The organism is Bradyrhizobium huanghuaihaiense (assembly GCF_025200885.1).
In the GTDB taxonomy this organism is placed as follows: domain Bacteria; phylum Pseudomonadota; class Alphaproteobacteria; order Rhizobiales; family Xanthobacteraceae; genus Bradyrhizobium; species Bradyrhizobium huanghuaihaiense.
This window is the reverse complement of record NZ_CP104172.1, coordinates 904,513-1,357,484: the sequence shown is the minus strand read 5'-3', so window position 1 is coordinate 1,357,484 and position 452,972 is coordinate 904,513. Positions and strand designations below refer to the sequence as shown.

The window sequence follows — 452,972 nt, the reverse complement described above, 5'->3', positions numbered from 1 at the left end:
GTGCGCCTGAGGTCGAGCCGATAGCCGCGCCGGCGCGCGAGATCGCGCCGCGTCAGCCGCGTGCGCATCGCCCTGGCGAGCTGGGCGGCAGCGTCATGGGCCTGCGCAACCTGATCGGGATCGCTGAGTTTTCTGAAATCGACCTCCGCAAGATTGTCCGCGCGCGAAGCGCCTTCCATGCGGCCCTCGCCTGCGCGGCCTTCCGGCGCATCGTCGGCTGACGGAAGCTGGTCCGAGATCGATTGGTTGCCCCCCTGCTCGGCCAACTTGTCCTGCAGGCCCTTCAGCGACGGGTTGCCGGCGCCCGGGGCCGAGCCGATCGTGCGGGAGCGCGAGCGCACGCGCTTGCCCAGCCAGAACGCGTCGAACAGCCCGTCGAACTTGTCCCAGTCGGACTTGCGTGCCGAGAGCAGGTGCTTGAACGCTGCCCGAAGCAGGTTCGGTCGTGCCGCATAGCCGGATGACATCAGCGTCGCCGCATCCTGCCCCTCGGCGAGCCCGACGCGAAAGCCGGCATCGCGCAAGGTCCGCAGGAACGCCGCGAGCCTTGCGGATACGAGCCTGGAGACCTCATTGAGATCGTCGTATTCGGGACTGGAGCCGCAGCAGCTCATGCGACCTTCCCCAGCAGGCGCTGTGTCACCTCTGGCGTGACGCGGGCGCGATCCTCGTGGGTCTTCAACAGGCAGATCAGCGTGTCGTGCACCGTCTCCGGCGCATCATGGAGATCGCGGACGTCGAGGCCGACGAGCGCCGCTGCCCAGTCGAGCGTCTCCGCCACACCCGGGACTTTTCTCAGCTCCTCCTTGCGCACGCCCTCGACCATCCGCGCGATCTGGAGCGACAGTGATGGGCTGGCGCCGGCGACGCGCGCCAGGATGATGCGGGTCTCGCGGTCGACATCGGGATAGTCGACATAGTGATAGAGGCAGCGCCGGCGCAGCGCATCGGAAAGCTCGCGGGTGCCGTTCGAGGTCAAAACGACGTGCGGAATGGTGATCGCGGGGATGGTGCCGAGCTCGGGGATCGAGACCTGGAAGTCGGAGAGCAGCTCCAGCAGGAACGCCTCGAACTCGTCGTCGGCGCGGTCGATCTCGTCGATCAGCAGCACCGGCGCCTGCGGCCGGCGGATCGCGGCGAGCAGCGGGCGCTCGAGCAGGTACTTTTCCGAGAAGATCTGGTCCTCGATGCTCTCGGTGCCGCGATGCGCCTGGATCGCCAGCAACTGGCGCTGGTAGTTCCACTCGTAGAGCGCCGAGGACTGGTCGAGCCCCTCATAGCATTGCAGACGAATCAACTCGGTCGCGCGCACCTTCGCGAGCGCCTTCGCCACCTCGGTCTTGCCGACGCCCGCTTCGCCTTCCAGCAGCAGCGGACGCCGCAGCAATTGCATCAGCGAGATCGCAGTGGCGAGGTCCGCATCGGCAATGTAGCCGGATGCGGCCAGTGCTTGCGCGATCTCGTCTCGGCTTTTCATGCTCCTACTTCCCCCTCGTCATTGCGAGAAGCGAAGCGACGAAGCAATCCAGACTGTTTCCGCGGTGGGATACTGGATTGCTTCGCTTCGCTCGCAATGACGACAACACTACACCACCGCGCCCAGATCCTTCGCTGCCTTCCAGTTGCGCCAGAAATCGTGCGGCATCTGGATGTGCGTGGATCCTAAGAACGAGAACGCGTCGTTGACGGCATTGGAGAAGGCCGGCACACCGCCGACATTCGGGCTTTCGCCGACGCCCTTGGCGCCGATCGGGTGATGCGGCGACGGGGTGACGGTGAAGTCGGTCTCCCAATGCGGCGTCTCGACCGCGGTCGGCATGAAGAAGTCCATGAACGAGCCGGTGACGACGTTGCCGGTCTCGTCGTAGCGGATCTCCTGGCCCATCGCGATGGCGAAGGCCTCAGTGAGGCCGCCATGCACCTGGCCCTCGATGATCATCGGGTTGATGCGGGTGCCGCAGTCGTCCAGCGCATAGAAGCGCCGGACCTTGTACACCCCGGTGTCGACGTCGATGTCCATCACGCAGAGATAGGCGCCGAACGGATAGGTCATGTTGGGTGGATCGTAGTAGCTCACCGCCTCCAGTCCCGGCTCCATGCCCGGCGGCACGGAATTGTACGCCGCCCAGCAGATATCCTTCATCGACATGAATTTCTCCGGCAGGCCCTTCACCCGGAATCCGTCGATGTCGAATTCGAGATCGTCCTCGTGGACCTCGAGCTTGTAGGCAGCGATCATCTGCGCCTTGGCCTTGATCTTTCGCGCGGCCATCGCGATTGCGGCGCCCGCCACCGGTGTCGAGCGCGAACCATAGGTGCCGAGCCCGTAAGGCGCGGTATCGGTGTTGCCCTCTTCCACCATGATGTTGTCGGCGGGAATACCGATCTCGGTTGCGATGATCTGGGCCCAGGTGGTCTCGTGGCCCTGACCCTGGCTCTTGGTGCCCATCCGCGCGATACCCGCACCGGTCGGATGCATGCGAATCTCGCAGGAGTCGAACATCGCAATGCCGAGGATGTCGCAGTTCTTCGACGGCCCGGCGCCGACGATCTCGGTGAAGAAGGAGATGCCGAGCCCCATGATCTCGCGGGTCTCGCCGCGCTTGAAGGCTTCGCGCTTCTCGGCTTGCTCCTTCCGGAGCGCGGCGTAGCCGGTGGTCTCCATCATCTTGCGCATGGCGGTGTGGTAGTCGCCGGAATCGTATTCCCATCCCAGCGCCGAGTGATACGGGAACTGCTCCGGCTTGATGAAGTTCTTCAGCCGCAGCTCGGCCGGGTCCATGTTGAGCTTCTGCGCAAGGATATCCATGGCGCGCTCGATGCAATAGGCCGCCTCCGTGACGCGGAACGAGCAACGGTAGGCGACGCCGCCGGGCGCCTTGTTGGTATAGACGCCGTCCACCGCCAGATGCGCGGTCGGAAAGTCGTAGGAGCCGGTGACGATGTTGAAGAAGCCGGCCGGCCATTTCGACGGGTCGGCGCAGGCGTCGAACGCACCATGGTCGGCGAGCACATGGACGCGCAGGCCCGTGACCTTGCCGTCCTTCGTCGCGGCGATCTCGGTGGTCATGTGATAGTCGCGCGCGAACGACGTCGCGGTGAGGTTCTCGATGCGGTCCTCGACCCATTTCACCGGCTTACCGGTGACGATGGAGGCCACCGCCGCGCAGATGTAACCGGGATAGGCGCCGACCTTGTTACCGAAGCCGCCGCCGATGTCGGGAGCGATGACGTGGATCTTCTGCTCCGGCAGCTTTGCGATCAGCGCCACCACGGTGCGGATCACGTGCGGGGCCTGGAACGTGCCGTAGATCGTCAGCTCGCCCTTGATCTTGTCGAAGGAGCAGACGCACTGGCAAGTCTCCAGCGGCGACGGATGGGTACGGTGATAGGAGATCATCTCCTTGATCTTGACGTCGGCCTTGTTGAAGGCCGCGTCGGTCAGCTCCTTGTCGCCGACGGTCCATTCGAAGATGTGATTGTGGTGCTTGCGGGGACCGTGCGCGCCCGAGGTCTTGCCAGCGAGGTCCTCGCGCAGCACCGGCGCATCTCTGTCCATCGACTTGAAGGGATCGACCAGCGGCGGCAGCGGCTCGTATTCGACGATCACCTTGTTGATGCCGTCGTCGGCCGCATAGCGGTCGGTGGCGACGACGAACGCGACCTCCTGGTTCTGGAACAGCACCTTGCCGTCGGCCAGAACCATCTGCACGTCGCCGGCGAGCGTCGGCATCCAGGCGAGGTTGACTGTCTTCAGCGTCTCGGCGGTGATGACCGCGAGCACGCCCGGGACCTTCAGCGCCTCGCTGTCGTCGATGGACTTGACGCGCGCATGCGGATGCGGCGAGCGGACGAAGTCGCCATGCAGCATGCCGGGCAGCTTGACGTCGTCGACGTAATTGCCCTTGCCTTGCGTGAAGCGGATGTCCTCGACGCGCTTGCGCTTGCAGCCCATGCCTTCGAGTGCGGCTTCGCGTTGTTCCCGCGTGGGAGTCATGTCGTTCATTCTGCGGCCTCCCGAAATTCCACGCCGTTGATTTTTGCGGCGGCGTATTGAATGGCTTTGACGATGTTCTGGTAGCCGGTGCAGCGGCAGATGTTGCCGGAGATGCCCATCCGGATCTCCTGCTCGCTCGGCGCGGGATTCTCTTTCAAGAGCCGATGCGCGCGGACAATCATGCCGGGCGTGCAGAAGCCGCATTGCAGGCCGTGCATCATGCGGAAGCCTTCCTGCAGCGCGGACAGCGTGCCGTCGGCATTGGCCATGCCTTCGACGGTCGTGATGTCGCTGCCTTGCGCCTGCACCGCGAACATCGTGCAGGACTTCACCGACATGCCGTCGATATCGACGGTGCAGGCGCCGCAATGGGTGGTCTCGCAGCCGATATGGGTGCCGGTCATCCCCAGGTTCTCGCGGATGAAGTGCACCAGCAGCGTGCGCGGCTCGACGAGGCCTTCGACCTCGGCGCCGTTCACCTTCATGGTCACATGTGTTTTTGCCATCTATCCCCTCCCTTACTTCGCGACCGCCACGGCGCGCTGGAGCGCGCGCGCCACCATGATGCCGCCGACATGTTTTCGGTATTCGACCGGACCGCGCGCATCCGCGGCCGGCGCCATGATCGCTTCGGCCGCCGCAGCCGCTTTCTTCAGCGTGGCCGCATCGAGGCTGGTGCCGATCGCCGCCTTGGCCGCGTCAACGGCGAGCAGCGGCGTCTCGTGAACGTTGGTGAGCCCGATCGAGCAGGTCGCGACCTTGCCGCCGGACATGGTGAGGATGACGGCTGCCGCTGCCGTGGCGTAGTCGCCGACCTTGCGCTTGAGCTTTTCGTAGGCGTAGCCGTGGCCGGCCGCAGGCACCGGGACCGAGACGGAGGTCAGGATCTCGCCGGGCTCGAGCGCGGTGAAATAGGCGCCTTGATAGAAGTCGGCGGCCGCCACATCACGGGTGCCGCCGGGGCCTTCGAGGCGATAGGACGCACCCAGCGTCATCATCAGCGCCGGCATGTCGTTGCCGGGATCGCCATTGGCGACATTGCCGCCGATCGTGCCGCGGTAGCGCACCTGCGGGTCGGCGATCAGCAGGGCCGCCTCGTGCAGGATCGGCATGGTCGTTGCGACATCGCCAGAGGCCAGCAGCTCGTGCTGGGTGGTCATCGCGCCGATGACGAGATTGCTGCCGTCGCGGCGGATGCCCTTGAGGGCGGCGATGCCGTGCAAATCGACCAGATGGGCGGGGGTGGCGAGCCGCAGCTTCATCATGGGCAACAGGCTGTGCCCGCCGGCCAGTGGCCGCGCATCCTCGCCGAGGTCGGATAGAAGTTTGACGGCGTCGGCGACACTCGCCGGCCGGTGATAGCTGAATGAGCCCGGGATCATCATCTCCTCCCACAATCGTCCTTGGGCCGCTGACGGCGCGGACGTTGGGCGAACGGTCTCTCCGAGCAGGGCGGGCCGCAACACCAGCGGCACGGAACAGCGGATTTCGCACGAGTTGCGGCAGGGAACGCACGAATTGCGTCAGGGCCGAAGACCCTTCCCACCCTCTTGCGCCTTCACCTCTCCCCGCGGGGAGAGGTCGGATTGCATCGCAAGATGCAAGCCGGGTGAGGGGGTACAGGTCTATCGGGAGATCTCATCCGCGGAGAGAGGCCCCTCACCCCAACCCTCTCAGCGCGAGCGAAGCTCGTCGCGGCCCCGTTGAACGGGAGAGGGAGTGGAGGGAGCAAGCGGGAGAAGGGGCGCCCTTTCCAATTCGGCTAAGATCTTACGCGTGCCGCCGGTTCGCCAGTCCGAGCCGCGCCTTCACCTCGGCGATCTTGGCGCGGCTGACCGGCACCCGATGCGGCGACGGGCCATCGAGCTCGAGCACGGCGCCGTCGCCCTCCTTCCGGACCAGGGCGACATGGGGAATGGCGACGATGTGGCTGCGGTGCACGCGGAGGAACAGCGAGGGATCGAGCTGGGCTTCGGCTTCCGAGATCGACCAGGGACACATGCGCTCGCGCGTGCCGTCATGGACGCGGGTGTAATGGGCGTCGGCGCGGACGCTCCGCACATTGGCGGTGTCGATAAAGTGCGTGCCATCGGCCCCCTCGACCGGCAGCCGGGGCACGGGCGCACGCTGCGGCTGGCCCAGGCCGCCGAGCGGCGCGGGCGTCGGCCTCGGCGACAAGGTCGCCTGAGGGATCGGATCAGAAGAGACGGACGGAGCAACCGGATCGGCCGCCGCTTGCCGCCGGTCCGGCACCAGCGAGAGCAGGAAGCCGGCGGCAATCACGAAGCAGAGCACGGCAACCACGATGGACAGGACTTGCTGCGACGCGGCAAGACTGCCGCCGAGATGCTGATGCCCGCTCGCCGTCAGTGGCTCGAAATGCATCCCGAGCATGGCGGTGTAGTGCATGCCGGAGACCGCGACACCGAAGGCGATCGAGCTGACGATCAGGCGCACGCCGTCCTGCTGCGCCAGGAAGGCGCGCAAACCGCCATAAGCCGTGACAATCGCAACCAGCACCGACAGCAGCACCATCGTCCAGTCGTGCGCGATGCCGAACGGACCGGCGAGACCATGGATCCCGACATAGTGCATGCTGGCGATGCCGACGCCGAGCAAGACGGCGGACGACGCCAGCCGCTTCAGCGTGGGCTCGCCGATCGAGACGAAGAACAGGGAGATGCCGACCACCAGCGCGCAGATCAGGAACGAGATGATGGTGGGCAGAACCTGATAGACCGTGTCCCGCGGCAACGGCGCGGCCAGCATGCCGACGAAATGCATGGTCCAGATGCCGACGGCCAGAAACGCCGCCGCACCCGCGAGCATCACGCGGTTACTGACGCCGGGCGTGTTGCGGATGCGAGCCGCAAGCGCAAAGCCGGTATAGCCACCCAGGCTCGCGATCGCCACAGAGAGCGCGACGAGATAGGGATCGTGTCCTTCGAACATGATCTTGCCGGCCGCCCCGTCTCCACGGCACGGCCTCCTCCCGCCGCCGACTTTATAGGGACGGCGGCGGGATTGACAATCAGCGGCGTGTGAAGGGCGCGGCTACACGATCCCCGCCGCGACCTGGCCGCGCAGGCGCTCCAGGCCGTGCAACGTCTCGGCACAGGCTGCCGCGACCTCGACGCCCTTGATGGCGAAATGCCTGCGGAAGAAATCGTAATGCACCTCGGTCTCGTGGAATTGCTGCGGCGTCAGCACCGCCGAGAATACCGGCACCTCGGTGCGCAGCTGCACATCCATCAGCGCCTTGATCACGGTGTCGGCGACGAACTCGTGGCGATAGATGCCGCCGTCGACGACGAGGCCGGCGGCGACGATCGCGGTGTAGCGCCGCGTCTTGGCGAGCACCTGCGCGTGCAGCGGGATCTCGAACGAGCCCGGCACCTCGAACACGTCGACATGGGTGAGGTGGCGCGCCTCGGCCTCCTTCATGAAGGCGATGCGGGCTTCCTCGACCACGTCGCGGTGCCAGCAGGCCTGCACGAAGGCCACCCGCTGCGGTTTGGCGAAGCGCGGATGCGCGGGTGCCGGCTCTTGCGGAACCGGCGGCGGCGTTTGGGTGGGTTGGGACGTTTCGGTTTGGGGATCTTGCAACATCTGATTCATGGCTTTCCTCGGTTCAAGGACCAGAATCAGGGCACACGGAACGACAAACAGCCGCATCCTCACGATGCGTCTGCCACCGACCGTTCTCTTTCATCCGGACTTTAACCGTCGGCTTCGGAATTGCACCGAATCTGCTGACCCTTCCCTTCGGACAAGACCTTTTCAGGAAAGTCCTTGGGAGAAGGCGCTCGCGGGCTTGGGCCTTTCGGCCCTTACCGCCGGTGGGGACTTTCACCCCGCCCTGAGAACATCGGCCGTCCGGAATGAACGGCCTGCCCGGAAATATGACGCCGGCCGGCGGCGACAGCAAGCGCGTTCCCCATGGGGAAAGCGCATGGTCCCATGCCATCGTGGCGGGAGCGGCCTCGCGGGACGGAATTAACGATTGGCCGGCCCGCTCGAATCCGACTCCGGTTTGTTCTCGTCCGTCCGGATCGCGACTCCCACGTTAATAATTGTGGCGGAGATGAGCTGTGGACGACCGAGTCCTGGCTTGTGGACGGACTCGCGACCCCGTTGCGCAGATTCCGCAAATCACATCACTTGATCCGCGACAGGCCCGCGCTGATCCGAGGGGATCGCCGTAGCGTTTAGGGAGCGCGCGCCGGGCCCAACCGCGTGCGTATCAACGACAACAAGAAGGCAAGAGGTCGAGACGGCATGTCCCTGCTCGAAGGCAACATCGATTCCCGAAACCATCCGCTCGCGGTGGTCGAGGATATCGCTGCCAGCAACAACTGGCCGTTCGAACGCTCCGGCGAAGACGAACTCACGATTGTCTCGAAGGGACAATGGACCGACTACCAGATCTCCTTCACCTGGATGGGCGAGATCGAGGCGCTGCATCTGGCCTGCGCGTTCGACATGAAGATTCCGCCCGCGCGGCGGAGCGAAGTGCAGCGGCTCGTCGCCGCCGTCAACGAGCAATTGTGGGTCGGCCATTTCGATCTGTGGACCAACACCGGCATGGTCATGCACCGCCAGGCCCTGGTGCTGCCGGGCGGCCTCACCGCCTCACCCGCGCAATGCGAAGCCATGCTCGCCGGCGCGATCCACGCCTGCGAGCGCTACTTTCCGGCGTTCCAGTTCGTGGTGTGGGCTGGCAAGACCACGACCGAGGCGATGGACGCGGCGATGTTCGACACGGTGGGAGAGGCGTAAGGCCTCGCCCGGGATCGTGAGGGAGCCGCTACTCCCTCCCCACGTCGTCCCGGCGAACGCCGGGACCCATACCGCGTGATTTCCCTTGTGGCACGCGGCTTGTTGCCACCACCTCCATCCACTAGAACCACTCGTGGTTATGGGTCCCTGCGTTCGCAGGGACGACACCTCTTGCTTGGGTGACCTCAGTGGCAGACAACAGCACTCTCAAAAACATCACCGGCACCATCCTGCTCGCCGGCGCCGGCAAGATGGGCGGCGCGATGCTGACCGGATGGCTGGCGGGCGGGCTCGATCCGCGCCGCGTCGCGGTGATCGATCCGCATATCTCGCCGGAGATCACGGCACTTGCCGCCAGGGGCGTCGCGCTCAATCCCGACGTGAAGGCCGCGGGCACAGTCGAGACGCTGGTCGTCGCGGTGAAGCCGCAGATGTTCCGCGAGGCCGGCGCGAAGTTGAAATCGTTCGTCTCCGACAAGACCTCGGTGGTCTCGATCATGGCGGGAACCACGATCGCTTCGCTCGAGGAGGTCTGCGGCGGCGCCGTGGTGCGCGCGATGCCGAACACGCCGGCTGCGATCGGCCGTGGCATCACCGTCGCGGTCGCAGCACAGAACGTCAGCGCCGCGCAACGCGCGGTAGCCGATGCGCTGCTGCGTGCCACCGGCTCGGTCGAATGGGTCGAGGATGAAGGCCTGATGGACGCGGTGACCGCCGTCTCCGGCTCGGGCCCGGCCTATGTGTTCCTGCTCGCCGAGGAGCTGGCGCGGGCCGGCGTGGAGGCGGGGTTGCCCGAAGCGCTCGCGACCAAGCTCGCGCGCGAGACCGTCGCCGGCTCAGGCGAATTGCTGCACCAGTCGGAGCTCCCCTCCGCCACGCTGCGCCAGAACGTCACCTCGCCGGGCGGCACCACGGCCGCGGCCCTCGGCGTGCTGATGGGCGAGCCGGGATTGCGCGATCTGATGATCCGCGCGATCGCGGCGGCGACGAAGCGGTCGAAGGAGCTGGCGAAGTAAACAGGTGCCGTAGGGTGGGTTAGGCGAAGCCGTAACCCACCATGCATCAGCGATTGCGGATCGAAGTTGGTGGGTTACGCTAGCGGACCGCGCTTCGCGCGACCGCGAGCTAACCCACCCTACGGCATCGCGTCCGCGGCTACGCCCCCAGCCGCTTGTTGAACATCTCCACATTGACGAGCCCACGGGCGTGGCGGCCCTCGCCGAGCTTGCGCGCGCCCTCGAATGCCTCGACCTCGAAGCGGATGACGCGGCGCTCTACGGCAGTCACCTTCGCGGTGGTCCGCACCGTCGCGCCGACCAGCGCAGCTGCGAGATGGCGGATGTCGACCTCGGTGCCGACAGTGACCCAGCCCGGCTGAAGCGCAGCGCGGATCGCATCGCCCGCGGTCATCTCCATCTCGAGGATCATCATCGGCGTCGCAAACACAAAAGGCATGCCGGGCACGAAATGCCCGACGGTGCGCTCGGCCGGCACCACCAGGGTGCGCTCGGCGCTCATGCCGATTTTGATGAACTCGCGTGCGTCCATGGTGCTTGCTCGATATCGTCCCGGACAAGCGCGCCTTAAGCGCGCGCTGATCCGGGACCCATAACCACAGGGAGTAGTTTGGCGAAGACTCGGAGTTGCCAGCTGGCCAAATAACCACTCCCTGTGGCTATGGGTCCCGGCCTTCGCCGGGACGACAGTTGTGATTGCCGCGCCAGCAGCGCCTACTTCTTCGCAGCCGCCGCGCGCTCCACGAACGTCTTGCCGCCCTTCATCTTGTGGCGGAGCGGGGCTTCGTTGATCTGGATGACGACGGCATCGGCGTCGACGCCGAGGTTCTTCACCAGCGCCTGGGTGATGTCGCGCATCATGCCGGCCTTCTGCTCGTCGGTGCGGCCCTCGGCCATGCTGATGGTGATCTCAGGCATCGTTGTCTCCCTGCTGCTGGTCGTCATGGCCGGGCTTGTCCCGGCCATTCATCATTTGAAAGATGGATGCGCGGGTCAAGCCCGCGCATGACCAATGGAGCGAATGGCTAGCCCCAGCTCACGTCATGGCGCGCGAGGACTTCACGCACTTTTGCGACGAGATCGGCTTCGCTGCACGAGAACTGCGCCGGGCGGGTCTCGCGCCATTCCTGGTTGGAAGCGATCGCGGCGGCTGCTTTCGCGCCTTCGACCAGATCCTTGATCTGCACCTCGCCACGCGCCTTCTCGTCCGAGCCCTGGATGACGATGCAGGGTGAGTTGCGGCGATCGGCATATTTGAGCTGGTTGCCCATGTTCTTGGGATTGCCGAGATAGAGCTCGGCGCGGATGCCCGCGGTGCGCAAGCTTGCCACCATCTTCTGATAGTCGGCGACGCGGTCGCGATCGAACACGGTAACGACCACGGGCCCGAACTCGGGCCGCGTGTCGAGCTTGCCGAGCAGCGTCAGCGCGGCCTGCAGCCGCGAGACGCCGATCGAGAAACCGGTCGCCGGCACCGGCTCGCCGCGGAAGCGCGAGACGAGGCCGTCGTAACGCCCGCCGCCGCCGACCGAGCCGAAGCGCACCGGGCGGCCCTTCTCGTCCTTGGTGTCGAGCAGCAGTTCGACCTCGTAGACCGGGCCGGTGTAATATTCGAGACCGCGCACCACGGAGGGATCGATCTTGATGCGGTCCGCGCCGTAGCCCGACGCCGTGACCAATTTTGCAATTTCTTCCAGCTCGCTGACGCCGGCTTGACCAATCTCGCTCTTGGCGAGGTAGGTTTCCGCGGCGGCAATCGCCTCTTTCCAATCGTCGCGCGGCCTGGTGATGGCGAGAACAACGTCAGCTTCAGCTTCGCTCAAATTGGCGCCCTTGGTGAAGTCGCCCTTGCCTTCCTCGCCGCCATCCCATCGTCCGGGACCGAGCAATTTGCGCACTTCGTCGGCGGAGAACTTGTCGAGCTTGTCGATGGCGCGCAGCACGGTCAGCCTGCGGCCTGCGTTCTCGGCACCGGCAAGCCCGATGGCTTCCAGAACACCGTCGAGCACTTTTCGGTTGTTGACCTTCACGACATAGGAGCCGCGCGCGATGCCCAGCGCTTCCATCGTGTCGGCCGCCATCATGCAGATCTCGGCATCCGCCGCCGGCGTCGCCGAGCCGACCGTGTCGGCATCGAACTGCATGAACTGGCGGAAGCGGCCGGGGCCGGGCTTCTCGTTGCGGAACACGTAGCCGGCGCGATAGCTGCGGTAGGGCTTGGGCAGCGTGTCGAAATTCTCGGCGACGTAGCGGGCGAGCGGCGCGGTCAGATCGTAGCGCAGGCTGATCCACTGCTCGTCGTCGTCCTGGAACGAGAACACGCCCTCGTTCGGACGGTCCTGGTCGGGCAGGAATTTGCCGAGCGCGTCGGTGTATTCCATCGCCGGCGTTTCCACCGGCTCGAAACCGTAGAGCTCGTAGACGGCGCGGATCTTCTCGACCATCTCGCGCGTCGCCCGGATCGCTGAGGGGTCGCGATCCTCGAGCCCGCGCGGCAGGCGCGCCTTCAGTTTCTGGGGTTTTTTGGGTTTCTCGGCCATCCGCGGCGTTTACCAGCCGACGCCGGTGGCGGCAACCGGTGCTTAGGGGACGCCGTCATTCCGGGGCGATGCGCAAGCATCGAACCCGGAATCTCGAGATTCCCCGGTGCGCAATCGCGCACCTGAGGCCTGGTCCTTCGGACCATCCCGGAATGACGGCCAACCTTTACGGCTTCTCCATCCGGGCCCGGAGGGCATCCGCGTCCGCCTTCGGCAGCGACTTCAGAGTCGGCTTGATGGTCTCGCCGCCGACGATCTTTCCGTTGCGCATGAACATCCAGTCCGAGATGTCGGCTTCGCTGAACTTGACCTCGTCGCCGGCGTGCTTGCCCGGCAGATCGCGCGGCTCGTTGGCGAACAGACCGGAATAGCTGCCGTCGGGCTGCTTCTTCACCTCACCGATCCAGATGTGCTCGCCGCCCTTGCGGGTCGAGAAGCGGACTTTCAGGGCGTGGCCGGTCTCCGACGATTTTGGCGCGTCATAGGAGGCCCAGAAGGTCGGCAGCGAGCCGCGGGCGCGGGCAATCGCGGCATTCATCTCGGGGTCGGTGGTGCGCACGTCGACGATCGGCGAGCGGTCTTGTGCGACCACCTCGGGCGCAGGACCGATGGTCAGGATGCCGAAAACGGAGACGCCGGTGACGGCGGCGAGAACCACCCATTTCATGGGTTGGGAGAGTTTGGATGCCATGTTCGCGATGTCCAGGATGCTTGTTGTGTCCTGGCTTTGTCGCATGTCGGCAGCAGCACGTTCAGTGCGCGATAAGCCACAAGCGCTGCGCTTCTTACCCCTCCCCTGGAGGGGGAGGGTCGGCTCGCATCTGAGCGTAGCGAAGATGAGAGACGGGGTGGGGTGACGGTCTCTCCGCTGTGCGCACCGCCCGTGTGGAGAAATCACCCCACCCCGCTCGCGCTTCGCGCGATCGACCCTCCCCCTCCAGGGGAGGGTGAAGAGATCAAAACACCTTGCGGATCCAGTTGTGCGGATCGTTGGTACGGCCGTACTGGATGTCGACGAGCTGCTTGCGCAGGCCCATGGCGACGGGGCCGGCGGCACCGCCCGAGATCTCGAAATCGCCGCTCACCGAACGCACCTTGCCGATCGGCGAAATCACGGCGGCGGTGCCGCAGGCAAAGGCTTCCTTGAGCTTTCCGCTGGCCGCATCCTTGCGCCACTGGTCGAGCGAATACGGCTCTTCGCGCACGGTCTTACCTGCATCGCGGGCGAGCGCGATGATGGAGTCGCGGGTGATGCCGGGCAGGATCGTGCCGAGCGGCGGCGTCGAGAGCGAGCCGTCGTCGAACACGAAGAAGATGTTCATGCCGCCGAGCTCCTCGATATAGCGGCGCTCGACTGCGTCGAGGAAGACGACCTGATCGCAGCCGTGCTGGATCGCTTCGGCCTGGGCGCGCAGGCTCGCGGCATAGTTGCCGCCGCATTTGACGGCGCCGGTGCCGCCGATCGCGGCGCGCGTATAGTTCTCGGAAACCCAGATCGACACCGGCGCAGGCCCGCCCTTGAAGTAGGAGCCAACCGGCGAAGCGATCACCGCAAAGATGTATTCGGACGACGGCTTGACGCCGAGGAAGGTCTCGCTCGCGATCATGAAGGGGCGCAGGTAAAGGCTGCCCTCGCCGCCCGGCATCCAGGCGCGATCGATGCGCACGACCTGCTCGACCGCCTCGATGAAGACCTCCTCGGGCAATTGCGCCATCGCCATGCGCTCGGCGGAATCCCTGAAGCGGCGCGCATTGGCGTCGGGACGGAACAGGTTCACGCCGCCATCGTCGCGCTTGTAGGCCTTGAGGCCTTCGAAGATTTCCTGGGCGTAGTGCAGGACGGCGCCGGCCGGATCGAGCTGGAAATTGGCGCGCGCCTCGACGCGGGCCTCATACCAGCCGCCCTTAGCCTGGTTGTAGCGGACGACCGCCATGTGGTCGGTGAAGACCCGCCCGAAGCCGGGGTCCACCAGCTTGGCGACGCGGTCCTTTTCGGACGTCGGATTGGATGCGGGCTGGATGTCGAATTTCATGCTCATGTCCTTGCCTCCCGCTGCCCGGTGGCGGCGCTGTTTCTCGCGCCCGCCGGCCCGTTCCGGGGCCGGCTGGCTTGATTGGGTTTCTGGCCGGACCGCCGCCAGCCATGTTACGGCCGGTTTCCGTGGCCAGCATGTCGCCGAGGACATGCTTTTGCGGAAGGCGGAAGTCCAGTATGTTTTGCCGAAATGCCGCTCGACAATCGCACGGTAGATCTGCTTCGGCCGTCGCCGCCTGTCCGGCTCTCTTTGGCCGCCCTGCTACGATGCCACCCGATGCGAAACGATCTAAAATTTCGTGCGGGTCGATCCTTTTGTAACATTGAACCCAAGATACGTCAATATGCCTGACATAAATTTCGCGACTCCCCCTCAAGACGCTGCCGCGCACCGGCCGGCCGCAGGCGATGGAGGCAATTTGCGCTGGGATATCATCGAGCTGCTGTTCTTCGCCTATCGCGATTTCGTCGGTGATCCCGACCAGGAACTCGAGGCGTTCGGCTTCGGCCGGGCCCACCACCGCGTCATGCACTTCGTCTACCGCTATCCCGGGCTGAAGGTCGCCGACCTGCTCGACGTCCTGCGCATCACAAAACAGTCGCTCGGCCGGGTGCTCAAGCAGCTCCTGGACGAGGGCTATATCGTGCAGAAGACCGGCGACAATGACCGCCGCCAGCGCCTGCTCTACGCGACGCCGAAGGGCGAGGCGCTGGTCCAGAAGCTCGCCGGGCTCCAGACCACGCGGATCACCAAGGCACTTGCCGAGATGGGTCCGCAGGACGCCGAGACGGTCAAGCGCTTCCTGCGCGCGATGATCGACCGCGACGATCCGGACAAGGTGCTCGAGACGATCTTCGCCGCCGTCAATCAAGACTCGAAGGAGTGACCGTGCCGCTCGCAGCCACGCTCGCCCGTCCGCCGGTGCAACCGGCCGACGATGCCCCGCATTTGCTGCTGGTCGACGACGACCGCCGTATCCGCGACTTGCTCTCGCGTTTTCTCGCCAGCGAGGGCTACCGCGTCACCACCGCGGCAAGCGCGGGTGACGCGCGCTCGAAACTGCTGGGCCTGCATTTCGACCTCCTGATCCTCGACGTCATGATGCCCGGCGAGACCGGCTTCGATCTTGCCCGCTTCATCCGGACCTCCTCCTCGGTGCCGATCGTGATGCTGACGGCGCGTCACGAGGCCGAAGCCCGCATCGAGGGCCTGCAAATCGGCGCCGACGACTACGTCGCAAAGCCGTTCGAGCCGCGCGAGCTTGCGCTGCGCATCAACAACATCCTCAAGCGCGCCGCGCCGCCGCAGCAGGCCACGACGGTCGAGAAGATCGCGTTCGGTCCCTATGTCTACCATCTCGATCGCGGCGAGTTGCGCCAGGGCGAGGAGGTCATCCACCTCACCGACCGCGAGCGCGAGATGCTGCGCATTCTCTCGGAGACGCCGGGCGAGACCGTGCCGCGCAGTGCGCTGACCGGCAATGGCAGCGTCAACGAGCGCGCCGTGGACGTGCAGATCAACCGCCTCCGGCGCAAGATCGAGACCGACCCGGCCAATCCGCTGTTCCTGCAGGCGGTGCGCGGCATCGGCTACCGGCTGGTGGCCTCACCATAGATCAAGTGAAGCGCGCTAGATGAGCACGATCGATACCGGCCTGACGCTTCTAAAAAGCGCCGCCGGCCGCGTCTCCGCCGCCAATGGCTGGATGGGCAACGCGTTCAAGGGCTGGATGCCGACCGGCCTCTATGCCCGCGCGCTGCTCATCATGATCGTGCCGATGGTGATCCTGCAGACCGTGGTCGCCTTCGTGTTCATGGAACGGCACTGGAACACGGTGACACGACGGCTGTCGGCCGCGGTGGTGCAGGACATCGCCGCGCTGATCGACGTCTACAAAAGCTATCCGCAGGACAAGGACCGCGCGCAGCTCAAGAGCATTGGGCAGCGGTTGCAGTTGGTGGTCGATTTCCTGCCCGCCGGTGACATGCCGCCGCCGGGACCGAAGCCGTTCTTCTCGCTGCTCGACCAGACGCTGTCGGTGCAGCTCGGCCGCCAGATCGGCCGCTCGTTCTGGATCGACACGGTCGGCCGCTCCAACCTCGTCGAGATCCGCATCCAGCTAGACGATGCCGTGATGCGCGTGTTCGCGCAGCGCAGCGCCGCCTATGCCTCGAACTCGGAGATCTTCCTGTTCTGGATGGTCGGCACGTCCTCGATCCTGTTGATCGTCGCGGTGCTGTTCCTGCGCAACCAGATCAAGCCGATCCTGCGGCTTGCCGATGCCGCGGAGAGTTTCGGCAAGGGCCGCGAGGCGCCGAACTTCCGCCCGCGCGGCGCGCGCGAGGTACGGCGCGCGGCGGTGGCCTTCCTCGAGATGAAGTCGCGCATCGAGCGCACGATGGAGCAGCGCACCGCGATGCTCGCCGGCGTCAGCCACGATCTGCGCACCATCCTGACCCGCTTCAAGCTCGAGCTGGCGCTGATCGGCGACAGCCCCGAGCTCGAAGGCATGCGCAAGGACGTCGACGAGATGTCAATGATGCTGGAGGATTACCTCGCCTTTGCCCGCGGCGATTCCGGCGAGCAGTCGCAGCCGACCGACATGGCGCAGGCGCTCGAGGAGCTGCGCAGCGATGCCGAGCGCCACGGCCACACCGCGACCGTGGCGTTCAACGGCCTGCCCGTGGTGACGGTGAAGCCGGCCTCGTTCAAGCGCTGCCTCGCCAACCTCGTCACCAACGCGGCGCGCTACGGCAAGAGCATCGCCATCACCGGCCAGCGCGATCACCGTTATTTGACCGTGACAGTCGACGACGACGGCCCCGGCATTCCCGCCCATCTGCGCGAAGAAGTGTTCAAGCCGTTCCTGCGGCTGGACAATGCCCGCAACCAGGACGAAGGCGGCACCGGCCTTGGCCTTGCCATCGCCCGCGATATCGCCCGTTCCCATGGCGGCGACATCACACTGGGCGACAGCCCGATGGGCGGATTGAGGGCGAGCGTGCGGATTCCGGTGTAGGCGATGACGTAGCCCGGATGGAGCGTAGCGTAATCCGGGACCGGCTTCTCGTGTCGCGCGAACCCCGGATTTCGCTTCGCTGCATCCGGGCTACGGTCTCACGACCATCTCACCCTACTTCGGCAGCAGCGCCTTCAGCTTGTCCATGTCGCGCACATTCATCTTGAAGCCGCCGGGCATGACGATGTCGCCGGGCTTCTGGTCCGGCTTGCAGGCACCTAACCACTTCGCTTGCAGCGTCATGGTGGTATCGCGCCCCGCAGCGCCGGCGACGCCGCCTTGCGCATGCGAGGAAGACTTCACTGTGTAGGCCGAGTTGAAGTCGCCCGTGATCTCGGCATGCGAGGTCGTGCTGACGCCGGCGACGCTGCACTCGGAATCGCTGACATAGCCGCTCGCAGTCTTCTTGATCTCCTGCTTGGCGCAGACCTGCTTGGCCATCGGCGAGACGTTGTTGCTCATCTCCTTGTCGACGGTCTCGTCGGTGCAGTGCTGCATGGTCATCTCGGGCACGGGCGAGCCGCTCGTGACCAGCTTCATTTCCCAGAGGCCGGCCTTGCGCACGGGCAGATCGTCGGCAGATGCACTGCCTGCCGACACTACAACGCAAAGGGCCGAGCCGAGCAAAGCGAGTTTGCGCGTCATGTGGGAAGCTCCCGGCTAAGAGACTGCGACGTTACGACGACGCCTCAGTAGAGCGTGCGGATCGGCCGATCGGCGGCGCCATAGGGCACCCAGCGGCAGGAGAACGAGATGTATCCGCCCTCATAAGCCTGCACGCCGAGGAATTTGACGACCTTGCCGTAGCGCGCGCAATGATCGACCGCGACCTGCCGCGCATCGACCTGGTTTGCCATCGAAAAGGCGATGATGCCGCCGGTGTCGTTGCCCTTGAACGGAGGCACCGGAAGGATATCGGCGCGCGCCGACTGGCTCGCCATCATACCCAAGGCAAGAAGGCCCGCGGCCGCAATGATTCGCATTCCCGTCACTCCAATTGGTTGGCGCCAGTTTACGGTGCCGGGGCCAAAGTGAAAAGAACCGAGGCCGGCCGGCCGCAACGTTCTGGTCAACTCCTGGCGAAGTGTTGCCGCGCTGCACTTGACCTCTTCCGGCCTTCGCGGCACCGTCCGAGCTTCGAAGACCCAGCTGTCCGGATTACCCATGCGCGCCCCCTCCTTCAAATCGCTCCGCTTCGCCGCCGTGCTCGGCCTCATGTTCGGGGCGCTGTCGCTCAGCGAGGCCCGGGCCGCCAACCCGCTGGAGCTGAACTTCTGGCTGAGCGGGCCGCGCTATGACGGCGCCGTCACCGATTGCGACAAGGCGCTGCCGACGATCGCCACCCAGTTCTGGGAGAAGGAAAGCTCGTTCTGGAATTCCTCGTTGAAGATCACGGGCTTCTCGGCGGTTCGCGAGGTCGCGTTCTGGCCCTGGCAGTCCGACAACATCCCGCGCCGCTATTGCACCGGCGAGGCCATGCTCACCGACGGCAAGGTGCGCAAGGTGCATTTCTCGATCATCGAGGATGGCGGCTTTGCCGGCTACGGCAACGGCGTCGAATGGTGCGTGGTCGGGCTCGACCGCAACTGGGCCTACAACCCGGCCTGCCGCGCCGCCAGGCAGTAATTCGAAAGCTCTGATTCGGTCCGATCAAGCGGCCGAACCACCGGCGCTCGAAATTTGTTCTTGAAATGTTCTCATCGCCTGCTAGGCTCGATTGCACAGTCTAGTTGAGGGGCGTCGCCATGTTTCATTCCAGATTGCGTTCGTTCTCCCGTCTTGTGATCTCACTCGCCCTTGCCGCCGGGCTGGCGTCGTTCGCCGACGGCGCGAAAGCCCAGGACAAGCGGCAGAACGCGCCGGGCGAATTCGATTTCTATGTGCTGTCGCTGTCATGGTCGCCCTCGTTCTGCGAGGAAGCGGCCGAGCGTGGCGGCCGCTCCCAGATGCAGTGCAGCGGCCGGCCCTACGCCTTCGTGGTGCACGGGCTGTGGCCGCAATATGAGAACGGCTTTCCGGAATATTGCCAGCGGCCGGCGCCGAGGCTGAGCCGCAGCATCGTCTCCTCCATGCTCGACCTGATGCCGGCGCCGGGCCTGATCTTCAACGAGTGGGACAAGCACGGCACCTGCTCGGGTCTCGCCGACCGCAGCTATTTCGAGACGATCCGCAAGGCGCGCGCCGCGATCAAGATTCCGGCCGAGTATCTCGATTTGTCGCAGGCCAGGACCGTCGCGCCTGCCGACGTCGAGGAGGCCTTCATCAAGGCCAATCCGGGTCTCAGCAGCGCCGCCGTCTCGGTCACCTGCAACCGGACGCGATTGTCCGAGGTCCGCATCTGCCTCAGCAAGGATCTGCAATTCCGCGCCTGCGAGGAGATCGACCGCCGCGCCTGCCGCCGCGACCAGGTGACGATGCCGCCGATCAGGGGTGGGTAGCCACCGTCATTGCGAGGAGCCCTTGCGACGAAGCAATCCAGACTGCCTCCGCGGAAAGATTCTGGATTGCTTCGCTGCGCTCGCAATGACAAGGGGATGGGATCGCGCCAGACAACGTAGTCCTAGCTCATGAACTACCGCCACGCCTTCCACGCCGGCAACTTCGCCGATGTCATCAAGCACATCGTGCTTGCGCGCATCATCACCTATCTGCAGGAGAAGCCGGGGGCGTTCCGTGTCATCGACACCCACGCCGGTGCCGGCCTCTACGATCTCGAAAGCGACGAGGCGCGCCGCGGCGGCGAGTGGCTGACCGGCATCGCGCGGCTGATGCAGGCGCGCCTGTCGAACGAGACCATCGCACTGACAAAACCCTATCTCGACATCGTCCGCGCCTTCAATCCGAAGGGCGAGCTCAAGGCCTATCCTGGCTCGCCGCTGATCGCGCGCGGTCTGCTGCGGCCGCAGGACCGCCTCGTCGCCTGCGAGCTCGAGCCGAAGGCGCGCAAGGCGCTGATCGACGTGCTGCGCCGCGACGAGCAGGCTCGCGTGGTGGATCTCGACGGCTGGGTGGCGCTGCCGGCCTTCGTGCCGCCGAAAGAACGGCGCGGTCTCGTGCTGATCGATCCGCCGTTCGAGGCCAAGGACGAGTTCGAACGGCTGGGCGAAGCCTTCTCGGCAGCCTTCGCGAAATGGCCGACCGGTATCTATGTAATCTGGTATCCGGCCAAGAACCGCCGCGCCACCGACACGCTGGCGCAATCAGTGGCGCGGCTCGCAGCCGCAGCAAAACCACCGGGCAAATGCCTGCGTCTCGAATTCAGCGCCGCACCGCAAGCCGATGGCGGGCCCCTCACCTCCACCGGGCTTTTGATCGTCAATCCGCCCTACACGCTGCATGGCGAGCTCAAAACCATTCTGCCCGAGCTGGAGATGCCGCTCGGCCAGGGCGGCGCTGCCAGATTCCGATTAGAGATACCGAAGAGGTAACCCTCCGGCATTCTTGGGAAAAATATGCAGTAGCGGTAGTCAATCCGCAAAGAACCGTATTATGCTGTTTCCGTGACTGGCTTTACGTTCCGCTTCCGCGAATGGTTGCGGCGGAGTGAAGGCCTAAGAAAGATCCCGCCGGGCCGATGAGGTCCGACCAAGGATGGCCAGCTCTCCCGGGCTTCGTAAGGCCCGGTCATGTCGTGACGTGCGTCTGCGTCGCGACGGAGGAGCAATGAGGGGGAGTTTCCCGATGGCCATGACGGGAACAGTTAAGTTCTTCAACGGAGAGCGCGGCTACGGCTTCATCAAGCCTGATGACGGCGGTCGCGATGTCTTCGTACATATTACGGCTGTAGAGCGTGCGGGACTGAAAGACCTTGCCGAAGGACAGCGTATTACTTTCGAAGTCGAACCGGACAAGAAGGGGAAGGGACCCAAGGCCGTCAACCTGGTGATCCTGTCCTAGCGGGCCTGCCCGCGAAACGCCTGACGCGAAAGCACCGGACGCAAAAAAAATCCCGGCCGCGAACGGCCGGGAGGCTGTGGTCTGGTATCTTCTTCTTCAGCTATCAGAAGCGATAGTTCACGCCTGCGCGCACAACGCTGGCGCTGTAGCCGTTCGACACGCCGGTGATTGCGAACTGGCTCGTCGACAGATCGATGTAGAGATATTCGAGCTTGGCACTCCAGTTCGGCGCGAGGCCGACTTCCGCACCGGCACCGATGGTCCAGCCGGCGGTGGTGTGCGACTCCGTCCAGCCGAAGGTCTGCGCGCGCAGCTCGCCGAAGGCAAGGCCCGCGGTGCCGTAGAACAGCACGTTGCTGAAGGCATAGCCGGCGCGGCCGCGCAGCGTGCCGAACCACGGATTGGAGAACTTCCACGGCGCGAAGGTGTCGTCGGCGCCGGCCGCCTGGATGTCACCCTCGACGCCGAACACCCACGGGCCGTTCTGGAAATTGTAGCCGGCCTGGACGCCGCCGACGAAGCCGGACGGCTTTGCGGGGTTGTTGTCGACCGAGCCCCATTCGTAGCCGATGTTGCCGCCGAGATAGGGACCGGCCCAGCTATAGGCATTGAGCGGCTGGTTCACGGTATAGGGTGCGCGCCCTCCATAATTCATGTCGGCGGCGCCTGCCGAACCCGTCCAGCCGGCTGCAACCAACGCGGCTGCGCCCACAACGAGCCTCTTCATCACTTAACTCCAACGCAACTGCCGCAACCGGTGCGATGCCTGGCGCCGCGCGCGCGAGGCAAAACCCCATGGTTACGGAACCAAGACCCTTTCGCGTAAGATTTATCGAGAGTTTTAAGTTAAAGGGCTGTTAAGCCGGGTTACCGCGCTGTTAACAGGCTTAAGCAAGCGTTACCGGGAACTGCGCCGCCATCCTGTGTGTGCGGCATGGCCGGAACTTCAAATCGGCGCGCCCAGCGCCTAAATTCGCTTCATGGTTCACGATTCCACCGACAATCCGGACGACAGCGCGCGCAAATCGCGGCAACCCGCAGCGAACGACGCGCCGCCCGGGGGACCGGCGGCGCCGGACGTCGATCCCGCCACCACAGGCGGCGACGACGAGGACGATGCGCTGCTGCCCGATATCCTCGAAGAGAGCGGCGCGGTCGGCGAAGAGCCGCTGGCGACCGGCCACGAGGCGATCGAGCGCGCGGTCCGCCTCGCCCCGACCTCGCCCGGCGTCTACCGCATGCTCAATGCCAATGCCGACGTGCTCTATGTCGGCAAGGCCAAGAACGTCAAAAAGCGCCTGTCCAATTACGCGCGTCAGAGCGCGCCGCAGCCGGCGCGCATCCTGCGCATGATCGCAGCCACCGTGACGGTGGAGATCGTCTCGACCAACACCGAGACCGAAGCGCTGCTGCTGGAAGCCAATCTCATCAAACAGCTGCGGCCGCGCTTCAACGTGCAGCTGCGCGACGACAAGTCGTTTCCCTATATCCTGATCACCGGCGACCATTGGGCGCCGCAGATCCTGAAACATCGCGGCGCGCAGACGCGGCCCGGGCGCTATTTCGGCCCGTTCGCCTCCGCCGGCGCGGTCAACCGCACCATCACGGCGTTGCAGCGCGCGTTCCTGATCCGCTCCTGCACCGATTCCTTCTTCGAGAGCCGGACCCGGCCCTGCCTGCTCTACCAGATCCGCCGCTGCGCCGGTCCCTGCACCCGCGAGATCGATTTCGGCGGCTATTCAACGCTGGTGCGTGAGGCGAGCGACTTCCTCTCCGGCAAGAGCCACGCGGTGAAGCAGGAGCTCGCCGGCGAGATGGAGAAGGCCTCAGGCGAGCTCGAGTTCGAGCGCGCCGCGCTCTACCGCGACCGTCTCGCCGCGCTGTCGGCGATCCAGTCGCAGCAGGGCATCAATCCGCGCACGGTCGAGGAAGCCGACGTGTTCGCGGTCCACCAGGAAGGCGGTTTCTTCTGCGTCGAGGTGTTCTTCTTCCGCACCGGCCAGAACTGGGGCAATCGCGCCTATTTCCCGCGCGCGGAGAAGACTTTCACGCCGGAGGAAGTGCTCGGCTCGTTCCTCGCCCAGTTCTACGACGACAAGCCGCCGCCGAAGGTCATCCTGCTCTCACACGAGATCGAGGAGAGCGAGCTGCTCGCCAACGCGCTCGCGATCAAGGCCGGCCACAAGGTCGAGGTCACCGCGCCCAAGCGCGGCGAGAAGAAGGAGCTCGTCACCCACGCGCTGACCAATGCGCGCGAGGCGCTCGGCCGCAAGCTCGCGGACACCGCGACCCAGAGCCGCCTGCTCGACGCCATGGCCGCGACGCTCAGCCTGCCGCATGCGCCCAAGCGCATCGAGGTCTACGACAACAGCCACATCCAGGGCACCAATGCGGTCGGCGCCATGATCGTCGCCGGACCCGACGGCTTCGTGAAGAACCAGTACCGCAAGTTCAACATCAAGTCGGAAGGGATCACGCCGGGCGACGACTTCGCCATGATGCGCGAAGTGCTGGAGCGACGCTTCAAGCGCCTGATCAATCCGCCCGAGGAGGGTGCCAAGGTCAAGGACGACGACTTTCCGCAATGGCCCGACCTCGTGATCATCGACGGCGGCCGCGGCCAGCTCAACGCGGTGCGCGAGATCTTTGCCGCTCTCGGCCTGACCCAGGTGTCCCTAATGTCGGTCGCCAAGGGGCCGGACCGCGATGCCGGGCGCGAAACCCTGTTCATGCCGGAGCGCGAGGCGATCAAGCTGGAGCCGCGCGATCCCGTGCTCTATTTCATCCAGCGCCTGCGCGACGAGGCCCACCGCTTCGTCATCGGCTCGCACCGCAAGCTGCGCAAGAAGGACATCCGCGAGGCCGGTTTGCAGGAGATTCCGGGCATCGGCCCGTCACGCAAACGTGCCTTGCTGCACCATTTCGGAACCCTGAAGGAGATCGAACGGGCCTCGATCGCCGATCTCGGCAAGGTTCCGGGGGTGAGCGCCGAAAGCGCCCGCAGGATTTTCGAGTATTTCCATCCCCAGCCGGGGTGAACTAAAGGGGAGCCAAGGGGAGCCATGGTCATAAGGTCGTCGCATCCGGCGTCGCATTTGTGAGCGGGACGGTTGACCTTCAGCCTTGAGCGGTATTGGTAGGACGGATGAACATCGCCACGACACGAGGGACAACCAGCCGCGCGATGTCCCTCCCCAACATCCTGACCTATGGCCGGATCGCCGCGATCCCGGTCGTGGTCGGATGCATCTATGCGCAGTCGATTCTGGATCAGCCGCTGTGGCTGCGCTGGGTCGCGGTCGCCATCTTCATTGCGGCTGCGGTCACCGACTACCTCGACGGCTATTACGCGCGGATCTGGAATCAACAATCGGCATTCGGCCGGATGCTCGACCCGATCGCCGACAAGCTGCTGGTCGCGTCCTGCCTGCTGATGCTGGCCGCCGACGGCATCATCCATGGCTGGTCGCTATGGGCCGCCATCGTGATCCTGTGCCGCGAGATCCTGGTCTCGGGCCTGCGCGAATACCTCGCCGCGCTCCGCGTCAGCGTGCCCGTGACCAAGCTTGCGAAGTGGAAGACCACGGTCCAGCTGGTCGCGATCGGCTTCCTGCTCGCAGGTCCCGCCGGCGACGAAGTGGTGCCCGTCGTTACGATGATCGGCCTTGCGCTGCTGTGGGCCTCGGCGATCCTGACCATCTACACCGGCTACGACTATTTCCGCGCCGGCATCCATCACCTCATCAAGGAGGACGAGGGATGAAGGTGAAGTATTTCGCCTGGGTGCGCGAGCGCGTCGGCAAGGCCGAGGAGACCATCGAGCCGCCGGCGACCGTGCGCACCGTGGAGGAGCTGATCGCCTGGCTCTCCGGCCGGAGCGATGCTTATGCGTACGCGTTCGAGAAGCCGAAGGTGATCCGCGCCGCAATCGACCATGCCCACGTCAAGTCGGACGCCGCGATCGCGGGCGCACGCGAGATCGCGTTCTTCCCGCCGATGACCGGCGGCTAGGCTCATGAGCTGCCCCGTCACCATCCGCATCCAGGAAGACGATTTCGACATCGCCCGCGAGATCGCAGTCCTGACCAAGAGCCGCACAGACATCGGCGCGGTGGTGAGCTTCTCAGGCATCTGCCGCGCCGACGACGACAGCGCCCAGGTCGCCGCGCTCACACTCGAGCATTATCCGGGCATGGCCGAGGAGGAGATCAGGCGCCATGCCGACGAGGCCATCTCGCGCTGGCCGCTCAACGGCGTCACGGTGATCCACCGCGTCGGGCGATTCATGCCGGGCCAGAACATCGTCCTGGTGCTGACCGCCTCGCAGCATCGCCAGGCCGCATTCCAGGCGGCCGAGTTCCTGATGGATTACCTCAAGACCAGCGCCCCGTTCTGGAAGAAGGAAGAGAGCGCCACCGGCACCGGCTGGGTCGAGGCCCACGCCCGTGACGACGAGGCCGCCGCACGCTGGACCAAATCCTGATGGCAAAAATTGCGAAAAAGACCGCGCGCGGCCGCGCCGCGCCGAAGCTTGCGAAGGTGGGGCCCGGCGAGCTTCTCACGCTGCTCGACTATGTCCGCTACGCGGTGAGCCGCTTTGTCGAGGCGAAGCTCGCCTTTGCCCACGGCACGACCGACCCGGTCGCGGAAGCCGTGTTCCTGATCTCTGAGGCGCTGCATCTCACTCCCGACCAGTTCGAGGGCTTTGCCCACGTGCGTGTCACCGTCGCGGAAGGCAAGACCCTCCTCGATCTCATCCATCAGCGCGTCACGACGCGCAAACCGGCCGCCTATCTCGTCAACAAGATCTACATGCGCGGCCTGCCCTTCTATGTCGACGAGCGCGTCATCGTTCCACGCTCCTTCATCGGCGAGCTCCTGGATTCGCATTTCGGCGACGAGGGCGGACCCGGCGCGCTGATCGACGACCCCACCGCCGTCGAGCGCGTGCTCGATCTCTGCACGGGCTCGGGATGTCTTGCGATCCTCGCCGCGCATCACTTCCCGAACGCTGAGGTCGATGCCGTCGACATCTCCAAGGGCGCAATCGAGGTCGCCGCGCGCAATGTCGGGGACTACGGGCTCGAGGACCGGATCACGCTCTATCGCGGCGACCTGTTCGCCCCGCTCGGCGATGCACGATATGACCTGATCATTACCAACCCGCCTTACGTCGATGCCGAAGGCATGGCGGCATTGCCGCCGGAGTGCCGGGCCGAGCCAAAGCTCGCCTTCGACGGCGGTGCCGATGGTCTCGACGTGGTGCGGAAGATCCTGCGCGATGCGCCCGATCATCTGGCGCCCGGCGGCGGACTGATCTGCGAGATCGGCCGTGGCCGCGAGTTGGTCGACGAGGCCTTTCCGGAACTGCCGCTGCTGTGGCTGGACACCGAAGACTCCGAGGGCGAGGTGTTCTGGATTTCGGCCGCCGATCTCGGCTGATCCGTCGGGGGCCCCGGCTTCGACGGAACAAGTCAAATTCGGCCACGTTCATCCCCCGATGCATTGTCTCGCTCTCGGAGGATGTCCCCATGCTTGCGCCATCGGGCGAATTGCTGCGCGCCGGTGTGGCGCTCAAGCTCAACCACGTCAAACGCGCTGCTCAATCCTATCTGCGTGACCAGACCAGCCAAGCCACCGGCAAGGTGACGTCTTACGCGGTGGCCGGCGGGCTGTTCGCCGTTGCGGGCCTGTTCGTTGTCGCAGCCTTCTTTGTCGGGCTGATCGCCCTGTACCGCTGGATCGCCATCCACTACGGGCAATTCTGGGGCTTTGGCGCTGTCGGCGCAGTGCTGCTGGTGCTGGCTGCGGTCTGCGCCGGGGTGGCGATGGCGCAGATGAGGCGGAAGCCCAAGCCGATCGTGCCGCTTGCGAGCCGTCTGCGCGTGGCGGTCGCAACACCGCGGATCCCGCGCGGAACGGTCAAGCAGGCGGTGAAGGAGGTCGCCACGACGATTCCATTGGCGCCGCTCGCGCCGGGTGAACGCGGCCATGGCAACAAGAGCCGGCCAGTTCGCACCAACCGGCCCGTGCAGCTTGGCCTGATGCTCGCAGCGGTCGGGCTGCTCGGCGTCACGGCAGCGCGCCGGCGGCGCCACGGGCACCGGTTGGAGACCTGACATGTTGATGCGGCGCTCCGAGCCAATCGACAGCTGGCTGCTGGTTGCGGCCACGGCCGTCTTCGTGCTCACGGCGGAGCGCTACTTCCAGGATTCCGGCCTGGTCCGTCCGGGACCTCCGCCGGACCACCGCAACAGCGAGGCTAACTCACCAGAAACGAATCCGGCGGCCGCGGCCGCGCAACCCGGCCGCGGCCGGCGCTCGAAAAGTCCGTTCGCGATCCCCTGGGCCGGCTGGAAGGATATCTTCTGGCGCACCTATCAGCGCATCGATGATGATCGGCTGCTCGCGACCGCCGGCGGCGTCGTGTTCTTCGGACTGCTCGCGATCTTCCCCGCCGTCACCGCGCTGGTCTCCTCTTACGGTCTGTTCGCCGATCCCTCGACGATCAGCTCCAATCTGCAGACGCTAGCGACCATGCTGCCAGAGGGTTCCTTCCAGATCGTCGAGGACCAGGTCGCGCGCGTGGTGTCGCACGGCAATACCACGCTCGGGGTCACCTTCCTGGTGGGCCTCGTGCTTGCGATCTGGAGCGCCAACGCGGGGGTCAAGGCCATCATCGACGCCCTCAATGTCGCCTATGAGGAGCGCGAGAAGCGCAGCTTCCTCAAGCTCAACATGGTGTCGCTGGCCTTCACCGTCGGCGGCATCGTGGCGCTGCTGCTGATGGTGGGTGCCGTCGTCGCCTTCCCGCTTGCGCTCAACCATCTCGGCATGGCGCCGGAAAGCAAGCTGATCGTGGCGCTGGCACGGTGGCCGCTGCTGTTCGTCATCCTGCTCGCCGCGCTCGCCATCCTCTACCGCTTTGCGCCCAGCCGCGATGCGCCGCGCTGGCAGTGGCTGAGCGTCGGCGCGGTGACGGCCGCCATTCTCTGGATCGCCGGCTCGGCGCTGCTGTCCTGGTATCTCTCGGAATTCGCCAACTACAATGCGACCTACGGCTCGCTTGGAGCTGCGATCGGCCTGATGATGTGGATGTGGATGTCGGCCATCGTCATCATGTTCGGCGCCGAGCTGAACTCGGAGATCGAGCGGCAGACGCTGCGCGACACGACGACCGGTCGCCCCAAGCCGCTCGGCACCCGCGAAGCCGTCTCGGCCGACACGGTCGGCGCCGCCGCGCCATTTTGACCGGTGGCGGTCAGGCCGGCAGCCGGCCTGACCGCATCCCGAACGTATCAGCGCCGGGTGATCACGGCTTCCAGATATTCGCTGTGCACGACGATCGTACCGTCGTCGGCATGATTGAACTCTCCGAGCAGCGCCAGCAGATCGCGCTTCAGCGCCGCCTGACCGGTCTCGTCGAGCGCGGCAAACGCCTTCAGCGTGGGTCCGTAGAAGGTCTTGAAGATTTCGAGCCAGTGCTCAGGCGAGCGATAGCGGAACACGAACATGCGCGGCTCAGCGGCGATCTCCGAGGCCTGACTGCCAAACATCTCCTCAAGCCGCGCCTGTGTGCCCCACAGGGCCGGCGACTTCACGCCGGCCGGCGGCGGCAGATGCTTGCCGATGGTCTTGAACAGCTGGCCGATGAAACCCTGCGGCGTCCAGTTGGCGAGGCCGATCTTGCCGCCCGATTTGCAGACCCGCGCGAGCTCGGAGGCCGCCTTGTCCTGGTCCGGCGTGAACATCACGCCGAAGGTCGAGAGCACGACGTCGTAGCTGGCGTCGGCAAACGGCAGCGCTTCGGCATCGGCCTCGCGGAATTCGATCATGAGATGTTCGGCCGCCGCCCGCTCGCGCCCGCGCTTGAGCAGCGCCGGCACGTAATCGGTGGACGTGACGTCGCACCAGCGCCGCGCCGCGGCCAGCGTCGCATTGCCGTTGCCGGCGGCGACGTCCAGCACCTTGCTGCCGGCACGTATGTCGAGTGCCTCACAGAGCTGTTCGCCGACGATCTGCAAGGTGGTGCCGACGACGGCATAGTCGCCCGACGACCAGGCGCCGTGCTGGCGCTGCTTGACGGCGGCAAGATCGGGCTGGGCTGCGGCTGGCTTGAGCACGGCGGATGTCGACATGGCAATCTCCTGCGGTTGTAAACGCCGGGACGATAGGGCGCATGCGGTTCGCTGGCCTTGAGAGCGGCGTTATTTTACGCTGAGAGCGCCTTGATTTCCGAACGGGAGCCGAGGGGGAATTGTGACGTTTCAGTTCGAGGATTTCCTGCTCGACCCCGAGCGCCGCGAATTGCGGCACGCGGACACGCTCGTCGCGCTCGAACCGCAAGTGTTCGACCTCCTGACCTACCTCGTCCGCAACCGCGAACGCGTGGTGACGCGGGACAACCTGCTCGATGCGATCTGGAACGGCCGCGTCGTCTCGGAATCGACACTGACGAGCCGGATCAATGCAGCGCGCCGCGCGGTCGGCGACAATGGCGAGGAGCAGCGGCTGATCCGCACCGTCGCGCGCAAGGGCGTGCGGTTCGTCGGCGCGGTGACCGAGCTGGCCGGCGCCGCCAGACCAGCTGGGACAGACGAGCCGCCCGCACCGCCGACGGGTCTGCCGCTGCCCGATCGCCCCGCGATCGCGGTGCTGCCCTTCACCAACATGAGCGGCGAGGCCGGGCAGGACTATTTCTCCGACGGCATCAGCGAGGACATCATCACCGCGCTGTCGAAGCTACGCTGGTTCTTCGTCATCGCGCGCAACTCCTCCTTCATCTACAAGGGCCGCACGGTTCATTTGCGGCAGGTCGCCGAAGAGCTCGGCGTGCGCTACGTCGTCGAGGGCAGCGTCCGCAAGGATGGCGAGCGCGTCCGCATCACGGCGCAACTCAACGACGTCGCCACCGGCAGCCATCTCTGGGCCGAACGCTACGACCGCGAGCTCGCCGACGTCTTCGCCGTCCAGGACGAGATCACCGAGGCGATCGTCGCCGCGATCGAGCCGCAGCTCTATGCCGCGGAGAATTTTCGCGCCCAGCGCAAGCCGCCCGACAGCATGGATGCCTGGGACCTCGTCATGCGCGCGCTCTCGCACTACTGGCGGGTGACGCGGCAGGATCACGTGGTCGCCCAGGCCCTGCTCGAAAAGGCCATCGCACTCGACCCCACCTACGGCAAAGCGCTCGGCCTGCTCGGCACCAGCTACATGTTCACCGCGCATATGGGCTGGATGGACATGGCCGTCGCGCTACCCGCCGCCGAGCGCGCGGCGCGTGCCGCGATCCGCGCCGACGACGAGGACGCCTGGGCCCACAACGCGCTCGGCCACGTCCATCTGTTCGCGCGACGGTTCGAGGACTCGCTGGCCGAGTTCGAGACCGCGCTCCGGCTCAATCCGAACTTCGCGCTGGCGCAGGGCTATCATGGCCTGGCGCTCGGCTATTGCGGCCGCTGGCAGGAGGCGGACGAGGCGGCGCGCCGGGCGATCCGCCTCAGCCCGCGCGATCCCTATGCCCCGGTCTATTTCGGCATCGCCGCCTATGCGCGTTTCCTCGGCGGCGACGACGTGGAGGCCATCCGCCTGGCGCAGGAGGCCTTGCGCCAGCGCAGCGACTTCGTCGGCGCACACCGGGTCCTGACCGCGGCCGCCGGCATGGCCGGGCATCGCGAGGTCGCGGCGGCGGCCTTGAGGGAACTGCGCCGCGCCCAACCGAACGTCTCGCTCGCCTGGATCGCCGAGTTCATGCCGATCAAGCTCCCCCATGACCGCGAGCGCTACCTCGAAGGCTTTCGCCGGGCTGGCCTCACTTGAAGCCCGAACAGGCCGCTATCCCCTCGAATCAACAATGATGTTAAGCTCGTGCGGCTTGGGGGAGCATGAGGCGTGACGGGTTCGCAAACTGGCCCGTGTTTTCCCGGGTGAGGCTGTCAGCTCTTGAGGCGTAACGCGCGGCATGATTCGCATTTCGACGATCTTCATCGCCATCTGCATGGTTCTGGTCGCGGCTTCGCTCGGGCTGGTGCTCTACGCGGCCGTCGGCATCAGCGGAACCGAATCCGCGATCGTGGCGCTGACCGCGCTGACCTTCCTCATCCTCTACAACGCGGTGTCGATGCGGCTGCGCGACCGCAGCGACGTCGGCGGCCAGATCGCCGACCTCTCGCGCGGCACGGCCGACCTCGCCCGCCAAGTGGCGGAGTTCGGCCGCCGGCTGGCGGCGATGGAGGGGCGTATCGCCTCGTCCAACTCGACCAATTCCGACCGCATCCAGTCGGTGGTCGGCGAGATCAATGAGCTCGGCGGCCTGGTCAGGCAGCTCGCTTCCACCGTATCGGCGCATGAGGACCTGCTGGCCGGCGCCGCGCCTGGACCTGCGGCAGCGGCAGTGGCAGGACCGGAGCAGGAAGCGCCGATCGACCTGATCGCGCCGTTCGAGGAGCGACAGGCCGCCGCGCCGCCGCCTTTCCCCGCGCCTCCCGCGGTGCCGCCGCGGCCGGCAGCGGCGGTTCAGACCCACACCGCCAATGCCGTCCCGGCCGCCAACGGACGTAACCAGACCCAATTGCTGGCGACGCTGCGCAACGCGATCGACGAGAACCGCATCGACATCTTCCTCCAGCCGATGGTGACACTGCCACAGCGCAAGGTGCGGTTCTACGAGGCCGTGACGCGGGTGCGCGACGAGCGCGACCAGCTGATCGCCGCCGAGGACTTCATCAGCATCGCAGAGGCCTCGGGGCTGATCGGGCGCATCGACAACATGGTGATGCTGCGCTGTGTGCAGGTGCTGCGGCGCCTGATGGTGCGCAACAAGGATGTCGGCGTGTTCTGCAACGTCGCGGCCTCCACGCTCGGCAATTCCACCACCTTCGCGCAATGCCTCGACTTCCTCGAGGCCAACCGGGCGCTGGCACCGTCACTGGTGCTGGAGTTCAAGCAGTCGACCTTCCGCAATCTCGGTCCGGCCGAGACCGAGAACCTCGCCGCGCTCGCCCAGCGCGGTTTCCGCTTCTCGATCGACCATGTCACGGATCTCCGGATCGAGCCGCGCGAGCTCGCCGACCGCGGCGTGCGCTTCATCAAGGTGCCGGCCACGTTGCTGCTCGACCCCAGGCAGGCCTCGACCTCCGACATCCACCCGTCCGACCTCTCGGACCTGCTCGGCCGCTTCGGCATCGACCTGATCGCCGAGCGGATCGAGGGCGAGCGCGCCGTGGTCGATTTGCTCGATTATGACGTGCGGTTCGGCCAGGGGTTCCTGTTCGCGCCGCCCCGGCCATTGCGGCCGGAGGGGGCATCTGCTACCGGCGGGGCCTCGCCGAACCAGGCGCAGGACACTCAGGGACCCAATGGCTCCGGCACACAAAGCTCAGGCGCGACGTCTTCGGCGCCTCCGCCCCAGCGTATCACCGGCAACGCGGCGCTCGCGCGCCGCATCTGATCGGCCGCACGCATCATGACCACGCTGCATTTCGCCGAAAGCCTGCGCGAGCTCGTGGGCGGGGTCGATGTCGTGCTCAGCGACATCTGGGGGGTCGTGCACAACGGCCTCGAATCCTTCCCCGAGGCTTGCGAGGCGCTGCACACCTATCGCAGCCGCGGCGGTACGGTGATCCTGATCACCAACGCGCCGCGCCCCGCCGACTCCGTGCAGCGGCAATTGCGCAAGCTCGGTGTCGCCGACGAGACCTATGACGCGATCGTGTCGTCGGGCGACCTGACCCGGCTCTATGTCGCCGAGCATCCCGGCCGCAAGATGTTCTGGCTCGGCCCCGAGCGCGACAATTCGATCTATCGCGGCCTCGATGCGACGACCGCTCCGCTGGAAGAGGCCGACTACATCGTCTGCACCGGCCTCTATGACGACGAGACCGAGACCGCCGAAGACTATCGCGGCATGATGCTGAAGGCGCGCGAGCGCAAGCTGACGCTGGTCTGCGCCAACCCCGACATCGTGGTGGAGCGCGGCGACCGGCTGATCTATTGCGCCGGCGCGATCGCGGAGCTCTACCGCGAGCTCGGCGGCGAAGTGATCTTCTACGGCAAGCCGCACCGGCCGATCTACGAGCGCGCCATGCGGCTAGCCGGCGAGCGCCAGGGCCACATGATCGACCGCAAGAAGGTGCTGGCGATCGGCGATTCCGTCCGCACCGACTTAACTGGCGCGCGCGAATTCGGCATCGACTGCCTGTTCGTCACCCGCGGCATCCATGCCGAGGAGTTCGAAGGCCTCGACCAGCTCGACCCGGCCTCGGTGATGGAATTGTTCGGCCACCCGCCGAAGGCCTTGATGCGCGAATTGAAGTGGTGATCTTTTAGCACCGTCATTCCGGGGCAGTGCGCAGCACTGAACCCGGAATCTCGAGGTTCTCAGGTGCGCAATTGCGCACCATAGTTCGCCCTTCGGGCGCCCCGGAATGACACTCCCAACGCAGAAAGCCCGGGACGAGCGCCCGAGCTTTCCAAATTCAGCCGAAAACTCTGGCGCGCTTACGCGCTCGCCATGTCCGGGAAGACCGCCTCGATCTTGGTCTTCAGCGTCGCCGCGTTGAACGGCTTGACGATGTAATTGTTCACGCCGGCCTTCTTGGCCGCGATCACGTTCTCGGTCTTCGATTCCGCCGTGATCATGATGAAGGGCGTGGTGGCGAGGTTCGGATCCGCGCGCACTTCACGCAGCAGGTCGTAGCCCGTCATCGGCTCCATGTTCCAGTCGGAGATCACGAGCCCGTACTTCTTGCCGCGCATCTTGTTCAGCGCCGCCGAACCGTCGCTGGCATCATCGATATTCTCGAAGCCAAGCTGCTTCAGCAGATTCCTGATGATTCGGATCATGGTGCTGTAGTCATCAACCACCAGAACCGACATCGACAAATCAACCGCCATCTCGACTCCCCCAACGCATACCCAGGAATATTACGATCGGACCTGCCAGGCGGGAGGCCCGTCCAGTTCCACGTTCCAAGGACTAGCACCAAGGCGTTAAACAGCCCGTTAACTGGGGGCGCCCCCGAAGAATTGTAATCCTGCTCAACCGGGCCCTCCTCCCACGCTTGACTTCATCGGGCGGCTCGCGCCACGGTCCCGGCCGGTCCCGCCGGCTCGAGAATTCCCCTGATGGCCCCGCAATTTACCGTTATTCGCGACACCACGCCGGATTCCGCTATTCCCCGGGGCGCCGTGGTCGCCATGGGCAATTTCGACGGGGTTCATCTCGGCCACCGGGCCGTCATCGCGGCGGCCCTGGAAATGGGCCGGACGCATGGCCGCCCTGCGCTGGCATTGACCTTCGAGCCGCATCCACGGCGGTTTTTCAGCCCCAACACCCCGCAATTCCGCCTGACGGACGAGCGGGCCAAGCTGCGGCTTCTGGCCGGCACCGGGCTCGCCGGCGCCGTGGTCATGACCTTCGACAAGGCAAGGGCCGGCACCAGCGCGCAAGACTTCATTCACCATGACCTGATCCGGCGCCTTGGCGTCAGCGGCATCGCGGTCGGCTACGACTTCCATTTCGGCAAGGGACGGGTCGGCTCGCCGGGCCTGCTTGTGAACGAGGCACCCCGGCTCGGCATCGAGGTCGACGTGCAGCCGCATGTCGATATCGACGAACGGCCGGTCTCCTCCAGCGCCATCCGGATCGCGCTCGCCGAAGGCCAGCTCGACGAGGCCACCACCATGTTGGGCGCGCCCTGGTTCGTCACCGGCGAGGTGATCCATGGCGAGAAGCGCGGCCGCGACCTCGGTTACCCCACCGCCAACATCCGCCTGGACACCAATTGCGGTCTCAAGCACGGCATCTACGCGGTCCGGGTCGGCCGCGGGCCTGAGCGTCTCGACGGCGTGGCCAGCTTCGGCCGCCGCCCGACCTTTGATAATGGCGCGCCGCTGCTCGAAATCTTCCTGTTCGACTTCAAAGGCGACCTCTATGGGCAGACACTGGACTGCGCGTTCGTCGGCTTCATCCGCGAGGAGCTGAAATTCGACAGTCTGGCGGCCCTGATCCGGCAGATGGACGACGATTCCGCCCGCGCCCGCACTATCCTGGCCGCCGCCCCGGACGCGTTTCCGCGGCTCGGCGTCATCGACTGAGGCCGAAACGGGCCTGCCGGACCTTTGCGCTTCCTCCGCCCCCCTGCTATGGAGAGCCCATGTTTGCGCGGCGCATCATAGGGATTAGCGGCCCGGCTTCCGCCTGAGCTTTTGGCTCGGCGCAAGACCGGGATTTCGTCGTTTCACCCCCGCGATTCCATGTCGCCATCCGTTCCCGCGCCCTTCCGAGCCAGTCAGCCTCATGTCCGAAAAGCCGCAAAAGTCCCAAAAGACCGAAGCCAACGACTATTCCAAAACCCTGTTCCTGCCGCAGACCGAATTCCCGATGCGCGCCGGCCTGCCGCAGCGCGAGCCGGAGATCCTGAAATACTGGAACGACATCGGCCTCTACGACAAGCTGCGCAAGGAAGCCGAGGGCCGCGCCAAATTCGTGCTGCATGACGGGCCGCCCTACGCCAACGGCAACATCCATATCGGGCACGCGCTGAACAAGATCCTCAAGGACGTCGTGACCAAGAGCCAGCAGATGCTCGGCTTCGACTCCAACTACGTGCCGGGCTGGGACTGCCACGGCCTGCCGATCGAATGGAAGATCGAGGAGGAGAACTACCGCAAGAAGGGCAAGCAGAAGCCCGACTTCCGCGACTCCACCGCGATGGTGGCATTCCGGAAGGAATGCCGCGCGTATGCGACCCACTGGATCAACGTGCAGCGCGAGGAGTTCAAGCGGCTCGGCATCATCGGCGACTGGGATCATCCCTACCAGACGATGAGCTATCCCGCCGAGGCGCAGATCGCGCGCGAGCTGATGAAGTTCGCGGCCAACGGCACGCTCTATCGCGGCTCCAAGCCGGTGATGTGGAGCGTGGTCGAGAAGACTGCGCTTGCCGAGGCCGAGGTCGAGTACGAGGACTACACCTCCGACATGGTCTGGGTGAAATTCCCGGTGACCTCACCGGCCCATGGCGTGCTGGCCTCCGCGAGCGTCGTGATCTGGACCACCACGCCGTGGACGCTGCCGGGCAACCGCGCCATCTCGTTCTCGCCGAAGATCGCCTACGGCCTCTTCAAGGTGACGGATGCGCCCGCGGACAATTGGGCGAAGACGGGCGATCTCCTGATCCTGGCCGACGCGCTCGCGGCAGACGTGTTCAAGCAGGCGCGCGTGACGGCTTACGAGAAGGTGCGCGACATTCCCGGCGACACGCTGGATGCCGTCGAATGCGCCCATCCCCTGCGCGGGTTCGGCGGCGGCTACGAGTTCGTCGTGCCGCTGCTCGCCGGCGAGCATGTCACCGACGACACCGGTACCGGCTTCGTGCACACCGCGCCGAGCCACGGCCGCGAGGACTTCGACGTCTGGACGGCCAACACCCGCGAGCTCGACGCGCGCGGCATCCCGACCGCGATCCCCTACACCGTCGACGAGAACGGCGCCTACACCGCACAGGCCCCCGGCTTCACCGGCAAACGCGTGCTCAACGACAAGGGCGAGAAGGGCGATGCTAACGAGGCCGTGATCCAGGCGCTGATCGAGGGCGGCAAGCTGCTCGCGCGCGGCCGCCTCAAGCACCAATATCCGCATTCGTGGCGCTCGAAGAAGCCGGTGATCTTCCGCAACACGCCGCAATGGTTCATCGCGATGGACAAGGACATCAGCGAGGACGGCCACGCGAAGAAAGGCGACACGCTGCGCGCCCGCGCGCTGCATGCGATCTCGGTCACGCAATGGGTGCCGCCGTCCGGCGAGAATCGCATCAACGGCATGATCGCCAACCGTCCGGACTGGGTGATCTCGCGCCAGCGCGCCTGGGGCGTGCCGATCGCCGTGTTCGTGCGCGAGAAGGCGGACGGCTCGGCCGAGATCCTGCAGGACGAGATCGTCAACCAGCGCATCACCGAAGCCTTCATGGAGGAAGGCGCGGACGCCTGGTACATGGACGGAGCCCGCGAGCGCTTCCTGGGATCGCGCGCGAGCGAGGACTGGAAGAAGGTCGACGACATCTGCGACGTCTGGTTCGATTCCGGCTCGACGCACGCCTTCGTGCTCGAGGATCGCCAGAACTTCCCGCAGCTCGGCAACATCGTCCGCAAGGTCGACGGCGGCAACGACACCGTGATGTATCTCGAAGGCAGCGACCAGCATCGCGGCTGGTTTCACTCCTCGCTGCTGGAAAGCGCGGGCACGCGCGGCCGCGCGCCCTACGACATCGTGCTCACCCACGGCTTCACGCTCGACGAGAACGGCCGCAAGATGTCGAAGTCGATCGGCAACACCGTCGAGCCGCAGAAGGTGATCAAGGATTCGGGTGCGGACATCCTGCGCCTCTGGGTCTGCGCGACCGACTATGCCGACGACCAGCGCATCGGCCCGGAGATCCTGAAGAACACCATCGAGACCTATCGCAAGCTGCGCAACACGGTCCGCTGGATGCTCGGCACGCTGCATCACTTCAAGCCGAGCGAGAAGGTCGCTCATGCCGAGATGCCGGAGCTCGAGCGGCTGATGCTGCACGAGCTTGCCAAGCGGGCCGCCGTCATCCGCGCGGCTTACGCGGTGTTCGACTACAAGACCGTCGTCGCCACGCTCTCAGCTTTCCTGAACAGCGAGCTGTCGGCCTTCTACTTCGACATCCGCAAGGACACGCTGTATTGCGATCCGCCGTCCTCGCCGGCGCGCAGGGCGGCGCTGACGACGATCGACCTGTTGTGCGAGTCCGTTCTGAAGTGGCTCGCTCCGATTTTGAGCTTTACCGCCGAGGAGGCGTGGCGGATGTACAGGCCGAAGGCCGAACCATCGGTCCATCTCACGGTGTTCCCCGGTGCAATGGATGAATTCCTCGACGACAAGCTCGCCGCGAAATGGGAGATCATTCGCGACGTTCGCCGCGTCGTCACCGGCGCGCTCGAGCTCGAACGCGCCGCCAAGAACATCGGCTCCTCGCTAGAGGCCTCGCCGGTGATCTATGTCGCCGACCGGACCATGCTGATGACGCTGTTCGACACCGACCTCGCCGAAATCTGCATCACCTCGAACTACGAGGTGCGTGAGGGCGAGGCGCCGGCGAACGCGTTCCGTCTCGATGCCGTGCCCGGCGTTGCCGTCGTGGTCGAGAAGGCGGTCGGCACCAAATGCGCCCGCTCCTGGAAGATCTCGCCGACGGTCGGCGAAGACCCCGAATATCCCGACGTCACCCCGCGCGATGCGAAGGCGCTGCGCGAATGGAAGGCGCTGGGGGTTGGGGTTTAACTCACTGTCGTCCCGGCCTAGTGCGCAATTGCGCACGGGGCCGGGACCCATAACCACCGCAGCTGATTGTCGCGAAGGCTGATGACTCCGAGTCATTCCAACAACATCCGCCACGGAGTATCGCGACGAGCGCATAGCGCTCGCGCGGCGGTCCCGGCCTCCGCCGGGACGACGGCGGTGTTTGTGGCGGGCGTCCCGGCATGACCCCCCTCCGCGCCGGCATCCTCGCGGCCATCGCGACGGTCATCCTCGACCAGGCCTCAAAACTCTGGCTGCTGAACGAATTCGACCTCGCCCGTCGCGGCGTCGTAAAGGTGACGCCGTTCTTCGACCTCGTGCTGGCCTGGAACATCGGCATCAGCTTCGGCTGGCTCCAGAACGACGGCCAGGCGGCGCAGATCGCGCTGATGGCGGTCAAGGCCATCGCGGTGGTCGCGCTGGCGATCTGGATGGCCCGCTCCCACACCCTGCTCGCCACGATCGCGCTCGGCCTGATCATCGGGGGCGCGATCGGCAACGGCATCGACCGCCTGGCCTATGGCGCGGTGGTCGATTTCGCCCTGTTTCACATCGATATCGGCGGAAATACCTATAATTGGTACGTGTTTAACCTCGCGGACGTGGCCATCGTTGCTGGGGTGGCAGCGCTATTGTATGATTCCTTCCTGGGGGTACCCGCCGCAAAAGCGCCCTGATCCCGGCCGATACGACCGGCAGGTGGAACCTTGCTTTTGCGAGGGTTTAAGCCGCTTGCGAGCGGCAAACTGCCACAATTTGGAACAGGTACAGTGATGCGCAGCTCGAAGACCACCGGTTCGATGGTTCGAGATCCCCGGGCGGGGTTCTGGCAGGCATTGAAATTATCCGCCGTGGCGCTCGGCATCGGTCTCGTCATGTCGGCAGGCGCGGCCCGCGCCGGTGACGACGGCGACGATGAAGACGACATGACCTTCGAAGAGAAGCTCATCGACAATCTGATGTCCGGCATCGGCGCCAAGAGCATGGAGAAGAAGGGTATCGAGTACCGCGAGCGCTCCCCGCTGGTGGTGCCGCCCAAGCTCGACCTGCCGCCGCCCGCCGGAACCGAAGCCAAGAATGCACCGAACTGGCCCAAGGACCCTGACGAGAAGCGCCGCAAGGAAGCGATCGCCCAGCGGAAAAAGGCCGTCAAGGCAACGGAGAACTGGCAGGCCGCCCAGCCGCTGACGCCCGCCGAGATGAAGGCCGGCCAAGTCACCGCCCCGGAGCGCACGAGCAACGATCCGATCCAGCCGGGCACCAACGGCAACCCCTCGCTCAGCCCCGCGCAGCTCGGTTACTCCGGCGGTCTGTGGAATATGATGAAGGGCGTCGGCGGCACTCCCGAAGAGAAGAAATTCACCAGCGAGCCGCCGCGTCAGTCGCTGGTCGAGCCGCCGCCGGGCTACCAGACGCCGTCGCCGAACTACGCCTATGGTGCCGGCAAGGACAATACGAAGCGGACCTATTTCGACATCATGTCGGGCAAGGACAAGGAACAATAGCGTTCCTCGTCCGTCGCACCATCCGGGCAGACGCCAGACCGGCGCCGGCGGCTGCTGCCCGCCGGACGCGGTCTATAAATTGCTTATCAGTAACTTGCCTAAGCGTTGAGTTCTCTGCTTCGTGACGCGAAGCCTCAGCCGCACGGTATACCATGCCGTGCCTTCCGAGCCGGACATCCGGGCTCGGCCTGTCATAAGGATCATGATGTCCGCTAACCGATCGGCTGCCTGCCTCCTTGCCGCGCTGCTTTCGACCAGTGTCCTGTCGGCCGGCGCCGCCGTTGCCCAGACCACGGTGACATCGGCACCACCCGCCAGCTTCACGCTTCCCAACGGCCTGCAGGTCGTCGTGATCCCGGATCACCGCACGCCCGTGGTCACGGAGATGATCTGGTACAAGGTCGGCTCGGCCGACGAGACGCCGGGCAAATCCGGGCTCGCACATTTCCTCGAGCACCTGATGTTCAAGGGCACCTCGAAGCATCCGGTCGGCGAGTTCTCCCAGACCGTGCTCCGCGTCGGCGGCAACGAGAATGCCTCGACCTCGGTCGACTACACCAACTACTACCAGCGCGTGCCGAAAGAGCAGCTGCCGACCATGATGGAGTTCGAGGCCGATCGCATGACCGGCCTGATCCTCAAGGACGAGAACGTGCTGCCCGAGCGCGACGTGGTGCTCGAAGAGTACAACATGCGCGTCGCCAACAATCCCGAGGCGCGGCTCAACGAGCAGATCATGGCCGCGCTCTATCTCAACCATCCCTATGGCCGGCCGGTGATCGGCTGGCATCAGGAGATCGAGAAGCTCGATCGCGAGGACGCGCTGGCCTTCTACCGCCGCTTCTACGCGCCGAATAACGCGATCCTGGTGATCGCCGGCGACGTCGAGGCCGCCGACATCCGTCCGCTGGTCGAGCGCAATTTCGGCTCCATCCCGGCCCAGCCCGCGATCCCGGCGCGCCGCGTCCGCCCGCAGGAGCCGGAGCCGGCCGCCCCGCGCACCGTCACGCTGGCCGACCCGCGCGTCGAGCAGCCGAGCCTGCGCCGCTATTATCTGGCTCCTTCCGCAACCACGGCCGCGGCCGGCGAGAGCGCGGCGCTCGACGTGCTGGCGCAGCTGATGGGCAGCGGCAGCAACTCCTATCTCTACCGCGCGCTCGTCGTCGACAAGCCGCTCGCGGTCTCTGCCAGCGCCAGCTATTCGAGCATCTCGCTCGACCCGACCCAGTTCGCGATCTCGGCTGCGCCGAAACCCGGCGTCAGCTTCGCAGAGGTCGAGCAGGTGGTCGACGGCGTCATCGCCGACATCGCGCAAAACCCGATCCGCGCCGAGGATCTGGAGCGCGTGAAGACCCAGCTCATTGCCGAGGCGATCTACGCCCAGGACAACCAGGCCGTGCTGGCGCGCTGGTATGGCGGCGCGCTGACCACGGGCCTGTCGATCGAGGACATCAGGAGCTGGCCCGACCGCATTCGCGCGGTCACTGCCGAGCAGGTGCGCGCCGTTGCGCAGAAATGGCTCGAGAAGAAGCGCTCGGTGACGGGCTACCTGATCAAGGACACCGCAGCCGCCAAGCGCGAGGAGAAGCGTTCGTGACCTATCCCTTTCTTCGCGCACGACACTTCGCACTGTCCCTCGCCACCGGCGCTGCGCTCGCGCTCGCCACGGTCTCGCCGTCGCAGGCGGCGGCAAAGATCCAGCGCCTGGTCTCGCCCGGCGGCATCGAGGCCTGGTTCGTGCAGGACGCCACCGTGCCGCTGATCGCCATGGAATATTCCTTTGCCGGCGGCTCGGCCCAGGATCCCAAGGACAAGTCGGGCGTCGCCAATCTGGTCGGCGACCTGCTCGACGAAGGCTCCGGCGATCTCGACTCCAAGACCTTCCACGAGCGGCTCGACCGCCGCGCCATCGAGCTCTCCTTCAGCGCCAGCCGCGACAGCTTTCGCGGCAGCCTGCGCATGCTGCGCGACAACAAGGACGAGGCCTTCGACCTGCTCAGGATGGCTCTGACCTCGCCGCATTTCGACACCGCCGATGTCGAGCGCATCCGCTCGCAGGTTCTCTCCGGCCTGCGCCGCGAGACCACCAACCCGTCATCGCTGGCGAGCCGCAAGTTCCTGGAGGCCGCCTTCGGCGATCATCCGTACAGCCGGCAGAGCAACGGCACGCTGGAGAGCGTGCCGACCATCACGGTCGCCGACCTCAAGGACTATGTCGGCCGCGTGCTCGCCAAGGACGGGCTGAAAGTCGCTGTCGTCGGCGACGTCGATCCGGCGACCCTGGGCAAGCTGCTCGACCACACCTTCGGCAGCCTGCCCGCCAAGGCCAATCTCGTGCCGGTACCCGACGTCGACGCGGCCAAGCCGCCGCAGCGCGCCTTCGTGCCGCTGGACGTGCCGCAGACCGTGATCACCTTCGGTGGCCCCGGCGTGAAACGCAGCGACCCCAACTTCATGGCGGCCTACGTCGTCAACCACATCCTCGGCGGCGGCGGCTTGTCCTCGCGGCTCTATCGCGAGGTCCGCGAGAAGCGAGGCCTCGCCTATTCGGTGTTCGAATCCCTGCTCTGGATGGAACATTCGGCGGTCTTCATCGGCAATACCGGCACCCGCGCGGACCGCGCCGGCGACACCATCGACGCCATCGAGAAGGAGGTGCGCCGCATCGCCGAGGAGGGTCCGACGCAGAAGGAGCTCGACGAGGCCAAGTCCTACCTCAAGGGCTCGCAGATGCTGGCGCTCGACACCTCCTCCAAGCTGGCGCAGGCGCTGCTGCAGTACCAGCAGGACAAGCTGCCGATCGACTATATCGAAAGGCGCAATGCCATCGTCGATGCGGTGACGCTGGATGATGCCAAGGCGGCCGCCAAGCGGCTCTGGGGCCAGGGCCTGCTGACGGTCGTCGTCGGCCGCGCCCCACAGGCCGCCGCGCAGCCGGCGGCCACGGCGCCCAAGTCAAATTAGCAAGTCCAACTAGCAGTCGGACTGACCGCTTCTCCATACGCCTTCTGAAATGGCCGGGCTCGCCCCGGCCATTTGCGTTTTCCATGAGCGCCATTGCCGAACCTGGACGTCCGCGATATGTCCGGACATCACGAATGGTGCCATCATGCTGCGGATATCCCGCGATCTCGTCATCGACGAGGACGACATCGAGATCGGCTTCGTCCGCGCCTCCGGCCCGGGCGGGCAGAACGTCAACAAGGTCGCGACCTCGGCCCAGCTGCGCTTCGACACGCGCAAGCTGACCTTGCCCGAGGATGCAGCGATCCGGCTCGCCCGCATCGCCGGCCAGCGTATGACCAAGGACGGCGTCATCGTGATCCACGCCCAGCGCTTCCGGACCCAGGAGCGCAACCGCCAGGACGCCATCGACCGCCTCGTGGAAATCCTCAAGGAGGCCATGGTGCGGCCGACGCCGCGGCGCGCCACACGGCCGACCTACGCCTCCAAGCAGCGCCGGCTCGAAGGCAAGAAGCGCCGTAGCCACGTCAAGGCCGGGCGCGGCGGCCGCTTCGACGACTAGTTGGCACGGCAAAAAACTCCGGCCGCAAGGCGACCGGAGTTTTGCCGTTCCGTGACCCGGTGTCAGTAACGCTTGCCGGTAGCCGGGCTGCCCGTCGCGGCATCGTCGGCCGTTCCCTTGTGCGCAGCGCTGCCCGTGGTGCCGACCGCGCCCTTCGTTCCTTTGCTCGACTTCATGCCGGTCTTCTCGCCCGCTGCGCCCGGCTGAGCATCCATCTCCTCATCGCCGCTGCCCATCGTGCCGCCCTGCATGGGCTTGCTTTGCACGGTGCCGCCAGGCCTGGCGCCGGACGACGTCCCTTGCGCGAGAACGGGCGTCGCAATGAGGGCCGCGAGAGCGCATGCGATTGCAGAGGTCTTCACCAACTTCATCCATTATCTCCTGGATTTTTTGCGATGAACGGTTCGGCTGCCTTCTGCGCCGTTCGCCTGCACCGGACCGGTTCATCGCGTAGAGAGTTCGAACGGCGCGGTGCTGATGCAATCCGCGTCGTGTGGTGATCGTTTAGGGTTTTCGCGGCGCTTTCGCGGAATTGTGCTCCGCATATAAGGCGGCGCGGAACACCACACGCCACAAGCATCTCCGCGCGCAGCGAAACAGCCCGCTACTACCACCGCATGTTTGGCCGCGCCTAGTGTTTGCGCACGTTGATGTCGATGGCGGATTCTTGGCGATGCGCGTGGTCGTGTTGGGATTGTGCACCGCGATGGTGCTAGTGGCGCGGGTTGCCGATGCGCAGATGCCGTTGCCGGCCGCAAAGCCGCCGGATGGTGCCACATTATTCAAGCAGCAATGCGCGGTGTGTCACACCTTGAGCCTGTCGGAGCCGATGCGGCAAGGCCCGCCCCTGGTCAAGGTCGTAGGCCGGCCCGCCGGCAAGGCCGAAGGCTTCAAATACTCGGAGGCGATGTCGAAAGCGGACTTTGCCTGGGACGAGACCCGGCTCGATGCGTGGCTGGCCAATCCGCAAGCCGTCATTCCTGGCGTGATCATGGCCTACTGGCAAGCCAAGCCGGAGACGCGCGCCGCCATCATCGCCTTTCTGAGGGAGCAGAACTGAATGGCAAAGCCGGTCCATTCCATGATCCGCGTGTTCGACGAGGCGCGCTCGCTCGACTTCTACAGGCGCGCTTTCGGCCTGGAGGTCGCCGACCATCTGAAGTTTTCCGACTTTGCCTTGATCTATCTGCGTCACCCCTCCTCACCTTTCGAGGTCGAGCTGACGGTGAATTTCGATCGCAAGGAGCCGTATGCGCTCGGCGACGGTTACGGCCATCTCGCCGTGGTGGTCGAGGATCTCGATGCCGAACATGCCCGCTTCGAGCACGAGCAGCTCGCGCCGGGGCCGTTGCGCGATTTCAAGCATGACGGGCGAACGCTGGCGCGCTTCTTCTTCGTCAGCGATCCCGATGGCTACAAGATCGAGGTGATCCAGCGGGGCGGACGCTTCGGCTGATCACATCACAAGAACCAAATCACAAAAATTACGGAGGAATGCCATGAGAGAAGTCGATCGTCGAAGCAAACACAGCCGCCGCGTCTTTCTCAAGGGCGCGGCGACCGCCGTGCCGGTCGTAACAGTCGCGACCAGCGTCGCCGTCAGCATCGAAGGCGCCTGGGCCGATGATGCGAGCGCGCTGTCGCCCGCGACGATGAAGACGCTGCTGAAGGTCGCGCGCGACATCTATCCGCACGATGTCCTCGGCGACAGCTATTACATCACCGCGATCAAGCCGTGGGACGGCAAGGCGGCGAAGGATCCCGCCGTCAAAGCACTGATCAGCGACGGCATCAACCGGCTCGATCAGAACGCGCGCGATCGCCACAAGGTCGGTTATGCCGAGGTGCCCTGGGAAGCCGACCGCGTGGTGCTGCTGAAGGAGATCGAGGGAAGCGACTTCTTCCAGAAGGTGCGCGGCGACCTCATCGTGTCGCTCTACAACCAGAAAGAGGTCTGGCCGCGGTTCGGCTACGAGGGCTCCTCCGCCGAGCATGGCGGCTACATCAATCGCGGCTTCGCCGACATCGACTGGCTGCCGAAGGCTTAAGCTCACCCAACGGTTCAGGAGAACGCATATGGCAAAATTCGATCTGAACGACTCCAGCGTTGTGGTGATCGTCGGCTCCGGCGCTGGCGGCGGCACGCTGGGCAACGAGCTCGCGCAGAAGGGCGTCAAGGTGGTGATCCTCGAAGCAGGTCCGCGCATCGAGAACCAGGACTTCGTCAACGACGAGTGGGAGAGCTTTTCGCAGCTCGCCTGGACCGACGCGCGCACCACGTCGGGGACGTGGCGCGTCGCCAAGGATTTTTCGGGCCTGCCCGCCTGGATCGTCAAGGCGGTCGGCGGCTCCACGACGCATTGGGCCGGCGCCTCACTGCGCTTCGACGAGCACGAGTTCAGGGTCAAGAGCGCCTATGGCAACATTCCCGGCGCCAATCTCCTGGACTGGCCGGTGACGCTTGCGGAGATGGAGCCATGGTACGCCAAGGCCGAGAACAAGATGGGCGTGACCCGTACCAACGGCATTCCCGGACTTCCCGGAAACAACAACTTCAAGGTTCTGGAGGCCGGCGCAAAGAAGCTCGGCTACAAGACCGTGCACACCGGCAACATGGCGATCAACAGCCAGCCGCGCGACGGACGCGGCGCGTGCCAGCAGATCGGCTTCTGCTTCCAGGGCTGCAAGTCGGGCGCGAAATGGTCGACGCTCTATACCGAGATTCCCAAGGGCGAGGCGACCGGCAATCTCGAAGTGCGGCCGAGCAGCATGGCGGTCAAGATCGAGCATGATTCCAACGGCAAGGTGACCGGCATCGTCTACGCCGACGTAACAGGCGCGATGCAGCGCCAGAAGGCGCGCATCGTCGCTGTCGCAGGCAATTCGATCGAGAGCCCGCGGCTGCTGCTCAACAGCGCTTCGACCATGTTCCCCGACGGTCTCGCCAATTCATCGGGACAGGTCGGCCGCAACTACATGCGCCACATGACCGGCAGCGTTTACGCGGTATTCGAGAAGTCGGTGCATATGTATCGCGGCACCACCATGGCCGGCATCATCCGGGATGAAGCCGTCAACAATCCGAAGCGCGGCTTCGTCGGCGGCTACGAGATGGAGACGCTGTCGATCGGCCTGCCCTTCATGGCGGCGTTTCTCAATCCCGGTGCCTGGGGCCGTTCGTTCACGTCAGCGCTCGACGGTTATCCCAGGATGGCCGGCATGTGGCTGGTCGGCGAGGACATGCCGCAGGAGACCAACCGCATCACGCTCGACCCCGTCGTCAAGGACAAGTTCGGCCAGCCGGTCGCAAGCGTGCATTTCGACGATCATCCCAACGACGTCGCGATGCGCGCGCATGCCTACAAGCAGGGCGCCGCCGTCTACGACGCCGTCGGCGCCACCGTGACCTATCCGACGCCGCCCTATCCGAGCACCCACAATCTCGGCACCAACAGGATGAGCGAGAAGCCGCGCGACGGCGTGGTCAACAAGTTCGGACAGAGCCACGACGTCAAGAACCTGTTCGTCTCCGACGGCAGCCAGTTCACCAGCGGCGCGGCCTGCAATCCGACGCTGACCATCGTCGCGCTGGCGATCCGGCAGGCGGACTACATTGCCGGGGCGATGCAGAAGAAGGAGATCTAAAGCCCGATAGGCAGACCGCTCTCTCCTCCGTCATTGCGAGCGGAGCGACGCAATCCAGAATCTCTCCGCAGAGATAGTCTGGATTGCTTCGTCGCAAGCGCTCCTCGCAATGACGGCGGTTGGAGTCTCGTAGCCCGGATGGAGCGCAGCGTAATCCGGGACCGCCGCCGCTTGTGGCACAAATCCTCGGATTGCGCTGCGCTCCATCCGGGCTACGCACCTTTGTTGGGACAGCTACTCGGCCGCGTCGAGAATCGGCGTCACCGTGGCCTTGAACTCCTGCACCGGCACCATGCTCCGGGAGCGATAGATCAAACATGAGCAGCGCAGCAGCGAAGCGAAATTGTTGACCTCGCCGTGATGGTCGAGCACCTCGTTGTAGAGGGTGGTCAGGAACTTGCCGAGGCTCATGCTCTCCTTGGCCGCGATCTCCTCCAGCGTGTCCCAGAATGCCATCTCCAGCCGGATCGAGGTGCAATGCCCGCCGATCCGTAACGACCGGGTCTGGGATTCGTAGTCGCGTTGGGGCTGGTGCGCGAAGAGATGGCACATGGCGTCCTCCCGTCCTGTTGCCATTTTTTCACGATGCTACACGTCTGCCCGGCACCCCACAATCAGAACGGTTACCGGAAGCCGCGTCATACGGGTTGCGCGATTTTCTCGAACGGCCAATGTCTTCAATGTGATAGACACCGCTCCTCCCCAGCCCGCGACGTTCCTGTTGCCCAACACATGCTTTTGACGCAACACGGCCTAGAATAGCGCTGTCAGCGAATCCAGATTCGAGCCTCATGCCCGTCCGCCAGCTTCCAGAACAGGTCGTCAACCGCATCGCCGCCGGCGAGGTGGTCGAGCGGCCCGCGAGCGTGGTCAAGGAGCTGGTCGAGAACGCCATCGATGCCGGCGCGAGCCGGATCGACGTCTTCACCGATGGCGGCGGGCGGCGCCGGATCGGCATCACCGACGACGGCAGCGGCATGACCGCGAAGGACCTGTCGCTCGCGGTCGAGCGCCACGCCACCTCCAAGCTCGACGACGAGGATCTGCTCCAGATCCGCACCCTCGGGTTCCGCGGCGAGGCGCTGCCCTCGATCGGCTCGGTGGCACGGCTGTCGATCACCACGCGCCATGCCAGCGAACCGCATGCCTGGGCGCTCAGCGTCGAGGGCGGCGAGAAATCCGAGATCATGCCGGCCGCGCTCGCGCATGGCACCCGCGTCGAGGTCAACGACCTCTTCTACGCCACGCCGGCGCGGCTGAAATTCCTGAAGACCGACCGCACCGAGGCGGAAGCCATCCGCGAGGTGGTGCGGCGCCTCGCCATGGCGCGGCCCGACGTCGCCTTCACGCTGGCGGGCGAGGAACGCGCGCCGGTGACCTGGGCTGCCGCCCTGCCCGGCGCTGCCGGCCGCCTGACGCGGCTCGGCGATATCTTAGGGGCTGAATTCCGCAGCCACGCCATCGAGGTCCATGCCGAGCGCGAGGGCGTCGTCGTCGCCGGCTATGCCGCGGCTCCCGCGCTGACCAAGGCCAATGCGCTCGGGCAATATCTTTTCGTCAACGGCCGCCCGGTGCGCGACAAGCTGATCCTGGGGGCCGTGCGCGCGGCCTATTCCGACTATCTGCCGCGCGACCGCCATCCGGTGCTGGCGCTGTTCGTCACGCTCGATCCGCGCGAGGTCGACGCCAACGTGCATCCGGCCAAGACCGAAGTGCGCTTCCGCAACGCCGGCCTCGTCCGCGCGCTGATCGTGCACGGACTAAAGGAAGGTCTCGCACGCGAGGGCCGCCGCACCGCGGCCAACAGCGGCGAGAGCGCTCTGTCCTCGTTCCGCCCCGCTTTCACGCCGCCGCGTCCGGCGAGCTGGGACTGGCGCGCCTCACCATCCGCTCCCGTGGCGCCGATGCCGTCTTTCGAAGGCTCCGCCGCGCCGGCTTTCGCCGAGCGCGCGCAGGCCGCGTTCGACGTCGGCGCGCCGAGTGCTGACGTCAGGATCGAGACGCAACCCGTCGCCGACCTCGTCGACCGCCCGCTCGGCGCGGCGCGCACGCAGATCCACGAGACCTACATCGTGTCGCAGACGCGCGACGGCCTGATCATCGTCGACCAGCACGCCGCGCATGAGCGCATCGTATATGAGCGGCTGAAGGCTTCGCTCGCCGCAAACGGCGTGCAGCGGCAGATCCTTTTGATCCCCGAGATCGTCGAGATGGACGAAGCCACGGTGGAGCGCCTGCTGGAGCGCAGCGAAGAGCTTGCTTCATTTGGACTTGCCATCGAATCCTTCGGTCCCGGTGCGGTCGCGGTGCGCGAGACACCGTCGCTGCTCGGCAAGACCAATGCCGGCGGTTTGCTCCGCGATCTCTCCGAGCACATGGCCGAGTGGGACGAAGCTCTTCCTCTCGAACGCCGCCTGATGCACGTCGCCGCCACCATGGCCTGCCACGGCTCGGTGCGCGCCGGCCGCCGGCTGCGGCCGGAAGAGATGAACGCCCTGCTCCGCGCGATGGAGGACACCCCGAACTCCGGCCAGTGCAATCACGGCCGCCCGACCTATGTCGAGCTGAAGCTGAGCGATGTGGAGAAGCTGTTCGGGCGGAGGTGACGCGAGGGTTAGTAGTGCCGTAGGGTGGGCAAAGCGAAGCGTGCCCACCACCTATCGCAAGCATGGAAAGTTCGTGGGCACGACGCGTTGCGCCTTTGCCCACCCTACGGCAGCGCAGCTACGGCTTCCTCAAAAACACAAACTCCGTGTCGTCATAAGCCCGCCGCTCCAACTCCTCGAACCCTTCCGGCGTCACGAACTGCGCGGCCTTGGCTTCTTCGACCACCAGCAGCGCGCCCGGCGTCAGCCAGCCGCCATCGCGCAGGCTGGCGAGCGCCTTCTCCGCAAAGCCCTTGCCGTAGGGTGGATCGAGGAACACCAGCGAGAACGGCTCGACGGGATGCGCGGGGCCCAGATCGGTCGCATCGCGGCGATAGACTTTTGTCACGCCGCCGAGGCCGAGCGACTCGACGTTGTTGCGGAGCAGCGCCCGCGCTTCCGCGCCATTGTCGACGAACAGCGTGAACCTCGCGCCGCGTGACGAAGCTTCGATGCCGAGCGCGCCGGTGCCGGCGAAGAGATCGAGCACGCGCGCATCTTGAATCGGATCGTCATAGGCGTGCACGAGGATGTTGAACACGGACTCGCGCAACCGGTCCGCCGTGGGACGGATGTCGCGCGAGGACGGTGAGGCGAGATTGCGCCCCTTCAGCCTGCCGCCGACGACGCGCAAGCTACTCCTCCCGCGGCGTCAGGTCGCGCTTGCCGTGATAGCCACGCTTGGGACGGCGCGGCGGGCCGTAGCCGTTCGCCTCCATCTCGTTGCGCTCGCGCGCCTCCTCGCTGCCGGTGCGCTGCACCAGCACGCGGCGGCCCTTGCGGTCGTTGATGACGGCACGTTTCATCGGCGTCTTCGGCGCATCATCACCGCGCCCGGCGGACTTCGACGGCACGTCGAACTCGGCGCCCGATTTCTCGATCACCTTGTCGCCGAGCTGCTCGCGCAGCACGCGCGATTTGATCTCGTCGACCTGGCCTTCGGGAATCTCGCCGAGCTGGAACGGGCCGTAGGAGACGCGGATCAGCCGGTTCACCTCGAGCCCGAGATGGGCGCAGACGTTGCGCACCTCGCGGTTCTTGCCTTCGCGGATCGCGAACACCAGCCAGACATTGGCGCCCTGGTCGCGCTCGAGCGTCGCCTCGATCGGACCGTATTTGACGCCCTCGACCTCGATGCCGCTCTTGAGCTCGTCGAGCTGCGCCTGGGTGACGTCGCCATGGGCGCGGACGCGGTAGCGGCGCAGCCAGCCGGTGTCGGGGAGCTCGAGCGTGCGCGCGAGGCCGCCGTCATTGGTGAGCAGCAGCAGGCCCTCGGTGTTGAAGTCGAGCCGCCCGACGCTGATCAGGCGCGGCAGGCCTTCGGGCAGATTGTCGAACACGGTCGGACGCCCCTCGGGGTCGTCATGCGTCGTCATCAGCCCGCGCGGCTTGTGATAGAGGAACAGCCGCGTGCGCTCGCGCGGCGGCAACGGCTTGCCGTCGACCAGGACGACGTCGTTCGGCGTGATGTCGAGCGCCGGCGAGTTGATGACGCGGCCGTTGACGGTGACGCGGCCCTGCGTGACCATTTCCTCGGCGTCGCGGCGCGAGGCGAGCCCCGCACGCGCCAGCGCCTTGGCGATGCGCTCGCCGGCCTTCTTCGGCTTCGGCGCTTCGTCGCGGCGCGGACGGCCCTCGAAATCACGATCGCGCTCGCGATAGGCGCCGCGGCCGCCGAAGGCGGGGCGCTTCTCGAAGATCCTGCTGTCGTCCTCATTGTCGCGGCGCGGACGATCGCGAAAGCGGCCCTCGCTGCGTGGATGCTCCTGCCAGTCCATGCGCCCTTCCGGCCGCTGACGCGGACGATCGAATTTCGGACGGTCACCGCGTTCGCTGTCACGGTCACGCGGCCGATCGAATTTCGGCCGATCGCGGAACGGACGATCGCCGGATGCGCGATCGTCGCGCGAACGCGAGAAGCGCGGACGGTCCTCGCCGTGGCCGCCCTCGCGGCGATCGTCGCGCTGACGCCACGGCTTTTCATCGCCGCGATCGCGGCCGCCAAAGTCCTTGCGCGGCCCACGATCCGCTCCACCACGCGAAAACTTCCGGTCCTCGAATTTGCGTTCGGGACGCTCGCCGCGAGGCGCGCGATCACCGCGATCGAAATTCGGGCGGTCTCCACGCGGCTTGAAGCTGCGCTCGCCACGATCCTCGCGCGGCCCGCGATCCCGATCGCCGCCTCGCGAAAACTTCCGATCGCCGTCGAACTTACGCTCCGGCCGGTCGCCACGCGGCGCATAGGGCCGCTTGTCGCCGAACTTCTTGTCTCCGGTCCGGCCGGCGGGGCGGGAATCATCGCGATCCCTGCGCGGCGGACGGTCGTCGCGCCCATAGGACGGACGATCACCACGCGGCTTGAACGACCGCTTCTCGCCATCACGCGCGCCGCGATCGGAGAACGGACGATCTCCGCGCGGTTTGAAGCTGCGCTCGCCGCGCTCCTCGCCGTCGCGCTTGAAGCGCGGGCGGTCGGAAAAATCGCGGCGCGGGGCATCACCGTCCTCGCGGCGGCGGAAGGGGCGGCTGTCACGGTCGCCACGCGGCCGGCTGTCGCGATCCCCCTTGCCCTCGAAGCCGCGCTTGGCGAATTTCTTCTCGGGGCCACGCGGCTTGCCGCTACGGCCGCCCTTGGACGGGCCCTTGGGGGGGCCTCGCCGGCCGCGGGAATCGTTGTCTTTGTCGCTGTCGCGAGGCATGAATAATCTCACTCAGGGGTGGCGCGAGGGCATTATGCGCGCTCGTTCCGAGCCGCATGCTCAGGCAAAACCGGTATTCACTCTTGCTGAAGGCGGAGCTACTAGCAGGTTTCTGGCGATGATACGAGGCTTGAAAGCCCCCTCTTTCATGGATTTGGCGCTTCTGACGGCCGAAAATGCCGGAAAAGCGGGCGAAGTTCCGATCGGATGCGTGGTGGTCCGCAATTCCGAGGTCATCGCCACCGCGGCGAACCGGACGCTGACCGACCATGACCCCACCGCCCATGCCGAGATCGTGGCGCTGCGCGAGGCGGCGAAAAAGATCGGCAGCGAGCGCCTGGTCGACTGCGACCTCTACGTGACGCTGGAGCCCTGCACCATGTGTGCGGGCGCGATCTCTTTTGCAAGGGTCCGCCGGCTCTATTACGGCGCGGCCGACCCCAAGGGCGGCGCGGTCGAGTCAGGCGTGCGCTTCTTTGCCTCGCCGACCTGCCACCACGCGCCGGACGTCTATTCCGGCGTCGGCGAGAGCGAGGCGGCGCGGCTGCTCAAGGCGTTTTTTCGGGAGCGGCGGTAGGCCCCTGCACCCTCCCCGTCATTGCGAGCGTAGCGAAGCAATCCAGCGTCTTTCCGCGGAGACAGACTGGATTGCTTCGTCGCAAGGGGCTCCTCGCAATGACGGTGTGGCTCAAGCCAAGAAAAACTCCCGCAGCGCCTTCGCGGTCACATCGGGGTTCTCCTCCGTGAGGAAGTGGCCCGAATCCACCGGCATGCCGTCGACGTTCGTCGCCCATTGCTTCCACGTGTCGAGCGGGGTCGCTGCGGCCTGGGCCACGCCGGCATTGCCCCACAGCGCCAGCATCGGCACCGTGATCTTCTTGCCGGCCTCGAAATCGGCCTTGTCGAGGTCGTAGTCGAAATAGGCGCCGGCGCGGTAATCCTCGCACATCGCGTGCACGCGCGCGGGATCGCGGAACGGGGCGATGTAGTGCTCGAGCGCGCGCTTGTCGATCGCATCGAGCGTCTTCGATTTGGTCTGGCTCGCCATCTTGAAGCGCAGGAAGAACTCGCCATTGCCAGAGATCAACGTCTCCGGCAGCGGCGCGGGCTGGGCCAGGAAGGTCCAGTGATAGATCTTCAGCGCATAGGCGCGGTTCATCCGCTCCCAGTAATTATAGGTCGGCAGGATATCGAGCACGGCGAGCTTCGACAGCCGGCCGGGATGGTCGAGCGCGAGGCGATAGGAGACACGGCCGCCACGGTCGTGGCCGGCGAGCGCGAAATGCACGTGGCCGAGCTGCTCCATCGCCTCGATCATGGCCTTGGCCATCGCGCGCTTGCTGTAGGGCATGTGCAGCGCATCGCTCGCGGGCATGTCGGACCAGCCGTAGCCCGGCAGGTCGGCGATGATCAGCGTGAACTTGTCTGCCAATTGCGGCGCCACGCGGTGCCACATCACATGCGTCTCGGAGAAGCCGTGCAGCAGCAGCAGCGGCGGGCCCTCGCCGCCGACGCGGGCGAAGATACGGCCGAAGGAGGTGTTGATCCACTCGGAGGCGAAGCCGGGATAGAGGTCGGCGAGATCGGACATCTTTCTGCATCCTTGTCTGGTCGTTGCCGGGGCCCCCCGACAAAAAAATGTCGAAAACAACCCCATGCACAGTAGCACGGCGTCATCGGCCGGGATGGCTAACCCCAACAGCCGATTACGTATTTCTGGAATGTCGATGTGGCGGCGCGAAGGCGCCGAAACCCTCGAGATTCCGGATCGGCGCGTTGCGCGCGCCGTCCGGAATGACGAGCTAGTTGTTGTGACGAGTTAAGTTTTGGCCTTCTCCGCCTCCACCGCCTGCCAGCCGATGTCGCGGCGGCAGAAGCCTTCCGGCCAGTTGATGCGGTCGACGGCGTGGTAGGCGCGGCTCTGGGCCTCGGTCACGGTCTTGCCCAGCGCGCAGACATTGAGCACGCGGCCGCCGTTGGCGAGGATCGCGCCGTCCTTCTCGACCGTTCCAGCGTGGAAGATCTCGACGGTGTCGACCGTGGCGGCGTCATCGAGCCCCTCGATGCGCGTGCCCTTCTGGTAGTCGCCGGGATAGCCCTTGGCCGCCATCACCACTGTGAGCGCGGATTCCGGATGCCAGCGCAGATCGAAATGCTTCAACTCCCCGTCGCAGGCGGCGATGAACGCCGGCACGATGTCCGACATCATGCGCAGCATCAGCACCTGGCACTCGGGATCGCCGAAGCGGACGTTGAACTCGAACAGTTTTGGTCCCTGCGTGGTCAGCATGATGCCGGCGTAGAGGATGCCGCGGAACGGCGTGCCGCGCTGCTTCATGCCGGCAACCGTCGGCAGGATGATCTTCGCCATGATCGCGTCATGGATCGCCGGCGTCACCAGCGGGGTCGGCGAATAGGCGCCCATGCCGCCGGTGTTCGGGCCGACGTCGTGGTCGAACACGCGCTTGTGGTCCTGGGCGGAGGCCAGCGGGATCGCGGTCTCGCCGTCGCACAGCGCGAAGAAGCTGATCTCGCGACCCGGCAGAAACTCCTCGATCACGACTTCAGTGCCGGCCTCGCCAAAGGCGCCCTCGAACATCATGGCGATGGCGTCCTCCGCCTCGCGCACGGTCTTGGCGACGACGACGCCCTTGCCGGCGGCGAGGCCGTCGGCCTTCACCACGATCGGCGCGCCCTGGCTGCCCACGTAGTCGCGCGCATCCTTGGCGTTGGTGAAGCGCTTGTAGGCGCCCGTCGGAATGCCGAATTCGGTGCACAGCGCCTTGGTGAACCCCTTGGAGCTTTCCAGCTGGGCGGGGATCTTGCTCGGCCCGAACGCCTTGATGCCGCTAGCTATGAGATCATCGACGATGCCGGCCGCCAGCGGCGTCTCCGGGCCGACCACCACGAGCTCCACCGCGTTTTTCTTGCAGAAGTCGATCACGGCGGCATGGTCGGCGATGTCGAGCGCCACGCACTCCGCCTCGCGCGCGATGCCGGCATTGCCGGGCGCGCACCAGAATTTCGTGACCAGGGGGGAGGCCGCGATCTTCCATGCCAGAGCATGTTCGCGGCCGCCGGAACCGAGCAGGAGAATGTGCATCGAGGGCTCGAAATAAGGGGTTTTGCTGGGGCCGGAGGTCGCACGAATCGGGGTGGGGCTCAAGGGGGCGCCCATCCAATTCTCCGCCATTCCGGAGGCACGGCGTGCAGCCGATCTTACCCTCCCCTGGAGGGGGAGGGTCGCTACGCATGTAGCGAAGCGGAATGCGTCGCGGGGTGGGGTGACGCTCTCTCCGCGTTGGACGCTGCCCGTGGGGAGAGATCACCCCACCCCGCTCGCGCTGCGCGCGATCGACCTCCCCCTCCAGGGGAGGGTAAGTCAGACCTGTTTCCCCGCGATGATCTCCTGCAGCGTCGCGACGTGCCGCGCGAAGGCGCCGCGGCCGGCGGCGGTGGCGGTCACCGTGGTCTGCGGCTTCTTGCCGACGAAGGCCTTGTCCACCGAGACGTAGCCAGCTTTCGCCAGCGTCTCGATATGGGCGCCGAGATTCCCGTCAGTGGCGCCGGTGAGCTTCTTCAGGCGCGAGAACTCCAGACCGGCCGACACAGGCAGCGCGTTCAATGCGGCCATGATTTTCAGCCGCAGCGGCTGGTGGATGATGTCGTCGAGCTCGGCCATGCGCTAGATCCGCCGCATCCAGAGGCCGCCGAGGATCAGGCCGCCGCCGTTGACGAAGGCCATCCAGAGCGGGAACGCCTCGCCGATATAGAAGAAGCCGATCAGCGTCAGCGCGGAGATGCCGAGGCCGATCGCCACGAAGGCATAGCCGAACCACAGGCCCGCCAGCATATAGAACAGCATGAAATAGAGCGGCCAGAATGCGCCCAGCTGGCGCGGACCGAAATGGCCAATCACGCTGGTGCAGAGATAACCGAAGGCGAAGAACAGCACGAACACCAGGAGCAGCCTGATGCTGGCGGCGGCACCACCGGGATGATGCGGCGGATTCAGCACGCGGAGCCCAACCAGACCGACGACGCCCACAACGTCCGCGACAACCCAGGCGTAGACCGCATAGATCGGCCAGAGCCAGGTCACGAGGTTGGCTGCAAACACCAGCACGCCCCACCAGACCGCTGCGAGGCTCGCGAGCTCATACAGTTGCGATTGCTTCACGCGCTGGACGATGTCGTCGATATCGGCCAGCGCGGCGGATGCCTCCTTGCTGTCGATCATGACTGCCCGCCCCCGCGCGTGGCCACGTCGTCGGCGATCACCGAGATCGCCTTCGGCTGGGTGACGATGCCCATGTGGTTGATGCCGTCGATGATCTTGACGTCGACCGACGGCTTCACCGCCTGCACGGCTTCGGCATATTTGTCCGAGATCATCATCTCGTCCTCCGCACCACTGATGATCGTGACCGGACGCGTCGTTGCGGGAAGATCGAGGCGATAACCGCGCGTCGCGAAATTGCGCATCAGGCGATCGGAATAGGTGGAGACGAGGTATTTCGCCGAGGTCGGCGGCACCGCCAGCGCGAGCACCGGAAGCTGCGAGCAGCAATCGATGCCGAGCTTGCGCAGCGCCGTCAGGCCGAAGAAGCGCGGCACGTCGATGCTGGCCCAACCGCCGGCATTGGGCCGGTTGGTCGGCGCGTCATAGCCCAGATAGGGCGCGAGCAGCACGGTGCGCACGAACATGTCCTGCATGATCGGCGTCGCGGCGACGCGCAGCGAGAAGCCGGCGCCGGCGGAATGACCAATCAGGGTGAGCGGCAGGTCCGGCGCCGTCTTGCGCAGATGGGCGACGAAATCGACCAGGTCGTCCTCGAGCTGGCCGACATAACCGATGTCGCCGCGCGTGCCGGAGCCGCCGTGGCCGCGGATGTCGAGCGCCCAGGTCTCCACGCCGCGCGCGGCGATCGCATGGGTCAGCGCGTGGTTGACCGTGCCACTGGAGCCGGAGGAGCCGTGGATGAAGATCGCGCCGCCGCCCGTCGCCGGACCATTCGGCGCATAGTGGCGATAGCCGATCCAGGTACCGTCACGCGCCTGGAAGCGCTCCAGCTGCGGCATGGTCGAGAAGTCGACGAGCTTCACGGACTCCGAGACCGAACGCATCTCAGGCGGCCGTTGCAATGGTGTTGCGATCATCGCGGCCAAGATCAGCGCCACCGCGCCGACCGCACACAGGGCCCATTTCACTCCGTTCAAAACGCCACGCAGCAGGCGCGTCGCCATGGCTCGTCTCCCTCAAACTCATCAATCGATAGAGAACTCTATATAACAGAGTACTCTTCCGTTCAATCCCCGGATTGGCGCCGCGCGGCGAAAATCCTTAACGTCGGGTCTGACCCCAAAATGCCGAATCGCTTGCCGATGCCGCCTGCGGAACAACTGAACAACGCGTTCGAATTCACCGTCTCCGAGCTCTCGCAGTCCCTGAAGCGGACTGTGGAAGACACCTATGGCCATGTCCGGGTCCGCGGTGAGATCTCAGGCTTCCGTGGCGCCCATTCCTCCGGCCATTGCTATTTCGCGCTCAAGGACGAGAGCGCCAAGATCGAGGCGGTGATCTGGAAGGGCGTGCACGGCCGCATGCGCTTCAAGCCCCAGGAGGGGCTCGAGGTGATCGCCACCGGCAAGCTCACGACCTATCCGGGCTCCTCGAAGTACCAGATCGTGATCGAGGCGCTGGAGCCCGCCGGCATCGGCGCGCTGATGGCTCTGATGGAGGAGCGCAAGAAGAAGCTCGCCGCCGAAGGCCTGTTCGACGAGGCGCGCAAGCAGCTGCTGCCGTGGCTGCCGGAGGTGATCGGTGTCGTGACCTCGCCGACCGGCGCCGTCATCCGCGACATCCTGCACCGGCTCGAGGACCGCTTTCCCCGCCGCGTGCTGGTGTGGCCGGTCAAGGTGCAGGGCGAAGGCTCGGCCGAGCAGGTCGCGGCCGCGATCCGCGGCTTCAACGCGCTGCCCGAGGGCGGCAAGATTCCGCGCCCAGACGTGCTGATCGTTGCGCGCGGCGGCGGCTCGCTGGAGGATCTCTGGTCGTTCAACGAGGAGATCGTGGTGCGGGCAGCCGCCGAGAGCATGATCCCGCTGATCTCGGCGGTGGGGCACGAGACCGACATCACGCTGATCGATTTCGTCGCCGACAAGCGCGCGCCGACGCCGACGGCCGCCGCCGAGATGGCGGTGCCGGTGCGCAGCGAATTGTTCGTCGAGGTCGCCGATCTCGGACGCCGCACCCGCGCCTATTGGCAGCGCGCCCAGGAGAGCCGCCGCAGCGAGCTGCGCGCCGCCGCGCGCGCGCTGCCGGCGGCCGGCGATCTGCTCGCCATTCCCCGGCAGCGGCTGGATTCGGCGGGCGCGTCGCTGCCCCGCTGCCTCAAGGCCAACACGCATGCGCATTTCCGCAGGTTCACCGCCGCCAGCTCAAAGCTGACATTGCGCGTGCTGCACGGCCAGATCTCGCAGGCCGATCACCGCCTCACCGTGTGCGGCGAGCGGCTCGGCCTGTCCGCGCGATCGCTGCTGCGGCAGCGGCGCGACCGCTTTGCGGGCCTCGAGGTTCGGCTGCGCGCCTCAAAGCTTTCGAATGCGCAGGCGCAGCGCAACGCGATTGCCCGCCAGCGCGAGCGCACGCATCGCCTCGCCGAGCGCGCCGGCCGCGCACTCGTCACGCTGCTGCAGCGGCTCGATGCCCGCGTCGAGAACAGCGGCAAGCTGCTCTCCGCTCTGTCCTATCGCAGCGTGCTCGCGCGCGGCTTTGCCCTGGTGCGCGATGAAGCCGGCCACCCCGTCCATGCGGCGGACGCGATCGGCCCCGGCGCGCGTCTCGAGATCGAGTTCGCCGACGGCCGTGTCGGCGCGACCGCGGATGCGGATCGGCCGACGCCCGCGGCAAAGCGCGCGCCGGCGCAAGCGAAGCCGGCCACGCAGGAGACAAAGCCCGCGCCGAAGCGCGCGGCCAAGCCGGTAGATCAAGGCAGCTTGTTCTGAGTGCGCGAGGGCGGCGCTCTATCCCCGTCATTGCGAGGAGGCCTTGCGACGAAGCAATCCAGAATCCATCCGCGGAAAGATTCTGGATTGCTTCGCTGCGCTCGCAATGACGATGTGGAAGCAGCGCGTAACCCGCCGAGCTCCGTCATCCTGAGGTGCGAGGCTTGCGATGCAAGCGCATCGCAAGGTGAGCCTCGAAGGATGTACGGCCGGGATGCAGCCGGGCCGTCGCCCTTCGAGGCTCGCCGAAGAGGCGAGCACCTCAGGGTGACGGGACTAGCAGGGTAAGCTTCAGCGGCAGGACAATCCCGCGTCGATCGTGGTCCAGAAGCCGCAATGCTCCGGCGCCAGCATGGGTGCGCCGGCGTGGGCTTCGTACAGGAAGATCGCGACGGTGAAGACGATCAGGGCGGAGGCGAAGAGTGTGATGCGGTTGCGCATGTGAGATGCGTTTAATCGACATCGTGGTCGAATGATGGCGCGGCCACGTACTGAAACCGCGGCCATGCGCGATCCGTAGATTCACGGTCGGCCATTTTCCGTGCAGGGCGGTGGTCGATGCGGGGCTGTCCGCGTGATGTTGTTCCCCGGGCGGCCCCGCTTCCGCCTTCGCTCTATCGAGCTACGGCGGGACAAGTCCGCTTCGTCCGGGCTACCGCGCCAGCCATTGCGCGACTTCCTTCTGCGACTCCGCGCGCGCGTCGGCATCCGTGCCGAGGTGGCCATGCTCGGGCGCGGCGGCGTCGCTGCTGCCGCTGGCCGCGTGCAGCGGCGTGTTGGCGCGGTCGAAATCGTGATAGGCGCCGGGATAGACCACGATGCGCGCGAGCGCGCTGCGGCCATGCGCGCCGTCCACCATCTGGCGGCAGGCCGGCGGCGACGACACGTCGTCATTGCCGCCGATCAGCAGCAGCGTCGGCACCCGCGCGCTCCAGCCCAAACCCGCCGAGATCCGGCAATCCGGATAGAACGCGATCGCGGCTCGGAAATCCGGACCCTGATCGCGCGCCGTGCTCTGCGGGCGCACGGCCCAGAGCAGCGCGCTGGCGCCGTTGGCCCAGCCCATCAGGCTGATGCGGTCGCGCGCGACCCAGGCCTGCTTCATCAGCCAGGCGCGCGAGGCCGCGATGTCGGCGACACGCTCGCGCCGCGCCTTGACGTGACTCTCCTTGACGCGGCACTGCGGCCCGAGCTCGCGCGAGCCGTAGCTGTCCGGCAGCAGCACGGCATTACCGTCCCTGAGCAGGCGCTCGGCCCAGTCGCGATAGCGCGGCAGCACGGGATCGGAATGGCCGCCGAGGCCGCCGCAGCCATGCAGCGCGATCACGGTCGGAAACGGCCCGTCGCCCTCGGGCTTGTAGAGCTGCGCATGCAGGATTCCCGAGGCGAGCGGAATCTCGACCTGATGCGGCACGGGTGCCGGCGCCGCGTGTGCGGCCGGTACCAGGAGCATCAGGAACAGGGCGATCAGTCGAAGGCGCATCGGACTCTGCCGTATCAGGTGCCGGCCGCGAGCGGCCCTTTTTTTGAGCATGATCTTTTCGGGAAACCGCTCCGCACTTTTCCGGATCATGCTGCGATCCTTCGCCCGGAGCACTACCACGCGGAAACGGCGGCAAAACATCACAAACCGGTGGGTTTAACGGGCGGACAAGCCACCCTATCTATGCTACATCCCGTCCAACACATCGTGCCCTTACGGGCCTTCCACGGAGACTTTCGACCGTGCTGAACAAGTTCGGCTCTTCCGGCCATGGCGAAGCGCAGGTGCAATATCTCGACGGCGATTTCCGCGTGATCTCGCCGGGGACCTTCGTGCGCTGCGCCATCACCGACACGCGGATCCCGCTCGACGAATTGAAGTACTGGAGCGTCGATCTGCAGGAGGCCTACGCCACGCCCGCCGCGGTATTGCAGCGGCATTTTCCCGGCGCGCTGAAAGTGTGATCCCGTAGGGTGGGCAAAGGCGCGCAGCGCCGTGCCCACCGTCTCTCCAAGACCGCGACAACCAACGTGGGCACGCTTCGCTTTGCCCACCCTACGATACCGCGCTTGTGGCATCGTTCTGCTATTGCGGCTCTGGACCATCTCCGCCTACGCACGTCTTGATGAAACTCTTCCTGGGTTCACCGACGACCTTCTGATCGATCGCCTGCTTCAGGCAATCGACCCGCGCCTGCGCCATGCACAGCTGCATCTGGTCGCGCTTGTCCTGTCCCTTCAGGTTTTGCGTCGAAGCAAGACAGGTGACGCGCTTGGCCGCAGGAACCGGCACGGTGGTGGGAGCGGCGGACGGCGTCGTCGTCTGCGCAAACACAGGCGCAACAATCAGACACAAAAGGCTGGCGGCGACGGCGGCGGACGGCAGTTTCATCGAACTCTCCTGATCGTATGAGATCGATAGGGGTTTTGCGATGAATGCCGGCTGAATGGCGAACTGCCGTAGGGTGGGTTAGCTCGCGGCTGCGCGAAGCGCAGTCCGCTGGCGTAACCCACCATGCATCAGCGAATGCGGGACGAACCTGGTGGGTTACGCCTGGCAACCGCGCTTCGCGCGGTCGCAAGGCTAACCCACCCTACGGGACCTACCGACCTGCACACCGCGACATGATCCTCATCGTGGCGATCCGCGTTGCATCGAATCGTGCTTGCACTCCGAGGTAAGTCATTTCGCTTTGTGGTTGGATTTTTCGTCTCGGTCCGGCGTCCTTAAGTTGTTTGACGAAGTCTTGCTGAAACAGAAGGCTGCTAATCTCCGTGCTAGGTAATTAGCCCTGTACTTTTTATCGCACAGACAATCAGGTCAACCAAACGGCCGTCGAGCTTTGGAATTGGCGCAGTCTGTGAACGGGCTCATATCGAAGAGCCACCTGACGGGCTACGATCACCTCGCGGTGGAATATCTGTAAATTCAAAGTCAATCGATGGGGGTGATCATGCCCATCATACTGGACTTGCTCTATCGCGAATATTGCCGCGCCCGCCTCGCCGAAATGCGCAAGCAGCTTCTGATCGCAGCTGAACGCTTTGAAGCACTCGAAGCGGACTATCTTCTCTCGGATCAGAGTGACGACGAGAGGACGGCGGCACACCGCAAGACCGGCCGCAGCGCGCCGCATTGAAGCGGCCAAGACCGGCAATCTCTCCCGCGTGGCAGTGACCAAGCAATTGGCAACAGTTTTGCGAGGCCGCGATGAACACACCCGAATGCTATACCGTCATGGTGACCTGCGTCTCGTGCCTGACCATCGTCGGAATGATGCTCGTTGGGGCGTGGTGAGCATGGGACTGCGCTTCGCGTAGCCCGGGGCTAACCGACCCTACGGGTTCTGATGGTGGGCACGCTTGGCTTTTCCCACCCTACGAGATCAGCGTCTGGAGAACCTGCGCTCGCGCGCCTTGTAGAGGTGATCGCTGATCAACTGACGCAGCTTCCCTGGATCGTCGAATTCGAGCTGGACGGCGAACGGCACGATGCCGGCAGGCACGCCTTCGCTGCCATGCAGGCGCGCAAGATCCTTTTCCGTCGTCACCAGCGTCAACTGCTCGCGCTGTGCTTCCTCCGCGAGTGCGACGAGCTCCTCGCGCGAATACATATGATGATCGTCGAAGCGGCGCGCGCGCGCGACATCGATCCCACTTGCCCGCAATGTGCGAAAGAAGCGCGCGGGATCGCCGATACCGGCGAAGGCGAAAACGCGTTTGCCGAGGAGCTGCGCGAGCGAGGCCGCATCCGGCTTCAACCGCGCGCGCAGCTCGGGCTTGTTGCGCTTGGCGAGCTCGGCCGCGACATCGTTGGCGGCACGGCCATCCCCGATCAGCACCAGCGCGTCGGTGCGCGCGAGCTGCGCCTGCAGCGGCGCACGCAGGGGGCCGGCGGGAAACACCGCGCCGTTGCCGAGGCCGCGCTCGCTGTCGATCACGATGAGCGAAGCATCCTTCAAAAGGCTCGGGTTCTGGAAACCGTCGTCCATCAGGATCACGGTGGCGCCTCGCGACTTCGCCAGCGCCACACCATCGAGGCGGTCGCGCGCGACGGTGACGGGAACGTCGCGCGCCATCATCAAGGGCTCGTCGCCGACGTCAGTTGCGGTGTGGCGCTCGCGGTCGACCATGACAGGGCCCTTCAGGCGCCCGCCATAGCCGCGGCTCAGCACCACCGGGCTCTCGCCGAGCTCGCGCAAGAGCCTGGTCAGCGCCAGCACGGTCGGCGTCTTGCCGGCGCCGCCGACATGGTAATTGCCAACGCAGATCACGGGGATGCCGGCGTCGAAGCCCTCGCGCAGCATGCGCCGTTCGGTGATCGCGCCGTAGAGCGCACCGAGCGGCCAAAGCGCATGCGATTGAAGGGAACGTGGCCGGTACCAGAAGGCCGGCTCACGCATTGGCGGCCCCCATCTCGATCCGCAATTGCAGCAGATAGGGCTCGAGCGCGGTCATGGTGCGGTTGAGCGCGCCGCCGAGCTGCTCGACGACGCCGGCACCTGCCTGCTGCATCTTGTCGCGCAACGTCGGATCGGCCAGCAGCTGGCCGAGCTGCTTGACCAGCGCTTCCGGCGTATCGGCCTGGCGCGCGCCGCCGCTCGCATCGAGCGCCTCGTAGACGTCGGTGAAGTTGAAGACGTGCGGGCCGTGGACGATCGCCGCCCCTAACTTGATCGCCTCGATCGGGTTCTGGCCGCCGTGGCGGATCAGCGATCCGCCCATGAACACGATCGGCGAGAGGCGATAGAACAGGCCGAGCTCGCCCATGGTGTCGGCGACGTAGACGTCGGTCGCGGCCGTCGGCAGCTCCTCGCGCGAGTGCAAGGCGGGCTTGAGGCCGGACGCCGTGACGAGGCCTGCAATCGAGGAGCCGCGATCGGGATGCCGCGGCACGATCACGGTCAGAAGCTGCGGGAAGAAGCCGACCAGGCTGCGATGCGCCGCGATCAGCATCTCGTCCTCGCCCGGATGGGTCGAGGCGGCGACGATGATCGGCCGCCCGCGCGTCATCGCCATCAGCCGTTCGAGTTTTGCGTGATCGGCCGGCGGCGCCGGCACGTCGAGCTTGAGATTGCCCGTGGTGACGACGTCGCGGCCGCCGAGCGCGGAGAAGCGCTCCGCATCGGTCCTGGACTGCGCCAGGCAAATATCGAACCGCGACAGCAGCGCCGAGATGGTGCCGTGCATGCGGCGCCAGCGCGGGAAGGAGCGCGGCGACATCCGCCCGTTGATCAGCACCATCGGCACCCGCCGTGCGGCGCCCGCCAGGATCAAATTCGGCCACAGGTCGGATTCGATGAACAGCGCCAGCGACGGCTTCCAGTGGTCGAGGAAGCGCGCGACATAGCGCGGGGAATCATACGGCACGTATTGATGGATGACGTCGGGCGGAAAGCGCTTTGCGACGACCGCCGCCGAGGTGACCGTGCCCGAGGTGAGCAGGATGCGCAAATTGAGATCGCGCAGGCGCTCGATCAGGGCAGCCGCAGCCAGCACCTCGCCGACGCTGGCGCCGTGGATCCAGACCAAGGGGCCGTGCGGCCGGACGTCGCGGGACAGGCCGCGCCGCTCGCCGACCCGCGCGGGGTCCTCCTTGCCCTGCTTCAAGCGCCGCTTGATCAGTGCAGGCGCGAGCGGCACCAGGCCCGAGGCCAGGCGCCGATACATCCGCAGCGTGATGGGCAGCGCAATGGGCAGCGATTTAGGCATCTTCCGGTCCCGGGCGGCCGAGCTGCGCATAGGCGCGCCGGGTCGCCTCGTTCAGCGTCTCCTCCAACTCCAGCCGCAGCGCTTCCATCATCGCGGCGTCGGCATCTGCGGGAACGTGGATTTCCTTGATGCCGACCAATGCGCCCCGCCCGAATGGCAAATTGATGGTGGTGCGGTCCCAGTTCTTGAGCCGGATGAAGCGGCTGGTCGCCATCGCGAAAGGCATGATCGGCCGTCCCGATTCCCGTGCCAGCATGATGATGCCGAGCCCGGCCACGCGGGAGCGCTTGGGGACATCGGCGGTCAGCGCGACATTACAACCGTCCTGGAGCGTCCGCACCATTTCCTTGAAGGCGCCGACCCCGCCCTTGCGATGAAAGGCCCCGCCGTGATCCCCGGAACCACGGATGGTGCCGATACCGAGCCGCTCGGCGGCGATGGCATTGAATTCGCCGTCGCGATGCCGGGAGATCAGGACCCTGGCCTTGTACCAGTCCTTGTTCTTGATGAAGGGGGTGAGGAAGTGCTGGCCGTGCCAGAAGGCGAAGATCGCCGGGATCTGCGGCTCGACGATGTCATAGACATCGGGCGGATCGAACGTGAACTTGTTGGTCCGCCAGACAAAGCGCAGATATTCGGCCGCCAGGACCCCGACGGCACGCTGAACGAAGCTGCTTCGCAGCGTATTGCGAAGCAGTTTTTTCAACGCGCCGGTTCTTGATTCGGGTCGAGCAGGCGGTGGAGATGGACGATGAAATAGCGCATCTGCGCATTGTCGACCGTGCTCTGGGCCTTGGCCCGCCAGGCAGCGTGCGCCGTCGCGTAGTTCGGATAGAGGCCGACGATCTCGACGTCGTCCAGGTTCTTGAAGGTGTTGTGCTCGAGATCGACGAGCTCTCCGCCGATGACGAGGTGAAGCAGTTGTTGCGGGGCACTATCTGGCATGGGTTCTCTTTCTAACGGGCTGCCCGGCAAAGCAGTGGTCGACAGGCACGCGAAAGCGCTTCAGGGCAAGGGACGGTTTCGAAAATGCGCGACAATGCTCGCATGACGATCGCGTCCCGCTGCCACCAGCACCCCGTGCGCCACTTCCCGGCGGTTATAGAGGATGGGATCTCCGGAGAGGTCGCTCATCCTACCATCCGCTTCCTGCACGATCAAATCGGCCGCCGCAAGGTCCCAATCATGGCTGTTGCCGCCCGCAAAAGCCGCATCCAGCGCGCCATGGGCGACCCGGCAGAGCCGGAGCGCGAGCGAGCCGATTCGCGGGTGCAGCTTGATGTCACCGAGTGACGGCTTCAGGCGCTCGACCAGGGGTTTGGGCCCGGCGACGCGCGAGAAGTCGAGCTCGGATCCGGCAGTAGCCCGCACGGCGGTGCCGTTGAGCGTCGTGCCTTGCCCTCGGACCGCAAAGAAGAACTCGTCGCTGGCCGGTGCGAACACCGCGGCGAGAACGGGCGCGGTGTCCTCGACCAGCGCGACGCTGACGCACCATTCGTCATGGCCGTTGAGGTAGTTGCGCGTGCCGTCGATGGGATCGACCACCCATGTCAGCCGCCGCGACAGCCGCGTGGCATCGTCGGCGCCCTCCTCGGAGAGCCAGCCATAGTCCGGCGTGGCGGCGCGCAGCCGCGCCTCGAGCAAATCGTTGACGGCGATGTCGGCCTCTGAGACCGGCGAGGACGCGCCCTTGATCCACTTCTTCAGCTCGGTACGGAACATCGACTGCGCGAGCGCACCCGCCTCCCGCACCGTGTCTTTCAGCAGCGCCGCGTCGCGGGTCAGGATGGTTTCGTCGAGGGAGTTCGCGTCAGCGTCCGCCAAGCGTCAAACCCTCGATGCGCACCGTCGGCGCATTGATGCCGTAGCGGAATTCGAGATTGTTCGCCGGCTGCATCGACTTGAAGATCTCGAACAGATGGCCGGCGATCGTGACCTCGCTGACGGGATAGGTGATCTCGCCGTTCTCGATCCAGAAGCCGGAGGCGCCGCGGCTGTAATCGCCGGTGACGCCGTTGACGCCGGAGCCGATCAGGTCGGTGACGTAAAAGCCCTGCTTGATATCGGCGATCAATTCGGCCGGGCTCGGCGTGCCGGGTTCGAGGTGCAGATTGTACGGCCCCGGCGAGGGCGAGGACGAGACGCCGCGATGGGCGTGGCCGGTGGTGGCAAGGCCAAGCTCGCGCGCGGTGGCGCAATCGAGCAGCCAGGTCGTCAGCACGCCTTCGTCGACGAGGGCGGTCTTCTTCACCGCGACGCCTTCGGCATCGAAAGTCTGCGAGCGCAGGCCGCGCTTGCGCAGGGGATCATCGATGATGCGGATGTTCTTGGCGAACAGCTGCTGCCCGAGCTTGTCCTTGAGGAAGCTGGTCTTGCGCGCGATCGAGGCGCCGTTGATGGCACCGACGACGTGGCCGACCAGCGAGCCCGCGACGCGCGGGTCGAACACGACGGGCACCTTGCAGGTCTCGACCTTGCGCGGATTGTAGCGCGCCACGGTACGCTCGCCGGCGGAGCGGCCGACGGTTTCCGGCGACAGCAGATCGGCGCCGTGCGGCGCGGAGGTGAAATCGTAGTCGCGCTCCATGCCGGTGCCTTCGCCGGCAATCGCGGTGGCCGAGATGCCCTGGCTGGAGCGCAGATAGGAGCCGTGGAAGCCGGTCGAGGTGACGAGCACCATGCCGCCCATGCCGGCGGAGGCCGAGGCGCCGCCGGATTTTGTCACTCCCTTCACCGCGAGTGCGGCAGCTTCAGCGGCGAGCGCACGGCGCTCGAGCTCGCTGGTTGCGGGCACGTCGGGATCGAGCAGATCGAGATCGGGGAAGTCGCGCGCGAGCAGCGCGGGATCGGCGAGGCCGACATATTTGTCGTCGGGCGCAACCTTCGCCATCGCCACCGCGCGTTCGGCGAGCTTGGTCACGGCATCGCCGCTGACGTCGTTGGTCGAGACCACCGCCTGACGCTGGCCGACCAGCACGCGCAGGCCGACATCGTCGCCCTCGGACCGCTCGGATTCTTCGACGCGGCCGTCGCGCACCTCGACCCCTTGCGAGACGCCGCGCACCGCGACCGCATCGGCCGCATCGGCGCCTGCGCGTTTGGCCGCCTCCACCAGCCGCTGTGCGAGATCGGACAGCGCGGACTGATCGAACAGGTCGCGATTGGCCTTGGAAGAATCCTGGGGCGAAAGCGTCGAGCTTGGTGAAGGGTTCACAAACGAAATCCTGTTGGGGCGGGGTTCGGGCTCGGAACGACCGAACCCACCAGATGTGCCCAAATGGTGCGGACTTCAAGCATTTTCGCCCCCCAAAAAGCTCAGATTCGCTCTTCCGGCGCAACGTCTCGTCAATCATGCGCGCCAAGGTCTTGTCAATCATGAGCCGTAGTGACGCTGGGTTAACCAGCCTTTTTAAGCGGTTTCGGCAACGGCCGCGCTAAGGTCCTCGCATCGACCGGGAACATAATCCCGGCGGGGAGAACGAAAGCCGTGAGGCGTCAAACATCAACATGCGGGGTCGCTCCCGCCGGGTCGAGCCGCAGCTTGCGGCTCGACCCCCTTTCCCTTCCGGTCCGCTTCGACGCGCATGATCCGCGCGCCGACGGATACACGAGGCAAATCGAGCTTCATCGCGAGCGTGTCGTGCTGCGCCGTGCCGTCCGCGGCATGCAGATGGCGATCAACGTCCGCGTCAGCGATTTCACCGGCGTCGCGCTGCGCGGCAATGACGAGGCGCAGGCGCTCGTCCTCGTCCATCGCGATCCCTCGCTCTCCGTTCCGCTGCTGGTCGGCGCCGAAGCCAATGAGCTTACCGAGGCCTGGGCGATCTGGAGCGAGATCTTCGCGCTTCCGCAGCTCGACGAAGGCGCGCGCAAGCCCGCAGCCCGCCGCCGCCGCGCCAACGCAATCCGCACCCGCCGTCCGAAATTCCTGATGCGCCGGCGCACCGGCATCGCGCGCGAGCTGCCGGTTCATCAGGGCGAACGCGAGATCATCGCGCGGAATTGAAGGTGCCGTAGGGTGGGCAAAGCGAAAGCGTGCCCACCTCTTCCGTCGAAGTCTGAGAAAGATCGTGGGCACGGCGCAAAGCGCCTTTGCCCACCCTACGAGACCTACGCCGCCCGCATCACGGCGTCCGCGAGCAATCCCGCAAACAGCAGCAAGCCCGCGTGCTTGTTCGACTTGAACAGGCGCAGGCACAGCTCGGGATCCTCGATCCTCAAGCGCACGATCTGCGAGGCGAGATGCGCGGCAAAAGCCGCAAGGCCCAGCCAGGCGGGCCAGCGCACATCGCCTGAGGCCAGCGCGACGCCGATCAGCACCACCGCAAGCCCGTAGAACAGGATCAGCGCCTGATGCGTATGCGCGCCGAACAGACGCGCCGTGGACTTGACGCCGATCAGCGCGTCGTCCTCGGCGTCCTGATGCGCATAGATCGTGTCATAGCCGATCACCCAGGCGATCGACCCGGCATAGAGCACCAGCGCAGTGAGGTCGATGCGTCCGAGGGTGACGGCAAAGCCCATCAGCGCGCCCCAGGAGAAGGCAAGCCCGAGGAAGACCTGCGGCCACCAGGTGATGCGCTTCATGAAAGGATAGATGGCGACGACCGTGAGCGAGGCGATACCGGTCGCGACGGCAAAGCGGTTGAACTGGAGCAGCACGACGAGACCGATCACGCCCTGCGCGATCATGAAGGCCAGCGCCTGCTTCACGGTGATCTGCCCCGCGGGCAGCGGCCGCGAACGCGTGCGCTCGACCTTGGCATCGAGGTCACGGTCGGTGATGTCGTTCCAGGTGCAGCCCGCGCCACGCATCACGAAGGCGCCGATGAAGAACAGCACGATGGTGAGCGGCAGGCGGCTGATATCGTGTGCGATGCCGGCGGCGAGCGCCGCCGACCACCAGCATGGCATCAAGAGAAGCCAGGAGCCGATCGGACGATCGAAGCGGGACACGCGCAAGTAAGGCCGCGCCCAAGGCGGCGCGAGCGTATCGACCCAGTTGCCGGTGGAGTCGGCAACGCGGGCGGATGTGTCGCTCATCGGGTCAGGACGTTGCCGTTGAGCGTATCGAAGGTGCTGCCGCCCTTCTTGCCGGCATTGGCCTCGGGCGCCGAGCCCGAGCCCAGCACCTCGCTCAGCGACGGGCCGGCCGGACCGCGCGGCTGGTTCTGCATCTGCTGCGCGACGTTGCAGACCTTGGTCTGCATGGCCTCGGTGTTCTTGTGGCCGTCCTTCATCTGCGCGCCGACGTTCGGCGGGATTCCGCATTTGGCGGCGTTGGTCTCGATGTACTTGATCATCTTCATTTCAGCCTGGCTGAAATTGCGGATCAGCTTGCAGGCCTCGTCCGGCGGCGCATGACGGTCGCTCGCGGCCTTGATCGCCTTGCCACGCTTCTCCGCCTCCTCGCGCAGGGGAACGAAGGCCTTCATGCAGTCCTCACCCGGGGCTTGCGTCGGCGGGGCCGCACTGAAAGCACCAGCGCCGCCGACCGGCGCAGCGCCGTTCACCGGAAACGAGGATTGCGGCGCCGTGCCGACGGAGGCAGTCGGGGCCGAGCCGTTCACGGGCGGAAACGCCGAACTGCTCGCGGCCTGGTTCGGCAGCGACGCAGGGAAGGCGCTTTGCGCATAGGCGCCCGCGGCACCCACGGTGACCATGGCGGCAGTGATCGGAACCATCAGATGACGGATCATCAAGGCAGTCTCTCCGGCAGGAGCTTACGGGGTTCGGCGTCTTCCCAATTGAAGCGCAACCAGCGTGCTCGCGTTTTTACGATTCCCGCCGGCGCTTAACAACCCGTCGAATAGGGCAATAGCGCGGCGCGGGGACGCACCGATTCGGCGATATTTACCCCCAAAACTACTGGTTTCGGTTAAGAACGGCCCCAAATTGGACCTTTGAACGATGCCATCCCACGATTTTCGCGCTCCCCGCCTGTTCATCGACGCCCCCCTCGCCCAGGACGCCAGGGTCCCGCTCGACCGCGACCAGAGCAATTATCTCGGCAATGTGCTGCGGCTGGCGGCGGGGGCCGAGGTCCTGGCCTTCAACGGCCGCGACGGCGAGTGGCAGGCAGCGATCGAAGGCCGCAAGCGGCCGGACGGCCTCGTCATCCTCCAGCAGACGCGGCCCCAGGACGCCCTGGCCGACCTCACTTATGTCTTCGCCCCGCTCAAGCATGCCCGGCTCGACTATATGGTCCAGAAGGCCATCGAGATGGGTGCGGCCAGCCTGCAACCGGTCCTGACCCGATTCACCCAGGCCTCCCGGGTCAACACCGAGCGGATGCGCGCCAATGTGGTCGAGGCGGCGGAGCAATGCGGGATCCTCAGCATCGCGACCGTGAGCGAGCCGGTGCCGCTGGAGCGGTACCTCAGCCAGCGCCCTGCCGACCGGCTGCTGATCTTCTGCGATGAGGCGGCAGACATCCAAAACCCCATTCAGAGCCTGCAAGACGCGCGCGAGGCCGGACAGGGTATCGACGTGCTGATCGGCCCCGAAGGCGGTTTTGCCGAGGAAGAGCGGGCGCTGCTGCTGCGGCAGCCCAGCATCCTGCGGCTGGCGCTCGGCCCCCGCATCATGCGGGCCGACACGGCCGCCGTCGCCGCGCTGGCGCTGGTGCAGGCGGTGCTGGGCGACTGGGGCGGCAAGACCGCCTGATCCGAAGCCAACCGATCCGGCATTGCCCAGCCGTTAAGCGATTGATCCTTTGGAGGTCGAAACCGCTGCCGCGCCATGCTAAGGGCTGCGCCAATTCGCCTCCCCTGCTCTGCCCCGGTTCCACCGGGGACGATGGACCCCTGAGATGACCACGACTGCCACCTCAAATGCTGCCGGCTCCGCCGCCTGGGCGGATACGCTGCTCTTGTCGTTCGCGCAGGCCAGCTATGTCAGGGCCGAGCCCGCCATTCTGCAGCCGGCCGAACCGTTCCTGGACCTCTCCGGCGAGGACATCCGCAAGAGCCTGTACCTGACGAGCGACCTCTCCGGCGAGGAGCTCTGCCTGCGCCCGGACCTGACCATTCCGGTGGCGCGGGATTACCTCGCTTCTGGCCGAGCCGGCCAGCCGGCCGGGTTCAGCTATCTCGGACCGGTGTTCCGCTACCGCAGCGGCCAAGCCAGTGAATTCCTGCAGGCCGGCATCGAATCGTTCGGCCGCCAGGATCGCGCCGCAGCTGACGCCGAGATGCTGGCGCTGGCGCTGGAGGCGACGGCCGCCTTCGGCGTCCGCGACGTCGAGATCCGCACCGGCGACGTGGCGCTGTTCAACGCATTGCTCGACGCGCTCAACCTCTATCCGGTCTGGCGCCGCCGCCTGGTCAAGGATTTCAACCGCAAGATCAGCCTGGAGCAGGATCTGGAGCGGCTGGCGGCCGCGGCCACCGCGACACGCAGCGAATATGAGGGCGTGCTGGCGGCGCTTGCCGGCTCCGACCGCAAGGCGGCGCTCGCCTTCGTCACCGATCTGATGTCGATCGCCGGCACGACCAATGTCGGCGGCCGCACCACGGCCGAGATCGCCGACCGCTTCCTCGAGCAATCGACGCTGAAGGGCGGCGCACTGCCGCGCGAAGCCATCGCCGTGCTCAAGCGCTTCCTGTCGATCGCGGGCAATCCCGACGACGCCGTCGCCGCGCTGCGCGCGCTCACCACTGACGCGAAGCTCGATCTCAATGCTGCGATCGACCAGTTCGAGAGCCGGGTCGGCTTCATGGCCGCGCGCGGCATCGACGTGAAACAGACGCGCTTTTCGACCGCGTTCGGGCGCGGGCTCGACTATTACACAGGCTTTGAATTCGAGCTGCATCACAGCGGCAACGGCGCCGAGCCGCTGGTCGCCGGCGGCCGCTATGACGGGCTGATGACCCAGCTCGGATCTAGCGAGCCGATCCCCGCCGTCGGCTTCTCGGTCTGGGTGGACGCGCTGAACCGGATCGGCCGCAAGGTGGGAGCTTAAGTCATGAGCGCGCCATTCGTCCTGGCCGTTCCCTCCAAGGGCCGCCTGCAGGAAAACACTGAAGCCTTCTTCGCCCGCGCCGGCCTCAAGCTGTCGAAGGCCGGCGGCGCGCGCGACTATCGCGGCACCATCGCAGGGCTGGACAATGTCGAGGTCGCCTATCTCTCGGCGAGCGAGATCGCATCGCAGCTGTCGCGCGGCTTCGCCCATCTCGGCGTCACCGGCGAGGATCTGGTGCACGAGAACATCGCCGACGCCGACAACCGCGTCTCGCTGATCGAGGGGCTCGGCTTCGGCTATGCCGACGTCGTCGTCGCGGTGCCGCAGGCCTGGATCGACGTCCGCACCATGGCCGATCTCGACGACGTCACCACCGGCTTCCGCGAGCAGCATCACATGCGGATGCGGGTGGCGACCAAGTTCGTCAACCTCACCCGGGCGTTCTTCCAGAGCCACGGCATCACCGATTACCGCATCGTCGAGAGCGCGGGCGCGACCGAAGGCGCGCCCGCGGCCGGCAGCGCGGAGCTGATCGTCGACATCACGACCACGGGCGCGACGCTGGCCGCCAACGGCCTGCGGGTGCTCGACGACGGCGTGATCCTGCGCAGCCAGGCCAATCTGGTCGCCTCCAGGGAGGCCGACTGGTCGCCGCAGGCGCGCGAAACCGCGCGCGTTATCCTCGATCACATCGCAGCAAGGGCGCGCGCCAACAAGTACCGCGAGGTCCGCACCCGCTTCCGGCAGTGCGACGCCGCCCTGCTCGGCGAAGCCCACAGCCGGTTCGGCGTCGAGGCCCCGTTCGGCGGGCCGACCTCGTCGGGCATGCTGACGCTACACTGCCCTCCGGGGCAGCTCTATGCGCTGGCGAGCTTCCTGCGCGAGCATGGCGCCGAGACCGTCTCGGTGGTCTCGCTCGACTACGTGTTCGACCGGGAGAACCCGCTGTTCGCCAAGCTCGAGGCGTTCCTGCGGCGGTGAGCCCCAGGTCCGTTCAGCGTAGCGACAGCAAACGGCAGCTACCATATGCTGTTGAGATGACCTTGCAAGAAGACTTGAACGCCCTCTGGAACCTTGATCGATGACGCTGGGCTCTGACGTTTCCGCCCTGACGACCACCGCGGCCAACTCCGCCGCGAAGGGACTGTCGATTGTCGTCCCCGTCTACAACGAGGCGGCGGGCCTCGCTGCCCTGCACCAGCGCATCTGCGAGCTCGCAAGGACCTTGCGGGAGCGCTATCGCCTCGCTTGCGAGGTCGTCTATGTCGACGACGGCAGCGCGGACGCGACGCTGTCGATCGCCCGTTCGCTGCCGGCTGACGCGATCAGCGTCCAGGTGGTGTCGCTGTCGCGCAATTTCGGCAAGGAGGCGGCGCTGATGGCCGGCCTCGACCATGCCCGGCTCGGCGCCGTGATGTTCATGGACGGCGACGGCCAGCATCCGCCGGCCCTGGTCGAGCAGCTGGTGCGGCACTGGATCGATGACGGCTATGACGTCGTCTATACCGCCAAGGCGCATCGCGACAACGAGACCTTCCTGCGCCGCCTCGCCGTGCACGGCTTCTACGCGCTGATCAATTGGGGCGCGCGCCAGAAGATCCCCGAGGACGCCGGCGATTTCCGGCTGCTGTCGCCGCGCGCCGTCGCAGCGCTCAAGCAGTTGCCGGAGCGCAACCGCTTCTTCAAGGGCCTCGCCAGCTGGATCGGCTTCCGCCAGATTCGCGTCGACTACGAGCCGGCGCCGCGCGCCCATGGCGTCACCACCTTCAACGCCGCACGATTGCTCGGTCTGTCCATCGAAGGCCTGACCTCGTTCTCGGTGGCGCCGTTGCGTTTCGCCAGCCTGCTCGGCGTGGTGCTCGCGGGCGGCGCCTTCCTGTTCGGCCTGTCGATCCTCTGGGAGGTCTGGACCACCGGCAAGCAGGTGCCCGGCTATCCCTCGCTCGTGGTCGGCCTGATGACGATCGGCGGCGTGCAGCTCATCATGATCGGCATCGTCGGCGAATATATCGGCAAGATCCTCTCCGAGCTGAAGGCGCGCCCGATCTACTTCGTCGCCGAGCACAGCGAGAAGCATTTCGAGGCCGACAAGGCCCAGGACGCTTCAAGCCAGGAAGCTTCAAGTCAGGACGCCTCGAGCAGGACGGCGGCCGAATGAGCAGCGCCGCGAGCCCGCGGCGAATCTGGCTCTGCGCCGACGATTACGGCATCAGCCCAGGGGTCAACCGCGCCATCCGCGACCTGATCGAACGTGGTCGCCTCAACGCCACTTCGGTGATGATGGTCGGAGCTGCGATCGAACGCAGCGAGGCTGAGGCGCTGCAGGCTTCAGCAAAAACAAGCCCGCGCTGCGCGATCGGCTTGCATGTCACGCTGTCGGCGCCGTTCCGGCCGCTCACCATGCATTTCCGCCCGCTCGATGGCGACATGTTCATGCCGTTTCCAAAGCTGCTGCGCGCCGGCCTTGCGCGGCGGCTCGACCGCGAATTCTTTCGCAATGAGGTGAAGGCGCAGCTCGCGGCCTTCGTGGACGCCTTCGGCCGCACGCCTGATTTCGTCGACGGCCATCAGCACGTGCAGCTCTATCCGCAGGTGCGCGACGGCTTTGTCGATGCGGTCGCCGAGCTTGCGCCACAGGCCTGGGTGCGCCAGGGCGGCCGCAACCTGCCGCTGGCGCAGCGGCTGGCCTCGCCCAAAGCCATGGTGCTCGACATCCTCAGCGCGCAATTCCGCCGCCGCGCCGGCGGCGCCGGCCTCGGCTTCAATCCCGGCTTCGCCGGCGCCTACGACTTCACGCGCGCCGCCGATTTCGGCGCGCTGATGCGGCAGTTCCTGGAAGGCCTGCCGGACGGCGGCCTCGTGATGTGCCATCCCGGCTTCGTCGACGACGTCCTCACCAGCCTCGATCCGATGACCGACGTCCGCGAGCGCGAGCACGCCTATCTCAAGGGCGATGCCTTCGCCCGTCTGCTGGCGGACAGCAACGTCACACTGGCATGAAACCGGCGAAAAGCGGGCCAAAGGCAGCTAAGGGGCAGCTGAGAGGCAGCTTGTCGCATACCGAAATTTAATCCGGCCGGCACTGTTGGGGCCACATTGGAACCCTACATCTCCTGCGCGCTTGGTTTTGCGCGAAGGAGACAGATCATGACGCCGCAGGAACGCCAGCTCGTCGACGACCTTTTCGACCGGCTTTCAAAGCTGGAAAATGCACCGCGCGATCCCGACGCGACCGCCGCGATCTCCGACGGTCTGCGCAAGGCCCCCGGCGCGGTCTACGCCCTGGTGCAGACCACGTTGTTGCAGGACGAAGCGCTGAGGCGCGCCCATAACCGCATCCAGGAACTGGAAGCGGCCCAAGCGCCCGAGCAGCAGCAGTCCGGCGGATTCCTGGACACCATGCGCGACACGCTGTTTGGCGGTGGCCCGTCGCGCGGCTCGGTTCCGAACGTGCCGCCGCGTGAGCAGCGCCCGGTCTGGAACAGCGGCCAGGCGATGCAGCAGTCCCAGCCGGGGTATGGCGCGCCGCCTCCCTATGGACAGGCTTACGGCCAAGGCCCGGGTCAGGGCCAAGCTCCGGGCTATGGCGCCCCGCCGGTCGGCGGTGGCGGCGGCTCGTTCCTCGGCACGGCGGCGGCAGCCGCGGCCGGCGTCGTCGGCGGCTCGCTGCTGCTCTCGAGCATCCGCGGCATGATGGGCGGCTCGCACCAGCAGGCCTTCGGCGACAGCAACGCACTCGGCGACCGCAGCGCTGGTGGAAGCCCTTGGGGCGGCAGTGACCAGTCCGGCGGCTCGCTCGCGCGCGATGCTGGCCTCAACGACATCGGATCGAACCGCGACCGCGGCGACGCCTCCCGCCAGGGCTTCGCCGACCAAGCGTCGAACGACCGGGACAACAACGACCAGAACTACGACGACGATCACGACGACAACGTGGACATGGCCGACGACAGCGATTTCGGCGGCGACGACGACGGCGGCAGCGATTACGCGTAACTGCTCGATAGCGTGACAAACAAGAACGGCCGCCCGAAAGGCGGCCGTTTTCATTTTCCAACTCTTGCGCAGGCCTCTTCCCTTCTCCCGCAAGGGGAGAGGGTAAAGAGAGCATCACATCACCACGACCTTGGTGCCGACATTGACGCGGCCGTAGAGGTCGATGACGTCTTCGTTGCGCATGCGGATGCAGCCGGAGGAGACGTTGGTGCCGATGGTCCAGGGCTCGTTGGAGCCGTGGATGCGGTAGAGCGTGGAGCCGAGATACATCGCGCGGGCGCCGAGCGGATTTTCCGGGCCGCCTTCCATGTGCCGGGGCAGATCGGGCCGGCGCGCGATCATTTCCGCCGGCGGGGTCCAGTCCGGCCATTCGCGCTTGGCCGTGATCGACTTCACGCCGGACCAGGTGAAGCCGGGACGCCCGACGCCGATGCCGTAGCGCATCGCGCGGCCGTTGCCCTCGACGAGATAGAGGAACTTGTTTGGCGTATCGACCACGATCGTGCCGGCGCTTTCATTACCGCTATAGTCAACAAGCTGTTTCTCGAATTTCGGATCGAACGGGCGCTGCCGCGGGTCGATCGCCTCCTGCTGCAGAGACGCACCCTGCATCTGCGGCTCGCCCATCGGCGGCAGGCGGCGCTGGTCGTAATAGCCCGGCTGCTGCTGATACACCGGCCGCTCGGGCGCATAGGCCGGACCGCGGCCCGGACCGTCGCCGAACAGGAACTCGATGAAGCCGCCGCCCATGTTCGCATTGGAGGCGACGCGCACCGGCGCCGGCGGCACGCGCGGCTGATAGAGCACCGCGGGCGGATCGTTCGGCACCGTGTTGTCGAAGGCGCCGGCGCCGCTGGTGCCGGCAATGAAGGAGCAAGCGCTGCCGAGCAGCGCGACAGACATTTTCTTGAACATCGACGTACTCTGTACTGTTTCGTCTAGATCACATGCGTCGTGCAGGTCTGGTGGCTGATCCGCGCCCGCGACGTGGTCAATAAAAAGCAAAAGCCGTTTTGTTTGGTAAACGTATCAGCCGTTTCGATTCACCACGTCGCGAGCGGGCCTGCAATTTGGCGATCAGCGTTTATTTTCGATGAACGCCGCGCGAGCATGGTTAATCGCTTCTTTGCGCGCCGTCGCGCGCGGCCGCAACGACAGTTCCGGTTGTGAACTTCGTGTTAAATCGCTTCTGCCTACAAAGACGCGTGAGTGAGGTGGGGGGAGTGTCCTGATGGCTGTTCACCGCAAGCGTTTTCGTGTCGAGGATATCGCCGGTGGCGAGATGCCCATTCTAGATGTAACTGAAGAGGCAGGGCCGATGCACAGCGAGATCATGGCCGAGCTGCGCGCGATCCGCGCCCAGATGGCAAAGGGCATCACGGCTGCCCCGCTGACCGGCAGCGCCGCGATGGCGGCGATCGACGCGTCGACGGCGCATGAGCTGTCCGAAGCGCGCACCATGCTCGATACCTATCGGGCGCAGATCGAGCAGTGCGAGAAGCTGAAGGTCGAGCTCGACCTCATCCACGACGCCATCGACCGCACCAAGCGCGAGATCGCGACCCTGCATGGCAAGAGCTTCGACGGCGGCGAGATGGCCAAGGTCAATGGCGAGCTCGGCGCGGTGGTCGGCGGCACCGAGCAGGCGACCCAGCAGATCCTCGAAGCGGCCGAGTCGATCGACCAGGCCGCCAGCGCGATGTCCAAGGTGGACTCGGCCGATCAGCAGAAGCGGCTCGCCGACGACATCCAGGAACGCGTCATCTCGATTTTCGAAGCCTGCAACTTCCAGGACCTGACCGGCCAGCGCATCAGCAAGGTCATGACCACGATGAAGTTCATCGAGCAGCACATCAATGCGATGATGGAGATCTGGGGCGGCGTCGACGCGATCAAGGCCCATGTGCCGGCGCCGGTCGACCAGCGCAGCGAGGACGAGAAGCTCCTCAACGGCCCCAAGCTCGCCGGCGACGTCGGCCACGCCTCCCAGGACGACATCGACGCGCTGTTCGACTGAGCGGACGCGACATAGGGAAAAGCAAAACGCCGGCCCTGGGGCCGGCGTTTTTGTTTGCCGTCATTGCGAGCGAAGCGAAGCAATCCAGACCGTCACCCTGGAAAGACTCTGGATTGCTTCGCTACGCTCGCAATGACGAGTGGTTAGGCCGGAACCCCCATCACGCCCTTGGCGCGCAGCGGACGTAGACCATGTTGCCGTAGCGGGTGGCGGCGTCCTTGTCGATGAAGCGGGTGATCAGGACGCGGCCGTCGAAGGAGACGATCTCACGGTCCTGATCGCCGGGGGTGGGACCGGCCGGGCCGATATAGTTCTTGCCGCTGGGCGAGCCCTTCAGGCGCAGCTCCTGCGGCGTCGCCTGGTCCGCCAGATGCATGATCACGCCGCCGGAGGAGCCGGCGGTGATCACGTAAGGATTCTTGCACTGGGACCGAGCCGCGGCCTCGGTGCGGGCGCGGTCGGCCGGGTTCTGGAACGAGGCGAGGCCCCAGCGGCCGACGATCTCGTCGGCGCGGATGGTCGCCGGCATTTCCGGACCAGTGCCGGGCTCCGCCTCGGGCGGCGGCGACGACGAAGAGAACGACGGCAGGCTCATGCCGCCACCGCAGGCGCCGAGCAGCAGCGCCAGGCAAGAGGCAGCCGCCAGGTTGGCGACCGTGCGCGCGTGAGCTGAACTGATCATGGCATTCCCCCGAACAAGACCATGGCCGCACCCCTCCCGCAGCCAAGCGCAAAACCGCCGCCGGAGCAATGACGTCGTTTGACACGCCGGCGCTCCGAACAAATTTCCAATGCCACCATCCTATATCCGCCTCACCAATCGCTTAACCACCTTTGCTTGACAGGATCGCGGCCAAGCCATATTCCCGGGCGCACTATTAGCACTCGGAAAGCCCGATTGCTAAGCGCGCCGTTCGATCCTCGGGACGAGGGGGAACGGAAGCGCCGCCCCACCCACTTCCACTACTTCCGAAGCGAGCCTCCAAAGGGAAACGTCATGGCTAAATCCAAATTTCGTCCGCTGCATGACCGTGTCGTGGTCAAACGTATCGACGCCGAGGAAAAGTCCAAGGGCGGCATTATCATTCCGGACACCGCCAAGGAAAAGCCGTCCCAGGGCGAGGTTGTCGGCATCGGCCCCGGCGGCCGCGACGAGACCGGCAAGCTGATCCCGATCGACCTCAAGGTCGGCGACCGCGTGCTGTTCGGCAAGTGGTCGGGCACCGAGGTCAAGATCGACAACGAAGAGCTCCTGATCATGAAGGAGTCGGACATCATGGGCGTTCTGGCCTAAGGCCATCCGCCTGAACAGCCGCTGAATGCGCGACTGTTGTGCCCGGGCAAAAGCGCGAAGCGCGTCTTCGCGCTAGATGACCCGGGCATCCATCATTCCGCCGCACAGCACCAAACAAGACCCATCACGAAACACAAGGGATTGCAGACCATGGCTGCCAAAGACGTCAAGTTTTCCGGAGAGGCGCGCGACCGCATGCTGCGCGGCGTCGACATTCTCGCCAACGCCGTCAAGGTGACGCTCGGCCCGAAGGGCCGCAACGTCGTCATCGAGAAGAGCTTCGGCGCGCCCCGCATCACCAAGGACGGCGTCACCGTCGCCAAGGAGATCGAGCTCGAGGACAAGTTCGAGAACATGGGCGCCCAGATGGTGCGTGAGGTCGCCTCCAAGACCAACGACCTTGCCGGCGACGGCACCACCACCGCGACCGTGCTGGCCCAGGCCATCGTGCGCGAAGGCGCCAAGGCGGTTGCCGCCGGCATGAACCCGATGGACCTCAAGCGCGGCATCGACACCGCGGTGGCCGCGGTCATCAAGGACATCGAGAAGCGCGCCAAGCCCGTCGCCGCCTCCTCCGAGGTCGCCCAGGTCGGCACCATCTCGGCCAACGGCGATGCCGCCATCGGCAAGATGATCGCCCAGGCGATGCAGAAGGTCGGCAACGAGGGCGTCATCACCGTCGAGGAGAACAAGTCGCTCGACACCGAGGTCGACATCGTCGAGGGCATGAAGTTCGATCGCGGCTATCTCAGCCCCTACTTCGTCACCAACGCCGAGAAGATGACCGCCGAGCTCGAGGACGCCTACATCCTCCTGCACGAGAAGAAGCTGTCGGGCCTGCAGGCCATGCTGCCGGTGCTCGAAGCCGTGGTGCAGTCGGGCAAGCCGCTCGTCATCATCGCCGAGGACGTCGAGGGCGAGGCGCTGGCCACCCTGGTCGTCAACCGCCTGCGCGGCGGCCTCAAGGTTGCCGCCGTGAAGGCGCCGGGCTTCGGTGACCGCCGCAAGGCCATGCTCGAGGACATCGCGATCCTCACCGGCGGTCAGCTGATCTCCGAGGAGCTCGGCATCAAGCTCGAGAACGTCACGGTGAAGATGCTCGGCCGCGCCAAGAAGGTGGTGATCGACAAGGAGAACACCACGATCGTGAACGGCGCCGGCAAGAAGCCCGACATCGAGGCCCGCGTCGGCCAGATCAAGGCGCAGATCGAGGAGACCACCTCGGACTACGACCGCGAGAAGCTGCAGGAGCGCCTTGCCAAGCTCGCCGGCGGCGTCGCGGTGATCCGCGTCGGCGGCGCCACCGAGATCGAGGTCAAGGAGAAGAAGGACCGCGTCGAGGACGCGCTCAACGCCACCCGCGCCGCGGTGCAGGAAGGCATCGTCCCAGGCGGCGGCGTCGCGCTGCTGCGCGCCAAGAAGGCGGTGGGCCGTCTGTCCAACGCCAATGACGACGTCCAGGCCGGCATCAACATCGTGCTGAAGGCGCTGGAAGCTCCGATCCGCCAGATCTCCGAGAACGCCGGCGTGGAAGGCTCGATCGTGGTCGGCAAGATCCTGGAGAACAAGTCCGAGACCTTCGGCTTCGACGCCCAGAACGAGGACTATGTCGACATGGTCGAGAAGGGCATCATCGACCCCGCCAAGGTGGTGCGCACCGCGCTGCAGGACGCCTCCTCCGTGGCCGGCCTGCTGGTGACCACCGAAGCCATGGTCGCCGAGCTGCCGAAGAAGGAAGCTCCGCCCGCCATGCCCGCCGGCGGCGGCATGGGCGGCTTCTGAGCCCGTCCTCATCTTACAGCACCAACGAAGGCCGCCTCCGGGCGGCCTTCTTTTTTGCCGACCCTGCCCCGCCGCTTTCCGATTCAACCGGCGGCCAAAACCCACTACGGTGGCGCCGATTCTGATTGTTTGGGCATGATCCGCTCGGAAAACCGCGTCACACTTTTCCGGATCATGCCCGTTGCCCGAGGATTTCGTCGATGCGCGCGCTCTTGGTCTGTTCGACTGCCCTATTGGCGGCTCTGCTCGCCGTCTCGCCCGAAGTCGCCTCCGCCCAGATGAAATTGTCGCCCAAGGCCACCGCGCCGGGCGGAACCGAGACGCGCTATTTCACCTCGATCGACGGGCTGATGGACGGCAATGCCGACGTGATCCTGAAGGAGACGCGCCAGGGCAAGACGGTCACCGCAGCGGTGCTCGACGTCTGTTACCCGGTCGCGAAGAATTCCGAGCGCAAGGACCGCTTCGTCGTCAATCTCCAGGTCGCCGGCCAGAACCTGACCGGCACGACGCAGAGCATCAGTGAGAAGTCGCCCGTCAGCGTCAAGCTGCTGCGCAAGCAGAGCGGCGACACCTTCGAATTCCGCGGCCAGATCAGCATTGGCCAGGCCGTCACCGAGGTCACCTCGCCCGACAATTCCGATCTCAGCGAGAAGGAATTTCAGGACAACCAGACCTCCGATGACGGCATCACGTCGCAGCCGAAGGATTTCACCGACGTCTCGCCGGAGGCGATCGCGGTGAAGGTCAAGCTGGATGCGGCGACCGAGTTCCTGAAGAGCCTGAAGGGCCAGGCGGTCGAGGTGACGCTGGCGAGCCTCAATGTCGGCTGCGACGCGCTGCGCGCCGGCGAGCAGACCATCAACATGTCGGTCGACCCGGAGCGCGCAGCCGCGCTGCTGGCAAAATTCAAGGCGATGCCGGGCGTCACCGCGGCAGGCTGGACCGCGGGCATGACCGAGATGGACCGCACCATCCGTTTCCCCGCCGCCGACTGGCGCGACGGCGACAAGATCAACCGCGACAAGCTCGCAACCACAGTTGCAGGCGTGCTGGGCAGGACGCTTGCGGCAAAGCCGGTGTCGCAAAGCTTCAACCCGGCGACCGGCAAGCTCAAGCTGGTGTTCAAGCGGCCGAACCAGGATCACCCGGCGCTCGAGCTCACCGACACGATCGAAGTCGCAGGGCTCGTCTCGCCCGACAAGCCCGGCGCCACCGACAAGCTGATGCTCTGGATCGGCAGCCCCGCGACCACGACCAGCGACGAGAGCAGCGGCGCCAAGCTCAACCTCTCGGACGACGCCTCTGCCGACGAGGAAGGCGATCTGCCCGACGACAACGGCTCGGTCGAGGCGCTCGTCAAGGAGCTGAAGGGCCAGCGCTGGGACGCCGACAAGTCGGTGTGGAAGTAGGCTCTCGTGCCCCGGACGCAGCGCAGCACGTCAGTGATGCGCTGCTGAGCCGGGGCCCAGAGGCGGCAAGCGAAGTCACGGATAGAGTCTGGGTCCCGGCTCTGCGCAGCAGCGTTGCACGCTGCAGCGCGTCCGGGACACGAGAGACCTAATTCCCGTTCACGCGAAAGCGCAGCGGCCTGGGGCCGATCAGGGTCAGCACGTCGCCCTGGCGCTTCCAGGTCTCGACGCTGCCGAGCGCTGCGACCAGCTCATCGTCGGCCTGGGCCTTGGCCTGCGGGCAGGACCGGTCCTGGATCTGGCCGGGGACGAAGATCACGGTGTTGCCGGCGACCGAGAACTGGCCCTTGCCGCCCTTGCACCAGAGCTCGAGCACGACCTCGCCATTGTCGCCGATCTCGATGTTCGGAATCCGCTTCGAGCCGGCCTGCGGCAGCGCCTCCAGCGTCATCTCGGTGCCGAACGGAAAACCGTCCTCGGCACGCGCGAGCGTGGACATCGCCAGCATTGCAACCACAGCACACACCATCTGCTTCAGCGAAACCATGAAACCTCTCGACTGACCTGATTTGCGGCACCTTCTATAAGACGGCAGCGCCATTGAGAAGGTTCGCCCGCGCACGATGCAAAAATCCCCGCGAGAGCGAACCTCGCGGGGATTTGCGTCGAGGCGAGACGCCGACGGCTACTTAAGGACCATTGCCGTGAACGGCCAGACATAGGCCTGCAACGTCACGAGCACACCGACGAGACAGGCCAGCACGATCGAGTGCCAGAACACGAAGCGCAGGATGGTGCCCTCGTGGCCGTACCAGTTGGTGGCGGTCGAGGCGACCACGATCGACTGCGCATCGATCATCTTGCCCATCACGCCGCCGGAGGAGTTCGCCGCCGCCATCAGCACCGGCGACAGACCTAGCTGCTGGGACGTGATCTTCTGGAGGTTGCCGAACAGAATGTTCGACGACGTATCCGATCCGGTCAGCGCCACACCCAGCCAGCCGAGCAGCGTGCCGAAGAAGGGATAGAGCACGCCGGTTGCGGCGAAGGCGAGACCGAGCGTGGCGTCGACGCCGGACAGCCGCGTCAGCGTGCCGATCGCGAGCATCGCCGAGATCGTGATCAGCGAGATCGCGCACAGGCGGATGGTGCGGCCGTACTCGGTCAGCAGCCGTCCGGGACCGACGCCCATCAGGAAGCCCGAGATGATCGCCGCGATCAGCATGCCGGTGCCGGTGAACGACAGATAGGTGAAGCCGAACACCGCGGCTTCCTTGGTCGGCGCCGGCGCCACCGGCGGCATCTTGTTGATCATCTGGTGCAGCTCGGGCACCGGATAGTTCCAGACGAAGATCGAGTTCGCCCAGGCCTTGAAGGCACCGTTGCCCCAGATCAGCATCACGATGCAGACGATGATCCATGGCAGCAGCGCGCTCCACATCTCGCTCTGCGTCAGCGGCGTCTTGTCCAGCGGTTTTGCCGCCGCCATAGTCGCGGCCGATTCATCATTGCCGCGCAGCGCCGGCGACAGCCAGAGCTGCCTCGGCTGCCAGACCTTCAGGAACAGGATCAGCGCGCCCATCGAGATCAGCGACGCACCGATGTCGACGATCCACGGATTGATGAAGTTCGAGATCACGAATTGCGGGATCGCGAACGACACGCCGGTGACGAGGATCGCCGGCCAGACGTCCTTCATGCCCTTCCAGCCCGCGAACGCCCACACCACCCAGAACGGCACGATCAGAGAGAAGAACGGCAATTGCCGGCCGACCATCGCGCCGAGAATGTAGGGATCGAGCCCGGTGACCGAGGCGAGGCCCTGGATCGGCGTGCCCAGCGCGCCATAGGCGACCGGCGCGGTGTTGGCGATCAGGGACAGGCCGGACGCGGCGAGCGGCGAGAAGCCGAGGCCGATCAGCACGGCGCCGGTGATCGCGACCGGCGTGCCGAAGCCCGAGGCGCCCTCGAAGAACGCGCCGAACGAGAACGCGATCAGCAGCAGTTGCAGCCGCCGGTCCTCGGTGACGCCGCCGACCGCACGCTTGAGCAATTCGAAGCGCCCGGTCGAGACCGTCACCTGATAGAGGAAGATGACGTTGAGGACGATCCAGCCGATCGGGAAGAAGCCGGTCACGATGCCCAGCACCGAAGCGCGGATCGACATGTTCGCCGGCATGGTGAAGACGAAGATCGTGATCAGGTTGGTCACGATCACGGCGATGACGGCCGCGATATGCGCCTGGACGCGGCCGCTCGCGATCAGGACCAGCAGCGTGACGACGGGCACCGCCGCCGCAATCGTCGACAGCACCGGGCTGTTCAGCGGATCATAGATTTGATTCCACATGGTCTTCCTCCCCACGCATGTTTGCGGCAGACGGCCCGCGTGGAGAGCCGAGCCTGCCTTTTCGCTGGAAGCGATAACCCCCGAGCCGGACGCGAATTCCTCGCGGATGCGGCGGTTCCCCTCCGCTCACAAGCTCGCGAAATCCCAGAGCGCCCCGCCCCGCGCCGTCGGGCCCATGCTAGGGTTGCAGGCTGCGACAATCCAACGCAAATTGCAGATCTTGCGACTTTAGTCTAAGCGCGCCCGTTTTCGCCATTGCCTCAAGTCTTTGGCTCAGGGCATTTGTGCACATCCCCTCGAGGAGACAGAGCTCTGTGAACAACATCCGCGCCACGCTCGCGATCGTCTGGCGAATCGCCATGCCCTATTTCCGATCCGAGGACAAATGGGCCGGCCGCGGCCTGCTCGGCGCCGTCATTGCCATGGAGCTGGCGCTGGTGGCGATCGACGTGCTGGTGAACCAATGGCAGAACAGGTTCTACAGCGCTCTGCAGGCGAGCGACTGGGACGCCTTCGTCACGCAGATCTGGATCTTCGTCGCCCTCGCCTCCACCTATATCGCGCTTGCGGTCTACAAGCTGTACCTGAACCAGTGGCTGCAGATCCGCTGGCGGCAATGGCTGACCCGGCACTATCTCGGCGAATGGCTCGAGAACGCCACGCATTACCGTATGCAGCTCAAGGGCGATGCGGCCGATAACCCGGACCAGCGCATCACCGAGGACGTCAAGAACTTCGTCGAGCAGACCTTGACGATTGGGCTCGGCCTGCTCTCCTCGATCGTGACGCTGTTCTCCTTCGTGATCATCCTCTGGGGCCTCTCCAACGCCGCACCGCTGCACCTGTTCGGCACCGATCTCATGATCCCGGGCTATCTGTGCTGGGGCGCGCTGATCTACGCGATCTTCGGCACCGCGCTGACGCACTGGATCGGCAGCCCGCTGGTCAACCTCAATTTCGAGCAGCAGCGCTATGAGGCCGACTTCCGCTTCAACCTCGTCCGTGTCCGCGAGAACTCCGAGCAGATCGCGCTGCTGAGGGGCGAAGGCGCCGAACGCGGCCGGCTGCTGGATCGCTTCGGCTTCGTGATCGGCAACTGGTACGCCATCATGAGCCGGACCAAGCGGCTCACCGCATTCACGGCGAGCTATCAGCAGGCCGCCGTGCTCTTTCCCTATGTGCTGGTGGCACCCGCCTTCTTCGCCAAGAAGATCCAGCTCGGCGACATGATGCAGACCGCATCCGCCTTCTCCAGCGTACAAGGCGCGTTGTCGTTCTTCGTCACGGCTTACCGGTCGCTGGCGGAATGGCGCGCGATCGTCGCACGCCTCGACGGCTTCGAGATGTCGGTCGCCTCCTCCACAAACCTGCCGGCGCATGAGCCTGCGATCGCCCTCAAGGCCGCGGGCGGCCGCCGCATCATCGCCCTCGAGCAGCTGTGCGTGAACCTGCCCAACGGTACGCCGCTGGTTGCCGCCGATGCCTTTGCCATCCAGCCTTCGGAACGCGTGCTGGTGACCGGACCGTCCGGCTCCGGCAAGTCGACGCTGTTCCGAGCCATCGCGGGCATCTGGCCGTTCGGCACCGGTGCCATCCTCGTGCCCGAAAAGGCCAGGCTGATGATGCTGCCGCAGCGTCCCTATTTCCCCGTCGGCAAGCTGCGCGACGCCGTGGTCTATCCGGCAAAGCCTGACACGATCGAGCCCGCTCGTGTGAAGGACACGCTGATTGCGGTCGGGCTGCCCAACCTCGCCGGACGCCTCGACGAGGACGGCCACTGGAACCGGATGCTGTCGCTCGGCGAGCAGCAGCGCCTCGGGCTCGCCCGCGCGCTGCTGCATGCACCCGATTATCTCTTCCTGGACGAGGCCACGGCGTCGCTGGACGAGCCGTCCGAGGCGCGGCTGTACCGGTTGCTGGCGGAGAAGCTGCCGCAGGCCACCATCGTCTCGATCGGCCACCGTTCGACGCTCGATGTCTTCCACACCCGCAAGGTGGCGATGGTGCAGGACGGCGAGATCCACGTCCTCGGCAGCGCCGGCGCGCCGGCCGAGAAGGAGCCGACGGCGGCGCGCTGAGGCGACAGCGGCCGTTCGTCATTGCGAGCGCAGCGAAGCAATCCAGAATCCCTCCGCGGAGACAGCCTGGATTGCTTCGCTGCGCTCGCAATGACGGGATGTGAGGCGTCGGCGCTGCTCCAGCCGCTCGCAGTTCAGACCGCAGAAACGCCTTTGTAGTCTGGCTCTGCGTCTCGGCCTTGAGGCCGACCCGCCTCTCCCCCCAAAAGCAAAAGGGCGGCAGGTTGCCCTGCCGCCCTCGTGAGTAGTCCCGGGAAGAAACTTACTTCAGGTTGGTCATCGCCGTCAGGTCGAACGACAGCTTGGCGATGCCGGCCGCGCCGCACCAGTTGGAGCCGACGCCCGACGGATTGATCGGGGTCACGAAGGTACCGGTCGACGCCGTGATGTTGCCGCGTGCCGAGAAATCGCTGGTGAAGGCGTTACAATCGCCCTTCGACAGGTCGGTGTCGGAGTAGCGCAGATCCAGCGTCATGACCTTGTAGGTGAAGCCGATGCCGATGTTCCAGGTGTTGTAGTCGGCATATTTGATGCCGTTCGGGAAGGCCGGCACGCCGTAGAAGCTGTCGGAGGTGCCGAGCCACTGACGGCCGAACTCACCCGACACATACATGCCGACGCCGCTCGAGCCGAACACCGTGCTGGGCGCGATATACTTGCCGACGATCGAGGTGTAGTTGCCCCAGGCGCCCGAGTTCAGATAGCTCGGGGTGTAGTATTCGTTCACGCCGAACGACCAGTTGTCGTTCACGGTGTAGGTGAACTTGCCGTAGACTTCGAAGAAGCTCAGGTCCTTCTTGATCACGTTGGTGTTGAGCAAGGCCTTCTCGGCGCAGTCGGCGCCCTGGAAGACGCCGGCGTTGTCGATGCCGGTGCCGCCGAAGTAGCAGGTGCCGCCCGGATACAAATAGCCCCACACGCCGATGTCGAAGGCGAACGCACCGAAGGTCGGGCGGATACCGCCGTAGACGTCGATCTCGGCTGCAGCGCGGTTCGGGAAGGAAATGCTCTCACCGGCGACGCCGACATAGAGCTGGAGGTCCTTGGTGACGTTGTAGCGAGGCTCGAAATAGGCCGCGACCGACGGCTTGTGGTTCGATTGGGTGATGCCGCGGAAGATGTAGTCGCTCATGATCGCGCCGCCGAAGGCGATATCCCACGGATCGAAAGCCACCACCGGCGGGGCCTTCTTGGCCTTCACCGCCATGTCTGCCGCGAAAGCCGAACCCGTCGTCACCATTGCCAGCGCCGTTGCCAACAAAGCCACTTTTTTCATTTCGATCCCCATCTACCCGTTCTTAACTTCCCAGTCGGATCCCGGAAGCCCCCCGGGGTCGTGCGACCTGTCTGCAAAATTGCGTTACTGCGACAATCTGGAGCGAGGGATGCGAACGGTGAAGCAAAAAGCGCGGGCATCTGCCGACTTTTTAGGCGTTTTAACGTTTCCGCGAAAGGTTGTCGGCCTGTGTGGCTTCTCGACCACATCATTTGCACTCCAGAGTGCATAAGGGGTGCGTGCAAGTACGGATGCCTTCGGCTCCGTGGTGCCGACGCAACGAATCAACTCTTCCGAAAGAATCGACAGCATCCGCCTCTCATCCGGCGATGCAAAAAGGCCGCAGCGTCGCCGCTGCGGCCTTTCCGGTGTCGATCAGGGCCGGGGGATTGAACCCGGCTTTCGGCCTAGCCCTGTCCCTCGGCCGGCGTCGGTTCCGCAGAAGACGAAGGCATCGCCCAGCTCGTCTCGGCGACGGGCTCGGGCGCCGGAGCTGCCGCCGGCGCTGACGGCTTCGGCGCGGGAGCTGCCTTCGCCTTCTTCGGTGCCGCTTTCTTTGCAGTCTTCTTGGCGGCCTTCTTCGGTGCAGCCGTCTTGGCCGCCGCCTTCTTTGCTGTCTTCTTGGCAGCCTTCTTCGGGGCGGCCTTCTTGGCAGACTTCTTCGCGGACTTCTTGGCTGCCTTCTTCTTCGTCGCCTTCTTCGCGGACTTCTTCGCCGCTACAGCCTTCTTGGCCTTTTTGGCCTTCTTGCTTTTCTTCTTCTTCGCTTTCGCCATCGTGGTCCTCCTGTTGCCGCCGAACAATGGTCGATCGGGCGCCTTCAGTCGTCACCTCGGGAGGAAAGTTCAGGCTCTGAAAGCTCAAACTTGCGCGTTCAGTGCCGGCCGCGACCCGCCCGTAGCCCAATCGAGAAGCTCAATCGTGTGTACGACCGGAACTGACGTGCCACTGGCAATCTGCACCATGCAGCCGATATTGCCCGCGGCAATCATGTCCGGCTTGACGCTTGCGATGTTGGCGACCTTGCGATCGCGCAACCGACCCGCAAGCTCGGGCTGGAGAATGTTGTAGGTCCCCGCCGAGCCGCAACACAAATGGCTCTCGGGTACATCTTTCACCACGAATCCATTCTTGGAAAGCAATTCTTTCGGAAGCCCCGTGATTTTCTGTCCGTGCTGCAACGAACATGCGGAGTGATAGGCGACGACGATGTTGTCTTGCCGTGCAGTCGATTCCAATCCGAGGCCGGCGACGTATTCTGTGATGTCCTTGGCGAGAGCGGACACCTTCGCCGCATCGGCGGCAAGCGCAGCGTCCTCGCGCAGCAGATAGCCATAGTCCTTGATCACCGTGCCGCAGCCGGAGGTCGTCACCAGGATGGCATCGAGCCCCTCGCGGGCCGCCTCCGCGGTCCATGCCGCGACGTTGGCACGCGCCCGCGCCAATGCATCGTGGTCGTTGCCGAGGTGATGGGTCAGCGCGCCGCAGCACTGCTCGTCCCCGACCAGGACGACCTCGATGCCGTGGCGGGTGAGCAGGCTGATGGCGGCCTGGTTGATGCGCGGCGCCAGCACCTGCTGGGCGCAGCCCTGGAGCAGCGCGACCCGGCCGCGCTTCTTGCCGAGGGCTGCGAACACGCTGCCAGGGAGCGGCCCCGGTGACGGCAGCCGGTGTGGGGCCAGCGCCAGCATCGCCTTGATGCGCTGGATCAGGCCGGGCGTGGCCGACGGCCGCGGCGTCGGCAGGAACACGGCGAGCGGACGGGCCAGCCGCGCCAGCACCATGCTGAAGCGAAAACGCTGCGGGTCCGGCAGGACGAAGGCCAGCATTTGGCGCAGCAGCCGCTCGGCCAGCGGCCGCTGATAGCGCTGCTCGATCCTGACCCGGGCCTGGTCGACGAGGTGCATGTAGTTCACACCGGAGGGGCAGGTCGTCATGCAGGCCAGGCACGACAGGCAGCGGTCGACATGCTTGACCACCTCGGCCGTCGGGGTCTGGTCCTTCTCCAGCATCTCCTTGATCAGATAGATGCGGCCACGGGGGCTATCGAGCTCGTCGCCGAGCAGCACATAGGTCGGACAGGTTGCAGTGCAGAAGCCGCAATGGACGCAGGCGCGCAGGATCTTGTCGGCTTCCGCGATATCGGGGTCGGCAAGCTGAGCGAGTGAGAATTCGGTCTTCATGCCGCAGCGCCCCGGCTCAGGCGTCCCCGGTTGAGGATGGTCTTCGGATCGAAACTGGCGCGCACCCGCTCGCTCAGGGCGGCGATGCCGGGCGCCTGCGGATGGAACACGTCGACCTCGCGCCTGACAGCCTCGGCCGCCCGGATCAGCGTGGCGTGACCACCAGCCGCATTCGCGCACGCACGCACGACCGGAGCATGCGCGTCGCCCTTCGGCGGCAATGCGGCCCAGATCAAGCCGCCGCCCCAATCATAGATCACGTCGCCGCCGGTCTCGCGCGCCACTTGCGTCCCGAGCGCCGCACCCGATGCCGGCGGGCAGACGATGCGCCAGACCGGCCAGGCTCCCAGCGCGCCGCCGGCCGCAAACGGCAGTACGTCGCGCAGCGTGGCCCATAGCGCGGACGACGCCGCGTCCTCGATCAGGGTTGCGGTTCCGAAGGGCGCCAGCAGTTCACGCAGCGAGCCGGCGCGGTGGGCGGCGGAGGCGGTGATGCCCTCGAGCCGCAGTACGGTCAGCGCCTCGCCCTGGCCTGCAATGTCGCCAAGCCCGTCGGTCTTAGCCCGGAGCGCCGATTTCGGCAGGTGCGCGGCACCGGAGACGTCAAAGGGTGAGCCCAGCGCCGCGGTCATCGCCTTGTTGGCGACGGCATCATCGAGCCCGCGCAGCAGCAGCGTCCGCTCGGCCTCCGGCTTCGGCATCACCTTCAGCGTGACCTCGGTCATCACCGACAGCGTGCCCCAGGACCCCGCGAGCAGCTTGCAGAGGTCGTAGCCGGTGACGTTCTTCACCACCTTGCCGCCGGTCTTGAAGCTGTCGCCGAAACCGGAGACGGCATGGGCGCCGAGCAGGTGATCGCGCGCCCCGCCCGCCCGGATCCGCCGCGGCCCGGCGAGCCCGGCCGCGATCATGCCGCCGATGGTGCCCAGCGCCGGCGTGCCGAGCAGCGGTGCGGTGTTCATCGGCTCGAAGGCGAATTGCTGGTTCTTGGCATCGATCAGCGACAGCACGTCGGCAAGCGGCGCGCCGGCCTGGAGCGTCACGATCAGCTCGTTGGGCTCGTAGGAGGTGACGGCATTGAGTGCTGAGATGTCGAGCACGGCGTTGGTCGCCATGGCATGGCCGATGCTGCGCTTGGAGCCATGGCCGATGATCTCGAGCGGCTGCTGATTGGCAATCGCCGCGCGCACCACCTCTTCGACGTCTTTGGCGTCTCTGACCCTGAGCGTATCCACGGGAAAAGGCGGTAGCGAAATTCGCCGCCAAAATCAAATGCGGCGTGACGTCAGCGGCCCTCGCCGGCGCGATCGGGATCCTGCGCAATGCCAACGACGCTTCGATCATCATCGATACGTTCACGACATCGACACTTCGATCATCGGCGAACCAAAGCCGGCGGACCATCGCTACAAGTCTGCGCCGATCGCAGTCGCGCCCAACCGATGGAGGCACTCGTCATGAACCACTATGCCACGCAGAAATCTCTCAGCGACGCCGTCGACGGCGGCGGCCTGCTCGTCGTCGCGCAATGGGAGGCCAAGCCGGGCGAGGCCGACAAGGTCGCAGGGATCCTCGACCGCTTCCTGCCGGAGGCGCAACGCGAGGACGGCGTCAAGCTGTTCCTGATCTCGCGGGCTAAGGACAATCCGGCCCAGTTCCTGTTCTACGAGCTGTTCCGCGACGAAGCCGCTTTCAAGGCGCACCAGGAGAGCGCGCATTTCAAGACCTGGATCGCCGGCCAAGCACTGCCATTGCTGGCAAAGCGCGAGCGGGCGCAATACGGGCTGCTGTGAGGGCTCGCGTCTTTCTTCCTTCACCCCTTGCGGGAGAAGGTGGCATAGGCGGCCTTCGGCCGCCGTTCTTAAGAACGCCGAAGCGCAGCTTCGGCTCTGGCGCCGGATGAGGGGTCTCTCTCAGCGAATAAATTCTGCGAGTTTCATGTGCGGAGAGATACCCCTCACCCGTCTCGCCGCTTCGCGGCGAGCCACCCTCTCCCGCAAGCAAGGGGAGAGGGTGCACCGGCACCGTGGCCGTCAGAACCGCGGGATGTCCGGAAACGCCAACTTCCCCGCATGGACATGCATGCGGCCGAGCTCGGCGCAGCGGTGCAGGGTGGGAAACACTTTACCGGGATTGAGCAGGCCCTGCGCATCGAAGGCGCATTTCAGGCGCTGCTGCTGGTTGAGATCGATCTCGGTGAACATGTCGCCCATGAGATCGCGCTTCTCGATGCCGACGCCGTGCTCGCCGGTCAGCACGCCGCCGAACTCGACGCAGGCGCGCAGGATGTCGGCGCCGAAGGCTTCGGCGCGCTCGATCTCGCCGGGCTTGTTGGCATCGTACAGGATCAGCGGATGCAGATTGCCGTCGCCGGCGTGGAACACGTTGGCGCAGCCGAGCTGGTATTTTTCACCGAGCTCGCGGATGCGCGCCAGCGCCTTCGGCAGCGCGCCGCGCGGGATCGTGCCGTCCATGCAGAGATAGTCGGGCGAGATGCGGCCGACGGCCGGGAACGCTGCCTTCCGGCCGGCCCAGAACAGGTTGCGCTCGGCTTCCGAATTGGAGATCTGCAACGTCACCGAGCCGCAGCCTCTTGCGATGCTCTCGACCCGCGTGATCAGCTCGTCGACCTCGATCTTGGGCCCGTCGAGCTCGATGATCAGCAGCGCCTCGACATCGAGCGGATAGCCGGCATGAACGAAGGCTTCCGCGGCGTGGATTGCGGGCTTGTCCATCATCTCCATCCCGCCGGGAATGATGCCGGCGCCGATGATGCGCGCCACGCATTCGCCGGCCGCCTCGACCTGCGCGAATCCAACCATCAGCGCGCGCGCCGTCTCCGGCTTTTGCAGGATGCGCACCGTGATCTCGGTGATGACGCCGAGCAGTCCCTCCGAGCCGGTGATGACGCCCATCAGATCGTAGCCGGCGTTCTCGCACCCCTTGCCGCCGATGCGCAGGATCTCGCCGCTCATCAGGACAATCTCGCAACCGAGCACGTTGTTGGTGGTCATGCCGTATTTCAGGCAATGCACGCCGCCGGAATTCTCCGCGACATTGCCGCCGATCGAGCAGGCGATCTGCGAGGACGGATCGGGCGCGTAATAGAAGCCGGCATGCGCGACCGCCTGGCTGATCGCGAGGTTGGTGACGCCGGGCTCGGTGACGACGACGCGATTGTCGAAATCGATCTCGCGGATGCGCTTGAACTTGCCGAGCCCGAGCAGCACGCCGTCTTCCAGCGGCAGCGCGCCGCCCGACAGCGATGTGCCGGAGCCGCGCGGCACCACCTTGATACCCTGCGCGGCACAATATTTCAGGACGAGCGAGACCTGCTCGGTCGTGTCGGGCAGCACCACGACCATCGGCGGCTGCCGATAGGCAGTCAGCCCGTCGGATTCATAGGCCCGCATCTCGGCGGCGCTGTCGATCACGCCTTCGCCAGGCACGATCGCGCGCAAGGCGGCGACGATCTCGCTGCGACGCGCCAGCACTTTCTGGTCGCTCGCGGGCATCATGATGGCCATATTACGAAGCCTTCGTCCGACGGAGGAAATTGTCCCGGCAAATCAATCATGTCTTGCCGTCTTTGGGTAGGGTCCTCCGAAGGTCGCATTGCTTTGTTGCAGCGCAAGTTCTCTCTGGGGCAAGTCGGCTATCAGGAAACCTGTCAAAGTTTCGCGGCTTGTCCACCTGCATCGGACCTGCCAAAACCACGACCCTCCATCTGACCCGGGAAGAGACGAAGAGCACCCTTATGACAAAACTGACTTTCGGCGCGCTGGTTGCCCTCGCCATGACCGCCGCAGCGTCCACCGCCATATCGTCCAACGCGATGGCGCAGGACGCAGCCGCAGGCAAGACGTCGTTCAACAAGTGCCTGGCGTGCCACGCGATCGGCGAAGGCGCCAAGAACAAGGTCGGCCCCGAGCTGAACGGCCTCAACGGCCGCAAGTCGGGAACTGCGCCGGACTACAGCTATTCGGATGCGAACAAGAATTCCGGCATCACCTGGGACGAGGCGACCTTCAAGGAATACATCAAGGACCCCAAGGCCAAGATCCCCGGCACCAAGATGGCGTTCGCCGGCATCAAGAACGAGACCGAGATCAACAATCTCTGGACCTTCATCTCGCAGTACGACAAGGACGGGAAGATCAAGCAGTAAGCGCGCGAACGGCGGCCGCCGCTCGAAAACGCTTTAGTCGGCGGCCGCCTGCGCCGGGACGATGCTTCCGATCATCGTCTCGATCTCCGTCTTCACCAGATCCGGCACGGCGTTCTGCACCATGTGGCCGAGATCGGGCAGCACGATCAGCTTCGCATTCGGCACCAATGCTGCAAACGGCCGCGCGTGGATGCTGGTTTTCACCGTCTTGTCGGGCTCGCCCGCGATGATCGTGACCGGCGCCTTGATCTCGCCGTAGCGCGCGACCTGCGCGGTCACCGCCTCCTTCAGCGTCACCAGATCATAGGCATTGGCGATGAACTCGCGCGGGCGCAGCAACAGCGGCGTCGCGGAGTCCTGCACGAATCCATCCGGCATAACTTGCGGCAAGAACACGTTGCGAGCGCCGGACTCGGCGACGAAATAGCCGAGCGGCAGCGTGATGGTGTAGGCGAGCAGCGGGCCGACGACGGGCGTTGCGATGAGCTCGTTGTAGCGGCCGACGCCGCCGCGCCAGGGATGGGTGACGGGGGCCAGCATCACGAGGCCGGCGACGCGGGCCGGATGATCGAGCGCGATCCGCGCGCCGAGCGCGCCGCTCCAGGAATGCACGACGAAGATCGCGCGCTCGATCCCGAGCTTTTGAAGCGCCTCGTCGATCATCCGCGCCTGGACCTCCGGCGTCGAATCCTGCCGCCGCGCGCGCGTGCTCCAGCCGTGGCCGGGACGGTCGATCAGGATCACGCGATGGTTCTGGGCGAGGCGGTCACCGAGCGGACGCCGCATCGCTTCGAGGTTGGAGCTCGCGCCGTGCAGCATCACGATCGGCAAGGCAGCCTCGCGCGGGCCGATGTCGACGACGTGAAGCACGGCGCCATCGACCTCGATCATGCGGCCCTGCGGCGGAAAGGCGCGCTGCACGGCGAGGACACCCGCCTGCGTAACCAGCACCAGCAGAACCAGCGCCGTCACGACTGACATCACGATCATGGAGAGAATCCGGGCGATCCAGGGCACTTCACAATTACGAGCGTGGCACGTGGCAGTTTCGCCCCGGGCCCTTCGGCACTTCCACAGAAATTAAGGGGGCTGTGGATATGTCCACAATTGCCAAACAGAAAAAGCAAGTGGAATCAATGATGTTGCCCTGCGACACGCAAGCTTCGGACCAGCTTCATGCGACCGTCATCGCGGCTTCCATATAATCGCCACGGTCGGTTCCGCCATTTAGGCGCGGGTGGGCGCCGATCCTCCTTGCAGCCTTCAGGGATGCGGGAAAGGCCGGCAGGATTTGTCCTGGTTTGAACCGGAGGATTTTCGATGAGCTTCAGATCGAATGACACTGCGATCGACGAAATCGTCGCGAGCTGCAATGGCGACCTGCGCGGGGCCGTGCGGGCGCTGCTGCTGATCAACGAGCATCTCGAGGCGGAGCTTGCCAAGGCCTACGCCGCGGCCGCCGATCGCGGCCTCGCCGAGCGCGGCGGCAGCGTCCTGCATTAGTCCTGGTTGGTACTGTCCTCGGCCTTTTCGTCGTCGGCGGCGGGTGCGGGACAGGCGCGAATCGTAGAGCGGGCAAGCTTGGCATCGGCCCTGGACTTGTAGGGACCGTCGCCGAACCAGATATCGCCGATGATGACCGGATTGCTGGTCACGATGTCGCATCTGCCGGTGGCGCGGTTGCCGACCACCCAGAACAGTCCGTCGGCAAAACTCATCGTTCCCGACGCGAGCAGCAAGCTACCCGCAAAGATCAAACGCTTCATGGCTGTGCTCCTGCGCTGCAGGTAAGCCTGCGGCGGCGGCGGCAATAGCCCTCAAAACGCCGCGCTTGCGATCGTGGTTAATCGGCAGGCGCTGCATTCCCTCAAGAACTGATCGAGTTCGAGGCTAGATGTCGCGGCCTTCGACCTTCTCGGTCAGCGCCTTGACCTGGTCGGGGATCTTCTCGAGGTGCGGATTGACGGCGAGCGCCTTGCGATAGGCCTCGAGCGCACGCTTCTCGTCGCCGACCTCCTGCATGATCATCCCGAGGCCTGCGAGCGCGCCGAAATGGCGGGGCTCGCGGATCAGCACCTCGCGGATGTCGGCGAGCGAGCGGCCGTAATCGTTCTGCATGTAATAGAGCGTGGCGCGGCGGTTCCAGGCCTCGATGTAATCGGGCCTGAGCTTGATCACCGAATCCAGCAGCTTGATCGCGATTTCAATCTTCTGCGCGTCGACCGCGGTCTTGGCCCGGGACATCAGAAGCGCCGCGGTGTCGCTCGGGGTCTGGAGCCAGATCGCCCAGATCCGCGCCTCGACATGCTTGGCGCTGGCCTCATCGGGCGCCGCCTTCAGCGCGCCGAACAGGAAATCGAGGTTCTTGCTGCGATCGACCTTGGGCAGCTTGGGCGGCGCCTCCGGCAGCTTCTTCTGCTTGCCGGGCGGGCTCGGCGGCTCAATCTGCTGCGCCAGCGCCGGAGCAAGGCCAGTGGCGCCCAGAACGAGAGCCAGGCACAGCGTGCGCACGAAAGGGAATCTCACTGCCATGGTGAAAGTCTAAACGCGCAAAGCCGCCCTTGCAAAGCAAAGGCGGCGTCAAACTCGTGTGAGACCGTGGTCTTGCGGGGCGCGCGAAGGCGACCGCGAGGGCAATCAGCCGCTCAGCTCAGCCCTGGCGAGCCTTGAAGCGGCGCTGCACCTTGTTGATCACATAGACCCGGCCCTTGCGGCGGACCAGGCGGTTGGCGCGATGGCGACCGCGCAGCGATTTCAGCGAGTTACGGACCTTCATGGCAGAATCCTGAACGTTCGAAAGGCCGTGTTCGGCACTACCGTTTCGGCACGCGCGAATGTGGCAAAATGAGATCTTTCCCGCTGGCGGACCGACCGCCCGGGACGGGGCGGTTCTTAAGGCATGGCGGGAGGTCATGTCAATGTTAACTGCCCGGTTCCGAACCGGCAATTTCGCGAAAACAACCCCATGCACAGTAGAAGCGGCCGGATCGGCCCGATTTCCTCGTCAGAGGCCAAGCACAGCAACGACTTTTGCGGGCTGCGGTTTTGCTTCCAGCAACGCCTTGCCAAATTCGTTATATCATATAATCAATTTGGCAACCCGTCGGGAGGAAACCAATGCCGAAGCTGAAGCTGCCCAATATCGACGATGTCGTCGCCATCGATATCCACACCCATGCCGAGGAGCCCTGCGGCTGCCATCCCGATGACGGCTACGACGACTTCCAGGCGCAGATGGCGGAGTACTTCAAGTCGCCGAACAAGCATCCGCCGACGGTGCCGGAGACCGCGGCCTATTATCGCTCCAAGAACATCGCCGCGGTGATCTTCCCTGTTGATGCCGAGCGCGAGACCGGCTTCCGCCGCTACAACAATTACGAGATGATCGAGGCCGCCTCCGATCATCTCGACGTCCTCATCCCGTTCGTCTCGATCGATCCGCACAAGGGCAAGCTTGGCGCGCGCGAGGCGCGCAAGCTGATCGAGGAATACGGCGTGCGCGGCTTCAAATTCCATCCGACCATGCAGGGCTTCTACGCCAACGACCGCATGGCCTATCCGCTCTACGAAGAGATCAACAACGGCGGCGCGATCGCGCTGTTCCACACCGGCCAGACCGGCGTCGGCTCGGGCATGCCGGGCGGCATGGGCATGCGGCTGAAATATTCCAACCCGATGTACATGGACGACGTCGCGGCCGATTTTCCCGACCTCAAGATCATCCTCGCCCATCCCTCCTTCCCTTGGCAGGAAGAGGCGCTGTCGGTCGCGACCCACAAGCCGAACGTCTACATCGACCTCTCGGGCTGGTCGCCAAAGTACTTCCCGCCGATCCTGGTGCGCTACATCAACTCGATCCTGCAGGACAAGATGCTGTTCGGCTCGGACTGGCCGGTGATCACGCCGGACCGCTGGCTGTCGGACTTCGCCAAGATCGACATCCGCGACGAGATCCGGCCGAAAGTGCTGAAGGCCAACGCGCGCAAGCTGCTTGGGATCTAGCGCGTGGGCTCATTAGCGAGCTCCCGGCCATAGCCGGGTGAATGTAAGCTGGACAAAGGCAAGGTCGTTCGCAGCAAGCCCATCGCAGCGCGTTGCAATCCGACGACCTTGCTTGATGTGGCTGAAGCGCGCTCGCCCCGGTTGCGGGCGCGATAGAGATGAGGACTGAAGCCGATCGGATTGTTGCGACGTCGGCGACCCCCCGCCGTTCGGAGAGGTCGCTCTCCAATTCTTGTCAGAATCCCATCGATTTCATCGGCCTTCCAGCGTCGCTCGCGCGACTGAGCTCTTGCACTATCGCCGGGAGCCTCTGTTTGAAACTTTCGAAATTCTGGAAGATGTCCTCTTCAGACAAGAGATCCGGAACAATATGCAGAGCCTTGAGCTGGTCGATCTGATCTCGAGGAAGTCCGACGAGGAACACCTTCAGCCCGGCGGCTTCCAGGTCAACCAGCACATCCTGGAGCGCGTAGATTCCGGATTGATCCATATAGGTGACGCGCTCCATCCGCAGCACCAGCATCTTTCCGTCCGCCGCCCGCTCGGCAATTCGCCGAAACGCATAGACAAAACCAAAGAACAATGGTCCGTTGACGTGTTTGATCAGCAGCCCTTGCTTCAGCGCATCCGGAATCTCGAGTTCATCCTGCCACAGTTCGTCCTCGACCAGCGTCAGGGTCGTGCTCTGTTCCATCGTGCGCGCGATCTTGGTCATGAAGATCAGGGACGCAAGCACGGCGCCAGTGCCGACCGCCGTGATCAGATCTGTGAAGATCGTCAGCACAACCACGATCAGCATGGTCCATGTGTCGCCACGCGGCGCGCGGAACAAATGACCGAGGCTGCGATAGTCGATGATGCTCAACCCGGCGCTGACCAGAATTCCCGACAGGACGGCATGCGGAATGTACCGCACCACGCTCGACAGGCCGAGGAGAACGGCGAGCAGGAAAAGACCGTGGATCACGCCCGAGGAGCGATGCCGTCCGCCGGCGCGAACATTGATGGCGGTTCGCATGAAGGCGCCCGCGCCCGGAATGCCGCCGAACAGCGCCGCCCCGATGTTGCCAGCGCCCTGCCCGATGAGTTCTCGATTGCTGTCGTGATGCGTCCTCGTCATGTTGTCGGCGGCGAGCGACGTCGTCAAAGCATCGATCGCGCCCAGGAATGCTAGTTGAAACGCGGTGACAAAAACAAACCTGAGATCGGCGATCTTGAGCTGGGGCAGGACAAAATCCGGCAGCCCTTTGGGAATGTCTCCGATCGTCGGCGCCGAAAGACCCAAAGCCACGGCCAGGCCCGTCAGCAAAATCAGTGCGACAAGAGACGGTGGCACGGCCGAGAAAAACCTTGGGAGAAGAAATGATATCGCGACAGTCGCTGCCGCAAGCAGGACGGCATCGAGGCGCGCACCTTGCGTGAGAGCGCCCAAGGATTTCAGGATTTCGGCCGGACTGGACGACGGCGACTGCAGGCCCGCTATCGGGAAAATCTGCTGAATGATGATGATGATCCCGATGCCGGTCATCAGGCCTGAGATCGCCGGATATGGCAGGAAGCGAATGTAATTTCCGAGCCGTGCGACCCCGAAGGCGACTTGCAACGCACCTGCGAGACAGAAAATTCCGACGACCGGCGCAAGCTGCAGCGTCCCGTCGGATGACGTGTTCGCCGCGACAATGCTCGCCGCAATGAGCGTCATGGGTGCCGTCGGTCCGGATATCTGGACAGGTGTGCCTCCCACCACCGCGGCGACGATGCCCAGGATGATTCCGCCGTATAGTCCAGCGGCCGGCCCTAATCCCGAGGCAACCCCGAACGCAAGGCAAAGCGGCAAGGCGACGATGCCGGCTGTTATGCCGCCGAAAATATCACCACGCGTGACCGCGAACCCTGACAATACCCCCCCTTTCCACCCCCGGACAGAGCCGGCGAGTTCACTCTCGCGAGCGGTATGGAATCAATCAGGCATCCGGAATGTAAGGCAACGCAGATTTGTGGGCACAAAGCCGCAGTTTGCCGTCCTTGCAGAGGCGGAAGACGAATGTTTTGTCGACCATGATCTCATTCCCCTCATAGTCGACCGCATAGACGTTGCCCATCGTGATGGCGATCAATCCGTGAATCTGAATGCCATTTTCGGCGGCGTTGTTGTCATACCAGGCGCGCGCCCAAGGCTTTAAGGCAAAACCCTTGTCATTGGGAAAATCGGGATCGCCGCCGATGAAGTATGACAGCGCTCCCTTCGCTGTGCTGCGAAATGTGTGAGGGCCGTGAGCCAATGTTGGTTTGAAGAACACGACACCGTCCCGATAGTCGTACAGCTCACCGATCAAGGCTGTTGCCGTCGCCCGAACATCTCCTGATGTTCTGTAGACTTTTCCAATCTCGACCAGACCATCGCACCACGCCTGTTGAGCCGCATTCACTTGAGCTTCTGTAATGGCCATGGGTCTCTCCACTGAGGGCGGCACGGGAGAATAGCGCACCCTATGCTCTCGCTTTGGCCGGACTCATTCAAGAGAACAGTACGGGCTTGTGGCCCGCGGCAACGTATTGCGATGCAAACGGGCAGGACCAGTGCCGGAGCAGGTTGCCACAGCGGGCAGGCCCGTCGACGACGGAGCCAAGGTCGTTCGCTTAGGACGGTCGCCCTTGGCACGCGACATCCTTTGGGGAAGAATGCAACACGCGGAAGTCGCCTCACCAACTGCATCAGATGGAGCCGACCATGCATCGCCCACCTTTGCGACTTCTAATCTGCGCGGCCCTCGTGCTCGGCCTGCAAGGCTGCGGTGAGAAAGACCGAGGGGCCGCCGAGCGGCCCGTGCGGGGGCTTCGCGCCGTCAAGGTTTCCGCGACGGCCGAAAGCCGCGTTCGCCGTTTCCCCACCGTCCTGCAGCCGGCAGACGTGAGCAGCCTCTCGTTCGAGATTGCGGGCCAAGTGAAGGCCGTCACGCTCACCGTCGGCCAGAAAGTGCAGTTGGGCGAGGTGCTCGCAGAAATCGATCCGCGCTCGCTGCAGACGCAGGTCGAGCAGGCCAGCGCCGGCGTGCAGCAGGCCCAGGCGCTGGCCGACAATGCGGAAGCGGATTTCCAGCGCAAGGACGAACTGCTCAAGAAGGGCGTCACGACCCAGGCGATCTACGATCAATCCAGGGCCACTCTCTTGAGCTCCAGAGCCCAACTCGACCAGGCCAAACGCCAGCTCGAGCTTGCAGACCACAACCTCGACCGGAGCAAGCTTGTCGCGCCGTTCCCCGGCACGGTTGCGCGGGTCGACGTCAAATCCTTTGCACAAGTTACAGCCGGCCAACCGATCCTCACCTTGTACAGCGATGACCGCTTCGACATGTCGTTTCTGGCGCCGTCACCGACATTTCAAAGCCTGACGGTCGGCCAGCCGGTATCCGTCAAGATCGCCGACATGCCCGACCTTTCGCTCAAAGGCGAGATCAAGGAACTCGGCTCGAAAGCGGAGCAGGTCTCCGCATTCCCCGTTGTCGTACACCTCGATAACAACGTCGCCGGGTTGAACGCGGGCATGTCGGTCGAAGTCACGATCGAAGAGCCGGTGACCAGTGGATCAAGCGGCTTCCTGCTGCCGCTCAGCGTTCTTGCGCCCGAGGGCGGAAAGGAGCTGCAGGGCACTGCGACCATCTTCCTCTATGACGGCCAAAGCTCGATCGTCAAAAAGCACAACATCACCGTTGGCGGCGTTCGCGACAATCGCCTGATCGTCACCGGGGGTCTCGGCGCGGGCGACATCGTCGCATCCGCGGGCGTTTCCTATCTGGCCGACGGACAGAAAGTAAAGCTCCTCCCCGTGCAGGAGTAGGTACCGTGAATCTCCTCACGCTATTTGGCCTTGCGCGGTCGCGGTTCACCATCACCGTCATGATCTGCCTGCTGCTCGCCGGGATCGTTCTCTATCCGAATTTTCCAAAGCGCGAGGACCCGGTCATCGTCATCCGCACCGCGGTGGTGTCGGCGCTTTTCCCCGGCATGGCGCCGGAGCGCATGGAAAATCTGGTTGCCATCCCGATCGAGCGCAAAATCCGCGAGCTCGCCGACGTCAAGGACATCAGGACACTCGCCACCGAAGGGGCACTAACGATTTACGTGGACCTGAAGGACGAGGTCGGCAACGTCAACGCGGCCTGGCAGCGGCTTCGCGACAAGATGGGCGACGTCAAGGTCGAGCTGCCAGACGGCGTGATCGGTCCATTCGTCAACAGCGACTTTGGCGATGTCGCCATTGCGACGATCGCAATCACTGGCGAGGGCTTTTCCCCGCGCGAAATGAAGGATGTGGCGGAGGATTTTCGCAAGAAGCTCTATCAGCTCCCGGGAATCTCCAAGATCGATCTCTTGGGTGTCCAGGACGAGCGGGTCTGGCTGGAGCTGGACACGCGAAAGCTTGCCGCGGTCGGCGTTCAGGTGAACGCCCTGATCAAGGACCTCCAGGGTCAAAACGTCGTGTTACCATCCGGAGCCATCAATGCCGATGGCACGCGCCTGCTGCTCGAGACCTCGGGCGACTTTCCGAGCGTGCGGGCGATCGAGACGATGCTGACGAAGGTCGGCACAGGCGACAATTTGGTGCGGCTCGCCGACCTCGTGACCGTTCACCGCAGCTATGCCTCGCCCAAGATCAAGCCGGCCTACCTCAACGGACGGCCCGCGGTGGTGCTCAGCGTGGTCATGCAGCCCGATCAGGACGTCACGCAGCTCGGCCGCAGTTTGCGTGTAGCCGCGCGCGACTACGAGCGGCAGCTTCCGATAGGATATGCGATCGACTTTGCGACCTACCAGGCCGAGCAGGTCCGCGCGTCCGTCAACTCGGCGCTGTCGAACGTGGGACAGACCTTCATCGTCGTTGCAGCGCTGGTGGTCTTGTTTCTGGGCCTGCGCGCAGGGGTGATTGCGGCGATGATCGTCCCGTCCGCCGTGATGTTCGCGCTCATCGGCATGCGCGTGCTCGGGCTCGCGCTCGAGCAGGTCTCGATCGCCGCCATCATCATCGCGCTTGGTCTCCTGGTCGACAATGGCGTGGTCATGGTTGAGGACATCGTCAGCCGGATTGACCGCGGAATGCCGGCTCAGGCCGCGGGTCTTGCGGCGGGCGAGCAGTATGCCTTTCCACTGCTGATATCGTCGATCACGACGATTGCGGCCTTCTTGCCGCTATTCCTTCTCCCGGGATCATCCGGTGAATATGCGTTCTCGCTCGCGGCGGTCGTCGCCCTGACGCTGGCCGGCTCCTGGATTTCCGCACTCTACATCCTGCCGGCGCTTACGGTTTGGTTCATCGGCCGCGGGCGTTCTCCCGGCAACGAAGAGACCTCGCCGTCACGGCTGCAGCGTCTCTACGGCGCGATGTTGCAGTCGGCCCTCCGCTTCTCGCCCGTCGTGTTGGTCGGATGCATCGTCCTGGTCGTGTTGTCGCTGACCCAGTTCGGCCGGCTGCCGAAACAAATGTTTCCGCTGAGCGAGCGCAATCAGTTTCTCATCTATATGAACATGCCCGACGGAACGGACATCTCGCAGACCGAAGCGCGTGCGCTGGAAATTTCGAAATGGCTCGGAGCGAGGGCGCAAAATCCGGAGATCACGAGCAGCACTCTTTATGTCGGAGATGGCGGTCCCCGGTTCTATCTCACGCTGACACCCGTGGCGCCTGACCCGGCTTCAGCGTTCTTCCTGGTGAACACCAGTGACTATCGGAACGCGGTCAAAGCAGCAGACCGTGCCTGGAACTATCTCTATGCCAACCACCCGGAGGCCCGGTTCAAGATCAAACGGCTGGCGATGGGCTCGGTGGAATCGGGCATCGTCGAAGTGGAGATTTCGGGACCCGACGGTGACCGGCTGCTGGCGCTCAGCCAGAAGGTGAGATCGCTCTTTCAGGCCGCTCCCGGGATCCGCGACAATGAGGACGATTGGGGAAACAAGCTGATCAAAGTGGTGATCGATATCGACCAGCATCGCGCGCGCCAGCTCGGAATAACCTCGGAGGAAATCACCCAGCTCCTCAATACCTATTTCAGCGGAGCCGCGGTGTCGATCTATCGCGAAGGCGATAACCTCATTCCGATCGTGCTCCGGGCCACCGCCCATACCTCCGAGAGCCTGGAAGGCCTTACCAGCGCGACCTTTGCGAAAAATGGGATCCTCATTCCACTTGCGCAGATCGCGAGGCTGAAGCCCGGCTTCGATGTTGCGCGAATCCGCCGCAAGAATCAGGAACGGACCATTACGGTCACGGCGCGCAGCGCGTCATTGACGGCCGGGCCACTCCTTGATTCCATTCGCCCCGCCTTGCAGTCGCTCGACTTCAGCGGCGGATATCACATCGATATCGCCGGCGAGATCCAGAAGAGCGCGGAAACCAACCAGAAGCTCATCGCGGGATTTCCCGCAGCCCTCGGCGTGATGATCCTTGCGATCATCCTGCAATTCAACTCCTTCCGCCGCACGCTTCTGACGTTCATCACCATACCGCTGATCCTGATTGGCATTCCCTTCGGCCTGCTCGCGGCCGGACAACCGCTCTCGTTCTTCGGCACGCTCGGCATCATCAGCCTTTCCGGCATCATCATCAACAACGCGATCGTGCTCATCGATCAGATCGACATCGAGCGCGAGAAGCTGGATTTGCGCGGCGCAATTGTCGCGGCGTCGGAGAAGCGCTTGCGTCCGATCCTGTTGACGTCAGCGACCACGGTTCTGGGGTTGGCACCGATGGCGATTGCCGGTGGCGCGCTATGGCAGCCGATGGCGGTGCTGATGATGTCGGGACTCGCGATCGCTTCGCTGTTGACCTTGTTCTTCGTGCCGGCCGGATACTTCCTGCTGTTTCGGTTCGAGAAGAACGTCTGACGCAGGCCGCAAGATCAGCAGACATGCCCGAAATTCATGCGTACGCGCCCTAGTCGGATCGTCATTGCAGCTGCGCATTGAGGGCTTCGATCCGTTGACCGAAGCCCTCACGCTCACTCAGACTTGCGCCAGGCCGCCATCGACGAAGACCTCGCCGCCGGTCATGAAGCTGCTGTCCGAGGACGCCAGGAACGCGGCCACCGCCCCTGTCTCGGAGGGGTCGCCCACACGCCCGATGGGCGTGGCGCCTCCGAGCGCATTGAACGCTTCCTCGCCGACGACCTCCAGTGCCAGCTCCGTTTTGGTCGGCCCCGGAGACAGCACATTGACGCGGATGCCGGTGCCGCGCAGGTCCTGCGCCCAGCTGCGGGCCAGATTGCGAATCGCAGCCTTGGTTGCGCTGTAGATGCTGAACTGCGGCGTCCCCATCACCCCCGTGCTCGAGCCGGTGAGAATGATCGACGCCCCCTTCGTCATCAGCGGCAGGGCCTTCTGCACCGTGAACACCAGTCCCTTCACGTTGACGTCGAAGATCTGATCGTAGTGCTCGGGTGTGATCTCACCGAGCGGCGCAAACGATCCGGTCCCGGCGTTGGCAAAGAGAATATCGAGCCCGCCCCGCTCGGCTTTCACCGCCGCGTACAGCCTGTCAAGGTCGGACAGATCGGTCACCGAGCCCCTGACGGCGCGCGCCGAGGGCCCCAGTTGTGCAACGGCGGCATCGAGCGGCTCCTGCCGCCGCCCGAAGAGATAGACGAACGCGCCTTCGTCGACGAACCGCTTCGCCGCTCCAAGCCCGATGCCGGTTCCACCACCCGTCACCACCGCCGTCTTGCCTTGTAGTCTGCTCATGATGTGCTCCTTCATTGAGGTTGCACTGAGCTGGCGGCGTACCCACCTATCGACAAGTATGCACCTTTTGGTAAGTACCCAAAAAATGTCAAACCCGACCTCTCCTTCGGCGCCGCCTTCACCCGCTGCGCAGAACTGCACGCCGAATTTACCCGGCTTCACCTGCGGCTTAGATGCGACCTTGCGTGTCGTCGCCGGCAAGTGGAAGCCGCTGATCCTGTACTTCCTCGCGCAGGGCGGGCCGACCCGCTACGGCGAGCTCCGCCGATCCGTGCGCGATGTCAGCGACAAGGTGCTGATCCAGCAGCTTAGGGAGCTCGAGGCCGATGGTCTCGTGAAGCGGACCGACTACAAGGAGGTGCCGCCGCGGGTGGACTACAGCCTCACCACGCTGGGCCACAGCCTGGCCCAGGCGCTGGTGCCGCTCTGCGCGTGGGGCACCGAGCACATGGCGGAGGTCAGCCGGGTCTTCGCCGAGCGGGACACCGGGAATACGAAACACGGTAAGCCGACTGCGTCGGCATAGTCGTGCGCTTGCGACACAAGGGAGCGGATCAATGAGCATCAAAGCCGTCGTCTTCGACGCCTACGGAACGCTCTACGACATCCAGTCGGTCGCTGACGTCACCGAGGATGCGTTTCCGGGCTATGGCGAGATCATCACGCAGGTCTGGCGCATCAAGCAGCTCGAATACACCTGGCTGCGCTCGCTGATGCAGCGCTACCAGGATTTTGACGCGGTCACGCGCGAGGCGCTCGCCTATACGCTGCGCGTGCTCGGGCTCGCCTATGACAGCGAGGCATTCGAGCGCGTGATCGAGAAGTACCTGCACCTCGATCTTTATCCGGATGCAGCAAGCGCGCTTGCAGCCTTGAGGCCGCGAAAGCTCGCCATCCTCTCCAACGGTAGCCCGGACATGCTGAACGCGCTGGTGCGCAACTCCGGGCTCGACCGGCTGCTCGATGCCACCATCAGCGTCGATGCGAAGAAGATCTTCAAGCCGAGCCCGGCGGCCTATCAGCTGATCGGCGAGGTGCTTGGCGCCGCGCCGGACGAGGTGCTGTTCGTCTCCTCCAATCCCTGGGACGTCGCCGGCGCAAAATCCTTCGGCCTCAACGTCGCCTGGATCGAACGGGTGACGCCGGAAGCGATGGCGCTGGCTTGCGTCGAGAACGAACTCGTGGCACCGCTGACGATGTTCAGGGCGCTCCGGACCCAGATGGACGAACTCGGCTTTGCGCCGGATCATCGCGTCCGTTCGCTCTCGGAGCTGCCCACCATCGTCGCCCGCCCGTGAGAATCGAATGAGCCTTCAATCCGTTCGCGCCTTCTTCGCCGAGAATGCCCCCGACATCTCCGTCATCGAATCCCCGATCAGCTCCGCCACCGTGACGCTGGCGGCCGAAGCCTATGGCGTCGAGCCGGGACGGATCGCCAAGACGCTGTCCTTGCGGATCGGCGAGCGCGTGATCCTGATCGTCGCCGCGGGCACTTCGCGCATGGACAACAAGAAGGTGAAGGCGCAGTTCGGCGGCAAGCCGAAGATGCTGGGACTGGAGGAGGTCGCCGACATCACCGGCCACGAGGTCGGCGGCGTCTGTCCGTTCGGACTGAGGGCGCCGTTGCCGGTCTATTGCGACGTGTCGCTGAAGGCATTCGACGTGGTGGTGCCGGCCGCGGGCTCGACCCACAGCGCGGTGCGCATCACGCCCGAGCGGATGGCCGAGCTGACCGCTGCCGAATGGGTCGACGTCTGCGAGCACAGGCCGTAAGGCGGCTACGGCGCAGATCGAGCGCATTTGACGCCCGTATAGCCTCGACGGCCTGATGCATTTGCCGGTCAGGGAGGCTACCATAGGGGCCATGACCGACGACAAGGTGAAACGACGACTGACCACCGTCCTCTGCGCTGACGTGCACGGCTATTCTCGCCTCATGGAAGCAGACGAGGCGGGAACGCTGGAGACGCTCCGCCGCTACCGCACTGCCATTGCGGGATTGGTGGAACGTCATGACGGCCGCATCGTGAATACCTGGGGCGATGCCGTCATCGCCGAGTTCGCCAGCGTCGTCGAGGCCGTGCAATGTGCGGTCGAGATTCAGCAGGAAATTTCCAACCAGGATTCGGATCCACCTCACACACCCCCGATGCGGTTTCGCATCGGCATCAACCTCGGAGACGTGATGGTGGACGGTTCCGACATCTATGGCGACGGGGTCAATATCGCGTCACGACTGCAAGAACTCGCCGACCCCGGCGGCGTCGTGATCTCGAGCTCCGTCTACGATCAGGTGCACAACAAATTATCCGTTGGCTTCGACTGTCTCGGTCAGCGACCAATGAAGAACGTTGCGCCCATGACCAGCTATCGGGTGACCATGAGCGGCCGGACCGATCAGGGACGGAGCTTCGCGGTCGACGAAAGCCCCACTCGCCGCGAGGAAGCCGGTCACCTCCAGATTGGCGACAGGCACGAGCCATCCTCGTGGATGCATGTCGTCTCGGATGGGCTGGCAAGGCTGCCCCGCCCGGTTGCAGCGGCCCTCACAGTGTCGGCCTTTCTGATTCTGATCAATGTTTTCACCGGCATGCACAAGATCTGGTTCCATTGGCCAGTCGCAGCACTGCTCTTCGGAGTTGTCTTGCGGACAGCGCTCCGACATCGACCTCAGTCGGACAGCAAGGGGGAGCGCTGAACGAAGCGGTGCCCCTCGGTGTTATTTCACGGCGACGACGATCAATGCGAACCACGGGCCTCGCTCGCGAGGCCTGGCCTGTTCGCAACACTCGGAATCAACAGGATTGGTTTCAGGCCGCCGTTTCACTCGACCAACGGCGCCATCGCGGCGTCGTCAGAAGCACAGCCAACGTTGCACGATACCGTAACTTCGACACCGCTCAGGATGGCGCGCTAAAGCGCGATGAGATTGGGACGGATCATCATCGCGCTTTAGGTTGTTGTTTGAGCATGATCTTTCGGAAAACAGCTGCCACTTTGCGCTAACGCGGCCCTCCGGGTCCGGATCATGCGCTAGTCGTCATCGTCATAAGTCCGCGGGAATGTCGGCGCAGCGGCGGGCGGCGGCGGCGCAGAATTATAGCGCGGTGGCGGGACGGCGCGACCGCGCGGCAGCGGCTGCTGCGGCTGCGCCTGATTGTTGGACTGGAAAACCGCACGGCAGGCGCTCGACAACTGCGGTGTGTTCTGCTGCAAGCAAGCCACGATGCGGTTCCTGTCCGGAATCTGGTCGCTGCACAGGCGCCACACATCGGGCGTGCAGGCCATCTGCTGTTCCATGGTTCCGCGATATTCCTGGGCGAATGCTGCGCTCTGCGCGAAGATGCCGCCGATCGTGAGCGCCACACCCAGCGCAATCCGCTCTGCTCGCATGTCCAGATCCTTCTCGATTCCCTCCAATTCTCATCAATCAATGAGGCGGAGGCGGGTTCTGGGCCAACAACTAAACGTGAAAGCAGGAACTCGATCTTTCCGGTGATTTTGCGCCTGCGTCGAGGGCGACGGCGACGTCCCTTCGCTAACTGCGGCCGTCCGTTTCCATCTGCCGTACCTTCGCATCGGAAGGCGTCATGCCAAAGCGCCGGCGAAAGGCCCGGTGAAAATACGAGACGTCGTTGAAGCCGGAGAGATAGGCCAGGTCGCTGATCTTGGCCGCCCGGTGCATCGGATCGCGCAGCAGCCGTGCCGCCCGCAGCAGCCGCTGTTCCAGCATGAACTCCGAGAACGTGACGCCGCTGCGCTCGAACAGCAATTGAATGGTGCGAGGGCTGGCGCGATGGCGCAGCGCGAGGTCGGCGAGCGCGAGGCTGCCGTCGCCGAGCCGCGCCAGAATGTCGGCCTTGATGGCTTCCAGCCGAGCCGCGGGGAGGCCGCGCTCTTTCGCCAATTCGGTGGCGTCGCGCCTGCCCCCGAGCACCAGCACCATCAGATCCATCAGGTGTTGCGAAACGGTGTGCTGCGCCAGCGCATCGAGTCCCTCGGCGTGCTGAACCGCGAAGTCGTAATATCGATGCAGCAGCGCAGTGAGCGCCGGATTATGATCGAGCGGCCGCGCAACGCTGTCTTCGGCATCGGGGCAATAAGACAGCAGCGTCTTGCGGTCGAACAAAGCCGCCTTGTTGCCGCCCTCCTCGAGCTGCGAGACGAATGCGCCTTTGATGGAGGCGTCGATGAGACTGATGCCCAGCGGGGCAACTTCGAGCGCGCGACGGCCCATGACCGCGTGCAACGGCGAATCCGGCGCAATCAGCAACGCCAGATTATCGCTGGCGTTGAGCGTCATGAATCTGATCGGCGTGCCGTTGCAGAAGGATATGGTTGCCTGCGGCAACATCAATGCTTTGACGTCGCAGTGAAAAGAGCCCTCGGACAAGGGCGCAAGATCAGCTGCCATCACGCGACGGCAAAATTCCTCCCGCCACATCTCATAGGCCGGCCCACGCGGGTCGCCGGTATAGCCGAGGCGCGGCGGGCCGTGGATCGATTGGTCATCGGCCGCCATCGGCGCGCGTCTCCGGTCTGGTGTAGCGGAATACCAATATCGCCTTGGCCGATGCGCGCAACGCGCCTCAGACAAGGTTGCGCGGCAGGCCATCTCAATTTGCGCCTTTGTCCATTTGGTGCGTCAACGCGCAGCGCTGCCAGCCCAGCCGTGCGTGGCGTCGCCGCAACAGGCCGGCGCAAACCGGCGTCCTTGCGCCTTTAGCCATAATGCGTTTCGCACGGCTCCAAGAAACGGCGCGGCGTCCCCGCTAGCAGTTGAGAGACTGCCACGAGAGAATTGTTGTCGGTGCCGATTGGAATACAGACCCGCGCGCAAGACGTCGTGACGGCGACCGTCCTGCGCAACAGGCTGCTCGTCACGACGGCACTCGCGCCGATCATGCTCGGAGGTCTGCTCTCACTGGCACCCGCGCCCGCGCTCGCGGCCTGCAACGTGGCTGGCACCGGCGTCATTGGTGCGCTCAATTCGGGCGATGTGGCGACCTGCACCGGGCTCGGCAACACCGACCACATCAACGCCACCGGCGGCAGCAACATCACGGTCACTGTCGGCGACGGGACGTTGACATCGCTGGTGCCGGGCGCCGGCATACCCGCAATCGTTTTCGACGGCACCATCGCTTCGCATGTCACCATCAGCAATCAGGCGACGGCTTCGACCTACAGCGGAGCCGTTCTGCTTTCCAACGGATCGAAGCACAACAATGTGACGATCGCGGCCGGCGCGATCGCGGAGGGTACGGGCAACGCCGAAGCGGCCATCGTCATCGACAATTCCAACGACAATCTCATCAACATTCGCGGGACGGCGGTCGGCACCGGAGGAAACACGACCGGACTGCGAATCAGCGGGACGTCGAGCGGCAATACCGTCCTCGTCTATCAGGGCGGATCGATCGGCGGCGGCCATACCGGCGTGCAATTCATTGCCGGCGGCAACACCCTCATCAATGGCGGCACGATCTCCGGCGGCTTCTTCATCGCCATCCAGGGCTCCTCCGGCTCCGACACTGTCCTCAATGCCGGAACCATCTCGGGCGGCGGCAGTGGAGCGGTCGACCTGTACGGCGGCGATGACGTGCTCGGCCTCGCCCCCGGCTCGACGATCACCGGGAATGTTCGCGGCGGGACCGGCACCGACACGCTGAACCTTGGCAGCGCCGGCAGCGCCTCGTTCGACCTCGGAACGCTCGGAGCCGGTCTGCAATACGACGAATTCGAGCAACTGGCGAAAACCGGTACCTCCGTCTGGACGCTGACCGGCACCACCGCCTTCAACGGCGCGACGACTGTCGATGCCGGCGGCCTGATCGTGAACGGCACATTGCCGTCGGTGGTCACCGTCAATGGCGGCTATCTCGGCGGCACCGGCACGGTCGGGGGCATCGTCGTCAATAATGGCGGCATGGTCGCCCCCGGCAATTCGATCGGGACGCTCAACGTCAGCGGCAACGTCACCTTCAACGCCGGCTCGACCTTCCAGGTCGAGATCAACGCCGGCGGCCAGTCCGACAAGATCGCGGCAACGGGCACGGTCACGCTCAATGGCGGCACGGTGCAGATCGTGCCGCTCGGCGCGGGCTTCCTCGCCAACACCCAATATACGATCCTCACCGCGACCGGCGGCGTCAGCGGCACGTTCGCGACGCTCACGACCTCGGGCAGCCCGCTGGTCTCCGGACAGCTCAGCTACGACGCCAACAACGTCTATTTCATCCTGCAGCAGATCGGCGGCTTCGGCACGCTGTCGGGCCTGACGCCGAACCAGGCCGCAGTGGCCGGCGCGCTCGACCAGGCGCAGGCTGGCGGCGCATCGGGAGCGCTCGGCACAGCGATCAACACGCTCGCCGCGCTCAATACGCCGGGCATCAAGGCCGGCCTCGACGATCTCGCCGGGCAAATCCATGCCGACGGACGCCGCTTCACCGCCGATCAGGCCGACATGTTCCAAAACTTCATGTGGAACGCCGGCACGCAGTCGCGCGGCGAAGCCGTACGCATGTCGGCCTCGTCCTATGCGGAGGAGCCGGCGGACCCGATCGGGAAGGCGCTGAGCCGTCGTCGCGCGGCGCCGCTGCCGAGTGTCTGGTTCGGCGGTTACGGCAATTGGGACAAGGTGGCGGCGAGCAACATTGCGTTCGGGACGAGCACGGCCGTCGGCGGCGCGGCGCTCGGTGCCGATCTCTGGCACATGCCTGGCTTCACGGCGGGCGTGGCGGTGGGCGCATCGACCGGCCAGTTGCGCATAGCCGGCCGCGCCGACCGCATCGAGGCCAATGCCGGGCATGCCGGCGTCTACGCGCGCGGCGAAGCCGGCGGATTCAATGTCGCATCCGCCATAAGCTATTCCTTCGCGGCACTCGATTCCTCGCGCACGATCTCGTTCCTCGGCGAAACTGCGACCGCCTCCTCGCGAGCGAACACATTCGCCGTCTCGCTCGGCATCGCGCGTCCGTTCGCGGCCGGATGGGGCTTTACAGCCGAGCCGTTCGCCAAGGCCGACTGGTACGCGACCCGGCAGGGCAGCCTGTCGGAAACCGGTGCGCCCGGCGTCAATCAGCTGGTGCGGCCCGGCAGCTTCGACGTCGGCTATGGCACGCTGGGCCTGCGCGCCAATCAGCGCGTGACGATGCCGAACGGTCATGCCGCGCAGCTCGGCGCGACATTTGCCGTGCGCCATGAGTTCACCGGCAGCGCCGCGACCACGACGGCGGCCCTCGAAGGCGCCCCCGGCATTCCGTTCGCGATCACCGGCGTCGAGCGCGCGCGCACGGTGGCGCTCACCGGGGCCGAGCTCCGCTGGGACCTCAAGGCCGCGACGTCGTTGAAGGCGTCTTACGAAGGTGCGTTCGCATCGGGATACGACCGGCACACATTGCGGGGACTGGTCCGCACCGAATTTTAGAACGCGCCCTACTCCACCTTGCCGATCTTCTTCACCGCCGCGATCAGCCGGGCGCTGTCGGCCGCGACGAATTGCGAGAAGGCCGGCGCGTCCTGATAGGCGACGAGACTGCCTGATGTCTCGAAGGCCTTGAGCACGTCGGGGCTGGTCATCACCTGTGCCATCGCTTCGCGCAAGCGGCTGGCGATCGGCGCGGGAAGAGAGCTCTGCGCAAACAGCCCGGCCCAGATGTACATCTCGACGTCCTTGTAGCCGAGCTCCTGGAATGTCGGCACGTCAGGGAAGCTCGCGATGCGCTGCGCGCCGCAATTGCCGAGCACACGCAACTTGCCGTCGTCGACCTGCGGCTTCAGCGTCCCCGGTGCCGCCGCGATCGCCTGCACGGTGCCGCTGAGCAACGCAGTGAGCGCAGGACCCGCGCCGCGGAACGGCACGTGCATGAGCTTGATGCCGGCGCTGTTCGCAAACATTTCCATCGCCACATGCAGCGTGCCGTAGGGCCCCGACGAGCCGTAGGTGATCTGGCCGGGACGCTTCTTCGCATCCTCGACGAAGTCCTGCGCGGTCTTCCAGGGCGCCGACGCGGGCACTGCGAGCAGCGTGGGGTCGGCCAGCACGCGCGCGATCGGCATGAACTGCGAGACCTCGTAGGCAACGGCACGATCGAACAGCCGGTCGGCCTCGGGGAGCACCGCGAGCGAGGACAGCGTCATCAAAAGCGTGTAGCCGTCGGGCTCGGCGCGCGCCGCGGCGGCATTGCCGACCGATCCACCACCGCCGCCGGCGCGGTTGTCGACGATGACGGGCTTGCCGAGGATCCGCTCCAGCGCCATCGCCACCGGGCGCGCCGCGAGATCGGCCTGGCCGCCGGCCGGGAACGGCACGATCATGGTGATGTTGCGCGCCGGATAGGCTTGCGCGAAGGCCGGATCCGGCCAGGCAGCCCGCAGCAACGGCAATGCCGCAGCCGCGCGCAGGAGATCGCGTCGATCCATGGTGGTGCCTCCCCCAGATTTTCTTTGTTTCTCCGGCCAGCCTAGCGTGGCGGCCGGCAAGAACAAGCCGTTTACGAAGCGTTAACCATGTCCGGCCGGGTGCGGAACGCATCGGCGGACCTGCGGGTTGCCCTTCCCGGGAGGGAGTGATGCACAATCTTGGGACTATCGACGTCGCTCTGGACGAGATGCTGGTCAATCTCGCCGCGATCGTCTTGCGGCTTTCGGAGCCGGATGTGACGCGAACGCCGGAAGCGCGGCGGGCCCTGGCGAAATCCGTCCATCAATACGCGGTGTGCGCAGCCCACTCGACCGATCCTCGGGTTCACGAATTGAAGGCGCGATTGGAAGGGACGCTGAAGCCGAACCTGCGCATCGTTGCGATCAACGGCGAGAAGGTGTCGTAGTCACACTCCGTCATTGCGAGCGCAGCGAAGCAATTCGGAGTGTCTCCGCTGTGGGATTCTGGATTGCTTCGCTGCGCTCGCAATGACGAGATCGTCGGGAACGCTCGCGCTACGCTCCCTTCACCTTCCCGCGCGGCCGCCGCTTGCACGTGCCCGGAAGCTTCGCCGCGAGGAAATCGCCGAGGGCTTCGACGCGTGCGGGACGCGGGCCGCCGGGCGGGGTCACCAGATGCACGGCGCCTTCGGCCTGCTTCCAGTCCTTCAGGATGACTTCGACGGCGCCGGAGGAGATCGCTTCGCCGACGATGAATTCGGGCAACTCGGCGATGCCGAGGCCTGCGATCAATGACGGCATCACGGCTTCGCCGTTGTTGACGCGAAGCGGGCCGCCCGGACGTACGCTCGCCTGCTCGCCGGCCGAATTGGTGTAGTGCCAGATGTTGGGCGTCGACATGTAGGCGTAGCTGAAGCATCTGTGCTCGGCCAGATGCATCGGATGCGTCGGGCGGCCGTGACGCCTCAGATAGGACGGCGCGGCCACGGTGAAGCGCGGCATGGTGAAGAGCCGGCGCGCGATCAGCGAGGAGTCCGGCAGCCGCGCGATCCGCACCGCCATGTCAAAGCCCTCGCCGATCAAATCCACCGTCGCATCGCTTAAGTGAAGATCGACCGAGACTTCCGGATAGGCCTCGAAGAACTCCGGCAGCAGCGGCGCCACCGCCTTGATGCCGAACGTCATGGGCACCGCGAGCCGCACCAGGCCGCGCGGCGCCACCGATTGCGCCAGCGCCTCGTTCTCGGCCGCCTCGCCGTCGGCGAGCAGACGCGTCGCGCGGTCGGCGAGCTTATGGCCGGCATCGGTCAGCGCGAGCCGGCGCGAGGTGCGGTTGAACAGGCGGGCGCCGAGCCGCTCCTCCAGCCGGGTCACGGCCTTCGAGACCGTCGCCTTGGACATCGCGAGCTCGCTCGCGGCTCCCGCAAACGACCGTAATTCCACGACTTTTGCGAAAATCGCGAGCGCCTCGAAATCGGGGAGTTTTGCCATGGCCTCGGTCCAATCGGAGAATTTCAGGAAACAATGCGTTTCGACAGTTTCTATTTCTATACCACAGGCGGAGGCTTATCCAAGGGTCAATCGCAAACCCACGGAATGGAGAAATCCAATGACCAAGAAGCTCTCAGGCAAGGTTGCCCTCGTCACCGGCGGCTCGCGCGGCATCGGCGCGGCCTCCGCCCGCGCACTCGCCGATCAAGGCGCGGATGTCGCCATCAGCTATGTCGCCTCGCCCGACAAGGCGGAAGCCGTCGTCACTGAACTGAAGGCCAAGGGCGTCAGGGCGCGTGCCTTCAAGGCGGACCAGGCCTCGGCGAAGGACGTGACGCAGCTCGTCAACGACGTCGCCAAGGAATTCGGCCGTCTCGACATCCTCGTCAACAATGCCGGCGTCGCCGCCGGCGGCGCTGTCAACGATGCCAATGCAGATACGGACGCGCTGGCGCGCCAGGACCAGGTCAACGTGCATGGCGTGATCGCGGCGATCCGCGCCGCCTCGCAGCTGATGGGTGAAGGCGGCCGCATCGTCACCGTCGGCTCGATGCTCGCCGACCGCGCCTCGTTCCCGGGCCTTGCCGACTACGTCGCCACCAAGGCGGCCGTCGTCGGCTACACCAAGGGCGCGGCGCGCGACTTGGGTCCGCGCGGCATCACCGTCAACGTGGTGCAGCCCGGCTCGATCAACACCGACATGAATCCGGACGACGACCGCGACTTCGCGGAAGCCCAGCGCAAGCAGCACGCGCTGCAGCGCTTCGGCCGGCCCGAGGAAGTCGCCGCCGGCGTGGTCTTCCTCGCAAGCCCGGAAGCCTCCTTCGTCACCGGCACGGTGCTCAATGTCGACGGCGGGTTTGGCGCGTAACGCCAACCCCCACCCCTCCAATCAGGACCCACTTCCATGATCGAACTCAGACCTTTCGCAAAGCTCGGCGGCGCCGACCACGGCTGGCTCAAGGCCAAGCACCATTTCTCCTTCGCAAGCCATTATGACCCGAACAACATGGGTCACGGCGCCTTGCGGGTGTGGAACGACGACGAGATCGCGCCGAACACCGGCTTTCCCGCCCATCCCCACGCCAACATGGAAATCATCACCTATGTGCGCGAGGGCGCGATCACCCACCAGGACAGCCTCGGCAACGAGGGGCGCACCGAAGCGGGCGACGTGCAGGTGATGAGCGCCGGCAGCGGCATCCGTCACTCCGAATACAATCTCGAGCCGACCCAGACGCGGATCTTCCAGATCTGGATCGAGCCGACGCAACGCGGCGGACAGCCGACCTGGGGCTCAAAGCCTTTCCCCAAGGCGGATCGCTCCGGCAAGCTCGTCACCATCGCGAGCGGCTTCGAGAATGACACGGACGCGCTGCCGATCCGCGCCGATGCGCGGGTGCTCGCCACCACGCTGAAGGCGGGCGAGAGCGCGGAGTACGAGCCGCAGACGTCGCGGCATCTCTACCTCGTGCCTGCGGCGGGTGCCGTCGAGATCAACGGCGTTCGCGTCAACGCCCGCGACGGCGCCGCGATCCGCGACGAGGCCAGGCTGAAGATCACGGCGCTCGAAGACTCCGAGCTCGTGCTCGTCGACGCCGCCTAACGATCCAAACGACCAATCATCCCACCAATCCCAACGGAGACCACCGTGACCAAAGTTCTCGTCCTCTATTATTCCGCCTATGGCCACATCGAGGCGATGGCCAATGCCGTCGCCGAAGGCGCGCGCGAGGCCGGCGTCACCGTCGACATCAAGCGCGTGCCGGAGCTGGTGCCGGCCGAGGTCGCCAAAGCCTCGTATTACAAGCTCGACCAGGCAGCGCCGGTGGCCAAGATCGAGGATCTCGCCAACTACGATGCAATCATCGTCGGCACCGGCACCCGCTTCGGCCGGATGGCCTCGCAGATGGCGAACTTCTTGGACCAGGCCGGCGGGCTCTGGGCCAAGGGCGCGCTGCACGGCAAGGTCGGCGGCGCCTTCACCTCCAGCGCGACCCAGCATGGCGGCCAGGAGACGACGCTGTTCTCGATCATCACCAACCTGCTGCATTTCGGCATGGTCGTGGTCGGCATGAACTACGGCTTTGCCGGCCAGATGAAGCTCGACGAGGTCACGGGCGGTGCGCCCTACGGCGCCACCACGATCACCGGCGGCGACGGCAGCCGCCAGCCCAGCGCCAACGAGCTCGCCGGCGCGCGCTATCAGGGCCGGCAGATCGCGGAGACGGCCAAAAAGCTGCATGGCTGATGCGACATGGCTGATACGAATTGGGCGGCATTCTCCTTCGGGAATGCCGCCCCATATGCGTGAGCAGGATATTTCACCCAAAGCGAGACGAATGGCTTTCGAACTCTTGTTGATCGCGCAGATGATCCGCAAGCCAGCGCAGGCGCTGGCGCGGCGCTGGTACTGCCGCAGCCTGTTTCGCGCCTCGCGCGGCCGGTTTCACTGCGCCGGGTGCACGGGATCGTGAGGCGGCAATTCCGCTAGGCCTGCGTGATGTCGGCGTGAGGCTGAACTGACTCCACTGGCATGGGCGCCGGCGCCGTCGACAGCCACCAGCCCTCGCCGGCAAACCAGCATGTCTCGTCGGGAGCACCGTCTCTCCGCAGCGACTGCACACCCTCCCATCCTCTCGCAAACGCCTCGCGCAGTCGCCGGGCGGCATCCGCATCCTGCAATCCCGCGCAGCCGATGAACTGGGCGCGGCTGAGGAATTTCGCAGGCCAGATCGCGCCGTCATCCGGGCGGGTAATCATCAACATGCCGCCGAGCGTGCCTTCCGGCGCGAGCGGAAACACCAGCCGGCCGCCGGGCCGCAGCGCCTCGAGCCATTCCGCCGCCGGCTGCGCCGCGCCCGCGCAGACATAGATCACGTCCGCAGCCGGCAGATCGGAGGCGATGCCCGAACGGTCGCGCACGTCGACATGAGCGACATCCTTCAGATTGTCGCGCGCAAGTCCCGCCAGACGCTCGTCGATCTCATAGGCATGAACGCGGCCACGCGAACCCACGAGATGCGCGAGGATCGCGGTGTAATAGCCGCTGCCCGCGCCGATCTGGATCACAGTCTCGCCCTCCCTGACGGCGCAGCCGGTGAGCCAATAAGCGTGCGCACTGGGCATGCCTATATTGAGGCCGCGCGCCGGATCCAGCGCGAGCAGCGCGTTCTGGTACAGGAAGGCGGGATCATCGTCAGGCGTGACCACATAGGGATGACCGCCGAGACAGATCGACCACGGCCCGGGCCCGACGAAAGGCTCGCGCCTGACGGTCCGAAAGGCCTCCTCAAGTCGGGGATCCGCAGACTTCGCCGCGGAGCAGATCAACTGCGCATAGAATGCGCGATATTTTGCCGAACGATCTTCCATGTCGCCTCCGGAAAACGAGGGCGACGATAACACGACGGGTGCGACAACCGGAAGTTTCGAGGGCTTTGTGACGGCGCGGTGACGTGCCGATCACGCAAGCCGCGCCTCAACTGCGTTCGGTTTTCTTCCTGACGAGATCCTTGCCGATCGGCCGCGCGGGCTCGCTCCGCAGCACCAGCGAGGTCGTGACAGTGCCGAAGCCGGCAATGCGATCCACGATCGTCTCGAGGTCCTCCGGGGCAGGAACGAGCACCTTGAGCACGAAGCAGTCGTCGCCGGTCACGCGATGGACTTCGATGATGTGAGGAATCTCGCTGAACCGTTTGAGGCAGGTCTTGATGTGCTCGTGCGAGGTGCGCAGTCGCACCAGCGCCATCAGGCCGAGCCCGAGGGCGCGCGGGTTGATGCGGGCGCCGTAGCCTTCGATGATGCCGGCTTCCTCGAGCCGCTTGACGCGTTCGGAGATCGCCGGCTGAGACAATCCGACGGAGCGGCCCAGCTCGGACAGTGGCACGCGCGCATTGGTTTGCAGCGCCTCGAGGATCTTCAAATCCTTGGCGTCGATGCTTCCGAAGCGATCCAACAAAATTCTCCCTTCCGCCTTGAGATCATCGGCAGATGGTCGATTCCGCCGATGACTTGCCATGTGATGCAGGACCGCGGTCGGTCACACTGCGACGTCATCTCAGATATCACGGGACGTTCATGCACGACATCATCACATTGCCCGGCCTCGGCGGCTCCGGCGACACCCATTGGCAGACGCTGTGGGAGCGCACTGATGCGCGCTTCACGCGATTCCAGCCGGCGAGCTGGGATCGGCCGGACCTTGGCGACTGGGAGCAAGCCCTGGAGCGCGCGCTCGCACGCTGCGCCAAGCCGCCTGTCCTGGTCGCCCACAGCCTCGCCTGCCTGCTGGTGGCGCACTGGGCCGCGCGCTTCCCATCCGCGATTGCCGGCGCCTTTCTAGTCGCCGTGCCCGATCCGGATGGCGGAAATTTTCCCGCGGAGGCCATGGCGTTCAAGCCGGTGCCGGAACGCCCGCTGCGCTTTCCCGCACTGATCATCGCGAGCACGAATGATCCCTATGGAGCGATCGAGGTGACACGGCGGCGGGCGCAGGACTGGCAGTCCGGCCTGATCGTGCCGGGCGCACTCGGCCACATCAATGCCACGAGCGGGCTCGGCGACTGGCCGCAGGGACGCGCATTGCTCGACGCCTTTCGCGCAGGCCTTCCGAGATGACGGCGAAACAGAGGGCGCCCGTCAGCGCGCCACCTTGCCCATCGCCCGCGCAGCCAAGGCGGCGAGCCTGGGGTGACGGCGCAGGCCCTGCGCGGCGTGGTCGCGCCAGGCGAAAGGCGCACCGCGCCAGGACAGCGCGACGGTGGCATCTGTCAGCGGAACCTGCACGGCGCCCAGCCGGCGCTTGTAGTCCTGATTGCCGATGCTGAGATCGAAGCGGCGCACGCCTTGTGCATGCAGCGCCTCCATGGTGCGTTCGGTCGCGAGCAGTCCGGGAGAAAAGTTTGCCCAGGTTCTGCCGGTGTGACTGATGCGCAGCAGGAGGTAAGTCGCACCGTGGCGGACGCCGAACGTCGTCGCCGCGATGCCCTTGTCACAGACCAGAGCCGAGATGACGGCATAACCTTCAGCCACACCCTGGCGCGCCACCTCGCGATAGAATCGGGCGTGAACATCGTCGTTCAGGACGAAAGGCGAGCCAAGCTGTCTCATCCGCTCTTCCTGCTGCATGTCCATCACGTCGAGGAATTCACGCGCGCGCTCGGCATCCGTCGCGATCTCGAACCTTGCATTGCCAAGGCGGCTGAAGACGCGCCAGCACCGCGGCATCTGCATGCGCCTGATCGAGGCCTGATAAGCTTCATAATCGTCGCCGATCAGGACGAGGTTACCGTTGACCGAGCAGGATCCGGTACGGCCGAGCGACACCAGCGGGTTCGGCTTGCCGCCGACCTGGGCCGGCATCTTCTTCAGCCGCAGCAGGTCGAAGCGGTCGGGCAAAGCGCGCAACGCCTCGACCAGCGCCTTGCCGATCGCATCCACAGCCGCCGGGTCCCGCGCGGCATCGAGCGCCAGGATCGGGGCGTTGTTGTCGCAGACGCCGAGATCGGCGAATTCGACAATGCGGATGCCGCGCCTGACATGGCTGATCATCGGCACGAGCGCGATGTCCCTGCCGGTCGCGACATCGGAGATCACGGCGATCAGCGGCGCAGCGTCGCCAAACGCCTCGTACCAGGCGCCGAGCCAGTATCCATGCTGGAAAGCGGTGCGATGGCCGGCACTCAGGCGCGCGGCGGCCTGCCGCCAGTCACGCAGGAAATCGACCGCGATTCCCGGCGTGCTGGACACAAGACCATCTGGCTGCTCGACGCTGAGAAACGTCATCCCCGGGACATACGATTACTGAATGTTTCCAGATAGATTATGTTTTGTCGCAGACCACAAGCGACGTCGCGGCTTATCGTTAAGCCGGTGCAACCACGGCGCCACGAGTGCGACAAGCTGTCAGCGTTGGGGTTCCGTCTGGTCAACGCATTGGAACCTTGCGAGGAAGTGCAGGCCCGCCACCGCGAGGGCGAACATGAACCAGATCGGATTCTGCCGTTCGAGCAGGAAGGTCTCGGTGGCGCCGTAGTACAGGCCGAACAGCCAGACGGTCAGGAACAGCTTTGCCAGTGCGCTGCCTCGGTTGTGAGCCTGGGCGGACTGGAAATTACGGAGCGGCGCGAGCACGAAGACGAGGATCACCAGCAGCAAGCCCGGAAGGCCGATGGTGACCGCGAGATCGAGATAGGAGTTGTGGCTGTGCGCGGCTGACGTCGCCCATTCGGCGCCCTGGGCAGTCTGCCGCGCGGAGACGTCGTCCCAGAAAGCCGCATAGCCGTGACCGATGAGCGGCTTTTCGGCCACGGCCGCGAGCGCGAACTCCCAGATGGCGGAACGGCCGGTGAAGGTGGGATCGAGCGGAAGCAGCCGCGTCATCGCCCCGAGCGCCGGGCTCAGCACGCTGCCCACCGTCAGCAGGTTCATCGCGATCAGCGGCACGAAGCAGATGAGCCGCTTCAGCCACAGGCTGCGCGCGACATAGACAAGCGAGGCCAGCGCGTAGATCGCAAGGCACAGCACCGAGGAGGTCTTGCCGCCGGTGAAGATCAGGAAGATGCCGGCGAGCACGGCGATCGCCGGCCCCATCACGAACGATCCGACGGCGGACAGGTAAATGCCGACATAGACCAGCACGGTCATCACCGGCGAAGCCACGTTCTTGTGGCCGAAGCTGCCGCGCCAGTCGCCGGCGAGCTGCGGCTCGGTGACGTCGAGCGCGGTGTGGATCGAATATTGCGGGGCGAGGACAACGCCGAGATAGCACAGCGCGAGCAGCGCGAGTGCGGCGGCGCCGAGGCACAAATTGAAGCTGCGCTGCGTCGGCGGCAGGAGTGGCAGCAGAACGGCGAGCGAGGTCACGCTGGCCGCGAGCACGAAACGCTGGATCGAGACGCCGCGACTCTCGGAGAAGACGATGTTGATCAACAGCCAACCGACCAGACACACATGTAGCGGTGTCACCAGGCTCTTCAACGCGGGTGCATCCGTGACCGCGACGAGCAGTACCGCGACCGCAGCCAGAAGACCCCAGGCGACGTAGGTCAGCGCCATACGTCCGCCGACGACGGTGGCCGCGTCCTCGCTGCGCAGGTCGGGAAACGGATCGAGCGTCACCAGGATGAGAAGCAGGGCCGCAATCGCGACGAGACAGCGCGCCGCCCGCATGGCGTTCAGCCCGGCAAGGCCCTCGCGCAGGATGTGGCCGAGCGATGGGGCCTCGACGTCGGTGGTGTCAGCGGCGCTGCGATCCATGGCTCAAGGCAGGTGGTGAAGCCGGCGGAAGCCTCACGTCCTACCTCATCCCCGTTAACCGTCCGTCAACCAGTGCGGCCGAGCGGCGCTGGCGCACTCCTCCATATTTCCGCAAGCTCAATGCCGTCGACTTAACGTTACTTGACGAAACCGGCGACGCGCAGATCTCGCCCGCAATGATTTGCCGGCAATGCGAGTATCATCCGGCCCGAGTTTTTCGATCGCGGGTCCTGCCAGCGCGCAGACCGCCCCGGTTAACGGATCATTAAGAACGAGCCGCCGCTTGATCACCGCAGAAGACATTCTCGAACTGCCGGCCTCATCTCGCGTGGCGACGCCGGCGCGTCCGCCGCTGCAGGTCGGCTCGACCATTGCGGTGTCCGTCGTCATTCCCGCCAAGAACGTCGCCGCCTATATCGGCGAAACCCTCGCCAGCGCGCTGTCGCAGGGCGAGGTGGGCGAAGTGATCGTCGTCGACGACGGCTCGACCGACCAGACCGTCGCGATCGTTCGCGCCATCCGTGACCCGCGGCTGCACCTGATGAGCAACGACTCCGCCGGCGTGTCGGCAGCGCGCAATCTCGGCGCGCGGCATGCGGGCGGCGAGTGGCTGCTGTTCCTCGACGCCGACGACCGCCTGCGCCCCGGCGCGGTGGCGGCACTGCTCGCGACGGCGCGCGATGCTCCACGCGCGGTTCTCGTCTACGGCGACTACAACACCATTGACAGCGAAGGACGGCAGATCGGTCGGCGGGGCCTGTTGAAAGGGCGCCGCAAGCCCTCCGGCGACGTGCTGGCACGGCTCGCCAGCGGCAACTTCATCGTCAATGGCGGCATCGCGCTCGCACGCGCCGAGGCGTTCCGCGCCATCGGCGGCTTCGACACCTCGCTCAGATATTGCGAGGACTGGCATTGCTGGTGCCGCCTCGCCGCGATCGGCGAGTTCGAGTTCGCACCGAAGCTGCTGCTCGACTACCGCCTGCACACCGCCAACACCATGAACGCGGCGGTACGGACGCCGAAGGATTTCTTTCCCGCGATCGCGCGTGTCTTCGACGACGGCCTGATCCTGGCGAGACTGCCCGCGGGCGCGGCCGCCGGGCTGCGCCTCGCCGCGGAGATTCATCTCGTCACCTATTCGGCGATGCAAGCGGTCCGCTTCGGCAGATATCGCGACGCCCTTGGCTATCTCACGATGGTTGGCCGGCGCTCGCTCAAGGCGCTGCCGCGCGCCGCGGCCAGGACAGCTCTCGCCCGCTTCGGCATCTAACCCTTCTCTGCGGCGTCAGGATAGGATCTTCGAGGCTTCATAGGGCTTCGGCTCGATGCCGAATGCCGCCAGCATGGAGCCGAACGCGACCAGCGCGGGATGCATGGCGACGACCGTCTTCGAGGTCGCCAGCAGACGCGCCGTACGCAGCAGCGACAGCGGCAGGCGGCCGAGCATCTGCGCGAACACCCGCACTCGCGCCGCCACGCTCTGCGCGGCCTTGTACTGCACGCGATAATTGATGGCGCCGATGCGCAAGCCCCGCTTGGCGATCCAACCGAAGCTGGTGCGGCTCTGCGGCACGGTCTCTGTGATGACCGCCTCAGCCGTCCAATGAAACAGCATTCCGGCATCGCGGCACCGCACGAAGAAATCGCAGTCGCCGCCGCCGAGGAAATTGAAGCGCAGATCGAACGCGGGCTTGTCGAACCGCTCGAACGCGGCGCGGGTGATCAGGCAATTGCCGCAGCCATAGATCAGCGGCACCGCGCCGCTGTAATCATAGGCCGGGCAAAAGGCGGGATGACGCGCGAGCCACGGCTTGCTGTCGTCGTCGAAGACCGGCAGCACCGGGCCGCCGACGATTTCGGCGCCGGTCGCCTCCGCGGTGCGGACCATCAGCTCAAGCCAGTCGGGTGATGCGATCTCGTCGTCGTCGATCATCAGGAAGCGGGTCGCGGCGGGAAACAGCGCCTGCGCCGTCTCGAACGCGGCGTTGATCGCCTGGCAATTGCCCTGCCGCCGCTCGACGAGGCAGATGCCCTGGAGCCTGCCGTCGGCGAGATACTCCGCGGCGACCGGCGCGCTCTCGCGCTTTGCCGCGTCGTTCTCGACCATGACGACGGCAAAGGAACGCGGGGTGCGCTGGCTTGCGAGCGAGTCCAGCGTCAGCCGCAGATGCTGCGGCCGGCGGAAGCAGGGAATGCAGACGACGATGCCGACCGACAGGTCGATGACGCGGGAGCTCCCGACGATCTCCCGATTGGGATCGCGCACGGCATCCGATATCCGGCTGGCAGACAGGTCTGTCGGGATCAGTGTCATAGCGGTCTAGATGCCCGAGATATGTTGAAAAAGCCCTGCGCCGGTCGCATGCGCCAGGGCTGTCGTCCCGCGACGGTACAGCGTCGCGGGACAGTTGCGTCTCGAAGTGGACAGCCGGCGCGAGGCGCGAGATGGCATCACGCCGCGGATCGTCCGACAATGCAGACCCGACGCCATGAACTTAACCGTTTTCACCTGCTTCCCCGGCAAATCCATACGCACGTGGTACTGCAATTCGCAGTCCATCATGTGCCGGCGGCGCGATGCGGACAATACCGTAGTTAACGCCCATGCGCATTAACCCGTCCGTAAGCACCACGACCGGTGAGGCGGCGCGGCATCGGATTTGCTCTTCGGGCATGCGAGTTTTTTCCTGTAAATTTGAATAGAACAAGCGCGGTCAGAAAATATGAACAAGCCAGCCACGATCGATTTCGCGACAGCCACGGCGATCGACGCCTCCGTCACCACCTCGCACGTCCAGGCGCTGCATGATCTGGTCCCCGGCGAAGCCCGCGACAGCCTTCTTGCTGTTCATGATTTGCTACGCCGCGAGCTGCCACAGGGCCGTCTCGCCATCTATGAAGCCGGCGGCGGCTCGTGCAGCGTTCTGCCGCCGGAATTGCTGAGCCGCAGCAAGGTCACCGTCGTCGACATCGACGAGGACCAGGTCCGCAACAACACCTACGCGGACGAGGCCATCCTCGGCGACGTGCAGACCTACAGCTTCGGGAGCGAAACCTTCGACCTCGTGATCTGTTACAACGTGATCGAGCATCTGCCCCATGTCGACGCAGCACTGCTGAACTTCCGTGATGCGCTCAAGCGCGGCGGGATGATCCTGATCGGCGCGCCCAATCCGCGCTCGCTGTCCGGCGTCGTCACCAAATATTCGCCGCACTGGTTCCACGTCTGGTTCTACCGGCACATCCGCGGCATCAAGGATGCCGGCCTGCCCGGCGAGCCGCCGTTCCCGACCTTCTTCCATTCGCTGGTGACGCTGCCGCGGCTCGAAGCCTTCGCGGCCGCCAACGGCCTCGAGATGATCTATCGCCGCGAGGTCGAGAGCCCGCGCTATCCCGAGATGCGCCGGCGCAAGCCGCCGTTCGCGGCGCTCGTCGATGCCGGCGCCGCCGTGCTGAACGCCGTGCTCCCGCGCGGCACCGACGTCCGCCGCGGCGATTATCACGTCATCCTGCGGAAAAGCTGACCGATGCGCGCGCAGTGCATCGCAGGCAACGCGCAGTCTCGCGGCCTCGTTGCGCGCGGTAACGAACCGTTAATCTCTGAGGGACTTCGGCGTCGCAACGACGCGCCAAACGGCGGCATGCGCTTAAACGCTTTGTTTGCCATTTCGGTGAATAGTCCCTCAATGAGTATGGTTAATTTTCCCTGTTGCGTTGATTGGGCACCTATATCCCCGGTGCGTGGCGTAAAGCGAAGAGTAACCCCTCAGCCCGCGGCCGTTGGAATGAAAGCTGGGGACGATGCTGGACTATAACCAGCCGATAGATCGGGCGAGACCAGAGGCCCCGCAGCAGAGGCCTCAGGCCGGCTTCAGCGCGCTGGAGCTGGTCAACCTGCTTTGGCGGCGGAAGATCGCAATTGCGGCCGCCGCCCTGCTCGGCGCGACGCTCGCGGTCACGGTCGGCAAGAGCCTGACACCCCGCTACACCGCCACCGCCCAGCTCTATGTCGACCCGCGCGAACTCCAGCTCGTCGATCGCGAGCTCACGCCCCGCGCGCAGGACGTCTCCGGCATGTCCATGGTGGTGGAGAGCCAGGCGCGCCTGATCACCTCCAACAGCGTGCTGCTCCAGGTGATCCAGCAGGCGGGTCTCGACAAGGATCCCGAATTCGGCGGCGGCGACGGCAAGAGCCTGATGTCGTCGCTGCTCGGCCTGATCGGCCTGCAGCCCCGCGCGCCCTCCGCGGCGGAGACGAAGGAAGTGCAGCTCGCGGCGCTCGAGGCGCTGAACCGGCACATCACCATCCGCAAGACCGAGAAGAGCTTCATCGTCGACATCGAGGTCTGGTCGACCGATCCGGCGAAGGCGGCGATGCTCGCCAACACGCTGACCAACGCGTACCTCACGGAATCCCGCAACTCGCAGGCCTCGGCGGCACGCCGCGCCACCAGCGACCTCTCCAGCCGCCTGAAGGAGCTGCGCGAACGGCTGCGCAATGCCGAGACCGCGCTTGCGACCTACAAGGCGCAGAACAATTTCGTCGGCACCCAGGACGCATTGATCAGCGACCAGCAGCTCTCCGCCAGCAACCAGCGGCTTTCCGCCGCGCGCGCCGCGACGATGGATGCGCAGGCGCGGCTCGACCAGATCGAGGCGAGCCGGCGCACGGCGGCCGATGCCGGCGCAATTCCCGAAGCGCTGCAATCGCCGACCATCGCGAACCTGCGCGCGCAATATGCCGAGGCCCGCAAGAAATATGCGGAGCAAGCCGGCGAACTCGGCCCGCGCCATCCGGCGCTGCGCCAGACCGAGAAGCAGGTCGAGGATCTCAAGCGCACCATCAGCGAGGAGATCGATCGCTTCGCCCAGTCGGCCAAGAATGATCTGACGCGCGCCCGCGATTTTGAGGCGTCGCTGAACCGGGCGCTGGAAGCGCAGAAGCGGCAGAGCGTGCAGCTCAGCCAGGCCGCCGTGCGTTTGCGCGAGCTCGAGCGCGAGGCCGATGCCAGCCGCGACGTCTATCAATCCTTCCTCAAGCGCTCGCGCGAGACCGAGGAGCAGGAGAGCCTGAACACGTCGGCCGCCCGCGTCATCGGCGAGGCCACCGTGCCGCAGCGGCGTTCGTTCCCGCCGGCGATGAGCCTGTTCGCCATGATCGGCTTCATCTTCGGCGCCATCGCCGCATCGGGCTGGTTCGCCGCGGCCGAGCTGCTGTTCGCCGGCGCGCCAGCGCCTGCACCCGCTCGCCGTGAGCGCACACCGGCGCCGCAAGCTCCGCGCGCTGCGGAGCCGCCGCGGGCCAGCGAGATTGCGCAGCCGCAGGTTTCGCGAGCACCGGAGGTCGCGCAGGCTCCGCCGGACGTTGCTGCGCCACCGCTGCAACCTTCAATGGTCGAAAGACCTCTGATCGAAAAGCCGCTGATCGCGCGCCTCCAGGAGGCCGACGTCATCCACACGCTCGGCGCCATTCTCGCCACCGGCGGCGGCGTCGACCTGACGCGGCTGGGCTGGCCGACGCTGCGTCCCGGCTTCCCCCTGACGAGCCTGCTCAATGCCTGGCGCGACATGCGCGCGGCGGTGGCCCGGCGCGCGGGCGGCAAGGCGATGCCGGTCGTCGCATTGCTCGGTCCCGGCGAGACCACCGGACGCAGCGTGACCGCGCTGAATTTCGCGCTCGCAGCCGCGCGCGACGGCGCCCGCGTGCTGATGATCGATGCCGACCATCTGGCACATTCGCTCTCGAACAAGGTCAACCGTAACGGCAAGAGCGAGCCGAGCAGGCTCGGCTGGCTCTCGAACGGCAGCAAGGCCGCACGCGAGATCAAGACGGTCAACGGCATCTCGGTGCTGCCGGCCGCCGAAGGCGATGCCGGCAAGGCAGCTGAAGCCATCCGCAAGGCGATCGCACAGGCGCGCTCCGCCGGCGGCTACGACCTCGTGGTGATCGACGGTCCCGTGACGCCGCTCGGCGCCGGCAGCCGCAAGCTGCTCGACGAGGTCGATGCGCTGGTGGCGGTGTTGCCGACCAGCATGGACATCAACGACGGCCTGGAAGAGATCCTGAGCACGCTCGGCCGCGCCGAGCGCAAGCTCGTCGGCGTCGTGCTCGACGAGCTCACCCCCGCAACCCAAGCGCGCCAGCGAGGCAGACAATATGCTTGAGCGCCGCGTCAATCTGGACGGGCGGGCCGCAACCGCCGACGTGCCGAGGATCACCGTCGGCGGCCTCCGCATGGCTGCGCTCGACCTGGAAGCCACCGCCGATTTCATGATCGAGGCCACCGATCCGCAGCATCGCATCGGCCGTCCGCTGTACCTGACCTCGGCCAATGGCGAGGTGCTGGCGCGCTGCTCGACGGAGCCGCAAACGGAGCGCCTGTTCCGCGCGGCCGATTTGATCAATGCCGACGGTCAGCCGCTGGTGGCGGCCTCGAAGCTGCAATCCTGGTTTCCGCTGCCCGAGCGCGTCGCGACCACGGACCTGTTCCACGTCGTCGCGCGCAAGGCCGAAGCGGTCGGCCGCACCTTCTACATGTTCGGCGCCAGCGAGGCCGAGAACGCCGCGGCGGTCGCCAACGTCCGCAATCTGTATCCGAACCTGAAGATCGTCGGGCACAGCCACGGCTATCTGCGCGGCGAAGCCCTGCGCGCGAAAGTCGAGGAGATCAACGCGCTCGCGCCCGATTATCTCTGGGTCGCGTTCGGCGTGCCCAACGAGCAGGCATTCGTCGAGGAATTCACGCCGCTGCTCACCAATGTTGGCGTTATCAAGACCTCCGGCGGCTTATTCAACTTTTTGTCGGGCAGCCGGTCCCGCGCGCCGCAATGGATGCAGAGATTCGGACTCGAATGGGCCTGGCGCACATGGCTCGAGCCACGCCGCCTGTTCTGGCGCTATTTGACCACCAACCCCCGCGCGCTCTATCTTCTCTTCAGCCGCAAACGGCCCTTCAATCGCTGAGAGAAGAGTAGCATACGACATGACCGATCGACCGACTGTCCTCGTCACAGGAGGCGCAGGCTATATTGGCTCGCATGCCTGCCGCGCACTGACCGCCGCCGGCTATCAGCCCGTCGTTTATGACAATCTCTCGACAGGTCACCGCAGCTTCGTCGCCGGCCCCCTCGTGACCGGCGATCTGCTCGACGGCGCGGCGCTGGCGCGCGCTTTCGCCGAGCACAAGGTCACCGCCGTCATGCATTTCGCGGCCGCCAGTCTCGTCGGCGAATCCATGACCGATCCGCAGAAATATTACATCAACAACGTGCAGGGCACGTTGTCGCTGTTGCAGGCGATGCGCAACGCCGGTTGCCATCGCATCGTGTTCTCCTCGACCGGCGCCGTCTACGGCAATGCCGATTCCAAGGAGCTGCCGGAAGACTTCCCCTGCGCGCCGATCAACCCCTATGGCGCATCGAAATGGATGATCGAGCGCATGCTCGCCGATTATCGCGCAGCCTATGGCTTCGGTGCCTTCTGCCTGCGCTATTTCAATGCCAGCGGGGCCGATCCCGCCGGCGGCATCGGCGAGCTGCGCGACAACGAGACCCATCTCATTCCGCGGGCGATGATGGCACTGCAGGGCCATGTCGACTTCGCCGTGTTCGGCGACGATTACGACACGCCCGACGGCACCGCGATCCGCGACTACATCCATGTCACGGACCTCGCCGCCGCGCATGTCGCCGCGCTGAAGCTGCTGGAAACGGGACATGCCGGCGGCAGCTTCAACCTCGGCACCGGCGCGGGCTTCTCGGTGCGCCAGATCCTCGACGCCATCAGGCAGGAGACCGGGCGCGAGGTCCCGCACACGGTCAAGCCGCGCCGCGCCGGCGACCCCACTTACCTGGTCGCCGATCCCTCTGCCGCGCGAAAAGTCCTCAACTTCGTGCCGCGTCACTCCGACCTGCCGACGGTGATCCGCACCGCCTGGGCGTGGCACCAGAAGGCCCATCCGCTCAGGGCACGTTAAGCAACCGTAACATCCGCACCTTGCCTGCCGAGCCTCCAAACGGCTAAAATGGAGGCTCGCTGCCGCCGTTGGCGTATCGCCGACGGCCGCATTCTTGGGCATCACCGACGATGAGGTCGGGATGCATGGCTCCCGCCGGTTGCGCGAGCCGATTCTTCCTGGTGTCAGGACCACAATCGAATCTGCGTGACGGCCTGTCATCAGGCGCGGATTCGAAGGAGTATCGATCCAATGCATCAGGCTGCACGCCTGGAGTTCGAGCGCGTGATGGATGAGTTCGTCCGCTGGCATGTCGTGCCCGAGGACGAGCGCTCGCCCGCGCCTGCCTGGTGGTGGGGACCCGCCATGGCGGTGGTCGACGATCAGGAGCCGATGAGCAGCGCATGGTGCGCCGAGCTCGGCTTGCACGAGGGCACGAGCTTCGCCGACGGCGCGCGCACGATTCTGGCGTTGTTCGTCGAGCAGACCTCGCTGACAGGACCCCAGGATTTTCCGAGCATCGCCGAGGGCGCCGATCACGACGTCCGCGAGCTGCACCCGCAGCCGTCAGACGACAGCGCGTTTCAGCCGTAGCGCCGCAGCCGCGGTGGCAACCGGATCCGGTTCGGGCTGAAGCGGCGGTGCGACCGGCAGCACCATCGGCCGCAACAATTCGGCCATCTGTTTCGCCGGCAGCGGCTTCGCAATCAGGAAGCCCTGCATCTCGTCGCAGCCGTGGCTACGCAGAAACGCCTCCTGCTCGGCGTTCTCGACGCCTTCGGCGACGACCGTCATGCCGAGCGCCTTGCCCATGCTGATGATCGCCTGCGCGATCGCCTGATCCTCCGAATCCTGCGGCAGGTCGCGCACGAAGGAGCGGTCGATCTTGATGGTGTCGATCGGGAAGTGCTTCATCAGCGACATCGACGAATAGCCGGTGCCGAAATCGTCGATCGCAAGGCGGATGCCGCGGCTCTGGATGGCGTCGAGCACCTTGAGCGCACGTCCGACATTGCGCATCATCATGCTCTCGGTGACCTCGAGCTGGAGCAGCACCGGCGACATGCCGGAGGCCGCCAACGCCTCGTCGACGTCCTGCAACAGATGCTCGTCGGCGAACTGCCGCGGCGACAGGTTCACCGCCATCGACAGCGGCAGCAGGCCGCGGCGCTGCCAGGCCATCGCCTGCGCGCACGCCTCGTTCAGCACCCAGCGACCGATCGGCACGATCAGCCCGGTTTCCTCCGCGAGCGGAATGAACTGTGCGGGCGAGACGCTGCCGAGATCGGGATGGGTCCAGCGCAGCAGCGCCTCCACGCCGGTGATCTGGCCGGTCGCCATGTCCACCTTGGGCTGATAGTTCAGCGAGAACTGCTCGCGCTCCAGCGCGCGGCGCAGCGCGCTCTCCAGCGACAGCCGCTCGATGGACTGGGTCTTCACTTCCTTGGAGAAGAAGCGGTAGCCGTTCTTGCCGTCTTCCTTGGCGAGATACATCGCCATGTCGGCGTTCTTGGTCAGCGTCTGCGCGTCGGAGCCGTTGGCCGGGTACATCGCGATGCCGATCGAGGCCGTGGTGTGGCACTCGTGACCGGCGAGCTCCATCGGCTCGGAGAGCGCCGTGAGCAGCCCGGTCGCGATGCGCTGGACGTCGTCGATCTCGCCGCACTGGTCGAGGATGACCACGAACTCGTCGCCGCCGAGCCGCGCCACCACGTCGCTGGCCCGCAGCGCGCCGCGCAAGCGGTTCGCCACTTCGAGCAGCAGCAGGTCGCCCGCCTCGTGACCCAGCGAATCGTTGATGACCTTGAAGCGGTCGAGATCGATGAACAGCACCGCAAAACGGTGATCATGGCGCTGCGCGGTGTCGATCGCCGCGCGCAGCAGCCCGTTGAAGGTCTCGCGGTTTGGCAAGTCGGTCAGGCTGTCGTGCGAGGCGAGATACTCGATCCGCTCGTCCGCCTGGTTCTTCTCGTCGGCCCGGTCGAAATTCTCCATCGCGAAGGAGACGTTGTCGGCCAGGCGCTGCAGCAGCTCGACGAACTCTTCCGTGAAGGTATTCGGCTCGGTCGACATGTAGATCATGACGCCGACGGCACGGTCGTGCGCGATCAGCGGGAACGCCGCGCCCGACCGCGCGCCGTCGCCGCGCACGATGGCATGGAAGACACGGACGCGATCGTCGTTGAGGTAGTCGTTGCTGATGCAGGGCTGGCGCGTGCGGAACGCCGTGCCGCTCATGCCGCGCCCTTCGGGACGCTCGGGGTCGATGGAGAGGCGGATGTTGCGGGTGGTGTCCGCGGACGGTCCGGCGGCCGCCACGATCTCGAGCTGATCGCTGCCGTCCACCGCCAGCGCGATCGTCGTCGAGGTGAATTTCGCGCCGTTCGAGGCGGCGAGGCAGACGAGGTCGAACAGCTCGGCCCGCGACTTGGCCCGCATGATCGCCTCGTTGGTGGCGCTCAGCGCCGCGAACATGCGCCTCAGGCGTTCCTTCTGCGCCTCGGTGCGGGCCTTTTCCTCGGCCCGGTCGAAATTGTCGAGCGCGAACGAGACGTTCTCGGCAAGCCGCCCCAGCAGTTGAATGAGATCCTGCGTGAACGCGCCCTCATCGGGCGAGAGGAACAGCAACACGCCGACAGCCTCGCCGCCGTTGCTGAGCAACGGGAAGCAGGCGCCTGATTTCGTCCCTTGCATGCGCGCGATCTGGTGCCAGTGCGCGGTGCGGATGTCGGTGAGGATCTCATTGGCGATGCAAGGCGCGCGCGTACGGAAGGAGGTGCCGGTGAGCCCGCGACCCTCCGGGTCATCGGCCGAGGTCGAGAAGCGCCATTCCTTGATCAGGCCGCAGCTCTCACCCTTGGTCATGGCAATGTCGAGATAGTGCCCCGTCGCATCCACCATGGCGATGGTCGCGGAGGAGAAGGTGCCACCGAGCACCGCCGCCTCGCAGACCACCTCGAACAATTCGGCGCGGGTCTTCACCCGCATGATCGCCTCGTTGGTCGCGCTCAGCGCCTCAAGCATGCCCCTGAGACGATTGCGCTGCATCTCGGCCTTGGCCTTCGCCTCGGCACGGTCGAAATTCTCCAGCGCGAAAGAGACGTTGGCCTGGAGCCTGCGCAGCAGCTCGACGAGTTCGTGCGTGAAGGCGCCGCATTCCGGCGAGTTGAACAGGAAGACGCCCTCGACCCGGTCGCCGTTGAACAGCGGCAGCGCCGCGGAGGACGCGATGCCGTTGCGGCGGGCGCTGGCCTGCCAGGGCGCGATGCGGTCGTCGGCGAGCACGTCGTTGCTGACGGCAGGCTGGCGCGTGCGGAACGCGGTGCCGGTCAGCCCGCGTCCTTCCGCCACCTGCTCCGAGGTCGAGAACTTGAAGTTGCGAACCTGGTCGGCATTCGGTCCGTAGCTGGCGACCACGCGCAGCAGCTCGGCGCGCTGGTCGACCAGCGCGATGCTGGCGGAGGTGAACTTGGCGCCTTTGGCCGTCGCCTCGCAGACGAGGTCGAACAGCTCGGACCGTGACCGTGCGCGCAGGATCGCCTCGTTGGTGGCACTGAGCGCCGCATACATGCGCGCCAGGCGCTCTTCTTCGGCTGCGATCCTGGCCTTCTCGGCCTCGCGGCCGAAATTCTCGATCGCGAACGAGACGTTCTCCGCCATGCGCAGCAGCAGCGCGACGATCTCTTCGTCCTTGGCCCAGGAGCGGCTGATGAAGAACAGCAGCACGCCGACGCTTTCGCCACGCTTGATCAGCGGCGCGACCACGCAGGCGGCGACGCCGGTGTTGACGTTGGCCTGCTCCCACGGCGAGCCCTTGGTACGGCTGGCGAGATCGTCCTCGACGACGGCTTTCTGCGTCCGGAACACCTCGCCGGAGATGCCCTTGCCAAAGGGATTGTCCGGGTCGACCGAATAGCGCGACTGGGTGACGAGCTCGAGGTTCTGCCCGGTGGCCGCGACAGGCTTCATCCAATGCGAATCCGGCTCGCGGAGCAGCACGATGGTCGCCAGCGATTTGCCGCTGTGCACGGAGGCGTCACAGACGAGCTGGTACAGCTCCAGCTCGGTCTTGGCCCGCAGGATCGCTTCGTTGGTGGCGCTGATGGCACCGAACATGCGGTTGAGCCGCCGTGTCGCCCGTTCGCTGATCTGCTGCGCGGTCTCGCGCGCGAAATTGTCCAGCGCGTAGGAAATGTTCGCCGACATGCGCTCGAACAGCGACACCATCTGCTCGTTCAGCGAGTTGGCCTCGCGTCGCGTCACGTACAGCACGCCGACGCTTTTGCCGTTGCAGAGCAGCGGCAACGCCGCCGCCGCACCGATATGCGCCTTGGCGGCACCCTTACGCCACGCCAGCGAGCGCGGGTCGTTCAGATAGTCGTTGCTGATGCACAGCTTCTGATCGCGAAATGCCTCGCCGCCGACGCCCGATCCTTCCGGCGTGCCGGCGTCGGTCGTGATCACGAGCGAGCTCAGCCGCGGGATATCGTCGCCGCAGCCGGCCGCAAAGCGCAGCCGCCGGCCGTCGGGGCCCACCAGGAACACGGCCACGGCCAAAAAGTCCCCGCTCGAAAAGCCGGCGTCGCAGACCTTCTGGTACAGCTCGTCCGGCGATCTCGCATAGAGGATCGCTTCATTGATGGCGCTCAGCGCCGCAAAGGTGCGCGCGAGGGTCGTCGGCACGATCTCAGCTCCCGGGCATTTCTGCCTATTTCTCCCGGTGCCTTTATGAGCGGCGATCGCCTAAGTGGTCGTTATTCCGCCGCGCAAACCGTCGATCAAAGTGAACGAGCTGCGAACGAGCGACGCTAAACTCTCGAAAATACCGCCGTGCGGGGCAAATCTTCGACCAAAGGCGTGTTCCGTTTACGAATTTGCAGCCCTGTATTGGTTTACGGGAGATTGATATCGCTCTGGCGCTTTGAGACGATGGCCCCCAACAAGCAGCCCGATAAGGGCACCACGCCGGGGAAACGCCATGCCGCTCGTCAGGGCCGACCGCCTCACGCGCATCAGCGCCGCGCTGCTCCAGGCGGCCGGGGCTTCCGAGGAAGAGGCCGACGCCGTCGCGACCGGCTGCGTCAACGCCAACCTCGCCGGCCACGATTCCCACGGCGTGATCGCCGTTCCCACCTATATCGACCGCATCAAGGCAGGGCACATCGTTCCCGGCGCCAAGTGGACCATCGTCCAGGAATCGCCGACCACGACCGTGATCGACGGCCATTGGGGGTTTGGCTTTCACGTCAACGCCAAGGCGATGGCGCTGACCATCGAGAAGGCGAAGACGGCGAACGTCGCCGCCTGCACCGTGTTCCGGCAAAGCCATGTCGGCCGCCTCGCCGCTTATCCCTTGATGGCGATGCGCGAAGGCATGATCGGGATTGCGACGGCGGACTCCGGCCGCTCGCCGAAGCACGTGGCCCCGTTCGGCGGCAAGGAAGCGCGGCTCGGCACCAACCCGATCTCGATCGCGGTGCCGTCCGACCTCGAGGCGCCGTTCTATCTGGACATGGCGACCTCGGCGGTTGCTGCCGGCAAGATCCAGCTCGCTGTCGCGCGTGGCGAGGAAATTCCGACCGGATGGATCATCGATGCCGAGGGACGGCACACCGCCGACCCGACCCAATATCGCAAGGGCGGCGCGCTGCTGCCGCTCGGCGGCACCGAGGGCTACAAGGGTAGCGGCCTCGCCGCCATGGTCGAGGTGCTGTGCGGCCTGCTCACCGGTCTCGGCTTCGGCGTCGAGCCGACGGGGCGGCACAATGACGGCTGCTTCATGGCCGTGTTCAATGTCGCCGCCTTCCGGCCGCTGAAGGAATTCAAGCGCGAGGTCGCCGAGTTCGCGCAGTACCTGAAATCGACGCCGCCCTCCGAGGGCAGCAAGGGCGTCTACTATCCCGGCGAGATCGAGGGCCTGCGCGAGCAGCAGCGCCTGCGCGACGGCATCGAGGTCGAGGACGCGACCTGGGACAAGCTGCGCACGCTGGCGCGCGAGTACCGGCTCGACACGATCCTTGGCCTCGCCTGACGCAATTAGGAGAACAGCAGCATGAATCGGCAGATGGTACTGGTCGGCTTCCTCCAGGCGCAGAACTGCACGAACTTGCCGAGCTCGTGGCGGCATCCGGACTCGCGCTCGGACTCGATGTCGGCGGACTATTACCAGGAGATCGCAAAAATCCTCGAAGCCGGCAAATTCCACATGGCGTTCTTCGACGATCGCCTAGCGATGCCGGACCGCTACGGCAACGATCACGCCCACACCGTCGAATACGGCATCCGCTGCGTGAAGATGGACCCGCTGATCGTGCTGACCACGATGGGCATGGTCACCGAGAGGCTTGGCCTTGGCGCGACCTGCTCGACCACCTATTACGAGCCGTTCGACGTCGCCCGCCGCTTCGCGACGCTTGACCTGATGTCGGGCGGGCGCGCGGGCTGGAACGTCGTCACCTCGCTCAACGACGGCGAGGCACTCAACATGGGGCGCGACTCCCATCCCGAACATGATTCCCGCTACGACAAGGCCGACGAGTTCATGGAGGTGGTGCTCGGCCATTGGGATACGTGGGAGGACGGCGCGATCATCATGGACAAGACAAGCGGCCGCTTTGCCGATCCCAGCAAGGTGAAGCGGCTCGATCACAAGGGAGCGTCCTTCAAGTCCCGCGGGCCGTTCACCGTGCCGCGCTCGCAACAAGGCCACCCCGTGATCATCCAGGCCGGCGCCTCCGGCCGTGGCCAGCGCTTTGCCGGCCGCTGGGGTGAGGTGATCTTCACCGCCGCGCGCAACCTCGCCGCCGCCAAGGAAGGCTATGGGGCCGTACGCAACGAGGCCGCGAAGGCCGGCCGCGATCCCGACCAGATGTTTCTCTGCAATTTGACGACGCCGGTCTGCGCCGCGACCAAGGCCGAAGCCGAGGACAAGATGGCGCTGATCAACAAGCTGCCGCTTGAGATCGACGCACTGTCGCTGCTCGCCGAAGCCCTCAATTACGATTTTGCGTCGAAGGATCTCGACGAGCCGCTGACGACGGAAGAATTGAAGAGCATGCAGGGCATCCTGGGCATTCGCGACGGCGTCCTGAAGAATTCGGGCAAGAGCAATCCGAGCGCGCGCGACTTCGTCACCTTCTCCGGCCGTGGCCAGGTGCATGACGCCATGGTCGGCGGCCCCAAGGAGATCGCGGACAGACTGGAAGAGATGTTCGTCGAGCGCGGCTGTGACGGCTTTGTCATCGCCGCGACCTATGTGCCAGGCTCCTACGCCGATTTCGTACAGCATGTCGTGCCGGAGCTGCAGCGGCGCGGACTGTTCCAGAAGGACTATCGCGGCAAGACGCTGCGGGAAAATCTCGGGCTTAAGCGACCGGCCGCCGGCGCCTGGAAGGTGCAGCCGCGCGATGCCGCGGAATAACGGGAGGATCCAACATGCGCTGGCTGAAATTCACCGCCGCGGGCAAGACCTCCTGGGGGATCGTCGAGGGCGACAAGGTGGTCGCCGTTGACGGCGATCCATTCGGCGAATGGCAGCGCAGCTCGCGCACGCATCCGCTTGGCGAGGTCAAGATAGAGCTGCCGCTGATCCCGCGCACCTTCTATTGCGTCGGCCTGAATTACCTCAAACACCTGAAGGAAGCCGCCGACAAGCGCGGCGAGGTGCCGGCCGTGCCCGACCGTCCCGAGATCGGCTATCGCGCGCAGAACGCGCTGATCGCGCATGACGAGGAGGTCGTGATCCCGTCATTGGCGACGGACAAGATCCATTATGAAGGCGAGCTCGTCGTCGTCATCGGGAAGAAGGTGAAGCACCTCACCAAAGAGAACGCGATGGACTGCGTGTTCGGCTACACCATCGGCAACGACGTCAGCGAGCGCAGCTGGCAGAAGGCGGACCGCAGCCTGTGGCGCTCGAAGAACGCCGACACCTTCAAGCCGATGGGCCCGTGGATCGAGACCGAGGCCAATCTTGCGAAGATGCAGACGATCGTCCGAGTCAACGGCAAGGAGACCAACCGCTTCTACACCAACGACATGATCTTCGGCGTGGTGCCGTTCCTGGTCGAGCTGACCAAGTATTTCACGCTGTGGCCCGGCGACGTGATCTGGATGGGCACCGACGGTGCCTCGCCCGACATCACGCATGGCGATGTCGTGGAGATCGACATCACGGGCATCGGGACACTGCGCAACAGATTTGTGCGGGAGCAGCGGTGACAAAGGTGCCGTAGGGTGGGCAAAGCGGAAGCGTGCCCACCAACCTTCGCAAATCGAGCGAGATGGTGGGCACGGCGCAGGCGCGCCTTTGCCCACCCTACGGCACCTTCCTCAAAACGGCAGCGCCACACTGGTCTTGATCTCCTTCAGCACCACGTTGCTGCGGACGTAGCGGATGCCGGGAATGCGGAACATGAACTCGTCGAGAAAGCGGTTATAGGCCGCCATGTCCTGCACGACGACGCGCAAATGATAGTCGGCATCGCCCGTGGTCGCGAAACATTCCAGCACCTCGCGGCGCGTCGTCACCCTGGCCACGAACTCGTCCACGAATTTCGCATCGTGCCGCTCCAGCGAGACGTGGAGGATGGCGGACATCGCAAAGCCCGCCTGCTCGCGCGCGACCAGCGCCGCATAGCCCTGGATGACGCCGCTCTCCTCCAGCGCCCGCACCCGGCGCCAGCAGGCCGAGGTGGACATGCCGACCTCGTCGGCGAGCTGCTGGTTGGTGGCGCGCCCGTCCCTCTGCAGATGGGCGAGTATTCGTATGTCCTGTTCTTCGATCATGGCGACCTCTCAAGTCGGGAGCATCTACCAAATTTGATGACACCACGCAAAATTCTACCGAATTTGTGATCCATGCGGGATAAATAGGCAAGACCTACCAGCTGTCCAGGCATAACCTTCCATCATCAGGGGGTTGCCGCGAGGTCCGCCATGGACGCCATTCCGTCACTCGACAGTTACGATCTCTCCGACCGCTACGATCGCGAGGAGGGCCGCATCTTCCTCACGGGCACGCAGGCCATCGTCCGCATCGCGCTCGATCAGGCGAGGCGAGACCGGGCGAACGGCCTCAACACCGCGGGCTTCATCTCCGGCTATCGCGGCTCGCCGCTCGGCGGCGTCGATCTCGAACTGTGGCGCATCCAGGAATGGCTCAAGCGAGACCGCATCGAATTCCTCCCGGCCGTGAACGAGGATCTCGCGGCGACTGCCGTGCTCGGCTCGCAGCAGGTCGAAACGCAAGCAGACCGCGAGGTCGATGGCGTGTTCGGGCTCTGGTACGGCAAGGGGCCCGGCGTCGATCGCTCCGGCGACGCGCTCAAGCACGGCAACGCCTACGGCTCCTCGCCGCACGGCGGCGTGCTGGTGGTCGCCGGCGACGACCATGGCTGCGTGTCGTCGTCGATGCCGCACCAGTCCGATGTCGCCTTCATGAGCTGGTTCATGCCGACGCTGCACCCGGCCGATGTCGGCGAATATCTGGCGTTCGGCGAATATGGCTACGCGCTCAGCCGCTTCTCCGGCATGTGGGTCGGCTTCAAGGCGATCTCGGAGATCGTGGAATCCGGCGCATCCGTCGCGTTGCGCCCGCCGCGCCTCTTCCGCACGCCCGACTTCACGCCGCCGCCCGGCGGCCTGCACTATCGCTGGCCCGATTTGCCGGGCCCGCAGATCGAGGAGCGGCTGGAGGCGAAGAAGCACGCGGTCTATGCCTTTGCAAAAGCCAATCCGATCGATCGTCACATCTATGACATCCCTGGCGCCACCTACGGCATCGTCACGACAGGCAAGGCGCATCTCGACCTGATGGAAGCGCTGCGGCTGATGGGCCTCGATGAAGCCGCCTGCCGCAGCATCGGCATCGACGTCTACAAGGTCGGCATGGTCTGGCCGCTGGCGTTGCATGACGCCATGGATTTCGTGAAGGGCAAGCGCGAGATCCTCGTGGTCGAGGAAAAGCGCGGCATCATCGAGAGCCAGTTCAAGGAATATTTTTACGACTATCCCGGCAGCAAGCCCGAGCGCATGGTCGGCAAGCACGACGAAACCGGCGCAAGGCTGATCTCCTGGATCGGCGAATTGTCGCCGCGCGCGCTCGCGAGCGTGCTCGCGCGGCGGCTCGACCCGATGTTTCCGGGCCTCAATCTCGCCGCACGCGCAGCCGCCTTGATGCCGGAGGCCGCGCGCGCGATCAACGTCAGCGGCGCAACGCGCACGCCCTATTTCTGCTCGGGATGCCCGCACAACACGTCGACGAAGGTGCCCGAGGGATCGAAGGCGTTGGCTGGCATCGGCTGCCACTTCATGGCGAGCTGGATGGACCGCGAGACCTCGTCGCTGATCCAGATGGGCGGCGAGGGCGTGAACTGGGCGGCCTCGTCACGCTTCACCGGCCACAAGCACGTGTTCCAGAATCTCGGCGAAGGCACCTATTATCATTCGGGCTCGATGGCGATCCGGCAGGCGATCGCCGCCAAGGCCAACATCACCTACAAGATCCTGTTCAACGACGCGGTGGCGATGACCGGCGGCCAGCCGGTCGACGGTCCGGTCAGCGTGCATGCCATCGCGCACAGCGTCCGCGCCGAAGGCGTTGAGCGCATCGCGCTCGTGTCGGACGATCCCGGGCATTTCAACCCGGCGGACCTGCCCAGCGACGTGACCATTCACCCCCGCAAGGAGATGGACACCGTGCAGCGCGAGCTGCGTGACGTCTCCGGCGTATCCGTCCTGATCTATCAACAGACCTGCGCCACCGAAAAGCGGCGGCGGCGCAAACGCGGGCAGATGGCCGATCCAAAACGCTTCGCCTACATCAACGACCTCGTCTGCGAAGGCTGCGGCGACTGCTCGGTCGAATCCAACTGCCTCAGCGTCGAGCCGAAGGAGACGCCATTCGGCCGCAAGCGGCAGATCAACCTGTCGGCGTGCAACAAGGATTTTTCCTGCCTCAACGGTTTCTGCCCGAGTTTTGTGACCGTCGAAGGCGCGACGCGGCGGAAGAAGAGCGCGAGCCAGATCGACGCGGCCGGCCGCGCCGCCACGCTTGCTTTGCCCGCGCCCGCCACGCTTGACCGGCCCTACGACCTGCTGGTGACCGGCGTCGGCGGCACCGGCGTGATCACGGTCGGCGCGCTGATCGGCATGGCCGCGCATCTCCAACGCTTCGGCGTCTCGGTGCTGGACTTCACCGGCTTTGCGCAGAAGTTCGGCCCGGTGCTGAGCTATATCCGCCTCGCCGCCTCACCGGAAGCGCTGCATCAGGTCCGCATCGACCAGGGCGCGGCCGACGCGCTGATCGGCTGCGACCTCGTCGTCAGCTCCTCGCCAAAGGCATCCGGCACCTACCGCCGCGGCACGCGCGCCGCCGTCAACACCGCGGAGATGCCGACCGGCGACGTCGTCCGCTTCCGCGACGCCGATCTCGCCTCGCCTGCCCGCCTGCGCGCAATCCGGCAGGTCGTCGGCGACGGCAATCTCGACACGATCAACGCCAACGCTTTGGCCGAACGGCTGCTCGGCGATGCCGTCTACGCCAACATCATCATGCTGGGCTTTGCCTGGCAGCACGGCCTTATCCCCGTCTCGCTGCCGGCGCTGCTGCGCGCGATCGAGCTGAACGGCGTCGCGGTCGACCGCAACAAGCAGGCCTTTGCCTGGGGCCGGATCGCCGCGGCCGATCCGGCCTTTCTGCCGGAGGCGGGCGAAGCACCCAGAGCCGAGACACTCGACCAGCTCATTGCCCGGCGCGCCGAATTCCTCACGGCCTATCAGAACGAGGCCTATGCGGCGCGCTACCAAGCGATCGTCGCAAGAGTCCGCAATGCCGAAACCGGCCTGAACGGCGAGGCGCTGACCGAGGCGGTCGCACGCGCGCTGTTCAAGCTGATGGCCTACAAGGACGAGTACGAGGTGGCGCGGCTGCACATGCAAAGCGGCTTCCTCGACGAGCTGAAGCGCGAGTTCGAGGACGGTTTTAGCGTCCAGTACCATCTGGCCCCACCGTTCCTGTCCTCCCAACGCGACGCCCGCGGCCGCCCGCGCAAGCGTGCCTTCGGCCAGTGGATCCAGACGCCGCTCGCCGTGCTCTCGCGATTGAAGGGATTGCGTGGGACGCCGTTCGATCCGTTCGGCTACGCCGCGGAACGGCGCGCCGAGCGAGAGCTGATCGCCTGGTATGAAGGCCTGATCGAACGCATGCTCGGCAAGCTCGACGCGACGCATCTGTCCGATCTCGTCGCGATCGCCAAAGGCCCGACGAATATCCGCGGCTACGGACCGGTGAAGGACGCCGCGATCGTGAAGGTGAAGGCCGAGATCGAACGGCGGTTCGTTGAACTCGACACATCCTCGCCGGCGAGGAAGCACGCCACCGGTTGACGCGGCACCGGCGAGGCTTCAGCCTCTGAACCTGAGGGGCGCCCCGCTGGCCCCCTGCAATCGGGTGACGCATCATGGATTTCGACCAGTTGACACTGACCGGGGCCGCGGCCGCCCTCGGCGCCGGGACAATCACGAGCACCGCACTCACCCGGGAAGCCCTGGCTCGCGCCAAGGCCAACGCCGAGCTCAATGCCTTCGTCACGCTGGACGAAGCAGGTGCCTTGAAAGCCGCCGCGGCGTTCGACGCGACGGGTGATAAGGCAAAACCGCTCGGCGGCGTGCCCATCGTGATCAAGGACAATATCGAGGTGGCCGGGCTGCCCTGCAGTGCCGGCACTCCCGCGCTCATGAATTACATTCCGAAGGCTGATGCGCCTGTTGTGGCAAAGCTGCGCGCCGCGGGCGCGATCATCATCGGCAAGACCAGCATGCACGAGCTCGCCTTCGGCATCTCCGGCTACAACACCGCGTTCAAGACCGGCACCGAGTTCGGCGTGCGCAACGCCTATGATCGCGCCCTGATCGCCGGCGGCTCCTCGTCGGGTACGGGCGCGGCGATCGGCGCGCGGATCGTGGCGGGCGGGCTCGGCACCGACACCGGCGGATCGGTGCGGGTGCCCGCTGCCCTGAACGGATGTGCCTCGCTGCGCCCGACCGTCGGCCGTTATCCGCAGGCTGGCATCGCGCCGATCTCGCACACCCGCGATACCGCAGGCCCGATGGCCGCAACCATGGCCGACGTCGCGCTGCTCGATCGCGTCATCGCGGGCGGCGACGCGATTGCGCCGGCTGATCTGACGCAGGTCCGCATCGGCATCACCAAGGCGATGCTGGCCAATCTCGATGCCGACACCGACGCCGCCTTTCAGGCGGCCGTCGCGAAAGTGAAGGTGCAGGGCGTCACGGTCGTCGAGATCGAGATACCGAAACTGGCAGAGCTCAACGGACAGGTCAGCTTTCCCGTCGCGCTGTACGAGGCCTATGACGATCTGGTCGCCTATCTCGCACACACCGGCACCGGCCTCAGCATCGAGGCAGTGGCGGAGGCAATCGCCAGCGCCGACGTCAAGGGCACCTATGATGGCCTCGTGATCCCACGCAAACTGCCCGCTCCCGATGGCTCGCTGGTTGACGCCAGGCCGATCTACGACGCCGCGATCAAGACCGCACGGCCGGCGCTTCAGGCGCTGTACGGCAAGACTTTTGCCGACAACCGGCTCGACGCCATCGCCTTCCCGACCACGCCGCGCGTTGCGATTCCCTCCAATCCGGAGTCCAGCAGCCTCGAGAATTTCGGGCTGTTCATTGACAATACCGATCCCGGCAGCAACGCGGGGATTCCCGGCATCCAGATCCCGATCGCGCTCGGCGACAGCAGCAAATTGCCGATCGGACTTGAGCTCGACGGCCCGGCCGGAAGCGATCGCCGCCTGCTCGCGATCGGCATGGCGCTCGACGGCGTGTTCGGTCGGCTGCCGCCGCCGACCTCCTGAAGCATGGTCCGGAACCGTGAGGCGCGGGCTTTCGAACGCCTAGCCGGCGGGACAGGATGACGATCGCGGCCCCGATCCCGGTATTTCGATCGGCGTGGGCGCACCTTCCTTGTCGCCGTCGAACACGATCAGGACGCGCAGTCCGGTTGACGTCTTGTCCAGCGGCAGGAGCCCCTCAGGCTTTCGCTTCGGGTCAAACGGCAATTCCTTCAACAGCTCGACCGAGTCAGATGCGCCGTCCCACGCGAAAACGGCATAGGCCCCGGGCCCGTCCGCAACCGGACCTGTCAGGACGAGAATACGCTCGCCAAATGGCGCGAGATCGCGCACGCCACGCCCGTCGCCGAGCGAAAGCCGGTGCAGGCGATGGTCCGAACTTTTTCCGTTGCCAAACAGGGTAGCCACCTCGACCGACAGAACGAGGGCGCAGTTGCCGTTCAGCACGGGGCCCCGGAATCCCGCGAGCAGCGTCCGATCGTCCTTGATCGCCACGCCTTCGATCGTCAGGCCGTTGGTCTCCAGCCGCAGATCCATGAAGGGGAGAAGAGCAGGCTCGCTCGCAATGATGTCCCTCAGTCTCGGCGTAGGCTGAACGTCCGAGGCATTGCCGTCTTCGCCGGTCGTGCGGAACCGGACGATCTGGCTGCTTGCGGCGATCTTCGCCTGAATCTTGGCGGCATCTGTCGTGGGATTCAGCTTGTGATCCTTGTCCCGCGGATGCCCATGCGAGCCGATGACGTAATAGAAGCCGTTGGAGAAGGCCACGCCTTCCCCATCAAGCTCGAGCGCCTTGTCCTTGAATGTGTTCTTGATCAGATTGACCGAACTGCCGGCAATGAGCTTGCCGTCGGTCAGTTGGACGAATTGGGCATCCTGGATGTTGTCGTCGATGACCAGGCACGAACGGGGGAAGCCGTCCGGCTTGGTGCAGGCGATGCCACTGACATCCTCGGACTTGTCTCCGTCCTTGCCGAGCAGCTTGTTCTTGACCGGCCATGCGTCGTCGGCAGCGCCGCGGCCAGGCTCCGCGACGCCGGCCGCCACGAGGCCGAGGAGCAAAGCTGCAATCCACCCCGTTCTCGCGATGGTCATCGGCGCCTCCTTCGGATCAGCGGCGGTTGGTCGGATATCGTCAGGTCATCCAGCTTGCACCGCAATGGTCGCCGCCAATGCCTTGCGGAGCTCTGTGGCAATCGAGCGCTGCCGGCGCACCGTCTTTCGATGTGACTGGAAGCGGAAGGACCGGAAAGCGGGCTCGAATGAAACGTCGCGTCGAACAAACAGGATTCAGCCGCACCGCAGCGGCTTCAAATTTCTATATCTTAGGTTGTATTTTTCCAGATACCCCGGCGATGTCAACTCATAACTTTCCGGCGGCCGTACACCTGCGGCATAACGACTTCACGAATACGGGTTGATCAGCTTCTGCTGCTCGGCGCTGTGATGCACGAGCAGGTCGATGAAGGTTCTGACCTTCGCCGACAGATGGTGGCGGTGCGGATACACCGCGTTCATGGACAGCTCGACCGTCCGATATTCCGGCAACAGGCGCACGAGACGGCCGGCCTCGAGGTCGTCCTGAATGAGAAACCCCGCCATCAGGCAGACGGCAGCGCCCCCCAGCGCGACCTTCCGCAGCGCTTCTCCGCTGTTGGTGACGAAGCTGCCGGAGACGCGCACCGACGCCGGCGTACCCTTGCGATCGAGGAAACGCCATTCATCGCCAAACGGATAGTTCAGGTGACGACCGCAATTATGCGTGGCGAGCTCGTCGAGCTTCTGCACCCGGCCGTGCTTCTCGATGTAATCGTGGGAACAGCACAGCACGTGACGCCAGGTGGCGAGGCTCCGCACGATCAGGCTCGAATCCGGCGGCGGGGTCATGCGCAGGGCAACGTCATAGCCTTCCTCGATGAGATCGACATCGGCCTCGCCCATGCGCAGATCGATCTTGAGCTCCGGATAGGCCGGCAGGAGCTTTGCCACCACCGGCGTCACGAACGGCACCATATGGGTGGCGACGTGAATGCGCAGCGTGCCGCGAGGCACCGACTGCAATTCGCCCGCGATGTCGTCGGCCTGTTCGATGTCGGCGAGGATCTGGACGCAGCGGTCGTAATAGGCCTTGCCGATCTCGGTGAGGTTGACCTTGCGCGTGGTGCGGTGAAGCAGCCTCACCCCGAGCCGGTCTTCCAGGGCCTGGACGTGATTGCTCACCATGGTGGTCGACATGTTGAGCTTGCGGGCTGCTGCGGAGAAGCCGCCGGTCTCGACCACCCGGCTGAACACTTCGAGGCTGGTCAATCGATCCATGGCCGCGTGATTATCCGCTTCTGATCGACAATCGCGGGAAATTCGCCCCGGATCATCCGTTCGCACACATAGCTCGTCCCCCTGCAGCTTCGCCTGTAAGAGGACGCACGCATCAGCAGCAATCGCGCGACAGAGGCGGCAATCGCTCTGGGGCAGTCGCGGCCCTGGCCCGGTAGACATGCGAACCAAGGCGACGGCTCCGATTATCCACCTCTAATGGATAATCCTTCCAGAATTTACCTAATTATCAGCGGAGCCGGCAAGACCGATAGTCTCAGCGAGCCGACAGGAGATCGCAATGTCCGAGATGCCCCGCACCGAGACCTTCCAGCAAGCAACTGAAATCACTCGCGATTACGCCAAGGCGCCGCCGGCTGTCGCGGCCCGGAGCATGGTCCGGCGCGCGGCTCTGGTGCTCGCCCTCCTCGCAGGCACGGCAACCATGGTCTACTACGGACACGATTACTGGACCTACGGCCGCTATCTCGAGACCACGGACGATGCCTATGTGAAGGCGGACTCCACGATCATCGCGCCAAAGGTCTCCGGCTACATCGCCAAGGTGCTGGTCGGCGACAACGAGAAGGTCAAGGCGGGCCAGCTCCTCGCAAAGATCGACGACCGCGACTTCAAGGCGGCGCTCGACCAAGCCCGAGCCGACGTCGCCGCTGGCGAAGCCTCGGTGCGCAACATCGATGCTCAGCTCGAGCTGCAGCAGCCGGTCATCGAACAGAGCACCGCCGACGTCGCGGCTGCGGACGCCAATCTGAAATTCGCGCAAGAAGAGCGCGCCCGCTACGACGACCTCATGAAGTCGGGCTCCGGCACGATCCAGCGCGCACAGCAGACCGACGCGGCGCTACGCGCCAGCAACGCGCAATTGCAGCACGCAAAGTCCGGCCTCGTGGCCGCGCAGCGCAAGGTCGACGTGCTCACCACCCAGCGCGCCCAGGCTACCGCGCAGCTCGAACGCGCCCGCGCGGTCGCGCAGCAGGCGGCGTTGAACCTGTCCTATACCGAGATCACCGCGCCGGTGGACGGCACCGTCGGCGCCCGCAGCTTGCGCGTCGGCCAGTATGTGCAGGCCGGCACGCAATTGATGGCGGTGGTGCCGCTCGATGCGGTCTATGTCGTCGCGAACTTCAAGGAGACGCAGCTGACGCATGTGCGGCCAGGCCAGCCGGTCGAGCTGCACGTCGACAGTTTTCGTAATCGCACGCTGCACGGCCACGTCGACAGTCTTTCGCCGGCCAGCGGACTCGAATTCGCGCTGCTGCCCCCCGACAACGCCACCGGCAACTTCACCAAGATCGTGCAGCGCGTACCTGTAAAGATCGTGCTCGACGACCACAGCCTCACCGGCCTGCTGCGGCCCGGCATGTCGGCGGTACCGACCGTCGACACCAAGGCGACGGTGCTGGCCGAACGCGAGACGGCCAAGCGCCTCGCCGACAACGCGACGCGGCCGAACGGCAGCTGAAGGCAGGAAGGCGCCGGATTGTCAAATCCTGCCGGATGATCCTTCCAGAACTTCCTCGATTATCGAAACCACCCGTCTGACGCATCCTGTCTCCGTACCCGAGACGAGGCTTCCATGAGCACGCTCCAACCGACCGTCAACGCTGCGTCCGCCGCCACCATCTCCGCCCCTGTTGCGCCAACGACGTCGGCGGTTTCTGCAAAAACCTGGATCGCGGTGATCGGCGCCACGCTCGGCGCCTTCATGGCCGTGTTGAACATCCAGATCGTCAACGCCTCGCTCGCCGATATCCAGGGTGCGATCGGCGCCGGCATCGACGACGGCGGCTGGATCTCGACCTCCTATCTGATCGCCGAGATCGTGGTGATCCCGCTGTCGGGCTGGCTGGCGCAGGTGTTCTCGATCCGCACCTATCTGCTCACCAATGCGGTCCTGTTCCTGCTTCTGTCGGCCGCCTGCGCGCTGGCGCAGGACCTGCCGCAGATGATCGTGCTGCGCGCGGTGCAGGGATTTACCGGCGGCGTGCTGATCCCGATGGCCTTCACGCTGATCATCACGCTGCTGCCGCGCGGCAAGCAGCCGGTCGGTCTCGCACTGTTCGCGCTGTCGGCGACGTTCGCGCCCGCGATCGGCCCCACCATCGGCGGCTATCTCACCGAGAATTTCGGCTGGCAGTACATCTTCTACGTCAACCTCGTGCCCGGCGCGATCATGGTCGGCATGCTCTGGTACGCGCTCGAGGCAAAGCCCATGAAGCTCGCGCTGCTGCGCGAAGGCGACTGGGCCGGCATCATCACCATGGCGATCGGCCTCTCCGCGCTCCAGACCGTGCTGGAAGAAGGCAACAAGGACGACTGGTTCGGCTCGCCTTTCATCGTCAAGCTGTCGGTGATCGCAGCCGTGGCGCTGGCCGCCTTCCTGGTCATCGAGCTCACCGTGAAGAAGCCGCTGCTCAACCTGCGTCTGCTGGTGCGCCGCAATTTCGGCTTCGGCATGCTGGCAAACTTCCTGCTGGGCATCGCGCTGTACGGCTCGGTGTTCATCATGCCGCAATATCTGGCGCGGATTCAGGGCTACAATGCCGAGCAGATCGGCATGGTGCTGGCCTGGACCGGGCTGCCGCAGCTCCTGCTGATCCCGCTGGTGCCGCGCCTGATGCAGAAGTTCGACGCGCGGATCATCATCGGCATCGGCTTCGTGCTGTTCGCGGCCTCGAACTTCATGAACATCTATATGACCAACGACTACGCCGCCGACCAGCTGTTGTGGCCCAACGTCGTTCGCGCCATCGGCCAGGCGCTGGTGATGGCACCGTTGTCGGCCGTGGCAACCGCCGGCATCGAAGCCGAGAATGCAGGTTCCGCCTCCGGCCTGTTCAACATGATGCGCAATCTCGGCGGCGCCGTCGGCATCGCGCTGCTCCAGACCGTCTTGACCAAGCGCGAGCAATATCACTCCAACGTGCTGATGCAGTCGGTCTCGGTGTTCGAGCAGGCCACCCGCACGCGGCTGGAACAGCTGACGCAATATTTCGTCAATCATGGCGTTCTCGACCGTGCGGATGCCTCGCACCGCGCCTATGTTGCGATCGGCCATATCGTGCAGAAGCAGGCCTATATCTTCGCCTTCAGCGACACCTTCTATCTGCTCGGCATGGCGCTGATCGTCGCTCTGATCGCCGTATTCTTCCTGAAGAAGCCCGGCCAGACTTCAGCTGGCGGAGCCCATTGATCCCAACCGAAGAAGCAAGGAGAACGACCATGAAGCCCCGCATGAACTACTACCAGGCCGCGCCCGATACGATCAAAGCGCTGCTGGCGCTGGAAGAGCAAATCCAGTCGACGGGCCTGGAGAAATCGCTGATCGAGCTGGTCAAGATCCGGGCCTCGCAGATCAACGGCTGCGCCTTCTGCATCAACATGCACACCGAGGACGCCCGCAAGCGCGGCGAAACCGAGCAGCGCATCTACCTGCTCAACGCCTGGCGCGAGTCCCCGCTTTATTCCGACCGCGAGCGCGCCGCGCTGGCCTGGACCGAAGCCGTGACGCTGATCTCAGAGACGCACGCGCCTGATGACATCTACGAACAGGTTCGCGCGCAGTTCTCCGACGCGGACACGGTGAACCTGACCATGCTGATCGGGGCGATCAATGCCTGGAACAGGATCGCGATCGCGTTCCGCGCCGTGCATCCGGTGAAGGTGAAGGCGTCGGTGGCGTGAGCTAACCACAACGACGGTCTTGTAGGGTGGGCAAAGCGAAGCGTGCCCACCTCTTCTCTAATTCATGGAAAGATGGTGGGCACGGCGCAAGTGCGCCTTTGCCCACCCTACGGCAGCTGCGTACGCCGCTTAAACCGCCGTCGCCTTGGCGAACTCCACATAGATCTCACGCAGCCGCGTCGCCATCGGGCCGGGCTTGCCATCGCCAATCTTCTTGCCGTCGACTGCGATCACCGGCTGCACGAACGAGGACGCGCTGGTGATGAACGCTTCCTTGGCGGCGAGCGCCTCGGCGACGGTGAAGGAACGCTCCTCGACGCGGAGCTGGCGCTCCTCGGCAAGCGCAATCACGGCCTTGCGGGTGCAGCCCGGCAGGATGGCGTTGGAGTTCTGGCGGGTGACAATGACGTCGTCCTTGGTCAGGATGAACGCCGTGGACGAGCCGCCCTCGGTCACATAGCCGTCCTGCAGCATCCAGGCTTCGCCCGCGCCGGCTTCGGCCGCAGCCTGCTTCGCCAGCACCTGCGCCAGCAGCGCGACGCTCTTGATGTCGCGGCGCTCCCAGCGGATGTCGGGCACCGTGATCACGTTGATGCCGGTCTTTGCCACGGGCGCGTTGATGATGTCCTTCTCCGAGGTGAACATCACCAGGCTCGACTTGACGTCACCCTTCGGGAAGGGGAAGTCGCGGCCCTTGTCGGCGCCACGCGTGACCTGGAGGTAGACGAGGCCGTTCTCGACCTTGTTGCGCGCGATCAGCTCCTTCTGCAGCTCGGTGATGCGCTCGACCGTCTCCGGTAGTTTCAACTTGATCTCGCCGACCGACCGCTCCAGCCGCGCCAGATGCGAGGCATTGTCGACCAGCTTGCCGTCCAGCACGGCCGAGACCTCGTAGATGCCGTCGGCGAACAGGAAGCCGCGGTCGAGCACCGAGATCTTGGCTTCCGAGAGCGGGACGAATGAGCCGTTGACATAGGCGAGCGGGTCCAAGGCAGGTCTCCTGGGAGGGGAAGGGGGATCGGCGCGCTTATACGCCAGTTGGGGGCGTCGATCACCCCTCGTTTCGTCATTCCGGGGCATTCGCAAAGCGAATGAGCCCGGAATCCATAACCACCATCGGGAGTATGGATCCCGGGCTCGCGCTACGCGCGCCCCGGGATGACGACCGGTTAATGCGACAGAATCTTCGACAAGAACTTCTGCGCGCGGTCGCTGCGGGGCTTGCCGAAGAAATCATCCTTCGGGGCGTCCTCGACGATCTCGCCGCGGTCCATGAAGATCACGCGGTTGGCGACCTTGCGGGCGAAGCCCATCTCGTGGGTGACGACCATCATGGTCATGCCTTCGCGGGCGAGATCGACCATGACGTCCAGCACCTCGCTGACCATTTCAGGATCGAGCGCCGAGGTCGGCTCGTCGAACAGCATGACGATCGGATCCATCGCGAGCGCGCGTGCAATGGCGACGCGCTGCTGCTGGCCGCCCGAGAGCTGCGCGGGGAATTTCTGCGCCTGCTCCTTGAGGCCGACGCGCTCGAGCAGCTGCATGCCCTTGGTGACCGACTTGTCGTGGCCGCGGCCAAGCACCTTCTCCTGCGCGAGGCAGAGATTGTCGATGATCTTGAGGTGCGGGAACAGCTCGAAATGCTGGAACACCATGCCGACGCGCGAGCGCAGCTTCGGCAGATTGGTCTTGGGATCGTTGACCTTGGTGCCGTCGACCGAGATGTCGCCGCTCTGGAACGGCTCCAAGGCGTTGACGCACTTGATCAGCGTCGACTTGCCCGAGCCCGAGGGGCCGCAGACCACGACGACCTCGCCCTTGGTGACGCTGGTTGTACAGTCGGTCAGCACCTGGAAGGTCGGGCTGTACCATTTGTTGACGTGGCTGATTTCGATCATGACCGACACGCTCTAGCGAATGATGGCGATGCGCGACTGCAGGCGACGAACGCCGAACGACGCGATACAGGAAATGGTGAAGTAGACGACGGCGGCGAACAGATACATTTCAACGAGGCGCCCGTCGCGCTGCGCGACCTTGCTGGCTGCACCCAGGAAGTCCGGGATCGACAGCACGTAGACCAGCGAGGTGTCCTGGAACAGCACGATGGTCTGGGTCAGCAGCACGGGGAGCATGTTGCGGAACGCCTGCGGCAGCACGACGTAGCGCATGGTCTGGGCGTAGCTCAGGCCCAGCGCGCTCGCCGCGGCCGGCTGGCCGCGCGAGATCGACTGGATGCCGGCGCGCATGATCTCGGAGAAATACGCCGCCTCGAACATGATGAAGGTAATGAGCGAGGAGGCGAACGCGCCGACGCTGATCGGGCGCGAGGCGCCGGTCAGCCACTGCCCGATATAGGGCACCAGGAAGTAGAACCAGAAGATCACCAGCACCAGCGGCAGCGAGCGCATGAAGTCGACATAGAGGCCGGCGATGCGCCCGAGGGTCTTGTAGCCGGACAGCCGCATCAGGGCGATCGCCGTGCCGAAGATCAGGCCGCCGAGCGCGGCGAGCGCGGTCAGCGTCAGCGTGAAGGTCATGCCCTCGTAGAACAGGTAGGGCAGCGACCGGCGGATGACGTCGAAATCGAAACTCCCGAGCATGGCGCTATTTCCCCGTGATGTAGCCGGGGATCGCGACGTAGCGCTCGAGGAAGCGCATCGCGGTCACGACGACGGCGTTGACGAGGAGATAGAGGATGGTCGCGGCCGTGAAGGCCTCGAACACCTGGAACGAGAATTCCTGCATCGAGCGCGCCTGTCCGGTCAGCTCGATCAGGCCGATGGTGATGGCGACCGCCGTGTTCTTGATGGTGTTGAGGAACTCGGAGGTCAGCGGCGGCAGGATGATGCGGAACGCCATCGGCAGCAGCACGTAGCGGTAGCCCTGCACGGTGGTGAGCCCGAGCGCGGTCGCGGCCATCTTCTGCCCGCGCGGCAGCGAACCGATGCCCGCCTGCAACTGCACGGCAACGCGCGCCGACATGAAGAAGCCGACGCCGATCGCCGCCGTCCAGAACGGCGCGTTCGGCAATTGCTTCAGCCACAGGCCGGCAGCCCTCGGCAGCAATTCCGGCAGCACGAAGAACCACAGGAAGAGCTGCACCAGCAGCGGCATGTTGCGGAAGAATTCGACCCAGCAGAAGCCGAACCAGTAGGCGCCCCGCGACGGCAGCGTGCGCATGACGCCGACGATCGAGCCGAAGATCAGCGCGATGATCCAGGCGAGCAGCGCCGTCTTGATGGTCAGCACCAGCCCCGACAGCAGCATGTCGAGATAGGTGCCGGTCCCCATCGGGTTCGGCTCGAAGAAAATTCCCCAGTTCCAGTGGTAGTTCACGTGTCCCCCGCGCGAACGCGCCCATCATGGTTGTCCGGGCGCCTATGCAAATGTCCGGCCACCCCCTCCAGAGTGGCTGGAATTTCTTCCCTCTCCCCGCTTGCGGGGAGAGGGAAACAGCATCTTACTTGTAATCGTCCGGGTTCGGCGAGTCCGTCGGCTTGGCGAACTCATTCTTCAGTTCGGAAGAGATCGGCGTGTTCAGGTTCAGCCCCTTCGGCGGGATCTTGGTCGTGAACCACTTGGCGTAGATCTTCTCGCCCTCGCCGGAGGTATAGACCGCAGCGGTTGCCGCATCGACCACCTTCTTGAACGGCGCGTCGTCCTTGCGCAGCATGATGCCGTAGGGCTCGGGCTTGGAGAACGCGTCCTTGGAGATCGCATAGTCATCCGGCGACTTCGAACCGGCGACGAGGCTGGCGAGCAGGATGTCGTCCATGACGAAGGCGACCGCGCGGTCGGTCTCGACCATCAGGAAGGCTTCAGCGTGGTCCTTGGCCGGGATGATGTTGGCGCCGAGGCCCTTCGCGACGTTGGCTTCGGTGAGCTGCTTGATGTTGGTGGTGCCGGCGGTCGAGACCACCGTCTTGCCCTTGAGATCGTCGATCGACTTCAGGCCGCTCGACTTCTTGAAGACGTAGCGGCTGGCGGTCAGGAAGTGGGTGTTGGTGAAGGCGACCTGCTTCTGGCGCTCGGCATTGTTGGTGGTCGAGCCGCATTCGAGGTCGATGGTGCCGTTGGCCATCAGCGGGATACGCGTCGCGGACGTCACCGGGTTGAGCTTGACCTCGAGCTTGTCGAGCTTGAGCTCCTTCTTCACGGCGTCGACGATCTTGTAGCAGATGTCCATCGCGAACCCGACCGGCTTCTGGTTGTCGTCCAGATAGGAGAACGGGATCGAGGAGTCGCGGAAGCCCAGCGTGATGGCGCCGGTGTCCTTGATGTTCTTCAGCGTGCCGGTCAGCTCCTGGGCCCCGGCCTGGCTGACGGCGAAGGTCGCGGCGAGCACGAGCCCGATGTGACGGAAATGTTTCACTTTTTTCTTCCCCTTTCAGGATGATGCGGCCGGATGCAAGCACAAATCGGGCCGGATTAGAATGTGACTTTCGGCTGGAATGACGGCTCAGGTTAACGGCTCAGGCGAGTGGCTTCGGCAATTCCCCGAGATCCCAGAACAGCCCGGCCATCACCGTCAAGGCCTCTTCGGTCAATGGCAGCAGGATGTGCTCATTGGGCGCATGCTGGGAGCAGCCGGGATAGGAGTGCGGGACCCAGATCGTCGGCAGGCCCAGGATTTCGGAAAAGACGTCATTGGGCAGGGAGCCGCCGAAATTCGGCAGCACCGCCGGCGCCTTGCCGGTGGTCTCCTGCACCGAATTCGCCGCCCATTTGATCCAGGCGCTGTCAAAATCGGTGCGCGATGCAGCAAAGCTCTGCGCCGCCCGCACCTCGACCATCGGAAAGCCCTTTGCGACCAGATGCGCGCGGACGGCCTCGATCAGACCGTCGATCTTGGTGCCGACCACGAAACGCAGTTGCAGCACGGCATTGGCGTGGCCGGGAATGGCATTGGCCGGCTTCTCGATATTGCCCGAGGACATCGCCAGCACTTCCAGCGTGTTCCAGGCGTAGAGCCGCTCAGCCGCCGACAGGCCTTCCTCGCCCCAGTTCTCGGCCAGCGCCGGCTCGTCGGCGGTCGGCACCACCTCGACGTCCGCAAGATAACTGCGGATCTGGTTGGTGAGGCGCGGCGGCTTCAGGGCCTCGAGCTGGAGGCGGCCGTGGCCGTCGACCAGCGTCGAGATCGCGTTGACGAGGATGGTCGCGGGGTTGGCGAGCACGCCGCCCCAATTGCCGGAATGGTGGCCGCCATCGCGGAGGTTGACGTCGAGATGGATGCGGATGCCGCCGCGGCAGCCCAGGAACAGCGTCGGACGGTCGGCGGAGAGGCGCGGCCCGTCGGAGGCCATGAACAGATCGGCCTTGAGCGCGTCGCGATTGAGGTCGCAGACCTTGCCGAGATCGGGCGAGCCGATCTCCTCGCCCATCTCGACGATGAATTTGGCGTTGAAGCCGAGCCTGCCGCCACGGGCATCGCGCACCGCGCGCAGCGCCGCCATGTTGATGCTGTGCTGGCCCTTGTTGTCGGCGGTGCCGCGGCCATAGAGGCGCGTGCCCGAAACCGTCGTGCGCCAGGGATCGCGCCCCTCGCGCCACTCGCCTTCCATGCCGTCGACAACGTCGCCATGGCCATAGACCAGCACGGTCGGCAGCGAGGCGCTCTCGTGATGCTCGGCGAACAGGAACGGTGCCTTGCCGCTCGGGGATTCGACGATGCGGCTGGTGAAGTCGAGCGCGGCGAAAGCCGGCTGCATCTCCTGTTCCAGATAGGCGCGCAGCTCTGGGCCACGCGACGGATTCTGGCTCTCGGTCTTGTAAGCGACGCGGCGGTCGAGTTCAGCGAGGAACGCGCCGGATTTGAAATCGTCGCGGGCGCGGGCGATGGCGTCGGCTCTGGTCATTGCTTTCATTTTCAAGGTTTCGACGCGGGCGAACGTAGCGGGCTACACTGGCCGTCGAAAGTGGCGGGGGCTTGGACAGTTCTTGTAGTTCTCTTGCGATTTCGTTCTTGCTCTCTTGAGATTGGCTTGCCAAGGGCAGCAGCGCTGCTGATTTTGGCCTTGCCAAGCGCAAGTTATATGCAAGAACTTCGCCAAGTTGGGGCGCACATCTATCATTCGAAGAGCGCTCAGTACAGGGCGCCGAGGGACCAGCATGGCCAAAGAGATCAGGCTCAACGCTTTTGCGATGAATTGCGTCGCACACCAGTCACCGGGCCTGTGGACCCATCCGCGCGACCGCACCGCCGAATATAATCGCCTGCCCTATTGGATCGATCTGGCACGGACTCTGGAACGCGGCCGCTTCGACGGGCTGTTCCTGGCCGACGTGCTTGGCGTCTATGACGTCTATGGCAACAGCCCTGACGCAGCCTTGCGCAATGCAGCGCAGACGCCGTCGAACGAGCCGCTGCTGCTGCTGTCGGCGATGGCGGCCGTGACGAAGAATCTGGGCTTCGGCGTCACCAGCAATCTGTCGTTCGAGCCGCCCTACCCATTCGCTCGGCGGATGTCGACGCTGGATCACCTCACCGAGGGACGGATCGGCTGGAACGTCGTCACCGGCTATCTCGACAGCGCCGCGCGCGGCGCCGGCAAGGACAAGCAGACCGGACACGACGACCGCTACGACATCGCCGACGAATATATGGAAGTCGTGTACAAGCTCTGGGAGGGCAGCTGGGAAGACGATGCCGTGCTGCGCGACCGGGCGCGCGGCATCTTCACCGATCCCGCAAAAGTTCATCGCGTCAATCATGAGGGTGCGAACTACCGCATCAACAACACCATTCACCTCAGCGAGCCGTCGCCGCAGCGCACGCCGGTGCTGTACCAGGCCGGCACCTCGCCGCGCGGCCGGCAGTTCGCCGCGCGTCACGCCGAATGCGTGTTCATGTCGGGGCCGTCGGCCAAGGTGATCGCGCCGCGCGTCTCCGCGATCCGCCAGGAGGCCGCCGCGCTCGGCCGCAACCCGGCCGAAATCCTGATGTTCTCGATGATGACGATCATCCTCGGACGGACGGATGCCGAGGCGAAGGAGAAATACGCCGACTATCGTCGCCATATCAGCCCCGAGGGGGCGCTGGCGCTGATGTCGGGTTGGACCGGCGTCGATTTCTCCGGCTACGATCTCGACCAGCAGGTGCGCCACGTCCAGAACGATGCCGGCCGCAGCGCGATGGACAACGTCACCCGCGCCGACCCCGATCGGATCTGGACCGTGCGCGACGTCATCGAGCATGTCGGCATCGGCGGCGCCGGTCCGGTCGTGGTCGGCACGCCGGAGATGGTCGCGGACAAGATCGAGGACTGGTTCGAGAAGACCGACGTCGACGGCCTCAACGTCGCCTTCGCGATCTCGCCCGGCGATTTCGAGGACATCGCCGACATGCTGGTGCCGGAACTGACGCGGCGCGGGCGGTACAAGAGCGAGTACGCCAAGGGCACACTGCGGGAGAAGCTGTTCGGCGGCGGCCGTGCGAGGCTGGATGCGCCGCATCCGGCGGCGGGGTACCGGGTGGGGATGAAGGCAGGCTAACGCCCTACGCTGTAAGTTCCGTCATCCTGAGGTGCGCGCCCTTCGCGCGCCTCGAAGGATGAGCAGCCCCGATGCAGCCGGGCCGTCGCCCTTCGAGGCCTCCGCTTCGCTCCGGCACCTCAGGGTGACGGAGATGAGTGGGAGGACGCTGCCGCAACGTCATTGCGAGCGAAGCGAAGCAATCCAGAGTCCTTCCGCGGCGGCAGTCTGGATTGCTTCGCTGCGCTCGCAATGACGGCGGAGGCAGCCTGCCTACACCTTCCCGTCCACCATCACCTCGATCAGCTTCGTCCCCGGCCGGCTGAACGCCGACGCCAGCGTCGCCTTCAGCTCGCTGACATCGCTGACCTGATCGCCTCGCAGCCCAGCGCCTTGGCGAGGCCGGTGAAATCCACGGGCGGATTCACAAAATCCATGCCGACGTAATTGTCGTCGCCATGGAAGGCGAGCAGGCGCTGCTTGATGATGCGGTAGCCGCCATTGTTGGCGATGACGACGTTGAGCGGCAGCTTGTGATGTGCCGCCGTCCACAGCGACTGGATCGAATACATCGCGCTGCCGTCGCCGGAGAAGCACACGACGGGACGATCGGGATTGGCGATGCTGACGCCAACCGAGGCCGGCAGGCCCCAGCCGATGCCGCCGGAGGCGAGGCCATGATAGCCGTAGCGGTCGCGGTGCGGACGCAAATTCGTGATCTGGCGGCTGGAGGTGAGTCCTTCATCGACGAGGATCGCATGGTCGGGCATGGCTTCGACCATTTGCAGCACCAGGAAGTCGGGATCGATCGGGTTGCGGCCCGCACCCTTGGCGATCTGCTCGACCAGCCCGGCGTGCCGCGCGCTCCAGTTCTTCGGCGCAAGCTCGGCGAGGCGGTCTTTCGCGCGGCTCGCCAGTGTTGCACCGCCCATCGCCTTCAGCACCGGGATCAACGCGCGCAGCGTCTCCTTCAGATCCGCCTTCAGCGCGATCTCGGCGCCGTAGTTCTTGGCGATCTCCCAATCAGCGAGGCCGATCTGCACGATGCCGAGCCCATCAGGCAGCGCGTCGACCTCGCTATAGACCGACATCCGCAGGGGATCGCCGCCCAGCGCAATCAGGAGATCGTAAGGCGCGAGCGTATCGCGCGCCGCCTTCTGCACGCGCGCGAGCGTACCGACGAAGCTCGGGCTCTCCGAGAGGAAGTGCGCGCCATAGGGCGTCGAGGATTGATAGGCGGCAGCGCCGAGCAGCTCGGCCAGTTCAGCGGCCTCCTTGAGCGCATCGCTCTTGACCACCTCGTCCATGGTGACGATCACCGGACGCTCGGCCTTCAGCAGCCGTGCGGCGAAGGCCTTCAGCGCTTCATCCGACGGTCTTGTCCGTGCATCGATGCGGGTGGAGCGGCCGAGATCGATGCCGGCCTCGCTGTTGAGGATGTCGCCGGGCAGCGAGATGAACACCGGTCCGGTCGGCGGCGTCATCGCGACCTTGGCGGCGCGGCGCACGATGCGCGGCAGGTCCTCCAGCCGCGTCACCTCGACCGCCCATTTCACCAGCGGTTCGGCCATGCGCACCAGCGGACCATACAGCACCGGCTCCATCAGGCCGTGGCCCTGCTCCTGCTGCCCCGCGGTCAGGATCATCGGCGTGCCCGTGAACTGCGCGTTGTAGAGCGAGCCCATAGCGTTCCCGAGCCCGGGCGCGACATGGACGTTGCAGGCGACCAGCTTTCCCGAGGCGCGGCTGTAGCCGTCGGCGATCGCGACCACCAGGCTCTCCTGCATCGCCATCACATAGGTGAGATCGGGATGGTCCTTCAGCGCATGCATGATCGGCAGCTCGGTGGTGCCGGGATTGCCGAACAGGTGCGTGATGCCCTCGTCCTTGAGCAGCGCGAGAAAGGCGGAGCGGCCGGTGATCTTGTTCTTCATGTTTCCTCCAGGAGCGGACGTTGCCGCAAGGACGGAGGCATGATGGCCGAAATCGCGGGAGCCGCGCAAGAAAGCGCGGTCATGGCTGCGTTGCGCGGGAGCGGCAAACCGCGCTCTCGTGTCCCGGACGCGACGCAACGTGCAACGTTGCGGCGCAGAGCCGGGACCCAGATTCGCGCCGAGCTCGCTGACGCATGAGTCCCGGCTCTGCGCAGCAGTGTTTCACGCTGCAGCGCGTCCGGGACACGAGAGCGGAGCGAACAGCAAGGGCTACATCTCCTCACGCCCCAGTTCGAACGGGTCCTCACCGCCCGCGCGCTTCTTCTTTTTCGAGCGCTGCCAGACCACGCCGGGAAAACCCTTCAACGGCACCAGGGGCTCGCCGGTATAGGCCCATTCCTGCAGCTCCTCGATCGCGATGTGATAGAGCGGCTGGCGGCCGGTACGCTCCCTAAACAGGGCGCGGGGGATGTTGACCATGTGCGGCCCGCGCGGGCGCTCATAGGCGATCGGTGTGCCGCAATGCGAGCAGAAGCTGCGGGCGGTCTTGGTGGCCTTGTCCTCGTAACGGGTCAGCGCAGTCTTGCCCGAGGTGATGCGAAAGCGCTTCTTCCAGCTGCCGACATAGGTCGCGTAGGCCGCACCATGGGCACGGCGGCTACCGGCGGAGTGATCATGCCAGGCCCAGCGCGCGGGGACGTCGATCTCGAAGGCGACCTTGCCGCAGAGGCATTGGCCGGTGGCGGTTCCTGCGGCGGCTGCGGCTTTGGCCATGGTCGCTTTCTCCGTCGTCATTGCGAGCGCAGCGAAGCAATCCAGGCTGCCTCCGCGGAAAGATTCTGGATTGCTTCGCTGCGCTCGCAATGACGGAATTTGTGGTGGCGGTCGGAGCCTGAACGATAGTCCCGTAGCCCGGATGAGCGAAGCGACATCCGGGAAAAGTCTTGCTCAGGCGAAAGTCCCGGATATCGCTTCGCTCATCCGGGCTACGGCAGCGTCACGCCGGCGTCAGCTCGTCATACACCGGATAATCCGTATACCCCTTCTCCTCGCCGCCGTAGAACGTCGCGCGGTTGTATGGCGTGATCGGATAATTATGCTCCAGGCGCCGCGGCAGGTCCGGATTGGAGATGAAGATGCGGCCGAAGGCGATGATGTCGGCATGGCCGTCGGCGATCGCCGCGTTCGCGGTCTCACCGGTGAAGCCGCCGGCGGTCATCAGCACGCCGCTGTAGTGTGGGCGGAACAGCACCATGGCGGAGGGCACGTTCTCCCAGTGGACGTCGGCGCGGCCGGCGCCGCTGGAGCGCGGCTCGATGACGTGCAGATAGGCGAGACCCAGCTTGTCGAGCGCCTTCACCACGTGCGTGTAGAGCGGCATCGGGTCGGGCTCGCCGGAATCATTGGCGATGCCATGCGGAGACAGCCGCACGGCGACGCGGTTGGCGCCCCAGACATCGATCGCGGCCTGCGTGACCTCCAGCAGCAGCCGCGCGCGGTTCTCGATTCCGCCGCCATATTGATCGGTACGCTGGTTGCTGCGCGATTGCAGGAACTGCTCGAGCAGATAGCCATTGGCGCCGTGGATCTCGACGCCGTCGAAGCCGGCGGCCAGCGCATTCTTCGCGCCCTGCCTGAAAGCCTCGACGATGCCCTCGACCTCCTCCGTCTGCAGCGCGCGCGGCGTCTCGTAATCGGCGATCTTGCCGTCGGCCGTCATCGCCTTCATGCCCTCGGCCTTGATCGCAATCGCCGAGGCCGAGACCGGCAGCTCACCGCCATGAAAGGAGGAATGCGAGACGCGGCCGACATGCCAGAGCTGGAGGAAGATGATGCCGCCCTTGGCGTGCACGGCATCCGTCACCTTGCGCCAGCCGGCGATCTGCGCCTCCGTATAGATGCCCGGCGTCGCCGGGTTGCCGCGGCCGTGCGAGAGCACCGGCGAAGCTTCGGCGATCAGCAGGCCACCCTTCGTCGCGCGCTGGGCGTAATATTCGGCGTTGAGCGGCCGCGGCGAAAAGCTCTCGCGCTCGGCGCGCATGCGCGTCAACGGCGCCATCGCGACGCGATGCGCGAGCTTGTACGGACCGACCTGCAACGGTTTGAACAACGCCTCGAATTTCATGCTGACACCGACTTTCTATGGAAGGATGCGGATCATATAGCGAGGGGCGGCCCCGCGAAAAGGCGCCGCCCCTGCAAAAAATAGATATTCCCTCTCGCGGAACGCGGAAAGAAATGGATGTTACGCCGTCTTGATCCAGACGGCCTTCACGTTGAGATATTCCTCGACGTGCTGCTTGCCGGACTCGCGGCCATAGCCGCTCATCTTGTAGCCGCCGAACGGCACGGCTGGATCCATCGCCTGGTAGCAGTTCACCCACACCGAGCCGGCGCGCAGGCGCTTCGCGACCGCATGGGCCTTGGTGACGTCGCGCGTCCACAGGCCGGAACCGAGGCCGAAGGTGGTGTTGTTGGCGCGCTTGACCAGCTCGTCCATGTCCTTGAAGGCGATCGCGGAGATGACGGGGCCGAAGATCTCCTCCTGCGCGATGCGCATGTTGTCCTGGACGCCCGCAAACACGGTCGGCGAGACGAAGAAGCCCTTCGATAGCGCGCCTTCGGTGACGCGGCCGCCGCCGGCGAGCGCGCGTGCGCCTTCCTTCTGGCCGATGTCGAGATAGCCGGTGACGCGCTCGAGCTGCTGCTCGGAGACCAGCGGGCCGATCTGCACGTTGGGATCGAGGCCGTTGCCGACCTGCAGCTTCTTGCCGAACTCGGCAACGCGGCCGACGAATTCCTCGTAGATCGCCTGCTCGACGAACAGGCGCGTGCCGGCGCTGCAGATCTGGCCCGAATTGGCGAACACCGCCATCGCCGCGCCCGGCACGGCGGCGTCGAGATCGGCATCCGCGAACACGATGTCCGGCGACTTGCCGCCGAGCTCGAGCGAGACGCGCTTGAGGTTGCCGGCCGACGCGCGAATGATCGACTGGCCCGTGACATGCGAGCCGGTGAAGGCGACCTTGTCGACGTCGTGGTGTGAAGCAAGCGCGGCGCCCGCGGTCTCGCCATAGCCGGGCACGACGTTGACGACGCCGGGCGGAATGCCGGCCTCCATCGCAAGTTCGGCGATGCGCAGCGAGGTCAGCGGCGCTTCTTCGGCGGGCTTGAGCACCACGGTGCAGCCGGTCGCGATCGCAGGCCCAATCTTCCAGATCGTCGCGGAGAGCGGGCCGTTCCAGGGAATGATGGCGCCGACGACGCCAATCGGTTCCTTCAGCGTATAGGAGAAAATTTCGCCGGGCAGCGAGTTCTCGATGGTCTCGCCGTGGATCGCGGTGGTCTGACCGGCATAGTAGCGCAGCATGCCGATGGCGCGCAGACGATAGGCGCGGGTACGGCTGAGCGGCGCACCCATATCGAGCGTGTCGAGCTGCGACAATTCGTCGAAATTCTTCTCGACGAGGTCGGCGAGCCTGAGCAGCAGGTTCTGCCGCTCGAACGGTTTCACCTTGCTCCACGGGCCTTCGAAGGCGCGGCGGGCGGCGGCGACCGCGCGGTCGATGTCTTCCTTGTCGCCCTCGGCGACCGTTGCGAGCAGCTCGCCGGTTGCGGGATTGCGGGTCTCGAAGCGCTTGCCGGAGGCGGCGTCGACCCACTTTCCGTCGATCAGCATCTGCTTGTAGGACCCGTTGGCGAACGGGTGGCGCGTGATCGGAATAGCCTGCGACACAGCCATGGCTGCACTCCCTGTCAGGTCATTGATTGGTTCGATCTCGGTGGGACCGTTAGGTCGGGAAGAATACAGCGGTGCCGAATGGGCGTAAAGGCAGCGTGGAACGAAGAGCTCCCATGCCGACTTGTGCAGGCTCGTGCGAGCGCCATGTTATAGCTCGAGCGAGCCCCTTCCCGCGGAGACGAGCCATGCCACATCCCGCCATCATCAAGGACAATGTTGCCGTGATCACGGGCGGCGCATCCGGCATCGGATTTGCCGCCGCCATGGCTTTCGCGCGGGCCGGCATGAAGGTGTGCATCGCTGATGTCGACGAGGCGCGGCTGGCGGAGGCCGCAACAAAACTGTCATCCGTCACGTCTGCCACACATGTGATGATCTTCGCGGTCGATGTCAGCCGTGCCGAAAGCCTGATGGAACTGGAACGCGCCGTCGGCGCGCATTACGGCGGCACCGACGTCCTCATGAACAATGCCGGGATCCAGCCCGGCAGCACGCTGTTCGGCGAGCCGGACCATTGGCAGCGCATCATCGGCGTCAACATGTGGGGCATCATCAACGGCTCCCGCATCTTCGCACCCAACATGATCGCGCGCGGCAAAGCCGGCCTGATCATCAACACCGGCTCCAAGCAGGGCATCACGACCCCGCCGGGCGATCCCGCCTACAATGTGTCGAAGGCCGGCGTGAAGGCCTTCACGGAAGCGCTCCAGCACGAGTTGCGCAATACCAGCGATTGCCACATCACCGCGCATTTGCTGATTCCCGGCTTCGTCTTCACCGGCCTGACCGCGAAGGGCCGCACCGAAAAACCGGCCGGCGCCTGGACGCCGGAGCAGACCGTGGATTTCATGCTGGCACGGCTGGAGGCCGGCGACTTCTACATCTTGTGTCCCGATAATGACGTACCGCGCGCGCTGGACGAAAAGCGCATGCTCTGGGCCGCCGGCGACATCGTCGAGAACCGCCCGCCGCTGTCGCGCTGGCACCCGGACTATGCGGATGCGTTCGCGAGGTTTGTGAAGGGCGACTGACTATTTGACCCTCATGGTGAGGAGCGCGCCCTTGCGCGCGTCTCGAACCATGCAGGCCCGTCTCGGGCCTCGATCCTTCGGGACGCTCGCTTTCGGCGGGCTCCTCAGGATGAGGAGTTAGAGCGTCTCTTGCTTGTGCCCGCAATTCTTGCAGGCGAACTTGACGCGGGTCTGGCCTTTTTCCGCCTGCACCCGGTTCGGCGCGCCGCACTTGCCGCAGACCGCCTCGATGCGGGTCGAGCCCTGCTTGACGACGATGGTCTTCTTTTCCATCGATTCGCGGATCAGGCGCTCGGCCTCCTCACGCAGGGATTGTTTCGACAAAGCTCATCTCCGCCTCTGAAAGCGCGAGAGCCATATCGCACCTGCTTTGAAATCACAATGCGAGATCCGTCATTCCGGGATGGTCCGCAGGACCAGACCTCAGGTGCGCAATTGCGCACCGGGGAATCTCGAGATTCTCAGGTGCGCAACCGCGCACCATAGCTCGCGCTTCGCGCGCCCCGGAATGACGGGGGTGTGTCACACCTCGACAATCACGTAGCTGTCTTCGACATGCACCGGAAACGTCTCGGCAACATAGGGGCCCTTCTGCAATTCCTGGCCGCGCTCCACCGCGACCGGATATGACCGGATCTTGACGCGTTTCGGATCGAACCAGGACTGGCCGTTGCGCATGTCGAACTCCCAGCCGTGCCAGGGACAGCGCAGCATCTCGCCGACGCGTGATCGTTCATAGACCCCGGGCTCGGGCGAGGTCAGCCGCGCCACGCAGGCGGCCTTCTCCAGCGGCGCGCCCTCGTGCGGGCAGCGGTTCAGCAGCGCGAAGAACTCGCCATTGACGTGGAACACGACGATGTCGCGGCCGGCGATCTCGACGACCTTGTTGCCGCCGGGCGGGATCTCCGAGGTGGTGGCGACGATGTGACGGGTCATGCCGGTCTCAGAACTTGTAGACCGCGCGGGCATTGGTGCTGAAGATCTTCTTCCGCTCAACCTCGGTGAGCGGCGTCTTGAAGGCAAAGCGCGGATCATCGAAATCCCAGTGCGGATAGTCCGACGAGAACAGCAGGCGGTCGACGCCGACCCATTCGATCAGCGCACGCAGATGCCGCGCCTCGTCCGGCTCGTCGATCGGCTGGGTCGTGAACCAGAAGTTTTCACGCACATATTCCGATGGCTTGCGCTTCAAATGCGGCACTTCGCTGCGGAAGCGCTCGAAATGCTGGTCCATGCGCCACACCGCCGACGGAATCCAGCCGAAACCGCCCTCGATGAAAACGATCTTCAGATTTGGGAAACGTTCCGGCACACCCTCGATCACGAGGCTCGCCAGCTGCGCCGCGATGGTATGCGCGTTGGACTGATGCTCCTCGACATAATAGGACGGCCAGCCGCCGCCGGTCGGCGCATGTCCGCCATAGCCGCCGACATGGATGCCGAGCGGCAGGCCCAATTCCTGGGCGCGCTCGTAGATCGGCCAGTAACGTCGGCGGCCGAGCGGCTCGTTGGCGCGCGGCGAGACGTTGATCTGGATGTACTCGCCGATCCTGGCGCAGCGCTCGATCTCGGCAATCGCGAGATCCACCCCGTCCTGCCCGACCAGGATCGACGCCTTCAGGCGGGGATCGCGATGCGACCAGAACGCCAGTTGCCAGTCGTTGATGGCGCGCTGGATCGCGGCGCCGAATTCGAGGTTCTGCTGCGAGAAGATGAAGAGATCGAGCACCTGCAGGATGCCGAACTCGACGTCGAGCGGATCGAGATGCTGCTTCTGCATGAAGGCGAGATCGGAGCCGGGCGGCCCGCCGGTCGGCGGCCAGGCATCGCGCCGCGCGATCAGCGGCGAGGAACGCGGATAGGGCGTGGTGAAGAGATAGGGCGTGCGCAGATGGCTGCCATATTCCTTCAAATGCTGCTGCCAGCGTTTTGGCAGGAACTCGTTGAGGTCGTCGACCGAGTGCAGGCTCGGATGCACGTCGCAATCGACGATGCGCAGCTTTGATGCGGCAGGCTTCTCGTCGTCGCGCAGCGGACGGTCGATGACCTCACTCATGCGAAACCTCCGGAATTAGTTAGCGAGGGACAGCCGCGGAAACGTCTCCAGCGGATTGTCCACGCACATCTTCGCGATCAGGCTCTTCGGCAGGTTCGGCGGGATCGGATCGTCGCCGTCGAACTGCCAGTGCGGATAGTCGGACGCGAACAGGAACATTTTTTCCGAGCCGATCTGGTCGATAATCTCCTCGACGCTCCTGGCATTATCAGGCGCATCGAACGGCTGCATGGTGACGCGGAAATTGTCGCGAATGATCGATGCCGGCTCGCGCTCGACCCAGGGCACCTCGACGCGCACACCTCGCCAGGTCTTGTTGGCGCGCCACATGAAGGCCGGCAGCCAGCTCACGCCGGACTCCATCAACACGACCTTCAGATCGGGGAATTTGCCGAACACGCCCTCATAGATCAGGCTGAGGATCTGCGCCTGAAACGCCTGCGCCTCGACGAAGTAGTATTCGTAGCGGTGCGACGGCCAGCCGGCCGAGCTCGGCGCCTGCCGATATTGCGTGCCGGCATGGATCGCGAGCGGCAGCTTGTACTTCTCCGCGAGCCGGTAGACCGGCCAGAAATGCCGTCGTCCCAGCAGCGTCTCGCCCTGCGCCAGCACCAGGATGGAGACGAAGCGATTGTCGCCGGCGCGGCGCTCGATCTCGTCGATCGCGAGATCAGGCGCCTGCATCGGCACCACGATGGAGGCGCGCAGGCGAGGATCGCGCGACAGCCACTCGGCGGCGATCCAGTCGTTGATGGCCTTGCAGAAGTCGGCTGCCATATAGGCGTCGAATACGGCCTGCGCGCCATAGAGCACGTTGAGGATGGCGTGGCTCGCCCCCAGCTGGTCGAACGCGCCCTTCTGCACCATGGCGAGATCTGAGCCTGGCTTGGCGCCATTGGCCGGCCGCCAGTCGGCGCGGCCCGAAAGCGGCATGCTCGGCGGATAGGAGGTGAGATCGAGCCCGTCGATGGCGCGGCTCACCACCTGCTCTTTCCAATGGTCGCTGAGATAGGGAAGCAGCGTCGTGCGCGTGCCACCAACCGCCGGATGGATGTCGCAGTCGATCCGCGTCGCCGCCATATAGGTTTCCTCGGAGGTTTCCTCGCACAGTCTTTATTGGCGGCGTTCTTCGCGCCGCCCGGACAGAGTGCGTCGGCCGGCGCCGCTGCGCAAGGCCGCACGCCCGCGCGATCCGTCATGGCTCGGTTGAATTTCGCAGGCGCGATATGCGGATCAGGCACGCGGTGGATGCACCGGCACCCACCGCGTCAGACTGCAGGCCGCGGCGTGCTCTCGCCTCAAGCCGCCTTGGAAACCTCCATCAGCAGCCGCTCGGCCTTGGCATCCTCGATGCGATTCACCAGCCGGCTGCTCTCGTGATTGTCGCGGACGGTCTTGGTCAGCGTGATGCAGGTCTGGATCAGCATCACGATGCCCATGGTGAGATAGCCCTTCATCCAGAGGTCGATCGGCAGGAAGAAGACGCCGATGGCGACGAGGAAGGCGGAGGCTGCGAAGGACACGTAGGTGAAGGTGACCCAGGCGCTGCTATGGGGCTGGCCGTTCTGGTTCATGATGATCTCTATTGGTTTAAATGATGATGAAATCTGAGTTCAGGCCGTCTGTGTGCGCTTGGATTTCAGCCGCGCAAGCACGTCGTCCGCGGTCGTCTTGAGCCGAGGGCCAAAGCCCTGCTCGGCAAGTCGCTCGGCAGTAGCGAGGGGACCCGTGGCCGCATCGAGCTCGACCAACGCGTCGTCGGCAGCCTGGGCTTCCATCTGGCGCTCGCGCAGACGCCTCAAGGTGCTCTCGGCTTCCGGCAGCGTAGATTCGTAAGGACGCGCCGCCTCGATGCCGCTGCGGCGGAGCGAACGCACCGCTTCCGAGGCACGGGCGAGGCGTCGGCCGCGATCGAGCTCGGTGATGCGGGCTTGCGCGTTGGTCACGTGCCGCTTCAGCCTGATGATCTCGGTCGCGAACAGCGCGCGTGCTGTCATCGCCGCATCACGATCGGCTTCGAGGCCTGCGATGGCTTCGGCCGCTTCCTTGGCGAGATCCTCGCGGCCGCCATCGAGCGCGGCCACCGCGCGGGTCTCGAGATCGGCGATACGGGCGCAGGTCGCCTCGAGCTTGCGCCCCTCCTGCTGGTCCTGCGCAATCGCCAGCGCCAGCGTGCGCTTGCTGCGCTCGAGGGCGGCGGCCGCATCGCGCATCTGCTGGTCGAGGATCAGCAGGGCCGTACGGTCCTCCAGCTCCTCGCCCGCGGCGGCCACGCTGCCGCGGAAAAGTGTCACGACGGTCTTGAACATGGTCTGCTCCCTGTTTATGAGCGTTGCTCACAAATGCTTTGTAACAGGAAATCTGAACAACGTTCAATAAATATTTGAGCGGCGCTCAAGAATTTGGTTAAGAATGACTAAGGCCCTGGAACGTCGAGAGAAATTGCGGGTCGACCTGATCCGGGCGGCCGAGCAGATGATCGCTGAGCGGGGTTTGTCGGGCCTGAAAACCCGCGATCTGGCCCGCGAGATCGGCTGCGCCAATGGCGCGGTCTACAATCTCGTCACTGATGTGGACGAGCTGGTTCTACGCGTCGGCTCGCGCACGCTGCATCGCCTCGATGAGGCGCTCAGCGCGGCGGAAAGCACCGGTGATCCTTCGCCCCACGAGACCCTGGTCCGCATCGCCATTGCCTATTGCGATTTCGCCGCCGAAAACCTCGAGCTCTGGCGCGCATTGTTCGAGCACCGCATGGCGGCCGACAAGATCCTCCCCGACTGGTCCGTCAACGACCAGCTGCAGTTGTTCCGCCACATCTATCATCCGCTGGCGCTGCTGCTTCCCGAGCGCGGCCAGGAGGAGCTCGGCATCACCGCGCGCAGCCTGTTCTCGGCCGTGCACGGCATGGTGGCGCTGGGGCTGGAGCAGAGACTGGTCGCCGTTCCGCTGCCGGCGCTTCGCAAGGAGATCGCGGGCCTCGTCCGCGCAATGATCGACGGGCTGGTCGCGCGCGCAGAGTGAAAAGGGTTGGCGGCGGCTGACTAAAATTTCGCCTGTCGCATCGCCAGTAGCGCGCTTAGCTTCGGGCCGTCCCTCACCTCTCCCCGGAGTTCCTCATGCCCCTCCTCATCCGCGGCGGCACCGTCGTCAATCACGATCATTCGCGCCGCGCGGACGTGCTGATCGAGGGCGAGACCATCGTGGCGGTGGGCGCATCGGTCGAGGCACCTGCAGGTACCGAGATCGTCGATGCCGGCGGTGCCTACGTCATCCCCGGCGGCATCGATCCACACACCCATCTCGAAATGCCGTTCATGGGCACCGTCACCGCCGACGATTTCGAATCGGGAACCAAGGCGGCGCTGAGCGGCGGCACCACCATGGTGGTGGATTTCTGCCTGCCCGATCCGGGCCAGTCCATGCTCGCGGCCTATCAGGAGTGGCGGCACAAATCCGAGAAGGCGGCCAGCGACTACGGCTTCCACATGGCGGTGACGTCATGGTCGAAGCAGATCTATGACGAGATGGAGACCGTGGTCAAAACCTACGGCATCAACACCTTCAAGCATTTCATGGCCTACAAGGGCGCGTTGATGGTGAACGATGACGAGCTCTACAACTCGTTCGCGCGCTGCGCCCATCTCGGCGCGATGCCGGTGGTGCACGCGGAAAACGGCGACGTCGTCGCCCTGATGCAGGAGGCGCTGATCGCGCGCGGCGTCATGGGCCCGGAGGGCCACGCCTATTCACGGCCGCCGGAGGTCGAGGGCGAAGCCACCAACCGCGCCATCATGATCGCCGACATGACCGGCACGCCGGTCTATATCGTGCACACCAGCTGCCGCGAGGCGCATGAGGCGATCGCCCGCGCGCGGGCAGCGGGCAAGCGCGTCTATGGCGAGCCGCTGATCCAGCACCTGCTGCTGGATGAGAGTGAATACCAGAACAAGGACTGGGATCATTCCGCGCAGCGTGTGATGTCGCCGCCGTTCCGCGACAAGCAGCATCAGGACAGCCTCTGGGCCGGCCTGCAGGCCGGCTCGCTCCAGGTGGTCGCGACCGACCATTGTGCCTTCACCACCGAGCAGAAGCGGTTCGGGCTCGGCGATTTCAGAAAAATCCCGAACGGCACCGGCGGCCTCGAAGATCGTCTCGCGCTATTGTGGACCGCGGGCGTCGCCACCGGACGGCTGACCAAGGAAGAGTTCGTCGCGGTGACCTCGGCGAACATCGCCCGCATCCTCAACATCTATCCGCGCAAAGGCGCCGTCGCCGTCGGCTCGGATGCCGATCTCGTGGTGTGGGACCCCAAGGCGAGCAAGACCATCAGCGCCAAGCGACAGATGAGCAAGATCGATTACAATGTGTTCGAAGGCTTTTCCTGCACCGGCGGGCCGGCGGCGACGCTCTCGCGCGGCCGCGTCGTCTGGAAGGAAGGTGATCTGCGCGCCGAAGCCGGCGACGGCCGCTATATCGAACGCCCGGCCTTCTCGCCGGTGCATGTGGCGAATTCGACGTGGAAGGAGCTGACCGCCCCGCGCGCGGTCGCACGCGGCGCGGTGACGCCGTAGCGCGTTCGGGCGCAAGGCATGTGCCACCTTGAAGCGCGCCGATGGCACACGCCTTGCCTCTCGATGTCGGATCATTCTCTGACGGAGGCCACGATGAGCGATGCACCCCACCATATGACCCGGCGCGACGTGGTGCTTGGCGGCGTCGGCGCCGCCGGTATGGCAGCATTTGCTCCACGTCTCGCATGGGCGCAGGGCCGAGCCGAGACGTTGCTGGTGGTGCAGGAGCTCGGGCCGAACTCGCTGGACATGCAGGGCGTCGGCTCCAACCAGACCGTGAACGGCCTGTCCTGGAATTGCTACGACCGTCTGCTGACCTATGCCTCGAAGACGCTGCCCGATGGGACGACGTCGTACCACCGCGAGAAGCTCGCGCCTGAACTTGCCGAGAGCTGGGAGGTCGCGGCCGACGGCATGTCCTGCACCTTTAGGCTTCGCAAGGACGCCAAATTCCACGACGGCACGCCCGTTACCGCCAAAGACGTCAAATGGTCGTTCGACCGCGCCGTGAAGGTTGGCGGCTTCCCGACCTTCCAGATGTCGGCGGGGTCGCTGGAGAAGCCCGAGCAGTTCGTGATGGTCGACGACCACACCTTCCGCATCGACTATGTCCGCAAGGACAAGATGCTGCTGTTCAACGTCGCCGTGGTCGTGCCCTTCATCATCAATTCCGAGCTGGCGAAGAAGAACGCGACGGCAGAAGATCCATGGGCGTTGGCTTGGCTCAGGAACAACGAAGCCGGCGGTGGCGCCTACAAGATCGAGAGCTGGAAGCCCGGCAGCGAGACCGTGCTGACGCGCTTCGACGACTGGAAGAGCGGGCCGCTGCCGAAGGTCAAGCGCGTGATCGCGCGCGACGTTCCCTCCGCCGGCACCCGCCGCGCCATGCTGGAGCGGGGCGATGCTGACATCTCGAGCGGCTTTGCGCCGCGTGACTTCGAGCAAATCATCAAAGAGGGCAAGGTCAAGGTCTCGGGCGTGCCGATCCCGAACGCGCTCTGGTACGTCGCGCTCAACACGGCAAAGGCGCCGTTCGATAATGCCAAGCTGCGACAGGCCATCGCCTGGGCGATGCCGTATGAGCAGATCCAGAGCAGCGCGTTCTTCGGGCGCGCCGTTCCCATGTATGGCGGAGCGGCTGACGTCTCAAAGCCGGTCTGGCCGCAGCCGTTTCCCTATGTCACCGATCTCGACAAGGCCAAAGCGCTGATGAAGGAGGCAGGTTTCGAATCCGGCCTGGAGACGACGCTGTCGCTGGACACGGGCACGGCCACCGTCGGCGAGCCGACCGCGATCCTGATCCAGGAGAGCCTCGCCAAGATCGGCATCAAGGCGGGAATCGAAAAGATCCCCGGCGCGAACTGGCGCACGACGCTGAACAAGAAGGAGCTGCCGCTCGCGCTCAACCGCTTCAGCGGCTGGCTGGATTATCCCGAATATTACTTCTACTGGAATTTCCACGGCAACAACTCGATCTTCAACATCTCCTCCTACCAGAACAAGCAGATGGACGCGCTGATCGACAAGGCGCGCTTCACCACGGATGCCGCGGAATACGACAGATGCGTGAAGGATTTCATCGCGCTCTGCATGCGCGACGTTCCCGTCATTCCGCTCAACCAGCCGATCCACGACGTCGCCATGCAGAAAGCCATCAGCGGCTACGAATTCTGGTTTCACCGCGAGCCGGACTACCGCCAGTTCGCGAAGGGCTAGTTCCGGCGAGCGATGCTGATTGCGCCCGAAGAAGCCCGCGCCTGCGCGGTCGGAAAGCCACGCTCCAGCCGCGCTTCGCTCGCGCGCAGCATCGCCGCATCGAGCCTGCCCTGCCGCGATCCCTCCAGGGCGCAGGCAAAGACGCGGTAGAACTGCGCGCCGTCATAGGCGACCAGCAGCAGATCGACGCCGGCATTGATCGCTTCGACCACCGCCTTGCAGACGTCGTTCTGGTAGATCGCGCCCATCACGAGATCGTCGGTCATCACCATGCCCTGGTAGCCCCATTTGCCGCGGATGATCCCATCGACGACGCGCTTGGAATGCGAGGCGGCGCGATCGGGATCGACGGCCGTGAGCGTGACATGGCCTACCATCAGCGCGCTGCGCGAATGCGACAGCACTTCGCGGAACGGCTGCCAGTCGGTCGCCTCCAGCTCCTTCACCGGCGTGTTGAGACTGGCGCTGAAATGATGCGTGTCGGTGCGCACGCGGCCGATGCCGGGAAAATGCTTGAGCGTGGCGCCGACGCCTGACCCTTCCAGTCCGCGGACATAGGCGCTCGCGATCGTGCTGACGACGACGGGATCGGTCGCGATCGCGCGCTGGCCGATCAGGGTGTGGAAATCGAGACGGTTGCGCCGCTGCAGCGGCTTGAGGTCGAGCACCGGTGCAAGATTGAGGTTGACGCCGAGGCCCGCGAGCTCGCGGCCGTGGATGCGGCCGAACTCTTCGGCCTTGGCCTGCTGCTCGTCGGGAGCAAGCCCGGTGAGCGTCGCCAGCGCCGGCAGCTTTGTCAGCGGCGGCGCGAGATGTCCGACGATGCCGCCCTCCTGGTCTGCCGCCACGACCAGCGGCGGCAGGCCGGCCGCACGGCGCTTGTCCTGGAGCGCCGCGATCTCGACCCGTAGCGCCTCGATGGTCCGGCCGCGGATGTTGTGCCGGGTGACATAGACGCCGCCAATCAGACCTTGCTCGGCCAAACGCGCGACGTCGGGAAAGGAGGAATAGCCGACCATGAAGTGCGGCCCGAGCTGGCGCGCCTCGGCGGCGCTGACGGCAAGGACCTCGTGCTTGCGCAGCTCGAACTTCAGATGCGCGGCGGACATCAGCAGCGGCGGCAGGCACCAGAGTATGACGAGCAGCTTGCCCGCGATGCTGCGCCATCGCCCTCTGCGCAGCAGGACGATGACGATCATGATGCTTGCGGCGACAAGCGCGATGTTTCCGCCGCCACGCAGCGGGACCAGATAGGGATCGTTCTTGTTCGCGGCCGCGAATGCAACGACGGGCGCGGCGAGCCAGAGCAGGATGAGACCGATACGGCGAAGGAATTGCATGATGCACCACATGCGATGGTGATGAATGCTTCGCACCTATCAAGGCGATCTGCGCTGCGCGAGAGACAAAAGCGCACCTGCACGAAAACTGCAAAAGACTCCTGAAACCGTGCAGACGAAGGCCCCGGCTTCTGCGCAAGCGCCGTGCAGACTGCACGATATCGATATTCACGAAAGGTCATTTGCGCATGACGAGCCTGGCTACGACGCCGACGACGGACATCCAGCCGATCAGGCCTTCGACAATATCAGTCAAGCTCGCGATGGCGCTGGTACTCGCCGCGCTCGCCGACTGGCTGTTCTATGGCCAGCGGGCCGGGCTGTCGCTGGCGATCTTTGCAGTCGCGATCGTCTGCGCCTCGCTGCTCGCCAACCACGCATCCCTGGACATCCGCCGCGCGGCGATCGGCGCCGCCGTCATCGTCCTCGGTCTCGTGCCTGTTATCGAAGAGCTCAACGCGCTTTCGTTCCTGATCCTCGTTGCAGCGCTGGTCGTCGCCCTGCTGCTGGCAACCAATCCTGAAACGACCGGCCTTGCCGACCGCGCCCGCGCGCTGCGAAACTTCGTCCTGTTCGGCCCCTTCAGAGTCTTCCCCGACGCGCTCCAGGTCTTCAACATGTCGGCGTTCACCCGCGGCATCGCGCTGTGGCTGATGCCGGTGGTGCTGGGCACTGTCTTCGTCGCGCTGTTCGCTGCGGCCAATCCCGTGATCGAGCAATGGGTCTCGCTGCTCAATCCAAAGATCATCCTCGAATATGTCAGCGTCCCGCGCGTGCTGTTCTGGGTCCTGATGCTGGCGCTGGTCTGGCCGTTCATCCACGTACGCTGGCGGCGCAGGAAGATTGCCGCAGCCGCCCAAACCGATGTCACGGAGCCGGAGCCGCTTGCGCCCTTCATCTCGCCGGAGTTTCTGGGTCCCTCCTCCATCCTGCGCTCGCTGATCCTGTTCAACCTGCTGTTCGCAGCGCAGTCCGTGCTCGACGGCATCTATCTCTGGGGCCATGTGGCCCTGCCCGACAACATGACTTATGCGGCCTACGCCCACCGCGGCGCCTATCCGCTGATCGTGACTGCCCTGCTCGCCGCGGCCTTCGTGCTGGTCGCGATGAGCCCCGGTGGCCCGGCCGAGAAATCGAATGTGATCCGCCCGCTGGTCTATCTCTGGGTCGGGCAGAACGTGCTGCTGGTCGCCTCCGCCATCCTCCGGCTCGATCTCTATGTCGGCATTTACATGCTGACCTATTGGCGGATCGCGGCCTTCATCTGGATGGGACTGGTGGCGCTGGGACTGATCCTCATCGTCGCGCGCATCGCGCTCAACCACACCAACCGGTGGCTCGTCTGCGCCAATCTGATCGCGTTAACGATCGTGCTGTACAGTGTTTCGCTGCTGAACTTCGATGCGTTCATTGCCGACTACAATCTGAAGCACAGCAGCGAAACAGGGGGCAAGGGCGTGAAGATCGACGCCAACTATCTCCTCACATTGGGCCCGCAGGCGCTGCCTGCGATCGACAGGGTCATCGCGCTTCGCGGCGGCGATTACTGTCTTGCGGGACGTCGAGATCGGCTTGTAGAAAGTCAGCGGCAGGATCTGGCCTGGCGGGCCTGGGGTTTTCGCAGCTGGCGGCTGCAGCGTCGCCTCGATGCTCAGGCCAAAAGCCAGCCCGGCAGTCAGCCGGCAGGGTGAGCGGAGAGTTTCTTGGCGAATCGTATTCTCATCGTCGACGACGAGGGCCACATCCGCGAGGTCATCCGCGTCGCCCTGAAGAAGGCCGGCATGGACGTGATCGAGGCGCGCGACGGCAAGGAGGCGCTGAGCCGCTTTGCCGCCGACAGGCCCGATCTCATCGTGCTCGACATCGGGATGCCCGAGTTCGACGGCCTCGACGTCTGCCGCGAGATCCGCAAAGGCTCGGACGTGCCGATCCTGTTCCTGTCGGCGCGCGACGAGGAGATCGACCGCATCCTCGGCCTCGAGATCGGCGGCGACGATTACGTGACCAAGCCGTTCAGCCCGCGCGAGCTGGTGGCGCGGGTCAACGTCATCCTGCGTCGCCTCAGCCCGCGCAATGGCGAGGCCAAAACAAGTCCGGCTGCGCTGGTGCAAGGCGGCCTGCTGATCGATCCCGAGCAGCACGTGGCGACCTTCGCCGGCACGCCGCTGAAGCTCACCGCGATCGAGTTCGGCATCCTGCGCGCCTTCCTGACCCGGCCGACCTCGGTGTTCAACCGCGAGCAGCTGATGCGGGCGGCCTACCAGCTCAACATCCAGGTCTCCGACCGCACCATCGACAGCCACATCCGCAACATCCGCGCCAAGCTCGCGGCGCTCGCCTGCGACAACGTCATCGAGACCATCCACGGCGTCGGCTTCAAGCTCGGCCGCTGCGAGAAAGAGGCATGAGCGCGGCGCCTGACAAATGGCGCCCGTCGCTGGGGCTGGTGATCTTCGCGGTGCTGACGACCGTCGGCGTGCTGCCGCTGGTCGGCCTGTTCTTCTTCCGTCTCTACGACAACCAGCTGATCCGCCAGACCCAGGCCGAGCTGATTGCGCAGAGCCGCGTGCTGGCGACGATCTATGCACAGGAGGTCACGGCAAGGCTCGGCAGCGGCCTCGCACTCGGCCCCGAAGTGCCGCCGAACGTGCTGCCCGATCCCGGCGACCAGGTCACGCCGATCCGGCCCGCGCTCGACCTCACCGCCAACGACCTGCTGCGGCGGCGGCCCGATGCACTACCCGCGCCGCAGCCGGCGCAGCAGGCCTATGTCGAGATCGGCGCCAAGCTGACGCCGATCATTCGCGAGACCCAGAAGGTGACGCTGGCGGGCTTTCGCATCCTCGATCCGCAAGGCGTGGTGATCGCCGGGCGGCAGGAGGTCGGGCAGTCGCTTGCCCATATCGAGGAGGTCGCGGACGCACTGCACGGGCAGTACCGGGCCACCTTGCGCAACCGCGTGCCGGACAAGCCGCCGCCGCCGATCTATTCCTTCAGCCGCGGCCTCGGCGTGCACGTATTCTCGGCGATGCCCGTCATCGTCAACAACCGCGTCGCCGGCGTGATCTACACCACGCGGACGCCGAGCAACATTTTCGATCATCTCTACCAGGAGCGGGCTAAGTTCGTGCTGGCGGGGCTGGCCGTGATCCTCGGCACGATTCTGATTGGCCTCGTGTTCTCGCGCACCATCACGCTGCCGATGCGTGAGCTGATCGACCGCGCCGCGCGAATCGGCCGCGGCGACCGCGAGGCGTTCAGGCCGCTCCGGCACTACGGCACGCGTGAGTTCGCGCAGCTCTCGCACAGCTTCCTCGGCATGGCCGAACAGCTGGCACGGCGCTCCGACTATATCGCGACGTTCTCGGCCCACCTCACCCACGAGCTGAAATCGCCGCTGACCTCGATCAAGGGCGCAGCCGAGCTGTTGCAGGATTCGGTTCAGGGCAAGGCCGGCAGCCTGACACCGGCCGAGCAGACCACGTTCATCGCCAACATCCTGTCCGACACGCAGCGGCTGGAGGCGATGGCGCAGCGGTTGCGGGAGCTCGCCCGCGCCGAGAGCCTGCCGCAGAACGAGCGCACCGAGCTTGCGCCCGTGATCGCCGATCTCAAAAGCCGCTTTCCGGCAAGCGCGATCGAGGCCAGCGGCAGCCTCGACAGAACGATCGGCATGTCCTCGGAGAAGGCGCTGATCGTGCTGTCACACCTCGCTGACAACGCGGTGCGGCACAAGGCCGGGACAATCAGGCTGGAGGCGGTCGACGCGCGGACGACCCTGCTTGTGACGGTCAGCAATGACGGCGAGCCGATATCGGCGCCGAACCGCGACAGGATCTTCGATGCGTTCTTCACCACCCGGCGCGACCAGGGCGGGACCGGAATGGGGCTGGCGATCGCGCGTGCGGTGATGGCGAGCCATGGCGGCTCGATCAGGCTCAAGCCCACTGACGAGGGCGCGGCCTTCGAACTCCAGTTTCCGGTGGCCTAGATCGCGAACACCCAGGCGGCGACGATGGTACCGATGGTGACGAGACCTGCGATGGTCCAGCCGGCGGCGTATTCCAACTCAGGATGACCGGTGGCCCGCATGATCTCTGCCGGATCGGCGGTATGCTTCTCTGCCATGACAGCCTCGCACGTTTCTTCCCGCGTCATTAGATAAGTCGCACCAGCCGCCATTAGGTTCCATCACGGAAATGCGAGGCATGACGCAGCTAGGTTTGTTCGCCGACCCGCAGGCAGGCCCGACCGGCCTTCGCTATACGGACAATTTTATCGATGGCGCCATCGAGCAGGAGCTGATCGGCCGCATCGCAGCATTGCCGCTTCAACGCTTCCAGTTCGGCGCGTTCGAGGGCAATCGCCGCGTGGCCTCCTTCGGCTACCGCTATGACTACGCGCTGCAACGGCTCACCGAGGCCGATCCGATCCCCGCGTGGGTGCGGCCCGTTGCGCGCCAGGTCGAGGCATGGGCGGGGCTCACCGAGGAGAGCGTGCAGCAGGTGCTGTGCACCGAATACGAGGCCGGCGTCGGCATCGGCTGGCATCGCGACAAGCCGCATTTCGACAAGGTGCTCGGCTTGTCGCTAGGTTCGCCATGCAAATTCCGCTTCCGCCGCCGCAGCGGCGACAGATGGGAGCGCCACACGCTCGAGGCCCTGCCGCGCTCGCTTTATCTGATGGATGGCGAGGCGCGCTCGCAATGGAAGCACAGCATTCCGCCGGTCGAGGCACAGCGCTACTCCATCACCTTCCGGACGATGAAGCGGCGGTAAGCAGGCCGTCCAAAACAAAAACTGCGAAAACAACCCCATGCACAGTAGAAACCGCTTTCCCGCTTGAGGCGGGGTCGCGCAGCGCAACGGCTTGACTCATCGGTGCAAAACCGCCGCTCCGCGCAACCGGCGCGAGGCTCGCGTCTTGCCTTCCAAATCCGGTTGCATGCTAGACTGGATGCCATCCACGGCAGGAGGGAAGCATGGCCGACAACAAGGCAAAGCGGGGCGGCGCCGATCGCGCCCTGATCGCGCTCACCGAGAAATACGAAGTCGCCTACTGGTCGAAGAAGTTCAAGGTGACCCCGGCCAAGCTGAAATACGCCGTCAAGAAGGTCGGCCGCTCCGCCAAGAAGGTCGAGGACTACATCAAGCTCCAGAAGCACCGCGCGTCCGACAAGAGCCGGATCGCGCTCGGCGAGGCCTATGAGGTCCGCTACTGGTCGAAGAAATTCAAGATCACCCCGGCCAGGCTGAAGGCCGCCGTGGCCGCCGCCGGACATTCCTCCAAGAAGGTCGAGGCCTACCTTGCGGCCAAGAAGGCGGCGAAGAAGGGCAAGAAAGCCGTCAAGAAGACCGCAAAGAAGACCGTCAAGCGGAAGAAGGCCGCCTGAAGTTCCGGGAGAGAGGGATGAGATCCGGTCCAGCGATCCTCGCCTGCGCCCTCGTTGCCGGCGCATTCCCCCTTGCCGGCGCCGCCGCAGCCACGCCCGCAAAGGTCTCGGGCGCGACCGCGCTGGCGCTCGCGGGGGTGATCGCGCCGCTGTCCCCGGACCTGACCGGCGCCGAGAGGAAGGCGGTGGCGATGCTGTTCGCCGCCAATGCCGACATTCCCTACAAGAAGGCCATCGTGGTGACCGCGGACCGGATCGTCTGCCGCACCGGCAATGTCGACATCACCATTCGCAATTGCGAAGTGACCTTCGGCAAGAAGGTGAAGACCGTGAACGGCTCCACCGCCAACGAGATCTTCGCCACGGAAGCGCTGGCGGGCGTGCCGCCCGACGGCGCGGCGGGATCGAACTTCGAAAGCCTGTCCAAGTTGAGCTGCACGATCGATCCCAACGCGATCAGGCGCAAGGACGGCAGCGGCGCGGATTGCACCTTCCAGCCGGGGAATTGAGTGCGGCCGGGCGCACGAGCCGCAAGTGCCGTGAAATCGCCTCAACACCAGCCAACTAATAAGGCGAATTGAGAAGACAGGCCCAGGGAGCGAGCCAATAACAGGCGCGCAAGGCCGGCACCATGATGAAGAATTACCTCGCATTTTTGCTGCTTTTGACCGTGACTGCCGCCTCCGCGCATGGCCCGCTGCCGGCTCGGCTGACCGCGCCGTCAGATCTTGTCCCGGCGGGCCTCACCGATTCCGACACGACCGCCGGCGGCACCGCGCGGCTGTGCGAGCAGGTCACCTTCTCGCGCGGCCTGCGCTACGGCGAGAGCGAGGCCCAGGTGCTCGATGTCGCCGCCAGCGCGACCAAGGCGGATACGCCGCGGCCGGTGCTGCTGTTCGTGACCGGCGACAGCTTCACCGGCGACCGCGCCGCGCCGGACCTGGCCCGCGAAATCCAGGACCAGGCCATGTGCTTTGCCGCGCGCAACGACATGATCGGGGTCCGCGTCAACTATCGCCTGGCGCCGGCGGCGACCTGGCCGATGGGGGCGACCGACGTGGCAGCGGCGTTGTCCTGGATCCACGGCAATATCGACCTCTTCAACGGCGATGCCCGCGAGATCGTCGCGGTCGGCTATGGCGCCGGCGCCTTTCACGTCGCCACCCTGCTGGCGCATCCGGAGTTGCAGACCGACCGCGCCGACGTCGCCGGCGTCGTGCTGGTCTCGGGCATCTACCGCGTCGGCAAGGAGGCCAGCGACAGCGAGAAGGCCTATCTCGGCACGGACGCGACCCAATATGACAAGCGATCGGTCTTTCCCGGCATCCTCAATGTCGACGTCCCCATCGTGCTGGCCTGGGCCGCCGACGATTCCGCCGGCCTCGTGGCGCAGGGCGAGACGCTGAAGAAGACACTCTGCGGCGCCGGCCACTGCCCGCGCAGCGCACTGCTGCGCAACCGCGACGGCATCGCCGCCGCGTTCGGCCTCGACGGCTCCGGCGACAGCCTTGCGGAGCCGACACTGCTGCTGGTGCATCAGTTGGAGGCGCGGGGGCTGCCGTAGGCGGGCGAGGGCTACAAATCCCAAACGCGATACAGTCCATCACCGTCATCCTGAGGTGGCCGCTCCTTCAGCGGCCCTCGAAGGACGACGGCCCGGCTCCGTCCGCGCGGTTGCCGCGGTGGCCGTTCATCCTTCGAGGCTCCCGGCGCGATGCTTTGCATCGCGCCACTCGCACCTCAGGATGACGGGTTAGATACAGGCGGCCCGGTCAACATGCCTGCCGTTTCGTTCGCCCAACAGGCCACAGGAATGACAAACGCTTGACCTAGATCAAGCGGCCTTGGTGCGGAATGAGCCGACCTCGTTGGGGGCCAACGACAAGGTGTCGAACATGCGCGTCATCGGCAGGATGCTGTTCGTGTCCATGATTGCCATCGCGTCGCTCGGCGCGATGTCGCAGCAGCAGCAGCACTCGGAGCAACTGCCAAGCGACAAGGAAATCCGCATCGGCAATCTCATGCCGTATTCGGGACCTCTGTCGGAGTTCGGCGCGATCGGCCAGGCGGAAGCCGCCTATTTCGACATGATCAATGCGCGTGGCGGCATCAACGGCCGCAGGATCCGCTTCATCACGCGCGACGACAATTCCGATCCGGCAAGCGCGCTGGAGCTGACGCGCAATCTGGTCGAGAAGGACGACGTGCATGTGATGTTCGGCTCGTTCGGCACGCCCGGCAATCTCGCCACGCGCTGGTATCTGAACGAGAAGAAGATCCCGCAGCTGTTCGTCGCCTCAGGCGACGAGGAGCTGAGCCAGGCCAGGGCGTTTCCCTGGACCATGGGCTGGCAGCCGTCGTTCCGGTCGGAGGGGCGCATCTACGCCAACTACATCCAGGCCTATTATCCCAGGAAGAAGATCGTCGTGCTCTGGCAGAACGACCAGTTCGGGCGCCAGCTCTACAAGGGCATCCAGGAAGGCCTGGGTGACCTCAACCGCCACGTCCTCGTCGACATCGCCTTCGACATCAACGACGAGCATCTCGAAGGACACGTCTCGATCCTCAAGCGCGCCGGCGCCGATATCTTCGTCTTTCTCGGCGTGCCTTCGACCGCGTCCAAGGTGATCAAGCTGGCGGCGTCTCTCAAATGGCGCCCGGTCTTCATCGTGAACGATGCCTCGGCCACGATCGCCAATGCGATGGCGCCGGCGGGCCTGGAGAATTCGGCCGGCGTGATCTCGGCGGCGTTCCTGAAGGATCCGAGCGATCCCGCCTGGAAAGACGATCCCGCCATGAAGGAATGGTTCACGTTCATGGACAGGTACCATCAGGTCGAAAGCACCAACAGCAGCGCGGCGGTCTACGGCTACGCCGCGGCCGAGGCGCTGACGCAGGTGTTGAAGCAATGCGGCGACGACCTCTCGCGCGACAACATCATGCGCCAGGCGGCCTCGCTCAGGGACTATCAGCCTTCGGTCGCCTTGCCCAATATCAGGATGAACACCTCGCCGGAACGCTATCTGCCGATCAGGCAGATGCGGCTGGTGCAGTTCGACGGCCGTTCGTGGCAGCCTTTTGGCGAGGTGATCGAGACGGCGTTCACGGAGGGCGCGGCGCGGTGAGAGTTGGGCTCTTGCCCTCCCCTGGAGGGGAGGGTCGATCGCGCGCAGCGCGAGCGGGGTGGAGTGATCTCTCCCCACGGGCAGCATTCGATGCGGAGAGACCGTCACCCCACCCCGTCTCACATTGCGCTACGCTTCATGTGAGCCGACCCTCCCCCTCCAGGGGAGGGTAAGAAAGCACCCTCACGCCGGCTTGAGCGAGGCCAGCGCGTTCTCCAGCAGTGAGCGCACGCGGGCGGCGTCGCCTGATTTCACCATGGCCGGGTCGAGATAGAGCTCCAGCCCCGGTGCGCGCTCGGTGATGATGCCGCTTTTCTCCGCCGCGGCGTCGTTCAGTGCGTCGACCGAATAGGGAATCACCTCGCGGCTGATGCCCTTCATGGTGATCGCGGGCAGCGCGTGCGCGCGAACGATGTCGCTGACGAGGGCGAAGGTCTCGTAGCTCAGCACGATGCCGCCGGGCTCGGCGATCGATTGCAGGCGCGCGGCGAGGTTCGCTTCGGCACCAATGATGGTGTAGTCCATCCGGTCGGTGCTGCCGAAATTGCCGACATTGCAATAGCCGGAATTGATGCCCATGCGCGAGCGGAACGGCTGCTCGATGCCGGACGCCCGCCATTTCGCGTTGAGCTCGGCGAGGCGCTGCTGCATGCGCCAGGCCATCTGCAGGCAGGCCTGCGCATCGGCGCGGTCGCCCCTGGTCTCGGGGTCGCCGAAGAAGATCAGCATGGCATCGCCGATGAACTTGTCGATGGTGCCGCCATATTCGAGCGCGATCGCCGACATCTCGGTGAAATATTCATTGAGAAGCTGCGTCAATTGCTCCGGCTGGAGCCGCTCCGCGGTCGCCGTGAAATTCTGGATGTCGGAGAAGAAGATTGTGAGCTTCTTGCGCTCGGTGTGGATGGTGACGTCCTTCTGGCCCGAGAAGATGCTCTTGTAGACCTGCGGCGGGATGTAGCGCGAGATCTTCATCGACAGCGAGGCCAGGAAGTCGTTGGCGGATTCGAGCTCCTTGTTCATGGTCTTGATGCGGCGCGCCTGGCGGCGCTGCAGCGACAGGAACGACAGGCCGCTGCCGGCCGCGATCAGGAAATAGGCCAGCAGGAACTTGAACGAGAAGATGTTGGCGGCAATCGGCTGGGCGATGATCACCTCCTGGATGCCCCTGACGTCGCCGACCTTCCAGTCCTTCTTCGGGCTCTCGGGATGGCTGTTGTGGCAGCTGACGCAGGCCGGCCCCATGGTAACCGGCGCGATCAGGCGGACCTTGTCTGAGAACAGCGAGGTCTCGGTCTCCACGATCTTCTGCTCGGGATCCCTGCGCAGCGCATCGAGCGCATCCTTCTCGAACTTGTCGAGCTGGTGCGGGGCGCGGTTCTGGAACGGGAAGTCCGAGACGAAGCGGTAGGTGATGTTCTCCTGCTGCGCGCCGATCACCCGGCCGAGCTCGAGCGACAGCGTCGCCGGGATCGGGATCGCGCCGGGGACGGATTCGTAGTTGTGAACGACCCTTGTGGTGCCGTTGGGATTGGCGAGCACCCGCCCGACCACATTGGTCGCGTAATAGCTGCGCACGCTGGTGATCACCGAATTGAGATCGGCGGCCTGCCGGCGCAGCGCGGTCTTGGAGAGCTCAGTCAGGTCCAGCCATACCGCGAGCGGCAGGGCAAGCAGCAGGAAGGCGATCACGGCGCCGATGAGGATGCCGCTCTTGCGCTGTTCTTCGGAGATCTCTTGTTTCACTCTGTGGCTCCGTCGTGTGCGATTTTGTCGCAAAGTCGAGGGATTTGCGGCAAGGAATGCGGCGGCACAGAGCCAATAAAAGCAGGCCGGCGCAACCCCATTTCATGGTGGTCGCGGCAGGCGGCTGTTCGTTTCATCACAACCGTTTAAGATCGGCATGAACCTGCATTCACTCCGCCGGGAGATTCCATGACTGAGACCATCCGTATCAAGCGCTTTGTCGCGCGCCCCGTGATCGTGCCGATGAACCTGCCGCTCCAGACCTCGACCGGAGCCGTCGCAAAAGCACCGCTGGTGCTGATCGACTGCGAGACCGACCAGGGCGCGGTGGGGCACGCCTATCTGTTCTCGATCACGCCGTCGGCCTTGAAGCCGCTGACCGCGATGGTCGCGGAGATGTCGGAGCTCGTCGCCGGCGACGAGCTGCTGCCGTTCGAGATCGAGCGCAAGCTGACCCAGCGCTTCACTCTGCTGGGCCTCGCCGGCCTGCAGCGGCTGGCGCAATCCGGCATCGACATGGCGGCCTGGGATGCGCTGGCGCGCACACGCGGCCTGCCGCTGGCGCGCCTGCTCGGCGGCGCACCGAAGCCGGTCAAGGCCTACAATTCGAAGGGCCTCGGCATCATGCCGGCGGGCGCCGCGGTGGAGGAGGCGCACAAGCTGCTGGCCGATGGTTTTCACGCCGCAAAGATCCGTGTCGGACGGAGCGATGCGCGGGAGGACCTTGCCGTGGTGCGCGCGGTGCGCAAGGCCGTCGGCGAAGACGTCACGCTGATGTGCGACTACAACCAGGCGCTCACGGTCACCGAAGCGATCCGCCGCGGCGAGATGCTCGACGACGAGGGCCTCTGCTGGATCGAGGAGCCGGTCCGCCACGACGACTACGCCGGGAACGCCCGCATCGCGGATGCGCTGCGCACGCCGGTCCAGATCGGCGAGAACTTTGACAGCGCGTTTGCGATGCAGTCCGCGCTGTCGGCGGAGGCCTGCGACTACGTGATGCCCGACGTCCAGCGCATCGGCGGCGTCACCGGCTGGCTCCGTGCCGCAGCGCTGGCGCATGCCGCCGGCATCGAGATGTCGACGCACCTGTTCTCGGAAGTCAGCGCGCATCTGCTCTGCGTGACGCCGACCGCGCACTGGCTGGAATATGTCGACTGGGCCGATGCGGTGCTGGCGAGCCGGCTGACGATCAAGGACGGCTTTGCGCTGCCGAGCGAGGAGCCGGGTAACGGGATCGCGTGGGACGAGGCGGCGGTCGCCAGATATCTCGTGAAATAGGGCCGCTTCCTACGACCGAACGGCGGCGATCATGTTCAGCTCGACCGGCGCTCCCCGCGGCAACTCGGCGACGCCGACGGACGTACGCGTGTGACGGCCGCGATCGCCGAGGCGTTCGATCAGCCGGTCGGAGGCACCGTTCATGACCTGCGACTGCTGGGTAAATCCAGGCGCCGAAGCGACGTATCCCACGACCTGCAGGACCTGGACGATCCTGTCCTCGCCGCCCGTTGCGTGGTTAATGGCCGCAATACAGAGATCGGCGCAGAGTGCCGCCGCCTCCTGCGCGGCCGCGATGTCGACACCCGCGCCGACCTTGCCCGCATACAGCAGGTCTTCGCCGCGACGCGGCAGCTGACCGCTGACATACGCAATTCCACCGTGGATGATCACCGGCAGGTAGTTGCCGCCGGGCTTGTTCACACTGCTCATCTCGCCAACCTGTCTTCCTTTCACGTCCGGCAAAGCGACACATCGCGCCGAACGCCGCAACCTCGATCGCGCCGGGCGCATCGCCGAGGCGGATGAGCGGACAATGGCAGGCGGCGAGTCACGGATCAAGGCTGCGAGGCGTTTGCATGCCAAAGGCGGTGCCGATCCAGTCGCACAAGACCTCGCCCGCGCGCATTGCACAGCGGCGGCGCGCGCGATAACGATCCCCCATGACCACCTGGCGCCCTCATCCGCATATCCGCGTCGTCGCGATCGGCCTGCACTGGCGGAACGGACGGCTGCTGGCGGCCGAGGTTCGCGATGATGCGGGGCGGATCAAGGGCGTGCGTCCGCTCGGCGGCGCGATCGAGTTCGGCGAGAGCTGGCGGCGCGCTCTGGTGCGGGAATTCAACGAAGAGCTCGGCATCGACGTCATCATCACGGGCGAGCCCTTGATGCTGGAGAACATTTTTGTGCACGAGGGATCGACCGGGCACGAGGTGATGTTCATCGCCGAGGTCGCGTTTCCGGAGGGCACCTTCAACGGCCAGGACCGCATCGACTTCCGCGAGGATAACGGAGAAGAGATCGTCGCGCGCTGGTTCGATCTCTCCGATCTCGACGTGGATGGCGGGCCGAGCCTCTATCCGACCGGGTTGAAAGGCCTGCTGCTCGCGAGCAAACTCTCCACTCCGTCATCCTGAGGTGCGAGTGGCGCGATGCAAATGCATCGCGCCGGGAGCCTCGAAGGATGAACGGCCCGGATACAGCCGGGCCGTCGCCCTTCGAGGGCCGCTGAAGAAGCGGCCACCTCAGGGTGACGGTTATAGACTGGCGCGCGCTGCCTCCACGTCGTCATTGCGAGCGCAGCGAAGCAATCCAGACTTTGACCCGCGAAAAGATTCTGGATTGCTTCGCTGCGCTCGCAATGACGGGATGTGGGGCGACAGCATGGCCCGCAACACTACCACACCTCCGCGCCCGGGATCTTCTTCCGCACCGCCATGCGCTGGATCCAGATGCAGCGGCGGACGGATCTGTTGGAACGGCCGACGGCGGATATCCCCTCGCCGGCCTGCAGCAGCGGTGTCACGTTCTGGCGCAGCTCGCGGCAGCGCTGGAGCTCGGCCTGCCAGTCGATGATCGCGGCGTCGGCGCGTGACGCCATCAACGCCAGCGCCGCCACGGCAAGACAGCTGGTCCGCATCGTTCCCCTCACTGTGATCCACCTCCGTCGCGCCGATAACGGAAGTCGCAATAAGACGCGCCCTGCATGATGGTCTGCGTGCGCGTGAGCCTGACGTCGGGGCCGAACCCGTCCGCGGTCGCGGATGCACCAGACGATAACTCAACTTCGTGTTGCTGGCGAGAGCTCGCCTCGTGCGTGCCACGACATCCGAAAGGCTCGACTAACCCTTCCGTGATCTCGGGGCTACCGCCGATCGTGCAATCCTGAAAACGCGGGCGCCGCCATCAATGGTATGACGATCAGCATTCAAATGATGCCTGCAAGCGACCAGAGGTGAACATGACCCGGCCCGAAACGTCTCCAAGCACCATCAGGTCACCACGATTTTCACGACGCCGTCATGTTGCGGCGATGACCGCGGCGCTGCTTCTCGCCGCAACGTTCTGGTCGGCCGGAGGCGCGCGCGCTGCCGCAAATGACGCTGAGGCAGGAACCATCTTCGAAAGATTCATCGCGGCGCAGAATGCGCATGATGCGGACGCGGTGAAGGCCATGCTCCTGAATTCACCCGGCACGCTGCTGTTCGCCAGAGGCATCGAGACGCGCGGCCGCGATGACGTCGCCGCGCGCTTCAAGACCTATTACGAGGGCACCTGGCACCTCGAGCCCGACATATCGAAATTCCACGTCGCCGTGCTCTCCAACGAGGTCATGCAGATCCTCGTCCCCATCGTTTTCACGCGCGCGCCTGCGGGCAAGCCGCCGCAGCAGAATACGTTTCTGATCAGCCAGACCTATGTTCGGGACGCGACCGGCTGGCACGTCGCCTCGATCATGCCGGTCGCGAATACGGAACTGAAGTAGAGGGGATTGCTAGCCGTCTTGTAGCCCGGATGGAGCGCAGCGTAATCCGGGACAGTTTTCGAGGGGATAGACCCCGGATTGCGCTTCGCTCCATCCGGGCTACGCGCTGAAGTAGAGGGGATTGGGCTTGCCTAGCCGAAGCTCGCGGCTACAAGCCCGCCTGCGCCCTTTGGGCTTCGGCCTCCGGAGCACGACGCTCCAGTCCGTCTACGCTCTTCGAGCTTCGCCGGACACGCTTCGCCGCAATTTTCCAGGCTGTGCCACGCGAAGCCGAAGGCGAAGCGTGGTGGGCACGACAGGGATCGAACCTGTGACCCCTACCATGTCAAGGAAGGGCTCGCCGGCGTATCTCGTTGATTTGAAATCGTTTCCGTCCCGGCCTGTGCGGTCCCGTTCAGGGCTATTTTCCGGCGTTTTGGGCCCAACGTGGAAGGTTCGTGGAAAGCGTCCAAGGCCCTTGGAGGTGCTCGGATGAGCAAAGTGCCCTCCCGCCCGACCGGACGCCTGCTCGATCGCCTTCCTCCCGAACCTCGCCAGCACTTGCTGTTGATCGGCAGCGAGGGCCGCGGCGTGTTCGGGGCGGCCTGCTTCCAGAGCATTTTTGAGGCTCATATCAGCCTGTTCGAATACCTTGCCGCAGCAGGAGCGACCGCGGTGATGATCGGGCGGCTGTTGGCTGAGGTCGGCGTTACACGCAAGGACGGCACGCCACTGCCCCCAGGCACGGTGTCCAGCGCGCTCAGCCGAGCCCGCGAGCGCGCCGCCCGTGCGCCCGCCATGCGGCAATCCCCGACCGGGACCGGCACGGACATGCCGGTCGCTGCAGACCCCTGCAATGCCCTGCAGGCTAATGTAGCAGTTGGCAGAGCGACGATCCCGATGTCGCTCAACACCCTCCCAGTTCAGGACGCGCCTGTGTCTCCGCGCGCCACCAGCTCCCTTCGGCCGTCGCCGAACGGATCGCCGGCCGGTCTCGACCTGCCGGCGGACACCCGCCGCGCCGCGGCGCTTTTAGCACACCTCAGGAGTTTGAATGATGAAGACGCCTAAGACGCAAACGAAGGCCAATTTGGTCGACCTCATCGAGATCGGGTCCGATGGGACCGCGATCGGAAAGAGCACCTTGGCCAATCGGATCAGCCATCTGTACCGGGAGGTGGGCCGGCCAGTGACATGCGTGCGCATCGAGAGCACCCGCCGCCGCGGGCAGGACCCGGGCGCCGCCGATACCGACATCTTCATCCCGCTCGAGGAATTCACCACCGCGGCGACGCGTACCGGGGGCCTGGTCGGTGTGCTCTCGCCGCTGTACGAGGCGGTCATGCTGATCCCCCGAACCGGCGGCGCCGTGATCGTCGACTGGCCCGGCGGGACCGCTGGACATCGGCTAGAGGTGCTTGCTGCGACGAATTTCGACGCAACGCTTGCCTCAATGGGCATCCGTGGCATGTCGATTGTCATGACGAGTTGCTCCGCCGAGCATATGGCTCAAGCCGAACGCTATTTGAAGGGGCTCGAGAAGGTCGCTCCGAACCTCCCTCGCGCGCTCGGATTGTCTGGCCGCAACGGGCCGTTCGACTGGCCGGTGCAGTCCGAACAGGCCGAAGCCTTTGCCCGCCTGAAGACGGCGGCAGGGGACATTCCGCAGCTGCGCATCCCGCTGGTTGCGGGGCGCGCCCTGCAGGTCTGTTCGGATGCTGGCCTCGATATCGCCTCGGCGTTGATGCTGCCGTTCGACAAATTGGCGGCCCATCTCGGTGTGCACGTCTTCGCGGCGAGCGCCTGCGCTTCCGAATTGGCCGTGTGGTGGCAGCGCACCGGAGCCGAGCTCCGCAAGATGCTGGAGGTGAAGCATGCCGATGCCGGTGTCACCGTCTAGGCTTCAGGAGCGTGTCGCCTACCTGGTGCGGCGGCGTCGGTGGATCGAGCGCGAAGCAGCGACCTTCGTGCTCGATTTCTACCGTCGTTACCGTCGGCTGCCTCCCGCCTATGTTACGGTGCTTCTGCCCGGCGCGACTGTCCGGAGCCTCCGGCTCCGGGGCGAGTTCGGACACCTCCTCCGGAGTTTTAACCGGTTTTCCCGGGTTGCGTTCAGCCGGGCTGTTGACCGTTTCCGGCGGCCATAGAACGCTCAATGGCAGGCTTTGGGTCGCGGCGCGACCAAGATAAGCCAGTGATATGGTAAATGGAGTACCACTCAGATGATCGATCTCGACACCTGCTCGGATTATGCCCTGCTCTCGACCGCAGAGGTGGCTCAATCCCTCCGCATCAGCGAAGGTGCTGTCAGGAAGGCTGTTCGCGAAGAGCGGCTGAAGGCCATCGCCGGCTTCCGCGTGCTCTATTTCGCGGCCCGCGAGGTGCGGGCTTTCGCGAGCGGCATGAGCCCCTCCAGCCACACCGCTACTCATAAGCAGCGGTCGACGGGAGATGATCACGCGGCGGAAAGCCCCTCCGAGGTCGTCGTCGACTAATGGCTTACAAAGAAATCGCAACGTACGGCTGCTTCAAGGTTTGCCAGCGCGTTGGCAAGCCTCACTTCTACGTCGGCACGTATCTCGTCGACACTCAGAAGACTATTTATCGCTCGTTGCATACGACGGATGCCGGAGAGGCAATCGATCAGGTCCGTAATCTTGCCGCGCGCGGCATCACCGGCGATCCGGTGTCCGCGTTGGCGCAAAAGCCTTTGCGCACCGTCGCTGAGGTTCTCGATTTCTTCAAACCATATGCAGCAAAGCACAAATCCGCCGAGTTTGCGGGGATCGCGATTGGGCGGATGGTCCGTTTGATGGGTGATCAACTGCTGCAAACCGCAGTGCCGGACGATTTCGACCGGTTCCGCGATGCGGCAGTGGGAGAGGGTATTTCCTTATCCACCGTCCATCGCACGCTCACGATCCTACGCAGTGCAGTCAAGACGGCCGTCAAGAACCGCAGGCTGCCCAGCCATCACCTGCCGTATATTCCGTACTACCTCTCCAAGAACCAGGCCCGCAGCGCAGATCCGAAAGGCCGGGTGATGGATCCGGAAGAGATTGCGGCTGCGATCGATCAACTGGATTTCCTGCACCTTCTCATCGCCGTCGTTTATCTGCTGAACACAGGAAGCCGGATCGGCGCGATCTTGGATGCGACCACGGCGCAGATCGATCACCGTTACAATCTATTCGATCTCAACCCGCCGGGGCGGCTGCAGACCGACAAGTGGAGGCCGGTGCTGCCCATTGCTGACACCCTTGCGCCCTGGACCCAAGCTCTGGCGCCAGGCCACATTGTGACCTGGCATCATGAACCTGTCGGAGAAATTGACACCGGCTTTGGCGCGGCTTGCCGGCGCGCGAAATTGTCCGGCGGAGAGAACACCTATTCGATCAGGCATGCGCTCGGCAGGTACATGCAGACGAGGGGCGTAGCGCCGCTCGAGATCAGCCTTTGGCTTGGGCATATCCAGCCCCCGGACTCGAAAGAAACGACCACCATCTATAGCCCGTTCCGACCCGACTATCTGCTTAAGGCGAAGATGGCCGTCGAGGCGTTCGTGCACGAGATCGCTTCACACTGCCGCCGACACGACATTCTGAACCCGCCCTGGCTCAACTGACTGAGATGCATGATGACCACCCGAACCGAGAAAACCAAAGTTTCATACCGCAACCGTGCAAAGCAGATGGCGACAGCGGGCGCCAAGAAAGCAGGACGCCGGCTGTCGCCGAGCGAACTCGCTCAAAACCTGGTTGACCGTCGCGGCGAACTTGCACCGTCGAGTTTCCGCCAAAATCGCGCTGCCCTACGTTTCATGATGAACGAGGTCGCAGAGGATCAGCCGACCTTGGGGCCGGAAATGCGTGCGGCGATTGCGCTCCTGGAGGATGTCGAATCGCGCGAAAGATCCGACGATGGATTGTTGCGCACGTCGCAGCAGAAGTTGAAGCGCCTCGACGACGATCTGGATCGCATCTGCCACGGTGCACTGGCCACCACGAGCCCGAATGCTGGTATCCTGGTGGACTGTTTGACCGTTGGATCGCTGACCGGCGCCAGACTAGAGGAGTGGCCAAGCGCCAAACTCCGGCCCTCCAGCGATCCCGACTACGCTTGGGAACTGGTGTTCGTGAACGGCAAGTTCGGAAATGGCCGGGCTCACGGCGAAACGCGCGTGTTGCGCTGGGCTTGGCTGCCCACAGAACTTGTCGACCAGACGAAGGCGTGGATCTTCGCGGCTCGCGAAGCGGCCGGCAATGGACGCTATGAGACTCTCATTTCAACGCTGGAATCGCTGATGCGTCGGGTCACGAAGCAGCTCTTCCCGACGCGGAAGCGCCGCCCCACCCTTTCGTCGGCCCGGCACGCCGCGGCGGCGAGATGGAAGGCGGTCTACGTGGCTCCCGCTCGCACGCCGGAGGAGAAGGAGCTCGGACTTGCGATCGTGGCGGCGCTGTTGGGCCACGCCAGCGACGAAACCTAGACCAGACACTACGCACGCCCGCGCGAGGCGGACGGCAGGTTTCCTGTCCCGACGCCCGACCCCACCGAAGTCGCGCGCGTACGCAAGCGCTACTCGGCACCGGGCCGCAAGCGCGAGGGTCTAAAGCCCTAAGTAGTTCGTTACGGCTTGAGACGCGCCTCGCGCAAGCGAAGAAGCGAAAGGCGCATTCTACGCGTTGCGTAGCTTGTCAGAAGGCTGCCCCGCGCTTCCAGAACCTGCGCCGGTTGATGGGAAACGAGTGGACGCCGAAGCTGACATCTCTGTTAGACGTCCTGACGTACGATTTTCCCATGATTTGGGACGCGGATTTCACGTTCGGTCGGTCCCGTTCCGGCGAGACCGACAGTTACGTGCTCGGTGAGATCAACGACAGTTAGTCTTCCCGATCCCCAATAACGCGCCGGCAGATATTGCCCGCCGAGTTGCGGCTAGCGGACGAGACAGCGGCCGCGGCAATATCGACGCGAATGACCCCCATTACGGAAGAGGTCGGCTTTTCAGGGCGAGCGCGCTAAGCCTTCGCATAACTCCATCATCCCTTTAGATGCTCGACGTTTACCTACGGTTTAATTGAACCGCCGGTCGCGATCGTCCTAGGCTGCATTTGTCCGGAAAGCACGCAGGCTTATGAACTGCGACAGTGAAAATAGGATGATCGACGAACAGCTGCGATAAAGCCAAGAGGAGATTTACAATGCCCACCTGCTCCGAAAGTCTTAGATCTGGCAGAGCCGCGCGGTGCGCAGTTTGTGATGGCAAGTTTGGTCTCGTCCGGCACTACTCGTGGCGAACCCCGCTCTGTTCCAAGAAGTGCGTCGATCGCCTCAGAGCTCGCAGAGAAAGTGACCGCAATTGGGTAGGCTGGCTCCTGACCGCCTTCAACCAGCTGCCAGAAAACCGTACGAGGGCTTTGTGATGGTGCAGATATCACAACGAGGCAAGGCATACTTGGAGACAGCACGGACTTTGCTCCGCGCTGCGCAAACCGTGACCGACCATGCGATTGCGGGTCAGCTCAAGGCCCTTGCCGACGGCTACGAGCGGCGAGCTGAGAAGGCTTCGCTTGTTGATGCGGCCAAAGCATCGGCTCGCTCGGCCACCAGCTCTGAGCGTGAATGGCGTACATGACCTGATGGGTAGCCTCGAGCATGCTTCTCGAATTCTGCACCATTGAAGCGCTGAACCTACGTCCCGGCTCCAAGGAGCTGGAAGCATTCAACGTCGAGCGGGTGCGCGGCTACCTTGAGCGCAATCGGCTGCAAGAAGAAGGAAGTGATCCACGCGCTAGGCCTGAATCCGCGCACAGTGGCCAAGGCCATCATGATGATCCGGGCACGATCATGAACTTTTGGCCCGTCGCGCCTGGGCTACGAAACTGCAGCTCGCCATGAAACGGTAGTGTAGATGGTCGCCACGACGGCGCAGAGCGCTTATCTGAATCAAAGATTCTTCCACGTATGTTTCCGCCAGGCTTGGGCATAATTCCTCCTTGCCGACCACTTCGCCGGCGCGCGCGACCACAACAGGACAAAAATATCGAAGGGCGCGGCCTCCAATCTGGGCGGATGCCGAAGTGATGAATGATTGCGCCCCGCCCGCCGGGATTTTCATCTCAAACGGGCAGGGAGACAGTCCTATTATTCTAGCCGGGCCAATGATAATCCTCTTTGGGCGCCCTAGAACTGACGGTCGCCGAGCGCTCGCTCAAGAGCGCGAGCGGGGTCGTTCCGCTCGGCGGAGGGGCCAGTGATATATCTTTGGCCCCCATTCAAGCAGCCTTGGAGCTGGCTCTATCGCCGGGGGCGCAGGAATGTCCTTGACCTCCTCTCAGCCTGCAAGCGCCGCGCCGGTTGCGGGCGGAGTACAGCAGTTAGATTCCGCCAAGCTGTTCAGCGCGGATGAGACTAGCAAGTTGCATATCCTATGGGAGGACGGCGAACGCCTCTTCTGCCGAGGAGAACGTCACGCTGACTCTGATCACGCCGGTGTGCTGGTCGTGCTGCCCACAGCTGAACATCCAGCACCTGCTACTCTAGATCGTCTCGCTCATGAATATGGATTGAAGGACCAGCTGGACCGCGCATGGGCGGTACAGCCTCTTCAGCTCGTCCGCGAAGGCGGACGAACCGTGCTGGTCCTCGAGGATCCCGGCGGCCAGCCGTTGGATCGGCATCTCGGCCGTCCGATGGACGTAGGGCAGTTCTTGCGGTTTGCAATCCGCTTAGCGGCCGCGCTTCGCGGGTTACACGAACGCGGTATCATTCATAAGGATATCAAGCCGGCCAATGTGCTCGTCAATTTGGCTACCGAACAAGTCTGGCTGACGGGCTTCGGCATCGCGTCGCGCCTACCGCGCGAGCGCCAGGCGCCTGCCCTGCCCGAGGACATCGCCGGTACACTCGCCTATATGGCGCCCGAGCAGACCGGACGAATGAACCGGTCAATCGATTCGCGCAGTGATTTGTACGCCCTCGGCATCGCCCTTTATCAGATGCTTATCGGGCAGCTCCCGTTTACCGCGTCCGACCCGATGGAATGGGTGCATTGTCATATCGCCAGACGGCCGGACCCGCCCGGCGAGCGGCGAAAGGAAGTGCCCGGCGCCGTCTCGGCCATCATCATGAAGCTGCTCGCCAAGACCGCCGAGGAACGTTATCAGACGGCCTTTGGTCTGGAAAGCGACCTCCAGCACTGCCTTGCCTCATGGGAGGCTCAGCATCGGATCGACGACTTCCCACTGGGCGAACACGACACGCCCGACCGGCTGCTGATCCCCGAAAAACTGTACGGGCGGGCGCGCGAGGTCGAGATTTTGCTCGCCTCTTTCGACCGTATCGTCAACAGCGGGGGACCAGAGTTGGTGCTGGTCTCCGGCTATTCCGGCATCGGCAAGTCCGCCGTCGTGCATGAGCTGCACAAGGCGCTCGTGCCTCCGCGTGGACTGTTCGCCGCCGGAAAATTCGACCAGTACAAGCGCGACATCCCCTATGCCACAGTCGCCGAGGCTTTTCAGAGCCTCGTGCGGCTTCTGCTCGGCAAGAGTGAGGCCGACTTGGCAAGGTGGCGCGACGCCCTTCTGGAGGCGCTGGGCTCGAACGGACGGCTCATGATCGACCTCGTTCCCGAGCTCAAGCTCATCATCGGCGACCAGCCACCAGTGTCCGAGCTTCCGTCTCAAGACGCGCAACGGCGCTTCCAGCTGGTGTTTCGGCGCTTCATCGGCGTGTTCGCCCGGCCGGAGCACCCGCTGGCGCTTTTCCTCGACGATCTGCAATGGCTGGACGCAGCGACGCTTGACCTGCTCGACAATCTGCTGACCGGGTCGGATCTGACGAACCTGATGCTGATCGGCGCCTATCGGAGCAACGAAGTCGATGCCACCCATCCGCTGAGGCGCAAGCTCGATGCCATCACGAGCGCCGGCGGAAGGGTAGAGGAGATTGCGCTTGCGCCGCTTGCCGTTGAACATTTCGGGCATTTGATAGCGGATACGCTGCGTTGCGAGCCGGCGCGCGCCGCGCCGCTGGCGCAGCTGGTGCACGACAAGGCCGGTGACAATCCGTTCTTCGCGATTCAGTTTCTTTACGCGCTTGCCGAACAGCAACTGCTCAGCTTCGATCACGACGCCGCGCGGTGGTCGTGGAACCTCGAGGGCATTCACGCCAAGGGGTACACCGACAATGTCGTGGATCTCATGGTAGGGAAGCTGGCCCGCCTGCCCGCCAAAACACGGGAGGCGTTGCAGCAGCTCGCCTGTCTCGGAAACACCGCTGATATCGCGACGCTTTCGCTCGTCCTTGGGACGTCTGAGGAAGAGGTCCACGCATTGCTGTGGGAGGCGGAGCGTCAGGAACTGGTCCATCGGCGCGCGTTCGCCTATCAGTTCGCCCACGATCGCATTCAGGAAGCCGTCTATTCGCTGATACCGCAGGCGTCACGTCCCGAGGCGCACCTTCGCATCGGCAGGCTGCTTTCGAGCCAGATTCCTCCCGAACAACAGGAGGAAGCGATCTTCGAGATCGTCAATCAGCTCAACCGCGGCGCGGCCTTGATCACGTCGCGGGACGAGCGCGAGCGCCTCGCCGAACGGAACCTGATCGCTGGCAGGCGCGCCAAGGCCTCGACCGCCTATTCTTCGGCGTGCCGCTATCTGGCAGCAGCGAGGGCGAATCTGGGCGAGCAAGGATGGTTGGACTGCTACGACTTGTCGTTCAACGTCTGGTTCACTTATAGGATGCTGTCCAATGTGCCAATATCCGCAATTCGCGCTTTTGAAGCTGCTGCCCGCACTGGATCATTTCGCGATGCGGCGAATGAGCTTCACCTGACGCCCAGCGCGGTCAGTCATGCCGTCCGCAAGCTGGAGGGCACGCTCCGCACCATTCTGTTCGAGCGCAGCGCTCGTTCTGTGCGACTCACGCCGGCCGGCGAGAATCTGATGCGCCACGCCGGAGCCGCTTTCGATCAGCTTCGCCGCGGCCTTGAAGAAGTTGCCGCGCGACCGCAATTGGTGCGCGTCCACTCAGCTCCGAGCTTTGCCGCGCAATGGCTGGCACCCCGGCTTGCACAGTTTCTCGCCGCTTACCCCAAGCTCGAGGTTCGACTGGCTGCCAATACGGACTATGCGCGGTTCAGCAACGATGATTTCGACATCGATATCGTCTGCGGTCCGCCGCGGGCGGAGGGCGTCGAGGTCGTCCCTCTTCCGGAGGAGACGGTCACGCCGCTCTGCTCCCCGGCTCTGGCAAAATCGATCAGAAACCCGGCCGATCTCCTCGATCAGACGCTGATCCGCTCCGACGTGAAGCAAGTGCAGTGGCACCAATGGTTCACTGCCAACGGATTGGAAGCCCCTGCCCTGCATGGCATGAGGTTTGATCGCAGCTTTCTGGCGATTGCTACAGCTGCAGAGGGATTGGGAGTAGCGCTGGAATCAACGCTGTTGGCCGAGCGCGAACTGGCGAGCGGGCGATTGGTGGCGCCCCTGTCAGGACGCGCGAACGATATCCGCTACTTCGGTCACCGCCTGATCTACCCGCGCGCCAGCCGACAGCGATCGGCGGTGCGAGCCTTCGCAGATTGGGTTGTCGCGCAACTCGGCGACGAGGACGTCCGCTCCCCGCAATGAACTGCGAGCAAGCTTGGCCGAGGGGCTGACGGCAAGCCACATGCAATACGGTGGCAGTGTCATGCATCGTCTGCGCAGTGGCCGGATCATCCTCCTCAAGCAGCAAGGACCGCTCGACGGAAGACTTCCGAACTGACGTCGGTTGCATCGATCGATGACGAATTGCCCTCCCGAGATTCGGACGGCGGTCATGGTCGCGGGGCATTCGGAAGAGCCTATGCGGCGAACCGATCCGGAAAGCCGCCCTGCAGTTCGTCCAGTAGCCGCTGCTCGCGTTCGATCCGCCTTCTGTAGAGCTGGCGCTCGCTCTCGGCTTTGGCGCTCGCCAGCAGCAGTCGATAATGTCCGATGACCTTTTCGCTGCCGCGGATGAGAAGGTCGCGAACGTCGCTCATCGCTCAGCCTCCGGTCCTACGGGGCGAACCGGACCTTTTGGCTGCGTGAACGCGACGGGGAAGCTCTCGGCGGAGAGGCACTGGAGCGTGGCCTGCTCCTGGGCTAGGCGGCGTTCGATGAACTGACGTTCAAGCTCCGATAGCTTCGTCCGAAGCAGTCGCCGGTAGCGGTGGATGTTGTTGCGGTGCGCACGGACGCGGGCCAGATCTTCATCGAGCATCGTCGTCACTCCTGACGGTCGGCGTAATCCTTGTCGGGTTGAGAGGACGGGAAGAGAATTCCCAGCGGAAAAATATTCGGGCGCGGATCGCTGTCAAGATGCCTCTTGCCGCCCATCCGAGTCGTTCAGGAAGCCGGCGCGGGGGCCAGCGGTCACTGTGAAGATTTTTTACGGCCCACCTCTTGAAACGGCTTTTCGCTTTTCTAAGTCATTTTTCGCCGCGTGAGCGGTGTGCCGGGCGCCTTCACGGGCCCGGCGCGGGCGCCGGGCCGGGTATCAGACCCGCTCTGAAACCTGCCTTGCGCTCCTTGTATCCATCTTGCTCTTTGGAGGACTTGGCTATGAGGACCACCTTTGACTTCGCGCCCCTGTGGCGCTCCACCATCGGCTTCGACCACCTGGCCGACCTCGTCGACAGCACGCTGCGCCAGGCGAGCGAAGACCACTATCCCCCTTACAACATCGAACGCACCAGCGAGGACCACTACCGGATCTCGCTCGCCGTCGCCGGCTTCGGCGCCGACGACATCGCCGTGACGGCTGAGCAGAACGCGCTCACCATCGAGGGCAGGAAGCCCGAGAAGGCAGCCGGCGAGTACCTGTACCAGGGCATCGCCGCGCGTCCGTTCCGGCGCGTGTTCAACCTGGCCGACTACGTCCAGGTGAAGGACGCCTCCTTCCGCGACGGACTGCTGATCATCGATCTCGTCCGCGAGGTGCCGGAAGCCATGAAACCGCGCCGGATCCAGATCGGAAGCGGCACCTCTCCGTCGCAGATCGAGCAGAAGAAGGCGGCCTGATCCGAAATCAGGCGTCGGAGCGTGGCGTGCGCAAGCGCGCTCCCTGCCCCATGCAACGAAGGAGAAAACCATGGCAATTCGTGATCTCGTTCCCTGGTCCCGAAACCAGGAGCTCGCGCCGGCGCGCGGCGCCCACGATCCGTTCATGACGCTGCATCGCGAAATGAACCGGCTGTTCGATGATGTCTTTCGCGGATTCGGCGGCACAAGCCTGTCGCCGCTCGTGGAAGGGCAATTCGGCTGGCCCAAGATCGAACTCAGCGAGACCGACAAGGCGCTGACGATCTCGGCCGAGCTTCCCGGCATGACGGAGAACGACGTCCAGATCGAAATCGCGGGCGGGGTGCTGACCATCCGCGGCGAGAAGAAGAGCGAGCGCAAGGACGAAGGCAGATACTTCACCGAACGCAACTACGGCTCGTTCCAGCGGCAGATCGCGTTCGAGGATGTCGAGGAGGACAAGGCCGAGGCCTCGTTCAAGAACGGCGTCCTGACGATCTCCCTCCCGAAGTCCGAGAACCCGCGCGCGGGGGTCAAACGCATCGCGATCAACAAGCAGTAACGACCAGTTCGGGCGGCGGTCGTCGCCGCCCGAACACACCCGAAAGCCGCCTCGAGGAAAGGAGCGTAAAGGGGAGCCCAACCGATGAGCAACGCCAACACGAACACCGGCAATCTCAATCCATTCTTCCACCCGGCCGCGCACTATGCGTCTCCGGAGGATGTCCTGAACGACAACGAACTCTCCGCGCCGGAGAAGCGGATCATCTTGTCGTCCTGGGCGTCCGACATGTTTGCAGTCGAATCCTGCCCCGCGCTGCGCGAGATCCCCGGCATGGGCCACACGATCCGGCTCACCGACATCCTCGCCGCGCTGCGTCGCCTAGACGGAGATGACGACGATCCACCGCCGCGCGGCGGAGTGCCGATGCGGTTGCGGCGGCCTTCGGCCGCCGCGTTGTGGAGGTCGGCATGATGTTCACGAGTCGAACTCCAAAACGCTCGTCCAGAAGGTCTCCGTGACCTGCACCAGCACCTTCAGGGCGTTTACGATGTCCATGTCGCGCTCGCGATGAACACGTCAACCCTCCGCCAGCTCCGGAACGGGCACCGGCGCGCCGTGCTTAACAATCGGCTTCGAAGCAACGCCATCCTCCCCTTCCTTGTTCTCCGGCGCCGATGATCATCGCCGCGTTCAGGATGAATCCTGAACCACGCCACATAGAGCGCCGGCAGGAACAGCAGCGTACCGACGATGATGCCGCCCATCATCGCATAGGCCATCGGGCCCCAGAAAATCTCGCGCGCGATTGGAATGAGCGCGAGACTTGCCGCGGCGGCCGTGAGCAGGATCGGGCGCATGCGATGCTCGGTTGCTTCCACCACCGCATCCCAGGCGGGCCTGCCTTCCTTCTTCAGATCCTCGATCTGGACGATCAGGATCACGGAGTTTCGGACCAGGATGCCGATGAGAGCGAGCACGCCGAGGATGGCGACGAAGCCCAGCGGCGCCCCGCTCGGCAGCATGGCCATGACGACGCAAATCAGCGCGAGCGGCGCGACCGCGAACACCAGGAACAGGCGCGAAAAGCTCTGCAACTGCACCATCAGCACAGTGGCCATGACGAACAGCATCAGCGGCACGACCGCGATGATCGGCCCCTGGCTCTTGGCACTCTCCTCCACTGAGCCGCCGATCTTGATCGAGTAACCCGCGGGCAGCTGCTTCGCAAATTCCGCTACCTTCGGCGTGAGCTGGTCGACGATCGTCTTCGGCTGAACGTTGGAGACGACCCCGGCTTTCAAAGTGATCGTCGGAATCCTGGCGCGCCGTCAGATCGTGGGCTGCTCCAGCTCGTAGCGCAGATTGGCGACGGCCCCGAGCGGCGCCGATTGGCCGCCGAGCCCAGTCATCTGCAGGTCGCGCAGCGTGTCGATCGAGGCGCGCTCCCGCGCGGTCGCACGTCCCGTGACATTGACGAGATAGTCCGCGCCCGAGAGTGGGCGCTCCGGCATATGTGTCGGCCGCCGCCAGTGGAAGGAATGTACGCGTGAAGGTCAGCAAGGAAACAGTCGAGCAGAATCGCGAGCGGGTGATCGCGACCGCCGCAAGACTGTTCCGGGAACGTGGGATCGACGGTATCGGGCTTGTCGAGTTGATGAAGGCGGCCGGGCTCACGCCCGGAGGCTTTTATCGGCAGTTCAAGACAAAAGGACGACCTTGTTCTTCAGGCGGTCAAGCGGGCCTACAAGGACATGAGCGAGGATATCGCGGGCCGTATTGCAGCGAGCAATGACCCGCTCGAGACCCTCGTGCGCTACTACGTCTCGGACTATCACCGCGATGAGCCGGGCCTGGGCTGTAGCCTCGCAGCAATGGCTGCCGATGCGGCACGGCACGATGACCCCGCGCTGCGACAGTGTTTCGGCACCATCGTGAGCAATTATATCGGGCTTCTCACCAAGCTCTTCCGGGGCGCAATGCAAAGGTGAAGCGAAACGCGGCGATTACCGCGCTGGCCGAGATGATCGGATCGGTCATCCTCTCCCGGGTCGTGCCAGATCCCGCGCTATCCGGCGAAATCATAGACACCGTCTCGAATGATCTGGTAGCACGCCACGCGAAATCTTCTCCAAGTGCTTGATCGAATTTCCGACGCTCCAACGGGAAAATCCGTTATTGCTCCGGCTAGCGTGGAGGTGACGATCTAGGCTTGAGAACCCGACGGCTTATTGTCGTTCGAGCGTCGATCAGCAAGGGTGGGTGTTTCCAAAGGACGCTAGTGGACGCTGTGGGGAGGGGGCGCTATGTCGACATTCATTGCCTTGGCGGCGAGGCTCGCGAGCCGTAAGGCTTTACTCTGGAGCGAGCCTGTAAACCTCGCCTGGTCTAAGATTGAGTTCCTGGAACATCCTTTGCTGCTTTTCACTGAGAACTGCTGGTACGACTTCTGCCGTCCAACCTTCAGGTACAGCCGCGAGAACTAGCGTCAGCGCCTGACTTGGCTTGGCCAAGGCGAGCCACATCTGCTTCGTCGGCTTGGGCGCGGCGTCCGAGGTCACTTCAACGAGCGTAAATGAATTGCCAAACGACTCTGCCATCACGAGCTTCCCCGGTGCAGGACTCTAGTTCTAGTTCGAACCGGCACTCAGGCTGGCGACGATCAATGTCCTTGCGAGAACCGGCCCATCGCCAAACGCGCGTCAGACGATAGGCCGTCCCGGGTCGATGGCAGGACCTAAGCCGGGTATCGCCACAGGGCCGACTTCTAAATCTGGCTGTCGAAGAGTCGTTCCTATCGGAGGTCAACTGAGGCCGTCTCACCTCTCCCCATCTTCCCTGATATGCCGACGGCCCTTCGGCACCCGAAAACCGCTCGACCTCGTTCTTGCTCAGTGAATGTATCAGAATGCGCTCCCCGGCGCACACGGGCACGTCGGATCGGGAACGTTGCGATGCGCGGGGAACCGGTGTGCTGTCCTAATTGCAGCGCCCGAGGATCAAACTCGTACGCAATAAAAACGCCGCCCACTTAAATAAAGCGCAGGCGGCGGCTTACCAGCCCCGGGAGGGTGAGAGTAAATCCCGATGAGAATTAGTCTCCAGATGTCGTTCCGAGGTTCATCGCTTTTGGCGAAAAAGCTTAGGTCGGGGGCTGTAGTCCCGGCGAGGTCAGCCACTTGTTAACCTCTCCGGCGGCATCGATCTGCCGGGCCTTTCGCAAGAGCTCTGTGCGGCGGATGCCAGGGAGCATTCCTTTGGCCTGTTGACGCAAATTGGCCGCCTCTCGCGCGAGACGGTACTCGAATGTCGATGATTGTTCCAGGATTCGTCGGGCCGGCATGTTTTGTGCTCCGCTATCGTTGATCGAGAGCGCAAACTTACGTTCACACCACCGATGGATGCTACGGGCCGCTCGGTGACGCGGGGACAGTGCGCCTTAATCTGCCAGATAGCGAGCGATTTGTGTCGTTTTCTCGCGGAAATAACTGCGAACGGCCCCGGGGTTGACCGTTGGCTCGATCACTCATCATCGTCTGACATCTGCGAACGATCAATGCGGACCGCTCGAAATTCAGCAGGGCCTTCAAGCAGGCGCTGCTTTCTCGTCGATTGATCCTTGGAGCTCGCTGAGCTGTCCGCTCTGTCATCTATTACGGTGCCCGCCAGATGATGAGCACGCTTTCGTTGACTGGCCACTCGGCGGCCTTTGGCACCCTCTCTGATCATTTGACTAGCCCCTCTGAATTGGAGCGCACATGTTCGGAACACGCCCGCGCGGTTGGTGAAACTCAGCAGCCGCGGCAAATATTCTTTAGCTTTGCGGCGGTTCGGGCTTCTTCCGCAAGGAATGGGTCCTTGTAGCCCGACGTTGAATCGGTACTGGTCTCGGCTGGCTTGTTCGTTTTTGGAGGAAAGGCCGCGTCGTAACAGGAGAGACGCGCGCTGGTGCTTTCGATCGCGCGGCAGTTCAGCTCCGCGGCGAAAGCGGCTGGCGTAGCTGCACCGATTGCCGAAAGGAAAAGCGCCGCCGTCCATGTGCCTGTTAGGGCCTTCTTCATGCTGAACCTCTCATTTCGATTTGCTTGCCCAAGACGGACGCTCGCCGGTCCAGGCCGGAAGAGCATCCCATTCTGACCAACGCATCCGGCGCTCCTCGTCTCCGACCCTGACGAAAACAAAGGCCGCATCGTCCCGCCCCGTTTTCGAATCAACAAAAATTGCCGGGACCCCATAGGCGTCCCTGATGATTGCTGTGTTTGCCATTTCCGATTCCTATCTGGGCCTCCGTCCTGGCTCGAGCACCCGGCCGCGATTGAGAGGGACTATCGCTATAGAACGGCTGAGACAGCGATTGGCAGTACAAAGAAGATCGGGACCAATAACGGTGGTACGAGCCACGCACGAATATCGAATTTGCCGGGGTCGGACATCTGACCGCCTCCCTTCAGGTTGAGGCGGGAGCGCAATGCTCTCAGTCACCGATAGATGCCACTGATAGGGCGGTGATGGGTGACACCGTAGGCTTAAACAGCGTGCAGCGATATCGAAAAATGCACCCGGGAGCGCGGCGAAATAGCTGTCAGTGGTCTAACTGTGACGAGAGCAGAACGGTGGGATGCATCGCGTCCCGTTTCTGCTGTAGGTCGGCGACCACGCCGATAATACGCTCCGCGGTGATCAGATCGAAGGGGAAGGCCGCGAGCCGCTGGTAGTGGGCGATTATCTCGTCTAGCTCTTTGCACGTTTCGCACATCGGATCACCCGCTCAGCTTGAGGCGGGAGCACTCGGGCTCTCAGTCACCGACGAAAGGAGGATCGGGCCGTGATACTGGCTAATGGCTGCTGGTGGTTTCAGTTCCTAATTGAGACGCGCCGCATGTCCGATAAGGTCATAAGCGCCCCTCAACCGATTGCCCAAATGGTCAACTAAGGGTCCAACAAAAGACGTGCTACAAAGGCGACGAGGCCACCAATTATGGTGGCCCACTTCACGAATAGGGCCGCGACTACGACAAGAACCGGCAGACCCGGAAGGCCATGACAACAGCTGGGTAGGCCAAATCCTGAGGAGCCTTCATCACTTGGACTCTGTCTGGAGTGCAGCCGTTTCGCCCTCAGTTCAGCAAGACCCCCTCACTCAGCCGCTCCTTTGTGAGCTGATCAAAATAATCAGCCAGATCGCGGCCGGTCAAATACGGACAGCCATTTCGGGCGCCGTTCCTAATCGAGCCAGATAAGGCTGCGACATCGGTTGCATCGATAGACGTAGACCGTGGTGCCGCAGTGCGTGTCGGGCATCCTCAAATACAGGCGAGGAAGCTCGTCGCATTTGGGACAGTGGGCTGGTGCCTCGGGTGGCGTCTTAGGCGGCTCGGTCAACGCACACTCCCGCATTCAGGCAGCAGCTTGCAACGCTCTCAGTCGCCACCGCCCAGAATCGTTGTCGCACAGCCCTAGGCGGCGTTGCGCCAAATTATGATCGCCTCTCCAAGGTTCCCAGATGCGAACTCCATCTTCGCTTCAAGCATTAGAACCCATCAAGTGGAAGCTCCGACCTCTACCTACCTCTTCTTCGCCGGCCCGAAATCCGGTTGCCAGGCTACTTCTTTCCGGCTGGGCTGTGCCGCGATCACTTTGGCCTTTTCCTTCTTCGGCTTCTTGGTTTCGCGATTGCCGCGTTGCTGTCCCTTGGCCATGACATCCATCTCCTGTTGGGGTTCGAGTTCGTCCAGTTCATCCGACTGAAGGACGCGCCCGCGCGGCGTACAGATGCGGACGTCCATGTAGCCGTCACGCAGCAGCTTTCGCGCGAGTCGCAGTGCGACGGTGGCACTGCCGCGTCCGAGATTGGCGCTGCCATACTCGTTGGTTCCGGTCACCAGGTAAGGCACGCGCGTTGCCTTAGCCATTGAGGATGGCCGCCGCACACACCAGAAGCAAAAGGAATAGTGGAACGATCACCGGTGGGACGATCCATTCCGAGGCGCGAAAACGCGACATCGAGCGCTCCTGCAACTCTGTCGGCGGGAGCGCACGTGACCCTCAGTCACCGGTCGATGCCGTTGAGAAGTGCGGTGATGTGACGACCCTACGCCTGCGGCAGGCCAATAGCGAGCACTAAAACGCCGCGTGCGACGAGGATCGCGCTGCGGCGTCAGCTCGTGGCAATGATGATGTGCTAGCTATTCCCCCGCGATGGGCGCATGGTCGTCGCTGCCGGTCGGTGGGGCCCCTCTTGTGAAAAGGCAGGCGTGCATGACCATCCGCACACGGCGAGAGACCGTCACGTTCAAGCGTCCGTTCCAGATCCGCGGCATCGAGCGGGTGCTGCCCGCCGGCGCCTACGAGGTCATCACCGACGAAGAGACAATCGAGGGTCTCACCTTCTCGGCCTATCGCCGCATCGCTACGATGATCATGGTGCCCGCGGAAGGTGCCCGCGATTCCATGGAGATGCTCTCGATCGGCTCGGTCGACCTCGCCAATGCGCAGGCTGCGGATGCGGGGGCCGCCCCATGACTGACCAGCCGGTCGACCTCGACAAGCATCGCGGCATGGCGGCGCAGAAGGCGACCGATCTGCGCCGTGCGCTGGCGGAAGTCGAGGCCCATGTCAGGGAGCTGCGCGAGCGGGAGGCTGAGCTCGAACACTGCATGATGACAGTGCCTGCCGCTTCGTGGCCGGAGGCCGCTGTCAAGGCGCGGCATCTGCTGAACCTCTACGCCGCGAGCCTGCCTGCCGAGGATACGAGGCACCGCGCACTGGTGGCGGCGTTGCTCGACGATTTCGTCCGGCTCTCCGGCGAGGGCTGAGGCGGTACAACAAGCCGGACGCGCGCTTGTGCCAGGAGCCATCGCGTAACGGAGGAAGCCATGACGCTCACGAGCGGCCGCTACATCGGCCACGAACATGACCGGATGATCATGCTGTTCTCGATGCAGGACGGCGGAGCTTACGCGACCGCATAGAGGCGCGCGCGGCCAGCAAGTATCGAGCGACAGAGCTTGAAGGCAGTCCACGGGGAATCGTGCTGCGGGGCATCGATTTCAGGACATAGGATCTTCGATCGCCCACAATTGGGACCGCCCAAACGATCCTCTGCAATGTGACACCTTACCGGTCTATTTCCCGAAAAAATGAGGACAGAGTAACACGTAAGAGGTAGCGTCGAGCAGTCTAGATGTAGACGAAGAGCCCGCTTCTGCTGGCGTTCAGCGTTCTCCCGGAATCGCCTTGGCTAAGCGCGCTCCTTGCTGGTGGTGTCCGGCAAGGGTGGCTTGCGCTCCGGAAGCTTCTTTTTCGGCGGCGCGGGCAGCAGTCCTTCGCGGATCGCCTGCTTCCGAGCGAGCTTGCGGGCTCGACGAATGGCCTCGGATTTTTCGCGCGTCTTCCTCTCCGAAGGCTTCTCGTAGGAGCGCCGCTGCTTCATTTCCCGGAAGACGCCCTCACGTTGCATCTTCTTCTTCAGAACACGAAGCGCCTGGTCGATATTGTTGTCGCGAACAAGGACCTGCAATTGAAACTCCTCACTGGGCTGCGAAATGCGGCAGTCCTGCATGCAGCCAATTGTGCGCAGGAGTCTCGTCGCGATTATGGAAGAGAGTGACGGCGCATTCCTTCGCCCGCATCGAACAAGCTGGCCCATTCGTCACGGCGATCCAGTTCGGTAGGAGCGAAGTGACCACTCTCGCGGGGCCCTGTCAATCGATAAAGCCCCTCTCTGCTTCGAGAGGTCTACTCGAAGCTTCTCGAACGGCAGCCAGAGTGCTCGCCGAAACTATTTCGGCAGCCTTCCTTGCAAAAGTGCGAATGTCACTTATATTGAGAATATTCGATTAGCCGCTGTGCCTTGTTGAACGCGCCCGCGGGCTCCTTTTCCAAAGACATCGACGAAGTTGAAAGTTGTCGCGTGATAGTCACGCGGCACGCGCTCGTGCGCTTTGGAGAATGAAAATGACGACAGGTACCGTTAAGTGGTTCAACGGCCAGAAGGGCTTTGGGTTTATCCAGCCGAACGACGGCAGCAACGATGTGTTCGTTCACATCAGCGCGGTCGAACGGGCTGGCCTTGCTGGTCTCGCCGAAGGCCAAAAGGTCAACTTCGAGACCAAGACCGACAAGATGCGAGGCAAAGTCAGCGCTGAAAACCTCTCGCTGGCCTGAACTTGCGGCGCCGTTTCACGGAAGTACTGAAACGGCCGCTCCGCCCGCTCGATCTCCGGATTGAGCGGGTTTTGTCCGTGGCAAACCCGGATCAGAAATGAGCGCCAGGAAATCAGCAGAACCGTCACCCGACAGCATCGCGCGCTTCAACCGGAGACGATTGGCTGCTGAAGAGGGCGCGCGCGCATTGGCGGATGTCGAGAGGCAAGCCATTGACATTCGAAAGAACATGGCGCGACTTCGAGAGCTTCGCGAGACCAAGGAAGCCGCTGATGCAACTCTTCGCGCATCGTTGCCGGCACCGTTGCTAAAGAAGCGCAGGAGTAAGCTGGCGCGATAACCATTCCGGCAACGATTGATGTATTGTAAAATCGAGTCACATGCCAGTGGAGCGGGTCGTGCGAAGGGCGAGGTCAGACGGCGGCGGTACTATCACTTTTTCACTTGCGCTCGGCGCAGCCGCGACAGATCTGCAGGCTTGCGACGTCGTTTCAGACCGAGACGCAAGCCTTCAGCTATCTTCATAAATATCGGACCGAGTTCGAGCAAATGGCCCGGTCGCGCCTCGCCTCGGGAGAGCTTGAGAACGGCATCATCGTGCTCTCAATGCTTTAGGTTGAGGCACCGGAGAGCCCCAAGGGCCACCTATTCCTGAGCGTTCTTCGCGTTGATTTGGCGCGCCAAGCGCCCTGCCTCTAAGCGCTCGCAACTTTGCTTAAAGAATTGCCGCGCTTTGCCGCACAGCTGATCGCCTTGCGAAAATGGCTGAGATCCCGAGGCGTTTGGGATCAGGGAATCGACACCTGACAGTTCGAGCATTGGAACTCTCTGGGTCAATGCAGATAAAGCCGTTCGGCACATGATCGGCGCGGGTAGCGGTGTCGCCCCTCCTGAAGTCGTAGGCATCCGCCTGTGAGAGTCGCACCACGTCGATCCTTCCACAACCTGGGCACTCCATTTGTCGCGCCCAGTCACTACGGCGTATCCGGTTTTCCCGGCCAGTACTTCGATTTGGCCAAAATCCAATTCTTGGCGTCTTCGTCGGTTGCGAAGTCCCCGACATGCGAATCCGGCCCATGTCCGGTAATTACCGAAACGAACCAGCGACCGCTTGTCATCGCCTTGGCTTCAAACCGGGGGAATGTCTCCATAGGAGCAGTATGTGCCCTGGCCCAGCAAATCGCTACCCCTAACTTTGTCGCGCGGATGGTGGACGTCTGTGCTGTGGTGCTTCCGCCGAGCGAGACTGTGGCTTCTTCGTGAGGGTATGCCGATCCTGGCCTCCACCCTTTTTTTCGACGAGCGGTTCGACTGGTTGTCCGATTTGTTCGCCGCAATACGCGATACTACGTTTGGAAGATAATATACCTGTCCGGGAAGGCTCCGCAGTATATGCTCAGATGAACCCAAGGAGACAAGCACAGTCCGCCGCGCTTGCTTCGGACCGAGACATAGCAGCTGCATTTCCAAACGCATCGAAAAAACTCGGCTTGGATCACAGCTACTTGCCAAGTGAGCTCAGCGGCTTAAGCATTGGCTGGGGCGGCAGGGAATGGCGGAATCTAAACCTGCTTGAATATTCAACGATTTCAAGGCGCGTTTGGAAAAAACGGCGAAAACTCTCTCCAGCAATTTCGACAGGTTAGCAGTCGTTTCCAAATGAAAAACAGCCCCACGTAGGATCCGTCTCGGCAAATCTTGGGGAACTGCGCCGAGCGCTCACGAACTTCAGCGTCGAGGACATCTGCTTGACCAGCGTCGTCCCCTCGGATGACCGCCGTCTCACCGTGCTGCGCCGGCGAGAATGTGGACCATCCGCGATCTATTTCGCAGCTGACAGCCAGGCAGGCTGCGACCCCGTGGCTGTTCGCCGGGCGGAACAGTTCGGCATCGGAGGCGTTTTTCGAACTGAAGAGACGCCATTGGCAGGCACGCATGTGCTGATGCGAAACGACCGAGCTGCGCTTACCCTTAAGTGTCCCGCGTGCTGTCGGGCGACACCGCATCGGTTTCTTTACATCAAGAACGGCTGCGACATCTTTCAATGTCGTGACTGCGGACTGGGACGCACCGAGGCATCGAACTTCGATCCCCTCGCCTATTATGACGATGGCTACTTTTCCGGCCGTCAGTCTGACGGTTACGCCGACTATCACGGCGCCGAACCCGTGCTACGACGCGAGTTCGCCCGCACGGTCGAGTTCATCCGTCGCCGCAAGCCACAGGGCTGCCTGCTCGAGATCGGTTGCGCCTACGGCTTCTTTCTCGATGAAGCCCGGCGCGCCGGATTTGAGGTGTGCGGCATCGAGCCGGCGGAGGCGGCGGCTGCTCATGCTGGCGATCTCGGCTTGAACGTCGTCTGTGGGCTGCTGAGCGAAGCGACTCTCAAGTCGTTTGGCGCTCTGGATGTCATCGTTCTCCTCGACGTTATCGAGCATCTGCCCGCCCCGCAGGAAGCTCTCGCGCTATTCGCGGACCATCTTCGGCCGGACGGAATCATCGTGCTGACGACCGGAGACTTCGGCTCCCTGGCGGCGCGGTCGACCGCAGCGCACTGGCGCCTGATGACGCCTCCGCAGCACCTGTGGTTCTTCAACCGCGACAGCATCGCCTCTTTGGCTCATTCGGTCGGTCTTCGTATCGAGAGTTCCGATCACCCTTGGAAATTCGTGCCGTTCTCGCTGATCGCCTTCCAGGTCGGTCGCATGCTCGGCCGCAAGATCGCGGCCAGCCCGACCGGCAACCGGTTCGCCATTCCGGTGAACTTGTTCGACGCGATGCGCGTGGTCTTGAGCAAGGCGCCCCCATGTCTGGATAAGAGCCTCCCATGACAGAGCACCTCAACGTCGGCCAAATCGCATTGCTCATCACCTACGCGGCCGGCATGGCGGCGGGCCAGCTCTTGTTCAAGGCCGCCGCGCTGCGCCTCGGCGACGGCTATCCCTTACCGACGCCTGCGCTGCTGTTGTTGCAAAACGCACCATTTATCGGCGCCATCGTGCTTTATGCAGCGCTGTCCGTCCTGTGGGTCTGGCTTTTGACGTTCACGCCGCTGTCGCGCGCGTATCCGTTCGTGGCGGTCGCGTTTGCGCTGACGCCCGTCCTCGGCGCGCTGGTGTTCGCCGAGCCGCTCTCGGCGCGTCTCCTGACAGGAATCGCAGTGATCGCCTGCGGTCTTGTGCTTGTTGTGGGTTGATGAGATATGACCGGCCGGATTCGCAATCCCTGGGTCGTTGTCCCCGCGTACAATGAAGCGCCGGTGGTCGGCAGCGTCGTATCCGGCATTCGCCGCGCCGGATACGCGGTCGTCGTAGTCGATGACGGCTCCGCCGACCGAACCGGCTACGTCGCGTTGCTCGCAGGCGCGGTCGTCCTTCGGCATCCGATCAACCTTGGCCAGGGCGCCGCGCTGCAGACCGGCATCGACTACGTCCTCGAGCAGCATGCGGATGCGCTCGTCACGTTCGACGCCGACGGCCAGCATTCCCCCGCGGCCATCGCGACGCTGCTCGCGGCGATCGAGCAGCCCGGCATCGATTTCGCGCTCGGCAGCCGCTTTCTCACCGACGCGACCGCCAATCTGCCGGTGTCGCGCCGCATCCTGCTCAGTGCCGCGATCTGGTTCACCCGCGCGAGCACCGGACTGCCGGTCACCGATACCCACAATGGCCTCCGGGCGATGACCGCGCGCGGCGCCCACGCGATCTCGTTGCGGCAGAACCGAATGGCGCACGCGTCCGAGATCTTGCACCAGATCGCGCAGAGCCGCCTGCGATTTGTCGAGGTGCCGGTGAACATCGAGTACAGCGCCTATTCGCTGGGCAAGGGTCAACGCCTCACCGATGCGATGACCATCCTGATCGATCTGTTTGCGCGGAGGCTCTACCGATGATCGCGCAGCTGTTGCTGACCGCCTTTCTGGCATTGGTTCTGGTCTACGCCTGGTCGGTGCATCGGACGGTGCCGATCATCGGCCTGCTCGCGAGCGGCGCTTCGCTTGCCGGCCTCTACTTCGTCTGGGTGCCGGAGCATGCCAACGCGCTTGCGGCCTTCGCGGGAATCGGCCGCGGCTCCGACCTCATCGTCTACACCTGGGTCGTGATCAGCTTGCTCATCATGCTCAACTTGCATCTCAAGTTGCGGCTCCAGCTCGATATGATCACGCGGCTGGCGCGCGCCGTCGCGATCGATCGCGCTAAGGAGAACCGGCGTGAGGCAAGCTCGCCGCGAAAACGTCGCCCGGTCATGTTGGGCCGAAAGGCCGAAGCACCCCCGACCGAATTGCAGGCGAAGAAGTAGATGCCATTGCCAAGTCGCGCCGGGGCTTGGCGTCACTTGCCGAGCCCGCGACGATTGGCGTAGATCTGGGCGAACGGGCGGCCAAACCGCGTGACCTCATCAACCAGTACAGCCGCCGTGCCGTCGGCACAAGGCCAGCGCTCGGTGGCGATCAGGTAGTCGGCCTTGTGCAGTTTGGTTTCGGCAATCCAGTTGCGACGGAACATCACGCCGGCCAGTTGCTCGCGCCAGCCCAGGCAGACGAGCACGCGCGGTGGATCGCCCGCGAACCGGCCTTCGGCGTCAATTCGACCTTCGAGGCGGCGCAGCGCCTCGGGAGCCGCCATGCTCCAATAGTCGAGGTCGAATCGGCCGTAGGCTCCGGCGACGCCGCCTGCCAGACTGTTCATTGCGATATATTCGAGCGGATGCAGGATGACGAGTGTCACCACGATGACGGCCGTGTGCGCGATCCCGAGGGCCGCCGGCACAATCGGGAGGCGTCGCAAGAAGGGCAATAGGCTCGTTAGCCCGCGCGCGGCCACGATGGCGAGCATTGGGATCACGAACAGTACGTGGCGGACACCGTCATAGAGCGTCGAGCCCTGCAGGATGAGCACCCCAATAGGCCCGAACGCCGCCGCAGTGACGACCAGCACCGCGCGCGATCCTGCGAGCTCGGCCGCGACCGGTCGCAGTCCCACGACGCCGGACCGACGCAGGGCGCCGAGGGCGACACGCGCCCACGACCCTGCAGCAACGATCCAGACCGCCATGCCGAGCAGCAGCAACACCAAAAATCCCTCTGGCAAACGCGCTACGAGCTGTCCGGGGATGTACCAGGCGGGCAGTTTATCGGTGAACGTGCGCCGGCCCCAGTTCTGGAATTCGAATGAGGTGTCGAGTGTAGCAAAGTGCCGATAGGCCTCGAGGAATTGCGTGATCGGATTTCCAATCTGCAACCACGGCCAGAGCGCAATCGCTGTCAGCCAGGCGATGAGGATGACGAGCAGCGTATGGAAGGCGATCTGGCGCAGTTGGTCATAGCCCGCACGGCCATGGCGCAGCAGCGCCTCGAGCGCGCACAGGGTCATGCCGCCGACGAGGTAGGCGTGCGTAATCAGCCCGCCAGTGCGCGTCGCGATGGCGAGGCCAGTGGCAAGGCCCGTCGCAACTGTCAAAGGCCAGCTCGGCACCTCCTGCCGCACCATCAGCACGATCGAGAGCGTCGACCAGGTCATGGCGAACAGGAACGGCACGTCGATCGGGGCGAAGAACAGGTTGCCGTACAGGTAGCCGGTCAGCAGGCACAGGATGAACGCCGCCAACCCGGCCCAGGATCCGACCGTGAGCCGTGCCATCGGCACGACGGCGGCTAGCCCAGCGAGGCCGACCAGGAAGGTCATGGCGTGCCGGACCGTGATCGGGTTCGCGAGATCGAGTGACTGCACGGCCGCGACGAACACCTGAAACCACGGTCCATACATCCACAGATACTCTTCGACCGTCTCGAACTGAGACCGGTCCGCAAAGGCGCTCGCGTACCAGGCAAGCGCCTTGGGGCCGTAATCGTCGGTGTTGAATTCGTCGGTCGACAGCCCGTAATCCGCGGCGGTCGCAAGCCCGATGACCAAGGCCACGCCCAGCACAAGGAGCACGAGCAACGTCTCGGCATGGCGGACAGCAAATGCGAGGCCGAGTTCCGGCCTCACAAACCCAGAATCGTCGTCGCCATCCACCCGCTCGAGCGCCATGTATTGTCCTCAACCGGTTTCATGACAACGCACTGGTGTCGCCTGGAATTGCGGTGGGAATTCGTGCGGCGGGATCGCCTCATCGCTACTACCACCAAATCAATCGAGCGGCTGCAAATCAATCGAGCGGCTGCGCAAGGAGTTCAACGCGCGGATTAGACGCCGACGATTCTTCCGTCGGTCGCGCGACGCCCCGCTCAACCGCAAAGATCGGGAACGAACCCCAGCTCACCTCAAGTGTTGTCCTATGCGTTCTTATCGAAGCTCGTCGACTTCGGCCGCTAGGGTGTCTCTCCGATAATTGAATAGATCATGCAAAGTTCCGCCCGCCCGCCCCCAGATCCCACCAGCACAAAGGCGCAGGCGGCGTAACAGAGCCTTTCTCTCCCTGCTGTCGAAGGTGAATATTTTCAGGCTCGCGCTGCTTCGCGACGCGCCCCGCTTGCGTCGCCGCAGTAGCCGGCCACGACGACCGTCTCGACGTTAACGAATTCCTTGATGCCGTAGGTTGAAAGCTCACATCCATGGCCAGCCCCCCCGGCGCCTTCAGTTGATCCGGTCACCTGCTTTGGGTGGCACCCGTCCTGGCAGACTAGGTCGGCGACGGGCGGCGCAGCAGCGGTGCGCGGGACGGCGAAGTCGGCAGCCGCTTAGCGGCGGAGACAGCCGGCTGGGTGGTCGGGACCACCGCCCCGGCCATGTTCACCGGCGGCACATCGGGCGGCGCGATCCGCGGCGCCTCGACCCCCACTTCGATCGCCGGGCCATTCGCTTCGTCCTCCGCGAGGACTGCGGAGCTCTTCGTGTCGGACGGCGCCTCGACACGATCGGGGAAGACGTCACGCAGGCGCTGCACGGCGTCGGGGATGACACGGCCGCACCATCCAGCGGAGCGTCCATTCCAGTGCAGGCCCTCGCACGCGAGGATCTCGCGATTGGCCACCGACGTGTTGCGTGTCAGCCTGACGAATGCCTCGACGAGCTCCTGGCGAGGATCGTCTGAGGCACGGCGTTGGTGCCGCCCGGATCTAACACCGGGCGATCCACGCCGTCGCTCAGCGCGAGCTGTTCAAGGGCGTCCAGAATGCGGGCAGCCGGCAACTACCAGTTTGAGACGCTTACTGGTGTCAGTTCATGAGGACCATATCCGCAGCCAGGCGATCCAGGAACATGCGCCGGAAGGGCGACGTTAGCACAGATGGAAAGTCTGCTGCTCCGCCTGATTGTCGTGACGCCGCGCTATCCTGCGTGGGTTCGTTATGTGCTGACGCTCGGCCTGGTGGGGATCACATTTACAGCAAAGCTGCTGCTCTTCGACACGCTGGACTCCTATCCCCTGCTGCTGTTCATCCCGGCGGTATTCCTTGCATCGGTGATCTTCGACCGGGGGTCCGGCATACTGGCCACCGGCGCGAGCGCGGTCATAGCAGCGGCCTATTTCATGCCTCCACCGGCACGCTCTGCGATCCTGCCGCTGATCGTGTTCCTCGTGACGGGCATGTTGATCGCCGCAGTCACCGAAACCTTGCGGAAGACCTTGGACAGGCTTTCGCAAGCCAAGTCGTACGGAGACGTCCTCCTGCAGGAGCTTGCGCATCGCACCAGAAACGACCTCGCGACCATCATCTCGATCCTTCGCCTTCAGGCGCGCTCGGATTCCAATCCCGCCGTGCAAGCCGCGATCGCCTCGGCGGTGGCGCGGGTCGAAGTCGTCGCGAAGGTGCACGACAGGTTGCGCGTCGCCGATAGCGACCTCGTCGATCTTGCACCCTACGCTGAGAACTTGTGCGGCGTCCTGGCGGATTTTCACCGCGGTGTACGTCCCATCGCGATACGGCTTCATTGCGACTCGATTTCCGTGAAAAGTTCTCAGGCGGGATCCATAGGGCTGATCGTCAACGAACTGGTGACGAACGCGTTCAAATACGCCTTTCCGGAAGGACAAAGCGGCACGGTGGACGTCAACATCACGGCGATGAATGACCAGGTCGTGATCACCGTGCGGGACGACGGAATAGGCTGTCCCAGCGAGGTCAAGAACGGCTTGGGGACCCGGCTCATCAACCTGCTGATCGTACAGATGAACGGAAGCATGACCAGAACTCCCCTACCCCGCGGCTGTGAGGTACAGGTCGTGGTATCAATCGGTGGCTGATTGGCCTTGGCCGACGAGGCGCCGCGTCCGGCCATCTTGACGGCCGGATCGGAGAAGACCTAAGTGTACGCGACATCGCTGATCGGAGGGATTAAGCGGAGAATTGGACATGACCGGAACACCGAAGCTCTGTCCGAAATGCCATCAGCCCATGAGCTATGCTTTGCAGCCCGGCGGTAAGCCGCCAAGAACTTGGCGCTGCCTCGAGTGCGAAATGCCCGATCCGCTGACCTCGCCGGAACTCAAGGCGCTCATGAACGGACTTCTCAAGCACGCGTCGCAATAGGCCGGTCCCAGGTGAGGGCTTAATTCGGTGCCGGCACGACGACAACGTCACAGGCCGCTGTTTACGGCCGCGTTTCGCTCGCGGTTTTCTCCCTTTGCAATTGGTTCGCGATGCACCCCAAAATGACGCAGACGATCCGGGACGCAGCGAGCACACCGAGACCTCGAACATCCAGTTCGGGCACGAGTTCAACGAGATCGAAGCCAATGATGCGAGCGCGTTGCGCGACGCCGTGCAACAGCTCGACGACGTCGAGATAACCGAGACCGCCTGGTTGCGGAACGAGAACTGCGGGAATCACGCCGGGATCAAGGCCGTCGCAGTCGAGCGTAATGATACAACGGCTCCCCGGCGCGACCTGATCGATGATCGGCTGCACACCATGTGTTCGGACCGATGCGGCGCTGAAGAGGGACACGCCCCAGGCGCGGGCATCGGCAAGATCATTGCCTCGCGAGCCGCCAACGCCGCGTTGTCCGACCTGGATGATCCGCTCCACCCACGGCATTTCGCTGGCCCGGCGCATGGTGCTTGAAAAGGTATGCTTGAGGCCACCTCGCTCGTCACGCCAGTCCAGATGCGCATCGACCTGCAGGATGGTGATCGGACCAAACCCGTCGAAGCCCGAGAAGAACGGGATGGGGACCGAGTCATCGCCGCCGAGGAGCAAAGGCACGGCACCCGCCCTGAGAACGCTTGCTGTTGTGGAGGTGATCAGTGACCGGTTTTCCAGCGGCTTCGTCGGGTTGGTCGGCAGGTCGCCGAGATCAACTGCCCGCAGTCCCTCTGGAATCAACGGGCCTTCTTGATCGAAATCCCAACGGAAAGGATCTTCTGCAATTTGGCGTGTTTTATCCCGAAGGGCTGAGGGACCATTGGCCGCGTGGCTGGCGCAGCCCAACACGTGCGGCGTCGCATCCGGCGCGCCAAAGATCACGACGTCCGCGTGGTGAAACGGCTCCTGCTTCGCCGCGGGAACACCGAGAAAGGTCGCGGCGGCGATATTTTGCGGCTTAGTTATCGCGTCTGGCCGTTGAGCCCCGGCAGAAGCCGTGGCGTCGCCGGTGGCGGAAGGGCCTCCGATGATACATCCTGTCACCGCCGGCCCTATTCGGTCTGTTCGACCGCGGCTGGCATCTTTGCGACCGACATGAGGGAACGAGCGACCTGGTTGAGCAACTGATCGGCGTTTTCCTCTTCCGCCAGTGATTTCGACAGCAAGCTGACGATCGCGCTGTGGCGTAGCTGCTGGGCGAGGTTGCGCGCCGTGGTGTAACCCGCAATTTCGTAGTGCTCGACCCGCTGTGCCGCACCGATCAATGCAAGGTCCGCCGCGGTGTCTTCCTTCTTCTGACCCTCCGTGATGATTTCCTGGCCTTCCTCGATCAGACCCATCATGCCCTTGCAAGGCTTGGCCCGCGCGGATTTGCCAAGCAGCTCGAAGCATTCGTTGATACGCTCGACCTGGCTCTCGGTCTCGCCGAGATGCTGCTCAAACAGCTCGCGCAATTGATCAAAACGGGCCGCTTCCGCCAGCTTGGGAAGCGTTTTGGTCAATTGCTTTTCAGCGTGTAGGAGGTCGCGAAGTTCATCGAGCAGCAGATCGCCAAGCCCGGCCTCGTCCGAGGCCGGTGAACTCTCGGTCACAAGGGCCGTGGCCGAACCTGGCTCTCCGGCCTGAATGGCCGGCGACTCTGTGAATACCCAATCGCCGCCCTCGTTCCAGGGACCGCGGGTATCGATCTCGCCATGATCGCCGGTACCCGTGGAATCGTTGAAGAACTGGTCGACGAGTCCGGGCGTCGGCGCAATGCGGCCGATACTGAAGGTGGGCTTACCCATGCTCTCGAGCGCCAGCGAAAAGGCCTTCATATGGGTGATTTCGCGCGTCATCAGGAACTGCAGCGCATCCTTGGTCCCCGCGTCATCGCAGAAATTGATCAACCGCTCATAGACGATCTTGGCGCGCGCTTCGGCTGCAATGTTGCTGCGCAGATCGACATCCAGCTCGCCTGTGATCTTCAGGTAGTCCGCAGTCCAGGCGTTGCCCTGCGAATTGAAGAGGTTCACCCCGCCCCCACCCGCGATCGCGATCAGGGGATCGGCCTCGGCCGCCTGGCGATCGAACTTCGCCGGCTTCAGATGCATGCGCGCCAGCGTGCCGACGACTTCCAGATGGCTCAGCTCTTCGGTGCCGATATCCATCAGAAGGTCCTTGCGATCCGGATCTTCGCAATTGAGCCCCTGGATCGAATATTGCATGGCGGCCGCGAGTTCGCCGTTGGCGCCGCCGAACTGTTCCAGCAGCATATTGCCGAAGCGAGGGTCCGGCTCATCGACGCGAACGGTGAACATCAGCTTCTTGACGTGGTGATACATGGAAGAGCCTCGGACTTGATGGAGAGATCACTGCCGAACGGCCAGGCAGTGCGGTTGTTCCTCTGGAGGCTGATGTTTCGCGGGTCGACGCTATTCGAGGCGCACAACGTTCAAACGCTAACTCGGCCGCGCCAACGCTTCACGAACCAAGCTCGTCAACGAGCCCATGGTGTAAGGCTTCGAGAGCCAGCCAAGTGGGGCGAACGGCTCGGAACGGGCGCGAGTCAGCAGGTCATCATGCGCAGTGGCGAACACACAGCGCAAGCCGAGTTCGCGAAAGAGATCACCAGCCGCGTCAACCCCGTCGCGACGGCCGGCTAGACGAATGTCCATGATGACGAGTGCCGGCTTGTGTTCTCTCGCCATCGCAAGGGCTTCTTCGGCCGTGGTTGCAATGCCAGTCACCTGAAAGCCGGCGTCGAGCAACGCGGTTTCAGCCTGCATGGCGATCAGAAAATCGTCTTCGACGATCAAGACTCTGCCTTGCTGAGTAACGGCGCCGCTCGCTTCGTCTGTGTCCGGTGTTACCTTATCATCAGGCGAGCGTTCGGTCGGTGCGGCCACGTCATAGCGATCGGAAACACTCGCCTGCGTCATCATGCACCTCGCGCTGCGTCGAAACGAAGCGTGGCGCGCGCAGGTGGCCGGCTCACCGCAAATTCGGCTTGGAGCTGGCGGGCGAGGCCAAGCACCAGGCGCAAGCCGGACGAGCTGTCGCGTACCGCATTCAGGTCGAAACCCGGGCCATCATCCTCGACGAGAAGCTCGAACTGTCCGTCGCGCTCGGTGAGGCTCACGCGAATGCTGTCGGTGGCCGGGTCGCTGACACCATGCTTGGCTGCATTGGTCAGCAATTCATTGAGAATGAGGGCGAGCGGCATGGCGATATCATTGGACAACACGCCGCTTGAGGGCGCGCGCGTGATCCTGATTCCTGACGGCAGCGTCTGCTGGACTGTTTCGACTACTGCACCAAGAAACTCATCCGCCGAGAACCTGGTGGCTTCGGTGGTTCCATAGAGCACGCGCTGGGCGGCAGCCATGGCGGCGATCCGCCCGCAGGCCTCATCAAGCACGCGCCGGGCCTCCTCGCTTCGGGCATTGCGAGCCGCCGTGTACAAGAGCGATTGCAGCATCTGCATGTTGTTCTTGGTGCGATGATTGAGCTCATTGAGTAACAGGCGCTGCTGCGTTTCGGCCTGTTTCCGCTCGCTCAGGTCAACCAGCATGTTGATTGCCCCGGCGACCTTGCCGGATGCGTCGAATAGCGGCGTGGGGAACGGGATGAAGGGAACACGCGTGCCGTCGGGCCGCTCCGCTACCGCTTCGACACCGCGCACCGGGCGGCCTTCCTTCAGGGCGACTGCCATCGGACATTGGTCATGTGGCAGCGGCGTGCCGTCAGGAAGATATAGCTTCCAGGTCACGCACCATTGGTCACTGCCGAGCGTCGGTGTGAGGCCGGCGAAATCGACGGCTGTCTGGTTGAAATAGGTAATCTTGCCGTCGGCGTCGGTGGTGTAGATAGCCGCCGGTATGGCCGCCAGCAATTCCTGCAGCCGCTGTTCGCTCTCCTGCAATCTCTTCTGGGCAATCTTGCGCTCGGTGATGTCGCGCGCGATCTTCGAGGCTCCGATGACCCGGCCCGTGCGATTGCGGATCGGCGAGATCGTTAGCGAAATATCGATCAGGCTGCCATCCTTGCGGCGACGCACGGTCTCGAAATGATCGACCCGCTCGCCACCTCTGATTTTGCCCAGAATGCGCGGCTCCTCGTCCTGTCGGTCGGACGGAATAAGCATCGTGATCGGCTGGCCGACAGCTTCATCTCTGCTGTAGCCAAATAGACGCCGGGCGCCATCGTTCCAGGTCCGGATGATGCCATCGAGAGTCTTGCTGACAATAGCGTCGGTCGATGATTCGACGATGGCCGCAAGTTGCTGCGCATCACGCTCAGCCAGGCGGCGCGCCTCTTCACCGGCAAGACGAGCGACGGCAAAGCCGAGCAGGCGCGCCAGCGTGAGCGCGGTATCGAGCTCGGATGGCGTGAAGTGATGCGGTTCGCCGTAGTAGGCCATGAACTTGCCGGCAAGCTGGCCATCCTGGACAATGGGCGTGAAGGCCGCAGCTTGAATGCCTTCATTGAGGATAGTCCGCTTCAGGTCAGCCCGCAGTTCGCTGCGCGCAACATCGTTGATGCAGACGGGAGTCGGCCTGGTCTCGTTGCGAACCCACGGGGAGTGCCCTTCGACGGCGCGACGGTAGTTTTCCGAGAGATCGCGCCAGGCCACGAACCGCATGACATCGGTCTGATCATAGAGCAGGATCGAGGCGCGCGGGCAGCCAAGGGCGCGCGTGATGGCGTCGAGCGCGGCGTCGTGGATTTGCCCCACCGATTGGCAATGCTGCAGCCGTTCGGAGAAGGCAAACAGCGCAGCCTGCTCCTCCATGCGCCGGGCGAGCGCCTGTTCGGCACGCTTGCGGTCGGTAATGTCATGCTGCAGGCGAACTGCGTAGAGAAACCTGCCGGCGGCGTCGCGAATACTCGACGAAGTGACGGCCGCCCAGATATATCCGCCATCCTTGCGAACGATGCGTTTCTCGATGCTGTAGCGATCGAATTCGCCAGCGAGCTGACGGTGGAATTGCGCGCGGTCCTCGGCAACATCTTCGGGTAAAGTCTCCTCGAAGATCGTCCGCCCAAGAAGTTCGGACGCAGTGTAACCCGTCAGCCGGCAAAGCTGCTGATTGACCCGCAGTATGCGGCCGTCCCGGTCGATTTCGACAATGCCGGCACCGACGTGCTCATAGGTAGCCGCGAGCCGTTCGTCGCGGGCCTGCAGCCAGTCATTGGAACGGGCGTCAGACATTTCCAGCCTGCCGCCGCCGACACGCTCGTGAAAGCAGTTGATGGCGCCCGCTATGGAACCGTCCTCGTCCAGGATCGGTGCAATATGGACGGTGGTCCAGATGTGGGAGCCATCTGGTCTTTCGACTCGTCCTTCGACGCCACGGATCGGGATGCCTGTCCGCAACACCTCGGCCATCGGCGTCCGCTCACGCGAGATCAGGTGCCCGTCGAGAAAGAGCTTGTAGGAGCCGCAAAAGAGTTCGCTATCATCGCCAATGCGCGGCGCGCGGCCCCACAGTTCCGCCGCGCGAGCGTTGAACCAAAGAATGCGGCCACGCGCGTCGCAAGCGTAGATCGCGATCGGAAGCTGCGCGATGAAGGCGGGCGACGGGTTTTGCAAAATAGACGATGCGAGCGGCTCGAGACTGTCAAGGTCGACCGCTGTCTGCTGAATATTCATAGGGCCTCATCCCCCGCGCCAGGACCAAGAGGGCTGCGGCATAGTTTCGTTCCCGCCCCTAGGTCGCGCCTTATCCGGTATGGTTACGGACTCCGCAAAACACCCATAAACCATAAACGCCTGCCGCGATGACAAGTTCCTAAAGCGGGCCTTCCGTACTGCGCAGGCGAAGCGCAGCACGGCGGACGGGTACACGAGACCATAGGTGGGCTCGGTGAGACGTGCCCTCTGCTTTCGTCTTAAGCGATGGCCGGACCTTCGGCCGATGGATTACGGCCCACCTCGTAACGTCTTCTCGTCCTCGGTCACGGCCCGTTGCACACGCTTGGTTGCCGATCCGGTGATTGCTTGAGGAACAGCTCTGTCCCCACTGAGCTTACCTTGCTGAGAATGCCGGAGGAGGATCAGATGGACAGCGAAGACGCCTTGGCAAAAGTGACGGAAGCGTCGGAAGCCGTGCGCCAGACCGCGCATACGGTAAGGCAAAGCCTGGAAGAGGGGCAGCCGCCAGGTCAGGCGCTTGCAATTCTGCGGGACTTGGTACGTGAGGCCCCACTGCCCTCGCTGCTCGTCGCCTTCATGCTTGGTTGCCTGCTGGCGCGCCGTTAATATCGCGGTCGATCGCAAGGTCATTGAGCAAGGGCGATGAGCCTCCGGAGAGCAACGTGGCCAGAAGTTCCGCCGCGAGGAAGGCTGAAGGCAATGCCGTTGCCGCCATAGCCAAAGGCGGCGAAGATATTCCTGCAGCCGGGCACGGTGCCAATCAACGGCAAGCCGTCAATCGCTGTCCAGCTTGGGAGCGATTGGGTGGTCCGGTAAGGCCGCCGCCTCACCGGACCGATGAAGCCTCGACCGCTTTAGTTGAATGTTTGCAGCCTCAATTTGAGCGATCCGTCGGCTTGGCGTTCGAAGACGTGCGTCGCTAAACCACTGAAGGGAGATGGCTTGCCCTCCTTGTCCTTACCCGTGGCGCTCCACTTGGCTGTGCCGAACACAATTTTGTCGTCTCCGCCGGCGTCGATCATCTCCAACTTGTGATCCGTCACACCGTTGGCGAAGAGCCCGGCAAAGAACTTCTCGATCTCAGCCGGACCCGACGCGACCTGATGTGTGGGCGGCATCAATTTTGCCGTCGCGACATAGGAGGCGCCGATGGCTTTCTCGTCGCGCTTGTTGAATGCGGCATCCCAGGCTGCGTAAGCCTTCTCCACGTCCCCCTTGGCGTCCGCGGCCAGCGAAATTCCCGGCGCGCCGAGCAGAAAAATGACTAGTGCTGATGTTTGAGCCAACTTCATAGGTTACTCCTCTGTTGGATAACGCCTTTCCCAATTGCTCAGATAATTAATCCCGTCGTCTGCCGCGGCTGCGCTCCCGCCAGCATGACGACACCGTCGCCGGTCGCGCTGTTGCCGGCCATTGGATCATTAGGGAAGAGGTGCGGGCGACGGTAACTTCAACGGCGCCATTCACCTCGGGAGTCCATATCGCGCGCCATGACACCGCTAATGTAGCCGGTCACACATGCGCCGAATTTCAACCACCATGACCAGTTCTGCGAAGGCAAATTCATCATGGCTGGTTGCCGGAAGACTCCATCCAATAGTTCGCGGAACAGCAATTCCGGGCAATTACCGTCAACCACGTTGACAAATGGGAGAGCGACGCCGCACACCGTGGCCTAACCTGGGATTCCGTGCGCTGGTTACGCTGTAATTCGCCTTTTGGCCCAAATGCGAACTGCGTGTGAGCGGCGGTTCTTCCCCGCACAATCCGCTGGCGCTGTTACTGCGTCAGAAATCTATATGCGACAATCAGTGCCACCAGGCTCGCGAAAATCAGCAGTGCCGAAAGCGATTTTCCGATCATTGGCCTCGTCGAATGGCGCGCAGCCGATAGACCGGGCTGATGTTTAGGCCCTGTCTGGAACCGCACGCCTTTTCTCTCTGTCGTTGGCGGGCGAGCCTTTAGTTCCGGCGGCGCGCCCACGCCTCCCATCTCGCTGTAATAAGCGCTGTAGACTTCGCGAACGGCCAGGGCCGTGGACTCGGCCTCACTCATCGTCTCAAGTCGGGTTCGATAGTTTGTCAGAAAACTCTGTGCGTTTGACGGAAGGTCATCGAAACCACCGAGCTTGGCCATCATGAGCCAGGTGGCAAAATCCGCCTCGGCCTTCGTGCGAGCTCTCTTGGCGATACTCTTGGAGGACATGGTGGTCCGATTGGCGAAACCTGATAATTTGCACCTATCTCCTCAAGCTGAGATGAGGATTGAGTGAAACGTAGGGAATTTATAGCAGTACTGTGACGCTACTGGTTTGTCACGGCATTCGCGAGCGCAGGGGACGTCTCGCTTCACGGGCGACCAGCGATGACCGATGCTATAAGGGCTTGTCAGGAGCTGGGAGGCGACAATGGTTGATCTCCACCATTGGCAACTCGACGGTAGTGCGGCGGAGCTTTACGAAAGATACTTAGTGCCGGCGATTACATCGAAATGGGCGCATGACCTTGTAAGTCGAGCCCAGAGATCTGCGACGCTCGTATCCAGAATCAACTGCTGGTATTTGGGATCGGGTTGTTCGGCTCGGAGTTGGCAGTGGTCTGTCGAAGCATTGCGCTGGCAGCCTGTAGATCCGGTGCCCCATAGCCCTCGGTGAACTGGCTATAGAGCGGACTGAGCAGGTCGTGCGCCTCGCCGCGCCGCCCCTGTTCTCCCAGCAATCGCGCAAGGCTTGTCGCTGCGCGCAACTCCCACAGCTTGGCGCCCTGCCGTCGCGCAACTGACGCCGCTTGCTGGAATAGTGCTTCCGCAGCGGTCGGATCGACCTTCGGCAGCCGCAGCATCAGCTCGCCCCTCATCCGATGGAGCTCGGCCTCGAACCACCGCTCTCCGGTTGCTTCTGCCCGGTCTAGCGCTTTGGTGACAACGTCTAGGCCGTCAATCACCGCACCGGCTTGGCCGTGGAGCTCAGCGAGCAGGCTCAGGAAATAGGGCACCAGGAAACCCGCTCCCGTGGCCTGCCATCTCGTCAGGCCATCTCGGAGCTGCGTGATACCAGCCTCAAGCTCCCCGGTCGCGCCCAGCATCCAACCGCGAATGACATTGCCGGCCGCGAGGAAATGTGGGGATCCCTGGTCGGCCGCAAGCGCGATCAGCGAATTCGCCCGATCTTCGGCCTCGCCTCGGTCCCGGCTGAGTTGCGACAGGATGCAGCCGTAAAGCAGTGCATAGCCGAGGGTGTTGCGGTGGGATAACTCCTTCGCGTCTGTCAATGCCTCTTCGCTCCTCGTCCGTGCCTGCTCGGGATGGCCGAGGGCGAACAGTGCCCAGGATAGAACGGACAGTCCCGACACGCGTGGGTCCTGCGCGAACAGGAAAGCAAGCGACCGATGGGCGGCCGGATCGTAGAGAGCGAGCGTCCGCTCCAGATGGATGCGAGCAACCGCTGGCTCGCCGCGAAGCAATGCAGCAGTCCCGACGATGCGGTTGCCAACGGTTTCGGCGGCAGCATCGTTCTGTTCCTGCGCGCGGCTGAGCAGATCCTCGCCTGCAGTTCGACCGGACTCGAGCTCCGCCCTCACGACATGAAAAACCCATTCCCCGTAGAGGACAGGGAAGAGTCGCGACGTGTCGCCGAGGCGTTCGCACAAGTCTCGGGCCCGTGCGTTGGCCTGTCCCACCTCCGGGGCGGCCCAACCCTTCGCAGCCATCAGAGCGACGCCGAGGGCGACTTGCAGTTCCAGCTCCCGTCTCCACCGTGCGGCATCGTCGGGGAGAACAGTTATTAGCTCCAGCCCTTTGATCAGTTGCGCAATCGCCTCTGCTGTGGCCGAGCGCGCGATCTCTGCTTGTCCCGCCCTCAGCCAATAGTCGATCGCCGGTTCGGCCAGCTCCGCCTTCGTGTAATGGTGGGCCAGTAGTTCGGGCTGCGCTTGCACAGTCTCCGGAAAATGCTGATCGAGCGCAGCGGCAATCCGGGCGTGCAGGCGCTGCCGCTTGGCGCGCACCAGGGTCGCATAGGCGGCATCCTGCACGAGCGCATGCTTGAAGCTGTAGGTCGCCTGGGGCGGCGTCCCGCGCCGGAACACGAGGCCTGAGCCGACGAGGTCGTCCAACGCGGCCAGCAGCTCGTTCTCCGGCAACTGCGCCGTCATCGCGAGCAGTTCGTGCGAGAATTCTCGGCCAATAGCGGCCGCGACCTGAGCCACCTCACGGGCCGGGGCGAGCCGGTCGAGCCGGGCCAGCAATGACTCCTGGAGCGTGGTCGGGATCGCCATCGGCGGCAGCGGCCCCGCCAGCGCGTAGTGGTCGCCCTCATCGCGGAGCAGATTGGTCTCCAGCACGGTCCGCGTCAGCTCCTCGACGAACAGGGGCACGCCGTCGGTCTTAGCGACGATCTGGTCGAGCACCGCAGGAGGCAGTGCCTTGCCGCCGCTCAGCCGTGCGACCATGGCGGCACCCTGCCGGCGGCTCAACCGGCTGAGGGTCAGCGCGGTGACATGGGCATGGCGCGTCCAGGGCGGCGCGAACTCGGGCCGGAAGGTGATGAGGACGAGCACGGGGGCGTCTTGCACCCGGTCGACCAGAAAATCGAGCAGCTCGAGCGAGGTTGGATCGGCCCAGTGCACGTCCTCGTACACCGCGAGGATGGGCCGGCGCGCCGCAAGGCCCAGGACCTGATCGACCAGCACCTCGAGGGTCCGCTCCTTCTGCCGATGCGGGCTCAGGTCGACCGGCGGATAGCGCGCTGCCGTCTCGAGCGACAGCAACGCCGCGAGCAGCGGGGCCACCGCGGTGACATCATCGCTCGACAGCGCCAGCAATGCCTCGAGCTTGTCGAGCCGCGTTGCGGCGGGATCGTCGGCGGCGAACCCCGCCGCCCGCTCCAAAAGCCCGATCACCGGATGCAGCGGGCTGGTCTGATGGTGCGGTGAGCAGTAGTGGCCCAGCGCCGTATGCGGCTCATGCTCAAGTCGCCCGCGCAGCGCCCGCACGAGGCGCGACTTGCCGATGCCAGGCTCGCCCCCCAGCAGCACCACCTGGCCCTCGCCCTCCTTGGCGCGCTCCCAGTGCTCGAGCAGCAGGCCGATCTCATTTTCGCGACCGACAAGCGGTGTCAGGCCCGCCCCATGCAACGCCTCGAACCGGCTTTCGGCGACGCCTTCCCCGACCACGCGCCACACCCGGACCGGAACGGGAAATCCCTTCAGGATCTGCACGCCGAGCTCGGCGAGTTCGAACAGGCCGCCGATGAGCTCGCGGGTGCGCGCGGAGATCAACATCGTGTCCGGCTCGGCCAGGGCCTGCAGCCGCGCCGCGAGATTCGGCGTGTCGCCGACCACCGTCTCCTCGCGTGCCGCGCCTTCGCCGATCAACTCGCCGACAACCACCGAGCCGGTCGCGATGCCGACACGGGCTGCCAGTGTCTCCCCATGCGCCGATCCCAGGCTGTGCACCGCCGCGACCGCGGTGAGACCGGCCCGCACCGCGCGTTCGGCCTCATCCTCATGGGCGCGCGGATAGCCGAAATAGGCCAGCACACCATCGCCCATGTATTTCGCCACGTGCCCTTCGAACCGCGCGATCGCGCCCGCCACTGCGCTGTGATAGGTCCGCAGGATTTGCGCCATTTCCTCCGGATCGAGCCGCGCCGCGAGCGCGGTCGAGTCGACCAGGTCGACAAACATCACGGTGAGCTGGCGGCGCTCGGCCTCGGGTGCAAGTGAGACTTTCGCGGAGATCGCGGCGGGTGCGGCCGCAGCAGGGGTCGCCAAAATTGAGCCGACGCGCAGGGCGGCAATGGCGGCAAGCAGCTTGCGGCGATGGCCAATCGAGGCGACGCCGAGTCCGATCAGATCCTCGGCCGTGAGGTCCATGAGGACCTCGGCGTCGATATCGTTCTCCCGGAACGCCTGTTCGTACTGTCCCAGCCCCAGACCACATAGCCAGGCCGTGACATCCATGGGCTCCTCCCGGCTCTCGTGTTCAGAGCACCATGTCCTCGAGCCTACTGCAAAATGGCCGGATGAGCACCGGGAAAAACGACCAGCTGACTGGAGGTGAAGGGCAGCTTCTGGCCCGTTTGACACATGCCTACCTGCGCTAAGAATGTCACCCCACAAACAGTCTCGCCGGCCTGCACGGTCTCCTCGACGAGGCGAACCTTCTCGTCGTAACTCCCGCGACGCCGACGTTCGACGCCCATTATCTTCACCTGCATTCACCACATCACCTTAAGGCTAGACTTAAGGTCACACCTCAGGCAGCTCGTCGAACCGAACAACGCGGTCGCCGCCGGAGGAATACTTAAATTTTACTGGGACTTGTGCTTATGAAGACGCCATCCATGCTCCTGGCTACCGGCACTAAGTGCAGAGGAATTTCAGGACGCAGGACTCGCTATGGTCGCCTTCATTCACGAAACGTTTCGACCGCTACTTTCCCGCAACATGGTCGGAATGATTTCTTCGACCGATTGCGGCGGGATTCCGAGCTCGGAAAATCCCGGCATTCCCAGCGACGCTACATTGTCGATCTGCATCAACTCCACCTGATTCCGTGTGATGGGGGGCCTTGGAAACAGCTCCGAAACCCATCCTACGACATGCCAAGCAGCAAATGGCACGGGAATGAGCATAGGGTCGCGTCCAGCTGCGTGCGCGACGGTTCTGAGAAGCTCTTCGTATGTGTAAATGCGAGGACCAGCGCATTCATACGTGATTGCGTTCGTTTCGGTCCTCAGAAGCGCTCTTGTGATCGCTTCGGCCACGTCATCAACATAGGCCGGCTGCAACTTCGTCAATCCGCGGCCGAACATCGGACAGATCGGATACTGGCGGAGCAGTTTGAGAATGGTGGTCAGAAACGCGTCATCCGAGCCGAACATAACCGCCGGGCGAACCAGCGTGGCCTCAGAAAATGCTGCGCGGACCGCCAGTTCGCCTTCGCCACGCTTGCGAATATAGAGAGACGGCGAACTAGCGTCAGAGCCGATTCCCGAAACGTGGATGAGCCGCTTGACGTCAGCTCGATGTGCTTGGGCGGCCAATCGCCGGGCAGATTCCACATGCACGGAGTGAAACGTCTCCTGTCCTTGTTCAACATAGAGACTGACCGCATTGACGGCGCCGTATGCGCTATCAAGTGCATCGGCAATCGAACCCTCGTCGCGTAGATCAACTTCCACAGATTGGAGGCGCGGGTCGTCATGACCAAAGAGCTGTCTGCCTCGTTCGGGATGTCTCGATGCAATCCGAGGGGAATACTCGGTCGCCTGGAGAAGCTGTCGAACAACGCGGCGGCCGAGAAACCCTGTTCCACCGAACACCGTAACAAGACGATTATTTGCCGCCGCCATGGCGCAACTCGCGATATCTAAGCTGTCTCAAGCGAGACACGGTCAGCGGAGACGGCAGGCTCGTCGGTTGTCCATTCTAGCGCCAGGACGGCCTATCGGTCTGCGTATCCGGGCCCTTCTCAACGCGTGCTCCTTCAATTAGTTCGCCAAGAGGGTGACTTGGCGATGGCTTTACAGGAGCGCGATGCGCAAGTTGCGGAACTGGACCGCGGAGCCCTCATGATGATTTTGCAGTCCAGTATGACCGCGCGGCTCACGTGATGCATTTTCAAGGAGGGAGACGTGTTCGCTGTTAAGCCTGACCGCCAGCGTTCGCCCGCGTGCGGAGATCTCAAACTCATTCCACCGGCCGACCGACCTTGAGGGGCGCCGAACGGCCGGAGCCAGCCGATAGATCGCTCCTGTCAAATGAAGTGCACTGCCACGGACATTGGCGTCCGGATCTAATCCCCGATCGTCGATTTGCACTTCGTAACCGCGCTCAATCGCTGGCTGCGGAGTAGCGCTCAGCGGCGGGGTTCGAAGGAATACTCCGGAATTATCCTCCGGGCGCGTGATCCGCCACTCGATTGTTAGCACGAAGTCTTCAAAGGCTTTGTGCGCATACCAGAAAAGGCCCGGCCCGCCATAGCTCTCGATGATGCCATTCGGGAGCTGGCGGAATCCGCCGGGACCGGCCATACGCCAACGCCATGGTCGGAGAGCAATGGCAGCATCCGTGTCACCTCCGCTCCGCCGCGTGGTCGCCGGATTCCTACACACGATCGCGGAGGTCAGTTACGCCTTCCTTTTGGGCGCAGTGGTCGCAGCAATAGTAGGTGCCGCTCTTTTCCAGGCCGTGTCCAACGATGCGCGTTCCACAATGCTTGCACGTCGGCGCCAAGGCATGAATTGCGCACTCAAAGCTGTCGAACGTGTGCGCATGGCCGTTCATCACCACCTGAAAAGCCTTGTCATAATCATTGCCGCAAGTTTCGCATGTCGGCATTTGTCCCTCCTTCACGCCGCTCGGCGTTTGCGAGTCTGAGCAGCCTTCTTGGCTGACTTGGAACGTTCAGCGGCTGGGCGGCTGGCGGACGCTTTTCCGCCAAGCCTGCCGCCCTTACGGGACGGTGAAGTGTCTTCTTCGGTGCCTCTGCCAGACCCGCTCTTTTTGCCGCCGTGGGTTTCTTTGTTCACGGTCGCCCAGGCCCGCCGTTCGGCTTCCTTATCGGAGACGCCTCGAGCTTCGTAGCCTTCCTCAATGTGTTCAGCCTGTCGCTTCTGTTTGTCGGTGTAGCTTCTTTTGTCGCCGCGTGGCATCACGACCTCCTTTGATAAGTACCGGTCATTTCCTGCTGCTCCTAACGACGCCCGCCTCCTTGCGCATTTCGTCCATGAGCTTGCTCGCCCAACTTCGAGCAGGAAATGAGAAGACCGCCAACTTGGGGCGGCCTAGTTCTTACCTCGGCCCTGTAGGCCCGGGGAAACCAGCCATTCTCTCAGGTGAGAAGCGGTCTTAGCTCGTCGAGCTTGGCGGATAAGTCGCCCCCTGCCGGGCGCAATGCCTTGGGCCTCTTCGCGCAGACGCTGCCTCCTCTACGAGCAGTTCTTCCAAAGTGGTATTCTTGAAACGAAGTCTTCTCAGCATGGCGTCGCTCCCTCGAATGCAGGCGGAAGCGCGATTTGCTCTCTCAGCCACCGGTACCTACAGAAAAGTCAGTCTTAGCAGGCCGTCTATCGCGCTTAACAACTGTCCGCCACCGCGGTTCCACGGATACACCGCTCTCGCGCATGCTGTCAGGGCCGGAGGAGGCCAGGCCTTAACTGTGAATCGATGAAGTCGACCAGCGTCGAGGGAGATCAACTGCCGCGATGTCGACGTCAAGACAGTCGCCGTGGCCGGTGAGCGCGCTCTGACGTAAGCGATCCGGCTCCCGCGGAGCACTCGGCGGCAAATACTGGCGGGCTGCCGAACTCCTACAGAAGGGTGGTAGCGAGGCCCGTGTTCCAGCGACGGCGCCCTTGTTTCCGGTGTGACCCTTGGGCGGCTGGAACTTTGCATCGTCTGTTCAATTGTCGAACAGGCACACGAATGACCGAAGCGGACGAGCTTCGATGAAATTCGTCATGGCGAAGGAGATTAGGCCGATCACTGGATCTATAGGGATGATCGATGCGGCCGCCGCGCCGACCGCGCCATCGGCCGGCGCCGAGGTTTTTTACACTGAGGCCTTGCGCGAGCTCGCAAAGCTGGATCTTCCGTTTCTGTTGGCAGGCACATATGCGCTCAGCGCCTATACCGGCGTGGCGCGCGCGACCAAAGATCTCGATATCGTCTGCAAGCCGACTGACTATCCCCGTGTTCTCAACCACTTCCGGAACCTCGGCTTCACCGTCGCAATCGAGGACGAACGCTGGCTCGGCAAAGTCTTCCAGGGCGAGCACTTTTTCGACGTGATCTTCGCGTTCTGGCACGGCATGGCTCCCGTGACCGACCAATGGTTCGAATCCGCGCCGCGCATCGAGCTGTTCGGCACGCCGATGCGCGTCATCGCTCCGACGGAGTTGATCTGGTCCAAGGCCTTCGTCCAGCTGCGGCATCGCTACGATGGCCCGGATATCGCGCATCTCATTCTCAAACAGCACGATCAGATCGACTGGCGACGTCTGCTTGCCTACATGGAGCTGCATTGGGAGGTGCTTCTGGCACATCTACTCAATTTCCGCTGGGCCTATCCGAGCGAGCGTTGTTGCGTGCCGCGCTGGCTGATGGACGAACTCGTCGCCCGCCTGAACACTCAGCTCGAACTTCCTCCTCCGCGCGTGAAGATATGTCGGGGGCGCCTGTTTTCGCAGGTCGATTATGCGACGGCCGTTGAGGAATGGGGATTTGTCGACGCAGACCAGGACAGTGAGTAGCGCGATGTCTGAAAAAACCGACACGCTCACCTTCGCCGCCATTGGCGATCTCCACGTGAAGGAAGATCGCACGTTGTCTTTCCGGGAGCTCTTTACCGAGCTCTCGACCAAGGCCCAGGTGCTTGTCCTTTGCGGCGACCTCACTGACCTCGGTAAGCCGTCCGAAGCGGAACTTCTGGCAGAGGATTTGCGGGCCTGCTCCATTCCCGTTGTCGGCGTACTCGGAAACCACGACTACGAGTCCGGGCAGACTGAAGACGTTAAGCGCATTTTGAAGGCTGCCGGGATGCACCTGCTCAACGGGCAGTCGCACGAAATCGACGGTGTCGCCTTTGTTGGGGTGAAGGGCTTCATCGGTGGCTTCGGCCGTCGCATGCTTGCTTCATTCGGCGAGGCAGTTGTCAAGAGCTTGGTCGCCGAAGCCGTCGCCGAAGCGACGCGCCTTGAAAATGCGATGCGTGCGGTGGCGAGTAAGCAGGCTGTCGTCGTTCTTCACTATGCGCCGATTCTCGATACGGTCGAGGGCGAGCCACTAGAGATCCTTCCGTTTCTCGGCACGTCACGTCTCGGCGAAACGATCGATCGATTTAGGGTGAGTGCGGTGGTGCACGGGCATGCTCATCAGGGCCGCTATGAAGGCCGCACACCCGGAGGCGCCCGGGTCTACAACGTAGCCCGATCAATCGAGAAACCCACCGGTCGACCCTATGCCTTGATCAAGGTCTGAGCTGAGTGATTTCGCGATCTTCTGGTCATTGCATGTCCGGGCGGTTCAAGTTCGGAAGAACACATACCAGACGATCGCGAATGCAATAATGAGCAGGCCTGTGCTCCAGACCAGAACATTACGCACGCTCGGGTCCCGGCTCGGCCTCGGCCCCCTATGGGATTAAATGGGAGCTATTCTGACCTGCCAATCGATCTGGCCGGCAACAAGGTCAAAAACAGGTCGAGCAATCGCGCGAAGTCCGCGCGCCGACGATGAAGGGCGCACTAATCCGTCGCACCACGGTGCGCCTTACGTGCTCTCGCGGTGCTCCGCTCGACTTGGCTGTTCGCGGCGACGGCCTTCGCGCGGTCCTCGCAGCGCTTGCGCAGATCCTCCAGTTCGTCCGCGGATAAATGCTCGATTCCGACGAAGGAATTCTGGGCGGCACCTGTTCGGATCAGTTCATCCAGCTTCACCTGGATGGCTGCGCTGTCCCGGTTCTGTGAGTTCTGGATCAGGAAGACCATCAGAAACGTCACGGTGGTCGTTCCGGTATTGATGACCAGCTGCCAAGTATCGGAAAACCGAAACAGAGGCCCCGTGGCAGCCCAGATGACAATCACCGCGCAGGCCAAAATAAAGGCCGATGCACGGCCAGCAGCTTGCGATGCCCTGTTTGCAATCGATGCGAAAAGCCGGCGTGGTCGCTCGCTTTCCTGATGGCGCTGCTGCATACAGTCCTCCTATATCTGGGACGACTGGCCGAAAGCATTGCTGGAGCGACGAGCGTCGCGCGGCGCCCATTAAGGTTGGTCAAGGCCTCCCTTAGCGCAGTCCTGCCCTCACCGTCTGAGCCGGCGTTCGGCCTTATTACGGTTGCTCCCGACCTTTCTGACCGGTGCTTCATCGGCCGGTCTTCATCGTTCGTCGCGAACCTCGTGCGTCTTCGTCGCCTTCCCGGCCAACGCGGCGGAATTCATCAAAGTTCCCGCCGATTCCAGGGTGCAGTGCAGTCGTATCAATCTCCCCGCCTCGGGCTGCGATCAAGGTTCCGTTTGGTACCGCAGCCAGGAACGTTCCAAGTACCGTCTTGTTTCCCAAAAGACCGGAAAGTCGGACGAGCGCTTCGCGCGCGTCGTAGCACATGACGGATTTCAAGTTTTGAGTCCGAAAGCTCCGGTCAAAAAACACCGCGAGAAAACGGAGGAGGTGCAAATGAACATGAGAAAGAGCAGGTTCCTGCTATCCACAGCAGTGCTGCTCGCCGGCGTCAGCCTGGCGGCGGCGCAAGGCACACGTGAAGGTAGCGGCGGCGGAATGGGTGCCGGCAGCGGCGCGGCGGAGCGCGACAAGTCCGGAAGCGGAATGTCGCAAGGCCACGGCGGTGCATCCCGCGGCGAAGGCATGACACAGGGCCGGGCCGCGGAGCCACGCGGAGGTGGCCGGGCGGAAAGCCCTGCGGCCGGTCAGTCACGCACCGAGCGTAGCGAAGGTATGAAGGAGGGCGGCCGCGCTGCGGAAAGAGGCCAGATCGGTAAGGATCAGCAGAGTCAAAAGGACCAAACCGTCGGCCAACGCCGTGGTGATCGCGACCAGCCTCGTCAATCCGAGCAAAAGACGCAAGACAAGGATCAATCCTACGGCAAGCAAAACAGTCAGAGCACCGGACAGGGGCGTGGCGAGCACGACCAGACGCGACAGTCCGAGCAAAAGACGCCTCAGGGTCAGAAGGACCAGAGCACGACGACCGGCGCCAACACCAGGCCGAGCAATGCCCCTGCCCCGGATCAGGCCACACAGGGTCAGACCACGCAGCAGAACCAGGGCGCAACGACCGGCACTCAGGCCACTGCGCCGGCGCAAAACCAGAGCACGACTACCCAGACCATGTCGGGCCGCGCATCGGTAAATGCGCAACAGCAGACAACGCTACAGCAGTCGGTGCTCAGCTCGCGCAACGTGGCGCGGGTTAACGCCAACTCGATCAACTTCCAGGTCAATACGGGCGTGGTGGTGCCGAGAAACATCAATGTGGTGTCCGTCTCGGCCTTCCCGGCGCTGATCAATGTGTTCCCGGACTTCCGCGACGACAGCTTCTTCGTCGTCGACGACGAGATTGTGGTCCTCGATCGCAGCCGCCGGATTGTAGATGTTGTTCCGGCAGGGCCGCGGACGCGGTTCAGCCGCGCCGGCAGCGGCGGCGGTATCAGCGGCGGCAGCGTCGCTGCGCTCAATCTGAGCCCCGAGGAGATCCGCGTTGTGCAACACGTGCTGATCGAGCGCGGATTACTGACCGGTGGAGCGGATGGCGTGCTTGGCACGCGGACGCGCGAGGCGTTGATCACTTTTCAGCGGCAGCAAGGCATCCAGGCCAGCGGCTCGATCGATACCCGCACGGTCTCGGCGCTCGGCGTGTCCGACAAGATCAGTGCCACCCAGAGCCAGACCACGACTGGTCAAGGACAGGCGAACCAGCAGCGGCCGACGCAACAGGGCACGACCGGACAGAACACCGGTCAGGCCAATGCTCCGGCGCAGCAGAACCAGCCGACAACTGGCCAAGCGCAGCAGAACCAGCCCGCGACAACCGGGCAGGCTCAGCCGAACCAACCGGCCACGACCGGCCAGGCTCAGCAGAACCAACCGGCAACGACTGGACAGGCCCAGCAGAACCAGCCGGCAACGACCGGACAGGGCGGTACGCAACAGCCTTCCGGTCAGACGACCGGACAAGCGGCGCCTCCGGCCCAAGGCAACAATCCGCCGGCCGCCCACCAGAATATGCCGTCCGGGCAGCCCGACCAGAGCAATCCTCCGGCATCGAGCCAGCCCGCCGACCATTCCCAAGGCAAGAAGTATTGAAGACGTGATGCTGAGCCCCGCTTCGGCGGGGCTCTTTTTATGCCGCGGCCTTGGAGCGCTGCAAATCCAGGCCGGTCAATCAATCGCATCCGTACGGCTCACCGCGGCCGCGGATCTCGAGCTGCTTCCCGACAACGAACATTGAGGCTCATGACGCCTTCGTAATGCAGTTGGCGGCCGCCAGCGCCAGGCCGGATCGGACGCTGCTCAGCTCAGAAGAAGCCGGAACCGGGCATGCCCTCCTATGTGCGCATCCTCCGACAGCGGCTACCGGCCTCGGAAGCGAGCAAAGGCATCATTCTTCTTTCCGCAAATGCTAAGGCTGCATCACGACAGTCCATTCGGGCCTCGTCGTGGGCTCGAGCGCGGAGCCTCCCTTCAAAGGAACAGTTGCGCTTTGCCCTTCGTTGTTCTCCGGAGGACGAATGCCATGAACGTGCTGGATGAGGAGACCAAGTCGCTCTGGATGGAGACATCCATCCCGGCGGCTTCGCGCTTTTCGGGTCAGGAACGTGCCGATGTCGGCGTGGTTGGTGCCGGCATCGCCGGTCTGTCGGTGGCCTATGAACTGGCCGGGCGCGGGCGCGCGGTCATCGTGCTTGACCGCGGCAGGATCGGCAGCGGAATGACGGCACGCACCACTGCGCATTTGGCGACGGCCCTGGACGACGAGTACAACGAGTTGATCAGGGTTCGGGGTGAGGATTGCGCCCGGCTGTACTATCAGAGCGTCGCCGCCGCGATCGACCGCGCGCAGGCGATCCAGTCCGCCGAGGGATTTGACTGCGATTTCCGCCGCGTCGACGGCTATTGGGTGTTGGCGCCGGAGACGCTGCCATCGCATCTGGATGAGGAATTCGAAAGCTGCAGGAAGCTGGGAATCCCCGTCGAGTTGTGCAGCGATCCGACACCCATCCATCACGGTGGTCTTGCGCGCTCGCTTCGTTTCCCCCGACAGGCGCGCTTTCATCCGACCAAGTACCTTGCCGGATTGGCGAAGGCGCTACATCGCCGCGGCGCCAGGCTTTACGGTGACACTTGTGTCGAGACGATCGAGCACGGCCGCGGAGAAATCGTTCTGAAGACGTCAGGCGGCGAGGTACGGGTCACGGACGTCGTCGTCGCGACGAACTCGCCCGTCAGTCTGCGCGTCGCGATCCATACCAAACAGGCGCCCTACCGCACCTACGTGATTGCGGCCAAAGTCCCGGCGGGCTCGCTGCCGGATGCGCTGTATTGGGACACGCTCGATCCCTATCACTATGTCCGCCTGCAGCCGGGTTCGGCGGATGAGGACATCGTGATCGTCGGCGGCGAGGACCACAAGTCCGGCGAGGCCGACGACGGTCAGACGCGCTTTGCCGCACTCGAACGGTGGACGCGGGCGCGGTTGCCGATGACCGGCGCGATCACCCATCGCTGGTCCGGCCAAGTGCTCGAACCCATGGACTTCACTGGCTTCGTCGGACGCAGCCCGGACGAAGCGCATGTCTTTCTCGTCAGTGGCGATTCCGGACAAGGCATGACCAATGGCCTGGTGGCCGGACTGCTGATTGCGGATCTGATTACGATCGGCGGCAATAGCTGGGAGGCCGTCTATTTGCCGGAGCGCAAGATCTCCAAGAACATCACCACCTTCATCAGCGAGAACATCACGCCGCTGAAGAACTTTGCGGAATATCTCGGTGCCGATGCACTTGCCTCGGTCGAGCGGCTTCGCTTGGGAGAGGGTCGGCTCGTTCGCAGCGGATTGAAGAAGATTGCTGCCTGCCGCGACCGCCAGGGCGAATTGCACCTGCTGTCGGCAAGCTGCACCCATCTTGGTTGCGTCGTGCATTGGAACTCGCTGGAGCAGTGCTGGGATTGCCCGTGCCACGGTTCTCAATTCGCGCCGGACGGCACTGCGCTCAACGGGCCCGCCGTATCTCCGCTCGCGCCGGTGGAAATTCCGCCGAGCGTCCAGGCCGCAGAATAACGACAAGTGACAGCCGCGGAGGAAAAGGGCTGCCACATCGCCTGCTTCGACGGCTTCCCGTTCACGCGGCATGATATCGGCCCGCGTCCGATGGGTCCTCGAGGGAGTTTGATGTGATGTCCCGCAATAGGTAGCACGGTTCGTTCCAAGCATTCGCTTGCGTTGGGCGAGGATCGTACGGCGGAAGGCTGATTGTCGATGAAAGCAGTGGAGCACGATCAGGGGTCTTTATGGATTGGTGAAGTCGATCGCTTGAGCCATGTTCAAAATTTCAACAAGTCGCCTTAGAGGGTCAAGCTTTCCGGTCACCGTCCGGCCGACCAGAGCGGATGTGGTGGCCGCACGCATCATCGCCCGGACCACTGCGCCGGCTCCGGAGATGGTAGCCCGCGCTCTAACCTGGGGCGCCGACGAGAAGGTCCTTCTGGTCCTGGCAGCGGCCGGTTGGCTTGCGTCGCGCGGGCGGGGCGAGCCGCTGCGGCGCGCCGGCAACCATGCTCTGCTGGTCACGGTCGCGGCGTCGCTACTACCCCATGGTTTGAAGCTTCTGTTCGACCAGACCCGACCGGACCGCAGGACAGTGATCGGGCACCTCCACGGCGTCCCATTTTCCGGGAAACGTGACGACGCCTTTCCCTCCGGCCACGCGCTTCACATGGGAGCCTTGGCATCGGCGGTTGGCGCGTTGCCGGCCGCCCCTCGTCGGGCGATCCGCGCGCTGGCGGTTGGGCTCTCGCTGACGCGCATAGTGGTCTTGGCGCACTGGGCGAGCGATGTCGTCGCAGGATTCGCGCTCGGAGCATTCCTCGAGCGTGTGCTGCGGTTGTGGACCGGCTTTCCGTTCGAAGCCCCGAAGGAGAAAGGTCATGCCGATACTTGAGGACCTGAAGGAACACGCGGAACGCGCCACCGGTCTCCGGCGCCCCGGCAAACGGAATGCTCTAGATCTCGCGCAAGCGCGAAAGCCTCACACTGTTCGCTTCAAGGACGACGGTCTCGTCCCCAATCATCCGCGATGGCCACTGGTCATCTATCGCGGCGCCGTCGATCTCGATGAGCGCCACGACCCTGCCGCCGTGCTCGAAGATCTGTTCGAAGCGAACGGATGGGGCGACACCTGGCGTAACGGCATCTACGACTACGTTCACTACCATTCCCAGATCCATGAAGTACTCGGCATCGCGCGCGGAAAGGGGCGCATCCGTTTCGGCGGTAAGAAGGGAAGGATCTTCACGTTGAAGGCCGGCGACATCGCTATTCTGCCGGCCGGCACGGGTCACGAGTGCCTATCAGCAGACGACGACTTCCTCGTCATCGGAGCCTACCCGCCGGCGGGCACGTACGACGAGTGCACAACGGTCGAGGACCGTCCGCGCGCCCTCAAGACCATTCCAAAGGTGCCTGTGCCACGCAAGGATCCGGTCTACGGCATCGGCGGGCCCCTATCGAAACTCTGGAGGAAAGCGAAATGACCGAATACGTGATACGCTTCCTCGCCGGAGGCGTCGTTGTGTCGGCATTCGCGATGCTGGGAGATCTCTTGCGTCCCAAGAGCTTCGCCGGTCTGTTCGGAGCAGCACCCTCGGTCGCGCTCGCCACGCTTGGAATTGCGGTGCACCAGCACGGGGCCGCTTATTCAGTTCTGCAAACCCAGGCGATGATTGCGGGAGCGATTGCGCTCGCCATCTACAGCGTCGTCGTTTATCAAATCCTCGCTCGCGCGCGGCTGCGAGCGTTGCCTGCCACTTCGCTATCCCTCGTCGTCTGGCTGATTGTAGCCTTCGGCGCGCTGATGCTTGCCGGAGGGCAGATATGACGCCGATCCGCCTTTCGCCGTCATCTCTCAAGGAAGGCCGCTGGTACGAATACCTGATCCGCTTCGAGCTCGGCGGCACCGCAACCGTCTTCGCCGGCCTCGTCAGCAGCCATTATGGAGCCTCTATCGGCGGGCTTTTTCTCGCCCTTCCGGCGATCTTCTGCGCCAGCGCCACGCTGATCGAGAAGCATGAAATTCGCCGGGAGCGGGAAGCGGGCTTCGCCGGCGAGCGCCGCGGGCGAATGGCAGCCGCGGTCGATTCCGCTGGCGCCGCGCTCGGCGCGCTCGGCATGCTGGCCTTCGCGATCACCTTCTCGTTGACGGCGGAAACGGACATCGCAGCCGCCTTCGTGGGCGCCTCGCTTGCGTGGCTGGTCATCTCAGTGGTGGCGTGGTACGTGCGGCGCAAGATGCGGTCAGCGCAGAGAGGGCGGACTGAACAAAAAGGCAGCGGCTCCGCGATTGTGCGCAGCCTCTAAGTTCGATCCACGCGGCCATCAAGCTGCGCCGTCGCTCCGGTTAAGGTTCCACGTTCAGTTGTGCTCAAGGAAGGCGTTGATGCTCGCTATGGAGGCGCGGTCGGCTGATCGGTTGCCGAGGGGAGCCGAGTGGCAATATGAGCCGAAGTGGGACGGTTTTCGCTGCCTTTTGATCCGAAGCGGATCGAGCCTTCGCATGCAGTCCAAATCGGGACGAGATCTTGCTCGTTACTTTCCGGAAGTGGCAGTCGCGGCCCTGAACCTTGCCGAAACTCAATTTGCGCTGGACGGCGAGTTGGTCATTCCAATCGGCAAGCGCTTTTCGTTCGATGATCTGCTGCAGCGCATCCACCCAGCGGCCAACCGCGTCAAACGTCTCGCCACGGAAACGCCGGCCGTCTTTCTCGCTTTCGATCTTCTTGGCTGCGGAAAGGACGACATTGCGGGGCTCCCGCTCATGAAACGGCGGCCCGCGCTGGAACGGTTCGCCAAACGGCATTTCAAGCGCAGCGAAGTCTTTCTCCTCTCGCCGGCAAGCCGAAATCATACCGATGCCGAACGGTGGCTCGCTTCGGCCGGCGGCGGTAGCGACGGCGTCATCGCCAAACGCATCGATCTTGCGTACCAGGGCGGTAATAGCGAGGGCATGCAAAAGATCAAACGCATCCGCTCCGCGGACTGCGTGATTGGGGGATTTCGCTACGGAGAGAAGCGTACTGCCGGGCGCAAAGTCGTAGGTTCTCTCTTGCTAGGTCTCTATGATGGAAAAGGCCTATTGAACCATGTCGGGTTCACATCCGGGTTTAAGTCGGAAGCCAAGGCGGCGTTGACGGACAAGCTTGAGGCCATCATGAGCGACCGCAGCTTCACCGGAAACGCTCCGGGCGGCCCCAGCCGCTGGTCGGTTAAACGAACGGCGGAATGGCAGCCGGTGAAGCCGAAATTCGTTGTCGAAGTTTCCTACGACCACTTCACCGCCGGGCGATTTCGCCATGGCACCACGATCATTCGATGGCGTCCTGACAAAAAGCCGCGCCAATGCACTATGGACCAACTGGAGCAGAAATCGGCTCTGCCTGCGGCATTGCTCCGTGCTCCAGAGTAGGAACGTCTAAGCCAATCCTATCGTTGACGTCGCACGAATTGGAGGTGAGCATGACCGATTATCCTGAACCGCCATACCCCGCACAAACGCAACCTCCGCCCGGCTTGACGCGTGGCATGAATCCGCGTCCGGACCATGGCGAGAAGAGCTATAAAGGTGCAGGGCGCTTGGCCGGCAAGAACGCAATCATCACGGGTGGCGATAGCGGAATCGGTCGGGCAGTTGCAATCGCCTATGCGCGCGAGGGCGCGGACCTGGTCATCGCATATCTCAATGAGAACGAGGACGCGGGCGAAGTCCAAGCTCTGGTGGAGGCGGAGGGGCGCAAAGCTATTCTGATTCCGGGCGACATCCGAAATCCCGATCATTGCCGCAATATCGTTCAGTGCGCAGTGGATGAACTTGGAGGGGTCGATATCCTCGTGAACAACGCGGCCCATCAAGCCACATTCAAGGACATCGGCGATATCAGCGACGAAGAATGGCAGCGCACCTTTGAGACGAACATCCACGCCATGTTCTATCTGACCAAAGCAGCGGTGCCCCATATGAGGCCGGGCAGTGCGGTCATCAATACGGCCTCGGTCAACTCCGACATGCCAAATCCGATTCTGCTTGCCTACGCAACCACGAAGGGCGCCATTCAGAACTTCACCGGCGGCCTTGCCCAGATGCTGGCCGAAAGGGGTATTCGGGTAAACGCAGTTGCTCCGGGCCCGATCTGGACACCGCTGATACCCTCCACCATGCCAGAGGATTCCGTGAAAAACTTCGGCAAGCAGGTGCCCATGAAGCGCGCCGGGCAGCCGGCTGAACTCGCGACTACCTACGTGATGCTGGCCGATCCTCTCTCAAGCTATACCTCAGGCACGACGGTAGCCGTAACAGGCGGTAAGCCCTTTATCTAAAACGCTTCGAGACGATAAGCACGCCAAAGGATTTGTGCCAAACACGAAATACCTCGTGACGAATGTCTTAGAGGTTACTTGGTCGTGACCAAAGCGGATATCCGCGCCGGACCTTCAGCGATGCGCCGCCAGCCAAGCGAAGATGTTCGGCCAGATGTGCGCGTAAGCCTCCCGTCCTACAAGGAGTCCGAGGTGCTGCAATGCAACTCCGATCTCGCCGGAGTATTTGATGAGCGAGACATCCTTGGTAGGCAACGCATCAAGGAGCGATTCAATCGAGGCCAGCGGCGCAATCTGCCGTGTTGACGACCGCGAGCGTCGGAAGGTCAAGACAGGACGGGCCAATCGTGCGACCGAGCACGGTAAGCGTGCCTCGGCAGAACCGGTTTTCTCGATACAGCCATTCGGCAATCTGATGGATCAGCTTCCCTGGGAGCGGCGCTTCGTCAAGTGCCCAGCGCTCGACCCGCGCATGGACATCCAGCGCCCGTAGGTCGCCAATGCTCATTGCTGCATCCGTCAATCGGGACCATACGAACGTATCAGGGGAGACGAAAGCGCTTGCATGCGACAACAGCGAGCCCGGGACGATGTCCGTTTCACTCAGGTCAGGCGGAATCATCGAAACGAGCGTATCGCGAAATCTGTTCGTGCCTGGTTGAAAGCAAAGGGGCGCGCCGAGAAGCAACAGGCCGCGGAGAGCTCGCGGTTTGCATGCGCTAAAGGCTGCCGCTAACGTCCCACCAAGCGAATGGCCAATCAGGAAGGGCTTTACTGCGTGCGGCTCGGCCGTGATTGTCGCCACGCATTCGAAAATGGCTCTCACGCATTCATCGAGCCCGATATGTCCGCCTGGTGCTGCCGGTGCAATCCATTCGAGGAGGTATACGCGCACGCCGTAGCTCCGGCAGTGGCGGATGGCGCTGATGTTTGGTCCGAGATCCCAGATATAGGGCCGCTTGATTGGAGCGGCGATAATGAGCAACGATGTTTCTGGGCCGGGGCCGCCGTAGTCGCGAAGCTGCCAATGAGCTCCACTGGCAAGTCTCCGATGTGTCAGCTCGGCAGGACCAAATCCCATAGCGCCTAGTGCATGTCCCTGTGCACGGCGCATGAGATCAAGGGTCGCAAATTGGGCCTGTTGTAACAACTCCACGGACCCCCGCCTGCTTTTGGGGCGGCCCGAAACACGAGCAGCCCCGCCACACATCGACCGCCTCACACCGACCCCGGGGCTGGTCGATCAGTGCTTCAACGAGTCAGCTTGTACTCACGGTCGGGAATTCTCAGATTCGCCGCCTAGCCTAGGCCACCTCGCCCCTCCCAGTACATAGGCGTCCCATAGTACTGGTGGGTGCGCGTTTCCCAGTCGCGATCCTGCCACGAGTCATCACTGAACTCAGGCGCGTCCTTCAGCTGTTGCTCGGTGATATTTGTTCGAAAACCACCAAGCGACGTATCAAATGTCAGAGCGCCCCACGGAATGGGGTAATGGCTGTGGCCCAATCCAACAAAGCCGCCAAAGCTCATGACGGCATAAGCAACGCGACCTGACACCTTATCGATAATGAGGTGATCAATCTCACCGATATTCTTTCCATCGGCTCCATAAACCTCGGTTCCTTGAATGTCTTCGCTTGAGATGCATTGATGATCTGGATGGGCTGTTGCGCGGGCCATGGCTTCGGCTCCCTCTCACAAGTGTGTTTCGTCGGCTTAACTCGGCCGCCGCAAGGGCGTTCCTGGCTTCGGAGAACGTATCGCAGCGCCAATCACCAATCTATTGTCGCCGACATCGACCCTAACAACCTCCGGCGTCCAAGAGCCTAGGGCGAAAAATCTGCATCGCGGTCGCGGTGTCCGTGACCAGCGCAACTTTCGGCTCTGGCGATCAAAAAGCTAGGCGTCCGCCAGCCGCTGCGGTGTGTTTACTTCGCGGAAGGTTGCGTGTCGCCCCAACGCGAAACTCGATGAGGTCCGCCGCTATCAGCGGGCACGTGAACCTCATACGTGGCTGCGTCGCGGCCCCGCGCTCCTAGCAGTCCTCCCCCGCGGTCGCCTTTTGCTGGGACGGTGCGGGCTCGGCCGCACCGGCCGTGGCCTTCTTTGATTGTTCAGTAGGCGCGGGACGGGTTTGCTCGACCGTGCCTGCCGTCCGATCCGGTTGCTGCCCGGAGGGTGCGGGTTTGGTTGCAGTCGATTGCTCGGCAGCGGTTGGCTGGCTCTGCATCTGGCGCTGCGCGTCTTCCGACGACGTTGCGGTATGCTCCGAGGCTTTGCCCATCGAAGATGTCGGCGGATGCTGCTTGGAATCAGCAGCTGTGGAACCAGTAGTTTGTCCGACATAGCCCGGGACATTCCCCGATCCGGCATCGCGGCTCGCCGTGTTGCAGGGACCGGAATACGCGGAGCTGGTGCCGAAGGCGAGCACAGCGCCCAAGATCATAAGCCTGTTAGTCACCATAGCCCTTCTCCTCAGTTAGGACTGTGGAGGATTGAACAAAAGTATTGGGCTTTCCGTTCCGCGCGTCTGAATTCACCCACGTCGACAAAACGATCGTCCGGGCGTTGGAGGCGAGCCAGTGATCGGTCCGTCAGGCGCGGTCCGGGTGACGGTGGCGACTACAATGGTAGGCTTCCGCAAGGGCATGTTTGGCGCCGCGCCCTCCGTTGCACTCGCAACCCTCGGCCTCGCCTTCTGAAGACACGTCTCTTTGCTTGCGTTTGGCCGGTCAACGCCACCTGGTCGGCGCTTGCGAGAGAGCTTGGCGGCCGACTTGCTTGAGGTGGTCCGGAGATGTCTCGCCCCTGGTCGCGGCTTCCAGGATTTTCGAAGCCACGCGGGCACGGGCGCCGGTCTGGGCCCGGGAAACGCTTTCGCAGACCTCGTCCAGGACCGTGCGCAAAAGCGCGGTGGTAGCCGGATCGAACATAAACAACCCCCAGAAAAAAGAACCGTGAGGCAATCGCCGAGGCGTCGGGAGACATCTACTACTTAAAACAGAACCCTCGGTACATGTCATCGCGTGCTTGGAGGCGCTCATCCGTGCGCGAGCTTTGCTTCATTTGTATGCGTCGACCACGCGGGTGAAGGCCGGATGCGTCCGGTTCTTGATCTTGATCCAGTCTTTCGAGCGGCCAGCGCCATAGCGCCGATCGCGGCGCTTGGAGACGATGCCCTCGAGGCGGAGGTCGCAGGCGGCGCGAAACAGATCCGGCCCGATCGCGCCGCTCTCGAACGGCGCAACGAACATGCCATCAGGCCGTCCTCGCAGGTGGAAGGGAAGCGCTTGCAGGTGAATTCGTCTGCTGAACGTTACCAGCGAGAGCTGGCCTACTTGCTCAGCATCCTGTGAAATGAAAGAGGCCGCCAACTGAGGCGGCCTTAGTGTCCTCGCTGGCGACGTTCCTCATTGGCTATGGCGTCGAGAACTTCGTACTGGCTCGCGAGCCCGCTAAAACTGCGAGCAATGTTCTTGAGGACGGTCGCCATTTTCGGGGAAGTGCTGGGTTCGCTCGCCTGCGCTTTATATTGCCGCGCTAGTTTCCTGCATTCGTCCGCTGAGTGCATCGGCAGCCCTCAATATCTACCCATGCCTAAAACTAGCTCGGCCGTTTTTGGACGTCTGTGCAGTTTCGCGCCAATCGAAAATCGGCAATTCGGCGAATTAGCACTACTTTGGCAGAATGTGTTTTCGCCACCGATTTCAAGGATTTGCTTTCGGCAATATGGGCACTGCTGAGGCGGCGGCCGAAGGATGAGATCGACGATGGCGTGACGTACGGCGGGCATGGTTGGTTGAGGCGGAGGCCCGTTGATTCTTTTTTTTCCGCCCCGCGTATGCGACGATGTTGCAGGAAGGCGTAGGCAATCATTGTCATGAGGGCGTGGCGATGAAGACCTTGCCATGATCGCCCTTCGAAGTGATCAAGTCCAAGCTCCTCCTTCAACTGTTGATGCGCCTGCTCACAAATCCACCGTGCCTTGATGGTGGCGGCCAGCGTGCGCAGATCCGTCGCCGCCGGAAGATTGGCGAGATAGTATTTCTTCTCCCCGGAGGCACGTTGCTCACCAATGAGCCAGGCTTCGTCGCCTGGGAGATGCTGCTGACCTTTTTCCCATATCCGCTGCGGAGGGCCGTCGGCGGTGCGGACGCGGAGAGCAGCAAATCGAGCTTTGAGCCGACCTTTCGTCCCGCTGCGCCAACTCACGGTTTTCCATTTGGCGCTGGCCAGCATTTGTTCAGCCGCAATCGATAAGATATCGGGCACGTGGTGCTTTCGTGGTTTGCCACGGACTTTGGTGATCGGCCAAATGAGCTTCACATCGACCGGATACACTTTCTGGTGCCGAGGGATACCGACAGCCCAGGCCAGCCCGCGCTCTGTTAGCCCTTGTCGAAACGGTGCGCTGAGGCCGTATCCTGCATCCGCCAGCACACATCCGAAGCGCATGTTGGCTGCCATCGCGCGGTCAATCTCGGCCAAAGCGATCTCCGGCTTGGACCGTGGCGTTCGGTGTTCGACTGGCACGCGAGCGCACTTCAAACGAGGCATGTCGCTTGTCCAGCTGTCAGGCAGAAAGAGACGTAACGCGACCATTACTGGCACTTCGCCGCGCGCAAGCGTTAAAGACACCAGCGTTTGGCAATTTGCGGTTTTACCGAGAGCCGACGCGTATTGAGCCGCAACACCGACCGATCGCTCACCCTTCTTCGGCAGTGAGGCGTCATCAATAACCAGCACCGCATCCCTGCCGCCGACAAGTCGGTCCGCCTGGTTGATCAGCTCTGTCTCCAGCGGCGTCGCGTCCCAGACACCGTCCGCAATGAAATGGTGCAACTGGTCGTAGTTGCTCATGGCAAGGCGTTCAGCCATCGGCTGAACGCTCTTGCGATCGCCAGGACCGATCAATCCCGCAACATACAGAGGACACATCCGCTGCCGGGTCTTATGACCCAGCCGGTTCAAGAACGGCATCAGCCAGCGTTCGAGTTCGTCTTCCCATCCCGGCATGGTCAGCCCTCCAAGAGCCGACCACCCATGAATCATTGAAAAATTGATTCGGGAATCCTATAAAACGCGCCAAAATCAACAATCTGCCAAAGTAGTGTTAGGCCGTGAACCCATAAATCTGCCGGGCGGACAGCTTGCCAGAGTCCGCTATGCACCAATAGAATAAATTCTGCTGCGCAGCCCAATTACGCGATGGGCCGGTCGCAGAAGTCGCCGCCCCACAGGTATCGCCGTCAACCGAGGCTTTCAAAGATACGCCGTGTACGAGCTGACCCAGACCAGGATCGACATGATCAAGCCGATGACGCCGGCGTTCTCTGCAAACGCGGTGGCGGTGCCCGGCATCCCCAGCCTGAGCCGGCTGCGGTCGATGTCCTTCGGGATGGAGATGACCGCCGGATAGGTCTTGGCGCCGCGCATCGAGCTTGTCCGTTCCAGCATCCCGGAGACGGCAATCTGGCCTTCCCCCACGCCGTGCGGGATCGCAATGATGGTCGCCTCGTGAATGCGGCCGGGGTCGTTGTCGAACACGAGCTTGACCCGGGCGCCGGGTTTGATGGTCGGGAATCCGTTCGGCGAGAACAGGCCGACGATGATGATATCGTCGGTGAGGATGAATGACATCACCGCGCGCCCCTGCACAGCACGGTCGCCGACGGTCAGGGACAGGATCGTAACGATGCCGTCGCCGGTCGCACGGATGGTCGTCTGGTCGAGCTCCCACTTGGCATTGTCGAGCTGGGCCTGGATTTGAGCGACCGTCGTATTGACCCCGCCGACCTCCGACTGCATGGCGAGCTGCGCATTCAGCTGCGCGGCCTTGGCCGCCTGCAACTGGAACTCCACTGTCTCGTATTGAACCTGTGTATCCTGCAGCCGAAACTGGCTCTGCGCACCCTCGCCGGTGAGCTTGCCGTAATCGTCAAGCCGCTGTTTGTGATAGGCGAGTTGCTTGCCCAATCCCTCGGCATTCGCAGTCGCCTGCTCGTAATTGGCCGTGAGCTGCTTGACCTGCTGGCGTGCCTGGGCGAGCGACGCCTCGAGTTGGCTGACCTTGTACTGAAACGGCGCCGGATCGATGCGGAATAGGACGGTGCCGGCCTTCACAGGCTCATTCGGCTTGACCGGTATCTCGATCACCTGGCCGGAAACATTGGGCATGACCTCCGTGACGCGGGACCCGACAATGAAGCCTCCCGATGGTGTGAGGTAATTGAACATCGCCATGAACACGGCGAGAATGAATGCGCCGGTCAGAACCGCAACGGTGCCGGAGGCCCATCCCCATTTGAGGAGCTTGAGCTTCGAGAAGATGAGCCAAACCAGGACCAGATAGAGCGTCAGGATGATGAGCATGACTGGCTTCCGGTTTAGAGTCTCAGTTCACTCCGTCATAGCCGTTGATTGACCCTACCACTGGTCACAACGGTCGCGCAGCGGATGCGAATCATCCGCGCGCCCCCACGCTCTCCTTCACCGCATGCGCGGCTTCATTTGGCAGTCGCCACGATGGCCGGCGGCTTCCATGCTCCTTCACCGGCCGGAAGGATCGAGGGCGGCTCGGTCTTCGGCCAGTAAAGCCGCATGACCAGATAGATCAGGTCGTTCGGCGCAGGGAGCCAGTTCGACTCCTTGTCTTTGCCGGGTGATTCCTTCTGGATGTAGAGCGTCAGCGAGCCGTCGGGATTCTTTTTCAGCTCGGGCAGCATCGGTGAGTTTATCAGATAGCGATTGATCGGATTTTCGATGAGCAACTGTGACTTGCCGTCATACATGGTCACCGACCAGAACGCATTGACCGGCGGATACTGTCCGGCGGCAAAGGTGATTGTGTAGTTTTGCTTGCTGCCGTCGAGCTCATCGCCGTTGGCCAAGGTCTTGGTGAAAGGATACACGGCCTCAGCCGCGTCGTTACCGTAAATGCCGCCCGCGGCGCCCAAGGCGCGAAGCAACCAATCGCCGTGGTAAAAGGCGCGATCGCCGAAGGGCGAGACGATCCCCCAACCATTGACTCTGGTCACCCCGGTATTGAAGAACTGCTTGATCCGTTCCTCGCCATGCTTCATGCCCAGGCCAATCTCAAGCTTGTGCTCAAGCGGAAGGTCCTTGAAGTTGAAAGTCTTGCCCGGCCCGACTCCGATGCGAGCGAGCTTCGCCCGGACCTCCTTCTCCTCCGGGCCGGCCGGCGCGAACTGCAGCATGAAATCCAGGTACTCGAAGAAATTGGTTTTTATCAACGGCTCGTCAATCTTCGGGAAGTTGACCGCGGCCGTGGCAGTCGTACCCGGCTGTTTGAGATACGCCGAGAGCGGCTGCGCCTTGTAGCCGGATTGCACCTTGATCACGTTCGGCATGTCGTCCGCATTGAAGAGCTGGGTGCGAAACCAGACGGACGCGAACTGTGTGGTGGAGTTGAACACCTTCTTGATGCCGGGCGGAGTCTCGCCCTTCCAGTCCGGCCCCACGACCATGTAATCGCCGGGATCGTTGCCCGTGGCGCGGCTGCCCATATAGCCGACGTTGAAGGTGTTGGCGTCAGTGATCATCACTGAGTAGTAGCGGCTTTTCTCCACCGCTGGCAGTGACAGCACCATGGGCTCGGCGCGCAGGTCCATGAACATCATGGAGTAGGGCGTGTCGCTGTTGGGGGTTACGAGCGAGGTGTCCTTGTACGTGTAGACACGCGGCTCGTTCTTGATCTCGTTGAAGGGGGCCTTGAACTGGCCCGAGTCACGATCCACCGAGTATTGGTACATCGTCTTGTAGTTCATCACGAGCGGCAAGCCGTAGATGAAGCCTTCCCTCGCGATATCGTAGGTTTCGACGATGCCGGGCCACTGGGCCATTGCTGCAGACGGCAGCATCGGGCTCAGCGCGAGGCTCAAAAGGACGATTGCTCTGCTGCGCATGCGACTCCTCCTCTTTTTCTGCGTCAAGCGCGTGTCAGTTCGCCGCTACCAACGCGATCAAACCTGCTTTACAGCCGGAGGCTGCCAGGTGCCCTTTCCGACCGGCAGGATTGAGGGCGGCTCGGTCTTCGGCCCGTAGAGCCGCATCACCATGTAGATCGGGCCGTTCGGGGCAGGCAGCCAGTTGGCTTCCTTGTCTGCACCCGGCGATTTGTGCTGGATGTACAGCGTCAATGAGCCGTCCGCGTTCGTCTTCAACGTGGGCAGCATAGGTGAGTTGATCAGATACCGGTTGATCGGGTTCTCGATCAGCAACTGCGTCTTGCCGTCATACATCGTCACCGACCAGAAGGCGTTCACCGGCGGCAACTGACCTTTCGCGAAGGTCAGCGCGTAGCTGTGCTTGCTTCCGTCGAGCGTCTGTCCCTGGGTGTCGGTCCGCCCGAACAGATACGTCGCCTCGTCCGCATCATTGCCATAAATGCCCGCCTTGGCGCCGGCAGCGCGCTTCAGCCAGTCGCCGTTGAAAAAGGCGCTGTCGCCGAACAGTGAGCTGACCCGCCAGCCATTGACATTCGTTCCGGCGTTGGCGACGGACTCCTCGATCTTGCGTTCGCCTTCCTTCATGCCCAGCAGGATCTCTGCCTTCTGCTCCAGCGAGAGGTCCTTGAAGTCCATGGTTTTGCCGGGACCGACGCCGATGCGCGCAAGCTGGGCTCGTATTTCCTTCTCGTTCTCCTGTGCGGGAGCAAACTGCAGCGCAAAGTCGAGGTATTCGAAGAAGTTCGTCTTCACCAGCTCCTTGTCGATCTTGGGAAAGTCGACGGCCGCCGCGGCAGTCGTAGCCTGTTGTTTCAGATACGCCGAGAGCGGCTGCGCTTTGTAACCGGCCTGCACCTTCTCCACATTCGGCATGTCGTCCGCACCGAAGAGTTGGGTGCGATAGCCGGCGACTGAAAATTGCGTGGTTGACCGGAACACCTTCTTGATGCCGGGCGGCGTTGCGCCCTTCCAGTCCGGGCCGACCACCATAAAGTCGCCGGCCTCATTTCCGGTGGCCCGGCTGCCGATATAGCCGTAATTGTATGTGTTGCCGTCCTCCAGTTGCACGGCGTAGTAGCGGCTCTTCTCCACTGCCGGAACGGACAGAACCATGGGCTCGGCGCGCAGGTCCATCCACAGGAAGGAATAGGGAGTGTCGCTGTTCGGCGTGATTACCGCGGTGTCCTCGTAGGTGTACACACGCGCTTCATTCTTGATCTGATTGAACGGCGCTTTGAATTGGCCGGAGTTGCGATCCACGGCGTACTCGTACATGACAGCGTAGTTCATCACGATCGGCAGGCCGTAGATGAAACCCGCCTCGGCAATGTCCTTTGCCGCAAAGAATCCCGGGCGGTCGGCGCTAGTCTGGGCCCATGCCGGGACCGTCGTCGTTGCAATGGAGACGCCAGTCAACGCTGCGGAGCGAAGCAATTCTCGTTTGGTGAACAAGGGAGAACTCCTCTTGTGATTGGGGGCTTGGCGATGCGTGGCCCCGAGCTAGGCAAGCGGGCGAATAGCTCACGAGTCGATCCCGCTCGCGCATGTCAGGGCGTGGATGTTGATGCACTGCGGGCGTCTGCGAACGCGCCAAGCGCATGTCCGGCGTAATGAGCAGCGGGGACTGCGGGGCACTCTGCGGGTTGTCGTCGCAGGGTAAGTCTGCTGCTAGGGGTCCGGAAAGACGCTTCATAGTATCGCCTCCATTGTCCAGCGCGCCGCGAGGGCGCCCGCCCTACGCGATCCGTAACCGGATCGGGGGCGAAGCCGTGCTGTCAGTTGCCAACCTTCAGGCGTTTTTGCGTGCGCCGAAAATTCCTAGTTTGACAGTCGGGTTGTGGGATCCGAAACAGAGTTGGACTGCGGTCCAAGCCAGAAAAGCGAAGCCGTTTTGGGTCCTTTTTACTGAGGCGTACGAAATCGGAGCGGCACACTTCCGGGTTGATTTAGATCAAAGGACTTCCGCTCACGCGACTGGGTCGAGCCAGCAGCGAGTCCAATCATGTCCGCGGTGCCGCCGAAAGCGGAAGTAAATTCAGAGCATTAGGGGCTAGACACGGGCCATTGCGGGTTGATGGTGCTGCCAGAGACGTGATTCAAGCTCCGAAACCGGAGCCTCGAATCATGCGTTACGAACTCAGCGATTATGAATGGACCGCCATCAAACCTATGCTGCCGAACAAACCGCGTGGCGTTCGGCGTGTAAATGACCGTCGCGTCCTGAACGGCATCTTTTGGGTCTTGCGCTCAGGCGCTCCCTGGCGCGACTTGCCGGAGAGCTACGGTCCCCGCACCACTTGTTACAATCGCTTCGTTCGGTGGCGGCGGGCTGGCGTCTGGGACCAGATTATGGATGCACTGGCCGCCGGCCATGACGCGGCGGTGCAAATGATCGACACTTCCGTCGTGCGCGTGCACCAGCACGGAGCCTGTATCGCGGACAACAACCAGCAAGATATGGGTCGCTCGCGAGGTGGCCTGACCAGCAAGATTCACGCGGTGGTGGACACCAATGGCCTACCGGTCCATCTCGCTCTCACACCGGGTGAGGCGCATGACAATCGGCTGTGTTCGGCACTGCTCAGCGCCTTGCTCCCACAAACGATGCTACTTGCGGATCGCGGATACGATGCAGACTGGATCAGGGAGCTTGCCCGCAAGCAAGGAGCATGGGCGAACATTCCGCCGAAACGCAATCGCAAAGACCCCATCTGCTTCAGTCCGTATCTGTACCGCGCTCGTAACTTGATCGAACGGTTCTTCAACAAGATCAAGCAATGTCGGCGTGTCGCGACCCGATACGACAAGCTGGCGGCCAACTATCTGGCCTTCATAAAACTCGCATCAATCCGCATTTGGCTGCGTGCTAATGAGTTCGTGCCTTAGGCCACTGCCAAATTCAACTTAGGCCACTAGGGGTTAAAACAGGCCAGTGCCCAAGCGCCGGGCCTTGTCTTAACCCTTTGTTCACTTTTGTACTGACTCTCGCGCGCTTAATTGTTACTGGCACGCTATTGCCAGTTTTTCCTTAGTCGTATTTTGAGTCCCCAGCCCGGTAGTCCATGACTGCCGGGCTTTTGCTTGTGGCCTACTTTGAAATCCCGGCTGGCCTATTTCGGCCAGTACCCAGATTCACATATGATAAGGACGCAAAAGAAGCTGTATTCGTTGCAATTTCCGTGTAAAGGTCGCTGAGGATTGCAGGCGCGCGGCCGAAGAGATCACTGTCTGGATGCGATTTCTCGGGAGCGGCGCGTGGATACACAGCCAGTGATTGGCCCGGTCCTGTGGGCGTTCTTCATGTCAGGCCGCGCCCTCTTCGTTGCGCTATTTCTTCCCTGGTAACTCAGGACGAAAGGCCCGCGGCCTGCCGCTGGCCGGCAGTTCGTGGCTGTTGAAAGAGGCCGCCAATTGATGCGGCCTTACTTTGCATCGATCCTATAAACGTCGCCGGACCGAGGTTTAGTTCCTCGAACATCCTTTGCTGTTTATCCGTAAGGATCGCTGGGACAACTTCCGCCGTCCAGCCTTCGGGAACAGCGGCGAGGACCAGAGTTAACGCCTGGCTAGGCTTGGCTAAGGCTAGCCACATCTGCCTCCTTGGCGGCGCGTCGTCTGAGGCCACCTCTCTGCCGAACGACTCCGCCATCGCTGGCTAATGCAACAACGCGTCGCTAGTTGCTGTCTGGTGGCAGTCGAACGGGACCAGCTATCAACCGATATGTAGGCACCCAAGCGGTGTTCCACGATTCCATCGGAGCGCCGCAAACCGAGCAGTCGAAGCTGGCTATTTCCCGCGAAGGGGCCATCGCCTCCGCGCGACTGTAAACAGCGCCGCACTGACAGGACCGATGATGAGATTCTGGCATGCGCCTTTATGCGCCAGAAAAACAAAACAGGCCATTATCAATTCAAACTAGGCCCCTGAGGCCGGAAACAGGCCAGCGCCTTGAGGCTCGCCAGTAGCCAACCAGTGTGCGTCATTCAAAGGCGAGGACGATGCTCCCGACAACGGCGGTGCCGATACAGCTCATTATCAAAACCATTCCCAGCATCACCTCGCAGGGCGGCGAGGCTCCTAAGTACCAAAGTGCGCAATGTTTCAAAGACCTAATCTGGTGGTTGAAGGCCCGGCGACTTCAGCCAATCGCTAATGTGCGAGCCCGTTTCCGCAATCCTGGCCCTCTTGAGAAGGGCTTCCCGCTCCGGGCCAGGCGGCAACTGGTTGGCCTGCTCTTTGAGTTGAGCGGCTTGCTCGAGCATCCGTTCTTCCAGGGAGCGGGTCTGTTTCACCCTGCGGCGCAGCAAGGTCATCTCGGCGCTCCTTGAGCCGTTGACAATGACTTCAACAGAGCAACGTACAAATAGTTCCGAGAACGAAACTCGGACAGCAGGCGGAGGGAGGACCCGCTCATAGGTTGCGGGGCTCTTCCCGTGGCGGAATCCATCGTCTTAACATAAGTTAGTCTTGGGCTTACTTACCCGGAGGGCGCACCCGTGTTGCCGACTGAACGGGAGTTGCTTGAGCTTTACCTCAAGCGCTTCGTTGAAAGACGCCGCGTCAAAGACGAGTTGACGAGCGAGATGCTTCGTCGCTCGTGGGCTGCTCTTAGCAGGTCCTATGAACTGCTGGCTATGCCGGTACCATTCGTTTGGCACCCCGAGGCGCCGAAGGAAGACTAGCAAATCATCGAACGATCCGAAACCGGGCGCCTGTTTGCCCTACGTTAATGCGAGTCAGTCGGGCGCCGTTATAATCTGGAGCCGTCAGCGATGATGGAATTTCCGGCAGATGGCACGCTACTACTTCGATCTAAGAGACGGAACGGAGCTCTTCGAAGATGAGGAAGGCGTCGAGCTGCCGACTCTGCGAGCTGCAGAGATGGAGGCAGCTCGCGCCTTGGGCGGAATGGCCAGAGACTATGAACCTGCGTCAGAAGGTCGGGACATGGCCATTGAGGTGCGGAACGAAGAAGGCCCTTTGTTTCAGGCCGCCCTCGTGTTCGCAATCAAAAGATTGAAACATTGAGGCCGCTTCGGTTGGTGGCTCGGTCGATCTGCGCGACTCCTTCGCGCGAAAGACGCAGCCCGTAGGAACGATCAAGCGGCGAGTGAATCGTGATAGCAGCCCCCGTCAATTGGGAACTGCGATGCGATACGTTGCGTATGCGGTCGATTTACTGGGCGTTGCGCGTGCAGTCTACGAGATTGATTGCCCGACAGACAAAGACGCTCAAGCCCGAGCCGAGAAGTTTTTAGAGGCGTATCCTGCCGTTGAGTTGTGGGACGGGCCTCGCAAGGTCGCTCGGTTGGTCCGTGAGAGCTCGGTCGATGAATAACCGAGCTTTGAGCCGCGTGGATGAGGACCAGTCAGCTAACGCTTACTCGTTCTTTTGCTGCTCGGTTCTAGTAAGCGCGCTGAGCCGATCCAATTGTCCTGCCAGACCTGTAAAGCTCCTCGCGATGTTCTTCATGAGGAAAGCGCGGTCAATGGACGTACCGGATAACTGAGAAAGGCCTTTGTAGTGACTTGCGAGTTCCATGCATTCTGCGGCCGTCATCGTGTTCAGCTCCCCACAGTGAGAAATCGAAGAGTGCAGATGGCCCGGCTCCCCGGGGTTCAATGGGGATATGAACCGGGCCGTGCCGCCGGTTCAGGAGGCGAGCCAGCGCACGACAATGAGCTCCCGGTTTGCGGGTTCCTATTTGAGTAGCTCTTGGCCTGGCGGCATCAACCCTCACATAGGCGCCGACCTCGCTGCCGCGGGCCCCCTGCCCGAGCCGGCATTGAGCGCCGTAATCGCCTGCTCTTCCAGCGCCCGTTTGGCGTCGATGTGCAGTTCCAAGAGGTCGCTGGGGGCTGTGCCGTTGATGTTGAGCTGGGCAGCTGCATATCAGTGCTTCTTCTGAGCGTGCTCGGCCTCGACGGCGCGGAGCAGGGCGGCAAGGCTGGGATATTCCACGCCATTGCGAGCGTAGCGATTGACGCGCTCGACATAGCGGGCCGAACCGTCGGGCTTGCCGCGCCAGCTGAACAGCAGCACGGCGCTGTTGTGCTGGCGCAGAACGTGGCCGGTGCCATTACCGAAATACTTGCTCATGGCGTGGCGCTTCATGGCCGGTCTCCAGCTTTGCGAGCTCCGACTCGTCCATTCGCGGATGAGCGTCCGTAGCGGGACGTTCCTACTGTAGGCGAGGAGAGATTCAGCGAGGGTGAACAGCTTCACACTTCTTGGTTTTCAGGCGGGTTGGAATAGGCTGACCGCTGCGCAGGTCGGGAGCCTTCCGTGTTCCTTATTTTCTCTAGCGCTCTTCGGTCGGATGCACCCATTTGTAAGGCGTGATCTGCCGCGTATCGGTCAACTTGGATCATGCGAGCAGGCTGCGCGTAGCGAGTCGTGCGGCACGAGCGGCATTTGAGGGATGCTTCCAGCTTCCAGAGCGGCGTATCCCTAGGCCGGCGGATGGCGTCGAGCGGCAGGCTGGCGCGTGTCTTACAGCGGGCGCATTCGACTTCCAGCCAGCCAAGCCCGCCATTGAGGCATGGCCGATCGTGGGGGAGGGCTGGGCAGGGCCGCCGTAGCCCTCCATGCGAACCGACCAGGCTTCGGCTTCCGCCCGATCAGCCTCGCGAACGGCTTGCTCGGCACTCTCGCGCGCTCCCTGGGCATGGATCTTCGCGCCCATGATCCGCCGCCCCAGATGACCTCTCGCGACTTGGTGCTCATCGCGGATAGATTCCGCGGGTAAGCAGGAGACGCAAGCCGCTAGACCGGTGGCGCCCTGGCAAAGAGGGGCGGCAGCTTGGAGCGGTCCTCTCCGCTGGAGCGCCCCGCAAATGGCCATTCTTCTCATAGGCGTGTTCGTTTTTGGCTGGCTTGGTCCTGCACTTCGAGTGGACTGAGATCGAGTACGGCGAAGGTGCCATCGAAGGCGCAGCACTCGCTGTGCTGGTCGCCGGCCTGCTCGACAAACCGCTTCCGGAATTGCCGACGTGGGCGGCCGATTGGATCGTCCCGGCGGAAGAGCTACGGGAAAGTTTCGCCGCTTAGACTGGCTGCTATCTTGAGGCCTGCCGGTTCGCGTCCGGCGGTCTCCACAACGAAGGGCCGCAGCAAGCTCAATCGTTGCGGCCCGCGCGGTGTCAAAAATGCCGGGTGAAACAGGTATAAGTGAAATATTTGGTCAGCCCGGTTTGCCGACTCTTCCCGGTGCCTGTCACAAAACTTTGACGGGCGTATGCCAGCGTCAGCGGGCTGGAATTTCAGCGTCCAGATTGGAATGCCTTGCGAACGCTACGAGCGAAGATACTCCGCTCGCGCGGTGTTCATGTGGTTCTCTTAGTTTTGAGGTTGGTGCATGTTCAGTGCTGAAACGACTGCGCTCCTTAGAGCCGTCCATGAAGAAGTTTGCCAAGATATCCCCGTTAGCGAGGTCGGCGCCAGAACGCATGTTGCGTCGAAGATCCTTGAGGCCGCGGCACAGGGACAACTTTCGACCGACGCACTAAGAACGGCGGCCCGCAAGGCCCTGAATCCGCCTACGATGTGTGGTTGAGGCTTCGTGCCGCGCCGCGCTGGCACAGACTGCACAAGACACTCAAATCAACCCGTGTTAGCGATTGGTATGGGCAGAGAGCTGATCGTGCGGTTGGCGATCATTGCGGCTGGTGTTTTCACCGTCGCCGCGACCTCGGTTTTGCTCTTTTATTGATCCATCTCAATACTGGGCGGCGCCCGGCTGTTTCCTAACAAGGGAACCCAGCGGGAGCATGCGCCATGCGACCTTGGATGCTGCACGCGTTGGCTTGGGGACTCGCCGCTGTCGGCCTGCTCGCCATTGTCTCAATGTCGATGTAACGCCCCTCAGTCGGCGGCAAATCACTAGCTCTTCCGCGGGCTCACGATGGCACCCCGCAGATCCCCCCGCTCGAAGTCCGGCCGAACGTTGGCGCCGCGATACCCGCAGCCTCGGCAGACAAATCGCGGCTCGATATCGGATAGCCGCATCTCGTCAGGCCAGCCATCGGCGTCTAGGGCAACGTGGCGACCGCAATGACAGTACCAGGATGCCGCGCAGACCCATCTCGCGCATCTCGCCGAAAGTTATCTTGATGTGGCGACCGTCCGGGTAGGTAGGTGCATGGCGGCGTGAGGGGCGAGGCATTCCGCCATCAAAGCGACATCGTAAGTACCTTGCAAATTGTCGATCCCTAGTGCCTCATATGTGTGCCTCACCACTGTCTGCTCAAGGGCGGCCTTCCGGGGGCGGCAATATTGACCGCGGCGTGGTGCTCGTTCGATCGAATGTCTTCCACCACTATCGCGAGCTAAATCCTGATTTTGACCAGCTTGTTAGGGATTCGATTGGGGCAAACAAAGGCCGCGGCCAAAGAATCCGATGGACGCTGGTTCGCACGTCATCCATTCGCGATCAGAACAACGATTACTACAAAATCCGCGCAATGTTGCCTGACAGCTTCCCGGGCAAGGACGACGTGGTCAGCGCGATATTTGAGGATCTGCTTACTGGAGCGTTGAAGCGCGAAGATGTGCGGGCTCGCGTTAAATCCTACGTTGCCGCGCACAACCGAATGTTTCCCACCAATTACGCGAAGTTCGGAGACAGTCCGTTGGTTTCGCTGGATGAGGTCCTGAACGACGACGGCTCCGGTACTAGAGGCGACAACGTAACCCGCGGCCTATGGGAGTAGCCCCTTTTTTCTGCGGCTGCCGCCTTGAGCTTCGCCGCCCGGCGATGGCGCAGGATTCGCGGATATTTGACGCGGCAATGCCTCCCACTATGCGTGACCAAGGCGCGGGGCTTCGGTCCCGCGCTGGCGGGCCTTCAACTGGACAATCACTCTTCGATCACATCGTACTCGAAGGCGACGCCCTCCGGATCGTTCTGCTCGAACCACCTTTCTGCGGCATCGACCGTGGCGAACACCTTGATGTGCTCGGCGTCGCCGACCTGTTTGGCGGTGTTGACGTAGACGAAGACGGTCATTGATCCCTCTTCAGTTTGCGCCGGCCCCAGTGCGGTTCTTTTCCCTTTGGATTGAACGCGGGGACGTGGTGTCGGTTCAACGCCCGCATGATGCCAATCCGGGCGAACATGGTCGGGCCGCCGAGATTGACCACCAGAAGCAGAGCTTCCATCGCGGCCCTCCATTCCCGCTGGTCGTGCTCTCGCTTCGGCAAGGCGGCGACGTACTCGCCGACATCGCGCAACGTGACCAGCTTGCGGCCGTCTATTTCGATCGGATCTTCGAAAGGCCGCCCCCAGTCTCGTTCGATCATATCCGGAACACTACTGCCAATGTTGGCAAACGAACAGACCGGGCACTCCGAGTTGTGAGTAAGCTCGTAGTCGCTTGACCTTCCCCAAGTCCAAGCACCCCAACGGCCCCGGCCTCATCCCACGAACCCCACGGCCGGGGCCGCTCTTCCCTTCTATGAAATTCCCATCGCTCGCGTCGGCGGTCCTTTCCAATTGAAGTCCGGCCTGACGTCAGCGCCACGCCGGCCACAGCCTTTGCAGACGAAGCGCGGTTCAATATCGGATAGTCGTCACCCTTCTTTTGCATAAAGAGCGCGAGAAAGGCCTGCCGATAAGCAGCGTCAGGCGATCCTGGGAATGGCAAGAGGTTGTTGAGGGCCTGCGGCCATTCGCCGGCCGCAACGAAGAACTGTACAAACCACGCCTGCATAGGAACCGATATTTCGGCAGCGAGGAGGTCTTCGAACCCCGCGTAGGGCTGCTCATACGCAGCGTCGCATGACGCGACGATCGCCGCGCCGGCCGGCTGAGCCTGTTAATCGAAGATGGTCGCGACAGTCTTGCCCAAACTGCGGAAGAAGGCTGCGAACGGGGCGACAGACGTTTGGCCACCGGCGTCGAACGGCACCCATCCAAGGGCGTCGAGTCGTTGATAGTGCGCCGGCGCGAGCTCCGCCGCGCGACGAGCGACCGCGCTGTAAGCCACAAGCTCGGTCTTGCCCTCGACGACAACGACCCGACGCGCGAGTAGCGCTTCGCAGAAGCGGGTGCGAAACCCGTCGCGGAACGTTTTGAGCTTCAGATTGGCGGGAAGCTCGATATTGGAAGCGTTGAGCACGCCTGCGCTGTTCCGCGTCAAGACCATCATTTGCTCGGGTTGGAACTGCACAATCACGTAAGGCGAATGCGACGTGAAGAGCGCTTGGGCGGCGATCGACCTCACCTTGTCGACGACACGCTTCTGCACGTGAGGTGGAAGTGAGAGCTCGGGCTCCTCCATCGCAAAGATAACGCGGCCATTGCGGCGTTCTGCAATGAGGCCAAGCATTGCCAGGACCAGCGCATTGATCGTTCCCGATCCTTGATGCTGGAGCGGGGCAGCGTAGCCCGGGACGCCGGTGGCCAGGAACGATTTCAGGACACGGCGGAGGTCCGCGCGGGTGAGATCGGATATGCGAAGATGCGGCGCGTCGGCCCATTCACCGGGAACGATGTCACGCATGGCGTCGCGAATGGCCGTCAGGATGCGGCCGAATTCAGGATCGTTGTCGCCAACGACGTCGAGATCGCGGAGCTGGCGCAACAACCCCTCCCACATGCGGGTACGGACCTCGTAGGTCTTGAGGATGATGTCGAGGAGCGAGCCACGCTCCATCGAGAGCGCCCTGTTACCGGTGCGCAGCGCGCGCAGATGCAGAAAGCCGAATTCGCGCTTATCGCTTGAGCGGCATTCGTTCATCAGGGTGCCGTCGTCCAGATGTGGCACCGCGAACCAGGTCTTGGCGATGAAGTCGTCGTTCTCGGGGTCGTAAGCGCCCTCGAACCGGATGCGGACGGCGGGTTCGATGCCGTCCTGAGCCAAGTCGGCCCCCTGCCCTGGCCCCAGGAGTGAGCGATCGGCTTGCCGCCAGAATTCGAGATTGTTGCGGAATTTCGTGCAATGCTGCTCGTCGAGACCAGTGACGACGACTTCGACGATGATCAGCTTTGCAGGTGCACCCTCAGCCGGAAGATAATCGCCGCCATAGAAGTCATGTTCGTCGATCGCCTGCGCACGCGCGAGCCGATCTGCCAATGGCAAGCTCGATGGCTTCGAATACCGTCGATTTTCCAGTGTTGTTGTCGCCGAGAAGGACGGAAGTTCCGGAAAAAAGGACTTCTGCCTGCTTAATGCCTCGAAAGTTCTCGATGTAAGCACGAGCTATTTTCACAATGCCCCATCAAGCATCCTTTTTGTTGAATAGAAGTATATCAGTCTATTTGGCGCCGTCCGCCAGCCGTTCAGTGCCGCTTCTTAGGCCGTATCCGATCTCCAACGCGGGCGGATCACCGCCGCTGTTCGGCCTACAGACCGTTCCTTGCAGCACCTTTGGACCAACCTCTCACAGATTAATGCTCCTTGCCGTTACGTCTCCGGTCCCAACAGAATGACGCGCCGCTGCATCTCCGGCCGCATCGTTCCTATCAGTCTCCCGACGTCCTCGTGCCAGATCGAGGCGAAGACACACACCAAGTCATACAGGCCCGCGCCGGCGAGAATGTTGCGCAAGAACTCCTTCCGCTGCCTCATGAACGAGGCGGCCGTGCCACCGACCGATCTGTCATCCATGACGACGATGCGCCGGTCCCGCGGAAGCTGAATCACCAGGACAGGCCTAGTGTGCGAATCGAAGTACGACCAGTGGTCCATATCCTGAAACGTCGTGAGCACCGCTTCGGCACGCTTGAGAAAGCCTCGCGCCTCGAGCGCCACCAACGCCCGCTGCTCCAGCGACTCTTCAGGGTGTGAAACCCGCTGGCGCTTGGCGGTAGCCTTGGTGCTCTTCTTGAGGAGATCCCTGAGTTCAATGATGGTAAGCCTGCCCTCGGCAACATCCTTGAGCAGTTGCTGTCGTTTCTCGGGTTGACGTGCCGCAATGCGAGCGACGCGCTCGACGGCAGCCACAGGCATCCGAACTCCAGACGGCAGCTCAGTGATGCCCTCGGCCTCCAGGTACTGGGCAGCCGAGATAAAGCGCCGGAGCGTGTTGTCGCTCAGCTTCACCCGCTTCGACAGCTTGGCGATGTAGTCGCGGCGATCGCCCCGACCCAGCGCCTCGTAGGGTCGAACGTGAGGCCGAATGTAGGCGAGCCACTCGCCTGCTATTCTTCCTGGAGATGAGGACATGCGCTGAGAGGCCGAATCGAGAAAGGGCCCATCAGTATAAGCCAGTGCACTGGCTTAACCACGAAAAACGTGCTGTTGACGAAAGCGGCGCTTCGCGTGACACTGTTGAAGCGCGCTGTCTCCGGTCGATACGACCTAGCGCGCTCGATGCGAGATAGAGAAGTGATGGCTACGGCCGAAGCGACGATCGAGATAGAGCACGCGGCCTTCTGCGTTACCTTCGGAGTAACGTGGGGGAAGCAAGGCTATGCTTCGGCATCCCTCTCCGAGGGGCTGGAAACCGAGCGCCCGCATTTGGGAAGCCAGCCTCATCCGGACGAGGCAGCCCACGCCAAAATGGGCCTTCGTGGAAATCTCGTGGAAACCACCCCTTCAGGCCTCAGGCGCGGGGCGCCTAAGTCATTGAAGAAGATGGTGGGCACGACAGGGATCGAACCTGTGACCCCTACCATGTCAAGGTAGTGCTCTCCCGCTGAGCTACGTGCCCTAATAGTCCACTTACGTCGGGTGGGGTCCCTATAACGGCTCAGGGGACCCGGCGCAAGGACGGAACGGGGCCGATTTAGGCCGCCAGCATCTTGTTCACTTCGCTGACCAATTCGCGCAGATGCACGGGCTTGGACAGCACCTTGGCGTTCTTGGGGGCGTCCGAATCCGAGTTCAGGGCGACCGCGGCAAAGCCGGTGATGAACATGATCTTGATGTCGGGGTCGAGTTCCGAGGCCCGGCGGGCGAGCTCGATGCCGTCCATTTCCGGCATCACGATGTCGGTCAGCAGCATCTCGAACGGCTCTTCCCGCAGCCGCTGATAGGCGGCCATGCCGTTGTCATGGGACGAGACCTGAAAACCGGCGTTTTCCAGCGCCTTGACCAGGAAACGGCGCATGTCGTTGTCGTCTTCGGCGAGCAGGATCTTTGGCATGGCAGGAAACGTCGAATCCCCAGAGGATATCAGCAGAGGTTACTTAGCCCGACAGAGGGTAAATTTGGGGTGAAAATCTTTACCATGGGCCGGCTGCGCTGCCGGCTCTTTGTGGACCCGAACGGGCTCCGAATCAATCGAGCCGGATGAGCCAGTCCCCACCCCGATGCCCGCACGGTTAAGACATGTTCCAGCGTCCATCACATCTTTTCGCTTGGCAGAATGGTTGCGATTCCGGACAATGACGACACATAAGAGCCGCTCGACCGGCCGAATCATTCGATCCGGGGCCATGCCGGATCGTGCGGCGCCAAGGGGGCGAAGCCTGAGTAAGGGACGAAGCCTGAGAAGATGACCCGGTTTGACGGCGAGATGTCGCCAGCGTTCGAGATCTTCGAGCCCGCCGAATGGCGCGCGCCTGTCATCTTCAACTCGCCCCATTCCGGCTCGACCTATCCGGACGAATTCCTGGCGGCGTCGCGGATCGACCTGCCGACGCTGCGGCGCTCGGAAGACTCGTTCATGGACGAGCTGATCGGTCACTTGAGCGCGCGCGGCTTTCCGACCGTGCGGGTCAACTTTCCCCGCTCCTATGTCGACGTGAACCGCGAGCCCTATGAGCTCGACCCCCGCATGTTCAGCGGGCGCCTGCCGAGCTTTGCCAATACCCGCTCGATGCGGGTCGCCGGCGGCCTCGGCACCATTCCGCGCGTGGTCGGCGACGGCCAGGAGATCTATCGCGACCGCATCCTGGTCGACGACGCGCTGGGGCGGATCGAGACGCTGTACAAGCCCTATCATCGCGCGCTGCGCCGGCTGATCAACAAGGTGCACCAGATGTTCGGCACCGTGGTGCTGGTCGACTGCCATTCGATGCCCTCGGTCGGCGTCAGCAGGGACGAGCCGCGCCGGCCGGACGTCGTGATCGGCGACCGCTACGGCACCAGCTGCACGCCGCTGCTCCCCGACAGGGTCGAGGAGACCATGACGGGGCTCGGCTATTCGATCGGCCGCAACAAGCCCTATGCCGGCGGCTTCATCACCGAGCATTACGGCAATCCCGCGAGCGGCCTGCACGCGGTCCAGCTCGAGCTCAACCGCGCCATCTACATGGACGAGCGACGGCGCGAGCGCAGCCCGCGCTTTGCGCAAGTCGCCTCCGACTTCGCGGTGCTCGCCGACGTGCTGGCCACCACGATCCCGTTCAGCGATCTCGGCCCGTTCCAGGCCGCGGCGGAATAGACGACAGCTTTTTCTTCGCGCGCGCCCGGCGCGCGCATCGGGCGCGAACGCATTTGCGCTTCGCCTTGCTGCGCGCTCTGAAATGAAAGCAGAGGCCCAAAGAAAAAAGGGCCGCTTCTAATGAAGAAGCGGCCCAAGTCTAGGGAGGAAACGCCCAAGGAGGGCAGCGGTAACGCAGAGCGCTACCGCACCGCAACAATATGCGGCCGCGGCGCACAAAGTGCAAGGGCTTTTGAGCGGTTTCCCATGCACTACGCACATGGCTCAATTGCTTTAAGGGAAACCCAGATTCAGTTTCTTTAATAAGGAATTTCAATGGGTTGATAGTCATTTGCATACGAACAAGGCATGGTCGGAACTAAGTTTTCAACTCTGTGATCGATATTTGGCCAGCAGATGACTCGAATGAGGCAGCGGCCTTCGGCATTCAAAATACCAGGGTGCAAATCAAGACAGCGCTGCACGCGGGAGGCGAATTGAGCTAGGCAGGAGCGAGCTTCACACTGACTTTCGTTTTGAGGAACTCACCGTGACGGTGATCGACTTCTCCGCCTTCATCGGACGGCTCGCCACCGCCTCCGGCGAAACCATCCTGCCGTTCTTCCGCACCTCGCTGTCGATCGACGACAAGAGCAAGACCAAGGATTTCGACCCCGTGACGGAGGCCGACCGCGCCGCTGAAGCGGTGATGCGGCGGCTGATCAAGGCGAGCTTCCCCCAGCACGGCATCGTCGGCGAGGAATTCGGTAATGAGCGCGAGGACGCCGACTATGTCTGGGTGCTCGATCCCATCGACGGTACAAAGTCCTTCATCGGCGGCTTTCCGATCTGGGGCACGCTGATCGCGCTGCTGCACAAGGGCACGCCGGTGTACGGCATGATGCACCAGCCCTTCATCGGCGAGCGTTTTTCCGGCGACAACGGTTCGGCCAATTACAAGGGCCCCTCCGGCGAGCGCCGGCTCCAGGTCCGCCGCTGCGCCTCGCTGTCGGAGGCGACGACCTACACCACTTCGCCGCTGCTGATGAACGAGCGCGACCGCGCCATCTTCGGCCGCATCGAGCAGGGCGCGCGGCTGTCGCGCTATGGCGGCGATTGCTACTCCTATTGCATGCTGGCGGCCGGCCATGTCGATCTCGTGGTCGAGACCGAGCTGAAGCCTTACGACATCGCGGCCCTGATCCCGATCGTGACCGGCGCCGGCGGCGTCGTCACCACCTGGGAAGGCAAGCCGGCCCAGGGCGGCGGCCGCATCGTCGCCGCGGGCGACGCAAGGGTTCACGAAGAAGCGCTGAAGCTGCTCAACCAATAACAAACGCGAGCGGGAGGCTTGCATGACCATCTCACGCAAGCTGCTCGTTGAATTGTTCTTGGGACTATTCCTGTTGCTGCCGTCAGCGGTGGCGGCGCAGAACTTTCCCGCCAAACCGATCAAGCTGATCGTTCCCTTTCCGGCCGGCGGCCCCAACGACATCATCGCCCGCGTAATCGGCCAGCGCATGTCCGAGCTGTCAGGCCAGCCGGTGCTGATCGACCGACAATCGCGGCGGCCAGGGCGGCGTGCTCGGCACCGATGCGGCCTCAAAGGCCGCGCCCGATGGCTACACCATCGCGATCTCCTCGGCCGGCGCGCTCGCGATCAGCCCGAACATGGAGCGGGTCGCCTACGACACCCAAACCGACCTCACGCCGGTGACGCTGGTTGCGACCGTGCCGGAAATGCTGGTGGTCGCCACCAATGTGCCCGCCAAGGACATCGGCGAGCTGATCGCGCTGGCGAAAGCGCAGCCCGGAAAGCTCAACTTCGCCTCCTCCGGCCCCGGCAGCCTGCCGCATCTCGCCGGCGAATTGTTCAAGCTGACGGCCAGGATCGACATCGTGCACGTGCCCTATCGCGGCGCAGCGCCTGCGGTGAACGATTTGCTCGGTCAGCAGGTGCAGATGACCTTCCTCGATCTCCCGGTGCTGCTGCCGCAGGTCAAGGCGGGTGCGCTACGACCGATCGCGATGGGCTCAGCCGAGCGCGCCCCGACCGCGCCCGAGGTGCCGACCATGGCGGAAGCAGGCTTTGCTGATCTGCGCATCGAGAACTGGTACGGCATGGTGGCACCGAAGGGCACGCCGAAGGAGATCGTCGCGGCGCTGCATGCCCTGGCGACCAAGGCCATGGCGGATCCGGCGGTGAAGGAGAAGCTTAGCCAGCAAGGCGCGACGCTGGTCGGCGACGAGCCGGAGCATTTTCGCGCCTTCATCGCCGATGAGACGAAGAAGTGGGCGAAGGTGATCAAGGACGCCGGAGTGGAGACGGCGAAGTAGGTCTCTCTTACCCTCCCCTGGAGGGGGAGGGTCGCTTCGCATGCAGCGAAGCGGAATGCGGAGCGGGGTGGGGTGATCTCTCCACTCGGACACCGCTTCAATGGATAGACTGTCACCCCACCCCGTCACGCAATCTCGCTTTCTCGATCGCGTGCCGACCCTCCCCCTCCAGGGGAGGGTAAGCGCAGAGCTCACACCGCCTCTGCCCGCAGATGCTCCACCAGCATCTTCGCCGGCCTCGGCAGCGTCTTGAAGCTTCGCGCGCAGATCACGAGCTTGCGGTTGGCCCAGGCATCGCGCAGGCGGACCATGGCGAGCGGCATCAGCCTGGCGCAGCGGCGCGCGGCGGATATCGGCACCAGCGCGATGCCGACATCGGCGGCGACCATCTGGCAGATCGCGTCGAAGTCGCGCAGGCGCGCGCGGTAATGCGGGCGCATGCCGAGCCGGGCGGCGTGCTTCGAAATGTGCATCTGGAGCGCGGTGGCGCTGGTGAGCCCGACGAAGTCGCAAGCGCCCGTCTCCTGAAAATCGATCTGGCGGCGGCCGACGAAAGGGCCGCGCCGCGACGTCACCAATGTCAGGTGATCCTCGCTGAACACGAACCGCTCGATATGGTCGGGCAGCGCGTGCTCGGCGGCGAAGCCGAGATCGGCGGCCCCCGCAGTGATCGCGGCGGCGATGTCGGTGCTCTCGCGCTCCTCGATGTCGACGGCGACATCGCGATGCTCGTGCAGGAATCCGGCCAGCGCCTTCGGCAGGTGCTCCGACAGGCCGGAGGTGTTGACCAGGAAATGCACGCTGGCGCGCACGCCGCTGGCAAAGCCGGCGAGATCGCCGCGCATGGCGTCGATCTGGTGAATCACGAGCCGGGCATGGTCGAGCAGGCTCTCGCCGGCCGCGGTCAACTCGACGCCGCGGCGGCCACGCTTGAGCAGCGCGACGCCGAGCGCATCCTCGAGGCCCTTGATGCGCGCGCTGGCCGAGGCCAGCGCCAGATGCGACCGCTCCGCACCGCGCGTGATACTGCGCTGGTCGGCGACCGCAATGAAGAGCTGGAGATCGACGAGATCGAAACGCATGGCGGGCCTCTCCAACCTTGTTGACAGAGCACGATCTTTCGGAAAACCGCTCCACACTTTGCGCTGACGCGGCCCTGCGGGTCCGGCTCGTGCTCCAGCCTTCGTAGCTCACGAAGGCTGTCTCCGTAACCTTCAGATTGTGCCCGGGCGCGGCATCGGTCAATGTGCCGGCATGATCGACCCGCTTCTCATTGTCATCGCCGCCGTGTTCCTGGCCGCCGGATTCGTCAAGGGCGTGATCGGGCTCGGCCTGCCGACCGTGTCCATGGGCCTGCTCGCGGTGAGCATGACCCCGAGCCGCGCTATCGCCATCGTGATCGTGCCGGCCATCGTCACCAACATCTGGCAGACTTTTGTCGGCCCCTATTTGCGCGACATCCTCAAGCGGCTGTGGCCGCTGATGATCGGCACCGTGATCGGCTGCTGGCTCAATGCCGGCGCGCTGACCGGCCCTCATGCGCGCTACGGCACGATCGTGCTCGGCGTCCTGCTCGTCATCTACGCCGTGATCGGGTTGAACAAGTTCCATTTCCGCGTTGCGCCCAAGAACGAGAAATGGGTCGGCGGCGTGGTCGGCGTCATCACCGGCGCGATCTCGGCCTCGACCGGCGTGCAGGTGATCCCGTCGATGCCGTTCATGCAGGCGATCGGCATGGAGAAGGACGAGCTGGTGCAGGCGCTCGGCGTGTTCTTCACGACCGCGACGCTGGCGCTCGCCTTCAACCTCACCGCCGGCGGATTGCTGACGCCGGCCAATGCCGTGCCCGGCGCCGTGGGCCTTGCCATGGCCTTTGCCGGCATGTTCATCGGCCAGTCGGTGCGGGCGCGGATGCCGGCGGAAGCGTTCCGCCGCTGGTTTTTGATCGCGATGATCCTGCTCGGACTTTATCTGGCGGGCAGCGCGCTGGCGAAGGAGTTCGCGTAAACGCAGATCGTAGGGTGGGTTAGCCTTGCGGATTGCGCGACGCGCAAACCGCGAGGCGTAACCCACCACTGTTCGTATCCGCAGAGACAGAAGAGGTGGGTTACGCCTGGCGATTGCGCTTCGCGCAGCCGCAAGGCTAACCCACCCTACGCAGTCATCATTCGTTCGAACGAGTTACCGGCTCTCCAGCATCGCGACGCGGATGCCGAGATACACGAACAGGCCGCCGAGCGCGCGATTGACCCAGGCGATCGCGCCCTCCGAGCTCCGCAGCCGGTGGGCGGCCTTGGCCGCGAACGCGGCGAGCACCAGGCACCACAACGTCCCCGTAAAGATGAAGATCAGGCCGAGCGTCAGGAAGGCGAGCGGCTTGTGGGGCGCGTCGGCTGCGACGAATTGCGGCAGGAAGGCCAGGAAGAACAGCGCAACCTTGGGATTGAGCGCATTGGTGAAGACGCCTTGCAGGAAAACCCGCCGCAGCGAGTTCCGCTCCGGCTCGTCGATGGCCGACGCCAGCGCCGGCCGGGACCACAGCATCTGAATGCCGGTCACGACCAGATAGGCCGCGCCAACCAGCTTCAGGATCGAGAACGCCGTCGAGGAGGCCATCAGCAGAGCCGAAAGGCCGATCGCCGCGCCCGCGACATGGAAAAAGCAGCCGCAACTGATGCCAAATGCCGCGGCCGCGCCGCCCCGCCAGCCCATCTGCATGCTGCGGCCGATCACATAGACGCTATCGGGCCCCGGCGTGATGTTGAGCAGTATGCCCGACAGGATGAACAGCCAGATTTCGTGAATGCCCAGCATCAAAAATCCCCCGCCCAACCCGCCTTGCGGCCCTGAAAGCCGGGCTTAGTCGGTTCGCTCCGCCCCGTCCACCGCCAGGATTGCGTAGGATTTACTTCGATTTTGCAATGCGGATCATACTTCCGCTCGGCTCCATCTGCTTTATAAAGGCAGGGTTCTTGAAATGCAGGATTCGAGGCGACTGCCACGCCGTGGCCGGTCTCCGATCCCTTGGAGCTCCCGGGATATGGAAAGACGTCTGGCCGCCATTGTCTGCGCCGATGTCGCCGGCTATTCGCGCATGATGGGCAGCGACGAAGCCGGCACCCATGCCGCCTTCAAGGCCCATCGCGCGGCGATTCACCCCATCATCCTCAATCACGGCGGCCGCGTCGTGAAGAACACCGGCGACGGCTTCCTGCTGGAGTTCGCCTCCATCGTCGGCGCCACCGAGGCGGCGATCGCGATGCAGACGGTGATGGCGGAGCGCAACCACCATCTCCCGGCCGAGCGCGCCATGCAATTCCGGCTCGGCATCCACATGGGCGACGTCATCGCCGATGAGGACGAAGTCTTCGGTGACGATGTCAACATCGCCGTCCGCCTCGAATCCGTGGCGAGCCCCGGCGGCTTCGCCATCTCGGCCAAGGCCTACCGGGAGGCGTGCAAGCATCTCACCGTGCCGCTGACCGATGCCGGCAACCACCGCTTCAAGAACATCAAGGATGCGGTCGGGGTCTTTACCTGGATGCCCGAGGGCGCGCCGGCGCTCGCGCCCGAGCTGCGGGAGGCATCCGCCCTCTCGCAGCAGTACCGCACGGCGATCGTCGGCGTGCTGCCCTTCGCCAATCTCAGCGACGCCCAGGACGAATATTTCTCCGACGGCCTCACCGAGGATCTGATCCACGCGCTCTCGCTGCAATCCTTCTATCGCGTGCTGAGCCGCAACTCGACCTTCGCCTTCAAGGGCAAGAATTTGAGCACGCGGCTGATCGCGCGCGAGATCGACGCCACCTATCTGATCCAGGGCTCGGTGCGGCGCGCCGGCGCCAAGATCCGCGTCACCGCCGAGCTGATCGCGCCGGAGACCGGCGAGCAGCTCTGGACCGGGCGCTATGACCGCGACATCGGCGATTTGTTCGCGATGCAGGACGAGATCACCACCAATCTGTCCGCCGCCATCGCCACCGAGATCGTTCGGGCGGAAGCCTCGGCACCGGCGCGGCTCTCGACCGACGTGACCGCCTGGGACCGCTTCCTCAAGGGACTGTCCCATTACTACCGGCAGACCAAGGAAGACCTGGCCGCCGCCGTCGACCTGTTCCGGGAGGCCATTGGGCTCGATCCCAAACTGTCGATCGCGCATGCTTATCTTGCCACGATCCAGATCCAGAGCATCCAGTTCGGCTGGGTCAAGGGCACGCGGGAGATGTGGGCCGAGGCGATGAACCTCGCCGAGACCAGCGTCCGACTCGACCCGCGCTCCTCCTTCGCGTTCTCGATCCTGTCCTGGGCCCATGCGATGGAGGGACATTACGAGGCCGCGATGGACGCCGCCAAGCGTGCGGTCGCACTCAACCCCTATGACAACGGCGCACGCGGCGTGCTCGGCATCTGCCATTTCGTCATCGGCGAGCATCGCGAGGCGATCGAGCTGTTCTCGATGGCGGCGCAGCGCGACAACAGCGACCCGCGTTACCAATGGGCCGCGCTGAACGCCTTCAGCCATTATCTCCTAAGACAATATGACGCGACCCTGTCGTGGGCCCGCGAGCAGCTCTACATCAACCCGAACCACATGCAGGCGCTGGCGATCCGCGCCGCAGCGCTGGCGCAACTCGGCCGGACCGACGAGGCCGACGAGGCCACCAAAGTGCTCATGACGAACTACCCGACCCTGAATGTCGACCGTCACCTGCGCAATTTCCACTGGAAGCGGCCCGAGAATCTCGCCCATTACCGCGAGGGACTGCTGAAGGCCGGCGTGCCGCTCGGCAAGCTGACCCTGATCCAGAGCGACGTCAAACGCGCCGCCGAGTCCTGACGGGCCGGCCGCGGTCCCGCCACGCCCCCTTTCGCACACCCCCTTGGCGATCTCGCGCCTGCCCTTATTGACAGGACAGTGAATTCAGCCACATTTCGTCACACGCTCAGGTAGTATAGTCTGCTGTCGGTTTGTTAGGACTTTCCGCGCTTGATCGGCGCGTCTTTTTTGCGATTCGCTGTTTTCAGGATTTTGGGCCATGCATGACCGCTCTTCGAAGCCGCCCTTCGACCCCTCGATCCAGGTCTCGCCGAACAATCCCTGTCCATTCCTGCGCGGCCTCGTCGGCGAAGGCTTCGTCGACGGCGGGACCGTCCCGCTCCGGACGCTGTCGCAGACCATCGCGAATGCAAGCGGCGAGGCTGGGCTGAAGAAGACCTCGGCCCGCATCCAGGTCCGTGGCGTCGCGCTGATCGCCAACGGCGCCTGTCACATCCTGCAGAGCATCTTCTGGGGCGCGCAGCTCAATGGCTTGCGCGGGGGCCCGCTCGACAAGCTCGGCGCCGGCTCACGCATCCTCGGCGTCGACGGTCGCGTCAACGAGGACGAGATCGCCCGGCTTGCCAGTTTCGGCGGCACCTATACCGATCCCGACGGCGGCGCCGAGACCGGGCTCAACGCCTCGCAGATCCAGATCTTCATGAAGGACAACCTCAAGCGCGCCGGCAAGCAGGCGCGCTGGTACTACCCCATCCTGATGAAGTTCGAATGGCCGATCCTGCTCAAGATCATGGGCAAGGGTCAGGGTGATGACCGCTATCTCAGCGTGGCCGAGGTGAGGACGTTGTTCAACGAGCGCAAATTCCCTGACAGGATCACCCAGCGGATCGTCAGCCAGCCGGTCACCCCGCCCTCGCTGATACTGCGCGCGGCCGGCGGACTGGTCGCCGCGCTCCTCGTCTTTGGCGTCGTGGCGCTGCGCTTTCCCGATCAATTCCAGCCGATGCTGCCCGGCATCCTCGGGGACCTCGTGGCCCCGCCATTGCCTACGCAGGTCGAACCGCGAGCCGCGTACTGGCTCGAGCAGAACTGGGCGCTGGAGGACCGGCACTGGTTTCATCACACCAGCCAGGGCACCGCGACCTTCCCGGTGCCCTATAGCTGGTTCATGGCGCTCGAGCAGCCGCGGCTTCATTTCTTCGCAAAACCCGGGATGCTGCATGACAGCGACCATCTGCAGCGCTTCGGCTTCATCCCGAGCCCGCAGACGATCAATACCGACGACGCCACGCTGCGCCGGTTCGGCTATGCCAACGTCTACGACAAGACGAAGCCGGTGCCGGCGCGGCTCTGGGATCCGCCGGTCAACTGGGGTGCCCAGGCTGAGAACGTCGGCGGCCTGCCCGTCGGCTTTGCACGCATGACCGGCGTACCCGATCCCGCGACCGGCAAGGTCGGCGAGGACCGGATCGGCCTGACCTGCGCCGCCTGCCACACCGGCCAGATCCACTACAAGGGCATCGACATCCGCTTCGATGGCGGCCCGGCGATGACCGACCTCAGAAAGCTCGAGGTCACGACCGGCCTGTCGATCGCCTACACGCTCTATGTGCCGGGCCGCTTCACGCGCTTCGCCGATCGCGTGCTCGGCCCCTCCGCCAGCGATGCGGACCGCGATGCGCTGAAGCAGAAGCTGAGCGCGATCGGCACCTTCCTGGTCGACTGGGAGAAGACCTACGCGAAGACCATCGAGGGCAAGACGCGGTACAACGAGAAGACCAAGCGGGACGAGCCGCAGCAGGACACCGAGGAAGGCTATGGCCGCCTCGACGCGCTCAACCGCATCGGCAACCAGGTCTTCTCCCAGGACATGGCGCTCAGCGGCCTCAGCGGCTTCGAGAAGAATCTGCATGCCAAGGACGCGCCGGTCAGCTTCCCGCCGATCTGGACCGTGCCCTGGCTCAAATACGCGCAATACGACGCGTCCATCGAACAGCCGCTGATCCGCAATGCCGGCGAAGCGCTGGGCGTGACCGCGCTGCTCAATTTGTCCGACAACTCTCCCAAGGACACGCTGTTCCGCTCGTCGATGGACATCAAGAATCTGAACTGGATCGAGGATCTGCTGAAGGGATCGGCGCCCTATCCAAAAAAGCAGCTCTCCGGGCTGACATCGCCGAGATGGCCGTCGGACATCTTCGGTGATGATGCCTGGAAGATCGATGGCGACCGTGTCAAACGCGGCCGCAAGCTCTATGCGGAGATCTGCACCGAATGCCATCTCGGTCCGGTCAACGATCCCGTGTTCGACACCGAATTTCCGAGCCAGAGCATCTGGTCCTCGTCACGCTGGGAAACCATCGGCGACGACAAATTCCTGAACGAGGTCCAGAAAAGCGCCAAGGGCATGGGCACCGACCTCGCTCAGGCCAGCGTGCTGGCGACGCGGACGGTTCAGGTGCCGGGCTATCTCAAGCTCGATCCCACGCAGAATCTCAATGCCTGGTGGAACTGCAATCTGCCGGATATTTCGTCGACCGACATGCCCTACTCGATCGGCCTGATGGTGCTCGTCGACATCGTCGCCCGCAAGGCGATGGACGATGCCAAGATCGACCCGAAGGTCCAGCAGGCCTGGTGGGGCAAGCGCAAGAACTGCCCGAATCCCGGTCCGCAGCCGCCCGACAAGAAGGAGCCGGGGCCCTGGTATCGCGCGCGCCCGCTCAACGGCGTCTGGGCCACCGCACCTTACCTGCACAACGGATCGGTGCCTTCACTGTACTGGATGCTGAGCCCTGCAGCCGAGCGTCCCAAATCGTTCTGCATGGGTGGTGGCCGCGACTACGATCCGAAGCAGGTCGGCTTCGCGGTCGCCGACGGCGAGAGCTGCAAGACCGGGCAGTCGCGCTTCTCGACGCGCGCGTCTGACGGCACCGACATGTACGGCAACAGCAATGCCGGCCACTCGTTCGACGGCACGCCGGGCCCCGGCAAGGACGGCACCATCGGCCGCGTGCTCAAAGAGCAGGAGCGCTACGACCTGATCGAGTATCTGAAGACGCTGTAGGGCCTATTCCTTCGCCTCTCCCCGCTCTTGTCCGCCGAAGCTTCAGCGAAGGCGGATGCAGGGGAGAGGGCGGAATGCATCCACGCCGTCATTGCGAGGAGCACTTGCGACGAAGCAATCCAGACTGCCTCCGCGGAGACAGTCTGGATTGCTTCGCTGCGCTCGCAATGACGGAGAATGAGGAACACTCCGCCAGTTCTCACCGGCCCTGTGGAGCCCTCTCACTTGAACAGCGGCGTACCCGGCACGAAGGCGTCGAAGGCGGCCCAGAACTGGGAGCGGTAGCGGTCCTGCTCCTGCAGGATCTCGTGCTTGGCGCCGGCGATCACGAGATGGGAGCCGGCGCGCAAGTGATAGGCGAACTCCTCGATCGCCGCGGTCGAGACCACGGTGTCGTTGGAGGCCGCCAGCATCAGGATCGGCTGGCGGATCTCTGAAGGGTAGTTCATGCCCTTGAAGGTCTGCATCGCGCGGAAGGCGGTGTCGGCCCACGCAACAGTGGGTGACGCCAGCCCGAGCGTCGGATCCTCCTCCAGGATCGCGGCGTTGCGCGCGTAGCGCACGGGATCGCTGGTCAGGGGATTGTTGATGAAGGGGTCGAGCCCGGTGATGCGGTCGCTGCCGCCGGGGACGTAGCGGCCGCCCATCCCCATCAGGCGCATCGTTCTCAGCAGCGCCCGCGCGGGAAACGCGGTGGTGCGGCCGGGCAGGTCGATCATCGGCGCCGACAGCACCATGCGGTCGAACCAGCGCTTGCCGGAATGCGCCACGCGCAGCAACACCGTGCCGCCCATGGAGTGGGCGAGCGCGAAGAAGGGGGGCGGGCAATCCGGCAGCACCACCTGCTGAACGAAGGTCTCGACGTCGATCTCGAAATCGGAGAAGTCGCGCACATAGCCCTTGCGCGGATCGCGCAGGCGCCGCGAGGAATGGCCCTGCCCGCGCCAGTCGATCATCGCCACTGCAAAGCCGCGATCGCGCAAATCGCGCACGGTCTCGAAATATTTCTCGATCTGCTCGCTGCGCCCGGTGAAGACGCAGACCGTGCCCTTGCGGTTCGCCGGCGGCGCCCAGCGGGCAAAGCGCAGCTCGGCGCCATCGGGGGTCTTGATGGTGCCGCTGACGACGTTTTCGGGAACGGGGTTGGACGGGATCGAGAGCAGCGTCATGGTTGGAAGGGCTGGGCGCGAAGTGCTGCAAATCAAGGGGCGGGAGCGCCGAAAAGGCGCTGTTGCCGCCCTCTTGAACGCCGTCTCACCCCACCCATATCACTTTCGTGCAGGCCGCTACCAGTGTTTCGGAACCGGAACATCAGGCTGCACACAGAACTAAAGCCCGGCCCGATGGCGGGCGGGTTACCCAACAGTCGCTCAATGGAGGACTTGACCATGCGTACCTACGATCTCACCCCGTTTTATCGTTCCACCGTCGGCTTCGACCGTCTCTTCAACCTGCTCGACCAGGCCAGCTCTGACGGCAGCCCCGGCTATCCCCCCTACAACATCGAGCGCACCGGCGAGAACGCCTACCGCATCACCGTCGCGGTCTCGGGCTTTGCCAAGGACGAGCTCTCCATCGTCGCGAAGGAAAACACGCTGACGATCAAGGGCGAGAAGGTCGCCAACGAGAACTCGAAATCCGAAGTGCTCTATCGCGGCATCGCCGCGCGTGCCTTCGAGCGCGCCTTCCAGCTTGCCGACTTCGTGCAGGTGAAGGATGCCTCGCTCGAGAACGGCCTGCTTCACGTCGATCTGGTCCGCGAGATTCCCGAAGCCAAGAAGCCGCGCCAGATCGCGATCAACACCAGCGCCCCGAAGGCGCAGGTGATCGAGAACTCGGCCGCGCAAGCCGCCTAAGCCAAGCGACTTCCAGGTTGCGAAAACGCCCCGGTGCCCCGGGGCGTTTTTTCGTTTGCCCCAACTCCCGGTGTCGTCCTGGCGAAAGCCAGGACCCATACCGCGAGGTCTGTCGAACGGACTCGGTAGGAGTACCGAACGACTGGTCTTCGCCAAACATCTCCCTGGGGTAATGGGTCCTGGCTTTCGCCAGGACGACGCCGGTTGCTGGGCGGCCTTCCTGCCGAACATTGCCTGTTGCGCCGCATCACAGAGCGGTGAGCAGCGTAACGCCGCCACCGCGCGCTCCGTCCTTTGGGCATCGAACCCAAGAACACGGAGAACGATGATGACTTTCTGGCGCAGCCTTTTCGTCGCCGCGAGCCTGCTGGCGGCCCCCATCGGCCTTGCTCACGCACAGACACCGCAGACCGTGAAGGCGAAGAACGTCGTGCTGGTGCACGGCGCCTGGGCCGACGGCTCGAGCTGGTCGGAGGTGATCCCGATTCTCCAGGCGGCCGGCCTTCACGTGACGGCCGTGCAGAATCCGCTGTCGTCCCTCGCCGACTCCGTCGAGGCGACCAAGCGCGCGCTGGCCGAGCAGGACGGGCCGACCGTGCTGGTCGCGCATTCCTGGGGCGGCACCGTGATCAGCCAGGTCGGCACCGACCCGAAGGTCACCGGGCTCGTCTATGTCGCCGCACGCGCGCCCGATGCGAACGAGGATTTCGTCGCGCTGTCGAAGCAGTTTCCGACCGGCCCCGTGCGCGCCGGCATCGTCGAGCGCGACGGCTACACCAAACTGTCGGAAGAGTCCTTCCTGAAATATTTCGCCAATGGCGTGAAGCCGGAGCAGGCCAAGGAACTCTATGCCGTGCAGTGGCCGACGGCGGCCTCGATCTTCGCCGGCCGCACCACGGAAGCCGCATGGCACAGCAAGCCGAGCTGGTACGCGGTGTCGAAGGACGACTACACCATCAATCCCGATCTCGAACGCTTCCTCGCCAAGCGCATGAACGCCACCACGGTCGAGCTCGACGCCGGCCACCTCTCGCTGGTGTCGCATCCAAAGGACGTTGCGAATTTGATCCTGGACGCGGCGGGGTATCCGCGGAGCTGAGGTGACTGCGTGAATGCAAAAGGCGCCTGAAATCTCAGGCGCCTTTTGTTTTGCTCTGTTCTCTCCCCACCGTCGTCCCGGCGCAGGCCGGGACCCATACTCCCAGGAGGACGTTTGGCGAAGATTCGGAGTTCGGTACTCCCACTCGATGCACTCGATAGACCTCGCGGTATGGGTCCCGGCCTTCGCCGGGACGACACCGTTGGTGTGGTCACCCTCTCACGTCCAATGACCAAGGCGCCTAAGCGCTAATCCAGCCCCTGCGCCGCCGGCATCTCCTGCGTCGGCTGGATCGTTGGAGCAGGCTTGGCCTCGACGGTTGGCGCGGTGGCTTGCGGCGCGGCCTCGGCGGGCTTTGCCTGCACGGCGGCAGTCTGCTGCGGAGCTTGCGCCTGTGCAGGTTGAGCCTGCGGTGCCTGCGCCTGCTGTGCCGCCGGCTCGGCCGGCTTCACCGCCGCGACCGGCGCCTCGCCGCGCGGCGGAGCTGCCTTGGGCAGCGGCACGGTGCGCCTCGCAACATGCGGGATTGGAGCCGGCGGGCGCGGCGGGCCGCTGCGGATCATGGTCGGCGGCGGCAGCGCGGTTTGCGGGCCGTAAGAGCCGACCGCGCGCTCCTCATAGGGCGGCGCCATGCCGTAGGCATCGGCGGCCGGCATGAAGCGGATGATCCGGCCGTCGCGGGCGTCGATCACCAGCCGGCCGTCGTCGCCGCGGCGGTCGATCACCGCAATGGTGTAGACGCTGCCGCGCAGCCGCGGGATGCCGAGCGGCGAGAAGCCGTTGTCGCGCAGCACCGCGTAAACCTCGGTCGGCGGCAACAGTGCCGGAGCCGGGCCACGCTCTTCGTAGCCATAGCCGTAACCGTAGCGCGGCGGCGGGGGCGGCGCGGCTTCCGGCGGCGCATAGGGGCCGTCGAAATCCGACACCGCGATCATGGCCCCTCCCGTAATACCGTTCCCGGGAACTTGCGCTTGAGCCGTGCTTGCGGCCAGCGCCAGCGCGGCGGCGGCGACACATCCTGTGAAAAACTTCATGGTCGAGACGCTCCTGTCAGGCCCCGCGTGGAGTGCGCTCTTTCGCTTCTTGCGGCGTGACACGCCTTCCGAAGGGCCGTTCCGAAGCTTCATTGGGGATTTCGGCGTCCACAGGGCCGGATCAGGGCGCGTTTGCTTCAAAACCGGGGCCGCGCAACTTTCGGAAAGCGATTGATTGACTTATCGGGAATCGGGACTTCCGCGCGCTTGTGTGGTAGACAAAAATTTGGCAAGGTGATGGTTAGGACAGGAAAGCTGTCTTAAATTTGCTTGCGGTTCCGGCACAGGGATTGCAACGAAAGTCGGTGCTCTCGAGCACCAAGAAGGCAAACAGGCAAAGCCGTTCTCGGGGACGTAGAACGCCTAGGCCTGAATTTAAGAAAATGCGGCTCGCAACGGACGAGCGGTGACCCAGAGGCGGGTGCCGCGGAACGCCCAAGGTGCGCCGACGAGAGCGGTGAGGCAGCTTGCCGCATGGAGAGGACAGGAACAATGAACGGGTCGCAATTCGAGCGCGCAAACATCGTGGCAGAAGAGCTGTCGGCGACGGTCGCCTCGAAAACGACCGATCCGATTCAGGAGCACAATTCGCGCCCGCCGGCCGAAGGTCTTTACGATCCGAGCCTGGAGAAGGACTCTTGCGGCGTCGGCTTCATCGCCAACATCAAGGGCAAGAAATCGCACGAGATCGTCTCGGACGCGCTCAGCATCCTCTGCAACCTCGAGCATCGCGGCGCCGTCGGCGCCGACCCGCGCGCCGGTGACGGCGCCGGCATCCTGGTGCAGATCCCGCACGCCTTCTTCAGCCGCAAGGCCAAGGAGCTGGGCTTCACGCTGCCGGCGCCCGGCGAATACGCCATCGGCGCGCTGTTCATGCCGCGCGACACGGCCTGGCGCAACGTCATCAAGAGCATCATCGCCGACCAGATCAAGGAAGAGGGTCTGACCCTGCTCGGCTGGCGCGACGTGCCGACCGACAATTCCTCGCTCGGCGTCACCGTGAAGCCGACCGAGCCCGCCTGCATGCAGGTGTTCATCGGCCGCAACGGCACCGCCAAGACCGAGGACGAGTTCGAGCGCCGGCTCTACATCCTGCGCAAGTCGATCTCGCAGGCGATCTACCAGCGCCGCGACCGCGGCCTTGCGGGCTATTATCCCTGCTCGATGTCCTGCCGCACCGTGATCTACAAGGGCATGTTCCTCGCCGACCAGCTCGGCAAGTACTATCCCGACCTGCACGAGGCTGACTTCGAGAGCGCGCTCGCGCTCGTTCACCAGCGCTTCTCGACCAATACCTTCCCGGCGTGGTCGCTGGCGCATCCCTATCGCATGATCGCGCACAACGGCGAGATCAACACGCTGCGCGGCAACGTCAACTGGATGGCGGCGCGCCAGGCCTCGGTGAGTTCCGAGCTCTACGGCAAGGACATCAACCGGCTCTGGCCCATCTCTTACGAAGGCCAGTCGGACACCGCCTGCTTCGACAACGCGCTCGAATTCCTGGTGCAGGGCGGCTACTCGCTGCCGCACGCCGTCATGATGATGATTCCGGAGGCGTGGGCCGGCAATCCCTTGATGGATGAGAAGCGCCGCGCCTTCTACGAATATCATGCCGCGCTGATGGAGCCGTGGGACGGCCCCGCTGCGATCGCCTTCACCGACGGCCGCCAGATCGGCGCCACGCTCGACCGCAACGGATTGCGGCCGGCGCGCTATCTCGTGACCAAGGACGACCGCATCGTGATGGCGTCCGAGATGGGCGTGCTGACCATCCCCGAGGACCAGATCATCACCAAGTGGCGCCTGCAGCCCGGCAAGATGCTGCTGGTCGACCTCGAGCAGGGCCGCCTGATCCCGGACGACGAGATCAAGGCCGAGCTCGCCAAGAGCCATCCCTACAAGGAGTGGCTGGAGCGGACCCAGATCGTGCTGGAAGAGCTGCCGAAGGTGCCGACCACCGGCGTGCGCTCCAACCTGTCGCTGCTCGATCGCCAGCAGGCGTTCGGCTACAGCCAGGAAGACATCACCATCCTGATGACGCCGATGGCGGCCACCGGCGAGGAAGCCGCCGGCTCGATGGGCAACGACACGCCGATCTCGGCGCTGTCGGACAAGGCCAAGCCGCTGTTCACCTACTTCAAGCAGAACTTCGCGCAGGTCACCAACCCGCCGATCGACCCGATCCGCGAGGAGCTGGTGATGAGCCTCGTGTCCATCATCGGACCGCGGCCGAATCTGTTCGACCTGCAGGGCATGGCGACGACCAAGCGCCTCGAAGTGCGCCAGCCGATCCTGACCGACGCGGACCTGGAAAAGATCCGCTCGATCTCTGACGTCGCCGAGTCGCACTTCAAGTCGCGCACGCTGGACACCACCTTCCACGCCGGCCTCGGCGCGGCCGGCATGGACCAGGTGCTGGACGAGCTCTGCGCGCGCGCCGAGAGCGCGGTGCGCGAGGGCGTCAACATCATCATCCTGTCCGACCGCATGGTCGGCACCGACCGGGTGCCGATCCCGGCACTGCTGGCCTGCGCCGCCGTGCATCATCATCTGATCCGCGTCGGACTGCGCACCTCGGTCGGTCTGGTCGTCGAATCCGGCGAGCCGCGCGAAGTGCATCACTTCGCCTGCCTCGCGGGCTACGGCGCCGAAGCGATCAATCCTTACCTCGCGTTCGAGACCATCATCGCGATGAAGGACCGCCTGCCCGGCTCGCTCGACGACTACGAGATCGTCAAGCGCTACATCAAGTCGATCGGCAAGGGCCTGCTCAAGGTGATGTCCAAGATGGGCATCTCGACCTACCAGTCCTATTGCGGCGCGCAGATCTTCGACGCCGTCGGCCTCAAGGCGGACTTCGTGTCGAAGTTCTTTGCGGGCACGCATACCCGCGTCGAGGGCGTCGGTCTTGCCGAGATCGCGGAAGAAGCCGTGCGCCGCCATGCCGACGCGTTCGGCGAGGCGCAGGTCTACAAGAGCGCGCTCGACGTCGGCGGCGAATATGCCTATCGCAGCCGCGGCGAGGACCATGCCTGGACCGCCGAGTCGGTCTCGCTGCTGCAGCACGCCGCGCGCGGCAATTCGCAGGAGCGCTATCGCGCCTTCGCCAAGATCCTCAACGAGCAGTCGGAGCGTCTGCTGACGCTGCGGGGTCTGTTCCGGATCAAGAACGCCGAGGAAGAGAAGCGCAAGCCGATCCCGCTCGATCAGGTCGAGCCGGCCAAGGACATCGTCAAGCGTTTCGCCACGGGTGCGATGAGCTTCGGCTCGATCTCGCGCGAGGCACATACCACGCTCGCGATCGCCATGAACCGGATCGGCGGCAAGTCGAACACCGGCGAAGGCGGCGAGGAAGCCGACCGCTTCAAGCCGATGCCGAACGGCGATTCCATGCGTTCGGCGATCAAGCAGGTCGCCTCGGGGCGCTTCGGCGTCACCACGGAGTATCTCGTCAACTCCGACATGATGCAGATCAAGATGGCGCAGGGTGCCAAGCCCGGCGAAGGCGGCCAGCTGCCCGGCCACAAGGTCGACGCGACCATCGCCAAGGTCCGGCACTCGACGCCGGGCGTCGGCCTGATCTCGCCGCCGCCGCACCACGACATCTACTCGATCGAGGATCTGGCGCAGCTCATCTACGACCTCAAGAACGTCAACCCGACGGGTGACGTCTCGGTCAAGCTCGTCTCCGAGATCGGCGTCGGCACGGTCGCGGCGGGCGTTGCCAAGGCGCGCGCCGACCATGTCACCATCGCGGGCTTCGAGGGCGGCACCGGCGCTTCGCCGCTGACCTCGATCAAGCACGCCGGCAGCCCCTGGGAAATCGGCCTCGCCGAAACCCATCAGACGCTGGTGCGCGAGCGGCTGCGCAGCCGCATCGTGGTCCAGGTCGACGGCGGCTTCCGCACCGGCCGTGACGTCGTGATCGGTGCGCTCTTGGGCGCCGACGAATTCGGCTTTGCCACCGCCCCCTTGATTGCGGCCGGCTGCATCATGATGCGCAAGTGCCATCTCAACACCTGCCCGGTCGGCGTCGCGACCCAGGACCCCGTCCTGCGCAAGCGTTTCACCGGCCAGCCCGAGCACGTGATCAACTACTTCTTCTTCGTTGCGGAAGAAGTCCGCGAGATCATGGCGAGCCTCGGCTTCCGCACCTTCAATGAGATGGTCGGCCAGGTTCAGCTGCTCGACCAGACCCGTCTGGTTGCGCACTGGAAGGCCAAGGGGCTCGACTTCTCGAAGCTGTTCGTCAAGCAGAAGGAAGAGAAGGGCCAGAAGATCTATCACTCCGAGCGCCAGAACCATCATCTGGAGGCGGTGCTCGACCGCACGCTGATCGAGAAGGCGACGCCTGCGCTCGACCGCGGCGCGCCGGTGAAGATCGAGGCCAGGATCAACAGCACCAACCGCTCCGCGGGTGCGATGCTGTCGGGCGCGGTCGCCAAGATCTACGGCCATGCCGGCCTGCCGCACGACACCATCCATGTCGGCCTCAAGGGCACTGCCGGCCAGGCCTTCGGCGCGTGGCTGGCGCAGGGCGTCACCTTCGAGCTCGAAGGTGAAGCCAACGACTATGTCGGCAAGGGCCTCTCGGGCGGCAAGATCATCGTCAAGCCGCCTGCCAACAGCGGCATCGTGCCGGAAGAGAGCATCATCGTCGGCAATACCGTGATGTACGGCGCGATCCAGGGCGAGTGCTACTTCCGCGGCGTCGCCGGCGAGCGTTTTGCCGTGCGTAACTCGGGCGCGGTCGCGGTCGTCGAAGGCGCCGGCGATCATTGCTGCGAATACATGACCGGCGGCATCGTGGTCGTGCTCGGCAAGACCGGGCGCAACTTCGCGGCCGGCATGTCCGGCGGCATCGCCTATGTGCTCGATGAGACCGGCGGCTTCGACAAGCTGTGCAATCTCAGCATGGTCGAGCTCGAGCCGGTCTTGTCGGAAGAGCTGATCAACGCCGGCACCTATAACCACGCCGGTGACCTCGAGGCGCATGGCCGGGTCGACGTGTTCAAGAACCTGCTCGCCTCCGACGTCGAGCGGCTGCACGTCCTGATCTCGCGCCACGCCAAGGCGACCGGCTCCAAGCGCGCCACCGAGATCCTTGCCAACTGGAAGGACTGGCTGCCCAAATTCCGCAAGGTGATGCCGGTCGAGTACCGGCGCGCGCTGCGCGAGATGGCCGCCAACGCGGACGCCGAGCCGAAAATCGCGATCGGGGCGTAAGAATATCAGCGCCCGTCATTGCGAGCGCAGCGAAGCAATCCAGACTTTCTTCAGATGCAGACTGGATTGCTTCGTCGCTTCGCTCCTCGCAATGACGGTTGAAGAAGCAACAAACGAATTAAGCGGCAGGGACTTCGGGTTTAATGGGCAAGATCACGGGTTTTCTGGAAATCGAACGGCACGACCGCAAGTACACCCCGGTCGCCGAGCGCGTGAAGCATTACAACGAGTTCGTCGTTCCCTTGAGCGAGCGGGAAGTGCGCGACCAGGCCGCGCGCTGCATGAACTGCGGCATTCCCTATTGCCACGGCACCGGCTCGGTTGCGCCGGGCACGCCCGGCTGTCCGGTCAACAACCAGATCCCCGACTGGAACGACCTCGTCTATCAGGGCAACTGGGAAGAGGCCTCGCGCAATCTGCACTCGACCAACAATTTCCCCGAGTTCACGGGACGCATCTGCCCGGCGCCGTGCGAAGCGTCCTGCACGCTCAACATCGACGACAACCCGGTCACCATCAAGACCATCGAATGCGCGATCGTCGACCGCGCCTGGGACAATGGCTGGCTGAAGCCGGAAGTCGCCGCGGAGAAGACCGGCAAGAAGGTCGCCGTGATCGGCTCGGGCCCGGCCGGCATGGCCTGCGCGCAGCAGCTCGCGCGCGCCGGCCATGACGTGCATCTGTTCGAGAAGTACGCCAAGGCCGGCGGCCTGCTGCGCTACGGCATCCCCGACTTCAAGATGGAGAAGGGCGTCATCGACCGCCGCGTCAAGCAGATGGAAGGCGAAGGCGTCACCTTCCACTACAACAGCCATGTCGGCGCGGACGGCAATGTCGATCCGCGCGAGATGCTCAACGAGTACGACGCCGTGGCGCTGACCGGCGGCGCGGAAGCTCCGCGCGATCTGCCGATCCCCGGCCGCGACCTCCAAGGCATCCACTACGCCATGGATTTCCTGCCGCAGCAGAACCGCCGCGTCTCCAGCGAGTCCTTGAACGGCGTCCAGGAGATCCTCGCCGGCGGCAAGCATGTCGTCGTCATCGGCGGCGGCGACACCGGCTCGGACTGCATCGGCACTTCGCTGCGCCAGGGCGCGCTGTCGGTGACCCAGCTCGAGATCATGCCCGCCCCGCCCGAGCGCGAGAACAAGGGCGTGACCTGGCCGAACTGGCCGCTGAAGATGCGCACCTCCTCCAGCCAGGCCGAAGGCGCGGTCCGCGAATTCGCCGTGCTGACGCAAAAATTCTCGGGCGAGAACGGCCAGGTCAAGAAGCTGCACTGCGTCCGCGTCGACGACAAGTTCAAGCCGATTGCCGGCACCGAGTTCGAGCTCGATGCCGAGCTCATCCTGCTCGCGATGGGCTTCGTGCACCCCGTGCACGAGGGTCTCTTGAAGCTGCTCTCGGTCGAGCTCGACCCGCGCGGCAACGTCAAGGCCAACACCTTGGACTACCAGACCTCGCGCCCCAACGTGTTCACCGCCGGCGACATGCGCCGCGGCCAGTCGCTGGTGGTGTGGGCGATCCGCGAAGGACGGCTGTGCGCAAGGTCGATCGACACGTTCCTGATGGGGAAGACGGATCTGCCGCGGTAATCGCGGCGAGCTGCGATAGCTCAGCGGTAGACAAGCATTCCGCCGTCGTCCTGGCTTTCGCCGGGACGACACCTGAGGATTTGGCGCCGCAGGTAGGTCAGCAACAACCCTTAATTCTGCAACCTCACCCCGACCATCACCACCGTCCCCTGCGAGCTGGACCCCGCCTGGTTCGAATCCAGGATGTCGTGGCGCAGCGTGCCCTTGATCCAGACGTTGCGGTTGAGCTTGTAGATCAAATTGCCTTCGAGCGAGTAGGTTTTGTCGTTGCGGTTCTGGTTCTGGTAGTCGTAGGTGCCGTAGGTGAACTTGCCGATGGCGGTGAGCCAGCGGCGGAAGTCGTGGTCGACTTCGGCGGCGTAGGTGTGTACGAGCACGCCGGATGAGCCGGGGACCGTGGTCTCGTTGATCTGCGTATCGGTGAAGAACTTCACCGTGGTGAGACCGCTCGCATTCCAGATCAGCGAGCCTGCGGTGAGGAAGCCGGCGAGTTGGCTGAGGCGCGGATCGACATAGTTGCGCGCGGAGTAGCCCACCGAGATCTCGCCGGTGAGGATGCGCGAGAATTCGAAGGACGAGCCGACCTTGGCGTAGCCGCCGTTTGAATCGCGGAAGAAGCCGTTGCGGTCGGCAGCCTGGTCGTGGACGCGGGTGTCGCCCTGGATCTCGACGAACGGCTTCAGCCCCGGCTTCAGATCGTACGAGAAGCGGCCGACGCCGCCATACTGGTTGAAGTCGCGGTCGTTGTTGCTGAAGGTCGAGCCGTCGGTGAGCTTTGAATCGGTGTAGGCGGTGCGATCGACGGTGGCGCCGGCGGCGACCTGGAAGCGGTTGAAGGTCTGGTCGAAGCCGATCGTCGTGCCGTAGGTGGCATAGACCGGATATTTCTGCAGGCCGGCCTGCACGTTGGGGCTGCCGGGATTGTCGGTGGCAAGCCGCAGGCGCAGCTGCGAGGTCAGCTTGAGATCCCGGCTGACGTCGACGCGGCCGTCAGCATGGCCGGTGAAGTCGGGGCGATCGATCTCGACCGGCGATGGCGAGGCAAAGCCGTTGATCGTCGCCGGCATGTTGTTGGTGTAGCCCGAGAACGAGCCGCGCAAATCCGCGACCAGCGCGTGGCGCTCCCAGTCGGAGGCGACAAGGAGATCAGGCGCGACGACATAGACCGGCGAGCCGACCGGCTTGTTCAAGCGCGCCGGGTTGGTGTCGTAGCCGGTCGAGAGCTCGAGCCCGCCCTTGATCAGGAAGCTGCCGGCGTAATCGCCGACCGCGCTGAACGCATCGTCATCGGCCTTGAGGCGACGGCGCAGCGGCTGGCCGGGCACGTTGCCGGCCATCGCCGGGGCGACCGGCGTCTTGTGCGCATTCTCGGACGGCGGCGGCGCGATGCGCGGCGGACCCAGCGTCCTGACCGGCGTTGCCGGCGGCGGCGGCGAGCCGGGGCCGAGCGCGCGCTTCGGCTTCGGCTGGCCGGGATAGAGCTTTGGCTGCTGGCGCTTGCGGTTCAACGAGTCGTAGCCGGAGCCGCTGGCGCCATTGGCAGCCGGCAGGCCATAGGTCGGCACCTGGCCGACACGGGAGGTTGCCGGCGCCTGCTGGCTCTTGCGCGGATCGGCATTGGGATCGGGCAGCGCCGGCAGCGCATCCGAGGGCGCCTGCGGCACGGCCGCCGTGCGGCGCGTCGGCAGCGTGTCGGGCGAGGCAAAGCCCCCGCGGTTGGGATTGAACAGGTCGGGCGTGAGGCTCTGGGCCGCTGCCGGGGCGCTGCCGAGGGCCGTCAGCGCGAGGCACGGCAAAGCGGCGCGCAGGAAATGCGCGCGTTTGCTCCGGCCCCTGCCTGGAGACGACCCCACGATGGAATAACTCCAACGAAATCAAACACTTTCAAGACGGCCTCCAACCGGCTGGCGGGAACCCATCGTTAATGGAGTTAAAACAATTATGGTTAATGACCGGTTGAGGGCATTAGGGCTCTCGTCGCCTCAAGAGCGGCGGCGTGCTAAGCAGGCGCCAACGGGCGAACGCCCCTCCTCCCTGGACCTGGACATGCCGAGTTCGAAACCGCTGATGACCCAATCATCCGGCTCCACCCCCGATAGCGTCGAATCCGCGCTCCGCACGCTGGAGACGGAGAGCGGCGGCATCAACGCCCTCGCCGCCGCATTGCGCGGCCCGCTGGGCGCGACCTTCGCCAAGGCGGTCGAGCTGATCCGCAACGCCAAGGGCCGCGTCATCGTCACCGGGCTCGGCAAGTCCGGCCACATGGCACGCAAGATCGCGGCAACGCTGGCCTCGACCGGCACGCCGGCCTTCTTCGTCCACACCGCGGAAGCCGCCCATGGCGACCTCGGCATGATCACCACCGATGACGTCATCATGGCGCTGTCCTGGTCCGGCGAGCAGCCGGAGATGAAGACGCTCGTGAACTATTCGGCGCGCTTTGCGATCCCGATGATCGCGGTGACGTCGAACGCTTCGTCCTCGCTCGGCCAGGCCGCCGACATCGTGATCGAGCTGCCCAAGGCGCGCGAGGCCTGCCCGCACAATCTGGCGCCGACCACCTCGACCATGATGCAGGTCGCGATCGGCGATGCCATCGCGATCGCGCTGCTCGAAGGCCGCGGCTTCACCGCGCTGGAGTTCGCGCATTTCCACCCCGGCGGCAAGCTGGGCGCGATGCTGAAATTCGTCCGCGACTACATGCGCACGGGCGCGGAGATCCCGCTCAAGCCTGAAGGCACCAAGATGTCGGACGCCGTGGTCGAGATGTCGGCCAAGGGGCTCGGCTGCGTCTGCATCGTCAACGATGCGGGCGAAGCCGTCGGCATCATCACCGACGGCGATCTGCGCCGCCACATGCGGCCCGACCTTCTGACCGTGACGGTCGACGAGATCATGACCAGGCAGCCGAAGTCCGTGCCGCCCTCGATGCTGGCGAGCGAGATGATCGAGGTGCTGAACACCCGCAAGATCACGACGCTGCTGGTGACCGAGGCGGACAAGGTGGTGGGGATCGTGCACCTGCACGATCTGCTGCGCGCGGGCGTGGCGTAGGCACACACTCCCTCCACTCGTCATTGCGAGCGCAGCGAAGCAATCCAGTCTGCCTCTCCGGAAAGACTCTGGATTGCTTCGCTGCGCTCGCAACGACGGCGGTTAGAGCGGCGCCGGAAACCGCGCCGCGTTCTCCTCCAGCGGCAACCGCAGCCCGTTCGCCAGATACGACACCGTGCGATAGAAGCCGCACAAGAGCATGATCTCCAGAATCTGCGCCTCGTCGTAATGCGCCGAGAGTGCGGCGAATTCCTCGTCGCTCAACGTCGCGCGGTGATGCAGCGCGTCGACGGCTGCGATCAGCGCCTGCTCGGCCGGTGCCCAGCAGGCAGACGTCGCATCGCCCTGCACGGTAGCACGGACCTCGTCCTCGGTGAGCTTGGCCGGCCCGGCAAAAATCGCGACATGCACGCCCCATTCATATTCGCATGTGTTCAGCGCACAGGTGCGGTCGATGACGATCTCGCGCTGGCGCAAAGGCAGCGGCCCGGGATCGAGCAGTCCGCCGGCGCGGAACTTGTCCCAGGCGCGCGTGTGGCCCGCCATCACCCGGAACAGCCCCAGCGGCGGCGCGCCGCGCATGATGCGGTCGAACTGCGCCTGGATCTCCGGGGGATAAGGCGGGGTGAGCGGGGCAATGCGCGGCATGGCCTGGGACACGGCGGAAGACATGGGCGGCCTCCGTTGCTACAATTATCGTAGCAATACGCTACACTATTTGTAGCACGACGCAAGGGACCGTCGATGGCGAAACAGGCCGACTCAAAGACACGCAGTGTCCGCGGTTCGCGCACCGGGCGGCCGATCATGGCGCTGCTCGACCTGCTCGGCCGGCGCTGGGCCTTGCGGATATTATGGGAATTGCGCGAGGAGCCCCTCACCTCGCGCGCCCTGCGCACCGCCTGCGACGAAGCTTCGCCCACGGTGCTGCAAGCGCGGCTGACGGAGCTGCGCGAAGCGGGATTCGTGGAGCTCGGCGACGGTGGAGGCTATGGGCTGACGGCGCTGGGGCGGGAATTGTGCGAGACCTTCATGCCGCTGCACCGGTTTGCGGACCGGTGGCGCAGCAAGAGCGGTGCCTGAGTTTCGCGATGTCGTCCCAACAGACTCGTCATTGCGAGCGAAGCGAAGCAATCCAGACTGTCTCCGCGGAAAGATTCTGGATTGCGTCGCTTCGCTCGCAATGACGGCGGGCTACGCTGCCGCGACCGTCAGGTTCGCGCCGTCCACCTGCACCACCTTGACCCGCGTCCCCGCCGGCGTGTCCGGGCCGGCAACACGCCACACCGTGTCGCCGATGCGCACGGTGCCGCTGCCGTCGATGATCGGCTTCTCCAGCGTGAACTCGCGCCCGAGCAGCGCCTCGGTGCGCTTGTTGAGGAACGGGCTCGCACTCTCATCCACCTTCGGCCGGGCGAGGCGGCGCCAGACCGGGACGGCCGCGGCGGCGAACACCGCGAACATCACGAGCTGGATCTGCCAGGACAGAAGGACGGCGAACGAGATCAGGCCCACCAGCAAAGCAGCCAGCCCGAGCCAGAACAGGAAGACGCCCGGCGCCATCGTCTCCAGCGCCATCAGGATGAAGCCGAAGATCAGCCAGTTCCAGGTGCCGAGCGATACGAACATGTCGGTCATGACACGACCTCTGAATATTGGCGCATGCCCTTGTCGCAAGGCATGCGCCGGTGACTATCCCTGCCGCGGCGGTACCGCCGGCGGCGTGCCGCCGGTCGGCGGCACCGAGCCGGTCCGGCGCGCGGCGGCGGCCGCGGACGCCGCGCTTTCGCCGAACGTCGCCTTCGCGATCTCGCCGATGCCGGCGAGCGAGCCGAGCATGCTGGTGGCTTCCATCGGCAGCATGATGATCTTCTGGTTCGGCGCGTCAGCGAACTGGCCGAACGCCTTGATATATTTGTCGGCGATGAAATAGTTCAACGCGGCGATGTCGCCCTTGGAAATGGCTTCCGACACCGCCTGCGTCGCCTTGGCTTCGGCCTCGGCCAGACGCTCGCGCGCCTCGGCGTCGCGGAAGGCGGCCTCGCGGCGGCCTTCGGCCTGGAGGATCTGGCCCTGCTTGGCGCCCTCGGCGCGCAGGATCTCGGACTGGCGCTGGCCTTCGGCAGCGAGGATGTCGGCGCGCTTGACGCGCTCGGCCTTCATCTGCCGGCCCATGGCTTCGACGAGGTCGGCCGGCGGCACGATGTCCTTGATCTCGATGCGGTTGACCTTGACGCCCCAGGGCGAGACCGCGGCGTCGACGACGCGCAAGAGGCGCTCGTTGATCTCGTCGCGGTGCGACAGCACCTGGTCGAGATCCATCGAGCCCATCACCGAGCGGATGTTGGTCATGGTCAGGACCGTGATCGCCTGGTTGAGGTTGGCGACCTCGTAGCTCGCTTTCGCAGCATCGAACACCTGGAAGAAGGCAACGCCGTCCACCGTCACGGTGGCGTTGTCCTTGGTGATGACCTCCTGCTCGGGAATGTCGATCACCTGCTCCATCATGTTGATCTTGCGTCCGACGCGATCGAAATAGGGCACGATCAAATTGAGCCCGGGGCTCAGCGTCTGGGTGTACTTGCCGAACCGCTCGATGGTCCAGTCATAGCCCTGCGGCACCGTCTTCACGCCGGCGAGCAACGTGACGATGACGAGCAAGACCAGAACAATCGCGAAAATGTCGAAACCGCTCATAACTCCTCCAAGGCGGAAAGGAAGCCGGGAAAAGGCCCTTTCCGGCGCTGTCATTGGTCGGGATCACAACCCTACCGGTTCAGCGGTCGCAATTCACGTCGGTTTGCCGCGATAATTCCGCAAGAACGGCGGCGGATGAATTTATTTGAACGGACCGGACGACGGCCATTGAAAAACGGCGGCGGCCACCCAGCGGCCGATCTAGTTGGACCAGCCGAAATTGACCGGCTTCAGCCCGGCGAGCTCAGGCCGCTCCTTGCGCAGCTTCGCCAGCTGGACGGCCGTCGGCCTCGTCTCGAAATTGCGGGACTGCCCCGGAAAGACGGTCGCCACATAGTACAGTCCGGGCGAAGGGATATCGATCTTGGGCGTACGCACCGGCACGAATCCCATCGATACACCATTCGGGAGATAGGTGCCCGAGCGGCCCGTGGTCGTATAGTTCTGCAGCTCGAGCCCGGTCGTTCCGACCGCGACCGGAATGGCGACGAACCCGTCCGGGGCAAGGCTGATCCCGCGCGCATTGATCGCCGGAAAACCGCTGTGAACGAACTGAAGATAGTTGATCGTCTCGCTGCCGCCGTTTCCGACCACGAGTATGGCCGCATCGCCCTTGACGGCACTCCCGGCCCGCACCGCGTCCGGATACATGGTGGACGCTACATCGCCGGTCGTATTGCAGCCTGCGAGCGCGCAGGCCGCGACAACGACAAATACCCATCCCCGCATTGATAAAAACTCGCCCCTTGTGCCGTCCGTCGCAGCCATCGAATGGCGACAGACTCCCCACGCCACTATGTCAGACCCCTGCGGTCTTCTCCAGAAGGAGAGTAGCAGCGCCGATATTATTCAACCACGGTGTTGGCGATCGCCAGCAACGACGGCGAGATCACCAGCTCGAGCGACTTGGCTGTCTTCAAGTTGACCACCAGCTCGAACTTGGTGGGGTTCTGGACCGGCAGGTCGGCCGGCTGCGCGCCCTTCAGGATGCGGTCGATGTAGGAAGCGGCGCGCCGGAGCTGCTCGGCGCTGTCGGTGCTGTAGGACATCAGCCCGCCCTCCTCGACGAAGGTCCGGCTCCAGAACACCGCCGGCACGCGCGCCTGCCCGATCGCCGCCAGCAGCGGCGCGCGGTTGGCCATGGTGAAGAAGTCCGGCAGGATCAGCAGGCCGCCGTCCTGCCGCGAAGCCAGCGCCGCGATCGAGGCGGTGTCATGGACCGGCGCGGGCTCGACCGTCACGTGAAGCGTCCGTGCGGCGTCCTCGATCGTGCGCAGCATCAGGGGCGCGAACGGCGCGGTGGCGGGGTTGTAGACGACGAAGACGCGGGACACTTTTGGCGTGACCTGCGTCAGCATCTCCAGCCATTTGCCGGCCAGCGGGCCGTCGTAATCGGTGAAGCCGGTGATGTTGCCGCCGGGATGCGCGAGGTTCTGGACAAAGCCCTGGCTGACGGGATCGGTGACGACAGCGAACACGATCGGGATCGTCGTGGTGCGGCGGCGCAGCTCTTCGACCGAGGGCGTGCCGACCGCGAGCAGGATGTCGGGCTTGAGCGCGATCAACTCGTCGGCGAGCCCGGCGATCCGCGCACGGTCGCCGGCGCCGCTGCGCCAATCGATCCTGAGATTGTCGTGCTCCTTCCAGCCGTGGCGGCCGAGCGCTTCGACCAGGATGGCGCTGCGCGTCTGCCCGATCACATCGTCGGCGGCCGTGACCGAGAGTACGCCGAGCCTGCGCGTTGCGTTCGGCTGCTGCGCCAGCACCGGGCCCGGCAGCGCGGCGATCATCCCAAGAAGCGCCAGGCAGTCGCGGCGATTCATGGGGCGAACCATCAGATCCAACCCTGGAGCTCGCGCAGCACCAGGGTGCGGATCACGTCCATCCCGGGTTCAGTATCGTTGAGGCAGGGGATCGCGGAAAACTGCTCGCCGCCATTGTGCTTGAAGATCTCGGCATTCTCCTGCGCGATCTCCTCCAGCGTCTCCAGGCAGTCGGCGGAAAAGCCCGGCGTGACCACCGCGATGCGACGCACGCCCTCTTTCGCCAGCCGCTCCATGGTCTTGTCGGTATAGGGCTGGAGCCACTCGTCATTGCCGAAGCGCGACTGGAAGGTCAGCAGCAGTTTTGTCTCGTCCATGCCGAGGCGACGGCGCAGCGCCTCGGTGGTGGCGATGCAGTGCTGCTGATAGGGATCGCCCTTGTCGACATAGGATTTCGGCATGCCGTGGAAGGACGCGACGATCAGCTCGGGCTTGAACGGGAGCGTTGCCAGATGCGTCTCGATCGAAACTGCGAGCGCCCCGATATAGGCCTCGTCCTCGTAGTAAGGCGGCGTCACCCGCAGCGTCGGCTGGTTGCGCAGCTGCGCGAGCACGCGGAACACCTCGTCGCAGACGGTGGCCGAGGTCGAGGCGGAATATTGCGGATAGAGCGGCACGGCGAGGATGCGCTCGCAACTCTCAGCGATCAGCGCGTCGATGCCTGCCTTGATCGAAGGATTGCCGTAGCGCATCGCCCAGTCCACGACGACGTGGTCGCGGTCGGACAGCGCAGCCGCGAGCTTGTCGCTTTGCGACCGCGTGATGGTCTTCAGCGGCGACTCGTTCTTCTCGGTGTTCCAGATCTTGCGGTAGTCGAGCGCCTTGGTGCGGGGACGGCTGCGCAGGATGATCCCGTTCAGCACCAGCTTCCAGACCAGACCCTGGTCCTCGATGACGCGGGCGTCCGAGAGGAACTCCTTCAGATAGACCCGGACGCCGGGCGCGTCCGCCGTATCGGGCGTGCCGAGATTGACCAGGAGCACGCCGACGCGCGGCAGGGCGGATCGGGTGGCCGATTTCGCAGTCTCGAGGGGGACGACGCTGTTCATGGCTCGTTGGGTCGCGCGTTGGTCCGAACTTGTCAAGATGAGGGCGGTTTCGCTAGGGTCGCACCCAAGCGGGGGAGGGACGATGACGCTCGCTGAATGGTGCGTATTCGGGGCGCTGCTGCTTTATCTGTCCACGATCGCCTCGATCAAATGGATCAGGTTTCGCCGCTTCGACAATTCACGGCCGCGCGACCCCGCCTTCTATGAGGACGCCATCGCGCAGCGCGCCCTCGGCGCCCACCAGAACGGCATCGAGACCTTCCCGTTCTTCGCCTTCGCGGTGCTGCTCGCCGAATTCCGGGACTCGCCGCAGCGGCTGATCGACGAGCTTGCGGCGCTGTTCCTGATCGTGCGGATCGCCTACGTGCTGACCTATCTCGGCAACCGCCCGACGCTGCGCTCGATCCTCTGGAGCATCGGCTTTGCGATCAATCTCGGGATCTTCTTCATGCCGGCGCTGAAGCGGTTTCTGCCGGTGTGAGGCGGCCTCACGCCGAAAGATGGCGTTCCCGCGTGGCGATCAGTGCTCGCATTGATGCCGGGATCGTGACCGGGCGATGGGTCTGCTGGTCGGTGTAGACCCACACGATCTCGCCGGTCACCAGTGCGTCCGCGCCACCTTTCCGGAAAATGGCAAGCTCGAAGACGAGGCTCGAATTGCCGATCCGCGCCACGCGTGCACCGACGTCGAGCTCCCAGTCGAACCTAACAGGCGCCTTGTATTCGATCAGCGACTTCACGACATGGAAATCGATGCCGGTCGCCTTTGCGTCCGCATACTGGTCGTAGCCCAGCGCGCGGAAGTATTCGGTGATGGTGGTGTCGAAATAGGTCAGGTAATGCGCGTTGAAGACGACGCCCTGGCCGTCGATCTCGGAATAGCGCACCCGGAAGGGGTGAAAGAACCAGAATTGTTCGCGCGACATCGAATCCCCCGGGACGTTCTTGTTGGTTTGAGCAACTGAATAGCGGACTGGAGGGAGTTGGCAAAGCCAGAGCCGTAGCCCGGATGGAGCGAAGCGTAATCCGGGGAGACTATCCGTGCTGATGCCGTCCCGGATTGCGCTTCGCTCCATCCGGGCTACGAGGCTATTGCCTCAGAAACACGTCGTCCGTTCGGCGGCGATGTAGCCGAACAACAGGCCCGCGCCGAACAGCAGCACGAGGGCGGCGGCGCCGAACTCGATGCCGCGCATGAACAGCGCGCCGCCGCCGTCGCGGCCTGCGCTGAGGCGCGCGGCGACGTCCTTGGCGGAAACGGCGATAACAGCGATGGCCGCGACCGTGATCGCGGTGCCGAGCCCCATCAGCAAGGTGGCGGCAATGCCGGCCCAGAACAGGCCCTGGGCGAGCGCAAACACCAGCACCAGGATCGCACCCGAGCAGGGCCGGATGCCGACGGTCAGGATCGCCGCAAAGCCGCGCCGCCAGCCGCCGGGGCCGGCGAGCTCGCTCGGGGTGGGCCCGTGGGAATGGCCGCAATGCTCGTCATGGACGTGGCCGTGCCCGTGGTGGGCGTGGTCGTGGGCATGGGCATGGGCATGATCGTGGTGATGATGATCGTGCTCATGATGCTCATGCGCATCGTGATGATCGTGATGGCCGTGATCATGATGGTCATGCGGCACGCCCGCCATCGCCGGCACCGGCTGGGCCACCTGCAGCGCGCGGAGGACGATGCGGCCCTTGACCCAGACCAATCGCAAGCCGAACAGCGCGATCAGGGCGTAGCTCGCGATCTCGATCACCCCTTCCGCCTTGCACATGGTCTTGGCGGTCGCATTCAGGATCCAGGCCGAGATGCCGACGATCAGGATCGCCACCAGCGACTGCATCAGCGCCGACGCGAACGACAGCGCGATGCCGCGCCGCGCGGTCTCGCGGTTGGCGACGAGATAGGAGGCGATCACCGCCTTGCCATGGCCGGGCCCGGCGGCGTGGAAGATGCCATAGGCGAACGAGATGAACAGCAGCGTCCACACCGCCGAGCCGTCGGACTTCGCGGCGCGGATGGTCGACGACATCTGGCGATAGAATTCCGACTGCTTTGCCAGCAGCCAGCCAATGAGGCCGCCGGCCTCGGGTTCGGCCGCCTGCGCCGGCCGCGGCGCGCCGAACGGATTCTGCGCAAGGAGATCGTGGAGCGCGGCATCGGCCGCGATCACGACCAGCAGAACGGCGGCGCAGGCGAGCAGCCCACGGGTGAGCGGGGAGAGATGCTGCTTCAAGGGCAATCCACCGTGATCTTGTTGGCGAACATCATGCCGAAATTGCTGTTCTCGCCGTTCAGGAAGGTCTGCTCGTTGAGCTTCTGGGCGGTGGCCGAGCCGTCGCTGGGACGGTCCAGCTTCATCTGGCAGCCCGCGGGCGCTCCGACCAGCTTGACCGGGTTGTCCTTGGCCATCTGGAAGTCGATGAAGAAGGAGCGGTCGAACACTTCGAGCACCAGCTGCCTGGGCTTGACCGGGTTCTTCAGCGGCAGCGTAAAGTGCAGGGTCAGGACCGTGTCCTTGTAGTCGAGGAAATAGTCGACCGGCTCCTGGAAGCGCTCCTTCTTGCCGTCGGCCTTGGCGAAGGTGAAATAGGCATATTCCTTCAGCGACTCGACATTGGTCTGCGCCAGCGGCCCGAGCTCCTCGCGCGTATAGGCCCCCTTGGTCTTGCTCTCGAGCCCCTGCACCGCATAGGCCGAGAACATGTCGTCGAAGGTCCAGGCGTGACGCACGCCGGTGATGCTGCCGTCGGCGGCATAGAGCAGCTCGCTGGTCGCGGTGATCCAGACATGCGGATGCGCGCTCGCCGCACCCGCCGCGAGCGTGAGGCCGGCGGCGAGCAGCAGACCTAACAGGCGGCGCATGCCCATCAGGCCGCCGTCGCGTCGTCGAGCAGGCCGCGGCGGCGGAGCAGCGCGTCGGGCTCCGGCGGGCGGCCGCGGAAGGCCTCGTAGGCCGCCTCCGGATCGACCGATCCGCCGCTCGAATAGATGTCGTCATGCAGGCGCTTTGCCACGGCAGGATCGAAGATGTCGCCGGCCTCCTCGAACGCGCCGAAGGCGTCGGCGTCCATCACCTCGGACCACATGTAGCTGTAATAGCCGGCGGCATAGTGGTCGCCGGTAAAGATGTGACCGAACTGCGTGGGACGGTGACGCAGTGCGATCTCCTCGGGCATGCCGATCTTCTCCAGCTCCTTTTTCTCGAAGGCGCGGACATCCTGCGCGGCGGCGGCCGGCTGGGTGTGGAATTCGAGATCGACCAGCGCCGAGGAGACGAACTCGACCGTGGCAAAGCCCTGGTTGAATTTTCGCGCGGCGAGGAAGCGCTGAAGCAGGTCGTCGGGCAGCGGCTCGCCGGTCTGGTAGTGACGGGCGAACTTCTGCAGCACCTCGGGCCGCTCCTGCCAGTGCTCGTAGAGCTGGGACGGCAGCTCGACGAAGTCGGTGAACACCGAGGTGCCCGACAGCGAGGGATAGGTCACGTTGGAAAGCATGCCGTGCAGGCCGTGGCCGAACTCGTGGAACAGGGTGCGGGCATCGTCGGGCGACAGCAGCGAGGGCTCGCCGTCGGCGCCCTTGGCGAAATTGCAGATGTTGAGGACCAGCGGCGCGACCTCGCCGTCGAGCTTCTGCTGGTCGCGCAGCGAGGTCATCCAGGCGCCGGAGCGCTTCGACGGCCGGGCGAAGTAGTCGCCGTAGAACAGCGCCTTGTGCTTGCCGTCCGGCCCCTTCATCTCCCAGACGCGGACGTCGGGGTGCCAGACCGGAACGTCCTTGCGCTCCTCGAAGGTGACGCCGAACAGCCGCGTGGCGCAGTCGAAGGCGGCGGCGATCATGTGGTCGAGCGCGAGGTACGGCTTGATCGCGGAATCGTCGAAATTGGCCCGCTGCAGGCGCAGCTTCTCGGCGTAGAAGCGCCAGTCCCAGGGCGCGAGCTTGAAATTGCCGCCTTCTTCCGTGATCAGCGCCTGCATCTCGTCGCGGTCGGCGAGCGCCCGGGCGCGGGCCGGCTTCCAGACCCGCTCCAGGAGGCTCCGCACCGCCTCCGGCGTCTTGGCCATGGAGTCCTCAAGCCGGTAGGCGGCGTAGGTCGGGTAACCCAAGAGATTGGCGCTCTCCTCGCGCAGCTTCAGGACCTCGACGATGGTCGTGTTGTTGTCGTTGGCATTGCCGTTGTCGCCGCGGGCGATGAAGGCCTTGTAGACCTTCTCGCGCAGGTCGCGCCGAGCCGAGCTCTTCAGGAACGTCTCGACCGAGGAGCGCGACAGCGTGACGATGGCCTTGCCGGCCATGCCGCGCTCGTCCGCCGCAGCCCTGGCGGCGGCGACGAAGCTCTCAGGCAGGCCCTGGCGATCGGCCTCCCCGAGCTCCATGAACCAGTCCTGCTCGTCGCCGAGCAGATGATGGCTGAAGCCGGTGCCGAGCTGGGCCAGCCGCTCGTTGATCGCGGCCATCCGGACCTTGGCCTCTTCGGAGAGGCCGGCGCCGGCGCGGTGGAAGCGGGTGTAGGTGCGCTCCAGCAGCCGGAGCTGCTCGGGCGAAAGACCGAGCGCGGTGCGGTTCTCGTGCAGCTGGGCGATGCGACCAAACAGCACGGCGTTCATCATGATCGGATTCCAGTGCCGCGCCATACGCAAGGAGACCTCCTTGTCGATCTCCAGGATGGCCGGGTTGGAATGCGCCGAGACGAGGTCGTAGAACACCGCCGCGACCTTGCTCAGCAGCTTGCCGGAGCGCTCCAGCGCCGCGATGGTGTTGGCGAAGTCGGGCGCCGCGGGATCGTTGGTGATCGCCGCGATCTCGGCGGAATGATCGGCGAAGGCCTGCTCGAAGGCCGGGAGGAAGTGCTCCGGCGTGATCTCGTCGAACGGCGGGGTCGCAAACGGCGTCACCCAGGCCTTCAGCAGCGGATTGATCCCGGAGTCCGTGGTTTGGCGGGGTTCTGACATCGCAAGTCCCGATTTTTGTGGCTCGATTGTTGCGGCCAGCTATAGCACGCGATGGGGCTTTTTTGAGCCATTTGGCCTTGCTCCCGGGCGCCTTTTCGGGGAGATTGCGGCCCTCGAAGACAGGACCCCTGAGCCCCATGAACGCGCCTTCCTCGTCGTCCCGCCAGATCGTCTGGCCCAGCGTCATCACCGTCATCAGCGCCGCCATCCTGATCGGCGCGGAGGTGTTCGGCGCGGCCTTTGCCGGCGGCTGGGCGCTCGCGATCCTGTTCGGTCTCGGCGATCAAGGCGCCCACATCCTGCAGGCCGTGCTGTTCGCGCTCGGCGTGCTCGTGATGACCGCCTTCATCCGCGGTGCTCAACGCGTCGAGCCCTTCACGAAGCGCGGCTGACGCTTCGCGCGCGTGAGCAACACGCGCAGCGCAGCGAAAACTTAACGCTCGTTCATTTTCAGCGTCGCTCGCGCAACAGCGCGCAAGCAGACGTTAGGCAATTCTGTCCGCAGCCTAAAAAAATTCTTGCGAACCAGAGTCAAAACGCTTATGTGCGGACTTGCCCAATTTCGCACGTGCCTGTGGTCGTGTGTCAGTCGGTAGGTATCCGGACAAGAGGCCGGACAGCCGCCAAGGGGTGAAGAAGCCGAGGGGCTCTTCGGAAGTGCGGAAGTCGAGGACTGAAAAGTCGAACGACCGAAGCAAACCCGGAGCGTCCAGCATCTCTCTCAAAGAGATGCCTAGTCGAAGGTGACTTCGCTCTTTGCAACCGTGACTGGCAGCCGGAGGCGAACCGGCGCACCCCGCTCTCAACGGGGGACGCGACTTAAAGCAACGACGGATCGGGCTTTTTTGGTCTCTACCGGCATTCCAACGCCGGCGCGGGCTACTGAAAAGGCTTGTCCTTCATTGCCAGGTGTGCGGGCGGGAATCTCTCCCAACCAATCCACGGCAGCACAGTCTGGTTTGAGTTTTTTGGCCTCAGCGCGCCTCCATCGCGCGATGTGGCCGAAGCACTCTCATCAGACGTCACGTTGATGCGGATCCCGTCGCTGGGACCGTTGGAGAGTGCCATGACCGAACGAATCCAGGAATTCCTGCGCAACCGCCGCAAGGAAGGTCTCGACACCGAGCCGTGCCTCGTCGTCGACCTCGAGGTCGTGCGCGACAATTACCAGAGCTTCGCCAAGGCGCTGCCCGACAGCCGCGTGTTCTACGCCGTCAAGGCGAACCCGGCGCCGGAAGTGCTGGCCCTGCTGGCCTCCATGGGCTCCTGCTTCGACACCGCGACCGTCGCCGAGATCGAGATGGCGCTGGCCGCAGGCGCGACGCCCGACCGCATCTCCTTCGGCAACACGATCAAGAAGGAGCGCGACATCGCGCGCGCCTTCGCGCTCGGCATCCGGCTGTTCGCGGTGGATTGCGTCCCCGAGGTCGAGAAGGTCGCCCGTGCCGCTCCCGGCGCGAAGGTGTTCTGCCGCATCCTCTATGACTGCGCCGGCGCCGAATGGCCGCTGTCGCGCAAGTTCGGCTGCGACCCGGAAATGGCCGTCGAGGTGCTCGACGTCGCCAAGCGCCTGGGCCTCGAGCCGTGCGGCATCTCCTTCCATGTCGGCTCGCAGCAGCGCAAGGTGAAGGCGTGGGACCGGGCGCTGGCGATGGCCTCGCAGGTGTTCCGCGACTGCGCCGAGCGCGGCATCAACCTCTCCATGGTCAACATGGGCGGCGGCTTCCCGACCAAGTACCTGAAGGACGTGCCGCCGGTCGTGACCTACGGCCGCTCGATCTTCCGTGCGCTGCGCAAGCACTTCGGCAACCAGATTCCGGAGACCATCATCGAGCCGGGCCGCGGCATGGTGGGCAATGCCGGCGTCATCGAATCCGAGGTCGTGCTGATCTCGAAGAAGAGCGACGAGGACGAGGTGCGCTGGGTCTATCTCGACATCGGCAAGTTCGGCGGTCTCGCCGAGACGATGGACGAGTCGATCCGTTACGCCATCCGCACCCGTCACGACGGCGCGGACATGACGCCGTGCGTGCTCGCAGGTCCGACCTGCGACAGCGCCGACGTGCTGTACGAGAAGTGCCCGTATCCGCTCCCCGTCACGCTCGAGATCGGCGACAAGGTGCTGATCGAAGGCACCGGGGCCTATACGTCGACCTACTCGTCGGTGGCGTTCAACGGCATTCCGCCGCTGAAGACGTATCACATCTGATCCGCCTCTCTGTCTGAGGCCTGACGAACCCGGGAGCCGGCTTGCCGGCTCCTCCCTGACATCTCGATTTTCTGACGACGTCTTGGACAGGCGTGCTGAACGCACGTCGGTTCAAGCGGGGACTGACGCGCCATGACTGCTTTTCGGAAGCCACAAGTCGCCCTCACCTCGAAAGCCGCTCCGTTCGCGATCCGTGCGGAACGTGCTGTCGACGTCGCCGCCCGTGAAGCGCTGCTGGATGCCTGCTTTGGCGAGAACCGCCATGACCGCACCTGCCAGCGCCTGCGCGACGGACGCGCGCCCGCCACAGGCCTTGCCCTGTCGGCGATGCGCGAGGGCAAGCTCGTGGGAACCGTGCGGCTGTGGCATGTCAGCGCCGGAGGCAGGCCCGCTCTGGTCCTCGGACCGCTGGCGGTCGACCCTGCCTGCCGCGAGCTCGGGATCGGCGCCGCGCTGATGCATCAAGCGCTGGCCGCCGCCCGGGCGCGCGGGCACGAGGCCGTGATCCTGCTCGGCGATGCCCCATATTACGCCCGCTTCGGCTTCGCGGCCGAGAAGACCGGCGCCCTGATGCTGCCCGGCCCGTTCGAGCGCGACCGCCTGCTGGCGATCGAATTCCAGGCCGGTGCGCTGGACGGCGCCGAGGGGATGATCGTGCCGACTGGCGCCGCCCTGTCCAAACGGAGGGTAGTTCGTCCCCTCCAGGCGCACGCGGCCTAACGGATCGCTTTCATAGCGACGACCGATGCCGCATCGAGCGGCAACGCCCGGCCGCGCCTGCGCCAAGCCCGTTCCTTGGGGGTTGCGCAGGCGCCGGAAACGCCCTTTAACCCCGCGAAACACCCCTTCAGTCGAGGCCCATGACCATGTCCCGTCGCCTGATTTCCACCGGCTCCCCGCTCGAGAAGACCGTCGGCTACAGCCGCGCCGTGATCGACGGCGAGTTCGCCTTCGTCGCGGGAACCACCGGCTATGACTACACCACGATGACGATGCCGGCCGATGTCACGAGCCAGTCACGCAACTGCTTCAAGACCATCGAAGCCGCCCTGAAGGAGGGCGGATTCGAAATGGCCGATATCGTCCGTGCGACCTACTACGTCACCGACGCCAGCTACATCGATGCCCACTTCGCCGTCTGCGGCGAAGTCCTCGGCGACATCAGGCCGGCTGCGACGTTGCTGGTCGTCACCGCTCTCGCCAAGCCCGAGATGAAGGTCGAGATCGAAGTCACCGCCAAGCGCCGCAGCGTCTGACAAGCGCCGCAGCGCCTGATCCACCCCTCACCATTGTCTGCCAGCACGTTCCGGAGAAACTATTCCATGAGCCCTCCCTCGCAGATCTACGCGAAGATCACCGGTCCCATCGTCATGGTCGGCTTCGGCTCCATCGGCAAAGGCACGTTGCCGATGATCGAGCGGCATCTCGATTACGACAAGTCGCGCGTCACCGTGATCGATCCCAAGGACGAGGGCCGCAAGGCGCATTGCGAGAAGCAGAATGTGCGCTTCATCCAGAAGGCCGTGACGAAAGACAATTACCGCGAGCTGCTGACCCCGCTGCTCACCGAAGGCGGCGGCCAGGGCTTTTGCGTCAATCTGTCGGTCGACACCGGCTCGACCGACATCATGGAGCTCTGCAACGAGCTCGGCGCTCTCTACATCGACACCGTCAACGAGCCCTGGCTCGGCTTCTATTTCGATGCGTCGAAGGGCCCGGAAGCGCGCTCCAACTACGCGCTGCGCGAAGTGACGCTGGCCGCCAAGAAGGCGCGCCCGGCGGGCTCGACCACGGCCGTCTCCTGCTGCGGCGCCAATCCCGGCATGGTCTCGTTCTTCGTCAAGCAGGCGCTGCTCAACGTCGCCGCCGACCTGAAGCTCAATGCCCCCCGTCCGAAGACCAAGGCCGAATGGGCGGACCTGATGCGGCAGGCCGGCATCAAGGGCATCCACATCGCCGAGCGCGACACCCAGCGCTCGAAGAAGCCGAAAGAGCCCGACGTCTTCGTCAACACCTGGTCGGTCGAAGGTTTTCTGTCGGAAGGCGTGCAGCCGTCCGAGCTCGGCTGGGGCACCCATGAGAAGTGGATGCCCGAGAATGCGCGGACCCACGAAGCCGGCTGCGGCGCTGCCATCTATCTGATGCAGCCCGGCGCCAACACCCGCGTGCGCACCTGGTGCCCGACCCGCGGCGCGCAATACGGCTTCCTCGTCACCCACAACGAGTCGATCTCGATCTCCGATTACTTCACGGTGCGTGACGCCTCCGGCAAGGCAGTCTACCGGCCGACCTGCCATTATGCTTACCACCCGGCCGACGATGCCGTGCTGTCGCTGCATGAGATGTTCGGCCGCGCCGCGAAGATGCAGGAGAAGCACCACATCCTCGACGAGAACGAGATCGTCGACGGCATCGACGAGCTCGGCGTGCTGCTGTTCGGCCACGACAACAACGCCTATTGGTACGGCTCGCAGCTCTCCATCGAGGAGACCCGCGCGCTCGCGCCCTACCAGAACGCCACCGGCCTGCAGGTGACCTCCGCCGTGCTCGGCGGCATGGTGTGGGCGCTGGAAAACCCGAACGAGGGCATCGTCGAGGCCGACGAGATGGATTTCGATCGCCTGCTGGAAATCCAGCTGCCCTATCTCGGCCCGGTCAAGGGCTTCTACACCGACTGGACGCCGCTGACGGATCGTCCGGGACTGTTCCCGGAGGATATCGACACCAGCGATCCCTGGCAGTTCCGGAATATCCTGGTGCGGTGAGGCGGACTCTTTCCACCCGTCATTCCGGGGCGACGCGGAGCGTCGAGCCCGGAATCCATCGGGCGGCAGAGTCAGCAGAAAAATGGATTCCGGGCTCGTGCTGCGCGCGCCCCGGAATGACGGCGAAAACTACTTCTTCTCAATCGGCGGCGCGATTTTCTCCGCCGGTGCCGGCGGCAGTGCCGGCTTGGTCGCCGCGCCCTGCGTCTGCGGCTCGGGACGTGCCGGCTCGGGGGCGGGCGTGGTCGGCCGGTCGCCGCCGGGCTTGGCTTCCGCGGGCGTCTTGCCCTGCTCGTCGGACGGCGTGCCCTGGAGCGGCTGCGTCGCCTGCGCCAGCTCCGACCGGCTTTCGGCACGGATTTGTGCCAGCGACATCACCGACACCACGACGCCTGCTGCGAACAGCAAACCGGCAATTGTCAGGTCGAGCTTCAATCTGCGCTTATTATCTGGGCCGGGCATGTCGATCACCGCCTTTGTCCGCGGGATCAACGAAACTGGAGCGCGCCGGTTCCGGAACAGGCAGGGCGGGAACCGCGCCCTCGCGCGAAAATGCCGACCTCACTCCGTCGTGCTGACTTCCCAGGTGGCATGCCGCACGCCGGGCAGATGCTGGAGATCGGTCGCCACCGCGTTCAACTCGTTCGGATCGACCGCGGTCGCGACCAGTTTTGCAGCGATCTCCATGATGTCCTCGCCGATCTCGGCGACCTCGATATCGGCGACCGGGTATTTCGCGGCCTCGAGCTTGTCGACGAGACGGTCGCGCATGTCGGGGAGCGCGTCGGTCGCAACCGCCAGCTTGAAGTAATAGGTCGCCTCCAGCGCCTTCTCGTTCAGCGGGATGCGGTTGATGGCGTTGACCAGCGGACGCAGCATGGTGTTGCCGGCGATGACGAAGACGGTGAGCGCGGCGGCCTGCGCGACCATGTCGGCGCCGGCGCAGGAGCCGACCGCGGCCGAGGCCCACAGCGTGGCCGCGGTGTTGAGCCCGCGCACGTCCATGCCCTGCTTCATGATGACGCCGGCGCCAAGGAAGCCGATGCCGGAGACGACGTAGGAGATCACCCGCACCGCGCCGTCGGCGCCATCCAGATGCATGGCGAGATCAACGAAGGCAGCAGCGCCGACCGCGACCAGCACATTGGTGCGCAGGCCGGCGGTGCGCTGGCGGTATTGCCGCTCGGCGCCGATCAGCGTGCCCAGCACGAAGGCCGTGGTCAGGCTGACCAGCGTGTCGGCGAAATCGGCAAGCTGGAAGGTCGTGAGAAATCGCATGAATGTGAGCTGCCGTAGGGTGGGCAAAGCGAAGCGTGCCCACGGCTCCCGTCAAAGCAAAAAGATCGTGGGCACGGCGCAAGGGCGCGCCTTTGCCCACCCTACGGCGGGAACGATGACAGATTAAAGCTCCAGCAGACCGCCATCCCCATTTTCGTCCGCGAACGCCAGCAGCGTGCCCTTGGCGTTCCAGGCAATCGCGGCCACCGGCGGGGTGCCGTTGCGGCGGACCAGGATCTCCGCGCCGTCTTCCAGCCGCACCATCAGCACGGTGCCGTCGCTGTAGCCGGCGGCGAGGATGTCGTTCTTGGGATGGCAGGCGACCACCGAGACGCGCGCCTGCAGCGGCGCGAGCATCGCGGGCTCCTTGCCCATCGGGCCGTCCTTGCTGGCGAAGGGCCAGATGATGACGGTGTCGGCGCCTGAGGTCGCCAATCCCTTGCCGCCCGCGCTCCAGGACATCGAGCGGACACGGCCGGGATAGCCGGTCATGCGCATGTGCCTGTTGTCGGCGAGCCGCCAGCCATGCAGCGCCGGCTCGTGCATCGCGGTGACCAGGAACTTGTTGTCGGGGCTGAAGGCGACCGCGTGATGCGAGCCGGCCCAGGGCAGGAATTCGGCCGATCCCTCCATGTTCGGAAACCACAGCGTCGCGCCGTTGTAATGGGCGATCGCGAGCCGCAGGCCCTTCGGCGCAAACGCAAGCCCGCCGACGGTCGAGGGCACCTCGAGCGACTTCTCCTCGGTCTTGCCGCTCTTGACGGTCGCCGTCTTGCCGGCCGACCAGGCGAAGGCGCCATCGGCGTGCAGCGCCACCGCGTCGATCCAGCGCCGTTTCGGGTCGGTGGCGAGCAGAGTCACCACGCCCTTGGCATCGAGCGAGACGACCTTGCCGTCGTCGCCGCCCATGACGATGCGCTTGCCGTCGGAAGCGGTCGAGAGAATGCCGCCGCCGTGCACGGCGACCGTCGTGACCTCACCCTCACCATCGACGAACTTGACGTTCTCCTCGCCGCCGACGAAGGCGGCGCGAGGCCCAAGAAAATGCACGGACGTAACCGCCATGCCGAGCGCGACCGGTTTGACGCGGTCGGTGACGGAGACGATCGAGGCGGAATCGGGGGGCGGCGAAAACTCTTTCATCACGAGACGATGCAGCTCTCGAAGCCCTTGCGGATCGCCTCTTCAGGCAGTTCGCGGCCGATGAAGACGAGGCGGCTCTCGCGCGGCTCGCCCTCCTTCCATTTCCGCTGGTGGTTGCCCTCCAGCATCATGTGGACGCCCTGGAAGACGTAGCGGTCGTCGTCGTCGTGGAAGGCGAGGATGCCCTTGGAGCGCAGGATCTTGCCACCCTCGACCTGCACCAGGTTCTGCAGCCAGGGCATGAACATGTTGGGATCGAGCGGCTTGTCGGTCTTGAGCGACAGCGACTGCATGTCCTCGTCGTGATAGTGCTTCAGGCCGTGACCGTGATCATGGTGGTGATGGTCGTGGCCGTGATGATGGTGATGATCATGGTCGTGGTCATGATCGTCGGCCTCGAGGAAATCCGGCTCGATGTCGAGGATGCGGTCGAGGTCGAAGGCGCCGCGGTCGAGCACGTCGGCCAGCGCCACCGAGCAGCGCTCGGTGCGATGCAGCTTCGCATACGGATTGATGCCGCGGATGCGGGCCTCGACCTCGGCAAGCTCGGGCTTGGTGACGAGATCGGTCTTGTTCAGCACGATGACGTCGGCGAAGGCGATCTGGTTCTTGGCCTCGGGCGCGTCCTTCAGGCGGTCGGACAGCCATTTGGCGTCGGCGACGGTGACGACCGCGTCGAGCCGGGCGTTCTTCTGCACGTCCTCGTCGACGAAGAAGGTCTGGGCGACGGGCGCGGGATCGGCAAGGCCGGTGGTCTCGACGATGATGGCGTCGAACTTGCCTTTGCGCTTCATCAAGCCGTCCATGATGCGGACGAGGTCGCCGCGCACGGTGCAGCAGATGCAGCCATTGTTCATCTCGAACACTTCCTCATCGGCGCCGATGATGAGGTCGTTGTCGATGCCGATCTCGCCGAATTCGTTGACGATGACCGCGTATTTCTTGCCGTGGTTCTCCGACAAAATGCGGTTCAAAAGCGTGGTCTTGCCGGCGCCGAGATAGCCGGTCAGGACGGTCACGGGAATTTTCTGAGAGGTCGCTTCAGACATAACAACTCCGGACTTTAAGGCTTTTTCGCGCGACGCGAGGCGGGGTGGCCCCTGCCCTAATGGTCAAGCGCGCTGGTCAGGGCCTTTATATTGTGCCTGACCATGTCAATGTAAGTGGGTGCAGGCCCCTTTTCGCCGGTCAAACCGTCCGAAATCAGGGTCCCGCCGACCTTTGCGCCGGTCTCGGCGGCGATCCGGCGGATCAGGCGGTCATCGCTGATATTTTCCAGGAACACGGCGGGGATTTTTTGGGCCCTGATCTGGCCGATGATGGCCGCAATGTCCCGCGCGCTGGGCTCGGTCTCCGTGGAGACGCCCAGGGGGGCGATGAACTGGATCCCGTATTCGGCGGCGAAATAACCGAAGGCGTCGTGGGTGGAGATCACCTTGCGCCGCTCCGGCGGAATTTTGGCCACGGTCTCGCGGACCTCGCGGTCCAGCGTTTCGAGCTTTTCCAAATAGGCCTTGGCCTGGGCGCGGAAGAACTCCGAATCATCCGGGACGGCGGCAGCCAATGCATTGGCGATGTCGGTCACGTAGACCTTGGCATTGGGGACCGACTGCCAGGCATGGGGATCCGCAGCCGAGCCGAGCTTGAGGGGCGCGATGCCGGCGCTCGCGGTGACCACCTGCGCCTTGCTCCCTGCGGACTGTACGAGGCGCGGCAGCCAGCCCTCCAGCCCGAGTCCGTTGACGATGACGAGCTTCGCTTCCGCGACCCGCTTCGCGTCGCTTGGGGCCGGCGTGTAGACGTGGACGTCGCTGTCGGGCCCGACCAGCGTCGTCAGGTTGATGCGGTCGCCACCGACATTGCGAACGAAATCGCCGAGAATCGAGAAGCTGGCGACCACATTGAGTCGCTCGGCGGCGTGCAGCGGTGAGGCGATCAGCAGAAGTACGCAAAGCAGGATACGCATCACCGTCACGCTTCCAGATGCCGACCGGGAAACAGCTGCCGGACGATGCCGCCGACGCGGCCGAACAGCACGGAGACGATGTACAGCACCGTCGCCACCAGAATGATCGCAGGGCCCGACGGCACGCGGGTCTGGAACGACAGCACGAGACCGGCATAGCCGGAGACGGCAGCGGCCACCACGGCGATGCAAATCATCGCGGTGAGATCGCGCGACCAGAACCGCGCGATGCCCGCGGGCAGGATCATCAGGCCCACCGCGAGCAGCGTACCCAGCGCTTGAAAGCCGTTGACGAGGTTGATGACAACGAGAGCCAGGAAGGCGAGATGCGCGGGGCCCCCGGCCCGGCTCACCGTGCGCAGGAATAGCGGATCGACACTCTCGATCACCAGCGGGCGGTAGATCACCGCGAGCACCAGCAGCGTCACCGTGGCGTTGAAGGCGACCACCAGCAGCGTCTGGTCGTCCATCGCGAGGATGTTGCCGAACAAGACATGCAGCAGGTCGATATTGGTGCCCTTGATCGAGACGATGGTGACGCCGAGCGCCAGCGAGGCCAGATAGAAGGTCGCGAGCGATGCGTCCTCCTTCAGACCGGTCGAGCGCGCGACGACGCCGGCGAGGATCGCGACGGCAAAGCCGGCGATCAGGCCACCGGCGGTCATGGCAAACAGGTTGAGACCGGAGAGCAGGAAGCCGATTGCGGCGCCGGGCAGGATCGCATGCGCCATGGCGTCGCCGACGAGGCTCATCCGCCGCAGCATCAGGAACACGCCGATCGGCGCGCCGGCCAGCGACAGCGCGATCACGGCGGCCAGCGCCCGCCGCATGAACTCGAATTCGGTGAACGGACCGATCAGCGCGTCATAGACCATCGGATATCAGGCCGCCCGCGAGCTGATATCATCGGCCGCGCAGGCCGCGGCTGTGTCGTCGAAGGCCTCGCACATCCGCATCGCGACCATCAGATTCTCCGGTGTCAGAACCTCCGCCGTCGGTCCCCAGGCCACGGGGCCGCGCGCCAGCACCAGCGTCTCGCTGAAATGGTTGCGCACCATCTCCATGTCGTGCAGCGCGGCGAGCACGGTGCGGCCTTCGCCGTGCCAGTGCTTGACCAGCGCGAGCAGGTCGGCCGTGGTCTTGCTGTCGATGGCGTTGAAGGGCTCGTCGAGCACGATCAGGCTGGCGTCCTGGAGCAGCACGCGCGCGAACAGCACGCGCTGCATCTGGCCGCCGGAGAGCGTGCCGATCGGGCGGTTCTCGAAGCCATTGAGACCAACGGACGCGATCGCGCGCAGGATCTTGTCCCGCGCCGCCTTGCCGATGCCGCCGAACAGGCCGGCGTTGCGCCACAGCCCGGTGCCGACGAAATCGAACACCGAGATCGGGAAGCTGCGGTCGATCTCCGCGCTCTGCGGCAGATAGGCGATGTCCCGGGCATCGAGCCCGCCGAGATGGATGCTGCCGTCGAGCGGCCTCAGGATGCCGACGATGCCGCGCAGCAGCGTCGACTTGCCGGCGCCGTTCGGGCCGATCACGGCGACCAGCGCGCCCGGGGCGACCTCGCCGCTGAGATGATGCACGGCGGGATGCCGGTCATAGCCGAGCGTGACGTTGTGGAAATGCAGCGCCGCCATCTTCACCTCATTGCCAGGAAGACCACGCCCCAGAGCACGGCGCAGACGGCGAGCGCGGCCGCGAGGCGGCCCGCCATGGTCATGCGCAGGATCGACCAGGGCGCCGCCTGGGCCGGATGCGGCGAGGCCGCATCGTGGACATGGGCGTGGGTGTGGTCGTGCCCATGCGCATGCGCGTCGTCATGGGAGTGGCCGTGGGCATGGTCGTGCTGGTGGGCGTGGGATGCGGCGGGAACCATCCGGGAACGTTATAATATAACATTACCCCTGTCCACGCTTCGAGGCGTCACGCCCGGCTCAGGGCTTCCCGATCACCATGACGATGGCGGCCGCCACGAACGGGAACGGCACCGAGACGGCGCAGCGGAACCAGACGAAACGGGCCGGCATGAAGGGGATTTCCCACAAGATCACCCGCTGGAAGGCAAACAGCGCCCAGGCGACGACATAGGCGACCACCTGGGGCACGCCGCCGCCGGACTTCAGCGCCACCGTGCCGATGGAGAAGCCGATCACGGGGCCGCCGGGCGTGGCGGCGCCGGCAACCACGGCGGAGGCAACCCCGAGCCAGCCGCTGTCCGGGCCGAGCCAGCCGGTGATCACCTCCTGCGGGATGATCGCGGCGATGTAGCCGGAGCCGATCACGCCGAGCGCAATCCGCGGCACGATGTTGATGAAGTCCATCGAGCCTTCGCGCAAGGAGGCCTTGAACACCGGCGGGCCGCGGCGGAAGGCGATCAGCCCGACGCCGAGCACAGAGCCCCACAGCAGGATGTCGATCAGAAGCGCCGCGCTCAATTCTCGTCGTCCTTCGCGAGCGGCTGCGGATAGAGCCGGACATAGACGAAGCGGCCGAGGGCACCTGCGAGCACCGGCAACGGCAGCGAGATCAGGATCCGCCACAGCGTGAAATCGGTGCCCATGATCGGGATTTCCCAGGCGACCGCCCGGCCGTAGCCGATCAGCGTCCAGCTCACGACCATGGCGATGGTGGCGCCGAAATCGGCGCCGACCGCGAGCAGCGCGCTCGCCACGGGATAGGCCGTGAAGGGACCGCCGGGCAGGATTGCGCCGAAGGCGGTGCCGATCAGAAGGCCCATCAGGCCGGATTTCGGCCCGAGCGAGCGCGAGACTTTTTCGTGCGGCAGGATCTCGGAAATGAAGGCCCCGAGCAGGCAGCCGGCCAGCACGCGCGGCAGGATACCGCCGAACAGGGACAGGTCATGGGTGAGGATGTCCAGAACACCATCGGTGCCGTCACGCCGCCAGACCAGTGCCGCGCTCACCGCCACCAGGGCCGCGATGATGATGGTCGACCAGCCGATCGGCTTGCGCACGCGTCCCGGCCGCGGCTCGGACTCCGCGTCCTCGGCAGGCGCCGGGGCTTTCGAGGGAAGTTCTGACAACGGGTGTGGGCGGCTCGAGGGTGATGCCCATCCTGATTAAGGGCGCCGCCAACGCGATGCAAACGGTACGATCACAGGCCGATACGCGCACCGCGCAGGGCAATTCCGCACAGCAAAAAGGCGGCCGCGCATGCGACCGCCTTGTCTGTCATTCCGGGGCGCGCGAAGCGCGAGCTCTGGTGCGCAATTGCGCACCTGAGAATCTCGAGATCCTCAGGTGCGCAAGCGCGCACCATAGTTCGATGCTGCGCATCGCCCCGGGATGACGGAGTGAAACTCAGGCCTTGTCGAACAGGGACTCGACGTATTCCCAGTTCACGAGGTTCTCGACGAACGCCTTGAGATAGTCGGGGCGGCGGTTGCGGTAGTCGATGTAGTAGGAGTGCTCCCAGACGTCGCAGCCGAGGATCGGGGTGGCGCCGTGCACCAGCGGATTCTCGCCGTTCGGGGTCTTGGAGATCTCGAGCTTGCCGTTCTTGACCTGGAGCCAGCACCAGCCGGAGCCGAACTGGCCGACGCCGGCCGCCTGGAAGTCGGTCTTGAACTTCTCGAAGCCGCCGAGGTCCTCGTTGATCTTCTTCTCGAGCTTGCCAGGCAGCTTGGTGCCGCCGCCATTGGGCTTCATCCAGCTCCAGAAGTGGATGTGGTTGTAGTGCTGGCCGGCATTGTTGAACACCGCGGGGTTCTTGCCGAACGAGCCCTTGACGATCTCTTCAAGGGACTTGCCTTCCCATTCGGTCCCCTTGAGCGCGTTGTTGCCGTTGGTGACGTAGGCCTGATGATGCTTGTCGTGGTGATATTCCAGCGTCTCCTTCGACATGTACTGGCCGAGGGCGTCATAGGCGTAAGGGAGTGGGGGCAGCGTAAAGGTCATGGGTTCTTGTCCGCAACTGGTGGGGAACGTTCTAACGGTCACCCCTTATAGAAGGTTCCGCCGCCATTAAATACCTCTGAATTTGCGAAAAGGCGTGATGGGGTGTCCTCGCCCGGATGCACAAATTCGTCGCAACGGGCAGCCGTCGATCAAACCTGCGGTTCGCCATAAAATATCATTGCCTTTGAAGCGCTTAAGACAGAACAAACGCGCCACGAAGCGAAGCTGTGAAGGACGACGCCATGACCATCGAGATCGACATTTTGAACGGCGACGCCTCATGGCCGATCGCAAAGCCGCTGCTCAGCGCGGTCTGGGGCCAAGACGCCGCGGACAAGCCAGCCTGGAGCCACGTCAAATGGGCCAATGCCGATCTGCGCGTGCTGCTCGAGACGCCCGAGGACGGGCTCGTCTGCCATGTCGGCATCTACTTCCGCACCGTGACCTGGAATGGGCAGAAGGTTCACGTCGGCGGCATCGGCGGCGTCTGCACGCGCGGGGACCGGCGTGGCCGCGGCTACGCGACGATCGCGATCGACGCGGCGGTGCATACCATGCGCGCCAACGAGGCGGTCCGCTTCGGGCTGCTGTTCTGCGAGCCGCACAATTTCGCGTTCTACGAGGCCCGCAAATGGCAACCCTTCAAAGGTGACGTCTATTGCGAGCAGCCGGAGGGGCGAATTCGCTTCGACTACATGGCACCCTACGTCTTCGACATCGTCCGGGCCCCGACGCTGGGCACTATCGACCTATGCGGCCTGCCCTGGTGAGCCCTGCGTGAGATGGGGGCTGGCGCGCGCCTCGCACGCCCTATAATATGTCGGTCATCATCCAATATTCCGCACCGTGGCACATGACCATCGACGCCCCTGCAGACGCCGTCCCGCCGGTTGCGCCGGTCGCCTCCCCCATCGCGAGCCTGCTGACCGCCCCGATCCTGCCGACGCTGCTGCGGCTCGCCATCCCCAACATGATCGCGATGGTCGGCAGCACGCTGGTTGCGATTGCCGAGACCTCCTATATCGGCCGGCTCGGCACCATCCCGCTGGCTGCGATCGCGCTGGTGTTTCCGTTCGCGATGCTGACGCAGATGATGAGCGCGGGCGCGATGGGCGGCGGCGTGTCCTCGGCGATCAGCCGCGCGCTCGGCGCCGGCGATCACGACCGCGCCGCGACGCTGGCGCTGCATGCCGCCATCATTGGCCTCTGCGGCGGACTGTTCTTCACGGTGATCATGCTGGTGTTCGGCCGCTCGTTCTTCACGCTGCTCGGCGGGCGCGAGCGCGTGCTCGAGGAAGCCTGCGGCTATTCACAGGTGCTGTTCTCCGGCGCTGTCGCGATCTGGCTCGTCAACACGCTGGCGTCCGTGATCCGCGGCACCGGCGACATGCGCCTGCCGTCGATGACGCTGATCGGGGCGAGCGTGCTCCAGATCGCGCTCGGCGGCACGCTGGGGCTCGGTCTGTTCGCCGCACCGCAATTCGGCATGCCCGGCGTTGCGAGCGGCCAGCTGATCGCGTTCAGCTGCTCCGCGATCTTCTTCCTCTGGTATCTCCTGTCCGGCCGCAGCCGGCTGCAGCTCGACTTCCGCGCCTTTCATTTCGAGCGCGCGATGTTCCTGGATATCTTGAAAGTTGGCGCCGTCGCCTGCCTGTCGCCGCTCCAGACCGTGCTCACCATCCTGATCTTCACGAAAATCCTCGCGACCTTCGGCACCGAGATGCTGGCCGGCTACGGCATCGGCTCGCGGCTGGAATTTCTGCTGATCCCGATCACCTTCGCCTTTGGCATCGCCTCGGTGCCGATGGTCGGCATGGCGATGGGCGCCGGACATGTCGCGCGCGCGCGGCGCGTGGCGTGGACGGCAGCAGCGGCCTCGGGGCTTACGGTCGGCACGATCGGCCTCGTCGTCGCGCTCGATCCCGCGCTGTGGGTGTCGCTGTTCACGCGCGATCCCGGCGTCACGGCGGCGGCGCACAGCTATTTCCACTGGGCCGGCCCGGCCTTCGTGTTCTTCGGCATGGGCGTGTCGCTGTATTTCTCCTCGCAAGGCGCCGCTCGTGTCGGCGGTCCGGTGCTGGCCTCCACCGCGCGGCTGCTGATCGTCGCGATCGGCGGTATCAGCCTCATGACGGCGCAGGCGCCGGCCTGGACGTTGTTCGCGCTGGTCGGCGGCGCCATGGCCGTGTTCGGGCTCCTGACCGCAGCCTCGGTCGCGTTCGTGCGCTGGGGCAAATGAGCGCAGGCAAATCACGCGCAGGAATGTGATTCGATCCGGCGTTGCACTATCCTGCCGGGCTGCTATGGAGGCGCCTCCATTTTTCAGGGCCGCTCCATGTTCAGCAGATTCGCCATCCTCTCCGTCATCCTGACTGCACTGCTTGGCGCGACTGCCGCGCATGCGCAGAGCGCCGACGGGACCTGGCTCACCCAGGCCGGCGATGCCCGCGTCAAGATCAGCAAGTGCGGCGGCGGCATCTGCGGCCACATCGTCTGGCTGCGCGAGCCCATGGACACCGCGACCGGCCAGCCCGCCAGCGACAGCAAGAACCCCAATCCCGCGCTCGCCAAGCGACCGATGATCGGCCTGCCGCTGTTCAGCGCCATGCAGCCCGCAGGCCCGAACAAATGGTCCGGCCAGATCTACAATGCCGACGACGGCAGCACCTATGCGAGCAGCGTCACGGTGACGGGCGCGGATTCGCTGCGGGTCGAAGGCTGCGTCGGCGCGCTCTGCGGCGGCGAGACCTGGACGCGCGCGGGACGCTAGCTCGCCGCCGCCGTCATCGCCTTCAGCGCCGTCGCCGCCGAGGCGTATCCGCCCCGCGCGCCGTCGATGAAGTGTACGTGATCGCTGCGCAGCGCCGACGGCGTGAAGCAGGTCATCATCGCGGCATCCTGCTGGTAGAGGCCGTAGCGTACGACGCCGTCGCGCGCGGCGGCCGCGAGACGATCGCTCAACGCGCGTTCGAGCTGCGGCGTGCAGTCGAGGATCATGCGCAGGCCGTCGTCATATTTCCTGAAGTCGGAGTTCTCGACCACCTGGCGCTTGTAGACATTGGGCACGAAGCCGCCGACCTTGAGATCGAAGCGCATGATCAGATAGACGAACAGCGTATAGGCCAGCACGCCGGCTCTGCGCGCGAGCAGCGGACCGCCGCGCCTGGTGCGGGCTTCGAAGTCCAGCCCCTGCGGCGGCCATTTCAGCGGCGGCCCCTGCGGCGGCACCGGGCGGCCGCCCTCCGGGCTGCGCTCGACGAGATGGATGATGTCCTCGATCACCTTGCGGAAAGCATGCGAATCGGCGCCGCGCGACGGCATCACCAGCACCGACAGGATCAGGCCGCGCGCAGCCGGCATCACCTCGAAGCGGCAGGACAGGCCCGAGAGATCCGGCTGTGTACCGGAGGGCGCTTCCGTGACCGCGAACTCGCCGCGCTTCATCGCGGCATCGGCCCAGGCGAGCCCGCCGCCGGAGAACATCGCGTAGGACAGGTTCGGCGACGGACCGAAACGCGCGACGCGCACGTCGAGGCCCTGCGCCCGGATGGCGCTCACCGGCACCAGCGCGACGCGCATCTTCAGATCGAGATCCTCGCGGACCCAGGTCGCGGTCGCGGCCAATGCCTCGCGCGCAGCATCGAGATCGGAAGGCGCGACCGCAAAGCTCGCTCCGTCGCCGCCGAACACGAAGGGGAATTCCCGCCCCTCCAGCGCGTTGGTCACCGCCGCGATCACGGCCGCACCGGCCATGTTCACCGCCTTGTAGCGCTGCGCCGCGATCGCCTTGGTCGAATCGACGATGTCGGCGACACCGATGCTCCAATCGTCCGGCAGCGGCGCATAGAGCGTGGGATCCATCAGGCTGGTGAAGCCGCGGAAGACGGAAATGCCGCCGTAAAAGGATTCGCCTGATGTCATCGGGTGATGCCGGATGGTTGGGAAGCGTCCTAAACCAGATACGTGGCAGGGTCGATCCGGGTTCGATTCCCGATCATTGGCCGAAATGGAGCCGGACAACAAGGTCGCAGCGCGCCGCAATGCCGCAGTTCGTCATTGATCGGCATCAAACAGCACGCCGCAAATGACGTTTACGGTTGATCCATCTGAAACGGTCGCGCGGGGATGATCGGGGTGTCTGATTTCGGCAGCAAGGACTCCGCCTCGCCGGTAGGCCGGCGCACGGGGCTCGATGCGATCAGTGCGGTGAAAATGCCGGAGATGCTCACCGCCACCGTGGATGCCTGGGCCGAAGCCCATCAGCTGTCGCGCTCGGATGCCATCTGCAGGCTGGTCGAGCTCGGCCTGAAGATCGCGCCCGCGGTACCTGCATCAGCACGCTCGGTCGCATCCGACGCCGACCGCATCGAGGAGCTGGCGGTGCACGAGATCGAGGGCCTGCTTGATCCCGCATTGCCGGACGACGAACGCGAACGCCGCATCCGCCGCCTCACCGAGGGCCCGCCGGAATTCTCACACGAACGGATTGACCTGCCGAAGCATCGGACGTGAGCGCCAACGCGCGCTAATGCAGCTTCTCGTCCTGGCGCTTGCGCAGCGCGGATGCGGGGACGTCGTGGCAGCCGACCAGACGCACGAATTGCTGCGGATACATTTCGTGGCCGTGAGCGCCGGAATTTTGATGCGACATCGGCGGACAGCGTACGTCATCCGGCTTCGCACACGATGGCTCCGTCAGAGCCTGACTTGAAGCGGTCATGTTTGAAATGGCCATCGACTGCTCCCCTTCGTTTAGGGCAGATCGATTGACGTAACCCAATCGATCGCGGGACATCTTACGACCAAATCCGGCTTGCTGTCATTGCGCCGGATCAACGCAATTGTGGCAGCCCGGTTCCGGTTATGCCGTATTCCCGGCGTCGATCGTGAACACGGTGCCCGTGACGTTGCGGCCGCCGTCGCCCAGCAGATATTCCACCATGCGCGCGACGTCTTCCGTCTCCGGCAAACGGCGCAGCGCGCTGCGGCCGGCGATGCGCTTGCGGCCTTCGTCGGAGAGATTGTGCGTGAGCTCCGTGTCGATGAAGCCAGGCGCGATCGCATTGACGGTGATGCCGAGCTTGCCGACCTCGCGCGCGAGCGAGCGAGTGAAGCCGGTCGCGGCCGCCTTGGTTGCTCCATAGACGGAGAGGCCGTTATAGCCGGTCGTCGCGATGATCGAGGAGATGTTGATGATGCGGCCGGCGCCATCGGCCATCATCTGCCGCGCCACATATTTGGTCAGGATGATCGGCGACAGCACGTTGAGCTGCACCAGCGCCTCGATCTCGGAATTGTGCATGGTGGCGAGCAGGCCTTCGGTGCCGAGGCCGGCATTGTTGACGAGGCCGTAGATCGGGCCGAACTCGTCGCGCACGAGCTTTGCGAAGGCCGGGATCGCGTCGATCACGGCGAGGTCGCAGGCACGGAAATGCAGGTGCCCACCGGATTCGGCAATGGCAGCCTTGAGCTCGTCGCTCTCGCGCCGCGCGGCCGCGATCACGTTGAAGCCGGCAGCGACCAGGCGCTTGCCGATCGCGAGCCCAATGCCGCGGCTGCCGCCGGTGACGAGAACGTTATGCATCTGTGCGCGCCAGTTTTCCGGCCGGGGTGACGTCGAGCGCTTCGACGAAGCGGATCACCGCCGGCACCTTGTGGGACGCGAGCTGGGCACGGCACTGCTCCAGGATCTGGTCGCGAATTTCCTTCACCCGGACCTGATCCGTGCCGTCGGCAAGGATCACGTCGGCGACGACGATGCCGCCGGTGATCGGGCTCTTGCGCGATTTCGCCCGCGACATCCGCACATCAGGATGACGGTTGATCACCGCCTCGATCTCCTCGGGATGGACCTTCAGTCCGCCGATATTGATTATGCCGCCACGGCGGCCGACAAAATAATAGCGGTCGCCGCGCAGCTCGACAATATCGCCGCTGTCGACGAACCCGTCGGAATCGGTGAGCGGGGCGGCATTGCGGCCGATGTAAGCGTGCGCCGTGCGCGTCGAGCGGATACGCAACGAGCCGTCCACGACCTTCATCTCGACGCCATTGCGGTTGCCGAGATAGTCGGCCGGAAAGCCTTCGAGCCCGTCGTTGACGGCGAAGCCGACGCCGGCCTCGGTCGAGGCATAGGCATGGCCGACGGAGGAATTGGGGAACGCCGCCTTGAGGCCGTCGAGCACGGCCTGGTCGGCGATCTCGCCGGAGAGACGGACGTAGCGCGGGGCGAATTGCGCGGCCGAACCGCTCATCAGCAGCTTGCGCCAATGCGACGGCGTGCCGGAGATGTGCGAGACGCCGCGCGCATTCAACCGTGCGACATGGTCGGCGAGCGCCTCATGCGGATCGGACAGCACCAAGGAGCCGCCGGAGAGAACGGCGCGAAGGAAGATCTGCAGGCCGCCATAACGGCGGATGTCGTAGAACGTGGCCCACACCGGTGCCGGTCCCTTTGCAGGGCCTTCTGCAACGATGGCGCCGGTCAAGGCTTCCAGCGTATGACCGGCGATCTTCGGCACGCCTGACGTGCCCGAGGTGAGCATCAGCCATTCGGTGGCACGCTCGGTCCTGGCCGGCGCAGCGGCTTGAAGCGGCAATTGTGCAGTGACGACCAGCGGCACGCCGGTCTCCGCCCAGCGCTCGGGCTCGTCGGTGACGACGGCATCGATCCCGGCATCCGCGATCAGCGCTTCGAGATGCGACGGATTGAGATCGGGCGGACAGAGCAGCATGCGACGGGCGATACCGTCGAGCTCGATCATGGCAAGGTCCGACCGGAGCTGGTCGGACAGCTTGAGCAACACGGCGCGACCTGACAATTCGTGCAGGCGGCCGCCCAGAACCGTGTGCGACAGGATGTCGGTCAGCGATACGACATCATGCGCATCGGAGATCGTGCGGCCCTTCAGCTCCGCACCGAGATGGTCGCGAAGCGCAAAGATCTCACGCGGGGACATTTTCGTAGGCCCGCACGAAATCGCCCACCGTGGCGGGGAACGCTGCGTCCTCGGAAATGGTGAAGGGGTCGACCCCGGTCTCGTCCTCGAGACGCGCCACCAGGATGGCGAAGGCGAGCGAGTCGAAACCCGTCTCGTGAAGGGACAGATCGTCCGAGAGCGCGGGAAGCGTGACGTGCTGCTCCTTGGCGATCTGCTGGATCGCCTCAATGACCTTAGACCTTACCGACATGGCTGGCTCTCTTTTGTTATGGCTCGTCCGTGTTGCGGCGGCTCTTGATGACCGCCTCCCCGTGGCCGTCTGTTTACCCGACAGAAGTAAATGGCTTCTTGGACAATTCAGATAAAATTGGACCTATCTCCTGATTTTGGCGCTACAGCCGGATCGCGCCCTCCGAGATTGCCGCATAGGCCGCCCCGTCCAGCACGACATAAGTACCCGACTTCGGTTCGAGCATGAACAACGGATCGGAGATCGCGCCCGGGTCAAAACCCTCGCGGGCGAGCTCGCCCTTCTTCTGCTTGAAGGTCTCGGTGGCATCGAGCTCGCGCGAGATGCGGATGAAGACCGGGCGGGCGTAAGCCGGCAGGCGCTGGGCGAGATGGGCAGGCAGTGCGGCGATGTCAAAGCCCTCGTTCACGACGATCGCGCTCATGCCGGCGCGGCCGTCGGTACCGGGGATGCTGACGCCATAGGTGATGGCATCGATCACGCCGGTGAATTCGCGCACGGCATCGTTCACCTCCGAAGTCGCGACGTTCTCGCCCTTCCAGCGGAAGGTGTCGCCGATGCGATCGACGAAATGGAAAAAGCCCTTGTCGTCGAGCCGCATCAGATCGCCGGTGCGGAACCAGGCATCACCCCTGGCGAAGACGTCGCGCAAGATCTTCTTCTCGGTCTCGCCGGCATCGGTGTAGCCCTCGAAGCGGCCGCCGCCCTGATCCGCGGTACCGATGCGGCCGATGGCTTCGCCGGCCTCGCCGCGGGCGCAGGCGAGGCAAAAGCCCTCTTCGTTGCGCAGCGGTGCTCCGCTGTCGGGGTCCAGCTTGACGATGCCAGCCGGAAAGCGATGCGCGAGCAGCGGCGGAATGCGGCCAATCGCGCCGACCTGTCCCTCGACATTGAATAGCGAGAAATTGCCCTCGGTGGCCGCATAGAATTCGAGGATGCGCGGAATGGCGAAACGTGCCTGAAAATCCTCCCAGATGTCGCCGCGCAGGCCGTTGCCGCAGGCAAGCCGCAGCCGATGCCGGTTCTCGTATTCCGACGGCGGCGCCTTGAGCAAATAGCGGCAGAGCTCGCCGATGTACTGGAACAGCGTGCAGTCGTGCCGCACGATGTCGGGCCAGAAATTCGAGGCCGAGAATTTTTCGGCGATCACCACCGAGCCGCCGGCGGCGAGCATGCTGCAGGGCGCGACGATACCGCCGACCGAGTGGAACAGCGGCAAGCAGTCGTAGAGCCGGTCCTGCGGCGTGGCACCGGTGAGACCGGCGAACCAGAAACCCCAATTGAGGATGCGACGATGGCTGATGCTCGCGGCCTTCGGCAGGCCCGTGGTGCCGGAGGTGTAGATCAAGAGCGCGCGGTCGTCGATGGTGACGTCGCCATGCTCCTCCGCCAGAAGCGGACCGTCGCCGAGCGCGGCAAGCGCGACGTCGATGGCGCGCTCGCTGCGGGCATCGCCATGGGTCCAGATCTTCGCATCCGTCTTCAGATGCGGCTTCGCGCTCTCCAGCATCGCCACCAGATCGTGCGCGACGACGATGTACAAGGGCCTTGCGACATCGAGGCAATGCGCGAGCGATTGGCCGACGAGTTTTGTGTTGATCAGCGCGACCACACCGCCGATCCGGCTGATGCCGAGCCAGGCAGCGACATAATCGATGCCGTTCGGCATGATCAGCGCAACGGTATCGCCCTTGGCCACACCGACCGAGCGTGCCCAGCGCGCATAGCGGTTGATGCGCTTCGACAGGCCGTCGTAGTCGAGGCTCGCGACATCCGTGACCAGCGCGACGCGGTCGGGCTGGCGCCGCGCCCAGTCGTCGACGACGTCGGCGAACAGGCGGCACGGCAGCGTCTCGATCCGCGCGGTGAGCTCGATGGCCTTCAGCCAGATCTTTGATGCCGACGGCGCGCGCGCGGCTTTCGGTTGCTCGATGACGCCGGTGATCATGCCGTTCATTCTTTCGGAACGTATCTGCTGATTTGGGCAGCTTAGCTCGCGCGCCCTGCCCAGGTGTTAAGAGACAAGGTAAAAGCCGGTTAGTGCGCGATTAACTCTGCTGACGGCGGAGGCCGAGCGCTGGCGCAAGGTGGTCGAGCTGTCGGGAATCAGGAAGGAATAGCGATCCAGCCTCGCCGCGACTAGGCGATCCCGGGTAAACGGGCTATCCTTTGCTACCCTGCGTTGTCGGAGTTTGAAGGGAGGCGACCGTGGCTCTCGATCCGTCAGAGTTTCCCGTCCAGGCCGCGCCGTTCGAGCAGCCACTGACGAATTTCGCCAGCCGCGTGAAAGGTGGGCAGGCCAGGGTGGTCGCGATCGGCTCGTCGACCACGGCGGGCGAAGGAGGCATCGCTCCTTATCCGCAGAGGCTGCTGGCGGCTCTTCGGATCAAATTTCCAAATGTCGCAATCGAGGTGATCAATCGGGGCGTCGGCGGCGAAGACGCTCCCTTGGAGCTGAAGCGGTTCGAGCGCGACGTTTTCGACCTGAAGCCCGATCTTGTCATCTGGCAGATCGGCACCAATTCGGTGTGGCAAGCGGACGGTCCCTCGTTCGCGGACACCAGGAACGCCATCCGTGAAGGTGTCGATCAACTGCTGGGCGCCGGAAGGATCGACGTGATCCTGATGGACCTTCAATATGTGCCGGCAGTGCTGACACCGGCCAAGCGCAAGAAGGCAGAGGCCATGGTCGAGGCGATCGGTCAGATCGCGCACGACAAGGGCGTCAACGTCTTCCGCCGTTTCGCGCTGATGAAGGGCTGGCACGAAGTCGCGCAGATCTCGTTCGACCGCCTAGTGGACCCGGGCGATGATACCAGGCTGCATGTCAGCGACTGGACCACGGACAAGATGACCTGGCAATTGGCCGATGCGATCGCCACCGCGGCCAAGGAGGCGCCTCACGGCACCTGAAGTACGATCCGGAAAAGGGAGCGCTAGCCGCTTCTCCCGCGGCGCGGACGCGGCGGCGGTGCGTTGACCGGATAAAACGGATTGAGATCGCAGGTGGCGGCACGGCCTGCGGCCGTGCCGCGGCACTGCGACAGCGATGCGAAGGAGCAATCGTACCATTCTCCGCCGCCGCTACTCCCGCCGGAATAGACGTGCATGCAGACGGGAAAACGGGGATCGAAGGTCTGCGCGTGTGACGGCGCGGCCGCGAGCACCGCGCCGACGATCACGACCTGGCCGAACGAGAAACGCATGAAGTACGCTCCTGCGCCCCGGATTGCCTAATACACCTTCTTGTGACGCTTGCGCGGAGGCGGTGGCGGTTCGTCGAAGGCGTAGTAGGGATTGAGGTCGCATGTCGCGGAGCGGCCCGAAGCCGTGGCGCGGCACTGCGGCAGCGATGTGAACGAGCAATCGTAATAGTCGCCGCCACCACCCCAGCCACCGGGCGTGTACACGTGCATGCACACCGGATAGCGCGGATCATAGGTCTGGGCGCGCGCATCTGCCGCAGCAAACAGCGTGACAATCGCGGTGAGGGTCAGGATCGGCAAACGCATGAAGACATCCTCGAATCGGTAGTGTCGGCAGATCTGATGCCGACGCCCTCCTATGGCATAACACCGCCGCGGAGGCGACTGTTCCCAGGGACATATGACGGCAAGGTGAGGTGGGCTTGTCGCGACGCGGTCGTCATGGCCGGGCTTGACCTGCCATGACGACCAACGAAGCCGCGCGAAGCTAGCCGAGCCCCTGCAGCACCAGCCGGTTCAACCTCGCCGCAAACGCCGCGGGGTCTTCCGGCAGCTCGCCGTCCAGGATCTGCGCCTGCTCGAGCAGGAGCAGGCTGAGATCGTCGACCGCCTTGGAGCCGGCCTGTGCCCGGGTGATCGCGCCCACCATTGGATGGCGCAGATTGATCTCGAGCACCGGCTTGGTGCGCATGCCGCGGTTCTGCTGCGACAGGATGCGCTCGAGCTCGCGGCTCGGGCCCTGGCTGTCGGCGACGAGGCAGGAGGCCGAGCTGGTGAGGCGCGTCGAGGCCTTGACGTCGCTGACGCGCTCGCCGAGCGCGGCCTTGATCACGGCGATGGTGGCCGCTTCATCGGCGACGGGCTCGTCCTTCTTCGCCTCGTCCTTGTCGTCGAGGCGCGGGATCAGGTCGAGATTGAGATCGCCCTGGCTCAGCGACTTCAGCGGCTTGCCCTCGAATTCCGTCGGCATCGAGGTCCAGAAGGCGTCGACGGGATCTGACAGCAGCAGCACCTCGATGCCGCGCGCCGTCGCAGCTTCCAGCCGCGGGTTGGACTTCAGCCGCTCGATGCTGTCGCCGACGAGATAATAGATCTCGGTCTGGTTCGGCTTGAAATCGGCGACGACCTGTTTCAGCGACCGCTTCTCGCCCGACGTGGTGGTGAAGCGCGACAGCGCCAGCAGCTTTTCGCGACGCTCGAAATCCTCGTAGATGCCTTCCTTCAGCACCGCGCCGAAGGCGTCCCAGATCCTGGCGAAGTTCTCGGCATCCTTGTCGGCGAGGCTTTCGAGCTCGGACACGACGCGGGTCGCCACGGCTTTGCGGATCTGCGCCAGCTGCGGATTGTTCTGGAGCATCTCGCGCGAGATGTTGAGCGGAAGATCCTCGCTGTCGACGACGCCGCGGATGAAGCGCAAATAGCCCGGCAAGAGATCGGCATCATCGGTGATGAAGACGCGGCGGACATAGAGCTTCACGCGGCCCTTGCGGTTCGGCTCGAACAGGTCGAACGGCTTGGTCGACGGCGCAAACAGCAGCACGGCGTAGGAGTAGCGCCCTTCGGCGCGGTAGTGCAGCGTCATCGCGGGATCGTCGAAGGCGGAGGCGATCTGCTGATAGGCCTTCTTGTAATCCTCCGCCGTGAGCTCGGATTTCGAGCGCTGCCACAGCGCGCTCGCCGAGTTGATCTGGCGCGGCTCGCCCTCTTCCGGGACGAGCTCGATGGGAAACAGGATGTTGTCGGAATAGGCACCGACGATGCGCTCGATCTCGTAGGTTTCGAGATATTTCTTGGCGTCGTCCTTGAGGTGCAGAACGATCTCGGTGCCGCGCACGACACGCGAGGCGTCCTCCTCGCTGGCGCGGGCGATCTCGAAGCCGGAGCCGCCGGACGATGTCCAGGTCCAGACGTCGCTCTCGCCGGCGCGGCGGCTGATGACGACGATCCTGTCGGCGACCATGAAGGCGGAATAGAAGCCGACGCCGAACTGGCCGATCAGGCCGAGGCCGTCCTTGGCCTCCTTCAGCTTCGACACGAACGCCTTGGTGCCGGAACGGGCGATGGTGCCGAGATGGTCGATCAGCTCCTGCCGCTCCATGCCGATGCCATTGTCGGCGATCGTGAGCGTTCCGGCCGTCTTGTTCGGGATGATGCGGATCTTGAGCGCGTCCCCCTCGCCCAGCAGCGCCGGCGTTGCGATCGCCTCGTAGCGCAGCTTGTCGCAGGCATCCGAGGCGTTGGAGACGAGCTCGCGCAGGAAGATGTCGGTCTCCGAATAGACGGAATGCACCATGAGGTGCAGAAGCTCGGAAACCTCGGCCTGGAAGGGCTGCGTGTGCACAGCCGTGTCTGACGTCGTCATGCGTTTACCCGGTCAAATCAAAGGGAAAGCCCGGATATAACGCGATGAGAGGGCGGATCAAGAGGACGTGAGGAACTTGGCCCCTGCCTGCGGCAGAGGCAATCCCGTCCAAGGACGGTGGGCGATCAGGTGACGCAACGGCCGGGCTGGAGCAGCTTGGCGACCTCAGTCAGGGAGCTGACCATCGGCTCGCAGGCGATCGTCGGCTTGTTGCTGCGACCCTGCTTCTTCTGGCTCTGGTTTTGGTTCTGGAGCAACACCGGCGGCTTGGCGTTGCCGGTCTCGATCACCGCGGGGACCCGCAGCAGCACCGAGGTATCGGCGAGGTCGTTCAGCCGCATCGACACAGTGCGGCTGGGAACCGCTGCCTGCTTGATCTCGGCCAGCCGGTCGGCCTTGCCGGCCCGGTTGACGTTGTGGCCCGGCTTGTCAGATTTGTCGGCGACCGCCTGCCAGCGGTCGGCCAGATCGTGGCCGGAGGCGAGTTGCACGGCGCCAAGCGTTGCGGCAATCGCGGCGGCGCTCAAAAATACCTTTTGAATCTGTGACATGGCTGTCAATCCCTCGCCCCATGGCGATCAAGGGAACAACGCGAGCCGAGGACCGGGGGTTCTCGACCGTCACGATCACTTAACCGTGTGCGAAAAGGTCGGGGCGCCCATGCAAAAAAATTCGCAACCGCCTGGAACGACTCCGGCAGTCGGGAGTCGTCTCTGCAGCCGGCTATTCCCCCCTGCCCCATAAGCCGGCGACGTAGGGCGCGACTGTGGTGATGCCAGTCGCGCCTTACTTTTTTGTTTGGGCGAGAGAATTTTGGCACCCTCTCGGCCGCCTCTGCCCCATGGCGGAAGCTCTCCCCCAGCCGAATTTTCCTCGTCGCTGAAGTCCGCAACGCGCGGTAGAGGTTTCCGGCCCGATCATCGCCTTGAGATTGCTGCCGTTCGCGGCGGACAAGGGTAGGCTCGACGTATTTGTAGAATTCGGGATCAACCCTCGCCGCGGCCGGCAGTTCGAGCGGATTGCGAGCGCGAAGGCCGGGAAAAGAGCAGGTCGGATTTCGGAAACGCCCGCTAGATCAGCCGTAGCGGCTGAAAAATTGCGACCTGGACCCACTATCATTTTGACCCCCTGCCTCCTCGTGGGCATGATGGAAACGAGAACAGCGCGTTCGGCACTTCTCTGATCCGCCAGCAGCGACAGTGGGTTGGAATATTGCCATGGAGCAGGAGCGGCCGGTTCGGCTTGAACGCAGGCTATCAGCGATAATGGCCGCTGACGTGGCGGGCTATTCGCGGCTAATGCACCATGACGAAGAAGCAACCCACTCCAAACTGACAAGTCTCCTTGCCGAAGGGATCGCGCCTGCCATCTCCGAACACGGGGGCCGGATCGTGAAGAACACCGGCGACGGGTTCTTGGCAGAGTTTCCAAGCGCGGTCGAAGCGGTTCGCGCCGCAGTGCAGTTTCAGACTCGCATCAGGGAGCTTACCGCCGCCGATGCGGAAGAGCGACGAATTGCCTTTCGCGTCGGCATCAATGTAGGCGATGTGATTGTCGAACCGCATGATGTTTTTGGTGACGGCGTCAATATCGCGGCACGGCTAGAGAGCATCGCTGACCCCGGCGGAATCTGCATTTCCTCATCTGCCTACGATCACGTCAGGGGCAAGGTCGGCATTGAGTTTGCAACTTGTGGAGAGCAGACTTTCAAAAATATTGATCTTCCGATCCAAACCTACGCCGCCCTCCTGGATGGCCTCCACCCCCAAAGACCCGTTGGCGCGAGGGCGACCCGCTTACCGCCCCGCCTCTCCATTGTCGTGCTGCCTTTCGCCAATCTTAGCGGCGACCCCTTGCAGGATTATTTCGTCGATGGCGTGACCGAGAGCCTGACCACCGACCTGTCGCGCATCAGTGGATCGCTCGTGATCGGCCGCCACACTGCATTTACCTACAAAGGCAAGCCGATCGACCTGAAGCAGATCGGCCGCGACCTTGACGTTCGCTACGTGCTCGAAGGGTCCGTCCAGCGCAGCGGAGACCGCTTTCGAGTGAACGTCCAACTGGTCGACACTGAAACAGGAAGCCACCTCTGGGCGGACCGCTTTGACAAACCCCTCGCCGATCTCTTCGAGATGCAGGACGAAATTGTATCGAGATTGGCCAACGCGCTTAATGCCCAACTCATCGCTGCCGAGGCACGGCGGGCGGAACGCTCATTGCAACCGAGCGCATTGGACTTTTATTTCCAAGGAATGGCCCTTTGGAACAAGAGTTGGACTTCTCCTCACCTGAGGCAGGCTCGAAGCTTCTTTGAACGGGCCTTGGGACTTGAGCCGGACAACGTTGAAGCATTGGTAGGGATCGCGCTGGTCGACGCGGCAATGGCTAGTGTTGTTTTCGCTGATGACCCCTGCCGATATTTCGCGGCGTCAGAGGCGGCCTCAATCAAAGCGCTTTCCTTAGACCCGCAACACGCTCTCGCTCACATGGCTTTGGGCATCGTGCAAGTATGTACGCAGCGCGCGGAGAAAGGAGTCGCCGAATGCGAGCGCGCACTGGCTCTGAACCGAAATTTGGCGGAGGCTCATGCTCTCTTTGGCGTCGCAAAAATGCTTCTCGGTCACCCAGAAGAAATGGAGGGATACGTACGAGATGCATTGCGCCTGTCCCCACGTGACGACGGCGCACATCGGTGGCTGTGCTGCGTTGGCTTAGCCAAATTGTGCCTCGGAGCCGAGGCCGAGGCGATTGAGTGGTTACGGCGAAGCATAAAGGCCAACCCAAACTACCCCGTTGCCCATTTTGTATCCGCAGCGGCTCTAGCCCTCGTCGGAAAGATGGATGATGCGGTGGCGGCTAAGCGAGACGGACTTGCACTGGATCCCGCTTTCGCCATTCGTCGCTTGAAGAATGTTTGGCTTTCGGACGATCCTACATTCCGCGCAGGAAGCAGGCGCCTCGTAAAGGGCCTGCACATGGCCGGAGTTCCGGAATAGTTGCGACGCCAGTCGCACCTTACTTTTGTCTGGGGCTTACTTCGCTTTCCCCGCCAGCCAGTCCCGCCCCTCGCTATAGAGCCTCTCGACCTCAGCACCGGTCAAGCCCGGCATGTCGCGCTTGACCTTGTAGCCGATCAGCTCCTGCATGTAAGCGAGATGCCGGTAGCCTTCGGGAAGCGCGGCGAGCGCCTGCTGATCGAGTCGCAACGTCGCGGCGGGATCGACCGGGTCGATGCGGTCCTTCTCGTAGATCGGCTGGCGGCGGACGATGCCCCATTTCCCCTGCCGCTTCTCCAGGAAATCGTAGAAGCGGCCGGTGCAGACGACGTCGCAAAGCACGTCGTGTACAGGTGCGCGCTGCGAGATCGTCATCTTGGTCTGGGCGATGGCGCGTTCGCCGGACAGGTCGATGCTGGTGCCGCCGAGAAAATGCAGGATGCGCACGCCCTTGGCGAACCCCTCCTGGCTGACGCGCATGAAATCCCGCGCCGGCCCTTGAAACCAGGTGGCGGACATCCAGCCCTCCTCGTGCCAGACGGTCGCAAAACGCTCCCAGTCACCGGCGTCGCGCCACACCGCCCAGTTCTCGACGAGGTCGCGGATGGCGAAGCGATCGAGCAGTTGCTGGTCCATGGTACGTCCCTCCCGGCGGCTTGACGCTGCGCTGAATCTCATCGGCCCGACGTATCAACGGGGCAATTGGGTTGCCGTCAAGCGCCCGATGCTTCGCGGCCGCTCGAATTGCCCACAACGGGGCAAGCGCGATACGAGCAACGAGTCTTGCAATCAACCGGACCGCGACTAGTATCCGCACCGATGCAGATGAAATTCCCCTTGCTGGCCGCGCTTCTCGGATTGCTCGCGGCTTTCCCCGCGTATGCGCAGACTGAGGCGCTAGACACCCAAGAGAGCTCTATCAACGCCTGGAAAAGGCAAGTTTCCAATCGACTGTTCAGCAAGAGGATCTATCCGCGCAATTCGCCTGCCGAAGGCGGAACGGCGAAAGTCCTGTTTGTTCTCGATCGGACGGGCAATTTGATTTCGAGCGCGCTGGTCGAAAGCACGGGCTCCAGCGAACTCGACGCCGCAGCCTTAGCGATGGTGGAAGCGGCTGCGCCATTTCCGGAGCCGCCCGCCGAGATTGGGGATGACAGTCTTCACCTCACGGCGCCAATCGTCTTCAGGGCAAAAACGACGCTACCGTGGTCGGGTAGCCCGCCGCCCGCAGAGGCGGCCGCAGAACAAGCTAAGGTCGATGCCAAGATGCGCAGCATCTGCCGGGGCTGCTGAAAAGGGTAGGCAAACAAAAAACGGCGCGCCTTGCAGCGCGCCGTTCTGTTTTTCGATACGAGCTTCCTTACGCCGCCGGGACCTTCGGCGCGCGGTTGCGCGAATTGCGCTGGAAGAACAGCGCCTGGCTCGCCACCGCCGACACCATCGCCGGCTGGAACGGTTTTGAGATCAGGAATGCCGGCTCCGGCCGTTCGCCGGTGAGGAAGCGCTCCGGATAGGCAGTGATGAACACCACCGGCACCTCGAAGGTGCGCAGCAATTCGTTGACGGCATCAAGCCCCGACGAGCCGTCGGCGAGCTGGATGTCGGCGAGGATCAGGCCGGGCCGCTTGTTCTTGGCGAGCGCCACCGCGTCGGCATGAGTGCGTGCGACGCCGACGACATTGTGGCCGAGATTCTTCACCAGGCTCTCGAGGTCCATGGCGATGAACGTCTCGTCCTCGATGATCAGTACGTCGGTGGCAATCTCGGCCGCCATCTCGCGCCCTGCGGCATCGGCCAGACGCCGCGTCTCGGCAACGTCGGTGCTGAGGATGAAGGCGACTTCCTCTTCCGAAAATCCCTCCAGCGACAGCAGCAGGAATGCCTGCCGCGGCAGCGGCGTGATGTTCGACAGCCGACGCTCGGGCGGCATCGGCAGGGTCGTCACCTCGGCATCGTCGTTGACGGACACCGAATTCCAGATCTGGGTGAACAGCCGGAACAGGCCCGCGCGGGGCCCATGGCTCTCGTCGAGGACCGACGGATCTCCCAGCATGGCTTCCAACATGGCTGCGACATAGGCGTCACCGGAGGCCTGGCTGCCCGTCAGGGCGCGTGCGTACCGGCGCAGCAACGGCAAGTGTTCAGCAACAAGCTGTGAACGGGACATCCCCACTCCATTCATCTTCGGGCCGACCTCAGAGAAACAGGAACAACGAGGGGAGGCCCGGGTTCCCCTGCTGGGCTGACTACGCCTCAGGACAAGAAAAGTTCCGCGACAGGGGGAACTTTTTGACGAACCTGGAATTGTGCCTATCCAGGGAACGGCTCCCGGTTGAGAAAACTTCTCGAATTTACAGTAACTTAACTCGGGGAAACGTGGAACAGGTCATGAAAGATCTCAAGTCTCAAGCCAGCAAAAGCACGACCCCCGGCAAGGGAGGCCTCACTCCGGAGATCCAATCCCGGATCGGGCATCAACTGCGCGCCATGTACGACGACGTCGTGCGGCAAGGGGTTCCGGACCGGTTCGCGGAACTGATCAAGAAACTTGATGCGCCGGGAGGCGCACCCCAAGTGGAAATTGATGGGGGCTCCAACGACAACAACAATGGGAGGGATTAATGCCTCTCACGGAATCCCTGCGTAACGACATCCTTGCGGCCGTGCCAAGTCTGCGCGCGTTCGCGATCTCGCTCAGCGGCAACGCTGACCGCGCCGACGATCTGGTTCAGGAAACGCTGTTGCGCGCGCTCGCCAACATCGACTCCTTCCAGCCCGGCTCCAACCTGCCGGCCTGGCTGTTCACGATCCTGCGCAACCTGTTTCGCTCCGACTATCGCAAGCGGCGGCGCGAGGTCGAGGATGCCGAGGGCAATTATGCCAAGACGCTGAAGACGCAGCCTTCGCAGAATGCGCATCTCGAGTTCGAGGAGTTTCGCGGCGCACTCGAGAAGCTTCCGCAGGACCAGCGCGAGGCCTTGATCCTGGTCGGTGCCTCCGGCTTCTCCTATGAGGATGCGGCCTCGATCTGCGGCTGCGCGGTCGGCACGATCAAGAGCCGCGTCAATCGCGCGCGCTCGAAGCTCGCCGCACTGCTCTATGTCGACGGCGCCGAAGACTTCGGGCCTGACGAGACCGTGCGCGCCGTGATCGGCGGCAGCGGCGGATAGCGCAGCCATCGGGTCCACAGCAGACGTGTGAAGGCGGCCGTTCGCGCGGCCGCCTTCGCGTACGTCCTCACTCCTCCACGAACGTCACGGTATCAGGCACGCTCGCGCGCGAGGTGCGGTAGCTGTTGACCTTGTGGGCGTGGTCGGCATAGCCGAACGAGATGCCGCAGACGACGCGGCGATCGTCGGGCAGGTTGAAATGGCGGCGGATCAGGCCGGAGTGGCGCGCCAGCGCCGCCTGCGGAATCGTGCCGAGCCCGAGCGCCTGCGCGGCCAGCATGAAATTGGAGACATAGGCGCCGCAATCGATCGCGCCGTAGATGCCGAGCGGCTCGTTGGTGTGAATGATCGCGATATGCGGCGCGCCGAAGAAATTGTAGTTCTCCAGCGCCTGCTTGGCGTAGGCGGCCTTGTCGCCGCGGGCAATGCCGAGCGTGTTGTAGAGCTGGAAGCCGCTCTCGCGGCGGCGCTCGAGATAGACCCCGACATATTCGCGCGGCGGGATGAAATCGTAATCGTCGCCGAGGCCTTTCGAGGCCTCCGCGTAGATCGCCTTGCGAAAACGCTCCTTGGCCTCGCCGCTGGCGATGATGACCTGCCAGGGCTGGCTGTTGCACCAGGACGCGGTGCGCTGCGCGGTGGTCAGCACATGCGCGATGGTGGCGCGGTCGACCTCCTTGGGCAGGAAGGCGCGGACCGAGTAGCGCTCGTTGAGGAGCTCTTCGAGCACGCCGATGCGGTCGTATTGTTTCACTTGTGCGTCCATGGATCAGCTCGCGCTTTCTCTTCGTAGGGTGGGCAAAGACGCGCAGCGTCGTGCCCACCGACAGACTTTCCCCGACGCATCTGCATATGGTGGGCACGCTTCGCTTTGCCCACCCTACGAGATACCGCGAGACGTGAGATCACCGCCCCTTGGTCGGGATCTTGTTATACGGCACATCCTTGTCGACGCGGATGTCACCCGGCAGGCCCAGCACGCGCTCCGCGATGATGTTGCGCAAAATCTCGTCGGTGCCGCCGGCGATGCGCATCGAGGGCGAGGACAGCAGCATCTGCTGGAACTGGCCCTGCACCGTCTCCTCGTCGCTGCCGGTGAGAACACCGGCCGCGCCCTGCAGGTCCATCGCGAAGGTCGCGATGTCCTGCAGCATCATGCCGGACACCAGCTTGCCGATCGAGTTCTCCGGCCCCGGTCGCTCGCCCTTCGACAGCGCCGAGATGGTGCGGTAGCTGGTGTATTTCAGCCCGCTCGACTTGGCCGCCCAGCTCGCCAGCTTCGAGCGCACCGCGGGATCGTCGATCGCAAGCCCGTCCTCCAGCATCAGATTGGAGCAGAACTCGAACATCTCAGGCACGCCGGTCGCGAGCCGCGAGCCGATCGACATGCGCTCGTTCATCAGCGTGGTCAGCGACACGCTCCAGCCTTCGCCGACGGCACCGAGACGCTGGCTGTCGGGGATCACGACGTCGGTGAAATAGACCTCGTTGAACTCCTGCATGCCGTTGGCCTGCCTGATCGGCCGCACCTCGACGCCGGGGCTCTTCATGTTGAGGAAGAACATGGTGAGGCCCTTGTGCTTGGGCACATTCGGATCGGTGCGCGCGATCAGAAGACCATAGTCGGAGTAATGCGCGCCCGAGGTCCAGATCTTCTGGCCGTTGACGACCCAGTTGTCGCCCTTCTTCTCCGCGCGCGTGCGCAGGCCCGCGACGTCGGAGCCGGCCGACGGCTCGGAGAACAGCTGGCACCAGATCTCCTCGCCCGAGGCGAGCTTCGGCAAATAGCGGCGCTTGGCATCCTCGCTGCCGAACGCCATGACGGTCGGGCCGCACATGCCCTCGCCGATCTGGAACGGCTGGGTCAGCTTGCCGTAGACGCCCTCCTCCTGCTGCCAGATCACCCGCTCGATCGGGCTCGCGCCGCGGCCGCCGTAGTCCTTCGGCCAGTGCAGGCAGGCCCAGTTGCCCTCGAACTTCTTCTTCTGCCAGGCCTTGCCGACATCGACGATGTCGTGCTTGGCAAGCCGGATGCGGCCGAGCGAGGACTTTGACAGTTCGGCATGCAGCTCCTTCGGCGCATTGGCCTCGACCCATTTGCGCGCGGTCTCGCGGAATGCGGCTTCCTGCGGGGTGTCGTCGAAATTCATCTTCGAGCTCTCCTCTCTCGTGCCCCGGACGCTGCGCAGCGCGAAGCGGTGCGCTGCAGAGCCGGGGCCCCTCGTGACCTTCTGGGTCCCGGCTCTGCGGAGCGGTACTTCGTACCGCACCGCGTCCGGGACACAATCAGCCTCTTCCCTTCGTCGGGATCTTGTTGAACGGCACGTCCTTGTCGACACGGATATCGCCGGGCAGGCCCAGCACCCGCTCGGCGATGATGTTGCGCATGATCTCGTCGGTGCCGCCTTCGACGCGCGTGCCGGGCGCACGCAGCAGCATGGCCTGGAAACGACCGGCCAGCTCGCCATCCTCGCCGCTGACCACGCCGCTCGCACCCTGCAAGTCCAGCGCGTAGGTTGCGACATCCTGGATCATCGACCCCGCAACCAGCTTGCCGATGGAATTTTCCGGACCCGGCCGCTCGCCTCTCGACAGCGCCGAGATCGCGCGCATGCTGGTGTATTTCAACCCGCTCGCCTTCACCGCCCAGTTCGCCAGCTTCGAGCGCACCGCGCGATCCTCGATCGCCGGACCGCCGTCGAGCATCAGGCTCGAGCAATACTCGAACAATTCGGGGAAACCGGTCGAGACGGCCGCGCCGATCGCGCTACGCTCGTTCATCAGCGTGGTCAGCGAGACGTTCCAGCCGTCACCGACCTCGCCGAGGCGCTGATGATCGGGAATGCGGACGTTGGTGAAATAGACCTCGTTGAAGTCGGAGGCGCCGCTCGCCTGCTTGATCGGCCTGACCTCGACGCCCGGGCTCTTCATGTCCAGGAAGAACATGGTGAGGCCCTTGTGCTTGGGCACGGTCGGATCGGTGCGCGTCAGAAGGATGCCGTAGTCGGAATAATGCGCGCCCGAGGTCCAGATCTTCTGGCCGTTGATGATCCAGTCGTCGCCGTCCTTCTCGGCGCGGGTGCGAAGCCCCGCAACGTCGGAGCCGCCGGCGGGTTCGGAGAACAGCTGGCACCAGACCTTTTCGCCGGAAGCGAGCGGCGGCAAATAGGTGCGCTTATGCTCCTCGCGCGCGAACGCCATCATGGTCGGTCCGCACATGCCGTGGCCGATGATGAACATGCGGGACAACTGGCCGAACGGCCCCTCTTCCTGCTGCCAGATCACGCGCTCGATCGGCGAGGCGCCGCGGCCGCCATACTCCTTCGGCCAGTGCAGGCAGGCCCAGCCGGCATCGGCCTTCTTCTTCTGCCAGGCCTTTGCCACTTCAAGAATGTTGGCGTTCTTGAGCACGGTGCGGCCGAGCGAGGATTTGCGCAGCTCCTCTTCGTATTGCTTGGGCGCATTCGCGCCGATCCAGGCGCGGGCGGTGGCGCGGAATTCGGCCTCTTGCGGGGTGTCGTCGAAGTTCATGGTCTCTCATCCCTCGCCGGCGTCGTAGGATGGGTAGAGCGAAGCGAAACCCATCTTTTAGACCACCCGCGTTATGATGGGTTTCGCTACGCTCTACCCATCCTACAAATAACCGATCACTACGCCGCGTTCTTCGTCCGCATGCGGTCGATCAGCTGGTCTTCCCAATAGCTGAGGCTGCCGAGCCCGAGCGCCATGGCGTTGGCACGGCGGTAGTACATGTGGCAGTCGAACTCCCAGGTGAAGCCCATGCCGCCGTGAACCTGGATGTTGTTCTTGGCGCAGTGCTGGAACGCCTGTGTCGCGCTGATGCGCGCGGCGGCAGCAGCTTCCGGCAACTCGGCCGCGTTGGTCGAGAGCGCCCAGGCGCCGTAATAGCTGTTGGAGCGCGCCAGCGTCGCCGAGACGTACATGTCGGCGAGCATGTGCTTGACCGCCTGGAACGAGCCGATCTGACGGCCGAAGGCGATGCGGTCGAGCGCGTAGTCGCGGCCCATTTCCAACGCGCGGTCGGAGCCGCCGACCTGCTCGAACGCGCACAGCACCGCAGCGCGGTCGAGCACCTGGGTCAAAATGCTCCAGCCATCGCCGGCGGCGCCAAGCGGCTCGGCCTTGCAGTCCTTGAAGGTGAGCTCGGCCTGCCCACGGGTCGGATCAAGATTGGTGAGGTTTTTGACCTCGACGCCGCCGGCCTTGAGGTCGACCAGGAACAGCGAGATGTCGTTCTCGCGCCCGCTCGATCCGGTGCGCGCGGCAACCACCGCGAAGTCGGCGATGCCGCCGTCGGCGACGGGCTTCTTGACGCCGTTGAGCACGCCATTCGCGGCCGTCAGCTTGACGTTCTTCGGCGCCGGATTGCCCTTGCCCTCGAACAGCGCCAGCGTGCCGATCGCCTCGCCCGAAGCGATCGCCGGCAACCATTTCTTCTTCTGCGCCTCGCTGCCGGCGATCAGCAGCGCTTCGGCGGCAAGATACACGGTCGAGGAGAACGGCACCGGCGCATTGGCCCGGCCCATTTCCTCCGCGATCACGCAAAGCTCGAGATGGCCGGCACCGGCGCCGCCGAACTCTTCCGGAATGGCAACGCCGAGAAAGCCCATCTCGGCAAGGCCCTTCCACAGGTCCTTGTCGTAAGCAGACTTGCCGTCGAGCACCACGCGCACCGCCTTGGGCGAGCATTTTTCGGCGAGGAATTTGCGCGCCTGATCGCGGAGCTGTTTCTGGTCGTCGGAGAAATCGAAGTTCATGGCGGCTTACCCTTGTTTATTTGTTGTTTTCATTGATGCCGTCATTCCGGGGCGCGCGTAGCGCGAGCCCGGAATCCATAACCACGAATCGGGGGTATGGATTCCGGGCCTGGCCCTTCGGGCCATCCCGGAATGACGAGGTGAGAGAGTTGCGCACTCATCGCAGCACGATCACATCTTCATCCGGCTCATCGGCATAGAGCCGCTCCACCAGCGCGGCGCGGCGTTCGAGGCCGGCGCGCTGGTTGATGTAGCCCTTGTCGGTGAGCTCGTTGCCGTCGATCGAGGGCGGCTCGACCATCAGCATGGCGCGGGCGATGATGCGGCTGCTGGCGCCCTCGCACTCCCGGTTGTGAGTCTCCAGCCCGCGCCTGAAGCAGGCGAGCACGTCAGGGTGCTTCACCGCATCCGCAAAACTCAGATCGGGATTGCCGACGAGCTGACGGCAGGCATGCAGGTTCGGCCAGGCGAGCAGGCCGATGAAGGCGCGATCCTGTCCCGCGACCAGTGCATCATGCACGACGGGCGTCGCCGCCGCGATCGCGTCGGTGCGGAGCGAGCCGACATGCACGAAGGTGCCGGTGGTGAGCTTGAAGTCCTCGACCACGCGCCCCGCAAAGATGATACCCTTCACCGGATCGGCATCGTCGACGAAGATGCCGGCATCGCCGATGCAGTAAAAACCTTCCTCGTCGAACATCTTCTTGGTCAGGTCAGGCTGACCAAAGTAGCCGGGCGTGACGTTGACGCCGCGCAGGCGCAGCTCGTATTTTGAGCCGCACGGCACCATCTTCAATTCGACGCCGGGGAACGGCAGGCCGATCAGGCCGACGCGCTCGGTGTCCCAATAGGTGCCGGTCGAGGTCGGCGCGGTCTCGGTCGAACCCCAGCCGGTGTAGAACACGATACGCTCGCCGGTGGTCTTCACCGCCAGCGCCTGCATGCGCTCGTAGAGATCGTCCGGCAGCCGCGCGCCGCCATAGGCCATGATCGACAAATTCTTGAAGAACGAGCGGCACAGCGCATCGTCCTTCTCCATCGCAGCCGCGAGCGCGGCATAGCCGGCGGGCACGTTGGCGTAGTAGGTCGGCGAGATCTCGCGCAGGTTTCGCAGCGTCTCCTCGAACTGGCCCGGCATCGGCCGGCCGTCGTCGATATAGAGCGTGCCGCCATCGACCAGCACAGGGTGGAACGCCGCGTTACCGCCCATCGTGTGATTCCACGGCATCCAGTCCAGCATGGTCGAAATTGGACCATCAGGCGTGCGCGGCCGCACCTGCATCATCATCGCCGCATTGGCGCACATCATCTCCTGCGTGTTGATGACGGCCTTGGGCATGCCGGTCGAGCCCGACGTGAACAGCAGCTTGCCGACCGTCTGCGGCGTGATTTTTGCGATCGACGCTTCGACGTCGGCGGTGACGGGCGTTGCCGCGAGCTCGGCGAAACTGACGCTCTTGATGCCGTCGCAGGGCCGCGCGACGTGAACGACGGTAACGCCAGTGAGGTCGAGCGCTTTCAGCGCCTTCTCGAAGGTCGGGCCGTCCTGCACCATCACCACGGCCGGCTTGACCAGGTTGAACAGGTACTTCAGCTTGACGTGATCGTGGCTCATCAGCGAGTAGGCCGGCGACACCGGTGCAGCCGGGACGCGCGCCTGCATCGCGGCCTGCGTCATCAGCGCGTGCTCGATCGAGTTGCCGGAGAGGATCGTGACCGGGCGCCCCGCGAGCTTGAGATTGAGCAGGCCTTGCGTCAGCGCATCGACCGTGCGCTTGGCGTCGCCATAGGAAACTTTTCGCCATTCACGGTTGGCACCGCCGCGCTGCGCGAGCCAGATACGCTCCGGCGCTTCCTTCGCCCATTTCGCCAGCGACGCCGGGATGTGCGTCTCATATGCTTGCAGCGGAATGCGCGACTTCAACACCACCGTGCCGTCGGCGCGGCGCTCGACGTCGATGTCGCGCTTGAGCCACTCGACCTTGCGAAAGGCGGGCTTCGTCATCACCGCCGCCGCGCTTCCACTCATTTTGCGTCTCCCGGAATTATCGTCCTTTGCGGATCTTCGTGGTTCAGCGCTTGATATAGACAGGCTTTCGCTTCTCAAGGAAGGCCCTGATGCCCTCCGAAAACTCTTCCGAGCGGCTGCACAGAACCTGGTTGCGATCCTCCATCGCGATCGCAGCTTCCAGCGAACCGGCATCCACGCTCATGTTGAGACATTCCTTCGACAACCGCAGCCCCACGGGCGACGCCGTCATCATCGCATCGACATAAGGCTCGGCCGCATCATCGAGCTTGTCCTCGTCGACGACCTCCGAGACCAGCCCGACCGCAAGCGCCCGCTCGGCGCCGATGAAGCGCCCGGTGAGGATCAGCTCGGAGGCGACGGAGACACCGACGAGACGCGGCAGGAAATAGCTGGTGCCGATGTCGCAGCCGCCGAGGCCGAGCTTGATGAAGGCGCAGTTCATCCGCGTCGATCTCGTCGCGATGCGGATGTCGGACGCCAGCGCCAGCGCAAACCCGCCGCCGGCCGCCGCGCCCTGCACCAGCGCCAGGATCGGCTGCGGGCAGCGCCGCATCAGCATCACGATGTCGGCGATGCGGCGCTGCGAGTCCAAGGACTCCGTGACGCCCGGCGGCTCCTGCTGCCCGGCACGACGCGCCATCGCGGCCTTGAGATCGAGGCCGGCACAGAAGTTCTTGCCGGCACCCCGGAGCACGACCACGCGCGTGTCGCGGTTGCGCTGCAGTCCCTGGAAATAGACGTTGAGTGCATCGATCAGCGCAGGATCGAGCGCGTTGAGGCTGTCAGGGCGATTGAGCGTCACCCGATCGACACCGTCGTGATGCTCGATCAGCAGCGGTTGGGACATGGGAGCCTCGCACATCAATCATGAGCCGGACTGCCACCCTCCCCTGGAGGGGGAGGGTCGATCGCGCGCAGCGCGAGCGGGGTGGGGTGACGGTCTCTCCCCAACCAACGCTGCCCGAGTGGAGAGATCACCCCACCCCGGCGCTTCGCGCCGACCCTCCCCCTCCAGGGGAGGGTAAAAAGCGAGCCTGCTCTACCTTGGCGCCATCCTGATGGCGCCGTCGAGGCGGATGGTCTCGCCGTTCAGCATCGGGTTCTCGACGATGTGCACCGCGAGCATGCCGTATTCATTGGCATCACCGAGGCGCGAGGGATGCGGCACCTGGGCGCCGAGGCTCTTGCGGGCCTCTTCGTTCAGACCCATCAAGAGCGGCGTGAAGAACAGGCCGGGCGCGATGGTGTTGACGCGAATCTTCTGGCTCGCGAGGTCGCGCGCGGCCGGCAACGTGAGGCCGACGACGCCGCCCTTCGAGGCCGAATAGGCGATCTGGCCGATCTGACCTTCGTAGGCCGCAACCGAGGCGGTGTTGATGATGACGCCGCGCTCTTCGCCGACCGGCTCGATCGTGACGAGGCGCTCGGCGAACAGCCGCAGGCAGTTGAAGGTTCCAATCAGGTTGACGTTGATGATGCGCGCGAATTTTTCGAGCGGATAGACGCCGTCGCGGCCGACGATGCGCTGCGAGCCGCCGATGCCGGCGCAGTTCATCAGCACGCGGGCAACACCATGCGCGGCTTCTGCTTTCGCGATCGCCGCCTTGATCTGCTCCTCGCTGGTGACGTCCGCATGCAGCGCAACTCCATTCACCTCAGTGGCGACCTTCTCGGCGTTCTCCTTGCTCTGATCGATCACGCCGATCCTCGCGCCCTTGGCAGCCATGGCGCGGGCGGTCGCGGCACCAAGGCCAGAACCACCGCCGGTGACGAGAACGGCTACGTCTTTCAACTGCATCGCTTGTACCTTTCCTCTACCTTTTCCTTGGACGTTTCTTCTCTAGACTTATGAAATGTTGGCCGGATCATCCGGCAGCGGCTGCTTCCCCGGCTTGCGTGAGGATGCCGCCGCAAATCAGCGTTTCCATGTGCTTGATGTATTGCCGGCAGACTTCGTCGGTGACCGGGCCGACGCCGGTCGCGCGGGACATCGCGTGCCGGCCGAAGAACAGGTGATCGCAGGCGCCGATCAGGCTGGTGTAGAACAGCACCGGATCGGTCTTGCGGAATTCGCCGCTGCTCTCGCCTTCGGCGAGCAGACGGCGGTGAAAATCGAGCAGCGGTGCGACGAAGAATTTCGAGACCTCGTCGGCCGACCCCGCACTGGTTTCGTGCAGGAGATAGTGGATCAGCCGGTTCATGTAGGGGAACCGGTAGTAGGCGCGGATGATGCCGCCGATATGCAGCTTCAGCTTCGCCGTCGCCGTGATCGGCTGCGCCAGCAGATATTCGAGATTGGAGAGCTCGGTCGCGGCATTGCGCTCGAGCAGCGCCAGCAGCAGGCCGTCCTTGTTCCCGAAATGGTATTTGACCAGCGCGGCGTTGGCGCCCGACTTCTGCGCGATGTCGGAGAGCGAGATCTCGATTGAGGAGCGTTCGATCATCAGCTCGCTCGCGGCCACGAGCAATTTCTCTGCCGTGGAATTTTTTCCGCTGGGGAGCCTGTTCGGTACGCTGGTAACCACGGAAATCCCTGTTTTGGCCGCTGAAGCGGGTCGCAGATAAGCCCAAGCAGCGCCTCATCACAAGAGTTAATTGATCGATTGACTAAATGATCTCGCGCCCGTTTAATCCGCCCCGACAACCAAACCACCGAGAAGAAATTCAGGGAGAAACCGACATGGCCGAGGCTTACATCGTCGCCGCCGCGCGTACCGCCGGCGGGCGCAAGGGGGGCCGTCTCGCCGGTTGGCATCCGGCCGATCTCGCCGCGAAAGTGCTGGACGAGCTGGTCGACCGCACCAAGGTCGACCCCGCGCAGGTCGAGGACGTGATCATGGGCTGCGTGATGCAGGTTGGCGAGCAGTCCAACAACGTCGCGCGCAACGCGATCATGGCATCAAAACTGCCGGAGAGCGTGCCGGGCACCTCGATCGACCGCCAGTGCGGCTCCTCGCAGCAGGCGCTGCACTTTGCAGCCCAAGCGGTGATGTCCGGCACGATGGACGTGGTGATCGCCGCCGGCGTCGAATCCATGACGCGCGTGCCGATGGGCCTGTCGTCGCAGCTTCCGGCCAAGAACGGTTTTGGCAATTACAAGAGCCCGGGCATCGAGGCGAAATATCCCAACATCGTGTTCAGCCAGTTCACCGGCGCGGAAATGATGGCCGAGCGCTACGGCCTCTCTAAGGACGAGCTCGACGAATACTCCTATAACAGCCATCAGCGCGCGATCGCGGCGACGCAAGCCGGTCACTTCAAGAAGGAGATCGTGCCGCTCGAGATCGTCAGGGCCGACGGCAGCAAGGACACCCACCACATCGACGAGGGCATCCGCTTCGACGCGACGCTCGAAGGTATCAAGGGCGTCAAGCTGATCGCCGAGAACGGCAAGCTCACCGCAGCCAGCGCCAGCCAGATCTGCGACGGCGCCTCCGGCGTCATGGTGGTGAACGAGAAGGGCCTGAAGCAGCTCGGCGTCAAGCCGCTCGCCCGCATCCATCACATGACCATGATGGGCGGCGATCCCGTCATCATGCTGGATGCGCCGCTGCACGCAACCAAGCGCGCACTGGAGAAGGCCGGCATGAAGATCGGCGACATCGATTTGTTCGAGGTCAACGAGGCCTTCGCCTCGGTGCCGACCGCCTGGCTCAAGACCACCGGCGCCGACCCTGACAGCCTCAACGTCAACGGCGGCGCTATCGCGCTTGGCCACCCGCTCGGCGGCTCCGGCACCAAGCTGATGACGACGCTGGTCCACGCCCTTTACCAGCGCGGCAAGCGCTATGGTTTGCAGACCATGTGCGAAGGCGGCGGCATGGCGAATGTGACGATCGTGGAGCGGCTGTAGTCGCCGTTGCACCGCTTAGGCGTTGCCACACTAAAGGTGTCGTCCCGGCGAAGGCCGGGACCCATAGCCACGGAGTGCGTGGTTAGGGCGAGCTGGGGCGACATCGCGCTTCAACAATCTGGATCGGTGGTTATGGATCCCGGCTTTCGCCGGGATGACACCTTTTTTGTTGTGAGACCTTCGCGATGACCCACCCCTCCATCCACGCCCGCACCACGCCGAACAAGATCGCCTACCAGATGGCCGGCACCGGCAAGGCGATCACCTATCGCGAGCTCGACGAGCTCTCGAACCAGGGCGCAAACCTGTTCCGCTCGCTCGGGCTGAAGGCCGGCGACCACATCGCGCTCTTGATGGAGAACCGTCTCGCCTTCATGGAGCTCTGCTGGGCGGCACAGCGCAGCGGGCTCTATTACACCGCGATCAGCCGCTATCTGAAGCAGGACGAGATCGACTACATCATCGGCGATTGCGGCGCCAAGGTCGTCATCACCACGCCGAAATGCGCGGACCAGATCAAGGACCTGATCAAGGGCACCGCCGGTGAGCCGATCTTCTACATGATGGACGAGCCGCTGCCCGGCTTCCGCTCCTACGACAAGGAGGCCGCCGCACAGCCGACAACGCCGATCGCCGACGAGGTCGCCGGCTACGACATGCTGTATTCGTCGGGCACCACCGGCCGCCCGAAGGGAATCAAGAAGGCGTTCGAGGGCAATCGTATCGACGTGCCGAACGCGTTCCTTCGCGTACTCTGCGCCGACATGTGCGGCATGAACGCCGAGAGCACTTATCTGTCACCGGCGCCGCTCTATCACGCGGCTCCCTTGCGCTTCAACATGATGGCGATCGTGCTTGGCGGCACCTCCATCATCATGGAGCACTTTGACGCCGAAGAGTTTTTGAAGCTGGTCGAAAAGTACAAGGTGACGCAGTCGCAGCTGGTGCCGACCATGTTCGTACGCATGCTGAAGCTGCCCGACGACGTCCGCAACCGCTACAATGTGTCGACGCTAAAGGGTGCGATCCACGCCGCAGCCCCCTGCCCGGTCGACGTCAAGGCGAAAATGATCGAATGGTGGGGTCCGATCCTGATCGAGTACTACGCCGGCTCCGAAGGCAACGGCGTCACCGTCTGCAACTCGCAACAATGGCTGGAGCACCGCGGCAGCGTCGGCCGCGCCGTGGTCGGCAAGATCAAGATCCTGGACGAGAACGACGAGGAGCAGCCGGTCGGCGAAATCGGCACGGTCTATTTCGCCGATGCTCCCGCGTTCACCTATCACAACGACCCCGAGAAGACGAAGAAGGCCTACAACGCCAAGGGCTGGTCGACGCTCGGCGATGTCGGCTATCTCGACAAGGATGGCTTCCTCTTCCTCACCGACCGCAAGTCCTACATGATCATCTCGGGCGGGGTGAACATCTACCCGCAGGAGACTGAGGACGTGCTGATCACCCATCCCGCGGTCGCCGACGTCGCCGTGTTCGGCGTGCCGAACGAGGAGATGGGCGAGGAGGTGAAGGCGGTGGTGCAGCCGCACGACATGACGCGCGCCGGCAAGGCGCTGGAGGCCGAGCTGATCGCATTCTGCAAGACGCGGCTTTCGGCGATCAAGTGCCCGCGCTCGATCGATTTCGAAGCCGAGCTGCCGCGTACGCCGACCGGCAAGCTGGTGAAGCGGCATCTGCGTGACAAATATTGGCCGAAGACAGCGGCGAAGATTTAGAACGCTCTTTCTTACCCTCCCCTGGAGGGGGAGGGTCGCTGTGCATGCAGCGAAGCGGAATGCGCAGCGGGGTGGGGTGATATCTCCACACGAAACACTGCCCGAGTGGAAAGATCACCCCACCCCGCTCGCGCTGCGCGCGATCGACCCTCCCCCTCCAGGGGAGGATGAAGAAGAGATCAATCAAACAGACTCGGCGTGTGATTCACCAGCGCGCCTTCGATCTCCAGCATCTTCAGCTTCGTCACCACGCCACCATTCGCCGAGAAGCCGCCGGGCTTGTTGCCGGCAGCCAGCACGCGATGGCAGGGCACGACGATCGGACACGGGTTACGGCCGAGCGCCTGGCCGACGTCGCGCGACAGCTGGACGCCGCCGAGCTGCTTGGCGATGTCGCCATAGGTGACGGTCTTGCCCGGCGGAATGGCGCGGGCGATCTCGTAGACGCCGCGGTTGAAGTCGGGCACGCCGTCGAGATCGAGCGGGATGTCGGTGAGATCGTCGGGCTCACCGGCGAGCAGCTTGACGATGCGGTCGATCGCCTGCTGCACCTCGGGCGTCGGCTCGGCTTCGGTCGCCTCCGCATGGCGCTGACTGATGCGGGTGCGGATCTTCTCTTCGCCGCCCATCGGCAATTGCGTGCCGTTGATGCCGCGCGGGCCCCAGGCGATGGCGCAGAGGCCGATCCTGGTGTCGAACAGGGCAAAATGCTGGTCGGTCATGGCTTGGTTCCTGAGCTTGCGTCCTTGTCGCATGCCCCCAATGTGATCTCGGCCCAAATCTAGGCTTGGAAATAGTTGCGATCCACCCGGTTTCCGGGAATCTTGCACAGGAGTTCCAGTCCTCTTGCGAGCCCAGAATGCAAAGCCTCCACGTCAACGGATACGACATGCCCTATCTCGACGTGGGCGACGAAAGAGGCCGCCCGCCGCTGGTCTGTGTGCATGGATCGCTCTCCGACTTCCGTATCTGGGGCTGCGTGCTGGGGCCGCTGACGCAGCGGCACCGGGTGATCGCGGTCAGCCTGAGGCACTTCTTTCCGGAGCGCTGGGACGGTGTAGGCGACACCTATTCGATCGCCCAGCACGTCGACGACGTCATCGCCTTCATCGAAAAACTCGACCTCGGCCCGGTCGACCTGATGGGCCACTCCCGCGGCGGACATATCTGCTTCCGCGTCGCGCAACGCCGGCCGGATCTGCTCCGACGGCTGATCCTGGCCGAGCCCGGCGGCGAGCTCGATGCGAGCCTCGACCCTGACTATGTCGGCGGTCCCTCGCCGTTGCTGGCGCGCTTCACGGCATCGGCCGAGAAGATCGCGGCCGGCGATGTCGACGGCGGCCTCGCCGTGTTCGTCGACACGCTGGAAGGCGCCGGCACTTGGCCGCGGCTGCCGGCAATGGTGAAGCAGAATTTGCGCGACAACGCTTACACGCTGATCGGCCAGGTCCGCGACGATCGCCCGCCGTTCTCGAAGGCGGATGCGGAGCAGATCAAGATGCCGACGCTGTTCATCCTGGGCGCGCGGACCAAGGGCCTCTTGCCGAAGGTGCTGCATGCGCTGGCCGCGCATGCGCCCTATTCCAGGACGGCGATCATCCCGAACGCGACACATCCGATGTTCGAGCAGGCGCCGCAAAAATATTCCGAAGTGGTTCTCGACTTTCTGGCGAGCTGATCATGCAGAGCTTTTCCGTCAACGGTTACGACATGGCCTATCTCGAAGTGGGAGAGGGCCCGCCGCTGGTCTGCGTGCACGGCACGCTCGGGGACTTCCGCACCTGGTATTCGGTGCTCGGCCCGCTGTCGAAGAATCATCGCGTGATCTCGGTCAGCCTGCGGCATTTCTTTCCGGAGCACTGGGACGCCGTCGGCGACGACTACAAGATGGCCCAGCACGTCTCGGACATGATCGCGTTCATCGAGCAGGTGAGGCCCGGCCCGGTCGACCTGATGGGCCATTCACGTGGCGGCCACATCGCGTTTCGCGTGGCGCAGGCGCGGCCTGATCTGCTGCGAAAGCTGGTGCTGGCCGAACCGGGCGGCGATCTCGACGCCAGCCTGCCCGTGCCCGAGGGCACGCCCGCGCATCCGCCGCTGGCAGCGCGGACAGTGCGCTCGGTCGAGATGATCCGCGCCGGCGACCTCGAGGGCGCGCTGCAGAACTTCTACGAGGGCATCGAAGGCGACGGCTCCTGGCGGCGCGTGCCGGCAGCGGCCAAGCAGCAATTGCGCGACAACGCACTGACCTTCCTCGGTCAGATCAACGAGCAGCGCCGGCCTTACACACTCGCCGATGCGCAGGCGATCAGGACGCCGACGCTGCTGATCGGTGGCGGGGCGACGACGGGAAGCCTCTCGGTGATGTGGCGCGTGCTGGCCGAGCATATCGCTGGCGCCAAGACGGCGGTGATCCCAAACGCCGGCCACTGGATGTTCGAGCAGGCTCCGCTGGAGTTCGGCGAGGTGGTCAGCAGGTTTCTGGCGGAGTAGCTCTCTCCTCGCGTACCGAAAGAGAGAAGGAAAGGCCTCACACCTTCCACACACCGACCGGCATCTTGATCGTCGCGTTCAGGCGGTTCCAGACGTTGATGACCGCGATCGAGAGGATCAGCGTTGCCAGCTCGCGCTCGTCGAAATGCTTGGCGGCCTCGTTCCAGATCGCATCCGGCACCGGATCCTCGCGATCGGCGAGGCGCGTGACGGCTTCGGTCAGCGCCAGCGCGGCGCGCTCGGCTTCGGTGAAATAGGGGGCATCGCGCCAGGCCGACACGGCGAACAGGCGCTCGTCGGTCTCGCCCAGCTTGCGGGCGATCTTGGGATGCATGTCGACACAGACACTGCAGCCGTTGATCTGGCTGGCGCGCAGGTGCACCAGTTCCAGGAGCTTTTCCGGCAGGCCCTGCTTGGTCAGATTGCCGAGGGACTGCAGGACATTCATGGCCTCGGGCAGGACCATGACGGGGTGATTCATGCGGGCGTGCATCATTTTCGTCTCCATCGTTCGAATTTCGAAGGTTCCGGTCACATCGGCCGGATTGGCTTCGTCATGGGCATGACGGATCGCGATGAGGGAATGTGACCGATGACCCAAAAAATCTCTGAAGAAAATTTTCTGGCGCGCCAGTTCGAGGCCGACAGGGACCATTTGCGCGCGGTCGCCTACCGGATGCTGGGGTCCCGCGCCGAGGTCGACGACGCCGTGCAGGAGGCCTGGCTGCGGGTCAGCCGCTACGACGTGTCCGACGTCGCGAATTTGCGCGGCTGGCTCACGACCGTGGTCGCGCGCATCTGCCTCGACATGCTGCGCGCACGGAAATCGCGCCGTGAGGATCCGATGGGCCCGCACGTGCCGGAGCCGGTCGACGAAACGCGGCAGCACGAGGCGGAGATGGCCGATTCCGTCGGCGCGGCGCTGCTGGTCGTGCTGGAGACATTGCAGCCGGCGGAGCGGCTGGCCTTCGTGCTGCACGACATGTTCGCAGTCCCCTTCGAGGAGATCGCGCCGATCGTCGGCCGCTCGGTCGACGCCTCGCGGCAACTGGCGAGCCGTGCGCGGCGACGCGTGCAGGGCGCGCCGGTGCCCGAAGCAAACCTGTCGCATCAACGCGGAATCGTCGATGCATTCCTCAAGGCGTCGCGTGAAGGCGATTTCGAGGGCCTGCTCGCCGTGCTCGATCCCGACGTGGTGTTTCGCGCCGACCAGGCCGCGGTGCGGCTCGGCACGCTGGCCGAGATCCGCGGCGCCGACGCCGTCGCGCAACTCTACAAGGGCCGCGCGCAGGCCGCACGCACGGCGCTGGTCGACGGCGCGATGGGCGTTGCCGTCGTCTTGGGCGGACAGTTGCGCATCGTGCTGCGCGTGACCTTCAGCGGCGACCGGATCGCGGCGATCGAGGCGATGGCCGACGCGGACGAGATCGCCGCGATGGAGGTGGAGGTGGTGGAGCCCTAGGCCGGCGTGGCATCGCGCCGTTGCGGGTGCTAGGCTTTCCGCATAATCGCGCAGTGCCCGCGCGCAAGATGCAAGAGGACGCAAGTCATGACTTTCCGCTTCACGCCCCTGCTCGCTTTGTCGCTGCTCGGCCTTGCCGCCGGCGCTACGTCCGCATTCGCGGCCGCCGACGAGAAGCTGAAGGCCGCCGCCGAGCAGGAGAAGACGCCGCTGATCGAGACCTTGCGCGACATGGTGATGATCGAGAGCGGCAGCAGCGACGTCGAGGGCCTGAAGAAGATGGCCGACTTCACCGAAGGACGCCTGAAGGCGCTCGGCGCCACGACGGAGCGGCGCAAGACCACGGCGGGCGCCCGCGCCGACATGGTGATCGCGACGTTCAAGGGCACGGGCACGCGGAAGCTGATGCTGATCGCGCATATGGACACGGTCTATCAGCGCGGCATCCTCGCAAGCGAGCCGTACCGCGTCGACGGCAACCGCATCTATGGCCCGGGCATCGCCGACGACAAGGGCGGCATCGCCGTGGTGCTTCATGCGCTCAAGATGCTGAAGGATGCCGGCTGGGCGGACTACGCGACGCTCACCGTGTCGTTCAATCCGGACGAGGAGGTGGGCTCGCCCGGATCTGGCGAGATCATCGCCGAGCTCGCCGACCAGCACGACGTCGTGCTCTCCTGCGAGCCGACGGTGGCCTCGCCGCCGGCAAAGAACGACTCGCTGCTATTGGGTGCCAGCGGCACCGCGACAGGCACCATCAAGGTGAAGGGCCGCGCCTCGCATGCGGGTGCCGCGCCCGATCTCGGCCGCAACGCGCTGATCGAGCTCTCGCATCAACTGCTCCAGACGCAGGACGTCGCCAAGTCGATCCCGGGCACCCAGCTCAATTGGACGACGGCGAAGGCCGGCACGGTGCGAAATCAAATTCCGGAGGAGGCCGAGGCTGGCGCTGACATCCGCCTCACCATTCCCGATGGCATCGCCAGGCTTCAGGCGGCGCTGGACGAGAAGATCAAGAACCGCCTCGTGCCGGACACCGAGACGACCGTGAAGATCGTGGCGGGCCGCCCGCCCTTCGTCGCCACCGATCGCGGCCGCGCGCTCGCGCAGGAGGGACAGGCGATCTATGCCGAGATCGACCGCAAGCTCGACATCGCCGAGATGACCGGCGGCGCCACCGATGCCGGCTATGCCAATCGCAGCGGCAAGGCGGTGGTGGTCGAGAGCTTCGGCCTTGCCGGCTTCGGCTATCACGCCCGCGACGAGTTCATCGACACCAACTCGATCGTGCCGCGGCTCTATCTGATGAGCCGGATGCTGATCGAGCAGGGCAAGAAGAAGTAGGCGCGGACAACGCGTTTCTCGTGTCCCGGACGCGCTGCAGCGTGAAACGCTGCTGCGCAGAGCCGGGGACCCAGATGGCGACACAGCACAATGCGGCGGCATGGGCCCCGGCTCTGCAGCGCACCGCACCGGGCGATGCTTCGCATCGCCGGCAGCGCTGCGCCGCGTCCGGGGCACGAGAGGGGATATTTGTTCCAAAACAACCCCATGCACAGTAGACGGCCCAAGCAATATCAATAGCTTAGACGGCACCAAAAGAGCGCAGGCGCGGCCTCGGACCGTGCTTGACGCCCTGCCCCGCCCGGGAGTAGGCTCCGAATACGGAATTCCGTATTCCCTATCGGAGCTGCCGGCGTGATTCCTCTCGACCCGCTCCCGAACCTGATCGACCAGGTCTATGCGCGCATCCTGGAGGCGATCTCCGATCGCACGCTCGAGCCCGGCCAGCGCATCCGGCAGAACGAGCTCGCCGACAAGCTCGGCGTGTCGCGCCAGCCGGTGTCGCATGCGCTGCATCTGTTGCACCGGCAAGGTCTCGTCGCCGAGAGCGGCAAGCGCGGCTTCGAAGTCACCCAGCTCGATCCCCCGCGCATCCGCCAGCTCTACGAGGTGCGCGGCGCCATCGATGCGCTCGCGGCGCGGCTTGCCGCTCAGCGTGCTGCGAGCGATGCGGCGGGACGCGCGCGACTGGAGACGGCGCTCGCCGCCGGACGCGGCATCGACCGCACCACGTCGCTCGCCGAGCTCATCTCGCTCGACGTCGAATTTCATCGTGCGATCTATCAGCTCGCCGGCAATCCCGTGATCGAGGAGACCATCGCGCCGCAATGGCCGCATATGCGCCGCTCGATGGCGACCGTGCTGTCGGAGCTCGACTATCGCGACAGCGCCTGGGCGGAGCATACCGATATTGCCGGACACATTCTGAGCGGCGACGCGAAGGCCGCCGAACGCGCCGCGCTTGCGCACGCGCAGACGGCGGGACGGCTGACCGAGGAGAGATTGAGGGCAACGGACGCGGCGGCGGCGTAGCTATTTGCACCGTCATTCCGGGGCGATGCGCAGCATCGAGCCCGGAATCCATCGGGCGGCAGAGACTGCGGAGAAATGGATTCCGGGCTCGCGACTTCGCCGCGCCCCGGAATGACAAAAACAAAACAACAGGAGGACGACCCATGAAACTGTCCCAGGAGCAATTGGAGTTCTTCCACCGCGAGGGCTGGCTGTTCCTGCCCGAGCTGTTCAGCCAGGAGGAGGTCGATTTGCTCGCGCGCGAGGCGGTCGGCATCTACGACGCCAATCGGCCGGAGGTCTGGCGCGAGAAGAGCGGCGCGCCGCGCACGGCCTTTGCCGCGCATCTCTACAACGAGGCCTTTCGCGCTCTCGGCGCGCATCCGCGCATGATCGAGCCGGTCGAGCAATTGTTCGGCGAACCCGTCTACATGCACCAGTTCAAGATCAACGCGAAATCGGCCTTCACCGGCGACGTCTGGCAATGGCACCAGGATTACGGCACCTGGAAGCGCGACGACGGCATGCCGGAGCCGCGGGCGATGAACATCGCGATCTTCCTCGACGAGGTGATGCCGATCAACGGTCCCTTGATGCTGGTGCCGCGCAGCCAGAATGCCGGCGATCTCGAAGCCTCGCACGACCTCGCGACCACCTCCTATCCGCTGTGGACGCTGGACGAGGACACGGTCACGCGCCTCGTCAAGCAGGGCGGCATCGTTGCGCCGACCGGCAAGCCCGGCGGCATGCTGATGTTCCACGGCAATCTCGTGCATGGCTCCAGCGGCAACATCACGCCCTACCCGCGCAAGATCGTGTACCTGACGCTGAATGCGGTCTCGAACTACATCCGCACGCCGACGCGGCCGGAGTACATCGCGCATCGCGATTTTGCGCCGATCAGGACGGTGGACGACGATGCGCTGCTGCGGCTTGCCCGTGCGCCGCGGCAGGCGGCGGAGTAAATCGGTCTCGTGCCCCCGACGCAGCGCAGCGCTTCTTCAGCGGTGCGCTGCAGAGCCGGGGCCCATGCCACGCGGATAGTTTTTCTCTGGGTCCCGGCTCTGCGGCGCAGCGTTGCACGCTGCACCTTGTCCGGGACACGATAGTTGCACTGGACATCCCCATGAACCTCTTTCGCCTCCTCCAGGCCCGCGCGTCCGCCGGCAAACCCGTTCGCGTGGCGCTGATCGGCGCCGGCAAATTCGGCTCGATGTTCCTCGCGCAGGTGCCGCATACGCCGGGACTCGAGGTACCCATCATCATCGACATCGACCGCGAGCGCGCGCGCGAGGCGTGCCGCACCGTGGGCTGGGACGCTGATCGCATCGCCCGCACCGTGTTCACCGATGACGGCGCCCGCGCCATCGCCGGCGGGGCGATGGACGTGGTGGTCGAAGCGACCGGCAATCCTGCCGTCGGCATCAGGCATGCGCGTGCCGCGATCGCGGCGGGCAAGCACATCGTGATGGTCAATGTCGAAGCGGACGTGCTGGCGGGCCCACTGCTCGCCGAGGAGGCGCGGAAGGCGGGCGTGGTCTATTCACTCGCCTATGGCGACCAGCCGGCGCTGACCGCTGAGATGGTCGACTGGGCCCGCGCCACCGGTTTTCGCGTCGTCGCCGCCGGCAAGGGCACAAAATACCTGCCGGCCTATCACGACGTGACGCCCGACGGCGTCTGGCAGCATTACGGCCTGACCGCGGGCGAAGCGCAGTCGGCCGGCATGAACCCGCAGATGTTCAACTCCTTCCTCGACGGCACCAAATCGGCCATCGAGATGGCCGCGATTGCGAACGCCTGCGGCCTCGACGTGCCCGCGGAAGGATTGCTGTTTCCGCCCTGCGGCGTGGACGATCTGCCGCACATCATGCGGCCGCGCTCGCGCGGCGGCGTGCTGGAGCGGTCCGGCGTGGTGGAAGTCGTGTCCTCGCTGGAGCGCGACGGACGGCCGGTGTTTCGCGACCTGCGCTGGGGCGTCTATGTCGTGCTGGAGGCGCCGAACGACTACGCCGCCGACTGCTTCAGGCAATACGGCCTGAAGACCGACGCCAGCGGACGCTTCGCCGCAATGTACAAGCCCTATCACCTGATCGGGCTCGAGCTGAACATCTCGATCCTGTCGGCCGCGCTGCGGGGCGAGGCGACCGGCCAGGCTTTCGGCTTCCGCGGCGACGTCGCCGCCGTGGCCAAGCGCAACCTGCGCGCCGGCGAGATGCTCGACGGCGAAGGCGGCTACACGGTGTGGGGCAAGCTGGTGCCGGCCGCCGCGAGCCTGAAGGCGGGCGCCCTGCCGATCGGCCTCGCGCATCGCCTGAAGCTGAAGCACGACGTCGCCCATGGCGAGATCGTGCGCTGGAGCGACGTCGAGTTCGATGCCAACAACGAGACGATCAGGACAAGGAAGGCGATGGAGGCGGCGTTCGCGAAGGCGGGGTAGCGTTGGGTTGAGTTGGTGCAGCCGCGATCTCGGTGCACCTCTCCCGCTTGCGGGAGAGGTCGGCGCGTAGCGCCGGGTGAGGGCTTTCTCCTCTCGGGGATTGTCCCGTTGTGGAGATACCCTCTCCCCAGCCCTCCCCCGCAGGCGGGGGAGGGAGCGCACCTCCATCGACGCCGCGTTGTTGCCCAATCGTGCGGCAGTTCGCCAATCATCGACTTTCGTCTGCCTCGCATTCGCAGTTGCGAGCGCGGCATGAGGCTTGATTGTCGCTGGCCGACAGGTCATCCTTGCTGACGGAACCGCAATGATCGGAATTCCAATAACAAGAGCCCGACAGGGCCTTCGGAAACGCTTCACAAGTCTCAAACAAAACAACGTCGATCTCGACCAAGACAAGACGACACCAAGGATCGTTCCCCTTAAGTCGAAGCATCGGCATCACGGAGGGAAGTGCATGGAACGTCGTAAATTCCTGACGGCAGGCGGATTGGGCCTGGCCGCGAGCGCTGTCGCTGCGCCGGCTATCGCGCAAGGTTCGCCCGAGGTCAGGTGGCGTTACGCCACGAGCTGGCCGAAGTCGCTCGACACGCTCTATGGCGGCTGCGAATATTTCACCAAGAAAGTCGCCGAGATCACCGACAACAAATTCCAGATCCAGCCGTTCGCGGCGGGCGAGATCGTCCCGGGCCTGCAGGTGCTGGATGCGGTCTCGAACGGCACCGTCGAGATGGGCAACACCGCGCTCTACTATTACTGGGGCAAGAATCCCGCCTTCACCTTCGCCACCGCGCTGCCGTTCGGGCTGAACACGCGCCAGCAGATCTCCTGGCTGCTGTGGGGCGGCGGGCAGGAGCTCGTGAACGACCTCCTGAAGGAGCACAATTGCTACGGCATTCCGACCGGCTCCACCGGCGCCCAGATGGGCGGCTGGTTCCGGAAGGAGATCAAGTCGATGGAGGACATCAAGGGCCTCAAGATGCGCATCGGCGGATTTGCCGGCACGATCATGGCCAAGCTCGGCGCGGTGCCGCAGCAGATCGCCGGCGGCGACATCTATCCGGCCCTCGAAAAGGGTACGATCGACGCGGCCGAATGGGTCGGCCCCTACGACGACGAGAAGCTCGGCTTCGTCAAGGTTGCGAAGTACTACTACTATCCCGGCTGGTGGGAGGGCACGAGCCAGGGCCACAACATCATGAACCTCGACAAGTGGAATGCGCTGCCGAAGCACTATCAGGCCGCGATCGATGCCGCCTCGCGCGACACGTTTACCTGGATCACCGGCAAATACGACGCATTGAACGCGCCGGCGCTGAAACGGCTCCTGGTGTCGGGCGCCATCCTGAAGGCATTCCCGCAGGACGTGCTCGAGGCCTGCTACGGTGCCGCCAACGAGATCTATGCCGATCTCTCCAAGAGCAATCCGCATTTCGGCAAGATGTACGCGAGCCTGACCGCCTTCCGCGGCGAGGCCCTGCCCTGGTTCCAGGTCGCCGAGCTGAGCTTCGACAGCTTCATGATGCGGATGCGGACGAAGACGTGAGGCGCCAGACGGCACACGACTAAAGAATGAGAAGCCCCGGAGATGGCGACATCTCCGGGGCTTTTGCATTGGACATAGCTCTCGTAGGGTGGGCAAAGCGACTTGTCCGCCGTAGCTCGAAGAGCGAGGGCGGAAGCGTGCCCACCTGCTCTAGCCAAGTGAGAAAGATCGTGGGCACGGCGCTATGGCGCCTTTGCCCACCCTACGGCTGTTCGGCGAGAGAGGTCGCGCTCAGCCTTCGCAACTGCGAGCGTTCCGACGCCGCTTGCTTATCGTGAGGCGAACGGTCATCCTCACATCGGAACCGCAATGCGCGGGATCCACAAAGAGCCCTGAAGGGCCTTCGGAAACGCCAAAAACAATCATCACAACACCACGTCGGTACCCGGCGAAGCCAAGACGACACCAAGATCGTTCCCTTAGTCGAGGACATCGGCGCAACGGAGGGATAGGCATGAAACGTCGTGAATTCCTGAAAGTGACAGGTGCAGGGCTGGCGGCGAGCACCGCGATTGCCGCGCCGGCGATCGCGCAATCTTCGCCGGAGACGAGATGGCGGCTCGCCGCGAGCTGGCCCAAGGCGCTCGATACGCTCTATGGCGGCTGCGAATATTTCTGCAAGCGCGTCGCCGAGGTCACCGACAACAAATTCCAGATCCAGCCGTTCGCGGCCGGCGAAATCGTCCCGGGCCTGCAGGTGCTGGATGCGGTGTCGAACGGCACCGTCGAGATGGGCAACACCGCGCTGTACTACTACTGGGGCAAGAATCCCGCCTTCACCTTCGGCACGTCGCTGCCGTTCGGCCTGAACACGCGGGCGCATATTTCCTGGCTGCTGTTCGGCGGCGGACAGGAGATGCTCAACGACCTCTTGAAGGAATACAACACGATCGGCATTCCGACCGGCTCGACCGGCGCCCAGATGGGCGGCTGGTTCCGGAAGGAGATCAAGTCGATGGAGGATTTCAAGGGATTGAAATTCCGCGTCGGCGGCTTCGCCGGCACGATCATCGCCAAGGTCGGCGGCGTGCCGCAGCAGATCGCCGGCGGCGACATCTATCCGGCGCTGGAGAAGGGCACGATCGACGCGGCCGAATGGGTCGGCCCCTATGACGACGAGAAGCTCGGCTTCGTGAAGGTCGCGAAGTACTACTACTATCCGGGCTGGTGGGAAGGCACCGGCCAGGGCCACAACATCATGAATCTCGACAGGTGGAACGCGCTGCCCAAGCACTACCAGGCCGCGATCGAGATGGCCTCGCGCGACACCTTCACATGGGTCACCGGCAAATACGACTACGTCAACCCGCCGGCGCTGAAGCGCCTGCTGGTAGCCGGCGCGATCCTCAAGCCGTTCCCGCAGGAGGTGCTCGAGGCCTGCTACAATGCCGCCAACGAGATCTATGCGGATCTCACCAAGACCAACCCGCACTTCAAGAAGATGTATACGAGCCTGTCGGCGTTCCGGAATGAATCGCTGGCCTGGATGCAGGTCGCCGAGCTCAGCTACGACAGCTTCATGATGCGGATGCGCACGCGGACGTGAGGCGCCGGACGGCGAACGAGGTCGGAAACGACGAAAGCCCCGGAGATGTCTCCGGGGCTTTTGCTTTGGTCTTTCCGCTTTCGCGGGTGATGACAGCCGTGGTGCGGCTGGCTCGATTGGCGCTAAGTTAAAACGACCGCTGCGGCACGCTAACACCTCTCCCGCTTGCGGGAGAGGTCGGCGCGGAGCGCCGGGTGAGGGCTTTCTCCTCTTGGGGATTGTCCCATTGCGGAACCACCCTCTCCCCGACCCTCTCCCGCAAGCGGGAGAGGGAGTGCACCTCCGTCGTTGCAGCGATCGCCGTGCGGCTAGACCAACCCGCCGGCATCCGCGACGCGGCGCTGGTGATAGTCGGTGTCGCCAAACGTGTTCTCGATCATGGTGAGGCGCTTGAAGTAGTGGCCGATCTTCGCCTCCATGGTCATGCCGATGCCGCCGTGGAGCTGGATCGACTGCTGTCCCACGAATTTCAGCGACTTGCCGATCTGCACCTTGGCCGCAGCAATCGCGTTGGAGCGCTCCTTGGCGTTCTCGAAATCGTTCGCCATGGTCGCGAACATCGACATCGAGCGCGCCTGCTCGGCGGCGACGAACATGTCGGAGGCGCGGTGCTGCAGCGACTGGAACGAGCCGATCGCGACGCCGAACTGTTTTCGCGTCTTGATGTACTCGACGGTGGTCTTCAGCGATTCATCCATGAGGCCAACCGCCTCGGCGCAGAGCGCGACTCGGGCCTCATCGACCACGCGCTCGATCAAGGCGAGCGAGTCGTCGGGATTGCCGATCACGGCATCCGGCCCGACCTCGACGCCGGTGAGGGTGATGTCGGCGGCATGCAGGCTGTCCTGGGTCGGGTAGGACTTCTTGGTGACGCCCTCGGCATTGGCCGGGACCAGGAACACGCCGATGCCGGTCTTGTCGCGGCGGTCGCCCTTGGTGCGGGCAGTGACTAGAAGAGTGTCCGCGTTCTCGCCGTTGAGCACGACGAACTTCTCGCCGTCGATGACCCAGCCGTCGCCCTTCTTCTTCGCGGTCGTCGCGACGTCGAAGAGATCGTAGCGCGAGTTCTTCTCGAGCTGGGCAAAGGCGAGCGTCTTGCTGCCGTCGATGATGCCAGGCACGTGCGCGGCCTTCTGCGCATCGGTGCCGGCATGGCGCAGGAAGCCGCCGCCGATCACGACCGTGGCCAGATACGGCTCCAGCACCAGCGCCTTGCCGAGTGCCTCCATCACGATCATGGTCTCGACGCCGCCACCGCCGAAGCCGCCATCGGCCTCGCTGAAGGGCAGGCCGAGCAGTCCCTGCTCGGCGAGCTTGAGCCAGACCGTTTTGCTCCAGCCGCCCTTCTCCTTCATGTACTTCTTGCGCTGCTCGAAATCGTAGGAATCGGTCAGCAGGCCGTCGATGCTTTCCTTGAGAAGCCGCTGCTCCTCGTTCAGGTCAAAATCCATGTTCTTTGGTTCCTCGTACCCGGAATTTTTGCTTCGTCATTCCGGGACACGCGCGACAGCGCGGGGACCCGGAATCCAGAGGTTGTGGCGCGAGATTCCGGGTTCGCGCTGGCGCGCGCCCCGGAATGGCGACGGTTAGAGCCCCAGCACCGCCTTGGCGATGATGTTGCGCTGGATCTCGTTGGAGCCGCCGTAGATCGAGACCTTGCGGTTGTTGAAGTAGCTCGGCGCGATCTGGGCGGTCCAATCCATGGCTTCGTTCGAGCCGTCGTCGCCGTGCACGTCGTAGGGCGCGGCGAACGGGCCGATCACTTCCATCAGCAGCTCCGTGGTGGTCTGCTGGATCTCCGAGCCCTTGATCTTGAGCACGGACGACGCAGGATTGGGCTTGCCCTTGCCGTGCTTGCCTTCATCGGCGACGACGCGCAGCTGCGTCAGCTCGAGCGCCTTCAGCTCGATCTCGCACGCGGCCAGCTTCTCGCGGAAGGCGGCGTCCTGGATGATCGGCTTGCCGGCGGATTCGACCTTGCCGGCGAGATCGCGGATGCGGCGCAGCCGCTCCTTGGAGACGCCGACGCGGGCGATGCCGGTGCGTTCGTTGCCGAGCAGGAATTTTGCGTAGTCCCAGCCCTTGTTCTCCTCGCCGATCAGGTTCTCGATGGGCACTTCGACGTCATCGAAGAAGACTTCGTTGACCTCGACGCCGCCGTCGATGGTCTGGATCGGGCGCACGGTGACGCCCTTCGACTTCATCGAGAACACGATGAAGGAGATGCCCATCTGCTTCTTGGCGTTGTTATCGGTGCGGCAGAGGCAGAAGATCATGTCGGCATGCTGGGCCAGCGTGGTCCAGGTCTTCTGGCCGTTGATGATCCACTTGTCGCCACGGCGCTCGGCTTTCGTCTTCAGCGATGCGAGGTCAGATCCCGAGCCGGGCTCCGAAAAGCCCTGGCACCACCAGTCGTCGACATTGGCGATGCGCGGCAGATACTGCTTCTTCTGCTCCTCGTTGCCGAAGGTGTAGATGACCGGACCGACCATGCTGACGCCGAAGGCGAGCGGCTGCGGCGCCGGATAGGACTGCAGCTCCTCGTTGAAGATGTAGTGCTGCACGGAGGTCCACCCCGTTCCGCCGTACTGCGTCGGCCAGTGGCTGACGCCCCAGCCCTTCTTGTTGAGGATGCGCCACCAAGTCACCATCTCGTCCTTGGTGAGATGACGGCCCTCGACCAGCTTGCGCCGCGTATCCGGCGGCACGTTGTCGCGGAAGAACGACCGCACTTCCTCGCGAAACGCCTGCTCTTCTTTCGTGAATGCGAGATCCATCGGATCCTCCTGTTTCCTCGTCGTCCTGGCGAAAGCCAGGACCCATTACCACCGGCCTTCGTTTTGCGAAGGCAATTGCCGTCTGTGCCCCTTACCCCGGCCGCGGAGTATGGGTCCTGGCTTTCGCCAGGACGACGGTGAACTACTGCAACACCTCAAACAAACCCGCCGCGCCCATGCCGCCGCCGACGCACATGGTGACGACCGCGTATTTCGCCTTGCGGCGGCGGCCTTCGATCAAGGCGTGGCCGGTGAGGCGCGCGCCCGACATGCCGTAGGGATGGCCGACCGCAATCGCGCCGCCGTCGACGTTGATCTTCTCGGGGTCGATGCCGAGCTTGTCGCGGCAATAGAGCACCTGCACCGCGAAGGCTTCGTTGAGCTCCCAGAGGCCGATGTCGTCGACGGTGAGACCGTGACGCTTGAGCAGGCGTGGCACGGCGAAGACCGGGCCGATGCCCATCTCGTCCGGCTCGCAGCCGGCCGAGACGAAGCCGCGGAAGATGCCGAGCGGCGCAAGGCCGCGCTTGGCGGCTTCCTTGTCGCTCATGATCACCGAGGCGCTGGCGCCGTCGGAGAGCTGGCTGGCATTGCCGGCGGTAACGGAGAAACCCTCGCCGCGCACCGGCTTGAGGCCGGCGAGGCCTTCGATCGTGGTCTCGGGACGCGGACCTTCGTCCTGCGACAGCGTGACCTCCTTCATCGACACGGCGCCGGTCGCCTTGTCGGTGACCGCCATCTGCGTCGTGATCGGGGCGAGCTCGTCCTTGAACTTGCCGCCCTGCTGGGCGGCGGCGGTGCGGCGCTGGCTCTCCAGCGAATACTCGTCCTGCTTCTCGCGCGAGATGCCGTAGCGCTTGGCGACGACCTCGGCGGTGTCGATCATGGGCATATAGACCTCGCCCTTGATCTTGAGCAGCGCCGGGTCCTGGGCGTGGAAACCGTTCATCTTGTCGTTCTGCACCAGCGAGATCGACTCGCCGCCGCCGCCGACCGCGATCTCGACGCCGTCGAAGATCACCGAGCGCGCGGCGAGCGCGATCGCCTGCAGGCCCGAGGCGCATTGCCGGTCGATGGTGGTGCCGGCGACGGTGACGGGGAGACCTGCGCGGAGCAGCGCCTTGCGCGCGATGTTGCCGCCGGTCGCGCCCTGCTGGAGGGCTGCGCCCATCACGACGTCCTCGATCTCCTTCGGGTCGACTTTTGCGCGCGCGACAGCCTCGCCGATGGCGTGGCCGAGCAAGGTTGCGCCCTCGGTGGCGTTGAGCATGCCGCGATAGGCCTTGCCGATCGGGGTGCGGGCGGTGGAAACGATGACGGCGTCGGTCAAGAGCGACCTCCTGGTTGCTTGGATTGTGATGGTTTCTGCTGCTGGCGCAACTCGTGGCGCGACAATTTTCCGACCGGCGTGCGCGGCAGATCGTCGACGAACTCGACCTCCGCCGGAAGCTCGTGCTTGCCGAGCTTGCCGGCGAGCTGGGTGCGCAGCTCGTCGAGCGAGAACGGTTTTGCGTCGGGCCTGAGCTTGATGAAGGCTTTTGCGGCCTCGCCGCGGTACTGGTCGGGAATGCCGAGCACGATCACCTCGTGCACGCCCGGAATGGTGTAGATCGCCTGCTCGATCATCTGCGGATAGACGTTGAAGCCGCCGGAGATGATCATGTCCTTCTTGCGGTCGACCAGGAAGAAATAGCCGTCGGTGTCGACATAGCCGATGTCGCCAGTGAGGAAGCGGCCGTCGACGAAGGCATCCGCGGACCCCTCCGGCTTGTTCCAGTAGCCTCTGGTGACGTTCGGGCCCTTGATGCGGATCTCGCCGACTTCGCCCGGCGGCAGCACGCGCTTGGGATCGTCGAGCGCGACGACGTCGAGCTCGATGCCGGGCAGCATCAGGCCGATCGAACCCGGCTTGTCCGGCCCCGTGGGCGGATGACCGGTGCCGGGCGAGCAGGTCTCGGTCATGCCCCAGCCGCTGCGCAGCTTCTTGCCGACCTTGCGCTCGAAGAAGCTCGCGATCTCCACCGGCAGCGGCGCGCCGCCGGAACCGATCGTCGCCAGCGAGGAGAAGTCGCGCTTGTCAAGGTCGGGGAGCGCGGCGATCGCGATCCACATCGTCGGCACGCCCGGGAAGTACGTCGCGCGCTTGACCTCGATGTCGCGCATCACGGCTTCGACGTCGAAGCGCTGATGCAGCGAGATCAAATTGCCGCGGCTGAGCGAGGACAAGAGCACGACGGTGAGCGCGTAGATGTGGAACAGCGGCAGCACGCAGATCACGCGCTCGACGACGTCGCCGCGTGCGGCGCGCGCCGGCTTGCCCCAGACGTCGTAGATCGACACCGCCGAGGTGAGATTGCCGTGGGTCAGCATCGCGCCCTTGGGCAGGCCGGTGGTGCCGCCGGTATATTGCAGCAGCGCGACGTCGTCGGCCGTGACTTTCGGCCACTCTGCCGGAGCGGTGGCGCCTTCGACGAAGGCCTTGAAGGTGACGATGCGGGGATCAGCGGGGATCGCCGCCTGCGGCGTGCCGACCTTGCCCCAATTGTCGTCCTCGCAGACGACGAGCTTGTCGATCAGGCCCTTCTCCAGGAATTTCAGCGCGGTCGGCAGCAGCGCCTGCAGGTTCGAGGTGATGAGCAGGCGCGAGCCGGAATCGGAGACCTTGTGCGTCAGCGCGATCTCGCCGTCGAGCGGCGACAGATGCGCGACACGGGCGCCTGCCTTCAGCGCGCCGAAGAAATTGACGGGATGGTCCGGCGTATTGCCGAGGAACAGCGCGACGGAGCTGTTCCTGCCGATGCCCGCGCGCAGGAACGCGACGGCGGCGCGCTCGGCCATCGCGGCGAGCTCGGTGTAGCTGATTGGACGGTCGCGGAATTCCAGCGCGGTGCGCGGGCCGTAAGTCGCCGCGGCTTTCGACAGGAGGTCGGGCAGCGAGCCCTGGGCGATGGTGTCGTCCCACCGCACGCCCTCGGGGTAAAACTGTTCGCCGGGATGGGTCATTTTCTTGATTGCTTGAGCGAGCAACTAACACAGACCGTCATTCCGGGGCGCGACGAAGTCGCGAGCCCGGAATCCATAACCACCAGCTGGGGTTATGGATTCCGGGCCTGCGCCTTGCGGCGCATCCCGGAATGACGAGGGTTGGGACGAAGCGGCCATCACGCCGCTTTCGACGCGGCCGCGAGCGAGGCGAACGTCTTGCCTTCCGCCGCGAGCTTCTTCAGCAGCGGGGCTGGCTCGAGGCTCGGATCGTTGGTCTCCTTGGCGTAGAACGACAGGCGATCGGCGATGTGCTTGAGGCCGACGCTGTCCGCCCAGAACATCGGGCCGCCGCGATAGATCGGCCAGCCATAGCCGTAGAGCCAGACCACGTCGATGTCGGACGGACGCGCCGCGATGCCCTCTTCGAGGATCTTCGCGCCCTCGTTGATCATCGGGTACATCATGCGCTCCAAAATCTCCTCGTCGCTGACGACGCGCTTCTTGCGCCCCAAGCGCAGCAGCGTCTCGTCGATCAGCTTCTCGACCTCGGGATCGGGCAGCGCCGAGCGGGAGCCGGCTTCGTACTTGTAGTAGCCCTTGCCGGTCTTCTGGCCGAAGCGGCCGGCTTCGCACAGCGCGTCCGCGATCTCCGACTTGATGCCGCGATCCTTGCGCGAGCGCCAGCCGATGTCGAGGCCGGCGAGGTCGCCCATCGCGAACGGCCCCATCGGCATGCCGAACTTCGTTACCACGGCATCGACCTGCTGCGGCAGCGCGCCTTCGAACAGCAGCTTTTCCGACTGCTTGCCACGCTGGGCCAGCATGCGGTTGCCGACAAATCCGTCGCAGACGCCGACCACGGCCGGCACCTTGGCAATTTTCCGCGCGATGTTGACGGCCGTCACCAGCGCGTCCGGCGCGGTCTTGTCGGCGCGCACGATCTCGCACAGCTTCATGACGTTGGCCGGCGAGAAGAAGTGCATGCCCAAAACATCCTGCGGGCGCTTGGTCGACTTCGCGATCTCGTCGATGTTCAGATACGAGGTGTTGGAGGCGAGCACGGCGCCCGGCTTGACGTACTGGTCGAGCTTGCCGAACACTTCCTTCTTCACCGCCATGGTCTCGAACACGGCTTCGATGACGAGGTCGGCATCGCCGACATTCTCGATGCCGACGACGCCGTTGATCAGCGCCATGCGCTTGGCCGGCGCATCCGCGGGGATACCGCCGCGCGCGGCGGTTGCTTCCCAGTTCTTCTGCATGATGCCCATGCCGCGCTTGAGCTGCTCCTCGCCGGTCTCGATCAGCGTGACGGGCACGCCGGCATTGGCAAAGGACATCGCGATGCCGCCGCCCATGGTGCCGGCGCCGAGAATGGCGACGCGGTTCACGGGCCGCGACTTGGTGCCCTCTGGCACGCCCGCGATCTTGGCGGCTTCGCGCTCGGCGAAGAAGGCATAGCGCTGCGCCTTGGACTGGTCGCTGGCGACGAGCTTGAGGAAGCCCTCGCGCTCCTTCTTCAGCCCTTCGTCGAAGGGCAGGTCAATGGCGTAGCCGACGGCGTCGGCCGCCGCGAACGGCGCCTCCAGGCCGCGCGACTTCTTGGTCATGGCGGCGACCGCATTGGTGAAGATCGAGCGGTCGGCCTTGGCGGCCGCGATCTTGGAATCGTCGTCGCGCAGGCGCCGCAGCGGACGCTTCTCGGCGATGAGCTTGCGGACGAAAGCCTCGCCGCCGGAGGCCGGCCCTTCGATGATCTCCTCGATCAGGCCGTTCTTGAGCGCTTCCGCGGCCCCGATCGGGTCGCCGCCGACGATCATCTTGACCGCAAGCTCAGGCCCGACCGCGCGCGGCAGGCGCTGGGTTCCGCCGGCGCCGGGCAACAGGCCCAGCTTGACCTCGGGCAGGCCGAGCTTGGCCTCCTTGACCGCGACGCGGAAATGACAGGCGAGCGCGACCTCGAGGCCGCCGCCGAGCGCGGTGCCGTGGATCGCGGCCACCACGGGCTTCGGCGAATTCTCGATCTCGGCGAGGACGTCGTTGAGGGCGGGCGGCTTCGGCGGCTTGCCGAATTCGGTGATGTCGGCGCCCGCGATGAAGGTGCGGCCGGCACAGGTCAGCACGATGCCCTTGATGGCGGGATCGGCGACCGCTGCCTTGATGCATTCCAGGATGCCGCCGCGGACCGCGGCACTCAGCGCATTGACCGGAGGGCTATTGACCGTGACGATCCCGATTTCGTCATGACGCTCAAGCTTGACCACTTCGCTCACGGTTTCCCTCCTTGGTGGGGATTTACTTTTGTTCGATTTCGCGGTGCGGAATTTAATTCCGCATCTTGACGGCAGGGTTATTTTGAAGCACGTGGCTTGTCAACGACTCCGCGCAAGAAGCAGATCAGGGATGAAGCGTACAGGAAAGAAGACTGCGACCGATCGGAATTTCGTCGTCGCGCTTTCCCGCGGACTGGACGTATTGCGCGCATTCCAACCCAATGACGGCCTGCTCGGCAATCAGGAGATCGCGGCGCGGACCAATCTGCCCAAGCCGACCGTATCGCGGCTGACTTATACGCTGACCAAGCTCGGCTATCTGACGCCGGTTCCCCGTTTCGAGAAGTACCAGCTCGCGCCCGCCGCGATGTCGCTCGGCTACGCCGCGCTCGCCAATCTCGGTGTTCGGCATTTGTCCGAGCCGTTTCGCGAGGAAGTGATGCGCGCCACCGGCGGCGCCGTCGCCGTCGGCGGACGCGACCGTCACAGCATGATCTATTTCGGGCAGAGCCGCGGCAGCGAAACGGTCGGCGTTCAACTTGACGTCGGCTCGCGCGTGCCGATTGCAACCAGCGCGATGGGCCGCGCCTATTTCTGGGCGCTCGACGAAGACAATCGTGCCGAGGTGTCACGCATGCTGCGTGAACATTACGGCAGCCGCTGGCCCAAGATGCGCGATGGCCTCGAACGTTCCGGCGAGACCGTCGCGAAATACGGCTTTGCGATCTCCGTCGGCGACTGGCACGACGACATCGGCGCCGCCGGCGTCGCGCTCAAGCTCAACGACGGAACCGGACCTTACGCATTCAATTGCGGCGCGCCCGCATTCCGCTTCACGGAAGAGCGTTTGATCAACGACATTGGACCGCGTCTGCTTGCGATGGTAAGGAACATCGAAGCGGCACTCGGGGGTCTGATGCCGCATTCCAAAAAAGAAGTCAGCAAAAAGCTGAAATCAGGAGGAAAAGTTGCGCGTGTGGCCGAGGGGATCAGATAGCCTTTGTCGTCACAGGGAGCGGTTCGCATCGCCCCTTCGCCCACTGAACATCGTGGGCGAGACGAGATGACGCAGGCACAGCTCGCGCAGGGTACATCGCCCCTGCTCGCGGTTCGCGACGTCAGCGTCGTGTTCGGCGGCATCATCGCGCTCAACGGCGTGTCCTTCAACATGCACAAGGGCCAGATCCTCGGATTGATCGGCCCCAACGGCGCCGGCAAGACAACGCTCTTCAACTGCCTCTCGCGGCTGTATCAGCCGTCGTCCGGCGACATCCTGATGGAGGGCGTCAGCATCCTGTCGCGCCCGCCGCACCGGATCGCCGAGATCGGCATCGGCCGCACCTTCCAGAACGTGGCGCTGTTTCCGAACCTGTCGGTGATGGACAACGTCCGCGTCGGCGCGCATTCGAAGACCTCCAGCGACATCATCAGCGACTCCCTGAAACTGGCGTGGGTCCGGCGCAGCGAGAACGACGTCAACAAGAAGGTGCACGAGATCCTCGCCTATCTCGACCTCGAGGACGTCGCCCACACCACCGTGTCCGGCCTGCCCTTCGGCACGCAGAAGCGCGTCGAGCTGGCGCGCGCGCTGGCTGCCGATCCGAAGATCCTGCTGCTCGACGAGCCTGCCGGCGGCCTCAACCACGAGGAAGTCTATGTGCTCGGCGACCTCATCCGCAAAATCCGTGACGAACGCCACATGACGGTGCTGCTGGTCGAGCATCACATGGGCCTCGTGATGTCGATCGCCGACCACGTCGTCGCGCTGAATTTCGGCAAGAAGCTCGCGGAAGGCACGCCGGCCCAGGTGCAGGCGGACCCCGACGTCATCAAGGCCTATCTCGGGAGCAAGGACCAATGACGACTCTGCTCAACGTCAAGGACTTGCGCGCCTATTACGGCCAGGTCCAGGCGCTCCATGGCCTGTCCTTCTCGCTCAACGAGGGATCGCTGACGACGCTGCTCGGGGCCAACGGCGCCGGCAAGACCACGACGCTGCGCGCGATCTGCAACATGGTGCGCTCCACCGGCGCGATCGAATTCGACGGCAAGCCGCTGAGCAACCGCTCGACCGAAAACATCGTGCGGTTCGGCATCGCCCATGTGCCGCAGGGGCGCGGCACCTTCACCACCATGACGGTGGAGGAAAACCTTCAGTTAGGGGCCATCACCCGCAAGGACAGCGCCGGCATCGTCTCCGACATCGAGCGCATGTATGCGCATTTCCCGGTGCTGAAGCAGCGCCACACCCAGCAGGCCGGCACGCTCTCCGGCGGCGAGCAGCAGATGCTCGCGGTCGCCCGCGCGCTGATGCTGCGGCCGCGGCTGATGCTACTCGACGAGCCCTCCTTCGGCCTCGCGCCGCTGGTCGTGCGCGACCTGTTCGGCATCCTCGGCAAGATCAACCGCGAGGACAAGGTGTCGATCCTGGTGGTCGAGCAGAACGCCCAGCTCGCGCTCGAGCTCGCCGACCAGGCCTACGTGATCGAGACCGGCCGCATCGTGATGTCGGGCAATGCCAAGGACATCGCGAACAACGAAGAAATCCGCAAATCCTATCTGGGTTACTGAGGGAGCCGGGACAATGGAGCTGTTCACCAACCAGGTCCTGGCCGGCATCGCCACGGGCGCGATCTACGCCTGCATGGCGCTCGCCGTGGTCATGATCTACCAGGCGATCGACCATCTCAACTTCGCGCAGGGCGAGATGGCGATGTTCTCGACCTTCATCTCCTGGCAGCTGATGCAGTGGGGCGTGCCCTACTGGGCCGCCTTCGTGATCACGCTGGCCTTCTCCTTCGTCGCCGGCATCGCGATCGAGCGCATCCTGTTCAAGCCGCTGGCGAAGGCGCCGGTGCTGACCAACGTCGCCGGCTTCATCGCGCTGTACGCGATCATCAACTCTACGGCCGGCCTGCTCTGGGACTTCACCATCAAGCAGTATCCGACCCCGTTCGGCTCCGCGCCGTTCCTGGGCAGCCAGCTGATCTCGACCCACCAGGCCGGCATGATCGGCGTCACCGTGCTGCTGCTGCTCGGCCTCTACTTCTTCTTCCAGTACACGCGGATCGGCCTTGCCATGCGCGCGGCCGCCTCGGTGCCTGAATCGGCGCGCCTCGTCGGCATCAACACAAGCTGGATGATCGCGCTCGGCTGGGGCATGGCGACCGCGATCGGCTCGATCGCCGGCATGCTGATCGCTCCCGTGGTGTTCCTCGAGCCCAACATGATGGGCGGCGTCCTGATCTACGGCTTTGCCGCCGCGGTGCTCGGCGGCCTCACCAGCCCGTTCGGCGCCGTGGTCGGCGGCTTCCTGGTCGGCGTCTTCGAGAACCTCGCCGGCACCTACATCCCCGGCGTCGGCAACGAGCTGAAACTCCCGATCGCGCTCGCGCTGATCATCTCCGTCCTGGTCGTCAAACCCGCTGGCCTGTTCGGCCGGCACATCGTCAAGCGAGTTTGATCATGAGCGCTGCAGAAGAAGTCGTTGCAGAGGGCCACCAGGCGGTCGAGGCCGTTCCGAAGCGGGCCATGACGCTGGGCACCGGCACCTCGCTGGTGGTGCTCGCCGCGCTTTTGATCGTGCCCGTCTTCGTCAAGAACTTCATCATCTTCCAGATGACGATGCTCCTGATCTACGGGCTCGCGGTGCTGGCGCTGAACATCCTGACCGGCGGCTCGGGCCAGTTCTCGCTCGGCCAGAGCGCGTTCTACGCGGTCGGCGCCTATACTTCGGCAGTGCTGATGGAGCACGCCAACATCAACTACGCGCTGACCATTCCGATTTCCGCCGTGGTCTGCTTCGGATTCGGTTACCTTTTCGGCAAACCGGCCCTGCGGCTATCGGGCGTCTATCTCGCGCTCGCGACCTTCGCGCTCGCCACCGCGATGCCGCAGCTCCTGAAGCTGAACTTCCTCGAGCACTGGACTGGCGGCGTGCAGGGCCTCGTCGTCACCAAGCCCGACGCGCCGTTCGGCCTGCCGATGTCGCAGGACATGTGGCTGTACTACTTCACGCTCCTCGTGACGATCGCGATCTATATCTTCTCGGTGAACCTGTTGCGCTCGAGATCAGGCCGCGCCTTCATGGCGATCCGCGACAACGAGATCGCGGCCTCCTCGATGGGTGTCAACGTCGCGCTCTACAAGACGCTTGCCTTCGGCGTGTCGGCGGCGATCACCGGCATTGCCGGCTCGCTCGGCGCCATCGCGGTGCAGTTCGTGGCCCCCGACAGCTACACCATCACGCTCGCGATCTCGCTGTTCCTCGGCATGGTGGTCGGCGGCGTCGGCTGGCTGCCCGGCTCGTTCGTCGGTGCGGCCTTCATCATCTTCGTGCCGAACATGGCGGAGAGCATCTCCAAGGGTCTCTCCGGCGCCGTGTTCGGCGTGCTCCTGTTCCTCGTCATCTACCTCGTGCCGCATGGCGCAAGGCAGATCGCAATCCTGGGCCAGCAACTCGCTGGAAAGCTCAGAAAGAACTGAAATCCATTCATCGTACAAAGGAGACCCGAATTGTCTTTTGGAAGAACACTGCGAGCCGCCGCGCTGGTCACGGCAACGGCGGCCATCACTTTCAACTCCGGCGCGGCATTTGCCCAAAAGAAATACGACACCGGCGCTTCCGATACCGAGATCAAGATCGGCAACATCATGCCGTACAGCGGTCCGGCGTCGGCCTATGGCATCATCGGCAAGACCGAAGAAGCCTATTTCAAGATGATCAACGACAAGGGCGGCATCAACGGCCGCAAGGTCAACTTCGTCACCTATGACGACGCCTATTCGCCGCCGAAAGCAGTCGAGCAGGTCCGCAAGCTGGTCGAGAGCGACGAGGTGCTGGCCGTGTTCAACCCGCTCGGCACGCCCTCGAACACGGCGATCCAGAAATACCTGAACGCCAAGAAGATCCCGCAGCTGTTCGTCGCCACCGGCGCCACCAAGTGGAACGACCCGAAGAACTTCCCCTGGACCATGGGCTGGCAGCCCTCCTACCAGAGCGAAGCGCAGATCTACGCGAAATGGCTGATGAAGGAGAAGCCGAACGCCAAGGTCGCGATCCTCTACCAGAACGACGATTTCGGCAAAGACTACCTCAAGGGCACCAAGGACGGCCTCGGCGCCAAGGCCTCGTCCATGATCGTCATGGAAGAGAGCTATGAGGTGTCCGAGCCCTCGATCGACGGCCACATCGTCAAGATCAAGGCCGCCAATCCCGACGTGCTGCTGATCTACGCGACGCCGAAATTCGCGGCGCAGACCATCAAGAAGACCGCCGAGCTCACCTGGAAGCCGCTGCAGATCCTGACCAACGTCTCGATCTCGGTCGGAAGCGTGATGAAGCCGGCCGGCTTCGAGGCCTCGCAGGAGGTGCTGTCGGCGGCCTATGCCAAGGACTCCACGGATCCGCAGTGGAACAACGACCCCGGCATGAAGAAGTGGAACGAGTTCGTCGACAAGTACATGCCCGGCGCCGACAAGACCGACACCGGCATGGTCTACGGCTATGGCGCAGCCTCGACGCTGGCCAAGGTGCTGGAGATGTGCGGTGACGATCTCACCCGCGCCAACCTGATGAAGCAGGCGGCGAGCCTGAAGGATTTTGCCCCGGACACCCTGCTGCCCGGCGTCAAGATCAACACCAGCGCCACCGACTTCGCCCCGATCTCGCAGCTGCAGATGCAGCGCTTCAAGGGTGAGAAGTGGGAACTGTTCGGCGAGATCATCAGCGGCGACGTCGCCTCCGAGTGACACGCTGACGTCATAGTCCTGGCATCGATAGGCCCCCGCGAGCGATCGCGGGGGCTTTTTGTTGACGCCGGGCGTCAATCTTGTTCAATGCGGCCGATCCAGCCCGGGGTAGGAGAACAATGACTGCCGTTCGTTTTCAGGTTGTGGCCGTCTCGGCCGCCCTTGCATTGTGCACCGCGATGACGAGCCCGGTGCTGGCGCAGAAGAAATACGACAGCGGTGCTTCCGATACCGAAATCAAGATCGGCAACATCATGCCCTATAGCGGGCCGGCCTCCGCCTATGCCGCGATCGGCAGGACCGAGGAAGCCTATTTCAACAAGATCAATGCCGAGGGCGGCATCAACGGCCGCAAGATCAAGTTCATCTCCTACGACGACGGCTATTCGCCGCCGAAGACGGTGGAGCAGGCGCGCAAGCTGGTCGAGAGCGACGGAGTGCTGCTGATCTTCGGTTCGCTCGGCACCTCCACCAATGGCGCGATCCGCAAATACATGAACGAGAAGAAGGTGCCGCAATTGTTCGTGGCGAGCGGCGCCTCGAAATGGAACGATCCGAAGCAATATCCCTGGACCATGGGCTGGCAGCCGAGCTACGCGAGCGAGGCCCGGATCTACGCCAAGTACATCATGAAGGAGAAGCCGGACGCGAAGATCGGCCTGCTCTACCAGAACGACGATTTCGGCAAGGACTATCTCAGGGGACTGAAACAGGGCCTCGGGCCGAAGGCCTCGATGATCGTGCTGGAGGACAGCTACGACACCTCGGAGCCCGCGATCGACGAACACGTCGTGAAATTGAAGGCCTCAGGCGCCGACGTCTTCATCAGCATCACCACGCCGAAATTCGCCGCACAGGCGATCAAGAAGGCGGCCGAGATCAACTGGCACCCGGTCCACATCATCTCCAACGTCTCGGCCTCGGTCGGCGGCGTGCTGGAGCCGGCGGGCCTCGAGGTCTCGCAAGGCATCCTGTCGGCCACCTACGCCAAGGACGGCTCGGACCCGCAATGGAACGCCGATGACGGCATGAAGAAGTTCTACAATTTCCTCGCGCAGTACGCGCCCAAGGCCAACAAGCTCGATGCCGGCGTGGTGTTTGGCTATGCCGCAGCCCAGACCATGGTGAAGGTGCTGCAGATGTGCGGCGACGATCTCACCCGCGAGAACGTCATGAGGCAGGCCGCCAGCATCCGGGATTTCGCGCCCGATACGCTGCTGCCCGGCATCAAGATCAACACCGCACCCGATAATTTCGCCCCGATCGAGCAGCTCCAGATGATGCGCTTCAAGGGCAAGAAATGGGAGCTGTTCGGCGACGTCATCTCGAGCGAGGTGAACCACTGAGCCCCCTCAACTCAAAATCGCCCCTATAGAGCAAGACAACTCAAGACGGTTACGCCATCTTGCACCGCACGCGCTGCTGCGCCCGTGTCCATGACTACTAAAGGAGCAGCCCCCGCGACGCCGTCGCGGGGGCTTTCTGTTGAAGGCACCAGGCAAATCGTATTGAATTGCGGGCGCGTCGCCAAGAACAAGCAACACAAGAAAAGGGACGCACACACACCAAGAAAATAAATAGGGAGATTGGAATGCCCGCTGTCACCGGCAAACTTGCGGCCGCGTCACTGGCGCTTGCGCTCATTGCGGCCTCGGCCTCCACTGCATCGGCCCAGAAGAAATACGATACCGGCGCCACCGACACCGAAATCAAGATCGGCAACATCATGCCCTACAGCGGACCTGCCTCCGCCTACGGCATCATCGGGCGGACCGAAGCCGCCTATTTCAAGAAGATCAACGAAGAGGGCGGCATCAACGGCCGCAAGATCAATTACATCAGCTATGACGACGCCTATTCGCCGCCGAAGACGGTGGAGCAGGCGCGCAAGCTGGTCGAAAGCGACGAGGTGCTGTTCATCTTCAACTCGCTCGGCACGCCGCCGAACTCGGCGATCCAGAAATACATGAATTCGAAGAAGGTGCCGCAGCTGTTCGTCGCCACCGGCGCCACCAAGTGGAACGATCCGCAGAACTTCCCGTGGACGATGGGCTGGCAGCCGAATTACCAGAGCGAGACGCAGATCTACGCGAAATATATCCTGAAGACCATGCCAAACGCCAAGATCGGCGTCCTTTACCAGAACGACGATTACGGCAAGGACTACCTGAAGGGCCTGAAGGACGGTCTCGGCGCCAAGGGCGCAAGCATGATCGTGCTGGAGGAAAGCTACGAGACCTCAGAGCCGACCATCGACAATCACATCGTCAAGCTGAAGGCGACCGGCGCCGACGTCTTCATCAACATCACCACGCCGAAGTTCGCGGCACAGGCGATCAAGAAGATCTCCGAAATCGGCTGGAAACCGACTCACTTCCTCAACAACGTCTCGGCCTCGGTCGGCAGCGTGATCAAGCCCGCCGGCTTCGAGAACTCGCAGGACATCATCTCGGCCGCATATCTGAAGGACGTTTCCGATCCGCAGTGGAAGGACGACGCCGGCATGAAGGGCTTCCTTGACTTCATGACGAAATACTTCCCGGAGGGCGACAAGCTCGACGGCGGCACCATCGTCGGCTATGGCGTGGCACAGACCCTGGTCGAAGTGCTGAAGAACTGCGGCGACAATCTCACGCGCGAGAACGTCATGAAGCAGGCGGCGAGTCTGAAGGATTTCCGCACCGAAGTGCTGCTGCCCGGCATCAAGATCAACACCGGCGCCAACGACTTCGCGCCGATCAGTTCGCTTCAGCTCATGAAGTTCAAGGGCGACAAATGGGATCTGTTCGGCGACGTGATCAGCGCTGACGCCGGCGGCTAGCCGCCAACAAGCACGTAAAGCAAGCCCCCTGCGGCCTCACGCAGGGGGCTTTTGTTTGCCCTTCGATTATCATCACGCGATTGCACAATCGAATGACAGGAAAGCCTGCTTACGCTTTTGCGCATGATGCGGTAGGCATGTGACTGGCGCTTGCCGCCGATCTCTCTTGTTCGCCGAAGGCCATCGTCATGACCGACCGACGTCCCCTGCTCCGCGCGCTCTACGACGCCGCCGTTGCCGCCGCCCATCCGAATACGATTCTGGCGCCGCACTTGCGCCCCGCGCCCAAAGGCCGCGTGATCTGTCTCGCCGCCGGCAAGGGCGCCGGCGCGATGGCCGCGGCCGCGGAACGGCACTATCTCGACACGTTGAAACTCGCGCCGGAGCGGCTGGTGGGCATCGCCACCACGCGCCACGGCTATGGCGTGCCGACGCGCCGCATCCGCGTGGTCGAGGCCGGTCATCCCGTGCCTGACGAAGCCGGCCTGAAGGGCGCCGCCGACACGCTCGCGCTCGCCGGCGAGGCTGGCCCTGACGATCTGCTGCTGGTGCTGCTCACCGGCGGCGGCTCGGCGAATTGGATCGCACCCGTGGACGGCATCAGCTTCGCGCAGAAGCAGGCGGTCAACAAGGCGCTGCTGCGTTCGGGCGCGCCGATCGGCGAGATGAATGTCGTCAGGAAACATCTCTCGCGCATCAAGGGCGGGCGGCTCGCGCGCGCCGGCAGGAACGCGGCCGAAATCGTCACGCTCGCGATCTCCGACGTGCCGCACGATGATCCCTCCGCCATCGCCTCCGGCCCGACCGTGCCCGATCCGACCACGCTCGCCGACGCGCGCGCGATCGTGGCGAAGTACAGGCTCGACATCGACGATGCCGTGCGCCGCGCGCTCGACGATCCCGCCAATGAAAGCTGCAAGCCCGGCGATGCCGCCTTCGCGCGCGCGTCGTTCGAATTGATCGCGCGGCCCAAGCAATCGCTGGACGCCGCGGTGAAGCTTGCGAAGGAGGCCGGCTACGAGACCATCGATCTCGGCGCCGATCTCGAAGGCGAGGCGCGCGAGGTCGCGGCCAATCATGCCAAGCTCGCGCTTCAGGCCCGCGCGCAAGGCAAGCGCATCGCGATCCTCTCCGGCGGCGAGCTCACGGTGACCGTGCGCGGCAACGGGCGCGGCGGGCCCAACCAGGAATATGCGCTGGCGCTCGCGGAACTGCTCAAGGACACGCCGAACATTTCGGCGCTGGCCGGCGACACCGACGGCGCCGACGGCGGCGCCGGCCACCCGACCGACCCCGCCGGGGCGCTGATCGACGCTGCGACCTTCGCCAAGATGAAGGCGCTGGGGCTGCAGCCGCAGGCCTATCTCGACAACAACGATGCGACGACGTTCTTCGAGGCGACGGGGGATCTGCTGCAGCCCGGCCCGACGCTGACGAACGTGAATGATATCAGGGTGATTTTGGTGGATTGAGGCGCGCCGGCTCCTCCGGCGTCATTGCGAGCGCAGCGAAGCAATCCAGAATCCCTCCGCGGAGACACTCTGGATTGCTTCGCTGCGCTCGCAATGACGTGAGGTGACAGCCCCCCTCAAAACTCGTTCGCGATCTTCGAGAGCATCCCGATCAGGGCCTCGCGGTTGGCCTGGCCGAGCAGATCGTTCAGCCGCGCCTCGTGCTTGGTGGCGACGAGCTTCTTGGCCCGCGCCAGCACCGCCTTGCCCTTGTCGGTCAAGACCAGGATGTGCGAGCGGCGGTCGTTGGTGGAGCGGATCCGCGCGCAAAGGTCGCGGCTCTCGAGATTGTCGAGCATGGCCACGAAGTTCGGCCTGAGGATGCCGAGCGTGGAGGCGATCTCGGTCTGGTTACGGCCCGGGTTCTTCTCGACCAGCAGCAGCACCGAGAACTGCGCCGGCGTCAGCTGGAGCGAGGCCATGCAGCGCAAAAAGTTCTCGAACACCTTGAGCTGTGCCCGCTTCAGGACATAGCCGAGCTGCTCGGACAACTCGCCGAGCTGGAGGGCTTCCGCCTGCGGCTCACCCGCGTCCTTGCGGCCCTTGGCCGCGTCGGCGGGCTTTTCGGAAGACTTTTCAGCGGTTTTGGAAACGGTCATCGCCTCGTGCTCGTAATCCCGCTAAATTCGGGACGGGTCGCTCCCCACCCTTGATGTTATATTTGATAATTGTTATGGACCATATCAAATATCGTCAGCGTTTTTCAATGGCTGTGTGGGGACCATCCACCGCAATTGCGGAGGCCGGTCCCCAATCTTGAGGGGGAGCGTCCGGTCTTGAACACCACCATCATGCTGTTCCTGGTGCAGGACGGCATCACCAATGGCGCAATCTACGCGCTGCTCGGCCTGGCGCTGGTGCTGGTGTTCGCCGTCACCCGCGTCATCCTCATTCCCCAGGGCGAATTCGTCACCTATGGCGCGCTGACCTATGCCTCGCTGGCCGCGGGCCAGATGCCGGGCACGGCGAAGCTTGCGCTGGCGCTGGGCATCGGCGCCTTCGCCTTCGACCTGTTCGTGGCGCGCAAGGCGCTGCATGGGCGGCTGGTCGTCCGCAGCTTCATCACCAACATCGTGCTGCCTTCCATCGTGCTGGCGCTGACCATCACCTTCGCCGCGCAGAAGCCGCCGGTGGCGGTCTGCATCGCGCTGTCGCTGGTGATCGTGGCGATGATCGGCCTCTATCTCTACCGCATTGCCTTCCAGCCGCTGGCGCACACCTCCGTGCTGGTGCTGCTGATCGCCTCGGTGGGCGTGCACCTCGCGCTGCAGGGCCTCGGCCTGTTGTTCTTCGGCGCCGAAGGCCAGCGCGGGCCTGCCGTGCTGTCCGGCGCCTTCACCGCCGGCGCGCTGCGCTTCACCGGCCAGAGCATCACCGTCTACGCCATCACCGTCGCCTTCATCGTCGGTCTCTGGCTGTTCTTCGGCCTGACGCTCTACGGCAAGGCGCTGCGCGCAACCGCCGTGAACCGGCTCGGCGCGCGGCTCGCCGGCATCCGCACCACGCTGTCGGGGCAGATCGCGTTCCTGCTCGCTTCCGTCATCGGCGCGCTGTCGGGCATCATGATCGTGCCGATCACGACGCTCTATTATGACTCGGGCTTCCTGATCGGCCTGAAAGGCTTCGTCGCCGCGATCATCGGCGGCCTCGTCAGCTATCCCCTCACCGCCGTCGCGGCGCTGGTCGTCGGCATCGTCGAGGCGTTCTCGTCCTTCTACGCCTCCAACTACAAGGAAGTGATCGTCTTCATGCTGCTGATCCCCGTGCTGCTGCTGCGCTCGCTCGCCGCGCCCGCGGTCGAAGAAGAGAAGGACTGAGGCCAAGATGCAGAGCCGGCTTCCCATCCTCGTCTTCGCACTCGTCATGGCGGCGATTCCGTTCGTTCCCGGCATGCCGCCGTTCTGGATCGTGCTGCTCGACAATATCGGCCTTGCGGCGCTGGTCGCGATGGGCCTCGTGCTGCTGACCGGCGTCGGCGGCCTCACCTCGTTCGGGCAGGCGGCCTTCGTCGGCTTCGGCGCCTACACCACCGCAGTGCTGTCGACGGCCTACGGCCTGTCGCCCTGGCTGACGCTGCCGCTGTCGCTCATCGTCAGCGGATCGCTGGCGGTGCTGCTCGGGCTGATCACGGTCCGCCTCTCCGGCCACTATCTGCCGCTCGGCACGCTCGCCTGGGGGCTCGGGCTGTTCTACCTCTTCAGCAAGCTGGAGTTCCTGGGGAGAAACGACGGCATCTCGGCGATCCCGCCGCTGTCGATCGGCACGTTCAAGATGCTCTCGCCCGGCTCGATCTATTACGCGATCTGGGTCGCTGTGATCCTCTCGGCCTGGCTCACAATGAATCTCTTGGACTCCCGCACCGGCCGCGCCATCCGCGCGCTGCGGCGCGGCCATGTCGCCGCCGAGGCGTTCGGCGTGCACACGCCGCGGGCCAAGCTGCTGGTGTTCATCCACGCCGCGGTGCTGGCCGGTCTTTCGGGGTGGCTCTACGCCCATCTTCAGCGCGCGGTGAACCCGACGCCGTTCGGCGCGCAGGCCGGCATCGAATATCTCTTCATCGCGGTGGTCGGCGGCGCCGGCTATGTCTGGGGCGGCGTGCTGGGCGCGGCGATCGTCGTGGTGCTGAAAGAGGTGCTGCAGAGCTATCTGCCGCTGATCCTGCCCGGCTCCGGCCAGGTCGAGACCATCGTGTTCGGCATCATGCTGGTGGCGCTGCTGCAGCTCGCCCCCGGCGGCCTGTGGCCCTGGCTGATCTCGTTCCTGCCCGAGCGCACCAGCGGCAAGAAGCCGGACACCTCGCTGAAGCTGGAGCAGCGCACCCGCGCGCCCGCCGAGGCCGGCGTGCTGCTCCAGGTCGAGAAGGCGCGAAAACAATTCGGCGGCGTGGTCGCGGTCAACAACGTCTCCTTCGACGTCCAGGCCAAGGAAATCGTCGCGCTGATCGGACCGAACGGCGCCGGCAAGAGCACCACCTTCAACCTGATCACCGGCGTGCTGTCGGCGACCTCGGGCTCGATCTCCGTGCTCGGCAGGAAGGTCGACAAGGCGCCGCCGCAGGAGATCGTCAAGCTCGGCATCAGCAGGACCTTCCAGCACGTCAAGCTGGTCCCCGACATGACCGTGCTGGAGAATGTCGCGATCGGCGCGCATCTGCGCGGCCATTCCGGCCCGATCGCCTCGATGCTGCGGCTCGACCGCGCCGACGAGGCAAAACTGCTCGCGGAAGCCGCGCGGCAGATCGAGCGCGTCGGCCTCGCCGAGCAGATGCACCAGCTCGCCGGCTCGCTCTCGCTGGGCCAGCAGCGCATCGTCGAGATCGCCCGCGCGCTGTGCGTCGATCCGATGCTGCTCTTGCTCGACGAGCCGGCCGCGGGCCTGCGCCACATGGAGAAGCAGCGCCTCGCCGCGCTGCTGCGCGAGCTGCGCGACGGCGGCATGAGCGTGCTCTTGGTCGAGCACGACATGGGCTTCGTGATGAACCTTGCCGACCGCATCGTCGTGCTCGATTTCGGCACCAAGATCGCGGAGGACACGCCCGCCACGATCAAGACCAATCCCGAAGTGATCAAGGCCTATCTCGGAGTGGCGGCATGAGCGCGCTGTTGTCCGTCACCGACGCCCACGTCGCCTATGGCAAGGTCGAGGCCGTGCGCTCGGTCTCGCTCGAGGTCGGCGCCAATGAGATCGTCACCATCGTCGGCGCCAACGGTGCCGGCAAGACCACGCTGCTCTCGGCCATCATGGGCATCCTGCCGCTGAAGGGCCGCGTCGCCTTCGCCGGGCAGGATCTCGCCCGGCTCGACATCGAGGACCGCGTCGCGATGGGGCTCGGCCTCGTGCCGGAGCACCGCGAATTATTCGTGACCATGAATGTCGAGGACAACCTCGAGCTCGGCGCCTTTCGCATCGAGCGGAGCCGGGCGAAGTCCTCGATCGAGCGGGTCTACACGCTGTTTCCGCGGCTCAAGGAGCGCCGCAAGCAGCTCGCCGGTACGCTGTCCGGCGGCGAGCAGCAGATGCTCGCCATGGGCCGCGCGCTGATGGGCGAGCCGAAGCTCCTGATGCTGGACGAGCCGAGCCTCGGCCTCGCCCCGATCATCGTCGCCGACATCTTCCGCATCGTGACCGAGCTCCGCACCAGCGGCGTCTCCGTGCTGCTGGTCGAGCAGAACGCGCAGGCCGCGCTGAAGATCGCGGACCAGGCCTATGTGATGGAGCTCGGCGAGTTCGTGCTCAGCGGCAAGGCCAGCGACATCGCCGCGAACGAGCGGGTGGCGGCGAGCTATCTCGGATTCCAGCACGAAGGCGCGAGCGTGATTTAGTCTCTCTTCTCCCTCCCCCCGTTCTTACGGGGAGAGGGTCGGGGTGAGGGGCTGCCTCCGCGCAGACGGTGATAGCCGAGCTCGCGATCTCTCCTCGTCGTTGCGAGCGTAGCGAAGCAATCCAGAATCTTTCCGCGGAGACACTGGATTGCTTCGCTACGCTCGCAATGACGGTGTGGATGGCGGGGCGCCATATCAACCTGATCCGACTCGCGGATACTCCCCCTGACCCGGATCGCACCTGCGATGCGATCCGGCCTCTCCCCGCACGCGGGGAGAGGCGAAGAGGGCCGCTCAAGTCGTCGCTGCCTTCCCTCCCTTCAACGCCGCGACTTCCGCTTCCAGCTCCGCGATCCGCTGGTCCCTCGCCGCCAGCGCGGTCGCCACATCGCCCGCGTCGAACTTCTGCGGAATGTGCTGCGGGCAGTTGGTGTCCCAGGCCGCGATCTTGAACAGGATCACCTGCTCCGGCCGCGCGCGGTAACCCTTCGGCATCAGCGACGTCGTCAGCGCCTCGTCGTCCTCGACGACGCGCGCCTCGCCCCAGATCTTCACCCGGCGGCGATGGGCGTAGTCCATCACGAAGATGTAGGCCTTGGGGTTCTCCGAGAGATTGCCCTGAGTGATGAACTGCTGGTTGCCGGCATAATCGGCGAAGGCAAGCGTCTGCTTGTCGAGCACCTTGAGAAATCCCTTCGGACCGCCGCGGTGCTGGATGTAGGGCTGACCGTCGGCCGAGGCGGTTGAGAAGTAGAAGCTGTTGGCGTCAGCCAGGAAAGCTTCGAGGTTCTCGTCGACCTCGGTGCGCCAGCCGCGCTGCTCGCTGCGCGCATAGGCATCGCGCGAGCCCTTGCGCGCCTGGATCGCCTTCACTGCGGGCGAGAAGGCGACGTCGCTGGCATAGGTGTGGACTGCAGTCATCGGAACATCTCCTGAAATTCCGGGCGCATTCTTGCGTCTTTCGCGGTTTAAGGTGGCCCCTTCGTCGCTTAAAACAATCGACGGCCTTGACACTTCATCATTGCGATATATGCAATAATGTCCATGGACCGGCTGGAAGCCATGTACGTCTTCGTCAGCGTCGCCGATCTGCGCGGCTTTGCGCCGGCGGCGCGAAAACTGCGACTGTCGCCTTCGGCGGTGACGCGGATGATCGCGGCGCTGGAGGAGCATCTCGGCGCCCGGCTGCTGCAGCGGACCACGCGGCAGGTGACGCTGACTGACGTCGGCACGCGCTATCTGGAGCGCGCGCGGCGCATCCTCGCCGATGTCGAAGAGGCCGACGGCTCGGCGCGGCAGGAGCGCAACCGGCCGAGTGGACGCTTGGTGGTGTCGGCGCCGGTCGGCTTCGGCCGGCTGCATGTCGGGCCGGTCATGACCGCCTACCTCAAGCGCTATCCCGACGTCGCCGCCGAGCTCAGGCTGTCCGACCACCTCGTCAATCTCGTGGAAGACGCCGTCGACGCCGCGGTGCGGATCGGCCATCTCGCCGATTCCTCGCTGGTGGCGCGCCAGGTCGGCGAGATGCGGCGGATCGTGGTGGCCGCGCCCGGTTATCTCAAGCGCAATGGCGAGCCGAAGACGCCGGAGGCGCTCGCCGCGCACCAGACCATCCAGTTCGGCCCATTCGCCAGCTGGCACTTCGTGCAGGACGGCCGCGACCTCGAGATGACGCCATCACCGCGCTTCACCAGCAACAGCGCCGATGCCGCCCTGCAATATGCCGAGGCCGGCGGCGGCGTGACGCGGGTGCTGGCCTATCAGGCCGCCGAGGGGCTGAAGCGCGGGCGCCTGAAAATCGTGCTGGCGAAATACGAGCAGCCGGCGCTGCCGATCCACATCGTCTACCCGACCTCGCGCCTGCTCTCGGCCAAGGTACGCGCGTTCATCGATCTCGTGGTGGAGACGGCGGAGTGGCGGTTCGGGTGATGGTCTCGCGTCCCGGACGCGGTGCGTCCGGAGCACGAATGCGAAGTGTGCCGCACCGCTATCCCCACGTCATTGCGAGCGTAGCGAAGCAATCCAGAATCTTTCCCTGGTGGCAGTCTGGATTGCTTCGCTGCGCTCGCAATGACGGAGCAAGAGGTCACATCGCGGCCCACCTCACGAGCGGCTCTACCCCTTCTTCGGCACCACACGAAACGTGCCGCTGGCCCGCGCGATCACGGCGTCGTCGGCCTTGATCAGGCACTGGGCGAAACAGATCGTCTTGCCGGTCTTGATCACGTCGCTCTCGATCGCGCACCACTGGCCGATCTCCGCGGAGCCGACGAAATCGACCGAGAGCGAGACCGTCACGAACGACGTGGTCCAGCCGGTCGCCTGCGCGCAGCTATAGCCCATGGCGTTGTCGGCGAGCGCGGTGATGAGGCCGCCATGGATCAGGCCGCGGCCGTTGGTGTGCGGCTTCGCCAGCCGCAGGCCGATGATGACGGCCTTGTCGGTCTTCTTCGCGTAGAGCGGCTCCCAGGGCTCGGTGAGAGGGCTCTTGCGAAAGAGCGGCTCGAACCCGGCGGGGATGTCGGTGGAGGTCATGGCTGTCTCGCGTTGCTGTGTCGCCGGCATTGAACGCGATGTGGAAGACGGTTTCACCGCCTACAAAGTTTTAAACGATATTTGCGCCGGTGTTTGAAATGGGCACCCGCGTCATTGCGAGGAGCTCTTGCGACGAAGCAATCCAGAATCTTTCCGCGGAAACAGTCTGGATTGCTTCGCTACGCTCGCAATGACGATGTGGAGAGATCCCGTAGGGTGGGCAAAGCGAAGCGTGCCCACCGGCTTTCGCGATTATGGGAAGATCGTGGGCACGGCGCTTTGCGCCTTTGCCCACCCTACGGCACCGTGTCAGAACGGCAGCCCCACGTAATTCTCCGACAGCGACGTCATCGCGGCCTGGGACTGCGTGACGTAGTCGAGCTCGGCGAGCTGGATCCGGGCGCCGATGGTGCCGGTGTCCGGAAATTTGTGCAGCATCGAGGTCATCCACCAGGAGAAGCGTACCGCTTTCCAGACCCGGGCCAGCGCCTTGGTCGAGTAAGCGTCGATGCCGGCGCTGGATTTCTCGTCGTAGAATTCGCGGAGCGCGCTCGACAGATAATGCGCGTCGCTGGCGGCAAGGTTCAGGCCCTTGGCGCCGGTCGGCGGCACGATGTGGGCGGCGTCGCCGCACAGGAACATCTTGCCGAAGCGCATCGGCTCGGCGACGAAGCTGCGCAAGGGCGCGATGCTCTTCTCGATCGAGGGGCCCGTGACGAGGCTGTCGGCGGCCTCCTGGTCGAGCCGCCGTTTCAATTCGTCCCAGAAGCGATCGTCCGACCATTGGTCGACATGGTCGTCGAGCGAGCACTGCACGTAGTAGCGGCTGCGCTTCATCGAGCGCATGGTGCAGAGCGCAAAGCCCCTCGCGTGGTTGGAGTAGATCAGCTCGTGACTGACCGGTGGCGTCTCCGAGAGGATGCCGAGCCAGCCGAATGGATAGACCCGCTCGAACTCCTCGATCGCCGCGGCCGGGACGCTGGCGCGGCTGACGCCGTGGAAGCCGTCGCAGCCGGCGATGAAATCACAGTCGAGCGTGTGGGTGACGCCGTCCTTCACATAGGTTACGCGCGGGTGACTGCCGTCGAAATCATGCGGCTGCACATCCTTGGCCTCGTAAACCGAGGTGAGGCCTGCGGCCTTGCGCGCATTCATCAGGTCGAGCGTGACCTCGGTCTGGCCGTAGATCATCACCGTCTTACCGGTCGCACTCTTCATGTCGATGCGGTGGCGGCGGCCGGAAAAGGCAAGCTCGATGCCTTCATGCACCAGGCCTTCGGCATGCGCCCGCGTGCCGGCGCCGACCTGGTCGAGCAGCGCGACGGTTCCCTCCTCCAGGAGGCCGGCGCGGATGCGGCCGAGCACATAGTCCGGGCTCTGGCGCTCCAGAATGAAATTATCGATGCCGTATCGATGCAGCAGTTGCCCAAGCAACAATCCGGCCGGCCCGGCCCCGATGATTGCGACTTTTGTCCGCAATACTTGCTCCTCTCGATCTTGTAAGGTGCGGCGCGGCCGCGCTTGTCGCGCCGATCCGCAGACGATAATTATATCATATAATTGTTGGGCAAAAGGGAGAGCGCGTCGCGCTAACCGCGACAAATCCATGCAACATGGCTGACGTAGATGTCGCGTCAGTTCCGGCTTGAACGCGCCGGCCAATTATATAACATGTTAAATAATGAGGACGGGCCATTGAAGCCCGCCTTTGAAAAGAGGGAGAGACGCGTGATGAGAAAAGCCTGTCTGGCTTTGCTGCTGGCAGCAAGCGTGAGCCCTGCGCTGGCGCAGGACAAGACCTTCGACCTGAAGGTCTCGCACTGGGTGCCGGCGTCGCACCCGCTGCAAAAATCCCTGGAAGACTGGGTGGCCGCGGTGAACAAGGATTCCGGCGGCACCATCACCGGCAAGGTGTTTCCGGCCCAGCAGCTCGGCAAGGCATTCGATCATTACGACATGGCGCGCGACGGCATCGCGGACGTCACCTATGTCAATCCCGGCTACCAGCCCGGCCGCTTCCCGATCATCGGCGCCGGCGAATTGCCGTTCCTGATTTCCGACGCCAAGGGCGGCTCGATGGGGCTCGATGCCTGGTACCGCAAATATGCCGAGAAGGAGATGAAGGACGTCAAATACTGCCTCGCCTTCGTCCACTCGCCTTCCTCCTTCCATTCCAAGACCAAGAAGATCGCGGTGCCCGAGGACGTGAAGGGCCTCAAGATCCGTCCCGCCCACGCCACCATGGCGAACTTCGTGACCTCGCTCGGCGGCACCAACGTGCAGTCCTCCGCGCCGGAAGTGCGCGACATCATCGAGCGCGGCGTCGCCGACGGCGTCACCTTCCCCTGGGGCTCCCTGGTGCTGTTCGGCATCGACAAGGTGACCAAGTACGACATGGAGGCGCCGCTCTACACCACGACCTTCGTGTTCGTGATCAACAAGGACAAATACAACGCGATGTCCGACAAGCAGAAGGCCGCGATCGACAAGAACTGCACAGTCGAGATGGCCGGCGCGGTCGGCGAGCACTGGGGCAAGTTCGAAGATGCCGGCATCGACAAGATCAAGGCGGAATCCGGCCACGAGGTCTACAAGCTGACGCCCGAGCAGATCGCCGCCTGGAAGAAGGCGGCCGAGCCGCTGGTCAAGACCTGGGGTGATGGCGCGAAGAAGGCCGGCGCCGATCCGGATGCGGCGCTTGGCGAGCTGAAGGCGTCGCTGAAGAAGTACAACGCGCTGGCGGAGTGACGCGATGGCAGGCTCTCTGTCCCCCTCTCCCCGTTCTTACGGGGAGAGGGTTGGGGTGAGGGGCTGCTTCCGCAAAAATGGTGACAGTCGGACTCGCGGAGAGTCCCCCTCACCCGGATTGCATCTCCGATGCAATCCGGACTCTCCCCGCACGCGGGGAGAGGCGGAGTGCGCGGCGAGACCGGGATCTATCAATGCCATTACGTAGGACACTCCCATGAAGCGCGCCTGGATGGATCGCTTTATCGACACGATCGAGTGGATCGCGGCCGGCTTCGTCGGCATCGTTGCGCTCGACATCTTCCTGTCGGTGCTGCTGCGCAACACGCTGAACTACTCGATCCCCGACTCTTTCGACATCGGCCGCATGCTGCTCGGCATCCTCATCTTCTGGGGCATCGCGGCGACCTCCTATCGCGGCACCCACATCACGGTCGACCTCGTCTGGGGCAATGTCAGCCCGCGCTATCAGCGCTGGATCGACGTGTTCGCGACGCTGGTGCTGCTGTTCGTCGTCACCGTGCAGACCTGGACGCTGTTCGACAAGGTGCGCGGCACCTACAACGACAATGTCCAGACCTTCGACATGCACATGCCGACCTGGCCGTTCTTCGCGGTCGCGTGGATCGGCGATGGCGCGGCCGTGCTGCTGATCGCGATCCGCACTTACCGATTGATCTTTCATCCCGAAGACATGCACGATCCCAAATTGAAGGCGACGGAGTAATCATGAGCACCGATGCCGTCGCCTTAATCGGCTTCGTTTCCCTGTTCGTGCTGATGCTGCTGCGCGTGCCCGTCGGCATGGCGATGGGCCTCGTCGGCGTGTCGGGCTTTGCCTATCTCGTCAACGGGACGGCCGCGCTGAAACTGGTCGGCCAGACCTCGATGCGGACGGTCACCGACTACACGTTCGGCGTCATTCCGATGTTTCTGCTGATGGGCTCGTTCGTTTCGAATTCCGGCATGAGCCGCGAGTTGTTCCGCGCAGCCAACGGCTTCGTCGGACATCTGCGCGGCGGGCTCGGCATCGCGACCGTCGGCGCCTGCGGCGGCTTTGCCGCGATCTGCGGCTCGTCGGTCGCGACCGCCGCGACCTTCTCCGCCGTCGCTTACCCAGAGATGCGCCGTTTCGGCTATCCGCAGTCCTTCGCCACCGGCGTGATCGCGGCGGGCGGCACGCTCGGCGCAATGCTGCCGCCCTCCACCGTGCTCGCGGTCTACGGCATCATCACCGAGCAGGACATCGGAAAACTCTTCATCGCCGGCATCATCCCGGGCCTGCTGGCGATGACCATGTACATGATCACGATCTTTCTGATCGGCTATTTCCGCCCCGACTTCCTGCCCAAGGGCAAGGTGCTGCCATGGCGCGAGCGCTTTGCCGGACTGAAGGACATCTGGGCGCCGGTGCTGCTGTTCGTCTTCGTGATCGGCGGCCTCTATGGCCTGCCGTTCCTGCCGCGTTTCACGCCGACCGAGGCCGGCGGCGTCGGCGCCACCGGCGCCTTCATCATCGGCATGGTCACCGGACGGCTCGACCGCGAGAAGGTGCTGGCATCGCTGCTGCAAGCGACGCGCACCGCAGCGGCGGTGTTCACCGTGCTGATCGGCGCGCTGATCTTCGGCTACTTCCTCACGGTGACGCAGACGCCGCAGAAGGTGACGGAATTCTTGACCGGCCTCGGCCTCGGGCCCTACGGCGTGCTGGCGCTGATCATGGTGATGTATCTCGTGCTCGGCTGCCTGATGGACGCCATGGCGATGATCATCCTGACCGTGCCGATCATCTTCCCCGTCATCATGCATCTCGGCTTCGACCCGATCTGGTTCGGCGTCATCATCGTGATGACGGTCGAGCTCGGCCTGATCCATCCGCCGGTCGGCATGAACGTCTTCGTCATAAAAAGCGTGGTGAAGGACGTCTCGTTCTCCACCATCTTCAAGGGCGTGATCCCGTTCGTGGCGACGGACCTCGTGCGCCTGGTGATCCTGATCGCCTTCCCGCTGCTGGCGACCTGGCTGCCGACGCGGATGATGGCGCATTAGCTGATCGAAGACCGTCACTTACCCTCCCCTGGAGGGGAGGGTCGATCGCGCGAAGCGCGAGCGGGGTGGGGTGACGGTCTCTCCACATTGAATACTGCCTGAGCGGAAAGATCACCCCACCCCGTCTCGCAGCGCTCTGCGCGCTGCGAGCCGACCCTCCTCCAGGGGAGGGTAAAACGCAGTATCGTGCGTCATAGTCAGTTAAGAGGTGACTGATGACCCCTACCCTCGAAACCAAATACGTCTTCACCATCACCGCGCGCATCGGCGACGTCGTCACCGCCGGCGAAACCGGCATCGGCGTCCGCCGCATCATCCCGATCATCGGCGGCGAGGTGACGGGCGCGGTCACCGGCAAGGTGCTGCCGTTCGGCGCCGACTTCCAGACCATCCGTCCCAACGAGCTGATCGACCTAGAGGCCAAGTACGCCTTCGAGACCGACGACGGCGCCGTTGTCTATATCGAGAACAAGGGCATGCGCTTCGGCCCAGTCGAACTCCTGCAAAAGCTCAAGCGCGGCGAGGCGGTCGATCCGAAGCTGATCTATTTCCGCACCGTGCCGAAATTCGAGACGGGGCATGAGAAGTACCGCTGGCTGATGCAGCACATTTTTGTCGGCTCAGCCGTGCGGCATGCGGATCGTGTGGTGATCGACGTGCATCAGGTGATGTGAGAGGGATTCCAATCCATCACACATTACGAACCCATCCGGTCGGCACGGCTGGAAGCGGCTTAGCTGAACTACCACCAATCTTCGGTACAGGCTGAACTTGCGCGCTTAGGTCGAATTTGGTTACCTGCGCTCCAGCAGGGGGCTGCACGGATGCATTCACCGAAATTTCCGTTGAAAATTGATGACCTCCGGAAAGTCATTAACCGCAGTCGATTGAAAGCCACTTGGAAGTCCAAGGTTCGGGATGCCCTTCGACGTCAACCAATTCCGGATCCCCTTGAGAATCTAGATTTCCATGTCAGCCTCACATCCAATTGTGAGGCCATCGAAGCTGAGGACTTCTTATATTCCCCGGCCGCCGAATCGCTTCCTGTCCGAAAAATCAAAGGGACTTTGTCGACAACTAGTTATCCCTTCGGTGAAGGATGCCCTGATTCTGCAAACCTTATCAGACGCGCTCTGGGAAGAGATAAAATCAAAGGCACCGACGAAGAAGTCATTCTACTCCCCGGCGGACCACGGCTTTTCCAAAGCGATCGCTGGCCATGGCAGCGAGTACGGCTCCTATGCTGCGTGGCTAGCGTTTCAGAAGACAGTATTTGGCTTTACCGAGACAAAGAGTTTCTTGGTCATCACCGACATAGCCAACTACTATGATTTTATCTCTTACGAGCATCTAAGGAATATTATCGCTGACCTCTCTCTTGCAAGAGAACACGCGCTAGATCTTTTGATTTACACTTTGTCCTGCATGCTATGGCAGCCCGACTACATGCCTCGTGTCCCCGTCGGGCTACCGCAGATAAATCTAGACGCCCCAAGACTGCTCGCGCATTGCTTTCTCTTCGAGATAGACAAACTCCTCAGCAGCTATCCGAATGCGGACTTTGCGCGCTTCATGGACGACATCGATGTCGGGGTGGATTCTATTCCAGAGGCACGCGAGATATTAAAGAACCTAGACTTGGCTCTACAAACGCGTCAGGTGCGGCTTAACTCTGGCAAGACGCGAATCTTGACTGAAAAAGAGGCTCGCGCTCATTTCAAAATAAAAGAGAATCTGCTGCTTAGCGCATTATCGCAGAAGATAAATGACAAAAAGGGATTGTTTCCTTTATCAAAGGAGAAGCGAAAAACTGAACTTGCAATAAGAGCCGGCCTGAGACGAAATTCATTCGCGACTGGCAATGGCGACAAGATATTGAAGCGACTTCTTGCTCTCGCAAAGGAAACTTTCGGTACATTGGCCGATGACGAATTCCAGGAGCTTTTTGAGGGATGGCCCTCAGCTCGTTCCGCCATCTTGATTTGGTGGCAACATCAGTCGTCGCCAGCCTCAAATCTTCATGTACTGACAGAAATCCTCAGTGACGGTCATTTGGTCGACGACGCATCGCGCATGGATATTGCGAATGCCTTAGTCGCCGCGCGTCTCCCTGACACGTCCTATGTGCGAGGCCACATAAAGCAAATCATAGCGGGCATAAGCTCGGCGTCCGTATGGAGCTTATATAGCAACGTGTGGATCGCATCCAAATACGGATCGGTCGACGACCTGATTGACATTGTTGAATCTCGAACATCTGTCTGGGCTAGCCACGAACAGTTGTCGCGGCTGATAGCCGGCCTATTCCCTAGATTCCTTGGATCACCCTCGCTTCCAAAATTTAGAAATATATTGAGGAGGGCTGGCGGTGTGGGCGCTGTATCCGTCTTTCGTTTCCACGAGGAACTTTCAAGCACCAAATCTGGCTATACTTCTATTGGTGGATTCATCCGGGCCGTAAATTCCTCCGCTCCGAATCGTATTTCGCACGCCAAATTCTTGATGCTTCTATCATTGCTTCAAAACGCTTCTCTGACACCGGCGGTCATATCTCAACTCAAAACGATCCATTCGAAGGCACTGACCGACGATTTTTATAAGATCCTAGTACCTTAGCTCTCACGCGCCGATTCACACTAGGTCGAGCGCGCTATCCGGTGCGGGAGAGCCCTTCGCTTCCTTATTGACTCCTGCCAAATTCGTTATACAACATAACTATTCTGACAAGGACGCAAATGACACAGGGAAACGCCGATACCGCTGACGCGGGTACCACCGGGCTGCTCCGGATCGAGCGGGCGGACCGGGTTCTGACCGTGGGTCTGAACCGGCCGGCCAAGCGCAATGCGCTCAATGACGGCATCATCCTGGAAATCGGCGAGTGCTTTGCCTCCCTGCCCGAGGACATCGGCGCGGTCGTCATCCACGGCATCGGCGACCATTTCTCCAGTGGCCTCGACCTCTCCGAATTGACCGAGCACGACGCCACCGGCGGCCTTCTGCATTCCCAGATGTGGCACCGGGTGTTCGACCGCATCCAGTACAGCCGCGTGCCCGTGATCGCGGCGCTCAGGGGCGCGGTGATCGGCGGCGGGCTGGAGCTTGCCTGCGCGGCGCATATCCGCGTCGCCGAGCCCTCGACCTATTTCGCCCTGCCGGAAGGACAGCGCGGCATCTTCGTCGGCGGCGGCGGCTCGGTGCGGCTGCCGCGGCTGATCGGCGTTGCCAGGATGATGGACATGATGCTGACGGGCCGCGTCTACAGCGCGACCGAAGGCGCCTCCTACGGCTTTGCGCAATATCTGACCGAGGCCGGCAACGGGCTCGGCAAGGCGCTGGAGCTTGCGACCAAGATCGCCTCCAATGCGCCGCTGACGAATTTCGCCGTGCTGCAGGCGCTGCCGATGATCGCGGAAGCCAACCCCCAAACGGGTCTCTTGATGGAATCGCTCATGGCCACCGTCGCGCAGAGCGATAAAGAGGCAAAGCGCAGGATCCGCGAATTCCTCGAGCACAAGACCGCGAAGGTGAAACCCAAATCATGAGTGCGCAGCCGTCCTCTTCCAGCATGGAGCGCGGCGCGAGCACTTCTCCGCTGCGACCCATTTCGTTCGGCGATCCCGTCGTCAACATCGAGCGGCGCGACGACGGCACGATCTACCTGCGGCCGAAGCAGCCGCTCGGCGACTATCCGGTCCGCATCACCGACCGCCTGCATCATTGGGCGACGACGACGCCGGACCGCGTCTTCATGGCCGAGCGTGAAGGCGGCCGCGGCTGGCGCAAGATCACCTATGCCGAGCTGCTCACCGCGAGCCGGCACATTGCATCGAGCCTGATCGCGCGCGGCCTGTCAGCGGAGCGGCCGGTCGTGATCCTCTCCGGCAATTCGATCGACCATGCGCTGCTGGCGTTCGGCGCATTCTACGCCGGCGTTCCGTTCTGCCCGGTATCGCCGGCCTATTCGCTGGTGTCGAAGGATTACGGCAAGCTGTCTTACCTGATGAAGCTGCTGACGCCCGGCCTCGTCTTCGCCGAGGACGCCGGCAAGTTCGCCGACGCGCTCGCCGCCAACGTCTCGCTCGGCACCGAGATCGCCGCATCCTACGGCACCGTGCCGGGGCGCGACGTCACCCTGCTCGCTGATCTCATGGCGACACCGATCCGCGGCGATCTCGACGCGGTGCATGGCAAGATCGGCCCCGACACGATCGCAAAATTCCTGCTGACGTCAGGCTCGACCGGCAATCCCAAGGCCGTCATCAATACCCAGCGCATGATCTGCGCCAACCAGGTGATGCTGCGCGAGACGCTCGCCTTCCTCAAGGACGAGCCGCCCGTCATCATCGACTGGCTGCCTTGGAATCACACCTTTGGCGGCAACCACAATATCGGGCTGACGCTCTACAATGGCGGCTCGATGTATCTCGATGCCGGCAAGCCGGTGCCCGGTGGCATCGAGGAGACCGTGCGCAATCTCCAGGAGATTTCGCCGACGGTCTATTTCAACGTGCCCAAGGGCTACGAATCGCTGCTGCCATACTTGCGCGATGATCAGGGTCTGCGCGCGAAGTTCTTCGACCGGCTGCATGCGATGTTCTTCTCCGGCGCTGCGCTGTCGCCGTTCGTCTGGAACAGCCTCGACGAGCTCGCGGTGAAGGAGAAGGGCTATCGCGTGCCGATGCTGACCGGCCTTGGCGCGACCGAGACCGCACCGTTCTTCATGTCGGTCAATCCGCGCACCAGCCGCTCCGGCCATGTCGGCCTCCCCGTCTCCGGCAACGACGCAAAACTGGTGCCGAACAACGGCAAGCTGGAGGTCCGCGCCAAGGGGCCGAACGTGATGCCCGGCTACTGGCGTCAAGCGGACATCACCGCGAAATCCTTCGACGAGGAAGGATTTTACAAGATGGGCGACGCGCTCAAGCCCGGCGATCCCGATGATTTCAACGCCGGCTTCGATTTCGACGGCCGCGTCAGCGAGGACTTCAAGCTCGCCAGCGGCACCTGGGTCAGCGTCGGTCCCCTGCGCGCGCGCCTCACCGCGGCCTGCGCGCCGCTGGTGCGCGACGTCGTCATCGCCGGCATCAACCGCGACGAGGTCTCCGCGCTGGTCGTGCTCGACCTCGACGGTTGCCGCCTGATCAATCCGACGCTGCCGGCGGACAATCTCGTCGTCGCCACGCGCGACCGGCTGGTGCGCGAGGCCTTTCGCGAGCGCTTGACGGGCTTCCTCAGCCAAGCCACGGGATCCTCGACCCGGATCACGCGCGCCATCCTGATGGACACGCCGCTGTCGATCGACAAGGGCGAGGTCACGGACAAGGGCTCGATCAACCAGCGCGCCGTGCTGGAACATCGCAACCTCTTGATCGACGAGCTCTACGCTGCCAATCCGTCGGACCGTGTGATATCGGTCGGCTAAGAAACCATCGCCAAAGGAGAACGCCATGTTGTTGAAGGATCAGGCAGCCATCGTCACCGGCGGCGCATCAGGGCTTGGCGCTGCCACCGCGCGAAAGCTGGCGGCGCAGGGCGCCAAGGTCGCGGTGTTCGACCTCAATGCCAAGCTTGCTGAAACCGTTGCCGCCGAGATCAAGGGCGTCGCCGTGACCTGCGACGTCTCCGACGCCGCTTCCGCTGAAGCTGCGGTCGCGCAGGCCAACAAGGCCCATGGCCCGGCGCGCGTGCTGGTCAACTGCGCCGGCATCGGTGTTGCAAAACGCGTCGTCAGCCGCGACGGTCCGATGGCGCTCGCCGACTTCGACAAGGTGATCAAGGTCAACCTGATCGGCACCTTCAACATGCTGCGCCTTGCCGCGACCGAGATGTCCAAGCTGGAGCCCCAGGCGACCGGCGAGCGCGGCGTCATCATCAACACCGCGTCCGTCGCCGCCTATGACGGCCAGATCGGCCAGTCGGCCTATTCGGCGTCCAAGGGCGGCATCGTCGGCATGACGCTGCCGATCGCGCGCGAGCTCGCGCAGTTCGGCGTCCGCGTGCTGACGATTGCGCCGGGCCTGTTCCTGACGCCGCTGCTTGCGAACCTGCCGCAGGAAGCCCAGGATTCGCTCGCCGCCGCGATCCCCTTCCCGCGCCGGCTCGGCCAGGCCGACGAGTTCGCCGCGCTCGCCCTGCATATGGTCGAGAATGCGTATCTGAACGGCGAAGTGGTGCGCCTCGACGGCTCGCTGCGCATGGCGCCCAAGTAACTTCGTAAGCAAGGCGCGACAGATGTTCGTGAACCGGCGCGAGGTCCAGATCCAGTGGGGCGATTGCGACCCCGCCAACATCGTCTATTACCCGCGCTATTTCGCGATGTTCGACGATTCGACCTCGACCCTGTTCGAGGTCGCCGGCTTCTCCAAGCAGGACCTGGTCCGCAAATACGGCCTGGTGGGCATCCCCATGGTCGACACGCGGGCCAAGTTCTACATCCCCTCGACCTATGGCGACTGGATCACCATCGAGACGAAGATCGAGAGCATCAAGCGCTCGAGCTTCGAGGTGAAGCACAACGTCTACAAGGGCGAGGCGCTGGCGATCGAGGGGTTCGAGACCCGTGTCCTGGTCGGCCGCGACCCTGCCAACCCCGACAAGCTGAAATCGGCACCGTTTCCGCCGGAAATGGTCGCCAAATTCACGGGAAGCTAAATCGCCGCATCACCAAAAGACGGGGCTGAATTCACGTTCGATTTCTGCTTTCAAAGAAAACACGTCAAGGGAGGAATAGATGAAACGCTTTTACCTGACCGCCGCCATTGCCGCGGCGACGCTCGCTCTGCCGGCGCTGCCCGCACTGGCCCAGACCAGCGAAATCACCATCGGCATCACCACCACCACCACCGGGCCGGGCGCCGCCCTCGGCATTCCCGAGCGCAACGCGCTGGAATTCGTACCGAAGGAGATCGGCGGCGTGCCGCTGAAGGTGATCGTGCTCGACGACGGTGGCGATCCCACCACGGCAACCACCAACGCCCGCCGCTTCGTGACCGAATCCAAGGCCGACATCATCATGGGCTCGGCGCTGACGCCGCCGACCATCGCGGTCTCCAACGTCGCCAACGAAGCCGGTATCCCGCACTTTGGCCTGGCCCCCTTCCCGATCACGCCCGAGCGCATGAAGTGGTCGGTGGCGATGCCGCAGCCGATCCCGATCGTCGGCAAGGTGCTGTACGATCACATGAAGTCGAAGGGCATCAAGACCCTCGGCTATATCGGCTATTCCGATTCCTATGGCGACCTCTGGTTCAACGATCTCAAGGCGCAGGCGGTGCCGATGGGCATGACCATCGTCGACGAGGAGCGCTTCGCCCGTCCGGATACGTCGGTGACCGGCCAGGTGCTCAAGCTCGTCGCCGCCAATCCCGACGCGATCCTGGTCGGCGCCTCCGGCACCGCGGCCGCGTTGCCGCAGACCGAGCTGCGCGAGCGCGGCTATCAGGGCCTGATCTACCAGACCCACGGCGCCGCCAGCATGGACTTCATCCGCATCGCCGGCAAAGCGGCGGAAGGCGTGCTGATGGCCTCCGGCCCCGTCATGGACCCCGAAGACCAGCCGGATGAAGCCGCCACCAAGAAGCCTGGCCTCGCGCTCAACACGGCCTATGAAGCCAAATACGGCCCGAACAGCCGCAGCCAGTTCGCCGGTCATTCCTACGATGCGTTCGAGATCCTCAAGCGCGTCATCCCGACGGCACTGAAGACCGCAAAGCCCGGCACGCCGGAATTCCGCGAAGCCATCCGCCAGGCTCTGCTCTCGGAGAGGGAGCTGGCGGCAAGCCAGGGCGTCTACAACTTCACCGAAAAGGACCGCTACGGCCTCGACGAGCGCTCGCGCATCCTGCTCACCGTGAAGAACGGCAAGTACACGCTGGTGAAGTAGGCAGAGCGACAGTTTTTGAGACGACGAGAGCCGGTCCCATGGGCCGGCTCTTTTCATTTGCGATCCGTGAACACCTAAGCCGCCTGCCGCAGCGGGGTCCAGGCGAACTCCGGATAGTAATTGTCCATCATGCGGTCGACATACGCCGTGAGGTTCGGAAATCCCTCGGCCCGCTGCCGCAGCCCGGACTCGAAGAACGGCGTCAAAATGCCGGCGAGCGCACCGAAGGCTGTCGCATCGACGCCGCAGGGCTTGTTGCCCATCAGATAGGCCTTGTCGCCGAGCTGCACGGACAGCGCGAACAGCGAACGCACGGCGAGATCGACGTCGTCGTCGGGCGCGTGGCGGCCGAGGCCGGAGAGCAGATAGTTCTCGGCGACGCGGAACTGCGCATCCTCGCGCAGCTTTTCGCGGTTGTGCTCCGGTGCGCCGTCGAAGAAATGCGCAGGCCCCTTGGCAAAATTGACCGGATCGACCCAGCGCGCGCCGACCAGCGCCCAATAGACGTGATGCTCGATCATGCGCTCGAACGCCCAGGCCTGTGCGCGCTCGGCCAAGGAGAGGCCGGCGTCGAAGTCGAAGCCGTAGCGGCGCTCGATATGGGCGCGGATGAAGGTGGAATCGGCCACCGCCTCGCCACCATCGTCGATGAACGGCAGTTGGCCCTTGGGTGAGGCGGGCGGCATCGCCCGCTCCTTCCGGTAGGGCAGTCCCGCCATCTTGAGCTGCACCTCGGTCTTGGTGACGAAGGGGCTGATTTCCGGCAGGCCGAAGCCGGTGCCAAAGCCGTAAAGCGTGATCATGAAAGCTCTCCTGAACCTGCCAAGTTTGACGGAACCTAGTGACGGGCTGCTGCCACCATGGTGGCAGCAGCCGTGATATCTTCTGCGAAACGGGCCCCCCGCCAGGCGCGGGCCATGACATGACGGACCAGCGCGTCCGCAGCCTGGGTTAGCGAGCGTGCCACCATGCTTGCGAGGGCAAATCGGAGGTCGACGGCCATGAGATCGAACGAAACGAAGCGACCGAACGCCTGGGCGGACCACAGTTGCGCCCGCAACATCGGAACAACCGGGCCAAAATGGGTTGGAACGATCATGGACAAATCCTCTTCAGTCGATGTGTTGTCCCGGTATAGAACCCCCCTGCTGCCAACATCCTGTCAGCAGCCGCGCGCCGATTTCTGATCCGTCGTTCGAGAAGAGAATTGTCATGAGACGCGCCGACCGGCTGTTTCAGATCATCCAGGTGCTTCGGCGCACGCGTAAGCCGCTGACGGCGGACGCGATCGCGGCCGAGCTCGAGACCTCCAAGCGCACGATCTATCGCGACATCGCGACCCTGATCGGCCAACGCGTGCCGATCCGCGGCGAGGCCGGCATGGGCTACATCCTGGAAAAGGGTTTTGACCTGCCGCCTTTGATGCTGACGCCCGACGAGATCGAAGCGGCGGTGCTCGGCGCGCAATGGGTCGCGGGCCATGCCGACTCGGCGCTGGCGCGCGCGGCCGAAGACCTGATGGCCAAGATCGCCGACACTGTCCCTGAGCGCCTGCGTCCCTTCGTGCTGGAGCCGGCGAGCCGGGCGCGGCCGAGCTGGAACAGGGAGCCTGATCGCCTCGACATGGTGCGTACGCGCACCCAGATCCACGAGGGCAAGAAGATCATGCTGCGCTATCGCGACGAGCAGGGCCGCGCCAGCGAACGCATGATCTGGCCGATCTCGGTCGGCTATCTCGAAGCCGTGCGCCTGCTCGCGGCCTGGTGCGAGCTGCGCAGCGACTTCCGCAGCTTCCGCACCGACCGCGTGGTGGACGCGACCTATCTCGACGAAAGATATCCGGAGCGGCGTGACGTGCTGCGCGCGAAATGGCGGCAAAGCCTGGTCTGGGGCCCGCCAAAGGACACATGAGCGCTATGGAGGAAATCGATCTCTCGGCCTGCTGCCAGAGCTGCGGCGCCTGCTGCGGCTATTCGCAGAACTGGCCGCGCTTCTCGATCGAGAGCGACGAGGAGCTTGCCGCGATTCCGGAAGTGCTGGTCAACGACCGCCAGTCCGGCATGCGCTGCGAGGGCGATCGCTGCGCGGCGTTGCAGGGAGAGATTGGACAAGCGACGGCCTGCGGCATCTATGCGGTGCGGCCGGAGGTGTGCCGCACCTGCATGCCGGGCGACGCCGAATGCGCGATTGCGCGGCGGAAGTTCGGGCTGCCGGTTATACAGTCTGCTTAGGCCGGGACGGCTTCGCTGATCTCGTCGTCGATCTCGTCATCGAGCGGTGCGAGCACCGACAATGGCTTGGTCGACAGCGTGATCGGCTTGCGGCCCCCCGACAGCGACGGCGAGGCTTTGGCCGATCGCTCACGCGACAGCGCGTAGAGCGTCGAGCCGACGCGGCCGCCGTTGTCGATCAGGTCGCGCTCGCTGCAGCTCGCTGCGATCGCGACCGCCAGCGAATGCAGATGGCTGCGGCGATAGCAGAACAGCGCCAGGCGGGCGCGCGCGTCAGGGGAAACACTCTCAACCAGCCTCGGCAGGCCGCTCTCGCTGGCGCGATACATCTCGCCAAGGAGTTCGTCGCGAACCGGGCAGAAATCGCTTTCAAAAGCGTCGCGGCTTGAAAACATTGCAGTTCTCCCTCGTGTCGGGAAGATGCAGCGCAATTCTCTAATGAAAGGTTAACCACGCCGGGCGGTAGTCACCCGGGGTTCTTGTACGCTGGCCGCGAATCGGAAGGCCGGCAGGCAGCTTGCTAGCGGCCATCCTTCGAGACGCCCGCCTTCGGCCGGCCCTCAGGATGAGGTCTGTTGATGCGTAGCCCGGATGGAGCGAAGCGTAATCCGGGAAAGGTCGCAGTGCATGGCGCGACCCCGGATTGCGCTGCGCTCCATCCGGGCTACGACATCAGCCGCCGCCTCAGTTCGCCGCCATGAAGATGGAAAGACCGAAGCCGGTCAGGTGGTGCAGCGCCTGGTCGACGCCGATCAGGGTCCAGAACCAGGGATGCGCAAGGTCGACCCCGAAATTGGCGGAGACGAATCCCTTGGCGCGGTCGATCGTGATGTGGATCACGAAGTCGATGAAGGCCACGAACCAGAATTTCGGCGCGACGATCACGATCAGCGGCAACGCGACCGCAAGATGAACCAGGCAATGCACCAGCAGCGGCAGGGCCCAGCCGTGCTTCTGGTCCTTGCCATGCGCCATCCAGGCGGTCTGGAGGACGAAATCGGCGATGATGTGCTTGAAGGTGAGCAGCAGCATCCAGCCAATGAGCGCTTCGACCGGAACCGCCGATGACATGGATGGAAACGACAAAGCTGACGCCCTCATTGACGTGACAAGAAAGATTGGAGCGTTCAGCGCAACTTCTTCTTGGACCGGTCAAATCGCCGGGACGGCCAATTTATGACATCTCCTGCGGCGGAATGCAGCCGGGGGGAACCGGAAAATCGCAAACTGTGGCTAACTGGTGATAGGATGACCAATCGCCGCGCCCGCGTCGAGTAAGGTTACCTTCGGCTCGAAATTTGCATTCCGGCATCGGCGCGCTATCATCGGCGGCAGAAAATATCGTTCTTTTTTCAGGCGTTTACGAATTACAGGGCGTCCGCAGTGATCACACGAGCGAGCCGCCTGCCACCGAAGAATAAGGCCAAGAGTGCTGCCATGAGTACTGAAGGCCCCAGTTCGTCACCGGCCGAACCGCCGCCGCGTCGCCCCAAGGTGATCAAGACCAATCAGCAGCAGGTGTTGCTCTACGTCGTGCTGACCCTGCTGTTGTCGCTCGCCACCGTCTGGGGCGGCCGCGCCCTGCTGCATAATTCGGAGACGCTGACCTTTGCCGTCGGCGCCCCCAACAGCGACGAGGCGCTGTTCGCCGCCAAGCTCGCCACGGTGTTGAAGAACAACGCCTCGCGCTTCCGGATCAAGATCGTCAACAATCCCGACAACGCCAAGGCGCTCGCGCAGTTCGACCGCAGGCAGGCCGACCTCGCCGTGCTGCGCACCGACGCCAAAGTGCCGCTGCGGGCGCGCACGCTAGCGATCCTCGAGCACGACCTCGTGCTCCTGCTCGGACCCGGCAACAAGAAGATCAAGTCGCTCGCCGAGCTGAAGAAGAAGAAGGTCGCCGTCCTCGCCGAGAACGAATCCTCACTCGCTTTCGTCCGTGGCATCCTCGACATCCCCGAGGGACCCGATGCCGCGAAGGTCCAGTTGGCGCCGCAGGGCGCAACGCTCGACAAGCTGTTTGCGCCGGCAAACGGCTTCGGTGCGGTGATCGCCATCGTCCACGCTTCGAAAGCGGTGCGCGACAAGAGCTATGAGCAGGTCGCCAAGCGCGGCGGCTTCACCCTCAACGCGATCGACGAAGCCAAGGCGCTGGCGCGCAAATTCCCCGGCATTTCCGAGGAAACGCTGACGGCAGGAACGCTGTCGGCCTCGCCTGAAATTCCCGACGACGATCTCGATACGATCGGGCTCGAATGGCTGCTGGTCACGCAATCCCGGATGTCGGTGACCACGGCGGGCGAGTTGGCGCGCACCATCTACGAGAACAAGTCCGCCCTCGGGCTCGACAGCGGCTTCGCCAGCAGGATCGAGCCGGCCTCCGTCGAGAAGGACGCCTTCGTGATGGCGCATCAGGGCGCGGCCGATTACATCAACGACGACACCAAGTCGTTCATGGATAAGTACAGCGACATGATGTATCTGGGCGCCGCCGCGCTCAGCGTCATCGGCTCGATTTTCGCCGCGATCTACGCCAAGGTCACAAGGATCGCGCCGGAGAAGGCCAGCGAGCTCTCCACCGCCATTCTCGACATCGGCGAGCGCATCGAGCACGCCCATTCACTGGACCAGCTCGAATGCCTCCAGGACGAGCTGGAAGGCATTTTACGCGGCGCCGTCATCGGCCTTAGGGACGGGACGATCAGTACCGACGGGCTCGACACCTTCAAGCTCGGATACGAATTCGTCCGCGACGAGATCGGCATGCGTCGCGACTATCTCAAGCGCCACGCCGGCGAAGCCGAGAAGACCGCCCGCGACGCCGCAGCGCCCCCGCTCGACGAGAGCAATGTCGTGGTGGTGAAGACCGCGCAGAGCGCTTGATTCGCCTCTCTCATGTCCCGGACAAGCTGCAATGCCGAAGGCGTTGCAGCGCTGAGCCGGGACCCAGGAAGCCGCACCATGCGCTGCTGCATGGGCCCCGGCTCTGCAGCGCACCACCATGGCGCGTCGAAGACGCGCGTAAACGCGCTTGTGGTGCTGCGCTGCGTCCGGGGCACGAGACTGAGGTCGTGACGTCGTCTCGAAGGACGAGGCGTGCGCGGACCGCCGCCGAAACGGCATAAGCGATAGCCCCGCCGCAAAGCGGGGGCCAGCATGCGTTTTTCCCGTTAGATCAAGACCCGCCGCCTGGAACCGTCCCCACCCACAACCGTTGGTAACCGGATACAACCGGAGAAACGCACCATGCGTATACTCCTCATGATCTTCCTCCTGGGAATGCTGGCGGCGGTGGGCTATTTCGCTTATTCCGCGATGGCTGTCGAAGGCGACCCGATCCCGACGGAAGGCTATGTGGCCCTCGCCCTGGGGGCCGGATTTTCCGTCATCGTCGGCATCGGACTGATGGTCCTGCTGTTCTTCAGCAGCCGCCGCGGCTACGACGAGCCGCCGCATTTCAGGTAACGGCCCGGCCGGCCGCCGCCCCCGCCTTCGCCCCCCGATTCGACGATGCTGCCGCTCGCGCCCGTCGTTGACGGCCTTGGCGCGGGCGGGCACTTTGGCGCCGGGATCCCAGCCGGGCCCACAAGAACCAAGACGAGCCGCCTTCCTGCATGTCCACGCCGCTGATCTCCGCTCTGGCCCAGTTTGCGGCCGCCACGGCCGGCCGCAACATGACCAAGGCGGCCTATGTCGCCGTCGGCGTCGGCGTACTCAGCATGGTGCTGCTGACGGACAACCGGGCCAATGAGGCGCGCGGCTGGGTCCACGGCCTGCTCTGGGCCTGTCTCGTCTACTTCGTGTTCGAATGGGTGGTCCGGCTGCGCCACATGGCGCGAACGGGGCGCCTTGCGCTTTACATGTCCTCCTCCGCCGGCATCGTCGACGCGGTTGGGGCGCTGGCCGTGCCGGCCGCGCTGGTTCTCGGCGTCGAGCCGAAGACGGCCTGGCTGCTCAGCGTGCTCTGGGTTCTGAAGGTGGTGCCGGGCATTCCCGGCCTGCGCCAGCTCCGCCGCGTGCTGGTGCTGGAATCGGGGCCGCTGGTCAGCGTGCTCGTGATCTTCCTGATGGTGGTCTTCCTCGCCTCGGTCGCCGAATATTTCCTGGAGCGGGACGTGCAGCCGCAGACGTTCGGCAGCGTCCCGGACGCTTTGTGGTGGGCCGTCGTAACTCTCACCACGACGGGCTACGGCGACGTCGTGCCGGTCACCCCGTTGGGGCGCATGGTGGCGGCGCTGGTGATGATCTCCGGCCTCGGCGTGTTCGGCCTCTGGACCGGTATTTTGGCGACCGGCTTTGCCGCGGAGACCCGCCGCGACAATTTCCTCAAGACCTGGGAATCCGTCAGCAAGGTGCCGTTCTTCGCAGCGCTCGGGCCTGCCGCCATCGCCGACGTCACCCACATGCTGCGGACCATGGAGCTGCCGGCGCGCACCATGATCATCCGCAAGGGCGCGCAGGGCGACTGCATGTATTTCATCGCGGCAGGCGAGGTCGAGGTCGACCTTCCGGGTAAGAAGGTGCAGCTCGGCGAGGGCGCCTTCTTCGGCGAGATGGCGTTGCTCGGCAACAACATGCGCGGCGCCAACGTCTCGACCACGAAGGTGTCGCGGCTGCTGGTGCTCGACCTCGTCGATTTCCGCGTCCTGATGGCGCGGCATCCCGACCTCGCCGAGACCATCGACGCGGAAGCAAAACGGCGCGCGCTCGAAAACAAATAAGAGGAGACAAGAATGTCGGATACAGCCGACGCGGCATCCAGCCCCGTGCTCGAAATCACGGGCGCACGCGCCACCATCCGCCTCAACAGGCCCAAACATCTCAACCGGCTGCAGGCCGAGGATCTCGGCGAGCTGGTCAAACTTTTCGACGCCGTCGAGGCCGATCCAGCCATCCGCGTGCTGGTGCTGACCGGCACGGGCCGCGCCTTCTCCGCCGGCTATGATCTCAACTCGGTCGCCGAGCGCGCGGTGAGCGCGAGCGAGCAGCAGAGCGCGGGCTCGGCGTTCGAAGTGGTCGTCAACCGTCTCGAGGATCTGGGCGTGCCGACGATCTGCCGGCTCAACGGCGGCGTCTATGGCGGCTCGACCGACCTCGCGCTCGCCTGCGATTTCCGCATCGGCGTCGACACCGCCGAGATGTTCATGCCGGCGGCGCGGCTCGGGCTGCATTATTACCCGAGCGGGATCAAACGCTACGTGACGCGGCTCGGCCTCGATAATGCGAAGAAGCTGTTTTTGACCGCGCAGAAGATCAGCGCCCCGGAGATGCTGCGCATCGGCTATCTCACCGCCATGGTGCCGGAAGAGACGCTCGACGAGGAGGTCGACAAGCTCGCCAATATCCTCGCCGGTAACGCGCCGCAGGCGATGGCTGGCATGAAGCGCGCGATCAACGAATTCGCCCGCGGCGAGCTCGACGAGGCTGCCGCCGACCAGCGCCACCGCGACAGCATGCGCGGCGACGAGATCAAGGAAGGCATCAAAGCGTTCGCGGAGAAGAGAGCGCCGCGGTTTTGAAATTTCTCTCGCTGTCGTCCCGGACAAGCGCGCCCTAAGCGCGCGCAGATCCGGGACCCATAACCACAGGGAGTGGTTATGGAGAGAAGCTGGCAACTCCGATTCTTCGCCAAACTCCACCCTGTGGTTATGGGTCCCGGGTCTGCGCTTACGCTTGCCCGGGACGACAGCGGAGATTGAGGCGCTCGCTCAGGCCCCAGCTACCTTCGCATGCTGCGCGGCCATCTCCTCATCCGCCGCAGTGATGCGCTGGAACGCCGGCCGTGACGTCATGCGCTCGGCATAGCGAACGAAGACATCTTTTTTCGGCACGATGCCGAACATCATGGTCCAGCTGAAGGCGACGCCCCACAACACGTCCGCCGCCGTCATGCGCTCGCCGAGCAGGTACGGGCCCTTCTCCAATTGCGTCTCCAGCGCACCCAGCATGGTGTCGTAATCCGCATAGGGCGATTGCGTGATCGGTGCCGGCTCGCGCTGCATGAACTTGTCGATCAAGGCCGGCTCGAAGGATGCGCCATAATAGGCGATCCAGCGCAGGTACGGACCGCGCAGCGGATCGTCCAGCGCGGGCGTGAGGCCCGCCTGCGGGAAGAGATCGGCGAGAAAGATGGTGATCGCGACCTGCTCGGTCACGAGCTCCCCGCGGAAGTGGATCGCCGGCACCTTGCCTAGCGGGTTGATGGCGAGATAGCCGGGCTTGCGCTGCTCGCCAGCCTTCATGTTGAGGATATGGAGATCGTAGGGCGCCCCCAGTTCCTCCAGCAGCACCCGCGTGCCGGTGGCGCGGCTTTGCGGCGAATAATACAACGTGATGCGGTTCGGATCGGTCATGGCGGGTCTCCTCGGATGCCGTCTGGCGAGGCGCATCTTGTAGCGACCCATACCTGACATCCATTGTCAGGTATGGTTTAAGACATCATGCGCGCGAGCCGGATGCTGTCGATCCTCACCACCCTCCAGGCCAAGGGACAGGTCACCGCGCCTGAACTCGCGGAGGCCTGCGAGGTATCGGTGCGCACCATCTATCGCGACATCGACGCGCTCGCGGCATCGGGTGTCCCTGTTTATGCCGACCGCGGCGCGGAGGGCGGCTATCGCCTGCTCGACGGCTATCGCGTCCGGCTGAATGGCCTGTCGCAGAACGAGGCGGAAGCCCTGTTCCTGGCGGGACTACCGGGACCGGCGGCGGCGCTGGGGCTGGACGCGGCAATGATCGCCGCACAGAACAAGCTGATGGCGGCGCTGCCCGCGAACTTGCGCGAAGATGCCGGCCGGATGCAGGAGCGCTTTCACCTGGACGCACCGGGCTGGTTCGGCGAGGCGGAGGAGCCAACACATCTGCGCACCATCGCCGGCGCCGCCCTGCGCGGGACATTGATAAAAATCCGCTACCAGAGCTGGCGCTCGGAGAAGCAGCGCCGTGTCGCCCCGCTCGGCCTCGTGCTGAAGGGCGGCAGCTGGTATCTCGCCGGGCAAGTCGACGGCAGCGTGCGGACCTATCGCGTCGCGCGCGTGCTCGACTGCACCACGCTCGACGATCGCTTCGACCGGCCCGCCGATTTCGATCTCGCCGCCTATTGGCAGGCTGCGACACTTCGTCTCGAAGCGGAGATGCATCCCAATGTCGCGATCGTCCGGCTGTCGCCCTTCGGCGTCAAGCTGCTGGACGCGTTGAGCCAGCCCTACGTCAAGGCGCGCACGGAGATCGAAGAGACCACTGACGCCGGCGGCTGGCGCATCGCGCGGGTGCCGACCGGCAAGACGTCATGGCACGCCGCAGCCGAATTGCTGCGGCTCGGCCCCGAGGCCGAAGTGCTGGAGCCGGCCGATCTCCGCGAGAAGATGGCCGAGATGACCCGGGCCATGGCTGCGCGTTATGGCGCGGCGCAGAAAGCCTGATCGCGGCGCACCTCGCCACAGCCGACGAAACAATCCTGAAACACGATTCTCAAGGACCGCCGTGAACGCATTCGCGGCTCAAGCCGACCGAGATGCAGGGACACAACAACGGCCTCGCGCCATATTGGAGAATGAAGATGTTTCGTAAGCTTGCTCTTGGTCTGATCGCTGCCGGCTCGCTCGGCGTTGCCGCGCTCGCCCCCACCGCCGCTTCGGCCGGCGGTTTCCATCATCATCACTGGGGTCATGGCTGGGGCCCGGGCTATGGCTTCGGCGGCATCTACGTCAACACCGGCGTCAGCAACTGCTACCAGGAGCGCGTCGTCCAGACCCGTCACGGCCTGCGCGTCCGCGTCGTGAATGTCTGCGCCTACGGGATCTACTGATATCTCGCCTTCACGACAAAGCTCCGGTCGCATCGCGGCCGGAGTTTTTGCGTTTGACTAGCTACCCTGCCGCTCCTGGCGAAACCACGCCCAGGTCTCGCGCGTCGTTTGGATGTAGCCGCGCCCGCGATAGACGATCTCGCCGTCGACGATCCCGTTCAGCTTCGGCAGGGCGTGAAAGGGAATCGAGGGATAGGCGTGATGCTCGACATGGTAGGGCATGTTCCACGCCAACCATTTGACGATGGCACCGGTATAGGTGGTGCGGGTGTTCTGAAAGGCACTGCGGGTTCGGTCGCAGCCGGTGTGCTCGGCATAGAGATAGGGCCGCAGGAAGAATTGCCCGATCACCAGCGGCACCATCCAGACCCAGAGCAGCAGCGCCGAGGCGAACCACAGCGAGAGCGCGAGCAGCACGGCGTAGAGCGCGACATAGGCGCGCGCCTCGGCGACGATGGTGGCGGGCCTGCTTTCGGGAATCCAGGGCACGACGACCTTGCCGGTGACGGCATGGCCGAGCATCAGCCGCAGACGCCCGGCGACCTGGAGCAGGCCGCTATAGGCGATCGCGAGCTGTGTATCGGAGGCCGGCTTCACGCCGACGATCAGCTCCGGATCCTTCTCCGGGTCCTGGGTGTAGCGGTGATGGTCCCAGTGGAACAGGCAGTAATATTCGTACGGCAATCCGATGATGAAGGCCGAGAGATAGCCGACCGCGAGATTGAGGCGGCGGCTTCTAAACGCGGTCTTGTGCGCGGTCTCGTGCACCGCCATGAACAGAAAGGCGACGACATAGCCCTGCACCGCCATCAGCGGCAGCGCCCAGAGCAGCCCGTAGCGTGAGGTCACCATCCAGATGAGCGCGCCGACCAGCGCGATCACGCCGTAATGACCGAGACTTTGCGCTGCGCCCCTGAGATTGGAGCGCACCGACAACTCACGCAGCATCGCCGGGCTCAGCGGCTTCAGGCGATGCCCAGGCTCTGAAACGGTCGCGTCGGTCATGATCGGATGCCCGTGTTACTTGGCGAGGAGTGCTGCGATCTCGGCCTTGATGAAGGCCTGGTCGCGCGGATTGTTGACGGGATTGCCGGCACGATGGCCATGCAGCGACGGGATCGGATGCAGCACGGCCGATTTCGCGTTGATCAGCTTGCCGAGCTCGTCCTCGTTGTCGCGGACGTCGAAATAGCGATCGGTCGCGCCCGGCATCAGCAGCATATGCGCACCTATCGCGGCGAGCGCGCGATCGAGATCACCGCCGAAGGCGGCGCCGCGGCTGATGTCGCCGCGCTGCCAGATGCCGATCTGCGCCAGGAGATCGTTGGCATCGCGCCGCGCGAAGGTCGCATCCCATGCGCGGGCGAGATAATCCTCCAGCGAGGTGAAGCCGGCCTCGCGCCAGAGCTCGTCGCGATAAAAGCCATGCGACATCGCCCAGCCGGCATAGACGCGCCCCATGGCGCGATAGCCGGCGACGGGCCTTTCGACGAAGCGGCCGTCCCGGAAAGCGGGATCGCCGGTCAGCGCCGCCTTCACGCTTTCCAGGAAGACGTGATTGTAGGGCGCGCAACGCGCGCTGCCGCAGACGACCGCGGCACGCTCGACCATGGCAGGATGCAGCGCGGCCCAGTGATAGGCCTGCATGCCGCCCATCGACCAGCCATAGACCAGCGCGAGCTTGGTGATGCCGAAGCGTTCGGTGAGGAGACGATGCTGAATGGCGATGGCGTCGTGATAGGTGACTTGCGGAAACGGAGCGGCCGAATTCGACGGCGACGACGACAGGCCGTTGCCGAACAGGTTCGGGATGACGATGAAGTAGCGCGAGGGATCGAGCACGCCATCGCGCCCGATCAGCCACTCGGTGTCGACATGCTGCGCGCTGAACGAGGTCGGATAGAGGATGACGTTGTCCCGGGCCGGACTCAGCGTGCCGTAAGTCTTGTAGGCGAGCTGCAGCTTCGGGAAGACGGTGCCGGACTGGAGCGCGACGTCGCCGGCCTCAAAGATCTCGTAATCGCGCTCAGCCATGATGCGTCCCACCCTCGCTCACCCGGCCCCACAACGCGCCGCGGCAACGGCAATGCATCGATCATGCCGGGCTGCAGACGCGCCATTGCGCCACACTCAATAACTGTACGTTTAGTACATTTATTGCCGACCGGCAAGATAAATCCGACGAAGCGTCGGATCTCAGGCGATGGCCGCGATATATCGCGCCACCGATGCCGCGAAAGCGGCCCTGGCACCATTGGCGATGTTGCGGCCCCACCAGGCGCCATAGATGCGGTCGAAGGCGAGCGGCTCGACGGCACCAGCGATCCGCCGCACCGCGGCTGCGTTAAGCGGCATGTAGTTCGGATAGGAGTACATGAAGCTGACGAAGCGGCGGTCCATCGTCACCTGCGCGATGTCGCCGGTGAGCAGAGCGCCCCTGCCCTCCGCGCCACGCGCCCAGTGCAGCATGGTGGCGCCGGCGAAATGACCGCCGGTGCGCAGCAGCAGCACATCGTCGGAGATACGGTGCCGATCGCCGGTCCAGTGCACGATCGATGGATGCGGACGCGTCACCCATTGGCCATCGTCCGCGTGCAGATAGACCGGCACACCGCCGAAGGCATCGCTCCAGTCGGCGAGCGCGCCATAATAATGCGGATGCGAGATCGCGATCGCTTTCAACCCGCCGAGCGCGCGGACATGAGCGATTGCTTCCGGCGTCGCCAGCGGCACGCAGTCCCACATCATGCATCCCTCGCTGAGCGGCACCAGCAGCGCGCGCTGGCCGATGGCAAAACTCGGCTCGAGCGCGAGACCAGTGAGGCCCAGATCGTCGCGCCAGACCACGCGGTGACGTTCCGCCAACGCCTCCCGCGTCAGGAACGTTTGTCCCTTCCAGTTCACGAATTGCCGTTCGTCCTCGCAGATCGGACAGGATTCGGGCAGGTGTGCACTGTCCGAAAATTGCGCGCCGCAGGTTTCGCAGGTCCAGAGGGGCATGGTCAGGATCCGAAAGAGGCCGGGAACGGCGTGACGGGACATCATCCCGCCGACGCAAGTGGCGAGGAACCAACGTTGTCAACGCAGGTTACGTTCTGGTCCATGCCGGCGCAATTGGCCGGTCGTCACGATCAGCTTTGCACGAGACCTACTCGACGGCAGGAACATTTCAGCGTCTCGATGACATCGCGCCCCTCAACAACCCGCACCTGGCCGCTGTTTGCAGTCAATTTTTTCATGGCCGACATGCAGTCCGGCATCGGCCCCTTCGTTGGCGTGTTCCTGCAGGAGCGCGGCTGGGCGAGCGGGCTGATCGGCACAGCCATGACGATCGGCAACATCGCCGGCATGCTGATCACGACGCCGATCGGCGGCTTCATCGATGCGAGCCGCAACAAGCGCATGTGGGTCGTCATCCCCGGCATCTGCGTGGTCGCGGCATCCGCGATCATCCTCGTCTCGCAAAATTTCTGGGCCGTCACCTTCTCCCAAATCGCCCAATCGCTCGCGAGCGCCGCCATCGTGCCGGCGGTCACCGGAATTACGCTCGGCATTGCCAGGCAGAAAGGCTTCAACGCGCTGAACGGCCGCAACCAGGCCTTCAACCACGCCGGCAACATGGTCGGCGCGGCATTGTCGGGCTATCTCGGCTACAAGTTCGGCTATGTCGCCGTGTTCGTGCTGGCGGCGCTGTTCGGCGCCATTGCGATCGCCTGCGTGATGATGATCCCGGCGAAAGCGATCGACGATCGCGCCGCACGCGGCAGCAGGGAGGACGACAGCAAGGCTCCGCCGGACGGCATGTCCGCCCTCCTCAAGCACAAGCCGCTTCTGGTGCTGGCGCTGGCGCTCGCCCTGTTCCATCTCGGCAATGCGGCCATCGTGCCGCTCTATGGCCTTGCGGCCGTGGCCGAGGGCCAGGCCAACGGACCGAGCTTCGTGGCGACCACTGTCGTGATCGCGCAAGGCGTGATGATCGTGACCTCGCTCATCGCGATGCAGATCGCAGGCAAGCGCAACTACTGGCCGGTGATCCTGGTCTCCTTCATGTTCTTGCCCGTCCGCGGCGTGCTCGCCTTCTTCGTCACGGGCTGGTGGGGCGTCGTGCCGATGCAGGTGCTCGACGGCATCGGCACCGGACTGCAAACGGTCGCCGTCCCCGGCATGATCGCACGTTCGCTCAACGGCACAGGCCGCATCAATCTCGGCCAAGGTGCCGTGATCACGGTGCAGGGTGTCGGTGCCAGCCTCAGTCCCGCGCTCGGCGGCTGGATTGCGCAATGGATCGGCTACGGCCCGACCTTCCTGCTGCTCGGCGGCTTTGGCCTTGCGTCGATCGCGCTGTGGCTGACCTTCGGAGCAGCGGTGAAGAAGTATTGAGACCAATCGTCGCGGGAATTCCTGGCACAATTCACGCGGCAATCCGGGCTACCAGCAGACTGCGGCACCTGGTCACGGTCTCAACGCGCCGTTGCGAGTGGCTTATCACGCAATCCAGCGCTTTTCTCGTTGCAGCGCACTGGCCCGACGGCGAGGATACTGGCTGCAGCAAATCGCTCAGCGAACGATTCCCACTCGACCGATGACCCAGCCGCAACTCTCATTCGATGGCGACCCCAACGGTCCGGCCTATGAAAGATGGCGCGAGCAGTTTTGCCGTCAGGTGGCGAACGTCGATTTCGTGCCGGTCGGCGAAGGGCGCGTCCACCGGACCATTGCGCCGGCCATCCTTCCCCGCCTCAGACTCTCGGCTTCGTTCGGCACCCCGATGTCTTTCGTGTCGTTGGGAACGAACGACGAATTGGTGATTACGATGTCGCCCAATTCGGCGCTAAGCGGGGCCATGGGAAAACGCCCCCTGGAGATCGCGGCGGGCGACGTCACGATCGGCGATCCCTCGATCAAGGGCGCCCACATTACTCAGACAGGGTATGGTAATTTCCAGACCGCGCTGCTGCCACGCAAGGCCCTGCTGCGCGCCTGCCCGAATGCAGAGGACCTGATTGCGCGGTCGATCTCCGGCGTCAATCCGATCACGTCGATGTTCCTGCGATATTACGATCTCGCGCATGCGCATGCGGACAAGCTCGCGCCCGCGGAACTCGACGCGGTCTCGCAGCACCTGTTCGACCTCTCCGTGCTGATGATCGGGGCGCGCGGCGATGTCGCCGAGGAGGCGCGACTACGCGGCCTTGCGGCAGCGCGTTTCGAAGCCATCAAGGCCGACATTCTGGCGCAGCTGGACAAAGCCGCACTGTCGCTGTCCGACCTTGCGGCCACCCACCGGATCAGCCCGCGCACGATCCAGTTGCTGTTCGAGAAGGCCGGCATCACCTATAGCGGCTTCGTGCTCGAGCAGCGTCTGCTGCGCGCCGAGCGGCTGCTTCGAAATCCGGGCCTGCGCTCGCGCAAGATCATCGAGATCGCGCACCTCGCGGGATTTCACGACGTCTCCTACTTTCATCGCGCGTTTCGCCGCCGTTTCGGAGCGACGCCCGACGATGTCAGGAAGCTGGCCGGCGGGGCGGAATAGACGAGCTCCGCCGCGACGGCGGCGGAACAACGCCTGCTATGTCCCAAAGCTCTTCTGGACCGCCTTGTCGAGCGTCTCGCCGCCGACGAAGCGCTGGCGCAGCTCGCGCTTGAGCAGCTTGCCGCTCGGATTCTTCGGCAGGGCATCCACGAAGATCACGCGCTTGGGCACCTTGAAATGGGCCATCTGGCCGGCGCAATGCTTGATGACGGTGTCTTCGTCGAGCGTCTCGCCGCTCTTGACCACGACGATGGCGGTGACCGCCTCGATCCAGCGCGGATCGGGCAGGCCGACCACGGCGACCTCGGAAACCCCTGGAATGCGATAGACCATCTCCTCGACCTCGCGGCTCGCGACATTCTCGCCGCCGGTCTTGATCATGTCCTTGACGCGATCGACCACGGTGATGTGGCCCTCGTCATCGACGGTGGCGAGATCGCCGGAGTGAAACCAGCCGCCGCTGAACGCCGCTGCGGTCTTGACGGGATCGTTGTAATAGCCGGAGAGCAGATGCGGTGAGCGATGCACGATCTCGCCGACTTCGCCGACCTTGACGTCTTCCATCGCCGTATTGACCACGCGCGTCTCGACATTGAGCACCGGCTTGCCGGCCGAACCGGCCTTGCGCAGCTGGTCTTCGGGCCGCAGCACGGTCGCCAGCGGCGCGATCTCGGTCTGGCCGTAGAAATTCCAGAATTTTACGGCGGGCAGCCGGCGTTGCAGCTCGAGCAGGACTTCGACCGGCATGATCGAGGCCCCGTAATAGCCCTTCTGCAGCGTCGACAGGTCGGTCTTGTCGAAGTTGGGCGAGCGCAGCATCGCGATCCAGATCGTCGGCGGCGCGAAGAAGGATGTGATCTTATGCGCCTGGATCAGCGCCAGGATGTTGTCGGCGGTCGGCTTGCCCGTGATCACGCCGGACGCGCCGAGATAGATTTGCGGCCCGAGGAAGACGTCGAGCTGAGCGCAGTGATAGAGCGGCAGCGCGTGCAGGAATTTGTCCTCGACACTCATGCCGCCGTCGATGATGCAGCTGACATACTGCCACATCACCGCTTCATGCGTCAGCATCGCGCCCTTGGGCAGGGACTCCGTGCCGCTGGTGTAGACGATCTGCGCGAGATCGCGGCTGTCGACCGATGCTTCCAGGAACGAACCGTCGGGGACGAGAAGCTCGTTGAAAGTGGTGAGGCCGGCCGGAGCCGTCGCGGGATCTTCGCCCGGCAGCCAGATCATCTTTTCGACGGCGCAATCCTTCGCGCTTGCGGCCTTCGCCGGTTCGACGAAGTCAGGACCGGCCGCGAGCAGCTTTGCACCAGAACTTTTCAGGATGAAATTGATCTCGTCCGGATTGAGCATGAAGTTGATTGGCACCAGCACCGCGCCGATCCGCGCCACCGCGAAGCGCAGCGCGGCAAAGGCGTGCGAGTTGCGCGAAAGCACGGCGAGGCGGTCCCCCTTCTTGACGCCGAGTCCAAGCAGGCCGCGGCCGAGCCGGTTGCAGATCGCATCCATCTCGGCAAAGGTCCAGCTGACATTGCCGCAGCTCACCGCGAGCTTGTTCGGCTCGCGGCCTGCGGAGCGGCGCAAGAGATCGCCGATGGAATGCTCGCGTGCTTTCGAGATGGTGGCTGCGATGTCGCCGGTCATGTGTCCCTCCGTGTGATGTCTTTGTTTGTTGGGTTTATTGCTTGAAATCTTGCGTCATCTGCGCCGGGCCGCCTGCGCGTGCTCCATGTACATGTGCTCGACCGACCGATCTAGCGAGGCGATCTTCTCGAAGCCGCGCCGCCAGTCCTGCAAATGCCGGCGGGTCCACAGCACCCCGGCTTCGCGGTCACGCCGGCGGATCGCGTCGATGAGATGGCGATGCGCCGCGACGAGGCGCGGGCCGCCTTCGGCGACGCCGGTCACGATCATCTCGGTGGTCGGATAGAACAGTTGCGCCGCAGGCTCGCGCGCAAGCTGGAGCACGCGGTTCTGCGAAGCTTTTGCGACCAGCACGTGGAATTCGGCGTCGCATTCGGCGAGTGCTGCGGGATGACCAACGACCGCCTCGCTGCGCGCGAGATTGTCGGCGAGCTCGGCGAGGTTCTCCTCGCTCGCCCGCTCCACCGCGCCCTCGATGCTGGCGACCTCCAGCGTCATCGAGGCCTCGTAGAGCTCGCGGAAGGTCACTTCGTGCAGAACCAAAGCGCGGCTGAGGCGGCTCGCGAGCTTGCTGTAGCGCGGCAGGCAGGCGTGCAGGCGGCGCGATGAATCGCGGCGGATCAGCCCGCCTTCCTCCAGCACGCGGATGCCTTCGCGAATGGTCGAACGGTTGACGCCGAACTGGCGGACCAGATCGTGCTCGGTGCCGATGGGATCACCGGGCTTGATGCGACCATTGACGATCTCGCGCTCGATGGCGTCAGCGACCTTCTGATAGGCCGGCGCGACATCGATCGGGCGGAACAGCGGCGCGACGGGCACGATAGCTCCTAATGGCGTTTGTCGGACAAACTATAGGACCGGCCCGAAACCGCGTCAAACTGCATTTTTAGGCCGCAGATGCAGCAAATTGACTCCTGCGGAACCCCGCTCTAACTTTGTCGGACAAAGGGACAGAATAGCCCCGCATAAGAGGAAACGTATCCATGAGACCTATCGCAGCCCTCGTGTCTGCGGCCGGCCTGCTGTCGGCTGCCCTGATCATCCCCGCATCGGCCCAGCAGACCCCGCTCAAGATCGGCGTGCTCTCCGACTTCTCCTCGGTCTATTCCGACATCGGCGGCATGGGGAATGTCGAGGCCACCAAGATGGCGATCGAGGATTTCGGCGGGCAGATGTTCGGCAAGCCGATCGACATGGTCTCGGCCGACGTGCTCAACAAGCCCGACGTCGCCTCGACCATCGCCCGCAAATGGTGGGAGACCGAAGGCGTCGACATGATCATCGACCTGCCGACCTCCGCCACCGCGCTCGCGGTGATGGAGCTGTCGAAGCAGTACAAGAAGATCATGATCGTGACGGATGCGGCGAGCTCCGACATCACCGGAAAATCCTGCTCGCCCTATACGGCGCACTGGACCTACGACACCTATGCCAACGCGCACACCGTCGGCAGCGCCATCGTCAAGAACGGCGGCGACACCTGGTTCTTCCTGACCGCCGATTACGTGTTCGGCCATTCGGTCGAGCGCGACACCGGCGACGTCGTGAAGGCCGCCGGCGGCAAGGTGGTCGGCAGCGTCAAGCATCCGCTCAACACCGCAGACTTCTCGTCGTTCCTGCTGCAGGCGCAGGCCTCCAAGGCCAAGATCATCGGGCTCGCCAATGGCGGCGGCGACACCATCAACGCCATCAAGCAGGCCGGCGAGTTCGGCATCGTCGCCGGCGGCCAGAACCTTGCTGCGATCGTGATGTTCATCTCCGACGTGCACAGCCTGGGACTGAAGCTCGCGCAGGGGCTGATCATCACCGAGGCCTATTACTGGGATCTCAACGACAAGACCCGCGCCTTCGGCAAGCGTTTCCTGGAGCGCGTCAAGCGCATGCCGACCATGAACCAGGCCGCGACCTACAGCGCGACGCTGCATTACCTCAAGGCCGTGCAGGCCGCCGGCACCAAGGACACCAAGACGGTGATGGCCAAGATGCGCGAGCTGCCGGTGAAGGATGCCTTCACCGACAACGGCAGCTTGCGGGAGGACGGCCGCATGGTGCACAGCATGTATCTGTTCCAGGTGAAGAAGCCCGAGGAATCGAAGGGACCGTGGGATTATTACAAGCTGCTCGCCGAGGTCCCTGCCGACCAGGCGTTCCGGCCGCTGAAGGATGGCGGCTGCCCGCTGGTGAAGTGAGGCAAGCGGGCGGGCAACCTTCGGCTTCGTGCCGATCGCTCCGGTCCGATCTCAGAGCTTGTGCCCCTTCTGGCGCAGCGCCTCGATGAGGCGCTGCTTCAATTCGTCCGCAGCCTTCTGGCTGACGTCCTGGCTGATCTGCGCGCTTGCCTGCGCCAGCGCATCCGACTTCTCCAGGAGCTTTCGGCCGGCGGGCTCGGCGTAGAAGCTGTCGATCTGGCGCAGCTCATCCACCGTGAAACTTTGGGCATAGAGCGCCGCGATCTGCTCGGTCATGGACGCAATGAACGGAGCATAGATTTCGGAGCCGGGCGCCGTCACCGCATCGTAGTCGCGCTCGATCTCCGGCCTGTCCTGGGAGACCACGGGCCGCAGCTTGAGCAGGAGCTGCGGCAGCAACGCGCGGTACTGGTCGGGGATCTTCAAGGTGACGACGAGCTTGCGCGCCGCGCTCATCGCCTCCGGCGACGGCGCCTGTGCCGCTGCGTCGCAGACGAGAAACAGGAGAGTGCCGGCGATCGTCAACAAACGTCTGGACATTGAGCTCTCCGTTGGACCTCTCCGTGAAAAGCGGGCGGCGCGATGCTTCAGCGGCTCGCAGGGGCGACGGTAGCGGTTGCGCTGCTCTCGGCCGCCATCTCCGGCTCCTCGACCTCCGTCACCTTCACGAACAGGTTCGGCACGCGCTCGGCCCGACCGAGCAGCCACGCGGCGCCGACCATGATGACGATGCCGGCGATGGAGACGGCGAGCTGCTCCCAGACGCCCTTGGTGTACTGGGTCAGGATCCAGTGCGCCGAGAACGACAGGAACACCCCGAGACAGAAGATCGGGAGCGAATGCTGGCCGCAGAGGATGACGGGCCGCAGCCAGACGGCATGCAGCGCCCGCCATTTGCGCGAGACGAAATGGGTCACCCAGATCGCCAGCGCCAGGAAGTGCGTGAAGCGCAGCATGTCGAGGTCGGTCTTGTCGATCGGGTAGATCGCCTTGATCATCCATTTCGGGATCAGGGCCTCGAGCGCGGGGACGTGCCAGGTCATCACGATCAGCAGCGCGAACACCAGCCACGCCGCCGCGAGCGCCATCGCCGCTCTCGACCAGACCCATTTCGCGATCTTCTCGACCTGACCGATGCCGCACCAGGCCGCGAACACGAACATCAGCTGCCAGCAGAACGGGTTGAAGTACCAATGGCTGCCGGGCGGATAGGACGCCACGTTCCAGTCGAACCAGCGCGACAGCACGTAGAGCACGACGGAGCCGGCGAGCGTCAGGTTCGGCCGGCGCACCAGGCACCACACGATGAAGGGGGCGGCGAACACCAGCGTGATGTAGAGCGGCAGCACGTCGAGATTGACCGGCTTGTACTTCAGGACGATCGCCTGCCCGATCAGCTCGTCCGGATGCGACAGGAAATTGAACACGTTGAACTCGTGCTCGTACATCGGATTGTCGAAGCGGCGCGCGGTGCGGGCGATCTGCGCCGTGAACAACAGGAACAGCATGATGTGGGCGACATACATCTCGAGCGCGCGCCGCCACAGCCGCTTCAGCGCGGCGAGAAACCAGCCGCCCGCGACGATCGGCCCGTAGATCCACCCGACCAGATAGCCGGAGATGAAGACGAAGAACTCGGCGGCATCGCTGAAGCCGTAATTGCGCAGCGTCAGCCAGGCCACGACGTCGTGCGGGATGTGGTCGAGGAAGATCATCCACAGCCCGATGCCGCGGAAGAGATCGAGCCGCAGATCGCGCTCGATCGGCGCAAGGAGTGCTGACTGGTCCCGTATGTTCATGGCCCCGCCTCTTCGGGTGGGCGTCGCGCCATGGCGGCGCCGACAAATGGAATGCTAAAAAATGCGCATCAAAAGGTCACCTGACCCAATGGCCAGCTGCCCGCCCACGGTAGCCGACCTCCGTGTCTGCGCAAGGGACTTTGTTCGTCGCGACGACGCCGAAGACCGGGCGCCGAAGCGGCGGCCGGCTCAAAAAAGTGCGAAAACATCCCCATGCACAGTAGACACCGCCCGCTAAGGCATTGCTTGATTTTGGAAATTCAAATGCTCCGTCGGGCAAGAAACGACGGCTCGGGCGGTAAGAAAATACAGAGCTCGCTTCTCATTGCGATACGGCTGGGCATTGCTTCCCGTCGCCAGCGCGACAGGTGGGGCCAAACGTAATCTTGCCGGCATCAGCGGTCGTCGGCGGCGGAGGCGGCACGATCTCGATCGGCGCGAGATCGCGCGACCCAAGCGGAGCGGCGGGATCGGGCGACGTGGCGCCGCAGGCCGGGCTGCCGCCAGCCCCGAGAGAGCAGCCGCCCACATCCCGCGAAATGATCAAGAGACGGCCGTCGACATAGCTGATGTCGTAGTTCACGGACGTCAGGCCCGAGGCGGTGATGCCGTAGAGTCCGGGATTGCGCGCTCCCTGCGCCGAGCCGCCATAGGCGAGCGTGCCGGACAGCGCGGACGGCCCCTCCCCGTGGACGAAACCGGAATAGGCCACGCTGCCCCCCGAGAACGGCATACCGTCATACATCCTGGTGACGTCGCCCGCCGTGATGGTGAGGGCCGCCTTGTTGACGGTCAACCCGCCGTCGACAAAGGTGATGGCGTAGTTGGCCGATGAAAGGCCGGACGCGGTCAGGCTGTAGTGCCCCGCATTCACCGCGCCCTGTGCCGTGCCGCCATAGAGAAGCGCACCCGACAGCACGGACGCGGTCTCGCCGTTCATGAAGCCGGAATAGGTGACGTTGCCGCCGGAGAAGGCGAGGCCGTCATAGAGCTTGGACGCATTGGCGGTGATGGTGAGCGGCGCCTTGCCGATGGTCAGGCCCACCGCAGTCGATCCGATATAGACCGGGCCGCCCGAACCGGTCGCGCGGAGAATATCGGGGCCGCTGAGATTGTAGCTGCCCGCGCCCAGCGATGTCGTCACTGCGCTGCCCCAGCCGAGCGTGACGCGATCGGCATTCACGCCGGTCATCGTCAATCCACCGAGCGAGGCCAGCGTGCCATAGGTGGTGCTGGTCGAGCCCGCGACGTTGACATAGGCATCGTAGACGGTGTCGCCGAACGCGCGCAGCACCGGCATGCCGTTGTTGGCGCCGCTGACGGACTTGCCCCAGATGCCGGCAAAGTCGTAGCCGTTGTTGATGAAGGTGAAGGGATCGCGCAGCTGAGCTGTGGTGAGCATGCTGCCGTCGCAGATGTTGCCGACGCCGGATCCGCCACAGGCGGCGCTCTGCCCCGATGTCTCCCTGTTCGCATAGCTTTGGATGACTTGGCCGCCATCCCAGTTCAGCCCCACGATCGCGCCGACATTGCTGGTTCCCGACACGGTGCCCGCGAAGTAGCTCCGGACTACGTTGCTTTCCTGGTTCATCCCCACCAGCCCGCCGACCACGTCAGTTCCTGAAACTGCTCCCGTGGCGTAGGAATCGAGCACCCAAACGGCTTCATTGCTGTGCCCGACCAGCCCGCCGGCGAATCTGCCGCTGCCGGTCACATTGCCGGTCGCGTAAGACTGGCTTACCACAGCGCCGTACCAGCCGGCTCCCACCAGCCCGCCGACCGAATCGACACCGGACACGTTGCCGGTGGCGTAAGACCGCTCCACCCGGCTGTACTGTTGGAACCCCACCAGTCCGCCGGCAGATGTGCCTGTGCCGCCAACTGCGCCGGTGCCCGAAACATTGCCGGTGGCGTAACTGTCGGTGACGAGACCGATGTTGCTGTACCCCAACAAGCCACCGACCATGATGCCGCCAGATACGGTACCCGTAGCATAAGAGTGGCTCACCGTACCGATGGCATAATCCGCCGGGTTCGGTCCCATCCACGTGCCGATATTGTACGCGATCAGCCCGCCAGCACCGTCCCAGGTCGCGGACACGTTGCCGGTCGCATACGAGTTGGAGACGAACGAGGCGACGACGCGCCCTCCCAGCCCGCCGGCGGCGCCATAGCCCGCAATCGTACCGGTGGCATGTGAGTCGCTGATCGCAGTGATCCAGGCGTCGCCGACCAACCCGCCGACCAAGGCGCCGATGGCGGTCACATTGCCGGTGTTGTAAACGTTGCTGATGGTGTTGTTGGCGACGCTGCTCGTGCCGCCGTAGACCCAGAGACCGCTCAATCCTACCAGCCCGCCGACGGCATTGTTGCCCGTCACGCTGCCGCCTTCCAATCCGACGTTGCGGATGGTCGCGCCATCGATGTAGCCGAACAGACCGACATTGTCGGTGCTCGGCCGGTTGATGGTCAGGTTGCTGATGACATGGCCCAGCCCGTCGAAAATTCCGGAAAAAGAGCTGGAACCGCCATTGCCACCGATCGGCGTGAAGCCCGCGCCGCCATTCCAGCCGGCCGTGGCGCTCGCATCGATGTTCGTGCCCAGCACATAGTTGCCGATGAGATTCGTATTGATGTTCTGCAGGGCGTTGAGATCGGTAATCACGGTGTAGGTGATCGGCGCGGCGCTGCCATTCTGGGTCCGGAAGAGGCTGCCGGCGGCGAGATTGACCGGCGCATTGACGCTATAGGTGCCCGTCGTGGTGGTCTGCGCATATTGCAGCACGAGGCCGTCGAGGCCGGTCGTGCCGGTCGAGGTCAGCGGCGCGTTGATGCTGATGGCGTTGTCGGCGCGCAGGGTGAGGATGTGCGATGCCCAATTGATCGGCGCGTTGACCGCGATGTTGCCCGCATCCGTGCCGCTGCCCGAGGTCGTCACCGTCACATCACCGCTCGCGAGCGCGGTTTGCAAGGCCGCCGCGTAATTGGCGTCGATGGTGATGTTGACGGGATCGATTAGCCAGTGCCCGCCCAGCGTGTCGACCTTCAGGTTTGCGGCGAGATTGACCTTGGCGGCGGAGGTCTCGACCGATCGGGCGCGCAGCGTGCCGCCGGCATTGACCTCGCCATGCCTGGCGTCGCCAAGCAGCAGGATGCGGCCATTGCGGCTGCCGATGCTCGCGGCCTGCACCATCCCGGTGTTGTTGACGACACCCTTCATGGCGTCGCTGGCGCCCTTGGCGGTGAGGATGGCGACGCCGCCATCGGCGCGGATCAACCCCTTGTTCTCGACCAGGGTCCTGACCGTGGAGGCCTTGACCTCGACCGAAAGCAGACCATCGCCATTGAAATCGAGCAGAACGTCTGTGCCGGCCGCGAGCGCCGTGCTGCCGGTGATGGTGCCGGAATTGCTGACGCTCGGCGAGATCAACGCCACCACCTTGCCGGAGATGCTGCCCTCGTTGCTGATCGCACCGCTGCTGCCGGTGAAGTTGTAACGGCCGGCCAGAAAATCCGCGTTGCTGATGCCGAGCGTGGAGGCGACGAAGCCGCCGGTCTGCACGCTGCCGGTCTTGCCGACGGCAATGCCGTTCGGATTGATCAGGAACACCTGCCCGTTGGCGCTGAGGCTGCCGAGAATCCTGGAGGGGTCCTGTCCGACGACGCGATTGAGCGCGACCGAGGATGCGCCGGGCTGATTGAAGGTCACGGAATTGCCGGCGCCGATCGAAAAGCTCTGCCAGTTCGCGATCATCCGCTCACTCGACTGGTTGACGGTCATCGCATTGCCGGACTGGCTGATCGTGGCCTGCCCCGACACGACCTGGCCGCCGGTGGGCAAGGTCTGGGCCAGCGCCGGCGGCGTCAGCATCGTGGTCGCGGACAGGGCGATTGCGAAGCGCTTCTTCGGCAGGATCGATGTCATGGCGTGCCCTCTCGAAACGTCAGAAGCGAATGCCGGCCTGCAGCCAGAACTGGTCGCTGGCCTTGACGCCGTCGGCATTCGCGCCGGTGATGATGGAGCGGCCGGGATTGTCGCCCAGCGTATGGGCCCAGCTTGCCGACACGTTCAGCCACTCGCGCGTCCAGCGCGCGGCAAGACCGGCGCTGGCAAGCCCGTAATCATTGCAGCTGCAGACATTGAGCGGCGGGATGCCGTTCGGCGACACGTTGATCTTGACGTAGCCGCCGTCCACGAAGCTCGCGAGCTGGAGGCTGCCGAAGCGCTGGGGTACCGGGGCGTTGTAGCGAAGCTCGAGCGTGCCGAGCACGCCGATGTCGCCACGCGCTTCGCCGACCGGATAGCCGCGCACGCCGAACGGTCCGCCCAGCGCAAAATCTTCCGAGGAATCGAGGTTCTTGTCGGCCCATTGCCCATAGAGCCGGCCGAACAGTGCGAAGTCACCGGGCAAGGCCTGCAGCCGGGCGACCGCCGCATTGATCCGGTTGAACTGCCCTTGCGTCTTCAGCCCGGCCTGATCCGCCGCAAGCGCGCCCGGCACGCGTCCGAGATCGAGATCGCCGAACGTCCAGCTCACCGACCAGTTGGTGATGCCGCCGCCGAGTAGCGCGTCGCGCCGGTCACCACTGAAGCTGAGCGTGCCCGAGGTGGAGCGCTTGTCCTGGAGCTTTCCGGCGATGCTGTCGTCGACCAGCGCCTTCCAGGTCACCGCGCCGCCGAGCTGGAGGTTGAAATCGCGCGAGCGAATCAAGCCGTAGTCGACCCCGCCATTTGCGAAATGGGCAAAGCCGGTGAGACCGAGCGCGCGGCCGATGGCGTCGATGTTACGATAGCCGAGATAGCTGTAGCTCGCATTGGCTGTGAGGCCGCTGGCACCGAGCGGTGCGCTCGTCGCCAGCGTGCCGTACTCCTGGCCCTGCGATACCGTGCCGGAGAGCCGCGTCAGGTCGCCATAGCCGGACACGTCGGTGAGCGTCACCAGCCCGTTGCCCTGCGCCTTGCCGACGTTGGAGCTGCCGTAATTGTCGGCCCAGATGCCGCCGCCGAGAATGGGCACTTGGGCGACGTCGACCACGAGCCTGCTGGTGTTCGGCGCCTCGCCCGGCGCGAGCTTGGCGTGCACCGATACGCCCGGCAGGTCGTTGATGCGCAGCAGCGCGTCTTCCAGATCCTGCCGCGTCACGCCATCCGGCTTGAGCCGGCCCTCGATGATGGCGCGCAGGAGATCCTCGCGCACGCGCACGCCCTTGGCGCGATCGAGCGTGATGGTCTTGAGCGCGCCCTCGACGATCTCGATCGTGACGATGCCGTTGGTGACGTCCTGAGGCGGCAGCAGCGCGCGCGCCAGCAGCCGGCCCCGGCCCTGGAGCGCGGCGGTGACCTGATCGGCCAGCGCATAGAGCCCCTTGATGCCGAGGCGCTTGCCGCGCACCGCAGCGACGAGCTGCTCGCGCGCCTCGTCCGGCAGCAGCCCCACCTTGCCGGTGAAGCGCACCCCCTTCACGGTGATGCGCTCACCCCGGTCCGGAATCGCCGCCGGCGCCTGCTGCCGAGGTATCCCGTCGGGGGCCGGCAATCTTTGCTGCTGCTGAAATTCCTGCTGCCGCTGCATCTCGCGCAGCAGCGATCCGGCATCCTGCGCATCGGCCGGGACCGCGGCGCCTGCCACCAGCATCGCCGCCCAGACCGCCCGGCACCGTCCCATTCCCATCCGACAACCCGCTTCACTTCCACGGGCACGGCCTTCAGGCAATTAGGCAACAACATCAGCGACTTGAATCGCTTGCAGTGTCCCCGAATGATGGCTTTGGGCGCGCCCGCAACGGGCATGCCACGGGCTTTATGCAACCCGCCAGCGAAACTGCGAGGCGACGACTCGATTTCTCATTGCGCGCAAAAGCTCCGCGGAAATTTCACCCTGTGCGCAAACCGCCCGATCTGGTTCAGCCTGTTACGAGGGGATGCTGGTCATCCATTTCCACCACATCTGCCGCGTGAGGAGTTGCGGGTCCCAGGAACGTTGATCGCGCGCCAGGGCCCGGAACTCGCGCGGCGTCAGCCCGTGCAGACGCTGGAAGGCGCGGGTGAAGCTCTGCGGATGCACGAAGCCATGCGCTTCCGCGATGTCCGAGATCGATTTGTGCCGTTGCGCCGAATCAGCGAGCGCCATCCGGGCGCGATGCATGCGCTGCTCCCCGATATAGCTCGCGATGCCGCCCGCATTCTCGAACAAATAAGACAGTTTTCGCGGGGAGATGGCGAAATGCGCCGCAATGCTCTCCGGTGTCAGTTCGGGGTTCAGCGCATGGTCGATGACATGGCGGCAGATCATGTCGAACAGCGCGAGCTGCACGCCGCTTGCGGCATCCTCGCGCACCGAGCCGTTGATCACCGTTGCCGCCAGCTCCAGCGTCGGCTTCGCCAGCGCCTCGCCCTCGCGCACGGTCAGGAGGGGCGCCCGGCGCCACAGCGCTATCAAATGATCCCGGAACATGCCGACCAGCGCGCCGCCGCCGGAGAAGATGCGCATGTTCTGCTCGTCCGGCGCGCTCAGCAGCGGCGCCAGCAGCGGACGCGGCACGAAGAGGTGGATGCTGGCATAGTCCGGCGTCTCCGTCATCTGCGGCTGCGCGCAATCGAACGTCATGAAATCGCCGGATGCACTCGACGCCGTCTGCGCGCCGAACCGCGGGCGGCAGCCGCCGTCCACATAAAACTGCAGGACATAATGGCTGACGCCGTCACGTCCGATCTGGTAGCGCGAGCGGTCGAACGATTGTGCCTGCGTCTTCGCCGAACCGAGCACGAGCGCGCCGAGCTGATAATATTCGACCCGGGCGTGGAAGCGCTCGGGGTTCTTGAGCCGGGTCTGGCCGAGGAGGCCGACCTGCTCGTGCCAGATCGCCAAAGCCTGCTTGTGCGGCGTGCCCTGCGTATCAAGTATGAAATGAGGAAGCGGCGATTGATCTGCCGCGTTGTCGTCCGCCCCCTGCACCTGACTTCCCCTTCACCGCTTACGAACCAGTGCCCCGATACCTAGTGCACGGCCGTGATCATTTCCAGATGTGTCCAGACCTGTGCCGCCTGCGGCTGCACACCCGTGACCTGCATCGAACGGCTGCCATTCTGTCAGGTCAGCTCGTCGCCGCGGGCGAGCATCTCGTTCAGCATCGACTCGGCCTTGTGCTTCAGCGGCAGCGCGCCGCTGTCGGAGGCGATCGCGATGGCGGCGCGCAAGGCAGCCAGGATCGCGGCCTCGTTCGCCGCGCCCGAGGGCGGCGTCACCATGGCCTCGCCGAACAGCGCTTCGGCCTCGAGGCCGGAAAAGCCCTGCTGGCGGGCGGTGTTTCGGGCCTCGCGCAGCATGTTCTGCGCGGCCTGGACATCGCCGAGGCGGTGGGTCGCGAGCGCAAGATAGATCGAGCTGCGCAGCACCGCCGAGGTATAGCCGACCGCCTTCGCCTCCTCGCGCGCCTCGGTCAGCATGCCGCGCGCCCGGTCGAACAGCCCCTGCTCGAGATAGGCGATGCCGAGATGGCAGGCGAGCACCGGCACGAACAGCCGGATGCCGTGCTTCTGCGCGAGGACAAAACCGTCTTCGAGGATGGCAGCGGCCGCCGCGGGTTCGTTGCGGCCGAGCTTCAGCCACCCGCCGCTATAGGCGGCAGCGACGCGGTCATAGGGACGGCCGGTCTCCTCGGCGATCGCGGCGGCCTGTTGCTGGAGCTGTTCGGCGGCGTCGAGCTCGCCCATGACGGCTTTATTGATGCCGTTCATCATGCAGCAGAGCAGCAACGCGGATTTCGGGGTCGAACCGAAAGGAGCACTGGCCTCTGGTCCCGCGAGTTGGGCGCAAGTCCGTACAAAAAGACCATCGGCCGCACGATAGCGTCCGGCAAGAAAATACACCTGGCCAAGGCCGTATTGTGCAGCATTGAGCCAGCCCGGATTGCCCCACTCCTGCGCAAGGCGCACCACGTCCTCACCGACGGTGACCGCTTCGATCGGTGTCCCGTAGAAGTTCTGTGCAGCCGCCATGACCGTCATGGCAGCGACCTTCCGGCCGATGTCGTTGATCGCGTCGGCACGGCGCTCGGCCTCCTTGCCGAGGTTCAGCCATTCGGCAATCTGACCGGACGCGATGAACGCCGCACGCGCCTCGATGCGAATATCCACGGCAGTCGCCTCCCTTGAGGGAGTCGCCGGTGTCATATCCAAGGAACCCATCGCGGTCTCGAAATAGTCAGCCGCATCGGTAAATGCCGACCGCGCCAGACATCGTCTCGCCGAAGCCCTGCCATACGTGAACGACTTGCCCCAATCCTTCGCCCGCGTGGCGTGATAGCATAGCTTGTCGGGATCGTCGGCACCGCCTTCGCTGCTCTCCAGGGCAGAAAGAACGCGCGCATGAATGTCTTCACGCACCTTTTCGACCATCGAGTCGTAGGTGACCTGTCGAACCATTTCATGCCGGAACTCCAGCGAATTCTCCAATTCGCTATCGACCCTGACGAGCAACTCGGCGCGATCAAGCGCTACGAGGCACTCCTGCAGAACATCCTCAGACAGGGCTGCGATCTTCCGGAGCATGGTCTCGTTCGATCTCGGCCCCAAAGTGGCGGCGACCTGAAGAACGGATCGTTCTTGCTTCGACACCCGATCGAGACGCGCTGCAATGACGCCCTGGATGCTGGTGGGAATGCCGAGCTCGTCGATTGGACGCACAAGTGCAAGATCGCCCCATTGGCCGCGCAGCGTGCCGCTATCTTTCAATCCGCGGCAAACCTCTTCGATAAACAGAGGAACGTTGGCAGTATGAGAAATGATCCGGCTCTTCAAATCGGCGTTCGTCGCGGAGGAGCCGAGCATGTCAGCCAGCATGGCCAGGCCCGAATCGTCGTCGAGGGGCCGCATTGCGACGATCTCGGCGTGGCAACGCGCAATCCAGACCGGCATATCATTGGGTCGCGAGGTGAAGAGCACGAGAAGACCGGCCGCCTGTAGCGACGCGATGGCGGCTACGACGACATCGCTGGCCCGGTCGATCCAGTGCAGATCCTCGAGCAGCACCACCGTCCGCTGACGATCGGCCAGGCTTCTGACGATCGCACAGCTTGCATCGGAGATTGCTCGTCCTCGAGCATGAGGCTCCAGCTCGTCCCAGTGCGGATTCGAGATCGGCAGATCGAGCACCGCGTCGAGGGCGGTTTGCTGGATCACGGACAGATCTCGCCGAGGATCCCCCGGGCTGCCGGAGCCCTTCGCTGCCGCATCCATTGCAGACAGCAAAATCCGCTTGAGCGTGCTGAAGGGCGCACCCTGAAGGTTCGGGCTGGACTCGGCATCGATCAGCCGCCAGCCGTCGGCCTTCAGCTCCTGGGCAAACTCATGCGCGAGCCGCGATTTGCCGATCCCCGCATCGCCCAGCAGCAGAACCGTCTGCCGGCTTGCCCTGGCGTTTCGGGCTGTGCGCTCCAGCAGAGCCCGCTCGGCAGTGCGATCGACGAAGCGAGAGACACTGCGCGCCCGCCGCACCCGCCAACTCGACAGGTCGCTCGCGCCTACGATCCGATAGACCGGCACGGGCTGGCTAAAGCCGCGTAGGGACTTGCTGCCCAGCGATTCGAACCGGACATGTCCCTCAGCAAGCTTTTGACAGGCTTCCGAGGCGTAGATCTGGTTCGCCTCGGCCGCCGTTTCCAGCCGCGCGGCCAGGTGCTGGGCGGCACCACCGATCTCGTAGACCTTGGAGAACTCGCTGGCGACCATGTAGGCAACGACATGGCCGGAGTGCAGGCCGACCCGCACTTGAAGACCGGGGTCACCCAGGCTTGCGACTCGCCGCACGAGCTCGATCGCCGCGTGACAGGCCATCGGCGCATGATTGTCGTCCGCAATGGGAGCGCCGAACACCGCCGCAAGCCCATCGCCCAGCTCCTTGCTGACGATGCCGCCGAACTGCCTGACCGCCCCTCTCATCGCCGCTAGCGCCGGCTCCAGGCGTGAGACCGCCTCCTCCGGGTCCAGCTCGGCAACGAGCCCGGTGGAATCGATCACATCGGCCCGAAGGATTGTGACAAACCGTCGTTCACTGTCGGGATCGGAGCGGCGCACGCCTGCACCGCAATTGGGGCAGCGGCTGTCGCCTGGGTCGATCGTCGACTGACACGCCGTGCAAAGCATTCCGTGCTCTCAAGACCTTGCAGCGGTATGGTCGGTAAGCCACTGCGAACGATGGCGACAAGATCGCTTATGAAAACCTGCTTAGCAACGGGGCATGCAGTTCATCCTGGGCATAGAGCCCCCGAGCCGGTTGCTGATCTGGACGTTTCACAGTCCCAGGTGGTAGCTTGCCAAGAGCTGCGCGAAAAAGTGGCTTTGAACGACGGGCCGCCAGGCCCTTGTTCTCGCCGTCAAGCTTCGAAGCGCTGCATATTTCCCGGGGAAGCCAAGCACTCATTGAGGGGCAGAATACATGGGCATGATCGTCTATACCGGTAAGCCATTTAAAGACCTGATGAACAGCAATTACTATCCGCTGGCGAACATGAAGAGGAGCGTGGCCAAGCTCAAGGCCTCGGAAGACATCGATCTACCGACTTTGGAGTACGGCCAGTACCACCTGATCTTGAACCCGCCGTCGAAATGGCCGCAAGGCAGTGCCAAGTACTGGCACAAGGAGAAGGGCCGGGCCCGCGTCGACCTTAGTACCCAACCCAACATGGTCCCCCTGTCCAGGGACGAGCCCGGCGTCATCCCTCTGACACGGTGCGACCTGCTCGATGCCTGCGTCCGGAAGTGCTTCAACTCCGAACCGCCGATCCCGATGAAAACCAACATCATCAGCCACGCGGCGAGCGACGCCTATGCCCATCGGCACGAGATCCGGTTGGAGTGGGAATACAAGAAGGGCTCGGATAAGCCGACGCTGCTCTATCTGACTATGGTCTGCCCGCATAAGCCTCCCAAGTCCTGATCTCGGGTCGAACCTGACGGGTCGACGGAGGAAGGTCTGATGTCATCGCCGCCGCGCCCAGCCGCGAATGCGTTGCTCGACGGACCGATCCTGCGCACACTGCTCTCGCTTGCCTGGCCGAATGCGCTTGCGTTTTTGGCCGGCACCCTGGTTGCGATCGCGGAAACTTCGTACATCGGCAGACTGGGAATCGAGGCGCTGGCGGCGATGGCGCTGGTGTTTCCTTGCGTGATGCTGACCATGAGCATGTCCGGCGCGGCCATGGGTGGGGGCGTGTCCTCGGCAATTGCCCGCGCGCTCGGCGCGGGTGACCGCGACCGGGCCGAGAATCTCGCCACGCACGCGCTTCTCATCGCGATCTTCTTCGGCCTCGTCTTCATGCTGGGGATGCTGCTCGGTGGCCGGCAACTCCTGGAGCTGCTCGGCGGCCAGGGTGACGTGCTGGCGCAGGCAACTGCCTACAGCCAGGTCTACTTCGGCGGAGCCGTGCTCACCTGGCTGGTCAATATCCTGGCCGGTGTCCTGCGCGGCACCGGCAATATGAAACTTCCATCGCTTATGATCGTCAATTCCGCGATCTGCCAGATCATCCTTGGCGGGACGCTGGGTCTTGGCTTCGGGCCTGTACCGCAATTCGGGATGCCAGGAGTCGCGACAGGATCGCTGATCGCCTATTCGATCAACATCACGGTGATGAGCTGGTACCTGTTCTCCGGCCAGGGTCGCATCGTTCCGCGACTACGCGGGTTTCGCATGCGATGGGGGTTGTTCGCCGACATCCTCAAGGTCGGCGTGGTCGCCTGCTTCTCCCCGCTGCAAAACACGCTGACCAACCTCGTCTTCACTCATATGCTGGCCGTGTTTGGGACGGCGGTCCTCGCGGCGTATGGCATCGGCGCACGGCTTGAATACGTGCTGGCGACCATTGCCTTTTCCGTAGGCATCGGCTCGGTGCCAATGATCGGCGTTGCGATCGGCGCCGGACTTATCACGCGCGCCCGCCGCATCGCCTGGACGACCGGCCTCGTAGCTCTCGTTGTCGTCGGCGCGCTCGCGAGCGCGGTCGCCCTCTTCCCGGACCCGTGGGTTCGCCTCTTCACCGACAATGCCGACGCAGATGTCGCCAGCCGCCAGTTTCTCCGAACTGTCGCCCCGTTCTACGGCTTCATCGGGCTTGCCTCGGCGATGTATTTCTCGTCGCAGGGCGCCGGCAACGTGCTCGGTCCGGTGCTGGCGCAGACGGCGCGCCTCCTCTTTATCGTTTTGGGCGGCTGGTATCTGATGTCGCGGGCGGCAACTGCCGAGAGCTTCTTCACGCTCGCAGCCGTTTCGATGATGCTGCTGGGCTTTCTCTCCTGCGCGGCGGTTGCGTTTACACGCTGGGGACCACGTACGATCGTCGCAAAGAGCCCGCTGAGCTTGGCGAGCGCCGGCGACAAGTAGCGGCGCAAGGCACACAACAAAACGCTCTCAGGTTGCTTTCGTTGACGTCGCATCTTCACGAATGATAGCGTTCGCAATGTAAGCTTGGGGGCACAAGCGCGGCTCGTCGTTGGCCGCGCTGCCGTGGAATATCTCGCCGGCACTCGTGCCAGTGCGACGGCGGAAAAATCGAGAGCGATCGATGGCGGGAATCTATGACGATCAGAACTACAAGAACCTGATGAACGGCAACTACTATCCCCTCGAAAACATGAAGAAGAGCGTGGCCCGGCTGAAGGCCTCGAAGCAGATCGACATCGAGACCATGGAATACGGCCAGTATCAGCCGATCCTGTCGCCGCTGGAGACCTGGCCGAACGGCAGCGGCAAAGTGTGGTTTAGGGCGCTCGGCCATGCCCGCCTTCAGCTCACCGCCCAGCCGAACACCACGCCGCTGTCGAATGACGAGCGCGTCGTGGTCCCGCCGACGAAATGCGCGCTGCTGGATGCATCCATCCGCAAATGCTTCAACTCGGAGCCGCCGATCCCGATGAAAGCCGACATCACGCAGCATCGGCAGGACGCACCGAACTCGGACCAGCACGAAATCCGCCTCGTCTGGGAGTACGGCAATGGCGAGGATCAGGCACCGACGCTGCTCAACCTGACCATGGTCTGCCCCTACACGACGAAGTCGCGGAAAGCGGATGTCTCAGCCGAGGCCCGGCAGGACCTCTCCGAAAAGTAAGCGGCGCCTCGGCGGCATCATCATCCGATTGGGCGCGGGCCGGCACTTTGCCGGTCCGCGTTTTTCTATTGCGTGCACGGGAAAGGCAACGACCGCGCGCGCCGCGCCGCGCCATGTCGCCCCTGTCCTGCCTCCCGTCACGGCTCTGTCGTACGAACATGATCCGCTGCCCTTCAGCGTCGGCTCCTAAGAGGACGACCGTCGCGCGACTGGACAGGGAGCGGCCGATGCCCGTGGGACTGCTGGAGGTCGAAGGCACCATCGATGTCAAACAGTTCTGGCCGGCGGGCCGGTCTGATGCCGACACGACCAAGGTGATCGTCGCCGTCGCGCCCGACGCGATCCGCTTCCGCAAGAACGACACGGCACCGTTCCAGCCGACCCACGTCTTCGAAGGCGCCAAGGTCAAGGGCCGCACGTCGACGGCGCCGATCAAGAACGGCAAGCTCACCATTCGCCTCCAGGGCATCGACGCGCCGGAGCTGCACTACATGCCGTCACCGCTCTCGGCTGCCGAGAAGAAGGGGCTGACCGATGCCAAGAAGCAGGCCTATCACGAGGTCACGCATTCCTACCGGCAATTCCTCGGCGCGACCGCGACCAAGGCGCTGCATGATTTCCTCAGCCAGGCCGGCGGGACAACGCTGCCCTGCCGCGTGTTCACCCATGTCGATGCGCCGAACGAGGTGTTCGACACCTATGGCCGGCTGGTCGGCGACATCGAGGTGACGGTCGCGGGCGAAAAGGTCGACATCAACCACTGGCTGGTCGCGCAGGGCTTTGCCTATCCGACGTTCTACTCTTCGATGAACGAGGACGAGATCACGGCTTTCCTTGCCCTGACCAAGACCGCGCGCACCAAGAAGCTGCTGGTCTGGAAGCATCTCGCCAAGACCATTGGCGCCTTCGACTTCGACCTGCGCGAGCCCAAGGCGGGCGAGACCAGCGTGCTCGCGACCGACAAGGGCCCGGTGATCCTGCCAAAGCTCTACCGCCGCACCACCAACTGGTCCGCGCGCAAGAAGGCCAAGGTGACGAGCCAGACCTTCCAGAAGTTCTTGAGCGAAGGCTCCGGCGGCAAGCCCGACACCTGCTACGAGACCGGCGACTTCCTGCAAAACGGCGTGCACTCGGCGACGCCGCGGAATTTTGCGGGGTTCGTCGAGGGCGGCAAGACGATCAAGTTTCAGCCGGAGGGGCTGGTGTTTGGCGAGGCACCGTCGACGTTGGTGGGAGCGGACGGGAAGGTGATCAAGGAGTTTTGAGGGGGGCGGGTTACGTCACGCTCTGCCCGCGCCTCATCGCGACTAGAGCTGCAAGGCGTGCGACTCCACGCGCGCCACAGACCCTCCGAGCAGGCAGCCGACAGGCCTGCTGCCCGCGAAGCCGAGGCGCACCCGGATCTCGGACAAGGCTCCCATGGCCCGCCCCTGCATGATGGTAATCCGCTCGCTGTCGCGCTCGACAAGGCCGTTCCTGAGCAGCCCGAAGGCGAGCGCCGCGGCGGCAATGCCGGTGGCAGCGTCCTCCGGATAGCCCGACGATTTCGGAAACTGCCGGGCCTCGAAGCGCCGTTCGCCCTGATGGTCCACGGCGTAGGGATAAAGACCGGTCGACCCGATCTGCCCGCAACACGCTTCGATCTGCGCGGGGTCCGGCACCAGCTCGTTGAGCGCGCCGACGCCCTTCATCGGGATGAGCGTCTTCACCCGCGAGGTGACGGCGTTCTGTATGGGCAGGTCGAGCAGATCGCGGCGCGACAGCTTGAGCACCGACAGAACGTCCTCCTCTTCGGCACGCGAGAGATCGACGACCTTGCCGACAGGCTGGCTGATCTCGACGGACGGCTCGCCCGAGCTGCCACGATCGACATAACCTGTCACCGCTCCGCTGCGCGTCTCGATGCGAACCTGATCGCCGGACAACAAGCCCTTGGCCGCGAGCAGCCACAGCGCGCCAATCGTCGCGTGACCGCACATCTCCATCTCGTGTCGCGGAACCCAGAAGCGGAAGACATAGTCAGAATCGAGTCCCGGAGCCGGCAGCACGAAGCCCGACTCATGCCCGAAGTGCCGCGCCACGGACTGCATCGCCTCGGTGGGAAGGTTCGAAGCGGCGACAACGATCGGACACGGATTGCCGCCACGCCCCATGTGCGTGAACACATTGACGAGTTCGACCTCGGTCATTGGATAGCTCACCTCACGATTGCCCCAACATCCTGAAAACAAAAACGGCCCGCATCAAGCGGGCCGTTTTCGTATCGGATCCGGTGAAATCCGAATTTGGTTGCGGGGATAGGATTTGAACCTATGACCTTCAGGTTATGAGCCTGACGAGCTACCGGGCTGCTCCACCCCGCGTTAAACCGTTGCTTTGCCTTCGCCGAAATGCCGGGGACGGTGGATGAGGGCCGGCGCTGTTCGCGTGGCTTTTCTCTTCCGTCCCAAAGGCTTCCTTGGAAGGCAATCCCGGGGCGAAGCCCGTCGGGTGCGGGGGGTATGTATCAAGGCGGGCTGCCTTTGGAAAGGGCTGCGGGGACGTTTTTTTCGACTTTATGACAGGCTGATGGACCGGATTCCGGTCGATTTGCCGTAGACTTGCCAGAAGTTCCGCAAACGGCCAGCTTGCGGCAACAAAAATCGGGGCAAACGCCTTTGAGGGGAGAACGCCATGGACCACGCCTTGGATCGTCCCTTGGATCATCCCTTGGACCGCCCCCTGATGAGCGCCGCGGTCGGAGCGCTGGAGGATGGCTTCCATGCCATGGTCGCGCGGTCGCGGGGCCGAGCCGGCCGCGACGCTGACCGAGCGGCTCGACCGGCTGGCGCGGCTGCGCACTGTGGTCGCCGACAATGAAGAACGCTTCCGGCAGGCGATCTCGGCCGATTTCGGCCACCGCTCTTCGGTCGAGACCACCATCGCCGAAGCGATGATGGTCTACAGCGAGATCCGGCATGCGACAAAACACCTGAAGGGCTGGATGGCGCCGCAGCGCATTGCCACCGCGCTGCAATTCCTGCCCGCGCGCAACCGGCTGATGGCGCATCCGCTCGGCGTCGTCGGCATCATCGCGCCCTGGAATTATCCGCTGCAGCTGACGCTCGCGCCCGCGATCGGCGCAATCGCCGCCGGCAACCGAATCATGATCAAGCCGAGCGAGCTCTCGCCGCACTTTTCCGCACTGCTGAAGGAGACGGTGGCCGCAAGGTTCGATGCGACCGAAGTGCTGATCACCGGCGTTGAGGACGAGGTCGCAAAGGCGTTTGCGAGCCTCCCCTTCGATCATCTCGTCTTCACCGGCTCGACCCGGGTCGGGCGGCTGGTCGCGGAGGCCGCGGGGCGCAATCTGACGCCTGTCACGCTCGAGCTCGGCGGCAAGTCGCCGGCTATCATCGATGCCTCGGCAGATCTCGAGGAGGCCGCCGAGCGCATCGCCTACGGCAAGCTGCTCAATGCCGGGCAGACCTGCATCGCGCCGGATTACGTGCTGGTGCCGGAAAATTCCGTGCAGGCTTTCGCCGAGAAGGTGCGCGCGCAGATGCGGCGCATGTTCGGCGCCGATCCCGCCAGCAGGGACTACACCTCCATCATCTCCGACCGGCATTATGCGCGGCTGGAGGGGCTGGTCGCGGATGCCGCCCAGCGCGGCGCAAAGATCCTGCAGCCGGCGAAGGCGGACGATCCCAACTGGAAGGCGCATCGCAAATTCCCGCCGACGCTGATCCTCGGTGCGACCGAAGCCATGGCGGCGATGCAGGAGGAGATCTTTGGGCCCGTGCTGCCGGTGCTGGGCACTCGCGATGCGAACGAGGCGATCGCTTTCGTCAATGCGCGCGAGCGGCCGCTGGCGCTGTACTGGTTCGGCAAGGACCGCATTGCCCGCGACGAGGTGCTGGCGCGCACGGTCTCCGGCGGCGTCACCGTCAACGACTGCCTGTTTCACTTCGCGCAAATCAACCAGCCGATGGGCGGCGTCGGTGCATCCGGCAGCGGCGTCTATCACGGCGAATGGGGTTTTCGCACCTTCAGCAAGCTGAAGCCGGTGTTCTATCGCTCGAAATTCAACCGCCTCGCCGATCTCTATCCGCCCTATGGCGGCAAGATCGCGCGGCTGGAGAAGCTGATGCGGTTGATGTCGTAGCTGACACGAACACCGTCATTGCGAGCGCAGCGAAGCAATCCAGAATCCCTCCGCGGCGACAGTCTGGATTGCTTCGCTTCGCTCGCAATGACGAGAAGAGGGACAGGGGGAAACAGCATTGACCGACACATTCGATTTCGTCGTCGTGGGCGCGGGCTCGGGCGGCTGCACTGTCGCAGGCCGGCTGTCGGAGGATGCGGCCACATCCGTCGCGCTGCTCGACGCGGGCGGGCGGAACGACAATTGGCGGATCACCACGCCATTCGGGCTCGCTTTGCCGTACGGCGCGGCCAACTGGGCGTTCGATACTGTGCCGCAGAAGGGATTGAACGGCCGTATCGGCTATCAACCGCGCGGCAAGGGCCTCGGCGGCTCCTCGGCGATCAACGCGATGGTCTACATCCGCGGCCACAAATGGGACTACGACCACTGGGCCGCGCTCGGCAACGCGGGCTGGTCGTATGCGGACGTGCTGCCCTACTTCAAGCGCTCGGAGCACAACGCCGATTTCGACGGCGAATATCATGGCAAGGGCGGCCCGCTGCACGTCAACAGACTGCGCTCGGACAATCCGATCCATGACGTCTTCCATCAGGCCGCGCGCGAGGCGCAGTTCCGCATCCGCGAGGACTTCAATGAAGAGGACCATGAAGGGCTCGGCAGCTACCAGGTGACGCAGCGCAATGGCGAGCGCTGGAGCGCGGCGCGCGCTTATCTGCAGCCGCACATGGACAAGCGCGCGAATCTGCGGGTCGAGACGGGGGCGCAAGCAACCAAAATCCTGTTCGAAGGAGACCGCGCAGTCGGCATCGAATATGTGCAGGGCAGGCAGACAAGGCAGCTGCGCGCCCGCCGCGAGGTGATCCTCGCTGGCGGCGCCTTCCAGTCACCGCAGCTGTTGATGCTCTCGGGCGTCGGCGACGGCAATGCGCTCGCCGAGCACGGCATTGGCGTCGTCCATCACCTGCCGGGCGTCGGACGCAATCTGCAGGACCATCCGGATTTCGTGTTCGTCTACGCCTCCGACTATCCGCACTTCGTTCACTCGTCCCTTGGACGGCTGCCATCCCTGCTGCGCGCGATCCAGCGGTACCGCCGCGAGCGACGCGGACTGATGACCACCAATTTCGCCGAGTGCGGCGGCTTCCTGAAGACGCAGCCCCACCTCGACGTCTCAGACATTCAATTGCACTTCGTCATCGCGATGCTCGACGACCACGGCCGCAAGCGTCACAAGGAAGCGGGCTTCTCATGCCATTTCTGTCTGCTCAGACCGAAGAGCCGCGGCAGCGTATGGCTGAAAAGCGCCGATCCGCTCGCAGCACCCATGATCGATCCGAACTTCTTGGGTGAGGCGGAGGATCTCGAGGCGATGGTCGCCGGCTTCAAGACGACACGGCGCCTGATGGAGACGCCGGCGCTGCGCGCGCTGCAGAAGAAGGACATGTTCACATCCGATGTGAGAACGGACGACGACATCCGCAACGTTCTGCGCGAGCGCGTCGACACCGTCTATCATCCCGTCGGTACCTGCAGGATGGGCACGGATGCGATGGCCGTGGTCGATCCCGCGCTGAAGGTGCACGGGGTGGAAGGCCTGCGCGTCGTCGACGCCTCGATCATGCCGACGCTGATCGGCGGCAACACCAATGCGCCGACCATCATGATCGGGGAGAAGGCGGCGGATATGATCAGGGCGGAGATGCGGGCGAGTTAGGCGATCGTCGTCCCGGTGAATTGCGACAAAGCCGCGTCATTCTCCGCTGTCGTCCCGGCGAAGGCCGGGACCCATAACCACAGGGAGTGATTTGGCGAAGACTCGGGGTTACCGATCTCGTACCACACCTCTGCCTGTGGTTATGGGTCCCGGATCTACGCGCGCCTGAGGGCGCGCTTGTCCGGGACGACAGTTGGGCTCAATTCAGCAAGAACCCGCCATCCACCGTCACTACGCTCCCCGTCATATACCGCGACGCCTTCGACGCCAGCAGCAGGATCGCGCCGTCGAGATCGGATTCGGCGCCGACGCGGCGCTGGGGGATGCGTTTGGCGAGGCGCTCGCCTGCGGGCGTCGACCAGAAGGCGTGATTCATTTCGGTGTCGATATAGCCGGGCGCGAGCGCGTTGATGCGGATGCTTTGCCCGGCAAGCTCCAGCGCCATCGCTTTGGTCGCCTGGATGATGCCGGCCTTGGAGATCGCGTAGGGCGAGACCGCCTTCAAGACGCCGGTGCCGAGCACGGAGGCGATGTTGACGATGTTGCCTTCCTGCTTGCGCGCGATCATGCGGCGGGCGATTTCGGTCGCAAGGAAATAGGCGCCCTTGAGATTGGCGCCGATCACGGCATCCCAATCGGCCTCGGTCTGCTCGGTCGCGAGCTTCTCGATGGCGATGCCGGCATTGTTGACCAGCACCGTGACGGGACCGAGCGCAGCTTCCGCCGCATCGACAGCCTTCGCGATCGAGGCAGTGTCGGTGACGTCGAGCGCAACGGCGGCGGCGCGGCCGCCCTTGCCGCGGATTTCGTCTTCCAGGCTCTTCAGCTTATCCGTCTGCCGCGCGGCGAGCGCGACAGCCGCGCCATGCGCTGCCAGCACCCGGGCAAACTGCCGCCCCAGCCCCTGGCTCGCGCCCGTGACGAGAATGGTTTCTTTACTGACGTCGAATAGGTCTGACATGACGATGTCCTTGCGCGCAACCCTGCTGTTTTGGAGCCATCAATACAGACGATTTTAACGATCTGAAACCGGAATGACCGGCCCGGCGTTCATTCGTTCCATCTAGTCAGGGTTGTGGTCATGAACAGTTTCGATCTCGCCGTCTATGCCGCGCTCGCCGTCGCGGTGGGCCTGGGTTTCAGGACCGGTCTGCTCCGCAGCGGCATGACCATCCTCGCTTATCTCATCGCCGCGCCGATCGCGGTCGCGCTGATGCCGCTGATCGCGCCGCAGATCGCAGGCAATCCGAACGCGCCGCTGCTGCAGAACTGGATCTGGTTCTTCGGCATCTTCGTCGTCGTCGGCATGCTGTTCGGACATATTGGCCGCTTCGTGTTGGACGACACGGTCGGCGAGGCCGGAATCGCCGACCGGCTCGGCGGCGCCGCGCTCGGCGCCGTCAGGGTCGGCCTCGTCGCCACTACGCTGGTGCTGGTGTTCGACCGGATCGTGCCGGCGAACCACCAGCCGCCATTCCTCGCCGGCTCGCATCTGCGGCCGTTGTTCTCCACGGTCGGCCAGATGGGTTTCAAGTCACTGCCGCCGGAGGCAGCGTCCGTGATCGACCGGCTCAAGCAGGAGCGGCGGATCTAGCGCGCATTTGCATCGCCGCGCCGAGCGCCATGCATTTTGACGCGGGCCCGTCTCTTATCAGCGGCGTCACAGTTGGCTAAGGTGGCCGCCGTCCAAAACCTGCCTGCTATTTTCGGGAGTGAAACAGTGGATCTTGGGATCAAAGGTCGCCGCGCCATCGTCTGCGCATCCAGCAAGGGCCTCGGCCGCGCTTGCGCCATCTCGCTGGCCGAAGCCGGCGTTCATGTCACGCTGACGGCGCGGGGCGCCGAAGCGCTGAAGAAGACGGCCGACGAGATCCGGAAGGCCTATCCCGGCGTGACGGTCACCGAGATCGTCGGCGACATCACGACGCCTGCGGGGCGCGAAGCCGTGCTGAAGGCCTGCCCCGATCCCGACATCCTGATCAACAATGCCGGCGGCCCGCCGCCCGGCGATTTCCGCAACTGGACCCGCGACGACTGGATCAAGGCGATCGACGCCAACATGCTGACCCCGATCGAGCTGATCAAGGCGACCGTCGACGGTATGATGGCGCGCAAGTTCGGCCGCATCGTCAACATCACCTCGGCCGCGGTGAAGGCGCCGATCGACATCCTCGGCCTCTCCAACGGCGCGCGTGCCGGCCTCACCGGCTTCATCGCCGGCCTGTCGCGCAAGACGGTGATCAACAACGTCACCATCAACGGCCTGTTGCCGGGCCCGTTCGAGACCGACCGCCTGACCGGCACCGCGAAGGCCGAAGCCGACAAGCGCGGCACGACGCCGGAACAGATCCTGGCCGAGCGCGCCAAGCTCAACCCGGCGGGCCGCTTCGGCCAGCCCGACGAGTTCGGCTATGCCTGCGCCTTCCTCTGCGGCGCCAAGGCCGGCTTCATCACCGGGCAGAACATTCTGCTCGACGGTGGCGCCTTCCCAGGCACGCTGTAACGCCGCTTCGCTCTCTCCCCGCTCCTGCGGGGAGAGAGCGCTTTGCAACATTCACCGCTGCTTCGTCGGCTCGTCCTCGTCCCGCTCGCTGGGATCGGAGGAATCGGCGGTGAGACGCTCGTCGGTCCAGTCGATGCCGAAGGCATCGAGACCATCGGCGAGCAGATCGCCCAGCATCGGCTCGCCGAGCAGGTACTGCACCGTTTCGTGCCGGGGCTTGCGATACTCGGACCGCGCCTCCACGGCGCGGGCACGTAAGTCATCCCAGTCATCGATCGTACCGTCGCCACGACCGAGCCAGGTCAGCGCGACGAGGTCGACCTGCTCGTCCTCGTTCAGGGCAACGATGAAGCCGCCGAGCTCGCTGGCGACCGGATCGGAGCCGTCATCCCCGAGCACGTCGACCGCGTCGTCATCGCTCGGATTCGACCCCGAATCGGGATCGACATCCCCTTCCTTGACGTCGAATTCGCGCGCCTTCTCGATGATGAAGGCGACTTTCTCGGCGGAAATTGCAAGCTCTGGCATGGCAGCCTCTTTTGTCGTCGCTTTCTCTTGGGGTTCCCGCGATAACGCCGCATCGCACCAGATGATCCATTGCGCTTGACGGCGGAAAACCGCATGTTTCGGCACCAAAACAAGAAACATGGGAAGGCGCCCGATGCAGTGGAAAGTGGGCAGGGTCAAAATCACCAAGGTGGTGGAATTGGAGACGGTCGGCTCGACCCGCTTCATCCTGCCGCTAGCGACCAATGATGAGATCCGGAAGCTGCCCTGGCTGATCCCGCATTTCGCCACCGAAGAAGGCCGGCTGAAGATGTCGATCCATTCGCTGGTGGTGGAAACGCCGAACCACCGCATCGTGGTCGACACCGGCCTTGGCAACGACAAGCAAGGCCGCGGCGTCCCGACCTGGAACAACCGCACCACGCCGTTCCTGGAGACGATGATCGCGGCGGGCTTTCCGCCCGAGAGTGTCGACACCGTGCTCTGCACACATCTTCATGTCGATCACGTCGGCTGGAACACGAAGCTGGTCGACGGCAAATGGGTGCCGACCTTCCCGAAGGCGCGTTACGTCTTCGGCCGCACCGAATACGAGCACTGGCGCGACCATTCCATCGAGCCGGACAAGGCCGCCGTGTTTGGCGATTCCGTGCAGCCGATCGTCGACGCGGATCGGGCCGATCTGATCCCGAGCGATCATCAGCTGTGCGACGAGATCAGCATGATCCCGACCCCGGGCCACAGTCCCGGCCATATGAGCATCCTGATCAAATCTGACGGCGAGCAGGGCCTGCTCACCGGTGACGTCGCCCATCATCCCTGCCAGATGGCGCATCTCGACTGGTCCTCGACCGCCGATTCCGACCAGGCGCAGTCGGCGGTGACGCGGGCCGCGCTGTTCGGCCGCTTTGCCGACACGGAGACGCTGGTGATCGGCGGGCATTTTTCGGCCGGGCACATCAGGCGCGACGGGGCCGCGTTCAGGTTTGTGGCGCTGGCCTAGGTCTCGTGCCCCGGATGCTGCGCAGCGCCAAGAGCGCGTTTACGCGCGTCTTCGACGCGCTATGGTGATGCGCAGCTAAGCCGGGACCCACGATTGTGGCAATCTGGGTCCCGGCTCTGCGCCGCACCGCTTCGCGCTGCGTCGCGTCCGGGACACGAGACCTGAGCCTGCCCACCGAATCCAGAAGCCTGCAATGCGGCCCGTTTTGAGCGGTTGAATTTCCTGCCGCGCTGTTCCATGAAGCTGTTTAACCGATCGGTCCATTTCCAGGGAGAAACGAGAATGAAGCTTGTTCGTTATGGCGAAAAGGGTGCGGAAAAGCCCGGCCTGATCGACAAATCCGGCCAGTTGCGCGACCTGTCGGCCCATGTGAAGGACCTCACGGGTGAGGCCTATTCGCCGGAGTCCCTGAAGAAGCTGGCGGCCCTCGACCCCGCCTCGCTGCCCGCCGTCTCCGGCAAGCCGCGGTTCGGCGCGCCCGTCACCGGCATCTCAAAATTCGTCGCCATCGGCCTCAATTACAGCGACCACGCCAAGGAGACGGGCGCGGCGATCCCGACCGAGCCGATCATCTTCATGAAGGCCAACACCTCGCTGTCGGGCCCGAACGATGCGGTCGAGAAGCCGCGCGGCTCGACCAAGCTCGACTGGGAGGTCGAGATCGCCGCCATCATCGGCACCCGCGCCAAGTACGTCTCGGAAGCCGACGCGCTGAACTACGTCGCCGGCTATTGCGTCTGCAACGACGTCTCCGAGCGCGCCTTCCAGATCGAGCGCCTGGGCCAGTGGACCAAGGGCAAGTCGCATGACACCTTCGGCCCGGTCGGCCCCTGGCTCGCGACCAAGGACGAGATCAAGGACGTGCAGAACCTGTCGATGTGGCTCGACGTCAACGGCCAGCGCCGCCAGACCGGCTCGACCAAGACCATGATCTTCTCGATGGCCAAGTGCGTCTCCTACGTCTCGCAGTTCATGACGCTGCTGCCGGGCGACATCATCACCACCGGCACCCCGCCCGGCGTCGGCCTCGGCATGAAGCCGCCGACCTTCCTCAATGTCGGCGACGTCGTGACGCTCGGCATCGAGGGCCTCGGCGAGCAGCGCCAGGAGATCATCGCGGCGTAAGCCTCCGCCCTCTCCCCGTCATTGCGAGGAGCTCTTGCGACGAAGCAATCCAGGTTCTTTCTGCGGAGACAGTCTGGATTGCTTCGCTTCGCTCGCAATGACGAAAACAACCGCCGGATGTTCATCAGGATCGTTCCATGAAGCTCACCTTCTCCCCCGCCTCGCCCTTCGCCCGCAAGGTGCGCATCGCCGCGATCGAGCTCGGGCTGATCGACAAGATCGAGCTGACGCCCGCAACCGTCGCGCCGGGCACGGCCAACGAGGACTATTCGAAGATCACGCCGCTGAAGAAGCTGCCGGTGCTGATCACCAATGACGGCGACGTCATTTTGGATTCCTACGTCATCGTCGAATATCTCAACGAGATGGCCGGCGGCAGCCTGATCCCGGATTACGGCCCGCAGCGCTGGAAGGCCAAGACCAATCACTCCCTGATCAACGGCATGCTCGATTCCATGCTGCTGTGCCGCTACGAGAAGATGGTGCGGCCGCAGGGCCTGCAATGGCAGGCCTGGTCCGACGACCACTGGAACAGGGCCTGGACCGGCATGGCGCGCTTCGAGAACATGCCCGACGTGCTGAACGGTCCGTTCGACATCTCGCAGATCGGCCTCGTTTGCGTGCTCGGCTATGCCGACTTCCGCTTCGCCGATTGCGGCTGGCGCAAGGCCTATCCGAAGCTCGACGCCTTCCACCAAAAAATGCTGGAGCGGCCCTCCGTGAAGATCTCGGTGCCGCCTCCGGCGTAACCTACGCGGGAGTTCTCATGAGCCTGAAATATGCGGTCGGCGATCTCACCATCCATCGCGTCATCGAGCAGGAAACCTCGTTCGTCCCGGCGCTGGAAATGCTGCCGGGACTGACGCCGGAGGTGCTGGCCGAGAACCGGGCGTGGATGCGGCAGGCCAAGGCGCTCGACGACAACGATGTGCTGATGTTGTGCTTCCAGTCCTATGTGGTGAAGACGCCGCACCACACCATTTTGGTCGACAGCTGCATCGGCAACGACAAGCCGCGCCCCAATCGTCCGAAATGGAACATGAAGACCGACGACACGTACCTGAGTGGGCTCAAGGCCGCCGGGTTTGCGGTCGACGACATCGACTTCGTGATGTGCACGCATCTGCATGTCGATCACGTCGGCTGGAACACGCGGCTGGAGAATGGCCGCTGGGTGCCGACCTTCCCCAAGGCGCGCTACGTCTTCGCCAGGCAGGAATACGACCACTGGTCCGCCGAGAATGCGAAGACGGAGATCCCGCCCTTCGCCGACAGCGTGCTGCCGGTGGTCGAGGCTAACAGGCACGAGCTCGTCGGCAACGATCATCAGATCGGCGATCACGTCCGCATCCTGCCGACGCCCGGTCACACGCCGGGCCACATCGCCATCACGATGGGCCGCGGCAAGGACGACGCGGTGTTTTCGGGCGATCTCATGCATTCGCCGTTGCAGACGCTCTATCCGGAGCTGTCGATCAAGTTCGACGTCGACCCCGCGAAGGCGGCCACGACGCGCCGCAGCTTCCTGGAGCGTTATTGCGACACTGACACGCTGTGCTGCACCGCGCATTTCCCCTCGCCGTCGGTGGGGAAGATCAAGCGCAAGGGCAATGCGTTCGTGTGTGCGGCGGTGTGATTTAGCCGAGGTCGCGCGGCGAACTCCTATCCTCCCCTGGAGGGGGAGGATCGGTTCGCATGCAGCGAAGCGGAATGCGAACCGAGGTGGGGTGACGGTCTCTCCTCGTTGAAACTGCCCGTGTCGAGAGATCACCCCACCCCGCTCGCGCTTCGCGCGATCGACCCTCCCCCTCCAGGGGAGGGTAAGAGACGCCCTAGTGGAGGAAACGATGACCGCGCTTCCCGACATCCCCCTCCCCGCGGGAATCCGCTCGCGCACCATCGACGGCATCAACGGCTTGCGCATGCATGTGCTCGAAGCCGGGTTCGAGACCAAGGGCCGTCCGTGCATCCTGCTGCTGCACGGCTTTCCCGAGCTGGCCTTCTCCTGGCGCAAGGTGATGCCGGCGCTGGCGGAGGCCGGCTATCACGTGATCGCGCCGGACCAGCGCGGCAATGGCCGCACCACGGGATGGACCGCGGACTATGACGGCGATCTCACGCCGTTCTCGCTTCCGAACCTGGTGCGCGACGCGCTCGCTTTGGTGTCGGCGTTCGGCTACAGGCAGGTCGATCTCGCCGGGCATGATTTCGGCAGTCCGGTCGCGGCCTGGTGTGCGCTGATCCGGCCCGACGTGTTTCGCTCGGTGACTCTGATGAGCGCGCCGTTCGGCGGAGCGCCGACAATGCCGTTCGATACGGTCGATGGTCCCGCAAAGGCTGCCGTGGAAGATCCCGTACATCGCGAGCTCGCTGCACTGCCGCGCCCGCGAAAACACTATCAATGGTACTACGCGACACGCCCGGCCAACGCGGACATGCAGCACGCGCCGCAGGGCGTGCATGATTTCCTGCGCGCCTATTATCATCACAAGAGCGCGGACTGGATCGACAACAAACCGTATCCGCTCAAGGCGTGGTCGGCAGACGAACTCGCAAAACTGCCGACCTATTACGTGATGGACGCCGGCGAGACCATGGCCGAGACGGTCGCGAAGGAGATGCCCTCGCCGGCCGCGATCGCCGCGAACCAATGGCTGCCGGACAGCGACCTCGCCTATTACAGCGCCGAATACAGCCGCACCGGATTCCAGGGCGGGCTGCAATGGTATCGCTACGGCACCTCCGGCATGCTCAACCGCGAGATGCAGCTGTTTGCCGGCCGCAGCATCGACGTGCCCTCCTGCTTCATCTCCGGCAAGCAGGACTGGGGCACCCATCAGCGCCCCGGCGTGTTCGAGGCGATGCAGGGGCGCGGCTGCACCAAGATGCTCGGCTGCCATCTCGTCGACGGCGCCGGCCATTGGGTGCAGCAGGAGCAGCCGGCCGAGGTGAGCCGGTTGCTGCTCGACTTCCTCGCAAAGGCCGGCACGGTCTGATTTGACCCGGAAACCGCGGCGCCGTATATAGTTTAGAATAGTTCTAAACTATCGAAACAGGGCCGTCGTGAAGAATTTTGCCGATCTGACCGAGCGCGAGGTGCTGGCGGTCGCGATCTCCTCCGAGGAGGAGGACAGCCGCATCTACATGACCTTCGCCGAGGATCTGAAGGAACGCTATCCGGACTCGGCCAAGCTGTTCGAGCAGATGGCCGAGGAGGAGCGCGGCCATCGCCACATGCTGCTGGAGATGTACGAGCAGCGCTTCGGCCAGCATCTGCCGCCGATCCGCCGCGATGACGTCAGGGGCTTCCTGCGCCGCCGCCCGATCTGGCTGACCAAGAACCTGCCACTCGACACCATCCGCAAGGAGGTCGAGACCATGGAGCTCCAGGCCGAGCGCTTCTACGCCAAGGCCGCCGAGCAGGCGGATGACGTCAACGTGCGCCGGCTGCTCGGCGACCTCGCCGAGGCCGAGAAGAACCACGAGCACACCGCCGCGAAACTGACCGGCGAGATCCTGAAGCCCGACGTCCGCGCCGAGGAGGACCGCACCCGCAGGCGCATGTTCGTGCTGCAATATGTGCAGCCGGGCCTTGCCGGCCTGATGGACGGCTCGGTCTCGACGCTGGCGCCGCTGTTCGCGGCCGCCTTCGCCACGCATCAGAACTGGCAGACATTTCTCGTCGGCCTCGCCGCCTCGATCGGCGCCGGCATCAGCATGGGCTTTGCGGAAGCCTTGTCCGACGACGGCTCGCTGACGGGGCGCGGCTCGCCCTGGCTGCGCGGCGTCACCTGCGGCGCGATGACGACGCTCGGCGGGCTCGGCCACACCGCGCCTTATCTGGTGCCCGACACATGGCCGAACGCTTTCTGGATCGCAACCGCGATCGCCTGCGTCGTCGTGTTCTTCGAGTTGTGGGCGATCGCCTTCATCCGCTCGCGTTACATGGACACGCCATTCCTCCAGGCCGTGTTCCAGATCGTTCTCGGCGGCGCCATCGTGCTGGCGGTGGGGATATTGATCGGGGCAGCGTAGGGGTTCTCCATCGTCACTCGTCGTCCCGGCGGAGGCCGGGACCCATACTCACAGGCAGTAATTTGGCGAAGACTCGGAGTTGCCGGCTCGCGCCACAACTTCTCCCTGGGGTTATGGGTCCCGGCCTTCGCCGGGACGACGACGGAATTTGTGGCGACGCCACCGCGCTTGTTTAGCTCCCTTCTCATTCCGTCCCGCCACACATCAATCACGGTCAAACAGCGGTTGCAGCCTTCTGCCAAACTGCGCATCATCCTCCAACAACCGGAGCGGGAGACACGCCGTGGCCAGATCGGAATGGAGTTTCAAGAGCGCGGTCGAGGTGTCGGCCGCATTGAACGCGAAGAAGGTCTCCGCGGTCGAGCTCACGCAGGATGCGATCGGCCGTATCGAGCGTCACGACGGCAAGATCAACGCGATCTGCGTCCAGGATTTCGATCGCGCGCTCGGCGTCGCGCGCGAGGCGGACGCCGCATTGGCCCGCGGCGAGCGCAAACCGCTGCTCGGCCTGCCCGTGATGATCAAGGAATCCTTCAACATCGCCGGCCTGCCGACGACCTGGGGCTTCGTGCCGCAGAAGGATTTCAGGCCCGTGGAAGACGCGCTGCCGGTGGCCCGCATCAAAGAGGCCGGTGGCGTGATCCTCGGCAAGACCAACGTGCCGGTCGGCCTCTCCGACTGGCAAAGCTACAACGACATCTACGGCACCACGAACAACCCCTACGATCTCGGCCGCACACCGGGTGGATCGTCCGGCGGATCGTCGGCCGCCCTTGCCGCAGGTTATTGCGCGCTCGCCTCCGGCTCCGACATCGGCGGCTCCCTGCGCGTGCCGGCATTTCATTGCGGCATCTTCGCTCACAAGCCGACCATCAATCTCTGCCCGGCGCGCGGTGAGACCCCGCCGCCATTTCCAGCCCTACCGCGCGAAGGCGACCTCGCCGTCATCGGCCCGATGGCGCGCAGCGCTGCGGATCTGTCCTTGCTGCTCGAAATCATGGCCGGACCGGATCCGCTGGACGCCGGTGTCGCCTACAAGCTCGACCTGCCTGTTGCGCGACATCAGTCGCTGCGGGATTTTCGTGTCCTGGTGGTCGACAGCCATCCGCTGCTGCCGACCGACCGGGATGTCCGCGGCGCGATCGACAAGCTCGCAACCGATCTTGCGAAGGCCGGCGTCACGGTCGCACGCGAGAGCGCGCTGCTGCCGGATTTCGCGGAGACCTCGCGGCTTTACATGCGCATGCTGCTGGGCTTCCTCGGCGCGTTCTTCCTGCCGGAGGAGCTCGCGGATTCGCGGGCCCGGGCGAGCCAATTGTCGCCGGAGGACCGGAGCCTCGGCGCCGAGCGGCTGCGCGGCACGATTGCAAGCCACCGCGCCTGGGTGCTCGACGCCGGTCGCCGCGCCGGCCTGCGCGCGCAATGGCGCGCGCTGTTCAACAGCTTCGACGCGGTGATCTGCCCGATCATGCCGACGCCGGCCTTTCCGCATGATCATTTGCCGGAACAGGACCTGCGACGCATCAGCATCGACGGCCAGGACTACCCCTATTCCGACCAGCTCGCCTGGCCGGGCATCGCGACGCTTCCGGGCCTGCCTGCGACGGCCGTCCCGCTCGGGCTGTCGAAAAGCGGCCTGCCGCTCGGCATGCAGATCGTCGGCCCGTGGCTGGAAGATCGCACGCCGCTGAAGCTCGCCGAGCTGATCGAGCGCGAGTTCGGCGGCTTCGTCCCGCCAGAAATGTTTGACGATTAGGGCTTCTTCCCGTCATTGCGAGGAGCTCTTGCGACGAAGCAATCCAGACCGCATCCCCGGTGATATTTCTGGATTGCTTCGCTTCGCTCGCAATGACGGGGTAAAATAACATCGAGATTGCGGGTTCGCGCTCCGCGTGTCCCGGAATGACAGAGAGGGAGGAAGCACCATGAGCCAGGATCTCGAACAGCTCACCGCGCTCAATCGCGACTACGTCGCCTCCGTTCAGAACTGCGACGTCAGGCGCTTCGACGAGATCCTGGCGCCTGAGTTCTACTGCTCCAATCCCGACAAGACGCTGGTCGATCGCGCCGCCTTCCTGGAGCAGACGGCGCGGCCGATCGCGATCCGCAACCTGCACGCGCATGACGTCATCATCCGCATCATGGGCGACTTCGCCATCATCCACGCGGCGACCAGCTACACCACGGCCGACGGCCAGCAGGCGACGGGCCGGTACACCGATTGCTGGGCGAAGAAGAACGGGACATGGCTGGCCGTGTCGGCGCACGTGTCGCGGTGAGGTGTTTCTCCTGTAGCCCGGATGGAGCGAAGCGAAATCCGGGACAGTCCGTCCGCGACAAAGATCCCGGATTACGCTTTGCTCCATCCGGGCTGCAGACTGTCATGCCCCGCGACCCGGCTACGCCAAGGCTTCGCCGGGGTTGAGATCGAGGGGCGCCGAAGCTTTAGCGTAGGCGGCAGGCGGGGCATCCAGTACCCTGCGGCAGCAGTTCGTTCACTCAACTCCCGCCGGAGTACTGGATCGCCCGGTTAAACCGGGCGATGACACCTGTGTTGGATCAACTATCGAACACGATCACGCTGCGCAGCGTCTTGCCGGCTTTCATGTTGGCAAAGCCCTCGTTGATCTCAGACAATTTCAGCTTCGCCGAGATCCAGTCCTCGAGGTGCAGCCGGCCGCGCAGGTAGAAATCGACGAGGCGCGGCATGTCGACGCGGAAATGGTTGGAGCCCATCGAGGAGCCCTGGATCCGGCGCTCGCGCAGGAAGTCGAAGCCGTGCAGCTCGATCTTCTGGCCGAACGGAATCATGCCGACGATGGTGGCGGTACCGCCGGCGGCGAGCATGCCGAACGCCTGCTCCGCGGTCTCCTTGCGGCCGAGCACCTCGAAGGCGTGATGCACGCCGCCATTGGTGAGGTCGCGCACCTGCTTCACGACGTCGCCGTCGGCGGGATTGATGATGTCGGTGGCGCCCAGCTTGGTCGCGAGCTGGAGTTTTGCCGGATTGGTGTCGATGGCGATGATACGGCCGGCGCCCACGATCTGCGCGCCGTTGATCGCGGCCATGCCGACGCCGCCGCAGCCGATCACCGCCACGGTCTCGCCGGCCGTCACCTTTGCCGTGTTTACGACCGCACCATAGCCGGTGATGACGCCGCAGCCGATCAGCGCGGCGAGATCGAGCGGCATATCCTTGCGGATCTTCACGATGGCGTTCTCGTGCACCAGCATCTGCTCGGCAAAGGACGAGAGATTGAGGAACTGGTGCAGCTTCTCGGAGCGAGACCACTGCATGCGGTTGGAGACGCCCGGCAGCATCTTCACCGTCGCGTCGGTGCAGAGCACGGTGCGGCCGGTGGTGCAATTGTCGCACGTGCCGCAGAACACCGACAGGCAGGTGACGACGTGATCGCCCGGCTTGACGTAAGTGACATCGGAGCCGACCTGCTCGACCACGCCGGCAGACTCATGCCCGAGCACCGCCGGCAGCGGATGCGGATAGAGCCCTTCCATGAAGTGCAGGTCGGAGTGGCAGAGGCCGGCCACCGCGGTGCGGATCAGGACCTCGCGCGGGCCGGGCTTCGGCAGGCTGACATCCTCGATGACCAGCGGCTGGTTGACTTCATAGAGGACGGCGGCCTTCATCGAACACTCCCTATCGCGTTTCTTGTTTGATCGCGGCGCGCAGCCTACGCCGCCAGAACCAGTTCGCCAACCTCGCTCATGCCGGCTGGGCTGTCGCCGAACAACAGCGCGGCGATCTTGGCCTGCACGGCATTTTCCGTCAGCCGGAACGGATCGCTCGGCGACACGCGATGGTCAATCACGAGGCGCGACAGCAGCAGCCGGCGCGCATCGCCGCGCATCTCGTGGATGCGGTGCGCTTCCCAGGCGAGCGCGACCGCGCTTGCGACATGATAGAGCAGGCTGGTGGCGCGGCGCGCATCGGCTTCGTTCTCGGCCTTGCCCGCAACCTCGCGCGCAAAGCCGACCGCGCGATCGACGAGGCCGCGCAGATTGTCGCGCCAGGCCTGCGGCACGGAGGCGCTGTCGTCGAGCCGGGCATGCAGATCGGCGGCGAGCGCGGATTCCGCGCCATGGCGACCGACCGCACGCCGGAGCGCATCGATCGCGACGATGTTGCCGGTGCCCTCCCAGACCGAGCCGAGATGCGCATCGCGCAAGAGCCGTGGGGTAACGAATTCCTCGATATAGCCGATGCCGCCGCGCATCTCGAGTGCATCGCCGCAGACCTTGCGCGCATCACGCGTGGCACGGAATTTCAGCGTCGGGGTCAGGATGCGCAGCAGCGCCGCCGCATCCTGGCTGCCGGCTTCGGCACGGTCGAGCGCGTCGGCGGTGAGAAAGCTCATCGACAGCGCCTGCTCGACCGGCAGCATGATCTTCAGCATCTGCCGCCGCCCGAGCGGTAGATCGATGATGCGCTGACCGAACACGACGCGGTTCTTCGCCACGGCAAGCGCATCATGATAGGCGCGGCGCATCAGCGCGGTGGATTTGACGCCGTTGGAGAGCCGCGACGAATTCACCATCTCGGCCATCTGCACGAAGCCGCGGTCGAGCTTGCCGACCGCATAGGCGATCGCCCCTTCGAGCTTGATCTCGCCCGAGGCCATCGAGCGGGTGCCGAGCTTGTCCTTCAGGCGCACGATCCGGTAGTGGTTCTGCGCGCCGTCATCGAGGAAGCGCGGCATCAGGAACAGGCCGACGCCGCGCGTGCCGGGACCGGCGCCTTCGGGGCGCGCCAACAGCATCACGACTTTCGCATCGGCATTCGAGCAGAACCATTTCTCGCCATAGAGGCGCCAATAATCGCCCTCCTGCACCGCGCGCGTGGTCAGCGTGCCGACGTCGGAGCCGCCCTCCTTCTCGGTCATGAACTGGCCGCCCTGCGTCAGCTTGCTCATGTCGGTCGAGGTCAAGCCGTCCAGATATTTCGCCTTCAGCGCCTCGCTGCCGAAATTCGAAAGCAGCTTGGCGCAGCCGTCGGTGACGTTGATGGGGCAGCCCATGCCGAATTCGGTTTGGTTGAACAGGAAGGTGAAGGCATGCTTGGCGACGACAGGGTACTTGTCTGGCCAGCCCATGATGCCCTTGCGGATCGAGAGCGCGTGGACGCCGAACTGGCCGAACGCGGCGTTCTCCAGCTCGCGATAGGCCGGATGATATTCGATCGACTGCACGTCGCGCCCGAACTTGTCGCGCTGGTGCAGCACCGGCGTGTGCCGGTCGGCGAGCCGCGCGCACTCGTCGAGCCGGCCGCCGGCGAGCTCGCCGAGGCGATCGAGATGCGGCTCGATGTGGCGGAACAGATTGTCCGGCAGATGGATGCGGAGCAGATCCGTCAGCGCCGGGTCGGCGCGGTAGAAGTTCATGCCGGACGTATCGGGCGCCAGCAGGCCGGATGGCTCGGCCGCGACATGTTTCGGCTGCGCTGGGACCGGCTTGTGCATGATCGTCCTCTTCGTTTCCGCCTTACGGACATTTTGCGCTGTTTTGGCGCTTGCCGCTTTGAATGATGTCGATCATGCTCCAGCCAGGAAGCGCGATAAAGCCGCAAATTGTCAGGGAGGCATGATCGCCGTGACGGAGCAATTCGCTCTGCGGAATTGTGATCGACTGGCCGTCGGCTCTTGGCTGGTTGCCCGCGCGGCCCATGCATAGATCAACTGCTTCCCGTCCTGAGAGATCACGCCATGGAACACCCGAAATACAAGATCGCGCTCATCGTCGGTGCCGGCGAAGGCCTGAGCGCCTCGCTGGCCCGGCTGCTGTCCGCCCAAGGCATCCGTGTCGCACTCGCCGCGCGCAAGGTCGAAAAGCTCGGCGCGCTCTGCAGCGAGACCGGCGCGAAAGCCTATGCCTGCAACGCCGCCGAGCCTGATGAGGTCGAGCGGCTGTTCGGCCTGGTCGAGCGCGAGATCGGCACGCCCGATCTCGTCGTCTACAATGCCAGCGGCCGCACCCGCGGGCCGTTCGTCGATCTCGTTCCGGCCGACGTCGCGCAGGCGATCGCGGTCAGCGCCTATGGCGGCTTCCTGGTGGCGCAGCAGGCGGCCAAGCGCATGCTGCCGAACCAGCACGGCGCGATCCTGTTCACCGGCGCTTCCGCCAGCGTCAAGGGCTACGCGCAGTCCGCCTCCTTCGCGATGGGCAAGTTTGCGCTGCGCGGGCTCGCACAGAGCCTGGCGCGTGAACTCTCGCCGCAAGGCATCCATGTCGCGCATTTCGTGATCGACGGTGGCATCAGGAGTACAGCGCGCACCGAGCCTGCCGACAAGCCGGATTCGATGCTCGACCCCGACGCCATCGCACAGAGCTATTGGAACGTGTTGCAGCAGCCGCGCAGCGCCTGGAGCTGGGAGCTGGAGCTGCGGCCCTGGGTGGAGAAGTTTTGAGACGATAACGTAGCAACAACCGTCATTGCGAGCGAAGCGAAGCAATCCAGAAATGTCTCCGCGGAAGCAGACTGGATTGCTTCGCTTCGCTCGCAATGACGAAAGAGAGGGAGGCGACATGACCACGGAAACCACCATCGACACCGGCACCAGCGAGCTCCTCTGCACCATCCGCGACCGCGTCGCGGTCATCACGCTGAACCGTCCGGAGGCACGCAATTCGCTGTCGGACGCGCTGACGCCGGCGCTGCGCACCATGATCCGGACCTGCGCCGAGGATCCGAGCGTCGGCGCGCTCTTGCTCACTGGTGCCGGCGAAGCCTTCTGCGCCGGCGGCAACGTCAAGGGCATGGGCGCGCATCGCGACCCCAAAAAGCTGGAGATGTCGTTGGACGATCGCATCGCCGATCTGCAGGAGCGGCAGCGGCTGCTCACCGGCGCGCTGGTGTCGGTGCGTAAGCCGACGATCGCCGCGCTGCCCGGCCCCGCGGTCGGCGCCGGGCTTGCCATCGCCATGGCCTGCGACATCCGCATCGCCGCGCAATCGGCCTTCGTCGCCACCGGCTATGCCCGCATCGCGCTCAGCGGCGACTACGGAATCGCCTGGCTGCTCACCCGCCTCGTCGGCACCGCGCGGGCACGCGAATTGATGTTCACCGGCGATCGCGTCGACGCCGCGCGCGCCGAAACGATCGGCCTCGTCAACCGCGTCGTGCCCGACGACAAGCTGCAGACTGAGGCGTTCGCGCTGGCCAAATCGCTCGCCGAAGGCCCTCGCCTCGCGCTGCGCTACATGAAGGACAATCTCGACGAGGCCCTGCTGTTCGACTTCGAAACCGCCCGGGATCACGAAGCCGAGCGGCTGATCCGCCTGACCACGACCGCCGACCACAAGGAAGCCGTGCAGGCGTTCATCGAGAAGCGCAAGGCGGTGTTCGCGGGGAAGTAGGATTTTTACCCGTCACCCTGAGGCGGCCGCTTCTTCAGCGGCCCTCGAAGGGCGACGGCCCGGCTGCGGCCGCGGGGAATCGGATGCCAATGGACAGCGAGGCCGTTCATCCTTCGAGGCTCCCCATGGGACACGTTGCGTCCCATGCCTCGCACCTCAGGATGACGGGATGCGAGCGCGGGAAGAATCCCGGATTGCGCTGCGCTCCATCCGGGCTGCGCGGTCCGAACCATTCGATCATTCCCTATAGTAGGGACCCTATTTTTGGGATTACTGAATGGACTGGTCTGAGGTGGTCCGGAAGGCCGCCATCCTGGCGGAGAAGACGGGCTATGTTACGTTCGATCAGCTGAACGAGCTGATGCCATCCACCAAGGTGGAGCCGGAAGACATTGAAGCTGTGCTCGCGGCTTTAAGCGAGCGGGGTATCTGGATCGAGGAAGAATAGGCCGGCGCTTTCGCGGGGTGGAATTGGGCTCGCCTCAAAAAAATGCCCGGCTCTGGCTTGGCCAGGCCGGGCTTGCAGTGGTGTCAGGCCGAGGCTGAGGGGCTTTCGGCCTGACGGGAAAGGGCGGCTAGGCGCCAGCTGGCACAGGGAATCTCCTTCGGTGCGATGCTGATCTCCTTGTCGAAGCGCACCAGCTTCCAGTCGTCGGGATGGTTGACGAAGGCGAAGCCGGATTTGCGTGCGAGCGAGACCATGGCCTCGTTGGAGCGCAGCGTGTCGCCGAACATGTGCTCGGCATTGAGCGCAGCCGCGCGGCATTCCAGGTTCTTCATCAGCGCAGTGGCGATGCCGTGGCCGTGCCAGCGGTCATCGACCGACAGGCCGAATTCGAGCGTCGCGGTTTCCGCATGCAACGCAT

424 protein-coding genes, 2 tRNA genes, 8 pseudogenes and 1 riboswitch (2 of these 435 only partly in view) are annotated in these 452,972 nt (G+C 64.3%); of the genes and pseudogenes, 225 read left to right on the top strand and 209 right to left on the bottom strand.

Annotated features, from left to right (window positions below):
- From N2603_RS06390 to N2603_RS06360, 7 genes are all read right to left on the bottom strand, one after another.
- On the bottom strand, nt 1-614 hold the 5' portion of the coding sequence (locus tag N2603_RS06390; protein WP_260388094.1) for a vWA domain-containing protein. It extends 595 nt beyond the left edge of the window; 614 of the gene's 1,209 nt are visible here — the first part of the coding sequence; the start codon lies at nt 612-614; its stop codon lies beyond the left edge, outside the window.
- The gene (locus tag N2603_RS06385) at nt 611-1,477 is read right to left on the bottom strand and encodes an AAA family ATPase (protein WP_260388093.1); all 867 of its coding nucleotides are present in this window, start codon (nt 1,475-1,477) and stop codon (nt 611-613) included. The genes N2603_RS06390 and N2603_RS06385 overlap by 4 nt, the downstream gene beginning before the upstream one ends.
- 108 nt (nt 1,478-1,585) lie before the next feature.
- Complete coding sequence (locus N2603_RS06380) at nt 1,586-4,006, bottom strand: aerobic carbon-monoxide dehydrogenase large subunit (protein WP_260388092.1); 2,421 nt, start codon at nt 4,004-4,006, stop codon at nt 1,586-1,588.
- Nucleotides 4,003-4,503: a (2Fe-2S)-binding protein gene (locus tag N2603_RS06375; protein ID WP_260388091.1), complete on the bottom strand. Its 501-nt coding sequence runs from the start codon at nt 4,501-4,503 to the stop codon at nt 4,003-4,005. The genes N2603_RS06380 and N2603_RS06375 overlap by 4 nt, the downstream gene beginning before the upstream one ends.
- 12 nt (nt 4,504-4,515) lie before the next feature.
- Nucleotides 4,516-5,379 carry an FAD binding domain-containing protein gene (locus N2603_RS06370; protein ID WP_260388090.1) on the bottom strand — a complete coding sequence of 288 codons (864 nt, stop codon included), beginning with the start codon at nt 5,377-5,379 and terminating at the stop codon, nt 4,516-4,518.
- A gap of 388 nt (nt 5,380-5,767) precedes the next feature.
- Nucleotides 5,768-6,949, bottom strand: coding sequence for an MHYT domain-containing protein (locus N2603_RS06365; RefSeq protein WP_260388089.1), 1,182 nt, complete (start codon nt 6,947-6,949; stop codon nt 5,768-5,770).
- Between the two features lie 102 nt (nt 6,950-7,051).
- Nucleotides 7,052-7,615, bottom strand: coding sequence for a 6,7-dimethyl-8-ribityllumazine synthase (locus tag N2603_RS06360; protein ID WP_260388088.1), 564 nt, complete (start codon nt 7,613-7,615; stop codon nt 7,052-7,054).
- A 78-nt stretch (nt 7,616-7,693) separates the two neighbouring features.
- Nucleotides 7,694-7,868, bottom strand: a riboswitch (FMN riboswitch).
- 407 nt (nt 7,869-8,275) lie between these two features.
- On the opposite strand from N2603_RS06360, the gene N2603_RS06355 reads away from it, so the two are divergent.
- Both N2603_RS06355 and proC read left to right on the top strand, forming a co-directional pair.
- Nucleotides 8,276-8,776, top strand: a complete 501-nt coding sequence (locus N2603_RS06355; RefSeq protein WP_026312889.1) for a type III secretion system chaperone family protein — start codon at nt 8,276-8,278, stop codon at nt 8,774-8,776.
- A 188-nt stretch (nt 8,777-8,964) separates the two neighbouring features.
- Complete coding sequence (gene proC, locus N2603_RS06350; RefSeq protein ID WP_425248976.1) at nt 8,965-9,792, top strand: pyrroline-5-carboxylate reductase; 828 nt, start codon at nt 8,965-8,967, stop codon at nt 9,790-9,792.
- Between the two features lie 139 nt (nt 9,793-9,931).
- Here the strand turns inward: proC and N2603_RS06345 are convergent, their stop codons facing one another.
- The 5 genes from N2603_RS06345 to N2603_RS06325 form a co-directional block, all read right to left on the bottom strand.
- A complete protein-coding gene (locus N2603_RS06345) occupies nt 9,932-10,324 on the bottom strand; it encodes a thioesterase family protein (protein WP_260388086.1) in 393 nt (130 codons plus the stop codon).
- Between the two features lie 182 nt (nt 10,325-10,506).
- Nucleotides 10,507-10,710, bottom strand: coding sequence for a tautomerase family protein (locus N2603_RS06340; protein WP_025033847.1), 204 nt, complete (start codon nt 10,708-10,710; stop codon nt 10,507-10,509).
- A gap of 107 nt (nt 10,711-10,817) precedes the next feature.
- Nucleotides 10,818-12,332: a histidine--tRNA ligase gene (hisS, locus tag N2603_RS06335; protein ID WP_260388085.1), complete on the bottom strand. Its 1,515-nt coding sequence runs from the start codon at nt 12,330-12,332 to the stop codon at nt 10,818-10,820.
- A gap of 166 nt (nt 12,333-12,498) precedes the next feature.
- The gene (locus N2603_RS06330) at nt 12,499-13,023 is read right to left on the bottom strand and encodes a YegJ family protein (protein WP_260388084.1); all 525 of its coding nucleotides are present in this window, start codon (nt 13,021-13,023) and stop codon (nt 12,499-12,501) included.
- A 265-nt stretch (nt 13,024-13,288) separates the two neighbouring features.
- On the bottom strand, nt 13,289-14,371 hold the full coding sequence (locus N2603_RS06325; protein WP_260388083.1) for a branched-chain amino acid aminotransferase: 1,083 nt from the start codon (nt 14,369-14,371) through the stop codon (nt 13,289-13,291).
- Between the two features lie 340 nt (nt 14,372-14,711).
- Between N2603_RS06325 and N2603_RS06320 the strand changes: the two genes are divergently transcribed.
- Genes N2603_RS06320 through N2603_RS06310 form a run of 3 tightly spaced genes read left to right on the top strand, consistent with a single transcriptional unit; the run spans nt 14,712 to nt 17,387 of the window.
- Nucleotides 14,712-15,254 (top strand): MarR family winged helix-turn-helix transcriptional regulator, encoded by a 543-nt coding sequence (locus N2603_RS06320; RefSeq protein WP_260388082.1) that lies wholly within the window; start codon nt 14,712-14,714, stop codon nt 15,252-15,254.
- Nucleotides 15,251-15,982: a response regulator gene (locus tag N2603_RS06315; protein WP_018648360.1), complete on the top strand. Its 732-nt coding sequence runs from the start codon at nt 15,251-15,253 to the stop codon at nt 15,980-15,982. The genes N2603_RS06320 and N2603_RS06315 overlap by 4 nt, the downstream gene beginning before the upstream one ends.
- 19 nt (nt 15,983-16,001) lie before the next feature.
- Nucleotides 16,002-17,387: an ATP-binding protein gene (locus N2603_RS06310; RefSeq protein WP_018648361.1), complete on the top strand. Its 1,386-nt coding sequence runs from the start codon at nt 16,002-16,004 to the stop codon at nt 17,385-17,387.
- A gap of 114 nt (nt 17,388-17,501) precedes the next feature.
- On the opposite strand, the gene N2603_RS06305 is transcribed toward N2603_RS06310, so the two are convergent.
- Nucleotides 17,502-18,032: a DUF3617 domain-containing protein gene (locus N2603_RS06305; protein ID WP_018648362.1), complete on the bottom strand. Its 531-nt coding sequence runs from the start codon at nt 18,030-18,032 to the stop codon at nt 17,502-17,504.
- A 44-nt stretch (nt 18,033-18,076) separates the two neighbouring features.
- A complete protein-coding gene (locus N2603_RS06300) occupies nt 18,077-18,370 on the bottom strand; it encodes a hypothetical protein (protein ID WP_018648363.1) in 294 nt (97 codons plus the stop codon).
- Nucleotides 18,371-18,551: 181 nt separating this feature from the next.
- Here N2603_RS06300 and N2603_RS06295 point away from each other — a divergent pair, with 181 nt between their 5' ends.
- The 4 genes from N2603_RS06295 (at nt 18,552) to N2603_RS06280 (ending at nt 21,284) form a co-directional block, all read left to right on the top strand.
- On the top strand, nt 18,552-19,013 hold the full coding sequence (locus N2603_RS06295) for a hypothetical protein (protein ID WP_260388081.1): 462 nt from the start codon (nt 18,552-18,554) through the stop codon (nt 19,011-19,013).
- 119 nt (nt 19,014-19,132) lie between these two features.
- Nucleotides 19,133-19,825 (top strand): ribonuclease T2 family protein, encoded by a 693-nt coding sequence (locus N2603_RS06290; RefSeq protein WP_260388080.1) that lies wholly within the window; start codon nt 19,133-19,135, stop codon nt 19,823-19,825.
- Nucleotides 19,826-19,954: 129 nt separating this feature from the next.
- Entirely contained in the window at nt 19,955-20,815 is an 861-nt protein-coding gene (locus tag N2603_RS06285) for a 23S rRNA (adenine(2030)-N(6))-methyltransferase RlmJ (RefSeq protein ID WP_018648366.1), read from the top strand.
- 253 nt (nt 20,816-21,068) lie between these two features.
- The gene (locus N2603_RS06280; protein ID WP_008544396.1) at nt 21,069-21,284 is read left to right on the top strand and encodes a cold-shock protein; all 216 of its coding nucleotides are present in this window, start codon (nt 21,069-21,071) and stop codon (nt 21,282-21,284) included.
- Between the two features lie 103 nt (nt 21,285-21,387).
- Here the strand turns inward: N2603_RS06280 and N2603_RS06275 are convergent, their stop codons facing one another.
- A complete protein-coding gene (locus N2603_RS06275; RefSeq protein ID WP_020608162.1) occupies nt 21,388-22,011 on the bottom strand; it encodes an outer membrane protein in 624 nt (207 codons plus the stop codon).
- A 253-nt stretch (nt 22,012-22,264) separates the two neighbouring features.
- On the opposite strand from N2603_RS06275, the gene uvrC reads away from it, so the two are divergent.
- The 7 genes from uvrC to N2603_RS06240 all read left to right on the top strand — a co-directional run bounded on the left by uvrC (nt 22,265) and on the right by N2603_RS06240 (nt 28,535).
- A complete protein-coding gene (gene uvrC, locus N2603_RS06270; RefSeq protein WP_260388079.1) occupies nt 22,265-24,322 on the top strand; it encodes an excinuclease ABC subunit UvrC in 2,058 nt (685 codons plus the stop codon).
- Between the two features lie 107 nt (nt 24,323-24,429).
- On the top strand, nt 24,430-25,047 hold the full coding sequence (pgsA, locus tag N2603_RS06265; RefSeq protein ID WP_018648369.1) for a CDP-diacylglycerol--glycerol-3-phosphate 3-phosphatidyltransferase: 618 nt from the start codon (nt 24,430-24,432) through the stop codon (nt 25,045-25,047).
- Nucleotides 25,044-25,295, top strand: coding sequence for a molybdopterin converting factor subunit 1 (gene moaD / locus N2603_RS06260; protein WP_260388078.1), 252 nt, complete (start codon nt 25,044-25,046; stop codon nt 25,293-25,295). Before pgsA ends, moaD begins: the two co-directional genes overlap by 4 nt.
- Nucleotides 25,296-25,299: 4 nt before the next feature.
- Nucleotides 25,300-25,767 carry a molybdenum cofactor biosynthesis protein MoaE gene (locus N2603_RS06255; protein WP_260388077.1) on the top strand — a complete coding sequence of 156 codons (468 nt, stop codon included), beginning with the start codon at nt 25,300-25,302 and terminating at the stop codon, nt 25,765-25,767.
- Nucleotides 25,767-26,726, top strand: a complete 960-nt coding sequence (prmB, locus tag N2603_RS06250; RefSeq protein ID WP_260388076.1) for a 50S ribosomal protein L3 N(5)-glutamine methyltransferase — start codon at nt 25,767-25,769, stop codon at nt 26,724-26,726. The genes N2603_RS06255 and prmB overlap by 1 nt, the downstream gene beginning before the upstream one ends.
- Nucleotides 26,727-26,815: 89 nt before the next feature.
- Nucleotides 26,816-27,403 carry a phage holin family protein gene (locus tag N2603_RS06245; RefSeq protein ID WP_018648373.1) on the top strand — a complete coding sequence of 196 codons (588 nt, stop codon included), beginning with the start codon at nt 26,816-26,818 and terminating at the stop codon, nt 27,401-27,403.
- A 1-nt stretch (nt 27,404) separates the two neighbouring features.
- Entirely contained in the window at nt 27,405-28,535 is a 1,131-nt protein-coding gene (locus N2603_RS06240) for a YihY/virulence factor BrkB family protein (RefSeq protein ID WP_018648374.1), read from the top strand.
- 47 nt (nt 28,536-28,582) lie between these two features.
- Here N2603_RS06240 and N2603_RS06235 read toward each other — a convergent pair whose 3' ends face one another.
- Complete coding sequence (locus N2603_RS06235) at nt 28,583-29,422, bottom strand: class I SAM-dependent methyltransferase (protein ID WP_260388075.1); 840 nt, start codon at nt 29,420-29,422, stop codon at nt 28,583-28,585.
- A gap of 121 nt (nt 29,423-29,543) precedes the next feature.
- On the opposite strand from N2603_RS06235, the gene N2603_RS06230 reads away from it, so the two are divergent.
- The 3 genes from N2603_RS06230 to N2603_RS06220 all read left to right on the top strand — a co-directional run bounded on the left by N2603_RS06230 (nt 29,544) and on the right by N2603_RS06220 (nt 33,603).
- The gene (locus N2603_RS06230) at nt 29,544-31,103 is read left to right on the top strand and encodes a winged helix-turn-helix domain-containing tetratricopeptide repeat protein (protein WP_260388074.1); all 1,560 of its coding nucleotides are present in this window, start codon (nt 29,544-29,546) and stop codon (nt 31,101-31,103) included.
- A 142-nt stretch (nt 31,104-31,245) separates the two neighbouring features.
- Entirely contained in the window at nt 31,246-32,733 is a 1,488-nt protein-coding gene (locus N2603_RS06225) for an EAL domain-containing protein (protein WP_260388073.1), read from the top strand.
- Between the two features lie 15 nt (nt 32,734-32,748).
- Nucleotides 32,749-33,603: a TIGR01459 family HAD-type hydrolase gene (locus N2603_RS06220; protein WP_018648378.1), complete on the top strand. Its 855-nt coding sequence runs from the start codon at nt 32,749-32,751 to the stop codon at nt 33,601-33,603.
- A 179-nt stretch (nt 33,604-33,782) separates the two neighbouring features.
- Here the strand turns inward: N2603_RS06220 and N2603_RS06215 are convergent, their stop codons facing one another.
- Nucleotides 33,783-34,178, bottom strand: a complete 396-nt coding sequence (locus tag N2603_RS06215; RefSeq protein WP_007596883.1) for a response regulator — start codon at nt 34,176-34,178, stop codon at nt 33,783-33,785.
- A gap of 231 nt (nt 34,179-34,409) precedes the next feature.
- Here N2603_RS06215 and N2603_RS06210 point away from each other — a divergent pair, with 231 nt between their 5' ends.
- The 7 genes from N2603_RS06210 to arfB all read left to right on the top strand — a co-directional run bounded on the left by N2603_RS06210 (nt 34,410) and on the right by arfB (nt 43,641).
- Nucleotides 34,410-35,381 (top strand): bifunctional riboflavin kinase/FAD synthetase, encoded by a 972-nt coding sequence (locus tag N2603_RS06210; protein ID WP_260388072.1) that lies wholly within the window; start codon nt 34,410-34,412, stop codon nt 35,379-35,381.
- 202 nt (nt 35,382-35,583) lie between these two features.
- Nucleotides 35,584-38,592, top strand: coding sequence for an isoleucine--tRNA ligase (gene ileS / locus N2603_RS06205; protein WP_260388071.1), 3,009 nt, complete (start codon nt 35,584-35,586; stop codon nt 38,590-38,592).
- A gap of 200 nt (nt 38,593-38,792) precedes the next feature.
- Nucleotides 38,793-39,287, top strand: coding sequence for a signal peptidase II (gene lspA / locus N2603_RS06200; protein WP_260388070.1), 495 nt, complete (start codon nt 38,793-38,795; stop codon nt 39,285-39,287).
- A gap of 96 nt (nt 39,288-39,383) precedes the next feature.
- Nucleotides 39,384-40,115, top strand: coding sequence for a hypothetical protein (locus tag N2603_RS06195; protein WP_026312893.1), 732 nt, complete (start codon nt 39,384-39,386; stop codon nt 40,113-40,115).
- A 205-nt stretch (nt 40,116-40,320) separates the two neighbouring features.
- Entirely contained in the window at nt 40,321-41,712 is a 1,392-nt protein-coding gene (locus N2603_RS06190; protein ID WP_026312894.1) for a M16 family metallopeptidase, read from the top strand.
- The gene (locus N2603_RS06185; protein ID WP_260388069.1) at nt 41,709-43,079 is read left to right on the top strand and encodes a M16 family metallopeptidase; all 1,371 of its coding nucleotides are present in this window, start codon (nt 41,709-41,711) and stop codon (nt 43,077-43,079) included. Before N2603_RS06190 ends, N2603_RS06185 begins: the two co-directional genes overlap by 4 nt.
- A 145-nt stretch (nt 43,080-43,224) precedes the next feature.
- Nucleotides 43,225-43,641: an alternative ribosome rescue aminoacyl-tRNA hydrolase ArfB gene (gene arfB / locus N2603_RS06180; RefSeq protein WP_260388068.1), complete on the top strand. Its 417-nt coding sequence runs from the start codon at nt 43,225-43,227 to the stop codon at nt 43,639-43,641.
- Nucleotides 43,642-43,703: 62 nt separating this feature from the next.
- Here the strand turns inward: arfB and N2603_RS06175 are convergent, their stop codons facing one another.
- Nucleotides 43,704-44,012, bottom strand: a complete 309-nt coding sequence (locus tag N2603_RS06175) for a hypothetical protein (RefSeq protein WP_018648386.1) — start codon at nt 44,010-44,012, stop codon at nt 43,704-43,706.
- 302 nt (nt 44,013-44,314) lie between these two features.
- Between N2603_RS06175 and N2603_RS06170 the strand changes: the two genes are divergently transcribed.
- The 4 genes from N2603_RS06170 to N2603_RS06155 are packed head-to-tail and all read left to right on the top strand — an operon-like array spanning nt 44,315 to nt 47,286.
- Entirely contained in the window at nt 44,315-44,701 is a 387-nt protein-coding gene (locus tag N2603_RS06170) for a c-type cytochrome (RefSeq protein WP_260388067.1), read from the top strand.
- Nucleotides 44,702-45,097 (top strand): VOC family protein, encoded by a 396-nt coding sequence (locus N2603_RS06165; RefSeq protein ID WP_260388066.1) that lies wholly within the window; start codon nt 44,702-44,704, stop codon nt 45,095-45,097.
- 43 nt (nt 45,098-45,140) lie between these two features.
- Complete coding sequence (locus N2603_RS06160) at nt 45,141-45,689, top strand: gluconate 2-dehydrogenase subunit 3 family protein (protein ID WP_260388065.1); 549 nt, start codon at nt 45,141-45,143, stop codon at nt 45,687-45,689.
- Between the two features lie 28 nt (nt 45,690-45,717).
- Nucleotides 45,718-47,286 carry a GMC family oxidoreductase gene (locus N2603_RS06155; RefSeq protein ID WP_260388064.1) on the top strand — a complete coding sequence of 523 codons (1,569 nt, stop codon included), beginning with the start codon at nt 45,718-45,720 and terminating at the stop codon, nt 47,284-47,286.
- Between the two features lie 234 nt (nt 47,287-47,520).
- Here the strand turns inward: N2603_RS06155 and N2603_RS06150 are convergent, their stop codons facing one another.
- The gene (locus N2603_RS06150; protein WP_018648391.1) at nt 47,521-47,838 is read right to left on the bottom strand and encodes a ribbon-helix-helix domain-containing protein; all 318 of its coding nucleotides are present in this window, start codon (nt 47,836-47,838) and stop codon (nt 47,521-47,523) included.
- A 239-nt stretch (nt 47,839-48,077) separates the two neighbouring features.
- On the opposite strand from N2603_RS06150, the gene mutL reads away from it, so the two are divergent.
- On the top strand, nt 48,078-49,892 hold the full coding sequence (gene mutL, locus N2603_RS06145; protein ID WP_260388063.1) for a DNA mismatch repair endonuclease MutL: 1,815 nt from the start codon (nt 48,078-48,080) through the stop codon (nt 49,890-49,892).
- A gap of 118 nt (nt 49,893-50,010) precedes the next feature.
- Here the strand turns inward: mutL and rsmD are convergent, their stop codons facing one another.
- Complete coding sequence (gene rsmD / locus N2603_RS06140) at nt 50,011-50,565, bottom strand: 16S rRNA (guanine(966)-N(2))-methyltransferase RsmD (RefSeq protein WP_260388062.1); 555 nt, start codon at nt 50,563-50,565, stop codon at nt 50,011-50,013.
- Nucleotide 50,566: 1 nt separating this feature from the next.
- Nucleotides 50,567-52,630, bottom strand: a complete 2,064-nt coding sequence (locus N2603_RS06135) for a pseudouridine synthase (protein WP_260388061.1) — start codon at nt 52,628-52,630, stop codon at nt 50,567-50,569.
- A gap of 118 nt (nt 52,631-52,748) precedes the next feature.
- Here N2603_RS06135 and N2603_RS06130 point away from each other — a divergent pair, with 118 nt between their 5' ends.
- Entirely contained in the window at nt 52,749-53,207 is a 459-nt protein-coding gene (locus N2603_RS06130; RefSeq protein WP_018648395.1) for a nucleoside deaminase, read from the top strand.
- A gap of 111 nt (nt 53,208-53,318) precedes the next feature.
- On the opposite strand, the gene N2603_RS06125 is transcribed toward N2603_RS06130, so the two are convergent.
- The 5 genes from N2603_RS06125 to N2603_RS06105 form a co-directional block, all read right to left on the bottom strand.
- Nucleotides 53,319-54,221, bottom strand: a complete 903-nt coding sequence (locus N2603_RS06125; RefSeq protein ID WP_018648396.1) for an alpha/beta fold hydrolase — start codon at nt 54,219-54,221, stop codon at nt 53,319-53,321.
- 228 nt (nt 54,222-54,449) lie between these two features.
- Entirely contained in the window at nt 54,450-55,733 is a 1,284-nt protein-coding gene (purD, locus tag N2603_RS06120; RefSeq protein ID WP_260388060.1) for a phosphoribosylamine--glycine ligase, read from the bottom strand.
- 279 nt (nt 55,734-56,012) lie between these two features.
- Complete coding sequence (locus N2603_RS06115; RefSeq protein WP_071909521.1) at nt 56,013-56,312, bottom strand: winged helix-turn-helix domain-containing protein; 300 nt, start codon at nt 56,310-56,312, stop codon at nt 56,013-56,015.
- Nucleotides 56,313-56,315: 3 nt separating this feature from the next.
- Complete coding sequence (locus N2603_RS06110; RefSeq protein WP_260388059.1) at nt 56,316-56,870, bottom strand: hypothetical protein; 555 nt, start codon at nt 56,868-56,870, stop codon at nt 56,316-56,318.
- On the bottom strand, nt 56,867-57,877 hold the full coding sequence (locus N2603_RS06105) for an alpha/beta hydrolase (RefSeq protein ID WP_260388058.1): 1,011 nt from the start codon (nt 57,875-57,877) through the stop codon (nt 56,867-56,869). Before N2603_RS06105 ends, N2603_RS06110 begins: the two co-directional genes overlap by 4 nt.
- Before the next feature lie 138 nt (nt 57,878-58,015).
- Here N2603_RS06105 and xseA point away from each other — a divergent pair, with 138 nt between their 5' ends.
- Nucleotides 58,016-59,638 carry an exodeoxyribonuclease VII large subunit gene (gene xseA / locus N2603_RS06100; protein ID WP_260424157.1) on the top strand — a complete coding sequence of 541 codons (1,623 nt, stop codon included), beginning with the start codon at nt 58,016-58,018 and terminating at the stop codon, nt 59,636-59,638.
- A 291-nt stretch (nt 59,639-59,929) separates the two neighbouring features.
- On the opposite strand, the gene N2603_RS06095 is transcribed toward xseA, so the two are convergent.
- Together N2603_RS06095 and N2603_RS06090 are read right to left on the bottom strand one after the other, a co-directional pair.
- Nucleotides 59,930-60,079 (bottom strand): hypothetical protein, encoded by a 150-nt coding sequence (locus N2603_RS06095; protein ID WP_211407658.1) that lies wholly within the window; start codon nt 60,077-60,079, stop codon nt 59,930-59,932.
- A 211-nt stretch (nt 60,080-60,290) separates the two neighbouring features.
- Entirely contained in the window at nt 60,291-61,121 is an 831-nt protein-coding gene (locus tag N2603_RS06090; RefSeq protein WP_260388057.1) for a dienelactone hydrolase family protein, read from the bottom strand.
- Between the two features lie 242 nt (nt 61,122-61,363).
- Between N2603_RS06090 and N2603_RS06085 the strand changes: the two genes are divergently transcribed.
- Complete coding sequence (locus N2603_RS06085) at nt 61,364-61,585, top strand: DUF2093 domain-containing protein (protein ID WP_260388056.1); 222 nt, start codon at nt 61,364-61,366, stop codon at nt 61,583-61,585.
- A 121-nt stretch (nt 61,586-61,706) separates the two neighbouring features.
- Here the strand turns inward: N2603_RS06085 and N2603_RS06080 are convergent, their stop codons facing one another.
- Nucleotides 61,707-62,012 (bottom strand): hypothetical protein, encoded by a 306-nt coding sequence (locus tag N2603_RS06080; protein WP_260388055.1) that lies wholly within the window; start codon nt 62,010-62,012, stop codon nt 61,707-61,709.
- 550 nt (nt 62,013-62,562) lie between these two features.
- Between N2603_RS06080 and N2603_RS06075 the strand changes: the two genes are divergently transcribed.
- Complete coding sequence (locus N2603_RS06075; RefSeq protein ID WP_018648406.1) at nt 62,563-62,760, top strand: hypothetical protein; 198 nt, start codon at nt 62,563-62,565, stop codon at nt 62,758-62,760.
- A gap of 246 nt (nt 62,761-63,006) precedes the next feature.
- Here N2603_RS06075 and lpxK read toward each other — a convergent pair whose 3' ends face one another.
- Genes lpxK through N2603_RS06045 form a run of 6 tightly spaced genes read right to left on the bottom strand, consistent with a single transcriptional unit; the run spans nt 63,007 to nt 68,546 of the window.
- Complete coding sequence (gene lpxK, locus N2603_RS06070) at nt 63,007-64,023, bottom strand: tetraacyldisaccharide 4'-kinase (RefSeq protein WP_260388054.1); 1,017 nt, start codon at nt 64,021-64,023, stop codon at nt 63,007-63,009.
- A complete protein-coding gene (locus N2603_RS06065) occupies nt 64,016-65,362 on the bottom strand; it encodes a 3-deoxy-D-manno-octulosonic acid transferase (RefSeq protein ID WP_260388053.1) in 1,347 nt (448 codons plus the stop codon). Before N2603_RS06065 ends, lpxK begins: the two co-directional genes overlap by 8 nt.
- Complete coding sequence (locus N2603_RS06060) at nt 65,325-66,038, bottom strand: lysophospholipid acyltransferase family protein (protein WP_018648409.1); 714 nt, start codon at nt 66,036-66,038, stop codon at nt 65,325-65,327. Before N2603_RS06060 ends, N2603_RS06065 begins: the two co-directional genes overlap by 38 nt.
- Nucleotides 66,035-66,277: a DUF4170 domain-containing protein gene (locus tag N2603_RS06055; RefSeq protein WP_018648410.1), complete on the bottom strand. Its 243-nt coding sequence runs from the start codon at nt 66,275-66,277 to the stop codon at nt 66,035-66,037. Before N2603_RS06055 ends, N2603_RS06060 begins: the two co-directional genes overlap by 4 nt.
- A gap of 60 nt (nt 66,278-66,337) precedes the next feature.
- Nucleotides 66,338-67,156 (bottom strand): 3'(2'),5'-bisphosphate nucleotidase CysQ, encoded by an 819-nt coding sequence (locus N2603_RS06050; RefSeq protein ID WP_260388052.1) that lies wholly within the window; start codon nt 67,154-67,156, stop codon nt 66,338-66,340.
- On the bottom strand, nt 67,143-68,546 hold the full coding sequence (locus tag N2603_RS06045; protein ID WP_018648412.1) for a TldD/PmbA family protein: 1,404 nt from the start codon (nt 68,544-68,546) through the stop codon (nt 67,143-67,145). The genes N2603_RS06050 and N2603_RS06045 overlap by 14 nt, the downstream gene beginning before the upstream one ends.
- Before the next feature lie 273 nt (nt 68,547-68,819).
- Here N2603_RS06045 and N2603_RS06040 point away from each other — a divergent pair, with 273 nt between their 5' ends.
- Nucleotides 68,820-69,338, top strand: coding sequence for a DUF6101 family protein (locus N2603_RS06040; RefSeq protein ID WP_260388051.1), 519 nt, complete (start codon nt 68,820-68,822; stop codon nt 69,336-69,338).
- A 104-nt stretch (nt 69,339-69,442) separates the two neighbouring features.
- Here N2603_RS06040 and ubiA read toward each other — a convergent pair whose 3' ends face one another.
- On the bottom strand, nt 69,443-70,375 hold the full coding sequence (gene ubiA, locus N2603_RS06035; protein WP_260388050.1) for a 4-hydroxybenzoate octaprenyltransferase: 933 nt from the start codon (nt 70,373-70,375) through the stop codon (nt 69,443-69,445).
- On the bottom strand, nt 70,372-71,031 hold the full coding sequence (locus N2603_RS06030) for a hypothetical protein (protein WP_260424156.1): 660 nt from the start codon (nt 71,029-71,031) through the stop codon (nt 70,372-70,374). The genes ubiA and N2603_RS06030 overlap by 4 nt, the downstream gene beginning before the upstream one ends.
- Before the next feature lie 211 nt (nt 71,032-71,242).
- Between N2603_RS06030 and N2603_RS06025 the strand changes: the two genes are divergently transcribed.
- The 6 genes from N2603_RS06025 to N2603_RS06000 all read left to right on the top strand — a co-directional run bounded on the left by N2603_RS06025 (nt 71,243) and on the right by N2603_RS06000 (nt 77,291).
- Nucleotides 71,243-71,998 carry a 16S rRNA (uracil(1498)-N(3))-methyltransferase gene (locus N2603_RS06025; RefSeq protein ID WP_260388049.1) on the top strand — a complete coding sequence of 252 codons (756 nt, stop codon included), beginning with the start codon at nt 71,243-71,245 and terminating at the stop codon, nt 71,996-71,998.
- A 145-nt stretch (nt 71,999-72,143) separates the two neighbouring features.
- Nucleotides 72,144-73,295: an ATP phosphoribosyltransferase regulatory subunit gene (locus N2603_RS06020; protein ID WP_260388048.1), complete on the top strand. Its 1,152-nt coding sequence runs from the start codon at nt 72,144-72,146 to the stop codon at nt 73,293-73,295.
- A gap of 3 nt (nt 73,296-73,298) precedes the next feature.
- Entirely contained in the window at nt 73,299-74,276 is a 978-nt protein-coding gene (gene hisG, locus N2603_RS06015) for an ATP phosphoribosyltransferase (protein WP_018648418.1), read from the top strand.
- Nucleotides 74,277-74,376: 100 nt separating this feature from the next.
- A complete protein-coding gene (locus tag N2603_RS06010; protein WP_260388047.1) occupies nt 74,377-75,453 on the top strand; it encodes a glycosyltransferase family 2 protein in 1,077 nt (358 codons plus the stop codon).
- The gene (locus tag N2603_RS06005; RefSeq protein ID WP_260388046.1) at nt 75,450-76,295 is read left to right on the top strand and encodes a ChbG/HpnK family deacetylase; all 846 of its coding nucleotides are present in this window, start codon (nt 75,450-75,452) and stop codon (nt 76,293-76,295) included. Before N2603_RS06010 ends, N2603_RS06005 begins: the two co-directional genes overlap by 4 nt.
- 147 nt (nt 76,296-76,442) lie before the next feature.
- Nucleotides 76,443-77,291, top strand: a complete 849-nt coding sequence (locus N2603_RS06000; RefSeq protein ID WP_260388045.1) for a DUF2076 domain-containing protein — start codon at nt 76,443-76,445, stop codon at nt 77,289-77,291.
- Nucleotides 77,292-77,405: 114 nt separating this feature from the next.
- On the opposite strand, the gene N2603_RS05995 is transcribed toward N2603_RS06000, so the two are convergent.
- On the bottom strand, nt 77,406-78,206 hold the full coding sequence (locus N2603_RS05995) for a L,D-transpeptidase (protein ID WP_260388044.1): 801 nt from the start codon (nt 78,204-78,206) through the stop codon (nt 77,406-77,408).
- Nucleotides 78,207-78,522: 316 nt separating this feature from the next.
- Between N2603_RS05995 and N2603_RS05990 the strand changes: the two genes are divergently transcribed.
- Complete coding sequence (locus N2603_RS05990) at nt 78,523-79,308, top strand: protein phosphatase CheZ (RefSeq protein ID WP_018648423.1); 786 nt, start codon at nt 78,523-78,525, stop codon at nt 79,306-79,308.
- 160 nt (nt 79,309-79,468) lie between these two features.
- On the opposite strand, the gene N2603_RS05985 is transcribed toward N2603_RS05990, so the two are convergent.
- Nucleotides 79,469-79,990, bottom strand: coding sequence for a hypothetical protein (locus N2603_RS05985; RefSeq protein ID WP_026312898.1), 522 nt, complete (start codon nt 79,988-79,990; stop codon nt 79,469-79,471).
- A gap of 315 nt (nt 79,991-80,305) precedes the next feature.
- Here N2603_RS05985 and N2603_RS05980 point away from each other — a divergent pair, with 315 nt between their 5' ends.
- From N2603_RS05980 to N2603_RS05970, 3 genes are all read left to right on the top strand, one after another.
- Nucleotides 80,306-80,602 (top strand): co-chaperone GroES, encoded by a 297-nt coding sequence (locus N2603_RS05980; protein WP_018648425.1) that lies wholly within the window; start codon nt 80,306-80,308, stop codon nt 80,600-80,602.
- A gap of 150 nt (nt 80,603-80,752) precedes the next feature.
- Nucleotides 80,753-82,384 (top strand): chaperonin GroEL, encoded by a 1,632-nt coding sequence (gene groL, locus N2603_RS05975; RefSeq protein WP_018648426.1) that lies wholly within the window; start codon nt 80,753-80,755, stop codon nt 82,382-82,384.
- A gap of 200 nt (nt 82,385-82,584) precedes the next feature.
- A complete protein-coding gene (locus N2603_RS05970; RefSeq protein WP_260388043.1) occupies nt 82,585-83,796 on the top strand; it encodes a hypothetical protein in 1,212 nt (403 codons plus the stop codon).
- Nucleotides 83,797-83,944: 148 nt separating this feature from the next.
- Here the strand turns inward: N2603_RS05970 and N2603_RS05965 are convergent, their stop codons facing one another.
- Together N2603_RS05965 and N2603_RS05960 are read right to left on the bottom strand one after the other, a co-directional pair.
- On the bottom strand, nt 83,945-84,343 hold the full coding sequence (locus tag N2603_RS05965; RefSeq protein ID WP_260388042.1) for an META domain-containing protein: 399 nt from the start codon (nt 84,341-84,343) through the stop codon (nt 83,945-83,947).
- 138 nt (nt 84,344-84,481) lie between these two features.
- Complete coding sequence (locus N2603_RS05960) at nt 84,482-86,146, bottom strand: L-lactate permease (RefSeq protein WP_260388041.1); 1,665 nt, start codon at nt 86,144-86,146, stop codon at nt 84,482-84,484.
- A gap of 314 nt (nt 86,147-86,460) precedes the next feature.
- Here N2603_RS05960 and N2603_RS05955 point away from each other — a divergent pair, with 314 nt between their 5' ends.
- Nucleotides 86,461-88,224, top strand: coding sequence for an ABC transporter ATP-binding protein/permease (locus tag N2603_RS05955; RefSeq protein WP_260388040.1), 1,764 nt, complete (start codon nt 86,461-86,463; stop codon nt 88,222-88,224).
- A 262-nt stretch (nt 88,225-88,486) separates the two neighbouring features.
- Here N2603_RS05955 and N2603_RS05950 read toward each other — a convergent pair whose 3' ends face one another.
- The 4 genes from N2603_RS05950 to N2603_RS05935 form a co-directional block, all read right to left on the bottom strand.
- Nucleotides 88,487-89,500 (bottom strand): TorF family putative porin, encoded by a 1,014-nt coding sequence (locus tag N2603_RS05950; RefSeq protein ID WP_260388039.1) that lies wholly within the window; start codon nt 89,498-89,500, stop codon nt 88,487-88,489.
- 407 nt (nt 89,501-89,907) lie between these two features.
- Nucleotides 89,908-90,276, bottom strand: a complete 369-nt coding sequence (locus N2603_RS05945) for a histone (RefSeq protein WP_260388038.1) — start codon at nt 90,274-90,276, stop codon at nt 89,908-89,910.
- Between the two features lie 84 nt (nt 90,277-90,360).
- Nucleotides 90,361-91,683, bottom strand: a complete 1,323-nt coding sequence (gene glcF / locus N2603_RS05940; RefSeq protein WP_260388037.1) for a glycolate oxidase subunit GlcF — start codon at nt 91,681-91,683, stop codon at nt 90,361-90,363.
- Nucleotides 91,680-92,918 (bottom strand): FAD-binding protein, encoded by a 1,239-nt coding sequence (locus N2603_RS05935; protein ID WP_260388036.1) that lies wholly within the window; start codon nt 92,916-92,918, stop codon nt 91,680-91,682. Before N2603_RS05935 ends, glcF begins: the two co-directional genes overlap by 4 nt.
- Before the next feature lie 222 nt (nt 92,919-93,140).
- Here N2603_RS05935 and N2603_RS05930 point away from each other — a divergent pair, with 222 nt between their 5' ends.
- Nucleotides 93,141-93,476, top strand: a complete 336-nt coding sequence (locus N2603_RS05930; protein WP_026312900.1) for a putative quinol monooxygenase — start codon at nt 93,141-93,143, stop codon at nt 93,474-93,476.
- A 240-nt stretch (nt 93,477-93,716) separates the two neighbouring features.
- On the opposite strand, the gene N2603_RS05925 is transcribed toward N2603_RS05930, so the two are convergent.
- Nucleotides 93,717-95,210 carry an FAD-linked oxidase C-terminal domain-containing protein gene (locus tag N2603_RS05925; protein ID WP_260388035.1) on the bottom strand — a complete coding sequence of 498 codons (1,494 nt, stop codon included), beginning with the start codon at nt 95,208-95,210 and terminating at the stop codon, nt 93,717-93,719.
- Nucleotides 95,211-95,440: 230 nt separating this feature from the next.
- On the opposite strand from N2603_RS05925, the gene cycA reads away from it, so the two are divergent.
- Nucleotides 95,441-95,851 (top strand): cytochrome c-550 CycA, encoded by a 411-nt coding sequence (gene cycA / locus N2603_RS05920; RefSeq protein ID WP_018648438.1) that lies wholly within the window; start codon nt 95,441-95,443, stop codon nt 95,849-95,851.
- Nucleotides 95,852-95,884: 33 nt separating this feature from the next.
- On the opposite strand, the gene N2603_RS05915 is transcribed toward cycA, so the two are convergent.
- On the bottom strand, nt 95,885-96,841 hold the full coding sequence (locus N2603_RS05915) for an alpha/beta fold hydrolase (protein ID WP_260388034.1): 957 nt from the start codon (nt 96,839-96,841) through the stop codon (nt 95,885-95,887).
- Nucleotides 96,842-97,171: 330 nt separating this feature from the next.
- Here N2603_RS05915 and N2603_RS05910 point away from each other — a divergent pair, with 330 nt between their 5' ends.
- Nucleotides 97,172-97,354 (top strand): hypothetical protein, encoded by a 183-nt coding sequence (locus tag N2603_RS05910; RefSeq protein ID WP_018648440.1) that lies wholly within the window; start codon nt 97,172-97,174, stop codon nt 97,352-97,354.
- Here the strand turns inward: N2603_RS05910 and N2603_RS05905 are convergent.
- From N2603_RS05905 to ykgO, 3 genes are all read right to left on the bottom strand, one after another.
- Complete coding sequence (locus N2603_RS05905) at nt 97,351-97,617, bottom strand: hypothetical protein (RefSeq protein WP_260388033.1); 267 nt, start codon at nt 97,615-97,617, stop codon at nt 97,351-97,353. The genes N2603_RS05910 and N2603_RS05905 overlap by 4 nt on opposite strands.
- Nucleotides 97,618-97,741: 124 nt before the next feature.
- Nucleotides 97,742-98,383 carry a tetratricopeptide repeat protein gene (locus N2603_RS05900; protein ID WP_260388032.1) on the bottom strand — a complete coding sequence of 214 codons (642 nt, stop codon included), beginning with the start codon at nt 98,381-98,383 and terminating at the stop codon, nt 97,742-97,744.
- Nucleotides 98,384-98,501: 118 nt separating this feature from the next.
- On the bottom strand, nt 98,502-98,627 hold the full coding sequence (gene ykgO / locus N2603_RS05895; RefSeq protein WP_006611362.1) for a type B 50S ribosomal protein L36: 126 nt from the start codon (nt 98,625-98,627) through the stop codon (nt 98,502-98,504).
- A 341-nt stretch (nt 98,628-98,968) separates the two neighbouring features.
- Between ykgO and N2603_RS05890 the strand changes: the two genes are divergently transcribed.
- Nucleotides 98,969-99,853: a 4-hydroxyphenyl-beta-ketoacyl-CoA hydrolase gene (locus tag N2603_RS05890; protein WP_018648443.1), complete on the top strand. Its 885-nt coding sequence runs from the start codon at nt 98,969-98,971 to the stop codon at nt 99,851-99,853.
- A gap of 235 nt (nt 99,854-100,088) precedes the next feature.
- Here the strand turns inward: N2603_RS05890 and N2603_RS05880 are convergent, their stop codons facing one another.
- Both N2603_RS05880 and N2603_RS05875 read right to left on the bottom strand, forming a co-directional pair.
- The gene (locus N2603_RS05880; protein ID WP_260388031.1) at nt 100,089-101,753 is read right to left on the bottom strand and encodes a SulP family inorganic anion transporter; all 1,665 of its coding nucleotides are present in this window, start codon (nt 101,751-101,753) and stop codon (nt 100,089-100,091) included.
- Nucleotides 101,754-101,817: 64 nt separating this feature from the next.
- Nucleotides 101,818-102,303 carry a phosphoribosyl-AMP cyclohydrolase gene (locus N2603_RS05875; RefSeq protein ID WP_260388030.1) on the bottom strand — a complete coding sequence of 162 codons (486 nt, stop codon included), beginning with the start codon at nt 102,301-102,303 and terminating at the stop codon, nt 101,818-101,820.
- Nucleotides 102,304-102,626: 323 nt separating this feature from the next.
- Between N2603_RS05875 and N2603_RS05870 the strand changes: the two genes are divergently transcribed.
- Together N2603_RS05870 and N2603_RS05865 are read left to right on the top strand one after the other, a co-directional pair.
- Nucleotides 102,627-103,691, top strand: coding sequence for an efflux RND transporter periplasmic adaptor subunit (locus N2603_RS05870; RefSeq protein ID WP_260388029.1), 1,065 nt, complete (start codon nt 102,627-102,629; stop codon nt 103,689-103,691).
- Nucleotides 103,692-103,696: 5 nt separating this feature from the next.
- Nucleotides 103,697-106,735: an efflux RND transporter permease subunit gene (locus tag N2603_RS05865; protein WP_260388028.1), complete on the top strand. Its 3,039-nt coding sequence runs from the start codon at nt 103,697-103,699 to the stop codon at nt 106,733-106,735.
- 117 nt (nt 106,736-106,852) lie between these two features.
- Here the strand turns inward: N2603_RS05865 and N2603_RS05860 are convergent, their stop codons facing one another.
- Nucleotides 106,853-107,587: an SDR family NAD(P)-dependent oxidoreductase gene (locus tag N2603_RS05860; RefSeq protein ID WP_260424155.1), complete on the bottom strand. Its 735-nt coding sequence runs from the start codon at nt 107,585-107,587 to the stop codon at nt 106,853-106,855.
- An 85-nt stretch (nt 107,588-107,672) separates the two neighbouring features.
- Between N2603_RS05860 and N2603_RS05855 the strand changes: the two genes are divergently transcribed.
- The 4 genes from N2603_RS05855 to N2603_RS05840 all read left to right on the top strand — a co-directional run bounded on the left by N2603_RS05855 (nt 107,673) and on the right by N2603_RS05840 (nt 110,285).
- On the top strand, nt 107,673-108,113 hold the full coding sequence (locus tag N2603_RS05855) for a winged helix-turn-helix transcriptional regulator (protein ID WP_260388027.1): 441 nt from the start codon (nt 107,673-107,675) through the stop codon (nt 108,111-108,113).
- A gap of 31 nt (nt 108,114-108,144) precedes the next feature.
- Nucleotides 108,145-108,885: a haloacid dehalogenase type II gene (locus N2603_RS05850; RefSeq protein WP_260388026.1), complete on the top strand. Its 741-nt coding sequence runs from the start codon at nt 108,145-108,147 to the stop codon at nt 108,883-108,885.
- Between the two features lie 7 nt (nt 108,886-108,892).
- Entirely contained in the window at nt 108,893-109,360 is a 468-nt protein-coding gene (locus N2603_RS05845) for a YbaK/EbsC family protein (RefSeq protein ID WP_260388025.1), read from the top strand.
- 91 nt (nt 109,361-109,451) lie between these two features.
- Nucleotides 109,452-110,285, top strand: coding sequence for an adenylate/guanylate cyclase domain-containing protein (locus N2603_RS05840; protein WP_260388024.1), 834 nt, complete (start codon nt 109,452-109,454; stop codon nt 110,283-110,285).
- Between the two features lie 335 nt (nt 110,286-110,620).
- Here the strand turns inward: N2603_RS05840 and N2603_RS05835 are convergent, their stop codons facing one another.
- Both N2603_RS05835 and N2603_RS05830 read right to left on the bottom strand, forming a co-directional pair.
- A complete protein-coding gene (locus N2603_RS05835; RefSeq protein ID WP_260424154.1) occupies nt 110,621-110,980 on the bottom strand; it encodes a hypothetical protein in 360 nt (119 codons plus the stop codon).
- A 145-nt stretch (nt 110,981-111,125) separates the two neighbouring features.
- Nucleotides 111,126-112,109, bottom strand: coding sequence for a helix-turn-helix transcriptional regulator (locus N2603_RS05830; RefSeq protein WP_260388023.1), 984 nt, complete (start codon nt 112,107-112,109; stop codon nt 111,126-111,128).
- Between the two features lie 288 nt (nt 112,110-112,397).
- Here N2603_RS05830 and N2603_RS05825 point away from each other — a divergent pair, with 288 nt between their 5' ends.
- The gene (locus N2603_RS05825) at nt 112,398-115,016 is read left to right on the top strand and encodes an autotransporter outer membrane beta-barrel domain-containing protein (protein WP_260424153.1); all 2,619 of its coding nucleotides are present in this window, start codon (nt 112,398-112,400) and stop codon (nt 115,014-115,016) included.
- An 8-nt stretch (nt 115,017-115,024) separates the two neighbouring features.
- Here N2603_RS05825 and N2603_RS05820 read toward each other — a convergent pair whose 3' ends face one another.
- On the bottom strand, nt 115,025-116,011 hold the full coding sequence (locus N2603_RS05820) for a tripartite tricarboxylate transporter substrate binding protein (protein ID WP_260388022.1): 987 nt from the start codon (nt 116,009-116,011) through the stop codon (nt 115,025-115,027).
- 149 nt (nt 116,012-116,160) lie between these two features.
- On the opposite strand from N2603_RS05820, the gene N2603_RS05815 reads away from it, so the two are divergent.
- Complete coding sequence (locus tag N2603_RS05815) at nt 116,161-116,418, top strand: hypothetical protein (RefSeq protein ID WP_260388021.1); 258 nt, start codon at nt 116,161-116,163, stop codon at nt 116,416-116,418.
- Nucleotides 116,419-116,527: 109 nt separating this feature from the next.
- Here N2603_RS05815 and N2603_RS05810 read toward each other — a convergent pair whose 3' ends face one another.
- Complete coding sequence (locus N2603_RS05810) at nt 116,528-117,463, bottom strand: LysR family transcriptional regulator (RefSeq protein WP_018648454.1); 936 nt, start codon at nt 117,461-117,463, stop codon at nt 116,528-116,530.
- Between the two features lie 118 nt (nt 117,464-117,581).
- Between N2603_RS05810 and N2603_RS05805 the strand changes: the two genes are divergently transcribed.
- The 4 genes from N2603_RS05805 (at nt 117,582) to N2603_RS05790 (ending at nt 119,940) form a co-directional block, all read left to right on the top strand.
- Complete coding sequence (locus N2603_RS05805; RefSeq protein WP_018648455.1) at nt 117,582-118,334, top strand: SDR family NAD(P)-dependent oxidoreductase; 753 nt, start codon at nt 117,582-117,584, stop codon at nt 118,332-118,334.
- A gap of 36 nt (nt 118,335-118,370) precedes the next feature.
- On the top strand, nt 118,371-119,069 hold the full coding sequence (locus N2603_RS05800) for a pirin family protein (protein WP_018648456.1): 699 nt from the start codon (nt 118,371-118,373) through the stop codon (nt 119,067-119,069).
- Nucleotides 119,070-119,114: 45 nt separating this feature from the next.
- The gene (gene wrbA / locus N2603_RS05795; protein WP_260388020.1) at nt 119,115-119,714 is read left to right on the top strand and encodes an NAD(P)H:quinone oxidoreductase; all 600 of its coding nucleotides are present in this window, start codon (nt 119,115-119,117) and stop codon (nt 119,712-119,714) included.
- Nucleotides 119,715-119,805: 91 nt separating this feature from the next.
- Nucleotides 119,806-119,940 carry a hypothetical protein gene (locus N2603_RS05790; protein ID WP_018648458.1) on the top strand — a complete coding sequence of 45 codons (135 nt, stop codon included), beginning with the start codon at nt 119,806-119,808 and terminating at the stop codon, nt 119,938-119,940.
- 13 nt (nt 119,941-119,953) lie between these two features.
- Here the strand turns inward: N2603_RS05790 and N2603_RS05785 are convergent, their stop codons facing one another.
- Both N2603_RS05785 and N2603_RS05780 read right to left on the bottom strand, forming a co-directional pair.
- Entirely contained in the window at nt 119,954-120,838 is an 885-nt protein-coding gene (locus N2603_RS05785) for a protein-L-isoaspartate O-methyltransferase family protein (protein ID WP_260388019.1), read from the bottom strand.
- A 106-nt stretch (nt 120,839-120,944) separates the two neighbouring features.
- Nucleotides 120,945-121,421, bottom strand: a complete 477-nt coding sequence (locus N2603_RS05780; RefSeq protein WP_018648460.1) for an Lrp/AsnC family transcriptional regulator — start codon at nt 121,419-121,421, stop codon at nt 120,945-120,947.
- A 122-nt stretch (nt 121,422-121,543) separates the two neighbouring features.
- Here N2603_RS05780 and N2603_RS05775 point away from each other — a divergent pair, with 122 nt between their 5' ends.
- Entirely contained in the window at nt 121,544-122,083 is a 540-nt protein-coding gene (locus tag N2603_RS05775; protein WP_260388018.1) for an RBBP9/YdeN family alpha/beta hydrolase, read from the top strand.
- Between the two features lie 21 nt (nt 122,084-122,104).
- Here the strand turns inward: N2603_RS05775 and N2603_RS05770 are convergent, their stop codons facing one another.
- A complete protein-coding gene (locus tag N2603_RS05770) occupies nt 122,105-123,250 on the bottom strand; it encodes a GNAT family N-acetyltransferase (protein WP_260388017.1) in 1,146 nt (381 codons plus the stop codon).
- A 120-nt stretch (nt 123,251-123,370) separates the two neighbouring features.
- Nucleotides 123,371-124,723, bottom strand: a complete 1,353-nt coding sequence (locus tag N2603_RS05765; protein ID WP_260388016.1) for an O-antigen ligase family protein — start codon at nt 124,721-124,723, stop codon at nt 123,371-123,373.
- Between the two features lie 283 nt (nt 124,724-125,006).
- Between N2603_RS05765 and N2603_RS05760 the strand changes: the two genes are divergently transcribed.
- Nucleotides 125,007-125,993 carry a glycosyltransferase gene (locus tag N2603_RS05760; protein WP_018648464.1) on the top strand — a complete coding sequence of 329 codons (987 nt, stop codon included), beginning with the start codon at nt 125,007-125,009 and terminating at the stop codon, nt 125,991-125,993.
- 15 nt (nt 125,994-126,008) lie between these two features.
- Here the strand turns inward: N2603_RS05760 and N2603_RS05755 are convergent, their stop codons facing one another.
- Entirely contained in the window at nt 126,009-127,037 is a 1,029-nt protein-coding gene (locus N2603_RS05755) for a glycosyltransferase family 2 protein (protein WP_260388015.1), read from the bottom strand.
- 409 nt (nt 127,038-127,446) lie between these two features.
- Here N2603_RS05755 and N2603_RS05750 point away from each other — a divergent pair, with 409 nt between their 5' ends.
- From N2603_RS05750 to N2603_RS05730, 5 genes are all read left to right on the top strand, one after another.
- The gene (locus tag N2603_RS05750; protein WP_260388014.1) at nt 127,447-128,247 is read left to right on the top strand and encodes a class I SAM-dependent methyltransferase; all 801 of its coding nucleotides are present in this window, start codon (nt 127,447-127,449) and stop codon (nt 128,245-128,247) included.
- A 277-nt stretch (nt 128,248-128,524) separates the two neighbouring features.
- Entirely contained in the window at nt 128,525-130,888 is a 2,364-nt protein-coding gene (locus N2603_RS05745) for an exopolysaccharide transport family protein (RefSeq protein ID WP_260388013.1), read from the top strand.
- Nucleotides 130,881-131,687 (top strand): WecB/TagA/CpsF family glycosyltransferase, encoded by an 807-nt coding sequence (locus N2603_RS05740; protein WP_018648469.1) that lies wholly within the window; start codon nt 130,881-130,883, stop codon nt 131,685-131,687. The genes N2603_RS05745 and N2603_RS05740 overlap by 8 nt, the downstream gene beginning before the upstream one ends.
- Before the next feature lie 19 nt (nt 131,688-131,706).
- Nucleotides 131,707-132,699, top strand: coding sequence for a UDP-glucose 4-epimerase GalE (galE, locus tag N2603_RS05735; RefSeq protein WP_260388012.1), 993 nt, complete (start codon nt 131,707-131,709; stop codon nt 132,697-132,699).
- Between the two features lie 231 nt (nt 132,700-132,930).
- Nucleotides 132,931-133,272 carry a hypothetical protein gene (locus tag N2603_RS05730; RefSeq protein ID WP_260388011.1) on the top strand — a complete coding sequence of 114 codons (342 nt, stop codon included), beginning with the start codon at nt 132,931-132,933 and terminating at the stop codon, nt 133,270-133,272.
- Here the strand turns inward: N2603_RS05730 and N2603_RS05725 are convergent.
- Nucleotides 133,246-137,361 carry a bifunctional diguanylate cyclase/phosphodiesterase gene (locus N2603_RS05725; RefSeq protein ID WP_260388010.1) on the bottom strand — a complete coding sequence of 1,372 codons (4,116 nt, stop codon included), beginning with the start codon at nt 137,359-137,361 and terminating at the stop codon, nt 133,246-133,248. The two genes, N2603_RS05730 and N2603_RS05725, sit on opposite strands and share 27 nt — an antisense overlap.
- A gap of 295 nt (nt 137,362-137,656) precedes the next feature.
- Between N2603_RS05725 and N2603_RS05720 the strand changes: the two genes are divergently transcribed.
- Genes N2603_RS05720 through N2603_RS05710 form a run of 3 tightly spaced genes read left to right on the top strand, consistent with a single transcriptional unit; the run spans nt 137,657 to nt 140,898 of the window.
- Complete coding sequence (locus N2603_RS05720) at nt 137,657-138,709, top strand: Ldh family oxidoreductase (protein ID WP_260388009.1); 1,053 nt, start codon at nt 137,657-137,659, stop codon at nt 138,707-138,709.
- Between the two features lie 21 nt (nt 138,710-138,730).
- Nucleotides 138,731-140,098, top strand: coding sequence for an LLM class flavin-dependent oxidoreductase (locus N2603_RS05715; RefSeq protein ID WP_260388008.1), 1,368 nt, complete (start codon nt 138,731-138,733; stop codon nt 140,096-140,098).
- A gap of 14 nt (nt 140,099-140,112) precedes the next feature.
- A complete protein-coding gene (locus N2603_RS05710) occupies nt 140,113-140,898 on the top strand; it encodes a fumarylacetoacetate hydrolase family protein (protein ID WP_260388007.1) in 786 nt (261 codons plus the stop codon).
- 111 nt (nt 140,899-141,009) lie between these two features.
- Here N2603_RS05710 and N2603_RS05705 read toward each other — a convergent pair whose 3' ends face one another.
- Nucleotides 141,010-141,465 (bottom strand): Lrp/AsnC family transcriptional regulator, encoded by a 456-nt coding sequence (locus tag N2603_RS05705; protein WP_018648476.1) that lies wholly within the window; start codon nt 141,463-141,465, stop codon nt 141,010-141,012.
- 150 nt (nt 141,466-141,615) lie between these two features.
- Between N2603_RS05705 and N2603_RS05700 the strand changes: the two genes are divergently transcribed.
- Entirely contained in the window at nt 141,616-145,065 is a 3,450-nt protein-coding gene (locus tag N2603_RS05700; protein WP_260388006.1) for an indolepyruvate ferredoxin oxidoreductase family protein, read from the top strand.
- Nucleotides 145,066-145,139: 74 nt separating this feature from the next.
- Nucleotides 145,140-146,561: an indoleacetamide hydrolase gene (gene iaaH / locus N2603_RS05695; RefSeq protein ID WP_260388005.1), complete on the top strand. Its 1,422-nt coding sequence runs from the start codon at nt 145,140-145,142 to the stop codon at nt 146,559-146,561.
- A 39-nt stretch (nt 146,562-146,600) separates the two neighbouring features.
- On the opposite strand, the gene N2603_RS05690 is transcribed toward iaaH, so the two are convergent.
- Complete coding sequence (locus tag N2603_RS05690) at nt 146,601-147,653, bottom strand: DUF3616 domain-containing protein (RefSeq protein ID WP_260388004.1); 1,053 nt, start codon at nt 147,651-147,653, stop codon at nt 146,601-146,603.
- Between the two features lie 309 nt (nt 147,654-147,962).
- Entirely contained in the window at nt 147,963-148,874 is a 912-nt protein-coding gene (locus N2603_RS05685) for a LysR family transcriptional regulator (RefSeq protein ID WP_260388003.1), read from the bottom strand.
- 298 nt (nt 148,875-149,172) lie between these two features.
- Here N2603_RS05685 and N2603_RS05680 point away from each other — a divergent pair, with 298 nt between their 5' ends.
- From N2603_RS05680 to N2603_RS05670, 3 genes are all read left to right on the top strand, one after another.
- Nucleotides 149,173-150,354 (top strand): HlyD family secretion protein, encoded by a 1,182-nt coding sequence (locus N2603_RS05680; RefSeq protein WP_260388002.1) that lies wholly within the window; start codon nt 149,173-149,175, stop codon nt 150,352-150,354.
- A 114-nt stretch (nt 150,355-150,468) separates the two neighbouring features.
- Nucleotides 150,469-152,085, top strand: coding sequence for an MDR family MFS transporter (locus N2603_RS05675; protein WP_260388001.1), 1,617 nt, complete (start codon nt 150,469-150,471; stop codon nt 152,083-152,085).
- 29 nt (nt 152,086-152,114) lie between these two features.
- Nucleotides 152,115-152,576: a carboxymuconolactone decarboxylase family protein gene (locus tag N2603_RS05670; protein WP_260388000.1), complete on the top strand. Its 462-nt coding sequence runs from the start codon at nt 152,115-152,117 to the stop codon at nt 152,574-152,576.
- A gap of 129 nt (nt 152,577-152,705) precedes the next feature.
- Here the strand turns inward: N2603_RS05670 and N2603_RS05665 are convergent, their stop codons facing one another.
- The 6 genes from N2603_RS05665 to N2603_RS05640 form a co-directional block, all read right to left on the bottom strand.
- The gene (locus tag N2603_RS05665; protein ID WP_260387999.1) at nt 152,706-153,566 is read right to left on the bottom strand and encodes a D-amino-acid transaminase; all 861 of its coding nucleotides are present in this window, start codon (nt 153,564-153,566) and stop codon (nt 152,706-152,708) included.
- A gap of 179 nt (nt 153,567-153,745) precedes the next feature.
- Entirely contained in the window at nt 153,746-154,477 is a 732-nt protein-coding gene (locus N2603_RS05660) for an amino acid ABC transporter ATP-binding protein (RefSeq protein ID WP_018648485.1), read from the bottom strand.
- A gap of 12 nt (nt 154,478-154,489) precedes the next feature.
- Nucleotides 154,490-155,182, bottom strand: a complete 693-nt coding sequence (locus N2603_RS05655; RefSeq protein ID WP_080134882.1) for an amino acid ABC transporter permease — start codon at nt 155,180-155,182, stop codon at nt 154,490-154,492.
- Nucleotides 155,183-155,186: 4 nt separating this feature from the next.
- Nucleotides 155,187-155,918, bottom strand: a complete 732-nt coding sequence (locus N2603_RS05650; protein ID WP_018648487.1) for an amino acid ABC transporter permease — start codon at nt 155,916-155,918, stop codon at nt 155,187-155,189.
- A gap of 124 nt (nt 155,919-156,042) precedes the next feature.
- Complete coding sequence (locus tag N2603_RS05645; RefSeq protein WP_018648488.1) at nt 156,043-156,954, bottom strand: amino acid ABC transporter substrate-binding protein; 912 nt, start codon at nt 156,952-156,954, stop codon at nt 156,043-156,045.
- 100 nt (nt 156,955-157,054) lie between these two features.
- A complete protein-coding gene (locus N2603_RS05640) occupies nt 157,055-158,440 on the bottom strand; it encodes a M20 family metallopeptidase (protein ID WP_260387998.1) in 1,386 nt (461 codons plus the stop codon).
- Nucleotides 158,441-158,693: 253 nt separating this feature from the next.
- Here N2603_RS05640 and N2603_RS05635 point away from each other — a divergent pair, with 253 nt between their 5' ends.
- A complete protein-coding gene (locus N2603_RS05635) occupies nt 158,694-160,076 on the top strand; it encodes an LLM class flavin-dependent oxidoreductase (RefSeq protein ID WP_260387997.1) in 1,383 nt (460 codons plus the stop codon).
- A 252-nt stretch (nt 160,077-160,328) separates the two neighbouring features.
- Here N2603_RS05635 and N2603_RS05630 read toward each other — a convergent pair.
- The 4 genes and pseudogenes from N2603_RS05630 to N2603_RS05615 form a co-directional block, all read right to left on the bottom strand.
- Nucleotides 160,329-161,989: pseudogene (locus N2603_RS05630) on the bottom strand (thiamine pyrophosphate-binding protein).
- A 270-nt stretch (nt 161,990-162,259) separates the two neighbouring features.
- Nucleotides 162,260-162,763, bottom strand: a complete 504-nt coding sequence (locus N2603_RS05625) for a GFA family protein (RefSeq protein WP_260387996.1) — start codon at nt 162,761-162,763, stop codon at nt 162,260-162,262.
- A gap of 223 nt (nt 162,764-162,986) precedes the next feature.
- Nucleotides 162,987-164,114: an alkene reductase gene (locus N2603_RS05620; protein WP_260387995.1), complete on the bottom strand. Its 1,128-nt coding sequence runs from the start codon at nt 164,112-164,114 to the stop codon at nt 162,987-162,989.
- Nucleotides 164,115-164,234: 120 nt separating this feature from the next.
- Entirely contained in the window at nt 164,235-165,731 is a 1,497-nt protein-coding gene (locus tag N2603_RS05615; RefSeq protein WP_260387994.1) for an aldehyde dehydrogenase family protein, read from the bottom strand.
- A gap of 185 nt (nt 165,732-165,916) precedes the next feature.
- Here N2603_RS05615 and N2603_RS05610 point away from each other — a divergent pair, with 185 nt between their 5' ends.
- Entirely contained in the window at nt 165,917-166,762 is an 846-nt protein-coding gene (locus N2603_RS05610; protein WP_260387993.1) for an SDR family NAD(P)-dependent oxidoreductase, read from the top strand.
- A gap of 117 nt (nt 166,763-166,879) precedes the next feature.
- Here the strand turns inward: N2603_RS05610 and N2603_RS05605 are convergent, their stop codons facing one another.
- The 6 genes from N2603_RS05605 to N2603_RS05580 form a co-directional block, all read right to left on the bottom strand.
- Nucleotides 166,880-167,086 (bottom strand): hypothetical protein, encoded by a 207-nt coding sequence (locus N2603_RS05605; protein ID WP_018648496.1) that lies wholly within the window; start codon nt 167,084-167,086, stop codon nt 166,880-166,882.
- A gap of 198 nt (nt 167,087-167,284) precedes the next feature.
- Nucleotides 167,285-167,698: a Rieske (2Fe-2S) protein gene (locus N2603_RS05600; protein ID WP_260387992.1), complete on the bottom strand. Its 414-nt coding sequence runs from the start codon at nt 167,696-167,698 to the stop codon at nt 167,285-167,287.
- A gap of 7 nt (nt 167,699-167,705) precedes the next feature.
- The gene (locus N2603_RS05595; protein ID WP_260387991.1) at nt 167,706-168,818 is read right to left on the bottom strand and encodes an amidohydrolase family protein; all 1,113 of its coding nucleotides are present in this window, start codon (nt 168,816-168,818) and stop codon (nt 167,706-167,708) included.
- A gap of 15 nt (nt 168,819-168,833) precedes the next feature.
- On the bottom strand, nt 168,834-169,898 hold the full coding sequence (locus N2603_RS05590; protein WP_260387990.1) for an amidohydrolase family protein: 1,065 nt from the start codon (nt 169,896-169,898) through the stop codon (nt 168,834-168,836).
- A gap of 218 nt (nt 169,899-170,116) precedes the next feature.
- A complete protein-coding gene (locus tag N2603_RS05585) occupies nt 170,117-170,392 on the bottom strand; it encodes a YiaA/YiaB family inner membrane protein (RefSeq protein WP_260387989.1) in 276 nt (91 codons plus the stop codon).
- A gap of 39 nt (nt 170,393-170,431) precedes the next feature.
- On the bottom strand, nt 170,432-171,127 hold the full coding sequence (locus N2603_RS05580) for a PspA/IM30 family protein (protein WP_018648501.1): 696 nt from the start codon (nt 171,125-171,127) through the stop codon (nt 170,432-170,434).
- Between the two features lie 103 nt (nt 171,128-171,230).
- On the opposite strand from N2603_RS05580, the gene N2603_RS05575 reads away from it, so the two are divergent.
- From N2603_RS05575 to N2603_RS05565, 3 genes are all read left to right on the top strand, one after another.
- Nucleotides 171,231-171,839 carry a TetR/AcrR family transcriptional regulator gene (locus tag N2603_RS05575; protein WP_260387988.1) on the top strand — a complete coding sequence of 203 codons (609 nt, stop codon included), beginning with the start codon at nt 171,231-171,233 and terminating at the stop codon, nt 171,837-171,839.
- Between the two features lie 95 nt (nt 171,840-171,934).
- Nucleotides 171,935-173,389, top strand: a complete 1,455-nt coding sequence (hydA, locus tag N2603_RS05570; protein WP_260387987.1) for a dihydropyrimidinase — start codon at nt 171,935-171,937, stop codon at nt 173,387-173,389.
- Between the two features lie 93 nt (nt 173,390-173,482).
- Nucleotides 173,483-175,105, top strand: coding sequence for an ABC transporter substrate-binding protein (locus N2603_RS05565; protein WP_260387986.1), 1,623 nt, complete (start codon nt 173,483-173,485; stop codon nt 175,103-175,105).
- On the opposite strand, the gene N2603_RS05560 is transcribed toward N2603_RS05565, so the two are convergent.
- On the bottom strand, nt 175,102-176,445 hold the full coding sequence (locus tag N2603_RS05560) for a glycoside hydrolase family 3 N-terminal domain-containing protein (protein WP_260387985.1): 1,344 nt from the start codon (nt 176,443-176,445) through the stop codon (nt 175,102-175,104). The two genes, N2603_RS05565 and N2603_RS05560, sit on opposite strands and share 4 nt — an antisense overlap.
- Nucleotides 176,446-176,633: 188 nt before the next feature.
- On the opposite strand from N2603_RS05560, the gene N2603_RS05555 reads away from it, so the two are divergent.
- Genes N2603_RS05555 through N2603_RS05545 form a run of 3 tightly spaced genes read left to right on the top strand, consistent with a single transcriptional unit; the run spans nt 176,634 to nt 180,436 of the window.
- Entirely contained in the window at nt 176,634-178,136 is a 1,503-nt protein-coding gene (locus N2603_RS05555) for a DUF4153 domain-containing protein (protein ID WP_260387984.1), read from the top strand.
- Between the two features lie 12 nt (nt 178,137-178,148).
- Nucleotides 178,149-178,853 carry a response regulator transcription factor gene (locus N2603_RS05550; RefSeq protein WP_018648507.1) on the top strand — a complete coding sequence of 235 codons (705 nt, stop codon included), beginning with the start codon at nt 178,149-178,151 and terminating at the stop codon, nt 178,851-178,853.
- A complete protein-coding gene (locus tag N2603_RS05545) occupies nt 178,850-180,436 on the top strand; it encodes an ATP-binding protein (RefSeq protein WP_260387983.1) in 1,587 nt (528 codons plus the stop codon). The genes N2603_RS05550 and N2603_RS05545 overlap by 4 nt, the downstream gene beginning before the upstream one ends.
- Here N2603_RS05545 and N2603_RS05540 read toward each other — a convergent pair.
- Nucleotides 180,433-180,573, bottom strand: a complete 141-nt coding sequence (locus N2603_RS05540; protein WP_007597071.1) for a hypothetical protein — start codon at nt 180,571-180,573, stop codon at nt 180,433-180,435. The two genes, N2603_RS05545 and N2603_RS05540, sit on opposite strands and share 4 nt — an antisense overlap.
- Before the next feature lie 80 nt (nt 180,574-180,653).
- On the opposite strand from N2603_RS05540, the gene N2603_RS05535 reads away from it, so the two are divergent.
- From N2603_RS05535 to N2603_RS05515, 5 genes are all read left to right on the top strand, one after another.
- Complete coding sequence (locus tag N2603_RS05535; RefSeq protein WP_260387982.1) at nt 180,654-181,223, top strand: alpha-ketoglutarate-dependent dioxygenase AlkB; 570 nt, start codon at nt 180,654-180,656, stop codon at nt 181,221-181,223.
- A gap of 203 nt (nt 181,224-181,426) precedes the next feature.
- Nucleotides 181,427-181,837 (top strand): DUF3606 domain-containing protein, encoded by a 411-nt coding sequence (locus N2603_RS05530; protein ID WP_018648510.1) that lies wholly within the window; start codon nt 181,427-181,429, stop codon nt 181,835-181,837.
- A gap of 17 nt (nt 181,838-181,854) precedes the next feature.
- The gene (locus N2603_RS05525; protein WP_018648511.1) at nt 181,855-182,346 is read left to right on the top strand and encodes a hypothetical protein; all 492 of its coding nucleotides are present in this window, start codon (nt 181,855-181,857) and stop codon (nt 182,344-182,346) included.
- 125 nt (nt 182,347-182,471) lie between these two features.
- Nucleotides 182,472-183,401 carry an alpha/beta hydrolase gene (locus N2603_RS05520; RefSeq protein WP_311741549.1) on the top strand — a complete coding sequence of 310 codons (930 nt, stop codon included), beginning with the start codon at nt 182,472-182,474 and terminating at the stop codon, nt 183,399-183,401.
- 331 nt (nt 183,402-183,732) lie between these two features.
- Nucleotides 183,733-184,962, top strand: coding sequence for an ABC transporter substrate-binding protein (locus N2603_RS05515; protein WP_260424152.1), 1,230 nt, complete (start codon nt 183,733-183,735; stop codon nt 184,960-184,962).
- A gap of 183 nt (nt 184,963-185,145) precedes the next feature.
- On the opposite strand, the gene N2603_RS05510 is transcribed toward N2603_RS05515, so the two are convergent.
- The gene (locus N2603_RS05510) at nt 185,146-186,708 is read right to left on the bottom strand and encodes an adenylate/guanylate cyclase domain-containing protein (protein WP_260387980.1); all 1,563 of its coding nucleotides are present in this window, start codon (nt 186,706-186,708) and stop codon (nt 185,146-185,148) included.
- A 189-nt stretch (nt 186,709-186,897) separates the two neighbouring features.
- Between N2603_RS05510 and N2603_RS05505 the strand changes: the two genes are divergently transcribed.
- Entirely contained in the window at nt 186,898-187,989 is a 1,092-nt protein-coding gene (locus tag N2603_RS05505) for an enolase C-terminal domain-like protein (RefSeq protein ID WP_260387979.1), read from the top strand.
- A 9-nt stretch (nt 187,990-187,998) separates the two neighbouring features.
- Here N2603_RS05505 and N2603_RS05500 read toward each other — a convergent pair whose 3' ends face one another.
- The gene (locus N2603_RS05500; RefSeq protein ID WP_260424151.1) at nt 187,999-188,421 is read right to left on the bottom strand and encodes a RidA family protein; all 423 of its coding nucleotides are present in this window, start codon (nt 188,419-188,421) and stop codon (nt 187,999-188,001) included.
- 230 nt (nt 188,422-188,651) lie between these two features.
- Here N2603_RS05500 and N2603_RS05495 point away from each other — a divergent pair, with 230 nt between their 5' ends.
- Nucleotides 188,652-189,125: an NUDIX hydrolase gene (locus N2603_RS05495; protein ID WP_260387978.1), complete on the top strand. Its 474-nt coding sequence runs from the start codon at nt 188,652-188,654 to the stop codon at nt 189,123-189,125.
- A gap of 260 nt (nt 189,126-189,385) precedes the next feature.
- On the opposite strand, the gene N2603_RS05490 is transcribed toward N2603_RS05495, so the two are convergent.
- Both N2603_RS05490 and N2603_RS05485 read right to left on the bottom strand, forming a co-directional pair.
- Nucleotides 189,386-189,628, bottom strand: coding sequence for a hypothetical protein (locus tag N2603_RS05490; RefSeq protein ID WP_260387977.1), 243 nt, complete (start codon nt 189,626-189,628; stop codon nt 189,386-189,388).
- Nucleotides 189,629-189,636: 8 nt separating this feature from the next.
- Nucleotides 189,637-189,750: pseudogene (locus N2603_RS05485) on the bottom strand (L-2-amino-thiazoline-4-carboxylic acid hydrolase); the annotation flags it as partial.
- A gap of 271 nt (nt 189,751-190,021) precedes the next feature.
- Here N2603_RS05485 and N2603_RS05480 point away from each other — a divergent pair.
- From N2603_RS05480 to N2603_RS05440, 10 genes and pseudogenes are all read left to right on the top strand, one after another.
- Nucleotides 190,022-190,474 carry a DUF4440 domain-containing protein gene (locus N2603_RS05480; RefSeq protein WP_260387976.1) on the top strand — a complete coding sequence of 151 codons (453 nt, stop codon included), beginning with the start codon at nt 190,022-190,024 and terminating at the stop codon, nt 190,472-190,474.
- 471 nt (nt 190,475-190,945) lie between these two features.
- The gene (locus N2603_RS05475) at nt 190,946-191,524 is read left to right on the top strand and encodes a hypothetical protein (RefSeq protein WP_260387975.1); all 579 of its coding nucleotides are present in this window, start codon (nt 190,946-190,948) and stop codon (nt 191,522-191,524) included.
- A 19-nt stretch (nt 191,525-191,543) separates the two neighbouring features.
- Nucleotides 191,544-192,353, top strand: coding sequence for a hypothetical protein (locus tag N2603_RS05470; RefSeq protein ID WP_260387974.1), 810 nt, complete (start codon nt 191,544-191,546; stop codon nt 192,351-192,353).
- A gap of 322 nt (nt 192,354-192,675) precedes the next feature.
- The gene (locus N2603_RS05465) at nt 192,676-192,948 is read left to right on the top strand and encodes a helix-turn-helix domain-containing protein (RefSeq protein WP_260387973.1); all 273 of its coding nucleotides are present in this window, start codon (nt 192,676-192,678) and stop codon (nt 192,946-192,948) included.
- Nucleotides 192,948-194,078: a site-specific integrase gene (locus tag N2603_RS05460; RefSeq protein ID WP_260387972.1), complete on the top strand. Its 1,131-nt coding sequence runs from the start codon at nt 192,948-192,950 to the stop codon at nt 194,076-194,078. The genes N2603_RS05465 and N2603_RS05460 overlap by 1 nt, the downstream gene beginning before the upstream one ends.
- A gap of 12 nt (nt 194,079-194,090) precedes the next feature.
- Nucleotides 194,091-194,942: a hypothetical protein gene (locus N2603_RS05455; protein WP_260387971.1), complete on the top strand. Its 852-nt coding sequence runs from the start codon at nt 194,091-194,093 to the stop codon at nt 194,940-194,942.
- Nucleotides 194,840-195,340, top strand: a complete 501-nt coding sequence (locus N2603_RS44855; RefSeq protein ID WP_341850467.1) for a Cj0069 family protein — start codon at nt 194,840-194,842, stop codon at nt 195,338-195,340. Before N2603_RS05455 ends, N2603_RS44855 begins: the two co-directional genes overlap by 103 nt.
- 771 nt (nt 195,341-196,111) lie before the next feature.
- Nucleotides 196,112-196,354: a hypothetical protein gene (locus N2603_RS05450; protein WP_260387970.1), complete on the top strand. Its 243-nt coding sequence runs from the start codon at nt 196,112-196,114 to the stop codon at nt 196,352-196,354.
- A 419-nt stretch (nt 196,355-196,773) separates the two neighbouring features.
- Nucleotides 196,774-198,252: pseudogene (locus tag N2603_RS05445) on the top strand (serine/threonine protein kinase); the annotation flags it as partial.
- Between the two features lie 945 nt (nt 198,253-199,197).
- Complete coding sequence (locus N2603_RS05440) at nt 199,198-200,091, top strand: LysR substrate-binding domain-containing protein (RefSeq protein ID WP_260424150.1); 894 nt, start codon at nt 199,198-199,200, stop codon at nt 200,089-200,091.
- A 215-nt stretch (nt 200,092-200,306) separates the two neighbouring features.
- Here the strand turns inward: N2603_RS05440 and N2603_RS05435 are convergent, their stop codons facing one another.
- A complete protein-coding gene (locus tag N2603_RS05435; RefSeq protein ID WP_260387969.1) occupies nt 200,307-200,486 on the bottom strand; it encodes a hypothetical protein in 180 nt (59 codons plus the stop codon).
- On the bottom strand, nt 200,483-200,707 hold the full coding sequence (locus tag N2603_RS05430; protein ID WP_260387968.1) for a hypothetical protein: 225 nt from the start codon (nt 200,705-200,707) through the stop codon (nt 200,483-200,485). The genes N2603_RS05435 and N2603_RS05430 overlap by 4 nt, the downstream gene beginning before the upstream one ends.
- 341 nt (nt 200,708-201,048) lie before the next feature.
- Here N2603_RS05430 and N2603_RS05425 point away from each other — a divergent pair, with 341 nt between their 5' ends.
- The 3 genes from N2603_RS05425 (at nt 201,049) to N2603_RS05415 (ending at nt 202,483) form a co-directional block, all read left to right on the top strand.
- Nucleotides 201,049-201,507: an Hsp20 family protein gene (locus N2603_RS05425; protein WP_260387967.1), complete on the top strand. Its 459-nt coding sequence runs from the start codon at nt 201,049-201,051 to the stop codon at nt 201,505-201,507.
- 70 nt (nt 201,508-201,577) lie between these two features.
- Nucleotides 201,578-202,069, top strand: coding sequence for an Hsp20/alpha crystallin family protein (locus N2603_RS05420; RefSeq protein WP_260387966.1), 492 nt, complete (start codon nt 201,578-201,580; stop codon nt 202,067-202,069).
- 84 nt (nt 202,070-202,153) lie between these two features.
- Complete coding sequence (locus tag N2603_RS05415; RefSeq protein WP_260387965.1) at nt 202,154-202,483, top strand: hypothetical protein; 330 nt, start codon at nt 202,154-202,156, stop codon at nt 202,481-202,483.
- A gap of 71 nt (nt 202,484-202,554) precedes the next feature.
- Here N2603_RS05415 and N2603_RS05410 read toward each other — a convergent pair.
- Nucleotides 202,555-203,493 (bottom strand): annotated as a pseudogene (locus tag N2603_RS05410) (efflux RND transporter permease subunit); the annotation flags it as partial.
- Nucleotides 203,494-203,558: 65 nt separating this feature from the next.
- Here N2603_RS05410 and N2603_RS05405 point away from each other — a divergent pair.
- Nucleotides 203,559-203,804: a TetR/AcrR family transcriptional regulator gene (locus tag N2603_RS05405; protein ID WP_260387964.1), complete on the top strand. Its 246-nt coding sequence runs from the start codon at nt 203,559-203,561 to the stop codon at nt 203,802-203,804.
- 559 nt (nt 203,805-204,363) lie between these two features.
- On the opposite strand, the gene N2603_RS05400 is transcribed toward N2603_RS05405, so the two are convergent.
- The 4 genes from N2603_RS05400 to N2603_RS05380 form a co-directional block, all read right to left on the bottom strand.
- The gene (locus N2603_RS05400; RefSeq protein ID WP_260387963.1) at nt 204,364-204,609 is read right to left on the bottom strand and encodes a hypothetical protein; all 246 of its coding nucleotides are present in this window, start codon (nt 204,607-204,609) and stop codon (nt 204,364-204,366) included.
- A gap of 1,191 nt (nt 204,610-205,800) precedes the next feature.
- Entirely contained in the window at nt 205,801-206,070 is a 270-nt protein-coding gene (locus N2603_RS05390; RefSeq protein ID WP_260385904.1) for a type VI secretion protein, read from the bottom strand.
- A gap of 10 nt (nt 206,071-206,080) precedes the next feature.
- Nucleotides 206,081-206,275 (bottom strand): hypothetical protein, encoded by a 195-nt coding sequence (locus N2603_RS05385; protein ID WP_260385905.1) that lies wholly within the window; start codon nt 206,273-206,275, stop codon nt 206,081-206,083.
- Between the two features lie 1,298 nt (nt 206,276-207,573).
- The gene (locus N2603_RS05380) at nt 207,574-207,903 is read right to left on the bottom strand and encodes a hypothetical protein (protein WP_260385906.1); all 330 of its coding nucleotides are present in this window, start codon (nt 207,901-207,903) and stop codon (nt 207,574-207,576) included.
- 364 nt (nt 207,904-208,267) lie between these two features.
- Here N2603_RS05380 and N2603_RS05375 point away from each other — a divergent pair, with 364 nt between their 5' ends.
- Both N2603_RS05375 and N2603_RS05370 read left to right on the top strand, forming a co-directional pair.
- Nucleotides 208,268-208,531, top strand: a complete 264-nt coding sequence (locus tag N2603_RS05375) for a hypothetical protein (RefSeq protein ID WP_260385907.1) — start codon at nt 208,268-208,270, stop codon at nt 208,529-208,531.
- Nucleotides 208,528-208,824 carry a hypothetical protein gene (locus N2603_RS05370; protein WP_260387961.1) on the top strand — a complete coding sequence of 99 codons (297 nt, stop codon included), beginning with the start codon at nt 208,528-208,530 and terminating at the stop codon, nt 208,822-208,824. Before N2603_RS05375 ends, N2603_RS05370 begins: the two co-directional genes overlap by 4 nt.
- A gap of 425 nt (nt 208,825-209,249) precedes the next feature.
- Here the strand turns inward: N2603_RS05370 and rpsU are convergent, their stop codons facing one another.
- A complete protein-coding gene (gene rpsU, locus N2603_RS05360) occupies nt 209,250-209,528 on the bottom strand; it encodes a 30S ribosomal protein S21 (RefSeq protein WP_260424149.1) in 279 nt (92 codons plus the stop codon).
- 437 nt (nt 209,529-209,965) lie between these two features.
- On the opposite strand from rpsU, the gene N2603_RS05355 reads away from it, so the two are divergent.
- The 7 genes and pseudogenes from N2603_RS05355 to N2603_RS05325 all read left to right on the top strand — a co-directional run bounded on the left by N2603_RS05355 (nt 209,966) and on the right by N2603_RS05325 (nt 214,474).
- Nucleotides 209,966-210,175, top strand: a complete 210-nt coding sequence (locus N2603_RS05355) for a cold-shock protein (RefSeq protein ID WP_028145479.1) — start codon at nt 209,966-209,968, stop codon at nt 210,173-210,175.
- 97 nt (nt 210,176-210,272) lie between these two features.
- Nucleotides 210,273-210,515 carry a transcriptional regulator gene (locus N2603_RS05350; RefSeq protein ID WP_260385909.1) on the top strand — a complete coding sequence of 81 codons (243 nt, stop codon included), beginning with the start codon at nt 210,273-210,275 and terminating at the stop codon, nt 210,513-210,515.
- A 40-nt stretch (nt 210,516-210,555) separates the two neighbouring features.
- Nucleotides 210,556-210,790, top strand: a pseudogene (locus tag N2603_RS05345) (hypothetical protein).
- Nucleotides 210,791-211,923: 1,133 nt separating this feature from the next.
- A complete protein-coding gene (locus N2603_RS05340) occupies nt 211,924-213,006 on the top strand; it encodes a class I SAM-dependent methyltransferase (protein ID WP_260387960.1) in 1,083 nt (360 codons plus the stop codon).
- Nucleotides 213,003-213,371 carry a DMT family transporter gene (locus N2603_RS05335; protein WP_260387959.1) on the top strand — a complete coding sequence of 123 codons (369 nt, stop codon included), beginning with the start codon at nt 213,003-213,005 and terminating at the stop codon, nt 213,369-213,371. Before N2603_RS05340 ends, N2603_RS05335 begins: the two co-directional genes overlap by 4 nt.
- Before the next feature lie 63 nt (nt 213,372-213,434).
- Nucleotides 213,435-214,067: a glycosyltransferase family 2 protein gene (locus N2603_RS05330; protein ID WP_260387958.1), complete on the top strand. Its 633-nt coding sequence runs from the start codon at nt 213,435-213,437 to the stop codon at nt 214,065-214,067.
- Nucleotides 214,064-214,474, top strand: coding sequence for a DUF2304 domain-containing protein (locus N2603_RS05325; protein WP_260387957.1), 411 nt, complete (start codon nt 214,064-214,066; stop codon nt 214,472-214,474). The genes N2603_RS05330 and N2603_RS05325 overlap by 4 nt, the downstream gene beginning before the upstream one ends.
- 32 nt (nt 214,475-214,506) lie before the next feature.
- Here N2603_RS05325 and N2603_RS05320 read toward each other — a convergent pair whose 3' ends face one another.
- Together N2603_RS05320 and N2603_RS05315 are read right to left on the bottom strand one after the other, a co-directional pair.
- Nucleotides 214,507-216,207: a hypothetical protein gene (locus tag N2603_RS05320; protein ID WP_260387956.1), complete on the bottom strand. Its 1,701-nt coding sequence runs from the start codon at nt 216,205-216,207 to the stop codon at nt 214,507-214,509.
- A gap of 592 nt (nt 216,208-216,799) precedes the next feature.
- On the bottom strand, nt 216,800-217,150 hold the full coding sequence (locus N2603_RS05315) for a hypothetical protein (RefSeq protein WP_260387955.1): 351 nt from the start codon (nt 217,148-217,150) through the stop codon (nt 216,800-216,802).
- Between the two features lie 255 nt (nt 217,151-217,405).
- On the opposite strand from N2603_RS05315, the gene N2603_RS05310 reads away from it, so the two are divergent.
- Together N2603_RS05310 and N2603_RS05305 are read left to right on the top strand one after the other, a co-directional pair.
- Nucleotides 217,406-218,362, top strand: a complete 957-nt coding sequence (locus N2603_RS05310) for a sensor histidine kinase (protein WP_260387954.1) — start codon at nt 217,406-217,408, stop codon at nt 218,360-218,362.
- A gap of 109 nt (nt 218,363-218,471) precedes the next feature.
- Entirely contained in the window at nt 218,472-218,648 is a 177-nt protein-coding gene (locus N2603_RS05305) for a hypothetical protein (RefSeq protein ID WP_018644850.1), read from the top strand.
- Nucleotides 218,649-218,709: 61 nt separating this feature from the next.
- Here the strand turns inward: N2603_RS05305 and N2603_RS05300 are convergent, their stop codons facing one another.
- From N2603_RS05300 to N2603_RS05285, 4 genes are all read right to left on the bottom strand, one after another.
- Nucleotides 218,710-219,747, bottom strand: a complete 1,038-nt coding sequence (locus N2603_RS05300; RefSeq protein ID WP_260387953.1) for an arginase family protein — start codon at nt 219,745-219,747, stop codon at nt 218,710-218,712.
- An 8-nt stretch (nt 219,748-219,755) separates the two neighbouring features.
- The gene (locus tag N2603_RS05295) at nt 219,756-221,027 is read right to left on the bottom strand and encodes a DUF892 family protein (RefSeq protein WP_260387952.1); all 1,272 of its coding nucleotides are present in this window, start codon (nt 221,025-221,027) and stop codon (nt 219,756-219,758) included.
- 117 nt (nt 221,028-221,144) lie between these two features.
- On the bottom strand, nt 221,145-221,627 hold the full coding sequence (locus tag N2603_RS05290) for a response regulator (RefSeq protein ID WP_260387951.1): 483 nt from the start codon (nt 221,625-221,627) through the stop codon (nt 221,145-221,147).
- Complete coding sequence (locus N2603_RS05285) at nt 221,624-224,338, bottom strand: PAS domain S-box protein (RefSeq protein ID WP_260387950.1); 2,715 nt, start codon at nt 224,336-224,338, stop codon at nt 221,624-221,626. Before N2603_RS05285 ends, N2603_RS05290 begins: the two co-directional genes overlap by 4 nt.
- Nucleotides 224,339-224,746: 408 nt before the next feature.
- Between N2603_RS05285 and N2603_RS05280 the strand changes: the two genes are divergently transcribed.
- Nucleotides 224,747-224,947 carry a hypothetical protein gene (locus tag N2603_RS05280; protein WP_260387949.1) on the top strand — a complete coding sequence of 67 codons (201 nt, stop codon included), beginning with the start codon at nt 224,747-224,749 and terminating at the stop codon, nt 224,945-224,947.
- Between the two features lie 248 nt (nt 224,948-225,195).
- Here N2603_RS05280 and N2603_RS05270 read toward each other — a convergent pair whose 3' ends face one another.
- The 8 genes from N2603_RS05270 to N2603_RS05235 all read right to left on the bottom strand — a co-directional run bounded on the left by N2603_RS05270 (nt 225,196) and on the right by N2603_RS05235 (nt 232,997).
- A complete protein-coding gene (locus N2603_RS05270; RefSeq protein WP_018644856.1) occupies nt 225,196-225,633 on the bottom strand; it encodes a YybH family protein in 438 nt (145 codons plus the stop codon).
- A gap of 487 nt (nt 225,634-226,120) precedes the next feature.
- Nucleotides 226,121-226,546: a hypothetical protein gene (locus tag N2603_RS05265; protein WP_260387948.1), complete on the bottom strand. Its 426-nt coding sequence runs from the start codon at nt 226,544-226,546 to the stop codon at nt 226,121-226,123.
- A 341-nt stretch (nt 226,547-226,887) separates the two neighbouring features.
- Entirely contained in the window at nt 226,888-230,301 is a 3,414-nt protein-coding gene (locus N2603_RS05260; RefSeq protein ID WP_260387947.1) for an AAA family ATPase, read from the bottom strand.
- A 44-nt stretch (nt 230,302-230,345) separates the two neighbouring features.
- Nucleotides 230,346-230,558: a hypothetical protein gene (locus N2603_RS05255; RefSeq protein ID WP_260387946.1), complete on the bottom strand. Its 213-nt coding sequence runs from the start codon at nt 230,556-230,558 to the stop codon at nt 230,346-230,348.
- A gap of 195 nt (nt 230,559-230,753) precedes the next feature.
- Nucleotides 230,754-231,695: a complex I NDUFA9 subunit family protein gene (locus N2603_RS05250; protein ID WP_260387945.1), complete on the bottom strand. Its 942-nt coding sequence runs from the start codon at nt 231,693-231,695 to the stop codon at nt 230,754-230,756.
- Between the two features lie 171 nt (nt 231,696-231,866).
- On the bottom strand, nt 231,867-232,376 hold the full coding sequence (locus N2603_RS05245) for a 3-keto-disaccharide hydrolase (protein WP_260387944.1): 510 nt from the start codon (nt 232,374-232,376) through the stop codon (nt 231,867-231,869).
- A 73-nt stretch (nt 232,377-232,449) separates the two neighbouring features.
- Nucleotides 232,450-232,683 carry a hypothetical protein gene (locus tag N2603_RS05240; protein WP_260387943.1) on the bottom strand — a complete coding sequence of 78 codons (234 nt, stop codon included), beginning with the start codon at nt 232,681-232,683 and terminating at the stop codon, nt 232,450-232,452.
- Between the two features lie 11 nt (nt 232,684-232,694).
- Entirely contained in the window at nt 232,695-232,997 is a 303-nt protein-coding gene (locus N2603_RS05235) for a plasmid stabilization protein (protein WP_260387942.1), read from the bottom strand.
- Nucleotides 232,998-233,792: 795 nt separating this feature from the next.
- On the opposite strand from N2603_RS05235, the gene N2603_RS05225 reads away from it, so the two are divergent.
- Nucleotides 233,793-234,596, top strand: coding sequence for a nucleotidyltransferase family protein (locus N2603_RS05225; protein ID WP_425248975.1), 804 nt, complete (start codon nt 233,793-233,795; stop codon nt 234,594-234,596).
- A gap of 4 nt (nt 234,597-234,600) precedes the next feature.
- Entirely contained in the window at nt 234,601-235,323 is a 723-nt protein-coding gene (locus tag N2603_RS05220; RefSeq protein ID WP_260387941.1) for a metallophosphoesterase family protein, read from the top strand.
- 266 nt (nt 235,324-235,589) lie between these two features.
- On the opposite strand, the gene N2603_RS05215 is transcribed toward N2603_RS05220, so the two are convergent.
- On the bottom strand, nt 235,590-236,039 hold the full coding sequence (locus N2603_RS05215; protein ID WP_260387940.1) for a low affinity iron permease family protein: 450 nt from the start codon (nt 236,037-236,039) through the stop codon (nt 235,590-235,592).
- A gap of 142 nt (nt 236,040-236,181) precedes the next feature.
- Between N2603_RS05215 and N2603_RS05210 the strand changes: the two genes are divergently transcribed.
- The 8 genes from N2603_RS05210 to N2603_RS05175 all read left to right on the top strand — a co-directional run bounded on the left by N2603_RS05210 (nt 236,182) and on the right by N2603_RS05175 (nt 244,450).
- Nucleotides 236,182-238,167, top strand: a complete 1,986-nt coding sequence (locus N2603_RS05210) for a peptidoglycan-binding protein (RefSeq protein WP_260387939.1) — start codon at nt 236,182-236,184, stop codon at nt 238,165-238,167.
- A gap of 430 nt (nt 238,168-238,597) precedes the next feature.
- The gene (locus N2603_RS05205; protein WP_260387938.1) at nt 238,598-240,142 is read left to right on the top strand and encodes an FAD-dependent oxidoreductase; all 1,545 of its coding nucleotides are present in this window, start codon (nt 238,598-238,600) and stop codon (nt 240,140-240,142) included.
- A 259-nt stretch (nt 240,143-240,401) separates the two neighbouring features.
- Entirely contained in the window at nt 240,402-241,022 is a 621-nt protein-coding gene (locus tag N2603_RS05200; protein WP_260387937.1) for a phosphatase PAP2 family protein, read from the top strand.
- Nucleotides 241,009-241,614, top strand: coding sequence for a cupin (locus N2603_RS05195; protein WP_260387936.1), 606 nt, complete (start codon nt 241,009-241,011; stop codon nt 241,612-241,614). The genes N2603_RS05200 and N2603_RS05195 overlap by 14 nt, the downstream gene beginning before the upstream one ends.
- A complete protein-coding gene (locus N2603_RS05190; protein WP_260387935.1) occupies nt 241,611-241,958 on the top strand; it encodes a DUF3147 family protein in 348 nt (115 codons plus the stop codon). The genes N2603_RS05195 and N2603_RS05190 overlap by 4 nt, the downstream gene beginning before the upstream one ends.
- Entirely contained in the window at nt 241,955-242,437 is a 483-nt protein-coding gene (locus tag N2603_RS05185) for a DUF3147 family protein (protein ID WP_260387934.1), read from the top strand. The genes N2603_RS05190 and N2603_RS05185 overlap by 4 nt, the downstream gene beginning before the upstream one ends.
- 88 nt (nt 242,438-242,525) lie before the next feature.
- Complete coding sequence (locus N2603_RS05180; RefSeq protein WP_260424147.1) at nt 242,526-243,542, top strand: ATP-dependent DNA ligase; 1,017 nt, start codon at nt 242,526-242,528, stop codon at nt 243,540-243,542.
- A gap of 50 nt (nt 243,543-243,592) precedes the next feature.
- Nucleotides 243,593-244,450 (top strand): SDR family oxidoreductase, encoded by an 858-nt coding sequence (locus N2603_RS05175; RefSeq protein WP_260387933.1) that lies wholly within the window; start codon nt 243,593-243,595, stop codon nt 244,448-244,450.
- A gap of 271 nt (nt 244,451-244,721) precedes the next feature.
- On the opposite strand, the gene N2603_RS05170 is transcribed toward N2603_RS05175, so the two are convergent.
- The 8 genes and pseudogenes from N2603_RS05170 to N2603_RS05135 all read right to left on the bottom strand — a co-directional run bounded on the left by N2603_RS05170 (nt 244,722) and on the right by N2603_RS05135 (nt 253,869).
- Complete coding sequence (locus N2603_RS05170; RefSeq protein WP_260387932.1) at nt 244,722-245,435, bottom strand: alpha/beta fold hydrolase; 714 nt, start codon at nt 245,433-245,435, stop codon at nt 244,722-244,724.
- 314 nt (nt 245,436-245,749) lie between these two features.
- A complete protein-coding gene (locus N2603_RS05165; RefSeq protein WP_260387931.1) occupies nt 245,750-246,130 on the bottom strand; it encodes a PRC-barrel domain-containing protein in 381 nt (126 codons plus the stop codon).
- A gap of 1,052 nt (nt 246,131-247,182) precedes the next feature.
- The gene (locus N2603_RS05160) at nt 247,183-247,383 is read right to left on the bottom strand and encodes a hypothetical protein (protein WP_260387930.1); all 201 of its coding nucleotides are present in this window, start codon (nt 247,381-247,383) and stop codon (nt 247,183-247,185) included.
- Between the two features lie 129 nt (nt 247,384-247,512).
- Nucleotides 247,513-247,704 carry a DNA ligase-like domain-containing protein gene (locus N2603_RS05155; protein ID WP_260387929.1) on the bottom strand — a complete coding sequence of 64 codons (192 nt, stop codon included), beginning with the start codon at nt 247,702-247,704 and terminating at the stop codon, nt 247,513-247,515.
- Nucleotides 247,705-248,157: 453 nt separating this feature from the next.
- Nucleotides 248,158-249,502 (bottom strand): annotated as a pseudogene (locus tag N2603_RS05150) (IS701 family transposase).
- A gap of 210 nt (nt 249,503-249,712) precedes the next feature.
- Nucleotides 249,713-250,822, bottom strand: coding sequence for an HlyD family secretion protein (locus N2603_RS05145; RefSeq protein WP_260387928.1), 1,110 nt, complete (start codon nt 250,820-250,822; stop codon nt 249,713-249,715).
- A gap of 134 nt (nt 250,823-250,956) precedes the next feature.
- Nucleotides 250,957-252,375 (bottom strand): DUF1254 domain-containing protein, encoded by a 1,419-nt coding sequence (locus N2603_RS05140; RefSeq protein WP_260387927.1) that lies wholly within the window; start codon nt 252,373-252,375, stop codon nt 250,957-250,959.
- 57 nt (nt 252,376-252,432) lie between these two features.
- A complete protein-coding gene (locus N2603_RS05135) occupies nt 252,433-253,869 on the bottom strand; it encodes a DUF1254 domain-containing protein (protein ID WP_260387926.1) in 1,437 nt (478 codons plus the stop codon).
- 672 nt (nt 253,870-254,541) lie between these two features.
- Between N2603_RS05135 and N2603_RS05130 the strand changes: the two genes are divergently transcribed.
- Nucleotides 254,542-255,303: an IS5 family transposase gene (locus tag N2603_RS05130; protein WP_260387925.1), complete on the top strand. Its 762-nt coding sequence runs from the start codon at nt 254,542-254,544 to the stop codon at nt 255,301-255,303.
- Nucleotides 255,304-256,527: 1,224 nt separating this feature from the next.
- Here N2603_RS05130 and N2603_RS05125 read toward each other — a convergent pair.
- On the bottom strand, nt 256,528-256,731 hold the full coding sequence (locus tag N2603_RS05125; protein WP_260387924.1) for a hypothetical protein: 204 nt from the start codon (nt 256,729-256,731) through the stop codon (nt 256,528-256,530).
- A gap of 478 nt (nt 256,732-257,209) precedes the next feature.
- On the opposite strand from N2603_RS05125, the gene N2603_RS05120 reads away from it, so the two are divergent.
- The gene (locus N2603_RS05120) at nt 257,210-257,446 is read left to right on the top strand and encodes a DUF6894 family protein (protein ID WP_260387923.1); all 237 of its coding nucleotides are present in this window, start codon (nt 257,210-257,212) and stop codon (nt 257,444-257,446) included.
- An 865-nt stretch (nt 257,447-258,311) separates the two neighbouring features.
- Here the strand turns inward: N2603_RS05120 and N2603_RS05115 are convergent.
- Complete coding sequence (locus tag N2603_RS05115) at nt 258,312-258,533, bottom strand: hypothetical protein (RefSeq protein WP_260387922.1); 222 nt, start codon at nt 258,531-258,533, stop codon at nt 258,312-258,314.
- A gap of 753 nt (nt 258,534-259,286) precedes the next feature.
- Between N2603_RS05115 and N2603_RS05110 the strand changes: the two genes are divergently transcribed.
- Complete coding sequence (locus N2603_RS05110) at nt 259,287-259,469, top strand: hypothetical protein (RefSeq protein WP_260387921.1); 183 nt, start codon at nt 259,287-259,289, stop codon at nt 259,467-259,469.
- Between the two features lie 1,235 nt (nt 259,470-260,704).
- Nucleotides 260,705-261,130: a hypothetical protein gene (locus N2603_RS05095; protein WP_260387919.1), complete on the top strand. Its 426-nt coding sequence runs from the start codon at nt 260,705-260,707 to the stop codon at nt 261,128-261,130.
- A 146-nt stretch (nt 261,131-261,276) separates the two neighbouring features.
- Here N2603_RS05095 and N2603_RS05090 read toward each other — a convergent pair whose 3' ends face one another.
- The 7 genes from N2603_RS05090 to cpdR all read right to left on the bottom strand — a co-directional run bounded on the left by N2603_RS05090 (nt 261,277) and on the right by cpdR (nt 265,508).
- Nucleotides 261,277-261,426, bottom strand: a complete 150-nt coding sequence (locus N2603_RS05090; protein ID WP_260387918.1) for a hypothetical protein — start codon at nt 261,424-261,426, stop codon at nt 261,277-261,279.
- Nucleotides 261,423-261,719, bottom strand: coding sequence for a hypothetical protein (locus tag N2603_RS05085; protein ID WP_260387917.1), 297 nt, complete (start codon nt 261,717-261,719; stop codon nt 261,423-261,425). The genes N2603_RS05090 and N2603_RS05085 overlap by 4 nt, the downstream gene beginning before the upstream one ends.
- A 515-nt stretch (nt 261,720-262,234) precedes the next feature.
- The gene (locus tag N2603_RS05080) at nt 262,235-263,494 is read right to left on the bottom strand and encodes an ATP-dependent nuclease (protein WP_260387916.1); all 1,260 of its coding nucleotides are present in this window, start codon (nt 263,492-263,494) and stop codon (nt 262,235-262,237) included.
- Complete coding sequence (locus tag N2603_RS05075; RefSeq protein WP_260387915.1) at nt 263,451-263,630, bottom strand: AAA family ATPase; 180 nt, start codon at nt 263,628-263,630, stop codon at nt 263,451-263,453. Before N2603_RS05075 ends, N2603_RS05080 begins: the two co-directional genes overlap by 44 nt.
- A 194-nt stretch (nt 263,631-263,824) precedes the next feature.
- Nucleotides 263,825-264,586 carry a hypothetical protein gene (locus tag N2603_RS05070; protein WP_260387914.1) on the bottom strand — a complete coding sequence of 254 codons (762 nt, stop codon included), beginning with the start codon at nt 264,584-264,586 and terminating at the stop codon, nt 263,825-263,827.
- Nucleotides 264,587-264,998: 412 nt separating this feature from the next.
- Nucleotides 264,999-265,073: transfer RNA gene (locus tag N2603_RS05065), tRNA-Val, on the bottom strand.
- A 75-nt stretch (nt 265,074-265,148) separates the two neighbouring features.
- Nucleotides 265,149-265,508 carry a cell cycle two-component system response regulator CpdR gene (gene cpdR, locus N2603_RS05060; protein ID WP_007597092.1) on the bottom strand — a complete coding sequence of 120 codons (360 nt, stop codon included), beginning with the start codon at nt 265,506-265,508 and terminating at the stop codon, nt 265,149-265,151.
- 351 nt (nt 265,509-265,859) lie between these two features.
- On the opposite strand from cpdR, the gene N2603_RS05055 reads away from it, so the two are divergent.
- The 3 genes and pseudogenes from N2603_RS05055 (at nt 265,860) to N2603_RS05045 (ending at nt 269,066) form a co-directional block, all read left to right on the top strand.
- Nucleotides 265,860-266,750: an N-formylglutamate amidohydrolase gene (locus N2603_RS05055; protein WP_260387913.1), complete on the top strand. Its 891-nt coding sequence runs from the start codon at nt 265,860-265,862 to the stop codon at nt 266,748-266,750.
- A 529-nt stretch (nt 266,751-267,279) separates the two neighbouring features.
- Entirely contained in the window at nt 267,280-268,062 is a 783-nt protein-coding gene (gene hisN, locus N2603_RS05050) for a histidinol-phosphatase (RefSeq protein WP_212342058.1), read from the top strand.
- Between the two features lie 22 nt (nt 268,063-268,084).
- Nucleotides 268,085-269,066 (top strand): annotated as a pseudogene (locus tag N2603_RS05045) (Bug family tripartite tricarboxylate transporter substrate binding protein).
- A 191-nt stretch (nt 269,067-269,257) separates the two neighbouring features.
- Here N2603_RS05045 and N2603_RS05040 read toward each other — a convergent pair.
- Entirely contained in the window at nt 269,258-270,148 is an 891-nt protein-coding gene (locus N2603_RS05040; RefSeq protein ID WP_260387912.1) for a LysR substrate-binding domain-containing protein, read from the bottom strand.
- A gap of 172 nt (nt 270,149-270,320) precedes the next feature.
- On the opposite strand from N2603_RS05040, the gene N2603_RS05035 reads away from it, so the two are divergent.
- The gene (locus N2603_RS05035) at nt 270,321-271,073 is read left to right on the top strand and encodes a sulfite exporter TauE/SafE family protein (protein ID WP_260387911.1); all 753 of its coding nucleotides are present in this window, start codon (nt 270,321-270,323) and stop codon (nt 271,071-271,073) included.
- A gap of 174 nt (nt 271,074-271,247) precedes the next feature.
- Here the strand turns inward: N2603_RS05035 and N2603_RS05030 are convergent, their stop codons facing one another.
- A complete protein-coding gene (locus tag N2603_RS05030; protein WP_260387910.1) occupies nt 271,248-271,880 on the bottom strand; it encodes a LysE family translocator in 633 nt (210 codons plus the stop codon).
- Nucleotides 271,881-272,106: 226 nt separating this feature from the next.
- Here N2603_RS05030 and N2603_RS05025 point away from each other — a divergent pair, with 226 nt between their 5' ends.
- A complete protein-coding gene (locus tag N2603_RS05025) occupies nt 272,107-273,903 on the top strand; it encodes an adenylate/guanylate cyclase domain-containing protein (RefSeq protein WP_026312912.1) in 1,797 nt (598 codons plus the stop codon).
- A gap of 199 nt (nt 273,904-274,102) precedes the next feature.
- Nucleotides 274,103-276,910 carry a di-heme-cytochrome C peroxidase gene (locus N2603_RS05020; RefSeq protein WP_260387909.1) on the top strand — a complete coding sequence of 936 codons (2,808 nt, stop codon included), beginning with the start codon at nt 274,103-274,105 and terminating at the stop codon, nt 276,908-276,910.
- A gap of 221 nt (nt 276,911-277,131) precedes the next feature.
- On the opposite strand, the gene N2603_RS05015 is transcribed toward N2603_RS05020, so the two are convergent.
- Entirely contained in the window at nt 277,132-278,079 is a 948-nt protein-coding gene (locus N2603_RS05015; RefSeq protein ID WP_260387908.1) for an alpha/beta fold hydrolase, read from the bottom strand.
- A 219-nt stretch (nt 278,080-278,298) separates the two neighbouring features.
- On the opposite strand from N2603_RS05015, the gene N2603_RS05010 reads away from it, so the two are divergent.
- Entirely contained in the window at nt 278,299-278,766 is a 468-nt protein-coding gene (locus tag N2603_RS05010) for an Hsp20 family protein (RefSeq protein ID WP_260387907.1), read from the top strand.
- A 328-nt stretch (nt 278,767-279,094) separates the two neighbouring features.
- The gene (locus tag N2603_RS05005; protein WP_260387906.1) at nt 279,095-279,865 is read left to right on the top strand and encodes an alpha/beta fold hydrolase; all 771 of its coding nucleotides are present in this window, start codon (nt 279,095-279,097) and stop codon (nt 279,863-279,865) included.
- A 248-nt stretch (nt 279,866-280,113) separates the two neighbouring features.
- On the opposite strand, the gene N2603_RS05000 is transcribed toward N2603_RS05005, so the two are convergent.
- A complete protein-coding gene (locus N2603_RS05000; RefSeq protein ID WP_260387905.1) occupies nt 280,114-280,899 on the bottom strand; it encodes a hypothetical protein in 786 nt (261 codons plus the stop codon).
- 492 nt (nt 280,900-281,391) lie between these two features.
- Between N2603_RS05000 and gltB the strand changes: the two genes are divergently transcribed.
- Both gltB and N2603_RS04990 read left to right on the top strand, forming a co-directional pair.
- Nucleotides 281,392-286,125, top strand: coding sequence for a glutamate synthase large subunit (gltB, locus tag N2603_RS04995; RefSeq protein WP_018648532.1), 4,734 nt, complete (start codon nt 281,392-281,394; stop codon nt 286,123-286,125).
- Nucleotides 286,126-286,268: 143 nt separating this feature from the next.
- Complete coding sequence (locus N2603_RS04990) at nt 286,269-287,720, top strand: glutamate synthase subunit beta (protein WP_260387904.1); 1,452 nt, start codon at nt 286,269-286,271, stop codon at nt 287,718-287,720.
- Nucleotides 287,721-287,830: 110 nt separating this feature from the next.
- Here N2603_RS04990 and N2603_RS04985 read toward each other — a convergent pair whose 3' ends face one another.
- Nucleotides 287,831-289,573, bottom strand: coding sequence for an outer membrane beta-barrel protein (locus tag N2603_RS04985; RefSeq protein WP_260387903.1), 1,743 nt, complete (start codon nt 289,571-289,573; stop codon nt 287,831-287,833).
- A 193-nt stretch (nt 289,574-289,766) separates the two neighbouring features.
- Between N2603_RS04985 and N2603_RS04980 the strand changes: the two genes are divergently transcribed.
- Nucleotides 289,767-290,774 (top strand): KpsF/GutQ family sugar-phosphate isomerase, encoded by a 1,008-nt coding sequence (locus N2603_RS04980; RefSeq protein ID WP_260387902.1) that lies wholly within the window; start codon nt 289,767-289,769, stop codon nt 290,772-290,774.
- Between the two features lie 102 nt (nt 290,775-290,876).
- On the opposite strand, the gene N2603_RS04975 is transcribed toward N2603_RS04980, so the two are convergent.
- Nucleotides 290,877-291,446, bottom strand: coding sequence for a carboxymuconolactone decarboxylase family protein (locus N2603_RS04975; protein ID WP_260387901.1), 570 nt, complete (start codon nt 291,444-291,446; stop codon nt 290,877-290,879).
- A gap of 72 nt (nt 291,447-291,518) precedes the next feature.
- Between N2603_RS04975 and N2603_RS04970 the strand changes: the two genes are divergently transcribed.
- Nucleotides 291,519-291,857, top strand: coding sequence for a winged helix-turn-helix transcriptional regulator (locus tag N2603_RS04970; RefSeq protein ID WP_260387900.1), 339 nt, complete (start codon nt 291,519-291,521; stop codon nt 291,855-291,857).
- A gap of 111 nt (nt 291,858-291,968) precedes the next feature.
- Here N2603_RS04970 and N2603_RS04965 read toward each other — a convergent pair whose 3' ends face one another.
- The 5 genes from N2603_RS04965 to hemH form a co-directional block, all read right to left on the bottom strand.
- Nucleotides 291,969-292,412, bottom strand: coding sequence for an NfeD family protein (locus N2603_RS04965; RefSeq protein WP_018648538.1), 444 nt, complete (start codon nt 292,410-292,412; stop codon nt 291,969-291,971).
- Between the two features lie 54 nt (nt 292,413-292,466).
- Nucleotides 292,467-293,471, bottom strand: a complete 1,005-nt coding sequence (locus N2603_RS04960; protein WP_018648539.1) for an SPFH domain-containing protein — start codon at nt 293,469-293,471, stop codon at nt 292,467-292,469.
- 201 nt (nt 293,472-293,672) lie between these two features.
- Nucleotides 293,673-294,200, bottom strand: a complete 528-nt coding sequence (locus N2603_RS04955) for a hypothetical protein (protein ID WP_260387899.1) — start codon at nt 294,198-294,200, stop codon at nt 293,673-293,675.
- Nucleotides 294,201-294,316: 116 nt separating this feature from the next.
- Nucleotides 294,317-295,294 (bottom strand): ABC transporter substrate-binding protein, encoded by a 978-nt coding sequence (locus N2603_RS04950; protein ID WP_260387898.1) that lies wholly within the window; start codon nt 295,292-295,294, stop codon nt 294,317-294,319.
- A gap of 11 nt (nt 295,295-295,305) precedes the next feature.
- Nucleotides 295,306-296,343 carry a ferrochelatase gene (hemH, locus tag N2603_RS04945; RefSeq protein ID WP_260387897.1) on the bottom strand — a complete coding sequence of 346 codons (1,038 nt, stop codon included), beginning with the start codon at nt 296,341-296,343 and terminating at the stop codon, nt 295,306-295,308.
- A gap of 82 nt (nt 296,344-296,425) precedes the next feature.
- Here hemH and N2603_RS04940 point away from each other — a divergent pair, with 82 nt between their 5' ends.
- Nucleotides 296,426-296,824, top strand: a complete 399-nt coding sequence (locus N2603_RS04940) for an MAPEG family protein (RefSeq protein WP_018648543.1) — start codon at nt 296,426-296,428, stop codon at nt 296,822-296,824.
- 7 nt (nt 296,825-296,831) lie between these two features.
- Here N2603_RS04940 and N2603_RS04935 read toward each other — a convergent pair whose 3' ends face one another.
- From N2603_RS04935 to N2603_RS04920, 4 genes are all read right to left on the bottom strand, one after another.
- Nucleotides 296,832-297,269 carry an acyl-CoA thioesterase gene (locus N2603_RS04935; RefSeq protein WP_260387896.1) on the bottom strand — a complete coding sequence of 146 codons (438 nt, stop codon included), beginning with the start codon at nt 297,267-297,269 and terminating at the stop codon, nt 296,832-296,834.
- 171 nt (nt 297,270-297,440) lie between these two features.
- Nucleotides 297,441-298,571 (bottom strand): nickel/cobalt transporter, encoded by a 1,131-nt coding sequence (locus tag N2603_RS04930; RefSeq protein ID WP_260387895.1) that lies wholly within the window; start codon nt 298,569-298,571, stop codon nt 297,441-297,443.
- Nucleotides 298,568-299,206, bottom strand: a complete 639-nt coding sequence (locus tag N2603_RS04925) for a DUF1007 family protein (protein WP_260387894.1) — start codon at nt 299,204-299,206, stop codon at nt 298,568-298,570. The genes N2603_RS04930 and N2603_RS04925 overlap by 4 nt, the downstream gene beginning before the upstream one ends.
- Nucleotides 299,206-301,287 carry a M3 family metallopeptidase gene (locus N2603_RS04920; protein WP_260387893.1) on the bottom strand — a complete coding sequence of 694 codons (2,082 nt, stop codon included), beginning with the start codon at nt 301,285-301,287 and terminating at the stop codon, nt 299,206-299,208. Before N2603_RS04920 ends, N2603_RS04925 begins: the two co-directional genes overlap by 1 nt.
- 137 nt (nt 301,288-301,424) lie before the next feature.
- Between N2603_RS04920 and N2603_RS04915 the strand changes: the two genes are divergently transcribed.
- From N2603_RS04915 to N2603_RS04895, 5 genes are all read left to right on the top strand, one after another.
- Nucleotides 301,425-301,679, top strand: coding sequence for a hypothetical protein (locus N2603_RS04915; protein WP_018648548.1), 255 nt, complete (start codon nt 301,425-301,427; stop codon nt 301,677-301,679).
- Nucleotides 301,680-302,353: 674 nt separating this feature from the next.
- Nucleotides 302,354-303,496 carry a type III PLP-dependent enzyme gene (locus N2603_RS04910; protein ID WP_260387892.1) on the top strand — a complete coding sequence of 381 codons (1,143 nt, stop codon included), beginning with the start codon at nt 302,354-302,356 and terminating at the stop codon, nt 303,494-303,496.
- Nucleotides 303,497-303,628: 132 nt separating this feature from the next.
- The gene (locus tag N2603_RS04905; protein WP_260387891.1) at nt 303,629-304,216 is read left to right on the top strand and encodes a GNAT family N-acetyltransferase; all 588 of its coding nucleotides are present in this window, start codon (nt 303,629-303,631) and stop codon (nt 304,214-304,216) included.
- A 146-nt stretch (nt 304,217-304,362) separates the two neighbouring features.
- Nucleotides 304,363-304,752, top strand: a complete 390-nt coding sequence (locus tag N2603_RS04900) for a RidA family protein (RefSeq protein WP_260424146.1) — start codon at nt 304,363-304,365, stop codon at nt 304,750-304,752.
- A gap of 66 nt (nt 304,753-304,818) precedes the next feature.
- Complete coding sequence (locus N2603_RS04895; RefSeq protein ID WP_018648552.1) at nt 304,819-306,261, top strand: homospermidine synthase; 1,443 nt, start codon at nt 304,819-304,821, stop codon at nt 306,259-306,261.
- 129 nt (nt 306,262-306,390) lie between these two features.
- On the opposite strand, the gene N2603_RS04890 is transcribed toward N2603_RS04895, so the two are convergent.
- The 10 genes from N2603_RS04890 to N2603_RS04845 all read right to left on the bottom strand — a co-directional run bounded on the left by N2603_RS04890 (nt 306,391) and on the right by N2603_RS04845 (nt 313,691).
- Nucleotides 306,391-306,723 carry a hypothetical protein gene (locus N2603_RS04890; protein WP_260387890.1) on the bottom strand — a complete coding sequence of 111 codons (333 nt, stop codon included), beginning with the start codon at nt 306,721-306,723 and terminating at the stop codon, nt 306,391-306,393.
- Between the two features lie 99 nt (nt 306,724-306,822).
- Complete coding sequence (locus N2603_RS04885) at nt 306,823-307,539, bottom strand: MgtC/SapB family protein (RefSeq protein ID WP_260387889.1); 717 nt, start codon at nt 307,537-307,539, stop codon at nt 306,823-306,825.
- Between the two features lie 123 nt (nt 307,540-307,662).
- Nucleotides 307,663-308,682 carry a WD40 repeat domain-containing protein gene (locus N2603_RS04880; protein ID WP_260387888.1) on the bottom strand — a complete coding sequence of 340 codons (1,020 nt, stop codon included), beginning with the start codon at nt 308,680-308,682 and terminating at the stop codon, nt 307,663-307,665.
- Complete coding sequence (locus N2603_RS04875; RefSeq protein WP_018648557.1) at nt 308,682-309,731, bottom strand: CobW family GTP-binding protein; 1,050 nt, start codon at nt 309,729-309,731, stop codon at nt 308,682-308,684. Before N2603_RS04875 ends, N2603_RS04880 begins: the two co-directional genes overlap by 1 nt.
- Before the next feature lie 56 nt (nt 309,732-309,787).
- Nucleotides 309,788-310,651, bottom strand: a complete 864-nt coding sequence (locus tag N2603_RS04870; protein WP_260387887.1) for a metal ABC transporter substrate-binding protein — start codon at nt 310,649-310,651, stop codon at nt 309,788-309,790.
- A gap of 2 nt (nt 310,652-310,653) precedes the next feature.
- Nucleotides 310,654-311,523 (bottom strand): metal ABC transporter permease, encoded by an 870-nt coding sequence (locus N2603_RS04865; protein ID WP_018648559.1) that lies wholly within the window; start codon nt 311,521-311,523, stop codon nt 310,654-310,656.
- A gap of 6 nt (nt 311,524-311,529) precedes the next feature.
- Nucleotides 311,530-312,285 carry a metal ABC transporter ATP-binding protein gene (locus N2603_RS04860; protein ID WP_260387886.1) on the bottom strand — a complete coding sequence of 252 codons (756 nt, stop codon included), beginning with the start codon at nt 312,283-312,285 and terminating at the stop codon, nt 311,530-311,532.
- A 2-nt stretch (nt 312,286-312,287) separates the two neighbouring features.
- Nucleotides 312,288-312,524: a hypothetical protein gene (locus tag N2603_RS04855; RefSeq protein WP_260387885.1), complete on the bottom strand. Its 237-nt coding sequence runs from the start codon at nt 312,522-312,524 to the stop codon at nt 312,288-312,290.
- 58 nt (nt 312,525-312,582) lie between these two features.
- Nucleotides 312,583-313,083: a hypothetical protein gene (locus N2603_RS04850; protein WP_260387884.1), complete on the bottom strand. Its 501-nt coding sequence runs from the start codon at nt 313,081-313,083 to the stop codon at nt 312,583-312,585.
- Nucleotides 313,080-313,691, bottom strand: a complete 612-nt coding sequence (locus N2603_RS04845) for a permease (protein ID WP_026312922.1) — start codon at nt 313,689-313,691, stop codon at nt 313,080-313,082. Before N2603_RS04845 ends, N2603_RS04850 begins: the two co-directional genes overlap by 4 nt.
- 23 nt (nt 313,692-313,714) lie before the next feature.
- On the opposite strand from N2603_RS04845, the gene N2603_RS04840 reads away from it, so the two are divergent.
- The gene (locus N2603_RS04840; protein WP_260387883.1) at nt 313,715-313,957 is read left to right on the top strand and encodes a hypothetical protein; all 243 of its coding nucleotides are present in this window, start codon (nt 313,715-313,717) and stop codon (nt 313,955-313,957) included.
- Between the two features lie 11 nt (nt 313,958-313,968).
- On the opposite strand, the gene N2603_RS04835 is transcribed toward N2603_RS04840, so the two are convergent.
- The gene (locus N2603_RS04835; RefSeq protein ID WP_026312923.1) at nt 313,969-314,565 is read right to left on the bottom strand and encodes a superoxide dismutase; all 597 of its coding nucleotides are present in this window, start codon (nt 314,563-314,565) and stop codon (nt 313,969-313,971) included.
- Between the two features lie 242 nt (nt 314,566-314,807).
- Between N2603_RS04835 and N2603_RS04830 the strand changes: the two genes are divergently transcribed.
- From N2603_RS04830 to N2603_RS04820, 3 genes are all read left to right on the top strand, one after another.
- On the top strand, nt 314,808-315,335 hold the full coding sequence (locus N2603_RS04830; protein ID WP_260387882.1) for a GNAT family N-acetyltransferase: 528 nt from the start codon (nt 314,808-314,810) through the stop codon (nt 315,333-315,335).
- Nucleotides 315,336-315,418: 83 nt separating this feature from the next.
- A complete protein-coding gene (locus N2603_RS04825; protein ID WP_260424145.1) occupies nt 315,419-316,804 on the top strand; it encodes an MATE family efflux transporter in 1,386 nt (461 codons plus the stop codon).
- 96 nt (nt 316,805-316,900) lie between these two features.
- Nucleotides 316,901-317,335 carry a DUF2147 domain-containing protein gene (locus N2603_RS04820; protein WP_260387881.1) on the top strand — a complete coding sequence of 145 codons (435 nt, stop codon included), beginning with the start codon at nt 316,901-316,903 and terminating at the stop codon, nt 317,333-317,335.
- On the opposite strand, the gene N2603_RS04815 is transcribed toward N2603_RS04820, so the two are convergent.
- On the bottom strand, nt 317,332-318,486 hold the full coding sequence (locus N2603_RS04815) for a DUF3095 domain-containing protein (RefSeq protein ID WP_260387880.1): 1,155 nt from the start codon (nt 318,484-318,486) through the stop codon (nt 317,332-317,334). The genes N2603_RS04820 and N2603_RS04815 overlap by 4 nt on opposite strands.
- 204 nt (nt 318,487-318,690) lie before the next feature.
- On the opposite strand from N2603_RS04815, the gene N2603_RS04810 reads away from it, so the two are divergent.
- Nucleotides 318,691-319,077 (top strand): hypothetical protein, encoded by a 387-nt coding sequence (locus N2603_RS04810; protein WP_018648568.1) that lies wholly within the window; start codon nt 318,691-318,693, stop codon nt 319,075-319,077.
- 13 nt (nt 319,078-319,090) lie between these two features.
- Here N2603_RS04810 and N2603_RS44915 read toward each other — a convergent pair whose 3' ends face one another.
- From N2603_RS44915 to N2603_RS04785, 5 genes are all read right to left on the bottom strand, one after another.
- Nucleotides 319,091-319,300 (bottom strand): hypothetical protein, encoded by a 210-nt coding sequence (locus tag N2603_RS44915; protein ID WP_018648569.1) that lies wholly within the window; start codon nt 319,298-319,300, stop codon nt 319,091-319,093.
- Nucleotides 319,301-319,426: 126 nt separating this feature from the next.
- A complete protein-coding gene (locus N2603_RS04800) occupies nt 319,427-320,149 on the bottom strand; it encodes an SDR family NAD(P)-dependent oxidoreductase (protein WP_018648570.1) in 723 nt (240 codons plus the stop codon).
- A complete protein-coding gene (locus tag N2603_RS04795; protein WP_260387879.1) occupies nt 320,142-321,524 on the bottom strand; it encodes a class I adenylate-forming enzyme family protein in 1,383 nt (460 codons plus the stop codon). The genes N2603_RS04800 and N2603_RS04795 overlap by 8 nt, the downstream gene beginning before the upstream one ends.
- Nucleotides 321,511-321,756, bottom strand: a complete 246-nt coding sequence (locus N2603_RS04790) for an acyl carrier protein (RefSeq protein WP_015688794.1) — start codon at nt 321,754-321,756, stop codon at nt 321,511-321,513. The genes N2603_RS04795 and N2603_RS04790 overlap by 14 nt, the downstream gene beginning before the upstream one ends.
- A gap of 142 nt (nt 321,757-321,898) precedes the next feature.
- Nucleotides 321,899-323,713 carry a long-chain-acyl-CoA synthetase gene (locus tag N2603_RS04785; RefSeq protein WP_260387878.1) on the bottom strand — a complete coding sequence of 605 codons (1,815 nt, stop codon included), beginning with the start codon at nt 323,711-323,713 and terminating at the stop codon, nt 321,899-321,901.
- Between the two features lie 251 nt (nt 323,714-323,964).
- Between N2603_RS04785 and N2603_RS04780 the strand changes: the two genes are divergently transcribed.
- Entirely contained in the window at nt 323,965-324,669 is a 705-nt protein-coding gene (locus tag N2603_RS04780; protein ID WP_260387877.1) for an SGNH/GDSL hydrolase family protein, read from the top strand.
- Between the two features lie 23 nt (nt 324,670-324,692).
- On the opposite strand, the gene N2603_RS04775 is transcribed toward N2603_RS04780, so the two are convergent.
- From N2603_RS04775 to N2603_RS04760, 4 genes are all read right to left on the bottom strand, one after another.
- Nucleotides 324,693-324,962, bottom strand: coding sequence for a DUF3551 domain-containing protein (locus N2603_RS04775; protein ID WP_018648574.1), 270 nt, complete (start codon nt 324,960-324,962; stop codon nt 324,693-324,695).
- A 27-nt stretch (nt 324,963-324,989) separates the two neighbouring features.
- Nucleotides 324,990-325,268, bottom strand: coding sequence for a DUF3551 domain-containing protein (locus N2603_RS04770; RefSeq protein ID WP_018648575.1), 279 nt, complete (start codon nt 325,266-325,268; stop codon nt 324,990-324,992).
- Between the two features lie 181 nt (nt 325,269-325,449).
- On the bottom strand, nt 325,450-327,324 hold the full coding sequence (gene htpG / locus N2603_RS04765; protein WP_260387876.1) for a molecular chaperone HtpG: 1,875 nt from the start codon (nt 327,322-327,324) through the stop codon (nt 325,450-325,452).
- Nucleotides 327,325-327,449: 125 nt separating this feature from the next.
- A complete protein-coding gene (locus tag N2603_RS04760) occupies nt 327,450-327,875 on the bottom strand; it encodes a hypothetical protein (protein ID WP_260387875.1) in 426 nt (141 codons plus the stop codon).
- Nucleotides 327,876-328,541: 666 nt separating this feature from the next.
- Between N2603_RS04760 and N2603_RS04755 the strand changes: the two genes are divergently transcribed.
- Nucleotides 328,542-330,323 (top strand): adenylate/guanylate cyclase domain-containing protein, encoded by a 1,782-nt coding sequence (locus tag N2603_RS04755; RefSeq protein ID WP_260387874.1) that lies wholly within the window; start codon nt 328,542-328,544, stop codon nt 330,321-330,323.
- A gap of 36 nt (nt 330,324-330,359) precedes the next feature.
- On the opposite strand, the gene N2603_RS04750 is transcribed toward N2603_RS04755, so the two are convergent.
- Entirely contained in the window at nt 330,360-330,959 is a 600-nt protein-coding gene (locus N2603_RS04750) for a nuclear transport factor 2 family protein (protein WP_260387873.1), read from the bottom strand.
- 183 nt (nt 330,960-331,142) lie between these two features.
- Here N2603_RS04750 and N2603_RS04745 point away from each other — a divergent pair, with 183 nt between their 5' ends.
- Complete coding sequence (locus N2603_RS04745; protein WP_260387872.1) at nt 331,143-331,616, top strand: energy transducer TonB family protein; 474 nt, start codon at nt 331,143-331,145, stop codon at nt 331,614-331,616.
- A gap of 67 nt (nt 331,617-331,683) precedes the next feature.
- On the opposite strand, the gene N2603_RS04740 is transcribed toward N2603_RS04745, so the two are convergent.
- Nucleotides 331,684-332,490, bottom strand: coding sequence for a response regulator (locus N2603_RS04740; RefSeq protein WP_026312585.1), 807 nt, complete (start codon nt 332,488-332,490; stop codon nt 331,684-331,686).
- Between the two features lie 221 nt (nt 332,491-332,711).
- On the opposite strand from N2603_RS04740, the gene N2603_RS04735 reads away from it, so the two are divergent.
- Nucleotides 332,712-332,945, top strand: a complete 234-nt coding sequence (locus N2603_RS04735; protein WP_018646833.1) for a NepR family anti-sigma factor — start codon at nt 332,712-332,714, stop codon at nt 332,943-332,945.
- Nucleotides 332,945-333,493 carry a sigma-70 family RNA polymerase sigma factor gene (locus N2603_RS04730; protein ID WP_018646832.1) on the top strand — a complete coding sequence of 183 codons (549 nt, stop codon included), beginning with the start codon at nt 332,945-332,947 and terminating at the stop codon, nt 333,491-333,493. Before N2603_RS04735 ends, N2603_RS04730 begins: the two co-directional genes overlap by 1 nt.
- A gap of 67 nt (nt 333,494-333,560) precedes the next feature.
- Here N2603_RS04730 and N2603_RS04725 read toward each other — a convergent pair whose 3' ends face one another.
- The 8 genes from N2603_RS04725 to N2603_RS04690 all read right to left on the bottom strand — a co-directional run bounded on the left by N2603_RS04725 (nt 333,561) and on the right by N2603_RS04690 (nt 342,747).
- Nucleotides 333,561-334,259 (bottom strand): nitroreductase, encoded by a 699-nt coding sequence (locus N2603_RS04725; RefSeq protein WP_260387871.1) that lies wholly within the window; start codon nt 334,257-334,259, stop codon nt 333,561-333,563.
- Between the two features lie 139 nt (nt 334,260-334,398).
- Nucleotides 334,399-335,643, bottom strand: a complete 1,245-nt coding sequence (locus N2603_RS04720; RefSeq protein ID WP_260387870.1) for an acyl-CoA dehydrogenase — start codon at nt 335,641-335,643, stop codon at nt 334,399-334,401.
- A 136-nt stretch (nt 335,644-335,779) separates the two neighbouring features.
- Complete coding sequence (locus N2603_RS04715; RefSeq protein ID WP_260387869.1) at nt 335,780-337,024, bottom strand: acyl-CoA dehydrogenase; 1,245 nt, start codon at nt 337,022-337,024, stop codon at nt 335,780-335,782.
- A gap of 119 nt (nt 337,025-337,143) precedes the next feature.
- Complete coding sequence (locus N2603_RS04710; RefSeq protein WP_260387868.1) at nt 337,144-338,271, bottom strand: acyl-CoA dehydrogenase family protein; 1,128 nt, start codon at nt 338,269-338,271, stop codon at nt 337,144-337,146.
- Nucleotides 338,272-338,428: 157 nt separating this feature from the next.
- On the bottom strand, nt 338,429-340,300 hold the full coding sequence (locus N2603_RS04705; protein ID WP_260387867.1) for an AMP-binding protein: 1,872 nt from the start codon (nt 340,298-340,300) through the stop codon (nt 338,429-338,431).
- A 43-nt stretch (nt 340,301-340,343) separates the two neighbouring features.
- Complete coding sequence (locus N2603_RS04700) at nt 340,344-341,150, bottom strand: enoyl-CoA hydratase/isomerase family protein (RefSeq protein ID WP_260387866.1); 807 nt, start codon at nt 341,148-341,150, stop codon at nt 340,344-340,346.
- A 192-nt stretch (nt 341,151-341,342) separates the two neighbouring features.
- On the bottom strand, nt 341,343-342,101 hold the full coding sequence (locus tag N2603_RS04695; RefSeq protein ID WP_260387865.1) for an SDR family NAD(P)-dependent oxidoreductase: 759 nt from the start codon (nt 342,099-342,101) through the stop codon (nt 341,343-341,345).
- Nucleotides 342,102-342,168: 67 nt separating this feature from the next.
- Nucleotides 342,169-342,747, bottom strand: coding sequence for a TetR family transcriptional regulator (locus N2603_RS04690; protein WP_244635836.1), 579 nt, complete (start codon nt 342,745-342,747; stop codon nt 342,169-342,171).
- 236 nt (nt 342,748-342,983) lie between these two features.
- On the opposite strand from N2603_RS04690, the gene N2603_RS04685 reads away from it, so the two are divergent.
- Complete coding sequence (locus tag N2603_RS04685; protein WP_260387864.1) at nt 342,984-344,156, top strand: acetyl-CoA C-acetyltransferase; 1,173 nt, start codon at nt 342,984-342,986, stop codon at nt 344,154-344,156.
- Between the two features lie 185 nt (nt 344,157-344,341).
- On the top strand, nt 344,342-345,886 hold the full coding sequence (locus N2603_RS04680; protein ID WP_260387863.1) for an acyl-CoA synthetase: 1,545 nt from the start codon (nt 344,342-344,344) through the stop codon (nt 345,884-345,886).
- Nucleotides 345,887-346,065: 179 nt separating this feature from the next.
- Here N2603_RS04680 and N2603_RS04675 read toward each other — a convergent pair whose 3' ends face one another.
- Nucleotides 346,066-346,608: a methylated-DNA--[protein]-cysteine S-methyltransferase gene (locus tag N2603_RS04675; protein ID WP_260387862.1), complete on the bottom strand. Its 543-nt coding sequence runs from the start codon at nt 346,606-346,608 to the stop codon at nt 346,066-346,068.
- A gap of 137 nt (nt 346,609-346,745) precedes the next feature.
- Here N2603_RS04675 and N2603_RS04670 point away from each other — a divergent pair, with 137 nt between their 5' ends.
- Complete coding sequence (locus tag N2603_RS04670) at nt 346,746-347,564, top strand: alpha/beta fold hydrolase (protein ID WP_260387861.1); 819 nt, start codon at nt 346,746-346,748, stop codon at nt 347,562-347,564.
- Nucleotides 347,565-347,566: 2 nt separating this feature from the next.
- Nucleotides 347,567-348,379 (top strand): alpha/beta fold hydrolase, encoded by an 813-nt coding sequence (locus N2603_RS04665; protein ID WP_260387860.1) that lies wholly within the window; start codon nt 347,567-347,569, stop codon nt 348,377-348,379.
- A gap of 37 nt (nt 348,380-348,416) precedes the next feature.
- On the opposite strand, the gene N2603_RS04660 is transcribed toward N2603_RS04665, so the two are convergent.
- Complete coding sequence (locus N2603_RS04660; protein ID WP_260424144.1) at nt 348,417-348,872, bottom strand: carboxymuconolactone decarboxylase family protein; 456 nt, start codon at nt 348,870-348,872, stop codon at nt 348,417-348,419.
- A 99-nt stretch (nt 348,873-348,971) separates the two neighbouring features.
- Between N2603_RS04660 and N2603_RS04655 the strand changes: the two genes are divergently transcribed.
- The 7 genes from N2603_RS04655 to N2603_RS04625 all read left to right on the top strand — a co-directional run bounded on the left by N2603_RS04655 (nt 348,972) and on the right by N2603_RS04625 (nt 357,725).
- Nucleotides 348,972-349,841 (top strand): sigma-70 family RNA polymerase sigma factor, encoded by an 870-nt coding sequence (locus N2603_RS04655; protein ID WP_260387859.1) that lies wholly within the window; start codon nt 348,972-348,974, stop codon nt 349,839-349,841.
- Between the two features lie 87 nt (nt 349,842-349,928).
- Nucleotides 349,929-351,185 carry a M20/M25/M40 family metallo-hydrolase gene (locus N2603_RS04650; RefSeq protein ID WP_260387858.1) on the top strand — a complete coding sequence of 419 codons (1,257 nt, stop codon included), beginning with the start codon at nt 349,929-349,931 and terminating at the stop codon, nt 351,183-351,185.
- Between the two features lie 354 nt (nt 351,186-351,539).
- On the top strand, nt 351,540-352,217 hold the full coding sequence (locus tag N2603_RS04645; RefSeq protein WP_260387857.1) for a GntR family transcriptional regulator: 678 nt from the start codon (nt 351,540-351,542) through the stop codon (nt 352,215-352,217).
- Between the two features lie 143 nt (nt 352,218-352,360).
- Nucleotides 352,361-353,161, top strand: coding sequence for a phytanoyl-CoA dioxygenase family protein (locus N2603_RS04640; RefSeq protein WP_260387856.1), 801 nt, complete (start codon nt 352,361-352,363; stop codon nt 353,159-353,161).
- Nucleotides 353,162-353,322: 161 nt separating this feature from the next.
- Nucleotides 353,323-354,636 (top strand): NAD(P)H-dependent oxidoreductase, encoded by a 1,314-nt coding sequence (locus N2603_RS04635; RefSeq protein ID WP_260387855.1) that lies wholly within the window; start codon nt 353,323-353,325, stop codon nt 354,634-354,636.
- Nucleotides 354,637-355,090: 454 nt separating this feature from the next.
- Entirely contained in the window at nt 355,091-356,179 is a 1,089-nt protein-coding gene (locus N2603_RS04630; RefSeq protein WP_018646813.1) for a TRAP transporter substrate-binding protein, read from the top strand.
- 454 nt (nt 356,180-356,633) lie between these two features.
- Nucleotides 356,634-357,725: a TRAP transporter substrate-binding protein gene (locus N2603_RS04625; protein ID WP_260387854.1), complete on the top strand. Its 1,092-nt coding sequence runs from the start codon at nt 356,634-356,636 to the stop codon at nt 357,723-357,725.
- 308 nt (nt 357,726-358,033) lie between these two features.
- On the opposite strand, the gene pimD is transcribed toward N2603_RS04625, so the two are convergent.
- From pimD to N2603_RS04600, 5 genes are all read right to left on the bottom strand, one after another.
- Nucleotides 358,034-359,176 carry a pimeloyl-CoA dehydrogenase small subunit gene (gene pimD, locus N2603_RS04620; RefSeq protein ID WP_260387853.1) on the bottom strand — a complete coding sequence of 381 codons (1,143 nt, stop codon included), beginning with the start codon at nt 359,174-359,176 and terminating at the stop codon, nt 358,034-358,036.
- Nucleotides 359,177-359,311: 135 nt separating this feature from the next.
- A complete protein-coding gene (gene pimC / locus N2603_RS04615; protein WP_260387852.1) occupies nt 359,312-360,502 on the bottom strand; it encodes a pimeloyl-CoA dehydrogenase large subunit in 1,191 nt (396 codons plus the stop codon).
- Between the two features lie 142 nt (nt 360,503-360,644).
- Nucleotides 360,645-361,832 (bottom strand): acetyl-CoA C-acyltransferase, encoded by a 1,188-nt coding sequence (locus N2603_RS04610; RefSeq protein ID WP_260387851.1) that lies wholly within the window; start codon nt 361,830-361,832, stop codon nt 360,645-360,647.
- Complete coding sequence (pimA, locus tag N2603_RS04605; RefSeq protein WP_260387850.1) at nt 361,829-363,505, bottom strand: dicarboxylate--CoA ligase PimA; 1,677 nt, start codon at nt 363,503-363,505, stop codon at nt 361,829-361,831. The genes N2603_RS04610 and pimA overlap by 4 nt, the downstream gene beginning before the upstream one ends.
- 158 nt (nt 363,506-363,663) lie before the next feature.
- Nucleotides 363,664-365,760, bottom strand: a complete 2,097-nt coding sequence (locus N2603_RS04600; protein WP_260387849.1) for a 3-hydroxyacyl-CoA dehydrogenase NAD-binding domain-containing protein — start codon at nt 365,758-365,760, stop codon at nt 363,664-363,666.
- A gap of 130 nt (nt 365,761-365,890) precedes the next feature.
- On the opposite strand from N2603_RS04600, the gene N2603_RS04595 reads away from it, so the two are divergent.
- The 9 genes from N2603_RS04595 (at nt 365,891) to N2603_RS04555 (ending at nt 375,804) form a co-directional block, all read left to right on the top strand.
- Nucleotides 365,891-366,757: an IclR family transcriptional regulator gene (locus N2603_RS04595; protein ID WP_020608074.1), complete on the top strand. Its 867-nt coding sequence runs from the start codon at nt 365,891-365,893 to the stop codon at nt 366,755-366,757.
- A gap of 66 nt (nt 366,758-366,823) precedes the next feature.
- Nucleotides 366,824-367,621, top strand: a complete 798-nt coding sequence (locus tag N2603_RS04590) for an ABC transporter ATP-binding protein (protein WP_018646805.1) — start codon at nt 366,824-366,826, stop codon at nt 367,619-367,621.
- Complete coding sequence (locus N2603_RS04585; RefSeq protein WP_018646804.1) at nt 367,618-368,331, top strand: ABC transporter ATP-binding protein; 714 nt, start codon at nt 367,618-367,620, stop codon at nt 368,329-368,331. Before N2603_RS04590 ends, N2603_RS04585 begins: the two co-directional genes overlap by 4 nt.
- A gap of 13 nt (nt 368,332-368,344) precedes the next feature.
- A complete protein-coding gene (locus tag N2603_RS04580; protein ID WP_018646803.1) occupies nt 368,345-369,223 on the top strand; it encodes a branched-chain amino acid ABC transporter permease in 879 nt (292 codons plus the stop codon).
- A gap of 2 nt (nt 369,224-369,225) precedes the next feature.
- Entirely contained in the window at nt 369,226-370,245 is a 1,020-nt protein-coding gene (locus tag N2603_RS04575; RefSeq protein ID WP_260387848.1) for a branched-chain amino acid ABC transporter permease, read from the top strand.
- Nucleotides 370,246-370,275: 30 nt separating this feature from the next.
- On the top strand, nt 370,276-371,511 hold the full coding sequence (locus N2603_RS04570; RefSeq protein ID WP_018646801.1) for an ABC transporter substrate-binding protein: 1,236 nt from the start codon (nt 370,276-370,278) through the stop codon (nt 371,509-371,511).
- 119 nt (nt 371,512-371,630) lie between these two features.
- Nucleotides 371,631-372,857, top strand: a complete 1,227-nt coding sequence (locus tag N2603_RS04565; protein ID WP_260387847.1) for an ABC transporter substrate-binding protein — start codon at nt 371,631-371,633, stop codon at nt 372,855-372,857.
- Between the two features lie 245 nt (nt 372,858-373,102).
- A complete protein-coding gene (locus tag N2603_RS04560; protein ID WP_260387846.1) occupies nt 373,103-374,332 on the top strand; it encodes an ABC transporter substrate-binding protein in 1,230 nt (409 codons plus the stop codon).
- 188 nt (nt 374,333-374,520) lie between these two features.
- Nucleotides 374,521-375,804 (top strand): glycerate kinase type-2 family protein, encoded by a 1,284-nt coding sequence (locus N2603_RS04555; protein ID WP_260387845.1) that lies wholly within the window; start codon nt 374,521-374,523, stop codon nt 375,802-375,804.
- A gap of 116 nt (nt 375,805-375,920) precedes the next feature.
- Here the strand turns inward: N2603_RS04555 and N2603_RS04550 are convergent, their stop codons facing one another.
- Nucleotides 375,921-376,442: a MarR family winged helix-turn-helix transcriptional regulator gene (locus N2603_RS04550; RefSeq protein ID WP_211412438.1), complete on the bottom strand. Its 522-nt coding sequence runs from the start codon at nt 376,440-376,442 to the stop codon at nt 375,921-375,923.
- 177 nt (nt 376,443-376,619) lie between these two features.
- Between N2603_RS04550 and N2603_RS04545 the strand changes: the two genes are divergently transcribed.
- From N2603_RS04545 to N2603_RS04535, 3 genes are read left to right on the top strand one after another with little or no spacing between them, the layout of a single operon-like run.
- On the top strand, nt 376,620-377,660 hold the full coding sequence (locus N2603_RS04545; RefSeq protein ID WP_260387844.1) for a branched-chain amino acid ABC transporter permease: 1,041 nt from the start codon (nt 376,620-376,622) through the stop codon (nt 377,658-377,660).
- Between the two features lie 7 nt (nt 377,661-377,667).
- Nucleotides 377,668-379,437, top strand: a complete 1,770-nt coding sequence (locus tag N2603_RS04540; protein ID WP_260387843.1) for a branched-chain amino acid ABC transporter ATP-binding protein/permease — start codon at nt 377,668-377,670, stop codon at nt 379,435-379,437.
- Nucleotides 379,434-380,165: an ABC transporter ATP-binding protein gene (locus N2603_RS04535; RefSeq protein ID WP_018643298.1), complete on the top strand. Its 732-nt coding sequence runs from the start codon at nt 379,434-379,436 to the stop codon at nt 380,163-380,165. The genes N2603_RS04540 and N2603_RS04535 overlap by 4 nt, the downstream gene beginning before the upstream one ends.
- Nucleotides 380,166-380,459: 294 nt before the next feature.
- On the opposite strand, the gene N2603_RS04530 is transcribed toward N2603_RS04535, so the two are convergent.
- The gene (locus N2603_RS04530; RefSeq protein ID WP_260387842.1) at nt 380,460-381,086 is read right to left on the bottom strand and encodes a pyridoxamine 5'-phosphate oxidase family protein; all 627 of its coding nucleotides are present in this window, start codon (nt 381,084-381,086) and stop codon (nt 380,460-380,462) included.
- Between the two features lie 123 nt (nt 381,087-381,209).
- On the opposite strand from N2603_RS04530, the gene N2603_RS04525 reads away from it, so the two are divergent.
- The gene (locus tag N2603_RS04525; protein ID WP_260424143.1) at nt 381,210-382,094 is read left to right on the top strand and encodes a LysR family transcriptional regulator; all 885 of its coding nucleotides are present in this window, start codon (nt 381,210-381,212) and stop codon (nt 382,092-382,094) included.
- A 186-nt stretch (nt 382,095-382,280) separates the two neighbouring features.
- Here the strand turns inward: N2603_RS04525 and N2603_RS04520 are convergent, their stop codons facing one another.
- Both N2603_RS04520 and pobA read right to left on the bottom strand, forming a co-directional pair.
- Nucleotides 382,281-382,700: a PaaI family thioesterase gene (locus N2603_RS04520; protein ID WP_260387841.1), complete on the bottom strand. Its 420-nt coding sequence runs from the start codon at nt 382,698-382,700 to the stop codon at nt 382,281-382,283.
- A 309-nt stretch (nt 382,701-383,009) separates the two neighbouring features.
- Nucleotides 383,010-384,179 (bottom strand): 4-hydroxybenzoate 3-monooxygenase, encoded by a 1,170-nt coding sequence (gene pobA / locus N2603_RS04515; RefSeq protein WP_018643302.1) that lies wholly within the window; start codon nt 384,177-384,179, stop codon nt 383,010-383,012.
- A gap of 252 nt (nt 384,180-384,431) precedes the next feature.
- Between pobA and N2603_RS04510 the strand changes: the two genes are divergently transcribed.
- From N2603_RS04510 to N2603_RS04465, 10 genes are all read left to right on the top strand, one after another.
- Nucleotides 384,432-385,448, top strand: coding sequence for a TRAP transporter substrate-binding protein (locus N2603_RS04510; protein ID WP_260387840.1), 1,017 nt, complete (start codon nt 384,432-384,434; stop codon nt 385,446-385,448).
- Nucleotides 385,449-385,665: 217 nt separating this feature from the next.
- A complete protein-coding gene (locus N2603_RS04505; protein WP_018643304.1) occupies nt 385,666-386,175 on the top strand; it encodes a TRAP transporter small permease in 510 nt (169 codons plus the stop codon).
- A 2-nt stretch (nt 386,176-386,177) separates the two neighbouring features.
- Nucleotides 386,178-387,497 carry a TRAP transporter large permease gene (locus N2603_RS04500; protein WP_018643305.1) on the top strand — a complete coding sequence of 440 codons (1,320 nt, stop codon included), beginning with the start codon at nt 386,178-386,180 and terminating at the stop codon, nt 387,495-387,497.
- Between the two features lie 215 nt (nt 387,498-387,712).
- Nucleotides 387,713-388,171: a DUF3237 domain-containing protein gene (locus N2603_RS04495; protein ID WP_260387839.1), complete on the top strand. Its 459-nt coding sequence runs from the start codon at nt 387,713-387,715 to the stop codon at nt 388,169-388,171.
- Between the two features lie 418 nt (nt 388,172-388,589).
- Entirely contained in the window at nt 388,590-390,113 is a 1,524-nt protein-coding gene (locus tag N2603_RS04490) for an RNA-directed DNA polymerase (RefSeq protein ID WP_260387838.1), read from the top strand.
- 119 nt (nt 390,114-390,232) lie between these two features.
- Nucleotides 390,233-391,042, top strand: coding sequence for a crotonase/enoyl-CoA hydratase family protein (locus N2603_RS04485; protein ID WP_260387837.1), 810 nt, complete (start codon nt 390,233-390,235; stop codon nt 391,040-391,042).
- Nucleotides 391,039-392,922 carry a feruloyl-CoA synthase gene (locus tag N2603_RS04480; RefSeq protein ID WP_260387836.1) on the top strand — a complete coding sequence of 628 codons (1,884 nt, stop codon included), beginning with the start codon at nt 391,039-391,041 and terminating at the stop codon, nt 392,920-392,922. Before N2603_RS04485 ends, N2603_RS04480 begins: the two co-directional genes overlap by 4 nt.
- Before the next feature lie 25 nt (nt 392,923-392,947).
- Nucleotides 392,948-393,709 (top strand): SDR family NAD(P)-dependent oxidoreductase, encoded by a 762-nt coding sequence (locus N2603_RS04475; RefSeq protein WP_260387835.1) that lies wholly within the window; start codon nt 392,948-392,950, stop codon nt 393,707-393,709.
- Nucleotides 393,710-393,731: 22 nt separating this feature from the next.
- On the top strand, nt 393,732-394,151 hold the full coding sequence (locus N2603_RS04470) for an acyl-CoA thioesterase (RefSeq protein WP_260387834.1): 420 nt from the start codon (nt 393,732-393,734) through the stop codon (nt 394,149-394,151).
- 79 nt (nt 394,152-394,230) lie between these two features.
- On the top strand, nt 394,231-395,382 hold the full coding sequence (locus N2603_RS04465; protein WP_260387833.1) for an ABC transporter substrate-binding protein: 1,152 nt from the start codon (nt 394,231-394,233) through the stop codon (nt 395,380-395,382).
- Between the two features lie 74 nt (nt 395,383-395,456).
- On the opposite strand, the gene N2603_RS04460 is transcribed toward N2603_RS04465, so the two are convergent.
- Entirely contained in the window at nt 395,457-396,185 is a 729-nt protein-coding gene (locus N2603_RS04460; RefSeq protein ID WP_211405419.1) for a glutathione S-transferase family protein, read from the bottom strand.
- 35 nt (nt 396,186-396,220) lie between these two features.
- A complete protein-coding gene (locus N2603_RS04455) occupies nt 396,221-396,481 on the bottom strand; it encodes a hypothetical protein (protein ID WP_260387832.1) in 261 nt (86 codons plus the stop codon).
- 113 nt (nt 396,482-396,594) lie between these two features.
- On the opposite strand from N2603_RS04455, the gene N2603_RS04450 reads away from it, so the two are divergent.
- Both N2603_RS04450 and N2603_RS04445 read left to right on the top strand, forming a co-directional pair.
- On the top strand, nt 396,595-397,293 hold the full coding sequence (locus N2603_RS04450) for a helix-turn-helix transcriptional regulator (RefSeq protein ID WP_018643314.1): 699 nt from the start codon (nt 396,595-396,597) through the stop codon (nt 397,291-397,293).
- Nucleotides 397,290-397,613, top strand: a complete 324-nt coding sequence (locus N2603_RS04445) for a YkgJ family cysteine cluster protein (protein ID WP_260387831.1) — start codon at nt 397,290-397,292, stop codon at nt 397,611-397,613. Before N2603_RS04450 ends, N2603_RS04445 begins: the two co-directional genes overlap by 4 nt.
- Here N2603_RS04445 and N2603_RS04440 read toward each other — a convergent pair.
- Both N2603_RS04440 and N2603_RS04435 read right to left on the bottom strand, forming a co-directional pair.
- A complete protein-coding gene (locus N2603_RS04440) occupies nt 397,610-398,008 on the bottom strand; it encodes a hypothetical protein (protein ID WP_260387830.1) in 399 nt (132 codons plus the stop codon). The genes N2603_RS04445 and N2603_RS04440 overlap by 4 nt on opposite strands.
- A 289-nt stretch (nt 398,009-398,297) precedes the next feature.
- Entirely contained in the window at nt 398,298-398,645 is a 348-nt protein-coding gene (locus N2603_RS04435) for a DUF3307 domain-containing protein (RefSeq protein ID WP_051122990.1), read from the bottom strand.
- A gap of 405 nt (nt 398,646-399,050) precedes the next feature.
- Here N2603_RS04435 and N2603_RS04430 point away from each other — a divergent pair, with 405 nt between their 5' ends.
- From N2603_RS04430 to N2603_RS04415, 4 genes are all read left to right on the top strand, one after another.
- Complete coding sequence (locus N2603_RS04430; protein WP_260387829.1) at nt 399,051-400,496, top strand: TAXI family TRAP transporter solute-binding subunit; 1,446 nt, start codon at nt 399,051-399,053, stop codon at nt 400,494-400,496.
- 363 nt (nt 400,497-400,859) lie between these two features.
- Entirely contained in the window at nt 400,860-401,078 is a 219-nt protein-coding gene (locus tag N2603_RS04425) for a hypothetical protein (RefSeq protein WP_026312046.1), read from the top strand.
- A gap of 149 nt (nt 401,079-401,227) precedes the next feature.
- Nucleotides 401,228-402,334, top strand: a complete 1,107-nt coding sequence (locus N2603_RS04420; RefSeq protein ID WP_260387828.1) for a cyclic nucleotide-gated ion channel — start codon at nt 401,228-401,230, stop codon at nt 402,332-402,334.
- Between the two features lie 12 nt (nt 402,335-402,346).
- Nucleotides 402,347-403,132, top strand: a complete 786-nt coding sequence (locus N2603_RS04415) for an enoyl-CoA hydratase/isomerase family protein (RefSeq protein WP_018643321.1) — start codon at nt 402,347-402,349, stop codon at nt 403,130-403,132.
- A 189-nt stretch (nt 403,133-403,321) separates the two neighbouring features.
- Here the strand turns inward: N2603_RS04415 and N2603_RS04410 are convergent, their stop codons facing one another.
- Nucleotides 403,322-403,966 (bottom strand): glutathione S-transferase family protein, encoded by a 645-nt coding sequence (locus tag N2603_RS04410; RefSeq protein WP_260387827.1) that lies wholly within the window; start codon nt 403,964-403,966, stop codon nt 403,322-403,324.
- 87 nt (nt 403,967-404,053) lie between these two features.
- Here N2603_RS04410 and N2603_RS04405 point away from each other — a divergent pair, with 87 nt between their 5' ends.
- Both N2603_RS04405 and N2603_RS04400 read left to right on the top strand, forming a co-directional pair.
- Complete coding sequence (locus N2603_RS04405; RefSeq protein ID WP_260387826.1) at nt 404,054-405,034, top strand: helix-turn-helix transcriptional regulator; 981 nt, start codon at nt 404,054-404,056, stop codon at nt 405,032-405,034.
- Between the two features lie 137 nt (nt 405,035-405,171).
- A complete protein-coding gene (locus tag N2603_RS04400; protein WP_212342234.1) occupies nt 405,172-405,420 on the top strand; it encodes a hypothetical protein in 249 nt (82 codons plus the stop codon).
- A gap of 57 nt (nt 405,421-405,477) precedes the next feature.
- On the opposite strand, the gene N2603_RS04395 is transcribed toward N2603_RS04400, so the two are convergent.
- The 3 genes from N2603_RS04395 to N2603_RS04385 form a co-directional block, all read right to left on the bottom strand.
- Nucleotides 405,478-406,425 (bottom strand): fatty acid desaturase, encoded by a 948-nt coding sequence (locus N2603_RS04395; RefSeq protein WP_260387825.1) that lies wholly within the window; start codon nt 406,423-406,425, stop codon nt 405,478-405,480.
- A gap of 15 nt (nt 406,426-406,440) precedes the next feature.
- Nucleotides 406,441-407,457, bottom strand: coding sequence for an alpha/beta fold hydrolase (locus N2603_RS04390; RefSeq protein ID WP_260424142.1), 1,017 nt, complete (start codon nt 407,455-407,457; stop codon nt 406,441-406,443).
- Nucleotides 407,458-407,616: 159 nt separating this feature from the next.
- Entirely contained in the window at nt 407,617-408,420 is an 804-nt protein-coding gene (locus N2603_RS04385) for an MBL fold metallo-hydrolase (RefSeq protein ID WP_260387824.1), read from the bottom strand.
- Nucleotides 408,421-408,600: 180 nt separating this feature from the next.
- Between N2603_RS04385 and N2603_RS04380 the strand changes: the two genes are divergently transcribed.
- A complete protein-coding gene (locus N2603_RS04380; RefSeq protein ID WP_260387823.1) occupies nt 408,601-409,800 on the top strand; it encodes an MFS transporter in 1,200 nt (399 codons plus the stop codon).
- Nucleotides 409,801-410,263: 463 nt separating this feature from the next.
- The gene (locus N2603_RS04375; RefSeq protein ID WP_260387822.1) at nt 410,264-410,953 is read left to right on the top strand and encodes an AraC family transcriptional regulator; all 690 of its coding nucleotides are present in this window, start codon (nt 410,264-410,266) and stop codon (nt 410,951-410,953) included.
- Between the two features lie 36 nt (nt 410,954-410,989).
- Here N2603_RS04375 and N2603_RS04370 read toward each other — a convergent pair whose 3' ends face one another.
- Both N2603_RS04370 and N2603_RS04365 read right to left on the bottom strand, forming a co-directional pair.
- Nucleotides 410,990-412,603 carry an acyl-CoA synthetase gene (locus tag N2603_RS04370; RefSeq protein WP_260387821.1) on the bottom strand — a complete coding sequence of 538 codons (1,614 nt, stop codon included), beginning with the start codon at nt 412,601-412,603 and terminating at the stop codon, nt 410,990-410,992.
- A 54-nt stretch (nt 412,604-412,657) separates the two neighbouring features.
- Nucleotides 412,658-413,425, bottom strand: a complete 768-nt coding sequence (locus tag N2603_RS04365; RefSeq protein WP_018643331.1) for a FadR/GntR family transcriptional regulator — start codon at nt 413,423-413,425, stop codon at nt 412,658-412,660.
- Between the two features lie 164 nt (nt 413,426-413,589).
- Between N2603_RS04365 and N2603_RS04360 the strand changes: the two genes are divergently transcribed.
- Nucleotides 413,590-414,795, top strand: a complete 1,206-nt coding sequence (locus tag N2603_RS04360) for an ABC transporter substrate-binding protein (RefSeq protein ID WP_260387820.1) — start codon at nt 413,590-413,592, stop codon at nt 414,793-414,795.
- A gap of 51 nt (nt 414,796-414,846) precedes the next feature.
- On the opposite strand, the gene N2603_RS04355 is transcribed toward N2603_RS04360, so the two are convergent.
- From N2603_RS04355 to N2603_RS04330, 6 genes are all read right to left on the bottom strand, one after another.
- The gene (locus N2603_RS04355) at nt 414,847-415,335 is read right to left on the bottom strand and encodes a DUF2059 domain-containing protein (protein WP_018643333.1); all 489 of its coding nucleotides are present in this window, start codon (nt 415,333-415,335) and stop codon (nt 414,847-414,849) included.
- Between the two features lie 47 nt (nt 415,336-415,382).
- Complete coding sequence (locus N2603_RS04350) at nt 415,383-416,594, bottom strand: OpgC domain-containing protein (RefSeq protein ID WP_260387819.1); 1,212 nt, start codon at nt 416,592-416,594, stop codon at nt 415,383-415,385.
- A 322-nt stretch (nt 416,595-416,916) separates the two neighbouring features.
- Nucleotides 416,917-420,519: a two-partner secretion domain-containing protein gene (locus N2603_RS04345; RefSeq protein WP_260387818.1), complete on the bottom strand. Its 3,603-nt coding sequence runs from the start codon at nt 420,517-420,519 to the stop codon at nt 416,917-416,919.
- Nucleotides 420,520-420,538: 19 nt separating this feature from the next.
- Complete coding sequence (locus N2603_RS04340; RefSeq protein WP_260387817.1) at nt 420,539-422,260, bottom strand: ShlB/FhaC/HecB family hemolysin secretion/activation protein; 1,722 nt, start codon at nt 422,258-422,260, stop codon at nt 420,539-420,541.
- 246 nt (nt 422,261-422,506) lie between these two features.
- Nucleotides 422,507-423,550 (bottom strand): AraC family transcriptional regulator, encoded by a 1,044-nt coding sequence (locus N2603_RS04335; protein ID WP_260387816.1) that lies wholly within the window; start codon nt 423,548-423,550, stop codon nt 422,507-422,509.
- Between the two features lie 134 nt (nt 423,551-423,684).
- Entirely contained in the window at nt 423,685-426,738 is a 3,054-nt protein-coding gene (locus N2603_RS04330; RefSeq protein WP_260387815.1) for an ATP-binding protein, read from the bottom strand.
- A gap of 292 nt (nt 426,739-427,030) precedes the next feature.
- On the opposite strand from N2603_RS04330, the gene N2603_RS04325 reads away from it, so the two are divergent.
- From N2603_RS04325 to N2603_RS04310, 4 genes are all read left to right on the top strand, one after another.
- A complete protein-coding gene (locus N2603_RS04325; protein ID WP_260387814.1) occupies nt 427,031-427,531 on the top strand; it encodes a hypothetical protein in 501 nt (166 codons plus the stop codon).
- Nucleotides 427,532-427,570: 39 nt separating this feature from the next.
- Nucleotides 427,571-428,974 (top strand): MATE family efflux transporter, encoded by a 1,404-nt coding sequence (locus tag N2603_RS04320; RefSeq protein WP_260387813.1) that lies wholly within the window; start codon nt 427,571-427,573, stop codon nt 428,972-428,974.
- A 181-nt stretch (nt 428,975-429,155) separates the two neighbouring features.
- Entirely contained in the window at nt 429,156-429,701 is a 546-nt protein-coding gene (locus N2603_RS04315; RefSeq protein ID WP_260387812.1) for a hypothetical protein, read from the top strand.
- A gap of 227 nt (nt 429,702-429,928) precedes the next feature.
- On the top strand, nt 429,929-430,966 hold the full coding sequence (locus N2603_RS04310) for a thermonuclease family protein (protein ID WP_260387811.1): 1,038 nt from the start codon (nt 429,929-429,931) through the stop codon (nt 430,964-430,966).
- A 42-nt stretch (nt 430,967-431,008) separates the two neighbouring features.
- On the opposite strand, the gene N2603_RS04305 is transcribed toward N2603_RS04310, so the two are convergent.
- Together N2603_RS04305 and N2603_RS04300 are read right to left on the bottom strand one after the other, a co-directional pair.
- On the bottom strand, nt 431,009-431,890 hold the full coding sequence (locus tag N2603_RS04305) for a PhzF family phenazine biosynthesis protein (RefSeq protein ID WP_260387810.1): 882 nt from the start codon (nt 431,888-431,890) through the stop codon (nt 431,009-431,011).
- A gap of 97 nt (nt 431,891-431,987) precedes the next feature.
- Nucleotides 431,988-432,064: transfer RNA gene (locus tag N2603_RS04300), tRNA-Met, on the bottom strand.
- 310 nt (nt 432,065-432,374) lie between these two features.
- Here N2603_RS04300 and N2603_RS04295 point away from each other — a divergent pair.
- Together N2603_RS04295 and N2603_RS04290 are read left to right on the top strand one after the other, a co-directional pair.
- Nucleotides 432,375-433,845 (top strand): annotated as a pseudogene (locus N2603_RS04295) (coniferyl aldehyde dehydrogenase).
- Between the two features lie 118 nt (nt 433,846-433,963).
- Nucleotides 433,964-435,562: a GMC family oxidoreductase gene (locus N2603_RS04290; protein ID WP_260387809.1), complete on the top strand. Its 1,599-nt coding sequence runs from the start codon at nt 433,964-433,966 to the stop codon at nt 435,560-435,562.
- A 199-nt stretch (nt 435,563-435,761) separates the two neighbouring features.
- Here N2603_RS04290 and N2603_RS04285 read toward each other — a convergent pair whose 3' ends face one another.
- Complete coding sequence (locus tag N2603_RS04285; RefSeq protein ID WP_260387808.1) at nt 435,762-436,523, bottom strand: SDR family oxidoreductase; 762 nt, start codon at nt 436,521-436,523, stop codon at nt 435,762-435,764.
- Between the two features lie 120 nt (nt 436,524-436,643).
- On the opposite strand from N2603_RS04285, the gene N2603_RS04280 reads away from it, so the two are divergent.
- Both N2603_RS04280 and N2603_RS04275 read left to right on the top strand, forming a co-directional pair.
- The gene (locus N2603_RS04280; RefSeq protein WP_018643345.1) at nt 436,644-437,156 is read left to right on the top strand and encodes a CvpA family protein; all 513 of its coding nucleotides are present in this window, start codon (nt 436,644-436,646) and stop codon (nt 437,154-437,156) included.
- A 126-nt stretch (nt 437,157-437,282) separates the two neighbouring features.
- On the top strand, nt 437,283-438,065 hold the full coding sequence (locus N2603_RS04275; protein WP_018643346.1) for an SDR family oxidoreductase: 783 nt from the start codon (nt 437,283-437,285) through the stop codon (nt 438,063-438,065).
- 51 nt (nt 438,066-438,116) lie between these two features.
- Here the strand turns inward: N2603_RS04275 and N2603_RS04270 are convergent, their stop codons facing one another.
- Nucleotides 438,117-438,593, bottom strand: coding sequence for a DUF3775 domain-containing protein (locus N2603_RS04270; protein ID WP_026312051.1), 477 nt, complete (start codon nt 438,591-438,593; stop codon nt 438,117-438,119).
- Between the two features lie 133 nt (nt 438,594-438,726).
- Here N2603_RS04270 and N2603_RS04265 point away from each other — a divergent pair, with 133 nt between their 5' ends.
- The 8 genes from N2603_RS04265 to N2603_RS04230 all read left to right on the top strand — a co-directional run bounded on the left by N2603_RS04265 (nt 438,727) and on the right by N2603_RS04230 (nt 447,014).
- A complete protein-coding gene (locus N2603_RS04265) occupies nt 438,727-439,575 on the top strand; it encodes an MBL fold metallo-hydrolase (protein ID WP_260387807.1) in 849 nt (282 codons plus the stop codon).
- A gap of 282 nt (nt 439,576-439,857) precedes the next feature.
- On the top strand, nt 439,858-440,700 hold the full coding sequence (locus N2603_RS04260) for a fumarylacetoacetate hydrolase family protein (RefSeq protein WP_018643348.1): 843 nt from the start codon (nt 439,858-439,860) through the stop codon (nt 440,698-440,700).
- Between the two features lie 137 nt (nt 440,701-440,837).
- Nucleotides 440,838-441,449, top strand: a complete 612-nt coding sequence (locus N2603_RS04255; RefSeq protein ID WP_260387806.1) for a glutathione S-transferase family protein — start codon at nt 440,838-440,840, stop codon at nt 441,447-441,449.
- A gap of 17 nt (nt 441,450-441,466) precedes the next feature.
- A complete protein-coding gene (locus N2603_RS04250; protein ID WP_260387805.1) occupies nt 441,467-442,336 on the top strand; it encodes an MBL fold metallo-hydrolase in 870 nt (289 codons plus the stop codon).
- Between the two features lie 211 nt (nt 442,337-442,547).
- Entirely contained in the window at nt 442,548-443,696 is a 1,149-nt protein-coding gene (locus N2603_RS04245) for an alpha/beta hydrolase (RefSeq protein ID WP_311741133.1), read from the top strand.
- Nucleotides 443,697-443,763: 67 nt separating this feature from the next.
- Nucleotides 443,764-444,735: an iron exporter MbfA gene (gene mbfA / locus N2603_RS04240; RefSeq protein ID WP_018643352.1), complete on the top strand. Its 972-nt coding sequence runs from the start codon at nt 443,764-443,766 to the stop codon at nt 444,733-444,735.
- 283 nt (nt 444,736-445,018) lie between these two features.
- Nucleotides 445,019-446,491: an amidase gene (locus N2603_RS04235; RefSeq protein WP_260387804.1), complete on the top strand. Its 1,473-nt coding sequence runs from the start codon at nt 445,019-445,021 to the stop codon at nt 446,489-446,491.
- Between the two features lie 169 nt (nt 446,492-446,660).
- Nucleotides 446,661-447,014, top strand: coding sequence for a nuclear transport factor 2 family protein (locus N2603_RS04230; RefSeq protein ID WP_260387803.1), 354 nt, complete (start codon nt 446,661-446,663; stop codon nt 447,012-447,014).
- A 280-nt stretch (nt 447,015-447,294) separates the two neighbouring features.
- Here N2603_RS04230 and N2603_RS04225 read toward each other — a convergent pair whose 3' ends face one another.
- The 3 genes from N2603_RS04225 to N2603_RS04215 are packed head-to-tail and all read right to left on the bottom strand — an operon-like array spanning nt 447,295 to nt 450,417.
- Nucleotides 447,295-448,383, bottom strand: coding sequence for a Zn-dependent alcohol dehydrogenase (locus N2603_RS04225; RefSeq protein WP_260387802.1), 1,089 nt, complete (start codon nt 448,381-448,383; stop codon nt 447,295-447,297).
- 44 nt (nt 448,384-448,427) lie between these two features.
- Complete coding sequence (locus N2603_RS04220) at nt 448,428-450,212, bottom strand: acyl-CoA dehydrogenase family protein (protein ID WP_260387801.1); 1,785 nt, start codon at nt 450,210-450,212, stop codon at nt 448,428-448,430.
- Between the two features lie 22 nt (nt 450,213-450,234).
- A complete protein-coding gene (locus tag N2603_RS04215; protein WP_260387800.1) occupies nt 450,235-450,417 on the bottom strand; it encodes a hypothetical protein in 183 nt (60 codons plus the stop codon).
- Between the two features lie 38 nt (nt 450,418-450,455).
- On the opposite strand from N2603_RS04215, the gene N2603_RS04210 reads away from it, so the two are divergent.
- The 3 genes from N2603_RS04210 to N2603_RS04200 all read left to right on the top strand — a co-directional run bounded on the left by N2603_RS04210 (nt 450,456) and on the right by N2603_RS04200 (nt 452,554).
- Nucleotides 450,456-451,157: an SDR family NAD(P)-dependent oxidoreductase gene (locus tag N2603_RS04210; protein WP_260387799.1), complete on the top strand. Its 702-nt coding sequence runs from the start codon at nt 450,456-450,458 to the stop codon at nt 451,155-451,157.
- A gap of 118 nt (nt 451,158-451,275) precedes the next feature.
- Complete coding sequence (locus tag N2603_RS04205; protein WP_260387798.1) at nt 451,276-452,106, top strand: enoyl-CoA hydratase; 831 nt, start codon at nt 451,276-451,278, stop codon at nt 452,104-452,106.
- A gap of 277 nt (nt 452,107-452,383) precedes the next feature.
- Nucleotides 452,384-452,554 (top strand): RNA polymerase sigma factor region1.1 domain-containing protein, encoded by a 171-nt coding sequence (locus tag N2603_RS04200; protein WP_018643361.1) that lies wholly within the window; start codon nt 452,384-452,386, stop codon nt 452,552-452,554.
- Nucleotides 452,555-452,637: 83 nt separating this feature from the next.
- Here N2603_RS04200 and N2603_RS04195 read toward each other — a convergent pair whose 3' ends face one another.
- A protein-coding gene (locus N2603_RS04195) for a GNAT family N-acetyltransferase (RefSeq protein WP_260387797.1) crosses the window boundary here: on the bottom strand, nt 452,638-452,972 show its 3' portion. It continues 289 nt past the right edge of the window; the window shows 335 of its 624 coding nt (coding positions 290-624); its start codon lies off the right edge, out of view — the gene reads right to left on this strand; the stop codon is at nt 452,638-452,640.

What these genes read in the sequence shown, in the direction of transcription:
- N2603_RS06385 (WP_260388093.1), bottom strand. Translation starts at nt 1,477, where the DNA reads ATGAAAAGCCGAGACGAGATCGCGCAAGCACTGGCCGCATCCGGCTAC.
- N2603_RS06380 (WP_260388092.1), bottom strand. Translation starts at nt 4,006, where the DNA reads ATGAACGACATGACTCCCACGCGGGAACAACGCGAAGCCGCACTCGAA.
- N2603_RS06375 (WP_260388091.1), bottom strand. Translation starts at nt 4,503, where the DNA reads ATGGCAAAAACACATGTGACCATGAAGGTGAACGGCGCCGAGGTCGAA.
- N2603_RS06370 (WP_260388090.1), bottom strand. Translation starts at nt 5,379, where the DNA reads ATGATCCCGGGCTCATTCAGCTATCACCGGCCGGCGAGTGTCGCCGAC.
- N2603_RS06365 (WP_260388089.1), bottom strand. Translation starts at nt 6,949, where the DNA reads ATGTTCGAAGGACACGATCCCTATCTCGTCGCGCTCTCTGTGGCGATC.
- N2603_RS06360 (WP_260388088.1), bottom strand. Translation starts at nt 7,615, where the DNA reads ATGAATCAGATGTTGCAAGATCCCCAAACCGAAACGTCCCAACCCACC.
- N2603_RS06355 (WP_026312889.1), top strand. Translation starts at nt 8,276, where the DNA reads ATGTCCCTGCTCGAAGGCAACATCGATTCCCGAAACCATCCGCTCGCG.
- N2603_RS06345 (WP_260388086.1), bottom strand. Translation starts at nt 10,324, where the DNA reads ATGGACGCACGCGAGTTCATCAAAATCGGCATGAGCGCCGAGCGCACC.
- N2603_RS06340 (WP_025033847.1), bottom strand. Translation starts at nt 10,710, where the DNA reads ATGCCTGAGATCACCATCAGCATGGCCGAGGGCCGCACCGACGAGCAG.
- hisS (WP_260388085.1), bottom strand. Translation starts at nt 12,332, where the DNA reads ATGGCCGAGAAACCCAAAAAACCCCAGAAACTGAAGGCGCGCCTGCCG.
- N2603_RS06330 (WP_260388084.1), bottom strand. Translation starts at nt 13,023, where the DNA reads ATGGCATCCAAACTCTCCCAACCCATGAAATGGGTGGTTCTCGCCGCC.
- N2603_RS06325 (WP_260388083.1), bottom strand. Translation starts at nt 14,371, where the DNA reads ATGAGCATGAAATTCGACATCCAGCCCGCATCCAATCCGACGTCCGAA.
- N2603_RS06320 (WP_260388082.1), top strand. Translation starts at nt 14,712, where the DNA reads ATGCCTGACATAAATTTCGCGACTCCCCCTCAAGACGCTGCCGCGCAC.
- N2603_RS06310 (WP_018648361.1), top strand. Translation starts at nt 16,002, where the DNA reads ATGAGCACGATCGATACCGGCCTGACGCTTCTAAAAAGCGCCGCCGGC.
- N2603_RS06305 (WP_018648362.1), bottom strand. Translation starts at nt 18,032, where the DNA reads ATGACGCGCAAACTCGCTTTGCTCGGCTCGGCCCTTTGCGTTGTAGTG.
- N2603_RS06300 (WP_018648363.1), bottom strand. Translation starts at nt 18,370, where the DNA reads ATGCGAATCATTGCGGCCGCGGGCCTTCTTGCCTTGGGTATGATGGCG.
- N2603_RS06295 (WP_260388081.1), top strand. Translation starts at nt 18,552, where the DNA reads ATGCGCGCCCCCTCCTTCAAATCGCTCCGCTTCGCCGCCGTGCTCGGC.
- N2603_RS06290 (WP_260388080.1), top strand. Translation starts at nt 19,133, where the DNA reads ATGTTTCATTCCAGATTGCGTTCGTTCTCCCGTCTTGTGATCTCACTC.
- N2603_RS06285 (WP_018648366.1), top strand. Translation starts at nt 19,955, where the DNA reads ATGAACTACCGCCACGCCTTCCACGCCGGCAACTTCGCCGATGTCATC.
- N2603_RS06280 (WP_008544396.1), top strand. Translation starts at nt 21,069, where the DNA reads ATGGCCATGACGGGAACAGTTAAGTTCTTCAACGGAGAGCGCGGCTAC.
- N2603_RS06275 (WP_020608162.1), bottom strand. Translation starts at nt 22,011, where the DNA reads ATGAAGAGGCTCGTTGTGGGCGCAGCCGCGTTGGTTGCAGCCGGCTGG.
- uvrC (WP_260388079.1), top strand. Translation starts at nt 22,265, where the DNA reads ATGGTTCACGATTCCACCGACAATCCGGACGACAGCGCGCGCAAATCG.
- pgsA (WP_018648369.1), top strand. Translation starts at nt 24,430, where the DNA reads ATGAACATCGCCACGACACGAGGGACAACCAGCCGCGCGATGTCCCTC.
- moaD (WP_260388078.1), top strand. Translation starts at nt 25,044, where the DNA reads ATGAAGGTGAAGTATTTCGCCTGGGTGCGCGAGCGCGTCGGCAAGGCC.
- N2603_RS06255 (WP_260388077.1), top strand. Translation starts at nt 25,300, where the DNA reads ATGAGCTGCCCCGTCACCATCCGCATCCAGGAAGACGATTTCGACATC.
- prmB (WP_260388076.1), top strand. Translation starts at nt 25,767, where the DNA reads ATGGCAAAAATTGCGAAAAAGACCGCGCGCGGCCGCGCCGCGCCGAAG.
- N2603_RS06245 (WP_018648373.1), top strand. Translation starts at nt 26,816, where the DNA reads ATGCTTGCGCCATCGGGCGAATTGCTGCGCGCCGGTGTGGCGCTCAAG.
- N2603_RS06240 (WP_018648374.1), top strand. Translation starts at nt 27,405, where the DNA reads ATGTTGATGCGGCGCTCCGAGCCAATCGACAGCTGGCTGCTGGTTGCG.
- N2603_RS06235 (WP_260388075.1), bottom strand. Translation starts at nt 29,422, where the DNA reads ATGTCGACATCCGCCGTGCTCAAGCCAGCCGCAGCCCAGCCCGATCTT.
- N2603_RS06225 (WP_260388073.1), top strand. Translation starts at nt 31,246, where the DNA reads ATGATTCGCATTTCGACGATCTTCATCGCCATCTGCATGGTTCTGGTC.
- N2603_RS06220 (WP_018648378.1), top strand. Translation starts at nt 32,749, where the DNA reads ATGACCACGCTGCATTTCGCCGAAAGCCTGCGCGAGCTCGTGGGCGGG.
- N2603_RS06215 (WP_007596883.1), bottom strand. Translation starts at nt 34,178, where the DNA reads ATGGCGGTTGATTTGTCGATGTCGGTTCTGGTGGTTGATGACTACAGC.
- N2603_RS06210 (WP_260388072.1), top strand. Translation starts at nt 34,410, where the DNA reads ATGGCCCCGCAATTTACCGTTATTCGCGACACCACGCCGGATTCCGCT.
- ileS (WP_260388071.1), top strand. Translation starts at nt 35,584, where the DNA reads ATGTCCGAAAAGCCGCAAAAGTCCCAAAAGACCGAAGCCAACGACTAT.
- lspA (WP_260388070.1), top strand. Translation starts at nt 38,793, where the DNA reads ATGACCCCCCTCCGCGCCGGCATCCTCGCGGCCATCGCGACGGTCATC.
- N2603_RS06195 (WP_026312893.1), top strand. Translation starts at nt 39,384, where the DNA reads ATGCGCAGCTCGAAGACCACCGGTTCGATGGTTCGAGATCCCCGGGCG.
- N2603_RS06190 (WP_026312894.1), top strand. Translation starts at nt 40,321, where the DNA reads ATGTCCGCTAACCGATCGGCTGCCTGCCTCCTTGCCGCGCTGCTTTCG.
- arfB (WP_260388068.1), top strand. Translation starts at nt 43,225, where the DNA reads ATGCTGCGGATATCCCGCGATCTCGTCATCGACGAGGACGACATCGAG.
- N2603_RS06175 (WP_018648386.1), bottom strand. Translation starts at nt 44,012, where the DNA reads ATGAAGTTGGTGAAGACCTCTGCAATCGCATGCGCTCTCGCGGCCCTC.
- N2603_RS06170 (WP_260388067.1), top strand. Translation starts at nt 44,315, where the DNA reads ATGCGCGTGGTCGTGTTGGGATTGTGCACCGCGATGGTGCTAGTGGCG.
- N2603_RS06165 (WP_260388066.1), top strand. Translation starts at nt 44,702, where the DNA reads ATGGCAAAGCCGGTCCATTCCATGATCCGCGTGTTCGACGAGGCGCGC.
- N2603_RS06160 (WP_260388065.1), top strand. Translation starts at nt 45,141, where the DNA reads ATGAGAGAAGTCGATCGTCGAAGCAAACACAGCCGCCGCGTCTTTCTC.
- N2603_RS06155 (WP_260388064.1), top strand. Translation starts at nt 45,718, where the DNA reads ATGGCAAAATTCGATCTGAACGACTCCAGCGTTGTGGTGATCGTCGGC.
- N2603_RS06150 (WP_018648391.1), bottom strand. Translation starts at nt 47,838, where the DNA reads ATGTGCCATCTCTTCGCGCACCAGCCCCAACGCGACTACGAATCCCAG.
- mutL (WP_260388063.1), top strand. Translation starts at nt 48,078, where the DNA reads ATGCCCGTCCGCCAGCTTCCAGAACAGGTCGTCAACCGCATCGCCGCC.
- N2603_RS06135 (WP_260388061.1), bottom strand. Translation starts at nt 52,630, where the DNA reads ATGCCTCGCGACAGCGACAAAGACAACGATTCCCGCGGCCGGCGAGGC.
- N2603_RS06130 (WP_018648395.1), top strand. Translation starts at nt 52,749, where the DNA reads ATGATACGAGGCTTGAAAGCCCCCTCTTTCATGGATTTGGCGCTTCTG.
- N2603_RS06125 (WP_018648396.1), bottom strand. Translation starts at nt 54,221, where the DNA reads ATGTCCGATCTCGCCGACCTCTATCCCGGCTTCGCCTCCGAGTGGATC.
- purD (WP_260388060.1), bottom strand. Translation starts at nt 55,733, where the DNA reads ATGCACATTCTCCTGCTCGGTTCCGGCGGCCGCGAACATGCTCTGGCA.
- N2603_RS06115 (WP_071909521.1), bottom strand. Translation starts at nt 56,312, where the DNA reads ATGGCCGAGCTCGACGACATCATCCACCAGCCGCTGCGGCTGAAAATC.
- N2603_RS06110 (WP_260388059.1), bottom strand. Translation starts at nt 56,870, where the DNA reads ATGATCGACAGCAAGGAGGCATCCGCCGCGCTGGCCGATATCGACGAC.
- N2603_RS06105 (WP_260388058.1), bottom strand. Translation starts at nt 57,877, where the DNA reads ATGGCGACGCGCCTGCTGCGTGGCGTTTTGAACGGAGTGAAATGGGCC.
- xseA (WP_260424157.1), top strand. Translation starts at nt 58,016, where the DNA reads ATGCCGCCTGCGGAACAACTGAACAACGCGTTCGAATTCACCGTCTCC.
- N2603_RS06095 (WP_211407658.1), bottom strand. Translation starts at nt 60,079, where the DNA reads ATGCGCAACCGCATCACACTCTTCGCCTCCGCCCTGATCGTCTTCACC.
- N2603_RS06090 (WP_260388057.1), bottom strand. Translation starts at nt 61,121, where the DNA reads ATGCGCCTTCGACTGATCGCCCTGTTCCTGATGCTCCTGGTACCGGCC.
- N2603_RS06080 (WP_260388055.1), bottom strand. Translation starts at nt 62,012, where the DNA reads ATGAAACTGCCGTCCGCCGCCGTCGCCGCCAGCCTTTTGTGTCTGATT.
- N2603_RS06075 (WP_018648406.1), top strand. Translation starts at nt 62,563, where the DNA reads ATGGGGGTGATCATGCCCATCATACTGGACTTGCTCTATCGCGAATAT.
- lpxK (WP_260388054.1), bottom strand. Translation starts at nt 64,023, where the DNA reads ATGCGTGAGCCGGCCTTCTGGTACCGGCCACGTTCCCTTCAATCGCAT.
- N2603_RS06065 (WP_260388053.1), bottom strand. Translation starts at nt 65,362, where the DNA reads ATGCGCAGCTCGGCCGCCCGGGACCGGAAGATGCCTAAATCGCTGCCC.
- N2603_RS06055 (WP_018648410.1), bottom strand. Translation starts at nt 66,277, where the DNA reads ATGCCAGATAGTGCCCCGCAACAACTGCTTCACCTCGTCATCGGCGGA.
- ubiA (WP_260388050.1), bottom strand. Translation starts at nt 70,375, where the DNA reads ATGAGCGACACATCCGCCCGCGTTGCCGACTCCACCGGCAACTGGGTC.
- N2603_RS06030 (WP_260424156.1), bottom strand. Translation starts at nt 71,031, where the DNA reads ATGATCCGTCATCTGATGGTTCCGATCACTGCCGCCATGGTCACCGTG.
- N2603_RS06025 (WP_260388049.1), top strand. Translation starts at nt 71,243, where the DNA reads ATGCCATCCCACGATTTTCGCGCTCCCCGCCTGTTCATCGACGCCCCC.
- N2603_RS06020 (WP_260388048.1), top strand. Translation starts at nt 72,144, where the DNA reads ATGACCACGACTGCCACCTCAAATGCTGCCGGCTCCGCCGCCTGGGCG.
- hisG (WP_018648418.1), top strand. Translation starts at nt 73,299, where the DNA reads ATGAGCGCGCCATTCGTCCTGGCCGTTCCCTCCAAGGGCCGCCTGCAG.
- N2603_RS06010 (WP_260388047.1), top strand. Translation starts at nt 74,377, where the DNA reads ATGACGCTGGGCTCTGACGTTTCCGCCCTGACGACCACCGCGGCCAAC.
- N2603_RS06005 (WP_260388046.1), top strand. Translation starts at nt 75,450, where the DNA reads ATGAGCAGCGCCGCGAGCCCGCGGCGAATCTGGCTCTGCGCCGACGAT.
- N2603_RS06000 (WP_260388045.1), top strand. Translation starts at nt 76,443, where the DNA reads ATGACGCCGCAGGAACGCCAGCTCGTCGACGACCTTTTCGACCGGCTT.
- N2603_RS05995 (WP_260388044.1), bottom strand. Translation starts at nt 78,206, where the DNA reads ATGTTCAAGAAAATGTCTGTCGCGCTGCTCGGCAGCGCTTGCTCCTTC.
- N2603_RS05990 (WP_018648423.1), top strand. Translation starts at nt 78,523, where the DNA reads ATGGCTGTTCACCGCAAGCGTTTTCGTGTCGAGGATATCGCCGGTGGC.
- N2603_RS05985 (WP_026312898.1), bottom strand. Translation starts at nt 79,990, where the DNA reads ATGATCAGTTCAGCTCACGCGCGCACGGTCGCCAACCTGGCGGCTGCC.
- N2603_RS05980 (WP_018648425.1), top strand. Translation starts at nt 80,306, where the DNA reads ATGGCTAAATCCAAATTTCGTCCGCTGCATGACCGTGTCGTGGTCAAA.
- groL (WP_018648426.1), top strand. Translation starts at nt 80,753, where the DNA reads ATGGCTGCCAAAGACGTCAAGTTTTCCGGAGAGGCGCGCGACCGCATG.
- N2603_RS05970 (WP_260388043.1), top strand. Translation starts at nt 82,585, where the DNA reads ATGCGCGCGCTCTTGGTCTGTTCGACTGCCCTATTGGCGGCTCTGCTC.
- N2603_RS05965 (WP_260388042.1), bottom strand. Translation starts at nt 84,343, where the DNA reads ATGGTTTCGCTGAAGCAGATGGTGTGTGCTGTGGTTGCAATGCTGGCG.
- N2603_RS05960 (WP_260388041.1), bottom strand. Translation starts at nt 86,146, where the DNA reads ATGTGGAATCAAATCTATGATCCGCTGAACAGCCCGGTGCTGTCGACG.
- N2603_RS05950 (WP_260388039.1), bottom strand. Translation starts at nt 89,500, where the DNA reads ATGAAAAAAGTGGCTTTGTTGGCAACGGCGCTGGCAATGGTGACGACG.
- N2603_RS05945 (WP_260388038.1), bottom strand. Translation starts at nt 90,276, where the DNA reads ATGGCGAAAGCGAAGAAGAAGAAAAGCAAGAAGGCCAAAAAGGCCAAG.
- glcF (WP_260388037.1), bottom strand. Translation starts at nt 91,683, where the DNA reads ATGAAGACCGAATTCTCACTCGCTCAGCTTGCCGACCCCGATATCGCG.
- N2603_RS05930 (WP_026312900.1), top strand. Translation starts at nt 93,141, where the DNA reads ATGAACCACTATGCCACGCAGAAATCTCTCAGCGACGCCGTCGACGGC.
- N2603_RS05925 (WP_260388035.1), bottom strand. Translation starts at nt 95,210, where the DNA reads ATGGCCATCATGATGCCCGCGAGCGACCAGAAAGTGCTGGCGCGTCGC.
- cycA (WP_018648438.1), top strand. Translation starts at nt 95,441, where the DNA reads ATGACAAAACTGACTTTCGGCGCGCTGGTTGCCCTCGCCATGACCGCC.
- N2603_RS05915 (WP_260388034.1), bottom strand. Translation starts at nt 96,841, where the DNA reads ATGATCGTGATGTCAGTCGTGACGGCGCTGGTTCTGCTGGTGCTGGTT.
- N2603_RS05910 (WP_018648440.1), top strand. Translation starts at nt 97,172, where the DNA reads ATGAGCTTCAGATCGAATGACACTGCGATCGACGAAATCGTCGCGAGC.
- N2603_RS05905 (WP_260388033.1), bottom strand. Translation starts at nt 97,617, where the DNA reads ATGAAGCGTTTGATCTTTGCGGGTAGCTTGCTGCTCGCGTCGGGAACG.
- N2603_RS05900 (WP_260388032.1), bottom strand. Translation starts at nt 98,383, where the DNA reads ATGGCAGTGAGATTCCCTTTCGTGCGCACGCTGTGCCTGGCTCTCGTT.
- ykgO (WP_006611362.1), bottom strand. Translation starts at nt 98,627, where the DNA reads ATGAAGGTCCGTAACTCGCTGAAATCGCTGCGCGGTCGCCATCGCGCC.
- N2603_RS05890 (WP_018648443.1), top strand. Translation starts at nt 98,969, where the DNA reads ATGCCGAAGCTGAAGCTGCCCAATATCGACGATGTCGTCGCCATCGAT.
- N2603_RS05875 (WP_260388030.1), bottom strand. Translation starts at nt 102,303, where the DNA reads ATGGCCATTACAGAAGCTCAAGTGAATGCGGCTCAACAGGCGTGGTGC.
- N2603_RS05860 (WP_260424155.1), bottom strand. Translation starts at nt 107,587, where the DNA reads ATGAGCAGACTACAAGGCAAGACGGCGGTGGTGACGGGTGGTGGAACC.
- N2603_RS05855 (WP_260388027.1), top strand. Translation starts at nt 107,673, where the DNA reads ATGTCAAACCCGACCTCTCCTTCGGCGCCGCCTTCACCCGCTGCGCAG.
- N2603_RS05850 (WP_260388026.1), top strand. Translation starts at nt 108,145, where the DNA reads ATGAGCATCAAAGCCGTCGTCTTCGACGCCTACGGAACGCTCTACGAC.
- N2603_RS05845 (WP_260388025.1), top strand. Translation starts at nt 108,893, where the DNA reads ATGAGCCTTCAATCCGTTCGCGCCTTCTTCGCCGAGAATGCCCCCGAC.
- N2603_RS05840 (WP_260388024.1), top strand. Translation starts at nt 109,452, where the DNA reads ATGACCGACGACAAGGTGAAACGACGACTGACCACCGTCCTCTGCGCT.
- N2603_RS05835 (WP_260424154.1), bottom strand. Translation starts at nt 110,980, where the DNA reads ATGCGAGCAGAGCGGATTGCGCTGGGTGTGGCGCTCACGATCGGCGGC.
- N2603_RS05830 (WP_260388023.1), bottom strand. Translation starts at nt 112,109, where the DNA reads ATGGCGGCCGATGACCAATCGATCCACGGCCCGCCGCGCCTCGGCTAT.
- N2603_RS05820 (WP_260388022.1), bottom strand. Translation starts at nt 116,011, where the DNA reads ATGGATCGACGCGATCTCCTGCGCGCGGCTGCGGCATTGCCGTTGCTG.
- N2603_RS05815 (WP_260388021.1), top strand. Translation starts at nt 116,161, where the DNA reads ATGCACAATCTTGGGACTATCGACGTCGCTCTGGACGAGATGCTGGTC.
- N2603_RS05810 (WP_018648454.1), bottom strand. Translation starts at nt 117,463, where the DNA reads ATGGCAAAACTCCCCGATTTCGAGGCGCTCGCGATTTTCGCAAAAGTC.
- N2603_RS05805 (WP_018648455.1), top strand. Translation starts at nt 117,582, where the DNA reads ATGACCAAGAAGCTCTCAGGCAAGGTTGCCCTCGTCACCGGCGGCTCG.
- N2603_RS05800 (WP_018648456.1), top strand. Translation starts at nt 118,371, where the DNA reads ATGATCGAACTCAGACCTTTCGCAAAGCTCGGCGGCGCCGACCACGGC.
- N2603_RS05790 (WP_018648458.1), top strand. Translation starts at nt 119,806, where the DNA reads ATGGCTTTCGAACTCTTGTTGATCGCGCAGATGATCCGCAAGCCAGCG.
- N2603_RS05785 (WP_260388019.1), bottom strand. Translation starts at nt 120,838, where the DNA reads ATGGAAGATCGTTCGGCAAAATATCGCGCATTCTATGCGCAGTTGATC.
- N2603_RS05775 (WP_260388018.1), top strand. Translation starts at nt 121,544, where the DNA reads ATGCACGACATCATCACATTGCCCGGCCTCGGCGGCTCCGGCGACACC.
- N2603_RS05770 (WP_260388017.1), bottom strand. Translation starts at nt 123,250, where the DNA reads ATGACGTTTCTCAGCGTCGAGCAGCCAGATGGTCTTGTGTCCAGCACG.
- N2603_RS05765 (WP_260388016.1), bottom strand. Translation starts at nt 124,723, where the DNA reads ATGGATCGCAGCGCCGCTGACACCACCGACGTCGAGGCCCCATCGCTC.
- N2603_RS05755 (WP_260388015.1), bottom strand. Translation starts at nt 127,037, where the DNA reads ATGACACTGATCCCGACAGACCTGTCTGCCAGCCGGATATCGGATGCC.
- N2603_RS05750 (WP_260388014.1), top strand. Translation starts at nt 127,447, where the DNA reads ATGAACAAGCCAGCCACGATCGATTTCGCGACAGCCACGGCGATCGAC.
- N2603_RS05745 (WP_260388013.1), top strand. Translation starts at nt 128,525, where the DNA reads ATGCTGGACTATAACCAGCCGATAGATCGGGCGAGACCAGAGGCCCCG.
- N2603_RS05740 (WP_018648469.1), top strand. Translation starts at nt 130,881, where the DNA reads ATGCTTGAGCGCCGCGTCAATCTGGACGGGCGGGCCGCAACCGCCGAC.
- galE (WP_260388012.1), top strand. Translation starts at nt 131,707, where the DNA reads ATGACCGATCGACCGACTGTCCTCGTCACAGGAGGCGCAGGCTATATT.
- N2603_RS05730 (WP_260388011.1), top strand. Translation starts at nt 132,931, where the DNA reads ATGCATCAGGCTGCACGCCTGGAGTTCGAGCGCGTGATGGATGAGTTC.
- N2603_RS05720 (WP_260388009.1), top strand. Translation starts at nt 137,657, where the DNA reads ATGCCGCTCGTCAGGGCCGACCGCCTCACGCGCATCAGCGCCGCGCTG.
- N2603_RS05715 (WP_260388008.1), top strand. Translation starts at nt 138,731, where the DNA reads ATGAATCGGCAGATGGTACTGGTCGGCTTCCTCCAGGCGCAGAACTGC.
- N2603_RS05710 (WP_260388007.1), top strand. Translation starts at nt 140,113, where the DNA reads ATGCGCTGGCTGAAATTCACCGCCGCGGGCAAGACCTCCTGGGGGATC.
- N2603_RS05705 (WP_018648476.1), bottom strand. Translation starts at nt 141,465, where the DNA reads ATGATCGAAGAACAGGACATACGAATACTCGCCCATCTGCAGAGGGAC.
- N2603_RS05700 (WP_260388006.1), top strand. Translation starts at nt 141,616, where the DNA reads ATGGACGCCATTCCGTCACTCGACAGTTACGATCTCTCCGACCGCTAC.
- iaaH (WP_260388005.1), top strand. Translation starts at nt 145,140, where the DNA reads ATGGATTTCGACCAGTTGACACTGACCGGGGCCGCGGCCGCCCTCGGC.
- N2603_RS05690 (WP_260388004.1), bottom strand. Translation starts at nt 147,653, where the DNA reads ATGACCATCGCGAGAACGGGGTGGATTGCAGCTTTGCTCCTCGGCCTC.
- N2603_RS05685 (WP_260388003.1), bottom strand. Translation starts at nt 148,874, where the DNA reads ATGGATCGATTGACCAGCCTCGAAGTGTTCAGCCGGGTGGTCGAGACC.
- N2603_RS05680 (WP_260388002.1), top strand. Translation starts at nt 149,173, where the DNA reads ATGTCCGAGATGCCCCGCACCGAGACCTTCCAGCAAGCAACTGAAATC.
- N2603_RS05675 (WP_260388001.1), top strand. Translation starts at nt 150,469, where the DNA reads ATGAGCACGCTCCAACCGACCGTCAACGCTGCGTCCGCCGCCACCATC.
- N2603_RS05670 (WP_260388000.1), top strand. Translation starts at nt 152,115, where the DNA reads ATGAAGCCCCGCATGAACTACTACCAGGCCGCGCCCGATACGATCAAA.
- N2603_RS05660 (WP_018648485.1), bottom strand. Translation starts at nt 154,477, where the DNA reads ATGATCGAAATCAGCCACGTCAACAAATGGTACAGCCCGACCTTCCAG.
- N2603_RS05655 (WP_080134882.1), bottom strand. Translation starts at nt 155,182, where the DNA reads ATGCTCGGGAGTTTCGATTTCGACGTCATCCGCCGGTCGCTGCCCTAC.
- N2603_RS05640 (WP_260387998.1), bottom strand. Translation starts at nt 158,440, where the DNA reads ATGACCAGAGCCGACGCCATCGCCCGCGCCCGCGACGATTTCAAATCC.
- N2603_RS05635 (WP_260387997.1), top strand. Translation starts at nt 158,694, where the DNA reads ATGGCCAAAGAGATCAGGCTCAACGCTTTTGCGATGAATTGCGTCGCA.
- N2603_RS05625 (WP_260387996.1), bottom strand. Translation starts at nt 162,763, where the DNA reads ATGGCCAAAGCCGCAGCCGCCGCAGGAACCGCCACCGGCCAATGCCTC.
- N2603_RS05620 (WP_260387995.1), bottom strand. Translation starts at nt 164,114, where the DNA reads ATGAAATTCGAGGCGTTGTTCAAACCGTTGCAGGTCGGTCCGTACAAG.
- N2603_RS05615 (WP_260387994.1), bottom strand. Translation starts at nt 165,731, where the DNA reads ATGGCTGTGTCGCAGGCTATTCCGATCACGCGCCACCCGTTCGCCAAC.
- N2603_RS05610 (WP_260387993.1), top strand. Translation starts at nt 165,917, where the DNA reads ATGCCACATCCCGCCATCATCAAGGACAATGTTGCCGTGATCACGGGC.
- N2603_RS05600 (WP_260387992.1), bottom strand. Translation starts at nt 167,698, where the DNA reads ATGACCCGTCACATCGTCGCCACCACCTCGGAGATCCCGCCCGGCGGC.
- N2603_RS05595 (WP_260387991.1), bottom strand. Translation starts at nt 168,818, where the DNA reads ATGAGTGAGGTCATCGACCGTCCGCTGCGCGACGACGAGAAGCCTGCC.
- N2603_RS05590 (WP_260387990.1), bottom strand. Translation starts at nt 169,898, where the DNA reads ATGGCGGCGACGCGGATCGACTGCGACATCCATCCGGCGGTTGGTGGC.
- N2603_RS05585 (WP_260387989.1), bottom strand. Translation starts at nt 170,392, where the DNA reads ATGAACCAGAACGGCCAGCCCCATAGCAGCGCCTGGGTCACCTTCACC.
- N2603_RS05580 (WP_018648501.1), bottom strand. Translation starts at nt 171,127, where the DNA reads ATGTTCAAGACCGTCGTGACACTTTTCCGCGGCAGCGTGGCCGCCGCG.
- N2603_RS05575 (WP_260387988.1), top strand. Translation starts at nt 171,231, where the DNA reads ATGACTAAGGCCCTGGAACGTCGAGAGAAATTGCGGGTCGACCTGATC.
- hydA (WP_260387987.1), top strand. Translation starts at nt 171,935, where the DNA reads ATGCCCCTCCTCATCCGCGGCGGCACCGTCGTCAATCACGATCATTCG.
- N2603_RS05565 (WP_260387986.1), top strand. Translation starts at nt 173,483, where the DNA reads ATGAGCGATGCACCCCACCATATGACCCGGCGCGACGTGGTGCTTGGC.
- N2603_RS05560 (WP_260387985.1), bottom strand. Translation starts at nt 176,445, where the DNA reads ATGCAATTCCTTCGCCGTATCGGTCTCATCCTGCTCTGGCTCGCCGCG.
- N2603_RS05555 (WP_260387984.1), top strand. Translation starts at nt 176,634, where the DNA reads ATGACGAGCCTGGCTACGACGCCGACGACGGACATCCAGCCGATCAGG.
- N2603_RS05545 (WP_260387983.1), top strand. Translation starts at nt 178,850, where the DNA reads ATGAGCGCGGCGCCTGACAAATGGCGCCCGTCGCTGGGGCTGGTGATC.
- N2603_RS05540 (WP_007597071.1), bottom strand. Translation starts at nt 180,573, where the DNA reads ATGGCAGAGAAGCATACCGCCGATCCGGCAGAGATCATGCGGGCCACC.
- N2603_RS05535 (WP_260387982.1), top strand. Translation starts at nt 180,654, where the DNA reads ATGACGCAGCTAGGTTTGTTCGCCGACCCGCAGGCAGGCCCGACCGGC.
- N2603_RS05530 (WP_018648510.1), top strand. Translation starts at nt 181,427, where the DNA reads ATGGCCGACAACAAGGCAAAGCGGGGCGGCGCCGATCGCGCCCTGATC.
- N2603_RS05525 (WP_018648511.1), top strand. Translation starts at nt 181,855, where the DNA reads ATGAGATCCGGTCCAGCGATCCTCGCCTGCGCCCTCGTTGCCGGCGCA.
- N2603_RS05520 (WP_311741549.1), top strand. Translation starts at nt 182,472, where the DNA reads ATGAAGAATTACCTCGCATTTTTGCTGCTTTTGACCGTGACTGCCGCC.
- N2603_RS05515 (WP_260424152.1), top strand. Translation starts at nt 183,733, where the DNA reads ATGCGCGTCATCGGCAGGATGCTGTTCGTGTCCATGATTGCCATCGCG.
- N2603_RS05505 (WP_260387979.1), top strand. Translation starts at nt 186,898, where the DNA reads ATGACTGAGACCATCCGTATCAAGCGCTTTGTCGCGCGCCCCGTGATC.
- N2603_RS05500 (WP_260424151.1), bottom strand. Translation starts at nt 188,421, where the DNA reads ATGAGCAGTGTGAACAAGCCCGGCGGCAACTACCTGCCGGTGATCATC.
- N2603_RS05495 (WP_260387978.1), top strand. Translation starts at nt 188,652, where the DNA reads ATGACCACCTGGCGCCCTCATCCGCATATCCGCGTCGTCGCGATCGGC.
- N2603_RS05490 (WP_260387977.1), bottom strand. Translation starts at nt 189,628, where the DNA reads ATGCGGACCAGCTGTCTTGCCGTGGCGGCGCTGGCGTTGATGGCGTCA.
- N2603_RS05480 (WP_260387976.1), top strand. Translation starts at nt 190,022, where the DNA reads ATGACCGCGGCGCTGCTTCTCGCCGCAACGTTCTGGTCGGCCGGAGGC.
- N2603_RS05475 (WP_260387975.1), top strand. Translation starts at nt 190,946, where the DNA reads ATGAGCAAAGTGCCCTCCCGCCCGACCGGACGCCTGCTCGATCGCCTT.
- N2603_RS05465 (WP_260387973.1), top strand. Translation starts at nt 192,676, where the DNA reads ATGATCGATCTCGACACCTGCTCGGATTATGCCCTGCTCTCGACCGCA.
- N2603_RS05460 (WP_260387972.1), top strand. Translation starts at nt 192,948, where the DNA reads ATGGCTTACAAAGAAATCGCAACGTACGGCTGCTTCAAGGTTTGCCAG.
- N2603_RS05455 (WP_260387971.1), top strand. Translation starts at nt 194,091, where the DNA reads ATGACCACCCGAACCGAGAAAACCAAAGTTTCATACCGCAACCGTGCA.
- N2603_RS44855 (WP_341850467.1), top strand. Translation starts at nt 194,840, where the DNA reads ATGGAAGGCGGTCTACGTGGCTCCCGCTCGCACGCCGGAGGAGAAGGA.
- N2603_RS05450 (WP_260387970.1), top strand. Translation starts at nt 196,112, where the DNA reads ATGCTTCTCGAATTCTGCACCATTGAAGCGCTGAACCTACGTCCCGGC.
- N2603_RS05440 (WP_260424150.1), top strand. Translation starts at nt 199,198, where the DNA reads ATGCTGTCCAATGTGCCAATATCCGCAATTCGCGCTTTTGAAGCTGCT.
- N2603_RS05435 (WP_260387969.1), bottom strand. Translation starts at nt 200,486, where the DNA reads ATGAGCGACGTTCGCGACCTTCTCATCCGCGGCAGCGAAAAGGTCATC.
- N2603_RS05430 (WP_260387968.1), bottom strand. Translation starts at nt 200,707, where the DNA reads ATGCTCGATGAAGATCTGGCCCGCGTCCGTGCGCACCGCAACAACATC.
- N2603_RS05425 (WP_260387967.1), top strand. Translation starts at nt 201,049, where the DNA reads ATGAGGACCACCTTTGACTTCGCGCCCCTGTGGCGCTCCACCATCGGC.
- N2603_RS05420 (WP_260387966.1), top strand. Translation starts at nt 201,578, where the DNA reads ATGGCAATTCGTGATCTCGTTCCCTGGTCCCGAAACCAGGAGCTCGCG.
- N2603_RS05415 (WP_260387965.1), top strand. Translation starts at nt 202,154, where the DNA reads ATGAGCAACGCCAACACGAACACCGGCAATCTCAATCCATTCTTCCAC.
- N2603_RS05400 (WP_260387963.1), bottom strand. Translation starts at nt 204,609, where the DNA reads ATGGCAGAGTCGTTTGGCAATTCATTTACGCTCGTTGAAGTGACCTCG.
- N2603_RS05390 (WP_260385904.1), bottom strand. Translation starts at nt 206,070, where the DNA reads ATGAAGAAGGCCCTAACAGGCACATGGACGGCGGCGCTTTTCCTTTCG.
- N2603_RS05385 (WP_260385905.1), bottom strand. Translation starts at nt 206,275, where the DNA reads ATGGCAAACACAGCAATCATCAGGGACGCCTATGGGGTCCCGGCAATT.
- N2603_RS05375 (WP_260385907.1), top strand. Translation starts at nt 208,268, where the DNA reads ATGACCATCCGCACACGGCGAGAGACCGTCACGTTCAAGCGTCCGTTC.
- N2603_RS05370 (WP_260387961.1), top strand. Translation starts at nt 208,528, where the DNA reads ATGACTGACCAGCCGGTCGACCTCGACAAGCATCGCGGCATGGCGGCG.
- N2603_RS05355 (WP_028145479.1), top strand. Translation starts at nt 209,966, where the DNA reads ATGACGACAGGTACCGTTAAGTGGTTCAACGGCCAGAAGGGCTTTGGG.
- N2603_RS05350 (WP_260385909.1), top strand. Translation starts at nt 210,273, where the DNA reads ATGAGCGCCAGGAAATCAGCAGAACCGTCACCCGACAGCATCGCGCGC.
- N2603_RS05335 (WP_260387959.1), top strand. Translation starts at nt 213,003, where the DNA reads ATGACAGAGCACCTCAACGTCGGCCAAATCGCATTGCTCATCACCTAC.
- N2603_RS05325 (WP_260387957.1), top strand. Translation starts at nt 214,064, where the DNA reads ATGATCGCGCAGCTGTTGCTGACCGCCTTTCTGGCATTGGTTCTGGTC.
- N2603_RS05320 (WP_260387956.1), bottom strand. Translation starts at nt 216,207, where the DNA reads ATGGCGCTCGAGCGGGTGGATGGCGACGACGATTCTGGGTTTGTGAGG.
- N2603_RS05310 (WP_260387954.1), top strand. Translation starts at nt 217,406, where the DNA reads ATGGAAAGTCTGCTGCTCCGCCTGATTGTCGTGACGCCGCGCTATCCT.
- N2603_RS05305 (WP_018644850.1), top strand. Translation starts at nt 218,472, where the DNA reads ATGACCGGAACACCGAAGCTCTGTCCGAAATGCCATCAGCCCATGAGC.
- N2603_RS05295 (WP_260387952.1), bottom strand. Translation starts at nt 221,027, where the DNA reads ATGTATCACCACGTCAAGAAGCTGATGTTCACCGTTCGCGTCGATGAG.
- N2603_RS05290 (WP_260387951.1), bottom strand. Translation starts at nt 221,627, where the DNA reads ATGATGACGCAGGCGAGTGTTTCCGATCGCTATGACGTGGCCGCACCG.
- N2603_RS05285 (WP_260387950.1), bottom strand. Translation starts at nt 224,338, where the DNA reads ATGAATATTCAGCAGACAGCGGTCGACCTTGACAGTCTCGAGCCGCTC.
- N2603_RS05280 (WP_260387949.1), top strand. Translation starts at nt 224,747, where the DNA reads ATGGACAGCGAAGACGCCTTGGCAAAAGTGACGGAAGCGTCGGAAGCC.
- N2603_RS05270 (WP_018644856.1), bottom strand. Translation starts at nt 225,633, where the DNA reads ATGAAGTTGGCTCAAACATCAGCACTAGTCATTTTTCTGCTCGGCGCG.
- N2603_RS05265 (WP_260387948.1), bottom strand. Translation starts at nt 226,546, where the DNA reads ATGTCCTCCAAGAGTATCGCCAAGAGAGCTCGCACGAAGGCCGAGGCG.
- N2603_RS05260 (WP_260387947.1), bottom strand. Translation starts at nt 230,301, where the DNA reads ATGGATGTCACGGCCTGGCTATGTGGTCTGGGGCTGGGACAGTACGAA.
- N2603_RS05255 (WP_260387946.1), bottom strand. Translation starts at nt 230,558, where the DNA reads ATGCAGGTGAAGATAATGGGCGTCGAACGTCGGCGTCGCGGGAGTTAC.
- N2603_RS05250 (WP_260387945.1), bottom strand. Translation starts at nt 231,695, where the DNA reads ATGGCGGCGGCAAATAATCGTCTTGTTACGGTGTTCGGTGGAACAGGG.
- N2603_RS05245 (WP_260387944.1), bottom strand. Translation starts at nt 232,376, where the DNA reads ATGGCCGGTCCCGGCGGATTCCGCCAGCTCCCGAATGGCATCATCGAG.
- N2603_RS05240 (WP_260387943.1), bottom strand. Translation starts at nt 232,683, where the DNA reads ATGCCGACATGCGAAACTTGCGGCAATGATTATGACAAGGCTTTTCAG.
- N2603_RS05235 (WP_260387942.1), bottom strand. Translation starts at nt 232,997, where the DNA reads ATGCCACGCGGCGACAAAAGAAGCTACACCGACAAACAGAAGCGACAG.
- N2603_RS05225 (WP_425248975.1), top strand. Translation starts at nt 233,793, where the DNA reads ATGAAATTCGTCATGGCGAAGGAGATTAGGCCGATCACTGGATCTATA.
- N2603_RS05220 (WP_260387941.1), top strand. Translation starts at nt 234,601, where the DNA reads ATGTCTGAAAAAACCGACACGCTCACCTTCGCCGCCATTGGCGATCTC.
- N2603_RS05215 (WP_260387940.1), bottom strand. Translation starts at nt 236,039, where the DNA reads ATGCAGCAGCGCCATCAGGAAAGCGAGCGACCACGCCGGCTTTTCGCA.
- N2603_RS05205 (WP_260387938.1), top strand. Translation starts at nt 238,598, where the DNA reads ATGAACGTGCTGGATGAGGAGACCAAGTCGCTCTGGATGGAGACATCC.
- N2603_RS05200 (WP_260387937.1), top strand. Translation starts at nt 240,402, where the DNA reads ATGTTCAAAATTTCAACAAGTCGCCTTAGAGGGTCAAGCTTTCCGGTC.
- N2603_RS05195 (WP_260387936.1), top strand. Translation starts at nt 241,009, where the DNA reads ATGCCGATACTTGAGGACCTGAAGGAACACGCGGAACGCGCCACCGGT.
- N2603_RS05190 (WP_260387935.1), top strand. Translation starts at nt 241,611, where the DNA reads ATGACCGAATACGTGATACGCTTCCTCGCCGGAGGCGTCGTTGTGTCG.
- N2603_RS05185 (WP_260387934.1), top strand. Translation starts at nt 241,955, where the DNA reads ATGACGCCGATCCGCCTTTCGCCGTCATCTCTCAAGGAAGGCCGCTGG.
- N2603_RS05180 (WP_260424147.1), top strand. Translation starts at nt 242,526, where the DNA reads ATGGAGGCGCGGTCGGCTGATCGGTTGCCGAGGGGAGCCGAGTGGCAA.
- N2603_RS05175 (WP_260387933.1), top strand. Translation starts at nt 243,593, where the DNA reads ATGACCGATTATCCTGAACCGCCATACCCCGCACAAACGCAACCTCCG.
- N2603_RS05165 (WP_260387931.1), bottom strand. Translation starts at nt 246,130, where the DNA reads ATGGCCCGCGCAACAGCCCATCCAGATCATCAATGCATCTCAAGCGAA.
- N2603_RS05160 (WP_260387930.1), bottom strand. Translation starts at nt 247,383, where the DNA reads ATGTTCGATCCGGCTACCACCGCGCTTTTGCGCACGGTCCTGGACGAG.
- N2603_RS05155 (WP_260387929.1), bottom strand. Translation starts at nt 247,704, where the DNA reads ATGTTCGTTGCGCCGTTCGAGAGCGGCGCGATCGGGCCGGATCTGTTT.
- N2603_RS05145 (WP_260387928.1), bottom strand. Translation starts at nt 250,822, where the DNA reads ATGCTCATCATCCTGACGCTCTATCTGGTCCTGGTTTGGCTCATCTTC.
- N2603_RS05140 (WP_260387927.1), bottom strand. Translation starts at nt 252,375, where the DNA reads ATGCGCAGCAGAGCAATCGTCCTTTTGAGCCTCGCGCTGAGCCCGATG.
- N2603_RS05130 (WP_260387925.1), top strand. Translation starts at nt 254,542, where the DNA reads ATGCGTTACGAACTCAGCGATTATGAATGGACCGCCATCAAACCTATG.
- N2603_RS05125 (WP_260387924.1), bottom strand. Translation starts at nt 256,731, where the DNA reads ATGACCTTGCTGCGCCGCAGGGTGAAACAGACCCGCTCCCTGGAAGAA.
- N2603_RS05120 (WP_260387923.1), top strand. Translation starts at nt 257,210, where the DNA reads ATGGCACGCTACTACTTCGATCTAAGAGACGGAACGGAGCTCTTCGAA.
- N2603_RS05115 (WP_260387922.1), bottom strand. Translation starts at nt 258,533, where the DNA reads ATGAAGCGCCACGCCATGAGCAAGTATTTCGGTAATGGCACCGGCCAC.
- N2603_RS05090 (WP_260387918.1), bottom strand. Translation starts at nt 261,426, where the DNA reads ATGACCGTCTTCGTCTACGTCAACACCGCCAAACAGGTCGGCGACGCC.
- N2603_RS05085 (WP_260387917.1), bottom strand. Translation starts at nt 261,719, where the DNA reads ATGATCGAACGAGACTGGGGGCGGCCTTTCGAAGATCCGATCGAAATA.
- N2603_RS05070 (WP_260387914.1), bottom strand. Translation starts at nt 264,586, where the DNA reads ATGTCCTCATCTCCAGGAAGAATAGCAGGCGAGTGGCTCGCCTACATT.
- cpdR (WP_007597092.1), bottom strand. Translation starts at nt 265,508, where the DNA reads ATGCCAAAGATCCTGCTCGCCGAAGACGACAACGACATGCGCCGTTTC.
- N2603_RS05055 (WP_260387913.1), top strand. Translation starts at nt 265,860, where the DNA reads ATGACCCGGTTTGACGGCGAGATGTCGCCAGCGTTCGAGATCTTCGAG.
- N2603_RS05040 (WP_260387912.1), bottom strand. Translation starts at nt 270,148, where the DNA reads ATGCGTTTCGATCTCGTCGATCTCCAGCTCTTCATTGCGGTCGCCGAC.
- N2603_RS05035 (WP_260387911.1), top strand. Translation starts at nt 270,321, where the DNA reads ATGATCGACCCGCTTCTCATTGTCATCGCCGCCGTGTTCCTGGCCGCC.
- N2603_RS05030 (WP_260387910.1), bottom strand. Translation starts at nt 271,880, where the DNA reads ATGCTGGGCATTCACGAAATCTGGCTGTTCATCCTGTCGGGCATACTG.
- N2603_RS05025 (WP_026312912.1), top strand. Translation starts at nt 272,107, where the DNA reads ATGGAAAGACGTCTGGCCGCCATTGTCTGCGCCGATGTCGCCGGCTAT.
- N2603_RS05020 (WP_260387909.1), top strand. Translation starts at nt 274,103, where the DNA reads ATGCATGACCGCTCTTCGAAGCCGCCCTTCGACCCCTCGATCCAGGTC.
- N2603_RS05015 (WP_260387908.1), bottom strand. Translation starts at nt 278,079, where the DNA reads ATGACGCTGCTCTCGATCCCGTCCAACCCCGTTCCCGAAAACGTCGTC.
- N2603_RS05010 (WP_260387907.1), top strand. Translation starts at nt 278,299, where the DNA reads ATGCGTACCTACGATCTCACCCCGTTTTATCGTTCCACCGTCGGCTTC.
- N2603_RS05005 (WP_260387906.1), top strand. Translation starts at nt 279,095, where the DNA reads ATGACTTTCTGGCGCAGCCTTTTCGTCGCCGCGAGCCTGCTGGCGGCC.
- N2603_RS05000 (WP_260387905.1), bottom strand. Translation starts at nt 280,899, where the DNA reads ATGAAGTTTTTCACAGGATGTGTCGCCGCCGCCGCGCTGGCGCTGGCC.
- gltB (WP_018648532.1), top strand. Translation starts at nt 281,392, where the DNA reads ATGAACGGGTCGCAATTCGAGCGCGCAAACATCGTGGCAGAAGAGCTG.
- N2603_RS04990 (WP_260387904.1), top strand. Translation starts at nt 286,269, where the DNA reads ATGGGCAAGATCACGGGTTTTCTGGAAATCGAACGGCACGACCGCAAG.
- N2603_RS04980 (WP_260387902.1), top strand. Translation starts at nt 289,767, where the DNA reads ATGCCGAGTTCGAAACCGCTGATGACCCAATCATCCGGCTCCACCCCC.
- N2603_RS04975 (WP_260387901.1), bottom strand. Translation starts at nt 291,446, where the DNA reads ATGTCTTCCGCCGTGTCCCAGGCCATGCCGCGCATTGCCCCGCTCACC.
- N2603_RS04970 (WP_260387900.1), top strand. Translation starts at nt 291,519, where the DNA reads ATGGCGAAACAGGCCGACTCAAAGACACGCAGTGTCCGCGGTTCGCGC.
- N2603_RS04965 (WP_018648538.1), bottom strand. Translation starts at nt 292,412, where the DNA reads ATGACCGACATGTTCGTATCGCTCGGCACCTGGAACTGGCTGATCTTC.
- N2603_RS04960 (WP_018648539.1), bottom strand. Translation starts at nt 293,471, where the DNA reads ATGAGCGGTTTCGACATTTTCGCGATTGTTCTGGTCTTGCTCGTCATC.
- N2603_RS04955 (WP_260387899.1), bottom strand. Translation starts at nt 294,200, where the DNA reads ATGCGGGGATGGGTATTTGTCGTTGTCGCGGCCTGCGCGCTCGCAGGC.
- N2603_RS04950 (WP_260387898.1), bottom strand. Translation starts at nt 295,294, where the DNA reads ATGAATCGCCGCGACTGCCTGGCGCTTCTTGGGATGATCGCCGCGCTG.
- hemH (WP_260387897.1), bottom strand. Translation starts at nt 296,343, where the DNA reads ATGAACAGCGTCGTCCCCCTCGAGACTGCGAAATCGGCCACCCGATCC.
- N2603_RS04940 (WP_018648543.1), top strand. Translation starts at nt 296,426, where the DNA reads ATGACGCTCGCTGAATGGTGCGTATTCGGGGCGCTGCTGCTTTATCTG.
- N2603_RS04935 (WP_260387896.1), bottom strand. Translation starts at nt 297,269, where the DNA reads ATGTCGCGCGAACAATTCTGGTTCTTTCACCCCTTCCGGGTGCGCTAT.
- N2603_RS04925 (WP_260387894.1), bottom strand. Translation starts at nt 299,206, where the DNA reads ATGGGCATGCGCCGCCTGTTAGGTCTGCTGCTCGCCGCCGGCCTCACG.
- N2603_RS04920 (WP_260387893.1), bottom strand. Translation starts at nt 301,287, where the DNA reads ATGTCAGAACCCCGCCAAACCACGGACTCCGGGATCAATCCGCTGCTG.
- N2603_RS04915 (WP_018648548.1), top strand. Translation starts at nt 301,425, where the DNA reads ATGAACGCGCCTTCCTCGTCGTCCCGCCAGATCGTCTGGCCCAGCGTC.
- N2603_RS04910 (WP_260387892.1), top strand. Translation starts at nt 302,354, where the DNA reads ATGACCGAACGAATCCAGGAATTCCTGCGCAACCGCCGCAAGGAAGGT.
- N2603_RS04905 (WP_260387891.1), top strand. Translation starts at nt 303,629, where the DNA reads ATGACTGCTTTTCGGAAGCCACAAGTCGCCCTCACCTCGAAAGCCGCT.
- N2603_RS04900 (WP_260424146.1), top strand. Translation starts at nt 304,363, where the DNA reads ATGTCCCGTCGCCTGATTTCCACCGGCTCCCCGCTCGAGAAGACCGTC.
- N2603_RS04895 (WP_018648552.1), top strand. Translation starts at nt 304,819, where the DNA reads ATGAGCCCTCCCTCGCAGATCTACGCGAAGATCACCGGTCCCATCGTC.
- N2603_RS04890 (WP_260387890.1), bottom strand. Translation starts at nt 306,723, where the DNA reads ATGCCCGGCCCAGATAATAAGCGCAGATTGAAGCTCGACCTGACAATT.
- N2603_RS04885 (WP_260387889.1), bottom strand. Translation starts at nt 307,539, where the DNA reads ATGCGATTTCTCACGACCTTCCAGCTTGCCGATTTCGCCGACACGCTG.
- N2603_RS04880 (WP_260387888.1), bottom strand. Translation starts at nt 308,682, where the DNA reads ATGAAAGAGTTTTCGCCGCCCCCCGATTCCGCCTCGATCGTCTCCGTC.
- N2603_RS04875 (WP_018648557.1), bottom strand. Translation starts at nt 309,731, where the DNA reads ATGTCTGAAGCGACCTCTCAGAAAATTCCCGTGACCGTCCTGACCGGC.
- N2603_RS04865 (WP_018648559.1), bottom strand. Translation starts at nt 311,523, where the DNA reads ATGGTCTATGACGCGCTGATCGGTCCGTTCACCGAATTCGAGTTCATG.
- N2603_RS04860 (WP_260387886.1), bottom strand. Translation starts at nt 312,285, where the DNA reads ATGGCGGCGCTGCATTTCCACAACGTCACGCTCGGCTATGACCGGCAT.
- N2603_RS04855 (WP_260387885.1), bottom strand. Translation starts at nt 312,524, where the DNA reads ATGGTTCCCGCCGCATCCCACGCCCACCAGCACGACCATGCCCACGGC.
- N2603_RS04840 (WP_260387883.1), top strand. Translation starts at nt 313,715, where the DNA reads ATGCCCATCCTGATTAAGGGCGCCGCCAACGCGATGCAAACGGTACGA.
- N2603_RS04835 (WP_026312923.1), bottom strand. Translation starts at nt 314,565, where the DNA reads ATGACCTTTACGCTGCCCCCACTCCCTTACGCCTATGACGCCCTCGGC.
- N2603_RS04830 (WP_260387882.1), top strand. Translation starts at nt 314,808, where the DNA reads ATGACCATCGAGATCGACATTTTGAACGGCGACGCCTCATGGCCGATC.
- N2603_RS04825 (WP_260424145.1), top strand. Translation starts at nt 315,419, where the DNA reads ATGACCATCGACGCCCCTGCAGACGCCGTCCCGCCGGTTGCGCCGGTC.
- N2603_RS04820 (WP_260387881.1), top strand. Translation starts at nt 316,901, where the DNA reads ATGTTCAGCAGATTCGCCATCCTCTCCGTCATCCTGACTGCACTGCTT.
- N2603_RS04815 (WP_260387880.1), bottom strand. Translation starts at nt 318,486, where the DNA reads ATGACATCAGGCGAATCCTTTTACGGCGGCATTTCCGTCTTCCGCGGC.
- N2603_RS04810 (WP_018648568.1), top strand. Translation starts at nt 318,691, where the DNA reads ATGATCGGGGTGTCTGATTTCGGCAGCAAGGACTCCGCCTCGCCGGTA.
- N2603_RS44915 (WP_018648569.1), bottom strand. Translation starts at nt 319,300, where the DNA reads ATGGCCATTTCAAACATGACCGCTTCAAGTCAGGCTCTGACGGAGCCA.
- N2603_RS04800 (WP_018648570.1), bottom strand. Translation starts at nt 320,149, where the DNA reads ATGCATAACGTTCTCGTCACCGGCGGCAGCCGCGGCATTGGGCTCGCG.
- N2603_RS04795 (WP_260387879.1), bottom strand. Translation starts at nt 321,524, where the DNA reads ATGTCCCCGCGTGAGATCTTTGCGCTTCGCGACCATCTCGGTGCGGAG.
- N2603_RS04790 (WP_015688794.1), bottom strand. Translation starts at nt 321,756, where the DNA reads ATGTCGGTAAGGTCTAAGGTCATTGAGGCGATCCAGCAGATCGCCAAG.
- N2603_RS04785 (WP_260387878.1), bottom strand. Translation starts at nt 323,713, where the DNA reads ATGAACGGCATGATCACCGGCGTCATCGAGCAACCGAAAGCCGCGCGC.
- N2603_RS04775 (WP_018648574.1), bottom strand. Translation starts at nt 324,962, where the DNA reads ATGCGTTTCTCGTTCGGCCAGGTCGTGATCGTCGGCGCGGTGCTCGCG.
- N2603_RS04770 (WP_018648575.1), bottom strand. Translation starts at nt 325,268, where the DNA reads ATGCGTTTGCCGATCCTGACCCTCACCGCGATTGTCACGCTGTTTGCT.
- htpG (WP_260387876.1), bottom strand. Translation starts at nt 327,324, where the DNA reads ATGACGACGTCAGACACGGCTGTGCACACGCAGCCCTTCCAGGCCGAG.
- N2603_RS04760 (WP_260387875.1), bottom strand. Translation starts at nt 327,875, where the DNA reads ATGTCACAGATTCAAAAGGTATTTTTGAGCGCCGCCGCGATTGCCGCA.
- N2603_RS04755 (WP_260387874.1), top strand. Translation starts at nt 328,542, where the DNA reads ATGGAGCAGGAGCGGCCGGTTCGGCTTGAACGCAGGCTATCAGCGATA.
- N2603_RS04750 (WP_260387873.1), bottom strand. Translation starts at nt 330,959, where the DNA reads ATGGACCAGCAACTGCTCGATCGCTTCGCCATCCGCGACCTCGTCGAG.
- N2603_RS04745 (WP_260387872.1), top strand. Translation starts at nt 331,143, where the DNA reads ATGCAGATGAAATTCCCCTTGCTGGCCGCGCTTCTCGGATTGCTCGCG.
- N2603_RS04740 (WP_026312585.1), bottom strand. Translation starts at nt 332,490, where the DNA reads ATGTCCCGTTCACAGCTTGTTGCTGAACACTTGCCGTTGCTGCGCCGG.
- N2603_RS04735 (WP_018646833.1), top strand. Translation starts at nt 332,712, where the DNA reads ATGAAAGATCTCAAGTCTCAAGCCAGCAAAAGCACGACCCCCGGCAAG.
- N2603_RS04730 (WP_018646832.1), top strand. Translation starts at nt 332,945, where the DNA reads ATGCCTCTCACGGAATCCCTGCGTAACGACATCCTTGCGGCCGTGCCA.
- N2603_RS04725 (WP_260387871.1), bottom strand. Translation starts at nt 334,259, where the DNA reads ATGGACGCACAAGTGAAACAATACGACCGCATCGGCGTGCTCGAAGAG.
- N2603_RS04720 (WP_260387870.1), bottom strand. Translation starts at nt 335,643, where the DNA reads ATGAATTTCGACGACACCCCGCAGGAAGCCGCATTCCGCGAGACCGCG.
- N2603_RS04715 (WP_260387869.1), bottom strand. Translation starts at nt 337,024, where the DNA reads ATGAACTTCGACGACACCCCGCAAGAGGCCGAATTCCGCGCCACCGCC.
- N2603_RS04710 (WP_260387868.1), bottom strand. Translation starts at nt 338,271, where the DNA reads ATGAACTTCGATTTCTCCGACGACCAGAAACAGCTCCGCGATCAGGCG.
- N2603_RS04705 (WP_260387867.1), bottom strand. Translation starts at nt 340,300, where the DNA reads ATGAGTGGAAGCGCGGCGGCGGTGATGACGAAGCCCGCCTTTCGCAAG.
- N2603_RS04700 (WP_260387866.1), bottom strand. Translation starts at nt 341,150, where the DNA reads ATGTCCCAACCGCTGCTGATCGAGCATCACGACGGTGTCGATCGGGTG.
- N2603_RS04695 (WP_260387865.1), bottom strand. Translation starts at nt 342,101, where the DNA reads ATGCAGTTGAAAGACGTAGCCGTTCTCGTCACCGGCGGTGGTTCTGGC.
- N2603_RS04690 (WP_244635836.1), bottom strand. Translation starts at nt 342,747, where the DNA reads ATGATCGAACGCTCCTCAATCGAGATCTCGCTCTCCGACATCGCGCAG.
- N2603_RS04685 (WP_260387864.1), top strand. Translation starts at nt 342,984, where the DNA reads ATGGCCGAGGCTTACATCGTCGCCGCCGCGCGTACCGCCGGCGGGCGC.
- N2603_RS04680 (WP_260387863.1), top strand. Translation starts at nt 344,342, where the DNA reads ATGACCCACCCCTCCATCCACGCCCGCACCACGCCGAACAAGATCGCC.
- N2603_RS04675 (WP_260387862.1), bottom strand. Translation starts at nt 346,608, where the DNA reads ATGACCGACCAGCATTTTGCCCTGTTCGACACCAGGATCGGCCTCTGC.
- N2603_RS04670 (WP_260387861.1), top strand. Translation starts at nt 346,746, where the DNA reads ATGCAAAGCCTCCACGTCAACGGATACGACATGCCCTATCTCGACGTG.
- N2603_RS04665 (WP_260387860.1), top strand. Translation starts at nt 347,567, where the DNA reads ATGCAGAGCTTTTCCGTCAACGGTTACGACATGGCCTATCTCGAAGTG.
- N2603_RS04660 (WP_260424144.1), bottom strand. Translation starts at nt 348,872, where the DNA reads ATGCACGCCCGCATGAATCACCCCGTCATGGTCCTGCCCGAGGCCATG.
- N2603_RS04655 (WP_260387859.1), top strand. Translation starts at nt 348,972, where the DNA reads ATGACCCAAAAAATCTCTGAAGAAAATTTTCTGGCGCGCCAGTTCGAG.
- N2603_RS04650 (WP_260387858.1), top strand. Translation starts at nt 349,929, where the DNA reads ATGACTTTCCGCTTCACGCCCCTGCTCGCTTTGTCGCTGCTCGGCCTT.
- N2603_RS04640 (WP_260387856.1), top strand. Translation starts at nt 352,361, where the DNA reads ATGAAACTGTCCCAGGAGCAATTGGAGTTCTTCCACCGCGAGGGCTGG.
- N2603_RS04635 (WP_260387855.1), top strand. Translation starts at nt 353,323, where the DNA reads ATGAACCTCTTTCGCCTCCTCCAGGCCCGCGCGTCCGCCGGCAAACCC.
- N2603_RS04630 (WP_018646813.1), top strand. Translation starts at nt 355,091, where the DNA reads ATGGAACGTCGTAAATTCCTGACGGCAGGCGGATTGGGCCTGGCCGCG.
- N2603_RS04625 (WP_260387854.1), top strand. Translation starts at nt 356,634, where the DNA reads ATGAAACGTCGTGAATTCCTGAAAGTGACAGGTGCAGGGCTGGCGGCG.
- pimD (WP_260387853.1), bottom strand. Translation starts at nt 359,176, where the DNA reads ATGGATTTTGACCTGAACGAGGAGCAGCGGCTTCTCAAGGAAAGCATC.
- pimC (WP_260387852.1), bottom strand. Translation starts at nt 360,502, where the DNA reads ATGGATCTCGCATTCACGAAAGAAGAGCAGGCGTTTCGCGAGGAAGTG.
- pimA (WP_260387850.1), bottom strand. Translation starts at nt 363,505, where the DNA reads ATGACCCATCCCGGCGAACAGTTTTACCCCGAGGGCGTGCGGTGGGAC.
- N2603_RS04595 (WP_020608074.1), top strand. Translation starts at nt 365,891, where the DNA reads ATGAAGCGTACAGGAAAGAAGACTGCGACCGATCGGAATTTCGTCGTC.
- N2603_RS04590 (WP_018646805.1), top strand. Translation starts at nt 366,824, where the DNA reads ATGACGCAGGCACAGCTCGCGCAGGGTACATCGCCCCTGCTCGCGGTT.
- N2603_RS04585 (WP_018646804.1), top strand. Translation starts at nt 367,618, where the DNA reads ATGACGACTCTGCTCAACGTCAAGGACTTGCGCGCCTATTACGGCCAG.
- N2603_RS04580 (WP_018646803.1), top strand. Translation starts at nt 368,345, where the DNA reads ATGGAGCTGTTCACCAACCAGGTCCTGGCCGGCATCGCCACGGGCGCG.
- N2603_RS04575 (WP_260387848.1), top strand. Translation starts at nt 369,226, where the DNA reads ATGAGCGCTGCAGAAGAAGTCGTTGCAGAGGGCCACCAGGCGGTCGAG.
- N2603_RS04565 (WP_260387847.1), top strand. Translation starts at nt 371,631, where the DNA reads ATGACTGCCGTTCGTTTTCAGGTTGTGGCCGTCTCGGCCGCCCTTGCA.
- N2603_RS04560 (WP_260387846.1), top strand. Translation starts at nt 373,103, where the DNA reads ATGCCCGCTGTCACCGGCAAACTTGCGGCCGCGTCACTGGCGCTTGCG.
- N2603_RS04555 (WP_260387845.1), top strand. Translation starts at nt 374,521, where the DNA reads ATGACCGACCGACGTCCCCTGCTCCGCGCGCTCTACGACGCCGCCGTT.
- N2603_RS04550 (WP_211412438.1), bottom strand. Translation starts at nt 376,442, where the DNA reads ATGACCGTTTCCAAAACCGCTGAAAAGTCTTCCGAAAAGCCCGCCGAC.
- N2603_RS04540 (WP_260387843.1), top strand. Translation starts at nt 377,668, where the DNA reads ATGCAGAGCCGGCTTCCCATCCTCGTCTTCGCACTCGTCATGGCGGCG.
- N2603_RS04535 (WP_018643298.1), top strand. Translation starts at nt 379,434, where the DNA reads ATGAGCGCGCTGTTGTCCGTCACCGACGCCCACGTCGCCTATGGCAAG.
- N2603_RS04530 (WP_260387842.1), bottom strand. Translation starts at nt 381,086, where the DNA reads ATGACTGCAGTCCACACCTATGCCAGCGACGTCGCCTTCTCGCCCGCA.
- N2603_RS04525 (WP_260424143.1), top strand. Translation starts at nt 381,210, where the DNA reads ATGGACCGGCTGGAAGCCATGTACGTCTTCGTCAGCGTCGCCGATCTG.
- N2603_RS04520 (WP_260387841.1), bottom strand. Translation starts at nt 382,700, where the DNA reads ATGACCTCCACCGACATCCCCGCCGGGTTCGAGCCGCTCTTTCGCAAG.
- N2603_RS04510 (WP_260387840.1), top strand. Translation starts at nt 384,432, where the DNA reads ATGAGAAAAGCCTGTCTGGCTTTGCTGCTGGCAGCAAGCGTGAGCCCT.
- N2603_RS04505 (WP_018643304.1), top strand. Translation starts at nt 385,666, where the DNA reads ATGAAGCGCGCCTGGATGGATCGCTTTATCGACACGATCGAGTGGATC.
- N2603_RS04500 (WP_018643305.1), top strand. Translation starts at nt 386,178, where the DNA reads ATGAGCACCGATGCCGTCGCCTTAATCGGCTTCGTTTCCCTGTTCGTG.
- N2603_RS04495 (WP_260387839.1), top strand. Translation starts at nt 387,713, where the DNA reads ATGACCCCTACCCTCGAAACCAAATACGTCTTCACCATCACCGCGCGC.
- N2603_RS04485 (WP_260387837.1), top strand. Translation starts at nt 390,233, where the DNA reads ATGACACAGGGAAACGCCGATACCGCTGACGCGGGTACCACCGGGCTG.
- N2603_RS04480 (WP_260387836.1), top strand. Translation starts at nt 391,039, where the DNA reads ATGAGTGCGCAGCCGTCCTCTTCCAGCATGGAGCGCGGCGCGAGCACT.
- N2603_RS04475 (WP_260387835.1), top strand. Translation starts at nt 392,948, where the DNA reads ATGTTGTTGAAGGATCAGGCAGCCATCGTCACCGGCGGCGCATCAGGG.
- N2603_RS04470 (WP_260387834.1), top strand. Translation starts at nt 393,732, where the DNA reads ATGTTCGTGAACCGGCGCGAGGTCCAGATCCAGTGGGGCGATTGCGAC.
- N2603_RS04465 (WP_260387833.1), top strand. Translation starts at nt 394,231, where the DNA reads ATGAAACGCTTTTACCTGACCGCCGCCATTGCCGCGGCGACGCTCGCT.
- N2603_RS04460 (WP_211405419.1), bottom strand. Translation starts at nt 396,185, where the DNA reads ATGATCACGCTTTACGGCTTTGGCACCGGCTTCGGCCTGCCGGAAATC.
- N2603_RS04455 (WP_260387832.1), bottom strand. Translation starts at nt 396,481, where the DNA reads ATGATCGTTCCAACCCATTTTGGCCCGGTTGTTCCGATGTTGCGGGCG.
- N2603_RS04450 (WP_018643314.1), top strand. Translation starts at nt 396,595, where the DNA reads ATGAGACGCGCCGACCGGCTGTTTCAGATCATCCAGGTGCTTCGGCGC.
- N2603_RS04445 (WP_260387831.1), top strand. Translation starts at nt 397,290, where the DNA reads ATGAGCGCTATGGAGGAAATCGATCTCTCGGCCTGCTGCCAGAGCTGC.
- N2603_RS04440 (WP_260387830.1), bottom strand. Translation starts at nt 398,008, where the DNA reads ATGTTTTCAAGCCGCGACGCTTTTGAAAGCGATTTCTGCCCGGTTCGC.
- N2603_RS04435 (WP_051122990.1), bottom strand. Translation starts at nt 398,645, where the DNA reads ATGCTGCTGCTCACCTTCAAGCACATCATCGCCGATTTCGTCCTCCAG.
- N2603_RS04430 (WP_260387829.1), top strand. Translation starts at nt 399,051, where the DNA reads ATGAGTACTGAAGGCCCCAGTTCGTCACCGGCCGAACCGCCGCCGCGT.
- N2603_RS04425 (WP_026312046.1), top strand. Translation starts at nt 400,860, where the DNA reads ATGCGTATACTCCTCATGATCTTCCTCCTGGGAATGCTGGCGGCGGTG.
- N2603_RS04420 (WP_260387828.1), top strand. Translation starts at nt 401,228, where the DNA reads ATGTCCACGCCGCTGATCTCCGCTCTGGCCCAGTTTGCGGCCGCCACG.
- N2603_RS04415 (WP_018643321.1), top strand. Translation starts at nt 402,347, where the DNA reads ATGTCGGATACAGCCGACGCGGCATCCAGCCCCGTGCTCGAAATCACG.
- N2603_RS04410 (WP_260387827.1), bottom strand. Translation starts at nt 403,966, where the DNA reads ATGACCGATCCGAACCGCATCACGTTGTATTATTCGCCGCAAAGCCGC.
- N2603_RS04405 (WP_260387826.1), top strand. Translation starts at nt 404,054, where the DNA reads ATGCGCGCGAGCCGGATGCTGTCGATCCTCACCACCCTCCAGGCCAAG.
- N2603_RS04400 (WP_212342234.1), top strand. Translation starts at nt 405,172, where the DNA reads ATGTTTCGTAAGCTTGCTCTTGGTCTGATCGCTGCCGGCTCGCTCGGC.
- N2603_RS04395 (WP_260387825.1), bottom strand. Translation starts at nt 406,425, where the DNA reads ATGACCGACGCGACCGTTTCAGAGCCTGGGCATCGCCTGAAGCCGCTG.
- N2603_RS04385 (WP_260387824.1), bottom strand. Translation starts at nt 408,420, where the DNA reads ATGCCCCTCTGGACCTGCGAAACCTGCGGCGCGCAATTTTCGGACAGT.
- N2603_RS04380 (WP_260387823.1), top strand. Translation starts at nt 408,601, where the DNA reads ATGACATCGCGCCCCTCAACAACCCGCACCTGGCCGCTGTTTGCAGTC.
- N2603_RS04375 (WP_260387822.1), top strand. Translation starts at nt 410,264, where the DNA reads ATGGGAAAACGCCCCCTGGAGATCGCGGCGGGCGACGTCACGATCGGC.
- N2603_RS04370 (WP_260387821.1), bottom strand. Translation starts at nt 412,603, where the DNA reads ATGACCGGCGACATCGCAGCCACCATCTCGAAAGCACGCGAGCATTCC.
- N2603_RS04360 (WP_260387820.1), top strand. Translation starts at nt 413,590, where the DNA reads ATGAGACCTATCGCAGCCCTCGTGTCTGCGGCCGGCCTGCTGTCGGCT.
- N2603_RS04355 (WP_018643333.1), bottom strand. Translation starts at nt 415,335, where the DNA reads ATGTCCAGACGTTTGTTGACGATCGCCGGCACTCTCCTGTTTCTCGTC.
- N2603_RS04350 (WP_260387819.1), bottom strand. Translation starts at nt 416,594, where the DNA reads ATGAACATACGGGACCAGTCAGCACTCCTTGCGCCGATCGAGCGCGAT.
- N2603_RS04345 (WP_260387818.1), bottom strand. Translation starts at nt 420,519, where the DNA reads ATGACATCGATCCTGCCGAAGAAGCGCTTCGCAATCGCCCTGTCCGCG.
- N2603_RS04340 (WP_260387817.1), bottom strand. Translation starts at nt 422,260, where the DNA reads ATGGGACGGTGCCGGGCGGTCTGGGCGGCGATGCTGGTGGCAGGCGCC.
- N2603_RS04330 (WP_260387815.1), bottom strand. Translation starts at nt 426,738, where the DNA reads ATGCTTTGCACGGCGTGTCAGTCGACGATCGACCCAGGCGACAGCCGC.
- N2603_RS04325 (WP_260387814.1), top strand. Translation starts at nt 427,031, where the DNA reads ATGGGCATGATCGTCTATACCGGTAAGCCATTTAAAGACCTGATGAAC.
- N2603_RS04320 (WP_260387813.1), top strand. Translation starts at nt 427,571, where the DNA reads ATGTCATCGCCGCCGCGCCCAGCCGCGAATGCGTTGCTCGACGGACCG.
- N2603_RS04315 (WP_260387812.1), top strand. Translation starts at nt 429,156, where the DNA reads ATGGCGGGAATCTATGACGATCAGAACTACAAGAACCTGATGAACGGC.
- N2603_RS04310 (WP_260387811.1), top strand. Translation starts at nt 429,929, where the DNA reads ATGCCCGTGGGACTGCTGGAGGTCGAAGGCACCATCGATGTCAAACAG.
- N2603_RS04305 (WP_260387810.1), bottom strand. Translation starts at nt 431,890, where the DNA reads ATGACCGAGGTCGAACTCGTCAATGTGTTCACGCACATGGGGCGTGGC.
- N2603_RS04285 (WP_260387808.1), bottom strand. Translation starts at nt 436,523, where the DNA reads ATGTCAGACCTATTCGACGTCAGTAAAGAAACCATTCTCGTCACGGGC.
- N2603_RS04280 (WP_018643345.1), top strand. Translation starts at nt 436,644, where the DNA reads ATGAACAGTTTCGATCTCGCCGTCTATGCCGCGCTCGCCGTCGCGGTG.
- N2603_RS04270 (WP_026312051.1), bottom strand. Translation starts at nt 438,593, where the DNA reads ATGCCAGAGCTTGCAATTTCCGCCGAGAAAGTCGCCTTCATCATCGAG.
- N2603_RS04265 (WP_260387807.1), top strand. Translation starts at nt 438,727, where the DNA reads ATGCAGTGGAAAGTGGGCAGGGTCAAAATCACCAAGGTGGTGGAATTG.
- N2603_RS04260 (WP_018643348.1), top strand. Translation starts at nt 439,858, where the DNA reads ATGAAGCTTGTTCGTTATGGCGAAAAGGGTGCGGAAAAGCCCGGCCTG.
- N2603_RS04255 (WP_260387806.1), top strand. Translation starts at nt 440,838, where the DNA reads ATGAAGCTCACCTTCTCCCCCGCCTCGCCCTTCGCCCGCAAGGTGCGC.
- N2603_RS04250 (WP_260387805.1), top strand. Translation starts at nt 441,467, where the DNA reads ATGAGCCTGAAATATGCGGTCGGCGATCTCACCATCCATCGCGTCATC.
- N2603_RS04245 (WP_311741133.1), top strand. Translation starts at nt 442,548, where the DNA reads ATGACCGCGCTTCCCGACATCCCCCTCCCCGCGGGAATCCGCTCGCGC.
- N2603_RS04230 (WP_260387803.1), top strand. Translation starts at nt 446,661, where the DNA reads ATGAGCCAGGATCTCGAACAGCTCACCGCGCTCAATCGCGACTACGTC.
- N2603_RS04225 (WP_260387802.1), bottom strand. Translation starts at nt 448,383, where the DNA reads ATGAAGGCCGCCGTCCTCTATGAAGTCAACCAGCCGCTGGTCATCGAG.
- N2603_RS04220 (WP_260387801.1), bottom strand. Translation starts at nt 450,212, where the DNA reads ATGCACAAGCCGGTCCCAGCGCAGCCGAAACATGTCGCGGCCGAGCCA.
- N2603_RS04215 (WP_260387800.1), bottom strand. Translation starts at nt 450,417, where the DNA reads ATGGGCCGCGCGGGCAACCAGCCAAGAGCCGACGGCCAGTCGATCACA.
- N2603_RS04210 (WP_260387799.1), top strand. Translation starts at nt 450,456, where the DNA reads ATGGAACACCCGAAATACAAGATCGCGCTCATCGTCGGTGCCGGCGAA.
- N2603_RS04205 (WP_260387798.1), top strand. Translation starts at nt 451,276, where the DNA reads ATGACCACGGAAACCACCATCGACACCGGCACCAGCGAGCTCCTCTGC.
- N2603_RS04200 (WP_018643361.1), top strand. Translation starts at nt 452,384, where the DNA reads ATGGACTGGTCTGAGGTGGTCCGGAAGGCCGCCATCCTGGCGGAGAAG.